Origin of the sequence: Aliivibrio fischeri (genome assembly GCF_009727955.1) — a bacterium.
Lineage (GTDB): Bacteria > Pseudomonadota > Gammaproteobacteria > Enterobacterales > Vibrionaceae > Aliivibrio > Aliivibrio fischeri_A.
Map to the genome: position 1 here is coordinate 435,724 of NZ_WOBR01000004.1, position 461,373 is coordinate 897,096.

Here is a 461,373-nt window from a genome sequence, read left to right on the forward strand (position 1 = left end):
GGGGGGGGGGGGGGCGTGGTGTCTACCGTGTTAATTAACCGACATTACAAAAAGAAAACGCTCGAAGAAATTCGCAAACGTCCCATCAGCGAGAAATTATATGAAGAGATTAGCGACTAAAGCCATTTGTTCAGTGGGAGTTATACTGGGCGTTGTCTTTGGCATTGATTTCAATTTGGTTACCAGCAAGCATGGTTTATCGCATATCGCACCGAACACACCAAATTAATAAAACCCAATATTCAACTTTCAAACTAAGATATTGCGATCTATTTTGTAAGCGACACTTCTTCTGCGGAAACCATTGTAAACAACGCTATTAAAACTGAAGTTACCCAAGCACAATACGATGCGATGGCCACTTCATGATTTACGAAGGGTGGGCAGAACGGTATGGACTGAATAAACTATGAAAAAGATAAGCACGATCAAGCCTATATTAATACTTATTAGGAAATGAAGAAGAAAGAAGCCCTAAATACCTACCATCAATGGTTAAATAATTGCTGTTACTGCTGTCTTAGTGCTGATCTAGTTGTTTAAGAGATCGTTTAAAAGATCATTAAAATCAAATCGAAAGTTCAATTCTCATTGTTAATTACAGAGGGTAGTAAAATCATGGAAAATTTAGCCAAAAATGAGCATATTTATGAAAATTTATTGAAATGCGCACATTCAGTACCACACCAAGTTGGACAAGGAAAAAAGAGGGAGAGAGAAGCATTACTTAACTTGTAGTTGCATGCGCACCTAACGGGTGTGGTTGAGTATAGGTATATTAAAAAACTAATTCCCTAAACTTAAAGAAGGCATTAATGGGTTTATACGTTTACAACCATCATGCAAGCATAAGATTTGCATTAACTCTCTAAATGGAAGAAGAGCTTCTTCAATGATACTTTCACGAATGATAAGGTTTTTATCATCATCCTTTGTTACAAAAGCCGTTAGGTTTTGTTCTAGTATTAAGAAGTCTTCGTGTAAGTCAATTCGCTGTGCTAAGTCATCAAAAATATCACGGTAAGAAATGATGCTATTTTGTGGCTTACTGTCTATTATTTCAGTTAAATAGCTGAGAGTTAAAATATGCCAAGAATTAAACATCCACAAACATGAATATTCTTTTTTATAGCGCAGAACATATGAAAGCTTAGGATAAACTTGAGATGATAATTTATTTTTTTCATCCAATTAGACCAAGTTTGATAGTCTTTTTTATATAAATTGTCTGTATTTAATAAAAACCAATTCACATTACGTTTGAGTTGTTTTTTTAATTTGCATCTGTTTATGAATTGTTTTTTTGTATGTTCAATTCTTCTTGCAAGTCTTGGGTATTTTAACCAACTCCAAGTAGCTTGCTCATTTTCATTTATGGAAGGAGTTTGAATAATTGCACTTCCACCAAGTTTCGCAATATCATCGGGGATTTGGTTTCGTTCTAGGAGGAATGCTATCCATATAATGTGTTCGTTTAAATTCCCCTTAAGCAATGAATACTCTTGGGTTGATGCTACTTCAAAGACTTCAGTTAATTGAATTTCTTTCTGAGTAAAAACAGATACATTTTCACTATACTGAGTCCCTCCTATTTTATGTTTAAAGTATTGAGTAAGGTCAGGAAGGGTGATTCGTTTGTCGAACATTAGTTTTGTCATTGATAATTTAGCACTGCGCTGCCGTTTTTGGTGAATACGAACTTTTTCTTTTGCTAAAAATACATTATGGTTCTGAATTAGCTCATCTCGGCACCATTCGTAAAGCCAAGTACTTTCGACGGCATACTCATTTAAGTCTTTTATCGCTTCATCAATATCTTTCGATAGATACGAACTCAAATCATATTCAATAGAGGCTATTTTGTTCTGTTGATAGTAAGCAGTTTTATCGTGCTCATTTTTATGCGTGACGCAAATTTCTATAGCAATAGTACCAATCTCAGTTTCAATAGTAACGTCTGCATAATAACGATCAATTTTAGTTTCTAATTGAGCTGAAAGAACTTTTAAATTTATCGCTTTGTTAGTAAGGAACTCATCTTTATATAGGAATGATACTTCTGGAAGTGTTATATATTCTGCGTTTAAAAAATGGTGTTGCGCAGCTAAATGAAGCTGAGTCATTAAGCAATTTCGATTTTCATCCTTAGAGTAGTGAGAAAAATGATTGCTACGACTGGATGAGCAATTATTTTTAGCAACAAGAGCGTCATTACATCCGAAACAGAAGCAATTGCATTTCAATCCATTAGCAACAGAATCGATATGTTCAAGCTTGTTTGTATCTTTACTTAATGCATAAGTTAGCATCGTAGATATTAATCCTAAAAGTTCGATTTAGTTAATTTATACCATAAGATAAGAGCGCTGTAGTTTTCATTGTAAAATAGTGGATCTTTATTTATTAGGTGCTTCTAGAACTTTAATGCTTACTTATGGGCGACATCCCGAGGAATGAAAATTTTCGGGCTCAATGATCAACACCGATAGTTTAATACTCTATTTTGAGTTGGCGTGATGCGTAACGCTTATTGAATGTGGGCAAAGTTTTTAGCTCTACCAACCCTAATTATTAGCCAAAAATGGCTAAATCTAAGTTATTAGTTAAAAATGGCTAAATTTGCACTTTCATGTAAACCGTTCTTGCTGATGCATATTATCTGCGATTTCTATCTACAACCAAAGCAATGGGTAGAATCAAAGAAAGAATCCACCTACCGCTCACCTGAGTTATATCTTCATTCTCTATTACACGGCATCGCATTATTAGTTCCTGTATTAATATTAGATATTGATTGGTTCAATGTTATCTGTGGTTATCACTACATTGCTCGGAACCTTAATATCACTTGGTTTAGATGTTAAAATTAAGTGATTAGAAAGATAGGGTGTAATTGATTCTGTGTAACTGCAGTTTAGTTCATTTACATTGTTTGAATTGTGAACAAAATCTCATTGAAAATATTCGCCAAAGTCATCGATTTAATTCTTTATTTGATTCATTTTATTCGGAGTATTATTCGATTGCTCCAAAACAATAACTCAATATAAGGGTAACAATAATGAAAAAAATAATATCATCTCTTAGTTTTGCTTTAGTTCTTATCTCTACACCTTCTTTTGCTGCCGATAACTACCTTTTAGAGCCAGAACTATCCTCTGTTAGCTTTACTACAATCAAAAATCAATTTGTTGTAGAGCCAGCGACGATAAACACGTTATCTGGCGAACTAAACAAGAGCGGTGAATTTAGCATCGATGTCGATCTTAAAGGGATAAGCACTGGCATTCCTATTCGAGATAATCGATTAAATGAGCTGTTCTTTGAATCGATGAAATACCCAGAGGTGGAAGTCAGCGGTAACGTTGATTTGTCAGCATTATCTAATGGCCCTAAAAAGCTAGTGATCCCTGCGAAAGTAACGTTATATGGAAAAACCAAATCGATAAATTTTCCTGTGGTGGTGTTAGAAGAGGGGAATCATATAATGGTTAGTTCTTCTTCTGCAGTCATTATAGGGGCTTCTGATTTTGGGATCCCAAGTGAAAACTTAACTAAACTTGCAGCAACAGTTGGTGGGATCAAAATTTCAGACAGAGTACCAGTGTCGTTAACATTAGTATTTAAAAAATAAACATCCATTAACATTTATAAAGGCTTGGCGAAATCCAAGCCTTTGTTGTTTTTGGGACATTGATAATAAAACTCAGACGTGGATTTTGCCTGTTTTATAAGCAAGTTATTGTAATTTAAGCCATAGAAGGTGTTTTATCTTTAAAAATTGTGTCTTAAAAATGAAAATTAGAAATAAATTGAAATATTTAAGTGTCTAATTTGTTAACCATCACCTATATTTATTCTCAATGAAACTTGGTTCGTATAAAAAATTAATACTGAAATCAAGACATAACAACATAGGAATAATTATGAATAAATATATGGCAGAGTTTATCGGTACATTTTGGCTTGTACTGGGTGGTTGTGGTAGTGCAGTACTGGCGGCAGCGTTTCCTGAACTAGGTATCGGGTTTGTTGGTGTATCACTGGCGTTTGGTCTAACGGTATTAACCATGGCGTTTGCCATTGGTCACATTTCAGGTTGTCACTTAAACCCTGCAGTATCAGTTGGTTTATGGGTAGGTGGTCGATTTGATGCTAAAGATTTAGTTCCATACATCGTATCTCAAGTTCTTGGTGGTATTGCGGCAGGTGGTATTTTATACCTAATCGCAAGCGGTCAAGCAGGTTTTGATCTAGCTGGTGGTTTTGCATCAAATGGTTTTGGTGAACACTCTCCAGGTGGTTACACAATGACAGCTGCACTTATTACAGAAGTAGTACTAACGGCAATGTTCTTAATTGTGATCATGGGTGCAACAGATAGCCGTGCTCCAGCAGGTTTTGCTCCAATTGCAATTGGTCTGTGTTTAACACTTATCCACCTTATCAGTATCCCTGTAACAAATACATCAGTTAACCCGGCTCGTAGTACAGCAGTAGCGGTTTATGTTGGTGATTGGGCAACGTCGCAACTTTGGTTGTTCTGGGTTGCTCCGATTGTAGGTGCGGTAATTGGTGCACTTATCTATAAAGTAATGGCGAAAGAATCATAATCGCTGTTTCATTATAAACACATACAAAAATGCCGATGATTAACGTCATCGGCATTTTTATTTTTACTTCTGGTTCATCTTTTCCATTTCTGCTAAATCATACTGCCTGATATCGATTTTTGCGTAATCGTTGCAGTGTTCACAGGCGTAATATTTTGCACCGTCGCAGTATTGATGTTGCAGAACCATCGCTGGCTTTCTACACCAGTCACAATAACCTTCTAAATTAAACATAAGACTTCTTTCTCTTTATTCTATTAAGATTTATACGTTAAATTATTGTTGTTACATTTTGATAACATATAAAAGTGGTGCGAAGTATACCGAACAAGAATGATATGTAAAGTCTAAGTCTCGTATTCCGTGTACGTTATCGTTTAATTGAATTATAAGCCTTATTAATTTCAGCAAGCATCACACCATCAGCACCGTGGTCAGGGTGGTGGAGTTGAGCCAGTTTTCTATATTGTTTTTTAATTTCGCTGCTTTCACTTGCAACAGTCACCCCTAATAATTGATGAGGTGTAAACTGTGAAAGTGGTTTCTTACCATCTAACTCAATAGTTAGTCTTTTAATGGTGGCTTCTTGAGCATCCGCACGGATCTTTAATTTGTCATTACTGTCTTGCAGCTGCTTCATTTTTTCATTTTGTAATGATTTAGCGAAACTGGTTTTAAGTGGGTCGTCATTTTTAGTTCGCTTCATGGTTTGTTTAAGACGTAAAACCAAGAAGACTAACACCACAATCATAATGGCGATTAACAGGTAGCTGCCAAGAGTAATTAGAGCCGTTGGTTTTTCCATTTGAGTAATGATGATGGTTTTTGGCTCTGGCTCGACAACTTTCGGCTCTTCTGGCTGTTGAGTTGATTTCAGTTGTTCTTCTTTTTGTTGCATCTTAATCTCTTGAAGTACACGTTCATAACCAAGCATAGCTTCGCCATGACCATTATGAGACGCAATTTGGTACCACAAAGACGCGTTATATAAATCAACAGAACCAGAAAGGCCGTATTCGTAAATCTCACCTAAATAGAATTGTGAAGGTGGGTGGTTTTGTGTTGCAGCTCGCGTAAACCAATAAATGGCTTGTTTAATGTCCTGAGCAACCCCGTAACCATTTTTGTAAATTTGTCCAAGGTTAAACTGTGCAGAGGTAAGGTCTTGCATCGCTGCTTGTTTATACCACTGGATAGAATAATCGATATTCTTAGGGCGATTAGTACCTGATTCGTATTCCATTGCTAATTTTAATTGAGCACGAGCATCACCAGATTCTGCTTTATCTTCAAGAGAATCAGCATGAACGGCGAAACTAAAAAGTAGAACAACAGCAAGTAAAACAGAACGGATCATAAATATAAAATTATTAACAATAAAAAGGCGGCGACAGTGTAGCGAGAGGGAGATAGAAAAGTAAAGATAAAAGGAGAGATAAGAAGAGATGTAACGATGAATTTGCAGATTTACAAAAAAGCAGCCAATCTCAGCTGCTTCTTTGTTGCTTTCTTTTTATAGTTGTTCGTTTATGTATATGGTTTTTCCATCTTTAATGGTTTCTAGAATTGGAATGTCTTTTATCTTCATTGGGTCAATTTCAAGTAAGTTATCATCTAAGATCACCAAGTCGGCACGTTTTCCAACTTCAATAGAGCCTTTGCTTTTCTCTTCAAAATTTTGATACGCCGCATTAATGGTTATCGCTTCTAATGCTTGGTATGGCGTGATTTTATGATGTTCACCTAAGGTTTGATTACTGCGTGTTACACGATTTACCGCGCTCCACATATTGGTCATCATATCTGGAAATAACACAGGGGCGTCCATGTGAATCGTAAACATCAAATCATTTGAATTTGCCCAACCCATAGGTGAGATGTTAGATGCACGCCAAGGGCCTAACACCGAGTCACGATGCCAATCTCCCCAAAAGAAGGTATGAGCAGGGAAGAAAGAAGGGATCATCTCATTTTTCTTCATGCGTTTTATCTGATCTAAACGTGTGGTTTGAGCGTGGATTACTACGGTTCGGCGATCTTCTTTGCCGTATTTCGCATCAGCAAGTTCTACCGCATTTAATAAAATATCTGCTGACGCATCACCATTACTATGACTTAGGATCTGAGCATTGACTTGATACGCTTTATCTACCCACTGATTCATTTCTTCTTGGGTTAACACTGGGTAGCCGTGGTAATCATAAGCGTGGCTGTGTGGTGGTTCAAAATAGGGAGTAGAAAGGTAAGCGGTTTTCCCTTGTGGAGAGCCATCACCTACCATTTTCACTCCTGCTAACGTTAAGCCATTAATCGAAGATTTCATCGGCAATAATGTCATTGCTTCTTCTAAATCCACCCATTTTGCGTAAGCAAGTAGGTCAATTTTTAATAAGTCTTGCTCTGCCATGGTTTTCATTGCATTAAGTGCAGGAAGCGTTGCTAAGCCTTCTTGTGTGGTAGTAATGCCATAACCTGCGTATAAATCTTGAACTTTGCCAAAACGACGAATCGCATCTTCTTGCGTCATTTCAGGAAGGTTTCCTAAAATCGGGTAAATGGCAGATTCTTCTAATACGCCAGTGAGTTCGTCATTATTATCACGACGCAATACGCCACCATCAGGATTCGTACTTTGCTTGGTGAATCCAATGAAATCTAGCCCTTTGCTGTTACAACTCGCAAGGTGTCCTGATATATGCATTGCACAGAAAGGGTACTCTTTACTGAAAGAATCAAAGAATTGTTTAGTAGGGTGCTGCTTTTCTTTTAGCTCGGCATCGTCATAACCAAAAGCAACATGAAGGCTGTTTTTATCAAGATTTGGTTGGCTAAAATAGGCTGTCATTATTTGTTCAATATCATCAAACGAGTTCACCTCTCCCATTGGTGCAGGGTAAAGGAACGGGCTTTCAATTAAAGGCAGATATTGAGCAAAATGACCGTGACTGTCGATAAACCCTGGTGCAAGAGTTTTGCCTTTTAAATCTCTGATTTGGGTATTGGTGCCTTTTTTATTAAGGATCTCTTGGTTATTACCTACAGCGACAATGATGCCATCTTTTATTGCAATCGCTTCAGCGCGATCAGATTCACCCGTCACGGTAATAACATCACCATTGGTAAAAATTAGATCGGGTGAAGCCAATACAAAAGGTGAAACAAGAAAGCCTGCTAATAAACTCAATGGGAACGTCTTCATAATGTCCTCTCTGTTCGTAATCATAGTTATTTATGAACTGAATAGGATTTTTTCATGGAATACCAAAACAAAGAAATCGATTATGATAGGGTATGCCTAACAAGTTGGGTGGGCATATAACATCAAAGGAGTGATTGAATGCATACATTAGAGCAAGTGAGCGCTTTTGTTGCCGTGTATGAACATGGCTCGTACAGCAGTGCAGCGCGAGAGCTTAAAAAATCCCGAACGACAGTGCGTGAACACGTAGTTACCTATGAAGATTTATTAGGGTATTCATTGTTTGTGATAGAAGGCAGAAAAGCGATCCCCACAGAGAAAGCCGAGCAGCTGTATCATCGTGCTAAGTTAGTTGAAAAACAAAATCGCTCTTTGTTTGTGCAAAGCCAAGCCTTGTACGATTCTAACGTTCATACCATTACGATTTACTATGATGTGATCACGCCACTCAGTTTAATTACGCACATTGAAAACCGTGTGATGGATTATAACTCAGACATCATTATTAATTGGAAGCACCGAACTCGGCAAGAAGCCATGGATAAACTCCAAGAAGGTGAATGTGATATTGCCATCATGCCGTATCGTGGACAGCTGTTTGCAGAGAAAGAAGTTACATGGAAAGCGATAAAACCCATCCAAGTTAGCTGTTATGCAAGCGTCAATTCACCTTTGGCATTAATTGATGATTTAAGACTCGAAAATCTGATGCTAGAGACACAATACGTCACCGAGAACTTTGCGACCTTAAAACTGAATTTTGCCTCGATTCAAGTTTCCCCAAAAATGCACATTGTCAGTAATAACGATCTGTTGTGTGAGTTAGTAAAACAGCATGGCTGGACAATTATGCCAAGGCATTACATGATGCCATACGTAGAGAGAGGCGAACTTATTGAGCTGAACTTAAAAGAGCTTGGTCACAACCTCTCTTTTGGTCTTAATGCTTTTTATTGTTATGGAAAACCAGATGCAGAAGTGTTTGGGCTTATTCTTGAGTGGATTGAGGAATGGAGTGAGGCGTTGGAGCGTTGTTGAGTTATTTAAATTGAATTTGAGTCAAACCTAGAGCGAAGGGTGATGTTTGTTTATTCGCAATGAGAAAGCCAACTTGCTTGATATCATTCGCCACGAGTTCAGGAGCGTGATTAAGTAATCGTCCTCTAAAAACAGCTTGAAAATTGTGTAAGTGAAATGTCTTTTTCTGCTCCTTTCCTTTAGTGGTGTCAAAATCGTGTTTGTATTGAATGCGATCACCATTCTTCCATGTGGTAAGTCTTAATTGATAGGTATGTCCATCACCCGTAAACATGAGTTCTATTGTGTTTACCTCTTTAGATAGAGATTCAATAGAACGTTTGATAGAGCTGAAACCACCATTGTTTTCTAATGATAATTCACCTTGAAATCGGCATGTATTTCCATCGTAATGAAGCTGACCACATGAAATACCACCCATTACGTTGTCATTTATGGCTAACCATTTTTGATGCTCGTTGGGCTGTGTAAAATCAATAATTTCAAGTTGTTGTCCATTCATCTTAACTTTCCTTAACACTATGATTTGCTGTGATCATTGCTAAACATTGGTTGGTGAAATCTGAGTAGTTTGATGATTTGTCGAATTCAATTTTAAGTGAACCATGAAACATCAATGTGACGGTCACATCTTTATAGCCCAGCCAACAGGTATATCCATCGTAATCATGCCATGCGGATATATCGTCTAATACATATCTATTATCCAGTAACTTTCCAGATGAACGAACGCAATCAAATACCCTAAGAAACTCTTTAATCGTCAGTCTGTTATCCATATGTAACTCCTCGTTCGTATACAAATAAAAGCACTTTTTTATTACTAAGCTAACTACGAGCTTGCACTATACCTAGATCACCATTTCGATTAACTAGTTTGAATTAGTTGATCTTTTTGTGAACCACAAAGTGCTTTCCTGCGTAATTTCTCTGTAGGTGGTCGGTAATGATTCCGTTTTTAGTATCGAGCGATCAATGACGTTATGGAGAGCAGCATGAAAAAATCACAGTTGCCAGAAAAAATATGCGTTGTTTGCCAGAGACCATTTAGTTGGCGAAAGAAATGGGAGCGAGACTGGCCAATGGTTAAATATTGCTCCAAGCGCTGTCGGTCTTCACGACATCAAAGTGAATAATAAATCCACATATGAAGATTTAAGATAGAGGATGATTATGAATGCCACCGCTGACCGCTTACGACTCATTTTAGGTGACCAATTAAATGCCAGCCATTCATGGTTTCAACACATCGATCCACAAACGATTTACGTGATTGCAGAAATGCATCAAGAAACCGCCTATGTAAAACACCATGTACAAAAAGTGTGTGCTTTTTTTGCTGCGATGGCACAATTTGCAACTGCATTAGAAAGTGCGGGGCATCGAGTGATGCACTTAACCTTGGACGATACGAAGCCATTTGAAAGAATAGAGGATTTATTAGACCACCTTATTGCTGAACACCATATTACCCATTTTGAGTATCAACTCCCTGACGAATACCGTTTACGTAGCACACTAGAGCGTTATTGCTTGTCATTATCAATATCTTCTCAAGTTTATGAAAGTGAACACTTCTTTCTTTCTGAAACACTAATTGAAAAAGAGTTTAAACCGAACCAACATCATCGTATGGAACCTTTTTACCGTAAGATGAGAAAGCGCTTTAATATACTGATGGAAGAGGGAGAACCCGTTGCTGGCAAATGGAATTTTGATAGCGCAAATCAAAACAAATTAAAGGCAAGTGAGTTTGATTGTGTACCCACGCCATTATTATTCGCTAACGATGTCACTGATATTCTTAAGCGTCTGAAACGTCATAATGTGACGATGATTGGACAAGTGAATAATCAACTGTTGTGGCCTGTAAATCGGCAGCAGGCGAGTGAGTTATTAGTGTTTTTCTGTCGTTATTGCTTACCGTTGTTTGGGAAATTTCAAGATGCAATGACATGTAAACTTGATGATATGCTCACGCAGAAACAATGGAGCTTGTTTCATAGCCGTTTATCCTTTGCTCTTAATGCAAAAATACTCAGTCCTATGCAAGTGATTGATGCTGCTATTACGGAATTTAATCAACGCCCAGATGCCATAGATATTGCTCAGATTGAAGGTTTTGTTCGTCAAATTCTAGGGTGGAGAGAATTTGTTCGTGGGATCTACTGGCGCAATATGCCTGATTATCAAAACCTAAATAAACTTGAAGCGTCACGATCATTACCAAGTTGGTTTTGGACAGGGAAAACAAAGATGAATTGTATGCATCATGCGATACAGCAGTCTCTTGATTTCGCCTACGCACACCATATTCAACGTTTGATGATCACGGGTAATTTTTGTTTATTAACAGGCATTAAACCTGATGAAGTAGATGAGTGGTATTTAGGGATTTATATCGACGCAATTGAGTGGGTTGAAATGCCAAATACTCGTGGCATGAGCCAGTTTGCAGATGGTGGTATTGTTGCCTCTAAGGCTTATGCTGCCAGTGGTAACTACGTGAATAAAATGAGTGATTATTGCTCCGATTGTCACTATAACGTGAAACAAATAACTGAACCAAAAGCATGCCCATTAAACGCACTGTATTGGCACTTTATGCATACACATATTGAGCAGTTTAATAATAATCCTCGTTCTAGAATGGTCTATGCAAATTGGCAGAAAAAATCAGAAGAACAGCAGCAAGTTATTTTAGAGAGAGCAGAAAAACTGCTGTCTGATCTTGAGAAATTATAGATGCTTGTCATTCATTTTTTTAACAATTCTGCTTATATGAACAGTTACTCTCATAGTTTTTACGGTAGGTAGAGCATCCCCAAAAAGCGCCATATTTGCCTTGTCTAAGCTTCATTTCACTTCCGCAGTTTTGGCAAAGTGGACGTTTATCGCCACAACTGACATCAATACAAACTTGATAGCTGTTTGTGGCATCGTGTGCCATTGGGCTTCCACATTTAGTACATGGCGTTTCTTTGTGCTTGCAGCGTGGATAAAGAGAGCAAGACATGAACTTCCCATATTGACCCGCTTTTGGTCTTAGCACCCCAGAACCACATTGATGGCAAGTGATCTTCTCTGCTTCTTTTTGAATAAGAGACACATCAAATTCATTGGTCTCTACAGGGTATTTGGCTTTAATAAGCTCAGTGACAAATTCACTCGCATCCATCATATCAACCAGAAGATAAACACGATGTTTTGCACGAGTTAAAGCAACATAAAATAAGCGTCGCTCTTCTGCATATTCAAATTTATCTCCTTGTGGTAACAACGCATCTACTAGTGGTGGCGTCTGTTTTTCAGAAGGGAAACCGTGTTTACCAGTGGCCAACCCCATAACAACGACATACTCCGCTTCTTTACCTTTTGATGCATGAAAAGATTGAAGCTCAATATCCAGTGATGAGTACTGGTGTTTTATTCTTCTTAAAAGGTTTAAATCGGGGAGTTGATACCAATACCGAGCAAGTAAATAGACTTTATTTTTACTCGGTGTTTTAGAAGCAATGACTTGATTAGATATTGCCGTGAGTGCTTTATCTAATGCTGATATACCAGAATCTTCAATACCTTGACGAACAATACTGACGGCAGGGCGGTCAACTTGCACAAGTGATTTAATGTCTTTTTTCAATTGAACAGGATTCTGCGTAACAAAACGAGTGGCGACATCACCAATAGAGCTGTTAAATCGAAAAGTCATGTCTAAAGTCGTTTCAGAGGTTGCACCAAAGTAGTTAGAGAACTCCGTTGTAAGGCGTACATCTGCACCACTAAAACGATATATTGCTTGCCAATCATCACCCACACAAAATAGTGATGATTTAACCGTATTATCACGCAAAGCCTTAACTAATCTTGCTCTTGGTTCTGAAATATCTTGGAATTCATCCACCAACAGAAACTTCCATGGAGAGTGAAACTGACGGTTTTGAACGTATTCTAAGGCTTTACCTATCATATCGTTAAAGTCGATAACTTGATTATCGTTTAAATACTTAGCATAACGTTGATAAAGCGGCATTAATAATTCCAACGCCTTTGTTGTTTGCATTGGGTCAACGGATTCTTTAATGATTTTATCGACACCGCTTTCATCAAGACACGCCGCTTTGTACATATCAACCAATGCACCTAATAATTTTGCTAACTCTGTTACTTGTCCCAGTTGTTCTAAATTATCAAGTAAGGCGTTATCAGAGACAGGTTCTAATTTTACGCCTCGAGCGAGTAACTCTTTTTCAAGCGTTTGTGGCAGTTTTCTTTTTTTATGCTGATGGTAAAAAACCTCAACATAACCTGTGCCATATTGCTTATGTGTCTTGCGTTTCCATTCAATACCTTGCTGATAGCGCTCTCTATTTATGTATGGTGCAGTATCCCCATTTTCATCAGTACCGTAATATTCAATGTAGATATCATAATCAGGGAGATAAAAATCAGGCTCGTATTGACGGTACTTCTCTGTAGCTACATCAAAGCGGTATTTGGCTTCATATTGATACTTAATTCCTTTTCTAAATAACCAATTGGCAACAACAAGCTCACCGTAGCTTTTTACCTTCTCGCCATTCATGGTTTGAACTTCATTATCATTTAGATATTTAAGGTAAGCGCCTTGAGATTCAAATTCCCACGGGTTTTTATCAACGAAATAATAAGAGCTAAAATAATCAAGTAATGCCTTTCTATAGTTATTATCACGCATAAGAATTTCAATCTCATCGTGCATCCATTTGGCTTTTACTTTTGGATTATCTTCAAGCTTAGATAGGCTAGGGGCTTTGCCTTCAACCTCAGAGATTATTTTTACACCAAGACTGTGAAAGGTACTCGCTTTTACATCATCAAAGCCCAGTTTTTCTTTGATTCGCTCATTCATTTCTTGAGCAGCAATTCGGCCATAAGCGAGCATTAAGATCTGTTTTGGACTCGCTTTACCACTATTAACCAAATACCCAGCTTTACCGATCATGACGCTTGTTTTGCCTGTTCCTGCGCCAGCAAGTAAGAGGTTGTTGTCATTATCAGTAACACAAGCGATTCTTTGTCTATTGGTTAAAGGGTTAGATTCAACACTATCAAAAAAGGTTTGGTATTGAGCTAATTGCTTGTTCACATAACGTTGGCGAATCTTTTCAATATCTGCTGACGACCAATGATGAATATTGGTAAATTGAGTCGCCGTTTTATGCGCAAGCTCAGATAATCCTTCAACCTTATCCCAACCTTTCCAACGCTTAATTTCATTACGTACTACAGAACGGATATTTTCTATCGAAGAGTCTCTAAGAAACGTTGATGTGCACTGAATGTAAGCATCACTGAGAAAATCTTGTAAACGTTCTGCATTTTGATTCGCCCAAAAGGGAAAGAAACGCTTGGCATATTTAAAAGGCGTGAAATACCCCAACATTCGGTAGCGATGGTTTTTTCCTTGCGAGATAAACGTTAAACAACCGCCATCGATAGAAAGTGAAAGATTGGGTGGAGAATCGAGTTGATCCCACTTGATGATGGTTTCATTTTCGGCCTGAACAACACGTATTCCATCATTATCTATTGTTACAACCGCTTCTTTTTTAAAGAGGCGAGCAATCGGGTTTGTTGAAAGAATCCATGAAGTCATTATGTACGGCCAGATAAAGTGTGAAGTGACTCGAAAATTAGCTGTAGTCTAGCGTAATAAATAATGGACTGTATTTGAGCCAAGTTAACTTTTGTGAATTTGCAATCAATTTTGAGAAATGTTGATAGATTTACTCTGCTATTTGTAGAAGAAATATGCGGTCATGCGGTAATATGGCCTAAATTAAGACCTTGGAGTGTCGGTATTTATGGTCGATTTAAATCGAAAATTAGGTGGGGAGGCGTTTGATTGTGTTAGCGCTCGAAATATAGCATTACCCAGTTTAAAGGAGGGAAACATTGGCCAGACGAAGTAGTGGTTTAAGAACAGCTATAAAGGTTGTTAAGGCAATAGATAGAGCCAACAAGCAAGCTGCTCGTGAATCTCAACGCAGACAAAAAGCTCGTGAGCGAGCGAATGCTCAGGCAATAAGAGAGCATGAAAGAGAAGTGCGAGAAGCTGAGCGTGAATTGCAGCGGCAAGCAAGACTAAGGAAGTCTGCAGCAAAGCAAGCTTTTAAAGATGCTATAGCAAGCGCCGCCGAAGAGTATCAAGAGCGATGCGAAGAGCGAGCAGTCCTAAGAAAGCAATTTATACAAGAGGTTCTAAAGTAATCCATGGATAATAATTTACTGATGTTGGCAGGCTTATCATTAGTAGCTGTCGTACTAACTTATATTTTAACAAAGCGTTCAGCTAATAAAAAAATCGAGCAGTACAAGTCGTTAGATGAAGCACTAACCAAAACAAAAGAAGAATATGACTCAGTATGTATCAGTCGAAAAACAATAATTTCGGCTAATGAAGCTGCAAAGCAAGAGTTAGTTAAAATCAATGAAGAAACAGCTGAACTCCAAGTTTTAAAAGGACAAGATGATGCATTGAAAATTAGTATGAAAGAGCAGCAATTGATCTTAGATTCAATTAAAGACAAATTAGAGGAGCTTAATTCTAGTATTGATAAAGGTGAACTTGATTTGGAAGAGTTGATGGGAGATATCGACTTATATTCAAGACTTGATGAATATACATCTCATGGGCATTTCGAAATGCCGCAGTACCTTTATGAAACATCTACTAGATTTGTAGAAGAAATTAAATATATTAGGCAACAGCAGAAAGATATGATCAAAGATAAAACAGCGATCACTTTCCCAGAGTCGACGGTTATATCTAAAGACAAGTCATTTAATAATAAGATTTTAAATGGCCAAGTTAAACTCATGCTTACTGCTTTTAATATTGAATGTGACATGCTTATTGGTAAGGTATCACCTAGTTCTTTTGGACGTACTCTTGAGCGTATTGAAAAACTAGCTAATACACTCGAGAAGTTAGCTGCTACTTTGGAATGCGGCTTTGATATAGATTACATCGAACTAAAGTTCGAAGAGTGTAAGCTTCAATATCAATATACACTAAAAAAACAAGAAGAGATTGCGGAACAGAAACTTATCAAAGAGCAGATCCGTGAAGAACAACGAGCTATTAAAGAGTTTGAAAAAGCAATTTCGGATGCTGAAAAAGAAGAAAAAATGTATCGAAATCTTCTTGATAAAGCACAGCAAGAGCTTGCTAAAGCCACTGAGCAAGATCGCTCCGAGATGGAACAACGCATAATAATTATTGAACAACAACTTGCTGAAGCAGAAGCTAAAGAAGAACGAGCTAAGAGTATGGCTGAGCAAACCCGTAAGGGACACGTTTATGTTATAAGTAATATTGGTTCGTTTGGTGAGGATGTTTATAAGATTGGTCTTACTCGACGTTTAGAGCCAATGGATAGGGTTAAAGAATTGGGTGATGCAAGTGTACCATTCCCATTTGACGTACATGCCATGATTTACACTGATGATGCACCAGCGCTTGAAACAGCGCTACACCGAGAGTTTAATTCTAAACGTGTAAATGCGGTAAATCTTCGTAAAGAGTTCTTTAATACCGATCTCGTATCTATACAAGAAGCCGTTGAGAAGATTGCAGGAATAGAAGCTGAATTTAAAATGACCGCTTTAGCCGAAGATTACTATGAAAGTTTGAGATTAAGTGAATCGACATAAAGATCATGCAGTATTATGTGAAAATGCATTGTTTGGTTAGCTCTCTACCGTCAGATTTAGCCAAAATTCAACTTACTCAAAGTTAATGATTTAGGATTTTAATCCTAAGTCGTTTTCATCTCAAATTGAGCTAGCGTCATGTTCCCAAAGAAATAACGGAAATATAAAAACGGGATATAGTTATCCCGTTGATAGTGAATGAATTAAAGAGGCATACCGTTAAGCATTGGTTGACCATTAGATAATTCAAAGGTTGCACTGAAATTACCACTTGGTTCAGCATTAAAATATCTATCTACAACGTTTTTCAGTGGTGAAATATTTGCAATGGTATTTGGATCTACAATAATATCAATCTTAGAATGAATGTTGCGGATTACTGCATCGCCTACTTTATACTTAGGCATATTACTATAGTTATCTGGCTTAAGTTGAATGTTTCCATTTATACTTGATTCGTTAATTGATAATGAAAGTTCTTTTGCATTAATACCAGCTTCAAAAAATTGTTGCATAATCTCTTGCTGTTGTTTATTTGAATTGATGCTTGTTGAGTGTAAAGCAATGTCTCCTAATTCTTCTAGAAGATCTAATTGGATGCCTTCTACTGCTGTCTTGAAATTAAAATTTAAGTTAGGTACGGAAAATTGCTTAGCTTGAAGTGAAGCTTTTTGTATATTTATGTTAGTTGAAAATTTTGATCCGGTTTCATTTTCAGCAAGATTTATTGTCCAATTGCTATCTGACAATCTTATACCTTCTTTTGAGCGAGTACTTTGAAAGTTAAAATCACCAAGATTAAAATTGATAGAGCTGTTATTAGTTTCAATGTTATCTAAAAGTGTAAGATCTATATCTTTCATATTTAGTGCAAAAGAACTATCTCCTAAACTTATTGTTGGTAAGTTGGCTTTAAGAACTTGTTCTTTGTGGTCTGCAATTAAGTTAAATGAAAGCTTACCAATGTTAACCTTTTCTCTACGTGATTGAATGGCACCTAATTGAATATCACCATTCAGATCAAGTTGCTGGGTAGTTGTTGAGAACGTATATGTAATATTCTCATTAAAGGTAGTTACTTCCTTTATAAATTCAGCTGCAAAACCTTTATCTTTGGTTAATGCAAAGTTGCCATTCACATTTAAACCAAAAAGACCAATTTCAGCATAATGAGTCATGAGGAGGGGAAGTTTTTGTTGGCGTTTACCGTCAATAATAAAGTAGAAAGAGTATTCTTCTTTTATTTCTTTCCCATTAATTTGGCTAGAAACACGCTGAACTTGCAGTAATTGTGGATCAATTTTTTCTAAGCCGTTTAATACTTGAGTTGGAATTTCTTGACCAATTTTTTCAATCATGTAGTTATTGGCAGCAAAAGCTCCACCTAATAAAGCTAATGATACACCGCTAGCAACTAACACCTTATTCATGTTAAATCCTTATTATTAATTATTGGTTTACATGAGATTTTCACTCATTCACTTAGTATATATATAAAAGAAAAATAATCACTTTATATCTTCAATTTAAGGTTTTCAAGTTATTGATATTTATGTTAAAAATGATTTTATGTGCTGGGAGGTTGCGTTATTTAATGATTGAGTTTGATAAACAAATCACTCCCCATCAACTTTTTTGCAAGCATCATAAAACATAGATAAACTGAGTTAACTATTCCTGATTTTCATAAGATAATGAGATGTTACTTGAAGGCATTGAAACACTTTTAGTTTTAAGTAAAGAGAAGACAATGAGTCGTACAGGCAGCGTACTGTACCTTAGTCAATCTGCGGTGAGTAAGCGTATTACAAAACTAGAAAAGCGGTTAGGGAAAAAATTAATAGAGCCTAATGGCCGTTATGTCACGCTCACGGCTGATGCTAAATCGCTAATTGACAATATCGCTCCAACATTTAGCGAACTTTGTGGACGCATATATGAACAACAAGCCTTAGCGAATGACTCTTTACTTAGAATTGATTGCTCTGAAACGCTTGTGGCAGGGTATTTCAGCCAAGCGCTATCAACATGTTTTCATGATGATCCAAATTTGACCGTCACAACGAATCATACGCCACGAATTGTCGAAAACGTAAAATCAGGAAAAGCGACATTAGGCCTTTGTGCTGGGTATTTACCATCTGGGCATGGGTTATTAAGCTTCCATCTTTTTGATGAACCATTTTATGTTGTTAGCAACAAACATTTGGATAAGCTACCTAATGAATTGATAACAACGGATCTGACAAACAGTGCGAATACTCATCAATCGGTTATTTTAGAAGCCTTAAAAGTGAACCCTATAATGGAGCTAGATTCATATACCGCAGCAGCCCATTTAGCATTACAAGGGACTGCTCCGGCACTGATTCCTTTTTCGGTAATAAAAGCATTAAATATAGAAGAGCGTTATTTATATCAATATAGCGAGCTCAAACCGCTTTTTAGACCCATCTATATATGCACTAGACAAAATAATTATCGATTAGAGCGAGTTCAAAAAGTCATTACCGCACTTTCTGAACACATCAATATTAAGCTATGAGACGTTATTCACATATAGCGATGCAATCGACTTCAATCTTTAATCCAAAGTGCAATTCTCTGGTTGGTACTATGGTTCGCACCGGTTTATGATCGATAAAGTATTCTTTGCAAATATCATTAACCGTGTCCCACATATCAATGTCTGAAATGTAGATAACCAGTTTTAATATTTGTTGAAGATCGCTTCCTGCTTCTTCAAGAATGGTATGTAAATTATCTAATACACGACGGGTTTGTTGGTTTATATCACCGTTTATTTTTTCTCCTGTGTTTGGGTTAATTGGTAATTGGCCTGATACGTAAATTAACCCATTGTGTACTATCGCTTGAGAGTAATGTCCTGCTGCTTTTAATGAATTTTTAGTTTGAATATATTTCATTATTAACCTCTAATATCATTAATTAAATGTTCAATTGAGTTTGTTGCTTTGAGTCCATTTCCGGTTACGACACCAACGGTAAGCTCGTCAGGTTTGATTTCTTGCGTTTTTATAAGCTGAGCGATTCCTGCAAATGCCGTCGCTGATGTTGGTTCGATAAAGAATCCTTGCGCTCCCATTTCTTTTAATGCAGATTGAATTTGTTGTTCATTAACACTAATAAAATTCCCATTCGTTTCTTTGACAAATTGAACGATCTCATTCATACGTGATGAACGCTTAATCTTAATACCCTCGGCAATGGTATTTTCTGATGTAATGTTGATTTCTTTATTATTAAAGGTTTGAACGAACGGCTGAATGCTTTCACTTTGAATACCAAAAAGGCGAGGGAGTTTACTTATTTCTCCGCCTTTTAATAATTCAGAGAAACCGATATATGCTCCGGCGAGTAAACTTCCATTCCCTGCGGGAACAACAAAATTATCAGGGGCTTTATACCCACATTGTTCCCATATTTCATAAGCGATGGATTTGACGCCTTCGATAAATAGCGGATGCCAGTTATGCCCAACATAATGACTTCCATGAGTGACGCTGCTCTCTATTGCAGCTAGAGCGACGTCTTCTCTTGTTCCTTCTACTTCAATACAGTTAGCGCCGTATAATCGCGTTTGTGTGGTCTTTCCTTTGGATGTTCCAGCAGGCACAAATATGTTGCATTGCATGTTTCCTTTAGCGGCATAACCGGCATAAGCACTTCCTCCATTACCGCTTGAGTCTTCAGCAATGCTCGTTATTCCATGGTTGTTAAGGTAGTTGATTACAAGAGAGGCTCCTCGGTCTTTAAATGATCCTGTTGGTTGTAGCGAATCGAGTTTAACCAGTATTGGAGTTCCTGATATTTCAGCTTGGCAAAAAGGTGTGATGGCTTCATTGAAAGTGATATTGATATCGTCTTTTTTTACTGGGAAAGCACTAGAATAGCGTCTAGGTGTGAATTCATTTTCTATGAGATCTTTTTTACTAAATGACGTTTGAGGTTTAACCCATAGGGCAGAGCCACATTCACATTTAATGAGTTCAGGTTTCGGTGCGTATTCTTTATTACACGCCATACAGATGTATTTCATGGATGGTCACTTCTAAGTTTGATGAATTAGAAGAAATATTCTACGGGCGATTTTTTTATTTTATAAAGGAAAGCTCGGTATTCGTTCTATTCCCAAATGGAATAGGAGGTGAGGGAGTGGTTTATTAGCATTGAACAAAAAATGGATGTAGCCAGAACCACATCCATTTTATTAATGACATAGAGTAAAGCAGCTAATTAACGTCTAGCTTTTACCCCAAATAACGCTTCTCTAAGTGCGCTTTAAAGAAACTCGCATTTAGCACATCACCTGTTGCTTGCTTCACTAAATCATCTGTTGAGAATAGTGATGCCTTGCTCCAGATATTATCTGATAACCAAGTGAAAATAGGGCTTAAATCACCGCTTAGTGTGGCTTTCTCTACATCTACGGTTTGTTTCATTGCTGCCATAAATTGTGCTGCGTACATGGCACCTAATGTGTAGCTTGGGAAGTAACCAAAGCTGCCGTCTGTCCAGTGAATGTCTTGCATACAACCGTTTTTGTAATTGCCTTTGGTGGTTAAACCTAGGTATTGCTGCATTTTTGCATCCCACAGTTCAGGGATATCTTTATAGTTGATGTTACCATTCATTAAATCACGTTCGATTTCATAACGTAAAATAACGTGGGCAGGGTATGTCGCTTCATCGGCATCAACACGGATAAAATCAGGTTTTACACGAGTGTAGATTTTTTGCAGGTTATCGGTTTCAAAGATTTTTTGATCCGCATTCACAAAGTTCTTTTGTACTAATGGTGATAGCTGAGAAATAAACTCAGCACTGCGGCCTAATTGCATCTCAAAAAACAGGCTTTGAGATTCGTGAATTCCCATTGAGCGTGCTTCACCAACAGCAAGGCCTGCAAATTCTTTTGGTAAACCTTGTTCGTAACGAGCGTGTCCTGTCTCGTGAACAGTCCCCATCAAAGATTGCACAAAATCGTTTTCATCGTAACGTGTGGTAATACGAACATCAGTTGGTACGCCGCCACAGAAAGGGTGCATGCTGACATCAAGACGACCATGGTTAAAATCAAAGTTTAAAAACTTCATTACATCCAAACTCAACTGGCGTTGTTGTTCGGTTGGGTAATGACCTTGTGGTAAATAGATGGACTCGGTTGCTTGTTTCTCTTGGATGTTTTGGATGAGCGTTGGTAGCCATGATTTTACGTCGTTAAATACCACATCCAGTTTTGCTGTGGTGGTTCCCGGCTCGTATAAATCAAGCATAGCATCATAAGGGGTTAGGCCTGTGATCTCCGCTCGGATTTGCGCTTCTTCTTGAGATAGAGCAACGACTTCTGCAAAGTTTTTACTAAAGCCGTCCCAGTCGTTTTCACTGCGTTGTGAGCGCCAAGCGTGTTCACATTTAGAGCCTGCTAACGATTGTGCTTCTACTAGCGTTTCAGGTAGAGCTGTGGTTTGTTGCCATTTTGATTTCATTTCACGCAGGCTTGCACGTTCGTTATCAGACAGAGATTCTGATTCTGCTTTATCAAACCATTCCGCCAGTTGTGGCTCTGTACCCAGTTTATGAAGATGTACAGAAAGCTCGGCCATGGCTTCTGAACGAGCATCGTTACCGCCTGATGGCATTACAGCGGCTTGATCCCAACCGCAAATTGCAGATAAGTGTTCAAAACGAGATATTTTTAAACTGTGAGCAACAAGTTTCTGATAATGACTCATGAGGCTAGTTCCTTGTAAGGTTTTTTAGTTAAGGCTCATGATATCGCGATTTTCTTAAGATGGGGAAGTGAGTTATTCAGTGATTTTTAAAATATCAAAAAATGACCCCGAGAGTTCGAGGCCAAATGAGAGAGAAGCTAATTCGAAAAGGATGAGAAAATGTATTAGCTAATTTTTACGGGCCAACCGTAAGATGTATATTCTTCTGCTAATTTGGTTGCAATATCCAAAGAGACGGTTGCCGAAATCCATCTTCCAATCCCCATGATTTGATATTCAAATTTTACATGATTCATTGCTGTTTACCCCGTGATATGAATGCGTGTACTTTAACCGTATATCGAACAAATAACTTTCCGATAAAGGTCAAAATGATCTATATATGGACTATTTTATATAAATATGATGAATCTATGAAAAGTGCGATAATTAATGGAGTTAATGCTCTAGTTATAAAATGAATAGCTTTCTTAAACGGTTTGTTATAAAACGAGATAAAAGTAAAAAAATGGATATTTTATGATAATGGATTTTTGGGCATTTTTTATTGCCATATTGCTGTTAACAATGACACCTGGTTTGGATACGGCGTTAGTGATTCGTAATACAACACGTGGTGGTTGGAAAGATGGCATAACTTGCAGTCTTGGTATTTGTTGTGGACTGTTTGTCCATGCAACCATGTCAGCGGTTGGTTTGTCTATGGTATTGGTGAGTTCGGCTGAGTTGTTTACCGTGGTGAAAACCATTGGTGCGATTTATCTTATCTGGCTTGGTGTGCAATCCATAAGAAGTACTTTTAGTCACTCACAATCCATAGACATGAGCAGCAATAAAAGCCTTGAAGCGCCGTCATTAAAAGTGTCGTTTAAAGAAGGGTTTTTATCTAATATCTTAAATCCAAAAACCGCAGTATTTTATTTGGCGTTATTACCGCAATTTATTAACCCTGAGTACAGTGCATTTGCTCAATCATCATTGATGGCGAGCATTCATTTTGTCATTGCGATGATATGGCAGGGTGGCGTTGCTTTGTTGGTGGAAAAAGCCAAGCAGTTGATGTCTAGCTCTGTGGTTAAAAATAGAATTGAAAGGGTGACAGGGACGGTACTTGTGATGCTTGGTGTGAACTTACTTGTTTCTAAATAGTTTGTTTTTAAAGTGCCTAGCTTGATATAAAAGATGAATGAAAGCGTGCCATGCCTATTATTGAATACGCATGGCACTTTTTGTTTAGCTGTCTTTTGATCTCACTGAGTCAATCACGTTACCAATCTTCTCGGTGATTGGATTTGGCTTCTTTGGTTTTTTATCTTTTTTAGCAAAGTGTACGTGCACATCTTGCTGTGCGAATGGAATCGAAATGCCTTCTTTATCAAAACGCAGTTTTACTTCACGAGTAATGTCCCAATACACATCCCAGTAGTCATCGGTTTTTACCCAAGGACGAACAATGAAATCAACTGAAGAGGCTCCTAGTGTGTGTACTCTGATGTTTGGTTCTGGTTTTTTCAATGCTGCAGGGTGTGCGTCTACAATCTCAGCTAAGATTTTCTCGGCGTGCTCTATGCTGTCTTCGTATCCTATCCCAAATACCATGTCGACACGTCGCACTCTTTCATGGGTGACGTTTTTGATCACATCCCCCCAAATCATACTGTTAGGTAGAATAATAATTTGGTTATCAAAGGTTTTGATGGTGGTGTTTACTAGGCTCATGTGGCTTACTTTGCCTGATACGCTACCTGCTTCTACTAAATCACCGACATCGAATGGACGATAGATAAGTAGCATCATGCCCGATGCAAAGTTAGATAAGGTATCTTGTAATGCGAAACCAATAATAATACCGGCAACACCGAAACCTGTTAATACAGGTGCCAGATCTAATCCGATTTTTGAAAAGGCGATTAGGATACCAATAAAGTAAATGAGCTTGCTCGACATGGATACAAAGAAATCTTGCATCAATTTACTCATGCGTAAATGAGGCTGAACAACCGCTTTTAGTACCACACGGCTTGTTAAACGGGCAATTAAGCGGGTAGCAAATAAGATCAGAATGAAGACTAAGAACTTTAATAGCTGATCAGGAGCGTGTTTAAGTAACCAGTTACTGCCTGAAGATATCCAATTACTTAAGATCGCGGCAATAACAGGGAATTTAAGAATATCTTCAGTTAAATTACCTGTTGTCGAAAATAGCTGACGCTTATAATCGGTGGTATTAATGTCCAACTGATCGGCAATACTGATCAATTTTTCTAACCCTGATGTGGAGTTAAATACTTTACGCTCAAAGAACAGGTGATCTAGGGTTAATGATGATTTTTCTGATTCTGAAGAGTGTTGAAGTTGGTCGGATAAACGTTGTTCACGGCTAGCATCAAAGCTTAATGAAGCAGAAAGAAATTTGATTTTTTGATCAATGAGTAATTTGAACGCATCGATCTGAGCTTCGTTAGATTCACCAAGATCTGCAAGCCATTGATAATTTTCAAGTTGGTCGCTAAGGGATAGGTAATAATAGTCTCGGGTTTCTTTTAATGTGTTTTGAAGCGCAAGCTTATTTTCAATATCAGCTTTATCAAGTTGAGTTTGTTTTGTTTTTAATTCTTTATCTAAATAGGCAAAAGATCGCTCGGCATAACCGATTTGATTATTCACCTCTGAGATTAAAAGGGCAGTAGTGGTTTTATCGTGATTTTGGATTAGTTTTGATAAAACAGATCGCAGTTCATTATTTTTTTCGACTTGTTGAACTCGAATAATAGCCAATTCACTGCCGCTAAATGAGTTTGACTCTGTTTTTAGTCGTGCAATTTCAGCATTAATTTTCTCTAAATGACTTAAGTCTTGTGCTTCGCTAGCAAAGGAAAGTGAACTAAAGAAGAGTAAGATCCAAATAAAATGTCGCATAGAGCCTCGATAACTGTGAATTAAGCTAGGCCTATTGTAGTGAAATTTTATCAAGAGTGGCAGGATAACTTTTTAACTGGTAGTCACAAAAATGAAAAAGCAGCCGAGAAAGCTGCTTTTATATTGGGTTTATCATTTATGTAGCTCTTTGTACTCGTTAATAAGTCCCTTACAAAAGGAGATTAAAAAACCAATGACTAAAACTAAAATCACTGAGCCAAATATAAGAGTTAATATGTCCATATATCACCTCACTTAATGTATAAGGTAATAATAGCAGAATAAATAATATATTTGTGAGAATTGGTTTACATAAATGTTTCAAATTGTCTCTGAAAATTAACAGAGACAATTCATTGGAACGCTATATTCTATTAAAAACTTGTTCGTTTTCAGTCTCTTTTTGTTTACTAAAGAATAGGTGAGTTTCTTCAATAATAATATGACGAAGGGCGATTAAACCAATCAAGTTCGGAATAGCCATTAAGCCGTTAACAATATCAGCAATAACCCAAATAGTGTCTAAATGCATGTAAGCACCAGAAGCCACTAAGCTAATAAAGATTATTTTGTATGGTAAAACACCTTTACGACCAAATAAGTAAGTCACGCAACGTTCACCGTAGTAGTTCCAGCCTAAAATAGTGGTGAAGGCGAAGAACATTAAACCGATAGAAACAAGATAAGGACCAATTTGTTCAGAGCCTAGGCCAATAGCAAATGCTTGAGTTGTCATTAATGCGCCTGCCGCATCACCTTGCCACACACCAGTAACGACTAGCGTTAACCCTGTCATGGTACAAATGATCACGGTATCAAAGAAGGTACCTGTCATTGATACAAGGCCTTGTTTTACACAAGAGTCGGTTTTAGCGGCTGCCGCTGCCATTGGTGCGCTACCAAGACCTGATTCGTTTGAGAATACACCACGAGCCACACCCGATTGGATAGCTAACATGATTGATGCACCAACAAAACCACCGGTTGCAGCAGTACCTGTAAACGCAGACGTAATGACTAATTGAAAAGCAGCAGGTAAAGCTTCGGCTTGCATAATTAAAACTGAAGCACACGATACAACGTAAACCACAGCCATTGTTGGAACGACTTTTTCTGCGACTTTAGCGATAGATTGAATACCACCAAGAGTTACAACCGCAACAAGAACCGTAAGGATACCGCCTGTTAACCATGCAGGTGCATTCATTGTTAGCTGTGCTGAGTCAACAATAGCGTTAATTTGCGGGAATGTACCAATACCAAAGCAAGCAACACCTAAAGCGAATAGGGCGAACAGTTTTGCCAACCATTTATTACCCATACCGTATTCAAGGTAATACATTGGGCCGCCAACCATTTCGCCTTTGCTGTCTGTTTTACGGTATTTAACCGCAAGTAGACATTCGGCATATTTTGTTGCCATTCCAAATACAGCTGCAAGCCACATCCAGAAAAGAGCACCAGGACCACCCAGTTTGATGGCTGTTGCTACACCTACGATGTTACCTGTACCAATGGTTGCTGATAGGGCCGTACATAACGCTGCAAAGCTTGAAACATCACCTTTACCTGTACTTTGGTTTTCTTCTCGTGAAAAAACCATTTTAAGTGCAGTTGGTAAGTGGCGAAGTTGGAAAATACGTAAACGAAACGTAAAGTAGATACCCGTACCAACCAATAAAATCAAAAGAGGTGGGCCCCAAATGAAGTTATCAATAGTAACAAGCGTGTTGTGAAAAGTGTTCATGGTTTCCCCTTAATAAAACATATAGAAAGGAGAAGAGAGAGTGGTGTACCAAAGTCAAAAGATCGACAAATAGTATAGAGCCGAGATTAATCGGATCACTTTCTCCTCTGTCCTTTTGCCTGAGAGTTTCACCTTTATCATTTTTCAGATAAGGGCTTGCTCCTTCGGCGGCCGATTTAACGGCTCTCTCCAGAGATTCCTCCAACTACAGTCCTCACCTTATTCATTTAAAAAATGAACTCGGCACCTGAAAGATTTACTTCTTCGGCGGGCGATAACCTTGACGGTTTTTGCCACTCTCCTGCAGTCTTCATCGGATCAACAAATTGTGTGCTGTATAACAGCAAGACGCTATGTTAGCTAAGTCACATTTTGTTGTCATGCATTTTATTTCAAAAATTCAAAAATATTATAAGAAACCGATTTCTTTGTTCAAAATAACGACTAAAACTCAAGTATTTAGAAAGCAAAAATGTGCTAAAGTATAAGAAAAGTGAGGTGTACTATGCTAAGAATTGCGGTCATCATTTTATTATTCGTATTTGCTGCTGTACTGTTTAAGTTCAGATCAAATGAGAAGGTTCAAAAATCGGTTATTTATACCTCTGTTGCAGGACTTGTCATTTATGTGGCATATGTCATGATTTCAGAGCTAATTCGATAAGTTGTCTTATTTTTAACAAAGAGTATAGGTAATAACACTATACTCAATAAAATCTATTTGCTTGGGGTTATCACGTGAGTGTAGAAAATCAAACAAGAACATCTGATGAGCACGATGAAGATGTCATTATTATTGAAGAGAAATCAAAAGCGAGCCATTGGGTAGCAGGGGTAACTTTGATTATCGGTGCGGTTGCTGGTGGTTTAATTGGCTCTAGTATTTCAGAAAATAAATGGACAGAAGCCTACACTCAATTAGAAACTCAAACTAAGCAATATCAATCACAGTTAACTCAAGCAAAAGAGAAGAGTGCTGAGGTTGATGTGCTGGTTGAAAAAGAAAAACAGCAAGCATTAGAAGCACAAAAACAAACGCTTGATGAAGAGAAAGCACAAGCGATTGTTGAAGAATCAAAAAAACATGCGACATTAACAAAAGAAGTGAGTGCATTGAAGTCTCAAAAAGCCTCACTAGAAATGCAAGTTGAAGAGCAAAATAAGCAAATTGATAAATTAACTAACCAAGTTGATTTACAAGTGACGATGCTGACGCGTGCAAAGCAGTTGTTCCAACGTCAACTTCAATTGAAAGAAGAAGCAAGTGCACTTGAAGTTAAACTTGAAGTAACCACATCAAATGAAAAACGTCTTGCGAAAGAGTGTGAAGTGTACCTTGAGGGTAAGAGTTGGGATGTGAAGTCTGACGTATGCCAACGTCAAGAAGCGGCGAAAAAACTCATCACTCAATATAACGATGAATTACAATTGCTACAGATGGATATCAAAGAAATTGATAGCATTAGTGAAAGCATAGGCATGTAATCGTTATTACTTCCACTGTTTTAAGAAAACCACAATTAGTTTGTGGTTTTTTTTATTTTTAGGAAATAACGATTTAATTTTTAGTATTCAACACCATTACGCTATTTTTATCTAAAATGGTAAAGAGTAGAAAGATAATGGTAGGAGAGATATGTGAGTAATCAAACGGCTAAATTTGTTCATGGATCGACCATGAGACATATTTTAGTAATGTCGGGAGCATCTTCTATTGGTTTAATGGCACTGTTTGTCGTTGACTTATTAGATATGTTTTTTATCAGTTTATTAGGACAAGTTGAGTTAGCCGCTGCCATTGGTTTTGCTGGAACGATAATTTTCTTTTCAACCTCAGTTTCTATCGGTTCTTCTATTGCTATGGGGGCTTTGGTATCTAAAGCGCTAGGGGCAAAAGAGAACGAAAAAGCACAACAATTAGCGAGTAGTACACTGGCGATCGCCTTTATTGTTAATACCGTTGTAACGATTGTCATGTTCTGCTTTATTCCTGAATTGCTGTCAATGATAGGAGCAAAAGGGTTTGTTGCTGAGCGTGCTCAAGCGTATCTTTCGATTTTATTACCAAGTACTCCAATTATCGCCATTGCTATGGCTGCGGGTGCAGGTCTTCGTGCTGTAGGTGATGCTAAACGTTCAATGTTAGCCACATTATACGGTGGTATTGTGAATGCCATTTTAGACCCAATTTTCATTTTTGGGTTTGGACTCAATGTTGAAGGGGCGGCGATTGCATCGGTAATCTCTCGAATTACGGTTTTAGTTTTCTCTTTATATCCATTAGTTAAAACGCACAATTTAGTGAAATGGCCTGAATGGTCGATCATAAAAAATCATACACCTGCGATTATTACTATTGCTGCTCCGGCTATTATTACTAACACGGCAACACCAATTGGTAATGCGATTGTGACATCGACCCTTGCGCCGTTTGGTGAAGACTTTGTCGCAGGTTTTGCGGTAATTGGACGATTAATTCCTGTTACGTTTGCGGTTATTTTTGCGTTGTCTGGGGCCGTTGGTCCAATCATAGGGCAGAACTTTGGTGCACAACGCATTGATAGGGTAAAAGACACGCTGCGTAATTCGCTGTTTTTTACTGCGATTTATTGTATTGCGGTGTCACTGATTCTGTTTTTATTGCAAGATTACATTGTTAAAGCCTTTAACTTGGTTGGTGATGCGTCGCTGATTATGATAACATTCTGTAGTTTTGTGGCTATTACCTTTATCTTTAATGGCGCAATGTTTGTGGCAAATACGTCATTTAATAATTTGGGTAAACCTTTATATTCAACGGCACTTAATTTAAGTAAAGCAACCATTGGTACTTTGCCTTTTGTGTACTTCGGTGCGCAGTGGTATGGCGGTTTGGGTGTGTTATATGGTCAAGCCGTTGGTAATGTGGTGTTCGGTATTATCAGCTTAATTGTGTTAAGAATGCACGTGATCAGTATGGTGAGAGAGCATTGTGAAACTGTATGCACAGAAGATGCATTAGCAGACATTAGTGTCACCATGACGCCGTTTTGTAATAACGATGCAGTTATCATGCAAAGTGGAGCAGAAACCGACGAAGAACTGGAAGTTCCTGTGGCTTCAAAATAAAAGAATGGTGGAGTGTAGATACTCCGCCATTTTTATTTAACACTCTCTTATTAACCGTTACTTACGTAGTTTTCTGCGTAAGAAGCCAAAGCCTAATAATGAAGCTAACGCAAAGAAGTTAAATGATGCGCCTTTCTCATAATCAAGTGTGATCACAATTGGGTCATGATCAGATGCTGAATACATATCATTGTATTTCACCATATCACCTGTGTATTTTGGACTGTATTCAAATAAGTTACTTTCAGCGGCGTTAATGTGCCAATCTTCGATTTCTGCAACACGTTTTGCCAGTGACTTATTCGCTAAAGCGTGGTCAAGATTTCCTAATTCACCTGAGTAGGTGTATGAGAAAGTATCCGTTCCATGCAGTAAAGTATTTAAATTAATGTAACCGTAACCTTGAGTGATCTGGCTGCCTGTTGTTTCATAAGGCAGTGGTTTACCATCTTTATCTGTGCCTAGGGTAGTGTAAGAAGCGGTAAAGATGTCACGGTTATATTTCTCTTGGCTGTAATCCGTAAGGGTTAATAGTGGATCTTCCATGCCGTAAGCATTCATATCGCCTAGAATTAATACATCGCCTTTTACGGTTTCTAGTTCATCACCAATGGCTTTTGCTGCTGATACTCTAAAGCGGTTACAATTACCTTGTAGATCTGATGGGTCTTTATCTTCTTCAAAGTTTTGCCATTGCTCAATACATTCAGAGCCTTTTGATTTTAAGTGGTTAACAACAACGGTTAATGGTTCTTTAGCGTCTTTAACCATGAATTTTTGAACTAGGCTATGACGTTGGTATTTGTCATAAGCTGGGTTAAATTCAATGGTCCCGTTATTGTCACGAGTAATGGTATTTTCTGCAATGTGTTGCTCTGGTGTTTTGATAACGCGAGCTTTGCCTTTTAGTTTTACTTCACTAGGGCGGTAAAGAAGGGCAACCATAATGGCATCAGAGCCTAGGTATTCCCCTTGGTATTTGTCTTTGTTTTTGATCTCTACGTATTTGTAGTGATCTTCTTCGTCTTCAAACTGGGCGTTTAATGCGGTGGTTAGATCGTTAATGGCACTGTTTTCGCCAAAACCGTTATTTTCAACTTCCATTAAACCAATAATGTCAGCATCAATAGCCACTAATGCAGATAGGATTTTAGCCTGTTGAATCGCAAAGTCATCAGCACTTGTTGCACCACGGTTTTGACCTGTTGGGTTGGCATCACCACCAGCTGCAACCGATGTGAAGTAATTTAATACGTTAAAACTAGTAATGGTGAGATCAGCATCGTCAACACTTGGTTCGTCAGTACGCTCTACATTAAATAGGGTATTACCATCTTCATCGAAAGCTTGAGTGATGATGTTTTCTTGTGAAATAGTATTGGTGGTAACAAGGCGGTATTGGCCGTAAGAGTAGGTGATAACACCTTCTAAGCCTTCGACTCGAGCACCAAGGCGTAGGTATGAATCTGCGCTACCATCTTGATCGGCATCGGTTGCAAAATCAGGAAAGTAAGGTACTTCTCCATTGGGTGCTTTATTATCAGACTCTATGGTGATTTGGCGTTTTGTATTATCTTCAGCAAGTTGAATGGCTTCTGGACTTTCTGCAGCAAAGAGCTGTGTAGGTTTGAATAGTGGTTCACCATGAGAAAGTACCATGTTGTTGCGTTTACTTGCGTAGTCAAAGCTGAAATTACGCGTAATGCGTAAATCTGAGTGCGAAGTGAGTTTAACCTGCATCCCTTCATGGCGCTCAAGGGCTTGTGCAAGCGTTTCGTTTTCATGAATGGTTAGCTCGGTAACGGCTACAGGGGCTTGGTGACCTTGAACTAAGAAGTTATTGGTATCAGGTTTTAATTGCGTTTGGCCATAATATTCTTGAACTTTGGCTTTCACACACACTAATGTACCGGGTTGAATTTCTAATGATGGTGCACTTCCTGTGCTAACAAATATGCCTTCTGAGCTGTTAGGATCAAAATCATCGTTGAGACCTTGTAAGTAAAATCCTTTTAGTAAGCTTTCGCCACGAGCGGTAACAACACCTTGAACAAAATATTCGTCATCTGAAATAAAGCCATTAGAGATAAGAGGCGATTTATCTCCGGTTCCTTGAATCTGGTTTATCTCTGTAAATACAGGTGTTGCGCCTGATTCTGTTTGACACGCAAATGCCGGAGGTGGTGTGACGCCTTCTTGATATACACCTAATCCGTCAATGTCGTCTTTTGGCTTTTCAATCCACATATTGGCGTCAAATGTTGTACTTGGTGTTAAATCAGCACGAACAAAACTCTTATCTTTCCCCCAATCAACATCGCCATCAATGCCTATGCGATCATGCTCTACACCATCTTTAAATAGCATGTAAGTCTCATCACCGTTGTGATTTACAATGCTTTCAATGCTGTCGGTAACCGCTTTGATTGAGTCGGATGCTCGGCCATTAGAGATGACATAAACACTTTTGGCATCAAGAGTAATAGACGATAAATCTAAATCGTTTTTCCAGTCATTGAGACCGTTGTATTTAGATTTAAGTACATAACCTGAAAGGGATACTGAGTTATCAGAGGTGTTACTGATCTCCAATGATTTGTTGTAACTTCCGCCTTCCACGTATTGAGAGATGATGATGTCAGCAGAAGCGTTGCCAGATAGCGCTAAGCCAATTGCCATAGCAAGCGAGGTTTTGATTTGTGTTGTTTTCATTTCACTACTTTCCATAGTTGAGTTATATGAATTATTTATAGATATTAGAATTATCTATAAATAAACATCTCATATTGATGTGTCACAGACATTACTTTTGCATTAAAGCTGAGACATTGATCTTTTTGATGAGTCGCAAATCTGGCAGAGCTCAATGAAATAACAATTATGGTAATAGTGGATATTTAAACAGTGAAAGTGATAGTTCTCGCATTTCATTGTTTCTGGAGATGGATCGAAATAGAGTGATGTTTGTTCAATTTTTTCGTTAGTTGTTCACTAGCTTATGTAATCATGAATTAAAGGAATAGTGATAATAGGTCAGGATGATGAAAATAAAGCTACTTGCAGCCTTGGTTGCGCTTGGGTTAACCCCACTCCCCACATATTCACATGATGAACCAAATACGGCATCAATAGATGTGGTTCTTGCTACTCAATACGAAAAAGGAATGGATATTGAAGGGTATTGGGCAAGTGAGAAGTTAGATGGTATTCGAGCATTATGGACAGGGGAAAAGTTAATAACACGAACAGGCCACACGATATATGCACCAGATTGGTTTACTGACCCATTACCCGATCATAAGATTGATGGAGAGTTATGGGCTGGAAGAGGTGGATTTCAGCAAGTAGCAAAAACAGTGTTAGATAGCCAACCTGATGATGAACTATGGAAAAAAATTCGTTTCATGGCATTCGATTTACCTAGCTCTGCCGGTATGTTTCCCAAACGATATTATGAGTTATCAACCATAGTTAAAAAGATCGACCATCCAAATTTAAAATTGGTTGAGCATTATCCCATTAGCAATGAAGACTCTCTATTAGAAGCATTAGATGATATCTCTGCACGTAATGGTGAAGGGGTGATGTTAAGAAAGGTCAGTGAAGTTTATAGACCTGGACGAAGTGACGATTTAATTAAAGTAAAAAAACACCAAGACAATGAAGCCATTGTGATCGGCTATACCGATGGAAAAGGTAAGTTTCGCGGTATGGTGGGTGCGATGATTTTACGTATGCCAAATGGAATAGAATTTAAAGTTGGCAGCGGTTTGAGTGTGGAAGTGAGAGAAAACCCACCTAAACTGGGTTCTACAGTGACTTATCGTTATAACGGTTATACAGATAACGGAATCCCAAGGTTTGCACGATACGTTGCAGTGAGAAATAATTATTAGAATAGAAAGAGCCTCTTATTATCTTCCATTAGAAAGGAATATGATGAGAGGCTCTATTGTTCTGCTTTATTTTTTATTCAGTGGTGGTTCTAATTTGATAACGTTTTTACGCTGTCTCGAACCATGAGTGTAGGCTCTAGTTGAAAGACTCGATTCGTTTCTGATTTTGTTGCTATTTTTTCTAGCAGTGAATCGACCGCTTGTTGGCCTAATCGGTGTTTTGGTTGATGAATGGTAGTAAGTGATGGCGTGATGTATTTAGCCATTTTAATGTCATCGTAACCAACAATTGAAATATCATTAGGAACTGAAATGCCTTTTTTGCTTGCGCAATTGATCATTCCCATTGCCATCATGTCATTACAAACAAATAATGCCGTTGGTAGTTTACCTTTAGCGTGAATTTCGTTGAAAGCGGCTTCACCACCTTCACATTCAAAATTGCCCGATGCAATCCATTTTTTATTGATTTCTAATCCTGATTCTTCCATTGCTTGCACAAAACCACTTAAACGCTGTTGCGCTTGCAGTTTGTTGAGAGGGCCAGTTAGACAACCAATTTCGGTATGACCTTGTTCAATTAAATGCTTTGTTGCTAGATAGCCACCGTGATGGGAGTTATCTTGAATTTTGTCACTTGGAAAATCAATTAATCCCCAATCCATTACAACGGTAGGAACTGGTTGATAACGAGAGAAGAGTTCAAGCACTTGGTTTTCGATTTCGGTACACATTAGTAATAAGCCATCGACACGCTTCTGAAGCAAAGTGTCTAAACTTGAATGAACACGCTCTGCATCGCCTTCGGTATTACATAAAATGAGGTTATAACCTTTTTCATAGCAGCGACGTTCTACTCCTTTTACCACTTCACCAAAAAATGGATTCGTTGAGGTTGTCACCAACATGCCAAAGGTTTTTGTATGATTGACTTTTAAACTGCGGGCGAGGGCAGAAGGCGCATAATTGAGTTCTGCTACAGCGGCCATGACACGTTCTGAAATGTCTTCACTAACAAATCGAGTTTTATTTAAAACATGACTTACTGTTGAGGTTGAGACACTTGCATGTTTGGCTACATCTTTGATTGTTGCCATAAATTCAATCCTTGTTTATATCGTTGCCTACATTAAATACAAATACAGACAACGATATTTAATTATCAATGCTCTAAGAGAAAACGCTCTACTTCTGTAATAGAAGGGATAGAGGTTTGAGCACCCATTCGAGTTACTGATATTGCTGCGGCAGCGTGAGCAAACTTAATGGCATCATCCAATTTACGGCCAGACTGTAATCCTGTTAGGAAAGCACCGTTAAAAGTATCTCCTGCGCCCGTCGTATCTGTGGCTTGTACTTTAAAACCTTCAACTTGGCGACCAGAACCATTTTGACTAATCCAAACGCCTTTACTGCCAAGGGTGATCATCACGGTATCAATGCCTTTTGCATGAAGTGCATCTGCTGCTTGTTGAGCACTTGCCATATCCGTGACTTGAATGCCGGTTAATAGCTCAGCTTCTGTTTCGTTTGGTGTAATAATATCAACAAGTTGTAATAAGTCATCACTTAATTGATGTGCAGGCGCTGGGTTTAATACCACTTTAGTGCCTGCCGCTTTGGCCACTTGTGCTGCTTTTTCTATGGTTTCAATAGGCGTTTCAAGCTGCATTAATAGGGTATCAGCGGCTTCGATTAATCTATGATGAGGTGCGATACGATCTGCGGTTAAACGCGCATTCGCTTCAGCAGAAATACAAATGCTGTTTTCGCCGGTTGCTGCCACTTGGATCATGGCAATGCCAGTTGGTGTGTTTTCTTCGATCATCACCGCTTCGGTATTAATGCCATCGAATTTAAAGGCTTCAATCATTTGATGACCAAAACTGTCATCACCGACACTTGCGATAAATGCGATATCAGCGCCTAAACGTGCTGCCGCAACCGCTTGGTTTGCGCCTTTGCCACCAGGAATAACGGAATAGCTGTGACCGTGTAACGTCTCACCTGGGCGAGGGAATGATGCAACTTGAAGAACGTGGTCTGCGTTTACGCTACCTAAAACAACTAATTTATTCATAATGTGCCTTGTTTCTTATCTGTGACCGGAATATAGTCTTAAAACTTATGGGTAAATGGGCGATCAATTTATTGATTAACTCGTTCATTTAACGATAGGTTTTATGTGTTTCTATATTTGAAAAGAGGGAGCACTGATACTGGTTGTTGTGAGCGTATCAATGCTCCGCTTTTATTATTTTATAAGCTGATTATTTTGTAATAACTTTTAGGTCAACAGGAATGAATTTCTCAACCTTTTCGCCTTTAAGAACTTTAACCGCTGTTTCTACACCAAGAGCACCAATTAGGTCTGGTTGTTGTGCGATAGTTGCGCCAAGTAGGCCACGATTAACCGCTGCGATACCATCTTCAGTACCATCAAAACCAACGATTAATACGTCTTTACCTGATGCTTGGACTGCACGTAGAGCACCTAACGCCATTTCATCATTTTGAGCAAATACCGCTTGAACATCAGGGTTTGCTGCAATCATGTTTTCCATTACGTTAAGACCTTTAGTACGGTCAAAATCAGCAGGTTGGCTACCAAGTAGAGTTAGATCACCATTATCAACTGTTTTCATGAAGCCTTCACCACGCTCACGTGCAGCAGAGGTACCAGCGATACCTTCAAGTTGGATAACGCGTGCTTTTTCGCCCACTTTTTCCATGATGAATTTACCCGCCATTTCACCACCAGCAACGTTATCTGATGCAATGTGGCTAACTACTTCACCACGGCTCGCACCACGGTCAAGAGTTAATACAGGAATACCTGAGCGGTTAGCCATACGAATCGCATTTGAAACAGCATCTGAATCGGTTGGGTTGATAAGAATTGCTTTTACGCCACGAACCGTAAGATCTTCAATGTTTGAAAGCTCTTTACTTGGATCGTTTTGAGAATCAAGAACAATCAGTTTGTAGCCTAGGTCTTTTGCTTTTGCTTCAGCGCCTTCTTTCATGGTCACAAAAAATGGGTTATTCAATGTTGAAACGACCATCGCCATCGTATCTTGAGCTGCCGCTGTTGATGCGAAAGAGGTAGAAAGTAGGGCTGCAGAGATTAGGGTTGCTAACTTTTTCATTCTATATTCCTTATAAGGTGTAGGGCGGCACAAGTCAAACATGGTACGTCTGGTTGTGCCTATTTTGTTTTACAGCAAACGAATTTATAGGGGTATTCGTATAAGTTATTGTATAAAGAGGTGTTACTTGTTTTTGTTGTCCACTAATACTGCCAGTAGAATAACCACCGCCTTGGCAATCATTTGGTAGTAAGAAGAAACATCTAATAAGTTCAGTGCGTTGTTTAAGAAGCCGATGATCAGAGCACCAATTAATGTACCCATAATGCGACCTTTACCACCTGCTAGGCTTGTACCACCAAGTACAACCGCTGCGATAGCGTCTAGCTCGTAGCCCATACCAGCTGTTGGTTGAGCAGAAGAAAGACGAGAGGTTACAATTAAACCAGCCAGTGCAGCAAGTAGACCACAGATAGCGTAAACACCGATCTTAACGCGATCCACATTGATACCAGATAAGCGAGTTGCTGATTCATTGCCACCGAGTGCATAAACATAGCGACCAAAGCGTGTGTGGTTTAGTAAGTACCATACAGATGCAAACACGATAACCATTAACCAGATTGGAACTGGGATGCCAAGCGCGTAACCTGTACCAAACCATGCAAAGCTATCAGCTACATCAGTGAAGCCTGTAGAGATAGGGCGACCTTCTGTGTAAACCATTGTCACACCACGTAATAACGTCATGGTTACTAGCGTTGCAATGAATGCTTGAACTTTACCTTTTGCGATAATAATACCGCTGATTGCACCTAGAGCTGCACCAGCAAGTAGTGCCGTTGGAACCGCAATCATTACCGGAATTTCAAGGCCAATCATGGTTGCAGCAAAGGCACCACAAAGGGCTAATACAGAACCGACACTTAAGTCGATACCTGCTGTTAGAATAACCAGTGTCATACCTACCGCAATAATCGCGTTAACTGAGGTTTGACGTAGGATGTTTAGGATGTTGTCGACAGTAAAAAAGTTGTCGTTTAAAAAGGAAACCACGACAATCAAAAGCAATAGCGCGATTAATGATTTCTGTTCAATCAGCCATTCTTTAGAAAAAATGCCGCCTTTCTTTTGTTGCGTTTCAGTTGAAGTCATTGATTTGGTGCTCATGCTGTTACCTCTACATTTTGCTCAACAGTTTTACCTACTGCACAAGCCAATAATTTTTCTTGATCGGCATCTTTTGCCATGAATTCGCCACTAATACGGCCTTCATGCATAACTAAGATTCGGTCACTCATTCCTAGAACTTCAGGCATTTCAGATGAGACTAAAATGATGCTCATGCCTTCCGCTTTAAATTGGTTAATTAATTGGTAGATCTCTTTTTTCGCACCAACATCAACGCCACGTGTTGGTTCATCTAAAATCAATACTTTTGGACGAGTCATTAATCCTTTAGCTATGGCCACCTTTTGTTGATTACCACCAGATAAATTACCAATGATTTGATCACGAGTAGGGGTCTTAATGTTGAATAAACGGATAAAGTCTTCAACCGCGGTGACTTCCGCATAATGATCTAATTGAATGCCTTTCGATAGTTGATCTAAAGAACAAATAGACATGTTCTCTTTAACTGATAATCCAAGAACCAGACCATCACCTTTACGGTCTTCTGAGATGTAGGCAATGCCGTTTGCTAACCCATCACGTGGTGAAATAGGATTAATCATTTTGTTGTTTAGCTTGATAGCACCACAAGTCATTGGTAGTGCACCGTAGATGATTTTCATCAATTCAGTACGGCCTGCGCCCATTAAACCGGAGATCCCAAGGATTTCCCCACGGTCTAATGAAAAGCTAACATTATGAACACCAGGACCTGATACATCGAACAGCTCTAGGGATTTTTCACCATGTTGAACATCAATACGAGGGTATTGTTCATCAAGACGACGGCCTACCATCATTTCAATTAATGTGTCTTCATCAATATCCGCAACAACACGTTCGCCAATGAATTTACCATCACGCAGTACTGTGATGTCATCACAGATCTCGAAGATCTCTTTTAGACGGTGTGAGATATAAACAATGCCACAACCTTCATCACGTAGTTCGTTAATTACCTTAAATAGCGATTCGGTTTCGGTATCCGTTAACGCATCTGTCGGTTCATCCATGATGATAACTTTGGATTTGAATGACAGAGCCTTGGCTATCTCAACCATTTGCTGTTCACCTAAACTCAGTTCGCCTAATAGTTGGCGAGAGTGGTGTTTTACATTCAAACGTTTGAGTAGGGCATCGGCATCTTTGTACATTTCAGACCATTTGATCCCGCCAAACGCATTGGTTTTTTCACGGCCTAAGAAGATGTTTTCTGCAATGGTTAATTCAGGAATAAGATTCAACTCTTGGTGAATAATGCTGATACCTGATTCTTGAGAGTGTTTAGGACCATTAAAGTTAACTGCTTTGCCTTCGTAACGGATTTCGCCAGCATCCATTGCGTAGATGCCCGTTAGTGACTTCATTAAGGTTGATTTACCCGCGCCATTTTCACCCATCAGGGCCATGACTTTGCCGGGATAGACATTAAGACAAGCACCATCCAGAGCTTTCACTCCGGGGAAGGCTTTCTCAATGCCGTTTAATTCTAAGATAGCTTGAGTCATAACGTATCCTACTTAAAAAACAACGCCAGATTGAAAAATTACATTGGCATAAGGGGTACATTCACCAGTTCGAACGATCGCTTTACTCTCACGAGTATGGATTTTGAATTCTTCATGAGGAATGTAAGAAACAGTGATTGATTTACCACATTGCGCTTCTTCGGCTGCAATGAGTGTCATTAGCTCATCGTGCATTTTTGGGCTAACGGTTTTGAATTCTTCGGCAACAATAACACCTTCAATTTGCATTTCAGCAAGTGTTGCTTTTACCGTGTCAATAAAGGTTGGTATTCCTTGAATTAGGGCAAGGTCAATACGTTGTGAAGCGTCAGGAATAGGAAGGCCAGCATCACAAATGGTGATTTCATCAGTATGACCAAGTGTTGCGATAACGTATGACAATTCAGAATTTAGCAGCGTATTTTTTTTCATGAGGATACCTTAAGTTAAAAATGCAATGAGCGTTTATTGTTTGTTTTGTGCTCATCGAAACGTTTGCGTAAACGTTTCGATGGTGAATTTAGAGCAAGAAGTGACACATTGCATCTAGGAATGTAACTAAGTGTGATCAAACGCAGGAATCTAATTGATGAAAAACTAAATAAGAGATCTAGCGCAAAGTTTCATGGAATGAGCTTAAATGAATGTGATTAATATTAATGGATAATAGGTATGACGGTGATTTGGGAGTCAAGGAGAAATAAACCAGATAGCTTTTATAGATAAAGCTATCTGGTTGAGAAGTATTATTTGAGTTTGAACTGACTTAATAGGGCGGTTAGTTGTTGGTTTGCAGATGATAAGGAGTAAGCCTCAGCCTCACTTTCATTGCTGTTTTGAGCAAGTTGCTCAACGATTTCTCTGATTGAGGACATATTTTTAGCAACTTCAATAGTGACAGCACTTTGTTCTTGAGTTGCTGTTGCTACTTGAGTGTTCAAGTCATTGATTAGTCTTACCATATTACCAATTTCGTCAAGATTATTAGCAACAAGTGTAGTTTGCTCGGTTGTTCGGTCGCATGATGTTTGTGTATTCGACATCGCGCTAATGGCGGTTGTCATACCTTGATTTAGTCGACTTACTGTTTGCTCAATCTCTTCTGTGCTCATTTGTGTACGTGACGCTAGAGTTCTTACCTCATCGGCAACGACAGCAAAACCTCGGCCCTGCTCGCCGGCTCGCGCAGCCTCAATAGCGGCATTAAGTGCTAGTAAATTAGTTTGGTCAGCTATATCCCCAATGACTTTTAAAATATTGGTAATTTCCTGCATGTTACTGTTGATTTGACCAAGATTAATAGCTGTTGAATTCGTATCTTGTCCCATTTGCGATACTGTATTGCTTGTCGAAACCATCGCAATACTGGATTGCTCAACTTGTTCATTGGTTTTGCTTGCATGAGAAGCAGCATCCGCCGTCAGTTTTGCCATATCGGCGGCGGTAGCGTTCATCTCTTCAATCGCAGTTACCACTTGCTCTGTTTCTGCAGAGTGCGCAATTAACGTATTTTTACTGTGATCCGTTTGATGTTTCAATTTATCAATGCTGGTGGAAATATTCTGAGTTGCTTGCTCCACGTCAAGCATCATGCCCTGTAGATTTTCAATAAATGTGTTTACACCTTCAGCAATTTCTCCCAAGTCGTCTTTGTTTTCTACAGGCAAACGTCGAGTTAGATCGCCATTACCTGAAGCAAGATCGCTGATCACCTCTTTAAGCTGTAAAATTGGTTTGTACAAGAAGTTAATTGCAAGTAGAAAAATAACGCAACTAATGATGATAGCGATGATGACAGTGAATATCATTGACTCAGCCGTTTTATCAACATTGCTGTAAGCAACATCTCGATCTAACCCAATAAATATATACCATTTAGTGTCGTCGAAAAGCTCAATTTCACGAGTGATACCAATGCGTTCTACACCATCTAGTCCTGTGTACTCTTCATAATCGATATAGTTGATTAACATACGATCTTTTAGTGGATTTGTTTCAGCAATTCTATCGCCGTATTTAACGTTTGGGGTGGTTGACACTAATGCATCAGCATTTGGATCGTATAAAACGGCTAGCAGTCCTTCACGCTGTGCAATTCGGCTTAAGCGTTCCACAAGATAATTCATAGAGATATCACCACCGATCACACCATCAGAAAATTGTTTTGCAATAGTGATAACCAGCTCTCCCGTTGTGGCATCAGGTTCTGGTGGTATGTATCGTACCGTATTTTTTTGCATGCCAGTTTGGTACCAAGTACGGGTACGAGTGTCAAACTTGTCAGCAGTGACAACGCCATTTTGCCAAACGCCAGTGTCCCCCATGGTTGAGTAGCTTGTCCCTGATTTTGTGCCAACGAAAATTTCACTAAATCCTGTTAGATTTTTTGTGTAATGCGCAAAAGCAACATGATCCACCAGTGTCTGACGATCGTATTCTTTGCTTTGTGCATCAATCATCTTGGCTTTTATCTGAAGCCAGTCAGAGATGTTATCCGCCTCATAATTTGCCATTTCTTCCAATTGATTGCGTACACTTTGTGCAGAACTGTTGTTGAATAAGTTATAACTGATCCCTGAAAGTGCAGCTAGAGCGCTCACCATAAGCAAACCAGTGGTTGCTAATAGAGCGTTTTTAAATCCTAATTTTTTGATCAATTTGCTTCATCCTTAATGTAATTTAATGATTTTTTTTATTGAGTTGAATTATTGTTATTTCATATCGTTTTATCGAAAAAAACTATTCGCTCACTATATCGGCAGAAATATATAAAAAAGCATTGAATATTTTGTGACGATTGTAAGGAAATGTAATTTGTCTGGTGATGGATGTGTTAATGTTTTTATTTGAGGTTTTTTTGTAACTAATTGCGGAGTTTCTATAAAGAATTAATGTATTTATAGATTAAATAAATAACTGTGGTGAATTTAACTGATATATCGAGTGACTCTCATTTTTTTATATTCAATGCCAAGTTATTAGAGTGACTTGGCATATTTATTGTTTGAAATAAAAACAGTAATGATGAAGAAAAAAGACCTATATAAACTTAGTGTTCGTTAATGGATATATTGTTTATACAAGGATGCAAAATGAAAACTAAAGCTTTGTTTATTGGTACAGCATTAAGTGTATTGACTGGTTGCGCGACCACGTTGCCAACGGTTTATGACGTTGATGTAAATAACCTAGAAGAGAATCAATCCGTATTAATTTTTTCAGCTGGTGCATATGAAGCTTGTAAGATTAATACCGTTCAAGTTGTTATAAAAACAGCAGAAGATCCGGCTGTTTTCGCAGATAGTATCGGTGTTTATCAGTTAAATAATGGATACATTGATAGTTTTTTTGAATCAGAATATGCCTTAGTTTATTCCACCGTTCTTGAACCGGGTACTTATGATTTCTGGTTATCGAATACGAATCCATTTTTTAGTTATGATGAGCCGATGATCACCGAATCATTTACATTAAAACCAAAAGAAATAAAGTACATCGGCGAAATTTATGGTGACCGCTGTGGTGGTAATGGAGACATTACTATTACGGTACATGATAAAAATGAACGAGATCTTAATTATATCGAAAATAATGTCGCTGATATCGATATAAATACTATTGTTATTGAACCTGTAAAAGCCACTTTACGTGATAATAAAGCAACAGAGTAGTTTGTTATTTGAATGTATTATAAGGATATAAGATGAAAAAAGGATTATTGGGTATTATTGCGGTTGGTTTATTTGTTTTTATTACGAGTAATATGAACAATAAGGAAAGAGTGCCATTAAATACGCCATTACCTGATAATCCTTCATTTAATATATCAAATGATTTTGATGGTGATTGGAGTGGAAAACGTATTGATATTAGTGGTGATAGTATTTGTCGTCAAACAAGCGTTGTCGGTGCCATTCAAGAAGGAAAGGTGTCGTTAAGACTGGTGTACAACAATACGACACTAAAAGGATGGATATCTGATCACGGGGAGCTAGCCTTGTATGCTGATAGTCAAAAGTGGGGTTATCGCTTCACTGGCTTAGCTAAAAATAATCGTATTGAAGGTGAATGGAAAGTAACAAACGCACCGTGCCGAGGTACATGGTTTATTGAAAAACAATAGAAGGAATGATTCATATCGCAGTCGTGAAAGATCAATTGTTTTTAATGGCTACCGAATTTATTACGTAATTAATTCACTTAATCGCATCGAAATAGGCTAAAATGATCGGCTATTTTTTAGCTTTGAGTTCTTTATATACATGACCACTACGACAGCACCTGCCAATTTTACAGAACTTGGCCTTATTTCGCCTCTTTTAGCTCGTTTAACTGAGTTGGAATATCAACAGCCAACACCAATTCAAGCACAAGCTATCCCAAGCGTGCTTGCTGGACGTGATTTGATTGCAGGAGCAAATACAGGTTCTGGTAAAACTGCAACGTTTGCTTTGCCTTTATTGCAACAGATTGCGGAGCTTCAATCGAGTAAAGCGCAAGTGAGCAAAGGAAACTTTGTTACTGGTTTAGTATTAGTACCTACTCGTGAGTTAGCGAAACAAGTTGCGGATAGCATTAAGTCTTACGCTGTACATTTTAATGGTGCAATCAAAACCGTTTCTGTCTTTGGTGGTGTGTCTGTAAATACTCAAATGCTTGCACTACGTGGTGGTGCAGATATTTTAGTTGCTACTCCAGGGCGTTTATTAGATTTAATTTCAAGTAACGCAGTTAAGCTAGATAAAGTAAAAACGCTAGTGCTTGATGAAGCAGATAGAATGCTGAGTTTAGGTTTTACTGAAGAGTTGGCTGAATTATTAGCATTAGTGCCAAAGCAAAAACAAACATTACTGTTTTCAGCAACGTTTCCTGAAGAAGTTCAAACATTAACTCAAGCGTTATTGAATAACCCCGTAGAAATTCAATTACAAAGCGCAGATGCAAGCACCTTAGTTCAACGTGTATTTACCGTTAATAAAGGTGAGAAAACATCGGTTCTTGCTCATTTGATTCAAGAGAACCAATGGCGACAAGCGCTTATTTTTGTGAATGCTAAAAATGCGTGTAACCATTTAGCTGATAAGCTTGCCAAACGTGGCATTGCTGCGGAAGTGTTTCATGGTGATAAAGGTCAAGGTGCTCGTACTCGTGTTCTTGAAGCATTTAAAGCGGGTGAGATTGATGTTTTGATCGCAACAGATATTGCAGCTCGTGGTTTGGATATTGAAAAACTGCCTGTTGTGATTAACTTTGATCTACCAAGAAGCCCAGCAGATTATATGCACCGTATTGGTCGAAGTGGCCGTGCAGGTGAAGTTGGTCTAGCATTATCTTTGATTGATTACGAAGATTATCATCACTTTAAAATCATTGAGAAGAAAAACAAGATCCGTCTTGAGCGAGAGCAAGTTGAAGGGTTTGAAGTCAATGAAGAGATCACTGAAGCACTTTTAGCTTCAATTAAGCCTGTCGCTAAGCCTGAGGGCACTGGCAAAAAGAACAAAAAGAAATACAAAGATAATTGGTAACTCTATACTGTTATATGAATAATCTAAAAAACACTCGACAGTTAAAATTTGTCGAGTGTTTTTGTTTTAATAAGGTTGTTTTAATTTTATAAGAGAGGATTGAGATGAAATATTGGTGGATTCTATTTTCATTATTTTTATTTGGTTGTAATGAAGAAGTCCATGAGATTCCAGATATTAATCAAGCAGTGTCATTAATATCTCAAGAAAATAAACCCAATTTTGATGTTGGTTATGTTGATTTAAATTCAGATGGATTTGATGATGCAATTGTAATGTTGAAAGGAATGAATTGGTGTGGCTCTGGTGGATGTACCGTATTAATATTTCAAAACACAGGTTCGGATTTTACATTCATATCTAAAAGTACAGTAACGGGTTTACCAATACGTATTGCTGAAACAAAAACGGGTGGATGGAACGATATAATCGTATGGTCAAAAGGAAAGGGAAGTGTATTAATGCGCTTTGATGGTGATAGTTACCCTAGTAATCCATCAGTGCAAAGTGTGGTAAGTGAAGAGCAAGAACTGAGCTCGAAAATTATCTTAGAGTGATAATAGTGTTATTTGATAATGGAGGAATACCATGTAGACCTCCATTTTGCCATTAATATCAATATAGCTAATTGAATTAGTGGAAAGAGAACTGCATACCTAATTGATATGTGATTTCACTCTCGATTCGTTCTGCATATTTAAAGCCTGCAACTAATCCAAAAACACGTCCAAATTGAAATACGTTTTTAATTCCCAAAGTATCTTTAGATTTATCTAAAAATTCATGTTGATAGGTTGCATCCAGTAGCCAGTGATTTGCTATTTGTGTTTTTACTCCGACTTTACAATAGCCGGCACCCTCTGAGTATGATTTTGAGTCACGTTCAGCATGGTAGTTTACCCAACCACAAGATGCAGGAACCGATAAGGTTGGTGTTGAGTAAAAAGCGTAACCAAGACCGGCTTTCCAAGTATCAACATCTGAACTGATTCTGGTTGCGAAATCGGCATACCCATCAAAAAAGACCTTATCTACAAGGTTTGCGTTAACATCAATATATAGGCCTCCTAGTGTTTTCTTCTCACCATTACTGTATTTATCGTTAAAATACGGTGATAGAGCTTCGGAAGAGTATTTAGCAGATTGAAAACCAATACCGATATATGAAAAATTATTGGCAATATTACTTGAAGCAAATGCTGGAACAGACAGTAGCGAAATTAATAGTAGTTTTTTCATTATAATTGTACCAAGTGAGTTATTTCTTTGGTGTATAACTTTGTCCAAGGCATGTTACTTTTGTATGTAATTTGATACAAGTGATTGAACTATTATTTAATGACAGGTTTCTGAGTAAATAGCGATATAATGTTATTTGAAATAAAAAGATTATTGAGACAAAAATGAGAAAATTCTATACAACGGAAGGAAATACATCTTCCAAAAAACAAAAAGAAGCTTATCCTGTTCTTGCGTTATGTGAACAATGTGTCACTGAATATACCGTTATCAGTGAAGGCGATAGAACGTATGATGAATGTGCCAAGTGTGGTGCAAGTGATTAACCACTTCATGAGTTTGTTATTGATTTATAGTAATAATCGTAGTTATAAGTTAAGGAAATAAAATGAGCGCAATTGGTAATTTAATTTGGTTCCTTTTTGGTGGCGTATTTATGGGGCTAGCGTGGTGCTTTTTTGGGATCTTAGCCTTTATTAGTATTATTGGTATCCCTTGGGGCCGAGCATGTTTTGTTATGGCAGGGTTCTCTTTCTTCCCATTTGGTAAAGAGGCAATTTACCGTGATGAATTAACACGTTCTGAAGATATCGGTACAGGTGGCCTTGGTTTTATCGGCAATGTTTTATGGTTTATTTTTGCTGGTTTTTGGTTAGCGCTTGGCCATGTAATGTCAGCTGTTGCTTGCTTTGTTACGATTATTGGTATTCCGTTTGCTATTCAGCACTTAAAATTGGCGGCGATTTCAATTGCGCCTATTGGTCAAACGATTGTAGATAAAGAAGTAGCTGCGGCGGCTCGTCGTGCAAATGGAGAAGCTGAAGCAAACAAGTGGCGATAATATAACAAGGTAGAGGATAATTTTTAATTAATCGTCTAGTTACTTATTACTTGCTATTGATACTTTTTTTACTAAAATCGCGCAACATTTATTCTGTAGTGATTATTTAATGAAAAAACGTATCATTAACTCAATGTTTGCTTTAACAACGTTGTTAACGGGCTGTGTTACTTTTCCGACTAAAGAGTCTGAAAAGGTCGAAGTTATTTGGGATGAAGTAAAAGTAGTTGAGAATTGCCAACGTCTGGGAATCGTTTTTGGTTCAGAAGGGCATTTTTATGATTACTGGCTACATGCTGATAAGGATATGGTTTGGGGAACGTTAAACCAAATGCGTATCAAAGCTGCGGCGTTAGGGGCGGATACATTGTACCTATACCAGTCTTTAGATTTTTCAAGCTCTGTGACCATGTTTGGTAACGCTTATTTATGTAATACCAATCGTAGTAAATAACTGATCGCTCTAGCTTGTTAAAATGCTCGATAACTACGTTAGAATTTTTGATTGTAGAATAACTACTTATCGAAAAATGCTGCCTTGTTCTCAAGCATTTTTCCTTCGCTATTTCTGATCACTTACTTACTGTGATTGGTATAATACAAAAGAAACGAAATAAAACGTTACCACATAAAGAAAGTGAAACTAGATAACTGGTTTCACTTTTTATTTGTCCGTTGGTTCTGAAATTTGATAAAGCTTGTGTTCATCACAAGTTGTTTCGCAATTACATACTTTATCAACACCAACATTATTTAATCCTCCGCAACTTCCTTGGATCTCTTTACGTCCAAAAATTACGCCTAATGCCATTAGCAGAATGACCAATATAAAAACGCCAAAAGTAATCAAAATAGTATTCATGCTATACATCCTAATACAGTGAATGCTTGTTTTAGTTGTAATGGTGCTGTTAACTTCGGCGTCATAACATTTTGTTTTTTGCTACAACAACCTTGTTTTGTATTTTTACAAGGTCGGCCTTGAGTCGCATCTGTAAGCTCAGGTAAATTTGTAAATGCAACGTTATTTAATGATGCATTACCTTTCGCATGAAATACTCGAATGTTCGATTTAAGTAAGTTACCAAGCATCTTTTGTCCAATGTTACGAACGACAAGAGCATCAATTTGTTGGCTTTTTAATAATGAGAGTAGTGATTTTTTTCCACCGCAGCCCGTATTATTCAGTGCTGGGTTTGGTGTTATTTCTGAATGCTCTTGATCCGTAAATAGAAACGATTCTGCTTTAGAAAAGTGTCCTGCGATACGACCATTTTGGTATGGAATAGCAAATTTCATTATTCAGTCTCCACTTGGAGCATTAAAGCCTGACCATTAACTAAACAACTGCTTACTTTAAATCTTGCTTGTTTCACAATGTTGCCGAAAGTCTGACGTGACACCATCATTTGATCGGCTGCGTCTTGTTGACTTAACCCTTCAAAATCAGCCAATCGTAATGCTTCTAATTCTTCAGCAAGTAATTGAACTTGAGGTAATTCTGTTGTTGGTACGCCATTAGGTTTGAAGCAACTGTATGGTGCTCTACTACAAATTCGACGACACTTTTTAGGTCTAGCCATCAATGCTCTCCATTAAATTTGATGAAAGTATAGGCTTATTACTGGCATATGCCAATAATTATTTTTGGCATATGCCATGAACTTGACAGCGAAGATTAAAAAACAATCATAGAAACGCATTTTTTTATTTTTGTGTAAATCACTTATCTGAGGGTAGCGACAAGAGGCAATTTATTCGTTAATATCGCCACAATTAAAATAAATAATTGGCTATAAAATATGAAAATATCTGTTGATGGTGGTTCGTTTAAAGTATCGATTGAAACTGAATTTGAAGGCTTAGTTTCAGAAGCGACAACTATCTTTGATGACACTCGTAATCAAGCTGGTTCAAATGACAGAGCGATTTTACGTTTTTTACAAATCATTATTGAAAACCGTGAAGATAATGATGCAATTGGTTATGCAACAATGGGTTTATTAGGCTGGTATAACGAGGTTATTTACCCAGTAGAAAATCAAGACATCGTATTAAATCTACCAAAAATTTTGCCGCATTTATTAAACCCGACAGGTGATTTAACAGCAAAAAGTGCAGCAGAAATGAACGCATTTAATCATTAATAAACGATGAACCAATCTACTATCCAACAAGTGATTGCGAATTTCACTTCGATTGAACAAGCACTTGAGCATTTTGAGATTGAGTTCGACAGTAAGTTTATTAATGAGTATCGAGTGCCATTAATGAAACGTTTTAATGGCAACTTGATTTTAGCAAAGCCTGACGATTGGTTTTCAGCTCGCCGAGCTCTTAAAAATGCGTATTGTAAAATACAAAGAGGGCGGCTAGACCCACATACACGTTCGGCGTGTCGTGGTTGCACAACTTGTCAGCGTCGCTAGATTCCAGATAGAAAAACGCCCCGAGTGAATATTCATTCGGGGCGTTTTAGTTTTAGATATTACTATTTAGCATTTAATTTATTCATTTGAGCTTGAAGCTTATCTAGCTGTTGCATTTTCGCTTTTAAGCCAAGTGATTGTGCACTGATAGCAGCAGGGTTCATTTGAGTACTCATTTGCATTGGGTAATCAGGTAGAGTATTAAAGAACTCAGCTAATACATCTTGCATTGGTACGAATAACCACATGTTATCTGCCATCCAACGTAAGTACATGCCTGATTCATGCGGTGCTTTTTCAAATGGGTCTGCACGTAGATGGATGATTTGAGGCCAGTTTGGTGACAAACGAACTGCATCAGAAATATTACCTTCCATTACCGCGAAGTTCAGTTTCCAATCTTGCCAGCGAACGGCATTCAACTCACCATTTGCTGTGAAGTAAAGCAGTGATTCACGAGGACCTTTATCTACTTTTCCTTCAAAGTATGGTTTGAAATCGTAACCATCGATATGAACCTTAAATTCTTTACCATTTGCTTTGTAACCTTTAGCAAGTTTTTCTTTTACGTTTGGAACACCGGCTGCATCAAGTAGGGTTGGAAGCCAATCTTGGTGTGCCATCATTTCATTGATTTTCGTTCCTGGTTTGATGGTTCCTGGCCAACGAACCAGTTGTGGTACACGCATACCACCTTCCCATGTTGTGCCTTTCTCACCGTAGAATGGGGTTGCACCGCCATCAGGCCATGTTACTGTTTCTGCACCGTTATCGGTTGAATAAATAACGATCGTGTTATCAGCTACACCAAGATCATCCAGTTTATCAAGTAGAACACCGACTTGATCATCGTGCTCAAGCATACCATCAGCATAAATACTTACGCCAGATTTACCTTGGTATTTTTCTTGTAGACGAGTCCAAACGTGCATACGAGTTGTGTTATGCCAGATAAAGAAAGGTTTATCCGCTTTTACCGCTTTTTCCATAAATGCTAATGAAGAATCTAAGAACTCTTCATCTGCGTGCTCCATACGCTTACGCGTCATTGGACCTGTGTCTTCTATCTTACCGTCAGCATAAGATTTAATTACACCACGTGGACCATAATTTTTACGGAACTCAGGATCTTTAGGATAGTAGTAAGTTTCTGGCTCTTCTTCGGCATTTAGGTGGTAAAGGTTACCAAAGAATTCATCAAAGCCGTGATTGGTTGGAAGGTGTTTATCTTGATCACCAAGGTGGTTTTTACCAAATTGTGCCGTCATATAACCTTGTTCTTTGAGTAGATCGGCAATGGTAGGAGCCCAATCAGGAATACCGTGATCAGAACCAGGCATACCGATGGTTAATAAACCTGTACGAAAAGGTTCTTGACCTGTAATGAAAGCAGCACGTCCAGCAGTACAAGATTGTTGGCCATAGTGATCAGTGAACAGTGCACCTTCATTCGCGATACGATCGATGTTAGGTGTTTTATAACCCATCATACCTTGGTTGTAGGCGCTAATATTCCAATAACCAACATCGTCACCAAAAATAGCCAGTATGTTCGGTTGTGATGCTGCCATTGCTGCACTAGAGGTGGCAAGCAGGCCAACTCCAACAGCAATCTTGCTTAAATGATTACCCATAAATAACTCCAAATAATAATTATAGTCGTGATTAATTCGCGATGATCATAAATAAATTTTTTTAAATCGTCGCTTTATAGACTTTATAACTAAAAGTTATCTTGTGTCCTATGTTGTTGAATTTATAGGTTTATTGTATTATTTAATGGCGTTTAAAGTTTGGGTGGATTGAGAGCTTTCTCAAAGAGTTTGAATTGGCAATTCATTAAAAATCTTAGAATAACGACTAGCGTAGCGTGACCAGCGGTACACATCACTCGCAATAGCAGCTTCAAAGACGGTTTTAATATCTGGTTGCTTTAAGGCTCGACGAAATGCAAAAAGTTTACTGATTTGTTCAAATTCTTTTGGAGTAAAGCCAATCGTTTCTTTGAAACCATTTCTAATGGTTTTTTCTGAAATATTTCGTTCTTTGGCTAATTTGTTGATGGCGTCGGTCGAGGACATTTCCATCATATAATCAATGCATTTAGGAATAAAATTGCGTCTTGGTAAACGGCTTCTTCCCATTAATGCTTGTCGACGCATTGGAATTGGATGTAAAGATAAAAGCTCAACAATATGCATCAGCAAGGTTGCACCTACATTTGAATGATTATTTGGGAACATATTGTTTGCATTACGAACAGCAGTTTTTAATTCTTCTGCGTGTTTTATATCAATACCAACAGGCACTAAGCTGCCGCAAAGTTGGTGAAACTGTTTGTTATCGGTATTGATATCGCATACTAAAATCGGACTTTTAGCTGGTATTTGTAAGCAAAATGGTTGCTGGCTTTTTTCTGAAATTAAAGCGAATTGATGCTCTTCACATAGAATGCCATTAAAAAGCATTCCGGTATTATTAACATCGAGTAATAACAATGTTTTTGGTTGTGATGTAGAAGGAAGGTGGAAACTGAATAACGTTAATGGATCAGGGCTTTCAAATAAGTAAAAATTTACATTATTTCGTTTTAGACATTTAAACGAGAAACAGGCGTTATTTAATGGAAAACTGAATTTTGTGATTAAGGCTTGCCCATGAAATATTGACCATAATTTCTCACTGAATTCATCGAATGTAAAGTTTGCATTTATCTGCATGGTTTTCACCTTGATGTATCTTATAAATAGCAAAATAGGGCTCATATGAGCCCTAAATCTTATTCATGTTATTTACTAGCGTTAGCTACTTTTTCCATGTTTTTCATTTGTTCCATTACCTTATCAACAGAGAAGCTTGGGATTTCTTGACGTGGTGGAAACTCTTTGAAGCTTTCAATCATTTTTGCTACTTTTGCTTGAGTAGGAACGAGTAAAAATACATGATCAAAAACCCATGAATCATATCCGAACCCTTGATCAGCTTTTTCATATGGGTCTACTTGCAGATCGAAGATCATAGGAATACGTAAGTTCGTAAACTCACGAGTCCATACTTTCCAACCTTGGTTTTCTTGGATCTTGAAGTGCATTTTCCAACGGCCATCACGCATAGCCAATAACTCACCATCATCAGACCAATAGAAGAACTCTTGACGAGCACTTTCTTTTGACTTTCCTGTTAAGTAATTAACTTGGTTATAACCGTCTAGGTGGTTTTTGTACGTTTTGCCATTATCCGCTTTGTAGCCTTTAAGTAGCTCTTGCTTAATGTCATTATTACCAGCGATTGCTGTTAATGTTGGTAGCCAGTCTTCACCAGCAAACATACCATTAAGTTTTGTGCCGGCTTTGATGTGTCCTGGCCATTTAATGACTGCTGGTACACGGAAACCGCCTTCCCAGCCTGTATTTTTCTCACCACGGAATGGACTGAAGGCCGCATCAGGCCATGTTGCATTCATTGGACCATTGTCAGTTGTATAAATGATAACAGTGTTATCACTGATACCGAGATCATCGACTTTATCAAGTAGGTCTCCGACAATATTGTCATGTTCAACCATGCCATCTGCATAATCACCAAGTCCGGTTTTTCCAGAGTTTTCGGCTTTGACGTGAGTTTTGATGTGCATTCGAGTTGCGTTGTACCAAGTGAAGAAAGGCTTGTCCGCTTTTACTGCTCTGGTCATAAAGTCCATTGCCGCATCCATCGTTTCTTCATCGACGGTTTCCATACGTTTACGAGTCAGAGGACCTGTATCTTCAATTTTTCCATCTGCGTATGAGTGAATAACGCCGCGAGGTCCAAAGTTTTTACGGAAGGTTGGGTCTTTAGGGTAGTCTGCGTTTTCTGGTTCTTCTTCTGCATTTAAGTGATAAAGATTACCAAAAAATTCGTCAAAGCCATGATTCGTTGGCAGCATGTCGTCACGGTCACCAAGGTGGTTTTTACCAAATTGACCAGTAACGTAACCTTGATCTTTTAAGGTTTGAGCTAGTGTAATGTCTTGTGCTTGTAAACCTTGTTTTGCTCCAGGTAATCCAACTTTAGTTAGGCCTGTACGAACGGGCATTTGACCTGTGATGAAGGCTGAACGACCAGCGGTACATGATTGTTGGCCGTAATAAGAAGTAAAGAGTGCACCATCATTTGCAATGCTATCGATATTCGGCGTTTGATAGCCGAGCATACCTTGGTTATAAGCCGAGATGTTTCCGTAACCAATATCATCACCAAAAATAACAAGGATATTCGGTTGAGCAGCAGCATGAGCTACTTGGATCCCTGATAAAGCAAGGCCTGTTGCAATGGCGGTTTTTTTAACTATTTTGTTCATCGCTATCTCCTGAAGGAATGATTTCAGTTCGATAATATTGGAAATAAAACGGCATTATGCTGCAAAAGCGGAAAAAACGATGTACTGAAATTGGTTATTAAGTTCATAACCAGTAGTTATGTACTTAAAAAGTAAAATTATTGTTGTATATTCCTTTGTTAGTTTTAGGTTTATGTACTATACCTTTAATGATGCTCTTTTTATCAATGGAAACAGGAGTTTATATGGAAGTCAAAAAAGGAACGAAGCGTAGATTAACAATACTAAGTGCAGTGTTAATGGGGGCTTCGGGGTATACATTAGCAGCAGAAAAGCCAAATATTTTGGTTATTTGGGGCGATGATATTGGTCAATCTAATATCAGTGCGTATACCTTTGGTTTAATGGGGTATAAAACACCAAATATCGATAGTATTGCTAAAGAAGGCATGATGTTTACTGATTATTATGGTGAGCAATCATGTACTGCTGGTCGATCAACTTTTATTACAGGACAAAGTGTTCTACGTACAGGTCTAAGTAAAGTTGGGTTACCTGGTGCAGATATCGGTTTACAAGCTGAAGACGCAACGATCGCTGAAGTACTTAAACCTATGGGATACATGACAGGACAATTTGGTAAAAACCATCTTGGCGATAAAGATGAATTCCTTCCTACAGCACATGGTTTTGATGAGTTTTTTGGTAACCTTTACCACCTAAACGCTGAAGAAGAGCCAGAAAATATTGATTATCCAAAAGATCCTGAATTCCGTAAAAAATTTGGCCCTCGTGGTGTAATTAAATCTTTTGCTGATGGAAAAATTGAAGATACAGGTCCTCTAACTCGTAAGCGTATGGAAACGGTAGATGATGAAACGCTTTCAGCAGCTATTGATTTTATGGGGCGAGCGGTAAAAGCGGATAAGCCATTCTTTGTATGGTGGAACGCAACTCGTATGCATTTTAGAACTCACGTAAAACCTGAGTTACAAGGTTCAACAGGTATCAGTAACTATGCTGATGGTATGGTTGAGCATGATAACCACGTTGGTGAACTCTTAAAAACAGTGGATAAATTAGGTATTAAAGATAACACCATTGTTTTCTACTCTACCGATAATGGTCCTCATATGAACTCATGGCCGGATGCGGGTACAACTCCATTCCGTAGTGAGAAAAATACAAACTGGGAAGGGGCATATCGTGTTCCTGCAATGGTTCGTTGGCCAGGAAAAATTGAACCGGGTGTAGTATCTAATGAAATTATGCACCACATGGATTGGCTACCAACTTTTGCCGCTGCTGCTGGTAACGATCATATTAAAAAGGATCTGAAAAAAGGAACCAAGCTTGGTAATAAGAGTTTTAAAAACCATTTAGATGGTTATAACTTCCTACCTTATCTAACGGGTGAAGAAGAGAAAGGCCGTCGTGAAGAAATCTTCTACTTCACTGATGATGGCGATTTAGCTGCCCTTCGTTATAACAAGTGGAAAGCCGTATTTATGGAGCAACGTGTGAACGGAACGCTTCAAATTTGGGCTGAACCGTTTGTAACATTACGTGTGCCTAAGCTATTTAACTTACGTATGGACCCATATGAAGTCGCTGATGTAACGTCGAATACATATTATGACTGGTTACTAGATCATGCTTATATGTTCGTACCAGCGCAAGCTTATGTAGGAAAATACTTAGCAACATTTGAAGAGTTCCCACCTCGTCAAAAAGCGGCAAGCTTTAGTCTTGATCAGGTAATGGAAAAACTTCAGCAGCCTCACAGTAAGTAATTTAATTTATCATTACAGTTCTTAATTAAGAGGGCTCTTCGGAGCCCCTTTTTATATAAAGAGAGTAGCAATATAAATTCAGAGGGAACACACAAAATCAATGAGTTAAATGGAAAACTTATGACAAGTGAACTATATCTAACTTATCGTTATTTGTTTATTTTTGAAATCAGAATTATGGTCAAGATGTATAAGGATATATATGACTAAGAAAAATCTTACCTACGTATTTTTGGTCATGTGGGTGAATATTATGTTGTTTTCACCAACTGTATTTTCTGCTGATTTTATTGGTAGTGAATCTTGTATTGATTGTCATAAAGAAGCCGTTGATGCTTGGGAGGGATCAGATCATGACATGGCGATGAAGCATGCGGATAAAAGTAGCGTATTTGGCGATTTTGATAATGCTACCTTTGAGTTTGAAGGCAAAACCAATCGATTTTTCAAAAAAGACAAAGAGTATTGGGTCAATATTGAAGGGCCTGATGGTCAATTTCATGATTATAAAATAAGTTATACATTTGGGTTCGAACCGCTACAACAGTACATGGTTGAGTTTGACGATGGGCGAATTCAATTAATTCCATTTGCTTGGGATTCAAGACACAAAAATCAGGGGGGGCAACGTTGGTATCATTTATACCCTGATATGAAAAAAACGGACGAGTTTTACTGGACCAATACCGGGCAGAATTGGAATTTCATGTGCGCAGATTGTCACTCAACCAATGTGCAGAAAAATTACGATTCAGAGAAAAATAGTTATGAGACTTCATGGTCAGAAATAAATGTCAGCTGTGAAGCGTGCCATGGCCCTGCGAGTGAACATATAAAATGGAGTAAAAAGCAAGAGGTTCCTATTGGACTTCATTATGGTTTTGAGCGTGATCTGAGCAAATCAGTAAAAGAGTGGGTATTTAAACAAGGTTCATCAACCCTTCAACCAAAAGCAATTAATAAAACGGATCAAATTACGGTATGCGCTCAGTGTCATAGTCGTAGAACTCAATTAAATGAGGCGCAAGCACATACAAAAGGTGATTTTGATGAACGTTCTTTACTGGATAGTTACCTTCCAAGTTTAATTACTCCAGAGCTTTATCATAATGATGGTCAGATTTATGATGAAGACTATGTTTATGGTTCATTTATGCAGTCAAAAATGGCCAAAAAAGGGGTAACGTGTACTAACTGCCATGATCCTCACACAACAAAATTAAGCATTCCAGAAGAAGCAATATGCAGTCAATGTCATATCGCATCAGAATACACACCAGAGAAACACACCTTTCATTTAGCCAATACGGAAGCCTCTCAATGTACGACGTGCCATATGCCTGAAACGGTTTATATGGGAGTTGATGCAAGGCGTGATCACAGTTGGCAAATACCAAGACCAGATCTTAGCAAGAACATTGGTACTCCGAATGTCTGTACTCAATGCCATGAAGACAAGGATGATGTTTGGGCTGACGAGCAAGTCGGGCAATGGTTTCCTGATTCTCCGTATAGAAACCAACAACATTTTGCCGTGGCATTTTATGCATCAGATATCCATTATCGAGGCGCTGGTGATGCATTGTCTTATACCGCTCAAGATGCGAAACAAGCAGGAATAATCAGAGGCTCGGCATTACAGAGATTAAGTGCTTTCCCAAGTAAAAATACCTTAGTGGCTTTAGGGCGGGCGGTGAAAAATAACGATGAACTAATAAGGTTAGGTGCCATTCAAGGTTCTGCTGGCTATGAGGCTCTTGATCGTTGGCAAATTATCTCTCCTTTATTAACCGATCCTGTGCTAGCTATTAGAACGGAAACAGCAGGAGCTTTAGCTGCTTATTGGTCTGAATTGAATCCATTACAAAGAGAGCAGCTGTCACCTGTTCTAGATGAATACATCGAGATTCAAAAATTTAATTCTGACAGAGGTTTTGGTCGAACAAACTTAGGTAATGTATACCGTGCTCAGGGAGAGCTAGCTAAAGCGGAAGAAGCCTATTTAGGCGCAATAGAGATAGAGCCGTATTTTGTGAATAGTTACGTCAATCTTGCTGATCTTTATCGCTCTCAAGGTAATGAAAATAAAGGATACGAAATATTAAGAAAGGGAATTAAAGCGCAACCTAATTCAGGAGCACTTCGTTATAGTGCGGGATTATCGCTTTTACGTTTAAATAAAAAAACAGAAGCGGCAGAGCGGTTTAAACAAGCCACTCAGATAGAAAAACAAAATGCCCAATATTGGTATGTTTACGGGTTATCGATGGAATCCTTTAATGGTAAGCAAGCGGCCGATGCATTAGGGCGTGCTTTTACCATAAGCAAAAACCCTCAGCACTTATTTGCACAATGTGACATGTTATTGAAATATCAATCAAATAAAGCACAAGCATGCATTAATGAATTACAGAAATACGCCCCTGCGAATGTGATTAATTCATTAAACCAACGTCTTAATCAGGTAAGCACCCATTAATGATGTGTATAACCAATAGTTATAGTTAATTTACTTACAATGAATATGGATAACGAATCGTATCGGGTTTAGGAGGAAACATGAACCAAACGCAACAAGCAATAAATACACTTATGTCACAGGTTGAGCGATCAGTTATTGGTCAAGCTCATGTTGTTCGTTCATTAGTTATTGGGTTACTTACTCAAGGTCATGTTTTGCTTGAAGGTTTACCCGGTACAGCAAAAACACGATCAGTAAAATCGTTGGCTGATAATTTACATACGTCATTTGGTCGTATTCAGTTTACTCCAGATCTTTTACCTTCTGATGTTACCGGTACAGAGGTTTATCAAGAGCAAAATGGTAAACCACAATTGAATTTCCAACCTGGCCCAATTTTTAACAGCATTGTATTAGCGGATGAAATAAATAGGGCTCCTGCTAAAGTTCAAGCTGCGCTGTTGGAAGCGATGGCTGAAGGAACGATCACCGTTGGTGATAGAACACATACTTTGCCTGATTTGTTCATGGTATTAGCAACACAAAACCCCGTAGAGCAAGAGGGCACATACCCATTGCCAGAAGCGCAAATGGACCGCTTTATTATGAAAGTCTCGGTTGATTATCCTGATGATGATGCTGAGCTGGATATTATTCGTTTAGTAAGAAGCGAAGAAAATCTGGATAAAAAGCCATTGGATAAGGAGCCTTCAGAAAATGACACGATTCTTAAGCCTGATACTATTCAATTAGATCCGTCGGTTGTTATGCAAGCGAGATCGGAACTGTCAAATATTGATGTTTCAGAAATCAGTGAACGTTATATTGTGGCGTTAGTGATGGCGACACGTAAGCCTGAGCGCTACGCTGAATCTAATTTATCTCGTTGGATAGAAGTGGGTTCAAGTCCGCGAGCATCTATTGCATTAGATAAATGTGCTCGTGCTTACGCTTGGTTACAAGGTAGAGATTACGTAGAGCCCGATGATATTCGAGCAATGGCACACTCAGTTCTGGGGCATCGTGTTACGTTAAGTTATGACGCGTTGGCAGATGGAGTGACACAAGAACAAGTGATAAACGAATTATTGGATCACGTTGTTATTGGGTAGGGCTTTTGATGACAGAGAAAAGCAAAGACGCACGCATACATTGTGAATACAGCAAACTGGTAAAACTACAATCTCAAGCTGGTTTTTTTAGTTTGCTTCCTAATTTAAAGTCAGGGACGGCACTGTCTGGTCGTCATTCTTCAGTATTTCGTGGACGTGGATTAAATTTTGAAGAGTTAAGGCACTATCAATTAGGTGATGATATTCGAAACCTAGATTGGAAAGTGACGATGCGAACAGGTAAACCTCATGTTCGATCTTATACCGAAGAGAAAGATCGAAATTTTATTATCTGTGTTGATCAGCGCAGTAGTATGTTTTTTTCGTCGGTCGATACCATGAAATCGGTTGTTGCAGCAGAATTAGCAGCATTAACGGCATGGCGAATTTTACAAGATAGCGATCGTGTTGGTTTTGTCATTAATGCAAGTGAGAAATTACACTGGTTAACACCAAAACGATCTCAGGGTGATTTGCTCCATCGATTACAATTGTTAGCAAGTTCAAATCAATCTTTAAACGTGACGAGCACCGATGTTGATTCTGTTAGTTTTACCCAATTTGTTACTTTGCTTGGTCGTTTAAAACTCAAAGAAGCCACGATTATTATTTTGAGTGATTGGAATGGGGCAACTCCTGATGATGTTACGCATTTAAAGCATCTTCAAAAGCATAATGATGTGCTTGGTGTTCTTATCTCAGATCCATTTGAATCAATGCTACCTTCATTAAGTAATGACTGGGTTGTTGGTAATGGGGATGTTCAAATTAACTTAAATGATGCCAAAAAGTTTGATTTAGCGAACAAGGGACTTGCTGAGCATCAATCATTGAAAAAAGAACAACTCATTCAATTAATGGCAGCAAAAGGACTTCCTACTATAGAAGTAGATACGTCAGGATCTCATATTGAGCAGTTCAAGCGTGCAATAGGAGGACGTCGATGAGCGTACATCAGCCACCTAGCAGTTATATATTAAAAAAATTAAGTGAAGTGACGGTACCTGATCACGTAAGTTGGTTTCCTCAGACCATTGGATGGCAAATTCTCGCATTTGTATTGCTTGCATTTATTGTCTACAAAAGTGTGTTATGGCTAAAACGATGGTGGGCAAATCGTTATCGTCGTGAAGCATTGGATGTGCTTTTATTATTGCGAGATTCACAAGTACCGAATCAATCTATCAGTTATGAAATATTTGAAGTGATGAAAGCGGTATTAGTGTATATCGACCCGAGCCACTCTAATCAATTTGGAGACGCTTTTTTGCAAGCGATTGATTCATATGGAAGTGATGACAGAGAGGCATTTCATTCAGAATTAGGCGAAAGATGGATGTACTCTTTAGTTAAATCAAAAATAACATTAAATGAACAAGAAATTGCAGCCTTATTTGCGCTGTGCATTGATTGGTTAGAGAGTCACAAAGATATAAAAACGGCGAACAAAGACGTTAAAAAAGGAGAGGATTATGCCGTTTGATCAACTTGAATTAGCAAATCCATATTGGTTATGGATGCTTCCTTTACCACTGATAATATATTGGTTTATACCTGCATATCGAACACGTCAATCAGCCATTAAAGTCCCATTTTTTGATGTGTTGGTTAAGGCGTTAGATGAGGAACCATCAGAAGGCGCAAGCCAATTAAGTGCAAGCTTATGGCAAAAAGCCTTTTTGGTTGTGTCGTGGTGTCTGCTTATTTTTGCTTTAACAAAGCCAACGATATTAGGTGAGCCACAAACTCGTGAAAGTTTAGGCCGTGATGTCATGGTTGTGGTGGATTTATCAGGTTCAATGGCTGAGCAAGATTTTGTGTCTAAGCAATCGTCAGATTCTGGTGAAATAAAGAAAATCTCACGCCTAGAAGCAACAAAAGAAGTATTAGCTGATTTCGTTAAAACGCGTAAAGGAGATCGTTTAGGACTTATTTTATTTGGTGATGCTGCTTTTGTGCAAACGCCATTCACGGCTGATCAATCCGTTTGGCTTGAATTGTTGAATCAAACAGATGTTGCAATGGCAGGGCAAAGTACTCACCTAGGCGATGCCATCGGTCTTGCGATTAAAGTGTTTGAGCAGAGCAGCGAAGATAAAGCCTCAACTGAAGAAAATGCAAAGCCACGAGAAAAAGTCGCGATTGTTTTAACGGATGGTAACGATACTGGCAGTTATGTTGAACCTATTGATGCCGCGAAAGTTGCAGCAGCGAAAGGCGTGCGTATACATATGATTGCAATGGGAGATCCGCGAACAGTGGGTGAGCAAGCCTTGGATATGAACATCATTAATCGTGTTGCTAAAGAGTCTGGAGGTAAAGCATTTCAGGCGATTAATCGTGATGAATTAGAACAAGCTTATGATGAAATCGGTGAGTTAGAGCCTCAACTTTATGAAAGTACGACTTATCGACCAAAGCAGTCAATTCATCAATATCCAGCGATGTTAATTGTTGCAATGTATTTGTTTGCCTTTGGTTTTGCCACTATTAGACGTTATTTTTCATCGTCTTCAAAAAAAGCAGGAGAAAAGCATGTTTGATCTTCTGATGTGGCAACAAATTATGACTGAATTTCATTTTATTCGTCCGTTATGGCTATTAGCCTTAATTCCATTAAGTATTGTTATTTATTTACGCTGGAAACAAGACACTAAAAATGAGTGGCAGCAAGAATTACCAAAACACCTTCGTTCTGTGTTAACGGTTAATGATCTTGGTTGGAAAAAACAATTACCATTAAAATTATTGGCTGTTTCTATGCTCGTAGCTATTGTGGTTTGTGCTGGTCCTACATGGGAGCGTGAGGCTTCGCCATTTGGTGAAGATAAAGCCGCATTGCTTATAATCTTAGATAACAGTGAATCCATGTTGCAAAAGGATTTAGCTCCGAATCGATTAGAACGTTCTAAGCAAAAAATTCGAGATTTAATTGCATTGCGTAAAGGTGGAAAAACAGGGCTTGTTGTATTTTCAGGAACGTCACATTTGGCTATGCCGTTAACAAAAGATAACTCAGTTTTTGCACCATTCTTAGCCGCAACTCAACCGGATATTATGCCTGTAGAAGGTAAAAATGCAGAAAGTGCATTACCACTTATTGAACCTCAATTAGGAACTGAGAGTGCGGGAACCGTATTATTAATTACGGATGGCGCTAACCCTGAAACCATATCAGCTTATGAGAAATACTTTTCTACGAGTCGTCATCAACTGCTTGTGCTTGCCGCTGGTAATGAAAACAGAGCGAGTGACAACCCGATGGATTATGCCTCATTAAAAAAATTAGCAAGTAAAAGTGGTGGAAGCGTTATAAACGTTACTGTGGATGATAGTGATGTTCGTAGTTTAAACAGTAAAGTTGAACGACATATGCAATTAAATAATGAATCAGCTATGCCGTGGAAAGACATGGGTTATTACTTATTATTTCCTGTTTCATTACTTATGTTGTCATGGTTCAGAAGAGGGTGGCTAGTGAAATGGTGTCTAGTGGTGGTATTGGTTTGCCCGACATTTTATTCAATGCCAACATACGCAGAAACCGTAAGTTTAAAAGCGAAAGCTCAAGAACCGGTTAAAGAAGTGACTTTATGGGAAAAAACATCAGGCTGGTGGATGAACTTGTGGCTAACGCCCGATCAGCAAGGACAATGGTATTTTGATCAATCAGACTATTTAAAAGCAGCAAAAAGTTATCAAGATCCATTAATGAAGGGTACTGCGTATTATTATGCCGGTGAGTACAAGTTGGCTCACAGTGCATTTATTGCGGTGAAATCAGATTTAGGAATGTTTAATGCCGCAAATGCGTTGGCTCGACAAAGAGAATATGTTGCTGCGAGAGACATCTATCGTCTGTTGTTAAAGAAAGATCTTGCACCTGATTTAAAAGAAAAAGCGCAAAATAACTTAAACGTCATGCAAGGCATTGTTGATGAGGTCAATCGGATGAGTGAAAGTCAAAAAGGCACGACCGATGGTCCAGAAGAGTCATTTGAACTGGGTGATGATAAACCTAGAACCGGCGATGGTGCTGATGAAGAAGTGGACTCTTCTTTAATGACTAAAGAAAGTTTAAATGCAAATGAGATCTTGGGGAGTCAAGAGTTGGCGGACAAATGGCTTCGTCGTGTTGAGGCAGATCCAAAATACTTCTTACGTGCTAAGTTCCAATTGCAACTTCGTGAACAAACAAGTAATACAGCAATGCAAAATGAAGAGGTGAAATAATGTCTCAGCATAATGATAAACGACGTTTAATACACCTTTTCGTATTTATGGTAGTACTGCTTATTACGGTAAGTTTCAGTGCGAGATCAAATGCAGCGAATCAGCTTGAAAGTGCTGATAATGTATCAATTAAAACGTGGTTAAGTGAGCCTTCAAAAACCGATGAAGACCAGAAAACATACGCTATTAATCAACAAATTATTTTGTACATAGAAGTAGTTACTCCAAGGTGGTTTACTGGCGGTACTCGTATTGCTGCGATTGATATTCCAAATGTTGCCGTTAAACAACGTAACCAACTTGCAACCAATTTTACAGAGCGTAAAAACGGAGTGACTTGGACGCATCAACGTTGGGAAATTACATTGTATCCTCAGAAAGCGGGTACTTATGTTATTCCTCCTACGGCGGTAAAGGTGCAAGTATCAAAAGAAGGTGTAGGTAATGTCTCAGGAACTATTTATACCCAAGCTCAAACATTTAATGTAATTAAACCATCTGGATTACTTGATGATAAACAACAATGGGTGTCTGGACAGGATTTTACTGTACAACAAAAATGGGATGTGTCTAATTCAGAGCTTGAAGCTGGAGATTCGATAACCCGTACGATTACGATTAAAGGTGCAGATACGCTCGCAATGTTGATCCCTGAGATTCTACCATCGACATCAAGTACGCATTATCAAACATATAATCAACCACCCAAATTGAGTGATACACAAACACGAGGCGATTATTTATCTCAACGAGAAGAGTCTTCAGTTTATGTATTACAAACGGGTGGAGAAGTTACGTTTCCTGCTCTTGAGTTAGTTTGGTGGGATGTTGAAACTGGGGAGTTAAAAACAATTAATATTGAGGGCGAAACCTTTGCGGTATCACATACTTTGCGTTCTTGGTTTATTGAATATTGGAAACCATTCGCAGCTTGTGTATTCATTCTTCTAATTCTAATTGCCGTAGCTATTAAAACACTGCGTTATTACCAAACTCATCCGCTTCCGGCATGGCTTGTATATTCTAGAGCAGTAAATAAAGAGGAGTGGGGAACGGTTAGAATGTTGCTTTATCGTTTATTGAGAGAAACAGATTATCTCGTTGAGCTCAAAGCGTATGAAAGTAAGCAAGAATGGCAGAGTGATACAAGACAATTTCAAAGTAAAGAGGTGACAACGTCACTATCTAAGCGGTTATGGAAAGCAATTAGTCGTCGAGATACTGCTAAATATCAGTTAGGAGAGAGAATTAAATTTAAGAAAGCTTTACCTCAGCTGAATAAGTATCGAATAAATAAAAAGAAAAAGTAAGATAATCAACACAGAACTGATGGACTGCACTTGTTTCATCTGCTCAGTTATATAAAGTGAAATCAGGATGAATCAGCCGTGTCGGTTATTATGAAAAGCACAGAACTAAACTTGATCCCCATTTTTGTCGCCATCTATGAAGAGAAAAATCTCTCAAAGGCGGCGATAAGAATGAATATTAGCCAACCAGCCGTGAGTAAAGCATTAAAGCGTCTACGAGAAATCTATGATGATGCGCTTTTTCATCGAAATACGACAGGAGTAGAACCAACCGTTTTTGCTTCAGATATTTATCCAGCGATGTCTGCAGCACTTAAGAACTTTACTTCTACGTTATCCTCATCAAGAGAATTTGATCCTAAAACATCCAATCGAATTTTTTCAATAGCGGTGGTATCAACCGTAAATTATTCTTTGATACCAAAGTTAGTCAAACAAATCCGAGCATCGGCACCTAATATCTCGCTAGAAATTCACCCTCAATTTACTGAAGATTTAGAATCAGATTTACGTTTGCAACGCTATGATTTAGTTATCGATATGGCGATACGAGGACGAACGATTTTAAAATCTGAGGTAGTTTATACCGAAAAATTAAGAGTGGTATGCAGTAAAGATCACCCAAGAATAGGAGATTCAATCAGTCTTGAGCAGTTCTTAAGTGAAGAACACGTTGCTGCATCTCGTTGGCATAGCCGTAGTAGTTTGCTAAATGCAGAAGATATAGGGGAGTTAGAAGCCCGTAATATTGTTATTCGTGCAGCCGGTGCTTTTGAGATGATGCCAATTATTGGTTCGACAGAGATGATTGGAATGTTACCTCAGTCAACATTGGATGATTTAGGTGATTACTATAATTTGAAATCTTTGGATTTACCTTTAAATCGTCAGCAACATGATTTATGTAGTATTTGGCATCCAAGCCGAAGTAACGATAGTGGTCATCGCTGGTTGCGTCAGCAAATTCAAAAAGCAGCTAAGAATGTTTTTTGATCTGGATTGTTAATGTCTACAATCTAATCATTATTAGTCGTATAGATATGTGACATATTAGAATCGTTTTATAAAAACAGCGCTGTTTAGTTCAGCGCTGTTTTTATTGGTGGGTTATTAATCTGAAATAACTTCAGGCAGTACCTTTCCAGTTGCCCCACTTGGTTGAGTGATGCCTAAAATACCAGATAGGGTTGGTGCAATATCATAAGGCGTTATTTCACGGCTTACTTTTTTATCATCAATGTTATACCCTGCGAAAATCACAGGGACATAGGTATCGTAACGCCATGGTGAGCCATGCGTAGAAGCAATGGTTAATCCTTCCATATCATTAATAAAGTTACGAGGCTGATAGACCACATAAACATCCCCTGAACGCTGAGGATGATAGTTGTTTTTTACAAGTTGCATCGTATGAGTGTTTGGAACTTGGTTTTTTTCAATATCAGAACTTGTGACTGCATAGGCAATCCCCTGAACTTTCATTAGCTCTTCGGATACCGCTTTTTGCACTGCTTCTAAAGAAGCACCTTTCTTTTTAATAACATCGTGGTTTAAATAAATATAAGGTTGTGCGTATAAACGAATTGCGTTTTCACCTAAGCCAAATTCAGTTTTAAGACGTTTAAGCAAAGTTGGAGATATTAATTTTTTCTGATCAAATGTTGCCGCTTGTGAAACTCCTAAAGCATTAACGACTGCTGGGGCTTCAGGAGCACCATGATCAGCTGAAAGTACGATCAACGTATTCTCTAATCCAACTTGTTTATCGACATTCTTAAGTAGTTTAGCAATGGTTCTATCTAAACGAATTAGGTTGTCTTCGGCTTCTAAACTGGTTGGGCCGTACATATGAATAACGTAATCGTTAGCAGAGAAACTGACAGCTAGATAATCAGTGAATTTACCTTGACCTAAATTTTCCTCTTTTAATAAAGTGCTCGCAAAATCTTCGGTTAGTTCGTCACCTGCTGGGCTTAGTGTCAACATAGTGCTGTAGTATTTGTAACTTGCTGGACCATAAGGGTGGGGGAAAGTGCGTTTAAAGCCAGCTAAATCAACTTTATAGTTAGGGTCGCTTTCTTTCAGCGTATATTGATCCGCAGGAAGGGAGAGCTCCCAGCGCTTACCAGAATATTGGTTTGGTAATTTTTTTTCGTTCCAAGCATTAACCCAAATAGGGTATTTATCATAATAATAATTACTGGTAACGAACTCTGAACCGGACTTTGAGAACCAAAATGCTTTCCCTGAATGTCCGCCTAGAGAGATTGCCCCTCGATCTTTTACTGAAACAGAGAAGATTTTTGATTCGCCATTGGTTGCAATAGCTAATTCATCGCTGAAAGTACTTGATAACATTGGGTTAGGAGAGCGTCCATCTTGTGTCGCTACTTTTTGTGTAGGATCGATCTCAGTTGATTTGTTTACCCCGGCACCAGAAGTCAACATGCTATAGTTACCATCTTCAACGTTATATACTAAACGTTCTTTGCTTCTATCGTACCAAACATTACCTACCATGCCATGTACACTAGGCGGAGCACCAGTGGCGAGAGATACATGACCAACGATGGTTTCAGTATTACCGTGTTGATAATAGGCGTTCGTGAAGTAAGTACCATCGTCCATTAAATATCGAAATCCGCCATCACCGAAATTTGCTTTATAACGATTAAGTAAATCGCCGCGTAGTGCATCAACGGTAATTTGCAATACAAGTTTTGGTTTTTGTTCAGCTGCGAATGAAAGTTGAGGTGTCATTAATACACCAGCTAACGCCACATAATGTAATGATTTATTTTTCATTATTGGGTTCCTTGCCAAAGTGTGTAGGTTTGATTGTTATTTTTTATCTCTTACTAAACGTAATCCCATGTCCGACATAATAATGGACTGACTTGCAAAATCACGTCGATAGTTTTCTGACTCATTTGCATCATAAGAAAAGCTGCTGCCGCGGACTGATTTGTGCACTAAACCACTTGCTTCGTCTCGCGCGTTGTTAGGGTTATCTTTTGGTGAAACACGATAAAAATTATCATCATAGGCGTCACTAACAAACTCACCAACATTACCAGTCATGTCATATAAGCCTAGTTCATTCGGTTGCTTCATTCCAACTGGGTGAGCACGATTATTCGCATTTTTAGAATACCAAGCAACATCATCAATATTGTCTGAACCGCTATAAATATAACCTTTGCTTAAACTGCCTCCACGAGCAGCATATTCCCATTCGGCTTCGGTTGGTAGTCGATAAGTTTCACCTGTTAGCTCATTTAATTTTTGAATGAAAAAATTAGCCTGTTGCCAGCTTAAGTTATTAACTGGAATATTAGGATCTTGGAAATAGCTAAGAGAAGAGCCCATTACTGATTCAAAAATTTCTTGAGTAACTTCGAACTTAGAAATATAGAAATCATCCACAAATACAGAATGTTCTGGTTTTTCGGCTTTTTTTGCTTCAGGGGCGTTAGAGCCCATTTGAAATTCTCCACCTTTAACGGACACCATATTTTGTTCAATTTTTTGAGTAATAGGATGTGGCGGTGTACTTGTACATCCCAATAAAGCAAAGCAAAAGAATAAAATAGGTAAAAAAGTTTTGTTTTTTGTAAAAAAAGAGACGTTAAACATGACATCCTCAACAGTTATTTTTGTACGTTTATCATACAGTAACTTAACATTCCAAATTGGAATAACGTATATAACTAATAGAGTAGTTCTTTTTGTTTATTATAAAGTTAGAACTTACTTAGCGACAAAACTATAAGGGTGGTTTTCTATTTTGCTAGGTAAGTTCTACTTAACCAAATTTATAAAATAATAGGAATCAATATGATCATTACTCAAGGTCCGCAATTTCAAGGTAAAGCATCAAAACGATTACATGTTATGGCCAAGCCTATTGGTGCTGTATGTAATATCGATTGTTCTTATTGTTATTACCTAAGTAAAGAAGATTTACTTGAGTATAAAAAGGGTTGTTCACCGCAAATGGATGACGAAACGCTTGAAACTTATATTCGTCAATACATTGAAGGGCAAAATACACCAGAAATCATTTTCTCATGGCAAGGTGGCGAGCCAACGTTATTAGGTCTTGATTACTTTAAAAAAATTGTTGAGTTTCAAAAGAAATACCAACCTGAAGGGATCTTGATTTCTAATGATTTACAGACAAATGGTACGTTATTAACCGATAAATGGTGCGAGTTTCTTGCTGAAAACAATTTTTTAGTTGGTTTGAGTATTGATGGCCCTGAAATGCTACATAATGCTTATCGTACTAACAAAGCTGGCCGTGGTACGTTTAAGCAAGTAATGAAAGCGGTTGATTTACTGCATGAGCACAACGTTAAGTTTGCTACGTTAACGTGTGTGAATAATTTAACGAGCCGAAATCCTCTTGAAGTATATCGATTCTTACGTGATGTGGTTAAATCGCCACAAATGCAGTTTATTCCTATCGTTGAGCAAAAAACGTTTAGAACGGTTGCTCCTCAAACTGAGCAAATTGCAGCTCAGTTGCGTCAAGGCGATAAGCGTTTAATTCCAGGTAATAAAGAGTCCATCATGGAACCTTGGTGTGTTTCAGATGAGGCGTGGGGTAATTTTTTAATTGCTGTATTTGATGAGTGGACTCAGCATGACCTCGGCAAGGTATTTGTTCAGTATTTTGAAGCCAGTGTTGAAACATGGATGGGTCGTAAAAATCCATTATGTACATTAGGTGAGATTTGCGGAAAAGGGTTGGCAATGGAACATAATGGAGATGTGTTTGCTTGTGACCATTATGTGTACCCTGAATATAAAATCGGAAATATTCATAACGAAGAGTTGGATACATTAGCATTTAGTCGTAAGCAACAAGAGTTTGGTTTTGCAAAATCAAAGACGTTAACAACTCAATGTCAGAAGTGTGAATATAAATTTGCGTGTCATGGTGAGTGCCCTAAAAACCGTTTCATTAAAACACGTGATGGTGAACCAGGCTTAAATTATTTATGTGCAGGTTGGAAGAAATTTTTTGCGCATGCTGATAAATCGATCGCTTACATATTGAAAATGCTAGGGAACCCTGTTCAGCATGGTAAATACAGTGATGCGAAAATGCACCAAATTCACCAAAATGCTTTTCCAACTAAGTTTTAATAATTTAAGTTTTAATAGTTTAAGCTTTAAGAATGTACGTTTAAGAGTGCCTCATGAAAAAAATAGTCTGTATTAGTTTGTTATCCTTATTGGGATTCTCTGCTACTTCATTTGCAAGTGACAGTGTTCAGGAAGCTCCGACGATGAATCAAGCGCAAAAGATGAGCCCTGAGCAAGAGTTAGCGTATAGGGCTCAAAATAAAAATGAAACGGTAGAAAATCGTGCTGATGCGTTGCGTCAACTCGCTCGTTTTCCGAACCAAAATAGTTTAGTTGCGGTAGCTAGAGGATTGAAAGATCCCAGTCCTGTTATCCGAGAGGCGGCAATAACGGGATCTGAGTTGTACAAATTATCTCACCGTTGGCGAATGATTTCGCCGTTATTGAGTGATCCTGAAATGAGTGTTCGTCTCGCTGCTGGTGTTAATCTGATGCGTGAATATCGTTCTATGAAGGTAGAGCAGCAGGTTCAAATTGAACCTGTATATAAAGAGTTAATTGATACTCTGACATCGCAAAATAGAGAGGATACTCAACTGCAATTGGCGGACATATATCGTTGGCATGGTGAGTGGGCTAAAGCCGACGTGATTTATCAAAAACTAGTTAAATCAGAACCAGAGAATGCAGAAGTATGGTTGAATTTATCAGATAATTTCCGTGGTCAAAACCAAGATGAACAAGCGCTAATCACATTAAATCAAGGTATAGAGCAATTACCAAAAGAAGCGAGTTTATTTTATTCAAAAGCATTAACTCAAGTGCGTTTAAATCAAAAAGAAGAGGCCGCTAAATCCATTCAGACAGCAGCAACATTGGCTGATAATAATAGCTATTATTGGTATTTGAATGGTGTTCTGCAAGAAAGTATTAATGTGAAATTAGCAACTGAATCTTTTGAAAAAGCGTATTTAATTTCTGGTTCTCCAGAGCAGTTATATGCTGTGTGTGATATCTATGTGCGATATGGAAATGAAAAAGCAGATGCGTGTTTAGAAGAGCTAGCAAAGGTAGCGCCTGACTATGTGATTGAACAATTAAAAGAGAAGCGTAAGTAATTATCAACTCACATAACTATTTGATTAGAATATAAAAAAGCCGAACATATTTAGTATGTTCGGCTTTTTCATTGTTTTAAGATGGAAAGTTAGTGCATGATTTGCAGTTCATCTACTTCCATATCGATACGAGTAGGGTTTCTTTGTAGCCATAGTAGACGACAAGTTAGTAAGATTGCTGATGTCGTTAAGCCACCAATAAAACCGAACCAAAAACCATATACACCCATTGGTTCTCTAACCCAGTCAGTCATACCAAGAATATAACCAGAAGGTAAACCAACTATCCAGTAAGACACAAAAGTACACTTAAAGATGGCATTCATATCTTTATAACCACGAAGGGCACCAGCAGCAACTACCTGCACGGCATCAGTACACTGATAAATAGCAGCTAATAACATTAAGCTTACCGCTAAAGTAATTACTTCTTGGTTATCTGAATATAAATAGGCAATTTGCTCACGGAATAATAAAGTTAATACCGCAGTACAACACGCCATTAATAACCCAAATGCTAAGCCACAGTAACTAGCGATTTTTGCTCCATCAAGATCTTTCTCACCTAATTTATGACCAACACGAATACTTACCGCAACGGCAATACTCATCGGGATCATAAAGATTAAAGATGAAAAATTAATCGCAACTTGGTGAGCGGCAACAACTGTCGAACCTAATGGAGAAACCAATAATGCAACTGCAGCAAATAATGTTACTTCAAAGAAAATAGACAAAGCAACAGGAAGGCCCAGTTTGAAAAGGCGATAGATCTCTTTTCTTTGTGGTTTATTCCAGTTTTCATATAGGTTTACGCGACGCAGTTTTGGAGCGATAAACGTATACAATGTCATGGTTAAGAACATCAACCAATAAACGATAGCTGTAGCAACACCACAGCCAACACCACCAAGTGCAGGAGCGCCAAGCTCACCATAAACAAACATCCAGTTTAATGGAACGTTGGCGGCGAGACCGATGAAACCGATAATCATTGCAGGTGTTGTTAATGACAATCCTTCACAAAAGCTACGCAGAGTTTGGAATAATAAAAATGCTGGCGCGGCCCATAAAACGGCGTGTAAATAACCTTGAGTTTTCTCGTATAGCTCAGGTTCTACATCCATTGCAGCAATGATAAAACCGGCATTATATAAGACCAACATGATAGGAATAGAGGTTAATAGAGCAAGGTAAACACCTTGGTGGATCTCAAATGGTACTTTTTTCGATTTTCCTGAACCGTTTAGTTGAGCTACAACAGGCACAAGAGCCATTAATAGACCAACACCAAACAATACAGAAGGTAGCCAAACACTTGCAGCGATAGCAACGGCAGCCATATCAGTTGCGCTCACGCCACCCGCCATTACTGTATCAACAAAGCCCATGCCTGTTTGTGCCACACTTGCAATTAATACAGGTGTAGAAAGTTTAACTAATCGAACGATTTCTTTTTGGTATCTGTGCACTGCGTCACCGTATCAATATATTTGTAAATAAGGAGTTTAATTTATCGATTCGTCATTACATAAGGATGCAATGAGGAAAAAGGTCTGATTGAGTGCTTTGAACAGAGGAACTGTTAAAGGTAAGCAGAAAGGCGTCATTATATAGAAAACAGTGAGCTTCACAAAATGAAATATTCCAAGTATTGTAGATTATTGTAATAAAGTTGAGTGAGTTATTTATAACTCAAATAGTTAATGCAAAGTCATTGGAGTTGAAAATGTTTACAGGTATCGTCGCAACCACCGCAAAAGTTGTTAACATTATAAAAAAAGACAAATTTCAAACTCACGTTATTGAAATTCCTGCGCCATATCATCAAGGCTTGGAAATTGGTGCTTCGGTTGCTCATAATGGTTGTTGTTTAACGGTAACTAAAATTGAAAATCAGCAAGTACATTTTGATCTTATCGAAGAAACTTTACGCTTAACGAATCTTGGTTTATTAGACGTAGGACAAGAAGTGAATATAGAGCGTGCCGCTCGTTTTGGTGATGAGATTGGTGGTCATTCAATGTCTGGTCATATTGTTGATGTCATGACGGTTCGTGAAATTATCAAGACGACAGAAAATTGCCAAATATGGTTTGATGTTCCAGCGAAGTGGACAAAATATGTTTTACATAAAGGTTATATTGGGGTTGATGGGATCAGTCTGACGATTGGAGATGTCGATGAGAAAGGATTTAATGTAAATTTAATTCCTGAAACTCTAGAGCGTACCAATTTAAGTTCTCGAACAATTGGCGATAAAATTAACTTAGAGATTGATCCGCAAACACAAGCTATTGTAGATACCGTTGAGCGAGTGTTAGCGAACCAACAATAAGATCAACTAAAACAAGCCATCTTCATCATTATTGATAGAAAGACTTACTGATTGAGTATATGGGTTAATCTCCATATTAAATTCAATGGCACGATGACAAGATGGACAGTCATCGTATACTTTTTTATTTGATTGAGATTGATCGATAACCATATCAATAGAGTGATGGCAGTTAGGGCACTGGATATTTTTATTAATGTAATTATTCACAACAAACTCCTTTTACTGTTCTGTAATTCGTAAATACCAGTTTAAATAAGGATGTAATTAATCTTTATAGAATTGGTATAACGCATTAATGAATATCCATGTAATAGTAGAAAAAAGAGTTTGTTTCTGCAGTGAATTAAGTGAAAAAGTTGATTGATGCGATGTTTTAAGCCAAAGAGTTTAACATTAAACAAAAAATGAGATGGTAAGTACCATCTCATTGTATTTATTAAATGAATGTATATTGCTAGTCATTTAAATTCAGCTTATCGATTAGCTGTTGTGCATGGAACATGTATTCACCACCAAACATATTGCAGTGATTTAATACATGATAAAGACTATATAAATGCTGGCGGGTCTCAAACCCTTCAGAAATAGGATATATGGATTCATAACCTTCAAAAAAACTGTCTTGAATCCCTCCAAACAGCTCAACCATTGCTAAATCACACTCAGCGTCTCCCCAATAAGATGCGGGATCGTAACTAATTGGTCCTTTAACACTTAGAGCAATATTTCCATGCCATAAATCACCATGCAGTAATGCGGGTTTAGGTTGGTGGTTATGAAGAATTAATTTACTATTTTTAACTAGGGTATCGATATCTCCAAGAATCATCCCTTTTTCTTTGAGTAGTTGAAGTTGCCAGCCAATGCGTTGCTCTGCAAAAAAACAATCCCAACGACGGTGCCAAGTATTCACTTGTAATACGTTACCAAGATAGTTATCGCAATCGAAACCATATTCGAGCTGGTCGCCCCATAGGTGGTGATTTGCAAGACTGACACCTAATTCATAAAAAGCATCTTTATCCATACTTTTAGTTGGGAGGTAATTTAGAACTAAAAATGAATGCTCTTTTGTTGTTCCTATATGGATTGGAGAGGGTACAAAGATATGATCTGATTTATCAAGTTGAGTGAGGCTTTCTATTTCCGTTTCAAATATAGGAAGTTCTGCTTTCTCATTAATTTTGACAAAATAACGCTGACTTCCATTACTTATCATGTAGCAGTCATTTATTTCGCCACCATTCACACTCTCACGTTCTGAGATACTGAAAGGTTGTTGAGTTACTTCAGAGATTTGTTTTGCAATAGCTTGCCACATAATATTACCTCACAATATCTGATAAACAGACACTAAGCATAGTATATTTGAGATAAATATCTGTGAGGTAAGACTAAAAAATACCTCAATGTGAAAAGCTTATAAGCAATTCGTAAAAAGGAAGTAATAAGCGTGAAGGAAATCAATTAAAGAGTCGATCTATCTGTCAAGCTTAATGGAAAGCGTTTGAGTGTCGATCTCAATTTTGATAAATTACTGGTTAGTTAATAATAAAATACAACTAAATGGACAGAATATGATTGTCAACACTGATGGATACCACGCATTAATTGAATATTTGACTGAACACCTTTCAATTTTTGCAAACCAACAAGGTGATACAGGAGAAGAAACGGTTGAAGATATCGTTAATGATCTTGTTGCTTCAAATTTGATGGTCGTTTTTCAGCAAAATCCTGAATTGGATCCTGATGTTAGATTTACACTGTTAAGAGAAGCTGATGCTGTTGTTGATGACTTAGGGGAAGTGTTAGCCGGAGCATGGATTCAAAAAGCGACGAATGAACAAGTAATGTTCTTAGATGATTATATTGGTTTAATTAAAAACTTGTTTGACAGCGCATTTAAGTAATTAACAAATATAATGAAATGATGAAGCTAAGTGAAGTAGGGGTATTTCACTTAGCTTTTTTGTTTATAACACTCTTCGAACTTGCCAGAATGCTTTTTTCCAATAAGGATTATCTAAGCTAGAGATAATCACGCCTTTGGATGTTGATGCATGCATAAATTCTCTATTTCCAATATAAACACCAACATGCCTTACTTTTACACTGGTTTTAAAAAAGATTAAATCGCCTTTTTTAGCATTAGCTAATGCGATTTGAGTGCCAGTAGTTGCTTGATATTCTGTAGTTCTTGGTAGCGATAAACGATGTAAAACATCAAATGCGTTTTGAGTAAATGCGGAACAATCGACACCATTCTTAGAAGTACCCCCGTATTTATACGGAACTCCTTGCCATTGATAAAAATAATCTTGATAAGCATCTGATGATGAGAGTTGTGGATGTTGAGTGGTGATCTCTTGCTTTGTTAATTCTGCTACTGGAGGAGTTGATGAGCACCCAAATAAGCCAACAACAGTAAATATAGCGAAAAGGTGACGAAACATAACAAGCCTATATAAAAAAATGCAGATAACTATTTTGAATGAATTTCACGGGAATTAACATCAAAATAGAGAATATTGAAAGTTAATTATAGTACTTTCTCATTTTTTATCTCGACTTTTATGTGAAATGATTTGATTGTTTGTTAATCAAAAGTTTTGTTTTGTGATGTAAAACTGGTCAAATTAACTACATTTGAAATACTTTGTGACATTTTGCTCTTTTAATGATTGTAACAATCAAGTAACCTTTCTGTGAATTTTGGATGTACTTACTTTTAACTAAATTACACAATATTGTTCATTGTTTCTAACGTTTAATATGATTTGTTTAAGGTGGGTCAAAAACAAGGAGTTACAGATGAGTTCGTCTGCATCACAACAACAAAACCAACAACAGCCTAAAAGGCCTTTATTTACCCGCTTTCTTGATTCTGTTGAATACTTAGGAAACTTACTACCACACCCAATTACTCTTTTTGCAATCTTTTGTGTGGCCATTCTCGTTTTATCCGGTATCGCAGGTTATTTTGAGCTATCAGTTATAGATCCTCGTCCAGAAGGTGCAAAAGGGCGTGCAGCTGATGGAATGATCCACGTAGTAAGCTTGTTTAATGCAGAAGGCTTACAACTAATCGTAACTAATTTAGTGAAGAACTTTGTTGGCTTTGCTCCATTAGGTACTGTACTTGTGGCGATGCTTGGTGTTGCTATTGCAGAGCATTCAGGTCTATTATCAGCGGCAATGCGTGGCATGGTAATGGGTGCGTCTAAGCGTATGGTTACTGTAACCGTTGTTTTTGCTGGTATCATTTCAAATACAGCAGCAGAGCTTGGTTATGTTGTTCTTATTCCTCTTGCTGCTATGCTTTTCCACTCATTGGGTCGTCATCCATTAGCCGGTCTTGCTGCCGCGTTTGCGGGTGTATCTGGTGGTTATTCTGCAAACCTTCTGATTGGTACGGTTGACCCACTGCTTTCAGGTATTACTGAAACAGCAGCGCAAATGATTGACCCAACTTATACTGTTGGTCCTGAAGCAAACTGGTACTTCATGTTTGTTTCTACTTTCTTTATTGCTATCACTGGTGCGTTTGTAACAGAGAAAATTGTTGAGCCGAAATTGGGTAAATACAATGATGAAGAAGCATCTGAAGATCTGTCTAATGATTCGATGGGTAAACTAACGGATGTTGAAAAGAAAGGTCTTAAACTAGCAGGTATCGCTGTTCTAGCTGTAAGTGCATTACTTGCGTGGACAATTGTTCCGGAAGATGGTGTTTTACGTTCAGCAACTGGTACAGTCGCGGGTTCACCATTCCTTAAGAGTATCGTTGCCTTTATTTTTGTATTCTTTGCTATTCCAGGCTTTGTTTACGGTAAAGTAACAGGCTCAATGAAGAATGATCGTGATGTTATCAATGCAATGGCAACATCAATGTCTTCAATGGGTATGTACATTGTTCTTGTATTCTTTGCAGCACAGTTTGTCGCTTTCTTTAAGTGGACTAACTTTGGTCAAGTAATTGCGGTTGGTGGGGCGACCTTCCTACAAGACGTTGGTCTTACTGGTCCTATGTTGTTCTTCGCATTCATTTTAATGTGTGGTTTTATCAACTTAATGATCGGTTCAGCATCTGCACAGTGGGCAGTAACCGCACCAATCTTTGTTCCAATGTTAATGTTAGTAGGTTATGCACCTGAAACAATTCAAGCGGCATACCGTATTGGTGATTCAACAACGAATATCATCACTCCAATGATGAGCTACTTCGGTCTTATTCTTGCCGTAGCAACTCGTTATATGAAGAATTTGGGTATCGGTACTCTGATTGCAACTATGCTGCCATATTCAATCTGCTTTATGTTTGGTTGGAGTATTCTGTTTTATGTGTGGGTGTTTGTATTTGGTCTACCAGTTGGTCCTGGTGCAGCTACGTTCTATACACCATAATCAATATAGAAATTTAGCTAGAAATACATAATCTATAAATAAAAAAGGCGATCTTCGGTTCGCCTTTTTTGTTTTTTATTACTGACCTAGAAGTCATACTTTAATTCCATTACACTTATTCAGTTATAAATCAGTGAATGAAATGCAAATATGAAGCTACTCCCATTATTAAAGCAACCTCAGATCAATTAACGTGATGTGTTTAGAACGTGAACATATCGCCACAATTCAGCGTTCCGTGGCATTTAAACTATAAAAAACTAGAGAATATTGTCATGACACAAAAACATTGGTCTAAATTTCAATTATTAAATGAAGTAAATACAAATCCGAATATCTCCATTAAAGGATCGCACAGCTATTACAGTGACTGCTGGGATAATGGTTTTGAATATTCTGTCGTACGCTACTTACACGGTGATGAAGTGAGTCGCGAATGGGAGCCTCGTTGGGATATAGATAAACTTTATATTGGAGATTATGTATGTATCGCAGCTGAAGTTATTATCTTAATGGGAGGTAATCATACTCATAGAGCTGACTGGTTTTGCTTATATCCTTTTATGAATATGATTGATGAAGCGTATCAGGGGAAAGGAGATACGATTATTCATGATGGTAGTTGGCTTGGTATGCGTTCAATGATCATGCCTGGCGTGACTATTGGAGAAGGGGCAATTGTTGCTGCTAACAGCGTTGTTACAAAAAATGTTGAACCATATAGTGTGGTAGGAGGGAATCCTGCAAAGCACATCAAATATCGCTTTGATAGTGAAACGATTGAGAAACTCATTCACTTAAGAATATATGACTGGCCTCAAGAGAAGTTTGATGCATTACAATCATTTTTATGTGATTCAGACTTTGAGCAGTTACAAGCTGAAATAGCTAAATACGATTCACTTAAGTAATAATGATAAGAAAAGCCTCTGCATTTATACAGAGGCTTTTGTTTATTTCTTTCTAAAAGGTTGAGTCAGCATTTTATCTAAGCGCTGCTCTCTTTCTTTTCTGAAAAATCCCAATCCAATCTTCATATCCTGATGACCATCAATGGGTTTTACTAAATAAGTATTTCCAATTCGGTCCCAAATAGATAAAAAGAAACCATAATTATTATGCATTTCTGAGATATGAACTGAATGATGAACTCGGTGAAAATCAGGAGTAACGAATAACCCTCGAATATAACGATCAAGTGTACGTGGAATAAATAAATTACTGTGATTAAACATCGCACTGACATTCAAAACAATTTCAAAAATAATGACGGCCTCAACTGGGATGCCAAGTAACCCTATCGCTGCGATTTTAATCAGCATAGAGAGAATAATTTCAATGGGATGAAAGCGTGTACCTGTTGTGACATCAATATCTTGATCTGAATGATGCATTCGATGTAATCGCCACAGTAAAGGAATGCGATGAAACGCTCGATGCTGCCAATAAATTAGCCAATCCAATAATAAAATAGATAAGAGAATCGTTAAGAACGTTGGTGTATTGAGGTAATAAAATAAACCAAATTGCTCCTGATTTGCGATAAAAGCAGCATCAACGGCTAATAACGGTAAGGTTAAACGAAGGACGATACTGTTGAAAAAAATTAAGCCTATATTGTTTAACCAGCGGAACTGTTTATTTTGAGTGAGTGCTTTGCGAGGCCATTTGTATTCAGCCAAAGCAAAAATGATGAAAGCAGTAACAAAAAATCCAAAACGTAACGTGTCACTGTATTCAATCCAATTATTTTCCATTAGGAATTTCTCTTTAGAACTTGTTATTACTCATACTGTAAGTAAAATGCGCTTTTTTTTCCATATAAATAAAATTGCTTGGTTGTTGTTCATGCGAATTCATAAAGTTCATCAGTTACATAAAGAAAGATTAGCTCGCTCTTCTAAACCTTTTAATGCGAGAGGGGCGAATGTGAATCGTTGTGAGTTTTGCCAAGTACATAAAGACCACTGTATCTGCGAACATCAGCCAGAAACCACATCAAATGCTGCATTTTTGCTTATTATGTTTGATACGGAAGTATTAAAGCCAAGTAATACGGGTAAGTTGATTGCTGATGTGATTCCTGAAACTCATGCTTACCTTTGGTCACGTACTGAGCCAAGTGAAGAGATGTTATCACTGCTAAATAATGAGGCTTATCAACCTTTTGTGGTTTTCCCAGAAGAGCAAATTGAAGATAAATCATTAGTACGCAATGAAGTGAAGGTCGAAGAGGGCAAAACACCATTATTTATCTTATTAGATGGTAGTTGGCGTGAAGCGGGAAGAATGTATCGTAAAAGCCCATATTTACATCAATTACCTGTTCTTTCTTTTAAGAGTGAACAACTTTCAAATTATATTATGCGTAAAGCATCGAAAGATCATCAACTTGCTACGGCCGAAGTTGCTAGCATGGTACTTGATTTGTTTGGTGAGCAAGATAATGCAAGACATCTAGAGCATTGGTTTGAATTGTTTCGAGAACATTACCTTTATAGTAAACGTCCAGTAAAAGGCGCAGAACGAGGTATGGGCTTAAAACGTTTGATTGAATTTCGTACAAATCTGAAAGTAAATAACGAAATCTAATACCAGTTTGAGGTTCAATTCACACTAAAAACCGACGAATATCGGATAGGTCACAGTCTGTATAGCTAAAAATTAGGTAAGATAACACCATAAAAGTTTTAGAATAGTTTAGGACAAGGATACCTTATGTACTACGGTTTTGATGTGGGTGGAACTAAGATTGAGTTCGGTGCGTTTAATGAAAAACTTGAGCGTGTTGCAACTGAGCGAATTCCAACACAAACTGAAAATTACTCGTTATTAGTTGATGATATTGCATCATTGATTGCAAAGTATGATGCAGAGTTTGGCGTTGAAGGTAAAGTCGGTTTAGGTATTCCAGGAATGGAAGATGCTGAAACAGGGGCTTTATTAACAAGTAACGTACCCGCAGCGAAAGGTCAATTCTTGCGAAAAGATTTAGAAGCAAAAATTGGTCGTTCAGTAAAAATCGATAACGATGCCAACTGTTTTGCACTATCAGAAGCGTGGGATGAAGAGTTAAAAGATTCACCATCAGTAATGGGACTAATTCTAGGAACAGGCTTCGGTGGTGGTTTAATTTTTGATGGTCAAGCTTTCTCTGGTTACAGCCATGTAGCTGGTGAACTAGGTCATTCACGTTTACCTATTGATGCATGGTTCCACCTTGGAGAAAACGCACCGTTATTAGGTTGTGGTTGTGGTAATAAAGGTTGTTTAGATAGTTATCTTTCTGGGCGAGGCTTTGAGCTACTTTATGCGCATTATTACGGTGAGCAAAAGAAAGCGATTGATATCATCAAAGCTCATGCAGAAGGTGATGTGAATGCAGTAGAACATGTTGACCGCTTCATGGAACTTTTGGCAATTTGTTTTGCTAATCTATTTACTTGTTTTGACCCGCACGTTGTCGCGCTTGGTGGTGGATTATCAAACTTTGAATTGATTTATGAAGAACTACCAAAGCGTTTACCAAAACACCTTCTATCTGTTGCGCGTGTACCTCGTATTATTAAAGCGAAGCATGGTGATTCAGGTGGCGTACGTGGTGCGGCATTCTTGAATATTAAAGACTAAGCGCTATAAAAATAAGATAGAAAATGCTGATACAAAAAGAGCCTCGTGTTGTTTGTTATTACTAACAGATAAACAGAGGCTCTTTTTTGTAACGCGCTTAGATTTAATTAAGCAACTTAACGTTAATTAGCTATTAAGCACAGCATTTTTTGTATTTCTTACCGCTACCGCAAGAACAAGGATCATTGCGGTTAGGTGTTTTCTCAAAGCGAGTCGTTTGAGGTTTATTCAATACACCTTCAAGCTCAAGAATATTTTCTTCTTTCTCTGCATTCACTTCAATGTTAGCAAACAATTTATGCTCAGCAACTTGGGCTTCAACTTCGATTTTACGCTCTTCAGTTTGAACAACTAGAGTTAATGGCGCTTCTTCAGTACCTAACTTAACGTCACGCTTAGTGTTGTAACCAGAAAGAACGTGGTTTTGACGAGTCTCGATACGACCTTTGAAGAACATTTTAGACATCTTGGAGCCTTATAATTTTAGAACACAGTATTTTAGGCACGTTTATACCATCAACACGAGATGGGATAAAGTGATTAGAAAAGAAAACAGACCTAATTGTAAAACAGGCCTGTTTATAATTTTTAGGTAAAAAGTATTAAACTCTCGAATTCAACGGAATGATCGTTACCTTTTGACCAATATCTACCGACTCAACGTCTGGTTGCACTTCAATTAAGCAGTTGGCTTCACTCATTGAGCGTAGGATACCTGAGCCTTGTTTGCCTGTGGTTACCACTTCCATTTGACCATTTTGGTTAATAGAGTAAATACCACGGCTATATTCCGTACGACCAGTGCGAGAGCGGATAAACTCTTTTGCAATTGCAGTGAAGGTTTCAGGCTGCCAATTATCTTCGCCTTGAAGTTTACGAAGTGCAGGTTCAACAAATTGTAAGAACGCTACCATTACTGCTACAGGGTTGCCCGGTAAACCAAAGAATGGAGTATCACCAATATGACCAAAGGCAAGAGGGCGTCCCGGACGCATATTGATACGCCAGAAATTAATATTACCCAGTTTGTCTAAAATCGTTTTGATGTAGTCTGCATCACCAACCGAGACACCACCAGAAGATAAAATCATATCTGCTTGTTGTGATGCTTGAGAAAGCGTTGATTCTAAAGCTGCTTCACTGTCTTCAATGATACCGAAATCAATCACTTCACAGCCTAATTTTTGCAGTAATGCGATTAAAGTAAAACGGTTTGAGTCGTAAATAGAGTTGGCTTTTTGTGCTTCACCCGGTGCTTGAACTTCATCACCAGTAGAAAAAATAGCCACTTTTGTTTTAGCGATAACAGGAACAGAAGCAATACCTAAAGACGCAAGCATACCCACTTCAGGCGCGGTAATGCGTGAGCCTTTAGCTACACAGATCTGATCGATAGCCAGATCTTCACCGGCTAGACGAACGTTTTGACCTTTACGAATGCCTGATTTACCCGTATCGAAGCGCACTTGATCGCCTTCTTGAGTCGCTTGTTCACGCATGATCACCGCATGACCATTTTCAGGTACTGGCGCACCTGTCATGATTTTTGCAGCTTCACCATGTTGAAGAGGGCGATCATAGCTGTGACCCGCCATGATTTCGGTAACAACTGTATAGCTTTCACGCTCTAAATCATCACCACAAATCACATAGCCATCCATTGCTGAATTATTGTGCTGAGGAGCATTAATAGGAGATAAAATATTTTGAGCAGCTAATGCATTAATCGACTCAACTAAAGAAACATCACTTTGTGAATTTAGAGGAGTAATAGCGTCTAAAATCTTTGCTCTGCCTTGGCTAACAGATAAAAATGCAGGAGATAACTCATCGCAATTAGCGGATAGGTCACTTTGCTGTTTATGTTGATGCTGTTTTACGTAGTCAACAATGAATTGCGTGATTGAGTCGGTATCATTGATATCCATTTGAGGCAGTTCAGATTCAGCTTTTAAATCCGAGGCAATCGCAATGATGTTCTCATCTTCTGGGAAAATCCAAGGCTTACCGACTTCATCACGATGCAGTTCAATCTTGGTGTATGGCAGTTGTTTAAACCCTTCAATAAGAATTAAGTCTAATTCAGTCTGGTCGAGTTTATTGATTAACTGCTGACACGTAGTTTCTTCATCTGGTGTTTCAGTGATTAATGCGTTACGAAAGCGTGAACTGATCAACATTTGGCTAGCGCCCGCTTTACGTAAGCGGTAGCTGTCTTTGCCTTCTTGGTCGATGTCAAAATTATGGTGAGCGTGTTTAATGACTGCGACTTTTAGTCCCATATCAGTCAGTTTAGGTAGCAGTTTTTCAAGTAATGTTGTTTTACCTGTGCCGCTATAAGCAGCAAAACCCAATAGAGGGATAGACGCAGACGTTAAGCTCATAATAAAGTTCCAAATTGTTCAAGTTCTTGAGGACTATTCAAATTGATAAAAGCGTTAGGGTAGTCAGAGAAATCAGCAAATACAGTATTACACTCTTTGTATAATAGGATGATTTTTCTGTCTCCACGCGTTAAAAAGGCATCAATTTTTGGAATAATACGTTTATGCATTAAAGTGACAACAGGTTGCATATACTCACCATCATGAGCTACTACAATATCAGTATCTTCTTTTACTGCATCGCAAAGCAAAGAAACTAAATTACTTGGAAGGTTAGGGGAATCACATGGAATAAACCCAACCCAATCAGAATTCATGTTTACAAGACCAGAATGCATACCCGCCAAAGGACCTGGGTATTCACTAAATTGGTCAGGAAAGGTGACGGCGTAACGTGAGTATTCTTCTATACTGCGGTTAGCATTGATGGCAATCTGGTCAGTTTGAGATGTTAATGTGTCTAGAGCGTGCTCGATGAGTGGTTTATCTTGAAATAAAACAAACCCCTTATCTTTCCCCCCCATACGACGAGCTTGCCCACCCGCTAAAATTACCCAACTAGTTTGCTTTGGCTGGAGCATACTTATCCTTGCTAACAATCACTTTTAATGGGGTTGATTCTATCAGCTTTGCATCTGAAATGGTCCATTGACGATGACAAATTTCAGTTAAAGCATTGGTTTGGTGGCTGGTAACGACAATACTAGAGCCACGATCAAGCAGATCTTTAGCCATAATTACCAATAGATCGATGGACTCTTGGTCAACACTGGCACTTGGTTCGTCCATTAGCAAGATAGACGGTTTTAATACCCAAGCTCGAGCCATAGCGACACGTTGTTTTTCACCACCAGATAAAACAGAAATATGTTCGTCAGCTAATGTCTCAAGCCCAACCATACGTAAGGCATTAATTACCATATTACGTTTGTTTTGCTTGCTCATTGCTGTGTATTTCACACCGTAAATGACATTGTCATAAACCGTACCATCAAAAAGGAATGGGTTCTGATGTAAATAAACGATTTGGTTGTTACCTGAACGGCCTAGTAAACGAACAGACCAGTGAGGTTGGTCAAGGTTGATCTTACCTGTTGTTGCGGTTTGCAGACCCGATAGGATTTTGAGTAGAGTGGTTTTACCTACGCCATTGGCGCCACGTAAATAAACAGATTCTTTTGGCCCAAGAGATAAATGTGGGATATGAAAAAGCACACGATCGTTAAATCGCATAGATAGATTATCGGCAGTTATTCTAATTGTCATCGTTATATGCCTACTAAGTACGTAAATACCCTTTACCACGAGTGATAGAGAGTAAAAAGTTTAAAACGAGTGCTAAAACTAATAACACCATACCAAGAGCAACACCCTGTGCAAATGCGCCTTTTTGGCTTTCCATTGCAATCGCAGTTGGAATATTTCGAGTAGAGTTGAAGATGTTACCACCAACCATCATTGAACAACCTACTTCAGTAATTATACGAGAAAATCCAGCGATTACAGCGGCTAAAATAGGGAAGCGAGTCTCCCAAATTAAGCTACCAAATGCGCGTGGAAGTGAAGCACCAAGTGTGAATGAGGTTTCCCAAACACGACGGTCACTGTGCTGAAATGCACCATGCATCATAGCGACCATTATTGGAAAACAGATAAATATCTGTCCAATAACCATGGCTTCTTGGGTAAAGAGTAGTTGCCAGTCACCTAATGGGCCAGCACGAGAAAGCATCATATACAGTAGCAGCCCAATAACAACGGTGGGTACGGATTGCAATGTATTCATAATAGAAAGTAATAGCCACCGCCCAGGGAAAGATCCATAAGCAAGCGCAAATGCCAACAAAAGAGCAGGTAATAATACAACTGCCATTGCAAATAGGGACACAGAAAAAGAAACACCTACAATGCTCCATAATGCAGTATCACCACTAAACAGTAATTGAATTGCCTCTTGAGAGGTGGCTAAAATAGTCATGTATTATTTAGCGTCCGCTGTGAACAGTTGTTTACCATTCAGTTTGAAGCTATTAATCATTGCTTGACCTTTGTCACTTACTAACCAATCACTGAATGCTTGTGCACCTTTAGTATTTAGGTTTTTGTAACGCTCAGGGTTAATTAGAATTACTTGGTAAGGGTTAAATAGGCGCTTATCACCTTCAACCATGATCTCAAGATCAAGTTTGTTTTGGTAAGCTAACCAAGTACCACGGTCTGTTAATGTGTAAGCTTGTAGCTCAGATGTCATGTTTAGTGTTGGACCCATACCTTGGCCAACGGCTTTATAACCACCAAAGTTTGGTTCAATTTTAGTTTGAGCCCAAAGATTCAATTCTTTTTTATTTGTACCAGAATCATCACCACGTGATACAAAAGTTACGTCAGCTTCAGCCATTTTCTTGAAAGCTTCTGTTACGTCTTTCATGCCGTGAATATGAGCAGGATCAGCCTCTGGACCTACTAGTACAAAGTCATTGTACATCAGTGATTTTGGCTCAACACCGTAGCCTTTTTCAACAAAGTTTGCTTCAGCTTTTGGTGCGTGAGTCATTACTAAATCAACATCGCCATTTTCGCCCATTTTCAATGCTTTACCAGTACCAGCAGCAAGAACTTGAACTTCGTAGCCTGAATCTTTTTGGAATTCTGGAAGAAGGTAATCTAATAAACCTGAGTGGTAAGTACTTGTTGTCGTTGCTAAACGTACAATGTTCGCGTCATTAGCGTATACGTCAGTCGCAGAGAAAGAACCTAAAGCCAGTGCAGCAACTGCAGAAAATGTCTTAATTTTATTGTTCATGTTATATCCATGTAATGAAGTTTAACTTGCAAAGCATAATGCTCTGAAGTGAATAGACTCGTACCCACTAAAGCAATCACTATGCCAAGTATAATGCCTTTAAACACACACTTAACGTAATGATATTTAAGTGGTTGAATAGGATTCTTACATAAAAACCTTACAAAAAATGTGATTAGGACAAAATGTCGCAATAGAAAGGATACATTTTGCAAATAACAGGTTAGAATAATTAGGACATTTTGACCCACATAACTCTTTAGATCTTATTAGGAATAAATATGGTTGTAAAATCAGATTGGAATGCGTTTTCAGTTCTTGTTGTTGATGATGAAATTGGTATGCAAACCATACTAAAAAAAGCATTAAGTAAACAATTTGGACAAGTGCATACCGCAGGTACGATTGAAGAAGCAGAAGAAATTCGACAATCTCACCATCTTGATTTGATCATTCTTGATATTAACTTACCCGGTCAAACCGGTTTAGAGTGGCAAGAAAGCATTGCATGTGATGCACGTAATTATGATGTAATTTTCATGACAGGCTATGCAGAGTTAGATACAGCAATTCAAGCACTTCGATTAGGTGCGTCTGATTTTATTTTAAAGCCGTTTAATCTTGAAAACATGCTACAAGCGGTAAAGCGGTGTATGGATCGCCGTTTGGTTGAACGAACCAACTTCGCTTTAAAACGCGAAGTAGAAAAGAAAAATCCGATTGAGATCATCGGTAATGCAGAGAAAACCTTACAGTTAAAGAAGATGGTTGCTCAACTTGCACCCTCTAATGCAGCTGTATTAATTGAAGGTGAATCAGGAACGGGTAAAGAGTTAGTTGCTCGTGGTTTGCATCAATTAAGTGAGCGTAAAGGGCCGTTTGTACCATTAAACTGTGGGGCTATTGCTCCGGACTTACTTGAAAGTGAACTGTTTGGCCATACTTCTGGTGCGTTTACTGGCGCTAAGAAAGGGCGTGAAGGTTTATTCAGAGTTGCGAATGGTGGCACACTGTTTTTAGATGAAATCGGTGAAATGCCAATTGGAATGCAATCATCGCTGCTTCGAGCGTTAGAGCAAAAAGCCATTCGTCCAGTAGGTTCTGAAAAAGAAATCCCTGTTGATGTTCGTATTGTTGCAGCTACTAACCGTAATTTATTAGAAGAAGTAGAAAAGGGAAATTTCAGAAAAGATTTATTTTATCGTTTAAATGTTCTAACGGTTTCTCTACCTGCATTACGTGAGCGTAAAGCTGATCTTGCGTGTTTAACAGAACACTTCTCGCAAATGATCGCAAATGAAATGGGGGTTAAACCTGTGCATTGGGCTCATGAAGATATCGTAGCAATGGCAAATTACGATTGGCCGGGCAATATTCGTGAACTTAAAAATATGATTGAACGTTGTATTTTATTAGGTAAACCTCCTGTGGAGCATTGGGCTGAGTTACAAGGTGATGAGCCTATTCATCAAAACAATGAAGAACGTAAGAGTGATGACGCATCAAGGAATAAGGAAGGCGAGTGTACGTGCATGCCAATCTTAGATACTTACCCAGAAAAATGGACATTAAAAGAAGTGGAAAAATCACACATTATCACCGTTGTGGATTTACATGATGGTAATAAATCTGCAGCAGCAAGGCAGTTGGGCGTTGCTCGTAAAACTTTAGAGCGCAAATTTAAAGAGTGGAGCGAAGAAAACGCATGACGCTATCTCCAACAGTTTGGAAAAAACGCATTAAAACCATGGTGCGTTACCGCTTACTTTGGTTGAACTCGGTTCCATTATTCTTAACCTTATTAGCTTTAGTGATCATTACGGCATTTTGGTCTACACATTATACTTGGCAAAATGCACTGAATGATGTTGGTAGTAAATTATCCGTTGCCAATAACAGTATTGACTTTTTACAGCGAGAGCAAAGCGCAGAATTAAGAGGTTTTGTTGAATCGTATTATTTTCAAAAAAAGTTTGAAAATAAAGCACCTGATTTTGAAAAGTGGGTTTCGCAGCAAGCAGGTAAATACAACTCTGATTTTATTGCGTTACACCCTGTCTCCTATATGAATGAGCTACCTTCTTCTTTAATTAATGACATGAAGATTGGTATGTCACGAACCTTCTTTCAAGTCATGACAGAAAAAGAGCTGACAGATATTAACCCTAAACTTAAACAGCAAGTTTGGGTGACAAACAAAGAAGATGGCAGTATAGAAAAACGAGGCTTAATCAGCCGAACACTGATCCCTATTTTTGACACAAAAGGGGAGCTGTCTTGGATTGTAGATAGTGGAATTATATTAAATAACAGCACGTTACTTGTAGATAGGATTCGTGATTTGATCTATCCATCAGGTGATTTACCGTCTAATAATATAGGAACAGTAACACTCTTTTTAGATGGCCTTCGCATCAGTACGAACGTACCGCTTCATACTGACTTTGCAAATAAAGAGTTAAACCAAGGCCGTGCTATTGGAACCAAAGTATCTCCAGAAGTGAAAGCTAAAGTTATCGAAACTGGTGAACGTTGGGTAAATCGAGCTTATGTTTATAACGATTGGTACATATCCGCATATCAACCAATTAAGGATATGAACGGAAAAGTTATTGGGATGCTTTATACCGGTTATTTAGAGTGGCCGTTATTAAAACAATATTTACAAAACCTGCTTGAGGCGGGTATTACCATTCTTATTACGTTATTGTTGTCGACTTTTTTTGTGCACAGAGGTGCAAGAGATCTATTTCAACCAATTGAAAAGATTCATTTTGTAGTGAAGTCAGTTCAATTAGGTAAAGACGTTCGAATAGGGGATTTAGGTTTAGATAATAGCCATGAGTTGGCGAGTTTGGCTCAGCAGTTTGACAACATGCTTGATCAACTTCAGTTACGAAACTTAGAGATCCAAAGGGCCTCTAAAGAGCTAGAGTCGAAAGTTGAATCAAGAACGGCTAGCTTACATGAAAAAACCGTGGAATTAGAGCAATACATAAAGTTATTAAAACAAGCTCAAGATAAACTGGTGATGAGTGAAAAACTGGCATCACTTGGTGAACTGACGGCGGGTATTGCTCATGAAATTAATAATCCTACAGCTGTTATTCTAGGTAATGCGGAATTAATTAAATATGAATTAGGCGAAGAGGCTCACGTAATAGCTGAAGAGCTAGAAACTATTATGGAGCAAATAGACCGAATTCGTAATATCACTCGTAGTTTATTGCAATACAGTCGACAAGGTGGAATTCAAGATGAGGTGACATGGCAATACATTAATCCTATTATTGAAGAAAGCGTTACCTTAGTTCGTACAGGTGCTCATAAACGAGATATTGAAGTTGAATTCGATTTTGATCAACCACCACGAGTAGAAGTGAATCGTCATCATTTATTGCAGGTATTGGTCAATTTACAAATGAATGGCATTCATGCAATGAACAGTAAAGGTAAGCTAATCATTCGTAGCCGAACTTGGTGTCATGAAGGCGTTGAATTCGGCGCTATTATTGAAGTTGAAGATTTTGGTTGTGGCATTGCTGGTGAGCAACTTAATCGAATTTTTGACCCGTTTTATACAACAAAGCGTGATGGAACGGGACTTGGTTTATCTGTTTCACAAAGTTTATTAAGTCAAACTGGCGGTGAAATTAAAGTAAGATCTCAACTTGGAAAGGGGACTGTCTTTACTATTTATTTGCCAACAAAGACAGAAGAGCAGCAATATCATAATTTAGTCGGTTGAGTAGTGAGTCAATAAGTGTTACACGACTCACAAAATACGGAACAACTTCAAATTTTGTACTTTTTCTGACCATTGTGTTCACGAAAATTGTTGAAATTAAGTCAGTGATATTAGATAGTTAACACGTCCGGTTATGACCCCGAACAGTTCCAAATTAAGCCACATTTTGAGACGTGTGGCTTTCCTTTCTCTTTTTATCTTATTGATAAATCATTAAATTCCAATCGAATTTTTCAATCTTTAAAATTAATCAACTAACACAATATTATTGCTATTATCTGTATGTAATTGTGCTTTATTTTGCTCGATAAGTTGAGCAGCATAGGACGGCGTTACAGCATGATATTGTCCTTGAACTCTAATCGTAGATGCTTCCCATGCATGGTCCTTATACATACCTGTTTGAGTGTATTGAATTATCACTTTCATTTTCTTCTCCTTTTAAACACAAATTTAACAATAAGTGAGGTGGGAGTGATGTGCTACAGCTAAAAATGAAATGTTAGATTGAATAAAAAACAGACGATGGTTTATATGCAAATAACAAGTTCGATTGCAAAGGATGAATCAAAGATGAATAAATCCCTCACCATTGGTTAAGATAGCATTCGCTATTATGGCTTCAAGTAGCTTAATTCATTTTACTTGGAGGTACACTATGAACCCATTAAGCATTGTTATTATTACTTTAAATGAAGAAAAACGTATTGGACGTTTACTTGAAGATTTAACAGAGCAAACATTCAAAAATTTTGAAGTAATTGTTGTTGATTCAAATAGTTCAGATGCGACGTGTGAGGTTGCACAATCCTTCTCTGCAAGTATTCCTGATTTAACCGTTCATAAAATGGATAAACAAGGAGTTAGTTTAGGTCGTAATACTGGAGCATCGATAGCAAAACATGAACGCCTATTATTTTTAGATGCTGACGTGCGTTTGTCTCCAGACTTTCTTATTAAAGCATTAACTCAACTTAATGAAAAAGGACTTGAAGTGGCAGGTGTGTATATGGGCTCGAAGGGGTTACCTGTTGCTCATAAACTTGGTTATATGACGTTTAATATTGGCCTATTTTTAACTCAATTTGCATTTCCTACCGCAGTTGGAGCGTGTATTTTTTCGACTAGAAGAGCGCATAAAGATCTTCTTGGCTTCGATGAAAATATTACGTTATGCGAAGATTGTGATTACGTAAAAAGAGCAAGTAAAACTTGGCGATTTCGTTTTCTTCCAATGACATTTGAGTTTGATCCACGTCGTTTAGAACAAGATGGCTTTTTGCAAATGGGGTATACCTATTTAAAAGCTAATGTTCGCCGTTTCTTATTTGGAGAAATGCGCAATAACGAAATGGAATATAAGTTCGGACATTATTCAAATCAAAAGTAATTTATACGTAAAGGTAAATTATGTTTGATACGATGACTTTGTTTTGGGGCGCATTATTTGATGCGCTCATAGGACCTAATGTATTTGTTCCTGGGGAACCTTTTTTAATTGCAGCAGGCTTTCAGCTTCATCAAGGTATTTGGAGTGGCGTTGTTGCAGTCATTTTAGGCGGTTTTTTAGGTGATCAAATTAGCTATGTTATTGGTCGCCGATTTGGGCGAAATGCTCAATCATGGTTAATGAGGTGGCTTCCAAAAACACGACGTCCTATTGCTCGTTGCCGTTTGCTATTGCAAAAGAGAGGAACAATTGTTCTTGTTTTTTTTCGCTTATTAGGACCTGTAGCGTGGATAGTTCCTTTTATCGCAGGTGTTAATCATATTGGTTGGGGGCGATTTACATTATTGACTTCTATTGGTTTGCTACTCGGTGTTACTCAATTTGTTTTATGGGGATATTTATTATCTTATGGCATTGATACGCTGCCATTGCTGAAAGAAGCTGAGCTTTTTGTTATAGAGCATATACAGTCTATTCTGATGTTGATTTTCTTGATTGTTTTTTTGTTCATAGCTAAACGTTATCGATGGCGCAAACTCGGATTAAAATTTACCTTTGCCCTTATAGCGGCAGTGGCTTATTTAAATTACAGTCACTTTTTTTGGACGGCCGATGATGTAATCGAAGATGTTAAGACGAAACCGTTGTATTTTGATGAAACACGCACCGTATTCAAAGCATTCCCTGGAGAGTCGTCCTTTTTTGATGCACAAGCGATTAACGTTGTATTTATCGGTAACAATCCTCAGACGATAATGAATCAACTTGGATGGATTGAAAACAAAACATTTTCAAGAAATGATATTAATTTAGTCGATTATTTTTTACTTATGAGGAATAAGACGCCACCCGTATCCGATTTGTTTTGGGATGGGCGAGTTCAAGATATGGCTTTTCAATTACCAGGAAATTTATTAAAACGAAGTCATATACGTTGGTGGAATGCTGGAAGAAATAGCGGGGAACAACAGGTTTGGTTAGGCGCGTTAAGTTATGATGATGGTCTTACTTTTACTCCATATCGAGGAATTGTAACTATGCTACACAGCATTGATTCAGATGTAGATAAAGAAAGAGATAAATTTAAAAGTACGATCGATTTATTTTCGAACAATCTATCTACATCGAAACAAGCTTATTCAGTACCTGTGAGTAAAGATGAAGAGCATGACTATTATTCTGATGGAGAGATATTGGTTATCAGGACTCGTACGTTATCTATTGGCAATAATGGATAACATACGAGGTTATTTATTTAGCCACAAGTGGGAAGGTGAGTGTTGCTTTTAGACCGCCCATTTTACTTCTACCTAAAAGCAATGAACCGCGATAGCTGTGCGCCATTTCGTCTACAATATTTAAACCAAGTCCTGTACCTGGGGTTGATTCATCCAGACGAACACCTCGTCGAATCACGTGCTCTAATTTATCTTCTGGGATGCCATTTCCATCATCTTCGATTGTGATTTCAATGAGATTGTCAGCAGCGTATTTTGAATGAACACGAATCATAGAACTTGCCCACTTATAGCCATTTTCGAGTAAATTACCAAGCATTTCATCAAGATCTGTTGCTTCTACGGCAATATTGTCATCACTATTAAGTTCGTTAATTAATATAATTTCACGGGCAGCATAGACTTTATCAAAAGCCATTGATATGGCATCAACGCGATCGGATGGAGAGGTTGCAACAGATAAAATATTCATTGACCCAGCCATGCGAGCACGGCCTAAATGGTAATCGATGTGCTCTTGAAGCTTATTAATAGGCAGAGATAATCGCTTTTTATCCTCTTCATCTAAATGTTCTAATTCATTTTTAAGTACGGATAGTGGAGTTTTTAAAGAATGAGATAAGTTGCCCGCGTGATTGCGGGCACGCTCAAGTAATTCTTGATAGTGAAATAAAAGCGCATTGAGATCCGAAACCAAGGGAGCAATTTCTTGAGGGTAGTGTTGACTCAAATTTTGCTGCTCGCCTTTACGAAGCTGAATTAATTCAGATTGCATTTTAGCTAATGGACGTAATGACCAACTGACTTGGATACCAATAAGGAATAAAACACCGCTAAATAGCAATCCTAAGATAACCCAAACTTGCCCTGTTAACTGATGCAATGTTTTTTCTAAAGGATCTTCATCAACACCAATTGTTATTGTTATTGGTGTTTTAATTTCTGGAAGGTAGATTTGCTTTTGAATATAGATAAGTTTTTCGTCTTTTGCTCCTTTAACAGTAGGAGCAATATCTAAAGTATTCTCTTTAAAATTGAGCTTTTTATCCCATAAAGAGCGAGAGCGCAATTCATCTTTTTTTGTACTCGCAGTCCAATATAGACCGCTATAAGGCTGATTAAAACGAGGATCTGATAGTCGTGAAAATAAAACCAATTTCCCTTGCTCATTGGTTTCCAAATTTGCGGTGATCTCATCCATAGACAAAGCTAATTGTTCTTTTACGTCTTTAACTAGATAGTCGTTAACTAATTTTGGTATGCCAATACCGGCCGCTAAAATCATTGAAGATAGCCAAAAAGCCGCGGCAAGAAGCAAGCGGCTTTTTAGACTTAATTTTTTAAATGCGTGCTGGAGGCGACGTGGTGTTCTTTTCATAGTAACCCTTTATTAGTGCTATGAATTTAGCTGATAACCAAGTCCACGAACGGTTTTGATGATATTCGGTGCTATCTTTTTACGAATTCGACCAATAAACACTTCTACGGTATTTGAATCACGGTCAAAATCTTGTTTGTAAATATGTTCAACAAGTGTCGTTCTAGAGATCACTTTATCTGGGTTATGCATGAAATAAGCAACCACTTTATATTCTAATGCAGTTAGGCTTACTGCTTGATCTTGCCATAATACTTTGGAACTTCGGGTATCTAAGCTTAAATCACCAATTTTCAAAATAGGGGAGGCATTACCAGAAGCTCGACGTAATTGAGCACGAATGCGGGCAATTAATTCCACCATTTCAAATGGTTTGGTTAAGTAATCATCTGCACCTGCATTTAAGCCTTCGACACGTTGAGATAAAGTATCTCGAGCACTTAATATGATAACGGGAGTATTGATGTTTTCATCACGGATACTTTTAAGTACGGTTAAGCCGTTTAATTTTGGTAAACCTAGGTCGAGTACAATTGCGTCCCATTCTTCAGTTGTTGCTCGATATAATGCATCAACACCATCTTGAGATAATTCAGGAACCCAATCGGCAGACTCTAACGTCTCCACAATTTGTTCACCTAAACGTAAGTCATCTTCTACAACTAAAATCTTCATTATTATTGTTATCTCTTTTATATATTGTGGATTGGTTTACTTAAGTGCAGCTCGGATATCACGGCCTTTAATTTCTGTGATAGCAAGATTAGCCGCATTATATTCAACTTTTAATACATTATTATCGTGTACGATCTTTAGCTCATAAGTCCACTCATCATCGTCTTCTTCAAGTTCTACTTTAATGATACGGCCATTAAAATCTTGAGCGACAGTGGTATACAGCTCAGAAAATGGTTTAATTAACCCGGATTTCACTGCTTCATATACCTCATCTTGATCTTCATCTATTTCTATTCGTGTGTCTGCCGTTTGAATATCTTGGACTAATTCATGCCCATTTTGATGATTATCGGCCAATACATTCTGAGAGAATATAGAGAGAAGTACGGCGAGGTATATGACTGATTTTTTAAGCATGATTTATCTCAATAGGTTAGCTATGTGATTAAGTATAAAACAGCGAATATGAATATAAAATGAATTTTGTAGGAGAGAGAATAATTACAAATAACACCGTAAGTGATTAAAAAACAGCCTACCTCGAATGGATTATTTTGATAAAAGTGTAAATTTTTTTGGTTGTTTGTATTATTTTATGGTTGATTTTATAACTGTCTGATTTTTAGGAGTAATATTCGATTTTTGTGATGATATTCATGTTTTTTTCACTGGAAAAATGGAAAGTTGAAAAATATTTCACTGGTTTTACGTTTTTTAAGCTGCTAGAGTTCCGTCCCTCACGCATCAAGTGAGATATTTATGTCTACAAATAGTAAGCAAACTAGCGACAAACTTGTTCCAACCCTCACAATAGGATTTATCCTTCTATTTCTTTTAGCTGCCTTTGTTGATCTCTCAGCATTCACTGCAACTATTCAATCTTTGTTCATGTCGGTTTCGACCATGTTCGGCTATTGGTGGCAGTGGTTAATGATCATCACTTTTGTTTTGGCTCTTATCATTGCGATGAGCAGTTATGGCAAAATTAAGATGGGCAGTGAATCAAAACCCACTATCGGTACTTTCCGTTGGGTAGCTATGATCATGTGTACTCTGCTTGCAGGCGGAGGCGTGTTTTGGTCCGCAGCTGAACCTATTTTCCATTTCATTACACCATCACCAAGCTTTTCTGATGTTAAAGGCGGCACGTTGGCAGCAGTTGCGCCTGCACTAAGCCAAAGTTTCTTGCATTGGGGATTTTTAGCATGGGCAGTGCTTGGTACATTAAGTACGATTGTTCTTATGTATGCTCACTATAACTGTGGTGTAAAACTTCGTCCTCGCGCGTTGTTATATCCTATTTTAGGCAATAAATTAGAGAATCATTGGATTGGTTCTGTTATTGATGCTTGTTCTATTATTGCTGTAGCAGCAGGAACCATTGGACCTATTGGATTTTTAGCAACACAGCTAAGTTATAGCCTGACAGTCCTGACAGGGCTTGAAAGCTCTCTGATGAGTCAAATCATCATTTTGACCGTGATTGTTAGCATTTATTCTGTTTCGGCCTTCTCAGGCATGGACAAGGGCTTACAGTGGTTAAGCCGTATGAATGTTATTGGTGCAGTTGCGTTATTAGCAGCGATCTTAGTTCTAGGTCCTACTGGTTTTATCTTTAAAGAGTTTGGTATCGCTTTTGGTACTTATATTCAGCATTTACCTGAAATGAGCTTGAGCACAGCGGATCCTTCTTGGAATTCGTGGTGGACGTGGTTCTTCTGGGGATGGTTTATTGGTTTTGCTCCAATGATGGCTATCTTCATTGCGCGCATTTCTCAAGGCCGAAGCATTCGTGAGTTGATTATTACGGTAGCAATTATTGCTCCAATTGCGACAAACTTTTGGTTTTCATCATTGGGTGGAACAGGGATTTTCCTTGAGTTACAAACTCCGGGTAGCATTTCTCAACCATTGCAAGAAGCGGGCTTACCAGCGGTGTTATTAGCTTCATTAGCTCAATTGCCTTTTAGTTTCTTATTGATACCTGCATTCCTTGTACTTACAACAACGTTTGTTGCAACAACGGGTGATTCAATGGCTTATTCTATTGCAATGGCAGTAGAGGGTACTGATACACCGTCAAGATATCAGCGTCTATTTTGGGCTGTTATGATGGGTGTGGTTGCAGGCGTTTTATTGATTGCAGGTGATGGCGGATTAAATGCACTTCAATCTTTTATCGTAATTACAGCTGTACCGGTTTCTTTCTTGGTGGGTGTTACTTTTATTACTGGACCGATTGCGGTTTTACGTATGAAGAGTGCAGAGCTTGAAAGTAAATCATCGGTAGATTGCACAAAAAGCGTTACAGTGTAGTTATTGATAACGAACCAATAAAACGTTTTGATTGAATGAGAGGCTTGTCGCAGAAACTGCGGTAAGCCTTTTTTATTATGGATAAATAACCATTTAGGAGTGAATGTATGCCAAGTAAAAAAGCCGTATTGCAGCAGTTATTCTTGCGTGAAGTAAAAGGAGCTCCAATTGTAGAACGTCATGAACTTTCGAGTTGTGATATTTCTGAAACAGAACTTGCTACGTGGTTTAGACAAAAGAGAGATTTTTCATTTGACGAAATCTTTGAATCTCATTGGATAAAAACCTGTACGGCTGGCTATATTACGGAGCTTATATTTAGTCAAAATGGGAGTTTAATTGAGTTTACTTTGTTTGAACGATTAAAAACGGTAGGGCATTGGGAACTCATTGATGGTTTGCTACACATATCAATTTTTAAGAACGAAAATCAATACGACTTCGTGGTTGTGGCAAATTCATCAGTAAATATTCATTCAGCAATAGAGTATAAGAATAATGAATTGCACTCTTATCTTAAATTAGCACAAACTAAAACAGTGAACAGATACTTTAATTAAGATCATTAATAATAAAATTTATAAACTGATTATTGATAGGTAAAAAACTGATTTATATCAAAGAGATTCTTTGTTAGGGTTGGTGTAATTGATATTCAACTTATTACTAAGATATTTATGAGCACACTTATTTCAAATAGAAATAAACAATTTAGAGCTAAGCTATTATTATGCTTAGTTCTTTTAAGTGTGTTTATCTGTTTTAGTCAATTGATTGGTGTAACTTCGAGCTGTAAAGAACACTTGATCGAAGCTCAAACAAAAGTACATCAATTAGAAGCAATAAAGGGAAGTGATTCTCAGTCGAAGCCGATAGCGCCTAAATGCGAATTGGTTGAGCACTTATTATCCTTTGAAAATAGCATGCACGATTTATTGTTAGGTGCTTGGTTATTCATAGCGATTGCTTTAGTTGTTATCCCTTTACTCCATTCACCTCCAATCTTTATTGAACCCATTGAACGACAAGTTCAAAAGGTTCGGCGTCGGCATCTTAGATTCTGCGTTTTTCTAGAATAAAAACCTAAGTAATACTAATTTCAGGGATTGCTCGTTAACTGCTACGAATTACACCACTTAATCGTTGTGTTTAGGGTAACAAGTGCGTGAATGGAATTAGTATAAATTTAATTAAATATTTTTATTTTATACTTAGGAAACGACAATGAAAAAGTTAGAAAAAGCGATTGAAATTATTAAATATCTTCCATTTTATATGCTGTTTGCACCGTTTTGGTTTTCAAACGGAGTAGTCGATAAGTTTTATGGCATTTTATTTGGAACACGACAAGGCGATAGTTGGGATGGATGGAAAGAATATATTGCAGGTACGTGGTCGAAAAAGCCATTAACAGATGCGATATTTGTACCTATGTATGATTATTTATTTCCTGTATTAATTGTGCTTCAAATTTTACCCGTTGTATTTTTAATTGCCTCGTTTTTGAAATTAGAAATCTTACCGAATAAACCGAAAACATTATTGAAAGCAGGTTTGTTATCCTCTTTGTTTGTAACGGCATCAATGGCTGTTACACAAACATTAGCAGGAGCTTCTGATGTTCAATACTTATTCCAGTTTTGGGCGGTATCATTATTGGCTTTCTGGTATGTAGAAAACCAAGCTAAGCAACTAAAATTAGTTACAGCATAAAAAATGAAGCCCTTTAACTCTATGTAGTTAAAGGGCTTTTCTTTTAGGTATGATGTTTTGAATAAAGTCAATTATGTATTTTGCTGTTCAATTAATAATAATGAAGTAGCTCGCAGATTGTTTTCATTAAAATACAAAATTGCGACGCCTATCATTCGGTATAATTTATGTAAATGAACTGTGTAATTCTTGTTTGTAAAATTGTTCTGGGTATTTATCAAGGACAGATTATTATGAAAAAGAGTTTATTAATTCTTCCATGTTTTGGGCTACTTACTGCTTGTGGTGGTAGTGATGGTGGTGGAAGTGATGAGACAGATCCTCCTTATGGATTTTGTTCTAATGGTCAGAGCTTAACATGTACGTATTCCGTTTCTGAGCTTGAATTGACCTATACTATGTATGTTGAGCATGATGGCGGTCTCTATTTTAGAGGTGATTTTTCTAGTCAAAATAAACCATCTGTTTATCCATACGAAATGACGGTATCTGATATTGATAGATTGGAGATCCTTCAGGATGGTGTGTTACATAAAAGGGATGATTCAGCATCAATAACGTTTTCTAATTTGGATACTTCAGGTTCAAATTACGAGTTTTATTGGTATCGTAATAATGAACTCGTCGGATATAGTTCGGTTGATAGACTTCCTGAACCGACAAAAAATTTCACGTACGAAGTATTAAACAATACGAGCTTAGTCACGGCACAATGGGATGCAGTTCCTGATCATGAATATTCGTTTGAAATGGCCTTTTTAAACTGTACCTATCCTGATGGTGAAAGAAATATTAGTTTTGATGCATCGGTTCCTAATTATAGTATTTCACAACCAGAATCATCATTTACTATTGATGTTGAAACGCAATTTGGAGAAAAGATAAGTGAGCTAACATCTAGTTATCAAAGCTGCTATATTGCTGGAAGAATAATTGGAGATAACCAGTCAATGATTCCTACTCAACATGTGGGGAACATTAAACTTAATTTTGAAGCGAATGATCTTGTTTTTATCAATTTATTTTAAATAAGAATGGGCCGACAAAACGGCCCATTTTTTATTTGATATGATTACACTCTTTTCCAAACTCCCCATTCACCAGATGTTTCTGGGTTATTGCCTTGGGTCCACCACTGAGCTTGATACGTAACACCATTAACGGTAACTTGGTCACCAGTGTTGTATGTTGCTGTTGCATCCCACGTTGATGATGGATCTGTTGGCTCCGTTGGCGGAGTAGGTTCAACTGGTGCCGGTGGTGTTGGTTCAACAGGAGTTGGCTCAACGGCTACAGGAGGTGTTGGTTCTGTTGGTGTACCGCTGATTACTTCCCAAACACCAGTTGTACTTGTTGCTGGGTTATCACCTTGGTTCCACCATTTAGCTTGATAAGTCACGCCGTTAACGACAACTTGATCACCTGTATTATAAACTTTGTTTGCATCCCATGTATTTGTTGGGTCTGTCGGATCCGTTGGTTCAGATGGGTCTGTTGGTAGAGTTTCTACAACTCGAGTTTCAGGCCAATTTGCATGAGAACCATAGAAGTTAGTGACACATTTTTCGTAATCACCAGGAACAAGTGCAGAGTAGGCGGTTTGGAAGCCAACTAATTCACACTCAAAAGACGCACCTTCTGGACGATCTGGGTAATATTTCCAGTTACCATCCCAGTTAGTGTAAAGTACATCTGTTGCACCATTTAGGTTCAAGCTACCGTAAGGAGTTTGTTGCCAACAAGTATTCTTCTCATCTGCTTCCACTGGGATTTCGTAATGTGAAGACAGTCCTTCCCAGTAACGAATACGGTTAACTGGTTGTCCTTTATCCTTATTCTGTTCACCACATTCGATACCACCATTAATTACGTTAATAGTCGTACCAAATCCGTAACCAATTCCTGCATCTGTTTCACGTTGTGATGGTGTCCATGTGCGATCAATAACATGAAGCATTGCTGGTTTTGGCGCTTGTGGTGTTAAGAAGAACCAAATAGCAGACGCTAAGTTTAGCCAAGAATCAGCAACTAAACCTGGATTGTTTAATAATACAGTCGCATCGCCGTCATACATAACTTCAGAGAAAGCACCGTAGTTAAAGTGGTAAGAAAGCTGTTTAGCACCGCGGCCAAAGTAACCTTGACCTGCTGCACACGGCCAACGTTTGTTTTGCCAATCATTTTGACCACAACCTGTTGTATAACCTTCTTGACCTTCTGACCATCCCATTTCACGAACGTGAACAAGCGCTTGCTGCCATTCTTCAAGTCCTAATGGGTTGTCTGATACGTTATCTACAGCAATATGGCCACCCGTTTCTTGTGAGAAATGTGCAAATGCCGTTACAATGGATTTTTTACAAATAGCGTCAGCATCACGTCCATCGGTATAGTCACCACAGAACGCAGGGAATTTACCAATAGCACGTAAGAAGCGAGTATAAGTATATTCTGGCGCCGCCATTTGAGTTAGGAAAAACCATTCAGATTGCGGAAAAACTCGTTCAACACGTTTTACGTTATCTGGGTTAGTAGGAACGCCTGCATCAATAGCTTCAACAACACTGTTAGGACGAGTTTCTAATGCTTTAGCCCAAACATCGTACATAGGGTCTAATGTTTTCGCATCTTCAGCTGCTTTAATTTCAGCTTTAGATACAACATAACCTGTTGGATTATCAGGGTCAGGTTGAGGATTCATTGTAAAACTATTAGCTGCAAAACTGCATGCTAGCAATGAAGGTAAAAGAGCGAGTTTAAACATGATTAACGTTCCTTGTGATAATTTAAAAACGAAATTAAGTTGGAATAACTATAGGAGTTTTTAGTAGATTTAGTTATCTCATCTGTTATATCTGTTTTAACAATGCGAGTTGTTTCAAATAGTATGAAATATAAACAAAAGCACATACGCAATGTGATTCATGAAGTAGAAAGGGAAATGTATTGATGGTAAGTATTCGCACAGCAGAAAAAACCGATTTGGCTCGAGTTTTTGATATTGAAACTGAAGCATTTGGTGAACATGGTTATCCATCTTTCTTTATTCGACAAGCATTTGATTGCTGGGCTGATGGTTTATTAGTCGCTAAAAAAGAGGGTGAGACGCTTGGTTATGTATTGCAAGTACCATCAAGTGTGGTTAAAGGTGATGCTTGGATATTGGCGGTAGCAGTATCAAAAGCAGCACAAGGTTGTGGTCTTGGAAAAAAACTCTTAGAAACGGCAATTACAACCGCAAAAGATTACGACAGATTATTGTTGACCGTATGTCCAAAAAATAAAAAAGCGTACGCATTATACCAATCCTATGGATTCTATTTATTGAAGGAAGAGCAGGATTATTTTGGTCTTGGTGAAGATCGCTTGGTACTTGCTTTAGATATAAATTAAATAAAGATTAGGGATTATGATGATATCAATAAGCGTACTCGGATGTGGTTGGTTAGGGTTGCCTTTAGCAAAACACCTAATTGATTCTGGTTTTATGGTAAAAGGCTCTATAAGAAGTTCAAGCAAAATAAGTGACCTAGAAAAAAATCATATTAAACCGTATTTGTTAGATATAGACACCGTTGAACAATCATGGAGTCAATTTTTGACCTCTGATGTTTTAATCATTGCAGTACCATCAAAAAATATCGAAGGATTTACCTCTTTAATTCCTATCATTGAATCTTCGTCGATAAAACATGTGCTATTTGTAAGCTCCACATCGGTTTATGAAGACGCGAATCGAGTAGTTACCGAAGAAGATGCAACCATACCTGCTTCTGCATTATCACAGATTGAGCGTTTATTTATGCAGTCGACCAAGTTTACAACAACCGTAATTCGATTTAGCGGACTTGTAGGGTATTCAAGGAATCCAGGACGCTTTTTTGCCAAAAGTGGGCGCTCTGTGAGTAACCCCGATGCACCAGTAAATATGATCCATCAGGATGACTGTATTGGACTGATTACTCAAATCATTAAGCAAGAAAAATGGAATGAGATTTTTAATGCGTGTGCTGATACTCACCCAAGTAAACGTGAATTTTATACACAAGCAACGCAACGTATTGGTGTTGAAACACCAACGTTTATTGAATCTAATGAACAAACATTTAAAATCATCAGTAATCATAAAATAAAAGAAGCGTTAGGCTATGAATTTATTCACCCTGATGTAATGAATATTACGTATGATAGTTAACAAATACCAAATAGGGAGTCATCATGAACCAATTATTAGCTGATAACCCATTAGTTACTACTGAGTGGCTAGCAGAACATATTAATGATACCAATCTTGTAATTGTTGATGCTTATATGGCGAATATAGTTGGTAAAGAACCGATTGTTTATGACGAGCTTTGTTGTTTGCCTAACTCACGAAAACTTGATGTTGAGCTGGATTTTTGCGATCACACTTCTTCTCAAATTCATGCATTACCAACAGAATCACAGTTTACAAAAGTCGCTCAAGAGCTTGGGATTAATTCAGATTCAGTCGTTGTGATATACGATAATCAAGGTATCTATTCATCCCCTCGTGCTTGGTGGACATTTAAAGTCATGGGGTTTGAGCACGTTTATGTATTGGATGGTGGCTTACCAAAATGGCAAGAAGAAAAGAGGGAAGTCGTTACTTCTTATCAACCAATACCGTCTTTAGGTAATGCAGTAGCTAAGTCGAATACGCATTTAGCTTGTGATTCAGATGAGATCCTTCAAGCTATCGATACAGATGCCATTATTTTAGATGCACGAGGTGAGATGCGATTTTTAGGAAAAGCAGCTGAGCCGCGTGAAGGCGTTCGTAGTGGTCACATTCCAAGTTCTAAAAATCTCCCATTTTCTTTGTTGTTAGACAATGTGGCGTTTAAAAATAAAGAGATTTTGAATTCTGTTTTTCAAGAAAGAATACCATCAAATAACGCAAAGGTATTTTTCAGTTGTGGTTCAGGCATAACGGCTTGTATTTTAATTCTGGCAGCAGTTTCAATTGGGTATAAAAATGTCATTTTATACGATGGTTCATGGGCTGATTGGGGAAGCAATCATAAGTTACCGATTGAATAATGAGTTTGTTCTTTGAGGAGCTAAGGTTTAGACAATGCGAAATAGCTTAAGAGACAAGGTAATTGCAGTTTGTGATAAAAAAATAGAGCAAAAAGGAGATAACGTTGGTGTCTCTTTTTATGCTTTTTTTGCTAATAAAAATGATGATCCAGAGCTATTAATGGAAGCGGCGACATGGTGGATATCAACACATAAATTAGATCACTTTGAGAAAGCACATAAAATCAAGACAATGGTTTTAGATGGCAAATAATATGAAAATAGAAATACATCAAGGCACAGTGGCTGACGTGCTTATTGTGGATCAACAAATCCCTGAATTTGATAACCGAAATACACATGAGAAACTGACACAACGTTTAAGTGATAAAAAGCACCTTATCTTAGTTGCTGTCTCTGAAGGTATTCCAGTAGCGTATAAGATGGGCTACCAACTTTCTGATTCTGAGTTCTATAGTTGGTTAGGTGGTGTCGTCCCGAGCGCAAGAAAGCAAGGCATTGCAACTCAGTTAAGAGTGACGCAAGAAGAGTGGGCTAAAAAGCAAAGTTATGAAGCGATCAGTGTTAAATCAATGAATCGTTATCCTGCCATGTTGCAACTGCTTATCTCTAGTGGATATCACATTTCAGGCTATGAAGATGAAGGCTCAAGCGATACTAGTAAGATCAAATTTTTAAAGAAATTGTAGTGGTAGCTAAGTGAAACCACCATGATGGTCTAAACTGAAAGAGTCTATTGCAAGTGTGAGTCATGGATTTATGAGATAAGGATAATGTTATGGATAAAATCATATTTCAACGCGTAACTGATTGTGAATATCCGTCCTTATTCTCTATATATAAAAAATACTTGCAGCCAACGATAGAGGAAGCGCTGGGTTGGGATGAATTGTACCAACAACAGCGTTTTAATCAGTCATACCAAAAAGAGTGGTTTGATTGGATAATGTATAACGGTGAGCGTTTAGGGATAATTTGTACTAAGCCAGATGCCATCAGAAGCATTATCCATATTCACTTATTGATTGTTTTTGAAAAATACCAAAAGAAAGGTGTTGGTACTGCGGTGATGAAGTGTTATCAAAAACACTATAGTGACGTTGTCACTAAATCATGCTTATCTGCTTTTAAAAACAATAAACCAGTCATCGATTTTTATCTCTCGTTAGGGTATCAAATTGTTCGAGAAGATGATCATTTTGTTGAGATGGAACGCTCTCTTTGTTTTAGTGGATATTTAGGTGAACCTTAACCAAAAATCACAGCTTCAGTATTACCGTTCCATTTAGGGTAGATCGTCATGGCTTTAGAGAAAATAGGGTCATCATAATGATGAATGAGCCATGATCTCAAATGCGGTAAAGGAGCACTGTTGTACCATTTCTTATCTACTCGTGATAATTGGCGAATAAAAGGTAAAAGCGCATAATCAACGATACTGGCACTTTCCCCCATGATGAACGTATGTCTAGATAATCGCTCTTCAATGTCTGATAACCATTCGACACACTGATTTCTATACTCAATTTCGTCATCGTCGTGATAACGTGAGGCAGCTCTGTATTTTTGTAAGACATGCACAAATTCAGTGTCATTGCGGCGAATTAATTCCAACATCAATGGAAGCTGAAGCAAATCATGATGGTATAGTAAGTTCCTTGGGTCGGATTGGGTTAGTGCCCAAAGCATCACATCAACACTTTCTTCAATAACCGTATCTTCAAAATGAAGTACAGGTACCGTACCTTTTGGTGAAATGGATAACATTTCTTTGGGTTTATTATTCATATCTATATCACGCAATACAACAGTTTGCTCAGCATATAAAATGGCTAAGCGTGCACGCATTGCGTATGGGCATTGTCGTAATGAGTAGAGAATAGGAATAGTCATTGTTACCTCAAGTTTTGAATGACGCTGAATACGTGTCATTGCTAATGAAAATCATAGCTATACCTCATGATCTGGATCAATAAAAACCCTTACTTCTGGTAATAAAAGTGTGAGGCGAGTAGAATACTCCCTCAAAAATTATTACAGCAAAACGAAGTGAGCAATTTCAGAATGAGCAGAAAACTTGAATTATTGGCACCCGGCGGTGATGTAGAAGCGATAAAAGCGGCCATCGTAGCAGGGGCAAATGCCGTTTATTGTGGCTTAGATGTATTTAACGCCCGTAACCGTGCATCTAATCTCTCATTTGATGAATTGACTGGTATTTTACGCCTTGCACACGCGCATGGTTGTGAAGTATTCCTTACTTTGAATATTGTTCTTCTTGAACATGAAATCAAAAGCATAGCTAAATTACTGAATCAACTAGTGAATACATCGGTTGATGGTATTATTGTGCAAGATTTGGCAATGTTTGATTTAGTAAAAAAATATTTCCCAACACTCGATGTTCACGCTTCAACGCAATTAACTACGCATAATGAAGGACAAATTAAGTTCTTAGCTAAGTTAGGGGCTTCTCGTGTTAATTTATCTCGTGAACTCAATATTGAAGAAGTGAAATCACTGACTGCTGTTGCTCATGAACACGATGTGTTAACTGAAGTGTTTGTTCATGGTTCATTATGTATCGCGTTTTCTGGTCAATGTTATTCAACATCAGTTAGTGCGGGTAACTCAGGTAACCGTGGCCGTTGTAGCCAAGCATGTCGTGATGAATACGAAGAAACAGCGGTTGGTAACAAATACCCTCTAAACTTAAAAGACAACTCAGCGTATTTTGATTTGCCTGATCTGGTCGATGCCAAAGTTGATTCTTTAAAAGTAGAAGGGCGCATTAAAGGCTCTCATTACGTTTATACAGTTATTGATAATTGGCGCAAAAACATCAATAAATTCATCGAGTCTGGTGATTTATTAGAAGATGATTCAAACCTTCACAAAGTGTTCAATCGTGATTTTACCAATTCATTTTTGACTGGTAACTTAACCAAAGACATGTTCATCGATAACCCAAGAGATCACAGTGTTACTCATGCGGTAGAGAAAAGTAATGCTATTGATGTGGTTCAAATTCATGATGTTAAAGCTGAATTGAACGCAGCAAAAGACAATCTTGGTGAAGAGTTACGTGAGAAAATTCAAGAGCTGGATATTTCAAAGCTGCCATTATCCATTGCATTTAAAGCTCAGCTTGATAGTCCATTAAAAGTGGTTGTTGCAACTTCAAAAGAGATCTTTGAGTTAGAATCAACATCGTTACTTATGTCTGCTGGTGAGAAGTCAATTACGCCAAAAGAGCTAGAGAAACGCTTTAAAGGGGTTTCTAATAGTGATTATGAATTCTCTGGTTATGATTTTTCTCAAGTTGATGAAGGATTGATCCTACCATTTAAAGAGCTTTCAGATCTGAAAGATCAAATAGCGTATCGTTTAAATGGAAATAAAGCGGTTATTAAACATGTTGAACTACCAAAATTAACTCAGAAGCCGAAAGTTGAACAACAACCTAAGTTGTCTATGCTCATCGCAGATATTGCTGACTTAAAAGTATGCGATGTCACTGATGCTGATATTTACTTTAAGTTACCAGAAAGCTTTAGACGTAATGATAAAACGTACATCAATATTTTCTTAGAAAACCCAAGATTGATCCCATGGTTCCCTGCGGTACTGATTGGCAAAGATTATAATGAAGCGGTGAAATTCCTTGAAGAAGTAAAACCTACACGTATTGTTACTAATAATACCGGTATTGCTTATAAAGCGTATGAAATGGGAATCGAGTGGGTGGCAGGTCCATTCATGAATACCACCAACTCACATGCATTAATTACACTAAAAGAAGAGTTTAATTGTGCTGGTGCTTTCATTTCTAATGAAATTAATCAAGGACAGATGAAGCACATTCGTCGTCCTGAAAACTTTAAGTTACTTTACAGCATTTATCATCCAATTTTGTTGATGACAAGTCGCCAATGTTTCTTCCAACAAACGGTTGGTTGTAATAAGCGTGCGATTGAAGCCGGTTGTATGATTAAGTGTGAAAAAGCGACAACCATTACGAACATGAAAGGGGTCTCTTTTGCTGTTGATAAGCAAAAAGGCGGCTACCCAAGTATTTATAACCATGAGCAATTCTTAAACATGGATGTCGTTAATGATTTATCTGATCTGTTTGATGAATTCTTTATTGATCTAACCAATATTGGTGGTGGTTCTAAAGAGCAAGCGGATATTGTTGAATTAGCAACACACTTTGAGGCTCTGGTTAAAGGTGAAAGCACAGTTCAAGAAGCCTTATATTCAATGGTGCCTATTAATACGCATAATCAGTATGTGAAAGGTCTCTAATCGAATTATCGCTTTGATTTAAATAGTCAGCCACGATCACATATCGTGGCTTTTTTTTGTCTATAATCAATTTATAGCAACATAATGTTAACTTAAAGTTCAGTTAACATCATTGCTAAAGGAAATAACATAAGAGGGATTAATGATGGTCAAATTAGAATTATTAAAACAAAGTGATGCGTCGGCATTACTTGAGTTTGAACTAAAAAATAAAGAGTGGTTTGAATCTTTTATTGAAGCCAGAGACGATGATTTTTTTGATGATAATGGCATAAAAGATCACGTTAATTTTTGTCTAGCTGAATATAAAAAAGGGTTACTTTACCCAACATTAATTAAAGATGAAAACGATCAAATACTCGGTAGAGCAAACTTATACAATATCGATAGAGTGAAAAACAGCGGTTCAATCGGATATCGAATTGGTGAAGAGTTTACTTCGCAAGGTTTAGCAACATTAGCCACAAAAGAGCTGTTAGAAATAGGGAAAAACAGATATGAATTATCATCGGTAAACGCAGTAGCATCGACAGATAATGCAGCATCTCAGAAAGTATTAATGAAAAATGGATTTAAACAAGTTGGATTTAAGCCTGAGTTTGCTTTTGTTGATGGTGAAATTATTGATTGCTATGAATATCGTTGTCTAATTCAGCAGTTATCACCCGTGACATAGACTAAATATAGCCGTAAGAAGGGCATTACTATATACTTTCTCGTTTCAAAGGAAATCCAATAATGGAAATGATAATCGTCTCTTCTGAAAGACAGAAACGAATGATCATGATTTTTAGCCGCATGAAAGCTAAAATGTCAGATAAAGCGCTTCTTAATAGCTTAGACTCACGCCAAGTTAATTCAACAGCGTATCCTGCATTTAAAAAAGCTCCAGATCTTCGTGTTGAGCGAATTTATTTGCCATTTGGCGATGATAAAACCGGTTCATTAGATGGCGGTGATTTCTTATATCGCTACCTTTCTAAGGGATACATTTGTCTTGGTGATTTTGAAGGACAGCCAAAGCCAGATTTAACCCCATGGGGTGTGCGCTCTGTTCGTCGTCAGCCTAAGATTGGATTTGGTTTATAATTTAAATGTCAATGTAATTGCTAAGTGAATCAATTGCATAAAAGTTAATTGTAAATCGGAATTCCGATTGAATTTACGACATTTAGATATAGTGGGAGTATTCTATAAAATTCAATGTTATGAGTTATGTAGAGGACTTCCATGAATCGCTATACGTTAAGCTTCATCTCATTACCTTTATTATTTTCTTCGGTACTATCAGCTAAAGATCTTAATATTGCCCAGTACTTCACCATACAAGATAATGAAACACCTGGTTGCGGTGTTGGTATTATTCAATCCGATAAATTAATTGAACAGCTGTACGTTGGGCAATCAAGTATTCGATATCAAGTTCCTATTGATAACAAAACCGTTTTTGATATTGGCTCTGTTAGTAAACATATGACAGCTTATATTATTATGGCGTTGGAATCTGAAGGGCTATTATCCCAAGAACAAACACTGGCTGATTTTTATAAAGATGGGCCAGAGTGGTTTAATAACGTTACGCTTTCTCATTTAATTCATCATCAAAGTGGTATTCCTGATTATTTAAACGATAGTGAATCCGCTCTTTATTTGATGAAACGTTTTAAAACTCATGATAAAGAAATTAATAACGCACTCTGGGGTGGGATGGTAGATACTCCGTATTTATTTTCTGAAATTGTCGGCTTTAGTAAACAATTAAAATCACCCACATTTACGCCGGGAACATCAATTTCATATAGCAATACAGGGTATGTATTACTTGCTGATATTATTGAGAAAGTGACCAACCATAAATTTGAAGATGAAATTGCCTCTCGAATTTTCATTCCCTTAAAAATGAACAACACTCAAGCATCAACGAAAGACAATTTTATTATTAACTGGAAAGCATCCAGTTATTATGTCGATAAATACGGTAATTATGCTCATAGTCACTCAATGTTAGCTACACAAGGTGATGGTGGAATACAAAGTACAGTTCCGGATATGGCTAAGTGGATTGGGCATTTAATTAAACCTAAGTATGCAGATGAGGCCCGTGAGAAGTTACTTACGTTGTCTAAGGGTGAATACCCAGAATTTACAGCGTATTGGGGAGCTGCAGAGTTTAAAATGGGAGGCTCTAAATACGTGAATGGGCTGATGGCAAAGAATTTATACAATGGTGAGTTCTATAGTCATTCAGGTTATTCTCTTGATGGAATGGTGACTGAGTTTTGGTTTTCACCAGAACGAGAAATTGGCTATATTCAAATGTGTAATTATAAATATTTAAAAATGCCACCATTGAAAAAAATAGTACAACAATACGGGAAAGGAAATTAAAGTGAAAAAAAGAACGGTGTCGTCGTTATTAGGAATGAGTGCGTTATCATTTTCTATGTTGAGTTTGCCATGTTCCGCAAATATCAGTGCAGTGCCTGTTGTTGGTGGCATTGTTAATTCAAGCGAGATCTTAAAACATCAAATTAATGATTCTATTACTTATACGACAACCACCGTTCGTGACGCTGCTATTTTTACTATTGCAGGCCTTACGCTAGATGCTTACATTTTATCTCTACCGCTTGATAGTAGCGTCAAAAAACGTGTTATTGCACAATTATCTAATCCTTATTACGCCATTCCCCTTGGTCATTTTCTTTATACTTTCGTTGATAAATACGGAGATATGGATAATGAAGATGCGTTTAAAACCTATTTAAAAACAAAATACAGTGAAGAAAAATTACAGCGTTTTAGCCATTCTTTGTTCACACTTAATGAGCTTCAAAAAGCAGAAGATGTATTGGAACCATCAGAAGGGCATCATCAAGGATTAAAGGTTGATCGTAAATTTATCGCCAATATGGTAGTGGTTTATGATGAATTGGTTCAAATTGGTGAGTGGAAAGATCTTAATACCTTACCGGATCGCTATACGTATCTTTCAGATAGTCCGGAAGACAAAGCCATTATCGATAAGATTCAACCGATTATATTATCTGGTTTAGAGAAATCTGTGCTTGGTATGGATAAGGGAGAGATGCGAAGTGCATTAGAGCTTATTATTGCAGATGGTAAACCCGAGAATAAAAACAAAGTAAATAATAAAGCAGAAGCCCTGACCATAACATTAATTGATTTTGTTCGTCTTAACGTGCTGAAATCTTATCGTCAATTTGTGTATCAAGAGCAACGACAAATCGCATTAAATTTGTGGTTACAAGAAACATTTAAAGACAATCCTGACACCTTGGTTGCTTATTTAGCATCACGTCAACAGCGTCGATTGGCCGTACAAATTACGGTAGATGGCTTGCAACAAGGCCTTATTGAAGGCTTAGTTACACCAACAGAAAAAACGTTTTTAAATCAGATATATCAAGACCACTTAAATCGCAATGAATATAAGCCTCATGGGGAGCCAACCTCTCAACCAGAGCATGAACAGCAATTAACCTTTTTAAAAACCATGGTAGAAAAGGGTTATCAAGATCCAAACTATTTGCCTTTTTTTAACCAGTTATACCAAGAGTATGAAAAGAGCATTGTTAATGTTGGCATTTCATCAACACCTACGATAAGTGTTCGTAATTTACCAATAATCAAAACAGGTGCAAAGGTATCGGGCAAGGGAGGAACAGGGATCCCTAATTTCCACTTTGTTGACAGACAAGATGACCGTGCCTATTACTTTTTTGGTAATGATGCGTTGCAGTTAGATCGATTAATGGATGCAAATAAAGTTCAAACTATGTTTGATCGCCTAGATTACTTAGTTACGCTCAATTGCAATGCTCAGTATGATTGGAATGCACATACAACTTACGATGGTTTAGTGAATTTAGGGGCAGGAGAAAGTCTGCGTGATTTTGGGGAAAAACGGTGTTTACGTGAATTAACTCAAAGAGCAAAAACAGAAAAAGCCATAACAGAAATGAGAGCAGAGCTAATTGAAGAAATTGGCATTTATCAAAATATTTTTGTATTAGATATTTACAGTAAGCTCACACAGAAATGGAAGATTCAGCAACAATTAGAAACGCTCTCTAAGTTAGAGCAAAAAGGTATGCCGGATTACGCTCTTATTTATAACCCATGGCCAGATCACTTTGCTCATTTTACAGGCCCTTTTAGTGATGAAATATTGATGCCAACGGGGGAGCTTAACCGCTTGGACTATTGGTTAACGCAAATTTCAGATGTGTATAAATCAGCCAATGTTTATGATCGCACATTGTGGGGAATGGCGGGCGATCATGGCTTGGCCCCAGTTTATTATTCATTAAACCCTGAGAAGCAAGTATTTGAAACGCTTCAATCTGAGCTAGATTACCCATTAATAATTAAGAAAATATCCTCTGATGAAGGAGAAGGTCCAAAAATTACGAACGCATTAAACTATGAGAGTAATAAAGAGGTCGATGTTGTCGTGGCTTCTACTGCAGGTGGTAATTTTATGATGGACTTTTTTAATTCTCAACAAGGGTGGAAAGTACAACCAACGTATGCCGAGCTCACAACATGGATACCAGTTAATGCACCTGAAGATCAATCGATTAATGTTGTGAATGAAATTGCTTCACGCTTAAAAGAGTCGTTAGATTATCTGGTTGTGAGAGAAACGCCTTGTTCGTTAGATGAATGTCAGATACGAGTGATTGGCTTTAAAGACGACATAAGAGTTGATGAATTGATCTCTAAGAAGGGCAACCGACTGTTTTATCAACCTGTTGCTGGTTCATCTCAATTGCTTGAGGTCGATGTACTTAATATCTATAAACCACAGTTAAACGAGATTGAACAAAAGCAATATGATGAACTATACCAACGTTGCATGATCTCAGCTGATGCTAATGAAGAGAGTTCATGGTGTACTGAGCAAGAATGGCGAACATTAACATCATTTACAGCTCGTCCTGATGTGGTAAACCAATTAGCCTATTTGTACGAAGAAGACAGAGCTGGAACGATTAATTTATTTCCTAAGTTTGGTGTTGGTTTTAACACCAAGGTACCAGGCCGTCATGCTGGAGAGCATTATTTAGAGAAAGATGCGTTCTTAGGGTTTTGGGGCGAGCCTATAAAGAATAAGATGGCACCACTTATCATTGAAGAGAACGGTTCTTTAGCTCCAACACTGTATCAATATTTAACTGAAGAAAGAGTGATAAAAAATGAAAATGGTTGGGGATATCCTTCTTTGCTAAATTAGTTAACATTTTTATATTGTTTTACGGCCTCAAAAGTCAGTTTGACTGACTCTATTGTCATCAGATTTACAGGCGTATCAATATAAGCAACAGAAAATTGAAGCGGACTTGGTGACCAGTCTGCTTCAATTATTTCTAATGTATTGTTTTGCAGAGAAGTATGTATGACTTCTTTAGGTAGGATAGCGATACCAATACCACTCTCAGCGAGTCTAATGCTTGCGGATAGAGAACTCGCAGAGTAGAAGCGTGTTGCTTGATTATTGTGCGTATGAAAATAACGTTCTATTTCATAGTATGGTGATGTGTTTCGGGCGTAGGTAATCAATGGCCACTGAGCAAAGTTAAGTACTTTATTTTTTTGTGTTTGTTGTAATGTCGGGCTTGCCACCCAGTGTAAATCGTAATTACAGATGGCTTGACTAACCACATTCGGTTCATCAACTACTCCTAATAAAATCGCGATATCAATATTTCGTGCTAGCAATTCTTTTCGTAAATTTATGGTGGCATCAACGATAAGTTCTACCTCTAAGTGAGGTAAATTCTGATGAATAAGCGCTAAGTAGTGCGGTAACCATGTATGTACGACCGTTTCAGAAACCCCAATCCGTAAAATTCCAGATATTGCTTCAGCACTGTTTGCTAAAACTTGTAATTGATCGGCATTGTTCAATAACTTTTCGGCTAAAGGTAATAATTCACGTCCTTTGGCTGTTAATGAAATTGAACCAGTATCACGATAAAACAATGCCGTATTAAGTGTTTCTTCGAGGTTTGCAATACGCGTAGAGATGGCAGGCTGTGTTGTACATAAATGCTTTGCGGCTTGGCGAAAACTCCCCAAATGCGCTATCCAGACAAACGTTTCCAGCTGTTTTAAATTGAGCATTTAAGCCTCTCTTTTATTAATTTGTTGAGGGGTGATAAATTTTTTTTATCAAGAATAGCAGAAAAATACGAATAGACATTATATAAATAAGCAGTAATGTAACCCTTGGTTAACGATAAAATTACAAATAACGAAAGGATTGTTATATGGATCAAGGACTGTCGCTCAATAAACTGCCTCTTAAAGAATTACGTAATCTTATTAGGAATAATCAATTTACGGGTTCAACAACAGGTTGTGCTGCAGGATATTTACAAGCAAACCTTGTTATATTACCAGCTGAGTGGGCAACTGATTTTTTGCTGTTTTGTCAAAAAAATCCGGTGGCGTGTCCTTTAATTGACGTCAGCCAACCAGGAGAAAAGTACCTTAAATCCATCGGGGACGATATTAATTTATCAACTGACGTTCCTGAATATCATGTTTTTTATGATGGTGAATTTGAAACTGCAGTCTCTGATCTTTCAACGCTATGGAGAGAAGATTTAGTTACTTTTGTTTTAGGGTGCTCTTTCTCATTCGAAGAGGCGTTAATACAATCTGGTTTATCCATCCGAAATATCGATGAAGGGAAGAATGTTTCAATGTATGACACCAGTATTCCTTGCCAATCATCAGGAAAGTTCAGTGGAAACTATGTGGTGTCAATGCGCCCATTCACTTCCATTGATGCTATTCGTGCTATTCAAATTACTACTCGTTTTCCTAAAGCGCACGGAGCGCCAGTTCACTTTGGCGATCCAAGCCTGATTGGAATTGACGATATATCAACCCCAAACTATGGCGATGTCGTTGAAATAAAGCCAAATGAAGTGCCTGTTTTTTGGGGGTGTGGCGTTACACCACAAAATGTTATTCGTCAGAGTCGACCGCCATTTTGTATTACGCACGCTCCGGGAAAAATGTTGATCACTGATCGCCTAAGTTCAGAGTTTGCCGTGCTTTAAAGCATACATTTATTGTTACTACCAAATTTAATAATTAAGGAGCAGGGAATGAGAATTAATTGTGATATGGGCGAAAGTTTCGGTTTATGGCAATTAGGTAATGACAGTGCAGTGATGCCAGCGTTAGATATGGCGAATATAGCATGTGGTATGCATGCTTCGGATCCAAGTGTCATGATGAAAACGGTTGCACTGGCAAAGGCGCATGGCGTAGCGATTGGTGCTCATCCCGGTTATAACGATATTCAAGGTTTTGGTCGACGTGATATCTCAATGGACTCAGACGATTTAGCTGCGCTGTTTATCTATCAGCTAGGTGCGTTAGAAGGGATTTGTCAAAGCCAGCAGACCTCGTTGAGCTATGTAAAACCACATGGCGCATTATATAACGCAATGATGAAAAACGACGTCATTCTTCAAACGTTATTAGAAGCCTTGAAGCGATATGATGCGACGTTACCCTTGGTCATTATGGCAGTACCTGATCATCAACGTTATGTAGATATGGCGAAAGAGTACGGCATTACACTTTGGTTTGAGGCCTTTGTAGACAGAGCATATGACGAGCAAGGGCGCTTAGTCCCAAGAAGTATTCCTGGTTCAAGCCATCACTCAGATGAAGCCATACAAAAACAAGCAAATCAATTAATAGATGAAGGTTGTGTAACGACCTTAAATGGCGACATTATAAAAATACGTGCAGATACATTGTGTATTCATGGGGATGGACCATTTGCTGTCTCTACGGCTGAGTATCTACGAAAAAAATTAAAATCAAAGGCGGAGTAATGATGAAAATATCCGCTGTAAATGAATCGACGTTGTTACTTACTTTTGCTGATAAAGTCAGCCCTGAAATCGCTGATGTGATTGCTGAATCAGTCACTCTTTTTACGCGGGAGCTCGGTTCACTTATCGTCGATATTGTTCCCTCATATACCTCTATATTAATCACATATGACACCTCTAGTATAGATTTGCGCCGTTTTATGATGCGGTTACGTCAGTGTATACCTTCTGATTTACAGAAGATGCAAGCGAATAAATCAACGATAGAAATAGAACTGCCAGTTTATTATGGAAAAGAAGTGTCACTTGATGCTGATGAAATTTGTGAGCACACAGGCTTAAGTTTTGAAGAGGTGATATCGATACATTCATCTCAAACGTACCGAGTTTATGCCATAGGGTTTGCTCCCGGATTTGCTTATTTGGGAAATACAGATTCTAGAATTCATGTCCCTAGAAAAAGCACACCACGTTTAATGGTGCCTGCTGGAAGTTTAGCTATTGCTGAACAACAAACGGCTATATACCCAAAGTCATCTCCTGGTGGCTGGCAAATAATAGGAAGAACGCCTGTTAATCTTATTGATTTTAATCGTAAAAACTTAACCTTATTTGAGATGGGAGCGAAAGTAACCTTTGTTTCAATTTCTCGTGAAACCTATATTGAAATGGGTGGGGAATTACCTTGTGAATCAGAGTCTGTGAGGGATAAAAATGACTTTACGAATTAATCGCACAGGTCCATTAGCATTACTTCAAGATAAAGGACGATTTGGTCACCAGTCTGTAGGTGTTACTCCGGGGGGGCCAATGGACGAACATGCGTTTGATTGGGCGAATAAGTTACTTGGTAATGACCCTAATGCAACACAAATTGAAATCACACTTGGCCAATTTAGCTGTACTTTTTATGCTGCAACCACAATGGCATTAACTGGTGCAGATATGCAGGCCAAATTAAATGGTGACCCAATAGTCCCTTGGCAGAGTTATGCTATTAATTCAGGTGATAAGCTTGAAATGGGGGCTGCGAGTGCTGGGCTGCGAGCTTATTTATCAGTGAGTGGTGGATTTAAAATTGATAATATTTTAGGCAGTACAGCAACAGTGGTTCGTGATGGGTTAGGCGGCCTCGAAGGAAATGGTAAACCACTCAAAGCAAACGTACTTATTCGTTACTCTGTAGATGTATCTCAGTTATCAACGGTATTTTCAGAACCAAGATTACGTAAACAAGTTCCAAATCGTTTTATTCCCACATATGGTAAACATATAAAGGTAGGGGTGATCCCGAGTTATCAATATGATGATTTTTTACCAGAAGAGCGTGAACGATTCTTTTCTACGGTTTATACCGTGTCAAATAACATTGATCGAATGGGATATCGGTTATCTGGAGAAGCCATTCAGTGTCAACGTAATAACCTGATTTCAGAAGGGATTGCTCTTGGGGCAATACAAATTCCGAATGATGGTCAACCTATTGTACTAATGCGTGATCGTCAAACGATTGGGGGCTATCCGAAAATTGGTTGTGTAATACACGCTGATATCAGCCGTTTATCTCAATGTGTTCCGGGTTCAACGGTTCAATTTTACGAAAAAGAACTGCATAGTGCAGAAGCTGAATTACATATTCAGCGCCAGTTTTTTACTTCTTATAACTCTTAATTATTCTAATAAATATCTCGATAGACGAGAAGGTACTGCAACAATAAGGATGCAGTGACGTGATAACAAAAGGAAATGATATGTCATCAGAAAAAGTCATGAGTGAATCGTCAAATGCGACCACAAAGGAAGGGCAACTACCGAAAAGTTCAGGTGTTAGTTGGTCATTGATAATGGGCGCAGCCTTTTTGATGGCAACCTCAGCGGTTGGCCCCGGTTTTTTAACTCAAACAACGGTGTTCACACAAACATTAGGGGCTAGTTTTGCCTTTGTTATTCTGGTTTCTATTATTTTAGATATTGGTGCTCAATTAAATATTTGGCGTGTAATCGTTGTTTCAAAAAAGCGTGCTCAGGATATAGCAAATGATTTACTTCCCGGTTTAGGTTATGCAATTGCAGGCACCGTAGCTCTAGGAGGGTTAGCATTTAATATTGGGAACATTGGTGGTGCTGGGATGGGGATGAACGTGTTATTCCCGAGTATATCTCCGGTAGCAGGAGCCTCAATCAGTGCCGTTATTGCTGTAACTATTTTTATGTTAAAAGATGCCGCTAAAGTGATGGACCGTTTTACTATTTTAATGGGTGCAGCATTGATAGTAATGACTCTGTATGTTCTTTTCTCAACGTCACCACCAATTGGAGAGGCACTGTATCGTTCAGTCTGGCCTGAAAAATTAAACGTCCTTGCAATCATCACGCTAGTTGGTGGTACGGTTGGTGGTTATATTACTTTTGCTGGAGCACACCGCTTAATTGATGCCGGAGTAACAGGAAAAGAAGCGTTGCCACAAGTGAATCGAGGCTCAGTTTCTGCGATTAGTGTGGCTTCAATTGTGCGTGTTATTTTGTTTTTAGCAGCGTTAGGTGTAATCAGTACAGGGGTCACTCTGGATCCTTCAAATCCGCCTGCATCCATGTTCCAACACGCTGCCGGAAACATAGGTTATAAAATTTTCGGTTTGGTTCTTTGGGCTGCGGCAATTACTTCCGTTATCGGTGCTGCATATACGTCAGTATCATTCTTAAAGACATTGCATCCGATGATTGATTTGCACTCTCGTAAATTCATTATTGGTTTTATTGTTATTTCTACTTTTATATTCTGCTTTATCGGTAAGCCTGTTGTTCTTCTAATTGTTGCTGGTGCTCTAAACGGATTTATTCTGCCTGTTACCTTAGGCATTATGTTGATAGCGGCAAAAAAAGCACAAATTGTTGGAGACTATAAGCACCCAGTATGGATGTCGGTGTTTGGGTGGTTAATTACAGCAATGATGGCAGCAATGAGTGTATATACCTTATACATGTTGCTTATTTAACCGGAGAGGCACATTTTCTTAAATATTTTGCACAAATTAATAATAAAAAATATTTAAAAACTTCTCATCTACTTATTTTTGAATATACTCGTTAAATGCCCCGAAACGTTCTATAACGTTTTGGGGTTGTTTGGTTTTACCCATTTTAAAAACTAACTGTATCTTGCTATGGGAGTAAAGATACTATTTATAAGGATGTAATATGATTGATTTTTGGCCATTAATTGGTGTCTTAATCATCACAGTCGGTCTTGCATTACGCTTGAACACTTTATTAGTTATTTTAACCGCCGGGATTGTTACCGGTTTGGTTGCTAAGATTGATTTTATTGAGATCTTATCAATCCTCGGGGCTTCTTTTACGCAAAACCGCTATATGTCTTTATTCATTCTTGTTCTACCTATGATAGGGGTTCTAGAGCGTTTTGGATTAAGAGAGAGAGCAGAAACCTTGATTGGATCAATCAAGCAAGCATCAGCAGGTCGTGTGATGCTTACGTATCTATTATTACGTAAAGTGACAAATGCACTTGGTTTGAATCTGGGTGGTCACCCATCAATGATCCGTCCGTTGGTTGCTCCAATGGCAGAAGCGGCAGCAGAAAAAGGTAGAAAACCATTAACAAATAAAGAGAAGCAACATTTACGCGCTTTAGCTGCAATGAGTGAAAACTTTGCTAACTTCTTTAGTCAACTGATCTTTATTGGTGCTGGTGGTTTGTTGCTTATTAAAGGCGTGTTGGAAGAGCACGGTTACAGTGTAGCGTTAAACGATATGTTTATGTGGGCAATTCCAACCGCATTGGCATCATGTGTTGTGTTTTATGTTCGAGCATGGATAGAAGATTCGCGTTTGGCAAAAGCTGGTAAGCAAGAGTAGGGATTCATCATGTTAGAATATATTTATCAAGCAACGGGCTTATTATTAATTGCCTTTTCGATTCAAAGCTTTATGGATAAGGAAAATCCAAAAGCAATTGGTACAGGTTTATTTTGGTTGGCATATGGTGTTTCTTTCTGTTTAGGAAGCATTTTACCTGATTGGTTTGTTGGCGTGCTGGTGTTACTTATGACACTGATTGCTTCTGCTGGATTAATGGGAATTGGTTCTTATCATTCAAGTGATAATGAATTTAGAAAAGCCAGTGCGAAGTCATTACAAAATATGCTATTTCTTCCTGCGATCATCGTTCCTGTTGGTACTATTTTATGGAGCCAAGTAACTGGTGAGAGTGCACTTATTGGCTTGGGGATCAGCTCTGTTGCGGCTTTATTAGTTGCAAACGGAATGACCAAATGTCGACCTGTGCAAAGCATACATGAAGGTCGTCGTTTAATTGATACCATTGGTTGGGCGGCTATTTTGTCGCAATTCTTAGCTGCACTTGGTTATCTGTTTGGTCAAGCGGGTGTTGGTGATACCGTTTCACAAATCGTAAAAGAAATTGTGCCTCATGGTAGTGTTTTAGCTTACGTTATTGCTTATACATTCGGCATGGCTATCTTCACCATTGTGATGGGTAATGCTTTTGCGGCGTTTGCTGTTATCACAGCAGGTATTGGTATTCCGCTACTTATGGTTGAAATGGGCGGTAATCCAGTGATCGTTGGTGTACTTGGTATGGTTTCTGGCTATTGTGGAACATTAATGACACCGATGGCGGCCAACTTTAATGTTGTACCTGCCGCACTATTAGAGTTAGAGAACAAAAACCAAGTGATTATTACTCAGTTTATTCCTGGTTTTATCATGTTACTTATTAATACTACATTTATGTATCTGTTTGCGTTTTAGGGAATTAGGCAATGAAAAAGATTTTAATTACGGGGTTTGAACCATTTGGCAATGATAAAATCAACCCAGCATTGGAAGCAGTTAAGTTAATTGCTGGACGTAAGCTTAATGGCGGCGAGATCGTTATTTGTCAGGTTCCAGTGGTTCGATACAAATCTATTGAAACAGTAAAACAAGCAATTGAAGAGCAACAACCGTATGCGGTTATTACTGTGGGTCAAGCATCAGGACGTGCAGCCATTACACCAGAGCGTATTGCAATTAATGTAGACGATTTTAGAATCCCTGATAACGAGGGTATTCAAGTTATTGATGAGCCAGTAGTCGTTGGTGGGCCTGACGCTTACTTTACGACACTTCCTATCAAAGCAATGGTTAGTGAAATTCAAGCGCAAGGCATACCTGCCACGGTTTCAAATACTGCAGGGACATTTGTGTGTAACCATCTGTTTTATGGAATACAACATTACTTAAAAGACACGAATGTTCGTCATGGTTTTGTACACATTCCATTATTACCAGAGCAATCGGTTGATGGTTCACAACCAACGATGAAACTTGAGCAAATTGCAGAAGGTTTAGCAATAGCAGCACAAGCCATCATTGATAACGATTCTGATATCCAACAAGGTGCGGGAACGATTTGTTAAGATAATTAGCCTCACTTTTTTAAAGCCTAAGAATAATGTTTATTGTTCTTAGGTTTTTTTATGCCTGAAGACATTATAAGAGATTTAACGAGATAGACAGTTAAGTTTGTGAAAATGAACACATTTTGATGTACGTCGAATGTTATATGATGCGCAGTGTAACTATTTGTTTCAATTATGAGATATATGTCAGCAAACCGAAGTTGGCTAGGTTCGTTTTACTGATTCAGCATATATCACCAATTAAAATTATTAGAAGTAGACGTATTATGCATCTAACATTAAAAACTAAACTCGTGTTGACGAGTCTTGCGCTTATTGTATTAACCATTGTATCTCTTGGTACTTTCTCGTATCAGACAATGAAAACTCAGGCATGGGATGCCATTCAAAGTGAAAGTGGAAATACAGCGAAGGCTTATAGCTTAGGTATTGGTGATTGGTTTAAAGGTCGTCAAGATGCGATTGTTGCTATGAAAGAAGCAATAGAGCGAGATCCTAACTTAGATATGGTCGCTCATTTAAAACAGACATTCACATCAGGTGGTTTTGGCTTAAGTTATTACGGTGACGAAAATGGCGTGATGCAACGCCAAGACCCATCGTTAAATAAAACAGGATATGATCCACGAACTCGCGGGTGGTACAAAGAAACATTGGCAGCAAATAAGGGTGTAACAACAAAGCCTTATGTTAGTCATACGATGCAAGCTCTTGTTGTTACCTTAACTGAACCCGTTCGTGAAAATGGGCGTATTGTCGGTGTCACTGCATCTAATCTGGCACTAGGGGCATTAATTGATGATGTTCTTGATATTCCAGTTCCAGGTAATGGTTATGCCATGCTACTGGATGTAACGAATAAAATTGTTGTCGCACACCCGAATGAGAAAATGGCATTAAAACCAATTTCAGAACTTGGTAATGGATTCGATGCTAATAATTTAAGTAATGAAATTGCATCTGATGGTTTTTTCTTTACTGAAGAGAATGGGAAAGAGAAAGCGGTCATGATCACGGCGGTTCCAAATACCAATTGGGCGATTACCTTGGTGATGGACAAGGACACATTAGAAGCGCCATTAAATTCAATGCTATTTGAATTATTATCTATAGGTGCATTAATTTTATTGTTTGTTTCTATGTTTACGGGCTGGCTTGTTACTCGTCAATTACGAGAGTTAGGAACAGTTTCAAATGCATTAGCAGATATTGCAAATGGAGAAGGAGATCTTACGGTTCGTATTAATGTTAAATCGGATGATGAAGTAGGTAAGTTAGCAGATAACTTCAACCAGTTCGTATCACGCTTGCATGCGATGGCATCAAATTTACGTGAAATAACCTTTGAGTTAAATCGCTCAGCAGCAGAAAGTGCAGATTCAGCTGTTCAACGCAGTCAAAATATCCGTCATCAGCAAGATGAAATAACCATGGTTGCTACTGCAGTAACAGAGATGGCGAGTGCAACACAAGAGATTGCAGGAAATGCTGAAAACACAGCGAAATCGGCAGAGCAAGCGGTGGGATTAACACAAGCAGGTCACGATCAAGCAAATCAAAGCCAAGCATCTATTGGAAACCTCGCTCGTGAAGTAAATAGTGCAGTAGGCATTATTGAAGATCTTAACGGACACGCATTAAAAATTAGCTCAATTTTGGCTACGATTCGTTCGATAGCTGAGCAAACAAACTTACTCGCATTAAACGCAGCAATTGAAGCGGCACGTGCTGGTGAGCAAGGACGAGGATTTGCGGTTGTGGCTGATGAAGTTCGAGTTCTATCTCAACGAACTCATACTTCAACAGAAGAGATTCAAGCAATGATAGAAACACTTCAATCTACAACACAAGAAGCGGTTTCAGTCATGTCGGACAGCCATCACTTGGCAGAAACAAGCGTAAAAGATGTCGATGAAGCGGGAGTCAGTATCGGGAATATTGCTGCGCAAATTAATGTGATTAGCGATATGGCAACTCAAATTGCCTCTGCTGCAGAAGAGCAGTCAAGTGTTACGGCTGAAATTAGTCGAAATACAGAAGGGGTGCAAGAAGTAGCAAACCAAATGGCGTATGAGGCAGAGACCGCAGCATTGCAGGCTGAGTCATTAAAATCGTTAGCTGATTCATTAGAAGAAGAAATTAAACGATATAAACTGTAACTTATTAATAAACAGTAAAAAACCGTCCAAAAGTGACGGTTTTTTTACGTCAAAAAAGTGTGATTTTGTTTCCAATGTTGTATAAGTCTGCACCTTGTGAAAAAACTTATGAAGTTTGTTTCGTATGCTATTCCAAAAAAATAAACAATGTGTAAAATACGCCTCCTTATTTAGTAACACCTAATGTGTAATCTATCCCAGTGCATTGAAAAATCCATTCAATACGCTATTTAGGACATCGATGAAAAACGTATTAATTCCTTTTATTATTTCTTTAGCGACAGTCTCTTGTACGCCTATTTTTGATGGTAATTTCCAAAGACCTAACTCGAATTCATGCAATTGTGAGAGTGACACAACCAACTCGAACAATAGTGCAACTTCAAAGCCAGATTCTTGGAAACCTAGCACATCAAAACCAAATCAAAGCATTGAAGAGCAATTAGAAAATCTTGCTAATCATGTTCATAAAACATGGGGAGATAAAGAGTTTCTAGAAGCGGGTAAGCATCGCTACGTAAAATATTTAGATGGTTATAGAACTCGTGCACATATCGATTTTGATAAAGGCAAAATTTACGTTTCGACGATATCTCAATACCAACCAAAAGAAACGTTGAAGAAAGCGATCATCGGCACTGTATTAATGCCAGCAGACCCATCACATGTGGATTTGTTTAGTGATAAATCAATTCCGTTACGTGGCCGTCCATTCTTACTTGGTCAAATTAAAGACCAAGAGAATAAAGACATTGAATGGCCATGGCGAGCAGGGCGTTATGCTGATTACTTAATCGAAAATAAGTTACAAACGAAAACCATTAAAAATGGTAAAGCGTATTATGTTGAGATCTCTATGGTTGATGACCATTTAGAGCAACGTGAATTTCAATATGCTGATTTAATTAAAAAAGCATCAAAAGAGTACGATATTTCAATCGACTTAATCTATGCGATTATTCAGACAGAGAGCAGCTTTAACCCTTATGCTGTAAGTCATGCAGGGGCTTATGGTTTAATGCAAGTGATCCCAAAAACCGCAGGAGCGGATGTCTTTAAATTAGTTAAGAATAAGCCGGGGATCCCAACAAAAGAGTACTTGTTTAATCCGGCGCATAATATCGATACAGGTACAGCGTATTTCTATATTTTGAAGAATCGTTATTTAAGAGACATCAAACACCCAACGAATAAGCATTACAGTATGATCTCGGCTTATAACGGTGGCTCTGGTGGCGTTTTCTCAACATTTGATCCAAGCAGAACTAAAGCTATTGATGAGATAAATAGCTTGCAACCAAATCAGCTTTATTGGGCGTTAACTAACAAACATCCTAAGGCTGAAGCTCGTAGATATTTAGAAAAAGTGCTTAAATTTCAAAAAGAATTTAATGAGAAAAGTTAGATAAATTTTATTGATTGATAGGTGCAATAAATTCCATTATACATTTGCAGAGTGCTTTGTTAGTGTGCGTTTTTTGCACTTATTTGTGTTTATTGATTGTTATGGTGTATGCAAATTGAAACGAATTTTCGTTTTTATCATGTGTGTTTTTTCTTCATTTGTTTCTTCAATGAATTTAACAGAGGAAGAGCAAGTATGGATACAAAACAATAAAAATTTTGTGTTTTATAACAATGATTATAATTCAAGATTATTTTTTATTGAGGATGGGACACCAAAAGGACTGTACAGCATCCTAATTCAAGATATTAACAAAAAACTCAATACAAACTTCCAACTAAAACTAAAAGACATTGATGATTTAAATGCAATGTTTGATCGTTTAGAGAGTGGGGCTTATTTAGATTTTGCTGATACAGAAAATCGAAAAGAAAACTATTTTTTTGTCCCAACGTTATATCGTGTTAGCACTAAAGTGTTTTTCAAAAATACGGATCAAATTATTGATCTTGTAAGCTTAAATAATAAGAAAATTGGCTTGGTTGAAGATTGGTTTTCTACGACGAATTTTATTGAACAATACTCTGACTCTATACAATATACGCCAGTAAAATTTGCGGATGTTAATTCACTGATAAACGCTCTTAATTCCGGAGAGGTTGATGCTTTTGTTGCTGATACACAAGAGATAACGGACAAAGCATTTCCGACATTAAACTTACCAAGGTTGAATAACTTATATACGTCATTTGCAATACCAAAATCGCAATCTGAATTGTATAGCATATTAGTAAAATACTTTATTGAGTTGAAATCTGAAGAAGTAAAAGCGTTTGTTAAAAAATCCCGTGAAGATTACTTTTTGTATCTTTTTAAAGGGAGTAATGAACTTAAAGGAGCAAGCGTCAGTGTTGGTTATGGCGTTAATGAGTTTCCTGCAAGCTACTTAGTTAATGAAGAGTATCACGGCATTGCACCAACGTTGTTCGACAGTATTAAGCGAATATTTAAAGATTCGGTCACCTTTACTGGGCCAAGTGTTGGTGAGTGTAAAGATTATGATGTTTTACTTTCGACATTTGAAAATGAGTGCATCACTGATAAATATTTTCTAACAAAGCCGTATTACAGTTTTGAATTGTCTGTATTTAATAAGTTGGAAGGTAATTTCATATCTCGTATTGCAGATATAAACTACTCGACGGTAGGGATGTTAAAAAACGCTTATTATTACGACTATATAAAAAACAACACATTAAATGTGAAAATGGTCTTTTTTGATACCTTTGAAGAGATCATTGAAGCAATAGATGACGGACGTGTTGATTATGCTTTTGGTGACCAACGTTTATTAATGAATCATACAATCAACCATGACATGTATGATTTAAAAACCGCAGGAACCTTAACCAAAACATTCTCTGTGTATATCGCAGTAAAGAAAGAGCATGAAGCGCTATTTAATGCCATTAATTTGATATCAACATCATCAGATAATGAACGTTTGATTAAAAACATCTATATCAATGAGAATGAAAAGTATCAGAAAGATGATTTCTGGCTACTAATCGCAGTTTTACTTGTCAGCTTATTTATCATTGGCGTGTTGATAACTCGAGTTTATATAGAGAAAAAAGCACAAGCTCGTCTTTTAAGAATGAACGAATCATTGATTGGTTCATTGGAGATGGCCTCGTTATACAGTGATGAAGAAACCAGTGAGCATAACAAGCGAATCAACGTATATTCTGAGCATCTTTCTAATTTATTGAAAATGCCAAGCTCGTTTGTAGAAGAAATTCGTATGATTGCTTCGCTGCATGACATTGGAAAGATTGGTATACCTCATTACATATTGAAGAAACCGGGAAAACTGGATTCTGATGAATTCGACGTAATGAAAAAACACGTAAACATTGGTTATGAGATTATCAAGAATACTGACTTGAGTTTGATAACTAAAAATATCGTGCTTTATCATCATGAAAAATGGAACGGTAAAGGGTATTTGAGTTTAGTGGGTGAAGAGATACCGATTGAAGCTCGAATTGTAAGTATTGTGGATGTGTATGACGCATTACGACAAAAGCGTATTTACAAAGAAGGTTTTACTCATGAAGTGGCGATTAAGATCATTGAAGAAGAAAAGGGAGTTTCTTTCGACCCTAAGATTGTCGATATATTCTTACAGCATCATGAAGAGTTCAGAGCTATTTTTGAGAATAATCAATAAGAGCAGGGACTAGTTTTTAGGGACTAGGGGCGAGTAATAACTACAGTCTTGAAGTTAATACCAGATTCCCAAAAATTATTGAATTTATAAATTGTATTGGATGTATCCGGAATGAAAAAGTTAATTGTAACTCTAGCCTTGATTAGTTGTTCATCACAGGCAAATGATAATTTAGTAAATAGGAAGTTTCGTTGTAATGGTGAACAAGATTTAATAAAAATTCATAATGTTGTTGAAACAATAGAGGTTAATATACAAGATCCTCTTACATTCGAATATGAAGATCAAAATGGAACAAATTATACATATACACCCTATCTTAGAACATTACATATAGAAAGTTGGAAGTCTGGTAAAGCTAATTTGGATATAACAATTAATGAATGTCGCTTACTGAGTAACTAATAAACTGAAGGACGAGTAACTGCTTTTAGCTCTCACTCGTCCCTGCTTTTCCTAGCCCCTAGTCCCTAGCTTTTAGTCCCTAAGCTCTACTTAACCTTTCACATCAAAATTGATTTTTTCATGTCCAGCAAACACTTGGAAACGCTTACCTTTTGCTCGAGCAATAATGGTAATGCCAAATTTTTGAGCTAAGTCTAATCCCATTTGAGTTACACCAGAGCGTGAAAGTAAAACAGGAATGCCCATTTGAGCGACTTTAATCACCATTTCTGACGTTAAACGGCCTGTGGTGTAAAAGAGTTTGTCATCACCTGCTTCTTGTTTTAACCACAGCTCACCAGCTAACGTATCAACCGCGTTATGACGACCTACATCTTCCACAAATGAAAGCACTTTATTGTCTTTGCACACTGCACAGCCATGCACAGCACCTGCTGCTTTGTAAGTATCATTGTGATATGTCAGCGCTTCTAATGATTCGTAAAGATCAGATTGGTTAATCGTCACTTGTGGTACTTGATAGTTTTCAAGTTGCTTCATTACGTTGCCGTACATGGTGCCTTGACCACAACCTGAAGTAACCGTCTTTTTCTTCAAGTTTTCTTTAACGTGTTCAGTGGTTTCTTTCGTATTTACAGCAGCCGTTTTGGTTTCCCAATCAATAATCACCGATTCTAAAAGAGAAGCATCAGTAACAAAATGTTGGTTCTTTAAGTACCCTAAAACCAACTCAGCAGGGCGAGCGCCAAGGGTCATTAATGTTACGACTTCTTGCCAATTCAGCATTACGGTTAAAGGTTGTTCACATGCGATCTCTTTTGTTAGCTTTTCACCATATTCATCATAAACATCAACAGAAATGGTTTGTTTTGGTACAGTGCCAGTAGTAATTATTTTAGGTGATTGGCTCAAAGTAAGCTCCAAATGAATGAGATTTGATTATTTATCTAGGTTAGGCAAATTTTATACCATAGAGTAAAAAAAGAAAGCGTGGTTGGTACAAGCTTTGCTTTAGAGTATAAATAGCAATACAAAACTTCATCAAAAGAAGGATAACTTGTGGAACAGAAAACAGAAAACAAATGGCCATTACAATTTGAAGTGATTGAAGAAATCAAACAGGTTGGCCGTTGGAGTGCACCATCATGGCGACTTGGTGATATTCATCTTTATGAGAAGGTAAATGAGACACAAGATAATGTTTCACTGTTTGAGCGTGATTTAGAAATTTTCCGCGATGAAAGAACGGATTATCGTTTCAATCTAAGCTCACAAGATCCTAAATTGTTCTTTGCTTTTGAAAACGATAATGATCAACTAACACCAGTTATGATCACCGCATCACAAAGCATGATCGGACAATATATGGATGGTGATTATTTAGTGCTTTCAACAGCAATGCCGCTACCGATGCAAGCATGGTTAGAAGCTTATATTGGTAAACATGGCGAGTTATTAGAAGTTCGTAAGAAAAAACGTAAAGGTGCGGGGCGCGCAAGTGAGCAACTTCCTAAGTAGATGGTCTTTAAGAAAACAAAAAGTTAAGCAGGGTGAAGAAGTCAGTGATGAGCCAGTATTAACTACTGAATCAGACACGATAGAAGATTCACAAGTCCTTGTTGAGCCTAGTGTTGCTGTTGAAAAAGAAAGCGAAACTGAGATAGAGCCTGAACTGCCTACCGAAGCAGATTTAGTCACTATCACAGGCACAAGTAACGTCAGTCAATTTATGGCTGAAGGCGTAGATAAAAACTTGAAAAAAGCAGCACTGCGTAAGATGTTTTTGAATCCAGAATTTGCGATGGAAGATGAGCCAAACTACTCAACACCACCAAAATTGGACAGTGAAACAGCAAGCAAATTACGTGAATGGTTAGTTGAGCCTGAAGAAGAAAAAGAGGAGATTTCAGACGAAGAAATCGCTCTTGATACTGACGCTATAAATGAAAATGATAATGAATATCAATACGTTAATAGCGACGATATTGACTCAAGTGAGACAAAAAAGACCATATAAAGAATCGGGACATTTTGAACCAAGTTGAGACAAAATGTCCCGCATAAAAATAACTCCCGCCAAATAGTCTAAATAATCATCAATTCAACCTATTAATATTTCTCATAATTAGCCATTAAGTTGGTACGGATATTGCGATATAGAACCTATAAACCAGTCATAGAACTGAATAGGCCCGAATGGGGTCAAGAATAGGTGAAGCAATGTTAACCCAATTTTTAGCACAATCAGAAACAACGAATGCCAAAGCGCGTAAGTTCGCTATTGAGCAAACCGTTGAGTTAAACAACTTGATCCCGCCAACGGTGAGCTACGAAAGCCGTGGTAACTTGGTCATTATCGGGCCTACGAGCATCATTGTTGATGTAGCAGAGCAGTTCTCTGAATTAAACAGCATCACATTGGTATCGACAGAATCAGATACTCAAGATAAAAAAACGGACAAAACTGTTTATCACGCAAAAGAGGTCACTATTAAAGGCTTCTTAGGTGCGTTCGATGTTGAGTGCGTGGTTAATGGCGAGCGTGTAAACCTTGCCAAAACAACCATCGGAAAAACCGCTTTTGATTTAGTTTTAGATATGAAACTAGATAGCGTGATGAAAGAACAAGTGCCAGTACCGGGTTACTACCCAGTAGGCCGTGGTTATCCAACACTTGCACAAGTGCTTGATGAATTACCGGGTCTTGTTGGTACGTTTGATAAACCAAAATATTTCCGCTTAAACCCAGAGTTATGTGCACACAGTTCACGTGGCGTAAAAGGGTGTGAGCGTTGTGTTGATGCTTGTCCTGCTGGCGCATTAACCAGTGAAGGTTCAGATCAAACGGGGCACCACATCCAAATTAACCCATACCTTTGCCAAGGTGTTGGTACATGTGCAACCGCGTGTCCAACAGAAGCGATCAGCTACGCATTACCAGAAGCAGAGAAAACGCAAAACTTTGCAACTCGCTTATTAGCAAACTACAAAAAAGAGGGTGGAGAGACACCTATTATCGCTTTTTGTAGTGACCGCCATGAGAACTTCAATGTAATGGCACTTAAAACCATGCCAGACCATGTTATTCCAGTGGTTCTTGATGAATTATTATCAGTGGGTATTGATACATGGTTCTCTGCGTTAGTGAATGGCGCAGCGCAAGTTCTGTTTATTGCAAGTCGCAGAATGCCAGAAACCATTCAACGTGTACTAACACAAGAAGTGGAAATTGCTCAGGCATTGTTAACTCAATTAGGTTTAGATCCTCAACGAATCCAAGTGGTTTACATGGAAGCGTTAAATGAGATGACACTGATTGATACGCCGTTATCTGTAATGGATGCACCATTAAAAGGTAACAAGCGTGAGCGTCTAATGGGGGCGTTGGATCACCTTGCTGCCGACTCAAAAGCAAACCAAATTGAAATCACAGAGATCCAATCTCTACCATCACACGCACCATACGGAACAATCACTTGCGAAACTAAAGATTGTACCTTGTGCATGGGTTGTGTCGCTGTGTGTCCAACACGTGCACTTCATAGTGATCCAGATTCACCAACACTGAAATTCATTGAGCAAGATTGTGTTCAATGTGGTCTTTGCGTAAGTGCTTGTCCAGAAAAAGTGTTAAGCATGAAAGTGCAAATGAACTGGAACCAAGAGACACGTCAAGAAACACAAATTGTGCATAAAGAAGACGCGGCATGCTGTATTAGCTGTGGTGCGCCTTTTGCTCCAGCATCAATGATTGAAATGCTACGCTCTAAGTTACAGGGTAACCCTCACTTCAACGATGAAGCATCAATTAAACGTCTATATATGTGTGAAGATTGTCGAGTTCGAGACATCTTTACCGATTTGTCTGCAAACCCTGAAAAACAGTTAAAGGTGTAATGGCATGAATGAACAACAACAAATTCGACAAGAAATCTACGGTTTATTAGCGCATTTATACCGAGTAGCACCTGATCAAAATGTGATTGATTGGTTAAGTGGTATTGAAGTCGAAGGCGATGACAGCCACGAAATGAGCAAAGCATGGTCTGTGATTTCAGATGCAGCAAAAAAATCAGAACAAGAAGCACTAGAAGATGAGTATCAAAACTTATTTATTGGTGTAGGCCGTGGTGAAGTGATGCCGTTTGGCTCATGGCACATGGCTGGTGCATTAATGGAAAAACCATTAGTCGCACTACGACAAGATCTAATGCAGCTTGGTTTCGAGCGTGCAGAAGAAGTAAAAGAGCCAGAAGATCACATTTCAGCACTATGTGAAGTAATGGCTATGCTTATAGAGTCAGGTGATGCAGAAGTACTGCAACAGCGATTCTTTAATCGACATATTCAACCTTGGTTTGTGTCACTTTGTGATCAAATTACACAGGCTGAACATGCAAATTTCTACAAATCGGTAGTGAGTTTGACTCTGGCGTTTTTCAGCGTAGAGCAAACACGATTTGCTAAGAACCCAAATGAAATTGAAATTACAGAAGTGCAATAGCACGTAAATCAATTCATTTAACTAGAATTAGAACCATAAAAACAAAAGCCCATTCCAAATACATTGGAATCATAGGAGCATTGAATGAGCGATAAAAAAACGGACCTAAACCGCCGTAATCTACTGAAAGGCCTTGCAACTGCTGCTGCCGCAGGTTCAGTAGCCGCAGCGGTATCTGGTACTGCAAATGCAAACACAGTAGCGGAAACTAAAAACGTTGAGAAAAAAGGCGATGGATATCGTGAAACTCAACACATTCGTGATTATTACGACAGCCTATAACGGAGCATAATAATGAAACTGACTAAACGTTCCGATTCGGTACAGAAGCAAGAGAACCAACTGGGCATTACACGTCGTATGTTCATGCGTACTTCAACAATTGCTGCGGGTGCAGTAGCAAGTGCAAGCATGTTTGTTCCAAGCATGATGAAAAAAGCACAAGCGAAAGAAGTGCCAGTTGATGCACCTACAGAAGTGAAACGTACTATCTGTTCACACTGTTCAGTAGGTTGTGGTATCTACGCTGAAGTACAAAATGGCGTATGGACTGGTCAAGAACCAGCATTTGACCACCCATTCAACGCAGGTGGTCACTGTGCAAAAGGTGCTGCACTTCGTGAACATGGTCACGGTGAGCGTCGTCTAAAATACCCAATGAAGCTTGAAAACGGTAAGTGGAAAAAACTATCGTGGGAACAAGCGATCGAAGAAGTGGGTAACAAAGCACTTGAGATCCGTAAAGAGTCAGGTCCTGATTCAGTTTACTGGTTAGGTTCTGCAAAACATAACAACGAACAAGCATACTTGTATCGTAAAAACGCAGCAATGTGGGGCACAAACAACATTGACCACCAAGCGCGTATTTGTCACTCAACAACTGTAGCCGGTGTAGCAAACACTTGGGGTTACGGTGCGATGACAAACTCATTCAATGACATGCATAACTGTAAGTCAATTCTGTTTATTGGTTCAAACCCAGCAGAAGCGCACCCAGTAGCAATGCAACATATTCTGATCGCAAAAGAGAAGAACAGTTGTAAGATCGTTGTTGCTGATCCACGTCGTACACGTACAGCAGCAAAAGCTGATCACTATGTTGCATTGCGTCCGGGCTCAGATGTTGCTTTCATCTGGGGTGTACTATGGCATGTATTTGCAAACAAATGGGAAGATCAAGAATTCATTAACCAACGTGTATTTGGTATGGATGAGATCCGCACAGAAGTTGCAAAATGGAACCCAGCAGAAGTTGAGCGTGTAACAGGTATCACTGAAGCTGAAGTTTACGAAACAGCAAAACTGCTTTCTGAAAACCGTCCAGGTTGTGTTGTTTGGTGTATGGGTGGTACTCAACATACAACTGGTAACAACAACACACGTGCATACTGTATCCTAGAACTTGCTCTTGGTAACATGGGTAAATCAGGTGGCGGTGCAAACATCTTCCGTGGTCACGATAACGTACAAGGTGCAACGGACTTAGGTGTACTTTCTGATACGCTTCCTGGTTACTACGGTGTAGGTGAAGGCGCATGGAAACACTGGTCTAAAGTATGGGAATTGGATTTCGAGTGGGTGAAAGGCCGCTTCGACCAAGGTAAATACAACGGCAAAACGCCAATGAATAACTTTGGTATTCCTGTATCTCGTTGGGTTGATGGTGTTTTAGAAGACAAAGCAAACATCGAACAAAACGACAATATCCGTGCAATGTTCTACTGGGGTCACGCAGTAAACTCACAAACACGTGGTACTGAAATCAGAAAAGCAATGAGCAAGCTGGATATGATGGTTATTGTAGACCCATACCCAACAGTTGCAGCGGTAATGAACGACCGTACTGATGGGGTATACCTACTACCAGCAACAACACAATTTGAAACGCACGGTTCTGTAACGGCATCAAACCGTTCATTCCAATGGCGTGAAAAAATCGTTGAGCCACTGTTTGAATCAAAACCTGACCACGAGATCATGTACCTACTAAGTAAAAAACTTGGTTATGCAGATCAACTGTTCAAAAACATCCAAATTGATGAAAACAACCAACCTGTAATTGAAGACATCACACGTGAATTCAACAAAGGTATGTGGACAATCGGTTACACAGGTCAAAGCCCTGAGCGTATTAAAGCGCACACACAAAACTGGCATACGTTCCACAAAACAACGCTAGAAGCAGAAGGCGGCCCAGTAAATGGTGAAACCTACGGTCTTCCTTGGCCTTGTTGGGGTACACCAGAAATGAAGCACCCAGGTACGCATATCCTTTATGATACGTCTAAACCTGTTGCTCAAGGTGGCGGTAACTTCCGTACACGTTTTGGTGTGGAATATGAAGGTCAAAGCCTACTAGCTGAAGACAGCTACCCAGTAGGTTGTGAAATCGAAGATGGTCACCCAGAATTCACTGACAAACTGCTTAAACAACTAGGCTGGTGGGACGATTTAACACCAGAAGAGAAAGTAGCAGCAGAAGGTAAAAACTGGAAAACTGACTTATCTGGCGGTATTCAACGTGTTGCTATTAAACACGGTTGTATGCCATTTGGTAATGCAAAAGCACGTGCAATTGTATGGACGTTCCCTGACCGTGTTCCACAACACCGTGAGCCGTTATACACACCTCGTCGTGATCTTGTTGCTGATTACCCAACATGGGATGACCGCGCTGCGAACTTCCGTATTCCAACGCTGTACAAAACAATTCAAGACCAAGACAAGTCTAAAGAATACCCAATTATTCTGACTTCTGGTCGTCTTGTTGAGTACGAAGGTGGTGGTGAAGAAACACGTTCAAACCCATGGCTAGCTGAACTTCAACAAGAAATGTTCGTTGAAGTTAACCCGAAAGACGCAAACGACATCGGCTTTAAAGACGGTGACATGGTTTGGGTTGAAGGTGCAGAGAAAGGTCGCATTCACGTTAAGGCAATGGTAACTCGTCGCGTTAAGCCTGGCTTAGCATTCGTACCATTCCACTTTGGCGGTAAATTCCAAGGTGAAGACTTACGTAATAAATACCCAGAAGGCACTGATCCATACGTTATTGGTGAAGCAGCAAACACAGCAACCACTTATGGTTATGACCCTGTAACGCAAATGCAGGAAACCAAAGTGACACTATGTAAAATCACAAAAGCGTAAGGGGTGATATAAAATGGCTAGAATGAAATTCTTATGTGACACCAAGCGTTGTATCGAATGTAACGGCTGTGTCACTGCATGTAAAAACGAAAATGACGATGCTCTAGAATGGGGCATTCAACGTCGTCGCGTAGTAACACTAAATGATGGTGAACCAGGTGAAACATCAATCTCAGTAGCATGTATGCACTGTACTGATGCACCATGTAAAGCAGTATGTCCTGCAGACTGTTTTGAACACACAGAAGACGGCATCGTACGTCACAACAAAGATCTTTGTATCGGTTGTGGTTACTGTCTGTTTGCTTGCCCATTTGGCGCACCTCAGTTCCCTAAACAGGGTGCATTTGCTGAGCGTGGTAAAATGGACAAATGTACATTCTGTGCTGGTGGCCCAGGTGTAGAACCAGGTTCTAAAGAAGAACGTGAGAAATACGGTGCAAACCGTATCGCTGAAGGTAAATTACCAATGTGTGCTTCTCTATGTTCAACAAAAGCACTATTGGCTGGTGATGCAGAGAAAGTATCTGACATCTTCCGTCAACGTGTTGTTGAACGTGGTGCGAAAGACGCAGGTTGGACTGACGGTGAAGATCTTGCGTTTGATGCGACTAAGAGCTAATCCGGTGGAGAGAGTGATGTTGAAACAATTAAAACGTCTTTCTCTTTCGTTATTGCTGCCGCTAATGGCAGCATTAACGCTTTCATTTGCTATGCCAAGCATGGCAAATGAGAGTGCAGCCGTGAAGAGCGCAGAGAAAGAAATGACCCAACTTGCTGGCGCAGATATCTGGCGTGAAGTAAGAGCAGGTCAAGAAGGCTACACAACTTCGCAATGGCCTGAACATGGCGTACTTATTAGTACGGCAGGCGAAACGTGGTTTGTACTAAAAGAGAAGTGGATGTCACCATTAGGTGCACTTGCTATTTTTGGTAGTTTAGTAATGGTAACACTGGCGTACTTTGTCGTTGGTCCATTAAAACTAAGCAAACCAAAAACAGGCCGTAAGATCAAACGTTGGTCTCGTATGGATCGCGCCTTACACTGGAGCATGGCATTTAGCTTTTTAACTCTAGCGTTCAGTGGTTTATGTTTAGTTTATGGTAAACACTTTTTAAAACCGATTTTACCAAGTGAAATCTGGGGCATGATCATTTATGCCGCGAAGCAATACCACAACTACATGGGACCGATCTTCTTTATTCTACTAATGTGTGTACTTCTGAAATGGTGGAGAAAATCTATCTTCAACAAGACAGATATTCAATGGTTCATGAAAATGGGCGGCATGGTAGGCAAACACAAAGGTTCACACCCATCAGCAGGTTTCTCTAATGGTGGTGAAAAAGCAATTTACTGGTTACTAATTGTATTCGGTATCGTTGTTGCTTTCAGTGGTTTTGTTTTAGATTTCCCAATGTTCGGCCAATTACGTCGTGACATGGAACTATCTAACCTTGTGCATATGCTATCAGCACTTATCCTGATCTGTGGTTTCATCTTCCACATCTATATCGGTCTGTTCGGTATGGAAGCGGGTCTAGATGGCATGGTAACAGGTGATGTTGATGAGACATGGGCAAAAGAGCACCATGACTTATGGTATCACGAAGTGAAAGACCTTCCTGAAAACCAACCACAAGATAAGAAAGTAGATTAAATAAGTTAATCACTTTATTGTCATAAATTCAAAAGCCGAGCAGGGTAACTTGCTCGGCTTTTTTGTGCCTGATGCTTGGTGAAAGAGAAATTGCTTCATCTATAGTTAATATTATCAATAGGTTAGTTATTAATAAAAATTAGAACTTATAAGCAAAACAAGAAAAAAACAAATGAAATCTACCCATTAAAGGGTATGATGTGCGAAAGATAAGCAACCGACTCAAAGGATGAAGCCCATTTATCTCAATGGCTTGCTTGGCTATTACACGCTAAGTCTGAAGATTTCTTTTTATGCTTTGTCCGTAAATCATTATTGGATTATTACTCGCGCTGTATCTAAGTTAATCGATATAGCACTCACCGATTTACAGCTTGAGAAAATTCAAATAGCAGCAGGCGAGCACAATCTACCAAGCCATAAAGTTTGTGAGTATTTAGGAATGACATTAGAAGGCATTATTACTAATCACGAAAACCTGAACGGCCGCATTATTAATCATGCTATTTATGGTTTATCAAAGTAGTCTTTGAATTCACCGCATAAAGCGACATGTTGTCATATAGCATGAATCATCGATCTATATGACATTTGTCGTAGAGAGGGCGTTAGACATTCGCCATGTATATTCATATTTTTAACGCACCTCAAGGTTTTAATCTTAAATGATAAGGAAAGTGAATTGTTAAAATTACCTAATAGAACCAAAACTCTTCTTGAAAAAGATACAGCGTCAAAAGCTTTTGTATATTCAAGTATTTCCAATTTAACACCTTGGATCAGCGACAATAAGCCTATATTTTTTCCAGAGTATACTGATCATGGGTTCCGTCACTTAAATGAAGTTTTATTAACGGCAGATAGTATTATTTCGGATGAAAGTTGGGCTTATCTAACACCGAAAGATGCTGCAGCAATGATTGTGTCTATTTTGTTACACGATTGTGCAATGCATATTACAGTGGATGGATTTTATGCCTTAATTCAAGATAAATTCCCTAGAGTGGTATCTCGTTATATAAATTCAGAAAATAGTTGGAGTGAAGTATGGAATAACTATTTCTCAGAGGCGAAAAGGTTTGATGCGAAAAAACTTCATTCTATTTTTGGTGATACTGTTCCAGTTAAAAATATCCCAACGAATAAAATTGATTTGTCAGCAAGAGATATATTACTTATCGGAGAATTTATTCGTAGACATCATGCAAGGATGGCACATGAGATAGCTTTTTATGGTGTACCAGGTGTTAATGGTGAAACAATTAAGCTAGGTGAAGAACCACAAAGTAACTTTCTAGATTTATGCGGTTTTATTGCGAGAAGCCATCATCTAGGATTACGTCAAGCTGTCGATATGATTGAAAAAAACACAAGGAGAGTTCATTTAGATACACATGTTCCGTTCATAATGCTCCTTCTAAGGATTTCAGATTATATTCAAATTCATGCAGAACGAGCTCCGAACCAATTACTACGTTTGAAAACTCTAATTAGTCCAACTTCTATAGGTGAATGGAAAAAGCATAATTCAATCATTGGTATACACCAAGAACATGATGATCCAGAAGCTATCTATGTAGATGCTGAACCAGAAGATGCAATTACATATGAAGAGTTGAAAAAACTGTTTGCAGGTATTCAATCAGAGCTTGACCTTTCATGGTCTGTTCTGGGAGAAGTTTATGGAAAGTCGGAACACCTTAAAAACTTTGCTATAAAAATTAGAAGAATTAGATCGTCTTTAGATTCCTTCGATGAATTCATAGTTAATAAAAAACCTAAATATATTCCTAAAGTTCTCAGTTTTAAAACCGCAGATTCTGAAATGATGGAATTGCTAATAGCTCCTCTATATGGAGACCGACCTGAAATTGGGGTAAGGGAGCTAGTCCAAAATTCGATAGATGCCTGTTCAGAGCTGAAAGATACTCAAATCAAAAATGGCCGTACGTTTACAAATGAGTCAAATTTCGACGTTTCTGTAACCCTTCATGATAAAAATGGTGATAGTAAAATAGTGATTGAAGATTATGGAATTGGAATGACACTAGATGTAGTTGAAAATTATTTTTTGAATATAGGTGCGTCTTTTAGAAACAGTGACAGGTGGAAAAAGGATCATGAAACCGATGGTCACTCAAACGTTTATAGGACAGGACGATTTGGTATAGGGTTATTGGCTGCATATCTTCTTGGTGAAGAGCTAGAGGTGGAAACAAGGCATATTAGCCAAGCAGCAGACAAAGCACTTTTATTCAAATGCAGTAAAGGTTGTAACAGTATTGTTGTATCTCATGTGGAATTTCATATAGGGACGAGAATCACAATTAAAATCAGTGATAAAGTCAGAGATAGCTTATTAAATGAGGTGGGGTCATGGGACTGGTTTTCCCTTTCTTCTCCAAAAGTAATAAGGAAAATAATTAAAGATTCAGAAGATAAACATTTAGACCAGCTTAGGGTTGTGCCGAATTCAGGCTCAAATATTGAGGATACTCCTTGGAATAGAACGGTAGCAGATGGTTATGACGATATTTTATGGTCATATGACAGAATAAAGAAAACTAGATATGGATACTCTGATACTCATTTAATTTGTAACGGTATAGTGATTACTGATAGCTTATATTTACAAGATTTTGATATTTCAAATAAAATTGGCTTTATAGATGTTAATACTCCTTCTATAAATGTGTTTGATCAAGATGGCCGTTTACCTATTAATTTGGAACGTTCTGATCTGGTGAGTCGTTTATTACCATTTCAACAAGAAATATCAAAAGATTTATCGCATTATTTAGCTAAAAACATTATTTCGTTTATAAAAGGTCTTGGTTCAACCTGTTTAAATAAAGATTTAATAAACGAACTAGCTAACATTCCCATAAAAGAACTTAAAGATCGCGCATCTGATGTTTGTAAACTACTTATAATAGGCAATAAATTAGTGCCTGTAGATTATGATCTAATTTCAAATATGAAAGTTAATACAATTTACATTGATGCAATAAATTCAGGGAAAAATAGAGGATCATATACATCCTCTGAATTTGTCAAAAACTGCAGTTCTTACCTTTTTGTTGATAAAATAAGTGATTCTAAATCAAGTCGAGCATCATTTATAAGAAGATTTTTTGAGTTTCAAGAACATTACTGGTCATATAAAACTGGAATTGCCGCATTGCCAATATGTGGAAGAAGAATATTAATTAAAAAATCAGATGTTGATGAAGTTGTTGCTCCTGGTTATGTTCCTCGAACATTTTGGAATCGATTGGATTGTGAATGGAGCAATGAACATTGGGTTTTAATGTCCATAGGTAATGTCCCTGAAATGAGCTTAGATTTAGAAAAAATCACAAACGAATTAAATAAAACTAAATCATTTGGATTTTCCTGTTGCTATTTAGAATGGGATGAAAGTGTTGTAAATAAAGAACCATCGATGTTCTCTGAGGCTTGGCTCTATGAAAACAATCAATTATCGTTTGTGGAAAATGCGTAACACATTACTAAAATTGAAAAATAACAGTTGACCTTCGCTTGGCGATAGTAGTTCAGTAAATGGAAGTTAGTGGGTAAACCAAATAATTTCGTAATGAAAAAGTACAGCAATAATCTGTTTAAGAGTGATTTGCAATGCTTGGTATTTTTGCTAGGCGTTGCGTTTAGTATTTTAAGGTGGTATGCGGCTGTATCGGTATTGCGTTGCTCACACCTTAACAGGGCGTTAAAAACCAGAGGTGGAAATTGTGGGACATAAGTTCATTTCTCAAAAGAAACAAAGTAAAGAAGAAATGTTTGATGCATTGGTAAAAAATGCAATCGACTTCCTTGATGCATCTTTAGATGATCTCGATAAGAGACCAAAAAACTCAATTGTTGATTTCTACTCATCGATTGAACTTTTTTTGAAAGCAAGATTAATGAATGAACATTGGACACTAATTCTTAGTCGTCCTGAATTGGCAAATCTTGATAGTTTTCAAGTGGGAGATTTTCATTCCGTATTCCTTGATGATGCTGTTAAAAGAATGAAAAACATCCTTCGTGCTCCTCTTCCTGCTAAAGCCGTCGATGTGTTCAAAGCTTTAGGAGAGCATCGAAATCAAATCGTTCATTTCGCTCATACTAATTATCAAGATATTGATGCAACTAAGGTGAGTGTTGTAGTTGAGCAATGGAGTGCTTGGCACTATCTACATGAATTAATTGTAACGACTTGGTCCCCTATTTTTGATGGTTACCTTGAGGAAATTAAGAGAATTCATAACCGAATGATGGGGCAGCAGGAATTTATTGCTGCAAGATTTGCCGAAATAACTACCGCCATCGAGATTAAGAAAAAATCTGGTAAACAGATTGAAGTTTGTAGCCATTGTAATATGGCTTCTGCTGAAATTACTAAACATAATAGTTGGGGCAATGAATACCAGTGCCTAGTATGTGGCGTTAAAGATATTTTTATCGTCCCAACTGCAGCTACGATTCCTTGCCATCATTGCAACAAGGATATCGAATTTTTCAACAAAAATTTTAAGAGTTGTCCTCATTGCCATAATGAAATCGAGCATGAACAAGTCCTAAAAGCTTGCCGCGAAAAATACTCTGATGGAGATGGTTGGTGTGAAGAAGGCACAGAATGGATTGCCTATTGTCACGAATGCCATGACGATGAACCATCCGTATTTTACATAGATGGTCATTGGAGCTGCATCACTTGTTTTGACCGAGGTTGGCAAGCTATTTCATGCCCTAATTGTGATGAGTTTGTTACAGGCGATATGGAGACAATCAAACATTTTGCTTGTGTAAGATGTGAAGATGACGTTAGAGCAGCGTTGGCGGAAGATGGTTTTTAACAAACTGTTAAAAAATGATTCGCAACGCATAAAATTTTACTGTGCGTTGCATTTTGTGTTTAGCGTGACCTTCGGCATCTTTTCTCTCTACTTCAAATGAGTTTTTCTCCCTCAACAGACTTTAACTTCTCTAAAAATCATAGCTACTTAGCATAAATTGCTTTCAGGTTTATAAATTTTACCAATGGTTTGGTAGAGTTATGATTCTATGTTCAGGGAGGGTTTCAAATGGGAACGGTAATAGGTTTACTCATATTAATTGCGATAGATTGGTATTTACTTCGTAAAACAGGGCTTCATATCCACAAGTTTATTTCTAAGAAATATGCCGAATATTTACAAAACAAAGAAAAAAATAAATAGGTTTGTGTTGTTCACCAATTCAAATTTGAGGTAAATATGATCCCACTAAGTTCATCTGTCGTGTCTGGCGTGGCGTTATCAAAAATTGATGGCGAAGTAAAAATGCTACTCATGAAAAGAGTCAAAGGTGGCTTTTGGTGTCATGTTGCCGGCTCAATTGAACAGGGTGAAACGGGTATTGATGCAATCGTTCGTGAGTTTAAGGAAGAGACTCAAATTAACGTTTCAAACCTATACAATGCCCAGTATCTAGAACAATTTTACGAAGCCAGTGTTAATGTTATTCAACTCATCCCCGTTTTTGTTGTGATGTGTCCACCACAGCAAGAGGTGGTGCTAAATGAAGAACATACCGAATATAAGTGGTGTAATTTAGAAGAAGCGCTGGAGTTGGCTCCATTTCCAAATCAGCATGCAGTGTTTAAGCATGTGTGGTCGTATTTTGTAGAAAAGCCCGTTAATGCGTTTTATCGGGTAGATGTAAGCAGAACTTGCCAGAAGTAATCCATTGGCTTACACTGAGCTTATGCATACTATCGTTGAATTACCCGAATACAAGAAACGAGTTGAGAAACTTCTTTCTGAAGATGAGAACAAACAAATCATCAGTTATCTTGCAGAGCATCCTAAAGCAGGTGTATTAATGCAAGGTACTGGTGGAGTTCGTAAGCTGAGATGGGCGAAAGAAGGCGGTGGAAAAAGTGGTGGTGTAAGAGTTATTTATTATTATCATAATGAAGATATACCACTTTTTATGCTTTCACTCTTTGGAAAAAATGAGAAAGCAAATCTATCCAAAGCTGAATGTAATGTTCTTAATAAATTAACCAAAATACTTGCAGATAATTACAGGAGACAATCATGAGTAGTGCATTTGAGAGTATCCAACAAGGCTTAATGGAAGCAATTGAGTTTTCTGAAGGTGAAACTAAAAGGGCGACAGTCCACAAATTTTCTCCTGTTGACGTTAAAGCCGTTCGTAATAACATAGCAATGACTCAAGCTGAATTTGCATCTACTTTTGGTATTAGCTTAGGAACGTTACGTCATTGGGAGCGTGGAGATAGAACGCCTAGAGGTCCTGCGTTGGTATTACTAAATGTGCTTGCTAAAGATCCTAAAGCTGTAATTAGGGCGCTTGCGTAATCAATACATCATAAAGCATTGCTCAAATCTTATTAGAGTGTCTGATTACCAATCCAAATCATCGCAAATGATTTTGTGGTAGTTGGGTTTGACTAAGGACTGCAACGACTAAAATAAAGTCGTCTTCCTTAGTGAAATAAGCCGTATGTTTTCCAACTGGGAAGTAAAAGCCGTTCTCATATAAATCATTGCAACTTCTACCAACACTTGGATTGTCAGCTAGCATCTGAAACCCATTAAGAAGTATGTCTTTGTAGTTGTTCCACTGCATCTGCGAAAAGTTTGTGACGGTATAATTTTTGATTTTATGTAAATGAGCCTGTGCTAATGTACTTAGTTTGTATTTACTCTTTTGCATACTTTACTTATAGCGTCTTTAAGAAGTGTTCACCGTCAACTGCATTGTTTTGAGCCAAGTCTTTTTTTGCAGATTCAAAACAATGTTTTATGTAATCCGCTTTCATACTTTCAAGTTCTTCATAATCTTTTATCGACATCACAACAACGGCATCTTTGCTGTTTTTGCTAATTTTAATTGGCTCACGTTGAGCGTTTAAAAGTAGTTCTCCGAAATTACGTTTGGCATCATTTGCTGTTAATGTGTACATGGTTAAGCTCCAACTCTTGAATTACAATAATAATTATAGGGTATCGATTAAAATGTGCAATTTAATTAAATCGTGCGATTTGTACAAAAAATAAACTAGCAAATAGCAATGTTGTTAAAATACATCTAAAAGCCGAGCAGGGTAACTTACTTATTTTTTATTTATAGATTATTAAAGAGTAAAGTAATTTAGAATAAATAGAACATAAATATAAAGTTATCTTCAATTGATAGTTATACATTTTGATTGTTCTTAACTCTCTGATAAAAAGCTCTTTTTTTCTTGTGATATTTAAATGAAACAGATTATTTTTGCTATTTGTATGCTCTTTTTAGTTAGTGGATGTGTAACTAGAAAAATTCCAATTATGCCGGAAGCTAAAGTTATTAGTCCTATATCAGAAATGGCTGCACATAAATTGAATTGTGAAATTGTTGATACTTACGTATTAGAAAAATCTCATCCTAACAACGTATTGCCAGTACTTAAAAATCAAACATTTTTACTTGGTGGTAATCGTTATAGAGTATCTTCAGTATTAAGTGAACGTCGCGGCAAGCCTACGGGAGTCGTTGCTGAAATATACAGCTGTCCTAATCCTTATGAAGTTAAACCTGCTGGGAGAGTAAATTTACTACCAGGCGCTCATGATGTTAAACCTATTACTTTCTCAGAAATTGAAAATACAGATTGTAAAGTACTGACTAGTCATGTCGTAGACAAAACAAACCCAGACAACATTTATATAGAACTTTCAAATGAAGTGTTTATGCGTGGTGGTAATAGATATCATATTACAAAAATAATTGACACAGATGGTGCTAATCCTACATCACTTGCAGCTGATATTTATCGATGCAAACATCAATCAGTTGATTTTCATTAATAAAATCTGATTTTTAGCCGAGTGTTACTCGGCTTTTTCATATTTAAATATCACAAAAGTGATTGCTCTGGTTTCTACCATTATTTTTAGAATAGTACAGCGCCTTATCAGCTTCGATGATCGCCTTTTCATTGTTTGAATCATCTTCTTTATTAATAGAGTAGGTAGTAATACCAATACTCAACGTGATAAAGGAAGAGACATCAGAACTCTCGTGAGGAATAGATAGAGAAGTAATACAGGCTTGAATTTTTTCGGCCATCTGTATTGATTCTGCTTTATTGGTATTTTTCATCACAATAATAAATTCTTCACCACCAAATCTTGTAAGAAAGTCATTTTCTTTACAGCTTTCTTTTAATGCCTTAGCGACAGCGATTAATGCTTCATCACCTTTTTTATGACCATAGGTGTCGTTGTATTTTTTAAAGTAATCAATGTCTATCATCATGACAGAGCGAACCGTTAAATCTTGCTTATTCTCTAATAGATGAAGTTCTAATGCTCTGCGGTTGGGTACTGCTGTTAAACCGTCCGTTAAACTAAGATCATGTAATTTAAGATTAAGTGCGTTGATCTCTTTGTTTTTATTCATCAAAATTCGGGCGAAAGCGGCAATAACGATCAAAATACAAAGAAGAAAACCAGAGAAGAACATAATCTTACTGGCGTTTCTTTCAAGTTGTAAAATCCTATTTTCTTTCTTTTTATTATCAAAAGAGTGAAGTAAAAACTGCGTTTGTGCTTGGTTATTATCATTCAATTGTTTGGTTTTTACTGCGTGGCTTTTTGCTAAATACAACGCCGCTTTTTGATAGTCTTTTTGTTTCAAGTAGGCATCATATAAATAGAAGTAAGTTTCATCTTCTAGATAAAACAATTTACGTTTTTGAATCGCATCTTTGGCTAAAATATGGTGATGAATAGAGTCATCATACAAACCTAAATGATTGTAAACCTTACCATAAGCGTTATATAAAGTGACGTCGAAATGATAAAAGCTATTTGAAAGTCCATTTGCATGACGCTCGCTGGCTTGTGTCAGTAGCATAAGCGCTTCTTTCGCTTTTCCTATAATCGACAGGTACTCTGCTTCTAGCAATAATTGGTTTGTTTGAAAATTCTCTTTAACAATGGAGTCTTTCTGTATTCTAAGGAGTCTCGCCGCCTCATCTAAATAATACTTTGCATTTTCCATGTCGTTGATTTGAAGATAAGCACTGTATAGTTTATATACGATGTAATAGGCTTCGTCAGGTTCTGTGTTGTTATTTTTATTTTGATATTCAAGTGCTTGCGTTAACTGGCGAATTGCTTCGTCGTAGTTTTTTAAAAACAGATAATCGATACCAATATCCGTTAAGGTGTAAACGATATCGCTATACTGTTCTTTCTCTATGTAAATATTTAATGCTTTTAATTTAAAATCAATGCCTAGAATGGTTTGGTTATTGTTCCAGTAGGAAAGGCCAAGGATGAAATAGACTTGTTCCATTTCTTGGTATTTGATCTCTTGCGCAAATTCGAGTGTTTTTTGAGCTTGTTGAATACTGAGTAAACTGCCTTGTTCAACGTGTGCAAGATCATACGTTCGACCTAGTGAGATCGAGATAAAAGCATCGCTATAGTCTTGATTTGAATTAAATAGATTTTCTGCATTTTGGTAGCTAAGTTTCGATTTTTCATATTGATCTTGCTCTATTTCAATATAACTTCTTTCATAATAAAAACGGGACAGTACATGTGAGGGAAGAGCAGGATAGATGTATTGTTTTGCGTAATTAAAATGCTTTTCAGCAAGATCAAATTGGTTGTTGGCTGATGCTATATAGCCTTTAATAAATTCGATATAAAAGATATCTGACTTGTTTGTTTTTAAAGTGGGATCTTGTGAGACTGCCGATTCTAAAAAATCAAGATGTTCGCCACGGCGTGCTGATTGAATATCAAGAATTAACTCAATGGCTTTTTTGATTGAAGATGATTCTTTTGATGTGCTTGTAGATGCATCATTTGATGAAAAGTGAATAAAAAGCGCAGCGATTAGCGTTATTGAAATCAGCGAAGCTGTTAAAAGCTTTAGTTTCATGCAGGAATATCAAAAAAGAATTAAGTATTATTTATTTTATCAATAGAAATAATTTAAATATAGCCTTTAATCTTATTATTGAGATCTAATTTGTGCTGTTATGTGATGTAGAACATAGAAAGTAAAGGCCGTGGCATTATTTTGTTTTAAAAGACTAATTTGAGGAAACCCCCGCTCTTTTTTTAGGCGGCTTTATCATTTATTTAGCTAAATCATTTCTGTTGTAATTATTAGTACTCAAACTAAATTTTCGTTCAGCGGTTATCTTTGATACAATCTCGCGCCTGTTTTAAAGGAGAGCTAAATGAAATTACTGTATTGGTTAGATGAGTGGTTAACCAACTCACGTTCACAACAACAAGCGCGACTTCCGATGACGGGCAGCGATTTACTTGACGATGTGTTTGTTAAGTATGAGTTTGTTGATTTGGACAAGCCACTACTGTTTACGTTTTCTCCTGCGGGAACTAACTTAAAAGAGCAAGACCTTCACGAAGATTATGCGCCTTGGGGCTATCATTTAGCACGCAAACAAGACGTTAATGTGATTTCATTTCAACACTTGGGCCAAAGTAACTGGTTCCGTAGTCGAAACTTAATCTTCTTTTTAGAGCAATTATCTACCTTGCTTGAACCATTTACGTATCGTTTAGGGTATGGATTAAGTCGTGGTGGATTCGCTATTGGTGCATTTGCTAATTTGTTGCAACTTGACCAAGTTTTGTTGTTTCATCCTGTTAGTACTAAAAACCAAAACATTGCGCCATGGGATGACAGATCAAGCACTGAAATTGCACAGAAGTTTGATTGGGAAGGCGATTATCACGATCTTGATTTAGGAAAAGCGAAGGGCTATATCATTTATGACCCAACAAACCGAATCGATCGTTTGCACGCTAAACGTTATCCTGAGCTAACGCATTTACGTGTGTTTGGTATGGGACATGGTACTCACGCCACTTACCTTAATAAATTTGGCTTTTACAAACAGGTGGCGGTTGATTTCATGCGTCACCAAAAGGTCGATATTGCTCAATTTCGTCAGCAGACTAAAACGTTACGCTTTAAAGAAGATTATTACAAACGCCTTAATAAAGCGAACTCAAGCTCTGAGCATCGTCTGGGGTTATTGAGTAAAGCACATAACATTGTTATTGGTGAGAAAGAAGCGCACGTACAAGAACACCAAGCACAGATAGATGTTCAGCCTTTGATTGATATCGCACTTAAGCACCAAGATGAGCATCCACAAGATGCCATTCAGCTTTTAGAAATGGCACAGTTGTTAGTGCCTGATGACCCGTTAGTTGAGCATAAGCTAAAACAATTAGCGTAAAAGCGGTTTAAATATTAACGCCTCATCTTGAATGGGGCGTTTTTGTATTTGCGATTTAATGATATTCATGAAGGCATTTCATTCTTTATATAGACCTATTACTATAGAGATTATGTTTATTAACTAAGAAGTAATCTAAATATGTCTCTTCCTCCTTGTCCTGTATGTAACTCTGAATTTGTTTATCCAGATCAAAACCATCTTATCTGCCCTGAGTGTGCTCATGAATGGAACCCTGAAGAAGCGCTTATGGAAGATAAGGTGATCGTTAAAGACGCTAACGGTACGTTGTTGGCAGAAGGCGATAAGGTAACGGTAACTAAAGATTTAAAAGTTAAAGGCAGCTCTTTAGTGATTAAAGTGGGAACAAAAGCGGTTATCAAACGTATTGTTGATGGAAAAGATCATCAATTAGACTGTAAGGTTGATGGTGTTGGCGAAATGATGGTGACGGCTCAGTTTGTAAAGAAAGCTTAAAGCCTAATTAATTAGGGATGAGGATAACCCAATGGATGGGAAAATATATAAGTGTGGGCAGTGTCGCCAGTTTACTCGTACACCAAATAATTCAAAAGATTTATGCGGTGCTTGGGATCAACCAACAATGGCAAACCGTGTTGCGTGTGATTTTTTTATGTTGAAATCTCTTAAAGAGAGTAAGACCAATGGAAGGTAACTCATTATGTTTACGTTAAAAGTTGATAACGAATTAAATCTAGCCCTTATTGAACCTTCTTTTGCGCCTAAGTATTTCGATATTGTATCAAGGCAACGAGCGTATCTATCTCAATGGTTGGCTTGGCCACCACATGCTGATTCAGAAGTCTTTTTCCATTCTTTTATAACTAAATCTTTATTAGATTATGCTGAAGGAAAAAGCATGGTTTGCGGCATGATTTATCAGGGTGAATTAGTTGGGAACATCAGTTTTAATTCGATTAATCAAAATCTGAAAACGGCAGAAATCGGTTATTGGTTAAATGAGGATTATCAAGGGAAAGGGATAATCACTCGTTGTGTATCTAAACTTATTGATATGGTGTTTAATGAGCTTGGTCTTAATAAGGTTCAAATTTCAGCTGCGGTAGATAACCAACCAAGCCGATCAGTCTGCGAACGACTCGGAATGAAATTAGAAGGGATTATCACTAGCAGTGAGAACTTAAATGGTCGCATTATTGATCATGCTATTTATGGTTTAACAAAAGATAGTTACCAATGATAGTCATCAAAACATATCAAGAAGAAAATGCATCAGCTTTGTGGGATCTGTTTTTTAATACGGTACGAAAGGTAAATCGTAAAGATTATTCTAATGAGCAAGTGACGGCTTGGGCTCCTGAATCTTTTGATACCGATATTTGGAAGAACAAAATGCAATCGTTGAATCCTTTTATTGCAGAGATAGACGGTGTGATTGTCGGTTATTCAGATTTGCAAGACGATGGATTGATAGATCATTTCTTTTGTCATTACCAACATCAAGGAAAAGGGGTTGGTAGTACTTTAATGACACATATTCTTGAGCTTGCTAAAGAGCGAAAACTGCCTCGTGTGTATTCTCATGTCAGTATTACAGCAAAACCTTTTTATGAGCGTTTTGGCTTTACGGTTGTTAAACCTCAATGTATTGATGTGAGAGGCGAGCAGTTAATCAACTATGTAATGGAAAGACAAATCTTATAATTAATTTGAGTAGTAGTTATTGTGAAAAATAAGAGCGTAATCATTCTAAAAAGACACATTATGATGTCTGTTTTTGTATTATTTTTAAATGGGTGCAGCTCATCAGATCCACTAACCATGCAGATCGATCCAGTCAATGTAAAAGCTCAAATGTACACTTACACTGATCTGAATAAAAATCAGAGTGAATTGTGGGAGATAACCCATCAGTATTTGATGAATCATTATGAACAGCATCAAACTGAGATCAGGGTGATGGATCGCGCTAATGCGTCATTCATCGGGAAAGGGATTGTTAAGTGGAAAATCTCGCCGACAGAGCCTCTATATTGTTACTCAGCGTATGATTTTCGGTTTATGGCGAGGGACAACAAAGCTCGGCTACAACTTAAGCTTTTACCCGGGGTACCAAGTCTTTCAGGTTGTCATGATTGGGAATTGCCTTCGGAATATGGCTATAAGCAAATCTTAGATAAGTTTGAAGCGATATCTACGCAATTGAATCATGAATTAATTGGAGAAGATTAATGTCGAATTTGTTTACTGATATACCAAACGAATTACCTAGTGAGATCTTTGAAGACATTTTATCTACCCCCAATATTCGTATTGAGCGGATTTTATCTCATGGGCATAGTTCCCCTGAACAAGGTTGGTATGATCAAGATGAAAATGAATGGGTATTAGTCTTATCTGGATTCGGTGTTATTGAGTTTGATGATGGACGTGTTATTACCCTAAATGAAGGAGATTACCTTAATATTAAAGCGCACGAAAAGCATAAGGTGCAAGCCACAGCACCAAATGAAACGACAGTGTGGCTTGCTGTTTTTTATCGTTAGGTTGTGCTTAATTTAGATAATTAAATCCCACACACTCAATGCCTTGTTCTTCTAGCCAATGAGTTAACTCAGGTGACGTTAAAATGTTTTTTTCAATACTGCGCATTTCATGGTAACTGCTCAGTTCAATAAGATCATTCGTGTCACTACTTGGATGACACATTAACTCAACGATACCGTTAGGATGTGTGAGTTTGTATTCTAAAAGGATGGTTTTTAGATTTTCAAACGTTGCACCACTATCAAAAAAGCGCATATCAAATGCATCTGGGGTCGGTACTGTCAGTGTATCTTGGCCAGCAACGATGTTATCAACTCTACGCACGGGTAGGTTAATGTCATTAGCAAAGCGAATAAACGCATTTTTTAATGGGGGATAAACACCTGCAAAGTGGTGGCTATCAATATGATTAATTTTAAAACCCGCACTAAGTGCCGCTTGGTATTGTGTTTTCAACTCTAAATAGACTTCTTCTTGGCAAACCTGTTTTGTCATCAGGGTTTGTCTATTGAGAAAATAACCATTCTCATCAATTAAGCTAGACACATCTTCTGGTTTGGATAAAGGTTTTCCTGCGGTTACCGTAAAATGCAAACCAATATCAGGCACTAAACCTTGCTTGTAGAGTTCAATTGCATGTTCAATACCGCGTTGATTCATCATGACTGTTGTTGATGTTACTGTGCCAGATTTAAAGCAATCAACAATGCCATTATTTACACTTTCTGATAAACCAAAATCATCAGCATTTAAGATCAGTTTCATGACGTACTCCAAAACAACAATTGAACAAATCAATATAGCATTTGTACTTTAGGCTTCGGTGTCTTTTTCATCAATCTAAATCGTTTAAAATGCTCTGATAATTTGAAGTTATGCTGTAAATTAGAGTCTTCAATTTTGTGCTGAGAAAGAAAAATGAAAAGAGCAACTGTATTTGGGTTGTTGGCGTCATTGTTGGGGTTATTGGGTGTTATCTTGTTACTAGCGGGAGGCTCTCATTTTCCGATTTACCAATGGCCGTATGAGGCACTTCAAGGGTTGGTGTTCTCTGTTGTATGGGGATTTGGCTTATCCGTTTTTATGGGATATGTCGTATCGCTATTAATTATTTTTGTTGTACTTATTGCGTGCTTTAGTATTGGAAGTAAACTTTCAGATATTCTTCTTGGGGATACTAATCACTAAGTTAAAAAAGGCTTTATCCATTGAATAAAGCCTAAATACGTTTAAAAAATTTTATGAACGATACTTTTCAATAAAAGAGAGAAGGATAGGTAATCCAGATTGCTGGTTAAGTTCCGCTTGCCAACACTCATAAATGGCGGTTTCATGATCAGCAATGAGTTGAAACGCTTCCATTTCTTCTGTCGCTTCTGTAGCCCATTCTCGGTATTTCACTTCATAAGGCTCTACCCAGTGTGCCAATGTATCCACCAATGCATTCCATTCTAAATGAATCCACTTATGTGCATCAGAAGTCCCTTTTACTAACATCGCTTGATCTTTTATATCAAACTGAATCTTATGCTTTGTAAGTGTCGGTTCTAGCAACTGTGCTGTAAGAATTTCAACGTTAATCAACGTGTTCCATAGCTCATTTTTGTTGAGCATAGAGTAGCGTTCGGAGAAGTAAGTAAAAAAAGCAATGCCGTACACTTCGCCTTGGTAAGCATTATAGATACGATCAATCATAGAAAGAGCCTTATCGCTTAAAATATGGGTAAATAGTAGGTTTTTATACGTAATTTGCAATCAGTTTTAGATAACTATTGGGTAACTTGAAATAGTTAAAGCAAGATGAACGGGATGCGTAATTTGTAAAATCCCATATATACGCTTTAATAGATCCTTTATGGACAAAAAATGGAATAAGGAGATTCTATTATGGCGTTAGAAATATGGATTTATTATGTGCTAGCGGTATTGGTACTTACCGCTTCACCTGGCCCAAGTTCATTATTATGCATGACAAAAGGGGTGACGCATGGGTGGAAGCACGGCTTTTTTACGGCGTTAGGTAGTTTAAGTGCGATTACCATTATCCTGTCACTCTCTTTTACTGGGCTTGGGGTTGTCATTGCCTCATCTGAATTGGTGTTTACGATCATTAAATGGATTGGTGCGACGTACCTTATTTATATGGGAATAAAAGCTTTTTTATCAAAACAAGAAAGTTATACATCATCGGCTGAAAATACAGAGATTAAAACAGGATTTAAAGCGCATTTTGTAAGTGGCTTTATTGTTGGTGCTAGTAACCCGAAAGCGATTTTGTTTTTCACTGCTCTGTTTCCTCAGTTTATTGACCCATCAGTGGCTCTTGTTCCTCAATACCTGATATTTGCGAGTACTTTTATTGTATTAGAGCTTTCTTGGTTGCTGTTTTATGCTTACTTAGGTTCTTCATCGTCTCGCTGGTTAATGGTTAAAGGACGTGCTAAATGGTTCAACAAATTAAGTGGAACCGTTTTTGTCGGAGCAGGAGCTTTATTGTCTACTGCTAGTCGAAATTGATGAGGATTGTGTAAGCTTTTAGTAAAGAGAGTAAATTAGTGATCTTTCTAGCAGAATGCGTGGTGGAAGATAGGTATAAGAGCCTCAGTTGTTTTATGTATTGAGGTTTCAATGACTGAAAAAGAAAAAATGCTCGCAGGGCTTCCTTATGATGCTTGGGAAGAAACGTTATTAAATGATCGTATGAATGCCAAAGCGATTTGCCACCAATTTAATTTAGCTAACCCAACTAAGCTTGATGAAAGAATGGCTATTTTAAGTGAGTTGCTGTGTATAAAGGACAAAGCACATATAGAGCCAAATTTCTTTTGTGATTATGGTTATAACATTGAAATTGGAAGTAATTTTTATTCTAACCATAATTTGACGATTGTGGATGTATGTAAGGTTACTATTGGAAACAATGTGCTGTTTGGGCCACATGTGATGATTTCTACTGGTACGCATCCAATTGATCCTATCGAGCGACAAAAAACGGAGTTCGGTGCAAGTATTTCTATTGGTAATGACGTATGGCTAGGAGGGAATGTATCTGTTCTTCCTGGTGTACGTATTGGAAATAATTGTGTGATTGGAGCAGGAAGCGTTGTTAACCGCGATATTCCCGATAATAGCGTTGCGGTAGGTAATCCTTGTAGAGTCATCAAATCCGTTTAGTGTGAGCTATTTGCGAAAGAATTTTTTCGAATTAATTATTTTCGGCTAAATCACTGAGTTTTATTTAAGTAATGGTGTCATATTCTGGCACCATTACTTATTTTTTGGATTGTATATTTAGAAAAATGAACATATTTAGGTAGTTATGGATAGTTTTTTTAGTAGTGAGATTATTCTTGCGCATTCGACTTTCTTTTTCTTTATGACATTGTTGCTGACTGGGTTTCTTCATATTCCATTATGGTGTGGTAAAAATTTAACTAAAATCCAATGGAAGAAAGTGGATTACCTTTGGCCTTTGGTTGCTGCTATTGGGTTGATGGGCACGGTTTCAGAGGTTCGCTCAAGAGTGGCTGCCGATTGGGCTGAAACTGAACACACGCGAGCAGTAACCAGCTTAGAATCCATTAATAGTTATACTGTTAATCAATTAAAAAGCTATTTGTGCTCTGGAGCGACGGGTGTAGAGGATGATCTTGTAGCAAAACAATCGTGTTCTTGGTTTCTTGATTCAGCAAAATATTTAGAATCTGTTCGATTTAATGATTTACCCAATATTGGATTTGAAAACCTACCACCAATTACGTTTAGCCAAAGCATTATTGAATCTGATGTGATTTGGTTGCGTAGCATGTTTGATAATTATAAAACTCAAAAACAGGTTTATGAGACCACACTACAAGAAACGAAGAAACACCCACTTGAAGAGATATTTTGGTATTTAAGTCCTTATTTAATTTGTATTGCGATTTCAGTTCGAGTGACCAAAGTATCGGCTGAGCTTAAGTTGGAGAAACAACAATGCAATCTATAGAACATTTTGAGCCTCAGTTTTTGAGTTTTATCCAAAAAGAAATGGTTCAAGACTTAGCGCATGATATTAACCATGTGTTGCGAGTGGTTAGTATGGCAAAGCGTTTGTGTGTAGAAGAGAAGGGAAAAGAGGCAGTGGTTATTCCTGCTGCTTATTTACATGATTGCTTTTCTTTTGCAAAAGATCATCCGAATCGCTCTCAAAGTTCGGCATTCGCGGCAGATAAAGCCTTGGCGTTTTTGAAGGAGATTGGCTATCCACCTGAGTTTTATGATGAGATACACCATGCGATTGTTGCTCATAGTTTTAGTGCTAAAGTAGAAACGAGAACGTTAGAAGCAAAGATCGTTCAAGATGCAGATAGGTTGGATGCTTTAGGAGCAATAGGTATCGCTCGTTGTCTACAAGTCAGTACGAAATTAAATTCACCACTTTACTTCATTGATGATCCATTTTGTTATCACAGAGAGCCGAATGATAAGGCTTATACCATCGATCATTTTTATGCCAAGTTGCTAACACTAGCGAATACGATGAAAACGATATCTGCGGTAGCTGAGGCCGAAAAACGCACTCAATATATGCGCGATTACTTAACTCAACTAGAGAGTGAGTTGTAATAAATACGTAAGATTAGATTTGGTTAATAATTCCTCCCCAATGATGCTCCTTAGCTAAAGACTTTAATGACTCAATCTCACGTTTTGCTTCCTGCTGTAACCAGTCGACAAGCTCGTTAATCGCTGAAGAATGCGTGTGTTGATGAATATAATATACCCATGCACTGTGCTGAAGTGTGGTGTGCTTTGGGCAGTAATAAAAGTTTCTTTCTAATTCCGGTAAGATCAATAAGAGATCGGTAACGGTTGCACCTTGACCTGACAAACACGCACTTAATGCGAGATCTAATGAGTGAAAACTGGTGTTTCTCACTTTTTGATGGGGAACATCTTTTTCATTATTTAACCAAGTAATCCAATCGAGATGATCAACCGTAGGATGCAACCTTGGTAATTGAAGAACATCATCTAACGCCGTGTCTTTTGTGGTAATGCTGGTTGCACAAACCGGTGCCATGAACTCTTCGCGTAGCAGAGAAAAATTAGATTTATTATCGTAATGATTCTTTAATCTTGTATGGAAAATCAATAAATCATAATCAGCGATATTGAGAGCTTCGTCCTCTTCTAGAGAAGGAATGATGACGATTTCATAATCTGAATATTTCTCATTCATTTCTTTAATTTTAGGTAAGAGAGCACGGGTAGCAAAGCTTAATGCCGCTTTGATAACAATACGCTTAGGCTTTGGATCTTGCCAGGAAGAGATCACTGATTCGAGGGAAGTAAAGTTATCCTGTAACGTTTTATACAGTTCTAAACCTTGGGTCGTCAGTTGAATCGAACGGTGTTTGCGTATAATTAGAGATGCATTGAGATCATCCTCAAGTTGCTTTACTTGGCGGCTGACTGCACTTTGTGTCACATTAAGCTCATTTGCCGCTGAAGTAAAACTCATCAACCTTGCAACCGATTCAAAAGCTTTAAATCCGTTATGTGAGTAAGGTAATGTTGGATAGGGTGTCATTAGATTCTCGCATGAGTTTTTGGAATGTCAGTCTGACGGATTAATTAATTGAATACTACTTTTTTAAACGATAACGTGATGTGAAATTATTTAATTTATCTTTTTTATGAAAAAAATTCTTACGCTCGCTTTCCCTCTTATTGTTTCTCAATTGATCTCTATGACGTTGGTTCTTACTGATGTTTGGATGATGTCACGATTAAGTGTTTCAGCATTAGCTGGTGGTGGTTTGGGCGCTTCGGTTTACTTTTTTATTTTTATCGTAGCAAGCAGCACAGTAGGTTGCGTCGCTAATTTGATCGCTATTGCTTATGGACAACGATTGGCGAGACCTGAATTTGGGAATCAACAAATTAGACTTGCTATAAAGGGCGCGGTTTTATTATCTGTAATATTGAGCGTTATCTTACTCTTTGCTTTTTCTTATGCTCCAAATGTACTGCGTTTAGCGGGACAACCTGAAGACATGATTTCATTGGCGATGGAATACGTTGATGCTTTAAAGTGGGCTATGTTTCCTTCATTAATACTATTGGTATTACGTGGACTAACAAGCGCATTGGGCAACGTTCGCTCTATTATGGTGATGTCTGTGATTACCGTCGTTTTAAATGTTCCTATTAGCTATGTACTTACTTTTCAGCTTGGCATGGGATTGTATGGATTAGGACTGGGTACTGCCATTGCGGCATTAATGGTGATGCTAGGTTATGGGCTTTGGGTCTTTAAACAACAAGAATACAAACCATTTGCTCCTTGGTTAAATCTAGAAGAGTACTCGATAAAGTTGATAACTCCTTTATTAGTTATGGGGCTACCCATTGCTGTTGCTGCCTTATTAGAGCACGGATTGATTTATGGTGGCACATTAATGGCTGGCACCATCAGTATTGCCTCATTAGCTTTGCATCAAATCCTATTGCAATGTTTGAGCTTTACTTGGAATTTTAACTTTGGTTTCTCGCAAGCTGCTGCAATCTTAGTTGGAAGAGATTTTGGTGCAAACAATGTGGATGGAATAAAGAAAACCTCACAGTATAGTTTTGTTTTGGTTACGGTAATGAGCGCATTTATTGCTGCTGTCTTTATCATTTGGCCAGAGAGTATTGCTGATTTATTCCAACTAGATAATGGCGAAAATAATATGTCAGCTTTGCTTACCTCTGTTATCTGGGTTGTTGCTTTATGTTTTATTGTTGATGCGTGGCAATTATTGGCGATTAATTTATTACGAGGAATGAAAATTGTCTCTTTACCTACTGTAATAACAGCTATTGGTTATTGGGTATGTGGTTTGCCTGCTGCATGGTATTTAATGCCTATATTCGGATTAAGCGGCATATGGGCAGGGATTGGCATTGGGTTAGGAGTAACAGGTATTTTGTTATTGGTGCAGTTATTAATATCGATTGCACGAGTGAAAACGCATTATGAAGAAATAGAGAACTGAAGTTACCGTATTTTTAAAATACTTCACAAATCAGGCTAAAAAATCATGATATTTTTGTACGTATATTAAGTAATTCATAAAAGGAATTTATGATGATTTATACGATACAAGAAAAAGTGATTACTTATCCAGAGCAGGTATTAAAAGAGTGGCTGAAAGGAAATAAAGATTGGTTGCCTATTGATTTAACTGAGCTTGTTGACTGCAAAAGCTACTTTAATAAATATTTTCATGAGTGTTATGCATTAACGCATTATTTAGATCTTGGATGGTATGGTACCGCGTTTTATGCATTAGGAAATACGCCAACATCTAACTCTTTATACGATGCTGGTCGTGTATTGCTTTCTCAGTATATTTGTCCAATCAAGCTTTCTTTATTAAAAGGAATAAGAACAGGATTAACCGCTGGTGAGCCTGAATTATTTTTATTTAAGCCTGATGGTTCTTTGCTATTTGTGAAAGTACAAAAGGCTGGAAAACACTTATCTGAAGCTGAACTTATTTGTTTGTCCAACATTAAGTCAGTCTTAGAGTGTGAAGTTGAAGTGGTTTACGTAATGGAAGGCAGTAAAGCGTATAAGCCAAAAACCTATGATATTAAAGTGGTGCAATTTCCTAATCCGCTAGGGGTGTAATTACTTAATCATTCTTGTTTTATAAGAGGGCTGGGAAACCAGTCTTTTTTATGTCTAAAAAACGGATTTTACAAAATTGGGACACTCTCTTTTTTAAAATTTATCTATCATAACTAATGGAAGATTTAGAAACTCTATACCACACTCATTAAATGCAGAAAAAGGATGATTGATGCGACTAATGAAAAAAGGATTTGTCGGGTTAATGCTCGGGTGTGTTTCAAACAGTGCTTTTGCGATTTCAGAGTTATGGCTTGATCGTTACGCTTATGATGCGATTCAGCAAGGGTTTAATAAAAAAAATATTTCTGTTTATCATAAGAAGCGTGGAGATTTAGATAACTACCCATTATCTGGGTATGCCGATTATCGTGCCTTTCTTTTTGATTTAAAAAATAAAACGCCAGAAGAAGTAAATCAGTTTTCAAAAGAGTTTGTTGATTATCCATTCTCCGTATCTATTCGGGCTGACTATCTTAATGCCTTAATCGCCACAAAAAACTGGCCATACTTAATTGCTTATCAAACAGAGTTACCTCGTGATCAAGATTATCAATGCTGGTATTACACCGCTTTTTATCACGAGAATGAATTAGACATAGCCTTTAATGGAGCAAAGCTACTTTGGTTAGATGGTAAGAGTGTCTCTAGCGCTTGTAATTCCCTTTTTTCATATTGGGATAAGGCTGGTGAGCGTACCGATGACATGATACTTGAACGTGCCTTGTATGCTATTGATGCAAAGAACCCTCGATTAATTACCTATTTGCGAAAATTAGCCTCTACGGTTGATAGTAAAGACACATTAACGGAAATGCTGCGATTTTATCGTCAACCTGAAAAGTTTACCGTGTTTTTTGAAACGAAAGAGGACACACAATTTAATCGTAATTATGTTCAAACAGCGTTAAAGCATTTGGCAAAACACAATATAAATTCCGCTTATGATAAGGTGAGCTTTGTACAGAGCCATTTTTCGTTTGAAGATAATGAACTTCAATCAACACTTGAGTACCTTGCTGTTAGGTTACTAGATACAAAAGATCCTGAAATAATCCAATGGAGAGATGATGTTTTAGAGCGTTCAAGTGATAATCTCGTTCTAGAGCAGCGTATCCGTTTAGCAATTAGAAAAACGGAATGGAACGAAATTATATTTTGGATTAATAAGCTCACAAGTGAAGAACAAGCATCATATCGATGGCAATATTGGTTAGCTCGTAGTGAAATGAAGTTAGGAGATACCGAGTCTGGTGAAACACGCTTAAAGCGCATTGCTGGTAATAGACACTTTTATAGTATTGCTGCATCTATTGCACTAAAAAGAGAACCTCGATTCCCTATTGCCCGTGTAGAGTGTAACAAAGAGCAAATAGAACCATATCAAGATGATATTGATCGTGTCGAGGAGTTACTAGCATTAGGTAAAACGTATCCAGCAAGAAAACATTGGCGTCATGTAGTCGCAAAAGAGAATCAAGCCAAGAGTGCGGTTTTAGCTTGTTATGCTAAAAAGAAGCATTGGCATTTGTTTACGCATGAAGCCACCATTCGTGGGGAGTTATGGGATTATATTTATCTGCGTTTCCCTGTTCGCTATTGGAAAGAATTTTCACGCTATGGTGCTAAATATAATGTGGATCCTGTAACCTTATTAGCCCTTTCAAGACAAGAAAGTGGCTTAGAGCTTACCACTAAATCACCAGTTGGTGCTCGCGGATTGATGCAAGTGCTACCAAGTACAGCCGCATTTATGGCACAGAAGTACAATTTAAATTATCGTAATTCAAGTGATTTGTTTGATTTAAATAAAAATGTTGCTGTAGGTAGCCGTTATTTAAGTCATCTGCTTGCTCGCTATAAGAACAATAGAGCTTACGCATTTTCTGCATACAATGCGGGACCAACTATGGTGACGGTATGGCGAAGAGCGGCAAGTAAAGAGATTGATATATTTGGTTATATAGAGTCAATTTCTTTTAAAGAGACTCGAGTATACGTAAAGAATATTTTTATGTTTGAAATGTATTATCGAGAAATCTTAAAACTAGAAGGTGAATTCTTAAGACCTTCCGAATTGACGAATTCGATTTAACTAACGATAGGAATAATTATAGGTATGCACCATCAAGATCAATTGACTGAACTGAGTTATAAAACGACACGCCTTGTCATTGAACATATAGATTCTGTGATAGTAAACGAGCAAGGAAGCCAAGTCGTATTGAATAAGATTGTTGCGTTACTAACACCTCAAGTTACCCAAGGGTTGCCTCCTTATTTCCATGATATAGAAACGATAAAAGAAGCGGAAATATGGCTGAAGAAAATGTCGAATGAAAGTCAGCTATTTACGGTATCGGCTAAGAATACTAAGGATATTATTGGCTTTTTATTTTTATCGGGAGCAGATAGCGAGGAAGTTCATTTAGGGTACTTATTAGGTGACGAGTATTGGCATAAAGGTTATGGCTCAGAATTACTCAGTGGTCTCTTAGATTACCTGTACCAACACCCATCTATAGAGAGACTTGTTGGTGGTGTTGATAAAGATAATATTGCCTCTGCTAAACTACTAGAAAAAGTAGGATTTGTTGTCAAAGAAGAAATGGATTCTATGGTTGTGTTTTATGAGTATATTTTTAATCATACTAAAAATTAGTATACGAAAAGCGGATAGCTTCTAACTTTTACTCTCTATTTTTCTTTATATAATGACGCCAACATTAACCTTTGGAGTTGTTATTATGAGAAGTCGTTTTGACCGAATTCGTCACGCTATTATGTTTGAATTGATTGGTCTTATTCTTATTGTCGGTGTTTTAAGTCAATTTGGTTTTGAAATGGGGCATGTTGGTATTATGGGTGTCGTATTTTCACTTGTCGCAACAGGGTGGAATTATGTCTATAACATCTTATTTGATAAGTACATGATGAGAAAAACAGGCAGCACAGTAAAATCAACATTAAACCGTGTTGTTCATAGCTTAGGGTTTGAAGGCGGGTTATTGATTTTGACTATTCCTGCCATGGCCTGGTTTTTAAATATTAGTATTCTAGAAGCGTTTATTCTTGATATCGGTCTCGTGGTTTTCTATCTGTTTTATGCGTATGTATATAATTTAGCTTATGATAAAGCTTTCCCTATTAATGAGGTAAAACAAGTCGCTCAATAGGTAGGGATTAGCTTAACTAAGGAGTGGTTATGAGTCATAAATTGTCAGATTTTTCAGTTCAAATTCCCATTAACAAAGAACTGTGTGCATTTCAGGATGAAGTAAAAGAGCAACTGTATGACTTTAATCACTCTCGACCATCAGAACATCAGTTAAGAGCCGACGTATTAAAATCTATCCTTGGGCAATACAAGGGAGTAACTATCGTTCCTCCATTTTATTGTGATATGGGAAAGAACATACATTTTGAGTGTGGTGGATTTTTGAATGCAGGAGTTAAGATCTTAGATCTTGCTCCTGTTTTTATTGGATCGTATGTTCAAGTTGGCCCAAATGTTGTGATAAGTACAGCAGGGCATCCTTTTGATTTAGCAGAACGAGTATTACCTATTGCATCAGCTAACCCAATTAAGATTGGAGATAATGTTTGGATTGGTGCTAATGCCGTTATATTAGATGGTGTGACGATAGGTGATAGAAGTGTTATTGGTGCAGGAAGTGTAGTGACAAAAGATATCCCACCAGACTGTGTGGCTGTTGGTAATCCTTGCCGAGTTATTAAGACTATTACCCATTCAGAAATGCCATCTGACGATGAACTTGATGAAATGTGGTCAGGTCTAACATAAATATTGTTATCAATAAAATACACAATTGAATAATTTGTGAACAATATCATTTATTAGTGATCACAACGGCACATTGTTTTAAAAAAATTTCCTAGAATATATCTATAACCACAAGGAGGTAATTATGGACAGTGTGACTATTGCATTACATCAGTTAAATAGAGCGATTGACCTTTATTTTAATGAGCGTGATTTTATTTGTACGATTACATTAAGTAACTCTGTGCAGACAATTTTAAGAAAAAAACTCATTTCAGAATCTCAAGCAAGAGCATGTGAAGATGTTATTTTTAATAAATCTTTTACTACTTTTCAGCAAAATTCAAAGACAGAGCCTTGCGTTTCTCTCCATTCGTTAGAGACAGAACATGAATGGGAAGAACAAGCGACAGAAGTTCTAATGAAATGCTGTGAGAACGTGATGAAGCTTAATTTGCCACGTAGCATTCAGGTTTCGGCGTTTGTAAGAGCAAAGAGCAAAATGTTTGTATGTTCTTAGTATAAGTAGAACGTTATGTATTAACGCGCTATGTGCATTTCTAGCTTGTGAAATTATTTTTTTGGTCTTGGCGTTCGGTTGTCAGTTTAAAACGGCGTTAATCCCTTTTATAACTCGCTCTAGGGGGTGAAAATGGCGATTTTAACCTATTGATATTAAAGGTTTTGTTTTTTGTTGAGTTTATTTCGCTTACTGGTAGTCTTCTTCTTAACAAGCTTAAGGAGTATGTATGGCTGTATATAATGAAACATTTAATAGTATTGATTTCTCACGCCAAGATCTGAGTAACGCATATTATGAAGGGTGTAAGTTTTACCTATGTAACTTTTCTCGTACAAATTTAAGAGATGCTCAGTTTGTTGATTGCAGTTTTATTGAACAAGGGGCAATTGAAGGATGTGATTTTGAATATGCAGACTTGCGAGATTCGTCCTTTAAGTGTTGTAAGATTGCAATGGCTAATTTTAAAGGTGCAAATGCATTTGGTATTGAATTTAGAGAGTGTGATTTAAAAGGGGCAAACTTTGTTCAGGCTAGCTTTTCAAATCAAATTAATCATCAAATGTACTTTTGTTCAGCTTACATTACAGGCTGTAACTTAGCGTATGCGAACTTTGAACGCTTATGCATTGAGAAGTGTGACTTGTTTGAAAATAAATGGAATGGCGCTAATTTACAAGGTGCGTCCTTTAAAGGTTCTGATCTAAGTCGAGGCTCTTTCTCAGAAGATGCATGGGAGCAGTTTAAGTTTCAAGAGAGTAATTTATGCTATTGTGAATTAGAGGGCTTAGATCCTCGTAGAATTGACCTAACCGGTGTGAAAATCTGTGGATGGCAACAAGAGCAATTGTTAGAACCGTTAGGATTAATTGTACTTCCTGAATGAAGACGTGCTTTAATAGTTAATCAACGCTTTTTAAATAGAATGAATTTATACAATGACTAAGATATTAACGATTGTTGCAAGAATTGAAGCGCAAGAAGGTAAAATTGAATTGGTGAAAGCAGAAATGCTTAAGTTACTTGAACCGACACGTAAAGAAGTCGGTTGTATTCAATATGATCTTCACCAAGATAATGAAAATCCACATGTATTTGTATTTCATGAGCAATGGGAAAGTGAAGAGTGTCTTCAAGCTCATTTAGATACGCCTCATATTATTAATTATGTAAAGGCGGTGGATGGTTCTATTGCTTCGTTTGTTATGAATCGAATGACTAAGCTTTAAATCTATTATTCATTTATAAAAAAAGCCACTTATGATTATTCACAAGTGGCTTTTTATTGTCTTACTTACTATTAGAAAGACAGGAAGATGCCTGCAACAGTAGCACTCATTAAGTTTGCTAATGTTGCTGCAAAGATTGCTTTCATACCTAAGCGTGCAATATCAGGGCGGCGACTTGGAACTACGCCACCTAAACCACCCATTAGCATTGCAATAGAGGTTAGGTTTGCAAAACCACATAGGGCAAAAGTAACAATCGCTTGGGAATGTTCACTTAATTGATCTTTCACTGCCATTAAATCAGCAAAGGCAACAAATTCATTAATTGCGATTTTTTTACCAATTAGACTCGCTGCAACCGTTGCTTCAGACCATGGTACACCGATTAACCATGCAACTGGTGCAAATAGGTAACCAAAGATCAGTTCTAAACTTAAATTGTCTAAACCAACAAGTAATCCTAATTGATGTAAACCACCATTTAATAATGCAATTAAGCTAATGATAGCTAATAAGCTTGCACCAACAGCAAATACAATTTGTAAGCCATTTAATGCGCCTTGTGATGCTGCATCAATAATATTTACAGGGGCATCATCAACTTCATCTTCTGAGTATTGCTCTGCTTCATTGATTTCTTCTGTTTGAGGTACAAGAAGTTTTGCCATCATTAAACCAGCAGGTGCTGACATAAAACTTGCAGCAATTAAATATCTAAGCTCGACACCTAACCCTGCGTAACCAACCATTGTTCCACCTGCTACAGAGGCAAGACCACCAACCATAACGGCAAACAATTCAGATCGTGACATTTTTGCAAGGAAAGGGCGAACAACCAGTGGTGCTTCAACAGAACCAACAAAAATATTTGCGGTTGCAGACATAGATTCAGTACGAGTTGTGCCTAAGAAGCGTTGTAATCCGCCACCAATGGTACGAATAACCCAGCCCATAACACCAAGATAATAAAGAACAGAGATCAGTGCAGAGAAGAATACAATCGTAGGTAAAACGTTTACGGCAAAAATGAAGCCCAGTTTGTATTGTGCAAGATCACCAAAAAGGAATTCAGTACCTACACGGCCGTAATCAATAATGCTTGATACCGCCATAGAAATACTATTTAAGATAGTTCGACCAATAGGAACGTATAAGATAAAACCGGCAAACAACAGTTGAATTAGGAAGGCTCCTAATACGGTTCTCCATTTTATGGCTTGACGGTTTTCTGAGAAAAGAATTGCAATCGCGAATAGGCAAACAATGCCTAAAATACTGACCAAAAAGTTCACGGTCAAACTCCAAAAGTATCTAGTGTGATGATTGCGGAGGTATTCTATTCAAAAATAAAAGTGTGACAAGGATCAAGTTGTTAAGCCAAATACATTGTCTTAACATAAAAACGGGATTTTGATGAAGGAGTAGACAAAAACCTAGTTATTGAGGCTTTTGTCACATATTTAAAAGTCAGTTTTTAGTATTTGGGATAATGGTGGTGGTTTTTTAGTGAATAGTCCCATCAGTAAAATGATTAAAATTTAGCAATTTGTGTCTCATTTATATGCTGACGAACAAACTCCATGAAAACATGTACCTTTTTAGGTAGAAATTTTCGTCTTGGATAAACGGCATAAAGTGGCATTGATTGGTTTAATTCCCAATCAGGTAAAAGTTGAACGAGCTTACCTGTTTGTAATTCATCAGACAGAAGATAAGTGGCAATATAACCAATACCGTTACCTGCAGTGGTGGCATTACGAATGGCATCAGCAGAGTCAATACGGTAGTTACCAGACACTTTTATCTGGAGGTTTTCATCCTCTTTGTGAAAGCCCCAAACATTATCTTTTCGCTCTCGACTAATATAAGTTAAGCAATTATGTTTTTTTAAATCATAAGGGTGGTAAGGGATCCCTTGTTTTGCCAAATATAGAGGGCTCGCAACTAATACAAAGTGGCAATCAATTAAATGTCGAGCAACAAATCCTTCTGGTGGGGAATCCATCACACCTATCCATAAGTCTAATTGCTCTGCAATAACATCGATCTTATGATCGAACAAAGTGATCTCTATATTTAATTGTGGATAAGCCTGATGAAGTTCAGATAAATAAGGAAGAATGTGATTAGTCGCAAATGATTGAGCAATACCAACACGCAATTTACCTTGTAGGTTATCAATATTGGTCAGTAGTTCATTTTCAGCTTCGTTAATCTCATCGGCGATATTTGCACAGTGAACAGCAAAGGTTTGTCCAGCTTCAGTTAAAGAAAATGAACGTGTTGTACGTTGAACCAATTGAACACCTAAGCGTTCTTCTAATAATTGAATTTGTTGGCTTACTTGAGTTCGCGATATATCAAGAAGCTGTGCAGCTTTAGTAAAGCTTTGTTGTTGAGTTAAGGCGTTGAACACAATCATTTGTTTGGCTTGCTTTAACATGTATATCTCTATTCATTATTAGTATGGTTAACTCCATTGTAATGGAGGGACTGTGCCGAATAAAGCAGCTTAGGTGTTTGTTTTTAGTATCCATAGAAACTGTAATGTTATTCATGATAGAGTTTGGATAAGAATCAAAATTGATTAAGGATGATTTCATGCTATTTCCGTATAAGAATATCGTAATTTTAACTGGTGCTGGAATATCGGCAGAGTCGGGGATCCAAACTTTTCGTGCTAGTGATGGGTTATGGGAAAATCATCGAATTGAAGATGTCGCAACACCAGAAGGTTTTTTAAAGGATCCTGACTTGGTTCAGGACTTTTATAATAAACGAAGAGCTCTGTTGAAAAGTGATAGTATTCAGCCAAATGCTGCTCATAAAGCATTAGCGAAACTTGAAAAAGAGTTAGATGGTACGGTGACAATTGTGACTCAGAATATTGATAACTTGCATGAGCGCGGTGGAAGCACCAATGTAATTCATATGCATGGTGAGTTAAACAAGATTCGTTGTGAAGAATCGAATCAAGTGTTTGAGTGTACTGATGATATTCATACTGGTGATTTTTGTCATTGTTGCCAAATACCAGCTCAGTTACGTCCTCATGTCGTATGGTTTGGTGAAATGCCATTAGAAATGGGCAGAATCCATGAAGCGTTAAATCAGGCTGATTTATTTATTTCAATAGGCACGTCTGGCTCTGTTTATCCTGCTGCTGGTTTTGTGCATGAAGCTCGTTTACATGGTGCGCATACCATTGAAATTAACTTAGAACCAAGTGCCGTAGACGATGAATTTGAAGAAAAACGATATGGTAAAGCGGGTATTCTAGTACCTGAATTAGTTGCAGAGCTTTTGGAAGTATAATATCAATTAAGGTTGGTATAACGTTTAGAGAAAGTTTTAATCATTAGTAAAAAAGCCAATAAATCGTTGGATTTATTGGCTTTTTATTAATTAAAACGTGACTTGATTACATGTCAACTTTTAGCTTTTGGAAATACTCATCATAAAGTGTGCTTGCTTCACCCACTTCATCTTGCCATTCACCTGAATCCATTACAGATTGAGGTGGGAAGATGTTTGGATCATTAGCAAACTCTTTAGGTAGAAGAGGGTAAGCTGATTTTACTGGCGTTGGGTAGCCAATTTCTAAAGCAATTTTAGCAGCATTTTCAGGACGTAATAAGAAATCCATCATTTGATGCGCTGCATCTATATTTTTAGCTCCAGCAGGGATTGCTAAGCTGTCCATCCAGAAGATTGCACCTTTATCAGGCCATACGATTTGAATATTTGCGCCTTCTTCACGAGCCATGTAAGCAGAACCGTTCCAAAGCATACCAACACTTGTTTCACCCGCTAAGTATGGGTTTGCAGGGAAGTCTGAGTTAAATACCAAAATGTTTGGCATTAGCTTTTTCAGCTCTTCGTAAGCGGCTTTGATTTCTTCAGGATTTGTTGTGTTTGCAGAGTAACCTAGTTTCGTTAATGCGATATGGAACACTTCACGTGAGTCATCCATCATCATTAACTGACCTTGCCATTTTTCATCCCAGAAATCATTCCAAGAATGAAGCTCATTCGGGTTCATCATATCAGCATTTACGCCGATACCAGTTGCGCCCCAAATGTAAGGAATAGAGTAGTTGTTATTTGGATCAAAAGGCTTATTTAGGTAGTTTGGATCTAAGTCTTTGAAATGAGGTAATTTAGATTTATCAATCTTTTGTAGCATACCTTCTTTGCGCATCTTTGACACAAAGTAAGTTGAAGGAACAACTAGGTCATACCCAGAACCTTGAGTTTTTAATTTAGCGTACATGCTTTCATTCGACTCATACGTCGAATAGTAAACCTTGATACCAGTTTCTTTAGTGAAGTCTTCAAGAACTTCATTGGGAATGTATTCTGACCAGTTATAAAAATAGAGCTCTTTATCTGCAGCTTGTGCATTACCAGCAATTAAGGCTGCAGCGCACAGTCCTGTAGAGACGAGAGTTGTCCACTTTTTCATTTCCTTCTCCTATATATGAGGGGAGTATCCATAATTAAGCGGGTAGTATAGCAATTTTTGTGGAAGACTTCATGTCATTGCAAATCAATAACTTGGCTTAAATCAAGGTAATATAAATTAGTTTGTAAGGAAATTTATGCGAGGGAGATCAAAAATGGCAGCGATATACGCTGCCATTAGTAAGGTTCAGTAAGGGTTAGGTTACTGTCCGGCTTTCAGTTTTAAGAAGTACTCTTCGTATTTAACTGTCATGTCACCAACTGCAGATTGCCATTCAACACGGTCTAAATCTTCTTGTGATGGGAACAGTGGTGCAACGTCTTTAAACTTGTCGTTTGATGCTTTAACTGCTGTTAGGTAACCAGTATCAGCTGAAATGCGTGCTGCGATTTCTGGACGAAGTAAAAAGTCGATCATCTTATGAGCTGCTTCTACATTGTTTGCGCCTGAAGGGATTGCAAAGTTATCAACCCAACCGATACCACCTTCTTTAGGGAAGATAAGTTTAATTGGTAAACCTTCAGCTTGAGCGGCTGCTGCAGAACCATTCCAAAGCATACCAAGACCAACTTCGCCAGCCATGTATGGTGCACCTGGGTTGTCTGAGTTAAATACTAATACGTTTGGCATTAGTTTTTGTAGCTCAGCATACGCTTCGTCAATTTCTTTCGGGTTTGTTGAGTTACCTGAGTAACCTAACTTACGTAATGCAATGTGGAATACTTCACGAGTATCATCCATAAGCATTAATTGACCTTCAAATTCTGGATTCCAAAGATCGCCCCAGCTATTGAAATCATCTGGGTTATACATTTCTGTGTTAACTGCAAGACCTGTGATCGCTACTACGTGTGGAATCGAGTATTCATTTTTAGGATCAAATGGTTTGTCTAAGTAGTTCGTATCCAATTGAGTGAAGTTTGATAGTTTTGATTTATCAATTGGTTGAAGCATTTTTTCGTCACGCATTTTTGCAACGAAATAAGTAGAAGGAACAACTAGGTCATAACCTTTATTGTGAGCCTTCATTTTAGCGTATAAAGTTTCGTTTGACTCATAAGTAGAGTAGATAACTTTAATGCCAGTTTCTTTAGTAAATTCTTCTAAAATATCACTGTTGATGTATGGTCCCCAGTTCATGAATACCAATTCATCATTTTCTTTTGCGTTTGCAACATTCATTGTTAGTGCTAAAGCGCAGGCGGTTCCAGTAAAAAACGCAGCCATTTTGTTCATTGATTGACTCTCCATTAGAGTGATAAAAAAGAAGACATGTCGAACAAAAGGCATGTCTTCCAGATTTATTGTTTGCATGAAACGACGGTTTACATGAAACAATTAATTTAAAACATTAGAACTATTACTTAATTTTTTCTCTTGCTAATAGCTGTGAAAGTACAACTAAAATCAGAGAAACAAACAACATTACTGTTGCTAAGGCATTCACTTCAGGTGAAATACCAACTTTAACCATCGAGTAAATCTTCAATGGTAAAATTTCGTAAGTTGGACCCGTTACAAATGAGCTGATGATTACATCGTCCAATGAAAGGGTAAAACTTAATAACCAACCAGCAGCTACAGCCGGTTTTGCTAGAGGAAGGATAATTTGTTTAAGAATTACCCATTCACTTGCACCTAAATCACGTGCAGCTTCTAACATCTTCACATCAAAACCTTTTAAGCGGCTATAAACTGTTACAACCACGAATGGTAAACAGAAAGTGATGTGAGCAATCAATAGTGTTAAAAAACCAAGCTCAAAACCAATTACAAGGAAAATAGCCAGTAATGAAATTGCCATTACGATATCAGGAGACATCATCACAACAAACAGTAGACCATTAACGAACTTTTTGCCTTTAAACTGATAACGGAAAAGGGCAACAGCCGTTAAACTACCAATAATAGTTGCAGCAGTACCAGAAATTACAGCGATAGTAATCGAGTGCCAAGCTGCTTGCATTAAGCTGTCATTGTTTACTAGCGCTTCGTACCATTTTGTAGTGAAGCCGCCCCATTTCATACCAAATTTACTTGCGTTGAATGAGTTCGCAATCAAAACGATGATTGGTAGGTATAAGAAAAGATATACCAAGCTCATAAAACTAAATCTAATTGTGCGTCCCATTAGTCTAGATCCGCCTTTTTGTTTAATAACTTGCCTGCACGGTAATAAGCATAAAGCATTAATGCCATTGCTAAGGTGAGGGCGATACTGGTTGCTGCACCAAATGGCCAATCACGTGCGTTCAATACTTGGCTCTTAATTACGTTACCAATTAGTAGGTTTTTCGCACCACCTAATAGGTCAGAAATATAGAACATACCAAGAGCTGGAAGTAATACTAATAAACAACCGCCAATGATACCTGGCATTGTTAGTGGCAATACAATCTTCCATAGAGTTTGAAGTTTGTTTGCACCTAGATCACGTGCCGCTTCTAAGTAAGTACCGTCAAGTTTTTCAATTGCTGAATACAGTGGCAAAATCATGAAAGGTAATAGAATATAAACCAAACCAATCATTACTGCTGTTTCTGTGTACATAATGCGTAATGGCTTATCGATGATATCCATTGCAATTAGGCTTTTATTTAAAATACCTTGAGTACCTAACACAATTTTTAAACCATAAGTACGGATTAACGAGTTAGTCCAAAAAGGAACAATAATTAAAAACAGCATAAATGGACGCCATCTTTCAGGCATTTTTGCAACGATGTAGGCAAATGGGTAACCCACAACCAAACAGATTAACGTTGCAACAATGGCCATATAAAATGAATGCCACAGCACTTTTGCATATAGTGGATCAAAAAGACGTAGATAGTTATCCATCGTAAACGTCATTTCGATTAAATTTGCTTCATCACGAGTTAAGAAGCTAGTACCGATGATCATTACATTTGGAATGAAAACGAACAGCAGTAACCAACTAACAATAATTGTGATGATGATATTTTGGAGATTAAACTTCTTGTTCATCTGCTAACACCACTTCCCAGCTTTCAACCCAAGTAATTGCTACTTTTTGACCTAAAGAGTGATCAACATCTGGATCATCTTCATTAAAGAACTCACTGATCATTACACGCATACCTGAATCTAATTCAAGTACAGAGTCTAAAGTCATACCTTTGTACGTACGTTCACGTACATAGCCTGTGATGCCTTTATTGTCAGACTCTTTGATTTCTTCTAGGCGTAAATCTTCAGGACGAAGTAATACTTTCACTTTATCGCCAGGAGCAACATCAAGGTCGCAATATACGATAGCTGAAGTATCTTCGATTTCTGCTTTAATACGTTTTTCATCAAGACGTTCTTGCACTGTAGCTGCAAATACGTTGATTTCACCGATGAAGCGAGCAACAAATAAGTTCTTTGGTTCTTCGTAAATTTCACGAGGAGTACCGTCTTGTTCAATAACACCATCACGCATTACGATAATACGGTCAGACATTGAAAGAGCTTCTTCCTGGTCGTGAGTTACGAAAATAAAAGTAATACCTAACTGACGTTGTAATTGTTTAAGTTCAATTTGCATTTGCTTACGTAGTTTGTAATCAAGCGCAGATAAAGATTCATCAAGAAGAAGAACCTTAGGCTTGTTTACAACTGCACGAGCAATTGCGATACGTTGTTGCTGACCACCAGATAACTGATGAGGCTTACGGTTTGCCATTTGAGCTAAACGAACCATTTGCAGAGCTTCTGTTACACGAGGCTCAATTTCTGATTCTGCAACTTTTTGCATACGTAAACCAAACGCAACGTTCTCAAACACCGTCATGTGCGGGAATAGGGCGTAACTTTGGAATACGGTATTCACATGCCTTTGTTCTGCGGGCATTGACGTTACATCTGTCGAATCCAATAAAATTGTTCCAGCATCAGCGGTTTCGAAACCTGCGATCATGCGTAACACTGTGGTTTTACCACAACCTGAAGGACCAAGAATTGTTAAAAATTCACCGTGATTTACATCTAAGTCAAAATTAGAAATCACTTCTTTGCCATCAAAGCTTTTAGAAATACCAGTTAATTTAATAACTGCTTCTTTTTCGGATTGTTGTGTAACGTTCAATGTCTTTTTATCTCCGCCTTGGGTAGTGATACCGCGTTTAAGTGTTGATTATAAATGGGGATTTCGGGCGCATAATAGACCCCATCTCACAATATGAAAAGTTTTTTTTATTTGATATGGCAAACTTTTTTAAAAGTCGTTGATTTTCAATCTATTTGTGTATCTATTTTGAGCTTTATTATAGACGAAAATCAGTAAGTTGGTGTCATTTGTTACAAATAACTTTGTATTTAGATAATTTCTTTTTTATGAATACTGCACACATGCTTTGAAATACGTATAATCGCCCCATGTTTTATTGTGGTACACAGAAATGAGTGAACAACCAAAAGAGAAAACGTTTATCTTAGGCGGCAGTATTGAAAAGGCAGTTTCAGGTCAATTTGAATTGAGCCCTGTGAGTGTTCTTCAAGAAGCTTGGAAAAATACGGTTAAACATTTTTTCGTCTTTTCTCCAGCAATACTATTGCTCACATTCTCATATATGGCGGTATTCTTTTTAGCGCTTCAAATTCAACTGGGTGATCCTGCTGTTTTATTTAAGGCATTTTTAGGTGAAACTGAACTAACAACGAAGATTTCATATGCTGCATTTGTCGCTGGTTTAAGTGCTCAAGTGATTGTTTCTCCACTAACGGCAGGAGCAAGCTTAATGGGCATGAGTCATGCTGCTGGTTTAAAATGTCGCACAAGCTATATTTTTAAAGGGATCGCTTCAGCTGGCATGGTGGCACTCGTTACGATTTTATCTGAAGTGTTGCAAGGTATGGTAAATATTTATTTACCAATGGTAGCCCTTTATTTGTCGATGGCTTTTGGTATGTCTATTTTACTTGTGTGCGAGAAAAAGGTTCCGCCATTACAAGCGTTATTACTTTCATTTAGAGCGACAAATAAAAAACTGGCGTCTATGCTGTTAATTCATATTGTTATTATGCTGGCGTTGGTGTTCGGTATTGCATTATATGGTGTCGGTTTGATTGTAGTTATGCCTTTCATTTTTAACGTGAAAGGAATTATTTACCGCAATATGTTTGGTATTACTTTAAAAGTAATGGTGAAAGATAAGAGTGGAGATGATGAGGATAAACCTGATCAATCTGTTCAAAATGATATTTTCAATGCGTGAGTTTAATAATGATTAAAAAAATCTTAATTTTATCTACTGTATTAATGATGGCGGCATGTACACCTAAAGAAGAAGTGCCGGATTTTAAAGCATTTAAAGATGTAAAAGAAAAAAAGGCTGCTTTTTTTAATTTTATGTATCCAGCGGTTATTGCTGAAAATGCTCGTGTTAAAGAAGAGCGTGCGTTTATTGAATCATTAGTTATTAAAAACGACAACGATACAGATTTATCATCAAAAGAGTTAGAAAAGGCTACTGAGTTATCAAAAGCCTATAAAGAAAAGTTAACGGATAAAGGTGTAACGGCTGAGTGGCTTAATAATATGCTTGTTAAGGTTGATTACATTCCTGCGCCTTTAGTTCTTAGCCAAGGGGCTAATGAATCTGCATGGGGCACATCTCGTTTTGCTCGCGAAGCTAACAATTACTTTGGCCAGTGGTGTTACACTAAAGGCTGTGGTGTTGTACCGAGTAAACGCAATGAAGGTGCTGTACATGAGGTCGCTAAGTTTGATTCATCTCAAGAAGCGGTTCATGCATACTTTATGAATGTTAATCGCAATAACGCGTATGCAGACCTTCGTAAAATTCGTATGGAATTGCATGCTTCTCCACAAAACTTAACACCAGAGCAAGAAGCGAATGTATTAGCGAATGGCTTAATTCGTTACTCAGAGCGTGGTGAGGCATATGTTGAAGAAATTCAAGCGATGATCCGCCACAACAGCCAATACTGGAGATAAAATGAAAAAATGGATTAGTGCGACGACGTTGTCACTATTGTGTTTGGCACTACCTGTGAAAGCTGAGCAGTATCGCTTTACGTATACAAAGCTTTACTATCAATTAAAAGTGAACCAGAAAGAAGGGCATGATGATGTTCGTATGGCACTTTTCTTTAACGACGCTAAAACCGGTAAAGCTTGTCAGATAACAAAAGCATGGATGGAAAAAGAAGAGCATTATGAGGAATTTGCGATTCCGAATAACCAAGAATTACCTCTTCCTATTGATAACAATTTAAAGTCAGCTAATCCATTAGTTTATATCCAAACTGAAGAAGGCAAGCAATGTGATATCTCGATGGAGGTATTGGCAAATAAGTCTTTCGTTGGTTCAGTATCAGCTAAAGAGCTTAAAGAATTAACGATTCAGATGGATGCAATGCTTTCGGATATTGGTGGAATGTTTGCCAAATATTTCATGCCTGATGTTGAAGGTATTACTTTTGTTTTTAGTGACGCGGTCACTAATGGTGTTAGCGTTTCGACAGGTGAGTTACTGCCACTTAACAATGGGAAAGTAACAATAGATCTTCGAAAGTATAATGATGATGTTAAATTTGAACTACCAACTGAAGCATTAAAAGTAACACCATGGCTAGTAAAATAGTTCGAATAAAAACAAAATAAAAAAGGCGCAAACGGTTAATGTTTGCGCCTTTTTTGTATTAGGGTGTTGCTATTACTCTACATTCACAACATCTAATTTTAATGCAGGATCAAATTCTGCAACGGCATCGTCTGCATCAACTGGTAATGTTGGCATTTCTTCTTTATCAAAACCAATATCACCACCGTTAATAACACCTGAATCACGGTTAATGCTCTTAAAGTCAAACGTATTAAAGTCAGCTAAATGACTTGGAACTACGTTTTGCATTGCAGTAAACATAGTTTCAATACGTCCAGGGAACTGTTTATCCCATGTATTAAGCATTTGCTTAACGTTTTGACGTTGCATGTTAGGTTGTGAGCCACAAAGATTACATGGAATGATAGGGTAATCACGCATGTCAGCGTATTTGATGATGTCTTTTTCACGACAGTAAGCTAAAGGACGGATTACAACGTGTTCACCATTATCTGAAACTAGTTTTGGTGGCATGCCTTTTAATTTACCACCGTAGAACATGTTTAAGAACATGGTTTCTAGAATATCATCACGATGGTGGCCAAGAGCTATTTTAGTTGCACCTAGTTCTTTTGCTGTACGGTATAGAATGCCACGACGTAAACGTGAACATAGAGAACAAGTCGTTTTACCTTCAGGAATTTTATCTTGAACGATAGAATAGGTATCTTCTTCTACAATTTTATATTCTACACCTAATTTCTCAAGATATTCAGGAAGAATATGCGCAGGGAAACCCGGTTGTTTTTGGTCTAGGTTTACAGCGATTAAGTCAAATGAGATCGGCGCACTTTTCTTTAAGCTCATTAAGATATCAAGCATAGTGAAGCTATCTTTACCACCAGATAGACATACCATGATGCGGTCACCGTCTTCAATCATGTTGTAATCGGCAATAGCATTACCAGTATTACGACGGATTTTCTTTTGAAGCTTATTGAAATTGTATTGCTGCGCTTTAGTTAATTCGCTCATTTACTTACTCTAAACTAATGGTGGAACTGATAAGGCGGGTATTATACCCAAACAAGATCAATAAGCGAGTTTAGACGGGATTATTTTGGGAGAAAAGGGCCTAATACTTGTTCAGAATTAGGCCTTAATGAAATTTAGCTGATATGGTTAGGGTCCAAAGGGCTAATATAACCATCTGGTTTTAAGGCTAAAATATCACAGTTAAGTAAATCTAAAGTGTTTTCAGCAGTGTTACCAATAAAAATTGCAGACAAACCAGTACGGCCTGTGGTACCAAGAATAACAAGCCCTGCGGTAAGTTCATCTTCAACTTCAGAAATTACTTCTTCAGTTGGCCCTTCATATACGTGAGTTTGCTCTTCTGGAATACCGTGTTTTTGTCTTAATGCTTTCATTTGTGTCAAATGATGGCCACGAATAGCATCTTTATATTGCACAGCATTAAATTCTGGTAATTCCACATGAATAGATGGTGGTGTTGATGGATAAGCATTAACTAGGTGAGGTGTTGAGTTTAACACTTCAGCGAAATAGATGGCTTCATCAACCATTTTATCATTCAGTTGTAAGTGTGCAGGGTTTTCAGACCCAACATGTACTGAGGCTAGAATGTTGCCATTTTCAGGCCATGGGCGTTCTTTAACCAATAAAACTGGAATAGGAGACTTGCGTAACAAATGCCAATCCGTTGGCGTAAAGAATACAGTCTCTAATTTTGCATGTTGACGTGTTGCCTTTATCAATATGTTATAACTGCCATCGAAGATTTCATTAATGATGGCTTCATATGGGCGGTTATGCCAAACGACTTTGATGGTTATAGTGACATGATCTGATTTAGAATAATCAGCAATAACATCATTAAGCATTTTTACTTTTTGAGAGACAACACCGTTACGCATCGCCATCCGCTCATCAGCAGATAGCATAGAAGTCATCTCATAAGAAAAATCATAAGTGGTACAAAACAGGGTGATCTCACTTGGTTTTGTACTTCGATTAGCAATATCTAATGCACGTTTCAGTGCAGGTTGTTCTTCCTGATCTATGATCCCAGCAACAAGTATTTTACGGTAGCGGTTCATACTAACCTCCTTGGTAAAAACCAAATTCATAAAACTGTTCTGTTATCTATACTGTAGCAGTTAGGGAATGAAAGTGGGGAAGTTAGATGCAAAAAAGTGAGGTACATCAAGAGATATACCTCACTTTTTAAAAGCAGTAATTGTTTACGATTTACTTAATTTCTTTCGCAGAACCAGCAAGCTCAGCTAGGGCATCATGATCATTGATTGTGATGTATTTGCCTTTTACTGTCAGCATTTCAGTTTTTTGGAAACGACCTAATAGACGGCTAATTGTTTCAACAGTTAAACCTAGGTAGTTACCAATATCACCACGTGTCATTGTTAAACGGAATTCTCTTGGAGAGAAGCCACGTTGATGAAAACGAGTCGATAGGTTGTAAAGGAATGCCGCTAAACGTTCTTCTGCGTTCTTTTTAGAAAGAAGAAGGATCATTTCTTGGTCGCCTTTAATTTCATTACTCATTAAGCGCATGATTTGCTGACGAAGTTTTGGCATTTTTCCTGATAAATCATCTAAGATTTCATAAGGAATTTCACATACCATCGATGTCTCAAGAGCTTGAGCAAAACTAGGGTGTTGAGCTTCAGTAATTGCATCAAAACCAACGAGATCACCAGCTAGGTGGAATGCAGTAATCTGCTCATCACCTTGTTCTGTGATCGTGTAGCTTTTGATTGTGCCTGAACGTATAGCGTATAAACACTTCAGTTCATCACCCGCTTTAAATAGCTCTTGACCTTTTTGAATTGGCTTTTTACGTTCAATGATCTCATCTAACTGATCTAATTCAGAATCATTCAAAGTAAATGGGATACATAACTGACTGATACTACAATCCTGACAGTGAATAGCACAACCGCCTGACTGAATTCGTTTGTTTGCTGAGTTATCTGACATCATCTCATTCAATGCTCTTATATTTGATATAGGTCAATTTTAAACTAAGTCGCACTAAAGTGGTAGCATAAAAATAAGACTATGCAAAAAATTTGCGATTAACTTAATTGATTTAGCGCAATATATATTGTTTGTAGACCGTAGCCCATTAATAGTAATCCACTAATATTTTTGGTAACAATATGATTTAACCATTTTTTTAGTGCTTCTGCGCCAAGACCGACAAGTAACATTGCTGGTAAAGTTCCTAATCCGAATGAAAACATTAATAGTGAGCCATTAATGGCATTTCCAGAAACTGCAGCCCAACTTAGGGTGGAATAAACCAATCCGCAAGGTAACCAACCCCAAAGAAAGCCGAACGGAATCGCATGAAATGGGCTTTTTAGAGGCAATAGTGGTTTGGTAAGAGGTGAGATGTAGTGCCATAATTTTTTACCTAATAGTTCGATATAAATTAAGCCTTTCCACCAGTTTGCAATATAAAGTGCAAGCAAACACATTAATAAACCAGCAAATATACGTAAATAAACTAATGCACTATAACTTTGACTTGCATTCGCTATCGATACAAAAACACCACCAATAACTGCTCCAAAAATAGAGTAAGAAAGGAGCCTTCCAATATTGTAACAAACTATAAATTGCCACTTAGGAAAGCGGCTAGTAGAAGCGTTCATGGAAATTACGGCAGAAATCCCACCGCACATACCTATGCAGTGGCCAGCTCCCATTAAGCCCACAAAAAATGCAGCAACAAAATCAATGTTCATTTTTTTTATCTTTTACTGAGGCTTTTGTTTCTTCATCAAATAGGATTTCAGAGCCTTGACGGTCTAAATCTTCAAATTGATCGCTTTTTACTGCCCAAATAAAAACAGCGACAGCTACGCAAACGAGCATAATTGCGATAGGGATTAATAAATATAAACTAGCCATGTTCTTTTAATAACCTCAATGAGTTAGTTACAACAATTATAGAGCTTCCTGACATTCCGATAACGGCAATATATGGTGCAACTAATCCCATAACTGCGAGTGGAAGAATGATTGCATTGTAACCTAAAGCCCAAGCTAAGTTCTCGCGAATAATTTTACGTGTTTTCATCGCTAATTCGCGAGCATCAATTAATCTTGTTAGTTGATCGCCAAGTAAAATCATATCCGCAGAAGCTTTAGCTACATCAGTTCCCGATCCCATAGCTATGGATAAATGAGCGCCAGCCAAAGTCGGTGCATCATTTATTCCATCCCCAACCATTAAACTAATTTCATGCTTTGGTAATGAGGTGAGATATTCCAATTTTCCTTGCGGAGAAACGCCAGAAACGACGGTATCAATATCCAATTCATTAGCGACTTTCGATACTGCAGAGCTACTGTCTCCAGTTAACATGGTTATTTTGATGCCTAACTTATGCAAAGCATCAATAAATTCTTTACTCTCTTTTCTTATAGGATCATCAAGTGAGAATGCTGCTACTGCTTGATTATCTTTAGATAACCAAACTTGATAGTTATCTTCATTAGCTATATGAGTTGTCGGTGCTGCAAACGCTTTATGACCAATTTTCCATTCACTGTTATTGTGATAACCAATTAACCCAGAACCAATAACATTTTCAACACGCTCAAAATAGGTAGTTTCAGGCTTTCTAAATGATGAAAATGCCTGTGCAATAGGGTGATTAGCAAAAGATTCGAGTTCTGCAGCAAGCGCTTTGCATTCTTCTTCTGTCGTATTAGTGAATGTATTCACCTTAACTAAGCGAATGTTACCTTCAGTTAACGTTCCTGTTTTATCAATAACTAGGCGATTTACTTTACATAAGGTTTCTAAAACATGCCCTCTACGTAACATAAGTCCAAATTGAGCTAAACGTGATGTCGAACAGGTAATGGCTGTCGGGGTCGCTAATGAAAGAGCACATGGACAGGTTGCAACAAGCACTGAAAGCATGATCCAGAAGGCGTCATCTGGTTTCGTTTCATGCCAATAAAACCAAGTAAATGCCGAGATTATCAATATTCCAGCAACAAAATAACGAGCAACAAGATCAGCAATTTCTGCTACTTTGGGCTTGGACATTTGCGCTTCATCTTGAAGTTTCACAATATTAGAGATGAGTGAATCTGCTTTTGTTTTGGTGACTTTGACCGTTAAATTGCCATCACCATTAATTGTACCCGCATAAACAGCATCGGATTCACTCTTTGCAATTGGCATTGATTCACCGGTAAACATGGATTCATCAATAGCGCTTGTTCCTGAAACAACAATACCATCAGCTGGAAGGTGCTCACCAGGTGGAACAACAACAATATCGTCTATATCTAATGTACGAGCCGGAACTCGCTTTCCTGAAGATAAGGTTGCCATTACTGGGATGAGTTTAAGGAGATTCCCCGTAATCGCTGCGGCTTTTCTTCTTGCTCGCATTTCAAGAAAGCGACCAAGTAATAAGAAGAAAGTAAACATCGCCACAGATTCAAAGAAAACTTCGCCGGTTTCAGTTACGGTTGCAACGACACTTGCAAAATAAGCAAATAACATGGCAATTGAAACAGGAACATCCATGCCTAGTGTTCGTGCTTTAAGGCTACGCCACGCATTCATGTAAAAAGGTAAGGCGGAATAAAGCATTACTGGCGTTGCAAAAACTAGACTGACATAACGCAGGTAATTACGAAATTCTGCGTCGAGATCACCAAATACTTCTAAGTAAAGAGCAACAGCAAGCATCATTACTTGCATTGTTGCTAATCCAGCAATACCTAAACGATATAAATATTGCTTCATTGAACGATGATATTCTTCTTCTTGTTTGTCTGCTTCAAAAGGTGCAGCTTTATAGCCCAACTGATGGATTAAAGTTAGTAGGGAGCTGAGCTCTGTTTCTTCTGGATTCCAACTGAGTAATGCTCTGTGTGTTGATGTATTTACTTTTATTTGATGAATGCCTTTAGCGGCTGAAAGTTGTTTTTCAATTAACCATGCACAGGCAGCACAAGAGACTCCGTCAAGTGACAATGTCACTTCACGATAATTATCATTTGTTCTCACAAACTCCTTTTGAATTTCTTCGTGATCATAATGAGTAAGTGCTTTTAATTGTTCAGGGATTAGATCAGCTTTGTCTGCTGGAGCCGTACGATATTGATAATAAGAAGACAGGCCATTTTCAACGATAGTTTGCGCTACTGATTCACAGCCTGGGCAACACATATCACGAGTTTCACCTAAAATATCAACATGAAAATTTGAGCCTGATGGTACAGGCTCATTGCAGTGGTAACATTCCTTCGACATATGGTCTACTTATTTTAATTATTTACCTAAAGGGAAAAAATCTTTGCTAGGGAAGTTAGTTCGGCCTTGAACCATCCATGAACTGTCATGTGGCAGTAATTCAATAAACCAAGGACCAGTAATAGGTTCTTCTAATGTAATGCGGTAAATGCCTTTCGCATCAGAAGTTAAGATCTGCGAGAAATCATGATTTGGTAATGTTCTATGAGTAAAGATAGCCTTAATAGCAGGGTTATGTTCTAACTTACCTTTATCTAACTTTATTTCAATTACGTTATCAAGATTACGGACTTGAGCGTGAATAGCTAAGTTTTGAGCGACTTTAATCTTAGAAAGATCAACATTAATCGCTTTTCCTTTTTTGTAATAATCTTCAGCAACAAGATCGACATCATTTTCTACAAAAAGGACAAACGTTGTAATACAGGCAACAACAACAGTGGCTGGAAGGATAATGAGAAACCAAGGCCAGAACTGCTTATACCAAGGTTGAGGCATAGTAATAATTCCTATAAAAAGATCTTATCGAAAAATAATAAGAAAAGAATAAGCCTCTGATTACACAGAGGCTTTTATTATATTATTTGTTGCTTAAACTCCAAACGTAAGCAGAGAGAAGTTGTACTTTTTCTTCTCCTAATACGTCTTTCCATGCTGGCATTACACCTTGACGACCATTAGCGACAGTTTCTGTAACTGCAGCTCGTGAATCACCAAATAGCCAGTCATTATCAGTCAGATCAGGCGCTCCTAATGCAGGGTTACCTTTACCATCTGTACCATGACAAGCAGCACAAACAACAAAGCGCTGTTTACCTGCCGCTGCTTCTTTAGAGTTTACTTTACGGCCTGATAGGCTAAGCGTATAAGAAACAACTTCTTTTACACCATCAGCACCTAAAGCGTCTCCCCAAGCTGGCATGTTACCAATACGACCTTCCATAATGGTTGTTTTGATAGCTTGCGGTTCGCCACCATATAACCATGCAGTATCAGTTAGGTTAGGGAAGCCAATCATGCCACGAGCATCAGAACCATGACACTGCGAGCAGTTTTGCAAGAATAGACGTTGTCCAACTTTTAGTGCTTCATCATCATTAGCTATATCTGTAATTGCACGGAACTCTGAGGTTCCAGGCTTATATGCAAGTTTTGAAAATGTTTCACCAAAGTTTGTATTTGCATCGTCTAGTTCTCGTGCAAATTGGTCCAGCGTTTTCTCTTTGTGAGAGCGCTCAATAGATGCACGAGATTCTTCAATTGTTCGAACGGTTTGGTCCGAACTAGTCCAACCTAATACTCCTTTAAAGTTACCTAATCCTGGATAAAGGATTAAATAAACAATCGAAAATATTAGTGTTGCCCAAAAAAGATAAGACCACCATTTTGGTAATGGGTTGTTAAGTTCACGAATACCATCGTATTCATGACCCATGTCTTCGCCTTCTTCAATACCTGTTGTATTTTTCAAACAAGCTCGAAGTAAAACAGCACAACCAATCAACGTACCAATAGTAATGACACTTATCCAGAGACTCCAAAAAGTACTCATTGTTTGTCAACTCCTGTCGTTTTGTTGCTTGAAGTAGTATTTTCTTCTTCATCAGCAAAAACCAAGTTGGCAGCTTCTTCAAAGCGTGCTTTTTGTTTTTTGCTGTATGCCCAGAAAATAATGCCTACCATGCTTAAAAACAGAATGACCGTCCAAATTGCATGAATAGTACCAGCGTCCATAGGGACCTCCTTACTTCATTGCATGTCCAAGAGACTGAAGGTAAGCAATTAATGCGTCCATTTCAGTCTTGCCTTTTACTTCTTCAGAAGCATTTTTCACGTCCTCTTCAGTGTATGGAACACCAAAGTTGTCACGGAAAAGGGCGATTTTCTTCGATGTTAGTTCACCATCAAGTACGTTTTCTTCCAACCAAGGGAAGCCAGGCATATTTGATTCAGGAACAACATCACGAGGGTTGATAAGGTGAACACGATGCCACTCATCAGAGTAACGTTGACCAACGCGAGCTAGGTCAGGGCCTGTACGTTTAGAACCCCATAAAAATGGATGTTCCCATACACTTTCACCTGCCACAGAATAGTGACCATAACGTTCTGTTTCTGCTCGGAATGGACGAATCATTTGGCTATGACAAACACTACAACCTTCACGGATATAGATATCACGACCTTCCATTTCAAGAGCGGTATAAGTACGTAGGTTTTCTACCGGTTCTGTTGTTTGTTTTTGGAAAATTAGAGGAGTAATTTCAACTAATGCACCAAAACTAATAGCAACAACGATAAGAACCGCAAGAAGACCAACATTTTTTTCTATGATTTCATGACGATTAGAACTCATAACATGGTCTCCTTAATGTGCCGGTTGTGGAATAGCTTTTAGGCTGTTCTTCGGAGCAGTAACGGTCTTATATGTATTGTATGCAAGTAAGAACATTCCTGATAAGAAGATTAAACCACCTATAAAGCGAACAAAGTAATATGGGTATGAAGCTTCTAATGATTCAACAAAGCTGTATGTTAATGTACCGTCTGCATTTACTGCACGCCACATTAAGCCCTGCATAACACCAGATATCCACATTGCTACGATATAAAGAACGGTACCAATTGTCGCTAACCAGAAGTGAACATTGATTAGTGATACAGAGTACATACGCTCTTGACCAAATAGCTTAGGAATTAGGTGGTACAAAGAACCAATTGAAACCATTGCAACCCAACCTAAAGCACCAGAATGTACGTGACCGATTGTCCAGTCAGTATAGTGAGATAGGGCGTTTACTGATTTAATTGCCATCATCGGACCTTCAAAGGTAGACATACCATAGAAAGACAAAGACACAATTAGGAAACGTAAGATAGGATCATAACGAAGTTTATGCCAAGCACCAGATAACGTCATAATACCATTGATCATACCGCCCCATGATGGCGCGAATAGAACTAATGACATCACCATACCAAGTGACTGAGTCCAGTCAGGTAGTGCGGTGTAATGCAAATGGTGAGGACCTGCCCAGATATAAAGAGAAACTAATGCCCAGAAGTGAACAATAGATAAACGGTAAGAGTAAACTGGACGCTCAGCTTGTTTTGGTACGAAGTAATACATCATACCTAAGAAACCAGCAGTTAAAAGGAAGCCTACCGCATTATGGCCGTACCACCATTGAACCATCGCATCAACCGCACCTGAGTACATTGAATACGATTTTGTCAGAGATACAGGAACCGCAAGGCTATTCACAATATGAAGAACAGCAACGGTTAAAATGAAGGCTCCAAAAAACCAGTTCGCTACGTAAATATGAGATGTTTTACGCTTAAACAAAGTTCCAAAGAAGACGATGGCATACGCAACCCAAACTAGTGTAATAGCGATATCAATCGGCCATTCTAATTCTGCGTATTCTTTACCTGATGTAATGCCTAGAGGCAGCGTAATTGCTGCTGCTAGAATAATTGCTTGCCATCCCCAGAAGGTGAACGCAACTAATGGACCACCAAACAAACGTGTTTGACAAGTTCTCTGCACAACATAATAAGATGTTGCGAACAGGGCACTTGTGCCGAATGCGAATATTACTGCATTAGTATGCAGAGGTCGCAAACGGCTATACGTTAGCCATGGTGTATCGAAATTTAGTTGCGGCCAAACTAACTGAGCGGCAATTAGTACACCTACACCCATGCCAACAATACCCCAAAGTATGGTAACTAAAGAGAACTGACGAACAACGGTATAGTTGTAGTTTTGTTCATGCTGCTGTACTTGGCTCATAATTGCATGCTTCCACTTTTATTATTAACTACACTTTACTTTCCCTAGTGCGAACAAAATGTTCGCAATGCCATCCAAAATTCTATTTCTAAATAATTAAATTTGTGACTCTTTTATTTTGAAATATCCTTTTTTAATGCAAAAATGGCATTTTCGGCATCAATGATACTTCACTTAAAAATTGAATGACAGTTGGTGGCCACATTAAATTTACGGTTAAGCAACATTTTTTCTCTTTTTTTGAACTAGATAACAAAGGTTTTTACAACTATGGCAGTGGAAAAGTTAACAGGACCCCGTTTATTTCAACTTATTTTCTTATTATTTGTCTTAATCGCCGCATTTACTTGGAGAACAATTACCTACGTTCCCGAAAGTGGTTTAACATCTAACAGTGAATTATCAACGGCATGTGATATGACAGAGCAAGCATGTTTGATTAATATTGATAATAATCAATTCATTATTGATGTTGCCTCAAGACCGATACAGCAAAATGCTGAGATGATTGTTAACATTAAAGGCGAGGATATTGCCTTAAATCTTCAAGCAAAAGGTGCCGACATGAATATGGGCATATTGAAATTCACAAAAGAATTAAAGGGCGGTGATGTAGCGTCTTATTCAACCTTTGTACCTAAATGTAAACATAATGAAATGAAATGGTTAGTTATGATTACAGCAGATGGGAAAAATGAAGAAATCATATTTACTGCAAAAAAATAATTTCTTTTCATAGGGTTAAATAGATAACGTTCAAAAATCAAGCGCTCGAACATAAATATGTAAAATATACATATAACTATGACTATTTGGAGCAATTTTGAAGATAATTAGTGGTGTTTCGCAAAAAAACAATTCATATGATGCTGTATATGACTGTATCCGAAATATGGCTACTGAACAATCTGCTCCAAATTTAATATTATGTTATTTCACTGAACGGCATAATAAAGAAACGATCATCTCGACATTAAAGAGTCAGTTTCCGTCTAGTAAAATTCATGGATGCACATCTTGCCAAGGAATCATGACTGATCAAGGATTTGCTGATGACCACTCAATAGCTGTATGGGGGATTTTCGATTCCGGTTTAGGTTGCTATGGGACGAGTATCAGTCAGTTTATTTCCCACTATGATATAGAGTCATTAACAATCCACCTACTAGAGGAAGCGATTAAAGATAGTGGCAGGGAAGGGGAATTACCTTCGTTAGTATTATTACATGCAACTTCAGGCCATGAAGAAAAAATAATTTCAGTTATTGATACTTTTTTTGGTTCTCCTGTTCCACTTATTGGTGGCACAGCTGCAGACAATCACAATCAAGGTTTATGGAGTGTCTTTACACAAGACGGTTGCGTGAAAAGCGGTATTTCAATTTCAGTTTTCTATCCTTCCTGTAAAGTATCTTATTCATTTCACTCAGGATACGCTCCTTCAAATGTATCTGGTATAGCAACAAAAACAGATAAACGAACTATTTATGAAATAGATAACCGTCCAGCTCTTGAAGTATATAAAGAGTGGACGAATATGTCTTGTTTGTTAAACAAAAGCGCAAATTTATTAGAAAACATGGCTCAATACCCATTCGGACGTATTGCTGGTTATATGTATGATATTCCATACTTTAAACTTGCACATCCAACTAAGATAACGAATGATGGAGGGATTGAGTGCTTCGCAAATATATATGAAGGCGAAGAAGTATTTGTTATGTATGGAGAAAAAGACCAAATCATATCACGACCTCAACGGGTTATTGACTCTGCAACGAATTTTAAACAAGAGAAATTTGTCCCAATTGGTGGCATTAATATTTTTTGTGCAGGTTCAATGATGCACATTAAATCCTCTATGTTAGATGTCTGTGATTCGGTGAATGCAGCAATGCACGGAGCTCCTTATATTTGCCCATTTACTTTTGGTGAACAAGGTCGTTTTACTGGTGGGGAAAATGCTCACGGTAACTTAATGGTATCAACCGTTTTATTTCATAATTAGGTATTGTCTGTGAAAAATCATTCTGAAAAAGAACAATTTCAAGAAATACTGTTGGAATTAAAACGAAGTAAAGAACGTGAAGCTCAACTTCATAAAGAAAATCAAGTTATTTTGCGTGGTTTATCTGCCATTTCAGATGCACAAACGAAAGAAGATATTTTTAATGGTTTATTAAATGTCATTAAGGAATTTGTTGAGTTTGATAACGCTATTGTTGTTTCATCAACCGATAAAGATAATTTTTCAGTTTTAGCATCAACAAATCCATATTTTGATAATTTAGAGTGGTCGTATAACGATCTCTTTTATCGTGCTTGCCATGATGAAACCATCGTATTATTCCAACCACATAAAACAAAAGCATTTTTATTTAAGAATTCAGACCTACAAAGTTTATTTTCTTCTGTTGCAATATGTGGCCTGAAGTCCCATTCGGGTTATGCTGTAATAATTTTAGCATGCTCAAGATTTGGAGCTTACTCGACATTAGAAAAAGATAAAATTGAACGCTTTATGCCATTAGTAGAGCGGGCAGTCATTGATATCGATTATAAAGAACGTCTCAATGCGATGGTTTCACTTAAAACAAAAGAGCTTTTCTTAAGTAAGGAACGTTTTCAAGATTTTGCTGAAACCGTCGGAGACTGGTTCTGGGAAACGGATCCTCAATTTAATTTTACTTACTTGTCTGATACTAAAATAAATAACACATCAATCATATCTCAAAATCTACTTAGCTTGATCAGCAATGATTTCATTAACTCTACGATAATTGAATCAGAAAAAAAGCTTGAACCATTTCATGAAGTGGAATGGAATCCTGATATTTTCAATAATAAAGTTTGGTTAAGCCTTAGTGGTAAACCATTTTTCGATGAGTTTGGTACTTTTGTTGGTTACCGAGGCACAGCAAAAGATATCTCTGCTAGAAAAAAACGAATCAGAGACATTCAAACTGCAAAAACTGAAGCTGAAAAAGCAAATAAAGCAAAGTCACAGTTTCTGGCTATGATGAGTCATGAAATTAGAACACCATTAAACTCGATACTTGGTCTTGTGGATGTGTTTCATAGTAGTTTACTTTCAGAAGAGCAATTAGATTGGCTCAATCAAATGGAAAGCTCTTCTCAATTACTGCTTACAATAATCAGTGACGTACTTGATATATCCAGAATTGAAGCTGGAACATTTGTTTTAAACGAACAACCAATTGATTTATTGAGATCTTTAAATACATCTATTAATTTTTTAAACACAAGAGCTAAGGATAAAGGGATTACTTTAACTGTTACGGCGTCACAAAATATACCTAAATATGTTTTTGCTGACGCAACTAGGTTATCTCAAATAATCTTCAATTTAGTTGGCAATGCGATTAAATTCACTAATCATGGACATGTCGCTGTTAAAATCGATAAGTTACCTAATAATTCAATATCTATATCAGTTACTGATAGCGGAATTGGCATTGCTTCAACAACATTAGAGCAATTATTTAAACCATTTGTGCAAGCAGACAGTTCAATAACTAGAAAATACGGTGGAACTGGTCTTGGTTTAGCTATTATTAAGCGCTTAGTTGAACTAATGCAAGGAACAATAGCAGTAGAAAGCCGCTTAAATGTAGGCAGTACTTTTAAAATAACTCTGCCTTTAAAAGAGATCAGCAATTTACCGAAACAATTAAATAATGAAGCTAAAGAATTGGTTAATCAGCGTAGCTTAAATATTTTGTTAGCAGAAGATAATAAAGCAAATCAAGCTGTTCTTCAGATATTGCTAGAAAAACAGGGCCACCATGTATCAATAGTCAGTAATGGTGAAGAGGCTATTTCAATATTTAAACATCAGATAAACTGTCAGTTTTTTGATGTGGTTCTTATGGATGTATCGATGCCAGTTAAAGATGGTATCAGTGCAACAACTGAATTAAGAAAGTTAGGTATCGAGCTACCCATAATAGCAATCACAGCACATGCAATGGAGACAGAAAAAGAAATGTGTTTGGAAGCTGGTATGAACGATTTCATATCAAAACCAATCAGAGCAAAAGACTTATCAGATATTTTAATCAAGTACAGTTCTTAAGTAACTTAGCTTGTAACAATCAGGCTAATAATCAATAGATAAATACGAAGTATTATTTAATGATTATTAGCTATTTTATGGTAAATACGATTATGGTTAAATTGAAGCGAAAAACAGTGAAGATAAGAGATAGTGTAGCATTACAAGCAACAATCTATATAACCCTAAACCCTATTTAACATAATATACATAATGCGCACTAAAGTGTTAGGTTAATTATCAGAGAAAATCGGCTTTAAAATGCTATTTTTGCTTATTAGTATCATATGGTTTCAAGTTTTCTTTTATGCTTCTTATACTATCTTAGTTTTCTGTTTATGATTCATTTCTTTAAATCACTCATTTAAGTGTATCGTCATTTTTGCTATTCACTCGTTCTACTAAATTATCCTGGCACTTTAAGTCAATACTTGGTGATATCTTACGTTTTAATTTGTTATTACTTTAATCCACCAGTAAACTGTATCTGTTATTTTTAAATAGTTACATTGTCACAATATCTATTACTATTCAATATGGGACTTTCCATGAATCACTGTAAATCAATGCTATTATCTCTGTCTTGTGTTCTTTCATTATCTGGATGTGCTAGCTATTCAGTTACAGAACAAGAAATGACAGATTACCTATCTAATGAAGTTCATGTTGAAAAATCTGTAGGTATTCCTGGTGTGCTTTATGCGCAAGTAAATGTTGAAGATGTGAATGTCACTATTGGCCGTGTAGATGCGAATCGAATTGCCGTTTATGCAAATACAACCGCTGATGTTGAGATCATGAATCAACTAACCCAGAATTTGGCTTTATCTCTAGAGTTCAGTGCGATTCCTGAATACGATAAAAAAACAGGTGAAATTTATTTAAAAGCACTTAGATTAGAAAAATTTGAAGATCAAAATGGCGAATTGCCGCAAGATATTGCTGCTCTATTAAAACCCGCGGTTTCAATTATTGGTTATGCACTTTCAAATGAACCAGCATATAAGCTCGATTCCAATAAACTTAAAGAATCTCTTATTAAGTCTTCTGAACCTAATTTAGTTATAAAAAACAATAAGCTAGTGATTGAGTTATTTGATTAATTAGATACACGAAAGCGAGTTATAGTGCATTAAGTGTAATAAAGAAGCTCCTATTTAAGGAGCTCATGCAAGTCAGCTTTTAATGAAGAAACAGTGCGGCTAACCTTTTCTGTTTTTGATGCTTCACTAAGTAAATATTCAATGGTATCTGATAGCGTTGAATCTAAATCTTGCGCTCTTAACGAGAGTTTTTCCCATACTCGATAATCAAGATCAATAGACTTCTTACGAGTATGCTCTTGTTCTGCATTAAAATGACGTTTACGTTTAGCCCTTATTGCTTGTTTAAGTTTATTTTCAAGCTCTGGATTCATGTGTTTTTGAATCCACTCAAGCGCTTTAACGGGTTCATGTTCAAGTTTTACAAACTCATCAACCCATTTTTTTTGTTCACTTGAATCAATATAACAAGTAATAGATTCTCCCATACGGTGCTTATTGAACAAATACATCCATTTCCAACCAGCTTCTAGGTTTTCAAGTTGTTGGTACTTCATAATAAGTCACTCGTTATAAAAGAAAATGTTGGGTGACAGTGTAACTGTAGACACTGGCAAGTTCAATTAAATAACAACAAATATGAGATTCTGATCTAATTGCTAATGTAAGCTCTGAAAAATCAGACGTTTTACATTATGTCATGTATAATCGATTTTATTTTTTAGTCATAAGTAAGCATGCAGTTAGTAGACACGCCATTTACAATTTCACCAAATTTCGCGCATATCGAAAATGATTTGAATAATGCACTCTTATCTGAAGTTCAAGACGCCTACTCTTTGCAACCTCGATTAGTTCAAGCCCTGACGAATTTCTCTCAAATCAATGGCATTAATATACTTCAGTTAACCGCATTAGATAACCGAGTTTATCGTGAATATGTTGCAACATGGCTAAAGAATAATAGTAAGAACCGTGTTGATCAAGATAGCAATGTGCCGGTTATTATTGCTGAAAGTGCATCTGAAGCAGAGTTATTTGGTATCTATCATAATAAATCTGATAGTTTAGAATCAGGTTTACTTCAACAAGCTAATGGTGGTTTTTTAATTATATCGCCAAGTATCTTGCTTGCTAATCCATATTTATGGCCTAGATTAAAAAGTCTACTGCAAGGCAGTCCTATAACGATTCCTTCAAGTGATCTTAAATCACCTAAAACAACAAGCCATCAACTGTTTGTCGATGTAAAATTAATCATCGTTGGTGATCGCGCTTTATTAGGTGAAATTGAACAACTAGAACCCGATTTACTTGCTGGCATGTCCATGTATTCTGAGTACGAATTTGATACAAAAATATCAAGTGACAGCGTAACTGCTTACGTTCAGCTCATTAATGCTATATTGAACGATAATGGACATTTACCACTAAATGATGGCTTATCGTTATTGCCATTATTAAAAGTTGGCGCACGTGAGTGTGAAGATCAAACTCGATTAAATTTATGTTTAATTTGGCTAAATTCATTTTTGGCTCAAGCTTCATTAGCTTCTGAATCAAAAACCAGTGTTTGTGCAGCCGATTTTAATCGTGCTATTGAATCTAAATACTATATTGAATCTTATTTACCATCACGTGCGTTAGACGATATTCTCGAAAACAACATTCTTATTGAAACTCAAGGTGAAAAAGTTGGCCAAATTAACGGGCTAACCGTCGTATCTGTTCCAGGGCACCCTATTTCTTATGGTGAAGCTTCACGCATTTCTTGTGTTGTACATACTGGTGATGGCGAGCTATCTGATGTTGAACGTAAAGTGGAACTTGGTGGTAATATTCATGCTAAGGGCATGTTGATCATGCAAGCTTATATCTTAAGCCAACTTGATTCTCGTGAACCTTTACCTTTTACCGCTTCAATGGTATTTGAACAATCTTATTGTGAAGTTGATGGTGACAGCGCTAGCTTAGCTGAATTATGTGCATTATTAAGTGCCCTATCAATTAAGCCAATAACTCAAAGTATCGCTATTACAGGCTCTGTCGATCAGTTTGGTTCTGCTCAGCCTATTGGCGGTGTTAACGAAAAAATTGAAGCCTTTTATCAGTTATGCCAAAAACGTGGGTTAACTGGTGAGCAAGGTGTTATTATCCCAGCAACAAATGGAATTAATCTTGTACTTTCCGATGATGTCGTTCAAGCTGTAGAAGATAACTTATTTACTATCTACCCTGTAAATAACGTTGAAGAAGCAGTTGAGATTTTATTGGGGTTACCATTACAGTCAGAAGAACATGAGTCTATTTTCTCTTTAATTGCTCAACATATTGAAGAGGTTGAACATCATCCAACTCATTGTTCCGCTTTATTATGTCGAATAAAACACTGGTTTAACCAGCGCTGATCAGACTTGATATGAGTACAAGTGTTAGCTAGAATTTCTGCAACTTATTTAGGAGTAATACTTTAATGCAAAACAAACCTAGTTCTTATGATCGCGAAGATTTACTAGCATCAAGCCGCGGCGAATTATTTGGCCCAAATGGTCCACAACTACCTGCACCAAATATGCTAATGATGGATCGCATCCCTCTTATGTCTGAAACAGAAGGTGCATTTGGTAAAGGTAAAGTGATCGCAGAGTTAGATATTACTCCAGATCTTTGGTTCTTTGATTGTCACTTCCCTGGCGACCCTGTAATGCCTGGCTGTCTTGGCCTTGATGCTATGTGGCAATTAGTTGGTTTCTTCCTTGGCTGGATTGGCGGCGAAGGTAAAGGTCGTGCTTTAGGTGTGGGTGAAGTTAAATTCACAGGCCAAGTACTTCCTACTGCGAAAAAAGTAACTTACGAAATCGATTTTAAACGTGTTATCAACCGTAAACTGGTTATGGGCCTTGCTGATGGTCGTGTACTTGTTGATGGTAAAGAAATCTACGTAGCAAAAGATCTTAAAGTTGGTCTTTTCCAAGATACATCGGCATTCTAATTAAACTATTCTTTAGAGTGATTAAAAGCTAGCTCGGGGCTAGCTTTTTTATTGCTACATATAATAAGTTATAGTGCGCTAGTGCTGTTTTGTAACTTATATTACCTACTCTAGGTGTTAGGTTACTTTAACTCGTTTTTCGTCAACTCTAGAAAAAAATTAAAGCCTCATATAGAGGCTTTAATTTTAAAATTCTTTTTATTTTATGGGTTTACTTAAACAAACCGGACTGTTTGTCGTCTCTTGCGTCCCGCCAGCCTCCTAGCCAACATGAACGAGCATCCATTGATTGATATGGGCAATGCTCTGATGAGCGACCATTTAAGCCTGCTTTATACCCTTGTGATTGTGCTCGTTCTAAACGGTCACGCTTTTGTCTCTTCATAGTTCAGTCCTCATAGATGGAAAGCATGTTGCTTCATAAATGTACTACTTTACTACTTCACCCTTTTATTTAGTTAGGGTTCATCATGAACATTTCATGATGACAATATTAAGAATCGACTAATTTTGTGTGTTTTTCAAGTATAAAAAAAGCCTGAAACCACATAATGTGACTTCAGGCTTAATCTTATTAATTAAGTTTTATTTAATTCGCTTACGCATGAAACCAAATAAACCTAGCATGGTCAAAGCACCAAAGCCTAAACCCGCACCTTTACGTTCTGTTGCTGTGCTATCATAGTTACGAGGCTGTATTACTGAAGCATCAGACCCAACAATTGGAACTAACTTAACCGCTACAACTTTTTCAGTCCCATTACCATCACCACAATATGCGTTATGTGATGTAGAGTCATAGCCTCCTGAACACTTCACCGCGGTTGCAGAGATAACACCGGCATCATTGATGTCACTGGCATCATAGATACGATATTGGTTGTTGTTACTGCTTTCAGAACCACCATTTGTTAAATCATCAAGAAGCCAAGCTTTATTTTTAAATATCGATCTTCTAGCAGTAATTGCAGCTTCTTCTGAAGAATCGGTTTTAGGTGTCATGCCATACGGATAAATAAATGCACGTTGGCGACGCTGTTTACCATCGTATTCACGGTGATTTTCAGAGTCAATACGACCAACAATTTCATTGAAATTGTTAATGCCACCCATTTCACCACCAGCACCATCAAAGAAGATACCACCATAGAAGAATGAAGCATTAATTGAACTTGCTGATGCATCAGGAACAATGAACAAACGATTCGATGCGGCACCATTTTGCGGGAAGCCACCAGAACGTTTGGCTTGGCCAACCACAACTAAGTTTTTATTAATATTGGTCGCTACTGAATTAGAGTTGATGTTATCACCACTAATATCAACTTGAGCATTATAAATTAATGCTGAGCTCCAAGTAGCTGAAGTCGGTGTCGCTGAATTACCTATAAAAATAGTCGCATTCATATGCTGATCGCTGTAGTTATTATAACCTACGCCATAAGTCTTACCACCAGCACTATCAATATAGAAATCACGCATGCTGCCTTGTGCGTAATAATCACCATCAACGTCATATCCACCAGCCCTTGGAATCGATACAAAACCTGAAGCACTCCAAATAGCTGGCGCTGATGAGTAATAATAACGCTCACCACCTATGCCACTCTTAGATGAAGTGCTACCAACCGTATACGTTCCATCACTGGCCCAGGCTCGAGATTGAGCTTTTGATGTTAAGGTAGAATTTGTTACAGCAGAAAAAGCTTCATTACGCTTACTTGAAGTACTAAAGTTACCAACTGGCTGGCCACTAGGATCCAATGAGTTAATAACAGTATTAATCGCACCAGATGGTTTTTCAGCACTACCTTCAATAAATGCTAATGAGTTAGGTGTATTACTGCTATATGTTTCATTGTACCAACTAGACCAACGATCAGAAGCCCAGTATTCACACGTTGCATAACCTAGCTGATAGAAGCAATAGTCTTCAAAGCCGTCATAATCATCTTCAATATAGCCAAATGAGTTATCCATTGCGAAAGGAACTTCTTCACGATATGAAAAACCATCAGGACGATTACGAGTTTCACCAGCTAATTTGTAACTAGCTCCATCACCACAATCGTTAACAAAACACCCTTTTGGATCAGATGTTGTACCTGGCTCAATCGCAGTTCCATATACTTCATTACCAGAAACACCTGGAGCTACTTCCACCACTTTATAAAGCGCTGCTTGCGCAGGAAGCGCAGCAGACACCAAAACAGCTAATGTGGTTAATTGTAATTTACTACTCATTTAACTTCCTATTGTAGAGCTTCAAGTTCTTCCCAACGCTCGAATGCCACTTCCAACTCTTGCTCTGCTTGAGCCAAGCGAGCCAAGACAGGTTCTGTCACCTTCGGCTCTTGTTGGAAGAAAGTTGCGTCGTTCACTTTCTCTTGAAGTTCTGTAATTTCGTTTTCTAGTTTCTCTAAAAGTTCAGGTAGCTGTTCAAGCTCACGCTGTAACTTATAAGATAATTTCTTTGGTTTCGCTTGCACTGTTGTTTCTTTAATTTCAACAGTTTCTGGCTTCTTCTTGGTTACTTTAGGTGCCATTGCATCACGAGCGGCCTGTACATTAGCACGTTGTTGCTGTGCATCGTGATAACCACCTACGAATTCTTCGATCTGGCCCTCACCTTCGAAGATCCAACTTGTCGTAACTGTGTTATCAACAAACTGACGGTCATGGCTTACTAATAATAACGTACCCTGATAATTGGCAAGTAATTCTTCTAAAAGTTCCAATGTTTCGATATCTAAATCATTGGTTGGTTCATCAAGAATCAATAAATTATTAGGACGAAGGAATAAACGAGCAAGTAATAAACGGTTTTTCTCACCACCAGACAATGCTTTAACTGGTTGACGAGCACGTTTTGGAGAGAATAAGAAATCTTGTAAATAACTTAATGCATGACGCTCACGGCCACCAACAGTGACTTCTTGTTTACCATCAGCTAAGTTATCAATAACTGTTTTTTCAGGATCTAACGCTTCACGGTATTGGTCAAAGTAAGCCACTTCTAACTTAGTGCCACAGTGCAAACGGCCTGATTCAGGTTGTAATTGGTCAAGCATCAGTTTTAATAATGTACTCTTACCACAGCCATTTGGACCAATTAAAGCGATACGGTCACCACGCATGACATTAAAGCTGAAGTTTTTAACAATTGTCTTGCCTTCAATAGCGTAATTAATGTTTTCCGCTTCAAAAACAATCTTGCCTGAGCGACTTGATTCATCAACTTGAATGTTCGCTTTACCCATTACTTCACGACGTTCTGAACGCTCGCGACGTAATTGTTTTAAAGCACGCACACGCCCCTCATTACGAGTACGACGCGCTTTAATACCTTCACGAATCCATGCTTCTTCTTGAGCAAGCACTTTATCAAATTGGGCATTCTGCTCTGCTTCTACACGCAGCATCTCTTCTTTCGCAAGTAAATAACCTTCATAATCACCAGGGAAAGAAGATAATTGACCACGATCCAAATCAACAATACGTGTCGCCATTGATTGAATAAATGCACGGTCATGCGAAATAAAGATAATCGAACCTTTAAAATCTTTTAAGAAGGTTTCAAGCCATTCAATCGTTGTCACATCTAAGTGGTTCGTCGGTTCATCAAGAAGAAGAACATCAGGATTAGACACTAAAGCACGAGCCAGTGCCGCTTTACGCTGCCAACCACCAGATAAATCCGTTAAAAGTGTATGACCATCCAGTTTTAGTGATTCAAGTACCGATTTAATACGCGTATCAAAGTGCCAAGCACCTAGGTGATCAATTTTTTCTTGAGCACGAGAAAGCTTATTAATGTTTGATTCGCTTGGGTCAGTCTCTAGTAGATCAAGCAGACGGTGATATTCTTTTAAATATTCACCTGCCTCTGCTAATCCTTCAGAAACATAGTCAAAAACCGTTCCCGCTTCATTTCGAGGTGGATCTTGTTCTAAACGTGAAACCACCACATCTTGATTAATTTGTAATTTGCCGTCATCCATAATGATGTCACCAGCAATTACCTTCATAAGCGTCGATTTACCCGCACCATTGCGACCAACCAAACAAACACGCTCATTTTCTTGTAAAGCGAAATCAGATTTATCTAATAACGGATGATCGCCAAAAGCCAGTTGTCCGTTATTAATTGTAAGTAATGCCATTATCTTCTAACCAATTCTTTAGTTGTGATGCATCAAAGGGCCAATTCAGCTCAGATAAGCCATTCGCCACTACAGGAATAGTGACACCGTAACGAGAAAAAAGCTCATCGTTAAATGCAATATCGACGGTATCTACTTGTTCCATATCTACACCCACCTCAACAAGCAAGTCAAACGCTTGCTCGCAAAGATGGCAGCCTTCCGTGCTATAGAGAGTGATCATTATCTCTTAGTCTTCCTTGTGGGTAATAATCCAACAGTTATGGATATGCTTGTTACGTGCAAAATCAAGAGGCAAAGTTTGCTTAGAAATATTCTTCGCTTTAAGCCCTGCTTTCTCTAATGCCGCATCATCCATTTTGAAGTTACGTTTATTGTTAGAGAATACAATAGTACCGTTCTCACGTAGCATACGTTTTAAGTTTTCAAGCAACATAATGTGATCACGCTGTACATCAAACGTTTGTTCCATACGCTTAGAGTTAGAGAACGTTGGTGGGTCGATAAAGATTAAATCGAATTCACCGTCCGCTTGTTGTAGCCATTGTAAACAGTCAGCTTGTAAGAATTGATGTTGTGTCCCCGTTTGACCATTGGTATTCATGTTCTTCTGCGCCCACTCTAAGTAGGTACGAGACATATCAATCGTCATGGTAGATTTAGCACCACCACAAGCAGCATGAACGGTTGCTGAACCTGTGTAAGCAAATAGGTTTAGGAAGTCTTTTCCTGCTGCCATTTCACCTAACATTTTACGAGTCAATTTATGATCTAAGAATAAACCGGTATCTAAGTAATCTTGTAGGTTAACAATCAGTTTCACACCGTACTCTTCAACATCAAAATAACGAGATTTCTCTGCCAGTTTTTGATATTGATTTTTGCCTGATTGTTTTTGACGAACTTTTAAAATAACGTTATTTGTTTCAACACCCGTTACTAGAACCGTTGCACGGATCATATCCGTTAAACGACGACGCGCTTTATCTTCTGAAATCGTTTTTGGTGCTGCGTATTCTTGAATGATGATGTAATCTTTATAAACATCAATTGCTGCATTGTAATCTGGTAAGTCAGCATCGTAGATACGGTAACAATCTAGCTTCTCTTTACGTGCCCATTTACCAATCTTGCCAATGTTCTTTTTAAGACGGTTCATGAACTCAGGAGCTACCTCAACACTTACCGCTTCTTTACGTTCAGCAGATTCAGTAATTGAGTAGTTTTTCTGAACACAAGGTAATGCACCATTGTTCAATTTAAATTGCTTATCTGCACGCATACGTAAACAAGCAAGTAGATCATCATTGCTTGAATAGATAGATGCCGTACAACCGCCAAATACTTCTTTTAATTGACGACCAAATTCGCTGTACAGTGCAATCAATGCAGGCTCTGTACTTAGACGCTCACCATAAGGAGGGTTACAAAGAATAACACCGTTTTCAAACCCTTCTGGACGCTCAACTTTGGTTGCATCACCCACATCAAATGTAATTAAATCTTCAACGCCTGCACGACGTGCGTTTTCACGAGCCGTTTGAATGACACGGTAATCACGATCAAAACCGTAGAAACGAGCATCAACTTTCTTAACGCCACGGCGACTCTTTACACGAGCCTCAGAACGAATCTCAGCCCAAAGCTCAGCATCAAAATCATTCAGTGCTTCAAAACACCACTTCTCACGCTTAACACCAGGAGCCATTTCACATGCCATTAGTGCCGCTTCAATCAGTAATGTACCTGAACCACACATTGGATCTAGTAGAGGTTTTGACTCATCCCATGTACTACGCATAACAAGTGCTGCAGCTAGTGTTTCACGAAGTGGTGCACGACCAGCCTCAGTACGGTAGCCACGTTGGTGCAAACCCGAACCCACTAAATCAAAGCCAAGAATCCCTTTCTCGCCTGATAAACGCATATGAACACGTAAGTCTGGTTCTACTTTACTGATGTTTGGACGTGCTAAGTCAGCCTTTGTAAAACGGTCAACAATCGCATCTTTTACTTTTAACGCACCGTACTGACTATTTCGAATCTCACGGTTAGTACCGTTAAAGTCCACCACTAGCGTTTTATCAGCAGAGAAATAACTAGGCCAGTTAATTGAAGAAGCACCTAGGTATAAGTCCATATCATCACGGACATCGAACTCAGAAAGAATTTGAATGAAACGTGAAGCAATACGGCTCCACAAACAACAACGATAAACGACCTCGATTGGTGCTTCGAATTTAACACCAGCGTGAACCACTTTAGGGTCAGTCACACCAAGTGCAATTAGTTCATCTGCAAGTAAGTTTTCAAGGCCTTTAGAAGTAATGGCTAAGTATTTTTTCATGGGATTCTTTTCGTTATTAAATTGCCTCGCATTATACATGAATCTATATGAAATAGGACATTTAGATAGCAGATAAATAACAACTCTTTTATCCCCTTAATTTCTTTTAAAACAAAAGCTTATTAATCAAACAAGAAAGCAAGCCCAAACCTCGTTTCCACAAAGAAACACAAAATAAAGCAACACCCACCATGAAATCTGGACTATACCAGTGGTAAATTAGTCATGTAATTTACTTACAAAACACGAAAAACAGGGAAAATAATAGTGAAAAGACCTATTTATAGACGTACTAAACTATTGTTCTGAGTGTTGTTTTTTTATACTTCTTGGCTCTAGGTCTCATTTTTAAGAGTTTAAATGTTGAACGTTTTCAGCATTAGCACCTTTAGAAATCTAAATACCACGATGTGACTCACCTATTTCAAGCAAACGATTAGATAGATAAATACAATCCAACAAGACAGCATTTAGCCGTTCTATAGATGCATATTAATACTATTGTGAGGTATGTATTTAATTAGAGAAGTGTTGGTTGATAGCGGTATCAAAGAAAGGAAACGTCGCTTTGCCTTAACCTACCATTGCATAGTACGAAGAGTTGACTACCTGCATTGGAGCCATGCGGTCATGCATTACTTTAATTGGTTCACAAAACGCCATGTATTTAGTCGGATTTAGAGCGAAAGCGTCCATGTCCACCAACATACACATACTGGCACATTCGTAGTTCTCAACAATAATGAAGTGCCCTTCCCCTAAATCATTCTTAAGAGAGATAACTTCACCTTCTTCTGGAGCATAGCCTGCATCGCTTTGAGTATCAAAAAACCAGCTTTTAGGAAGCATAGGCTTATGAAAACGTTTAGCTGCTACACAATTAAGAGCGAGCTCTACTTTACGAGGTTCAGATAAAGGGAGATAAGAAATGTGTTCAACGAACATTTGATAGGCAGATGCATCATCTACAGAGAATTTGCACTCAGAAAATGCGCCTTCAACTAATACTTTATGTGGAAGGTTTACACAAAAGACCATATCCATGCCCAAATCAAGCATTAGAGATTGTGCTTTATTATCGTAATACCAAGTCCATGTATCACTAGGTTTAAGCATTATGAATTCTCTCTTGAAAATGGGAAAAATCCCGTGCCAGCCAAATATCAATGGATGCAATTTTATAGCGAAAATTTCCGTCTGTTTTCGCGTAAAAAATTCATTGATGCAATTAACTGTTAATTTTACAAGAGGTTAGCAATAAAAAAAGGGGAAAATATTATTCTCCCCTTTCTTAAAATCATTTGTAATCAACTTACTGTTGAAATTTTAGCCTTAAATGTTGTTGACAATATCTCGAACAAGGCCAGGACCTTTATAAATAAATCCAGAATATACTTGAACAAGTTCTGCACCAGCAACCATCTTCTCTTTTGCTGCTACATAAGAGTCAATACCACCTACACCTATAATTGGTAGGTTGTCGCCAAGCAATTCTTTAAGACGGCGAACAACTTCAGTACTGCGAGTTTGAACTGGACGTCCACTTAAACCGCCCATCTCTTCAGCATGCTTCATGCCTTCAACCATTGAACGATCTAATGTTGTGTTTGTGGCAATCACACCATCAATTTTATATTTGATCAATGATTCTGCAATTTGAGTCAATTCATCGTCTTCTAGATCCGGAGCGATCTTAAGTGCAATAGGTACATACTTACCGTATTTCTCTGCTAACTCTTTTTGTTTCTCTTTTAATTGAGATAAAAGATCATCTAACGCTTCACCATACTGAAGAGTTCGAAGTCCTGGAGTATTTGGAGATGAAATGTTTATCGCAATATAACCTGCATATTGATATACCTTTTCCATGCAGATTAGGTAATCTTCCGTGCCCTTTTCAATTGGTGTATCCTTGTTTTTACCAATGTTAATGCCGATAACGCCATCGAATTTTGCTTTCTTAACGTTCTCAACAAGGTTATCTACGCCTAGGTTATTAAATCCCATACGGTTAATAATACCTTCAGCTTCAATAAGACGGAACAAGCGTGGTTTATCATTACCAGATTGAGGACGAGGTGTTACAGTGCCAACTTCTACAAATCCAAAACCCATAGCGCCAAATGCTTCAATACATTCACCGTTTTTATCAAGGCCAGCAGCAAGGCCAACAGGATTTTTGAATTTAATACCCATCACTTCTACCGGTTTAGAAGCAAGGTTTTGACGATAGAAGATATCAAGAGGAGTGCCGTTGAAGCGTTTGAAATTTTGAATTGCTAGGTCATGTGCTTTTTCAGCATCAAGTTTGAAAATGCCAGCTCTGGCGATGCGATATAACATTGTAACTCCAAAATTAAGTCCCGTATAAACGGGGAGACATTATTCACTGATTTTATTCACAATTCAAACTTAATCGTACTTTATTCATAATTAATTATTGCAAACTGACATCTCACATTTATCAAAATTATTATATATTCATTCTTTCCGATTAAAAATGTAAGTAAATGAGAAAATTCTCGGGGTAATAAAAAAGGAAAGTGAATAAAAAATCACTTTCCTTATAGAAGAGCAAACGTTTGGCTTGCCCTATTTTAAGCTATGCTTTTTTATCTTATTACAGCAGAAGAACAACTCAAATTTAATAAGGTTAATTCTCTCAATGCGACTGAAAATTTAGCAAATTCGTGCACAGAACCGACCTTAAATTCATTCAAGATACTTTCCCAACGCTCTACAGAAGCGGTGTTATTTAAGCACCATTCCTCTATTGCATTTTCGATGCTTGTATCATCTTTATATTCAGCCAAAACCAGTGTTGTTAATTGGCGTTGTTGCCAATCAAGATCTTCCCTAAACGATGCTCGAGCCAAAGCCTGCCAATGATTATCAACTCCTTGGTTGTTAATTTGCTTCAAGAACCAATGAAGCGATAATTTATCACCTAATACATAATATAAACGTGATGCGACAGACACAGGTTGCCCTGCGGCTTCTGCAACTTCTGAAATATCCATCGCTGAATATAAGCTACTTAAGCGTGCTAGCACATTACCAAGTTCACATGGAACCCCTAACTCAAAGTAATGATTCGCTTGTTCAATATGTTCCACCACCTCATCATTAACCAAATACCCATCGAGATTCACTTTAATATCATCAACCGCTGATTTGTATTTTTCGATAAGTGTTTGAATGGACATATTTTGAGAGCCATTACGCAATAACCATCGAGTAACACGACGAATGGTTCGGCGCATTGCAAAGAAGGCTTCATATTGTGCTTCCGTTGTCGCCGTATTATCCAGATCGCGAATTTGCTTAAATAAATCACCAAATTCAAAGATAGCCCGAGTTGCGGCATACGCATTAGCAATATCAGTGACAGCGTAACCTGTTTCTTCTTGCAGACGAGTGATAAAATTGCAGCCCATCTCGTTAACCATCTGGTTGGCTAAACATGTCGCAATAATCTCTGAACGTAATGGATGGTTATCCATTGCAGCTTTATAGTTACGTTGTAACTCAGTTGGGAAATACGTTGTTAATAAATCAGCATGATACGGATTATTTGCGATTTCATCACAAGCTAGCTGATCTTTTAATACCATTTTTCCGTAGGCAACAAGAACAGAAAGCTCTGGACGAGTTAATGCCTGCCCCATTTTCTCACGCTCAATTAAAGTTTCATCGTCTGGAATAAACTCTAAAGCACGATCTAACTTACCTTGTTTTTCCAAGTGGTGAATAAAGCGGATCTGCTCTTTCACCAATGATGTACCTTGTTGCTCTGTTACAGAGATCGATTCAGACTGACAATACGCATCATCAAGAACAATTTCACCGACTTCATCTTCCATTTTCTCAAGAAGTACGTTGCGTTGTTTATAAGTAAGATCACCATTAGCCACTAAGCCATTCAGCAAGATCTTAATGTTTACTTCGTTATCAGAACAATCAACTCCACCAACATTATCAACAAAATCGGTGTTAACTCGACCACCTTTTAGTGCATATTCAATACGCCCTAATTGAGTCATGCCTAAGTTACCACCCTCGCCAACCACTTTAGCATTTAGCTCTGAGCCATTGATACGTAAGGCATCATTAGCACGGTCACCAACATCAACACTGGTTTCTTTACTGGATTTAACGTAAGTACCAATCCCGCCGTTCCATAACAGATCAACCTCCATTTTTAAGATCATCTGAATAAGATCATTTGGAGCAAGAGATTGCTTACGAGTACCTAACATTTTCTGAATTTCAGGAGAAAGTTCGATCGATTTAGCTCGGCGAGAGAAAATACCACCACCTTGAGAGATCAATGATTTATCATAATCTTCCCAACTCGATCCCTGAAGCTCAAATAGACGTTTACGCTCTGGCCAAGTCAATTCAGAATTAGGATTTGGATCGATAAAGATATGCAAATGGTTAAACGCGGCTTGCAGTCGAATATGTTTTGATAAAAGCATGCCATTACCAAACACATCACCGGCCATATCACCGACACCAATGGCTGTAAAATCCGTCGTTTGACAATCAATTCCCATTTCACGGAAATGACGTTTTACCGATTCCCAAGCCCCTTTTGCCGTAATACCCATGGCTTTATGGTCATAACCATTAGAACCACCGGAAGCAAATGCATCCCCTAACCAGAAGTTATATTCTTCTGATACTGAGTTTGCTAAATCAGAAAAGGTTGCGGTACCTTTATCTGCTGCAACAACCAAATACGGATCATCATCGTCGTGGCGAACAACATTAGATGGAGGAACCACCTCACCTTCAATAATATTATCAGATACATCCAATAACGCTCGAATGAATTGTTTATAGCAGCGTTGACCTTCAGCAAAGATATCTTCACGAGTCGTAAAGTTATGCTGTTTCTTACAAACAAAACCGCCTTTTGCACCAACAGGAACAATAACCGTATTTTTAACTTGTTGTGCTTTAACTAAGCCAAGCACTTCGGTTCGGAAATCTTCTTGTCTATCGGACCAACGTAATCCACCACGAGCTACCTTTCCACCACGTAAATGCACACCTTCAATATCTGGCGCATAAACGAAAATTTCATACGCAGGTACTGGTGCTGGGATTTCAGGAATATTTGATGGTTGCATCTTTAACGATAACCAAGGCTTAGCTTGTCCATCTTCTGCTGTTTGATAGTAGTTGGTACGTAACGTCGCAACGATCATTTCTACATAACGGCGAATAATACGATCATCATCTAGACTCTCTACTTTATCCAAGCTTGAATAAATGGCATCTAGTTGTTTTTGTTCTTTTTTATCAGACCAATTCGATTTAGGATCAAAGCGGAGTTCAAACAGTTTAACCACAGAAACCGCTAAATCAGTGTGAGTTGATAATGTATCTTCAATATATTGCTGACTAAATGGGAAGCCAACTTGACGCATATAACGCGCATAAGCACGTAGAATAGTCACTTCGCGGCCAGATAAACCAGCACCTAGAACCAATCGGTTAAAGCCATCACTCTCTAATTGACCATTCCAAATCTGAGCAAACGCTTCTTGAAAACGATCACGAGCTTGACGAAGATCCACCTCAGCAGATCCATTATGAATCATCGAGAAATCTAAGATCCAATCAACCGATCCATCACTCTTTTTCACCGCATATGGTGACTCTCCAATAACTCGTAACCCTAGGTTTTCAAGCATTGGCATCACATCAGATAAGTGAATTGGCTCATCACGATGGAACAATTTTAATTTAACGTTAGCTGAACCTTTCTTCTCTTCTTGTGGACGATAGAAAAGCATACCTAATTTGTTATCATCGTTTAGCAGTTCTAATCGTTCAATATCAGCAACCGCTGAACCTGGTAATGTCGCTTCTTTATACGAGCGAGGAAAAGCACGTTGATACTGTTTAGCTATTGCCGTTCCTTTGCTCTCACCTAAATTAGCAACAATCACATCACAAAGACGATCATCCCAAGTTGAAGCGGCTTCCATTAGATTATTTTCAATGTCTTTCACATTAATATCGCCATTATTATTATCGACACGAACGATGTAATGCGTTCTTGCTAACGCACTTTCAGAGAAGAAAGTCGTAAATTCAACTTCTTGTTTTGAGCCAAAATAATTTTGTAATATGCGCTGAGTTTGCCGGCGTAACTCTGTGTTATAACGCTCTTTAGTGACATACACCATGCATGAAAAAAAGCGTCCAAATGGATCACGACGGACAAATAATCGTAATAAATCACGATCTTGCATTTTTACCACACCCACGCCAACTTCAAGCATCTCTTCTTCATTAGCTTGGAATAATTCATCTCGTGGGTACGTTTCTAGAATATTATGCAGAGCTTTATAAGAGTGTGAGCCCTTAATGTATTTGCTCGCATCCAAGATACGTTCAACTTTATTACTCAATAATGGAATGTTTGAAACGCTTTGGTTATATGCTGTTGACGTATAAAGACCTGTAAAGCGATGTTCGCCTATTACCTTACCTTCTTTATTTAAACGTTTGATACCGATGTAATCAGTATAAGCAGGACGGTGAATTCGTGATTTGGTGTTTGATTTGGTAAGAATAAGAAGATCTGATTTCTTTGCTGCAGCTCGTGCAGAAGATGGCATTTCGGAAAGCTTTGTCGTATGAATTCGTGACGCTAATGAGAACAGCCCTAACCCTTCTTCTTGGGTTGGAACCAACTCATGATCACCTTCTACTGCTTGTAAATCAAAGTTCTTATAACCCATCAAAGTGAAGTTGTGATTTTTAAGCCAAGAAAGAAATGAAATGGCTTCATCTATCTCTTCTTTTACTATTGGTAAATCCGACGTTTTTAATTCTTCAATTACCTCTGTCAATTTATCTGACATCGGTTTCCATTGATTCACGACCCGATGGATATCTTGTAGAACAATGAGCAATTCATTTTGAAGCCTTTCCATTTCAACCTTGTCATTTAAATGATCAACTTCAAAATGGAATAGAGTTTGTTGCATCTCAGCGTTACTCTCACAGACTGAAATGATCTCACCGCTTTCGTTACGGCCAAAACAATGTGGTCCATGAAGCATAAAATGGCTCGTCATATCTAAACGAGCTAAAGCCATTTTTACGGAATCAACTAAAAATGGGCTATCTGGTGTGACGATCTCAACTACGGTATGTGTTGACTGCCACCCATCTTGACTGAGTTTAGGATTAAAAACACGAACCGAAATATCCGATATCTTAACATCAGATAAGTGGTTCCAAAGACTGAGTGTTGCACCATACATATCTGACTCATTGCGTTGCAGTAAATCGTCATCATCAATGTTGGCAAATAAACGCTGAGCAAGTTGCGTTATTAGGGATTGTTGAGGCATTTCAAGCTTTTCAGCAATAAGAGCGTACACTTTCTCAAGTAGTACAGGAACAATAGGATCACGCGTCGTCATAAAGCGAATGCTCCGTTTTTTATGATTAGTATTATTTATATAGTGTAGCAGTTGAAACTGCCCACGCACCTTACATTGTAAGGATTATATGGCAGAAACGTTATGACTTTTTTGCGTGCTAGAAGCTTAATCGTTAGATTTGTGATTAAGGTAGCGGTTTATCCTACTTGCTCTAGATTTAGAAAACGATTATTTTGGTCTGTTGTCAATCTGAAGCGTCCTTTCACTCCTAGTTGAGTCAGAAACGAACGAAAACGTGACGCGGGCAATTGCAATTTTAACCCTTGCTCTGTTACGACTAACACCGTGCTTGCTGCACCAGAATAATGACTTAAAAACGCCTGATAAGTAACATTCATTCTGAAGTAATAAAATTTGTTCATTGTTCTCTATTACATATTGGATATATGACTGATTTATTTTTCTATTTTGGATCTTAAATAAAAAAATGGCCAGTAAAATACTGACCATTTTCATGAATTAAGATCGAATAATTAAGCTAATGCTTTCGTTACCTTCTCATAAAGATCTTTGGCTAGGTTATCAAGATCCGCCAAGCGTTGTAGTTGAGCCTTGATAAGCGATTGACGATCACTATCGTATTTCTTAAATTTCAATAATGGATCAACCAAACGTGAAGCAACTTGTGGGTTACTCTCATTCATTTCAATAAGAATATCCCCTAAGAATGCGTACCCTTCGCCAGTTTTACTATGGAAGTTAACCGCATTACCACCAGCAAATGAACCAATTAAGCTACGTGTTCGGTTTGGATTTTTCAAACTAAACGCTTTGTGGTTCATTGTTTCTTTGATGATTGATAACGCTTCTGAACTTGGGTTTGATCCTTGAAGAATAAACCACTTATCCATAACTAATCCGTCATGTGACCATTTCGCACTAAAATCATCCATTAATGTTTGACGAATTGAAAGCTCAGCGGCATTCGCGGCCCCCATTGCAGCCATAGTATCTGTCATGTTGTCTGCATCTTGATACTGTGCCTCAACTAACGCTTCACCAATTTCTGTTTTTGCAAGATAACTTAATGAACAGTTTCGTAAAGCTCGTTTGCCAATTGCATCATGTTCTACAGAGTAACTACCCTGTTTTAAACTATGATACGTAGCAGAAAATTCATCTTTCAATTCTGTCGCTAATGTTTGTTTGATAAATCCAAGTGCTTTATCAATCGCATCGACATCGACTGTATCAAACCAACCGGTGATTTCATTATGGTTTGGTAATACAAACATTTCCGCAATAAAAGCATGTTCTAATTCAGCATTGAGTAATACACCACGGAACGCATCAACGACAGCTTGAGGAAGAACAAGTTCTTTGTCATCTTGAATATTAGCGATGTTCTTACGAATATAGTTAGCTAATAACATTTGGCCTGCATCCCAACGAGCAAAGTCGTTTTGTGCGTGAACCATTAAGAAAATCAACTCTTCATCTGAATAAGCGTAATTTAATTTAACAGGAGCTGAAAACTCACGAAGTAAAGAAACAACTGGTTTTTCAGAAACTTGCTCAAAAATAAAAGTTTGTTCTTCTTCAGTTACATTCAATACATTGCTGATTTTTTCATTGTTACAGCGTAACTGAATAACTGAACCATCCTGTGCATATAGCTCAATATCAAAAGGAATATGAAGTGGTAATTTATCCGTTTGATCTTCTGTTGCTGGAGTATGTTGTTTTACCGTTAAAGCGTATTCATTTTTAACATCATTATAAGAAGAACTCACCGTCAGTACCGGTGTACCTGACTGACTATACCAACGACGGAATTGAGTCAGATCGATGCCCGATGCATTTTCCATTGCCAATACAAAATCTTCACAGGTTGCAGCGGTACCATCATGACGTTCAAAATAAAGTTTCATTCCTTTTTGGAAATTCGCTTCACCTAATAAGGTATGCATCATACGGATCACTTCACTGCCCTTTTCGTATACCGTTAAAGTATAGAAGTTATTCATCTCTATCACTTTTTCGGGACGAATTGGGTGAGCCATTGGACTCGCATCTTCAGCAAATTGTGGTCCACGCATAATACAAACATTACTAATTCGATTTACTGAACGAGAACCAAGATCAGATGAGAACTCTTGATCACGGAAAACCGTTAAACCTTCTTTTAAACTTAATTGGAACCAGTCACGGCAAGTCACTCGGTTACCAGTCCAGTTATGAAAATATTCGTGACCGATTACCGCTTCAATACCTAAATAGTCAGTATCTGTTGCTGTTTCTTGTTTAGCCAAAACAAATTTAGAGTTAAATACGTTTAAGCCTTTGTTTTCCATCGCACCCATGTTGAAGAAATCAACGGCAACAATCATGTAAATATCAAGGTCATACTCCAAATCGAAACGCTCTTCATCCCACTTCATTGAATTAATCAAAGAAGCCATTGCATGAGGCGTTCTATCTAGATTACCTTGATCAACATAAATCTCTAGCGCAACATCACGGCCAGATTTAGTTTTATAAGTATCTGTTAATACATCAAAATTACCCGCAACTAAAGCAAAAAGATAAGCCGGTTTTGGGAATGGGTCTTGCCAGTGAACAAAGTGTTTTCCACCGTCAAGATCACCTTGGCTGATGCGATTGCCGTTACTTAATAAATGTGGATATGCGTCTTTATCAGCAATCACTTTTGTGGTGAAACGAGCAAGAACATCAGGACGATCCAAATAATAGGTAATTCGGCGGAAACCTTCTGCTTCACATTGAGTACAGAATCCATCACCTGATTTGTACAAACCTTCTAATGCGGTATTTTCTTGAGGATTAATTTCAGTAATGATAGCTAATGTAAAATCACCGCTAACATTATGAATAGTTAGTTGAGTGTCTGTTTGAGTAAAGTCACTGTACTCAACATCATCAATTTTTAAAGACACCAACTTCATCCCTTCACCTTCACCTTCAAGAAGAAGATCCGTAGATTGTTTTAATTGTTGTACTTTTGAAGTGGCCGAAACTAATGTGTTGGTATCGTCGAGATCAAAGACTAAATCGATATCTGAAATTGTGAATTCTGGAGATTGATAATCACTGCGAAATTTAGCCTGAGGTTGTTGGCTCATAATATATCCTTATGATTTCTATCACTGAAAACAAAGCTAGTGATAATAGCTATTTAACTCCTACATTCTCGCATAAGATCCAACAAATTTGTTATTAAAAAATATTCTAGTCTCATATTTCTATACTTGGAGTAACATTAATCCCGAACTAACAGTGCATACATCCCAAATTGCTCATTTTTTAACTCAAGTGCATTTTCATTAATTTCAAATGTCGATTCCTGCTCTCCTTCATCATATAAAAGAACCAAGTCATCATCTTCAAAATAATAATAACCAATTTTTTGATTTCGTTTACCTGTACTCGAAATCACTTCTAGTGAAAAAATAAAATCTGAGCCTAAAAACAGATTCAAATTTTGAACATCACTTACCATAATATCTTCACCAGAAACGAGTTGTGAGCGCCAGGCTCCAGTGTAGGTTTCAGGGACAACTTTAAAGAATTCAACACCATTTAAATACAGTCGGTTATGACTAACTTGGTAATGGTAAACATGAGATTCATCTTCACCGCCTTTAAACAAAATTCGCTCTGGTGATAACTGAAACTCTCCAGACCACGAATCTGCAGTGTTCTTTTCTACTTTTATCATTTCAATCGTAAATTGATGATCAGAATTGAGTCGAATATGAAGAACATCAAAATCATTTTCAATATGTGGTGGTTTAAAGAAATACCAATCACCTAATAAAAATGGATTTTCAAAATACGTTAGCGATTTATTTTCTAACTCTACCGTTGCGTTAGATACAAAGGGACTAATAAAGAAAAGTAATATAGACAAAATAATCGGCTTCATATCAAGACTCCAAGTAAATAGAATGCTTACTATTTTAAGCCTAGTTGTAAATTCAATGATTTGCCGTTTTTTAGACATAAAAAAACAGAAGCCATTATGACTTCTGTTTTAAAATAATTCAGATTGAGATTATTTTTTCTGATTCATTAATGCTAAATCAATCGTAATTGAAACGGCTTCATCTAAATAAGCATCAGGCACTTCGTAATCTTTTGGAATATCATCAAGTGTTTTAAACTCTTCTTTTCCAAGTAATTTTTGTCTCTCATTTACACGAGTTAGACGACGAGCATCTGCATCATCACTCTCTTTTTCACGAACTTTTTTGTTTAATGAAATCGAAGTAATGTCTTTTTCAGCTTTATAACGAGCAATGTCTTCTTGAATAAACCCAAACTCTTCGTCGGTTTTAATTCGTTCAACATGTTTTTTCGCTAATGGTTCAATTGTTTCTGCAATTTGATTTGTTTTAGCATAATCAGCAGCTTTAATGCTATCCCATGGAAGTGCGTTATCTTCAACACTCTCACCTGTATCTTTTGGATCAATAGCTGTTGGGAAAGCAATATCAGGAACAACACCTAAATTCTGAGTACTACCACCATTAATGCGGTAGAATTTCTGAATTGTGTATTGAACATGACCAAGTGGTTTATCAAACAAGTCATAGATATGATTTAATGATCTATGCTGCTGAACCGTACCTTTACCAAATGAGTTTTCACCCAAGATAACTGCACGACCATAATCTTGCATTGCTGCTGCAAAAATTTCGGAAGCTGATGCACTATAACGATTAACGAGAACCGTCATTGGACCAGTATATGAAATTTCACCATCAGTATCTGCATTTACATTAACTCGTCCGTAACTATCACGAACCTGAACAACAGGTCCTGCAGTAATAAACAAACCAGATAATGCTGTTGCTTCAGTTAATGCCCCACCACCATTGTTACGTAAATCAACAATAATGCCTGAGATATCTTTCTCTTTTAGCTCAGCAATCTCTTTTTTCGTATCTTCAGCAAGACCAACATAGAAACTTGGTACTTCTAGTACACCAATTTTCTTACCATCTTGCTCAATAACTTCAGATTTTACTGCTCTGTCTTCTAAACGGATCTTATCTCGAACAATTGTGACAGTGTGACTTTTTGAATCCTTACCTTCAGGCAAGATCTCAAGTTTCACTTTTGTCCCTTTTGGTCCTTTGATAAGTTGAACAACGTCATCTAAACGCCATCCAATAACATCAACAATTTTTTCACCTTCTTGGCCAACACCGATAATTCGGTCGCCTTCAGAAAGCTTCTTACTTGTTAATGCTGGTCCACCAGCAACCAGAGAACGAATAACCGTGTAGTCATCCGTTGCTTGTAATACTGCCCCAATTCCTTCTAATGATAAATTCATTTCTGATTGGAATTGCTCTGCATTACGTGGAGATAAATAACTTGTATGAGGATCAACTTCACGAGCAAACGCATTAATGTAAAGTTGGAACGCATCTTCATTGTGACTTTGAGTTAAACGCTTAAGCGCATTATTATAACGCTTGCCTAACATCTCTTGGATTTCAGGCCAATCTTTACCTGCCATAGACAAGTTAAGTGCATCATATTTAACACGTTTACGCCAAAGTTCATTTAACTCAGCTTCATCTTTTGGCCAAGCCGCTTCAGAGCGATCAAGTTCAATAGATTCGTCAACTGTGTAGTCAAATTCTTTATCTAATAATGACAATGCATAAACATATCGTTCAAAACGGCGTTTTAAAGATAAGTTATAAATATCAAAAGCGGCTTTGGTATCACCAACTTTTAACTGGTCATCTAATTGAGTTGATAATGGGGCGAACGAAGCAAGGTCTGCTTGTGTAAACACGTTTCGATTATAATCAAGCATATCTAAATATCGCTCATAAATGGCAACCGAAAAGTCATCATCTAATGAGAAATGCTTATAATGAGAACGTGTAAAACGAGAAGTAACGCGCTTACTTGCAGTGGCATGCTGCGTTTCTGCGGCTAATACTGGTAAGTCAGTTTCGGAAAACTTGGCGTCTAATACCTTAGCTTCAAGTGCGTGTGCAGATGCTGCTAGCATAACGCCAGCAGCAATCAGCGAGACTCTAAATCGACAATTCATGCGTCGGGAGTGCTCCTTTATGAACGAAGATTCTCCGCTTTAACAACCATTTGTAGGCCGTTCGATAAGCGAATTCGTACATCATCCTTGTTAATTTCAACGATTGTCGCAGGCATATTACCTTTACCCATGTTCACGCTTACGTTGTTACCAACAGTAATTTCATCAGCGTTTAAAGCACGAGTTTCAACTGGCTGTTCAACTTTCTTCGCAGCAGGTTGAGGACGACGCTTAGGTGGAGTAGCAGCACGAGCTGTTTTCTTAGCTTTTGCTTCTTCTCTTGCTTTTTTAGCTTGCTCTTTACGACGAGTAGCAACTTTTGCTTTGCTCTCTTCTAGAGTCGCTTTAGCGTGTTCAATGTGCTCTTCTTCTAGTTCACCACAAGGGTTACCATCTAAATCAACACGAGATGCGCCCGGCTTAACACCGTGTAGGTAACGCCAAGAAGATGTGTATTGACGTAAACCAGCACGTAGCTGAGTTTTACTTACTTTAGGATCATCGCTTAAACGTTCAGCAAGATCTTGGAAGATACCAATTTTAAGAGGTTTAGCTTCGCCTTCTAAAATAAAGCATTTCGGGAAACGCTCAGCAATGTATGCAATTACTTCTTTGCTGTTCGCTAATTTTTCAGAGTTTTCCATGTAGTTTCCTGATAGTACGGTTCTAGCCGTATTTAGGTTTATTTCTAGTAAAGATATTCCGCTATTATAGATACTTAAGCGTGAAAAACCACTACTGAAAGAAAATTAAAGTCTCTTTTCTGCTTCTTTCATGAAATCAACCAGTCCTTTTTCGTCGATTTCGCTAAATCGATTAAATTTTGGACTATCAATATCCAACACTCCTGCAAGTTTTCCATTTTTATAAAATGGAATAACAATTTCAGAGTTACTTTCTGCATCACAAGCAATGTGACCAGCAAATTGATGAACATCGTCAATACGTTGAACAGTTTCTGTAGCAAAAGCAGTGCCGCACACTCCCTTCCCTACGCTAATTCGAATACAAGCGGGTTTACCTTGGAATGGACCTAAAACTAATTCATTTTCTTTAAATAGATAAAAACCGACCCAGTTAATATCATCCAGTTCCATATTCAATAGCGCACTGATATTTGCCAAATTTGCAATATAGTCAGTTTCGCCTTCAATCAAACCCAGAGCTTGCTGTGTTAATCGCGCGTAATGTTTTAATTCCATCTTTTTATTTATCCTGTATTTGTACCAATCACTTGCGACTCTATTTATACTGAGTACAATGCCTTTGAAAAGATAATAATAGGAATCATTATCACTATGAGCAGTACCATATCCTCTACAATTAACTGGAATTGGCTATTAAGGCAAGCAAAAAACTACAAAACACGCCTAGTTGCAGCAAATATCATCGCTATTATTGCAACCTTAATTAGCGTTCCAATTCCTCTACTTATGCCATTAATGGTAGATGAAGTTCTGCTACATAAACCTGCGTCCGGTGTTGAGATCTTAAATCACCTTTTACCAACGGCTTGGCAAAATGCGACGGGTTATATCCTTCTTGTGCTTGTTTTGGTTATTCTCATGCGAGTAATAAGCCAAATGCTCAATATAGTTCAAGGTCGCCAATTTAGTTTGGTTTCAAAAACGATCACTTATCAAATTCGACTGCAACTCTTAGATAAGTTAAGTCGTATCAGTATGAAAGAGTATGAATCACGCGGCAGTGGCGGTATTAACTCTCATATCATTACTGACATTGATACGATTGATAAGTTCCTTGGTCCTACATTAAGTCGCTTTATCGTCTCTTTTTTAACCGTTATAGGCACGGCTGGTGTTCTATTATGGATTAACTGGCAATTAGGCTTATTCATTCTTCTTGTCAATCCAATCGTCATCTACTTTTCTCGTAAGCTTGGAAACCGTGTAAAAGATCTGAAACGTAAAGAAAACCAATCGTATGAACGCTTTCAGTCACGCTTAATTGAAACCTTAGATGGAATTTATCAATTACGAGCATCAAATCGTGAACGACTTTTTTTAGAACAACTCAAAAATCAGGCCAATGACATTAGGCACAGTGCAGACCAGTTTGCTTGGCAATCTGAAGCGGCAGGCCGTCTATCTTTCTTATTATTTTTACTCGGTTTTGAGCTGTTTCGGGCTGCTGCAATGATCATGGTGCTATTTAGTGATTTAAGTATCGGTCAGATGTTTGCCATTTTCAACTACTTATGGGTAATGCTCTCTCCTATTCAAGAATTGCTCAATATTCAATTTTCTTGGTATGGTGCATCCGCTGCTTTAAAACGAGTTAATGCGCTATTGCATATTGATGAAGAGCCTAAAATTCATTCAGATATCGACCCATTTTACAAAAGTGATACCGCTGAAATATCTATTAACAATATAAATTTCAGTTATAACAATGAATGCCAAGTCCTGAATGATTTATCTTTGAACATTCGAGCAGGTGAAAAAGTCGCCTTAGTTGGCGCTAGCGGAGGGGGTAAATCAACACTTATTCAGCTATTACTGGGGTTATATCAACCATCAGACGGCACTATTACCTTTAATGGACACAATACGAAAGAGATTGGATTCGATAATATTAGAAACCAAATATCAGTAGTGCTACAACAACCTATACTATTTAATGATACTTTAAGGCATAATCTTACGTTAGGCGCTGATTATTCTGATAATTTACTTTGGGATGCTCTTAATGTAGCGCAATTACAAGATGTGGTAGCACAACTAACAGAAGGACTTGATACCCAAATAGGTCGTCAAGGTGTTAAACTTTCTGGCGGACAACGTCAACGGTTAGCTATCGCAAGAATGGTGTTAACCGACCCTAAGTTTGTAATTTTAGATGAAGCAACTTCGGCATTAGATACGGCAACTGAAGCCGCTTTACACAAAGCACTCAGTGATTTTTTAGTTGGACGTACTACACTCATAGTAGCTCACCGTTTAAGTGCGGTGAAACAAGCCGATACTATTTATGTTTTAGATGATGGTAAAGTATCTCAATCGGGTACACACCATGAATTAGTTACACAGCAAGGACTGTATCAAACACTGTATGGCACTATTCAAAGCTAATTTAATGGATCACAGAAGTGGAAGACGCTAAATTTCGTCGCTGTCACGGCTGTGATCTTGTTGTTGAAGTCGCGAAGGTAAAGAAAAAGCAAAACGCTCATTGCCCTCGTTGCAACACACAGCTTTATCGTGGAAATAGAATTTCATTAAATAGTGATCTTGCTATCGCCATTGCTGCACTATTGCTGTTTATTCCTTCTCATTTTTTCCCAATGGTTACCATCAAACTATTTGGGGTCATGATCCCTGCGACTTTACCTTCAGGCACGATCACATTAATGGCTGAAGGTTTCCCAATGCTTGGGTTACTTATTTTATTTTGCAGTTCTATTGTTCCTTTTCTTGTGTGCAGCTCAGTGGTTATCGCTCACCTAGCACTTCGAAAAAAATGGTTCAAAACCTACCGACTGAGTTTATCAATCGTTCAACACTTAAAAGATTGGATGATGCTTGACGTCTTTTTAGTCAGCTTAGCCATTGCCTGTTTCAAAATTCAAGATCATGCCGATATCTTTGTGGGTTCTGGTTTATATGGTCTAGTTCTTCTTCAATTTGTCACTTCTTTATTACTTACTCATGTCAGCGTTCGTCGTTATTGGCGTGTATGGCAAAGAAAGCATCAACAAGACACTGAAGCTCCTATTGTAGATCCTGAACATTCTATTCATTGCGGCCATTGTCATTTTACACAACAAAAAGGCAGCCACTGTATTCGTTGTAAACGCCCTATTCATTTCAGAAAACCTAAGTCGGTTCAAAAAACCTGGGCTTATTTAATTGCCGCGGCAATCTTCATTATTCCTGCAAATATCTTATCTATCTCAATTTTACTGACTAATGGTAAACGCTTAGAAGATACGATTTTTTCAGGTGTCGCAGGCTTAATCAGAACAGATATGTATGGTATTGCGGCGATTATCTTTATCGCTAGTATTATTGTACCTGTTGCTAAAATTCTTGGACTTGGCTATTTATTGCTTTGTGTGCAATTTAAACGCTCGGTTTTTCATCGTCAAAGAATGTCCATTTATACTGCGGTTAAATGGATTGGAAAATGGTCTGTAATGGATTTATTTGTTATCTCTATTATGATGACATTAATAGATCGCGGACAAATTTTAGATTTTACTCCCGGCCTCGGTGCTGTGGCTTTTGGTTTAGTGGTCGTATTCACTATGTTAGCAGCCGAAAGTTTTGATTCTCGTTTAATTTGGGATAATTATGAACCAACCAAAAAATCTTGATTCATCGATTGAGCAAGTCAACATCAAAGAAGAGCGTGGCATTTCACCCCTTTGGATCCTACCTTTACTCGCTTTATGTCTTGGTGGTTGGCTTGTTTATTCTTCCCTAATGGAAGCTGGGCAACGTATTCAAATCTATTTTGAAGACGCTCAAGGCTTAATGGCTGGCCGAACAACGATTCGTTATCAAGGTCTTGAAGTTGGTATGGTTAAAAACATCACCCTTTCAAAGGATCTTTCTAATATTTATGTTGATGCGGATATCTACCCTGAAGCCAGTGACCTATTAAAAGAAAATACTCAATTTTGGTTAGTAAAACCGCAAGCTTCTCTTACTGGTATATCTGGATTAGATGCTCTGGTTTCTGGTAACTACATTGCTATTTTACCGGGTTCTGGTGCGGCAAAAACGAAGTTTACCGCTTTAGCTAACTCTCCGGCTATTCAACCAAACACCACTGGATTAAGTGTGACGTTACGATCCAAAGATTTAGGGTCTATTTCTGTTGGCTCAAAAATTTACTATAAAAAAATTCCTATTGGTGAGGTCTACAACTTCAAACTCGACCACGAAACAGACAACGTTCGTATCAAAGCATTAATTGAAGAGCAATATGCACATTTAATCACTTCTAAAAGCCGTTTTTGGAATGCGAGTGGCATCGGTGCCAATATTGGTTTTAATGGCGTAGACGTTCAATTTGAAAGCTTATCTGCACTTATTGGCGGCGCTATTGCCGTCGATTCTCCCGATGATGGCAAAGCCATTGAGAACGGCAAAGAATTTCAACTTTACTCTAATATCAAAACCGCAGGACGTGGTATTCCGATTAAAATAACACTGCCAGATAACAACCAAATTAGCCCGAATGGCTCTGCCATCATGTATCGTGGTTTAGAGATTGGTCAAATAAACAGTTTAAAATTATCTGATGATAAAAAAGACATTATTGCCTCTGCCACTGTTGAACCTGCCTTTACAGATTATTTAAACGATGGTTCTCGTTTTGTATTAGAAGAAGCAAAGTTAGGCTTATCTGGTGTTGAAAACATTGGCAACCTTGTTCGAGGTAACTTCCTAACTCTTGTGCCGGGCAATGGTGAACGCTCTCGTGAATTTACTGCGATTCGTAAACAAGAACTGATTAAACAGGACGCAAAAGCGCTCACTTTCTCTCTGTATGCAGCTCGCTCTTTTGGTTTAACTCCTGATACTACTATCTTGTATAAAGGCATTAAGGTCGGCTCGATTACTCATGTTGCACTAGTTAATGACAGAGTTAAATTTGATGCAATGGTATTTGAAAAATACAAACACCTTATCAAATCAAACAACAAATTCTTTGTTTCAGGCAGTGTCTCTGCTGAGTTAACTGACTCTGGTTTAAACATTGATGTGCCACCAACTCAAGCATTAATCTCTGGCTCGATTAGCTTTACGAGTGAAGGTAAAGGCTATAAACAAAAAAGCTATACCTTATTTAAAAACAGCTCTCTAGCTGAGTTGGCACAATTTAAAACAGAAAAAAGTACTGAGCTCACGCTATTTAGTACAGAGTTACCACCAATCACAAAAAACAGTCCAATTCTTTATCGTAACCTTGTTGTGGGTAAAGTAACGGATTTCAACTTAGGTAATGATGGCGTTAACATTAAAATAAATATTGAAAAGCAATATGCACATTTAATTCAATCTGATACGGTTTTTTGGAACTATTCAGGAGTTAATGTAGAAGCGAGTTTAAGCGGTGTTAACATTCAAGCGGCGCCATTAATGTCAATGATCCGTGGTGGTATTGGTTTTGATAACATTCAAGGTGTTGAGAATAAACTAGGTAAAAAGTGGAAACTTTACTCTAACCTATCTGAAGCCCAAGAATTTGGTAAAATCATCGCGTTTACAGCTAAAGACAGCAATGCGATAGACAAAGGAACACAAATTAAATACAAAGGTGTTTCTGTTGGTGAAGTAAGTAAAATCACACCAAACTTCTCTAGTAATAACGTTTATGTGCAAGCTCGTATTTACCCTGAATATGTCGACCAAATCGCAGTCGTTGGAAGTCATTTCTGGGTTGTCGAACCAAGCATTAGCTTAGCTGGCGCAGAAAATCTAGACACCCTACTTGGCAGCTACATTCAAGTAACGCCTGGTTCAGGAAAAGCGAAAACTCAATTTACATTGTCGGATCAACCACAAGGTGATCAGTTCATTTCATATACGTTAGAAGCGCTTTCTCGTGGCTCAGTCAAAGTTGGGACACCTATCCTATTTAGAGAAATCGAAGTCGGTGAAGTGACTGATGTAAGGCTTGGTGATTTATCAGATCGCATTATTATCACGATTGGTATTCACTCTGAATTTGCATACCTTGTTAGAGAAAACAGTGTGTTCTGGAATGTATCAGGTGTAAATATGTCTATTGGTTTAAGCGGTGCAAAAGTTCAAGCTGGTACGGTTGATAGTATCTTGCGTGGTGGTATTGCTTTCTCTACACCGGATGATGAAACGCTAAAACCACAAGCAAAAGCCAATAAATCTTACTTACTGCATAAAACCGCAGAAGAAGATTGGGCATTATGGAATGCTGCCATTCCAAACCCAAATAAATAAGCGCTCAAAGAGTTAACTAAATAAGGCAGTTGATGTTCATTCAACTGCCTTTTTCTTATTCATCAACACACTATTTCATCTATTATCTTTAATTCCATTTAGACAATACTCACAATAGCGTTTACACTTCCTGCCATTACATCATCCAATGAGATTCACCCGTGCACGATAATATTTTTCTTCCTGACGCTTTCTTGGCACAAGTACAAGAGACCATGCCTTCCCACTTATCAATGGATGAGTTTATTGCCGCTTGTAAACGACCTTTACGTCGTAGTATTCGTGTGAATACCCTAAAAAACAGTGTTGAAGAATTTAAACAACGTGCCGCTGAAAAACAGTGGGATTTAGAACCTGTGCCATGGTGTGACACTGGTTTTTGGATTACTCGTCCTGAGAGCGACACAGTAAAACTAGGTAGCACCGCTGAACACATGGCAGGCTTATTTTATATACAAGAAGCAAGCTCTATGATGCCTGTTACTGCATTATTAAAAGATAATGATGATATCGAAATGGCTCTCGATATGGCCTCAGCTCCTGGTTCTAAAACCACACAACTGGCTGCTGGTATGAAAAACCAAGGCGCGCTCGTTGCTAACGAATTTTCATCAAGTCGTGTAAAAGTACTTTGCTCAAATATCCAACGTTGTGGTGTAAGCAATGTTGCTCTAACCCACTTTGATGGTCGCGTTTTTGGTGGTTGGTTACCAGAAACATTTGACTCAATCTTATTGGATGCCCCTTGTTCTGGCGAAGGAACCATTCGTAAAGACCCAGATGCAATGCATAACTGGAGCCCTGAATCAGTTATCGAAATTGGTGATACTCAACGTGATTTAATTGAAAGTGCGTTTCATGCCCTAAAACCAGGCGGCGTAATGGTGTACTCAACCTGTACATTAAACCACGAAGAAAACCAAAACATTTGCCATCACCTTGTTGAACAATTTGGTGACACGGTCACGTTTGAGCCGTTAGGTGACTTATTTGAGAATGCAGAAAAAGCATTAACAAAAGAAGGCTTCTTACATATCTACCCTCAGATTTTTGATAGCGAAGGTTTCTTTGTTGCTAAGATCCGAAAAAATAGCTCAACCACGCCTCCAGAAGTGAAAAAGCGCTTAGGTAAATTCCCTTTCGCACCGGCTTCAAATAAAGAAGCACAAGCTATTGAAGCAGAGTTAAAATCAACACTACAATTAGAAATTCCTGAAGATAATGAATTTTGGATCCGAGATAAAGAAGTCTGGGCTTTCCCTAAACGCATGAAGCCATTGATTGGCGAAATGCGCTACCATCGAATTGGATTTAAACTTGCTGAAACCCATAAAAAAGGATATCGCTGGCAACATGAAGCTATCATGGCACTCGCGACAGCCGATAACCCTACTTGCGCTGAACTAAATACAGAACAAGCACGTGAATGGTATATGGGTCGAGACGTACGTCCGGACTTTTCAGGAAAAGGCGAAACAATTGTTACTTATAAAGGCGCAGTTATTGGCTTAGGAAAATGGGTGGGTAACCGAATCAAAAATGGATTACCTCGTGAACTTGTTCGTGATGGAAACTTGTTTTAATTAATACGTTTTTAAATTAGTGCCAATCTAAGTAAATTGTACAAACACTTAGATTGGTACCATACATCAAGCTGTAGGAATAAGGATATGCCTTCACAATATCGTATCAATCGAATTGTAGAGATTGGAGATACACTGCACCGTTGCGGTTGTGCTCCCTATAAAGTAGAACGCTACACTACCTTTTACGCCAACAAATATGGCGTTAATTGTATGATCCAAGCAACACCAACTTCCATTAACTATCAGTTTCCAGATGACAACAACGCCGTCATCATGAAACGTCATAAACCTGCAAGTATAGATCTTGGATTACTTGCTAATACGATTATTCAATTACAACAACCATTAACTCCTATTCCACAAGCTCCTGCAGAAGGAATATCTTATCCTTCATGGGCGGTTTGTTTAGCAAATACCTGTATTCCCCCTGCTTTTCTTATGCTAGTTGGCTCAACATTCGAAGCATTATTCGTCAGTTTTCTGCTTGGCTTTTTAGTCTGGTTATCTCAAGTATTTTGTAGCAAACGCCGCACTATTGCTGTTGAGTTTTTTGGTGCCTTAATTGTTGCCTTTACCGTTGCATTTATTGCTAGCCTTGGCGTACCGATTCCTATTCTCGGACTTTGTATAGCCGCTGTTGTTCTTTTTGTTCCCGGACTTTCTATTTCAAACGCATTAGAATGCTTAGCCTTTAACGATCTCGTCTCTGGTACCAGTTTACTTGGCCAGTGCTTTCTCACTCTTATCAAACTTCTTATTGGGATCATTATTGGTTTACACATTGGCGAAGCCATTTTTGGTACGACTGAATCCATTGAGTATCAAAATGAATTTCCACTGTGGCTGCAAATATTAGGCTTACCTATTATTTCATTCTCATTAGGTGTGATGTTTAAAGCTCGCCCAATCGATACACTATATAGCCTACCAGTTGCTGTATTAGGTATGTGGGGGCCATTTTATCTTGGCTTTGATGGTGGCTGGGTTGTGGGTACATGGGTAACAACAGTATTAATCACCCTTTATGGAACATGGATTGCCCGACGTTTAAATCTAACGGGCATCATTTTTATCGTACAAGGGATCATCATTCTTGTTCCGGGCAGTCGCATCTTGGTTAGCGCCAGTCAAAGTGTGTTTGAGCAATCCATACTCCCTATTCCGAGCATTGGATTATCGGCACTCTTTATGTTTTCTGCCATTGTTGCAGGGCAAATTACCGCTTACTCGATTTACTCTCCTAAAATCGAACGAGACTTGTGATACGCAAAATACAAGACATAAAAAAGACCAGCTATTAACGAATAGCTGGCCTTTTCTTTATGTTTTTAACAGTATTAAAAAATACTATCTAAAAGCGATTAAGCACGGCTCATGAACTTGTGTTCAGTCGTGTTGATTTTCACTTTCTCACCGTTTGCGATGTACTCAGGAACTTGTACTGTTAAACCTGTAGTCATCGTTGCAGGTTTTGTACGAGCACTTGCAGAAGCACCTTTAATTGAAGGAGCAGTTTCTACGATTTCTAGATCAACAGCAGACGGTAATTCGATTGCTACTGGTGCGCCATCAACGATAAGAATTTGAAGACCTTGAGTCTCTTCAGTGATGAAAAGTAGTTCTTCTTCAATCGCTTCTTTGTTGAAGTTGTATGGAGTGTAGTCTTCAGAATCCATGAATACATACTCATTACCATCAACATAAGAGAACGTTGCGCTGCGACGACTAAAGTCAGCTAAATTGATCATGTCATCAGCTTTGAAGCTTTCGTCTGCTTTTGAGCCAGTTGCTACATCGTACATACGCATACGGAATAATGTTGCACCTGCACGGCCACTTGGAGTTAGCTTGCTGATTTCTTTAACGAAAAATACTTTACCGTTGTGTTCAATTGCTGAACCTTTTTTGATGTCACTTGCCTTTGGCATGATAAAAAATCCATAAATAATTGGTAGGTGGAAAATACCACGAACTTTTTATATCTCCAATAACTATGTGACAGAAACTCGCATTTTATAGCGCTTTATTTGTCACTCGGCCTTGCTGCCATGAACGTAACATCATAACTGCAGTATAAAGAACCACAAATGCCACTAACCAAGCAAGCATATCGACATCAAGAGATTTAACAATGAACGCCGCAATTAACACGCCAATAGGTCCGGTAATCGCCACCACCAAAGATGCTCTTGAGTTCACGGCTTTCTGCTTGATAAAACCGCCAGCAGAAAAGAAACATAAAAATGCGCATGAACACATCATAATAGGAAATGCCGCTAACGGGTTCATACCTAACAGATAAATCATTGTCATACACGGTGCATATAACCCAATCCCTACTGTCATTAATGCACCAAAAATAAAGTTACCAATTATCCCGATAACCAATTTTTCACCAGTTAATCCCAACGCTTCTCCACCTAGTGGAAATAAATCTAAACGTCCAGCAAACATCAGTAATGCAACAACCAACAAAGCCCCTGCCATAATCAAACGGATCAATTGACGGTCAAAATTTGATACTAATCGAGCCCCCACTGTTGCGCCAACACACGCAGCAATAATTAAACTCAATAACGTCGTTAAATCCACATTAACAGCGGTAAGAAAAATCAATGCTTGAAAAACTGTCGCCATGGTTGCTTGAGCATTCAAAGTGCCAGGTAATACCTTGTCATCAATTAAATTAAACTGCTTATAACCCGCCGTTTTAATGGCAAAACTTCCTACACCCAGAGTGTCACAAAAGTTTGCAAAACCACCAATTAGACCAACTGCCCATATATTAGTGTCTTTTTCTGAGTCCTTTTTCTTAAGCCATAATGACACAAGCATAAAAAGGAACGTTAGGCCTCCAATAACAAGACCGATCTGTAAGAATAATAAAACTGTCATCAATACATCACACAGCTGAAATAAAGCTGAGAATAGTAATTCAGATTAATAAGAAAAACCAGAGCAGCCCTTGTATGGTAAAGGCTCACTCCATTTTTTCAATAACAATTAATCCATCTCATTTACATTTACCGACACTCAAATAGATTAGATCAATATATACTGTAATCATCCACTTGAAATATGTCTCACTCATGTTTTTTTATCGTTATTTATAGAATGGTTTGATCTGTTTATTTACAAAATAGTGATAAGTTTGTTAGTTAAATTAATAAACAAAAAGATTTGATGATGAAAAAGAAACTTTTATGCATATCTGTGCTATTTGCCGCTTCCTTCACAGCTCACGCAGATCGTTTAGATGAGATCCAAGAAGCCGGAATTATTCGAGTCGGTACAACGGGTGACTATAAGCCCTTCTCTTCTTTCGATGGTAAGCAATTTTCTGGTTATGATATTGATGTTGCTAAATACATAGCAGAACAGTTAGATGTAAAGCTAGAGTTAGTTCAAACCTCATGGAAAAACCTCATTCCCGATCTTAATGCTGACAAATACGACATTGCTATGGGTGGCATCACACGAAAAATACAGCGTCAACTGCATGCAGAGCAAAGCCAAGGCTACATGACTTTTGGTAAATGCTTTCTTGTCGCAAAAGGAAAAGCAGAGATTTATAACACCATTGATAAAGTCAATAAATCAAGCACTCGTTTAGGTATTAACATTGGTGGTACTAACGAGATATTTGCTGATACTCATCTACAGAGTGCAACGTTTACACGTTATAAAAATAACCTTGATGTTCCTCAAGCCGTTGCGACAGGAAAAGTTGATGTAATGGTAACCGAAACACCAGAAGCGCTTTACTATCAAGCAACAGATAAGCGATTAGAAGCTGCTCGCTGTGACGACCCATTCACGAAAAGCCAATTTGGTTATTTAGTACCTAAAGGCGAGCAAGAACTGCTAAATGCGGTTAACTTCATTATGGATGAAATGAAGCTAAAAGGCGTAGATAAAGAATTAATGAAGCAAAATGCCTTGTTATAAAGTAAGCAGTTAACGATATTTTTTATCTAATCGCTTGCTATTTTATTCATTCACACCCAAAATAACACTGTACTTATATACAGTGTTATTTTATGAATGTAATTCCTCTTCACGCCAGTGCTGGTATTAGCGGCTTTGAAAGCCCTGCTGCTGAATATTCTCAGCTTTCTTTTGATCTCGATGAATTATTAATTGAGCACCCAAGTTCAACCTTTATTGGACGTGCCAGTGGTGATTCAATGCAAGGAGTTGGCATTTTCGATGGTGATTTACTCATTGTCGATCGCTATGTAACAGCACAAAGCAATGATGTGATTGTCGCTAATTTTAATGGCGAATTCGTCTGTAAAATACTGGATACACCACGCCGTTTATTGGTTTCAGCCAATGAGAAATATCAAACCGTTCCCATTAATGATTACGATACCTTCACCATTGAGGGTGTTGTTACTCGTTCTATTCGCTGTCACCGTCCAAGTTATTTACTGAGTCAATCTTAATGTTTGCTCTGGTTGACGCTAACTCTTTTTATTGCAGTGCTGAACAAGTTTTTCGTCCTGAATGGCGTAATCGCCCTATTATTGTACTATCGAATAACGATGGCATGATTGTCGCAGCAAATCGTCAAGCGAAGGAAGCTGGCATTCCTAAATTCAAACCTTACTTTCAAATAAAAAAACAATGTGAAGAAAAAGGCGTGATTGCTCTATCTTCTAATTATGAACTGTATTCTGATTTATCGTCTAAAATGATGGAAGTAATTGGACGCTTTGCACCAGAGCAACATATCTACTCCATTGATGAATCCTTTCTCTCTTTTAAACGTAGCTTTCCTGCAATACCTTGTTTACGTTCACATGCAAATCAATTACGTAAAGCAGTATGGAAAGAGTGCCGATTACCGGTTTGTGTTGGTATGGGAACCACATTAACCTTGGCCAAGGTAGCAAACCATGCAGCCAAAAAATTCAAGGGTTATCATGGTGTTTGTGTTTTGGATAATGAACAAGAACGTTTGAATGCTCTCCACCTTTTATCTGTTGAAGAAGTATGGGGGATCGGTCGAAAACTCTCTGAACGTATGCATCGAATGGGGATTCATACTGCACTTCAACTGACCAACATGCCAATCGGCTTAGTGAGAAAAAACTTCAACGTTGAGGTTGAGCGTATTGTATTAGAGTTAAATGGAACACCATGTAAATCATGGGATGTGGCCCGTGCGGATAAAAAACAAATATTCTCAACTCGTAGTATGGGAAATCGCATTACAAATCTTGATGCACTACAGCAAGCATTAGCAAAACATGCAGCTATTGCTTCACAAAAAGCCAGAAAACAAGATTCATTATGCAAGACATTACTTTGTTTTGCTTCAAACTCACCTCATGATGATAAGCCTGTAAATGGACGTGCAACTCATCACTTTGCCTACCCAACAGCTGATGTAAATCACATTACTTCTGTAGTCACACACATCGCTAAGGAACTGTTTCATCCTGATGTTCGCTATTATAAAGTAGGTGTTGGTTTATTAGATTTACTTGATGGGAGACATGAGCAATTCGATTTATTAAACCCAGCTCCAAACAATAATCAGTTAATGACTGTTTTTGATAAAATCAATCATAAATACGGTACAGATACCCTATTTCTTGGCGCTCAAGGGATAAATACCCAATGGGGAATGAAACGAGAAATGCTCACCCCACAATACACTACCAAATGGAAAGACATTCCTAAAATTCGATGTTAATACCAATTATTCTCACTATTTTCATAGATAATTGTGTGAATTAATATACTATCCAAAAATGAGTTCCAGCTCCCAGATTGGGAGAATGAATTTCGTCAAAGTAGACACCTTTATATTTCCTTCCTAGCAGTATGGTGAAGAGCATCCTCTCTTCCCTTTTTTAAGGACAAACTATGCTTGATAAAAGCAATCCTATTGAACGCCGAATGCAGATCACGACATTAGCGTGGCCGATTCTGGTGGAAATTTTACTGCGTACAGCCATTAGTACCAGTGATGTGTTCATGCTTAGTGGCTACTCTGATCTGGCAGTATCTGCTATTGGGGTTATCTCGCAAATCATTTTCTTTTTAATGATAATTTCGATGATGGTGAGTACTGGTACTGGCATTCTTATTGGTCAATACAATGGTTCTGGACGAACTCAACAATCAACCGATGTTGCGGTAGCCAGTGTTGTGCTTGGTGGAATATTAGGACTTGGCCTCAGTTTATTTGCCTTTTTTGCCGCAAATCCTATTGTCATCATGTATGGACTAGAAAGTGACGTTGCAACTTTTGCATACGATTATTTGATTATTACAGGTTCTTTCACATTAACCGTAACCCTTGGTATCGTCTTCTCTACCATATTACGCAGTAATGGATATTCTCGTACACCAATGATAGTGAATCTTCTCACTGGTGGACTTAATATATTTGGTAACTATTGCGCTTTGTATCAACCTTTTGGATTGCCTGTTTATGGTGTGCAAGGTGTAGCCGTTGCGACTGCATTTAGCCAAGTCATTAATACGATTATTTTATGGATAATGATCCATAGAAAACACATCGCATTACCAATGATGAATTTCAAGAAGATACCGCAAACGACTTATAAAAAAATAATGCACATTGGAGTAATGAACGCTGGTGAGATGCTCTCATATAACTTGTCACAAATGGTCATTGTTTACTTAGTAGTAAAAATGGGTACCGCTTCGTTAACCGCTTTTACTTACGCCCAAAATATTGCTCGCGTCTCTTTTGCTTTTGCATTAGCTGTTGGTCAAGCAAGCCAAATACAAACCAGCTATTACGTAGGGAAAAAATGGATTGAGCAGATTCTTACACGAGTTCAGATCTACTTCTTAATCTCTTTTGCTGTCTCTGTTGCCCTTACTTGTATCGTCTTTTTCTTCCGTTATGAACTGCTCGATATATTCACACAAGATCCAGAGGTCATAACTTTAACTGCGGGATTAATTGCAGGCTCTATTTTAGTGGAAGCTGGGCGGGTATTTAACCTTGTCTTTATATCCGCACTTAAAGGGGCTGGTGATATTAAATTTCCAGTTCAATTAGGGATATTAAGTATGTGGGGAGTGGCCGTTAGTCTGACTTATCTACTCGGCGTTCAATTTGGATTTGGTGTACTTGGCGCATGGCTAGCACTTGCAGCAGATGAATGGGTTCGTGGAATAATTATGGCTCGCCGTTGGCGCTCTAAAGTATGGACTAAATTTAATCTTATCTAAATAAAAATGGGCAAAAGTAAATAAATACCTTTGCCCATTTTCTTAGTAAGCTCGATTATCCTGAGTAAATGACAAATCCATCGCTTGAGGTCGGATCCATGATTTATATCCGCACTCTACTCTTAAAGAACTTACTATGTCTTTTGCATTTTCATAGGTAGTAAAGTCAGTCACTAAATAATACGTATCTTCTATTTTATATAGCGTTAACATATTACTACTGCATACTTTGAAATTTAGATCTGGCATAGATGAGAAAGCATAAGCTTGAACTCGATACATCTCATCTTTGTTGCTCTCAGCTTCTTTTTCAAACAATTCACGACTAAAAGAAGTACCACTAAAAAGTACACCTACTAACAATAAATACTTAAACACCCTATTTATCCGGCAACCGATTTAAGATTGAATAATAAGGGAATCGATCATCTCATTCTATCCAAAATATGAGAATATTTTAAAGCCTGACTCAACATCTAAAAATCAGGCTTTTTGTATAAAACTAATCCATCAAACTTTTGGATTTTATCGCTTTTTTAGATAGTTCTTTTGCAAAATCGGCGATATCTGATTCAAACGCTTCAACACTTTGTCGAATATCATCTAATTGAATCGTCTTCATCTGACGCTGTTCCATGACTACTTTACCATTTACAATCGTTGTATCCACATTACTTGGGTTGGCTTGATAAACCAGTGTTGCGTATGGATCATAACTTGGCATCATGTTCGCTGATTGAGTTTCAACAATAATGATATCCGCTTTCTTTCCGACTTCTAAAGAACCGATTTCATCTTCCATATGCAATGCTTTTGCACCACCTATGGTTGCCATCTCTATCACTTGTTCTGGGATCATAATGGTTCTGTCTGAGTGTTTTAAACGCTGCATATTTGCGGCATAACTTAAGGTACGCCATAAATCCACTTGGTTGGAACTCATTGGTCCATCAGTTCCTAAACCAACTCGCATATCTGCACGAAACATATCCCAAGCTGGCGCAATACCTGTTGCCCCTTTCGCATTCGCCATTGGGTTATAAACCACTCCGGCGTCCGCTTGTTTTAATAACGTTTGATCATGTTGAGATAAATGAATGCCATGAGCAATCACCATTCGTTCGTCCAAAACACCTATCTCTTCTAGATACTCAACAGGAGATGTCGCTTTAGTTGGATCTTTAATTCTTGCCTCTTCATTTGGAAATTCAGCCACATGAATTAAAACAGGCACATCGTAATCTTCTGAAAGCTGATTGATCTCTTGAAGCTTTTCTTTACTTACCGTGTATACAGCATGAGGCGCATAAGCTGGCGTAATTAACGGATCGTTTTGATACTCTTCAATAAATGACTGGGCATATTGAATTCCACCATACGGTTGTTTTGCATCCACCACAGGGAACTTAATAACAGTTTCACCAAGTACGGCTCTTAACCCAACCTCTTTGGTCGCTTTGGCCATTTCATCCATGTGATAATACATATCAGCATAAGTGGTGACGCCACTCTGGGCTAAATCGATAGCACCAAGTTTCGTCGCATTATAAATCAGTTCACGGCTTAACTTCTGTGCTTCTAATGGAAAAAAATAAGCAAATAATCGATTAGAAATGCCTTCTTCACCTAAACCACGAAATGCGATCATCGGAAGATGGTTGTGAGCATTAATCATTCCTGGCATCACAATACCGTCATTAGCATCAATGTTTTTTGGTGCATAATATTGCTCTAGTAGTTTTTCGTCACCAACAGCAATAATTTTGTCATTTTTAACCACTACAACGCCATCATCAATCACTTCCATATCAGCGTTGACGGTTAACACCTGTCCGTTATTGATGATCAAATCTGCATTATATTCTTGTTGTTTTGCCATTGTTCCACAACCAGATAGCAAGATAGCGCTAATACTCAATACCAAGCTTTTAAGCTTCATTCCTAAACCTTAATCATGCCCCCGTAAATGAAAAAAAGAAGCATTGGGGAAAATGCTTCTTCTTAATTAATTTAATTGATAAATATAACGATTACGAGATGATTCTGCCCACCAAAAGATAAGATTGTGGGATAGGTCTCTCTATCGACTACTCTTTTACTTGAGAGCGACGCTTTTGGATCTGTCCCATAATAAATTTAATGATAATTGGAAACAGACCAAGTAAAGCGAGGGAACCTAAAATTTGTGGAGAAATTAGCCCAGACAACGAGGTTATTTCTGAGAGTTGTGTACCCGCATTTAAATACACCATTGTCCCCGGTAACATACCTAGCTGACTAAACAGATAAAAACGACCTACTGATATTTTGGTTAACCCCATAAGTAAGTTAATTAAGAAAAACGGAAACACAGGGATTAATCGCAACGTCAGTAAATAAAACGCTCCATCTTTTTCCACACCGTCATTAATCGCTACCAACTTATCTTTAAACTTACTGTCTACCCACTCTCTTAATAAATAACGACTGCTTAAAAACGCAATGGTTGCCCCAATAGTGCTGGCAAACGACACCAGTAATAAACTCCACCAAAAACCAAACAATGCAGCGCCAAGCAAAGTAACAACTGCTGCACCAGGAATAGACAGAGCCGTAATAACAACATAAGAGATAAAGTAAACGGCACTGTATACAAACAAATTGGCTTGTATGTCATTTTGCACGTTTTGATGAAATGCTTTCACCTGCTCAAGTGTTAATAAATGCCCGAAATTAACATAGACAGCAGCAAATGACGCAAGAAGAATAAGTAATAAAATCAGTTTTTTATTCATATTAATGCCCCGCTTTCACATCCGTGTTCATCTGTTTTGATAAATCATCAAAGCCACCAACGTATTTACCATCCAACCAAATTTGAGGCACTGTCACAGGCGTTTTCTCACCAATAATGGCTTTAACCTCTGGGATCATTCGATATAGAGCCGCACTGTCTTTCACCACATCGTGATAGGTATATTCAACACCTGCCTCATCCAGCGCCGCTTTTGCTTTAATACAATAAGGACATGTTGCTTTACCAAATACTACATTGCCTTTTATATCATCACGCTTGGCAACTTGAGCAATAACAGCCTGAACCAAAACACCACGATTTAGCGCTTCACCTTGGCTTATCACTTTATCTTCAACAATGATAATCGGAGCATGCCACGCTTTAAGCTTTAAAGGTTCCCACCAGTAAGACAGCCAATCTTTCACTTCAAGCTCAATAGGAATACCATCAAGCTCAGTGTTAAATGTATCTTCCAGAATGTCTTTCGTTAAGGTGCACTCTCCACACGGAATATTGACTTTAAATGGACCCCAACTGCCTGCCCAACGATATAATGTGATTTTTACAGGTTTCATTGCGACTTCCCCTATCAGCAAACTGATTTATCAAAATTAAACTGAACCGTTTAGTTTAATTTAGTTGAATTTCAATTTAAGTCAACCTTTATGATTAATATTATCGCTACACGATATAAGTATATGCTAAGAAAATGGTTTTGAGATGTAAGTAATATCTCTTACTTAATTAGGAGTTATAAATAGTTTGAGAGTTCAATCAAATTACCGTCGGGATCTCGTAAATAGACTGAGATTATTTTACCCATCGCACCCGTTCGTTGAATTGGACCATCAATGATAGTCACGCCTTGTGATTCAATATGGCTTTGAACTTCATTAATAGGCGTATGAGTAATAAAGCACAGATCCGCACTGCCGCTTTTAACCTGTGCCGCTTTAGGTTCAAACTCATTTCCCAATTGATGAAGGTTTATCTTTTGCTCACCAAAAGTAAGGGCGACTCTGCCCTCACCAAAGGTAACGATATCCATTCCGAGTACGTTTGAATAAAACTGACTCGTCACTTCAATGCTGTTAACCGTTAAAACAAGATGATCTAAACGTGCAACTTTCATGATTCATTCCCTATGAAACAAAAACGTAAAACATTATTCAGATTTAAAGATAATACCTAAAAACATTTGGTGAGCGAGTTCAATTAGCTCTGCATCTTTTGTTAGCTGTAACGATGCCAATAGCCCGTTATAAACTAACCCTGCTTTTTTGGCCTTCAATTCTGCATCTTTAATATCGTGTCTTTTAAATAACTCGATTAATAACTCTTGTGTGCGTTGTTTGTATTGCGCACTTACCTCAGTAATTCCTTGATCTTCACTGCTGTATTCACTGTACGCCAATTGAAAATAACAGCCATTAAATGATTCAATATCAATACACCCAGCAAGACCTTCAAAACGAAGCGCAATTTTTTCTTCTAATGTCAGTTCTGTATTTTCAAACAAAGCCTGAACATGAGAAAGAGATTGTTGGCTAAACAGCTCTAATGCATTAGCAATTAAGTTCTCTTTAGATTGAAAATACTTATAAATGGTCGCTTTAGATAACCCCGTCGCAGCAGTGATTTTATCCATGCTCGTACCATGAAAACCATGTAATGCGCACAGTTCTACCGTCTTTTTAAGAGCGTTTACTCTTTTTTCTTCTTTCATACATCACTCTCCATTAATGCAGTGATTTTAGCAAAATAAACTGTTTAGTTCAAAAACTGATTGACAGTATCAAAATAAACGATAAATTAAACTAAACAGTTTAGTTTATTAATCAGGAGATAAAAATGAATACTCAAACTTGTAAAGCCATCTCAGCAGAAACGTCATTAGGTTATAAAATTGGGGTCTTTGGTGTCGTACTTACCCTACTTTGGATAGGTATTTTTAAATTTACCCCAACAGAAGCGGCAGCTATAGAGCCGTTAGTTGCAAATCACCCTTTAATGGGCTGGATATACGGATTTATATCAGCACAAATGGTATCGAATATCATTGGCTTGACTGAAATTTTAATTGCAATAGGACTTATCGCAGGCTTTTTTAACCCTAAAATTGGTTACTATTCAGGGATCCTTGCTTTACTTACATTTATTGCAACACTTAGCTTTTTAGCAACCACGCCGAATACATGGAAAGTCGTTGATGGCGTATTAACAACCAACTTCTTTTTACTTAAAGATATTGTGTTTATCTCTGTATCACTACTTGTGATTGAACATAATAAACCACACCTATGATAGATAACCTATTATGATAAAAAATAGCCTACTCAATTTTCATTGAGCAGGCTGTTCTTTTTTGATATGAGCTAAATTAGCTTGTCTTAAAACTGCAGTGAATCACCTTGCTCAGGAAAAATGAAATTTACACCTAAGTCATTTGCTTCTGCTAACTGCTTTTTAATAATTACTTTAGGATCTTCACTGTTCTTTAAGCTGTATTTGATGTGGCTTATGGCTACATTTAGATCTTTTAGAGAACCCTTGCCATTCATGTCTTCAAGCACACTTAATTCTTTAACTAACCAGTTTGGCGTTAAATGTCCAAATAAAGATTTATCTGGGGTTTCGTTGGTAAAAGAAACTTCAATAATAATCCCCTTTAACTTCCCTTGTTTTACAAAAGGAGCTAAAACAGACCATGCAGTCCTCATTGCCGAGCTTTTCTCTACTTCATCAGGTCCTGTATCACCAAAATAAGCAAATACATCCCCTTCACTGTCTTTTAGAATAAATACCGTAGATTGCCCACCAGAATGAGACAAAGGCAATGACATCACACTCATTGTAGTTTCAGCTATCAGACTCCAAACACCCGGTTGAAGATCCACATAATTGTATTTGTTCAGTTTAAAGCCTTCACCTTTGTTACCAAAATTAGGCCATGCTGACCAATTAAAGTAATTCTTCATGAGATCTTTATTTGTCGCAGCTAATCCATATATCGGTTTTTTACTGTCATCAGGAGAAGAGATAATTAGACCGGCAACATGGTCTAAATGAGCATGACTGATAAAGTAGCCCTTAATCTTATCCTTTAATAGGTAACCAACTTTGGTGTAAGGAGAACTGTCTGGCACAGTAATATCTTTAAATGCTCCTTTCTGCTCTGAAACAATTAATCCATTAACAACAGAGCCTGCATCAAGCATAACAAAATTAGAATCCGCCTCACTTTTAATTAAAAAAGCCGTTAAATTACCATCTTGGATCCCACCTTTACTCCCTAACGTAACGGTATCAAAACTCCCAGACTGAGCCGAAAAAGAAAAAACAGACAAACACGTAAATAACACTGCTAATTTATTTTTAAACATATCCAACCTTAAATAATACTGCACACCCTTGTGCTCAATCAGATAATACAATGAGATAAATGAATGATGTATTAAATATTTAAGACTATTGATAGGAAGGTAATTATAAGCGGTATGCTCCACAGAATTTGATAGTTCTAACATCTTTATCGAAAAATCCACGCTACACTCCGACTTAATGTTAATCACCATAAGTAGTAATCATGGCGACAATCAGTGACGTTGCAAAGTTAGCAAGAGTTTCTACCGCTACCGTTTCCCGCGTAATCAATAATTCCGCTTATGTTGAACCAGTGACTCTTGAGCGAGTACAAAGTGCCATTCGTGAACTCAACTATCAACGAGATGCAAGAGCCAGCGCCTTAGCTAAAAAAACAAATAATACCCTCGGATTATTAACCGGCAACCTAGCAGATCCTTTCTTTGCCCTAATAGCCAAACACGTGGAAGAAGTCGCACGTAAACATAAATGCCAATTAGTCGTGGTAAGCGGAGGTCATGATGCACAGCGAGAAAAAGAAGGGTTGGATTTTTTGATAAGCCAAGGATGTGAAGCCATGGTGGTGCACGCAAAAATGCTAGATGATGCCACCCTATTACGATACAGCGCTCAACTCCCTTCGATGGTATTGCTTAACCGTACCATTCCACAAATATCAAACCGCTCTGTCTATATTGATAATAGAGCTGGCGCCAAAGAATCTGTGGCTCATTTGATTTCACAAGGTCACCGCAAGATCGCCTGTGTCACCAGTGATCTTCCTATTGAAGATAGAACAGAACGACTTAACGGTTACCGCGATGCCATGGCAGAAGCCAACATTACCATTGAACCTAACTGGATAATAAATCAGAACTTTAGCGAACAAGGCGGAGAACTTGCCGGTGAACAATTATTGACTCAATGCCCAGAAGTCACAGCTGTGGTTACCTTTAACGATGTAATGGCCGCAGGTTTAATGGCTAATTTACATGAAAACAATATTCGTGTACCTGACGATATTTCTATTATTGGGTTTGACGATGTTTTATTGGCTCGATACCTCTACCCTCGCTTAACCACAATGCACAACCCTATTGATGAAATGTCGAGCTATGCTGCTGATTTAGCGTTAAAAATAAAAAACACTGGCTATGTTCCACCATCTAATCATCGCTTTAATGCCAGCTTGGTCGAGCGACAAACCGTTATACCTTTTTCAGATAAACAAGCCCTAAAAGTGTGATGAACATCTTAGGTAACAATCCCATGTAAGCGCTTACATGAGTGCGTTACCTATCTCTCATATTCTAATTAATAGAACTCTTATTATGACCTCATAAAAACAAAACAACCCTACATCTGTTTACGAGGAATACAAAATGACACAATCAAAGCCTCTACCATCATTTGCACTCGCAATAGCACCTATTGCAGTCATGTTTGGTCTACTTGCTATTGGATACGGCCTATTTGGTCTACAAATTGAAGCCCTACTGCTTACTTCAGCAACCTTCACCGGTTTTATCGCTTATAAAATGGGATACAACTGGGATGAAATAATGAATGCCATTGTTGAGAAATTAGCGAAAGCAATGCCAGTTATCTTAATTTTAGTCTCGGTTGGTGGTCTAATCGCAAGTTGGATGATCAGTGGCACTATCCCCTACATGGTTTATTGGGGATTAAAAGTTATTAGCCCTCAATATATTTTAATCGCTGCTTTCTTTGTTACCAGTGTGGTTTCTGTGTGTACTGGTACATCATGGGGATCTGCAGGAACAGTAGGTGTTGCGTTAATGGGTGTAGCAGCAGGTCTTGACGTATCCTTGGCGGCAGCTGCTGGCGCGGTGGTTTCTGGCGCTTACTTTGGTGATAAAATCTCCCCTCTTTCTGATTCAACAAACTTTGCACCTATTGTTTCTGGCACTACATTATATGAACACATCCAACATATGCTTTATACCACGCTACCAGGCTTTGTTATTGCTTCTGTTGTCTTCTTCTTTGCTGGTCAATACGGTGATATTACAAATGTGAGCGAACCTCAAAAAGTAGTTGATATCATTGCTGGCTTGGACAGTTTATATAACTTCAGCATTCTATTAATTGTGCCACCAATCATGATCTTATGGGGCGCATTCACGAAAAAACCAGTACTTCCTCTGATGCTTGCAGCCTCTGCCCTTGCTCTACTTATCGGTGTATTTCTACAAGGCTTCAGCTTACAACAAGCACTGCAAGCGTTTGTTAATGGTTTCAATATCGATATGTTGAACACTAACGGTCACACAACAGATGGTTTAGTTCCAGATATTGCAAAACTGCTTAATCGTGGTGGCCTGTTCTCTATGATGAGCACCATTCTTCTTGTATTTTGTGCCTTTGCTTTTGCGGGAATTTTAAGTCTAACAGGTGCATTAAATGTGGTTCTAGGCCGCTTCTTACATCTTATTCACAGCACTGGTCAGTTAATTCTATCAACTGTGATTGCTACGATTACTGTGGTATTCACAACATCTGATGGCAAACTTGCCTTATTAATCCCAGGTGAATTATTTCAAAACGCTTATCGCAAAATGGGATTAGATACAAAAAACCTTTCAAGAACCATTGAAGATGCCGGCACCATTATCGAACCACTGGTTCCGTGGACTGCAGCAGGTATTTACATGGCAAGCACACTAGGCGTAGCAACGCTTGATTACCTACCATGGGCAATTCAATGTTACACCGGCGTGATTTTCGCCATCATTTATGGTTTCACAGGCTTTGGTATTGCAAAAGCACCAGTAACTCAAGACAACGACTCACTATCTCCAGTTGACGTAAAATAAGGCTATCTCATGACAACTTCTTTTGACTGCATTCACAACCGTTGTAACACAGGCTCATTAAAATGGGATTTCATGAAAGAAAAACTCGGATTAGATGGCACAGACCGACTACCTATGTGGGTGTCTGATTACGATTTTCAAGCGCCACCACACGTATTAGAAGCACTTCATAATCGCATTGACCATGGTATTTTTGGTTATGCAGAACGTAATGATGACTACTACCAAGCGATCATCACTTGGTATCAAGAGCAGCATCATATTCACATTGAAAAAGAATGGATAACAACCGTACACGGTGTATTACCTGGGCTTTCAATGGCAATTCAGCTACTGACTGAAACCAATGACAAAGTGGTAATGCAAACACCGGGCTATGGCTCGTTTCGTAAAATCGTTGAATTTAATGACCGAGTATTGGTTGAGAACCCATTAATTGAGCAGCAAGGAAACTACACTATCGACCTTGCTCATTTAGAATCTTGTTTTCAGCAAGGCGCTAAAGTAATGATCTTCTGTAACCCTCACAACCCTGTTGGTAAAGCATGGTCAAAAGAAGAGATAACCGCTGTAGCAGAGCTATGTCATCAATACGATGTGTGGCTACTAAGTGATGAGATCTGGGGCGATTTAGCAATGGGAGATAACATTTACCATTCAGCGTTATCATTACCAGAAAATCTACAACAAAAACTGATTGTCGCTACGGCGGCGAGTAAAACATTTGGTTTGTCTTCTGTGCGTATTTCTAATTTCATGATCCCAAATCAAGAATTAAAAGCACGTTTAGTTCGCCGTTTAGATGCTCATGGTATGGATGTTTATAATAGTTTGGCAATGTGTGCAGCAACCGCCGCTTATCAAACTTCAGCGCCTTGGTTAAATGAACTGAAAACCTATCTACAAGAGAACATTACTACACTAGCAACTTTTATTGAAAGCGAACTGCCAGAGCTACGCTTTACCCCACCAGAAGCGGGTTATTTAGCATGGGTAGATTGCCGAGAGCTTGAACTAACAGATAAAGAACTAGAGCGTAAATTAGTAGAAGCTGGGATAGTTCCAAGCATGGGGATTGCGTTTGGCAATGAAGGTTCAGGATTTATTCGCTTAAATCTAGGTTGCCCTCGCGAAGTACTTATTCAAGCAATGCAACGAATTAAAGTCGCACTGAGTAGCTAAGTGAATAACCATCACGTCTAAAACAAAAAGCCGCTAAATTCAGCGGCTTTTTATCATCATGCTACTATTTGAGCTATTTCTTACTATACCCAATAAGTTAATACTCATCGTTCAGTCCCCACTCATCAATTCAGTATTTCTATATCAGCGAACTGATTATTGATATAATTGGTTCCTGGAATATACCCACCATTACTTTCTATAATGTGAATAAATTCATCCATACGAATTTTAAACTCACTTAATTGAATAAACTTGCTTATATCGAGGACAAATAAAAAATCTCCTTTCTTGTTTACATCAGCCTCTTCCATATGAAGACTTGTACCTGTAATCTGCGTCGAAAAAGCAGAACCTGACAATACTGAGCTGAATATATCGATCATACAGCCTAAAGCAAAACCTTTATAACCTCCCAATGGAGATAGAGTGCCTTTAAGTGCCTCAATTGCGCAAGTGGTTGGATTTCCATATTCATCCAATGCCCAAGATACTGGAATATCTAATTCTGCATCCTTATATTCTTTTATTTTTCCTCGTGCAACATTTGTCGAACTCATATCTATAACTACGGGATCTTTTGATGATGGCGCTCCGAATGCAAATGGGTTAGTCCCAATTGTGGCATTTAATGAATTTGGAGCAGCCATTGCGGGGGAGCTACTACTGCATATAAAACCAATCATATTATTGTTAGCTATATATCTAACGTAATGACTTAATGAAAATAAATGATTTGATGAACGTAAAGATATTGCTGCTGTTCCATATTTCTTCGCTTTTTTTATTGCTATATCAATAGCCTGTTTCGCTACTATTGGTCCTATAGAATTCTGTCCATCCAGTATCGTTATTGACCTTTCATCATGAATAATAGGAGCCTGTGCTATATAACATTCACTATTAATCACATCAAATATATTCTTTGCATGTTTTATCCCGTGGGATTTATCACCGCGTTGCTCTGAAGAAATTAAAACATCAGTAACCCAATTTGCATCATCCCAAGCCAATCCTGAAGCTATGAATTTTTTTATTAATCGTTCTTTTACTTCATTGTATGAAACTTTCATTCTTCGCTCCTACTAATTGTGTTCATGATAAATTCGGTTATATATCATGTCAGCCATTAGTTTAGGAATGTCCGAATCTAATAATGATGTGAAACCAAGACAATTACAGTTTATTTCTGATATAAGGAATTTGTCATTTTCCATACCCCTTATAAAATCAATACTCCAAATTAATGGCGCAGGTCTTGAGTCATTTAGCTTTGTTAGGATTGTCTCAATGTTATTAGTAACAAGATCAATCAAAATAGGATGTTTGGACACATCTTCATATCTATATTCTGAACCTGAGTGCAAGGTCGTAGAAAAGTTAAAATCACCTTTTGTCGGTTTTTTATGAATAACATAGCATGGGGTATTGCCAATCAAGAGAACACGATACTCACCCTCTTTGATTCCAGATAAAAATGGCATATTAACAACAACGCCTGAATCAAAGTTAACATAATTATCAATAAAATCATTTATATGTATATTCTGTGTTCGGTTGTTTTGTGCATCGGTCACTCTTATCTTTGATTCTGAGCTATCAACGAGACCTAATCTGAAAATGCCTTTTCCGCTAGAACCTCTATTTTGTTTAAAAACCCTATCAGAATTCAGACTTTCAATATCAAAATCTTCAATAAGTTCTTTTTTGTCTTTATATATTCTCACGTCATCAGGAACCAATCCTGTACCTACTAACTTACAGAGCGATGACTTAGAACCAAGCGCTAATAAAGTACTTGGGGGTTCTATTCCTACTATTCCTTCATTAATAAGGTTATCTAAGAAATCAAAATAGGTTTGTTCCCCAGTAGTTAATTTCCCCGGGTTAACTCTTGATATGTAAGCTACGCAATTTTTTCTCATAAAATCAAATATTTTATCCTTTTCACTTAGTGTGAAATGTATAGCTTTACAATTGATACCTATATCTTGAACGGCTTTAATTATCGGTGCTGTATCTTTTCTAAAGCCAGTCTCATCCTTATTTTTATCTTCACTAGCTTCCAAAATGATCACGTATTTATTCATAACTAACCTCAAATATTGCTGTATATGATTGATAAAATTACAATAAGTATGGTTGGGACAATATTTCTTAGTATTATGCTAGATAGTGTAACTCCAGAAATTTGGGAGCATAATAATGTAGTTGGAGATACAGGGGATATTGTTCTTCCTATTCCTGATATCATTTGCATCGATGTAAATGTTGAACTGAACTGATTCATCGATACGATTTTAAATTTTGACATTATTGACGTTATTGTAATAAAAGAGACCGTTCCAGAACCAAGCAAAGTACAAAATAACACGATAGCCAATAATAATACTGATGATAAAATAATCGGGTTTATAGAACCTAAAGACATATGGCTATAAATATTAATAATACTTTCTATCGGTAACGAATTGACTAGAAATTTACCGCCAACAATGACAGATACGATAAAGAAAAATGAGTTACTAATGCTAGTTAAAAAGAAAGATAATTGTTCTTTAACATTAAATTTATTGGATTTTAGATCTAAAATAAACGAGATTGAAATACATATCATCCCAATAGTCCAAAGTGGCAAGTTTAGTTTAGTGAATAGATGTTCAGGTAAAATAAGAAATAACGGAAGTAACGGTAGCAGTGCCGTAAATATACTGATTTTATGCTGATAATCTTGATTATCTGTTAATGATTTTTCATCGTTATCATTAGTCAAACGGTTATCGAGGTAACGTTGCCAGAAGTAATGGCTAATTGCACCGACAATAGCGATACCAATAAATAAAAATAATTGTCCATTAATAACATAATCATTTATTAATCTATTTTGCTCTTCAGCCATAAAAATAGTACTCGATTTTAAGTGACCAAATTCTATTACTCCAACTGAAGCGATCATTCCCGCTGCACCTTCTTTACTTATTCCCTTAGATATCAGTATAGGGAATACAGTAGACATATATATCATGGATAGAGCTGACGCGGATGTGATTACTGTGCTTAATGCTAATCCTATTAAATAAAACATAGCAAGGATTAAGTATCTATCTTTTATTTTACTTATTGGTTTATAAACGAGTAATACTAAATCTTTTGTTGCCCCATTTTTATTAACATATTCAGAGAACGCTATAATAACAACAATATTTAAACCGATAGATAAAAAAACAGAGCTTAATGCATTAGAGAAATTTAAAGCGATTTCTCGTAATTCTACGCCATTCAACAAGGAAGCAACAACCCCTAGCAATATAAAAATCAAAGGTATGTATTTTCTCTTATATATTAGAGATAAAATCATTAATGTTAATATAAATATAGACATAAGCATTACCGAGTTCCAGGCACGAGATCTAGCATTCTTTTTATTGATAGAAAGTGAGATTCTATTTCAGATGTTCTGCCATTTTTAAGTATTTGTTCAGATGTATATTCCATAGCTTTGTATGCTGCTCTTAGCATATGATTTGCATAAATAACAATATTGAAGCCAGCTTGTTTAAGTTCATCGAATTTTATTTCATTGTAGCTAGTAGGTACGCATACTAATATCTTATCTGGATACTTAGATCTATATTGTTTCGCAAAATCAAATATTTCCTTTCCATCTTGGTGTCGGCTGTGGATCATTATTCCGTCAGCACCACTTTCACTATAAGCAAAAGCTCTTTCTAATGCATCCTCCATTCCAGCATCTAGAATTAAGCTTTCAACCCTTGCAATAATCATAAATTCTTCTGTTAATTGAGATTCTTTACCTTTTTTTATTTTTGTGCAGAATGATTCTATTGTATCTTGCTTCTGTTCAACCTCATTACCTAATAATGAGTTTTTCTTAAGCCCTGTTTTATCTTCAATTATAATTGCTGACACGCCAAGTCGCTCAAGAGACCTTATGTTGAATGATAAATGTTCAATTTTCCCTCCAGTATCACCATCTATAATTAGAGGTTTGGAAGTTACCTCAAATATATCGCTTATATTTGAGATTCTGTTCTTAATGTCAAGCAACTCAATATCTGGCTTACCTTGACTTACCGAATCAGTTAATGAACTTGACCAAAAACCTTGATATTCAACATTCTCTTCAGAATCACTATCATTAGCACTGGCTTTCTCTGCTATAAGTGCTGAGATTGGATTATGAGTTTCTAATATTCTGATGCAACCATGCGATTTTATTACATTTATTAATCTTGAACGTCTAATGCTAGGAATCGATAGTTTTATGTCATTATTTTTCATTCACTATTCATCTCTACTTTCATTATTTGTTAAAGAATAGTTTCGCACTTAACACTTATTTTCAGTGATAAATAACACACTTTTATAGTATTGTAATAATTTCATTAAAACTCCTCATATCAAAGATAACCCTGAGAAATCACAAGAGAGAATGCATATTAAATATTAATATTAACACTTCCGATAATAGAATTATTTTATTACACTGATTCAATTAGAATTTATATTAGCTCTTCAGATGAAAAAGAACTTCATTGATTCTGATGGTATTCCAATTGATAAAGAAAAATTAACAGAAAATCAATCTGTTAATTTAATATGCTCAAAAATAGAAAAGATAAAAACAGACCTACTGAAAAATAATTATTTTTTTAATACCGAAACTAATACATGTATCGGCTGGAAATAATCGCTTTTATTTGAGCGATTATAATCACAGAATAAGTCCTACAATTGGTTAATTATTAAAGCATTAATCGGTTTATTACTCGATCAAGTAAAAAGCAGATCTTTACCAATCGCTCTGTGCATTTCTTAATGATAAAAAAAGCCGCTATTGATTAGCGGCTTTTCGTTACTTATTTAACACCATTATTTGATGTTGATAATTTGTCCAATAAGTAGACGTCTTGGGTTTTCAATTTTTGGGTTTAATTGAAGTAGTTCATCTACTGTTAAACCAAACTCTACTGAAATGCTGTAAAGCGTATCATCTTGTTTAATTGTGTAGAACTTATCTGCTTGCTCAACTTGTTGTTGTGCTTGCTGTTTCAATTTACCTTGCTCTGTATTTAGCTTGTTTACTTCTTGGTAAATATCTTTATCAGTTTCTTTTTGCGCTTGTAACTCGTTCTCTAATGTTGTTACTCGAGACTCTAGCGTACTTACTGTTGATTCTAAGGTGTTAATTTGTTCTGCATGCTGCTTTTGTTGTCCGATCAGCTCATCGTTTGACGCACAACCAGTAAGAACTAACGAAGACATTAGCGACGCTACCAGAATAATACTTTTTTTCTGTTTCATACTTTTCTCACAACTTCATCTGTTTGATAAATAATTTCGAGTATTGTCATAAAAATAAGATGTATGCACAAGTAATAAATGGTTTTATCATTTGATTCTGCTGAGTTTATGGCATTTATACAGATAACGGATCCACAGTAAAATTAATAAACACCACCTTATCAATGTCTACTATGTTTGTATCCTATATTTGCTACTTATAAAACCAATATAACAAAGATACCCTAGAGCAGTACCTGTAACTTCTTACAATTACCCTTCAAAATAGATCAACCTACAATGCCTCTCAATTGAAGGCTAATTCTGCATCCCTTTTGCTTCATTATTTAAATAGCTAAAACGGCATCCACCTTAATTAGGAACTCTTAAAGCATCATCGAGAAAACCAATTTACATATACAATATAGGAGTATCAAACATACTTATGAAACAGTTAATTTTCATACTCACTCCCCTAGTTTTAATCTCCGAAGCAATGGCTGAAAGCGATAAAAAAGATATATCTTTAGGCCTTTCACTGGGTGTTTTAAACGGAGCATCTAAAGAACTTGTATATGACGACACTGGAAGAAAGCTAAGTCAGCTTGATTGGAGAATCGATAATGTTCCTATCATAAAATTAGAAACGGACTGGAATATTAACCAAAGATGGACTTTAACGGGTGATTTTTGGTCTATATTAACCGATGATGGTAACGCCCATATGGAAGACCGAGATTGGTTCATTGAAAATCAACATTTTCCTACTGATATATCTATAAGTCCAAAAACAACCTTGAAAAAAGCTTATCAAGCGAGCTTACATACCACTTATTGGTTGTTCATTCAAAACAATTACGAAATAGGCGCTTTAGGAGGATTTCAATATAACCAATTCAAATGGGAGGATTTAGGTGGTACTTACTCATATAACAACGGTACTGATATGGGAACTTTTCCTGATGTTGTAGGCATTGATTATAAGCAAGAATTCGGTATGTTTTATGCTGGGCTAACAGGAAAATACAGACTAGATAACTCTGAGTTTAGTTTTTTATTAAAATTAAGCCCTTGGGTTAAAGCCAAAGATGTTGATAACCACTACCTAAGAAACCTTACTTTCTATGAAAAAAGTAATGAATACTCTGATGCCGTTTCTCTATCGATTAACTATAACCAAATATGAATCTATACACCGAATATTGCTTATACCAAATATTTTGAAGCCAATGCAGATATGACAAAGGTTAATAACAAAACAAATGATTCCAGTTTTTTCGAAAACGCAGCTGGCCTAGATAATCTATACTCAACACTCTCAATAGGGTTGAAATATAGCTTCTAATTACAAAATCACCTTTAAAAATAATGAATAAAACAACAAATCGCAGATACAAAAAAGCCCACACTAGGTGGACTTCTTCGTTTAATTTAAATTTTAAACCATACTTTTCTAATTAATATAGTGCTTTTAAAAAATGGAAACTTTAGTCATAAATACCTACACCTTAAGCCTCCGCTTTTCGAGGCGAGTTAATACATCTTTGTAAGTCACTTTGTTCTCATCAAGATATTTTAATAACTTAGCTCTATCGATAATCTCAACACCACACGTCTTAGCAATATCATCAGTTCTCTTCGCTAATGATGGTGAGTTAGTCACAAAAACTAAACGGTCGAAAGTTTTCTGCATTTCTGATTCATAAATCGGCTTAGCAGAGTGAATCTCTTGTATTCCTTTATATCCATCGTATCTTCGTTGCGTGTATTTAGCCTGCATTAAGATATTACCAGACTGAGTAAGGATGACTCCATCAGCTCCATGGTCAGCACCTGCATTCGTTAACCACGCGTTATCACTGCAATAATGCTGTGACAAGAGCGTCAAACATAAAGCTTCAAATTGCTGCCAACTTAATTTATCCAACTCCTCAGATGTTATACGCTTATTTATAAGTTCCCCAGAAATACTGCCACCTACACCAGATGGTTGCGGCACAACATCTTCTGGAGTAACAACAGCATCTTTTAATAAAGTTTTCTGCGTTAACAGCCTATGAAGGTTGACATCAAACGACTCCAGTTGAGGATGATGTAATAAAGGAATATAAATATGAACATCTTTTTTTTGCCCAATTCGATACACTCGATCGGTGGCTTGAGCTTCTTTAGCTGGATTCCAGTGTCTCTCTAGGTGGACAACATGATTTGCACCAACGACAGTTAAACCAACACCAGCAGCAACTGGTGACATCACAATCAAATTAAAGCCTTCTCTAGCTTCAAAATCAGTAATCATTGATTTACGCGTAGGAACTGACTTTCTTTTAGCAACTGCTTTAGCATCTCCATTAATCACTGAAAGTGGTCCTAAACCATAGATTTGACCAAGAGTAATACTTAAAAAGCTTTGTAATCGCTTATTTACCACGAAAATAATGCACTTTTCTTGTCTGCTCCGTACTCGGTCTAAAGTCTCAAGTAAAGAAACTAGTTTTCCTGATTCACCATATAACGCTCGTGATAATTTAGCATTTTTAGGGATATCAAGACGACCTCCATCACTTAACCTAGGATGTAACGAACTGTCTCTTAGCCTCATCAAAGTGGTAAGTGCATGACTATCTTCATTCTCGAGTTGATTACTAATGATTCCTTCGTAAACATCTCTCTGGTAGCCAACCATTGTCGACTTCAATTCTTCTAAAAACTTCCAGTTTTCGAATTCTCCGCCAGCATACATATGTTTTAGAGGTAAACCTTTAAGATTGTCCTCTTTGATGCGTCTCAACATCAATGCCCCAACAGCTATACGAAGTTCTCTTCCAAGTCTAGCTCTTGTTTCTTCAACCTCATCACCAGCAGCTTTAAGAATTGGCGAAATAAAACGAGTACGGAATTCTTGATAGCTACCCAGATACCCTGGGCAAGCTGTATCCATTAAACACCAAAAGTCGGCTAAGCTATTTTCTACAGGTGTACCTGTAGCAACTAATTTAAAATCAGCTTTTAGTCCTTTGGCTGCACGAGTTTGAAGTGCATTAGGATTCTTAATATTCTGAGCTTCATCGAAAACCACAATCCCCCAGTCAATTAAACACATAGAGAACTGATAATCACGTAAAGTTTGATATGTTGTGATAACCAAACGCTCTGGTAAATCTAAACGTTCTGGTCCAAAGTGTTTTCCAACTTTTAATGAATACTTGGGTTCTAAGCTGTCATCAGATCCACTCTGACTTCTGATCTCCACACCACCCATTCGATAATCATTTAACTCAGCAGCTGATTGCAAGATGACCACATCGTTGAATGGTGAGTGTGTAAAAGTTTTATCTACTTCATCCTTCCAGTTTTCTAATAAACTCAAAGGAGCAACAATCAGTGTAGGCTTTCTAGTTTCACTACTAATTTTCTGTCGTTGATAAATATGTTCGATTGCAGATAAAGCCATAAAGGTCTTACCTAACCCCATGTCATCTGCTAACAAGGCTCCGCTAATTTTCGAGTCTGATGAGCCTTTTTGTTCAACACCTAAAATCCAACGAACACCAATATCCTGATGTGGATAAGGTGTCCGCTTGTGGTTATCCCAATTTAACTCGCCATCCCATGAAATGTCAGAAATAAGTTGTTCGACTTTATGAGAATTTTCTGACAGTTCTTCATCATTTAAATCAATATCAACAACATGTATTTCTGAACTTTCCGATTCCGTCTTAGCATCTTCTGGGTCATCTTGGCTCGAGCTATCTACATTAGAGTTCGATATTTTATGGCCAATTTCTTTTAAAACCTTATCAACAGCAACAGGATCACTGATATCGTATGATTTACCTTCATAGTCAAAAACGGTTGCTCCAGTTTGTTGAGCATCTTCAATCTTCTTGGCCACGTTATCAAGAGTAGCTCTATCACGAATACTATCAGTCAACTTAGATATTGAATTGATTACATCAGATGCAGAGGAGACTCCAAACCAATCAATGCCTGATTCATCGGTCTCTCCAAAATAGGCGTGCTTAAATACTGTCGCGCCATGAACCCTGATAGAAAAACCTAAATCAAGATCGACTAAGCTCGCATCAATATATGCTGTAGGGTTCTCCAAGAACGCTTTAACTTGTTTTTGAGGTATTACTCTGTTGCTAATAACTTCTTTTACAGCCATGAGCTTTTCTTCAGAAAACAAGACTATTTCATCACCCACTTTCAGAGTAACCGCGTTGTCGCTTTGCAACTGTCCCAGAACCTTTTGAATCGACTCATGGCTCGCGCTTTGCCCCATGTTTGGCGTCAATATCAGCTCGCCTTGAGAATTCAGTTCTGCTTCTACTGTGATTTTATTTGGCGTCAGTATTCTTAGCTTTTCAAAGTGCTTTAGATTCAACTTACAACCACTCTTTTGAGCCTCTTGTAAAGAGTGTAGGTAAAGTAAGTTATCGTATTCAGATCGAGCAGACTTTTCATGGGCTTTATGTGCGTTAAAGACCATAAGCTGCTCGGGCGTTAACAGGTACTGCTCATTTTGACTAAACCGAATGAAAGGACCGTCCACTGTATAATTTAGCGTTGTTCGACCTTGCTTGGTTGTTACCGAAAGGTCAATGTTAAAGGTAGGTGTGCTAGCTTTTCCTTGAATATCAGCGTCAACGTTCCCTTTCCAAACCGGAGGTAAGCTAAACAAGTCTCTCAAATCAGAATCGAGTCTGACCGCTGTATCGGCAGGCATAATAAAGCCATCTGGGAATGAGCTTACATCACCCTGCTCTTCAAGCATTCTAAGTGCAACATATTGCGCTGTTATCCACTCATCAGCTTTACCAGCTTTAATTTTCTCTATGGTTTTCTTGGAAGTAGTAAAATCAAGGCTATCATCACAGACTAACTCAAATTGAGATGACTTATCTAAACCAGAAAAAAACTTACTGATTAAAGAGGTTAACTCCACTCTCGCACCCCATAACGTTGTTTAAAATCAATATAATCTTCATTGGAAAGCACGTCTTTAGGCGTCAGTTTAATCCCTAACCCTCTTAATGCTGTAAGTGCTTTTCGTTGCCATGAATAGCCTGCTGGAGAATGTGTTATTTTTGCTACAGCTCCAGACGATAATCGCGTCATCTGATTATTAATCCCACTGGTTAGTTGAGAATATGTTGGCCTATCAATGTTATAGTTAAAAACACAAACGGAAGGGTCAAGATAGCGGTACAACCACAAATAACAACTATGGCTTCCCTCCACCATGTGTGCACCATTCATTTGTACATAAATTATGGATTTATCACCATCTTTAACTGTAGAGAAATTTGGCAAATGCTTCGGATCGTAATTTTTCTTCAAGTACCTTGCTGCATCCTGACTCAAATAGAGCCGGGTATTTAAAATAACCCCCGCATCAAACATCCCCTCTAAAAAACTTCTCCTAGATGGGTACATCCTCTGTAGCTCGTAATTAAATGAAGAGTATGAATAATCTTCCAACGCTTCCAAGAACAACTTTAAATCTAGTTTTGATAACCATCCACGAACAGCTTGAATCAGGTTTAATTCTAATCCCTTCCACCACTTTATGTATCTTGGGTTTGAACTTGGCACTCGTGGATCACCACCAATTGCTAGGATCACATTCATCCAAGACTCACTAATGTGAGAACCTATCGAGCGGCCAATCAAAATTCTAAGAATTTGATGCCCTAGCAAGCTTTCAGAATCATATAGAGAATCAAAAACAATCTCTTTTTGAACTTCCGCTAAAAGAGGGTGATCTTGCCCCAATGGTATCGTATTTAACTGCTCAATATAGTAAATACCTTTAGCTGCCGTCAGATAACGACCATTTGCATAGCGTTCTAGCTTCATCTCCGCAATTAAATGATCAAAATCCACATCCCTTTGGATAGCTCTTTCTGCAAGCCATTTAGGGCCATTGATTGACAATATATTTGCATCAAACTGTTCATTATTACCTCTACGTCTTTTAGCATCCAACAGCCAGTCTGCCGTAGCTTCCAAGTCTGCCAGTCGATCATATTCTGATAAGAAATGTTGATAAAAAGACTCTATAACTAATGAGCTTGGCTTTTTTACAATTTCAGTGATCTTATTAAGCAATCGACGCGTAAAGCTGACATTTTTCTTCGCATCCGTATGTAACGAGAGAGCTAAAGCACGAACGTGTATTGAACTATCCAAAACGTCTTCAACTCTTTTTTTAGAGGCCAGCGCGTTACATACCTCTCCATATGCTGTTCTAAATTTATTATTCTCAATACCAGCACTCTTAGACAACACTTCTAACTGATTCGATAGACGTGCAAAATCCTTGATGGCTTGACCAAAAGGATTAGCTGGTAAACTAACTTTGAGCTTTTTTATATTTAAACTCACTGCCCAACAATCCTCTCAAGTTCAGCAATCGATGGCTTCTTAACTGTAAATCGAATATCTATACGCCTGTTCTGACTCTTTTCTTGCTGATTCGACTCTTGTAGATTGGCACGCCTTGTCGCTGCATAGCCGCTAACAGAGAACAGTTTTGCATGATATGCGTTTTCTAAATCACCGAGTTTAGGCGTTAAGCTCAGTTCATTTTGCCAGACATTCCAGACAGATATTGCTCGATCAGTAGATAACCCCCAGTTCCCTTTCCCTCTGTAATGGATACGATCGCTATCGGTATGCCCCTCAATAAAAACGGTATCGAGATATTGAAAGCGCGCTTTCTTCTGAATTGCAGAATGAAGAACAACACCTATGTCCTTAACTGCTTGCTCTATGATTGCATCGTTCGGAATTGATGATTTACCTGATGCAAAAGTCAGTGTGCTTTCTGGGATCCGAATTACCGTATCGTTATCAGCAATTTCAACAATTACGTTTCTCTTCGCCAATTCATCTCGAACGTCATAAATAATGTTCTTTCTTGCTAACTCAGCTTGCTTAAGCTCTTCGATACCAGCTTCAACATCATTGGTCTTTTGAGTTAATTCAATAATCAGAGCAACAGCAGCAAGTATAAATATAACGAGCAAAGCAGACATTAGATCCGAAAATGAAACCCAGTAGGGATTTTCTTCATCTACTGAGTTTTGTGTATGCGAACGAATACCTCTACGCATGTTGGCTCACTTTATCTTGAATTTCATCAACAACACTAGAGATAGCTCTAACTGCAGTATTCATACTCTCTGCATACTGTGTACTGCTATTAGCCCAAATTTTAAGATGCTCAGCCGTTTGTCCGTTAGCTTGTTCTGCATAATCTTCAAGAAGTTGAGTCATTTGCTCCGTTAACTCTTTAACATTGCGCTTCATTTCTGAAGTTAATTCGTTCAGGTTCTCCTTTTGTTCTGTAAGGAATTCATTCTGATTAGTACGAAGCGTACTAAACGACTGCTCAGCACTACTCAGCATACTGTTTATTTGATCTGCAATCGCACCAAACTTGCTTGTATCTTCCAGCAACTGATCTCTTAGCGATTGAATTCGCACAACGCCTAGCTGATTTTGTTCTGCTAAATCCTTAGTGCTATTGACCGCTTCAGTAACAGCACCAGATAATTTATTGCCAGCTTCTTTAATATTAGAACCGAACACATTCATGCTATCAGCGGCAGTTCTTAACTCGTTTGCAGATTGCTGCATACTCTCTGTAGCTCGAGCTGATGCCGAAACAGAAGAATCAATGCTGTTTTGCAATTGTTTACCTTGCTCAATAATATTATTAGATGTGATTTGTTGCGATTCAGTCGCCGCTTTCACTTGAGCTAGAAGCTCATCAGTTCCAGCTTTCATCGCCTGTGTTTGATTCACAAATATATCATTACGCTCTTTTTCCATTTTGCTAGCCACCCCATCACGTTCGGAGAACGTTTGGGTAAGTTGACCAACTTGATTTTGAACAAAATCGGTCAACACTTGGCTTTGTGCTGAAACATTTTCTACTAAATCTTTAATCGTACTTTCCATGGAGGAAGCCAATTTCTGTTCACGCTCAGAAGCAGCTGATTCTCTTTTAGTAAGCTGTTCGCCTAACTCGGAGACTTGTTTTTCTACGAACTCGGTTAGAATACGTTTTTGCTCATTACCCTGAGTAATTAGCTCAGAAACTTGTACTGAAATGGTTGAAATCAGTTCTTTCTCTCTTTCTGAAGATGCACTTTGCTGAACTTCCAATTTATTGACGAAAGCAGCCATCGAAGTACTCATTGATTCTAGCGTCTTATTTACGTTTTGAGACGCTGAATCCATCGCCACACGTTGCTGTTCACCTTGTTGACCAAAACCATCCATGAAGGATTGAAGAACGCTTTCAAGTGCTTTTTGATTGCCGTCTGACGTTTCATCAACAAGCTTATTTATAGCTGGGGCCATAATTTTTTCCAGACTACTCTCAAGACCTTGTTGAATACCCTGTGTAGCTTGAACAAGCGATTCCTGCATTTTTTCACCAATTTTTTCAGCAAGTCCTTGTAAACTTTCTCGAGATTGCTGGCTGTTATTGGCAATAGATTGCAATTGATATTCCGCACTTAATCGAGGGAACATCCTATCTATACGGTTTTGCAAACACTTAATTTTCTTTCTAATTACTTGCTCAAGTATTTTCTCAAAAAAGTTGAATGCAACACTAAGTAAGACACCCCAAACAGATGTCATAAATGCGATTTTTGCACCATTAATCACCCCAGCAACGCCGTTTTTCATTTCATTGACATCAACGTTGCCCGCAATGTTTAGATCTGAAAGCCCTAGCTGCAAACCGACAAAAGTACCTATAACACCCAGTGCCGTTAAAAATCCGGGCACCGCTGCAATCATTCGGTTTTCAGTGCTACCACCAGCTAAGCTTGAGCTATTAAAAAAGTAGTCGGCATCAAATGTGTTATGCAATCGAACCACATCGTCAGCCCCCTTTACTTCGAGTAATGTTTCATCAAATTCAAGCCATAAGTGCCCTACTGAATCTTTCTTTTTTTCTGCTCTAAAAATCAAATCGTTTCGAACACCTGACGGAGTCGACTTCTCCGCATCATCCAGAGACTTGTTAAGCCAAACTACTCGTAGTATTGCCCGAACAAATGCAACTACTGAGCAAATTAAGAAAAATAGAGCGACGCCCCATAAAATAACCACAAACAAAGCACTCAATTGCTCAGGTGTTTGAGGTGGTATTACATTTAGACCGCTCAAGTCTGGCCATAAGCTGGAAAGATTAAGGCTATTAGTCATTCAAATTATTTCCAAAATTAGTTATTTAATAAAAATATTCTTTAGTATTGGGACTTTACATCCCAACCATACGCTGCATGCTTTGCGTCCAAGACGCTTTAAAAGCAGGATCTTGCGCAAACAGCTTATAGAGTTCTAATTCGTCTTTACGGCGTTGAAGCATGATTTCTTTCAACATTTTATCAAACGCTAGCTCTCGCGTATGAGGGTCTGCATTGTTTTGATATTTAGCTTCGAAGTCTGGGTGATTTCGGATACTCTCAGCAATGTTCACAAACTTAACTCGTTGCTCTTCTGGTGTTGCGCTCCAACCTTGGAACCAACGTTCGTTAAAGATTTGGATGATCTCATCTAACGGGTCTTTTTCACTTTCAGGACCATGAGCTCCGCGCGGGTTCGGGTTTTGAGGATCTAACTCAGTTTCAGAGTCATCTAGCTCGATTGAATGATTAAGCTTAACCCTTTGTAACCCATAAGAGCTCAAATCGACTGAATCTAGTAACGAATCTAGTGCTTCTTTATCTGGGTCCTCAACAGAAAGTTTTGGAATCAAGAACTTCAAGAACCAGAAGAGTTTTTCCCACTGAACAACCTCATAAGGCATAATCGATGCCATCTGACCGTAGATTTTCACAAACTGCTTGGCTTTCACTTTGAAATCGATTTTTGATTCATTCTCAAGCTCTAACTCGTGGTTAAAACGCGCTGCTGCGATGTCAATGATTGGGCTTAGGTCCTGGGCATCTCTTCCTTCAAAGAAACGCTTATTGAACTCCTCAACTTCAAACCACTCATAAACACCAGTGTCGTCCATATCATCTTTTAGCTCATGAAGAACATTAACATCTGTCGCTTCAGAAAGCGTTGTCGATGTATAGAAAGGGTCGAATGCGGTTTTGATATCATCCACTGAGTTGAAGAAATCTAACACAAACAGATCTTCCGTTTTCTTGCCGTACTTTGGCGCTGAACGGTTCAAGCGAGATAGCGCTTGCACACACAGCACACTCGCTAGTTTTTTATCCACATACATGGCACAAAGCTTCGGTTGGTCAAAGCCTGTCAAATACTTATTGGCCACAACCAACAAACGGAAAGCATCTTGATCTACATGCTTAGGGATTGGAGAATCCGGTTCCTTTAGCTTGTAGTTCACATCAAAGTAATCTTTGGTATCACCTTCAGGGAAGCCATTAAGATCGGCTTCAGTGTATTCAATACCATCGACCTCTTTGGTTCCAGAGAAGGCAATGGCAACTTTAAATGGGTTACCTATCTTATCGAGTTGCCTTCTTAGTGATCGATAATAGCGGATAGCTGACTCAATATTTTGAGTCACTACCATGCCTTTGCCTTTACCTTTTAGTTTCTTACCGTTAATCACATGCTTAATAAAATGCTCAAGCATGATCTCAGCTTTGGTATCTATCGTTTCTTGGCTTGCCTCTACATACGCTCGCAAACGCTTCTGCGCTTTTTTACTGTCGAACTCAGGGTTATCTTGGATTGATTTTTCAATCTCGTAATAACTCTTATAAGTCGTGTAGTTGGCAATAACATCGAGAATGAACCCTTCTTCGATGGCTTGTTTCATCGAGTACAAATGGAAAGGAACGTAAGTTCCGTCCGCTTGTCGCTGACCAAACTTTTCCAAAGTCGTGTTTTTTGGTGTTGCAGTGAATGCAAAATACGACGCATTTCCACGCATCTTACGTAAACGCATCGCCTGAAGGATTTTGTCCTGAGCATCTTCCTGCTCTTCCACTTCCTTTTTACCCATGGCACGGTTCATATTGTCATGAGCGGAACCTGACTGAGAGCTGTGGGCCTCATCAATAATGACTGCAAAGCGCTTATCACTTAAATCTGCAATGCCATCAATAATGAATGGGAATTTTTGAATGGTGGTAATGATGATTTTCTTACCATTCTCAAGCGCTGACTTTAGCTCAGATGATTTAAACGCAGGCGCAACAATATTCTTAACTTCTGAGAACTCTTTGATGTTGTCTCTCAGCTGTTTGTCGAGCAAACGTCGGTCTGTAACGACAATGACCGAATCAAATAAAGGCACTTCTTTCCCTCTACTCCCTGGTAGATCATCGCTGATAGGATAAGTTTCGATGAGCTGATACGCAGCCCATGTAATTGAGTTAGATTTACCTGAACCCGCTGAGTGCTGTATCAAATACGTTTGCCCAACACCATTAACTGAGCAGTGATCAACCAAGCTACGCACGACATCCATTTGGTGATATCGAGGGAAGAACAACGTTCGTTTATCCAACTGCTTTTTGCTGCTACCATCAAGACGAACAAAGTGCTGAATAATATTAGCGATGCTTTCTTTACGGAATACCTCTTGCCACAAGTAAGCCGTCTTGTGACCATATGGGTTAGTAGGGTTTCCTTTACCCAAGTTGAAGCCTTTATTGAACGGTAGGAAGAATGTCTTTTTACCTGCCAATTTGGTCGTCATATAGACTTCATCAGTATCCACTACCATGTGAACCAAACAGCGTGCAAAGTTCAACAAAGGCTGTTTTGCATCTCTATCATCACGGTACTGTTTCTGACCATGATAAGCTGCATTTTGGCCCGTCCATTGGTTTTTTAACTCAAGAGTAATCAGCGGAATACCATTGATGAAAAGTACCATATCTATTTCTTCCAATGGATTTGCATTGGAATAACAAACTTGGCGAGTCACACTAAATAAGTTGGCTGAGAAATCTTGTTTTACCTTCTCAGAGCTACTTGCAAGTGGTGCTGGATACATTAACGTTAGGAACGCGTCATCAAGTTCTAGACCCTTTTTCAGAAGTCGCAAAACACCATGGCGCTTGATCATACGATCAAAACGCTCAAGGATTTTTCTCTGCCAGTCGTGGGGGCTGGTACGTTTGAGTTTTTCTAACTCACTCGCTTGAGTATCTTCGAGAAACTGCCAAAACAAACGGGTATCTAAAGCGTACTGTTTGTCAAAGTCACTTGGAGAGCCAATAAGATAAAGCTCATTATTGTAATTAAGAGGCGCTTCACCCAGTGCTAACTCTTCTTTACAAATACCAGCTAAACCTTTTTCTATTGCGGCCTCTAGCGCCTGTTCATTTGTTTTACTAACCATAAATCCCCGTTGTTTGTTTTGATTATTCAGAGTCTTTATTAATTTTCGTAGTGCCGTTCAAAAACAGTCATCATGTCTTCTAAATGGTCATCTATCTGCTGCTTTCCCCATAGTCCCTGACCTTTTACACCGAATATCTCTCTTAATTTCAGTGCATCAAAATGGGATTTCCTATCGAAATCAATGCGCTTTTTGTCAACGTCTTGATTACTATAAGACGAGTTTTCACCCGGACTCAGTAATACTAAATTACCAAATGAGTTTAACGTTTCATATGCTAACTCACTCTTATACTCATCATTTTGAGGATGAACATGTTCTACTGAGTTTTTGGACGTAATTCGGTACTTTTTGAACTTATTTAATTCTTCAGAAGACAACGAAGATTCTGAAGCCTTCATTTGCTTCCAAATCAAGTATTCAAGTTTCTGAAACCAGTAGTGCTCGAAACTCGTCCCTAACGACTGTTCAAAGTACGTCGATTGTGATTGCCAACTCTGGTAGTTAGGTTCCAAGCCCTCAGCCAGTGCAAAGCTGGCCTCTTTTTGAGTATCAACAGACAATGACATTTTGTTGTCGATGTTTTCAAGCAGCTCTAGCGCCTCAGAGTCTTGTTTGATACTCGAACGGATCAAGCCTGAAAGAAATGGCGTTAACCAATACTGGGCGCTGCGCTCACCGGTAAAGTTGCGAACACTTTGCAAAAGCACAATATCCGTCAGCTCTTTCTGCGTTCGGTTGATGTAGTAAGTGTCATTCGACTTGCTGCGAGATTGATAAGTTAAGCCAAGCTGCGCATCTGTCGTATCGTCACGTTCAACCCATTTCACAACCAAACGGTCAAACTGGTAGCGAACCTGCCATAGCGTTTCGATGAACAGTTTTACCGATTGCTCATCACCGTTAATAAGTGGTTCAAATATCTCCAACAAGCGATCACTATGAAGGCGCGGTGCAACATCATTATGATTATTAAGCGCTAAATAGACTCGGTAAGCATGAATCAATAACAGCGGGAACTTGATGATTGGGCGACAGTAAACTGTTTCAACGTCCAGATCGTAAGTTTCAAACTTCTCTTGCTTGGTATTATCAGGAATTGAACTTGCTTTAACCTGTGATGCTAACTCAGCAATCGACAAGCCAGATGACTCCTCGGACATTTCATCTTTTGCAGCGAAGCGTTCAGCATCAAAAGATGCCAAATGTTCTGGTTCAATATGGTACCAATCCGCATTAGGAAATACTTTGCGTACATTGCGTTCAAAATAGTTTTCCAGATGCTCACACGCCACCCACATTGCATCATACTGTGCTTTGTCAGTATGAATATGTTTGAACAGCTTCGCCTTTAAAATGTCCGCTTGCTCTAATTGAATACCAGCGGTGTTCATGGTGGCGAACAATCGGTTTAAGTCCATTTGTGTTGGAACAACATTGTTCACCCATTGAACTTGGCGGTAGAGGTAATCCCCCATTGCTTCAGCACTCACCAAACCGTCTGATTTGAGCTTCTCTACCTCTTTGGTCAATACATCTAACGCCACGCCCATCTGTTTCAAATAAGCGTTGTCGGCGATCGTTTCCTTAGACGGCACTTGATAGTTCTTAAGCCCTGCTAGGCCACCTAAAAGTTGCTGAACTTGCTCACGAATTGAGAACTGGAGACGAGGCTTATCTTCACCGTTACTCGATGTATAAACAGCAAGACCTGCAAGATCAGATTTAATCCCTGCGTATTTAAAAGCAATGGTCATGAGCATTAGCGTTGTCGTACGCTGCTGACCATCGATCAACTCATAGATTCGCTCTCCATCTTGTTCAATGCGAGACGACAGGATGGTGCCGATAAAGTAGTTTGGCTCTTTTAATCGACACGCTTCTTTAATATCTCTAAACAGCAGCAAGACATCATCATCTGACCAGACATAAGGACGCTGATAGCTAGGAATAGAAAACTGGTAGTTGTCGGTATAGATTTTCTCGAGCGTCAAAAGCTCAGTTTGCACCGATAAATGATCACCCATATTTTGCTCCTAACGCAGAGATGTGTTGGCTAAATGCAGGGCCAAATTGATTGGCATAATCTTGCTTGTCTATATCAAGGCCAAAGTATTGAGATACTTTTTCTACGAAACGTTTTTTAACGCTGTTTTTATTTTCTTCAAAGCCACTTTTGTCCACCGACAACTTAAAACCATCAAGCTGTGCGAAACACTGCTCTGGGGTATAGCTCATCGCAATCCAATCCAGCACTGGGGTTTCTTTTACGAAAGCAGGAACCGATTTCTCTTTTACTGCTTTCTGGTTCTCGACTCGGCGAGAATAAACCACACGAAATAGCTTTTTCGCTGCTATCTCTAGGCTTTGCTGCCCATGCTGGCTGATGTAAAGCAGCAAGCAAGCGTCATAAAGCTGTTTAAGATAACTGCAGCCATCAAGTTGACACACCAGCTTTTGATAGAACTCGTAAAAACCTACAAGCTCACCTTGAGTTGAGTTTTTCAGCAAATAGGTTTGGCGCAGTTTCTCAAAATATTGCAAATAATGGATGGTATTGGCGCCACTATTTAACGGCTGACGCAACTCGTAACCGACTTGAGGCTGAGCCAAGCTCTCACCGCCATTTGGCATGTAAGTGCGAGCAATTCGTCCAAAAGCAATATCGTCGCCTTTGCCTGTGTGCTCTGCCAGTTCAGTGACAATACTATTTCGCACTTGCTGAGTTTGGTTGTGCAGCGGGTAGTCTCGGAAGTTCAGATATTGCCAATAGCGACCGCGCAGCAAAATATCGACCACTGAGTTTAAATCCCCAAGCGCCTCCCAGCGGGTGGCAAAGGCGTTTACTGCAGATTTGTCTTTTTCATCCACCGCTCGAAGATGGTGAGCTTTTATAATATCTGGTCCACCTAATCGCACTCCGCCCGTGTTTTGGGTTTCAAAAAAGCGGTAGGCTTCATCTTCGCTATCTGTTACCACCAAGGTGATGTTGATTTGTGCAAAATCGATATCAGCCAATGAAGCTTCTTGGGTAAACAGCCAACCAAGATTGTGTTTGATTTGCTGCTGACTCTCTGGCGACTCGTAAACTAGCTTAAGATCGGCATGTTTATTGGCTAAATAAGAGATCAAAGCCATTGTGGTCAGGCGTTGCTGACCATCGATGACATTCAGCTTGCCACCTTGTTGATGCAAAATGACACTGCCCAAATAAAATGGGCAATGCTCCGTTTCAGGCTTACCAACTAGCTCTTGATTATGAAGCTTAAAGTCATTTAACAAACGTGTTATTTGCTCTTCATTCCAGCGATAGGGACGTTGATATTCAGGGATGGCAAGCATCCCGTGAACGTATTTTTCAACCTTACCGTCTGAAGCTAAAACCGGCACACCAGAAAACAGCTTTTCTAGTGTGCAGCTGGCAACAACAACCGCCATTTATGCAAGCTCCGTCACTTTAATTTTGCCAGTAACCGCACTGTTGATCAGAGTGTTTTTGTATTCTTTAAGCTTGGCGATTTGTTCCGTAACCAAAGCCAATGACTGATCTGTTTTTGCACTCACCCTGTCTACAAAATCAGCTATTTGAATTTGTTCTTCTCTTGGTGGAAAAGCGATATGACAATCACCAAGAGCTTGTGTATTCAAATTGTAATTCCCCGCCGATGTACGAGCACTGTAGGTTAAAGCACCTCGAACAGAGAAAGAGTTCATTGTATGGATTAGGAAGCTTGGCTCAATATTGCTTTTCGGAGTCAACTTAATTAAGTAAGACGCAAACAAACACAAATCGTCGGCATCAACGATAGCACTTTTTCCAACCAATGCAGGGTTGCCATTTGTTCTAATTATCAAAATATCATTTTTACTTAGCGAGTATTTTTTTGTCTCATCTGAACTAAGATTGGCATATTTAAGGTCTGATAAATTGATCGTAATTTCATCTATATTAGGAATTCTCAATACAGGTGTTCCCGATTCTAGAGAATTACAATCAACAGATGTCCCGTACATAAAACCATGAGAAACAAACTTTAGTTTCTTTGTATCCCAATGTTCTGGAATATCACCTATCCAGTCCACTCCCGAATCTTTCACCGGTACATCAGGATTCAAACCTTGCGTCACAGCTTGCTGAATGATGATTTGCTTGCGTTCTTTCAACAGCTCAATTTGCTTTTGTTTGATTGCGATCGCTTCGTCGATTTGCGATGTTTTCTTATCCAAAAACTCTATTATTAGGTTCTGCTCTTTGAAGTCAGGAAAACCTAATTTCATGTCAAAAAACATATCAGCATAAAAGCGTAGACGTGAAGAATGTAGCCCCGTTGAAACCTTGTTGTAATGTTCAATATATTTGGGCGTCTTTAACAAATACTCTAAAAATTTTAAATTAAACTCATTAGGTCTCTTAGTTCTAAACACACCATATGATGGGCTGACTATTCCCTCTAGATTTGAAACTCCTAACGCCCCCATCCATGCCCACATAATGTTCATAACTAAGTCTCCAGGCTTACACAATTTAGAGCCTGTATAATCCTCAGCTTGAAACATGGTCACGTTTTTTTCGGAACGGCGACTAACACCAGTAAGGTGTGATACTGACAATAACTCTTCATTCCCTTCAATAGAGCGCTCATTCACTTCGTTGAACAAAAATTTGGCTTTTTTAACGATCCAATGAGTGGGAATATCACCAATCCAACCAATTTCTGTAGCTGAGTAAGATTCATACTTAGGTATCTGTGAAATCGTAATATCGCTCATCTACCTACCCTTTAACCTTAGCCACAGAGACACCTAAAATGTCAGCAATCAAACCTTCCGCTTTTTGCTCAAGCGCAATAATGTCGCTCGCCACTTCATCCATTGAACGCAGTGGTTTATGGCGATAGAAGTGCTTGTTAAAGCTGATCTCATAGCCAATCTTGACGGATTCAAGGTTCACCCAAGCTTCATCAACATGCGGTTTTACTTCGTCAAGGAAGTATTGATAGATGCTCTGTTCTAGTGGTACAGATTCGCTGTCACGCAGATCTGAACTTGACTCATAAGTCACGAACTCATTGTGATTACCCGTTGGGTAGTAACCGAAATCGGGCAGATCTTGCATCTCGCATTCGTAGTTTTCTAGCAAGTCATCTAACTTGTCTTGCTTGAGCTTAGCGACTTTCTTGATGACTTTTTCTGCATTTTCGTCATACCAGCTTACCGCATCAACAATGGCTTTTTTCTCAGTTGCCGCGAGTTTAAGACCGAGTGATTTAAGCTCTGCATCTACTAATTGTTTGAACTGATTAAAGTCGTTGTAAACTTCATCACCAATCTTGCTATGTAATTGACTCGCTGCATTAACCAGTGTGCGCTGTTTAATCCAGTTTTTGGTATCCAGCAACTTCGTTTTTGCTGCTTTGTTTAGGCTGATATCGTTTTCTTCACACCACTTAGTGATCTCTTTTTCAATGTCTTTAACAAACCTAGCGTCATAGACTTGCTCGCCATATTCGGCGTACAAGTACTCCATCACTTCACGCAGCGATTTTTCATAACGTAGCGGTTCAATTAGGTCTGCGCGGAATTGAGCACTGCGGCGGTCTGGGCGCTCAATATTTACTTTGTGGTAGCCAAAATCTTGGTTTTTGAAAACTTTGGCCGCAATACCAACCGAATCGCCTTTCTCATCGATGGCACGTTCAACAGATTGGTTATCTAGATAAGTCGAGACAATTTCTGCAATGTGCTCTGGTGAGAACTCACAGTTCTTGTTACCCAAGTTCTTACGCAACTTACGAAACAGTAAGCTTGCATCAATTAGCTGTACCTTCCCTTGGCGGCTTTCAGGCTTGTTGTTATTTAGAAGCCAGATATAGGTGGTAATACCCGTGTTGTAGAACAGGTTGTTTGGCAACTGAACTATCGCATCCAGGATGTCATTCTCGATGATGAAACGACGAATATTACTTTCACCACTGCCGGCATCACCCGTAAACAAGCTTGAACCATTGTGAACAGAAGCAATACGAGCACCTAGTGGGCTCACTTGCGGCGATTTCATTTTAGTAACCATTTCCATAAGGAACAGTAACTGGCCGTCGCTTGAACGAGGGATCGCATCTTGTTCAGCTTCAACACCCCAGTAGTCTTTTAACTTCACTTTAAAGCGACCATCTACGACATCTTTACCGTCTTTGATGTGCTTTTGTTCACTCGCCCAGCTCTTACCGTAAGGTGGGTTCGAGAGTATAAAGTCAAAACGTTCTGACGAGAATTCATCGGTAGAAAGGGTCGAACCAACACGGATGTTTTCTGGGTTGTTACCTTTGATCATCATATCTGACTTACAGATGGCGTAAGTCTCATCGTTGATCTCTTTACCGTAAAGGTAGATATCACGGTTTGATACTGGGTACTTCTCTTCTACAAAGTTCTGTGTTTCTGTCAGCATACCGCCACTACCACATGCAGGGTCATACACTGTGATTGAAAGTGGTAAATTGTCTTTGATTGGGTCAAAGACGAGGTGCGTCATCAGCTCGATAACTTCACGCGGAGTAAAGTGCTCACCCGCCTCTTCGTTGTTCTCTTCGTTGAATTTACGGATCAACTCTTCAAAAACATAACCCATACCAAGGTTGCTAAGTGCTGGTAGTTTGTTGCCCTCAGGATCTTCTTTCACCTCAGGCGTTAAGTTGATGTAAGGCGAGACGAATTTCTCAACCACATCTAGCAGAACGTCTTTTCCCGCCATGTGGCGGATTTGAGCTTTCAGGTTAAAGCACTCAACAATCTCTTTTACGTTGTCGCTAAAACCGTTGAGGTAATCTTCGAAGTTAGCCAATAGAATCTGTTGGTTATTGGTCGCAGTGTTAAACAGCGTTTGCAGAGTCCACTTGGACGTGTTGTAGAACACATAACCTGATGCAGCACATAACGGAGCATCATCAAGCTCAGTTTCATCCATCTCTTCTTTTTGGAATTTAACTTCTTCCAATACTGCTTCTTTTGATGGTTCTAAAAGCGTATCTAGACGACGTAACACCACCATAGGCAAGATAACGTCGCGGTATTTACCACGAACATAGACATCACGAAGGCAGTCGTCGGCAATCGACCAAATAAATGAAACGAGTTTGTTATGTGCTGAGTGGTCCATAGTTTTCTTCTTTTAGCGATAGTTGCTTGAAAATCAAACAATAAAAGTAAGGATAATTGAGTGAATTCTACTGTTTTTTGACACAAGTAGCGAATAAAACATTGGTTTCATTCGCTAGCTGATTCATTTCCTTATCTGTTATCAAGATTTAAAACGTTGCGTCTCTGCATACTCACGTAAATGCTTAAATGGATAAGGCGTTACGGTTGGTAAACGGTGCCTTAAGTGATAAACGTCAAACAAGTTTTCAACCTCTTCTGGTAGCACATCAAACGAATGTTTTATTACGTATAAATGGCTAAAGTTTTCGATTTTGCTTTGTGGACTACCTTTACCACCAGCAAAATACATTCCCTGTTCTCGGTTATAGAAAAAACCTAAAGAAGCGTTAAAATATCCCTCTTTTTGCCCTCTCATTGACGTTTTTAAAAAGAACCCTTGATCACGCAGCCAATCGTAAAATTGTTTTTCATCATTACTTTTGTACGAAATCGTCGAAAAATAATCAAACGGTAAAGGGGCGGTATCATCCCATTCCGACAGTATTGCTCTGAGTTTATTGACTACTTTACTATCTGGGTTTTCTTCAATGAACTGAGTTAATAATGCGATTGGAACATCTTGTGAACGCCCTTCTTTAAGTTCACGCAACCGCTCTGCAATAGCTTCAAACTCCGGCAGCATTTGAATATCTGTATCAATGAAAATGGCATAGTCACCAGATTCAGGCCAATAGATAACAGGGGAACGTTGATAGCCTTGAAAAACTTGCCATTTATCATCACCTAAATCAAGCTCAAGATCTTCAAGCTCCTCTTGAGTCGCTTGTGTATATTGCCATTCATCACCCACTAACTTAGACGCATAAACCGGCCATGCTCCATCTCTGATATCTGAAGACTCGTCTTGAGGTCGTTTAGGCATATAATATACGCCCCCTTCTGGCCCAGTTGGATACTCAATCAGGTGCTTTCTTGTATAAACTTCTAGCTTAATAAGTAATTCTTTTAGCAATACTTCCACCACATGACGGTTTGGCTGTCCTCTGCGATCCCATAATCGTTCTGGATAGCATGACTGGAAAACGGTATCTTGGTATTTTTTGCGATAAACTTGATATGGGTCTTCTTCGGCAGACTGATAGGATTCTTTATTACCAACAATTAAGATATTCAATGCACCACGAATTGGAGCTTCAGCAACTTCTGCGTTTATGCCTAGGTGATCGATACCATGAAGCAGGGTCAATGCAGCATCTGTATCTTGGTTTTCTGTTACATCACAGATCACTAAACGATGCTCTTTTAACGCATTAAATATTTCTACATAGTGATTTTTGACAATCGTATCTGAAACAAATCTGTGTTTTTCTCCGGGAATTCGCTGTAAGTTCAAAGATACTGAATCGCCATAAGCTTGCTTAAGATCTTGCATAAACTGCTCAAGAATACCGACCTTAGATAGCTGAAAACCACTATAAGATTCTTTTGTAATATCAATCGCCTGAATTCGATTCTTCGTATTAGAGTAAAGAGGCTTCTTGATGTAGTCGCCCTTTAGGGATTTACTAACCAACATCCCCACATCATCAAGTTGATAACGAGTAGCAAACTTTGCCTTTTTTTGTATCTCTCCGTTTTCGAGTGTAAACCAAGACAGAGGAGAAAACGTTTTAGTGCTCAATGACAGTGCTTGTTTATTTCGAAGCGCTCCACATGGAAATAAATCGATTTCAACAGTAGTTAATTCGTAGCCAGGGTGCCCTTTCGGTAACTTTTTACTTTTAACGTGATAGTACAAACCTTCACTTTCAAAGCGTTTTATCTCGGGCGTAGTACTACTCAATACTTTGGGGATCGCTTTAATCAGCAAACGAGCCAGTTTCCAGGTTGGTAGCTCAGCAGCGCTACTTGGTTTAATAGCCAAAGACGTGTCTTTGAGCTCTAATTTTACATCCCTTGGTAACAGCACCCAATAACATGCTTCTTTATTGGTACCTTTGACTAAGCAATAAACACTTCCTGATTTATAGATTTCAGACGCTAATGTCACCAAACGCTTAGATCGTTCTGAGCTATCATCAATACCTTTATAACTGACACAGTAAATCGCGAAGCTTTGATCAACCCACTCGGTATCAATTGTTATTTTTTCAATTAAGGTTGATAAAGGACCAATTGACGTACTTTCTAGCTGTTGTGTAACCATTTTATCAACTCCTGTATTGATGTTAGGTTTGTTTCTGCATTGCTACCGTCAATTAATGCCGGAATTTCAATGATCTTGGCTAACGGTGGTGACGTTTCGATAAAGTATGAATTCAAATACCTAATTGGTTTTGATACATCCCCTAGCGCATTAACATAAATAAACTTCGACGGTCCAAACTCTTCTTCTACTAGCGCAATTTTCGAACTGTAGTCTTCAATGCTTTCATTACCTTCATGCTTCCAGTACTTGCTGTCTAGCCAGATCGGTTGCTCAACCCCTGCAAATTTGACTCTATTATCAAATCGCTCGTAAATAGAATTTGGAACGTCTTCAAAGATAAAATCGAATGCTGTTAGCACCGCCTCTACCGCTTGCTCACCCAACGCTCCCTTATAAATGTTGGTAAACATAACGGGAGTCATCACGTAATCTTCTTCCTTCCAAGAACAAGCAAAACCTCTTAACTCAAACCACGGCTTTACGTACTGGTTTTGAACTAATTTTGCCAAACTACAGGACTCTTCTGAAACCATATAGCCCGCAGGAACTCTATCAAAGAACTCGAAAGCATTCGGATCACCATCTAAATTACCTTGGTAACGGTAATACCCTTTGGTCATCGACTGTAAGTACAATCGATTGAATCTCTCTGGCTGAAAACCCACCGTCGGATAACGAAGTAACTGAGTTCTAATGTCTTGCCACTCTTGAATATCACTGTCGGATGCAGGTTGATTATGTAGACGGTTTACTAGTGCTTTGATTGACTGCATACCGTCTTTGTTGTTTCTTTGAGCAAGATTGAATAACCGTCGAACAACCCTGTCCTCAACTAAAGACTTATTCGCTGATTTCGCTTTATCAACCAAAGCAACATATTCATGAGAAAACAAGCTTGTGTCTCTACTCTCTTCTGCCAGAATTTCTTTCAAACCAGAATCAGCAAACAAGAGAATTTGTTTTCGTTTCAGAGACGTTCTCCCAGCTCTACCAACCGCTTGTTCAACATACTTCCTTACCGCACTTTGGTAGTCACTTGTTTGGTAATATTGCTGTAAAGAGCGTTCTCTACTAATGCCCATAAGTTGTTGGCGACACCAGCTTTCAGCGCTTTTTGGTGACAGCTCTCCATTCTCTTGCAAAGATAGAATTTGGTGGAATTGACAAAGCTGGTTAGCAGTATGTGAGTAATCGTCTGACAACAATAACTGAGTTGGTTTTTCAAGATAAATGCTATCTATATCACTACGTTGCTGCTTGCTATAAGTAACATTTGCAACGGATACTAGGCTTTCGCCTTCCAACGCTAAATTAACTTCATAATCAGGATTTTTACCAGCGCCCATTGAAGCATATGTGCTAAATACAACGACTTTTCCTGCAACCGTATTTAGGTGATTGGAAATTTCATCATACCCAATATGTCTCATCCAATCAGCATTGACACAAAAAAATGTCTTGGTTTCGACATTAAATTCTTTTGCCCATTTATCACAGCAGAACTGAATAAAGTCATTGATATCCTGACGTGTTGTGTCAAGATTACGGTTTAACAGCGACAGCATATAACGATTATCAGGAACTGATATAAACGCATTAATACTAGCTAAGAGCTTAGACAACCAGCTCCGAACAAATGCCTGCTCTGACTCGGCAATACCCAGATGGTGATTTAGGATAAAGTGGCTTGAGCGAGCCTCCGGCTTATATTCTTCTAACAAATTATCAAGAAACGCATCTCGACTATTAAGATACTTAACCTTTAAAACCACACCATTATCTTTATAGTTGCGCTTACTATGATAATAATCATTTACCCGCTGCTTTTGTTCTCTCGACAAAGACAAAAGCTTTTTACCCAAACGCTCACTCAAGTATTTAAAATCAAAGTTATGTATTACGGTATCTGCTCTTGCTGTTGCACTGATACCGAGAATGACTGCTCCTGCATCCACCATATCTGCCAAAACACCCGATGGTGAAAGGTTTAGGAATGACGCTTTACAATTTACAGTATCTCGAGTTCCCTGATTATGAGCAACTTCAACAAGTTTTAATCCAGTATGATGATAGCTCTTGCTAGAACTTAACTTGTTCGCTTTACCGCCCGCTGATTGCCGTAGCCCCCTAGTATCAAATGACTCGTAAACAGCAGATTCAAATTCTTGCAAGTTGAAGTGAGTAAGCAGAGATTGAACTGCTTCTTGAAATGTTCCTTCTAGGCTTCGATTTTCACGTCCTTCAATTTCAAGGCTACGAACGTTCTCCCAGTACTGAAACACAGCCTTACGCATTGTGCCAAGAAACCACTGGTATATAATATCGGCTTCATTGACAAAGCGGGTTAAAAGGCCATTATTTCCAATGAGAGGACCTTCTATTTTCTCATCATTGAATATGAGATTTTTCTGTCTCAATAGATCTGATTTTAATGACAGCTTATGAGTCGCACTGCTTACATGCGTGAAGCTTCTATCTGAAAACAACCGAACAGGTCGCTCGTTCAAGTTAGGCCCTTCTGTATTAAATGCGAATGCTAGATTCCACTTAGTGCCAAACTCCTCAAGTCGCTCACGGAGTGGTTCAAACAATTCTTCAATTTTATCGTAACGAGGCGAACTCTCAAGTTGATGCTCCCTAAAGTTTGCTCTCAAGGTTCTTATCGCCCAAATTAAGTCTTGCGCTTGCTGCCTACACAATTCAGAAAGAATGACCTGATTCTGCTTGTCGATTTCATCAATTATCAGTAACGCCCCACTTAAATCGCGTAAAGGGCTATAACGCGCACGAGTATTATGGAAACCTTTTAAAAATTTGCTAGTCGTTAAAAAAATAACATGAGCACTTCCATTACGGATTTTCTCTCCTGGTAACAGTGCTTCTACAGAGGTCAATAACGAGCCTTTCAGCAAGACTCTATCGACCCCTTTTTGTTTCTTTTGTAGACGAGCAATTAAATTACGATAAAAGTAACCAGCCTGCCTGTTCAAAGAAACTTTAACTTCCGGCTTGCTCGCATGATGCCTTAAACCAGATATGGCATTCCACTCTGCTTTAACATCACGATCGACGTTCAAATCAAATCCATTTAAAATTTCATTTAATATGGCATCAGAACATTGCAATAACTGCTCTGACTGGTTGGGTAAATGGACCATTTGCGACTTTAAATACTCTTGCTGCTCTGCGCTAAAACGTGGCTCTCCATTAATTGTTTGCTTCTCAATCAATTCCAATAAATCTGCTTTTGCATTTACTACGTTATCTACTGAATCAGTAATGTAATAGAGTAAGCGTTTGGATTTATTACCGCTTTGTGCATCCTTCAACTCATTTTGTACTTCATCTAACATCTGCTGGAGTAAAAAGTTTAATGCCGTGTATGTTTTGCCTATTCCTGTCTGAAATGGTAATGGGAGTAAAGCTCCCGATTTAGGTCCATTGATTTCAATGTGATTTTCGAGTGATTCTGTGATCAACTGATCAAGCGGTGAAGGATCGGGAGTAAGCTTAAAATCAAAACTCGCAAATGCTTCTGTCGATATGTTCATACAATTCTACCCCAACAGCTATTGATGTTTAATTAACCAGATTATAATATGACGTCATTAACGACAGGTAAATACTGATTACATATACACGTAGCATAACTAGGTAGGAAACGAACTATGACCAAATGGCCAATTCGATGGGATCTTCTTTTTCGATACAGAATGATTGAGATTATTGCGTTATGGGAAGGAAGGTTGACTACCAATCATCTAATCCAAAGCTTTGGTATTGGTCGCCAACAAGCATCAAAAGATATAAACAGTTATTTAGCAAATATCGCACCAGATAACCTAATCTACGACAAACATTTAAAAGGCTATAAACCCAGTGAGAGCTTTACTCCTAAGCTTACAATAGGTCATGCAGACGAGTACTTACATGTTTTATCTCGCACTGAAGACATGATGGTAACTTTTGATGAGCTTGATATGGGCTTTGAAAATACAACAATGGTCCGTCCCGTAACACGGAATATCTCACCGGACATTTTACGTCCGCTAGTTCAAGCTATTCGAGATAAAAAACGTGTCGATATAAGCTACACATCATTAAGGGATGGCGAGGAAGTTGAACGAATTATTTCTCCACATACGCTCGTTTGTACCCCTTTGCGCTGGCATGTTCGTGCTTATTGTGAACATGCCAAAGGCTATAGAGATTTTGTTCTTAGTCGTATTCGAGGTATTCCAGATATCAACGATAGAATTGTAATGGGAAAAGATGAAGATGAAACTTGGAACACTCAGCTTTATATCGAATTAATGCCAGACCCTAGATTAACTGAAGCTCAAGCAGCGATCATTGCTAACGATTACGGTATGAAAAATGGAAACCTGCACATAACGACTAACGCTGCTTTAGTACGCTATGTTTTAGACGCATATAATATTGATATCAATGTATTGAACTCGAACCCCAAAGGACAGCAGATTATCTTAGGGAATCTTGAGGAGTTGAGGCCATATTTAGTATTTTAAATTTAAAACAACAAATCGCAGGCACAAAAAAGCCCACACTAGGTGGGCTTCTTCGTTTAAATAATGGTGCGTCCGAGTGAACTCGAATCACCGACCCCTACCATGTCAAGGTAGTACTCTAACCAACTGAGCTACGGACGCACTGTGTTCTAAATCTTCTATAAAACCTATTGTGACTAAATCAATAGTTGTTGTTTGACAAAAACAAACAGAAGGAATGGTGCGTCTGAGTGAACTCGAATCACCGACCCCTACCATGTCAAGGTAGTACTCTAACCAACTGAGCTACAGACGCATTCCTTTAGAACGAGGCTGATATTATCGAGTTCAGAATCAGTCTGCAAGTAATTTTTTTTCATTATCAATCGTTTGTCTATTTCTCATTCAATCCGAATAAAATCAGAACATATTGATAGAGTCCATACTTTCCAATACAATTGCATGTACCGTTAAAAGGATTTTTATCTTATGCCTCAATCTCGTCTTCAGCGCTTATCGTTCTTACAACCAATTATCATCTTACTCTTGGTTGGGATGGCTGCTATTTCACTCACGTTTAGTGTCAAAAACTTTAAATCTGTTGAAAAAACAATCAAAACATCATCCTTTCAGGCATTCAACAACTCAATTGAAGCCAGTTACGATATTGTAGACACTGCACTTAATGAATCTATCAAACGTTATTTAAAAGGCATAGTGACAACCTCTGCTGAATTTATTTCTCAAATTCAAAACTCTCCAGTATTAAGTGCTGAGCAAAAAAAAAGAGTCATACAAGACTATATTAACGACAGCAAAATTGGAGACACTGGCTATCCTTACATTCTAAACTCAAACGGGGATTTGCTTTACCACCCTATTTTTCAGGGTCGTAATGTAGGCCAGTACCTGCATATTCAGCAACAAATTGGCAATGATGATAATTTTGTTGAGTATTTATGGACAAACCCTGGAGATGAGAAGCCAAGAAAGAAAATCACTTACTCCGTTTATTTACCTGATTCTGATCTTATCGTATCGGCAAGTGCTTATAAGGACGAACTTCTTCACTTTATTGATAAAAGCTTACTTAAAGGCAAGTTAAATAAATATCAATATGGTGAGACTGGTTATGTCTATGTCATCGACCTAGATGGTAAGTTATTGCTGCACCCTAGCTATGAAGGCGAAAATGTTCGTGATCTAATAGGCTCTCACGCTGATGGATTGTTAGAGAAGATACGCCAATCTGCTCATACGTACAATTTACAAATGAATCAACACCAAACCACCTCAAATGATCATTCTCGTATGGATATTGAGGATTACACTTACCAAATTACTTTAGATAATAAAACATACCAAAAAGATGTGTTGTTTATCTATTACCCTTATTTGGACTGGGCGATCATTTCTGGTATTTCGCGCGATGAATTAAATCAACCTACAAATACATTACTGTATAGCTTACTGACTTTAGTGATCAGCTTAACGGCTTTAATCTTGATTTTGATGTTGTTACTTAACCATCGCCACAGAAAGTTAGTTAATGTACTTAATAGAGACTATCTAACGGGCTTATACAATCGTGGAACGTTTCATAGCAAGGTATCACCACTCATAAAATCGAGTAACAGTAATAATAAATTTAAGCCCTATTCGATTATTTTATTGGATATCGATTTCTTTAAACGTATTAATGATAATTACGGACATTTAGTCGGTGATAAGGTGATCGCTATCGTGGGTAGAACAATGGCTCAATACCCTAATGTGTTAGCTGGTCGTTATGGTGGTGAGGAATTTATTCTTTTTATTCGAGATAATGACATTGAGTCAGTGATTGAATTTACCGACCAAATACGTACACAAATCTCAAACTATAATACGCTTCATGAAGACATTACTCTGAGCGCTGGGATTACGACAATTAATAAACCAAACGTACTATTAGATGATGTGATTGAACAAGCGGATAAAGCGCTATATTACTCAAAACATAATGGACGTAATAAAATCACCCATTATCAAGATATCTAATTGAAGAAAATAAATTGAAGAAAAACTGGACAGGACGAGCCCTTGAACTACGCTAAATAAGGTAATGCTTTCCATTTTATTATTAGCGCAAGGCTCGCGATGAGCCGTTTCCCAAAGCCCGTGACCAGGAATAGTTACGGGCTATTTTTTGGGGTAAAAACGTTATTTAACTAGATGAATACCGTCTTTTTCGATGGTGATCTTGCCTGCTTTATATAAACCACCAATGGTTTTCTTAAACGTGCCTTTACTGGTTCTAAACTCAGCAAAAATAGCATCTGGTGATGATTTATCACTTAGCGGTAAGAAACCGTCTTTCTTCTCTAATGTCGCAATCACTTTTTCACTTAAGTCATCCATACGTGCTTTACCTGGACGTTGAAGTGATAATGAGATTTTGCCATCTTCACGCACATCACTAATGAATGCTTTTAGTTGCTTACCAATGAACAGTTTGCCAAATACATCAGAGTGGAAAATTAATCCCCAATGCTCGCCATTCACAACGGCTTTGTAACCAAGGTCTGTTCGCTCAGCAATTAAGATATCAACTTGTTGACCTTTCTCGTAGTTTGCTGGTGTCTTATCTAACCACTTGTTGAAACGTGTTGTTCCTACGATACGACCAGAGGCTTTATCTGTGTATACGTAAACAAGGATTGATTGACCTTCATTTAAACGACCACGTTGCTCACTAAATGGAATAAGCAGATCTTTTTTCGCAATGCCCCAATCCACAAATGCACCGATACTGTTTGTACCGATCACGTTCATTAGTCCAAATTGACCCACTTGTGCTTTTGGCGTTTCAGTTGTTGCTACCACTTCATTTTCTGAATCAAAATAGATAAACACATCCAGTGCTTCGCCTACTTCTGTGCCTTCTGGAACAAAACGACTTGGAAGAAGAATTGAACCAAAATCTTCGCCATCTAAAAAGACACCAAAATCTACGGTTTTTGTTACTTCTAATTTGTTGATTTGACCAATTTTAACCATTACTTCAATTCCTAAATAAAATACTCGGTGATTATACCCGAACTCTGATATGCTTGCTGTATGAATTAGCATTTTTATAGGAATTTCCTGTGATTACAGTTGGTAAGAAGGATGGCTTATCACTAAAAATTTCTCATATTGTTGAAGAATCCAAACAACATGAACTAGAAATGTTTCTTTTTATTCCTGGTGAGCTTGGATTAAACAAGGATATGATTTCTGAATCTGAGTTTTATTACAACTCGATTCAAAGCCAACGAACCTATTTTAGTGATAAAAACCACCTACCTCTTGTGCACTCTCGCCTTGCACAACGTGGACGTTTATCGAGCGAACAATATCGTTTAAGTTTGAGTTTATACGCCTATCAATATGCACTTGCATTAGAGAAAGCGATACAACAACTAAGCGATACGACTCGTGACGACATTACGCACGAGGAAGTTGAAGATGCTATTGAACTCGCAATTGATATCCTTAGAAAGTTACGTCGTAACGTACCTTATGACGATACGCTAAAGCGTTACTACGCAAACATCGACAATTACCTTTCTTGGTACACCGAGCAGAAGTTTCTTTCTCTGATTGCGCACATGCCGCGTAATGAAGAATATAAAGAAGTGAAAGAGAAGCTTATCGATTTCTGTGAAAAAGAAGATCTACATCGTTTAGATAAGAGTTATAACTCTCGTAAAGCTCGGGAAGATATCACTCGTATGTCAAACAAAATGCGTTTACTACGTCGTTTAATCGAATTCCCTATCGTACTTAAAGAAAAGAACCTTGCTTTAGGTAAACATATTAAGCGCATGGTAAAAGGCGGTGCGACGGCTGTGGTTATGATCTTTGTATCATTAATGGTGATTCAAGCTCGTGGTTTCTTGGGGGAAATTACGGCCTCTTTCATTTTTGCGGTCTCATTTATCTATGCCATGCGTGAAGTCTTTAAGGATGACTTACGTGATGTAATGTGGCGTTGGATACGTAAAGGACAACCTAAGTGGCGTAAACGCTACCTTGACCCAACAAGTAATACTTATGTTGGAAGAAAATTAGAATGGCTTGATTACATGACGTTTGCTGAGCTTGATTCTGATATTCAAAAATTACGTAAACACCGTGTTGTGCAACGTGAAGAAGTGGTTTTAGCCTATAAAAGTCAAACTAAAATGGCCATTACCAAATTCATGAGTGGTTATGAACAAACTCGTGAAACCATGCTGATTGATTTGCGCCCTATCGCTCGTTTAATGGAGAAAGGGTCTCAAAAGATTTATCACTTAAATGATGGTCAAGTCAGTAAAGAATCTGTTGAGAAACGTCATTTAATTAATTTGGTCATTAGAGAGACAATGGATGATTACAGCACGCAGTTGCACCGCTGGAAAATCATTGTTAACCGTTCAAAGATTATTGATATAGAAAAGATATCTGACGAAAAATAATTAAACAGCTTATGATACAAAAAAACGCCTTTATTGCTTAACGAAATAAAGGCGTTTTTTATTGCTACTTAATAACATTAAGTTACGCTGTAACTACAACATCTACGACATTCAGTTGCTCTAACAACTCTTGAATACGAGGGTTTTGAGCCAGTTCATCAATGGTGGTTAACACTGGCTTATTTGCTTTATTCGCTGATTGAATTGCATGTCCAATAAGGTGTATAACCGCATCGTTTTGTGGATCAAAATGATGTTCTAATGCTTCATTTTGCTTATCAACACCTAATGTAAACTGCGTTAATGTATCAACATTAATCACCATACCATCAAAGTATTGCAGTAATTTATCTGCCATTAATGCTGCAGCTGGCACATCACACACAAAGTGTACTTTTAAACTATCTAAACCACGCGGTAAACCTTGAATCGCTAAGCGATCAATAATGGTTGCAGCATCACTTAAATTACGAACAAATGGTACGACGATTTGCACACTTGCTGATGTGTTTGCAATGACCTTTTTGATCACTTCACACTCTAGTGCAAATTGATCGGCGCTAGCGTCAGAAGCGTATCGAGTTACACCTCGAACTCCCATCATTGGATTGGCTTCTTTCTCTTCTAGTTGACCAGCAAGAAGGCCTGCAAAAGCCGCGCTATCCGCATCTGAAAATGCAATTTTGATTTCTTTTGTCGCTTCAGTAACATTCGATAGAATCACGTTTGCTAGTGTATCAATAAAATGCGTTTTTCCATCTGCCGCGCTTTCAATGATTGCAGCAAAACTTTGAGCATCAATTGACGTCATTTCAGGTGCTTTGATTACTGCTTTTGGGTGATAAAACAAATGCTCTTGAATTAATGCAGCAATAGATACATACAGTGAAGCGTCTGAGTCTGTTTCTGATTGATATGAAGGTAAACTCGCAACACGATTAAGTGTTGGTAAAATTGTGTCTGTCATGCTTGCTCCAGTAAACGCGTAAATACCATTTATGTTATTATTAATGTGAACATACCGATACATTGCCAACAACTCAAGTCCAAAAGATACAACAAGTTAACTTTTATTTACTTATTGTGGCTAACAATAAAAGTTTTGGGTTTCATCCCCTCTCATTTTCCGTTATCTTAGTCGGTGTGTATTAAAAAAGAATTAACAGGCGAACTTTTATGCCATTTCAAACAGATGAACTTCGTACTCAGCCTCTAGGCCCAATGCCAACGCCAGCTGAGCTTACGACTGCTCACCCTATTACGGACGATGTTGCTGAACATATCGAGCAATCTCGTGCGCAGGTTGAAGCAATTTTAACTGGCAAAGATAAGCGCCTTTTAGTTGTTGTGGGACCATGCTCTGTACACGATACAGAAGCAGCATTGGATTACGCACAACGCTTAGCAAACATTCAAGAACAGTATAAAGATGAGCTTTTCATCGTTATGCGTACTTATTTTGAAAAACCGCGCACGATTGTGGGCTGGAAAGGCTTAATTACAGATCCTAATTTAGATGGCAGCTATGCACTTGAAGCTGGCTTACATAAGGCTCGTAAACTACTCCTTGATATCAACAAACTGGGTTTAGCTACAGCGACTGAGTTTTTAGATATGATCACAGGTCAGTATATTGCTGATTTGATCACTTGGGGTGCTGTTGGCGCTCGTACAACTGAATCTCAAATCCACCGTGAAATGGCATCTGCATTATCATGCCCTGTCGGTTTCAAAAACGGTACAAATGGTAATATTCAAATTGCTATGGATGCGATTCGTGCAGCGAAAGCTTCTCACTTTTTCTACTCGCCAGATAAACAAGGCCGTATGACAGTTTACCGCACTGCGGGTAACCCATTTGGTCATGTGATCCTTCGTGGTGGTAATGATAAGCCTAACTTCGATATCGATTCAGTGACAGATGCCTGTCAACGTTTAGCGGATGTTGATTTGCCTCCTCACCTAATCGTTGACTTTAGTCATGCTAACTGTCAGAAAAAACACCGCCGCCAGCTCGATGTAGCCAAAGATATTTGTGCTCAAATCGAATCTGGTAGCAATAAAGTTGTTGGTATTATGGCTGAAAGCTTCATTGTTGAAGGCAACCAACCAATGACGGATTTAAATAACCTAACTTATGGTCAATCTATTACAGACCCATGTTTAAGTTGGGAAGATACCGTGGCTATGTTAGACATGTTATCGAATACTATTAAAACATCTCGTTAATTTAAGGATTAAAACTATGCCTGCTTTTGATATTGTCTCTGAAGTTGATAATGTAGAACTGAAGAATGCGGTTGATAACGCAACACGTGAACTTGCAACTCGCTTTGATTTTCGTGGCGTTGACGCTAGCTTTGAACTTAAAGGCGAAAACATCAAAATCAAAGCTGAAGATGATTTCCAACTGTCTCAACTAGTTGATATTCTTCGTGGTAACCTAGCAAAACGTGGCGTTGATGCTCGTGCTATGGATATCAAAGATGCGGTTCACTCAGGTAAGAATTTTTACCAAGACATCGATTTTAAACAAGGTGTTGATACGCTAATTGCTAAAAAATTAGTAAAAGAAATCAAAGCATCTAAAATCAAAGTTCAAGCAGCGATTCAAGGTGAACAATTGCGTATCACTGGTAAAAAGCGTGATGATCTACAAGCGGTAATGGCATTAGTTCGTGAAGGTGATTTTGGTCAACCTTTCCAATTCACTAACTTCCGTGACTAATTACTGTTAGTTTAAGTTTGATAGATAAAAAAGCGCCTCTACTTTTCAGTGAGGCGCTTTTTATACCAATGTAACTAATTAGGTGATCTATTTATTACGCAGGAAAATCACTTAAGAGTAAGGCAAAAATTCTTATAAGTAGTTATTCTACAATAATAATTTTTAACGCAACTATTGAGTGATTTAACCTGTAATAATGAACAACTAATTAATGGAATTGGTATTATTATTTACTGTTCAATTCTATTCGCTAATCAAACGTTCAAATTCGTCAATTTGCTTACTAACTCTATCCAAACTCTGCTGCCAAAAGGTCTCTTGTGTTAAGTCCATTTGTAAGTGTTTTTGTACCACTTCTTCAGCTCGCATGGTTCCTGTATCTCTTAAAAGATTAATATAATCTCCATAGAAATCAGCTCCTTTCGCTTCTCTTTGTGCATACACACCAATACTGAATAAATAACCAAATAAGTATGGGTAGTTGTAGAAACTTACTTCAGGAATACTGAAATGCAATTTACTTGCCCAGAAAAGTGAATCAGCTTCACTCATTGAGTTACCATACCACTCTTCCCAAGTGACACGCATTAACTCAGATAAATCCTCGGCACCAAGCTCTTTTGATGAACGCTGCTCATAAAATGCTTTTTCAAATTCATAACGAACAGGAATATTAATCGTCAATGCCAATGCTGATGACAACTCTTCCCATAACATTTCAATTTTATCTTCTTTGGTTTTCGCTTTTGCAAGCAGAGCATCACGTACTACGTTTTCAGCAAATATAGATGCTGTCTCAGCAAGTGTCATTGGGTAACGTGTCGTGCACAATGGCATGTCTCGCATTACCCAGTTATGAAACGCATGCCCGAGTTCGTGAGCAAGAGTAAGCACATCAGACATGCTGTTACCCCACGTCATGAAGACCAATGGCGTACGTGAGTCAGCAAACTTTGTACAATAAGCACCAAGACGTTTGGTTTCTTGTGGTGCTGCATCTATCCAACCGTTTTTCACCATTACATCAACAAAATCAGCCATCTCTTGAGAGACACCTGAAAATGCATCTTTTATGATATCAATGGCTTCATCAAAACTATAATTAGAAGCCTCTCCAACTAATGGTGGCATTGATGCAAGTTGGTCCCAAGGCGTTAGTTGCTCTGTTCCAAACATTTTAGCCATTAATCGCCCAGCTTTTTGTCCTACTTCTCGATTCTTTTTCGCCACAGACATCATGCTATCTAGTGTCGCTTGTTCGATTCGGCTGCCATGTAAACTTGGCTCAAGAAAGTGAACCGATTTTTCTTTACTGCGCTTTTGATATTCCGTTAAACGCCAACCTGCTAGCGCATTTAAGATGGCAGAGAAACTCTCTTGATTCTGTTTCATACCTTGTTGAATCGCTCGCCACGCAGGTTCTCTACGTAAGGTATCACTGCCGTATAAAATGCTTGCTGCTTGTGACAGTCCCATCACTTCTTCTGTACCATCAGCAAGTTCCAATGTGACCTTCATAGAGCCTGTTATATTATCGTATAACTTACCCCATGCATTTTTACCATCAACACTCATCGCAGACAGCAATTGCTCTTCTTTTACACTTAAGCGGTTTTCAACAAGCTTGCGCTCTTCTTCAAGCAGAAAACGATGTGCATTCAACTCTTCATTTTCTGAAATGATCTGCTCAAACTGTTCAAGAGGTGAATTTACGATACTATCTAAAAATGGGCTGAATACTTGTGATAATGCAGAGCCTAGCTTTGTCATGTGATTAACTAAGGCTTTTGCTTCGTTATTCGCAGAATCAACCGAGGCAATGCAGTTTGCATAGCTGGCCACGGTTGCAAGATTCACAGTGATAGCTTCTTTCATTAAAATAGCGTGCTGCAATTGCGATACAGCGGCATCAGAGTCTAACTGCGGGAAATCGGCAATCTGTTGCTCTAATTGAGAAATGGTCTGTTTTAATTTTGGATCTTGAAGTGATTGGAATGCGATAGAAAGATCCCAGCTTGGTGCTGTCATAATAGTGCCCTTATTTATTTTTTCTCTATCATATCAAGCTACTGTCCAAGGTAAAGCCTTCCACTTCATCGACTCAATTTATAAGACAGATAAGCATATTATTTACACTTTTGTACGAGCAAACACGCTCTATGGCCAATCTCTACATTGGCGTTAGGAAATACAACCGATTCACCACCACTATTTGCTTTGTAGTGGTCAACACCATCAAGAGCTAATGACTCGCCCTCTTCAAAATAGGTAAAGTTTGATAAATCCGCTGCAAAAGAGAACTCAAATTTATCACTTTTTTTCATAATGCTTCGAGTGACTTGATACTCCGCAATCTCTCTATTACTTAGTTCCGTAGCATTCGTATCTGAAGAAGAAATAAATCGCTTTAACTCTTGAATAAAACCACTCAGCAACGAGAAATCATTCTCTCCCATTCGGGATACCTTCCCTAGCTCAACCGTCGCCGCATGTGCTCCATGATGCTCTGCGCTGTACCAACTAAAAGTAGATGCTGGCGCATCTGAATATAAACACGCCTCTATCTGACCCTGTTTTAAAAATTGAAGTAATAGTTCAGAGCGTTGATAATGACGATTAAAAGGATGTATTGCAAAAGTATAATGTTTAGAACGCCTAATCGCACAATGCAGATCTAAATGCCATTTTTCTTTTTCAGAATATTTAGCATAGAAATCATCAACAGAAGACATTAATTGATTAGCAATAGCGACTTCTTGAATAGCATCGTCTGGTGCTTGGTGGTGTAAAAACAGTCGGTTTAAATTGGTATCAATGAATCGAATATGTTGATGCGTTGCTGCTGGGTGCCCATAGATAAACAAACATGGATGCTGCAATACTAATGAGCCATCTTGAATATCGTTGATTATGTCATTAAGGATTTCAATTGGTGAGGTTTCATTTCCATGAATACCTGAAGATAAAACGATTGCTTTACTTGATGGATTTTTAGGAACAATTTCGATGATTCCTCTAGCTAAATAATTAACTTGCGTTCCATTGTCTAATAACCAAGTTGTGCACTTTATTGGCTTAGAGAAATCCAGTGTGTCTTTAATAAATGCAATGCGATCCATCGGCACTTCCTGTTTTTAGTAAAACTTAATACTAAAAACTGTACCATCACAAAAACAAAACAATAACAAATTAAAAACAAATATGTGATAACAACCTGAATAATACCAATCACTGTCGTAAATGATCAGAAATAGTTTCGATAAGTCGTTATTCTACAATCAAAAAATTCAATGCAGTTATACTACGATTGGTATAAACCTTTCACTTCATAGAGTTAATATTACAGGCAATAAAAAAGCCATGTGATTAACTGCATCACACGGCTTCTCTCTTGTTCGCCTAAAATGGCAAGACTATTTTTCTACAGGTAGATTCTCTACACGAGCTTTCAGCTTCTGACCCGGTTTGAATGTTACAACTCGGCGTGCAGAAATTGGAATATCTTCCCCAGTTTTTGGGTTACGTCCAGGACGCTCACTCTTTTCGCGTAAGTCAAAATTACCAAATCCTGATAATTTCACTTGCTCACCACTCTCTAGAGCTTGCTTAATCTCTTCGAAAAATACTTCTACCGTTTCCTTGGCGTCGCGTTTACTTAATCCAACTTTTTCAAATAAGGTCTCAGCCAAATCAGCTTTAGTGAGTGCCATAAAAACTACCCTCAAGTTACGTTAGACAGAGTCACAGCATTGCTGTAACTGGAAACTGAACAGTTAGTACGATGCATCTGCATTGTTTAACTAATGACAGTGTATGCCAACCGACTGATTTTCGCCAACTTTTTTCTAAAATTTAATGCTGCATTTATGAGATAAAGATCAAGTTTATAAGTCTTATCTACTGAAATCTCTTATTATTTGCCATGCTAAGTTATTGAAATAATATCTAAACCTAAATATTCACAAATAACAGGATAAAACTCTGTTTTTAACTCTGTGATAAAGGCCAAACTTTTATTAATAAATTTGAAGATAGTCCATCTATATGATTATGTTGTAGTTAGTTTTAGCCGCTAAATAACCATAAACTCACACTTATCATGGTTTCAGGATTATATACTGAAAGCGCCTATTTCTTTACTGATTTAGCGTTAATAAGGTGGAGTTAATATGTTTCACATAAGATGCATGAATGTATCATCGAGATTAATTTATAAATCTTAAATTTTGAATAAAAAAATCCAGCACCAACAAATGTCGGTACTGGATCTTATATTCTTTCGTTAAAAAAGAAGTATATTAGTCACGCAGTGTTGCTGAGAACTTCTCACCAATTGCAGCAACGATAGCATCAACAGCTGAAGTGATATCAGCCTCTTCTAGCGTACGCTCAACAGATTGAAGTGTCAGTGCGATTGCAAGACTCTTCTTACCTTCTTCAACGCCTTGACCACGGTAAACATCGAACAGTTTCGCGCTAGTTAATAGCTCGCCACCTGATGCTAGACATTCAGCAACGATGTCACCAGAAGCAATTGCTTCGTCTGCAACGATCGCGATATCACGACGGTTTGCAGGGAACTTAGATACTGATGCAGCTTCTGGAATAACGCGAGTATTGATTGCGTCCCACTCGATTTCAAACATGATTGTACGACCGTTTAAGCCAAACTTACGCTCTAGCTCTGGGTGTACTGTACCAATGAAACCAACTTCTTTACCATCAACAACGATAGCTGCTGTTTGGCCTGGGTGAAGTGCTGGGTGTTTAGCCGCTTTAAACTCATACGCTAATTCATTAGCTGTTAGTTCAAGAACTGCTTCTAAATCACCTTTAAGGTCGAAGAAATCAACAGTGTTTGTTGCGATATCCCAGTGTTCTTCACCACGAGTACCAGCAATGATACCAGCAAGCATCATTTCTTGACGCATGCCGTTTTCTGCTGATTCTTCAGGAATAAAACGTAGACCAGATTCGAATAAACGAACACGTGGTTGTTGACGTTTTTGGTTATGAACAACGGTATTGATCAAACCAGTCCATAGGCTTAGACGCATCGCTGACATTTCAGCTGAGATTGGGAATGGCAGAATTAACGGCTCAATCTCAGGCACAATCAGTTTTTGTTGCTCTGGCTCTACAAAGCTGTAGGTAATTGCTTCGTGGTAACCACGGTCAACAAGAAGATCACGAACACGCTTAAGCGGTTGGTTTGCTTCTTTGTGATCGTTCATGTTTAGTGCAGCAACAGGCGCTTGGTTAGGAATGTTATTGTAACCGTAGATACGACCTACTTCTTCAATTAGGTCTTGCTCGATTGCAATATCAAAACGCCATGATGGAGAGCTTGCAGTCCAACCTGTGTCAGTACTTTCAACTGCACAACCTAGACGAGTAAGGATCTCAACCACATCTGTTGATGGGATGTGATGACCTAATAGACCATCTAACTTGCTACGACGTAATTCAACTGTGTTTGCTTTTGGTAAATCAGCTTCTGATTCAACAGCAACAACAGGAGCTACTTCACCACCACAAAGTTCAACAATAAGCTGTGTTGCACGCTCCATCGCTGTCGCTTGTAATGTAGAATCAACACCACGTTCAAAACGTAGAGATGAATCAGTGTGTAGACCGTATGCACGAGCGCGACCACGGATGTGATCAGGTGCGAAGAATGCACACTCAAGCATAATATCTGTTGTTTCAGAAGTCACACCTGATTCTTGACCACCAAAGATACCAGCGATTGCTAGTGCTTTGTTTTGATCAGCGATAACAAGTGTATTGCTGTTTAGTTTTGCTTCGTTGCCATCAAGAAGAGTTAATTTCTCATCTTGTTCAGCCATACGAACCACAATGCCGCCGTCGATCTTTGCAAGATCAAACGCGTGCATTGGTTGGCCTTGCTCAAGCATTACGTAGTTTGTGATATCAACAATCGCATCGATTGAACGAATACCACAACGACGCAGTTTCTCTTGCATCCAAATTGGCGTTTCTGCTTTAGCATTTACGTTCTTGATAACACGACCAAGGTAACGTGGACACGCTTCAGTTGCTTTAACTTCAATAGAAACCGTATCTTCAATGCTTGTCGCTACTGCTTCAATCGTTGGTTCAACTACGTCTGCACGGTTAAGAACACCAACTTCACGAGCTAAACCACGAATGCTGAAACAGTCAGCACGGTTTGCTGTTAGGTCAACATCAATAGCAACGTCGTTAAGCTCAAGAAGCTCACGAACGTCCATACCTAATGTAGAGCCTTCTGGTAATTCTAAAATACCGTCAGATTCAACATCAATACCTAGCTCAGAGAAAGAACAAAGCATACCGTGTGATGGAACACCACGTAGTTTTGCTTTCTTAATTTTGAAGTTACCTGGAAGTACAGCACCAACCGTCGCAACAGCAACTGTTAGGCCAAGACGACAGTTAGAAGCACCACAAACGATGTCTAAAAGCTCTTCTTCACCGATATCAATTTTAGTTACACGAAGTTTGTCTGCGTCTGGGTGTTGACCACACTCAACCACTTTACCTACTTTAACGCCGGTGAACTCACCAGCAACAGGTGCAACTTCATCAACTTCCAAACCAGCCATTGTGATTTGGTGAGCTAGCTCTTCGCTGTTAATAGCAGGTTTAACCCACTCGCGTAGCCAAGATTCACTGAATTTCATAAGTTTCTAGCCCCGAATTACTTGAATTGTTTAAGGAAACGAAGGTCGTTCTCGAAGAACGCACGAAGGTCATTTACGCCGTAACGAAGCATAGTTAGGCGCTCAACACCCATACCAAACGCAAAGCCTGAGTATTTTTCAGGGTCGATGCCAACAGAGCGAAGTACGTTAGGGTGAACCATGCCACAACCTAATACTTCTAACCATTTGCCATCTTTACGCTTCACATCAACTTCAGCAGAAGGCTCAGTGAATGGGAAGAATGAAGGACGGAAACGCACTTCAACTTCTTCTTCAAAGAAATTACAAAGGAAATCGTGAAGAATGCCTTTAAGTTGTGCAAAGTTTACGTTCTCATCAACTAGCATACCTTCCACTTGGTGGAACATTGGCGTGTGAGTTTGGTCGTAATCGTTACGGTATACACGGCCAGGTGCAATGAAACGGAATGGTGGTTTACCGTTTTCCATTGTACGGATCTGAACACCTGATGTATGCGTACGTAGCATTAGATCAGGGTTAAAGAAGAAGGTGTCGTGGTCAGTACGAGCTGGGTGATCTTCTGCAATGTTTAATGCGTCGAAGTTATGGAATGCATCTTCGATTTCAGGACCAGACTCAGTGCTAAAGCCTAGCTCACCAAAAAATTGCTCAATACGCTCAACAGTACGAGTAACAGGGTGTAAACCACCGTTCTCGATACGACGGCCAGGAAGGCTCACATCGATAGTTTCAGCAGCAAGTTTTGCTTCAAGCTCAGCCGTTTGCAGTGCGTCTTTACGCTCTGTTAGCATTGCTTGTACTGCTTGCTTACCTTTGTTGATTAATTGACCCGCTTCACGACGCTCAGATGGGTCAAGTTTACCTAGACCTTGAAGTTGAAGTGTTAAGTGGCCTTTTTTACCTAAATATTGAACACGGACTTCGTCCAGAGCGACTAAAGAGCCAGCTTGTTCAATTTCTGCCGTTGCATTGGCAATGATCTCGTCTAGATGTTGCATCGTTTCCTCATCCACTTATAGGTGGTATCCGTTGCGAGTAAAATACATATAACAACACATAGTAATAAATCACAGCGCTAAATCCAAATTGAATTAGATAAAATATTCAATCTAATAGAAAAAAGTGCTTTTCTTAACCAATTGCTTACCCTATCTGCACTATTTCTTTCTTTTTCACTGTCTTTCTTCCCTATTTCAAATCACTTTTTGCTACCATAGAACAAAAAACGAAAAGATCAAATGAAAATGATAGTAATTATCATTCGTAATATGTATTATCTCCGGCGAATTATGAGAGGACAACTTCAAAGGAAAAATTCATGTCTAATAAAAAAACATTTTTAGCAGCGTCTATTCTCGTTGCACTATCTCCCATTCTCCACGCTGAAACCTCATCAAATAAAGAAACAACCATGTTTGATGAAGTGGTTGTTTCTGCAACTCGTACAGAGCAAAGCATTAAAGACACATCTAGTTCAATTTCAAAAGTCACATCAGATGATATTGAAAAAACAATGGCAACCGACATTCAAGATGCACTGAAATACACTCCAGGTGTTTCAGCTAATGGTGGTGGCCGTTTTGGATTATCCGGATTTACCATTCGTGGTATGAGTGATAGCCGTATAAAAATGTTAGTTGATGGCGTTCAACAACCTACTCCTTATAACCCAGGTTCAAACGAACAACGTAAATATCCAAGCACTATTGAGATAGATACGCTAAAAGCAATTGAGGTAAATAAAGGACCTTCTTCTACTCTATATGGCTCAGATGCACTGGGCGGAACAGTGCTAATGGAAACGAAAAATCCTGAAGATATCTTAAGAACCGATGGCGATGAAAATGCATTTGAAGTAAAAACTAGCTATAACAGCATTGATACAAGCTCAAAGACAACGGGCACATGGGCAATGCGTGCGGCAGAGCTAGAAACTCTTATCATGCTGACGTATAAAAAAGGCAATGAATCACAAACTCATTCAAATGGTGCTGATATTGAAGGTCCTGATCGCGGTGCTGCCAACCCAGCCGATGCACAAATCGGTAACCTTCTTGCTAAAGCCTTTTACCAATTAAACGATTCACATCGCATCGGCGCTACTGTTGAATACTTCACCTCTCAATACGATGAAGATGAATTATCACAAAATGGGTATTCGATGATGAGTCGAGGTACCCCAATCATTACTTATTATGACAATTACAATAAAGATACAAACACTCGATTACGTGTTGGTTTAGAGCACGAATGGCAAGCGAATAATTCACTATTCGATACGCTAGAATCAAAATTAAACGTACAACAAACTGAATCATTGTCAGAAAACTACGATACTTCAACAGGTCCTTATGGTAGTGGTCGTCGTATGCGTGAACGTATTGCTACTGATGATTCTATCCAGTTTGACGCACAATTTGATAAAATTGCCGAGTTTGGAGAAGGATTCCATCAAATCACTTATGGTGTAAGCTTTAGACAAAACAAGTTCGCAACTGAAAATACCGATTATAAATACGACAAAGGCACCGTTGGTCCGGGCCATACCGATATGCCTGATGCAACAATGACTCAATACGGTATTTTTGCACAAGACCAAGCTTTCTTATTCAATGAACAATTAGTGCTAACTGCAGGTTTACGCTATGACTCATTCAAAGCAGAGCCTGAAACAAATGAAGGTTTTAAAACAGAATATCCTGATAGCCAAAATGACGCTTTCACAGCTAAGTTAGGTTCGGTTTATCATATTAATAATAATTTCAGCGTACTTGGTCAAATTAGCCAAGGATTCAAAGCCCCTACTCTGCAAGATATGTACTACTTTTACGATAGTGGCGCTGTCATCGATGCAAACCCAGACCTAAAAGCGGAAAGCAGTATTTCGTATGAAGCAGGTATTAGAGCTCAATCTAATGCCGCACAACTTGAATTAATCGCTTTCTATAATGATTATTCTGATTTCATCAATCAGCAATACTTAGGTAAAGTCGTTGGTGGCCCGAACGATGGTAAAGAGCATTATACAAAAGAGAATATCGATTCAGCAGAAATTTACGGTATTGAATTTAACTCAACGTATTTATTAGATGAAGCCTTCAATGCGCCTCAAGGCACGTACTCTAAATTAAGCATTGCTTACGCAGAAGGCCGAGATAAAAAGACGGGAGCTCCAATAGACAGTGTTGCTCCCCTTACTTCAAACCTAGGCTTAGGTTATGACTCTGTTGGTTACACTTACGGTGCTTTATTAAACATTAATATGGTGGCAGGCAAAGACAAATGGGCAAACATTAATCATGAAAATATCAATGTTGCTGGTTACACATTGGTTGATCTAACCGCTTACTATAAACCAATGAAAGATTTAACTCTTCGTGGTGGCTTATTTAATGCATTTGATAAACAATACTGGCTATACAACGACATGATTGGTACTGAAGTTGGTGAAGAAGGAATTGACCGACAGGCTCAAGCAGGTCGTAACTGGGGCATTGAGTTAGACTATAAATTCTAAAAATAAATAGCACTCAACGTTAATTGGCTAGTTCAAAGCGGCGTCATCGCCGCTTTTTTTATATTTGTTGTATTATGATTTTACTATTTCAGAGGGGTCAAATGGGCCGTAGTTATCTATTTCCTTAGGGTGGTTTATTTCAACGTATCTACTTTTACGAAATACACTTAATAGATAATTCTTTATCTCTTCTCGGTCTTAGGAAAATAAAATAACCATTCGTATGAAGCATATAAATCATATGGATGGCTTATAATTGCAAAAGTATCCTCTTTTCTAATATCAAATAAAGTATATTCATCAGAAAAAAGTATGTATGACTTGCTGATTTTAGACTCAAACCCTATCATTTTAAATGACAATAATGCACAAACTCCTGCCCCAACAAAAGCCATTGGCCCTATTATAGTTACAGCAAAAAAACTTACCGCCACACCAAACCAAGCAAAGCCTCTCATCACTTTATACGCCATTTCAGGGATTATCTGTTCTGTTGTAAAGTGAATGCCTTTTTCCGTTAAATAAAAACAAATATGCTCATCAGCAAGAAATAAATAACGAATAACAAAAGTCATTATTAAACCGATGAAAAATAAAACTGGAACCGCAGCCATATCCTGTATTAATAGCATAAGTAAACTATAACCAAAAAATGGAATCCCTATAGATAAAAACCAACGAAGTTTATTTCCAAGTCTGTCACACCTAATAGCTTCCCATTGATAAATAATAGGTAATTCATGAAGTTCACGCTCAAGTTCTAATTCATTGTCTTTATCATGCATTATTTAGCACATCCTTTACGACTTCACATCAATCCTGATCTGCTGGATGTAAGAATTCATTAAACTTTTCGTGTTCACAAATATCTTCAACACTCATCACTTCAAAAAAATATCCATTTGGATAAAATATTTTTATTGTATTAAAAATTTCTTCTACGTTATCTTTATTACAAAAAAATCCCATCGAAGAGCAGGTATCATTGGTATTTGCTGTAATATCAATATAATTTTCTTTGCTTGTTTTAAATATTACTGACTCATCGAAATACAAACTTTCAAACATCATAGGTTTTAATCTAAAGTTAACCAATTTAAATGAGAGTAACGCACTGGCCCCTGCTCCAACGAACGCCATAGGGCCAACAAAAACAACGGCAATCAAACATACAACAACACCTACTCGGCCTATCATTCGTATGCATCGATAAGCGTACTCAGGCACCACATCTGCCTGCTCGGTTAATATTCCGTTTTTAGTGAACTTGTAAATTCGCTTTATGTCTGCAGAACCAAAAAAGATAAAAAACAATGTCATGAAAATGGTAAGTAAACTAAATGCCACCACACCACCTGTATCTAGCATATCTTGACTAAAGTCATATAACATCCAACTCATAACACTAAAAAAACCAACACCAGCAAAATATCCCAAATATTGATGCTCGATGGTTTCATATTCATAAAGCACTTCTTCGTTGTATAAATCCATTCTCATGGTTTCTATTTTGTCGTTATTATTTATATCTTTATGAGTTAGCATTATTTATACTCAGGTTTTCAGAGGGTTCGAATGGAGCATAGTCATAAATATCATCAGGGTGGTTAATGATTTTATAGTGACTTTTTTTAATCACCTGAAATAATTGTTTTTTTATTTCATCTCTATCTTCACGAAAACAATACAAACGATAGCATGAATCATATATATCATGTGGATGACTTATTATTGAAAAAGTATTTTCTTTTTGAATATCAAATATAGTATATTCATCTACGAAATATACAAATGAACTGCGAGGTACTAATTTAAAACCAGTCATTTTAAATGACAACAATGCACAAGCCCCTGCCCCAACAAATGCCATTGGCCCTATTATAGTTACAGCCAAAAAACTTACCGCCACACCAAACCAAGCAAAGCCTCTCATCACTTTATACGCAATTTCAGGAATTACTTGTTCTATTGTAAAGTGAATGCCTTTTTGCGTTAAAAAATAACAATACTGATTATCCGATAAGAATAAATAACGGATAACAAATGTCATTATTAAACCAATTAAAAATAATACTGGAGCCGCATCCATATCTTGTATTAGTAATAATAAAAAACTATAACCAAAAAAAGGAAGTCCTATAGATATAACCCATCTAAGTGTATTACCAAAATCACATCTTATAATTTCCCATTGATAAATTATAGGTAACTCATGAAGTTCACGCTCAAGTTCTAATTCATTTTCTTTATCATGCATTATTTAGCACATCCTTTACGACTTCACATCAATCCTGATCCATTGGGTGCAAGAACTCTTTAAATTTATAATGCTCATAAATATCATCTTCTTTCTCAACCTCATAAAAATGACCATTTGGATAGAATTCTTTTAAAGTATTAAAAATATCATCTACATTTTCTTTATTACAAAAAAAGCCCATTCTAGAGGCTGATATTTTTCCATTAGGTATTACTGATATATAACTCACATCCGAAGCTTTAATTAATACCGTTTCATCAAAATACAACGTTTCAAACAGCATAGGTTTTAATCTAAAGTTAACCAATTTAAATGAAAGTAACGCACTGGCCCCTGCTCCAATGAACGCCATAGGGCCAACAAAAACAACGGCAATCAAACATACAACAACCCCCACTCGACCTATCATTCGTATGCATTGATAAGCGTACTCAGGCACCACATCTGCTTGCTCGGTTACTATTCCGTTTTTAGTGAACTTGTAAATCCGCTTTATGTCTGCAGAACCAAAAAAGATAAAAAACAATGTCATGAAAATGGTAAGTAAACTAAATGCCACCACACCACCTGTATCTAGCATATCTTGACTAAAGTCATATAACATCCAACTCATAACACTAAAAAAACCAATACCAGCAAAATACCCCAAATATTGATGCTCTATGGTTTCATACTCATAAAGCACTTCTTCGTTGTATAAAGCCATTCTCATGGTTTCTATTTTATCGTTATTGTCTATATCTTTATGAGTTAGCATTATTTAACCTCACAATCTCCATATCTAAATTTTCTTTTTTTGAATAATCATTAAATGAAATAACCTTATTTACATTTAGCTTTATGTCTCCACTACCACCTTGAAAGCCGAAATAAGAAATCACATGAGGCGTTCTATTGGCTAAAACATCTAAATAAATAGTGATATTAGAAATATCTTCTGAATGGTTCCGTTCAATTTTCATTTGATAACAATTATTATCATTGTTTACTTTAGTGAAGTTGACTTCAACTTCTGATTGACTCACTTCTTTATTTCCAATGAAATTATAATGTTTTATTGCTTTTTTAGATGCGCTTTTAATCACTTTAATTCCAAACCATTTATCAGATAAGTAATCAGGTAACTCAATTGTTAATGTCCATTGTTTGTCTGAATCAGAAATTGACTGATACGTTCTAACTATTCCAGTGTTTATCTGGGCTACTGGTTTATTTAATATATTTTGCAAGTTAACTAATTCAATTTCTGGTGACCACTTAGCCGTCTTTACTCCCCATATGGATTGCACTAACCACAACTCCATATCAGTTCGTTTAAACATATTAATGAATACCGTTGCAGCAATATAAATTACACCAAAAATAACCAACCCTATAACCATCCAAGGAGCAAAAATAGCACCAATGGTTCCATTCATAAAACATGATATTAATTGAGTAGAATAAATAAATGCTTGGCCTACTAATGATCCTGATTTTAGAATTTCTGCCATCCTTTCTTCTTTTGATAAAAGAGGACTATCTAAGCGCTTATAGACATAATAAATTTCAGACACACTGGCGATTAATCCAGTAACAGCTACTAATCGAGTTAGATTTACAAATTTAGTAATGAGTTTTTTATTTGTTTTTAAAGCTTGCTTTCTTCTTTCATTCAATAAATCTTTATCTTTCATCACTTCAGCCCATGCTGCGTCTCTTGATACCAAAGCGCACGCATTTACAGTCCAAGAAGCCGTATAAACAACCTCTGCGGCGACTGATTTATATTCTTCTGTCGTCTTACTCTCTTGGTTTCTTTGCAATAAATTTGAAAAAACGGTTATTGAGTTCCAAATGTTTAATGCTGCAACAACCCCATTCCAACTTGCTGATCCTTTCCACTTCCTTTCCGAAAAACTAACAAGATCTGCCTTTGTATTCTTATATGCAGTCCAACTCTCTGCTACGCCTTTGCTGATTGCTCCTTTTACGTTTAACATTGAGCCGTTTTGTGAAACCTTAAGCATTTGAGGCATGTTCTCTGAAATAAATTCAGATGCTTTTTGTACTAACACGGCAGCAAATTGTTCTTTCCGAATAATCGCAGCCATTGTTTTACTGTTAGATAATAAAAACTGATCATATTTTTTATTAAATGCTGCTAGTTCTTTAGGGTAATTAGGATTTACAGAAACAATAAAACTGCTATCTGCTAGATTTTCCATGATGAGAACTCTGAAGCGAGTCATAAAACTAAGTGCGCTGAATTGATTAGTTCGAGGTTGGATTGCGTTGAGCATCTCCATCGAAGGTCGAAATTGCAGTATCGGATTGGCTTTATTACTTGCAATAAATGCAGCAAACACTGCTTTAATATCGATATGAAGCAGCTTGTACCAATCAGAATCTTGAATTCTTACGTCACCTGTTAATGTATCGAATTCTGATAATCGAGTATGCAGTGCGATCATGTCGCTTGGGCTGCTCATATTAAGTGCATCTCCACCTTCAGAGTAAGTGGTTAACTCATCCACCACTTCTTTTGAGTAAGCAAACGGTGCTAATGCTAATAGATTATTTGGGTTACTCAGATCTAGCATTTTTTCTAAATAATGCTTAATTTCCGGAACATTAAAACCCGATTGAACAAGCTCAACGGTTATTGGTGAAAATAGTTCAGATAAATAACGTTGACCAACCTCTGTTTGGTTATCAATACCAAAATGCATAGGATCTATACCCATCTGTTCAATGGCATCTGTTACCTCTTTATGTTGATAAACTAACTTACTATTTAATGTTTCTACTTCTGATAATTTATCGTATTGTTCAAATAGGTATTCATTTAATTCATTCCATCGAATTTCATCAAAATTTCGATATTGCCTTTTCCACTGAGAAGTATGTTCCTTTTTAATTTCAAAATTAAACCGATCTTTTATGACTTGTTTTTTCGCTTCTAACGCCTTATACCATGAGGTATTTTCTACCCCTTCACCGACATGATATTCATAAGATGCTGAAGATTGTTGGACATTTTGCTCTTGGTATAAATACTCATTTATCTCTATTTCTAGCTTTAACCGTTCAATTGGATCTGATTTAATATGTTCAGGAAGTTGATCATCACTAAATGTTACCCTTGCTAAAGATCGTGTTAATTCAGCCATTTGAGCTTTGTACTCATCCTCCTCTGTTCCTTGTAGTTCAACAATACGCACGTATGTTTCTGACAACTTCAAAAACAAATCCGTTATATCTGCCAACTGATCATCCAGTGCGATATACAAAGCGCTGTTCTTTTCTAATAAATCGCATTGATAATCGGTTTCTAATACGGGTTTCTTATGAGTAGCGAGATGAAACTCATCATCAGAGGGAGCATCGTCTTTTAATGGGGAGCATGTTTTTTCAAACAAGGCTTCAGAGGGTTTGGGAGTTCCAATATCAGCAACAGCATGAACAAAATCACGCATGCCACCACCGTGTTCTATTTCTAGTGTGTTTGAATAGGTTTTTAAATCGACGGTTCGCATCCATTCATTGCGACACTGAGTATTTGAACGCATGTGCTCACATAAGCGCCATGTCCAACGTTGGTGAGAAAATGATATGGTTAATGTGTCATTCTTAGAGTAAGACAAACAGCTTTTAGCCTCTCCTGCTTGACCTCTCTCTTCTGGTGCTTTGTCGGCTTCATTTGAGCCCCAATCAATCTTAATGAATTGAGTACCTTTCACCTGATATTCATGAAAGGTTTTATCTCTATTGCTATAAACGTAAAGCCAGCCATCTCTTAATTGTCTTAATGTATATTTTGAATGAGCAACATCAAAAAAGCCGTAACCTTGATGGGTTTCAAGTAATGGATGTTTTTGCTCTTTTTCTTCATCATCCATATCATCAATCGCATAACGAACCGGAATGATGTCAATCACACCAAACTTTACAGGACAAGCCCCTGCTGGGTTTTTCGCATCTTTTTTACTGCCACACATGGCGGCATTGTTTGCTTCGCTCATTCTTGTAAATCCTTTTGCATAGAGTGACGATATTGATAGGCCAAATCCGCCGCTTGTTTAATTCTTTGTTCTGGGGTTTGCTGTGATGTTTGATAGATCAATTCTGTGATTTTGGGGTATTTATCGGTTGTGATCGCTTCTTTTCCTAAATATCCCATCACATTCATAAATAAACAGACTTCAGTCTCATTTTGAAACCCTCTGCTGTAAGCGGCATCGAACCAATACTGAATCCATTTTTGTTTATCTGCCACGCCCTCTAAACAATATGGGAAGAAATATTCCACATGATTAAGTACATAGGCATAGGCATTTTCAGTCGCTAACTCTCCTAACGCTTGCCATTGTTCGTCCGTTAAACGATAAGGTTTGACACTTTTCATCTCAGAGCAAGGCGATAAGTAATGCGCCCATCCCTTTTTATATGGAAGCCAAACTTCATCAATGTGTTGCCAATACCAATCAGTTGCTGTCGAGAATAAAACATTGGCACACCCTGAATGCGCCGATTTCAATATGATGGATGAACCGTAAGGCGACTGAACCTTAATCACACTTCTTAAATGCTCTGCAAGGCTTTCTAGATCTAACGCCGAACTGAATAAGAAACCGTCTAGCTGACCACGCTGACTTTCAAACCACTGTGCAATAACAGGCGTTGCTTTTACCAAATAAGGAGAAACCGATATCAACTCATTCCAAGGCGCATACAAATAAAGAGGCTCTTGCTCAATCACCGTATCTAATTGATACAATTGTTTTAATACATCAACACTCTGACTTGTATCTAGCATCAAATAGAAGGAGGTGAAGTCATCAATATTCAGAAAATCAAAGTACTGCGTTTCCATTATTCTTGTTCCTGCTCTTGTTCACACTCCTCACAAACTGGATCTAATGTTTTTAATGCCTCGAGCTGACGAGTGGCGTGAATTTTACTTCTTGTGTATTCAGAGGCCGTTGCGATTTCAGCCGCGCTGCCTGCCGTTTCACTCTGCTTCATGATAGGTTGAGTTGCTGTTATACCTGCATATCCGCTACCGCTTCCTGCACTGCCGCCTTTGTTTAAATCAATGGCCGAACCAAGTAAATGAATACCACCAGAATCAAGCTTCATAGTACTGCTGCCTGTGGTGATGGTCAGTTCACTGCCAGCATCAAGGACCGCTTTATTACCCACCTTAATGTGTAACTCTGTGCCTATTTGTTCAAGCCGACTGCCTTGGATCTTTTGTTGAACAGAGCCTGATACTTGCTGATGTGCGTCACCTTTAATTGAGCTTAAATTACCTGATTGCACAGTCAGGTGATTATCTTTGGTGACTTGATGAAATTGATCATGATGCACAACAGAGTGATCATCATTAAATATCTCATTAGTACGGTTGTTTTGAATTTGACTATCCATGTCTTTCGCTGCATGAATATAGATCTGCTCTGACGCATTTTTATCATCAAAACGTAATTCATTAAAATTATCTGCACCAATAGAGCTTGATGTTTTAAATGTGCTTCGTGTTTTATGCTCTGGCAATGGATACGGCGGTTTATTATCCCCGTTATACAGTGAACCGGTGATGATGGGTTTATCGGGATCACCCTGAATGAAACTAACGATCACCTCGTGTCCTATTCTTGGCAATACAAACTGACCGTATTGATTACCAGCCCAGCCTTGTGAGGTACGAAGCCAACAACTTGTTTTCTCATCCGCTTGACCATTTCTGTCCCAATGAAATTGCACTTTTACTCGCCCATATTCATCACAATAGATCTCTTCATTCTCTGGGCCTGTTACTATTGCGGTATCAATATTATGAATGCGAGGTTTCTCTATTTTTGCTAGACGGTAAGGAACTGACCAAGGAATACATTGAAAACGAGATTCAAAATGAGAGGTTCCCTCTGCCAGTTCTTCTAGCACTTGCGGTTGCCTCCCTTCATAATTCACTGAAGTAATTAACCAATTAGTATTCCACTCTTCTATCGGATGGTTTGATATAGGCTGAAAATAGCCTGGTGTTAATTGTGGACTGTCGCTCTCTCCACGTAATACGATTTGATTGGTGCGTTTTCTTTCAAGATAAAGGTTGGCTTGATTTAATGCTTGATAATCGTAACACTCTAACGCCTCTTCACTCGCAGTATCTTCTACTTGCTCTGTACTCTTTTCAGCGTTAATCATTTGCTTTGGTTGCTGAAAAGCATAATCTTTTATTGCATATTTACCAGTTTGAATGTTCTGTTCTTTAGCCAAAGAATAAATAACATCACTTTCCTGAACCATGCCATTTTCAGGCATAAATTCAAGTTCAGGGAGATTAGTGTGTGTTTCTTTACCATCGGAAATAATTAACTTGGATTGCGACTCTGTATGTTCAAAGTAGGAAATTAATCCTTCTTCAGCCATTAAACGCTGTATAAATTGCGTATCAGTTTCACCATATTGCACACAATAATCTCGGCATTCATGAACATGATGAAGTTCAATTTCATAATGATGATTTAAAATGCCTGATTTAGAATAAATTTCAGAAATGATGTCATGTACTGGTTTGTGTTGAAAAATCTGATAATTGTGACGAAGTGATAATAGAGAAAATACTGGAACTAACGACAATCGATACGTGCTAAATCTAAATGATGTACTGATCTGCTCCATGGATTGAATAACACCATGAACATAACGAGTATTGGCATCACTATTTGCATTATATCCATAGATACTTAGCCGTGCAGGCAGTTGTAACCACTGTTCTAAAATAAGATCGGGATCTTCGCAGATAAAGGTAACGTCAAATTGGTAACTTTCACCTATTTTTTCTTCACCTGTAAATTCATAGACTTGGAGCGGTATATCTACCGTGGTTACGTTCAACTCAAACTTTGATTGATTTGCATCCTGCATGGTCAACTCAGCCCTTAATTAATAGATTAATCAGTTACTTAGTAAAATTCACACTGAATGATATCAAGTTAATATTTAGTTCCTAATTTGATGAATAAATATGCGATCGACGGCACTTCCACGCTTGAAAATCAATCAAACTAAAATTCATGCCAAAATTATTGGTCACTTATTCTGTTTGCTACTTTTTCGAGTGAGATCTGATACCAATCATAATAAATACATGTTCTGCAATTTTATAATCAAAAACGCCAACGAAATTATCAAGCATTTTAACAAGTTAGAGTGCCCCGTAATTTACTACAATTAATATGGTATTCCAGATACAAAAAAAAGCCCAAAATATTGAGCTTTAGTCTTAAATTCTATTGATGCTATGTAGCTGGAATTAAGCAGTTCTTTTCTTATGACCTTCATCTAGGTGAACAAAGTCAACAAGATCATCACCACTTACTTGAAACGCCTGACCAAATCCTTTTACAAACAATCCTTGAATGGGTTTTAAACGGAACATTTTAAAGTCTTCCAACGAACTCAAGCCGTCAATAATGTCACCAAAGCGTTGTTTCATTTCATCAACCGCAAGCTGCCAATTGGCTTCTTCTCTATCAATTAAAATCGCCGTCGCATCAAACGTTAATCTTTTACGAGCGAATAATTGTTTTGATGAATCTTCATCTTCGACAAGCATTAACGATACATCAGGGTTTTGTAACAGGTTTCTTGCATGGCGTGCGATCTCTGAGATCAAGACATAGTAACCATCTTCTAATAAAACAAAAGGAGCGTAGCTTACGTTTGGCTTTCCTTCGCAATCTACTGTTGCTAATTGAAGGGTTTTACGTGAGTCACGAAACTCTTGAATTTCAGGGCCAAGACGATTTTGTAATCTTTCCTGCTTAACATTTGAGTTCATTTTTCTTTCCTTTTAAATTTGGTGCTAAGTTGTATGCTGAGCTGACTATTTTTTATTTATATTCTTGTTTTAAGACATTAAACGCTTCAACTTGTTCAGGAATAAGTTGACGCTTTTTATCTCGACCTAAATAGATCTTAAATACGGAATGCCCGTCATGATTAAAGAAGCCAAAGTAATGACTTTCAGTTCCTCTGAACGGTTTGCTAATCAGTGCGATATCCTGAATTAAATCTAATTTTAAGTGACCGTGTAACTGCCCCTCTCGCCCCATCAGATTATAATAACCATACGCTATTTTCCCTTTTGGAAACGGCGCTTTAACTTCAAAGATAGAACCAAATGAATGTACGATGGTTGTTACATCACCAAAACCTACTAGCCCTTCTAATATCTCTTGGGTTTTCTGGCCAGAAACCATAGTCACCATCTCTTTAGGTAATGATTTAACCACTTCGACTTCACTAATAGACAGTTGCTTAGCTATATCACTTGGTAATAATGATGGATCATTTTCTAATAATTCGATAACGTGTTTATTCACTGGAATACTCTTATTATATTGATTAAATTTATGCAGCATGTTCATTAAAAACAGGCTGTTTGTTCGTCATTGATAAAGCGGATATCACACTTTGTGCTAAAGTCACTGCCCAAAATTCACCCGCTAGCGTTAAACTTAAATAATCGGCATTAACCTTAACTAATCCATTGTTTTGCCACTGTTTAAATAGCGGCATTAAGTATTGATAGACATCCTCTGACGTCTGTTGCATTAATGCCTTTCTTGATAGAACGCCACGATCAAACCCTGCTTTAATCATTGAGAATAATCCTGCTGAAGAAGCGGATTGTGTCATCATTGCAATCGGCATTTGTTGAGCTTTAATTGACTGAATATACGCATCTAACGTGCGATGTTGCATAATGCCTACACCGCCAAGATTACCACCAGCACCACACCCCACAGGCAATACCTCTGCAGTGGTTTTAGCTAAACTGTTGTAGATGCTTCTTTCACGATGACTTCGCGCCCAGTGATTAACGCTCAAGCGATTAAGGTGATGTTTGTTCATGAACTCCACACCATATTTATACATATAGGCTTTTTCTTCGGTTGATGCGGGTTGTGGCAATTTACCTTTATCAATCATGCCTTTCATAGGAGTTCCGCCCATTTCGATCAGCTGATAAAGATCAACACCATGTGCGTTTGTCTCTAAAAAATCGTTGAGATCTTGCTGCCAGATCTCGGAGGTTTGATAAGGAAGGCCATAAAGTAAATCAACCACAATGGGCGCTTGCTCTGAATCACTTAACTCTTGAATACGACGTAATACATACTCTTTATTATCAAGCCTCTTGGCTGAGCGTCTTACTTTTGTATTAAAACTCTGTACGCCAAATGAAAAACGATTAAAGCCACCTTCTAATGACTTATCAAACATCTCTTCATCAAAACGGTTAATTCGCCCTTCTAGCGTAATTTCACAATCAGGGGTTAATGGAAACTGAGAGCGAATGGCTTTGCCCAATTGTTCAATTTGATCTGCAGTAAGATCCGTAGGCGTTCCACCACCAATATATACCGCATGAAATGGCGCAGCTTGAGTCCAAGCGAGCTGTGCTTTCCATTTCAACTCAACTAATAAGGCATCAAAATATTCTTGTACTAGTTGCTTGCTTGAAGCGTGTTGAAAGAAATTGCAGTAAGTGCATCGCACACGACAAAAAGGGATATGAACGTAAAGACAACGATGTTTACTGATCTGTGTGGTTTCCGATGAAACGGAAGAAAAACGCTCATTAAACAAATCCGCCGAGATTGGTGTTGCGCCTCCCCCAGCATGAGCGGATGCTTTTCTTTGAAAGGCATACAGTAATGGCTCTGGTGTACTTTCACCGACAAGTGAAATAGGTAGCTGATTTAAGTCAATTTCTGTTCTCATGATTTCAATTCTTTTTAACTCGTTACTTCAAAGAGTTTTGCTTCTTTTTACATCATAAAGTATTTTTAAATGAGAATGCAATTGATAATTGATCTCATTCTCGTTTTGTTTATAATATTGTCATCTTAAAAAGTACTGAATTAAATGGAGACATTCGTGCTGAACTTTCGTTATCTAGCTGCAGCTGGTATTTCATTAGCTATTCATACCGCGCTTATTTGGTCTGTACCTGAAAAAAAAGCCTTTGCTATGCCTACCGGTAGTACTTCATCACAAGTAAACATCCAGTTTGTCGCACCAAGTGTTCCTACCCCTCAGTCAGTACAAACGAAAAAAAATGAAGTAACAAAACCGAAAGAACAACCAAAGCAACAAAGCACTGTTGAAAAAACAGTTCAAAAACAAGTGCAAAAGAAGAAATCCACCAAACCTAAACCAAAAAAGAAAATGGTTAAAAAACCAAAAACGTCAAAGCCAATTGAAACTAAAAAAAACGTTATTAAAGAAAAAGCAGAAACTAAGCCAACAACTAAAACGGCTAAGAAAACAGATAAACCTGTAGAAAAAGAATCAGCAGCGAAACCTGTTGCTTCTAAATCAGGGGCGACAGAAAAACCACAATTAGTCCAAAAACCGAGTTTCTTAAAACGCCCTGATGCACCACGTTACCCTCGCATAGCTCAGCGTAAAGGTATTGAAGGTACTGCGCTATATGAAATTTGGCTAAATGAAAATGGAAAACAAATTAAACAAGAGTTAATCACCTCATCAGGTGCACAAGTTCTTGATGAAGCCGCTCTTAATGCCATTCGTGATTGGCAATTTTCACCTCAAGTTATCAATGGCCAAGCGATTGCACATCGTGTGCAGATCCCTGTCCGATTTTCACTTAATTAATCAGTTATACCGGATTTAACTATGCTTAATTTTTCCCACTTATATTCACAACTTGGCATTATGGCTTTACCACTAGTCGCGTGTTCATTACTCACTCTTGCCTTGCTACTTGAACGAACCATTCAGCTTTTACTTTTTTCTGGCTGCTCTCATAAAAAAATACAGTCAACATTAAGTGAATTAAAAAAAGACGATACACAAGGGATTCAATCATTTATTGAAGCATTGAAAAAACGTCGTGCTCTCTCTGCAAAAGGCAATGCCATGCTACTTGCTCATCGTGATTTTGAAAAAGGATTACGAGAGGATGTGGCTGGATTATGGCTTCAAGAAAAGCGCCACCAATTGCGTTCTGGATTACGTCTTTTAGCTCTTATTGGCATGATCAGCCCACTACTCGGCTTATTAGGCACGGTTCTTGGTTTAATCGACATGTTTAAAGATGTCGCTGCAACAACAGGTTCTATCACTCCGAATATTTTGGCTGATGGTTTAGGGCTAGCAATGCGTACAACCGCAATTGGTTTGATCATTGCCTTACCTGCGATCGCAAGCTCACAACTTCTCGGCTTATGGGCTGATCGTATATTGTCACGTTTAGAGCATTCATTAAATTACACTAATCTATGGATTGAAGGGGTATTTAGCTCAAGTGATTCAATGAGTGAAATTAGCCAACATAAAATCATTAAGGTGAGTGCATGATCAAATCGCCCTCCCAGAATACTGAAGATTCCATTCAGCCTGATCTAACTCCTTTACTCGATATTATTTTTATCGTAATGGTCTTTTTATTACTCACCGCTACCGTGAAACTTCAATCTTTAGAAGTGAGCTTACCGACAGCGGATACCGAATCGGTAAGTGACGTAGACAGTCAATCTTTTACCATCAATATATTAGAACAACCACCATATTGGGGGTTGGATGGCCATTCCTATTCCACTTGGCCTTCTTTTACTAACGCATTACTGCAAAAAGTAAAAAGTAAGCCAGATTTTCAAGTGGTTATTGCCTCAGATAAAACCGCTGAAATTCAGCATATGGTGAAATTATTGGCCTTTTTACAAGATAACAATATTAAAGCAACTCAAATTCTAATGGACGAAAATAAATCATGATTAATTCTAAACTTACCTCCTCTTTCTTTGCTATAGCATTGCTTTCATTCTCATCCATTAGTTCAGCGCAAGAGCGTATTATTAGTGCTGGAAGTGCCGTTACGGAGTTAATTTATGCACTAGGTGCAGAAGAATCTCTTGTTGCCGTTGATGTAACGAGCAAAATGCCACAGACACAGTCCTTACCTAAAATTGGTTATCACCGTCAATTATCGACAGAAGGGTTATTAGCCTTACAACCAACACAAATTATTGGTTCCGACGAAATGGGACCTCAAAGTACACTAGATTTGCTTTCTCAATCGAATGTAAAGGTGAATATCGTAAACACCACACCAACGGTTCAAGGCTTATTAGATCGTATTGACGAAATTGCCTCTATTACTCAGCATCAATCGCAAGCAGAAGCGATCAAGGATCAAGTAAATAAAAAGGTCGCATTACTAAACAGTAATATTCCAAGTAAAGCGAAACAGAAAAAAGTCATTTACCTTTTATTGCATGAAGGCAGAGCACCTTATGTGGCTGGCAGTGATACGACAATGGATGAATTGATCCATTTAGCAGGAGCAAATAACCCTGCAAGCTCATCGATATCATCGTTTAAACCTATTTCAATGGAAGCCATGATCTCAATGCAGCCTGATGTTGTTTTAGTCAGCAACCGTAGTATCAAGAAGTTAAAAGGCATTGATAACATTATCGAATCGATTCCAACCTTAGCCTCCACCCCTGCTGGTATTAATAAACAAATTATTGGGATTGATGGCTCAGCACTCGTCGGTGGCCTTGGCTTAGCAACACTTGATGAGGCCGCTCGTTTGAATACCCTTCTTTACCCTTAAGTGATTATTATGTTGTTAAAGTACATCTCTTATTCAAAATTACTGTGGTTAAGTGGCTTTTCTCTGCTCATTATCGCAGTAAGCTCCATTGCGACAGGACCAATGAACATTACGCTAAGTGATAGTTTTAATAGCCTTATTCCTTGGTCAACGGCTGAAATTCCGGCACACATTAATTTGATCATTCATCAAGTTCGCCTGCCAAGAACCATCCTTTGTATGCTTGTTGGTGCCATATTGGCTATTTCTGGTGTTGTCATGCAGGGGTTATTTCGAAATCCTCTTGCTGAACCTGGGATCATTGGTGTATCTGCGGGGGCCGCACTTGGTGCAGCAATGGCAATCGTATTATTTTCATCCGTTGCTCAGCAATTTCCTATTTTTATGAATTTTGCTGCTGTTCCTATTTTTGCTTTTCTTGGTGGCGCAATAACCACACTCATTGTCTATCGATTAGGTACCAGTAAATTTGGTACCTCAATTACCGTTATGCTGCTCGCTGGTGTTGCTATTAGCGCTTTATCTGGTGCTGGAATTGGCTATTTGAATTTCATTGCCGATGATCAAATGCTTCGAGATCTCTCGTTATGGTCTATGGGATCGCTAGCGGGTGCAAAATGGAATGACTTGCTACTTGCAGGTATTGGTCTTATCACCTTGCTTGTTTTATTTATGAAAAATGCATCAGGACTTAACGCCCTACTTCTTGGTGAAGCAGAAGCAAAACATTTAGGCATTAATGTTCAATCATTAAAGAAACGTATGATCATATTAAGTGCTGTAGGCGTTGGTATTACCGTTAGCTTATCTGGAATGATTGGGTTTATTGGATTAATCATCCCTCACCTTGGTCGTATGCTATCTGGACCAAACCATAAAACCTTATTACCACTTTCAGCATTACTTGGTGGTCTTTTATTAACTGCAGCAGATATGTTTGCCCGTGTTGCCGTTAGCCCTGCTGAATTACCTGTTGGTATCGTGACGGCCATTATTGGCGCACCTTTCTTTTTGTATTTACTCTTTACCCAGCGAGGTAAAATTTAATGAGCCTTTCTTCATTAGCTATCTCAGCCAACAACATTTCTTATCGCATTGGTTCTAAAATAATTTTAGATGACATTAACTTAGAACTTCGTTGTGGTGAAGTAACCACATTACTTGGACCAAATGGTGCCGGAAAAAGTACATTACTGAAATTGTTATGTGATGAAATCACCTCTTTTAATGACATTCGTTATTTTGGAAAAGCAAAAGACCAATGGGATAGTAATGAACTAGCAAAACGGCTTGGGGTTCTCCCTCAGAACAGTACTCTTTCCTTTGCTTTTAATGTAAATGAAGTGGTAGAGCTTGGAGGATTACCATTAGCACTATCGAATCAAGCATTACGAGAAATCACATCAGGCATGATGCAAAAAACGGGAATAGGTCATTTAGCAGAAAGATCCTACCCCTCTTTATCTGGTGGTGAAAAACAACGTGTTCATTTAGCACGAGTGCTAACCCAAGTAAGCCAATATAAACAGAAGATCGTGATGTTAGATGAACCAACGTCAGCGTTAGATCTTTCACATCAACACAATACATTAAAATTAGCAAGAGAGTTAGCGAGCGAAGGTGCTGCAGTTATTGTGGTACTCCATGACTTGAATTTGGCTGCACAATATTCTGATCGAGTGATTGTACTTCAAGATGGAAAACTCCAAGCAGACGGCGCTCCATGGGAGGCAATAACATCAGAAATGATAGAGAATGTGTATGGACATAAAACCTTAGTGCAAGCCCACCCTACATTGAATTTCCCTGTGGTTTTTGCGGCATAAAAACCAAAAAGGTTTCAATAAAAGAGCCAATATGTTTATGTTGGCTCTTTAGGATTAGATTGAATAAAAATACAGATCAACGCATCTTAAATATTTCTTTATGAAATGACGCTTCAGGAAGACCGTTAGCCATCAAACCTTGCTTTAAACTCATTCCAAATCCTTCAGGTCCGCAAAAACTAACAGAAAATGAATCACTATCGATTTTCTTTAGAATCTGCTCAGTGGTTAATCTACAGCCCTTATCTGACTCTATAAGATGTAATTCAATAAAATCCATATGACGCAAAATAGTTGTAATTTCGGCACTGAAAAAGGCTTCTTTCTTATTGTTTACGCAATAAAAGAGATGGATCTTTTCAATATTTTTTGCCGTTTTGTTTGCCGTCTTTTGTAACCAATATAATCGAGATAATAGTGGTACGATCCCAATTCCTGCCCCTACCCATACTTGGTTCATATCAGATGGGACTTGGAAGTAACCATAACCACCTTCAACTGTTGCTTTTTTTCCTACTGCAATTTGGTTAACTAATTGATGCGTATAATCCCCAAGACCTTTAATCCCAAACTCAACCAATCGTGTCTTTTCGTTATAATTTAGAATAGAAAATGGATGTGGCGCTTCACCGTCATGTAAATTGATATAAGCAAATTGCCCTTCTTTATATTGCAGTTCACTCTCAAGTTTAATTTGAAGACGAGCCACCACAGTAAATTCAGAATCATCTTTAAATTGATCAACCTGAACCACCTCACCGTCTATTTTATTTTTCTTACCAATAGAACCCGTTAGTGAAAGTATTGCACACCAAACTGAAATAACAGATATCAGTATTATTGCAATATTCATTGGGATTAATGAAAGATCCCATTTGATCAAAAACAGCGTATGAAACACACCAGCCAACATTAATGCCCCACCAATTTTGTGGATCCCTTTAAATTTTTTATAACTGACTCTTTCAACCAAACTAATGACGATAAAAAGTATAAAAAACTTAAACGATATATCACCCACTTTCTCTGCAAGAGATACCCAGTCAACCCCAGTAATTACTCTCTCTTTTCCTACATGAGATGGACGTACAAGCCAACCTAGTTGCACAGCCCAGTGTGCAGCTTTAATCACTAACCAGTGCAAAATCAAAGCAATAAAAGCTGAAATCCCTAACTTTTTATGTAGACCATAAGCCTTATCTAATCCTTTCACTAACCGCTCTGTCCATTTGAAACGAGCAGAAAGAACAATAGCTGCGCCCATATAAGCAAAACCAAGCCAACCAGTTAAGACGATTAATTGTTTACGTAAATCCATCACACTATCAAGTTCAGTAAGTGATGAAACAAAAGATGGCAGCCATAGCAAAAGCAACAGAACAGTAAATTTGCGCATTTTCAATACTCATTAAATGAATCAATTGAGTGAATAATAGGCTTTTGTTTTTAAATCAAAAGTAACTTTACGTTAGTTGTATAAGCTTTACAGAAACTGACAGATAGAAAGGGAATTAGGAGGTTGATGGTCGGTATATGAATAAATTGCAGGCATAAAAAAAGGAGAGCTAGTGCTCTCCTTTCTTAGTCTTAAAGCCTTGAAACTGTTCTAATTAAAGAGCAGCTTTCGCTTTTTCAACTAGAGCAGCGAATGCTACTTTGTCGAATACAGCGATGTCAGCTAGGATCTTACGATCGATTTCAATAGATGCTTTCTTAAGACCGTTGATGAAACGGCTGTAAGACATCTCGTTTTGACGAGCTGCAGCATTGATACGAGCGATCCAAAGTTGACGGAAAACACGCTTTTTGTTGCGACGGTCACGGTAAGCATATTGACCTGCTTTAGTTACCGCCTGGAAAGCTACACGGTAAACACGAGAACGTGCGCCGTAGTAACCTTTAGCTTGTTTCAGAACTTTCTTATGACGTGCACGAGCTTGTACACCACGTTTTACGCGAGGCATTATGTCTCTCCTAAACTAAAATTATAAATAAATACTAAAAATTATGCGTATGGAAGCATACGTGCAACTGCTGCTACTTCACATTTTGGAAGTAGAGAGTTTGGACGAAGCTGACGCTTGTTTTTAGTAGTACGTTTAGTCAGGATGTGACGTTTTGTAGCGTGCTTAAATTTGATACCGCCAGCAGTTTTCTTAAAACGCTTAGAAGCACCTTTGTTTGATTTCATCTTAGGCATGATGAATATAACTCCGCATTGTTGCGTGATTAAACATACAGTAATTAGGCGAATAAAACAGGGTAACTGCGAACAGCTACCCTGCTGTATTACTTGAATGCACTAAATTACTTCTTCTTAGGGGCCAACACCATAATCATCTGGCGACCTTCAATTCTCGTTGGGAAAGATTCGACTACTGCAAATTCTTCAGTATCCGCTTTCAAACGATTAAGAACGTCAACACCGATGTTTTGGTGAGCCATTTCGCGGCCACGGAAGCGAATTGTTACCTTCACTTTGTTGCCGTCTTCAAGGAAACCAGTCAGGTTGCGTAGTTTTACCTGATAGTCTCCAATATCAGTTCCAGGTCGGAATTTAATTTCCTTGATCTGAACCTGTTTTTGCTTTTTCTTCTGTTCTTTAGCAGCCTTCGCCTTTTCGAAGAGGAATTTGCCATAGTCCATCACACGACAAACTGGTGGCTCGGCATTTGGGCTGATTTCAACTAAGTCAACACCAGCTTCAAGTGCTGCATCCAGAGCTTCGTTTAGAGAAACGACACCTACTGATTCGCCATCAAGGCCTGTTAGGCGCACTTCTTTAACGCCACGAATTTCACCGTTTAAACGATGAGCATTTTGTTTAGCCGGCTGTTGGGCTCTTTTTCCGCCTTTAATACCTTATTCCTCCACAGTATTGAGCGTTCGGGCACTAACTTCTTGCTGCAGGAATGCAACAAAATCATCAATTTTGAATTTACCCAAATCTTTACCTTTACGAGTACGTACTGCAATTTCTCCAGCTTCCATCTCCTGGTCGCCACAAACAAGCATATACGGTACACGCTTCAAAGTATGTTCACGGATTTTAAAGCCAATCTTCTCATTTCTCAAGTCCGCTTTCACTCTAAATCCATTTTTTTGCAGTTTTTTTGCAATTTCTTGTACGTAATCAGCTTGTTTGTCCGTAATTCCCATAACAATCGCTTGTTCAGGAGCTAACCACGTTGGGAAAAAGCCTGCATAGTCTTCGATTAAGATACCAATGAAACGCTCTAGTGAACCTAAAATCGCGCGGTGAATCATCACTGGTGTGTGACGTTCGTTATCTTCACCAACGTAAGTTGCACCTAAACGCTCTGGTAATGCAAAATCAAGCTGTACTGTACCACATTGCCACGCACGGTCCAGACAATCATGCAAAGTAAATTCAATTTTCGGTCCGTAGAACGCACCCTCACCCTCTTGAATCTCGTATGGAATCTCCATTGACTCTAGAGCAAGTTTTAAATCTGACTCAGCACGGTCCCACATTTCATCAGAACCAACGCGTTGTTCTGGACGTGTAGACAGCTTAACTACGATATTATCAAAACCAAATGTCTGATATGTATCATAAACCATTTCAATACAAGATTTAACTTCTTGTTGAACTTGTGCTTCTGTACAGAATACGTGTGCATCATCTTGAGTGAAGCCACGAACACGCATAATGCCGTGTAGAGCACCAGATGGTTCATTACGGTGACATGAGCCAAACTCAGCCATACGTAATGGTAAATCACGGTATGATTTCAGACCTTGGTTAAAGATTTGAACGTGACCTGGACAGTTCATTGGTTTAATTGCGTATTCACGGTTCTCAGAACTTGTTGTGAACATTGCTTCAGCGTATTTGTCCCAGTGACCAGAACGTTCCCAAAGTACGCGGTCCATCATTAATGGGCCTTTTACTTCTTGGTAATCGTACTGAGTTAGTTTTTCACGAACAAATACTTCTAGTTCACGGAAGATAGTCCAACCGTTGTGGTGCCAGAACACCATACCTGGAGCTTCTTGCTGCATATGGAACAGATCAAGCTGCTTACCAATTTTACGGTGATCACGCTTTGCTGCTTCTTCTAGGCGGATAAGGTGTGCTTTAAGCAATTTCTTATCTTGGAATGCAGTGCCGTAGACACGTTGCAGCATTTTATTGTCACTGTTACCACGCCAGTATGCACCAGCAACGTTCAGAATCTTAAAGTTCTGACAGAAGCTCATGTTAGGAACGTGAGGACCACGACACATATCAATGTATTCTTCGTGGTGATATAAACCTGGACGATCGTCTTTAGATACGTTTTCGTCAAGGATTTCAATCTTGTAAGTTTCACCGCGTGCTTCAAAAGTATCACGCGCTTCTTGCCAGCTTACGTTCTTCTTAATTACTTGGTACTTGGTCTTAGCAAGATCCTTCATACGCTTTTCAATCTTATCAAGATCTTCTTGCGTTAAAGAGTGCTCCATATCGATATCGTAGTAGAAACCGTTATCGATTGTTGGACCAATCGCCATCTTAGCTTCAGGGAAAAGCTGCTTAACTGCGTGACCTAAAAGGTGCGCACAAGAGTGACGAATGATTTCTAAACCGTCTTCATCTTTTGCTGTGATGATTTCAAGTTGAGCGTCATTTTCAATTAAATCGCACGCATCAACACGAACACCATCAACACGACCAGCGATACAAGCTTTCGCAAGACCTGGACCGATGTCAGCAGCGACATCCATAGTTGAAACAGCGTTATCGAATTGACGTTGAGAACCGTCTGGAAGAGTAATTACAGGCATGTTTTATCCTTTACAGTGGTGTTGCACACGAAGCAACACATGCTAAAAATTAATAAACGAAAAATACGTTGTATATAGAATAGTTGTGAGAATCAATCAACCACACAAAGGTCGGGAATACTCACAAGAGCGCTATTGTACGTTTCTTAACTCATTAATGCAAAAAAAGAATCAAGATCACAAAAATGATATTTCCCAGTTATTTGATTCTCGCTTCATTTCCATACAGAATAATGCAATCACTCAACAGACCTATGATATTTATGTGTGAAATATTTGCTCATCAGCCAACTGAAAACTACCAATTCATCACTCGTTCTATTCGAATTGATGGTCATGCTACCAGTGTAAAACTAGAAGCTAGTTTTTGGGAAACACTTGAAGAAATCGCTGAGTACCAAGGTTTAAGCGTCCCACGTTTTATTTCTACAATATACAAAGAGGCATTAGAACATAACGGAGAGGTCACTAATTTTGCTTCGTTACTTCGCTGTGCTTGTTTAATTTATTCACGTAAACCCCAAGAAACACTCTTAACTCTTTAATGACACATTCATTTTAATAGATTTATCATTTGTCGTACTCACGTACTACCACCCTGCTTCAAACTCTCATTATGATGTTCTCACTCACAAGGAGAACTCATGACAAAACTGATACATAGCATGGTGAGAGTGCAAGACTTATCTGCCTCCATCAAATTCTACCGTGATGCACTAGAACTAGAGATCGTTAATCAATATCATTTTAATGATTTTTCACTGACCTACCTTGCGAATTCTGAAACAGGATTTGAAATCGAATTGACTCATAACCATGACCAACACGAACCCTATGTTCACGGTAACGGTTATGGACACATCGCGGTAAGTGTTGATTGTATTTACACGGCACATAAGCGTCTCAGTGCATGCGGTATTAACGCTTCTGATATTAAATCATTCGATCATGAAGGCGAACTATTAGCGACGTTCTTTTTCATTACCGATCCTGACGGCTATAAGATTGAGTTTATTCAACGAGCTGGTCGTTATTTATAATAAATAAATTGGAGAAAAAAATGATTCACTTGACTGCACAGTTCTGCGCTAAGATGGGAAAAGAAGACGCATTATATCAACTACTAACAGCAATATTAGCTCCTACTCGTAACGAAAAAGGCTGTATTCGCTATTGTTTATTTCAAGACCAATCAGATAACCGTAAATTTTTATTTCAAGAACAATTTGCTGATCAAAATGCTTTTGATTCACATTGTAAAGAAACACATTTTACTGACTTGATTGCTAACCTTGATGGTCTTTTAGAAGAAGAACCAAAAATAACGTTTTATAATGCTATAGAAGCATAAAACAAATAAAGCTCTCTAAATTAGAGAGCTTTATTTTCATTTAATCATTCTACTTAACGCTTATTTCATCAGAATTTATACACGTAAAATTCGCTGAACAGCATTATTTATTTCAGCACTTGAGGCATTTAGACCTAAAGAGAATGAAATGTATTGATCACCACGGTTAAAACCAAGAGAACGGTCAACTTCCGCTAAGCAATGGATAACACTACCATCCAAAATAAATGACAATTCAATTTCTTTCTTATTAATAAAGCCGCTACTTCTAAATTCAATTTCTTGGTAACAACCAGAATGAGACTTGAAGTGACCTCCATTTAAAAAGCCCTTCTCAACATCTGCTTTTACCATGTTAAAGCCGGCTTGCTCAACTTGTTGGATAATCGCTCCAGCGACAGGTAACGGTTTTACTATTAGTAAATCTCGATCTGTTGGATCTAATGCGAAATCAATATCCAATACCGTCTCAACCCATACGTCACAGTGGTTATTACGAACATTTAATGCCGTAATTGGTGTTTCGTCAGGTAACTTAATAGTAAATGGTAATTTTTTCTGCTCACCGGCTTGGATAACAAATGGATTAACCGCTTGTGTATGAAATAGAGTGAATATTTGATAACTCACACCATTATCATTTTCAATTTTAATCTCTGTGTTCAGCTTGATATGAATAGCATCAATTTTCTGCTCTATATCGCCACCTTGAATATGAACGGCACCAATAAGCTTATCCCCTTGGAAAAGCTCTGGATTTTCTAAAATGGTATCCACTTTTGCGGCACCAATGCCAAGAGAGGCTTTTAATTTTTTAAACATCCGTAATTCCTTTTAGCTATTAAGAGCTAATAATCTTAATTTTAGAGATTAAGTTCCTAATATTTGCATAGGTAATTGCAGCAAAGCATCACCGCTACTTGCAAAATACCAAATAATGCCAATTAATGAACTCACTAACCCTATATACCAAACCGATGAAATAATTTGTCCGTATCGATCCAGTGGCAATAAATGACTGTGATGACGAGCTCGCCATTCAAATACAATTTCTAAACTACCCATGATAAGTAAAAAACCAAACAGCGCTAGGCCTAAATAGTAACTTAATATGACACCACTAACAGCTGCTAGTGCACATAAAAAAATACCAAGCTTACTGTTCATTGAAAAGCTAATACTTTTTAAAACGTGCCCACCATCTAATGGGAGTATTGGTAATAAATTAAATAAATTTAAGAATGCATTAAATACAGCAAGACCAGCAAAGAACATCTCCCCTGTTATCCAATATACCACCATAAGAATAAGCGAAAGGATTAAGCCAAAAAATGGCCCCATAATCGAGATAACAACATCTTGCCATCGCGTATTTATCTTCTCATCACTCAGAGCTAAACCGCCTAAAAATGGTATAAGGTAAATACCTTTGGTTTTCATTCCAAAATATTTCATCGCTTTTATATGTCCATACTCATGAAACATTAAACAAGCGATCAAAGATAAAGCGAATTCAATAGAGAATAACCACGAGTATGCAGCAAGACTTGCAGAGGCTAAAACAACCTTAATTAATTTGGCACTTTTTAATGCCTTCATTCCTAATGAAACTAACCCTATTAAACTGAATTTACGCTCAGCTTTAATAGGAGTATGCGGAACCTGTTTTTCAATGTCTTTTTCGTTACGGCAGCCTTCTGCTACTAACTCACCATCAATCATTGCACGGTATTCAATAAGGAATGGTTGCCAAGTCACTTTGGCCTCTAACTGACAAGTGATGATTTTTTCACCTTGAGTTAACTGAAACTCATGATGATAGTGATCATTATGATCCGCCGATGCAGCGTGTTGAGCAACAAGAGTATTACTCCAAAATAATTGCTGCCAACCTGCTATTGAACCTTCTAAACGAAGTGGCTGACCTAAAAAGTCGATAGATAATAATTCCATTATTGACCTCTATTTCCTTTAAACTAAATGATAAGAGATAACGTAAAGTTGACCTTTATTTGGGTAAATTTCTTCGATAATATTTTTAAGTTCTTCTAATGTCATATTCTCTTGCTCAGCATGGTACTGATTAAGATCATCAAAATTAATTGGTTCAACATTGTCGATAGCTAATCGGCAAAAACGACGATTATCTTCATAAGTACTAACTTCAACTTCGGTTCCAATCACGTAATCTTTTTCTGATTCATCACGAATCGTGATCACTTTCTTACCCGATAAAATATCTGATTCAAAACGCTCAAAAAACGTCATTTCTGTTGGTGCTGTTTTCATTGTCTTTTCCTAATACAATTCGAGCTGCGACAATGCAGCTCGAAAATTAACAATTAATAAAATAGAGCTCATTACCCAAAGCAGTAATTTGCCCAGTGTGCTAATCCCGCTGTAACAGAGCCAAAATAATTACCACCAACAATCTCAATGTTTGGTAATTGCTGTTGTAATGCTGAACGTAGAATTGGAGAACGAGCAGAACCGCCAGTGACATAAATGATATCTGGTGTCGTACCAGCTTGAACGATCGCTTCTTTAATCAGCTTATTAATGTTCTCTTGTGGCTTCGCAATTGCTTCTGCTAAACATTGTTGAGAAATATTTAAGGTTAAACCTTCATCAAGATAACTTAAATCAACGGCTTTCTCTGCATATTCTGATAATGCTATTTTCGTTTGCTCTGCATCACGCAGCAGTTTGTAACTTAACTTTTCATCATAAAGTTTAATTAAACGTGCAACTTTTTCTGGCTCTTGAGTATCATTAAACATCTGCATTAAATGTTTACGATTACCAAAACCAAAGAAATCCAGCTGAGCAACGATGTTGTTGATGGCAATTGGGTTCCAAAACTGCGTCATTGGTAATTCTAAGCCTTTATGAGTTCGACTCTGTGAACCAAGTAAAGGCATAAACTGACGATGTGCAAGGTAAATGTCTAAATCGTTACCACCAATACGAGAACCACTGTGAGATAAGATCCCTTTCGTTCTGTCATGGTGTTCACGCCAAGACGGCCCCATTTGAATCATTGAACAGTCCGTCGTACCACCGCCGATATCAACAATCAGAACCGTTTTGTCTTCTGTTAATGTTTGTTCAAAGTCTAAACCTGCCGCAACTGGCTCAAATTGAAACTCAATATTTTTAAAACCCACACGCATTGCTGCACGTGACAAAATTGAAATTGCTTGAGCATTAGCTTCGTCGCTTGCTGCGCCTTGGAAGTTAATTGGGCGGCCAATTACTGTCGACGTAATATCTTGCTGTAGCTCTTGCTCTGCATTGTTTTTGATGTTTTTCATCATTGCAGTAACAAGATCTTCAAATAAACTCACTTGTACATCACGCAAACCAGATACACCTAAGAATGATTTAGGTGATTTTACGTAATACACTTCTTCAGGATCTTCGATGTACATATTTAATGCTGCTTGACCAAATGTCATCGACTCAGCATCAACATCGATATCTTCTTCACGATTGTATGAAATTGCAGTGTGAAGCAAACGTTCATTTATATCTGTACTTGGCTGAACGCCCCAAATACGAAATAAATATTCAGAAACCGCTTCACGAGTAGGTGCACATAACGCAGAAGGAATAAAAGTATTATCCCCTTCTAGTTTTAGTAATTTTGTTTGGTTATTTTGAATGGTCGCAACTGAACAGTTAGCGGTTCCGTAGTCAAATCCAATAAACATTGTGGTACACCTAGCATTATTAAAAGGGAGCTGATTTTACTCGCTTGTACACCATTTGCCAATTAAAATGAGAAAGATGCTGCGATTCCAACTTGTTCATCACTGATCACAGGTGCAATCATGACGTTATTTGAATCAAGGTACTTATCAGTAACCAAATATTGAATGGTTGTCGCCAATACTGCACCGGCAATTACATCACGCCAATAATGGTGTTCATTCTCCACACGTGAATATCCAACTAAACTCGCCCCTATATAAGCAGGAACCCCATATTCCCAACCATAACGGAACTGTAAGTATGAAGCACCTTGGAATGCAGACGATGAATGCCCAGATGGAAAACTTAAATTGTCCTCCCCATTTGGTCGCTCCTCTTTTACTGTATATTTTAACGCTTGTGTTGCAGCTAAAGTGTAAGTAGCGCCTTTAGCAAACATCCAAAAACCATCATAATCTTCTTTATATAAAGCTATCGAACCTGCAATAACAGGAATCCCAACCGCACCAATGTCTGCAGCGAGATCTCCAGATTGCTTTTCTTCTGCCTGAGCACTGTAACTTGATGCTATTAATGAAAAAACTAGCCCTACCGTTATTAACGATTTCATTCTTTAACCTTAATGTTCAACCTTAGATACAATAAATACATTGGTTGATGTGAGTACTTCTTTTGTGATTATATCGAGATAACCGTGAAGTAAATGTCAATTTATCTACATTTTGAAACGTTTAACTGATTGTTTTTACTTTTATTCGCACTGGATAGACCATTAGATGAGAAGAGATTGGTTATACTATCCAAGTTATTTCATTAGCTAGGTTTTTACCAAATTTATTATGCAGTTAAATCAATATTTTTCAGAAACAGATAACTCATTTGAATTCACACGCCAACAAGCAAGCGATTTTGCGAAAAAAGTGGCTGGTGATTTTAACCCAATTCATGATGTGGATTCTAAGCGTTTCTGTGTTCCTGGTGATTTATTGTTTGCAGTTTTACTATCTAAAACTGGCATCAGCAATAAAATGCACTTCGATTTTGCAGGTATGGTATCTAACGGTACAGCGTTACATATTAACCACACTGAACAAGGTGAATATTCACTTTCAGACGATAATGAAAAAGTATATCTTCATGTAAAGCGTAGTGGTGAAAAAAATCTTAACCCTGAGTTTATTGAGCATGTTGTAAAACAATATGTTCAATTTTCAGGAATGAACTTCCCTCATATCATGGTTCCATTAATGGAAGAAAAACAATTAATGATTAATTGTCAGCGCCCATTAGTAATTTATGAAAGCATGGATATCGAATTTACTCGATTAGATATTGCTGCACCTAGTGTTGAATTCACTGGTGCAACCATGGATATTGAAGGGAAACGTGGCATTGTTAAGCTAAACTTCAAATTTACAGAAAACGGTGAAGAAGTTGGTCATGGTACTAAGCGAATGATTGCGACAGGTTTAAAGGCTTACGATCAAACCGCTATCGATGACTTAGTCGAGCGATTTGTTGCTCTAAAAACCGCTTACAACAACTAAAATTTATAAATTAAATAATGACTTATAAAAGAGTGCTTCTGCACTCTTTTTTATTTTTAAAAAGGCAATCTAGATCACAATCTGCATTATTGTTTTACGAGTCATATCATATCATACTTCTTTATAGGTATCTCATTAATGAAATTTATGTATCTCATTAACACCGTAAAGTTGGCTAGAATGAAAACAATAATAAAAGATGAAAGACAAATTAAATTACAACAAGCTGCTTTAAACGTAATCCCTGATAAAACTCATTTACGTTTAATTAATGCTCATTATTCATGTGGAGAATGCTATGCTGCGTGGTTTGGTCCACCTGTATGTATTTCTTGCGGAAAAAAAACGTTTGTTATTGCATCAAATTTATATTCAGAACAAGGCATTTTTGACGTTTTTTAATAATAAAAAAAGCCCGCTTATTTCTAAGCGGGCTTTTTATTTAACATTAGAATAAATTATTCTTCTGTACTCTCAGCATCGGTATCAGATTGAGGGGCCTCAGTTGCTTCAGTTGTCACTGTTACTTCGCCCTCTTCACCTTCAATGATTTCAGCTTCTTCAACTTCATCAATGCGTTGCAGTGCAACTACATTTTCATTTTCAGAAGTACGGATCAATGTTACACCTTGAGTATTACGACCCACTTGGCTAACTTCAGATACACGAGTACGAACTAGCGTACCTGCATCTGTGATCATCATGAATTCATCGCCATCTTCAGCTTGAACTGCACCGACAACACTGCCGTTACGTTCAGAAACTTTGATAGATACAACACCTTGCGTTGCACGGCTCTTCGCAGGGTACTCAGAAAGAACAGTACGTTTACCGTAACCATTTTGAGTCACTGTTAAGATATCGCCTTCGTTAGAAGGAACGATTAACGAAACAACCTGATCTTCACCAGACAGTTTCATACCACGAACACCAGAAGCTGTACGGCCCATACCACGAACTTGTTCTTCGTTGAAACGAACCACTTTACCTGCTTTAGAGAACAGCATGATTTCACTTGAACCATCAGTGATATCTACACCAATTAGTGAATCATCTTCACGTAGATTTACTGCGATTAAGCCGTTTGCACGAACTTTTGCAAATTGATCTAGTGATGTTTTCTTAACGGTACCATCACCTGTAGCCATAAAGATAAACTTATCTTCAGAGTATTCAGATACTGGTAGAATCGCTGTGATACGCTCACCTTCTTCTAGAGGAAGAATGTTTACGATTGGCTTACCACGAGCAGTACGGCTTGCTTGAGGTAATTGGAACACTTTCAAGCTGTACGCTTTACCACGTGTAGAGAAACAAAGGATATTATCATGAGTATTCGCAACAAGTAGACGTTCGATGAAATCTTCATCTTTCATCTTAGTTGCACTCTTACCTTTACCACCACGACGTTGTGCTTCGTAATCGCTTAGAATTTGGTACTTAACATAACCTTCACGAGAAAGTGTTACGACAACATCTTCTTGTGTAATTAGGTCTTCCATGTCGATGTCATGAATCGCTGCACCAATTTCAGTGCGACGCTCATCACCGTACATGTCGCGAACCATCACTAATTCGTCACGGATCACTTCCATTAGACGTTCAGTGCTTGCAAGAATATGCATTAGCTCTGCGATTTCATCTAATAGTGCTTTGTATTCATCTAAAATCTTCTCATGCTCTAAACCTGTTAAACGGTGTAGACGAAGTTCTAGAATTGCTTGAGCTTGTTGTTCTGTTAAGAAGTATTTACCTTCACGAATACCAAACTCTGGCTCTAACCAATCAGGACGAGCAGCATCAGTACCAGCACGCTCTAGCATTGAAGCAACGTTACCTAAATCCCAACCACGTGAGATTAGACCTTCTTTTGCTTCTGCTGGTGTTGGCGCATTACGGATCAATTCGATGATTTCATCGATATTCGCTAATGCTAGTGCTAAACCTTCAAGGATATGAGCACGATCACGCGCTTTGCGTAATTCAAAAATAGTACGGCGAGTAACGACTTCACGACGGTGATCAACGAAACACTTCAACATTTCTTTCAGGTTGAATAGTTTTGGTTGCCCATTATCTAGTGCAACCATGTTGATACCGAATGTAGTTTGAAGTTGAGTCAGAGAATAAAGGTTATTAAGAACAACCTCACCTACTGCATCACGCTTACATTCAATAACAATACGCATACCATCTTTATCAGATTCGTCACGTAGTGCTGAAATGCCTTCTACTTTCTTATCTTTAACTAGCTCAGCGATCTTTTCGATCAAGCGAGCTTTGTTAACTTGATAAGGGATCTCAGTAACAATAATGGTTTCTTTACCATTTTTGTCAGCTTCGATGTTAGCTTTAGAACGCATGTAAACTTTACCACGACCTGTCTTATAAGCATCAACGATGCCTTTACGACCGCTGATCAATGCAGCAGTCGGAAAGTCAGGACCTGGAATGTAATTCATTAGCTCATCGATCGTGATTTCTTCATTTTCGATGAAAGCCAAACAACCATTTACCACTTCTGTTAAGTTATGTGGTGGGATGTTTGTTGCCATACCAACCGCGATACCTGATGAACCATTTACAAGTAGGTTCGGGATCTTTGTTGGTAATACTGCAGGGATCTGTTCTGTACCATCATAGTTAGGAACATAATCTACAGTTTCTTTATCTAGATCAGCCAACAGTTCGTGAGCGATTTTCGCCATACGAACTTCGGTATAACGCATCGCCGCCGCTGAGTCACCATCGATAGAACCAAAGTTACCTTGGCCATCAACTAGCATATAGCGTAGTGAGAACGGTTGCGCCATACGTACGATGGTGTCATAAACAGCACTATCACCATGAGGGTGATATTTACCGATTACGTCGCCAACAACACGGGCAGATTTTTTATATGGTTTATTCCAATCATTACCTAGTACATCCATTGCGAATAAAACGCGGCGGTGTACTGGTTTTAGGCCATCACGCACATCGGGAAGAGCACGACCAACGATTACTGACATCGCATAGTCTAGGTAAGAACCTCGAAGCTCATCTTCAATATTTACGGGCGTGATCTCTTTAGCAAGATCGCTCATAGAGCCAATATCCCTCAATTAGTTCTGTCGTATCAATATCAATTGCCTTAGCAAATAATACTATTTCTATGCACCAAGATAATTAATACTGATAAACGTGCAAGATTGCAAAATATAGCACAGTTAAGTGGGATTTCGCACCGTTTTAATTTGTAAAATGCCTCTTAAGCTTAAGAATCCTGCGAAATCGGGTGCAAGTCACACACCTGAGCATCATATTCTTGATAAACCTCAGAAAATGTGCTGAAAAAATCGCCGTTTTAAATACTCTCTTTCTCATTTTTTTCTGTATATAATAGAGGGATATAAAAAAGGAATATTAACTATGACTCAGCAGTTAAATGTCGACCCGGCAGAAATCAAAAAATTTGAAGATATGGCTTCACGTTGGTGGGATTTAGAAGGTGAATTTAAACCTCTACATCAAATCAACCCTCTTCGTTTGAATTACGTGCTTGAAAACGCAAATGGCCTCTTTGGTAAAAAGGTACTTGATGTGGGCTGTGGTGGCGGGATTTTAGCTGAAAGCATGGCAAAACAAGGTGCAGATGTTATTGGTTTAGACATGGGTAAAGAACCCTTAACTGTTGCACGCTTACACGCTTTAGAAACAGGTACAAAACTCGAGTACGTTCAGTCAACAGCAGAGCAACATGCTGAAGAGAACCCTGAAACCTATGATGTGGTTACCTGCATGGAAATGCTTGAACACGTACCTGACCCACTTTCAGTGATCCGTTCTTGTGCGAAAATGGTAAAACCTGGTGGGCACGTATTCTTCTCAACACTGAATCGTAATATCAAGTCTTATTTATTTGCTATTGTTGGTGCAGAGCAGCTATTAAAGTTAGTACCAAAAGGCACACACGATCATAATAAGTTCATTCGCCCTTCTGAACTATTAAAAATGTTAGATCAAACCGCATTACAAGAGCGTGGTATTACCGGATTGCATTATAACCCTCTTACCGATACCTACTCTCTTGGTAAGAATGTAGATGTTAATTATATTGTTCACACTACATTGTAACCTGCTGCTTCTTTCTTAGACTAAATGGCTTTTTATTATACAAGCGTCTCATTAAAGAGCCATTTATAACCTTAATTAATATACTGCTATACCTAAATTCTACATTTCATTTATCATGCCAAATTGAATGAGAAATCATCATTTTTTTCTAAAATGCAAAGATCCTCATAAACGACAAAAATCAAGAAAAATATTTTTTTAACTGCTTACTTATCAACCATAATAAAAAACGTCATTTCCCACACCTTGATATCACTAAAGTGATTAGGTTAGTAGATACTTACTGTTTTTTTTAATTCATAGGTTATCCACAGGGGACAATGATTTTGAAACTTGATCAGAGGCAAAATAATCACTATCTTGTAGTCAATTAATCATTAAGCCCTATATCTTGTGTTTATTTCAAAGCGCACCACTATGAGCTTGATCACAAATTAACAACGAAAATTACAAAAATTACATCTTCGTTCTTTATTTAAAGGAAAAGTAGACAAATGACTCAACAGCTTACCGTTACTAAGCGAAATGGCAGCACAGAAAAAATTAATCTAGATAAGATCCATAAAGTGATCACATGGGCTGCAGAAGGTCTAGATAATGTTTCTGTGTCGCAAGTCGAGATGAAATCTCACATCCAATTTTACGATGGCATGAAGACTTCTGATATTCATGAAACCATCATTAAAGCGGCTGCGGATCTAATTTCTGAAGACACTCCAGATTATCAATATTTAGCTGCTCGCTTGTCTGTTTTCCACCTTCGTAAGAAAGCATATGGCCAATTCGAGCCACCAACGCTGTTTAACCACGTTCTGAACCTTATCGAGCTTGGTAAATACGATAAACATATTGTTGACGACTACACTCAAGAAGAATTTGATCTAATGGATCAAATGATCGATCACAATCGTGACATGGACTTCTCTTATGCTGCAGTTAAACAACTTGAAGGTAAGTACTTTGTTCAAAACCGCGTAACGGGCGCAATTTACGAGAGTGCACAGTTCCTTTATATCCTTGTTGCGGCGTGTCTATTTGCTAAATATCCAAAAGATACTCGTCTTGATTACATCAAGCGTTTCTATGATGCTACGTCACAGTTTAAGATCTCACTGCCTACGCCTATCATGTCTGGTGTACGTACTCCTACTCGTCAATTTAGTTCATGTGTATTAATTGAGTGTGACGATAGCTTAGATTCAATTAACGCAACAGCTGGCTCTATTGTTCGTTATGTATCTCAACGTGCTGGTATCGGTATCAACGCAGGTCGTATTCGTGCTCTTGGTTCTGAGATCCGTGATGGTGAAGCATTCCACACAGGTTGTATCCCATTCTACAAATACTTCCAAACTGCAGTTAAATGTTGTTCACAAGGTGGTGTTCGTGGTGGCGCAGCAACTCTGTTCTACCCTATTTGGCACCGTGAAGTCGAATCTCTACTTGTTCTTAAAAATAACCGTGGTGTTGAAGAAAACCGTGTTCGTCATATGGATTACGGTGTACAAATCAATAAACTGATGTACACACGCTTAATCAAAGGCGGAAACATTAGCTTGTTCTCACCTTCAGATGTACCAGGTCTATACGATGCGTTCTTTGCTGATCAAGCAGAGTTTGAACGCTTATATGAAAAATACGAGCAAGACACGTCAATTAAACGTGAAACAGTAAAAGCAATTGAGCTGTTCTCACTACTAATGCAAGAACGTGCATCAACTGGTCGTATTTACATTCAAAACGTTGACCACTGTAATACACACAGTCCATTTGACCCAAGTGTTGCACCTGTACGCCAATCTAACCTATGTTTAGAAATTGCACTTCCAACTAAGCCACTGACTCACGTTAATGACGAAGAAGGTGAAATTGCATTATGTACGCTTTCTGCATTTAACTTAGGTGCCATTGAAAAACTAGAAGAACTAGAAGAGCTTGCTGAGCTTGCTGTTCGTGCTCTTGATGCTCTATTAGACTACCAAGACTACCCTCTGCCAGCAGCATACAAGTCAACAATGAACCGCCGTACATTAGGTGTGGGTGTTATTAACTACGCTTACTACCTTGCAAAAAATGGTGTGAAATACTCTGATGGTAGTGCAAATGGCTTAACGCACAAAACATTTGAAGCGATTCAATACTACCTATTAAAAGCATCTGTTGGTCTAGCAAAAGAGCAAGGCGCATGTCCTGCTTTCAATGAAACAACCTACGCTCAAGGTATTCTACCAATCGATTCTTACAAGAAAGATATCGATGCTATCTGTAATGAAGAATTGCATTTAGATTGGGAAACATTGCGTGAAGAGATCAAGACACACGGTCTACGTAACTCTACACTATCTGCACTGATGCCATCTGAGACTTCTTCTCAGATCTCAAATGCAACTAACGGCATTGAACCACCACGTGGTTTTGTATCAGTTAAAGCATCAAAAGATGGTATTTTGAAGCAAGTTGTTCCTGATTTTGCAAATCTTAAAAACAACTATGAGCTACTTTGGAACATTGGTTCAAATGATGGTTATCTACAGCTTGTGGGTATCATGCAAAAATTCGTTGACCAAGCAATTTCAGCGAATACTAATTACGACCCAAATATTCAACCAAATGGCAAAGTGCCAATGAAGCTGTTATTAAAAGACCTTCTAACGGCTTATAAGCTTGGTCTTAAAACACTTTACTACCATAACACTCGTGATGGTGCTAGCGACTCACAAGACGACCTAGGACAAGATGACGATTGTGCAGGCGGCGGTTGTAAGATCTAAGTTTTCACATTAATATTTAGCCCGCTTTCATTAGCGGGCTTATTATCTTTAGTTTCAACATCTTTAATGGTTAATCCAATATGTACCTAAGTTCGTATAGGTATCTATCGGCATAATTTTTAAATAAAGAGCCCTTTTCTATTTCTTTGGCTTTGATAACATTGAGGTTTCCATGGCGTACAGTACTTTCCGACAAGAAAAAAATGATCAATTGAAAGAACCTATGTTTTTAGGCAACTCGGTAAACGTTGCTCGTTATGACCAACAAAAATTTCAAATTTTTGAAAAACTTATCGAAAAACAACTTTCATTTTTCTGGCGTCCGGAAGAAGTTGATGTTTCTGGTGACCGTATTGATTACAACAACTTACCAGAACACGAACAACACATCTTCATCAGTAACTTAAAGTACCAAACGTTGCTTGATTCAATTCAAGGTCGTAGTCCAAATGTTGCTTTACTTCCTCTTGTTTCTATTCCTGAACTAGAGACGTGGATTGAAACTTGGTCGTTCTCTGAAACGATTCACTCGCGTTCTTATACTCATATTATTCGTAATATCGTTAATAACCCTTCTGTTATTTTTGACGATATTGTTGAAAATGAAGAGATCTTAAAACGTGCAAAAGACATTGCTCACTATTACGATAATCTAATTCAAGCAACAAATGATTATCATCGCTTCGGTGAAGGTACACACGTTTTAAACGGTCAAGAAATTACTATTTCTAAGCGTGAGCTTAAAAAGAAATTATACTTATGTTTAATGTCAGTTAATGCATTAGAAGCCATTCGATTCTACGTAAGTTTTGCTTGTTCATTTGCTTTTGCTGAACGTGAACTGATGGAAGGTAACGCAAAAATCATCAAGCTGATCGCTCGTGATGAATCATTACACCTAACAAGTACTCAACACATGTTGAACTTACTTCGTACTGGACAAGATGATCCTGAGTTTGTTGAGATTGCAGCAGAATGCGAACAAGAATGTTTTGATCTATTTAAAGCAGCAGCTGAACAAGAAAAACAATGGGCAAACTACCTATTTAAAGATGGCTCAATGATTGGTTTAAACAAAGATATTCTTTGCCAATACGTAGAATATATTACAAACCTTCGCATGAAAGCGGTTGGTCTGAATAGTGCTTACGAAGGCGCAACACAGAACCCTATCCCATGGATTAACTCATGGTTAAGTTCTGACAACGTTCAAGTTGCTCCACAAGAAACTGAAATCAGCTCTTATCTTGTTGGTCAAATTGATAACGATGTCGATGCTGATGATTTAGGTGATTTCGAGTTATAATCAAGCATATATAAACGCCAAAGCCGAGCTTTCATGCTCGGCTTTTTATTATCAGCAATAAACCTTATTGATAGATTTGCGGATAATAATTCAACCTTGCGCACAATTTTCATTTTTAACAACTCAGAAATGAGACTTCGCTTCATATAAAAGAACATCCATGCGATAATCTCTTGTAATTAGACTAAAAATTATAAAAAAGAATTATGGCTAAGAATCAATGGAATGAGTTGCTGCTCGAACAAGTACGACAATTACCTATGGCTTCTTCAAAAGAGCAGGTACAGTTACGTCTTAATCTTTTAATAGTCGAAGCATCAAAGCAAAAAAAAACTATCCCAACTGAATTTGAGCTCATTTTTCAAGCCTATCAACTTTCTCGCTCAGGAAAGCTCATTGACTCTATTAGTGTCTTTTTTGATGCGATTAATTTTAGTCAACAAAACCAACAAGAATTTTTAATCTGCTTCTGTCATTACAATATCGGCACGCTTTATGGCATGCTCGGAAATTACTTTTATGCTCAAAAATTTCTGGCAAAAGCCGAAAAAATGCAGCAGTTCTGTGATGGTTACATTACGGGCATCATAAAAAACAACATTGGTGATATTTTTCGTCAAATTGGTAATTTTAATGAGGCTTTAATCTACCTAACACAAGCTGCCGAACTACTTTCTCAACACGGCCCTAAGACCGCCACAGCCCTGTCATATTTCAATATTGCAGAAATAAAAGCTAAGCAATTCCTTTTTACCGAAGCAAATGAATTACTTGAAAACCTATATCAAGATATTAAAAATGAACCAAGATATTTAGGGTTTTACTACAAAATTCAAGCAGAGATAGCAAGCCATTCAGGTGACTTCAAGCAAGCTGATAAACTTCACCTTTTATCCATCAAGAATATGCAAATATGCGAGCATGATTATTATTATGCTGAAATGATCTTAGAATATTGCCACTTCTTAACTAGTTGCTTGCAATACAAAAAACTAGATCAGTTTATTGATCTTGGTTTAACTGTGGCAAAAAAAATAGAAAGTGACAAGCTCATCGATGGTTTCAACGATATCATTCTATTAAGAATAAAAGACATCGATGATATCAATATTCGTGAGAAACATTATCAAACCCTTACCTCTTCATTGCTTAATTCAAGAAGAGAATTACTTAAGCGAGAAAGTGACTATTTACAGCAGCTGTATCGCTTAAACGTTGCTAAATTAAACTTGAGTACAATGAAATCACTTTCAGATAATTTAGCCGTTATAAATAAAGTTGGGCATTACATTAATACCAGTAGTGATATTAAAAATGCATTGCCGCAAATACAGCAAGACCTCGCCTCTCTGTTTCAAACAGATACGCTCGCTCTGGGATTTTATAACTCTGAACAAGATCAAATTACGATTCATTACTTGGATAATAATTTACCAGCGCAAACGCCATACATCACCGATTGTAAAAGTGAAGCCACTTATATGAGTTACTGTATAAAAAGTAATTCTGCTTTTTATTTTAATCATATGAACAGCGAACAAAAAGTAGCAATGCTAGGTGATCGTTGTGATAGCAAAGTGCAATTTAAATCGGCTATGTTCTCTCCTATTACTATCAATGGTGAAGTAAAAGGGGTATTCACCATACAAGCAAGAGAAAGCTACCAGTATCAAACTTTTCATTTTGAGCTGTTTTCGCAACTCATAAGCTACATATCCATCGCCCTTGAAAATCAGTACAATCGCCAACAACTTTTGCATTTATCCCAAACAGATCATCTTACACAGATATGGAATAGAAAATCTCTTGAAGCTCATTTCAATCAATTAAAACAACAACAGAATCAAGAGTACACTGGGATAATGATCGACATCGACCACTATAAAGAATACAACGATACGTATGGTCATATTGCTGGTGATGAAGTTCTTATTCAAGTTAGTCGTTTAATCAAGCAAGGTTTTCATAGTTTAGAAACCCAAGTATATCGCTATGGTGGCGACGAATTTTTCGTTCTAATACCGAGCATAAAGCCAGAAAAGATCCGTCAAAAATTAGATAAGTTATTAATAGAAGTGAAAAAGCTATTGATACCACATAAGGCATCAACTTGTTCATGCTATTTATCAATCTCTGTCGGTATTGGTTATAACAAAGATCCTGAAAACCAACTCAGCCTGAATTCTCTGGTTAATACTGCTGATAGAGCACTATATCAAGCAAAAGAAAATGGCCGAAATTGCTATTTTGAATTAGCGCATATCAAAGAAACCATGTATTAATTTCTCATTTATCACCTTCAATATTTCATGGCTTGTGTTACTCTTTCTTAAGGGAAATAAACTGAAAGCTCTTTAAGCATGACTAAAATACACATCAACAAGATAATAACGCTACATAACACGTCACATCGTTCTTTATTAGAAGTAATGGAGCAACAAGGGCTGGTTGTTGAATCTCAATGCAGAAGTGGCGATTGTGGTACTTGTCGTTGTACTCTAGTGTCAGGCGAAGTGGAATATCAATCTTTTCCTCTTGCTTTTATCGGACCAAATGAAATTCTTCCCTGCGTTTGTAAAGCGAAAACGGACTTAGTTATTGAAGGGCTACAATTTCAAACGTTAGTTAAAAAAGCATAAAAAAGCCCAACAAGAGTTATCCTATTGGGCTTATTGTGTTCTATGTCTTATTCTGAAATGTGTCTACAGTGCACTTTGCGGTACATATATTTCAGATTCTCGATTTAGCGATTGGTACTCACCAAACATAGGCTTGCGTTCTAAGCAACGGCGCAACATATCTAACATTAGTGTTGAAATAATAGAGCGCATTTCATTATAGCTATAGTCTCGCTTCAGACTTACCAACTGTCCCCACTCACCATACGATGTAGAAAGAGCTACAGCGACTTTTCCTTCAAGCATTGGTCCTGAAGATAAGCCAATTGATGTCTGTGTTCTTTCTCTTGTTGCTGCAGCTAATGCTAACGCAGCAGCCAATGGATCTTGTCCCGCCATTTGCTGGTCAACTTGAGATGATAAAATCCAACCTTGTTTCATATGAGAACGAATTTGTTCATCCTCTTGCAACCAATTAGTTAACCACCCACCTGTCGCTTGTTCAGCAACCGTGAAGTTTAGTGAAAATTCATTTAAAAGTGCACCTACGTTAGGTAGCATCGATTCATCAACACTCACCACATTATCACCAAGTAAATGATACATTTTCTCTAAAGTAGGAAAGCGTCCATCATGATTTTTAGGGCCAAACAATTTCACTTCAATAAATGGAAGTGCTGAACGGTAACCAATTTCAAAACCATGAGGTAAACGAACTTGTTGCAACTTATCTTGAATACCAGATTCTGATAAACCAAAGGTAAATAAACGGCTACATTCAGACGCTTCAACCATTGGATGCCATTGTTTCATTCGAGGCAAGATCTGGTGCTCTACCATCACTTTGAATTCTGACGGTACACCTGGGGTAAAAATAACAATTGATTTGTTTATTTCAATAAAGAATCCACATGCAGTCCCTACCGGATTATCAATAAGTTGTGCACCTTCAGGTAGCATTGCTTGCTTGATATTACTGTGTGGCATTTCTTTACCTTGTTCAAGGTAACGAGCTTGCATGCGATCAAGCCAATATTGCGACATAACCAAATTGGTATTTAATACTTTTGCCGCAGCTTCACTAGAAATATCATCAGAGGTTGGACCTAAGCCACCATTAACAATTACGATTGATGCTTGATTAGTCTGATGGTGTATCTCTGCTACTAACGCATCAATGTTATCGCCGACAGTAGAGCGATTTGATAATTTGAAGCCATGTTGATAAAAAAGTTGCGACATCCAAGCAGCATTGGTATCAACAATATCACCATGTAAAACTTCTTCGCCTGTGCTAATCATTGCTACTTGCAACATGCACCTTTCCTCTTTGATATTTCTATAATTACTTCTAATTTATCACATATGTGACTTTAAAAAACCATCTTACTTTTAATTTTACTCTATTTTGATAAAAATGCCTTTCAGCCTTACCGTGTAAACATATAATTACAGTAATTGTATTTATAATTGTACATTTTTATTGTATTCAATTCAGAATAGTCGTACATTTCTACCATCGAAAATAAGCACCCAAATTTACTCTAATTTAAGAAAGAAGAAGTATATGAAGACAAAAGTACTTGGAAGCTCGTTAATTATAGCAGGAACAACCATAGGAGCTGGCATGTTAGCCCTACCTCTTGTTTCCGCTAGTCTAGGATTCTTTACAGCAAGTTTATTAATGATTGGTATTTGGGCAATCATGAGCTATACAAGTCTACTGATGTTAGAAGTTCATCAATATGGAGAACAGAGCGCAACGCTTCATAGTTTAGCTCGCCAATTTTTAGGAAAACACGGACAAAAAGTTGCAACCTTCTCTATGTTGTTTCTTTTTTACGCTTTGTGTGCGGCTTACATTGCAGGAGGAAGTGAACAATTTCATTCTAAATTAAATGAGCTGCTTCCTTTTGAGTTTTCAAATTTTACATCAACGATTATCTTTACCTGTATTGTTGCAACCATCATTACATTTGGTACGAAAACAGTTGATATTATTAACCGTGGTTTATTCACGTTAAAATTAGTTATGTTAGTTTCTATTCTATTCTTTTTAACGCCAAGTATTACTGGAGAATACCTATTAGCATTGCCTGTTGAGCAAGGTGTATTTATTACAGCATTACCCGTTATTTTCACTTCGTTTGGATTTCATGGCAGTATTCCAGCAATCGTGAACTACCTTGAATTAGATGTTAAAAAGATCAAAATAAGTCTATTAGTGGGTTCTTCCCTACCTTTAATTGTTTACTTATTTTGGCAAGGAATGACATTAGGCTTGTTGTCACAAAATGAATTTGGCCAAATAAACGGACTAAATCAATTCATCACTGAAATTCAAAGCACAATAGATCACCAATTTATTCAACAAGCACTCTCTTTGTTTGCCGATCTTGCGCTATTAACCTCATTCATTGGTGTCAGTTTGGGATTATTTGAATTTTTACGTGATTCATCTAAAAAATGGCAACAATCATCAATTGTGACCGCTTTATTAACTTACACGCCACCATTATTATTTGCTTTGTTCTACCCACAAGGCTTTATCATGGCTTTAGGCTATGCTGCTATTGCTCTTGTTATTCTTGCTCTATTCTTGCCGGTAGCTTTAGTTATTTCAGCGAGAAAAACTAAAAAAGGATCTGAATACCAAGTAATCGGTGGTAACGGAGCACTCTTATTGGTCGTTGCTTTTGGTGTACTTATTATTATGAGTCAACTTTTCAGTTCTCTATAACAACTTAATTATTGATCTTTTGTTGAGCCAGTTTGTCTACATTTAACCTAGATAAACTGGCTCTTCTTATTTTTATGTTTTGCATTTTTTCTCGAATAGTAGATAATTGTGAACTAGCTCAGAAATTTAACTGTATTAAGGACTTTTCGTGAAAAAACAAGCAATAGCCGGTTTGCTTTTAGGGTGTACAGCATCAACAAATGCTTTCGCACTGGATACTAATAGCGCTTATGATATGGATTATCAAGACGACTGTTCTACTAATATCTACTCTAGCTATTGTTCAAATGCGTCATTTGATTTTTCTCCAATGCGCTTAGATGGTGAGACACCTTCTAAAGTTGCTGAAAATGATTCCCTAGCACAAAGCACACAATTACCGCACTACCTTCGCGTATCAGATGAGCGTGACTGGGACTACCTAATGGAACAGTCATACACTATTCTAGGTTTAAGTGTTGCAACTGTTGGTTTAATGACTTTTCTTCCTGAAAGCATCACTAAGTGGGATTCTGAAGATTCAAGCATTAAAAACCTAGGCTCTAAGTGGAAAGATAACGTAAGCCAAGGCCCTGTATGGGATAAAGATGAGCACTTCTTAAACTATGTAATGCATCCTTACTTTGGTGGTGTTTACTATACAGCAGCTCGTCACGCAGGCTTTAACGAGTTTGAATCTTTCTTATACTCGACAACAATGTCAACATTCTTCTGGGAGTATGGTGTAGAGGCATTTGCTGAAGTACCATCTATTCAAGATTTATTCGTTACTCCATTCTTTGGTGCTGTTGTCGGTGAAGTAATGCTTCAACAAGAACTTCGTATTACCGAAAATGGTGGCGAAGTAATGGGCTCTGAAACATTAGGTAGCGTAAGTCTATTCTTCTTAAACCCTGTTGGTCATATCCATTACTGGGTAACCGATGCTTGGGGTGATGAGACAGAAGTTAATCTAGCTTACAACGCATGGTTTAGTAATGGTGATGCTGCTCAATACGCTTACGATGCGGGTATGCCTTATACCGACCAGTTTATCGGCCTTGAAGTGAAACTTAAATTCTAAATTCACATCAATCAGAATGACAAAAATAAAGGGCATCTTAGTATGCCCTTTATTTTTATAATTAGATGGTCATTAATGGAATTGGTACTATCTAAACATCATTTTCAAGGCACAAAAAAACCGAGGTAATCTCGGCTTCTTTGTGTCTATAAAATAGTTTATTAAACGATTAAGCCGCTTTATAAATCACTTTATTACCAGCAAGTTGTTCACGTACAACTAGGTTTTCTTCAACTAGCTTCTTCAAGCCACCTGTTGCCCATGCTGCCGCTTTTGCTTCTTCTTGACCAGCTGCAAGACCAATTTCTTTTGAATTGATGCCTTCAGGATTTTGACAAACAATGTCAAATACAGTCTGTTGCTTTGGCGTAAGTGCGATGTCTGTTGCTGCTGCTTTTGGTGCTTCTGCAACTACTGCTTCCACTTTTTTCTCAACTGGTTTAGCTACTTTTGCAGGTTTAGCTGCTTTTTTCACTTCAGTTTTTGGTGCAGTAACTTTAGCTTTAATGCGTTTATGCAGCTTAGACTGAACTTTACGTTTGTGAGCAATTTTCATGAAACTTAAACTCCGTTGCGCTATATCTATATTTGTGAGTTACCCTCTCAAATTGATAGCGGAAAAAAGATGTCAATTCCTAAAATGTAACCCAAATAGTTGTATTGGAATTGGCGAAGCGCGTTTTATACCAAAAAACGCGCCATATTTATAGACATGACGACACTGTATGGTGAAAAGTCCGTCACTTTTACAAAATTTCTTACCAAAGTGGCATTTTATCAGCGACAAATGGGTTAGTTTGACGCTCGTGACCAAATGTTGACTCTGGACCATGACCTGGTACAAATCTCATGTCATTACCTAATGGCCACAGTTTTGTTTTAATAGAAGAAATAAGCGTATCAAAGTCCCCTTTAGGGAAATCTGAACGACCAATAGCACCTTTAAACAGTACATCGCCAACGAATGCCATTTTTGCTTCTTGATTAAACAGTACTACGTGACCTGGAGTATGACCCGGCGTATGCAGAACGTCTAATTTTTGATTACCAAACTCAATCACATCACCTTCATTTAACCATTGGCTTGGCTCAAATGCCTCTGTGTGAGGGAAACCAAATCGCTCACTTTGGTTTGGAAGACCTTGCAACCAGAAATTATCTTCTTTATGCGGACCAACAATCGTTGCATTAGTAATAGCAGCCAGATCTTCTGTACCACCTACATGATCTAAATGACCATGAGTTAATACCATATGCACAACATCAACATTTAATGCCTCAATTGCTTGTTTCAGCAATTGAACATCACCACCAGGATCGATCACAACGCCTTTCATGGTTTCATCACACCATACGATTGAACAATTTTGCTCGTATGAAGTCACAGGAATAATTTGATATTGTAAGCTCATATTTGTCTCTTCCTAAAATAATTACACTAAGAATAGCACGGCTATTATTTTAGGGGAATTCGATTCCAATGGTTATCCCACATCACATTCGTTTGATGACTTGTGACAATACCACTTTCAGTTCTGTTAACCACTTTTCCGGCTCCTGAGCTAATATGCCATTGCGGTGAATTAAGTCCACTTTGCTCAACCACCACACCAGACGCATCCACGAGTGATGCAATCTCAGTTAACTGGTTTGTCTCAAGATCCCAGACACCATAGCAATTTCCTCGAGGAGATGTGGCAACAACATGTGTTCCTAATACAGCAATGCTTGCTATGTAATGATTAAATCTAAGCCATTCTTCAGGTTCTGCTTTCAGTGGAATTAAAGCCCCACCCCGTTGATGTATTGCCACTAAAGGAACACCATCTTCTGGCTCTCCTCGATATTGCTGACCACATAACACGCGTCCGTCATGAGTTTGAGATAAATGGCGAATACTTAACTTATGATCGGCTAATCCAACACGTTCAACCACTTTTCCAGACTCAGTAGACAAGTAGACTAACGCTGGTTGCATCGACTCTAAATTTAAGGGCGTTCTACCATCTGTATGAACGCCACCAACACCTATCGCTAATGTTGTGTCATCAACACGGATCACTTCATGAGGGCCAATACCAAAGCCTGAAAATTCATTTACTTTAATTAACTGGTGATCACGCAATTGATAAACACCAATAATGCCTTGGCTCGTCTTCTTTTCTCCTTCTGTGGTATACAAAGTCATTCCATCAGAAGAAAACACACCATGACCATAAAAATAGCGGTCAGGGCTAGACGCAGTAATGGCATAACTTTTACCGGTTTCTATATTAAACAACTGCATATAGTTACCAGGGCGTCGAGCAAATGCGACACCTAACTCACCATTAGGGGAGATAGCAACACCATGACCTCTTTCTGGTAGTGGAATCGAATAAATTGGGTAACCGTTACTGTCCGCAACAACCGCACTAAAATGCCCATTAGCGGTACGAGAGCAAGATACCAATGCCGCTTTTTCTCTCTGAAGCGACGAAGAAGAACACGCTGTTAGCCATGGTGACAATGCCAAAGCAGCCGCACTACTTTTTAATAACTTACGTTTATGATTATCAATCGCCATCAGTTGCATTGAACCCTATTACAATATTCAACTCTATCGCTACTTCTTCATGAATTAGGTACTTCAAATACTCTAATTTGTTATATAAAGAGAGTGTATCTTGATAGCCTGATTTAGTTTGCAATGCAGCAAACAACGACGAAGATGCAGGCCACGATGCTAATGTAGAATCAAAATGATCATTAATTCGATCGGCTAACTCTGCATGCCCTTGCTTACGTAAATAATTATCAAGACCGACACCATTAGCTATATAAAGTGTGCGCATTGCTTCAACATTGTATTTAAGCCACGTTAATGACTTTTCTGAACGCCATGACTCAGCAAAATATGGACGTGGTTGTCCAATTTTTGCCAGTGGACGACTCAGTTTTTTCATACTGTAATCAAGTTGATTCGCTAACAACGCAATATATTCATTTAGCCACATTGTTTGATCAAATTCAGACCATGGATTAACTTGCCATGCTTGTTCTATTTTTTGCGTATTAAGCGCCAAATTGCGTGTAATCGCATTACCCAACTGACACGCTTCAGGTTGTGGTAACGTAGATGATTGATCAAACAGCAACCATTCAACAGCTCCAAGACCTTGAGTGGTCACACTTTGCTGTTGAATTAACTTACTATTCCAACTCAGATCTTGTTGTAATAACTGAGACATTTTTCGACCTGTTGTATTTTTTTTATCCGGCCAAAATTGAATATTCCAATTTAATGTAAGTGCTGCTTCCGGGCCCCTTTCTTGCCCTTGTAATGCCATCCAAGAGTGCATTGTTTGCTGCCACTGTTCTTCAACTTCTCGTTTATCAGCTTGCTTTACACAGTAAGATTCAAACTTTTGCGCTAGTTGTAAACTTGATTCAGCTAAACGTTGAGCGGATTGTTGCTCAATAGCATAAACTTGCTCAATCATTTCATTTGATGTCGAGGTTTGGCTAGTACTTTGACAGGCAGCAAGCAAAACCGTACTGCTTAGTAATAGATACTTAGGTTTCATTGCTTATCCTTTATAATGAGTTCAGAAATTCAAGTAACGCATTGCGATCTTGCGTTGATAATTTAACTACGGCATCACGAGCTGTTTGAGCTTCACCACCATGCCAAAGAATCGCTTCTAATGCATTTCTAGCTCGACCATCATGAAGCATTTCTGTATGTCCATTCACTTCCTGTGTATAGCCAAGTCCCCACAATGGCGGCGTTCGCCATTCTTGCCCATTCGCTAAAAACTCCGGTCTATTATCTGCAAGTCCTTCCCCCATATCATGAAGTAGTAAATCAGTATAAGGGTGAATTAACTGGTTAGATAACGCAGGTCTGTTTTTAATTTTTGCTGTTTGTATATTGCTTTTATGACAGCTTTCACAGCCAATATCTTTAAATAGTTTTTGACCTTTAATAACTTCGGGATCATTTACATTTCGACGAACTGGAACCGCTAAATGCTGAGAATAAAATTCAACAAAATTTAAAATCTTATCGCTAACCTCAGGCTCACCGCCATGGGGAAGCTTCGCACATGCTGCCTGAGCCTGAGTACAATCATCTTTTGGGAACATATTACTCGTTAAGCCTAAATCCCCGTTAAACGCTGCCGCATTTTGTTGCATAAGTGTCGGTTGTCCAGCTTTCCAACCAAAACGTCCTAATTCAAGTTGCTTTGTTTTTGCATCCCACACTCGGTTTGCTTTACCTGAAACGCCTTTATTTTCATTCTTTTGTTGTTCAGCAAAACCAAGGATTGTTTTTTCAGGGATCGATTCTAATAAACCTAAACCGATCATTGGTGGGGCAATTCGTGCAGACATCATTACATTCTCATCCATGTCACCATAAGCTAATTCAGTAATGGTCAAATTTGGCTTACGCAATGTGACAACGTAACCATCAGAAAGCGTTACAGATAGATCATTATAGGTAATGTGTATTTGTCCTTCTGGTTTTAATCCAGATAACGAGAAATCTTGAAGCTGCCCACCATAAGTAGGCTCAGGGATCACCCCTTCTAAAAGAATGCGTTTTTTCTGCTCTGGAGTAAAAGCAGGAATACTTAATCGAACAAGCATAGATACAGCATTTGTATCGCCTTCTCGAGGAGCATGTCCTCTACCATCTTTAATATGACAATTCTGACAACCGTTAGTATTAAATAAAGGGCCGAGTCCATCTCTGGCATCTGTTGACGCGGGTGCTTGTACCCAAGGATTACGAAAGAAACTGTTACCGACACTAAAGTCTAGTCGTTTACTCATAGGTAAATTTGCAGCAGGTAAGGAGAAGGCATTCTGCCCCTCTTTTTTTACACTTGTCTTACCACCAGAGGCAACATCAATAGGGTTAACATCAGCTGAGAAAGAAGAAAAAGAAAATGTAGATAATAAAGTTATTGCTCCAAGCATTGCGGGTTTCATAAAGTCGCACATCCTGATCGTCATATTATTATGGGTATCGATGGGTATTGTTTATCGTTATTATTTCAATAACCACAATAGAAAAAAGAAAAGAGCTCAATCACTAAATCGGGGGAAATGTGATTGAGCTAACACCTATTTCTAGGTTGGTATCATTGTATTACTGCTTTTTCTTAGAATTAAAATTCGTGATCTGCTGTATCAGGATTTAAACTCGTAATGCCAATAACGTTTGCAGCTCGTTCAATAGAAGCGGTTTGCAAAACTAACGACATAATTGATTTGTTTACTAATGCATTACCAGCAGCGTTATCAGCGGCAATCAATTGATCAAAGTGTTGATTATCCTTCTCCGCAGCAGAAACCAATGTACCTACTTGAGTACGAGTTGCATCAAACTGCTGTTTAATCTCTTTTGCTGCTTTTGCATCTTTCTTTGCAACAAGATCATGAATACTTGGTCCAGACAATTGAGAACCGTCAGCTCGTGTATAAGTCCCCGTATAAACGTTATAGATACCTTGTTCGTTGTAGTAATGAGAGTTATGTGTATTATCAGAAAAACAATCGTGCTCGTCTTCTGTTGAGTTTGCTTCTAATGCAACCTTCATTCGCTCGCCTGCTAACTCACCTAGAGATAATGACCCCATGCCAAATAACATCTTACGTAAACCTTGCTCTGATGATTCAGATAAAAGCTCGGCACGATAATTTTTCTCACCTTCTTTCCACTGTTTTTCCATCCAAGAAAGATCTTTAATCAACAATTCAGAAGCCGCTTTTAAATATTCAGCTCGGCGCTCACAATTACCGTTAGTACACGCAGAACCAATAACATAATCAGTGTATGGACGCTCACCTGCACCAGAGTTAGTTCCATTTAGGTCTTGGCCCCAAAGTAAAAATTCAATGGCATGATAGCCCGTTGCTACATTTGCCTCAGAACCGCCTAACTCATTTAAGTCTGCTAATTGCTCAGCCTTAATTGATGTTACATCAATCGTTTCAGCACCAATCTTTATTGACTTAGATGCAACAATATTCGCTTTAGCGCCATCATTACCTAATTCATATTGATAATCGTCTGCAACATAATCAATTAGGCCTTCATCTAAAGGCCAAGCATTTAATTGCCCTTCCCAATCATCAACAATCGCATTACCAAAACGAAAAACTTCCGATTGTTGATAAGGTACACGAGCCTCTTTCCAAGCAAGCTTTACTGTCTCTAAGCCATCTTTAGAAGGATTATTCAAAAAAGTAGTAATGGCTTTGTCCAGTTTTTGAGCTGTAGATAAAGAATCGCTATAAACAGCATGAGCAATATCAGCATAGTGCTCTACCACTTCCGATTGAGTCGTTGCTTGTGAAATAGAAGGAATAACAAATAAAGATGCGGTAATTAAATTTCGAGCAAATTTGACGTGATTCATGAATCGTCCTTGTTGAGCAAATGAATATGACTTGTAATCCATTAATTGAAAACTGTAAGAATTCATTAATGATAATAATTTTTATTTGCGTAATATACTCATTCTGAATCTAAATGCAAATCCTTATCATTTATTTTACCAATTTTGTGTAACTCATAAAAAAAACCCACAAATAAGTGAGGTTTTTAACAGTTAATAATAAAGACAATATTATTTATCAAAATTTAACTTATGCCCGTGTGCGGCCTTTGAATGTAAATAATGCTCATTGCCCTGTTTTACATGGGCGTGAGTATTAACAACTTCATCAATTTCAATACCGTAGTTTTGAATATCCTCAATCTTTTTTGGGTTATTTGTAACTAGCTTTATCTTAGATATATTCAGTGCTTCAAGCATTTGTGCCGCTTCTTTGAAGTCACGTAAATCATCACCAAACCCTAAATGATTATTGGCCTCATAGGTATTCATACCTTGGCTCTGTAACTCATAAGCATCTAATTTATTATATAAACCAATACCGCGTCCCTCTTGGCGTAAGTATAAAATAATACCGCCACTTTCAGACATACGGTTAATCGTTTCTTCTAATTGTTCACCACAATCACAACGAGATGAATGAAAGACATCCCCTGTTAAACACTCAGAATGCATACGAACTAAGGGAGTGGATTGATGTTTATCGGCTTGATTAAAAATAACAGCAACGTGCTCTTTCTCAGTCTCTAGCCCTTCAAATGAAAGCATCTCTGCAGGGATATTACTTTTTTGCCCTACCATTAACTCTATACGAGCTCTTACGTTTGCCATGCTAATTTACTGCCTTTTTCAATGAGAAGATCACATCTTCTACGACTTAATCAGATAAAAAGATCATAAGCATACCCTAACGTGGAAGCAAGAATCAAAAAAAAGGCCTAACAATCGTTAGACCTTTCTAAACTAATTAATACTTTTATCTATAAAGCTTTACATTGCTGCTTTAAAGATACTTACGATTTCTTCGTGCGTCGCTTGTTTAGGGTTAGTAAAACCACATGCATCTTTTAATGCATTTTCAGCAAGCGTATCAAAATCTTCTTCTTTAGCGTTAAGCTCTGTTAGACCAGAAGGGATACCAACATCTTGTGATAATTGTTTAATCGCTTCTAATGCAGCTTGAGCGCCTTCTTCATTTGTCATGCCTTCAACGTTTACGCCCATTGCTTTTGCAACGTCTTTTAGACGCTCTGGACATACTTTAGCGTTGTAACTTTGTACGTGAGGAAGAAGAATCGCATTACATACGCCATGTGGAAGGTCATAGAAACCACCTAACTGGTGTGCCATTGCGTGAACATAACCTAGAGAAGCATTGTTAAATGCCATACCTGCCATGAATTGTGCATAAGCCATTTGCTCACGAGCTTCTAGATTTTGACCATCGTTAACCGCTGTACGTAAATGCGCTTGGATAAGTTCCATTGCTTTAATTGCTACGGCATCTGTTACTGGTGTTGCAGCAATAGATACATACGCTTCAATTGCGTGTGTTAATGCATCCATACCCGTTGCAGCAGTTAATGAAGCAGGTTTAGCAAGCATTAACTCTGGATCGTTTACAGACATTAATGGTGTCGTGTGTTTATCAACAATCGCCATCTTAATGTGACGAGCTTCATCTGTAATGATACAGAAACGCGTCATTTCAGATGCAGTTCCTGCCGTTGTATTAATTGCAATTAAAGGTAATTGTGGTTTAGCCGACTGATCAACACCTTCATAATCAGCAATCTCGCCACCATTTGCAGCAACTAAAGCAATACCTTTAGCACAATCATGAGGAGAACCACCACCTAAAGAAATAACAAAATCACACTCATTTTCTTTAAGAATTTTTAAACCTGCATTTACGTTACCGATTGTTGGGTTTGGTTGCGTACCATCAAACACTGCGACTTCTACACCGCGCTCTGCTAATAAATCTGATACTTGTTTAACCATACCAATTGCAACTAGTACGTTATCAGTAACGATAAGACCCTTTTTGTAACCTTGTGATTTAATGCTGTCCATTGCTTCTGTAAGACAACCTGCACCCATTAAGTTTACTGTAGGGATAAAAAATGCACTCATAACCAACTCCATTAGTATTTATATAAATTTTTAAGAACTGTTTATGTTTTAACATTGATGCAGGTAATAACTTTTTGATCTAAGACAAAAAATGAAACAGGTTTATTTTATTGCAATAAAACTGTGAAGTAGAGCATTTACACTAATGACGCAGATCACAAATATATCTCGTAATTTATTGATAATAAAAACAATAAATAAAAATCTACCTCATGGTGATCTAATGACCCATTCAATAGTGGAGTTACTATTACCTACAGATATAAAAAAACCGAGCACTCATTGGCTCGGTTTTATTCAATTCATTTACGTCTTTTTTAGTACTTAAGAACGCTTTGGCTGTTGGTACGTTTTACCTGCTGCTTGATACGTTTCTTTTTGCTTCATATCAAACATTGCGTAGAAGAACCAAGCGATGAATTTAATCACATCATCACCTTCGTTCATGATCCACTCTGCAAGCTCTTGCTCTTCACCGTTTTCGTCTTCATCCGTAAATACATGATAAATACGTTGCTCACCTTCTACTTCTGCAAGACGAAATTGACCCGCTAATGATTGAGCCGCTTCAACAATGTCTTGGTCTTCGCATGTTTTTAATGCTTCTAGCACTTGAGGAAGGTTTTCTTTCTTACACAGTTCTTTAACTAATGTTTCAAATTCATTCTGTTGCATTTGATATTCAACTCTGAGGTTAACGATGATGTGATTTTAGCAGCAAAAAAAATTTATTCGACCTCAATTCACTTTATTCCTTGATATTTGGTGTTCATTTTGGCTTTATGGGTATATTGCTTACTTTTTATTGAATGGATTCATATGTCAGAAAAACTAGAGACAAAATACGTCACTGCTGGTCGTAGCAAAAAATGGACAAAAGGCGTAGTTAACCCACCAGTACAACGCGCTTCTACTGTGGTGTTTAATACGGTTGCAGAAAAAAATCACGCCATGGCCAATCGAGCCAAACAAACGCTTTTTTATGGGCGTCGAGGTACAGAAACGCACTTTGCTCTACAAGATGCCATGGCTGAACTTGAAGGTGGCGCAGGCTGTGCTTTATACCCTTGTGGTACGGCTGCTATCGCCAATACCATTTTAGCCTTTGTGAAAACAGGCGATCACATTTTAATGGTGGATGGTTGTTATGAACCAACCCGTGACTATTGTGAAACTATCTTGAAACGAATGGGAATTGAAACCACCTATTATGACCCAATGATTGGTGAAGGTATTCGTGAACTTATTCGCCCAAACACAACGGTTTTGTTTACTGAATCTCCATGCTCTATCACAATGGAAGTTCAAGATTTACCGACCCTCTCTCGCATTGCACACGAAACAGATATTACCGTCATACTTGATAATACTTGGGGGGCAGGAGTAAATCTTGCACCTTTTGAGCACGGTGTAGACATCTCAGTACAAGCAGCAACCAAGTACATCGTTGGTCACTCGGATGTCATGTTAGGCACTGCGGTTGCTAACGAAAAACATTGGGATCAACTGCGTGAACAAAGTTATTTGATGGGGCAATGTATTTCACCTGATGATGCGTATCTTGCTATGCGTGGTATTCGCACTATGGGGGTTCGCCTAAAGCAGCATGAAAAGAGCAGCATCAAAGTAGCTAAATGGTTAGAAGCGCATCCATTGGTTGATCATGTTCGTCACCCTGCTCTTGCAAGCTGTCCGGGACACGAGTTTTACCAACGTGATTTCAAAGGTTGTAATGGCCTATTTTCGTTCGTGCTTAAACAATCAGATACTAAAGCAACCACCGTATTATTAGATGGTATGACGCATTTTAGTATGGGATATTCATGGGGAGGATTTGAAAGTCTTATTCTTGCCAATGAACCACGAAGCTTTAATGCATTAAGAACCATCGCTAACCCAAACTTTGAAGGAACGCTGATCCGTGTTCACATTGGATTAGAAGATGTTGACGATCTTATTCATGATCTTGATGAAGGATTACAACGCTATCAAGCCGCATTAAGTTAAGCTTCTAAATAAAAACTAGCACCATCATAATTAGCTACTTATCGTGTACTTTCATCATAAGTAGCTCTTATAATTAATATCATTAAAATCAATTAGACCACTACCATCCTTTCTCATACCCTTAAAACGAATTGTTCATGAAATACTTATTTTGTATTTCACATTAACACTCAAATTAAGGCGACCACCATGACTTCATCGTTATTTATTACACTATCTCCGTGTACTGCTTTGCTTGTTTTAGCTTGCAGAGATAAATCACAATCAAAAGAATGGCAGCAAGTATATCGTTATATGGCTTACTTATTTGGCACCATTACGACAGGTGTTGGTATTGCTTTAATTGCGGGAGTTTAATATGAATAATACAGACAGCACCGCAACTAATTTAGTTAAGGCTATTTTTATTAATGGCAAATTAAGTTCTTTGCAATATCTTGGCAAAATGATGGGACAATTTACAGTACCACTAGAAGATAATCTCATTTGGAAGGATATGTTGGAGTTTTGTCCAGAATGGTTCGATTATACAAAAGAAGAATGTGACGCAAGCTCACCTTTCTTTGTCGCTCACCATTTACAACCAATGTGCTCTCCTTATCGAGCAGCACGAATTGAAAATCCATATAAAGATTCAACGGTAATGGTTTATGGAATAATGAACTAAATACTAATGCTTTAACTTACGATAATACATAAAACTAGGCTATTTCTACTAACAAAAATAACCTAATCCCAAAACTCGATTAACGCTTTCTTTCTTGCTTTGTTAATTCAAAATCAAATTCGTCGGGGAAAAGGACTTGCCCTTCTTCATTCTGATTTGGAAATACAACCACAGCTAATTCATCGTCTTCTAAACCGTTAGTCCAGCGACTATGCCATTTATTCAAAGAGATAGACTCTGCTTTACACACATCCCATTCACCTGTTGCCCAAGCTTCGGCGAACTCTTGATTTGGCCATACAGGAACACAATCTTCTTCCTCTGTGTTCAACATTACACAACCATGCTCATCGGTTAAAATCCAAATTTGACGATTTGCCACCACTTCTTTCATGAAGTAATTAAAGCGTTCTTCTTCATTGTAATTTTGGATTTTTTCTATTGCTTGTTGATCTAATTGGCTCATTTACTGTTCCTAATATGTGGACTGCATTTGTATTATCCAGATTGATACAGATAGAATATCACAAAAAAAGCCCATACTAGATATTCTAATATGGGCTTTTGAACATTTATTCTATACGTCTATTTTAGTATTCAACGACTTTAATTCTGTGGAACATTCGATATAGAACTGGAACCACAATTAGAGTAAGAACGGTTGCAAAACCTAAACCGAACATAATCGTTACCGCCATTGGCTTAAAGAATATGTCAGGCAATAGAGGTATCATACCTAGAATTGTTGTAATCGCTGCCATACAAACGGGACGCACACGACTTAATGCCGCATCAACCACCGCATGATAAGGTTCTTTACCTGATTTGATTTCAATTTCAATCTGATCAAGCAGTACGATACCATTTTTCAACAGCATACCACTCAAGCTCAAGAAACCGAGTAAGGCCATAAAACCAAATGGTGTATTAAGTAACAATAAACCACTGGTGACACCAATAATAGCTAATGGTACCGTTAACCACACAATTACAGACTCTTTCACACTGTTAAATAAGAACACGGTGACTAAGAACATAAACAAGTAACCTAATGGCATCGTTTGGAATAATGACGCTTGAGCATCACGAGACGATTCGTATTCACCGCCCCACTCTAAACTGTAACCCGTAGGAAAATCGATCTGTTCAATTTGAGTTTGTAATCGTTTCTGTAATGTTGCTGCGGTTTCTTCACCTAAAATATCTGGGTCAGCCATTACAGTTAGCATACGTTTACGGTTTTTACGTACGATTTGAGGGTCTTCCCAAATCACATCATAACCAAGTACAACTTGCTGTAATGGGATGTATTGAGACAGAGCTGGACTCCAAATTTTCATGCCTTCAATCGTACTAATATCAACACGTTCATTTTCAGGTAATCGAGTGACAATTGGCATTAATGTTGTACCATCACGATAAACACCAATTGCTTTACCTGAGAACGCCATTTCTAATAGTTCGTTTACATCTGTCTTTGAAATACCATAACGACGAGCCTGACTCTCATTAAATTGAGGCTCAAGTACTTTTGTACGCTCACGCCAGTCATGACGTACATTCGTTGCTCCCGGATCATAATGCATAATATCGATAACTTGCGCCGCCAAACCACGTAATACTGTTGGATCAGCACCAACAATACGCGCTTCCACTTTTGCACCGCCACCCGGACCTAATTCAATTTGTTTCAATTTATATTGAATTTGTGGATATTGATCTTCGATATGCTGACGGAACTTCGCCATTAATGGCTGCAAAGCTTCATAGTTATCAACACGCGTCATTATTTCACCATAAGCTGCGTAGCTTTTCTCTGGTGCATAAGTCAGCATAAAACGTTGTAAACCTTTACCTGCTGTTGTTGTTACGTGTTCAATATGTTGTTGTTCTAATATCCATTCTTCTAACTCTTTTAATGTTGCATTAGTTGAACGAATATCGGTCCCCTCAGGCATCCATACATCCACCATGAAGATTGGCGTTGTTGATGATGGGAAGAAAGATTGTTTTACTTTGGTAAAGCCATATAAACTACCACCAAGAGCCACAACCAGTATTACCATGGTTGCTACAGAGTAGCGCATACAAAATTCTAGGAATCGCTTATAAACAACAAAGATCATCCCATTGTATGGGTCTTTCTCTTCAAGACTTTCTTCTTCGCTTTGTACTCTTTCTTTAAAGAATAAAGAAGCAAAGAAAGGCGTAAGTGAAATAGCAGTAAACCAACTTAGCATTAACGAAATTAGCAACACAGTAAAGAGCGTTCCACAATATTCACCGGTCGCATCATCAGATAAACCAATTGGCGCAAATGCGGTTACCGCTATAACCGTTGCTCCTAACAATGGCCATTTCGTTTGTGTCACAATGTCTGTGGCTGCTTGTAAACGAGTTCGTCCTTTTTGCATCCCAATAAGTATGCCTTCGACCACCACAATGGCGTTATCCACAAGCATACCGAGTGCAATAACCAGTGCACCAAGAGAAATACGTTGTAAATCGATAGCAAAATACTTCATAAAGACGAAAGTACCAGCAACGGTCAATAATAAGATAAGACCAATTAATAGACCTGAACGTACTCCCATAAAGAAAAGTAAAACGATAATTACAATCGCAACAGCCTGACCAAGACTGACTACAAAACCACTTACCGATTTATCCACTTCTTTTGGTTGACTGTAAATTTCAGAGATATCAATACCAATAGGCTGCTGCTCTTTAAGCTCAGCCATTCGTTGATCAACTAATTTACCGATTTCAACTACGTTAACACCTGCACTAAATGAAACACCGAGGTTTAAAGCAAAATTACCATTAAAGTTAACGATATTACTTGGCACTTCAACATAACCACGCTTAACTTCTGCGATGTCTTTTAGATAAATCAGTCCTTGAGCACCACCATCAGTAATGATCAAATCACCAAGTTGTGCCACATCTTCAAACTCCCCTGTTGGGTGAATTTGAATATATTCCGTTCCGATTTTTACAGCGCCAGCACTCGATACCGTATTTTGATTAGACAATAAACTGTACAAAGTTTGAGGAGAAATTCCTAAACTTGTCATACGTTTTAGTGAGGCTTCAATAAAGACTTGTTCTTGTTGAACACCGCTAACGGATACTTTACTAACGCCATCAACAAGCTCTAATTCACGACGCAAATAATCAACATAATCTAGGATTTCTTTATATGAATAGCCTTTTCCTGTTACAGCTAAAAGCACACCATAAACATCACCAAAATCATCGATAACTGATGGTTCACCAACACCTGGAGGCAATTGACGTTTCAGGTCATTGACTTTACGACGCAATTCATCCCAAATTTGTGGTAAATCATCAGGACCGTAATTGTTTTTCATGGTTACCGTGATCTGAGATAACCCTCGACTAGACAATGAGTTAACTTCATCAACATAAGTAAGTTGCTGAATCGCTTTTTCTAGTGGGTAGGTTACTTCTTCTTCCACTTGCTCAGGTGTCGCACCAGGGTAATTGGTTACGACCATTGCATCTTTAATGGTAAACGCGGGATCTTCTAAACGGCCTAAACCAAAAAATGCGGATGTACCACCAATCATAAAGATCAGTGTTAACATCCAACTGATGACTTTATTCTGTATGAAATAAGCTGCAATTCCTTTTTCTTGGCTCATTTTTTCTCCTCCGCATTAATAACATTCACTGACATGCCATCACGCAGTCGTGATACCCCTGCTATTACAATGCGATCACCGGTTGATAAACCTTCTACAACTCGTAAACCAGACGAGGTCGCTTTTGTCGTTACTACTTTTTGCTTTTTCACTGTATTGTTTTCATCAACAAGCCATACGTATTTTTCAGAGAGATCAATGGTATCGCCATCTTCATTAAAAATAGCTTCAATAGGAATTACCATCCCAGCTTGAGTTGATAAGCGAATTTCACTTTCACTGGTTGCCACTTCAACTGCCATGCCATCCAATATGAATTGATCTTCAGGCATAGGCATTGTTAATGTAACTAGATATGCTCCTGAATCAGGATCAGGCTCTGTAGTGTATTCTTTAATTTTGGCGGAATAACTCTCACCACTATCAAGACGAACGGTTGCTTTAATGCTTTCAATTATTTCTTTATTCGGTTGCTTGGCATAAAGCTTGTCAGGAACTTGAACAATAATATCTACCGCATCTCGGTTATTAATATTAACGATCTGTTGTCCTACTTGAATATTTTCAAATTGTTCGACACTTACACGAGAAATAACACCATCAATTGGCGCTTTTAACTCGGTAAAACTTAAACGCAATTTTGCTAACTCTAAATCCGCTAATGCAATTTGTCGTTGCGCTGCTAATTCATCGAATTGTGATTTGGCTAACAAGCCTTTATCAACTAACGGTTTTGAACGCTTATATTGACTGTTTGCTACGTTGTAACGAGCTCGAGCATTATCAACATCAATGTTATAGTCGGTTTTATCTAACACAGCTAAAACTTGACCTTTTTTAACGATTTCCCCTGCTTTTATATTTAGCTCTTTAATCTCACCAGAAAGTCGAAAACTTAGATGAGAACGGTCAGCAGCAGTGGCTACCGCAGGAAGATAAAGACGATCACTTACCCCATTTGAGTTAATATCTTTAATCACAACGTTCGGTATTTCTACAACCGTTTCCGTTGGAGCAGGATTACAAGCCGTAAGGAGTAACGTGCTGGAAAGTAAAGATAGTTTCATTAATCTTTGCATTATTATAATCCTCTTTCCTTAACCCACTTACGAACTTTCATTCCCTCTTCTAGCCCTGTGATGCCTGAAGATACAATTTGATCTGAATCTTCGATTCCAGAGATTACCTGACGTTTCTCATTTAATTCCACAGGTACTTTTTCAACCGTTCCATCTTCTTTCACACGCCATACATACGTAGTCTCACCATCTTGATCGATAGCTGAAAGTGGCAGTTTTTCACTTCCGCCCTTAGGAATAGTTACCTTCACTTGACCAGACATCCCCGGAAGTACTCCTAAATCTTTAGGACGAGGCATACTCATTTTTACGGTATAACTCGATGTTTTACGATCGGCTTCAGTATCTATTTCTTCAAATTCAAGAGGAAAAGTAGAGTTTGGAAACGAATCAAATGTAACTGTTGCTGATACATCGGTAAAACTGAAACGTTGAAGCAGATAATCCGGAAGTTGAAAAACAACATACAGAATGTCGTTAGTTTGGATATGCATAATCGATTGTTTCGCATTTACATATTCAAAATTTTCTGTTGGAAGAAGTGAAATCGTACCGTCATATGGTGCGACAAGCTTCGTGTAGCTTAAATTTGCAGAAGCTTGGTCAAGAGAAGCTTTAGCCGTTTTCCTATTGGCAACCGCTGTATCGTAATCTTGTTCTGATACGACCTTATCTTTTCTTAACTTTTTAATCCGTTGATATTGCACATCAATCAATCGATATTGTGCTTGTGCTTGTTTCTGGATTAAACGGTATTCATCAGGGTTGATTGTAGCAAGGAGCTCGCCTTTACTAACTGATTGGCCTGCATGCACATCTAACGTATTTAATTGCCCAGGAACTCTAAAAGCCAAAACGGCTTTATCACCGGCTTCTGCTTTTGCCGGAAACAAGCGTGATGTTTCGTGCTCACCAACAGAAACGGTTAAGATCTTTGCGGGACGAGAGTCAGGCTCTGCAATACTAGGCTCTTTACTGTCACAGCCTGCGAGTAAGACGGTGCTAAGTACTGCGGCTATTGCAGTCTTTTTGAACATATGCCGTTCCTTGTCATTATTAATTGATTACATAAAGAATTATTGCCTATATTTATTTGTTCATCCAGTCAACAAATAAAATTAGTTATAAAAAACAATGTTTTTATTCTTTTTTATGCTTTTTCCCTTTTTGATATTCATCAGAGTAATTAGAATCAATTTGATCACATAGTCCGAAATAAGGTTCTTCACTTAATCCCAATATATATGGATTTTGAGAACAATAGACTTTTGTACCAGCTTCATGACCCTTTACGTAACCATTATAGAATTCGGTTGTAATTTTTTCTTCAGGATAACGATCAACAAGTCGTGATTCTGTCTGCAATAAAAAACCATTTTTCGCTCTGGCTTCACCTATTGCGAACCAATCATCAACGTTCTTTTCTTGTTCTACATCATCAGAGGAGGCGCACCCAACAAGTACTGTAATGAATAACCCAATTGTTAACTTCTTCATTGTTCCCTCATTTATTTATCAAATAGTTACTTATATATTACACCCAAATGATTAACATAAAAGATACAATAATAAAAAAAGCACTCAAAATGAGTGCTTTTTCATTATTTAATAAGCTTTATGATGTAAATTAATTGCTCATTTCAGCAATTTTTACCTTCCATGTATCAGGACCAATTTGATGTGCATTAACACCTGTTGAATCAACAGCCACTGTTACTGGCATATCTTCAACTTCAAATTCGTAAATAGCTTCCATTCCAAGATCTTCAAAAGCAACTACACGTGCTTTTTTGATCGCTTTAGCAACAAGGTATGCCGCACCACCAACCGCCATTAAATATACGGCTTTATTTTCTTTAATTGATGCGACAGTTGCTGGACCACGTTCAGCCTTACCTATCATGCCCGTTAAACCTGTGGCTAACATCATATCGGTAAATTTATCCATACGAGTGGATGTTGTTGGCCCCGCAGGACCTACCGCTTCATCACCAACAGCATCAACAGGACCTACGTAGTAAATGAACTTACCATTAAAGTCGACACCTTCTGGTAAACCTTCACCACTTTCAATCATTCCTTGAAGACGTTTATGTGCAGCATCACGCCCTGTTAGAATTTTACCATTAAGCAAGATTGTTTCGCCCGTTTTCCACTCTTGAACGTCTTCTTTTGTTATCTCATCAAGATTAACTCGACGAGTATTTGCACCAGCTTCCCACGTAATATCAGGCCATTCCTCTAACTTTGGCGGCTGAAGATCAGCAGGACCTGTACCATCAAGAGTAAAATGTACGTGACGAGTTGCTGCACAGTTAGGAATTAAACATACAGGTTTTGATGCTGCATGTGTTGGTGCAGATTTAATTTTCACATCAACAACGGTAGTAAGTCCGCCAAGGCCTTGCGCACCGATGCCTAATTTATTAACACGGTTAAAAATATCAAGACGCAGTTCTTCTTCTGCGTTCTGAGGACCTCGTTCAATAAGGTCTTGAATATCAATGTGTTCCATTAATGCTTCTTTAGCTAATACGGCTGCTTTCTCAGCTGTACCGCCAACACCTATACCAAGCATACCAGGAGGACACCAACCCGCCCCCATTGTTGGAAGTGTTTTTTCTACCCACTCAGCAATATCATCTGATGGATTTAACATGACCATTTTAGTCTTATTTTCAGAACCTCCGCCTTTCGCGGCGATTTGAATCTCGACTTTGTTTCCCGGCACCATATTAATATGAACCACTGCAGGTGTATTATCTTTTGTATTTATTCGTTTGCCTGCAGGATCAGATAATACTGATGCCCTTAATGGATTATCGGGATTGGTATAAGCTTGACGAGTACCTTCATCAATCATTTGTTGAACCGTTAAGTCTCCTTCCCACCTAACATTCATACCAATATTAACAAAACAAGTTACAATTCCCGTATCCTGACAGATTGGACGACGTCCTTCTGCTGACATACGAGAATTAATAAGGATTTGTGCAAGTGCATCTTTTGCAGCTTGGCTTTCTTCTTGGTGATACGCTTTTTCAAGTGCTTGAACAAAATCTAGCGGATGATAATAAGATATATATTGCAGAGCATCGGCTACAGAACTGATCACATCTTCATTACGAATCAATGTTTCTTGGTGAACGTTAATCATAGGGCCCTCTTTTTATAAGCTTCCATGGCAATTAAGGATGATTTTTATTGTTTATGACGTGAGCAATCGCCATCTATTATTTTCTTTTAGAACACGCATTATGATACTCTTGCTCTCCATCCAAGGCTATCGTTGCTCATCACATTCTGGTTATAAAACTCAAAATGAACAATCAATTAGATGCAAAACTAAGTATCACTCAACTTGATTATCAATCTAACTCTGTGATTGATTTCTTTTCAGCTATCGCAAATCAACCTTGGGCGATGTTGCTTAACTCATCTGCGAAAAACCACATTGATAATCGCTATGATATTTTGGTTGCTGATCCTATCGCTACATTACAAACACATGGTGCCATCACCACAATTAATGCAATAGGAAAACAGCCTGTAACCAGTGAAGCGTGCCCTTTCCAATTACTTGCTCATTATCAAGAACGCCTAATTCCCCACCACTCACCAATAGAAAACTTACCTTTTATTGGTGGTGCATTAGGCTATTTCAGTTACGACTTAGGTCGTCGAGTTGAAAGTATTCCTAACACGGCTCAGCAGGACATTTTAAGTGCCGATATGGCTGTGGGAATTTATAACTGGGCACTGGTGGCAGATAATAAAACATCAACACTGCATTTGATACAACCCAAAGGTGGTGATCGTCTGCATTGGCTACAACAATTTATTTCTATAAAAGAAGTAGATACTGCATTTAGCTTAACATCAGATTGGGTATCAAATATGACTGAATCTGAATACGCTAATAAATTTGATGTTATTCAGCAATATCTACAATCGGGCGATTGTTATCAAATTAACTTAGCCCAACGTTTCAAAGCTCAGTACCAAGGCTCTGAATGGGAAGCGTATCAAAAACTAGCAACACAAAATGGCGCCCCATTCTCGGCTTACATAAAAACACCGGAAGCGACAATTCTTTCGGTTTCTCCTGAACGATTTTTACAAGTAAAAGAGAGAAAAATCGAAACAAAACCCATAAAAGGAACTCGACCTCGCGCTGATGACCCAAAGGTTGATGCCTTAGAAGCTAAAACATTACGCAATAGTCCGAAAGATCGCTCTGAAAATTTGATGATTGTGGATTTATTAAGGAATGATATAGGTCGTGTTGCTACACCCGGTTCAGTAAAAGTATCTAAGCTGTTTGATATAGAGTCTTTCCCTGCTGTTCACCATTTAGTCAGTACGATTACAGGTGAGCTCGATACAAAATATTCTGCTACAGACCTGCTTAAAGCGTCTTTTCCGGGAGGCTCTATCACTGGCGCCCCAAAGATCAGAGCAATGGAAATCATTGAAGAGTTAGAACCTCATCGCCGTAATCTATATTGTGGAAGTATTGGTTATATCAGTCGCTGTGGAACAATGGATACAAGCATAACCATACGCACATTAATAGCATATAAAGGGTATTTATATGCATCAGCTGGTGGTGGTATCGTTGCTGATAGCCAAGTTGAGCTAGAATATGAAGAGACATTACACAAATTAAGCAAAATCTTACCCATTTTATAACGATAAGGATCGGTTTATGAATACACATTTACTTTCTCATTTGTTACTTCATAAACCGATAAATTACAGTTCCAGTTTACTCTCCCACCCTCAGCTAAAAAATCGCCATTTTAAATCAGCAGCAGTACTTGTTCCTATCGTAAAAAGAGAAACTGGTTTCAACTTAATTTTAACTCAACGAGCGCCACATTTACGTCATCATCCAAGTCAAATTAGCTTCCCTGGAGGTAAGGTTGAACCCGGTGATTTGTCTCTTATTCATACTGCTATTCGTGAAACTAATGAAGAGATTGGCATTAATCCTGCACACATTAAACCATTAGTAAAACTTAACACAATACCAACAATATCAGGTTATAAAGTAACCCCTATCGTTGCATTAATTGATGAAAATTATACCACCGCAATCGATTACGGTGAGGTTAGTAGCACATTTGAAGCACCGATAAATCATCTTATTAACCCCAAAAACACCTATAATCATCACGTTTTTAACAAAAACCACACATATAATCTGATTTTCATTCCTTTTGATAAAAAACTCATTTGGGGTGTAACTGCCGAAATAATTCATGCAATGAATTACATTACAACTTAGAAAATTTATCATTAACGATAACTTTTTCTAATATCAGCATTACAACTACTGTGATCATTATCAATTATTTTTGGATCTTCGTTCATCTTTTTTCATTTCTGGATCTGGGTCAAAGTTTTTCTCGTCAAAATAACGACAATAGCGCCGTTCCTAAAATTCCTGTTCCAAAAAATTAAGAGTATGTTAATTATGCAAACAACAAATACTGCATCTATCGGTGCAAAAAAATCTAAGTGGACTTATAAAGATTTCACTTGGTGTCTTTCTCTATTCGGTACCGCAGTTGGTGCTGGTGTTCTTTTCCTTCCAATCAAAGCTGGTGCTGGTGGTTTTTGGCCTCTAGTTATTCTTGCTCTAATTGCAGCTCCAATGACTTGGTTTGCTCACAAGAGTTTGGCTCGTTTCGTTCTTTCAGCTAAAAACCCAGATGCAGATATTACTGATACTGTAGAAGAGCATTTCGGTAAAACAGGCGCGAACCTAATCACTTTTGCCTACTTTTTCGCGATTTATCCGATTGTACTTATCTACGGTGTTGGTATTACAAACACAGTAGACTCTTTCATGGTTAACCAAATGGGTATGGAATCTATCCCTCGTTGGTTACTATCAGGTGTTCTTATCACTCTGATGACATGTGGTGTAGTATTTGGTAAAGAACTAATGCTGAAAGCAACTTCAGCAATGGTTTACCCTCTTGTATTCATCCTAATGGCTCTTTCTGTATACCTAATCCCTGGTTGGAACACATCTATGATGTCTGTTGACCCAGATTGGGGTTCAATGCCTTCTGTTGTTTGGTTAGCGATTCCTATCATCGTTTTCTCTTTCAACCACAGCCCAGTAATCAGCCAATTCTCTAAAGAACAACGTCGTGTATACGGTGAAGATGCAGTTGCTAAAACTGACATGATCACTGGCGGTGCAGCAATGATGCTAATGAGCTTTGTTATGTTCTTCGTTTTCTCTGTAGTTCTTTCTCTATCTCCAGAGCAACTAGCGCAAGCACAAGCACAGAACATCTCTGTACTTTCTTACCTAGCAAACGTACACGAATCTCCACTTATCTCTTACTTAGGTCCAATCGTTGCTTTCGCTGCGATTACTTCAAGCTACTTCGGTCACTTCCTAGGTGCTCACGAAGGTCTTGTTGGCCTAGCTAAATCTCGCTCAAAAGCACCAGTTGCTAAGCTAGAAAAAGCATCTCTAATCTTTATCGTTGTTACTACATGGATCGTTTCTATCATCAACCCAAGTATCCTAGGTATGATTGAAACAATGGGTGCTCCAATGATTGCAGCTATCCTATTCCTTATGCCTATCTTCGCAATGCGTAAAGTTCCAGCAATGGCTAAGTACAAAACTTCAGCACCTGTGCAAATCTTTACAGCATTATGTGGTGTTGCGGCGATTACTTCTGTAATCTACGGCGCTCTTTAATAACTAATTTGTAAACCAATACAAACTTAGTTAAACGAAGTTAATAATAATGATAATAAAGCCCCCTCTTTTGGGGGCTTATTCGAGGTAATTACATGATTAGTGTTTTTGATATCTACAAAATCGGAGTTGGTCCTTCTAGCTCCCACACCGTTGGTCCAATGAAAGCAGGTAAAGAGTTTATTGACGATTTACGAAGCATGGGCAAACTGCGTGATATCACTAAAATCACTGTTGATGTTTACGGTTCATTATCACTGACAGGGAAAGGTCACCATACTGATATCGCTATCATTATGGGTCTGGCAGGTAACACGCCAGAACACGTAGATATTGACTCTATTCCGGGCTTCATCGCTCGTGTTGAAGAAACAGAGCGCTTACCTGTTGGCATGCACTGCCACACAGTAGAATTTCCAAAAGAAGGTGGAATGAACTTCCATACTTCTAACCTTTCACTTCACGAAAATGGTATGCAAATCCATGCGTGGATTGATGGTGAAGTTGCTTATTCTAAAACTTACTACTCTATCGGTGGTGGTTTTATCGTTGATGAAGAAAACTTTGGTAAAGAAGTAGAATCATCAATCCAAGTTCCTTATTCATTCAACTACGCTTCTGAGCTTGTTGATTTATGTAAAGAGCACGGCTTATCTATCAGTACTCTTGTAATGAAAAACGAACATGCAATTCTTGCAGAAGATGAAGTTCGCACTTACTTTGCTAAGATCTGGAAAACCATGCGTGACTGTATGGAAAAAGGCATGAACACAGAAGGTATCCTTCCTGGACCTCTACGTGTTCCTCGTCGTGCTGCAGCATTACGTCAACAACTACTGACTTCTGAAAAGACGTCTAAAGATCCAATGGAAGTAGTTGATTGGGTAAACATGTACGCGTTTGCAGTAAACGAAGAGAATGCTGCTGGTGGCCGAGTTGTTACCGCTCCAACAAATGGTGCATGTGGCATCATCCCTGCTGTTCTAGCGTACTACGATAAGTTTATCCAAACAGTAACTGAGAAAGATTACATCCGTTACTTTGCTGCTTCTGGCGCAATCGGTGGTCTTTACAAGCAAAATGCTTCAATCTCAGGCGCTGAGGTTGGTTGTCAGGGTGAAGTTGGTGTTGCTTGTTCTATGGCTGCTGCTGGTCTTGCTGAACTTATGGGTGGTAGCCCAGAGCAAGTATGTATGGCTGCTGAAATTGCAATGGAACATAACCTAGGTTTAACGTGTGACCCTGTTGCCGGCCAAGTACAAGTTCCTTGTATTGAACGTAACGGTATTGCCGCGGTTAAAGCTATCAACGCAACTCGTATGGCTTTACGCCGTGCTTCAGCACCTCGCGTATCTCTTGATAAAGTTATTGAGACAATGCTTGAAACTGGTAAAGACATGAATGCTAAGTACCGTGAAACCTCTCAAGGTGGCCTAGCAATTAAAGTTATTTGCTAATTAAGCATTACATACCATTACTAAGGGACGATAAATCGTCCCTTTTTTTATGTCTACTAAAAAAATACTACAAAATTCAGCTATCTAAACTACAATTATCTTAAATATTTCTATTTTTTACAAAAACTTTACGCTTTCTCACCACTTCACTATTAACAATATGCTCAATTAATGTAATATTGTCATTAATGCATCAACACACAACATAATGAATATGAATAAGAAAAAGCACACTCTATCTCCTAGAGCGCAAAAGTTAAGAGCTGAATGGAAAGGTATGAAAAGTGATTATCGCTTTATTTCCCATTCATTCAATTGCGTAAAAATACATATCCATACACCTGATGATGGTATGTATAACCGCTCCGTTGGCTGCTTAAAAGAGGGCCGCGAAAAAGCATTAAAAGAAGCAGTGAAACAACGAAACAAAGTTGGTAAAGAACTATGGGGTAGCTGTTGGAATGCAGTATTAAATACACCTAGTTTGTTTGAGCGCCTTCCTCACAGCCTCGAGCCTGATATTATCACTAAAAAACGAACCCTACTCTCTGGCGAAGTAAGAACCACTGATTACTATATTGTTCGTTGGAAAGAATTAGTTGATGGTGAATATAAGCCAAAAAGTCGCCTATTCTCTCATGGTAATGGCAACGATAAATTAAGTGCTTATACTAAAGCGAAAAAAGTAATGCTTGAAGTGAACAAAGAGTTCATTCCTATATTAAAGAAGATGGGACGCTTTAATATTATTAAAGTAGATTAATTACAAAAAAGGCGGGAATTCCCGCCATTTTTAATATCAAGACTATAAATCATTTACATATCTTTTGTATGTGAATGATAGCCGCGTAAGTAGTCATACTTAAAATCTTTATTTATGCTGTCACATACACCAGTATAAACCTCACCCTTCATACCCAATTCATAAGCATCTTGCTGACAATATTTCATCTGCCCATTAGCGTATCCCGCTGTATAGGCTTGATAGTTAGATACTTTTATTTGTTGACCATCTGAAGCATTATTTAATTGCTCCTGTGTCTCTATGTTCCAACCTTTAGAGCCTCTGTCAAAACCATACTGGTTCCAATCACTATCTTGCGTTGAAGTGATTGGTGCCGTTGTAGAACAAGCAAACAACAAACAACTAAGTAATACAGTTATAAATGCTTTCATGTAATGTCTCCTTACATCGAATGATTATTTTCACATCCCATTCGCAGTTGAAAATCGACCACTGTTGTAGTCTTCTCGGAAAGTCCAATCAATCAGATCGCATATTCCGTTATATGGACCACCAGTTACACCAAGTATATATGCATTTTGCGAACAATACTCATTCTGACCTTTTTTATAACCGGTTAAGTAAGCCTGATAATTGCTCGATTTTAAATTCTGATCGTCTAGTAACTTGTCTAATCGTGATTCTGATTGAGCTATTTGTCCCTTCATAGCCCTTTCGTAACCAAAGGTTGACCAGTCGCTATCAAGCATTGAAGTAGGTGGAGGTGTACCGGCGCATGCGGCTAGGAGTAAAGCAGAAAACGCAATAATTAGATGTTTCATAATGCTGACCTTCTACAGTTAATATTCTTTAAATACTACGTTAACTGTATCAGGTCAGATCATAATTTCTATTAAATTTGGCTAATTAATAACAACAAACCAAATAAAAGAGTTAAACCAAGAGCGAATTTATCCCCTTCAGCCGTATAGATATGAAGGTTTTGATGCACTTCTTCTGTCTCTTTCTTTCTTAATGTAACAACCATTGCTAATGGAATAAAAATAGCAAGGAAGACTAAAATTACACCAGCATAACCCAGCACAGATAAGAATTGATCCGCAGCTAAACCAGCGCCTAACAGAGGTAGGATAAACGTACATACATATGTCACGATTTTATTATGCGAAATCATATCTTTATTTTGATTGTATAACGCCATCGCAACACCAAGGAAAGAAGTCAATAATGCTAATGATGTGAAAATCGATAAAATGATTTCAATGTATTCATTTTTCGCGCTGAATGTCTGGATTAAATCAGAAATATTAGAAAAGTGCGTAATCTCGTTAGCTGTTAAATTACCAACTACCGCATACAGCCACACCAAGTAGCAAATTAATGGGATAATTGAACCGAGTATAACCATGTTACGCAACTGCTGCTTTGTCGCCTCTTTGTTGTACGCAACAAGTGAAGGAATAACAGGCATAGAAGCAAAGCTAGTAAACAGAATCGTGCTGGTATCAAATAACATACCTTTATCGTGATTTGTTACTTGCGATAAATTTTCCGCTGTCATACCTGGAATTAGAATGATTAAAGTCAGTACCAACATTGAAATCATGAAGAAAAACAACAGTCGATTTAACTTATCAATAATTTGTGTTCCACAAACAACAAAAGCACTCGCAAACAAGGTGAATGCAACCTGAGCAAATTCAATGCTCATTTCTACATTCATCATAGAAAATATACGTTTAATTAAATCTGCTGCACCTAAAATATAAGCAATTAACATGCAAAATAATAAAAGGTAAAACAGAGCATTAGTAACAAGTTGACCACCTTTACCAATGGTCTTATTTGCTACAGTATTAATCCCAAACGCCAATTCCGTTTTTGAACATGCTTCTGTTAATAGCAAAGCTGCGTACGTTGTTCCTGCACAAATAACTAACATTAATAGAGTGCTATAAAACAATCCAAACTGCGCTAATACCATAGGGATAGCTAACATCCCTGCGCCTAATGCTGTACCAGATAAAATTAACGCACTACCAAATAATTTAAAATTCATTGTATATCATTCTTTTTGAAACAAATTTATATCAACACTGTAACTAGGCTGTCGATATGATGTGCTCTTATTCATAGTATGTGACAACACCATAAATAAGAGCATATAAAATTAGATCACTTGCGAAATCAGTAGAAAACCACCAAAAGCAAAAGAGAAAGTCAGCATAGCTACCCCACCCTCAGCAATATATGTTTTCTGAGCATTCTCTGATTTTCTTAGTTTTACTACCATTGCAAGAGGTACAAAGACCGCTAAGAAAACTAAGATGATCCCTGCATAGCTTAAAACAGATAGGAACTGATCAGCGGCATAAATAGCGCCAGTCAGTGGCAGAATAAAACTAATAACGTAAGTTACTACTTTGTTCTGCTTAAACATATCTTGGTTTTGAGTGAAAAGCGCCATTGCTACACCTAAGAATGAGGTTAATAAAGCAAGACCTGTAAAACCAGATAACACAACACTGATAAATGCATGTTCTGCACTAAATACAGAAATTAATTCAGATACGTTTGTAAAATGAACTAATTGTTCAGCTGTTAGATTACCAACCACTGCGTAAAGCCATACTAGGTAACAAACTAATGGGATTAATGAACCAAGAATAACCATATTTCTCAGTTGCTTTGGTGTTGCTTCATGGTTGTAAGACACCAATGATGGAATAACAACCATAAAACCAAAACTGGTAAAAATAATTGCACTGGTTTTAACTAAATCCGTTGTGCTTGAATTCGTCACCTGTGTCATATTCTCAAACGAGATATCAGGAACCAAAAACACCAAAGTCAAAACAAGCATTAATAACATAATGCCAAACAACACACGGTTAAGTTTATCGATAACCGCAGTTCCCGAAGCGACAATAATGCCTGCCACCAGTGTAAATGCAATCTGACTTTGAATGAGTGATAGCTCAAAACCAACACCACGGAGTAATTTATTTAGCAGATCACCCGCACCTAATATGTAAGCCATTAGTAAGCAGATTAAAAGCGCATAAAGCAGACCATTAGTAATAATTTGTCCACTTTTTCCTAAACTTTTACGAGCGATGGTGTTCATACCTAAACCACCACCAACATTAATACTCGCTTCTAGAAGCAATAAAGCAGCATATGTTGTTCCTAGACAGATAAACAACATTAAAGCGGTGCCCCAAAGCAGGCCAAATTGAGCCAATACCATTGGGATTGCCAGCATACCAGCGCCTAACGCAGTACCTGAAATAATAAGTGAGCTTCCGATTAATTTTAAATTCACAATGTTTCCCTTACTTTTATTCGAGTTTGAGCTTTAGTTTTATTTTTTGTCAAATTCAACGCGCAAGAAATTACCCACAAAAAGATAACGCGGTTGAAATGAGAGCTAATTAATTACGAATAAAAACGGAGAAATCGAAAATACGAGAAGAAGTGAAACGCGAGAAACTGAGACGAGAAAAAACGCAGAGAAAGAACAACTGATGATTTGAAACCAGTGTTATGGGGTGAACCTTCTGTAGGCTCCAACAATGGGCCTGATGTTAATTGGAAAATCATGTGTACATCCTAATTAGTCACATTCCGTTTTATAATAATAGGTCGTAAATCCTTTACAGACCGAACTACCAAACTAGTAGTCCGATCCATTCTATATAATGAACTTAGCAATGCAACCCTTAAATAAACTTGTTTCCCCTATCCATTAACATCAACTAAATTATTTATCCATTTCTTACTTTTTAAACGATAGATAGAAGCAAACCACTTAAACAACGTCTCTAAAAAGAAAAGACTATAGACAACTTCAGCCGAATAACCAAAATACACGGCACCTAAAGCAGCGATAGGAATACCAAAGAACCATTGAGTTAATACGTCTTGATATAGGCAGAATTTCACATCTCCGCCAGCCCTTAAAATACCAACCACTAATGTCGTTGGAATTGAGCGTAAAACAATACCAATACAAAGAATCGACACAAAAGTATCAGCAAGTTCGCGAGTTTCAGGTGTTAACGCAGTAAATAAATCCAATATCCATGTTTTAGATAAAAATAAACAAAAAGAAACAGCGATCGTAACCATAAAGCCGATGATCATCATCAACATCGCTTGGTAGTATACTTTGTTGTATTCTTTAGCTCCGATATGGTTACCTACTAACACACCAGATGCATTAGCTATCCCCATTAAAAAACTAAGAGACACAGCTTCTATGGGTGTCACAACCGCAAATGCAGCTAAACCTTCCGTTCCTGTTTGTCCCATAATCGCGGTATACGCAAATAACCCACCTGCCCATAATAAAAAATTGGTAGTAGTTGGTAATGCTAAGCGAATAAAAGAACGAAATTTGTCTATCTGAAGGCTTTGAATAATCTCTTTTAAACCAAACTTTAAAAGATGACTCTTCATGATTAAATAAAGATAAAGCAAACCAACTTCAATGATAGAACTCACCACAGTAGCAATAGCCGCCCCCTTTATACCTAAAGCAGGAAAGCCTAAATACCCAAAAATCAAAACCCAATTCAGTAGTATATTCAGAGCAATGCCTATACCACTGAAAAAAGTACTCATTCCCGGTTGCTGTATCGAACGGAAACCAGCACCAAGACTCGCTGCAAAAGCAACCGCAAGCATGCTCCAACTGGTTATTTGAATATATTCAACACCAAGAGCTATAACACTAGGATCTTTAGATGCCAACTGCATAACCAAACTGGCAAAAAACTGTAGAAGAAAAATAATAATCACAGCTGAGAATGTCGAAGTAAGCCAAGTTAATGCCGTCGTTTCTCTCAGACCTTTATTATTCTTCGCTCCCCAATGTTGTGCTGCTAATAATGCACCAGCTGTCGTAATACCTGTGAGGATGATGGTAGTAAAGAAGATTGCTCGGCTGCCTACACCAACAGCTGCAATGTCGGCTTCTGAGAGTTGACCGAGCATGAAAACGTCAATAAGGCTTTTACTTGAAAATAAAATACTTTGCAGAGTGATGGGGAAAGCAATAACAAACAATCGATAAAAAAACTCACGATTTGCATGTTGTCGAACATTATAAAATAATGATTTGTTTACTGCATTCACTCTCTTCACCACTAAATTTCAGACATGAATTAAGTGTACAGAAAATGAGATAAATACTCATAAATGGGTATAAAAAAGGTTAACCCAGCTGCAAGAATATAAAAATTTGCCAACCTATAACTTTTGCAAATATTTTATGACTTTGTCATGACAATTAATATGAACAGAAAAAAGCCCCAAATCTATACATAAAATTTGAGGCTAGAGCAAAACATCGTTATCAATACCAATAATAATGATCAAATAATTAATGGCATTGATATCCTCTTTTATTTTAAATATTGAACGTGAGCTTCCATCTCTTCGCCAATCTCTTTACGCATATTCATTAACTTAATAGCAGAATCTCTTAATTTAATGTCTTCGTCTGTCTCTGGTATCCATTCAGGCACCGATGTAGGTTTACCGTTCCCATCAACTGCCACCATGATAACAATGCAGTGCGTCGTTAAACGGTTATTCTGCTCTTTAGGATCACTAGCTTGCACATCAATGGCAATGTGCATAGATGATTTTCCGGTATAAATGACTTTACCGGTGACTTCGACAAGATTCCCTACAAAAATAGGCTCTACAAAACGAATACCACCGGCATATGCGGTAATACAGTACTTCCCACTCCACCCAGCAGCTGATGCGTATGCCGCTAAATCGATCCATTTCATTACTGCTCCGCCATGAACTTTACCACCAAAGTTCACATCGCCCGGTTCAGCTAAAAAGCGTAACGTTACTTCACGTTTTGTTTTACCCATTAAAAATTCCTTTTACTGCTCTATTTGCAAAATTAACTGACTTTTTTATATTGTTTTTCTAGCTCACTCACGCCTAATCCGCTACGTTTGGTGACTTTTATTTGAACTGGAATACGTTCTTTCATCGCTTCAATATGGCTAATTACACCGATCATTTTTCCAGATGCATTGAGATTGTCTAACGCATCAAGCGCCATATCTAGCGTTTCACTATCTAGCGTACCAAAACCTTCATCTAAGAACAGCGAATCAATACTCGTTTTGTGACTAACAAGATCAGAAAGCGCTAACGCTAACGCCAAACTGACTAAGAAACTTTCACCACCCGATAAGGTTTTGGTGTCACGAACCACATCACCCTGCCATGTATCCAATACTTGCAGTTCTAATCCATCACTGGCTTTACGCTTAAGCTCATAACGACCATGCAAACGCGTTAGCTGCTTATTGGCTAAATAAACGAGGTTCTCTAACGTTAACCCTTGAGCAAACTTACGGAATTTATCCCCTTTTTGCGAACCAATTAATGAATGCAGGTATTGAATATCATCGTATTCAGACTGATACGCTTCTATTGCTTCAAACAAGGTCTTTTGGTTGGTTTTACGTTCATCATCCGAACGTAAGGCTTGAGCAATCTCACCTTCACGTTTCACCAAGCTTTCAGATAACGACTTCACTTGAGCCAATTCACTCTCAACGGTGTCTTTTGGCATTAATTGCCACTCTGTCGCTTTTGGCATTTGATAATGCTGTTCCTTCGTGTGTTTTGCGCTATCTAACAACGCACTTGTTCGTTCAATCGCTTGTTGTATTTCTGTTTTCAGATCAAGTAACTGTTGGCGTTCTTCTTCTGAAATCAAGGCTGCTTGGAACAGCTCTAGTGTTTCAAATGGACTATGCAATAATGCTTCTTTCCATACACCACTTCGCTCTGCTATTAGCTTGTCATTATTAACATGACTTTGTTTTAAGCTCGTCAACTTACCTTCTATAACTGCAAGTTCTTGTACTCGAATTTGCAGCTTTTGTTGCTCAACCTGATAGCGTTGCTCAGAATCACCCAGTTTCTCAACCATTTCAGAACGTGCGACTTTGACTTCTTGCATACCAAACAGCTCAACACGTTTTGCTTTTTGTTGTTCTAGATCTGAAATCAGTAATACGTTCTCCGCTTGAGTTGTTTTTAATTGGTTAGTTAACTCACTCAATTGCTCTGATAAATGACCATGCTCACTCTGCAGCTTTTGTTGTTGCTGAATAAACCTTTGTTGCTCCGAAATCTGTTGCTGAATACGCTGTAAATCTTGCTCTTTTTGCGTAAACCACGATTCTATTTCTGCCAATTTAGGGGCGTTAAATCCGGTTTGCTCAATTTCAGCAACCAATTGCTGTTTCAACTCAGCATCATGTTGTTGCAGTTGCTCTAATTTAACCGAATCATCAAGCTGTAACTGTGCCGCTACTTGATGTGATTTACGATCATACTCTAATCCAGCAGTGACCGTATCAAGGCGATGTTGAGCTTGTTGTAATTGGTTTTGCTGCGCTCGGTATTTTTCATCCGCTTGGCGTACTTTTTTGACTTGTTCATTAAGTGCCGTTAACAAAGCCTCGCATTCAGCAATCGATTGATTAATCGTATCTGTGTCACCCAAACTTAATGCTAATTGAGTAGCCTCTAACAAGATAGACCACTGCTGCTGAGTCGATTTAACAATATTTTGAAACTGCACGCACTGAGATTGGCAATGTTCTTGTTTTACTTTAAGTGAATCCAATTGCTCACGTACCGATTTGCCCTGTTCAACAATCTCTGCACGTTTTTGTTCAGCCTCTTTTTTACGCTGCATAGTGGCATTAAGATCAAGAGATTGAGATTGCTCCAACAATGGATGATGTGTTGAACCACATAGTGGGCAATCCTGATCTTTCATTAATTCAGCACGATATTTTGCTAGTTCGCCTTCTTGCTCAATTAATGTGGTTAAATCGATTACTTGTTGTTCTAGTAGCTTAAACTGCGAACCTAATTCGGCACGCTGCGCTTCCAACGTTTGAATCTCTTCAGATTGCGTTTTCTGCACAATCTCTAAGGTTTGCAGCTCTTTTATTGCTCGCAAATACTCATTGTTTGTATGAGTCAATTCAACACGATATTGATGACGATGAGTTAGTGCTGCGACTTGCTCTGCCAGTTGTGCTTCTGTGCCTTTTTCTTGTGATTGCTGTAGTGCAAGTTCCGCAGCTTTTAACGCATCCACTTCAGTATTAACAACAACTTGAGCTTGGTGTAGTTCCGTCTCTTTTTTCGTCATACCCGCAAGTAAAGCGTCTAGTGTGGTCTTAGCTGATGTCACTTTGCTATTTAACGCACTCACTTCTTTATCTTGCTGTAAAATATGACTAACTTGTTTCTTCCATTGACCTAAATAACGTTCAAGTTGCACATCGGATTGGTGCTTCTCAACATAACTCGCCAACTGAACCAATTTTGCAGTCACATCAGATAACGTCACCGTTAAGTGTTGTTGCTTTTTATGCCCCTCTTCATAACGTGTCGTCAGATGGGTAATGTTCTGCTGTTTTTCCTGCGACTGTTGAGTTAATTGACTTATTGTCGTATCAAGCGGTTGTATCGAATCATTGATTAAGGCTTCTAATGCTTTATTCTCAACCTTAACGCCATCAAACACTTGTTTTAGCTGTATAACATGAGACTCAAGCGTCAATTTATCACTTGTTTTTTGTTGATGAGATACCTCGGTTAAGCTCAATTCTTTAACCACTTCATCAAAGCGCTCTTGTGCTTCTTGCCACAGTTGATAAGGCGCACGCAGTTTTTCAGCGGGTTCACTTTGTGCTAAACGATGTAATTGCTCGCTCGCTTGTTTTTCTTTATCCAATGCTAATTGATGATGTTCAATCGCTTGTTGATATTGCTGCTGGTTTTTAACCTCTGCGTTCCACCACTCAACATGCGCCTGCCATTCAACTAACTGCGCTTGTTGCTGTTTTTGGTTAGCTTGCAGTTCGGTTTGCTCGTCAATTAACGCTTGTTTATCTTCTTCAGAAAGCAGCTCAACCCCTTCAGCTTTTGCCTTAAGTTCTGCCAATTTCTGTTTTGATGCGGTGTAATGCTCATGCACTTTTTCTGAGATCTGACCGTAGATCTCTGTACCGGTTAACTCTTCCAATAACCCAGCACGATCATTGGCATCGGCATTTAAAAACGCAGCAAATTGCCCTTGAGAAAGCATCATGGATTTTGTAAAACGAGAAAAATCTAAGCCTGTAATGGTATTAATTAGCTCATCTTTCTTTTTAACTTGAGTTGCTAATACTTTTTCAGAGTCCACCTCTGCAAGCTCTACGGTAGCGGCTTGTAAATTGCCATCCACTTTGCCACGTGAGCGACGCTGACTCCAAAATGCACGATACGCTTTGCCTTTCACTTCAAATTCCACTTCTGCAGAACATTCCGCAGTCCCACGTGTCATGATTTCATTGCTTGATGTTGAAATACCACCAAGACGAGGGGTTTTATGATAAAGCGCTAAACAAATCGCATCTAAAATCGTCGTTTTACCCGCTCCTGTTGGGCCAGTAATCGCAAACAACCCGTTTTCTACAAAAGGAGATGCTGAGAAATCAATTTTCCACTCACCTTTTAATGAGTTTAAATTTGAAAAACTTAGACTTAAAATTCTCATGCATCACCTTCTTGTGGATCCGTATCTTTATGTTCTACTTCTGACAGAATTTGTTTGAATTTCACTGTCATTCTTTCAGCTCGTTGCTGCTCTTTCTCTGTCTCAAACGTCTCTTGTTCTATACGTTTAGTAAAAACATCAAAAGGCGTTAACTCAGCTAAGGTTTCTGTTTTTTCTTGTGCTAAAGTTTGTTCACTGCGATTTCTTGCACGACGCAATTGCAACACTTCTACATTCAAATCTTGAGTTAATGTTTGAATGCGTTGTTGTAGATCGGAAAGATAATCTTGCACTTCCACTTCAATACATAACCAAGTTGTTTCTTCACACTCTTTAAATTGGGCTAATTCTTTTTCGATGGTTTCCAAATCGCCCTTTAACGCCTTCATTTGTTGAAACATAGGCACATTAATTGGCGTAATTTGAGTGACATCTTGCTTATCAAACTCAACCATCACCACTTGTTTTTGAGATTTTAATTCATCAAAACTTAATGGGATTGGCGAACCCGAATAGCGAATATGCTCAGATTTAGCGACAAGTTGAGGACGGTGTATATGGCCTAATGCGATGTAATCCGCCGGCGGGAAACCATCCGCAGCAAAACCATCAAGTGTACCGATATAAATATCTCGAACCGAATCCGATTGTTTTGCCCCTAGCGCGGTTAAATGACCGGTTGCAATAATAGGCGCTTCCACATTTAATTCTTTTCGTAGCTCTAGCGCTTTCTGATACAGCTGGTGATAATGCTGTTTAATCGCTTCACCGAGTGCTTGTTGCTTTTCTACACCCGTTGAGCCTGCCACACTAGTGACAACGTCACGCGGGCGAATAAATGGAACCGCACATAAAATAGCGCCCACGCCCCCATCATTGTCTGGAAGCGTTAATAATTGAGTGGACAAATCATCATTGGTATTGGCAATCACTCGTGCGTTCAAATGAGCCAATAATTGTTTAGATTCATTTAACGTTGAAACTGAGTCATGGTTTCCACCAAGCACAATCAACTCACAATTTACTTTGTTCATCTCCACCACAAATTGGTTATACATTTCACGGGCATAGCTTGGAGGCGCCCCTGTATCAAACACATCCCCTGCAATAATGACGGCATTAATGGCATTTTCTTGTACTTGCTCAAGTAACCAGGTAATGAATTGTTGATGTTCATTACGACGACTTTTTGTGAAGAAATTTTGACCTAAATGCCAATCAGAAGTATGTAAAATACGCATATATATCAACTTGTTCGCTAGATGAAGAATACTATGACTCAGTTATACCATTTGAAAGACAAACTATGTACTTTTATAAGCTTTTAAAATCAAACTATTCACTGGCAAGAGTGGACTAACCCCTTTACACTGAAGGTATATCCACTTCATATTCATCATAAAAATAAAGAGCCTTGTATTTTGTCATCACCAGAAAGCCTCACCTTTACCACCATCAATATGTTCAACTTTGTTGAGCCGCCTAATGCATTCTACGATTTTGAAAACATACTGACTCAAGATGAATGGTTGAAAAAACAAGGCTGGTTTAGAGATAAAATTACCGAATTAAACTCTGATGTAATTGGCTTTCAGGAAGTATTTAGTCCCAACGCACTAGAAGCACTAGTCAATGAGCTGGGGTACGCGTATTTTTGTACGGTAGATGAACCAAAATCTGAAGATGGCTATGTCTTTAACTCGCCTATTGTGGCTTTCGCTTCACGCTACCCTATTTTGAGTGCTCAACCCGTTATTGCAGAAAAAGAACAACTTGAGCGATTTGGCATTGAGTTTGAATTTAATCGTATTCCCGTTCATGCCAGTATCGAACTACCTCACTTGGGTATAACAGATTGCTATGTGGTGCATTTTAAATCTCAACGCCCAAAAGAGCCTGAAGTTAATAACGAGATAGATGAAGAGAATCTTTCCTCCCTCAATCAACTCCATGATGAACAATTAGGATCTTGGCTGTCTACCGTTCAACGAGGGTTGGAAGCGAATATTCTACATAACCATATTATTCAGCAACGCAAAAAAACAAGCCAAGCTGTCGTCGTCATGGGCGATTTTAATAAGCCCTTGTTTCACGATGAGTTCAAAGGCTTACTCTCTCATGAGTTGCGATTTGATAAGTTTAGCTCTGACTATTTAGCTCTATTTCAATTAAAAGACAGTTGGGATATTTATAGCGAATTAAAAGGCACTGATTTATTAGAAAAGCGTGCTCACACCCATTATCACGGAGCGAAAGGATCTGTTTTAGATTACATACTGCTTTCTAATGAGTTTGATAGCTCATTTTCTGGCAATATTTTGGAAATCATTGACTATACGGTGACAGATAAACACATTGTAAATCCAAGATTCGATATTGACCAATTCAGTACCGATCACGCTCTGGTTTCTATTACCGCCCGTATACGTCAGTCATAAAAAAAGGCGCTTCAAACAAGCACCTTCATAAACACATTAATTCAAACTGAAATTACTCACCACGGTAAGTACAACCTGCTGTACAGGTTTCTTTAATTTCGATTTTGCTTAACAGTGGTAAGTTTGGTTTTACTTCATTCCAAATCCACTTAGCTAATACTTCACTTGTTGGGTTTTCTAACCCTTTAATGTCGTTCAGGTAGTAATGGTCAAGACGATCATACGTTGGTTTAAACGCTGCTTTAATTTCAGCAAAATCAACAACCCAACCTGTATGTGGATCAACTTCACCTTCAACATACAAACGAACTAAAAAAGAGTGACCATGAAGACGACCACATTTATGACCTTCTAGTACATGTGGTAAATGGTGTGCTGCTTCAAACATGAAGTCTTTATATAGTTCAGTTGTCATTAGTTAAAATCTCTATTACCTATATTATGAAGCAGGGATAGTACTCTACTTCCCTACTAAACGACAAGACTCGTGGCACTTAAGTATATACTACCTAGCCATATTGATGTTTTTTTCGACGAATTTAGGACGAAAATTGATTCTTATCCTGAATTTTTATCTTTATAGCGTAACAACACTTGATGCGAGCTATAAGAAAGGTAATATGTCACTCTTGAAATAAAAATATTCGTGCATGTGGCACAACAATGGAGAATGTATTTAACATGACTTACGCGCCTGTAACAGACGTATTAAGCGGTAAACTAGCGGTTGACAGTGAAGTAACTGTTCGCGGCTGGATCCGTTCACGTCGCGATTCTAAAGCTGGTATTTCTTTCCTAGCTGTTTATGACGGTTCTTGTTTCGACCCGATTCAGGCCGTGGTTCCTAATGACTTAAATAATTACAACGACGAAGTTCTTAAACTAACAACAGGTTGTTCTGTTGAAGTGACTGGTACTATCGTTGCTTCTCCTGCTAAAGGCCAAGATTTTGAGCTTGCTGCAACTGAAGTTAAAGTTGTAGGTTGGGTTGAAGACGCTGATACTTACCCAATGGCTAAGACTCGTCACTCAATTGAATATTTACGTGAAGTTGCACACCTTCGCCCACGTACTAACGTGATCGGTGCGGTTGCACGTGTTCGTAACTGTCTATCTCAAGCAATTCACCGTTTCTACCACGAGCAAGGCTACTTCTGGATGTCTGCTCCACTGATCACTGCATCTGATGCAGAAGGTGCTGGTGAAATGTTCCGTGTTTCTACGTTAGATCACGCGAATCTTCCTATGGATGACAAAGGCAATGTTGATTACGACAAAGATTTCTTTGGTAAAGAAACATTCCTAACAGTATCAGGTCAACTTAATGCGGAAACTTACGCTTGTGCATTAAGCAAAGTTTACACATTCGGTCCTACTTTCCGTGCTGAAAACTCACACACAAGCCGCCACCTAGCTGAATTCTGGATGGTTGAGCCTGAAGTTGCTTTCGCTACTCTTGATGACGTAGCTAAGCTAGCTGAAGACATGCTTAAGTATGTATTCGAAGCCGTTCTTGCTGAGCGTCGTGATGACCTTGAGTTCTTTGCTTCTCGCATCGACAAACAAGCAATCACTCGTCTAGAGCAATTCGTAAGCTCTGATTTCGCACAAGTAGACTACACTGACGCTATCCAAATCCTTAAAGATTCTGGTCGTGACTTTGAGTTTGATGTTGAGTGGGGCATCGATATGTCTTCTGAACATGAGCGTTACCTTGCTGAAGAACACTTCAAAGCGCCAGTTATCGTTAAAAACTACCCGAAAGACATCAAAGCATTCTACATGCGTCAAAATGACGATGGTAAGACTGTTGCTGCAATGGATGTTCTTGCACCAGGCATTGGTGAAATCATCGGTGGTTCTCAACGTGAAGAGCGTTTAGACGTTCTTGATGCTCGTATGATTGAAATGGGCATCGACCCTGAGCACATGAGCTGGTACCGCGATTTACGTCGTTACGGCACAGTTCCTCATGCTGGTTTCGGTCTTGGCTTTGAGCGTCTAGTATCTTACGTAACTGGTATGGGCAACGTTCGTGACGTTATCCCGTTCCCACGTACTCCACGTTCGGCTAACTTCTAATTAATATTATCTCAATTGAGATAACCTAATTAGCAAGTAATTAATACAAAAATGGCGACCGTATTGGTCGCCATTTTTTTCAATAAGTATTCGTTACCAAAAACGTACTCTACCCGTATCGATATGAACAAAATTACTTCCTGGGTAATAACCGACTCCACCTGCTTTTAATGATAATGCGGCTTTTCTTACCTCAGTTAATGGTACACCTTCTAAACGAAAATCCATTGCTTTACCAAGCATATGTAAGCTTTTTTTCGCTACACCACCGTGAGACTTACCACGTAACATTTCATTTGTAGCTGGTGAGCGATATCCTGAAATAATTTGAACTTGTGTATCACAACCAATCACATTTTGAATCGCTGATAACTGATCAAATAGACGTTTATCCATCTCAATACTTTCGTTACGACGGAAATCTCGGCATAAATGATTTAACTTATGAAGTTCCGCACTTTGATATTGTCGTCCATTGAAATATTCTGTTTTTAATTCTTCACCTGTGTGTAAATTGCTCAAAGCTAACTTACGAGGCGTCTCTGCAAATTGTGAAGCAAAAGAGAATGAAGGAAATAAACTTAAACCAGCAGTAGCTGCGCCACCAAGAAGGATCTTACGGCGTAATGGACTAAATTCAGACATGCAGTAAAGGACTCACTTATAAATAGATCAATCAATAACTGAGCGCAAAGATACACACCAATTATCGATTGGTCAAATAATAAACAGTTAATTTTATCTGCCTTATGAACCCAATTTAGCTTACTTATTGAACAGTAAATGATTTTTTATCACTATCCAAACACCTAATTTTTATCAATTTCGACTTTTACTCCACTCATCGTATTTGTATATGTCATTTCTAAACTGCACTTGGTTATCTTCTCCAACCCAGGAAGTTTGATATATGGTATAAACGGATATCTGCTGATCCAACGCAACTTTGCTTGTCTCTGGTAACTCATGATAATCCATATAATCTTGAGTCGAAAAATGAGATTCTTTCATAAGCAATTGGGCAAACTCCGAGGCCTTTTCAACCCGAATGCACCCTGAACTGTATGCTCTATGCTGCTTACTAAATAGTGAACGAGATGGCGTATCATGCAGGTAAATGGCATTTCGATTAGGTGTATTAAATTTATATCGTCCTAGTGCATTGGTGTTACCTGATCTCTGCTTTAACTTATAAGGAAAAGTCTCTACATTCACCTGCTCCCAATCAATATCGTCAATAGAGATAACCTCTTTACTTAGCCATGTAGGAATAATCTCGAAATTTTGTGATTGTAAAAAATCTTTATTACTTAATGCCTTTGGTAAAATATCTTCTCGCATTATTTTTGTTGGTACTTTCCATTCAGGATTAAACACAATTGCATTTAACCTAGTAGTGAAAATAGGTGTTCGCCTTTCAGGTTTACCAACAATGACTTTACTCGTAAACACCAACTCTCCTTCTTGCCAATAAGCCATCTCGTAAGACGGAATATTCACCAATACGAAATGCGAGTTCTTATTCTCCCATAAGCGCAAACGCTGAATATTTAATGCCATGATACGTACACGCTCTTTCGCTGTCATATTGAGCCAATGTAAGGTTTTAGGGCCGATTATCCCATCTTGTTTTAAACCATGCCTTTTCTGAAATTCTTTAATAATTAAAACCAAGGATGAATCATAATGATCATTACTTTGCCTTAATAACATGTCTGCTTCCTGATGATTAATTTCACCAGAAACTTGTAAACGATAAATAATGGCGTTCACATCAGTGAGTTGGTTTGGTCTAATCAAGCGTTCTTTAATGAATACACTTTCACTGTCTTCATAGGGTTGATAATAATGAAATAGACGCTGATAGAGCTCCTCATATTGATCAGAGCTAGGTCGCAAAGCATGAGTAAAACTCACTAAATCACGTTCTTCAATTGCTTTTGTTATTCCTTTGATTGTTTCAGATTGTGGTTTAGGTAATGATGCTTCTATTCGCCCACCAAAAAACCATTTCTTCCCTTTTGCTGAAACACTGGATTGATAGGTTCTGAGATAAATTAATGTATCGGTTGCTAAAATATCGTACTCAACACCATCCATTCCTTGTAATTGATAGTAACGAGCAGTGACAGAGTCATTTAATTGGGCTAATGCCAAAAGTGCGAGTTGATTCTCAAGGTATTTTCTTGCTAATGGAGACTTCCACTTTAAAGTATCATCGCTATAAAGGTGCTGGGTTATTTCAGGGTAAAAAAGTTGTTCTTGATAATACTCTATGTAGGTATCAATCAAAGCGGCATGAATAGGCTTGCATAAAGAGGAAAAAAGCACAAAAAGAATAATTATCAATCGTCCCATATCAGCACCTATTACATGATTGGTATATATTGATCTTAGACTTCATTACGCAAATAGCAAAAAAGCCAGTTGAATAACAACTGGCTTTAAACAAACATTTTCTTATTAAAGATTATTGAACAACTTCACCACTATCGATAACAGTTTTACGAACAACCTTTGTAAATTCAATCAGTTCTTTACGGATTTCATCTTCATTAACCGTTAATAGTTCACGATCTTTCATCAGAATTTCACCATCCACAATTGTATGGCGAACATTCCCTGAGTTAGCAGAGTAAACTAACGCTGAATATGGGTTGTAAACTGGTAACATATTTGGTGCTTTGGTATCTACCACAATGATATCCGCTAATTTCCCAACTTCTAACGAGCCTATCTTATCTTCCATATGTAATGCTTTTGCTGCACCCATTGTCGCCATATCAATGACTTTTAACGGTGGCATTGCTGCACGATCTTTATTCACCAGTTTATGAACTTTCGCTACTTGGTTAAACTCATCAATAATGCTTAGTGTGTTACCTGACATTGGGCCGTCTGTACCTAAACCAATGCGCACGTCTTCATCGTACATTTTCAGTGCTGGTGATACCCCTTTCGCAGACTTAATGTTTGCACTCATATTGTGAGCAACACCCATATCCGCTTCTTTTACTAACTCAATATCTTTGTCATCAATTAAGATCATATGAGCGCCAATCAGGTTCTTATTAAGCGCTCCAATGCTGTGCATATACTCAACTGGAGACATCCCATTTGAACGCTCAGCAATCACTTCCTCTTCACGATGAGATTCTGCTAAATGAATCATAACAGGAACATCTAGCTCTAATGATAACTTGGCAATTTTTTGTAATGTTTCAGTAGTATTTGTATATGGAGCATGAGGAGCAAACGCTGGTGTAATACGAGGGTGATCTTTATATTCCTCGATAAAATTTAGAGCGTATTGAATACCCTCATCGGCATTTGCAGCATCAGCAACAGGGAATTTAATAACACTCTCACCTAAAATTGCACGCATACCAATCTTATCGACTGTTTTTGCAACTTCATCTTCAAAATAGTACATGTCAGCATAAGTGGTCACCCCACCTTTTACCATTTCGACATTACCTACATTAGCACCGATACGAACCATGTCTCGCGATACTAATTTCTTTTCTAGAGGGAATATATAACGGTGTAAACGGTCAGGAACATCATCACCTAATGAACGGAAAACCGTCATTGAAGCATGCGTATGAGTGTTAATTAAACCTGGAAGTACAATATCACCATCCACATCTAATGTGGTTTTCGCTGAGTATTTTTTAGCAAGTTCTTCTGTACCTACCGCTAAAATTTTATTGCCTTTAATCACGACAACACCATTTTCATAAACGTCTTTTGCAGCGTTCATTGTCAGTACTGTTGCGTCAGTGATCATTAAGTCTGCTTGTTGTGCAGAAGCAGCAGAAAAAGAAAATAATGAGCTTGCTGCAACGGCTGCAGCGACTAGCGATTTTCGTAAATACATGGGTCAACTCGTTATTAATAAAATTGACAGGAATGGTATACGTTATTGCTTTTATATCAAGATCATTGTGATTAATTGATATGGCACACATCACAGTTTCCTTTAAATCTTGAATTCACTCGCAGCAAGATGTCACATTTACGTGACATACAACACATAAATGAGAGTTAATTTTACCATTCAAAAGTCCTTTTATAACGTAAAGCTATATCAAACCACTTCTTATAAGTAATTGGTTTTCTTATTTCTTATTGTTTAGTTGCTCAATAAGCATACAAAACTACGCTTCTCTCTCGTAAAGATCAGACGTTATTTTTTTCTTTTAAATATATTAACAATATGTAAACATCCTGTTGAATTCTCAGTCAATAGAGAAACGTTATAGAAATCACATATTAGTGAACACAATATCCGGAGTAAAGGAAAATTATGAAAAAGTCACTTTCCAGTAAAATTTTTATAGGTTTATTCGCAGGCCTATTAATAGGTACTGCTATTCAATATATGTTTAATGGCATTGCTTTTTTTGATTCATTTATATTAGGAGCTGCCGAAGGCGTTGGTGGGATGTTTGTCTCTCTAATTAAACTTCTTGTTGTTCCTCTTGTTTATGTTTCGATAGTTTGTGGCATCGTTGAATTAAAAGACATTGCCTCTTTTGGTCGCCTTGGTGGTAAAACTTTTGCTCTTTACCTTATTAACACCATCATTGCGATTGCTGCTGCGTTAACAGTAGGTATGATATTTGCGCCAGGTGCTGATGCAAATTTAGCAGGAACGATTGCTGCTGGTACAGTTGAGTTAAAAGCAACAGAAACACCTGATATATTTTCTCTTATCACAAATATAGTACCGAGCAACCCTATTCAAGCGTTTGCAAATGGAGACATGCTACAAATCATCTTTATGGCTATCCTTACTGGTCTAGCTATTCAGGCTCTTGATCACCGCGGCGGCCCTGCAATTAAGACCTTTAAAGTTGCGAATGAAATCATGATGAAGCTCATTAGTTTAGTGATGAGCCTTGCTCCTTACGGCGTATTCGCACTTATGATTCAATTAGGTGCTACTTTAGATGCAAATACATTAATGTCAGTAGCAGGCTATGTAGCTCTTGTTATTACTATGCTTGTATTCTGGATTTTTGTTTTCTATCCAATAATGGTAGGTCTAACAACTGGTATTTCGCCAAAAACATTTTTACGTGCCGTTCGCGAGCAGATTCTATTCTCTCTATCAACAGCAAGTTCAAATGCAACAATTCCTGTAACAATGCGTACATTGACAGAGAAGTTAAACGTCTCTAAATCCGTTGCTGGTTTTGGTGTTCCACTTGGTGCAACAATGAACATGTCAGGCGTATCTATCTATATCGCTCTTGCTGCTATCTTTGTTGCAAATGCATTTGGGCAACCTATTAATTCAGCTGACTTATTCACTCTTGGCTTTACTATCCTATTACTTTCTATTGGTGCTGGTGGTGTTCCTGGCGGTGGCGTTGTTATGGTTGGTGTTATCTTGCACCAATTAGGACTTCCACCAGAAGGATTAGCAATTGTTGCTGCCGTTGACCGTATTAACGATATGTTCTGTACTTCATCAAATGTGGTTGGTGATACCGCGGTAAATACCATTGTTGCAAAATCAGAAGGCGAAATCGCAGAAACAGAAGTTGAAGATGGGGCGACATTCGCTCAAACAATGAGAAATTAATTATAATTTAGTCACTTAAGTAACGATAATGGGAGAGCAATCACGGCTCTCCCTTTTTATTTATGAACAAAGCAATTATAATGAATCGCCTTTTTATTTAACATTTTATATTTATGAACCCTCATTTATTTACATTTATTCTGTTACTTTCTCTTATTCCTTTCAGAACAAGTGCAGAGTCTCTATCACTTTACTCAATGAATACCGGTTCTTTCTTGTATCATTTAGTGCCATACGATCCTGATTCACACCAGTACTTTGGAAATCAGTATTTTTCTATCGAACGTAAATTTAGCGAAGAATCAGATTACAGTTTAATGGTTGGTACTTTTTTAAATAGCCAAGCTAACCGCTGTATGCTTATTGGTGTACGTAAAGATTGGTATCAAGTTAACGATAAAGTCGTGATCAAAGGGATTTATTCTTATGCCGGTGAGTTTTTCTTTGATGCATTCGATGATTGTGGCGATGGAGGTATTTATAAAACATCCAAAGAAAAATTTGGTGTTGGATTTGCCCCTTACATATATCACGCCGCTCAATATAATTTAACAGACTATTTTGGCGTTGAAGCCGGTTTCATCTTACCCGGAATTATCGTGATGAGTATGCAATGGAGCTTTTAACTCTACAAAAAAACCACTGAGTAGTCAGTGGTTTTTTTATTCATTCTCTATTAGATAGAGAGCTTATATAATTACTTAGCTTCTTCTGTTGATTCGCCACGTAAATTTTGTTGTACAGCTTGTAAGAAGTTACGTAATACTTGATCTTTACACACACGGTAATGCTTATGATCTGATTTACGGAAGAAAGCACTTAACTCATGCTTACTTAAACGGAAGTTAACTAATTTTAGAAGATCTAAAACCTCATCAGCTTTAAGGTTTAAAGCAATTTGTAGTTTCTTCAGAATAATGTTGTTTGTTAACTTTTCTTCAGGCTTTGGTTGTTCGCCTTCACGCTTACCACGTTTATCGTTAATTAAACCATTTAAGAACGTTGCTAATTGTACATCTTGACAGCTTTTGTAATCTTTATCGTCATCAGCTTTCAACCAGTTACATACTTCTTCACGAGTTACTTTCAGATCAGCTGCAGCAAACAATGCAATCATTTTTGAATCGTTGAAATCGAATGTGTAGCGAATGCGTCGTAGAATGTCGTTATTAGTCAAGGTAGATCCTAAATGTATTAATTTAAATTAGGTGCAGACTATAACTTGTAATCATCTTTGGTAAAAGATTTATGTGATCTATACATATAAAAAAACCCGAGAAAGTCTCGGGTTTTTATCTTCACATTAAAGATTACATTTGACGAAGAGCGTCAATACGTTTCTCAAGAGGTGGGTGGCTCATTAGCAATTCAGTTAACGATTTTTTACCGTTAATACCAAATGCCATCATAGAACCTTCTAGCTGAGACTCCTGCCCCATACGTAAACGCTCAAGAGCTGCAATCATTTTTTGTTTGCCAACTAACTGAGCAGCACCTGCATCCGCATGGAATTCACGGTGACGGCTAAACCACATCGTTAAGAAGCTTGCTAAGAAGCCAAACGCTAACTCAAGTACAGTAGACACAATGAAGTACGTCATGAAACTTCCGCCTTCACCTTCGCCCTCTTCATCGCTTGATGTAAAGCCACTTACCGCATTAGCAATCATACGAGATAAGAAAATAACAAAGGTATTCACAACACCTTGCATTAACGTCATCGTGATCATATCACCATTCGCAATGTGGCTAACTTCATGCGCTAATACCGCTTCAGCTTCATCACGAGTCATGCTGTGCAATAAACCTGTAGAAACAGCAACCAATGAATCATCACGCTTTGCACCAGTAGCAAATGCGTTCATGTCTGGTGAATCGTAAATAGCAACCGTTGGCATACCAATACCAACTTGCTGAGCTTGACGAGAAACCGTTTCTAATAACCAATGCTCTGTTTCATTGCGAGGCTGTTCAATTACCTCACCGCCCACAGAACGTAGTGCCATTGATTTCGACATCATTAATGAGATTAATGAACCACCAAAACCAAACAATACTGCCATTACCAATAAGCCAGATAAACTACCTTGTTGGATCCCCGTAACCGCGTAAACGATATTCAGAACAATACTGAATACAATCATTACCGCTAAGTTTGTTGCTAAAAACAGCGCTATACGCTTCATTTCTTTACTCCAATAATTAATTCAACCTGCTCATTTTTTGTATATCGTCTTATTGAGCAGACCCCTGATTATCGTTTCTAGCACGATAAATCAGGCATAACGATAAGATAATGTCATTTTCTATAAATACAAGGGTTTGACGCACTTTGATACACTTTCTTTATGCTTATTTACCTTTGCTCATGACTTTTTCCTTCGACAAATAAAAATCATTAATCGAGCGCCTTAGACTTTGGTCGTATTGTCATCATCTCCAATTGGTTTTACTTTAGTGACTAATTCAATGATAGACGAAAAAATCAAGGATACGACATGGCTGAGCAAGAAACTCATTTGATGGCAATTGATATGCTTTGTTGCCACCTAGGAATATCAAAAGAAGAAGCAAAAGAACAATTAGGTATTTCCTCTTCTAATGATTTACAGCAACAAATTATGGAAACACAAGAAGCATTAATGTCTTTAGACAAGTAAGCAATTTCTTACAGACACAAAAAAGGCAGCTCTTTTATGAGCTGCCTTTTTCATGGAAACTTAAAACTTATGCAGTTACTGTTTCTGCTTTAGCTTTTACTTCACCAACAGGTAATACCGTACGACCGTACTCACCGTTAATTACTTGAGCCATAGAGAAGTACATTGCACTTAGACCACAGAAAAGACCAACGTAACCAGCTAAGTGGCCAATTACTACGCTACCTGTGAAATCACGAGCAGCAAGTAATGCAAATAATAATGTTAGAGAACCAAACACTACTTGTTTTGCACGTGGGTAGTTAAATGTACCTAAGAACAAGAAGAATGTTAGTACACCCCACATAGATAGGTACCAACCCATGAATGTAGCTGAAGTAGCTTGACCTAGGCCCATTTCAGGCATAAGGATAAGTGCAACTAGAGATAACCAGAAGAAACCGTACGAAGTAAACGCAGTCGTACCGAATGTGTTACCTTTTTTGTATTCCATGATGCCAGCAATCACTTGCGCAGTACCACCATAGAAGATACCCATAGCTAAAATAGCTGTGTTTAATGGGAAGAAACCAGCGTTGTGCAGATTAAGTAGTACAGTTGTCATACCAAAAGCCATTAGGCCTAATGGTGCAGGGTTTGCAAGTTTGTTTGACATGCCGAAGCCTCAAAAAAAAGTGTAAAAATTAAAAAGGTGTTTAGGTTTAGGCGCGCAGTTTATTTCCGGGTGATGAAGATCACAACCATCATTTATGAAATCTTACATTGCATTTATATAAATCTCATAAATAAGTCGTTTTATACAAACCATTAACAAGATTAACTTATATAACTTGCTTACTTAGACTCATCATTAATTTATGATTACACTATAGCCTCAGTCATTATTTTAATAGGTAAACCAATGGAATTGGTGTTTTCGTTATTACAACAATTAAGTGTCTATCTGGTTCTTGCTTACCTATTAAGTAAAACCCCTCTCTTCTTACCAATTACAACGATTTCAGCTCGTTGGAGTCACCGTTTTCTTTGTTACATCATCTTTTCTGGCTTCTGTATTTTAGGAACCTATTTTGGGCTCGCTATTCAAGATGCCATTGCAAATACACGAGCTATTGGTGCAGTAATGGGTGGCGTTTTAGGAGGACCATTAGTTGGATTCTTTGTTGGTTTAACCGGAGGGCTACATCGTTATTCCATGGGCGGCTTTACCGATCTTGCCTGTGCAATATCAACCACAGCTGAAGGCTTGCTTGGTGGTTTATTTCATCTTTATTTTGTTAGAAAAAACCAAATTGAACAATTATTTAGACCTCGAACCGTATTAATGATTGCCCTCATTGCCGAATTACTTCAAATGACAATTATTTTGGCAGTAGCAAAACCTTTTGACCAAGCTTATGCACTTGTCTCATCGATTGTATTACCAATGGTAGTCGCAAACTCTATTGGCGCAGCCATGTTCATGAGTATCATTCAAGATAGAAAGGCTATTTACGAAAAATACTCTGCCGCCTTCTCAAATAAGGCGCTCAATATTGCCCAACGTTCGGTTGGAATTTTAAGCCAAGGCTTTAACCAAGAAAACAGCAAACAAATAGCGAAAATCATCTATGAAGAGACTGGTGTTGGTGCGGTTTCAATTACTGATAGAGAGAAAATTTTAGCCTTTATCGGTATCGGTGATGACCACCATTTACCCGATACGCCAATCGCTTCTGACTACACAAAAAAAGCGATTAAACGTAGTAAAGTGATGTACATTGATGGTGATGAACACCCTTACCAATGTTCTATTTGTGAAAAATGTAAACTAGGATCGGCACTTGTTATTCCGCTTATCGGGGCAAATAATGAGGTAATTGGCACCATTAAGCTGTATGAACCAAAACGGAAACTATTTTCTTATATCAATCTAACATTAGGTGAAGGTATCGCTAAATTACTCTCAAACCAGATCTTAACGGGACGTTATTTACAACAACAATCTTTACTTACTCAAGCGGAGCTTCGTGTACTTCAAGCCCAAGTAAACCCACATTTTTTATTTAATGCACTAAATACTATTAGTGCAGTGATCCGTCGTGATCCAACTCGCGCAAGAGAACTGATTCAACATTTATCGCAATTTTTCCGCATGAACTTGAAACAGAACATTGAACAAGTCACCTTAAGAGAAGAGCTGCATCACGTACAATCTTATTTAGAAATTGAGTTAGCTCGTTTCGCTGATCGTTTAACCGTACATATGGATATTGATGAAAGTCTATACGGTTTGAAATTGCCTACATTTACCTTGCAACCTCTTGTCGAGAACGCCATTAAACATGGAACATCTAACTTATTTGAAGCGGGTGAAATAACAATAAAAGCCTACCCTTCACATCATCAAATTATTTTAGAAGTCATCGACAATGCAGGGTTATATACTGAACAAAACTCAAATAATGGTTTAGGTACCACCATTGTCGACAAACGTTTAAAAAACCAGTTTGGCGATAATTTTGGTTTAACCATAAGCTGTATTAGTAATCAACAAACAAAAGCAACGATTCACCTACCAATAGAGAATAAAAACCATGCTTAAAGCCATAGTGATAGATGATGAACTCTTTGCTAGAGAAGAATTAATAGAACAATTAAACGAAATTGGGCATATTGATATTATTGCTGAATGCGGAAATGCCATTGATGGTCTAAAACAAATTAATATATTAAAGCCAGATGTCGTATTCTTAGATATCCAAATGCCGAGAATTACTGGAATGGAACTGATCAGCATGCTTGATCCTGAAACCATGCCGAACATTGTGTTTGTCACCGCTTACGATGAATTTGCAGTTAAAGCGTTTGAAGACAATGCGTTTGATTATCTATTAAAACCAATAGAACCAGCACGATTACAAAAAACCATTAAGCGTTTAATCCAAGCAGATAAAAAACAAGATTTAACTCCGCTTAGCCAACCAGATATCGATCTCATTCCCTGTTCTGGTCATAACCGTATTCTACTCCTTCCATCTAGTGAAATCGAAGTGGCAAGCATTCAAGCTTCCGGTGTTGAATTATTGTCTAAAACTGAAAAAGCCTGCACGCAACTTACTTTAAAAGTACTTGAAGAAAAGACCCCTTTAATTCGCTGTCATCGCCAATTTTTAATCAACCCACATTTTATTCGTGAAATTAAATTGCATGAAAATGGAACTAGCGAAATTGTCACTCAAAATGGCCATATCGCTCAAGTTAGCCGCCGTTACCTAAAGGAAATTAAAGAGAGACTGGGTATTCATGGCTAGTTTTATATTGGATTATTGATGGGTAAGCATTCTTTAAAATTACTTTCTAACCAATCAATAAATTCTTTTTCTTGCTGACTTTTAGCTCTATCTTCGCTTAATAGTATGTAGTTATATCCAGATAAACTAAACCCAAAAGGGGCGATTAAATTGCCTCTTTTTAAGTCATCCATTACTAATGGGTATGAGCCAATCGCACCACCTAATCCATCAACTGCGGCTTGAAAACAAAAATAAAAATGATCAAACATTTGAACGGAATTATCACCTAACTCTATTTCTGTATTGCCTTTAGCCCAATTACTCCACGCATTCACCCGTGTTTTACTGTGCAGCAATGTAACTTGAGATAAGTCTTGTTTTACTCTTTTCCAATATTCAGGAGAGAAAACGGGACCGACCCACTCCTCACCTAACATCGTTTGTTTATAATCCTGACGAATCTCAAAATCATCTCGACGTATCGCCATTGATAACCCAGTAGAGCCTAACACAACGGCGCCACCTGCTGTAGAAAGTCTGACATCTCCACCAACATTGTCATGAAAATTTGACAACCGTGGCATTAACCACCGCATTGTCAATGTCGGCTCACAAGACACTTCTATTGACGTACTTGTCATTTGATGCAGCCGATTAACTCCAGTATCTAGCGCATTAAACGCTTGCTCCGTATATTCTTTTAGCAACTCACCTTCTTTGGTTAAACAAACGTTCCGACCTTTTTTGTAAAACAAAGAAATAGATAAATAATCTTCAAGAACCTTAATCTGCTTACTGACAGCGCCATGCGTAATATTCAATTCATTCGCAGCTTTAGAGTAGCTAGAAAACGATGCTGCCATATGAAATACATGAAAAGATTTTAAATGCCTCATCCGTGAATTTTCCTCACATAATTAGTGACGTTATTTCGATTATAAATCTTAAAAAACACACTTACAATGCAGGCTTAAATTATTCATCGTAAACAGCATTGGAGTTATCATGGAGTTATTTAGCTTAATTATTCTTGGCGTCCTTATCGTTATAAGCCCAGGGGCTGACTTTATCCTTGTATTAAAAAATAGCATAAACCATGATAGAAATTCCGGTATATGGACAGCTATTGGTATCAGTCTCGCTATTGTTATTCACATTAGTTACTCATTACTTGGGGTCGGTTACCTAATCTCACAGAATGAACTAATATTTAATTTAGTTCGATATGCTGGTTCAACTTATTTAATTTATTTAGGAACCAAAAGCATTTGCTCTGCTAGTGCCCAAATAGACATTACTGAACAAGATAAAGACAAAATAAAAACATCCAATTTTTTTATTCAAGGTTTTTTATGTAATGCATTAAATCCTAAGACTATGCTTTTTTTCTTAAGTATTTTCAGCCAAGTTATGTCACTTGAATCCGATGATCACCTAGCTCTATTCTACGGTGTTTATATTATCACTTTACATTTTTTATGGTTTAGCTGTGTTGCCATTTTATTTACCTCAAGAAAACTGCAAACACACCTGTTAAAAATTAAGAAGAAACTTAACCAAGCCTGTGGTGCAGGATTACTTATTTTTGGTGTTCTACTTGGTGTAACTTCATAAACAATTAACGATAGGATTAGCTATTTAAGTCACTAGTTAATCCATATCAATCACCATTTAACACTGGATAATACCGCTCAGCCTCTCATCACAACCACTCACCTTTTTTGGGCGTGAACTCTTTACGCCCAACAGTATTATACGCAGCATCTAATTATAAAATTTACTTAGCTAACTCTTACAAGGAATAGATTATGCTTTGGTTTTTAACTTGTGTTGCAGCTCTTATCGGTGGTTACTTTCTATATGGTGCTTTTATAGAAAAAGTGTTCGGTATTAAAGTAGACCGCCAAACTCCCGCTCATACAAAAACAGACGGTGTTGATTACGTTCCAATGTCGACCCCAAAAGTATACTTAGTTCAACTTCTTAATATTGCAGGTGTCGGCCCAATTTTTGGCCCAATCATGGGTGCCCTTTACGGCCCTGCAGCTATGTTATGGATTGTGCTAGGTTGTGTTTTTGCAGGCGCAGTTCACGATTACTTCTCAGGTATGTTATCTGTTCGTAATGGTGGCGCTTCTGTACCAAGTATTACTGGTAAATACTTAGGTAATGGCGCAAAACACTTTATGAATGTATTCGCAATTGTACTGCTGCTTCTTGTTGGTGTGGTATTCGTATCAGCTCCGGCAAGCATGTTAACTAACCTAATGAATGACCAATTTAATTTAGGCATTACCATGACCGCAATGGTAGTTATCATTTTCGCCTACTACATTATTGCGACAATTGTTCCTGTAGATAAAATCATTGGTCGTTTTTACCCACTCTTTGGTGGCCTACTCATCTTCATGTCTGTTGGTCTTATTTCAGCGATTGCGATTTCTAGTGACCATTCAATATTAGGTGGTTACGAACCAAGTCAAATGTTCACCAACATGAACCCTAATGATTTGCCATTATGGCCTGCGCTATTCATTACCATTGCTTGTGGTGCTATCTCTGGCTTCCACGCGACACAATCGCCATTAATGGCTCGTTGTATGGAAAATGAAAAGAACGGTCGTTTCGTATTCTACGGTGCGATGATCGGCGAAGGTATTATCGCTCTTATCTGGTGTGCTATCGCTCTGTCATTCTTTGATGGTATGGAAGCACTTCAAGCAGCGGTTGCTAACGGTGGCCCAGGTAATGTGGTATACAGCTCTGCATTTGGTCTATTAGGTACATTCGGTGGCATCATTGCTTTCTTAGGTGTGGTAATTCTACCAATCACTTCTGGTGACACAGCATTCCGTTCAAGCCGTCTAATCCTTGCTGAATACTTCAACATGGAACAAAAAACATTACGTAACCGTCTACTAATGGCACTACCACTGTTTGTTATCGGTGGCATTCTAACTCAAGTAGATTTTGGTATTATCTGGCGCTACTTCGGTTTTGCTAACCAAACGACTGCGGTAATGATGCTTTGGACAGCAACGGCTTACCTAGTTCGTCATAACAAACTACACTGGATCACAACCGTTCCTGCAGTATTTATGACAAGTGTTTGTATTACTTTCATTCTAAACAACAGCCAACTAGGTTTTGGTTTACCAATGACGCTATCAACGATTACAGGTGTAGTATCAGCGGTAGCCATTGCAGCTCTTGTAATTATTAAATCAAGAAACAGTGGCGAAGTTGATTCTGAAGAAGAAAGCCTTCAATCTTAATAATCAATCAGGTTAAATAAAAAATCCCCATTAATCATTATTAATGGGGATTTTTGTATATTTAGTACTTACCCTTCTCACTTCTTAAGCGTTCAACACCTGCTAAATACAATGAGTAAACAGGATTGACTATTTATTGTGGGTTAAGACCTAATTTTTGTAATACTAATTTGAAGTTATCTTGACGCTCTTTAATGTTATGAACATCGCCAGTAGAACACGTCGTATCAGGACAACCACGGTTTACAATACCAGAAACATCATCTATAAATTGAGTCCCTTGCAAGCCGCTATCTACGTACTTTTTCAGCTCGTTATAGTAATTCCAATCAGCATATTGACCGCCTACATCATTATAAGCTTGTACTGATGTTACCCAGTAGAACAAACCTGCGATCCACTTGATTTCTTTACTCTCTTCAGAGCTACAGATCAAACCTGGGTTTGAACAAAAATCAAGTTCTGCATAAAGTGGATTTACTGGTGGGGCTTCTACCGTTACACCATCAATTGTTGTACCAATGGTGTCTGGGTCAACGTGTGAACGTCCTAAGTAGTGGTTAAGTGTACCGAAGTTTTGACGGCCCGTTGTTTGGATAACTCCACGTCCCCACCAACCACAGCCTTCAACACTTTCTTGGCTACTACCATCCCAAATAAACGTACCTGCTTTTTGGCCAACGTAGATTTTACATTCATCACGTTCCCATACTTGCTTCGACGTATCTACTTTTTCAGGCACTTCATTACAGTGACCGTTATTTGTCCAACGACCTGCATGGCCATTTACCAATAAACCACGCTCTTCAAGTACCGCATCTGGAGCAGCGAAAACAGGCGCAGGAGCTCCATACCATTTAGCATGAGTTAAAGCGCTTACTTCCATCTTATTATCACGAGGACATGAATACGCATAATCTAACCCTGAAACAGGGTTCACACCGTAATCCGCATACTTCTGGCCAAGTTGACCGCAACTCGCTGTCATCGGGTAATCCGTTGGTGCACCATATTTAATTTCAGACCAGTTGTTTTCATCACACGCATTGTAGCGAATGGTTTCTTGCATACTTTGTGCTAAGAAAGCGGCTATCGCTACTTTCGCGTATTTGATGTTTGTTTCATCATCAACGCCATCATTCATTAGCCAGAACTTATTGCCTGCAACACCAATGTTATGCATTGCATTCAAGCCATCTAAGAAATCATTCCACTTGTATACTGTTGATGGGATCCACTGAGATTGCGGTGTTTCATACAAAAATGCTTCATTGTCCATTGCATTTTCAGCAGCAGCTAATTGTTGGTTTAAAGCTTCAATACGAGTTAATGACCCTTTCTCTAGCTCTTCGCCTACATAGTACAATGGAATTTTCGCATTCTGATAACGCTCAATCTTAGCGGTTAATTCTTGGTTATCTTGATCAAATGTTAGTGCAAATACGTTACTGAATGCCGCTTTACGTAACTGAGACTTGCTAACTGAGTTCCCCATAAAATAATCTGCGGCTTGATTTGTTGGCATGTTAGCTAACATCACAGGAGTCTTAATGTAATCAGACACTTGTTTCACATATTCTAAAGCATTATGCCATTGGTCACTTGTTAGAGCCGCTGTTGTACTTGATTTAGTAAAGGCGACAAAGTCAGCTTTATTAATTGCATCTACTTTGTATAGATCTAATGTCGCCAGTAGATCAGCGCTAAATACTGACGCTTTATCCCACACGGATTGACGGCCAGAATGCGTATCGTATGCAAAATCACCAATACTCAATAACCAACCAAAGCTTGCATTAGGAGCAAGAGTGCTAAGGATTAAGTTGTGCGCTTGAGCCCAACCTTTTAAATCATCAGATAATGCATTGATAGCGGTAATATCAATATTGCTGTTTGTAATATTGATAGCGTTAGTCAATGCTTGTTTAACAGCGACAGCACCTAGAGACCCGCCTTTATCTTGAGTTGCAAGATCCAGCACATCAGAACTGATAATAAGTGATGCCGTACCTGCATTCTCAGCTTGTTCAATAACAGATACAAATGCACGTGTTAACTGATCAACATCAGCTAGCGAATCGCTATTGCTTGTCTGAATGGTAATAGTCGCAGGAGCTAATGTAGATGGACTCGCCACCACGAATGTATTTGGCCAGCCCGCGACTTCTAAACGAATAGGATCAAGAGGGTTTTGTAATGAAAGAACAGGTGCAGTACCAGGCTCTGAACCATCACAATTTAAATGAAGAGCCCATGAACTATCACTTCCTGGGATGCTTTGTGTCCAATAAACTGCTGAATAAGCGATATTTTCATGCACCATAATGTCACCATTTGTCGCATGATCTCCGCGAGTCCAGTCAGGATAAACATTGAAACTCTCACATAGCCCACCAGAAGTAACAGGATCAACATTGGTTGTTTGAATTACATCTGATGCATACACATAGCCACTAAGCATTGAACTCAATATTGCCAGAGTTATTTTATTTATTTTTTTCATAATTATTATTTCTTTCCATGTTTATATATTTCAACAAATCAAGTATCTGATTCTCTCGATTATTGACCATTGCACTCCGTGCAACTTTCTTCGAATCATTAGCTACGTATGTAACACGGTAAATTAGCCCTAACAATATCTCTGTGATTTATTAAATTGAATATGATTGATGCATCAAAGGAAATAGAAGTAATAAAAGTATGAGTGATTTATAAATGTGAAATGACTCTAAAGGTGAATTTCAGCCATTTTTTATTCTAAAATAACGATATATTCCGAAAGATAAATACATATACAGTTAATTTGAGAAAATATTCACTTTTTTCTTTAGATATAAAAAAAGGCTGAACGATTTCACGTTCAACCTTTCGTTTAGTGCTATTAAATCACTTATTTTTTCGCAGCAATCGCCGCATAGTCACTTAATAGTTTTGATAATACAGGTAACCAATTTAACGCATCAGTTGGTGGTTTAGCTAAGATTTTCTCAACTAATTCACAGTGTTGCTCTAAAGATACCGCTTCTTCTAAATTAAATAACATTGCATAAGTGTGCCATAAGATAAGGCGCATCATGCGTAAGCTATTTTGTTGTGCATTTTCAGATTCAGAAAAAGCGTGCGTCACTTCACCAAGCGCTACGGCCGCAAGACGTAACATCGCATCTAATTGCGCTGTTTGCATACGATCTTGATCCGTCGTTTCTTCTTGATCAAACGTAAAGATCTCTTGCATCGTCTCTTCTGGAACCATACGGCTAACGACACGATGGCTAAATTCTTCTAGCTCATGACGAGGCATAGTTACCAAACAAGAAAAAGTATAATCACGTTGCATAATTCAGCCCTACTTCTTCAATTTAGTAATACGTGCTTTATTTTGAATCACATTCTTCAAACGCATACGACGCTCAGCTGAAGACTGATCTTCATTTGGATTGTTTGTACGACCTTTACGATTTTTAAATGCCGATTTCGTGTTTACTTTATCAATGTAAGCATCACGGTTCTTAGGCTCATAACCCGGTTGTTCAACACGGCGAATACGCTGTTGAATCAATGTTTCAACTTGAACCACAGTTAGCTCTTCTTCACGACTAACAAACGAAACTGCATGACCTTTTTTACCAGCACGGCCTGTACGGCCAATACGGTGAACATAATCTTCTGCTAAGAAAGGCATGTCATAGTTAATCACGTGAGGTAAATCAGCAATATCAAGACCACGAGCTGCAACATCCGTAGCAACCATAACGCGTGCTTTGCCTTCTTTAAACTCTTCTAATGCACGACGACGAGCACTCTGTGCTTTATCACCATGACAAAGAACCGCTTTAATACCGTCCAGTTTTAATTCTTTTACGATCTCATTTGCTGTTTCTTTGTAGTTCACAAATACCAGCACTTGTTGCCAATTTTTACGACCAATCAGCTCAGAAAGAAGCTCTGTTTTACGCTCTTCATCTACTGGGTAAACAACGTGTGCAATGGTTGATGCTGTTGTGTTTTCAGGATCAACTGAGATACGTTTTGGTTTACGTAAAATATCACTCGCTAGCTTGTTCATTTGAGCAGAAGATGTCGCAGAGAACAGCATGATTTGTGGAGACGTATTTACTTCCATCATGATATTACGGATCGCATTAACAAAGCCCATATCTAACATACGGTCTGCTTCATCAAAAACCAAAAACTCAAGGTTAGCGATAGATACGTTTTCTTCTTCGATGTGTTCTTGAAGACGACCCGGAGTTGCCACCAAAATATCAACACCCGGCTCTAGAGCACGCTCTTGAGATGACATTTTTTTACCACCAAACACAGAGGTTACTGTCAATGATGTGTATTTAGTGTAATCAGCAATGTTTACTGCGATTTGCTCTGCTAGCTCACGAGTTGGAGCAAGGATCAACGCTCGTGCAGTACGACGAGTTGCTGATTTCTTAGAATCTAATAATTGTTGAATAACTGGTAATGCAAACGCAGCAGTTTTACCTGTACCCGTTTGAGCATTCGCCAGAATATCATGACCTTTACGTGCTAAAGGAATAGCCTTTTGTTGAATTGGGGTCAGTTTTTGATAACCACATTCAGTTAATGCTTTTACGATTTCAGGTGCAAAACCTTGAGATGAAAATGACATAAAGTGGATTCCTTAAGCAAACAGTCTATGTATTCATTATTAATTTAGCCGCGCATTATAGATGATTTACGGTGAGTTAGCGCACATTTTTTCATATTTAGGTACAAAAAAAGCAGAAACACCGGAGTATTTCTGCTTTTAAATCTATTTATGTTTATCTATTGGATTAATGTAGCTTCAAGTTTGGACGTAATACACGGTTAATACGACCAACAAGCATCATTAGTGCCGTCTTAAATACGCCATGAAGTGCAATTTGGTGCATACGATACAGTGAGATGTAAACAACACGAGCTATACGACCTTCAACCATCATAGAACCTTTGGTTAAGTTACCCATTAAGCTACCTACTGTTGAGAAGTTACTTAAAGAAACTAACGAACCATGGTCTTTATACACATAAGGTTTCATTTCTTGGTTTCGCATCTTGGCTACGATATTTTTAAACGCATGGCTTGCCATTTGATGTGCAGCTTGTGCACGAGGTGGAACAAAACCACCGTCAGCTTTTTCACACGAAGCCAGATCACCAATAACAAAAATATCATCATCACGTGTAGTTTGCAGTGTCGGCTTAACAACTAACTGATTAATGCGGTTAGTTTCAAGACCTGCAATGTCTTTCATAAAATCAGGTGCTTTAATACCAGCAGCCCAAACCATGATTTGCGCAGGGATCACATCGCCATCTTTCGTATGAAGACCTTCTGAATCTGCTTTTGTTACCATTGTTGCTGTACGAACATTCACACCCAGTTTAGTTAACTCGCTGTGTGCAGCAGATGAAATACGAGGAGGTAATGCAGGAAGAATACGCTCACCCGCTTCTACCAAGTTCACATTCAGTTTTGCCGAATCTAAATCACCAAAACCGTATGAACGAAGCTCTTTAACTGCGTTATGAAGCTCTGCCGATAATTCAACACCCGTTGCACCAGCACCAACAATCGCAATATCAACCGTCTTTTGAGTTGGATGTGCGTGCAGTTTCAAGAACTGGTTATTCATTTCTGTACGGAAACGGTGTGCTTGCTCTGGACTATCAAGGAAAATACAATTTTCACGAACACCCGGAGTATTGAAATCATTTGATGTAGAACCAATTGCAAGAATTAGGTAATCATAATCAATGTGACGAGTAGGAATAATTAAATCGCCATGTTCGTCTTTAATTTCTGCAAGAGTAATAAACTTCTTCTCACGATTAATATCGCACAAGCTACCCATTTGAAATTCGAAAGAGTGATTTTTTGCATGTGCACGGTAGCTGATAGCATCAACACCTTCATCCAGTGAGCCCGTTGCTACTTCGTGTAGTAATGGTTTCCATAAGTGACTTGCTTTACGATCTACTAATGTAACTTCAGCACGGCCCTTGCGACCTAATGTACGACCAAATTTTGTAGCGAGCTCTAAACCACCAGCTCCACCACCAACAATAACAATTTTAGTCATTACAATTATCCTCTAAAAAATAAAAAAGGTTTTAACCCGCACATTCGAATTAAAAAATTTGTGCTTACCTCACAATGCAATATCTAGATTGTCTGAAATGAGTAAGTCTTGAGGAAACAGCGTTCACGTTACGCAAAGTTGAGCAATATATGCTTCTTTTTGTTGTTTTTCGCATTATATATCTGTATTTCAGATGTTATCAAGCAGATATAGATGTTATGAAGAAGATTTTTTTAGAGGTGTAAATTAATTGATATAATTGAAAGGAAATGTAACATTATTTTAATTCTTTGGTTTAGATCAAAAAACCTCACGATAATGTGAGGTTTTTATTATGTTTCATTAGGTAAAGAGACGGTTGTTTAAATGAGAGTTTCCGCGTCTTTAAATGACTTCATCGCTTGAAGATGCTGTGAGATCTTCTTAAATTTGTGTGTTTCCTTTTCATCCCAAACAATTTGATAATAAGGTTCAAGCTCTGCAGCAGTGTCGCTGTTATCACGAATTTCATCATTTTTAGATAAAATACACAAACAGTTTGCTTTATTCTTCTCTCTGAACTTTTCTACACACTTAGTTGCAATGTCAGCATACTCTTCTGGGCGATCAATACGACCTTCCATATTCACTTCTGGATGCAGGTTCGGATTAAAAATCACTTGGCGAATACCACATAGGAAACCAATGCGCTCAGCCCAAAAACCACCTAAGCCCACACCACAAATAATAGGGTTTGGATCACCCGCTTGCTCTATCACTTTATACACTTCTTTAAGCAAATGCTGCATATCATGCTTTGGATGCAGTGTACTGTAGTTAATAAAACGGACATCTTCATCAATAAATTGAAGTTGAACTACTTTCTCATGATTACCTGGGCTAGTTGAGTCAAAGCCGTGAAGATAAATAATCATGTTTCCCCCTGTTCGGTATAAGAGTTTTCCATATAAGTGAATTTAATCTACCACGAAAACTGTGCTTTTAAATCTCTTAACTGAAGCAATACTGAGAACAGTGATCTACACTAGATTATTGCCAATTTATTTATAAATTGATGGAAGTAATTTTATTAATTTACACATTTCTCGTTCTGCTAACTCTTGGTAGCAAGTGTTTTTGAGTAACTGATGGCCTAATGAGAACCACAACACTCCCATAAAAGTAACCCACGGAGCCCAATGAATCACAGCTCGCCTCCACTCATCAATATTTAAACGACGTTTTTGACAATACAATGAAATAACATCATCCATATCAAATTGGTTAGCAATAATCATAGATGTGAGATCTTGGCTGGGGTCACCCATCGACGCGTATTCCCAATCGATAAGACCATAACCATCTTCTTTAACAATAATATTATATGCACCAATATCGTAATGGCATAAGCAATGAGAAAAGAAAGCTTGCTCATCTTGCTGGGAGAAATACTCAAAATACGCTTTCATCTCCGATGTTTGATTTTCTGGCGCAATTGAATTCCAATAATCAATAATTCGATCTTTTAAACTCATCGGCTTATTTTTTATTTGTTCACTTAACTTATCTAATGAAACTTGATGAACCGAACACAATAAATCAACAGCGACATCTTGAGCTTTATCTAGTGCAATAACCTCTCCGTCAAGCCACTCAACTAATAGCCCCTCTTCATTTGCTCCATATACGTTCGGAGAAAAAGATTCATCAGATAACGATTGTAGAATTTCATGTTCTTTCGCCCTATCCGCCCCCAAAATCTGTGCTTGTAGAGATATTGGACGCCAGACAAACGAGCCTTCCTTTGCTTCAACTTTCAAACACGCATTGGTTAATCCACCGCTTAGAGCAGAAACATGGGAAATAGTTAAACCAAATCCATTAAATTGTTTATCCATAAAATCTCGTTATATCAGTGAATTAGAATAAGCGTAAATCGAGTTTAACACATAGCCATAATAAGTTTGATCATGAGACAAAATCACTCACAAAAATGATTTTACAAATTGATTAACTTTATCTATTCAAACATTACAAATTGAATTATTATCCGCGCCCTACGCGTCTCTTCAGGCTTAACGCTTTGTCATTCCTTATAAGACGTTTTTTCTTTTATACCTCTCAAAATAAGCAGTTAATCAAACACTTAAAGTAGACTGGTGTTGTAATGGATAGGCTAAAATGTCCTCTAACGCTTTATATACTGATTTATCTGGCTATTACGATTTAATGTGTGCTGACATTGATTACCAATCACAGAGTAACTTTGTTCGTCGTATACACCAAATCTTTGGTAATCAAGGAAGAGATTATCTTGACTTAGCGTGTGGAACTGGCCCACATGTACATCATTTTATTAATTATGGCTACCAAGCAAGCGGTTTAGACATTAACCAACCCATGCTTGATATTGCTAAGCAGCGTAACCCTGATGCGAATTTTATTTTGCATGACATGAGTAATTTCAAAGTTGAAGAACCATTGGATTTAATCACCTGTTTTCTTTATTCCATTCATTACAATGCAAATATAGAAAAACTGAGTGAATGTATTGCAAGTGCTCATGCCGCATTAAAGCCTGAAGGTGTGCTTTGTTTTAACTCTGTAGCTAAAAACAAAATCGACAATCGTTCATTTGTAAAACACGCTGCAGAACATGACGGTAGCCAGTTTAGCTTTCAATCAGGTTGGAACTATTGTGGCGGAGGTGAACAACAGCACCTATTGCTGAAAATAGAAAAGACAACAGATGGCGTAACAGAAATTTGGGATGATAAGCACCCAATGGTTGCCGTTGATTTTGACCAATTAAAAGCCTTGCTAGAGCCATACTTTGATGTTCATATGTTTGAACATGATTACGAGAAAATCACACCACTTGAAGCCTCATCAGGCAATGCCATCGTGGTATGCGTGAAAAAATAGCACTCATAAAAAATCCGCCATTATCGGCGGATTTTTTTATTCTGATTTATTGATAATCAAAATTATAGATAGTTAGCATCAACTAAATCACTAACTTCGACTTTCTTCACTTCTGAACGTGCATCTAACCAATTTGCTACTGCTAATTGCTCTTCTTCTGTTACTGAACGGTAACGCTCTGTTGAACAAATAAAGCCTTCAAATAGCTCAAGACCACCGCCACCAAAGCACAAGTCAATGCTATTAATGTAGTCAATAAACTCATCCACGAATACATCATATTGATCGAAATCTTTAAATTCAGTAGTACAGCTCACCTCGAAACCAAGAATCGCAAACTCACCTAGGTACAGTTTTTTACGAATGCGGCGATTTTTGTTTTCTAACTTATTCAGTTTCATCGTTTTTCTCTCATTTGGTGGATGTAGTCTCTTTATACTCCTTTCGGCTCCAATACCCAAGCTTTGATTGAAAATAAATGCCATTAAATAAAGTTCTCTTCTCATCATAAGAAAGTTGAAATTTTGTCGGCATTATTTTTTCTCTTATCTAGTATTAACCTGCTTAAATAGGAACCGAGCACCATAAAAAATAAACCATTAAACAACAATGAATTAGAGTTAAATAATTATAAAAACCAAACAAATAGAGAAGTCTTATTTTCTTCTTTTTACATATAAAAAAGCATTAAGAAAACCCATTTATAAATAATTATAAAACCTTTTAAATGAGCGAAAATTTTAATTTCAAACCATAAAATAGCAGTGTAATGTGCGCAATCTATAACCATTATTAACCTTCAAAAAATGATTAAAAAAATAACTTTAATTTTCTGCTTAGTTATATTGATAACGCTTGCTTTAACACTTGTTGCATCAGGAAGTTTCTTAAAATCATATAAAGAAAACAACATGACGCATGCCAGTAAGATTGCACTTGATGTGACTCAAGCTAATTTTAATTCGGCAATAAATGGACTTTATGGCTCAATAAAATCCTTATCTGCCGCCTTAGAATTAAACCCAAATCAACCATTTGACGAAAAACTGATCTTAGGGAACATACAAAATATCGTTGAATCAAATGACGCATACAGAAACGTCATCTTAGCCAACCTTAATGGGGATGTTTTTTCCGTTTCAGCAAATGGATGGAATAAGAAGTTCAATGCGATCAAAGGTAATAGAGAATGGTTCAACTCTATTATCCTAGATAAAAAAGAAGCCAATATATCCGCACCTTATCGCTCAAACACTGGGAACTATGAAATCACAGCGAGCGCTCCACTTCTATTTAACAATCAAATCGTTGGAGTTATTGCTGTTGGGGTTAACTTAAACGCATTAATACCTAATAGCGGCATTGAATTCGCACTAACAACTCAAAGTGGTCATATTGTTGCTATTGATAACAACTCACCTGATTGGCTAAACAAAAATCTATTCGAAATTAGACCAGAATATAAAGGAGTGACAGACAAGCCAATGTTTATTGATGCTGGGGATAACGAGTATTTTAGTTTAACGAGATTACCACTTTCACATGATCTTATTGGTTACGTGTTCACAAACCAAACTAGCACCTTTGAAAATGCTCAAAATATCCGAACAGCGTTAATCAGTGTTTTAGTTATTCTTGGTTTGGTTTTGACTCTTGCTCAATTTATTGTGGTTCGTAAAGAGCTTTCACAGATCCCAAATGTAGTGAGCAATATTCAACTGATGGCGAGTGGTGATTTTACTAATCTATCCATTCCTAAAACAGGAAACGAAATTGATTTAATCACAGAATCATTAGAGAGCTTACAATCACGTATTTCTGGTGTAATGACAACAACAAACACCATTATGTATAAGCTATCTGAACATCAAGAACAAATCTCTGAGGTGACTAACAATAACGTTACGCGATCTGAATCTGAGCTACAACACATCGATCAAGTCGCTGCAGCTATTACTGAAATGGCTACCACAGCAAACGATATTGCCGCGAATGCACTATCTGCTGAAGGAGAGACGAGCACAACCTTAGTTCTTTCCTCTGATAGTTTAAAAACGTTACAAGAGTCCTCTTCTATCGTTGATCGCGTTTCATCATCGGTTAAAGAGTCATCTTGCATTATCGAAGAGTTAAAAATCCTATCAGACAACATCAGCTCAGTGGTTGACGTTATTGGTAATATTTCAGACCAAACAAACCTACTCGCTCTAAACGCTGCGATTGAAGCGGCACGAGCTGGTGAGCAAGGGCGTGGCTTTGCGGTTGTTGCAGATGAAGTGAGAGCTTTGGCGGTTAAAACACAAGATTCAACAGCCAATATTCAAACGATCATTGCGACTCTACAAACAGAAGCGACAAGAGCCGTTGATGCGATGGAAAACAACTTACAGTTAACCAACGATTTAGCGAAAATATCGGATAAAATTGAAGACGCATTCAACAATATTTCAGAGAAAGTAACTCTGCTTGTTGATATTAACTCATCAGTTGCGACCGCTTCTGAAGAGCAATCAATCGTAAACCAAAACATCGCACATAATGTGGAAGACATTAAAAACATGGTGGTCGACAACTTATCAGGTGTGACTCAAGCGATTGACTCAAATACAGAAATGGTTGCCTTAGTTGAAGAATTAAAAGCAGAAGTCAGCTTCTTCAAAGTGTCTTAATCAATATATTCAACGCAAAATAAAAGCCCTTCACTCAACGAGATGAAGGGCTTTTTTATGATTCTAAGTAATTAAGAGATTACCAACCTAGTAGGCTTTTCTCTTGTTGCTTACGGATTTCAGTTTCATCAGCCCACTCGATTAGACCTGTTTCTAAATCCATTAAACGCATTGTCATTTTGTAGTATACGTCTTTGTCGCTGCCTGCATTTTTCACGATGCTAGAAAGGTTGCCGTAAAGCATGTATTGAGCACCAACCATTTTACCAAACTGAATTGCTGTGTTTTGGTTTACTAGCTCATCATTGTTTTGGAAGTTAAGTTGTGAACGAACTGCTTCAACTCGATCCATATCTACAAAACGGAACTTACCAGAGTTAAGTAGTTTAGTGCTGATTGAATCTGTTACAGATTCAGTATCAATGTGTTCACTTGTTTTGTTTTTAATGCTTTCAACAAAAACAATTGGACGATTACCTTGAGTAATTTGAGCAACAGCACCAGAAGAAAGCATGCTCTCAGTCATCTCACCTGCGATTTTTTGTAAATCAGTTGAACCGAAATCTACAGTTGTTGTTTCAACAGCTTGAGCATCGCCATAGCTTACCTTGTTTGAACAACCGCCAAGTAATACAGCCAAGCTTAATAATGCAATAACACTTTTCTTCATTTTGTTTTTACCTCTAGTGAGTCTTTATCTTATAAAAGAAACCATACCCTTCTACATAAATAGCTGACCAAATAATGTTAATAAACAGTGTGGTCAACTATTCATAGAGATGAGTATCAATCTAATGTGCGAATTTGAACACGGAACTGAGTTGCTTCAGGCTTCATAGCCACAGATTGAATGCTCATTGTATCTAAACCACGAACAACAAACGTACGCCAAGGAGAGTCAGAACCGTTAACCTCTAAACCTTGTTCATCATACCAGTAAAAACGGTATTGAAGCTGTTGATCACCCGTAAATTTACTTGTAACTGACACAATACCACGCACCAAGCCATTATTGTCTTGTGTTGTGATCTGCTCTACCGATAAACGGTTACCCAATACGTTATCACCAAAGACAACTTTTTGAGTGCTGCTATCAACACTGATCCCTGCTGTTTGACTTGAACTACACGCAGCCAAAGCCAATGGTAACAAAAGTGCGATAAACCATTTTTTCATTATATTTCCCCTAATTGTTTATGCCACCAAGTGACGGCGTTTCCTTGTCTAGATGACCAGACGATAACGGTATGTCCTTCCTTTACTGTAAAGTCTAGTTCATTTCCTTGATATTGAATTTGATTCTTTCCGGGCTCAATACTCATACTTGTTACACTTATTTGTGCCGGTAGTGTTTGCCAGCTACGTGTATCAGGTTGTTCTGTTAATGTATTAAAGATAGTAAAGACCGCATTAACCAACTCTTCTTCTTTGCTGTTTCTTGATGTTTTTCTTAATTCATCTTTAGCAACAACACGTAAAGCTTGGCGGATCACCATTGCAGGAATGCGTTCATTAAGATCGTTCTTCGCCATTAATGTTACATCAGCAACTTGATCACTCGCTAACGACTTACCATTCACTTTTAGTGGCGGAAATACCTGACGTTTGGTGTTTTTATAGTAAGGCAATGCTAAATTATATTGAACAAAATTACCTTGGCTATCCCACATAGGTAAGCCCAATCGCCAATCAGACAATGGCGGTAAAATACCTTGTTCATCAATAATAATCACACGGCTATCAGAGCGTTTTGGTACTTGGTAAGCACCGTATTGCTTCTCTAACATTTTGATATCGTTACGCATACCCAGTTTACGAGCAACACGTTGAACCGATTCAATCACCGTTTTATTATTCGGCGCTACTGCTAACGCTCGTTTATAATCTATATAAGCATCATTTAAAGAACGATTGGTTTCATAAAGCAGACCTGAATAATAGAAAAGATAGCCATTTTGAACCGCAGCAAGTTGATTACCCACATCTGGATAATTAGCTAAAATAGCCCCTACGTTGGTTTTAACGCCCTCTTTTCTTGCTTCTTTTTCAGCTTTTTGTAAATCCTTTTCTCTGTCTCTTTTCGCTTGCTCTTGAATATAGTTCGCTTTACGAACCTCAACCAAAGCACCTTCTAAATCATTATTTTTTAAATAATTTAAAGACAAATATAAATGCAAGTAACCTAACTCATAATCCGCTGGTTTATAGTCAATTAAATTATCATTCGTGACTAAAGAACCCACTTGATTTGCTGAATCAGAAACAGAGATAGTCGCTTGATCACTTTGTACTCTTGCAGCTTGCTCTGCTACTTCAAAATCCGTTTTACTCTCCGCATATTGCTCGCTTAATAAAGCAATACGACCAAGCTCCATATTATCAAGAATTGGGCCACCCACTTCCTGCTCTTCAAGAGTATAAGCTTGTTTTGCTTCACCACTTTTCACTAATTGATAAACATCATTAGTTTGAGCTGAATAATGACTAAACAAATTGCCAACAGACATATTTGCGCAGCCAGAAAGCAGCAAAGCAAAAGTAACTATTGTGGATTTCTTCAATATTGAATTCATTATTATAAGAAACTCATCGTTGGAAAAGTAAGGCTCCACAAAAACAGGAGCCTATATATGATATCTATTAGCTTAGTAGCATTGGACCTAGAGGACGACCGCCAACTAGGTGCATATGAATATGGTAAACTTCTTGACCGCCATGAGGATTACAGTTAACGATTAAACGGTAACCATCTTCAGCAATGCCTTCATCTTGTGCAATTTTTTTAGCTACAGTAAACAAACGTCCCATCACCAATTCATCTTCTGGTTCTACGTCATTCGTAGTAGGGATCAATTTATTAGGAATGATTAATACATGGCTTGGCGCTCTTGGATTAATATCGCGAAAAGCCGTAACTAAATCATCTTGATATACCACATCCGCAGGAATTTCTTTACGAATAATCTTACTAAAAATTGTTTCTTCAGCCATGAAGCGCCTCCAATAATACCCAGAATTCTATTTTATTTTTTACTTTCACTTAGTATGCGTTACAAATAGCTCAAAAACAATCACTTGAGAAATAGTAAAAGCAATCATCTAAAACCCAAACAGAGAACTCACCCGAAATAATGTAAAAATTTTAACAGTTATTGTTAATTTTATAGACAAGGTCGCAATTTGTGTGACGAGTTAATCATATCATGAATAATCACTGTAACCATTTTAAGACTCGCAAGCAAAAAAGTCATCATTGCACAATCTTAATACCCTTTTAGATGAAAGAGAGATACAACATGAACAGTTCGGTAGTTCGTCGCATGTACGCAGGATTCTCCTTAATTGTTATCCTATTTATTACGACGGTTATCTTAATGCTCAACGGAACGAGCAATATTCACAAACAGATGCAATCTGTCTCTTCAGAATCCATGCCTTTAGTGAGCTTATCAAACGAAACAAGCGTCTCCTTACTTGCTGCTGATAAGTCATTTAAAGATTTCCTTACTACTCGCGATCCTATTCAAATGCAGCAAGCTCGTGAGCAATTTTCTGTTGCAGAAACCAAATTTAAAAATACCTTTAAACAACTTATCAATACCGCTCAACAAAAAAACACGGGCGCACAACAACGTTCAGAACTGGCTAAAATAGAAAGCGCTTATTTCAATGAAGCAAAAGTAGCAATGGATAACTACCAAGCCCTACTGACTGCTGAAGATGAAAAACAACAAGCGATCCGTAACTTTCAACGTCTTTACACTGAGTTAAGTGTACGCATGAAAGAATACATTAATGACCAAGAAAGTATCGCTGTTAAGATGATGGCGAAAAGCTACTTCGTGAAACTAGAAGACGCAGAGCTGATTACCTCGGATGCATTAGCAAGTAACGATATCGCATTGGTTAATAAAGCCGTTAATCAAAACAAAAAAGCGGTTACGCACTTAAACTACGCTTACCGTGGGCTAGCAAACCAATTGCCTGAGCTAAAAGGCACATTTGATGATTCAGTAAAACAATTCAGTGCTGAAGTAGGACAAAAAGAAGGGATTCTAAATACTCACTTTGCCTACCTAACGGCTAAAGATGCGTTGTACACCAACATCTCAAACCTTGCTCAGCAAATTGATAAAGCCATCACCCTACTAACTTCATTTAATCAATTAGCAAACCAAGATTTACAAAACTCACTGCAACAAGCAGACACCATTTACCAACAAAGTCTTTATAAAGGGATTGCACTGGGTGTGGTTGTTTCTCTGTTAGCGACCTTTATTGGTTTTAACCTAGCGACATCAGTTCGTACTCCACTGCAAAATATGCTTAAAATCTTAGAGTCATTAACCTCTGGCGATATGACTCAGCGTATTGAAACCAAGCGAAATACCGAATTTAGCCGTGTATCTCGTCATATCAATACCCTTGCTGACAACCTACAAAAAGTATTAATTCAGTTAAGTGGAGCATCAGACGAACTGACTGAAGTTGCACAAAATAACAACGCAACCGCAGAGAAAGCGAAACAACAACTGCTGAACCAACGTGAACAAACCACAAGCGTTGCAGCGGCAATGACAGAGATGGAACACTCGGTTGTAGAAGTTGCCTCAAGCTCAGAAAGTTCACTACTAAAAGTACAAGAAGTAGAAGCCGCTTCTGAGCACGGTCAACAAGTCATGAAAAACAACTTAGAGACCATTGAGCAACTTTCTTCTCGTTTAGATGAATCAGTACAAGCCGTATCAAACCTACAGAAAGTAAGTAGCGAGATTGGCTCAATTTTGGATGTGATTAATAACATTGCTGAACAAACCAACCTACTTGCACTTAATGCCGCTATCGAAGCAGCTCGTGCCGGCGAACAAGGCCGTGGCTTTGCGGTTGTTGCTGATGAAGTTCGTATTCTTGCTCAACGTACAGCAAAATCCACTTCTGAAATTGAAGTAATGATTGCTAACCTTCAATCAAGCTCAAAAACCACCACGACAGTGATTGAAAGCTGTGTTGAAGACATGCAACAAAGCGTCACTCAAACCAACGAAGCCAATAATGCGATGGTGATGATCCAAAACTTAATTGAAGAGATCAGCCACATGAGTAATCACATTTCTCAAGCGGCAAACGAGCAAAGTGCAACAACAACTGAGATTGCACGTAGCTTAGAAGACATCAGCCACATTGCTGAAAATAACCAAGAAGCGATGAACGACATTGCTAATGTAAGCCAAACATTAAATGAACTGGCTCACCAGCAAAGTGATATTGTGCATCAATTTAAAGTGTAATTATCTTAGATAAGCAATGTAACAAACAAAAAAGGTGGATAAATTATCCACCTTTTTTATTACGCTTTGCTCTAAAAACTAACGATTAACGAGAAAACAGTAAATACGATTTTGCAGGAATAAAGAAACGTAAATTCCCTTGCTGCGGTGCATGATAAGTTTGAGAAGTATGCTCTAACCAAACTATATCCGCCTTAACCGCGACATTTACTTCAATATTATGTTCAGATTTATTGATAGCGACTAAACCACGCTCGCCTCGTGCAAACACCAAGTGCTCATCACTGGCTTCAACTTGCGTTTGAGTTTCGCCATACATTTCATGATAAAACCCAATCAATTGAGTCATGCGTTTAGAGCACCACTCATCTTTCCAGCGTGGATTACCTTCCGTATTTTTAAATCCACTGATCTCATTCTCTGAGTAAATAAGCGGAATGCCACCATCACGCCCAAACAAATACGCATAAGCTAGCCATTCGTTTTCTTCAGACATTACAAGGTCTTGAAACACCTGGTTATTAGGAATGTCGTGAGTCGTCGCAAAGGTAATTGCACGTAATGGAGAAAGTGCCATGCCGTAGATATACGGGTCTATCAGACTAGTTAATGACCCTTCACCCTCTAGCGCTTGATACAAGGTATTAAACAGAGGGAAATCATAAGCACCTAATTTGGTTTCTTGTAAATATGGGCTTAAAAAGGTTTCGTACTCTTCTTTTGTTGCACCGCCATCGGTAATGATCTCACCAAAAATATGAATATCATGCGTGATCTCTTCATCCCACACTTTCTCAAGATGCTCAAGACTCATGTGTTTTGCAGCATCAATCCGAAAACCTTTCACTCCTATGGCTTTTAACGCTTTTAAATACGCACGTTGCTGTGCAATCACATGTTCATTATCGGCTAATGTCGGTAAACCGGGATCGTGTGGACCACCTGAAATACGTCCGTTTTGCACTTCCCATTTGTCATTCCAATTCTCAATGCCAAACGCTTCAACAAAATCGTTCTCCGTAAACAAAGACTCAGATAAATCACCAAATAAAGTTAATGCCTCGTACCTTTCAGGATCTTTAGCATAGTCTTCTCTGTCCCATTGATTTGGGTATTCTAAATCAGCTCGAATATCCGATTCATTGGCCATGTGATTAAACACCACATCCACATAAACCCAAATATTAAGCTCAGTTAAACGTTCAACCATGCGTTTAAAGTCAAACGTATCGCCAAGAGGGTTATCAATCAAACGGTAATCTTGAGGTTGATAACGCTGCCACCACTTAGTTCCAGATAGTAAATTTAGAGATTTCATGGCAGGAGAAACAAGCACTGAGCGATAACCCAATTGAGCAATTAATTCAGCTTGTTCAGTAATTCGTTGATAGCTCCAATCAAAAGCGTGAAGTATCACGTTACTCACGATAGGAACCGGATCGGAATGCTGCTGTGTTGCTTGACTCATTTCATTATTATCCTTTTTTATGATGTGAGCCAATTATAAAAAGGCCGTTTTTCGTTGCCCTCCTCCCCATTCTATAAAATACAGTAGGAGTCGAAAGGCGTAGAATGATAATTATCTCAATTACAGATTACTTAACACAACAGCCTACAATAAATAATCTGTTTTATAACAATAGATTATCTTCAATTGGAATAAAGCGATCTGCCGCATCAATGAGTGAATTAGCGGTTAAATCTGCCACGCCATACACTTCAACTTCTTTATTAAAACGTGACTGAATTCGCTTAATGAGTAAATCAAAATCCCCATCACCAGACAATAAAACCACAATATCCGCCTGCTCAGCCAATTCAATCGCATCAAGGGTGATCCCTACATCCCAATCGCCCTTTGCCGAACCATCACGACGCTGAATAAAGGGTTTTAACTTAACATCAAAACCAATACCACGAAGAATATTATGAAACTGTTTTTGTTTATCATCGCTACGAGCAATAGCATAAGCGTTCGCTCCCACCACGGTTCTTCCTTCGGTTACTTTTGCCCATAGTGCGTTGTAATCGAAATGACGCTGGTAGACATCACGCGTGGTGTAATAGATGTTTTGCACATCAACCAAAATTGCTACTGTTTTCATAATCATTCTCTTAGGAAATTCTCTAATGAGTCTATATGAATGACATCAATTTAGGTATACTTCGCGCAAATTTTGTAAGAGAAAGACGGTAAAAATGACTAAAGGCTATTCTTGTATTGGTTTAGTAAACCCAAAAACACCTGAAAACGTAGGCTCTGTAATGCGCGCTGCGGGTTGCTATGGCGTAAACTCTGTATTCTACACAGGGAAGCGTTATGACATTGCTAAGCAGTTTTGTACGGATACAAAAAGTCAGCATTTAAACCTACCGTTAATCGGTGTTGAAGATCTAAGAGACATCGTTCCTCTAGATTGCGTGCCTGTTGCCGTTGATTTGATTGAAGGCGCAAAACCACTGCCAGATTACAAGCACCCACCACGTGCGTTTTACATTTTTGGCCCTGAAGATGGTACGCTGAAAAAAGAGATCACCGATTTTTGTCGTGAAACAATTTACGTACCTACCAATGGGTGTATGAACCTTGCGGCTGCGGTAAACGTGATCATGTACGATCGCATGGCAAAAGGCGACAACTTCTCAAACCATAAGTAATCTAGATTAAACTGGATGAATAAAGGAACTCGACATGTTTGATTTATCACGTATTTCGGGTTTCGAAAACGCATCAATTACTCAGACTGATACGCTACAAACTTTGTGGGGCGGTTATGGGGAGTTGGTGCGTTTGCATTTATGCAATGCCCCTACTTCCTCGATTATCATCAAACAAATCACGTTACCCAAACCTAAAGTGCATCCTAAAGGTTGGAATACGGATCGCTCGCATCAACGTAAGCTTGATTCATACCAAGTGGAACTCAATTGGTATCAAGATTATGCCAACTCAGTGTCACTGTATAACCCTGTACCCTGCTGTTTATACGTAGAGCAGCATGATAATGAACTCGTGTTAGTACTTGAAGATTTGGCGATCGCTGGCTTTCCTCTTGTAAAAACCGACGTATCATTAGATGAAGCCAAAGCCTGTTTAACTTGGCTTGCGTATTTTCATATCGAGCACTTAAACACACAACCAATTGGGTTATGGGAAACGGGTACTTATTGGCATTTAGACACTCGCCCTGATGAGCTTGAAGCCTTAACAGATTTACCATTAAAAGACGCTGCGTTTAAGATTGATCGAACACTTAAAAATACTCGCTATCAAACTCTTGTACATGGTGATGCGAAGTTAGCGAACTTCTGTTTTTCTGAAGATGGAAAACACGTCGCTGCAGTTGATTTCCAGTACATAGGAAAAGGCTGTGGCATGAAGGATGTGATTTTATTTATCAGCAGTTGTATTCCCCCTGAACAATGCGCAAAGCTTGAGAGCGAATTACTCGATCACTACTTTGAGCAAATCAAACACGCATTAGGGGAAAACCAATTAGAAACAGCCCTTGAAATAGAAGCAGAATGGCAACCTCTGTATTGCATCGCATGGGCTGATTTCCACCGCTTCGTAAAAGGCTGGAGCCCTGAGCATTGGAAGATAAATGAGTATACTGAGGGGCTTAAGTTAAGGGCTTTGGGTGAGTTGGGGGAATAAAGGATATTACAGTTTTGGGGTAATAAAGGCCGTGGCGAACGGCCTTTATTTATACTTTCCATAAAAGCATAGAGTCAGGTAAATAACCTAAGCCCTCAAAGCTAGCGACAAAAGTTAAAGAGGCCCATCAAACTATGGCAAAGTAAAATACCAAACAGCAGTAGAAGAAAGAATGCCGATAAAAAAACTTGATATTATGGATATAACTCCTTTTAAGAAAGTGCGTTTATTTGATTTTTTAAGTTTTTTAATAAGTTTTTCATCGCCACGATTAAGGCAAACATATGATAAAGGCATTATATTTTGCAAAGATTTACGGCACAAAGAACCAATAAAAGAGCTCACATACAGGATAAAAACTAACAAAACAAAACCAACTAATAATAATTGTAGCAACTCATTAAAAGCTCGCTCTGAGTTAGAAAAAACCACATCGTGTTCAAGTAGCCAATACAAAACAAAAATCATGGATGCCGCAAATATATTTTTACTTAACATCGCATATTTATTAATGTATTTTTGAAAGTGTGAAACGATTGGACCTTCCGTTGCAACGTCTAATGACTCAAACCAATCATCAATTAGCCGCTTAAATGTTTGTGCGACCATATAATCAATGTAGTTAATTTTCGCCTCAGCAACTGCAACCATATTAAAAGAATTACTTGAAAATACATCTAACATCCCATCATTTTGCCACTCTTCATAGTGAGATATTAAAGAGCCAATTCTGATCGATATATTATAACTTTGAGTCGTTTGAGTTACAGGCAGACGAATTAGAAAATTATATTCTAAATGTACATACTTCACAGGGCAATTTTTAGAAGGATCAAATGCAGAAAAACGAGCAAATGAACTAAACCTTTCATTATTATCTTCTTCATAATAAATAGTAATCGTACAATTATTTGTTACAAGATTATACTGTTCAAATGCTTGATTCATTTTACAATTCAATTGAACTAAATCATTCATTTCAACCTGATATCGATTCTTGTATTGTTTTCCAATTTCTTCAGTTTTTCCCGTAATTTCATTATACAAAGATTGCATAACTTGAAAACTAACTGGAACTTTATTTCCTTTTACCGTTTCAACTAAAATATCTGGATTAAATTCTGATGTATTTATTAGCTCTGACACTGTTATAGACCTATATGTTTTTCTTATTATTAAGACAGAAATGATACAGCAAATATTTAAAAAGACCTATAGAGTCAGAGACGGTCTTAGAATAAATATGTTTCTAATAATTTCTAAAACATTACTCTTGCTGTGTAACACCTTTAGTTTTCATAAATCAATCACTACAGTATTTCACAGTTATAAACTAGTACTAACAAAATACTACTATTTCTTACTTAATAAGCTAGCTTCAACCTGACGATCTCTTCCCTTAAAGAATTCAAAGCAGCTATATATTACGCTCCCCCATCCTAAACACGCCTTTACTCTTTATACGCATCAAAAAATAATGACTTTAGATAAGCAAATCTAATGCAGTTTATTGTATTGAAATCTCACCCAGTTACATTAATGAGATTTAATTTCAACCAATCAATAACTTATGCAACCTAGCAGACACCTAATTACGTTGCTCGACTCGGTTTTCCTAATGATTAATTATTAGAGTATTTAATCTAATGCGAGCTTGATCACGGAGACTAGATTACAAAACAAACAAATATCACGTTTTAATTTTCATAATTAGTTTTTAATGCGCACATAACAACAAACAGCTAGGTGAAATAACTAATATGGATAATAAAGTAAGTATATTAAACCAACCAAAACCATTTAAGATGATATTTTTCATTGAATTATGGGAGCGATTTGGTTACTACGGCCTTCAAGGGATCCTCGCCGTCTACTTCGTAGATAAGCTTGGCTTTAGCATGCAAGACTCCTTCGTTACCTTTGGTGCATTCGCTGCCTTAGTGTATGGGCTTGTCTCTGTTGGTGGTTACGTCGGAGACTATGTTCTAGGAACGAAACGCACCATGGTGTTCGGTGCAGTTGTTCTTGCTTTGGGTTATTTTTTAATGGGCTTCTCCATTTTAAATCCTAACTTTATCTATTTAGCCCTTGGTGCTATCGCCGTTGGTAATGGTTTATTTAAAGCAAATCCATCCAGCCTATTAGCTAAGTGTTATGAAAAAGGCGATTCACGCTTAGATGGTGCATTCACCCTTTATTATATGTCCATTAATATTGGCTCTTTAGTTTCCCTTTCTATAAGCCCTGTTATTGCCAATAATTATGGTTATGAATACGCATTTATCATCTGTGGTTTGGGTCTTATCGCTAGTTTATTTAGCTACTTTTCATTGCGCAGCACAGTGCAAGGGATTGGCTCTGAACCTGATGCCCTGCCTCTCAACAAAACCAAAGCGCTTATCGTTTTAATTGGTACAGTTGCATCTACTCTAGTGTGTGCATGGCTATTACAAAACATCATGATGGCAAACTTAGCACTTGGTCTAATCGGTGTTGGTGTGGTTGGCTTCTTCTTAAAAGAAACGTTTAAAGAAACAGGTGAACAACGCAACAAAATGATTGTGGCTTTCATTCTTATGCTACAAGCGATCATTTTCTATGTGTTATATGCTCAGATGCCAACATCACTTAACTTTTTTGCCATTAATAACGTCCACTCTGAGTTGTTTGGTATTGATATTAACCCTGTTAGTCTACAAGCGTTAAATCCATTCTGGGTGATTTTCTGTAGCCCTATATTGGCTTATCTATACACTTACTATGGAAACCAAAACAAAGACTTATCTATGCCAGGTAAATTCACTGTTGGTATGTTTATGTGTGCCTTTGGTTTCTTATCTGTTGCAGCCGCAGGCAACTGGTTTGCTGACCAAGCTGGTATGGTTTCGGTTTGGTGGATGATATTGGTGTACTTATTCCAAAGTTTAGGCGAGTTAATGATCAGTGGTCTTGGCCTTGCGATGGTGGCGAGTTTGGTTCCGCAACGTTTAATGGGCTTTACAATGGGCGCATGGTTTTTAACTCAAGCCGCTTCTTTCATCATTGGTGGTTATGTAGCAACATTCAGTGCAACGCCAGAGCATTTAACCGATCCTCTGGATACACTGCCTGTTTATACTGAGCTATTCCAAAACATTGGTTTTGTTACTTTAGCAGTCGCTATTGTAATGGCTGTTACTGCACCAAAACTAAATAAGATGATGACAAGCTCACAACCAGAAAACGCTGAATTGGTTGAGCAACCATAAGCATTTTTAGCTAAGTTAACTGACAAAAAAGCAGAATGAATTTTAATCCTCATTCTGCTTTTTTATTGTGATTTCAATTTGTCGTGTTCTTAACTATTAATGTATTAAACTCAAATTACTCAAACGGATTCACCTTCATATTACTTAAGGTAAATGCGTAAACATCCGCCATTAAATCCATCGATTTCGAGATTGGCATTCCGGCACCATGACCGGCATTAACATCGATGCGGATCAATACAGGATTATCGCCTGATTGCTTAGCTTGCAACTCAGAAATAAACTTATAAGAGTGAGCAGGAACAACGCGATCATCATGATCAGCGGTTGTCACTAATGTCGCAGGATATTCTACGCCCTCTTTCACGTTATGCACTGGTGAGTAGTTTAATAGGTAGTTAAACATCTCTTCGCTTTGTTCTGAAGTACCGTAGTCATACGCCCAACCTTCACCAGAAGTAAAGGTGTGGTAACGAAGCATATCCAGAACACCAACCGCTGGCAGAGCAACTTTAAATAGCTCTGGTCGCTGAGTCATACACGCACCAACCAATAAACCACCGTTTGAACCACCACGAATTGCCAAATGTGATGAGTCGGTATATTTTTCTGCTATTAAGAACTCTACTGCTGCAATAAAGTCATCAAATACATTTTGTTTCTGTTGCTGTGTTCCTGCCTTATGCCACTCTTTTCCATATTCACCACCACCACGAATATTAGGAATCGCGTACACACCGCCAAGCTCTAACCAACTGGCCATTACGCCACTAAAACTCGGCGTTAGGCTGACATTAAAACCACCGTATCCATATAGAATCGTTGGGTTACTACCATCAAGCTCAATGCCTTTACGATAAGAGATAAGCATTGGGATTTGCGTACCGTCTTTTGATGTATAAAACACTTGTTTCGATTCAAACTTCTCAGAATCAAAAGGGGAAGCAGACGCTAAATACAGTTCTGTCTCGCCAGTTTTTACATCAAATTGATAAATCGTTGGTGGTGTAACGTAGTTAGTAAAGGTAAAGAAGAGCTCGGTTTGTTCTCTTTTACCTGAGAACCCCGTTGCTTGGCCTTCACCCGGTAGTTCAATTTCTCGTAATAGATTGCCTGAAAAATCGTACTGCTTCACTTGGCTAAGTACATCAACCATATAAGTTGCAAACAAGGTACCGCCACCAACGCTTATATCTAATGGCTGTGGTTGTTCAGGGATAATGTCAGTCCACTCACCGGTAACAACATCATAAGATACCACTTTGCCATTAGGTGCATTTAGGTTCGTGAACATCAGCAGGTGTGTGTCTTCATTCTCAATCACATAGGTATCTGAATCCGTATGATCAAGCACCGTTAATCGATATGAACCGTCTCTGTTTAATGGTTCGATAAACAGTTTATTACCCGATGTTGATATAGATGCTGAGATCACTAAATACGCATCATCTTCCGTTGTATAACCACTTACGTAACGGTGTTTTTCTTCTTCACTTCCACCAAACACCAAAACATCGTCGGCTTGTGGTTTGCCTATCTCATGAAAATAGAGTTTATGCTGTTCTGTTCTTGCAGATAATTCACTGCCTTCTGGCTTATCATAGCTTGAGTAGTAAAAGCCTTTTGAACCTAACCATGAAATGCCAGTAAATTTAGCATCGACAATTGGCGCTTCAATTTGCTCTTTGGTTTCAGCATTTAATACGATGATTTTGCGCCAATCACTGCCCGCTTCTGAAATCGAATACGCGACTAATGAAGCATCTTTTGAAAAACTAACAACACTTAAAGAAGTCGTCCCCTCTCCGCTGAACGTATTTGGGTCAAGAAAGACTTCAATATCTTTCCCTTCTTTTGAACGATACAGAACACTCTGATTTTGTAAGCCATCATTTTGATAAAAATAGGTGTATTCACCACGCTTAAATGGTTGTGACGTTTTTTGGTAATCCTGACCTTTTGCGATTAAATCTCGGATATCGTCACGAAAATCAATGTGAGAAAGGTAATCGAAAGTGACGTCATTTTGTTTATTCACCCACGCTTCTGTTTCTTCACTTCTGTCATCTTCGAGCCAACGGTATGGATCAGCAATAGCATGAGAAAAATAGTGGTCAACGGTTGAGTCTTGTTTTGTGAAAGGATAAATCATAATGCATCCCTATTTATAATTAGTTTGTGTTATCTGTTTGTAGAATACGCCCATTAAAAATAAGAATGCAACTGTTTGGTGGTTTAAGACTAGTTATTGATACCGAGAGCATTAAGGTTCAATCAAAACCAATCATTGACACTTTTTATTCGTTTAGAATGTTTATTAAACAGCGACTTTTCGTAATTTATTTTTATGATATCTAGATCACATTTTTTATAAAATAAAGAAATAAGTTTGTCGACAGATTGACAAATTCGCTCTATTTTATCGTCGATTCAGGTTAATCGTGATCTGAATGTTTTTCGAGCATTACATTACTTACAAAAATACGTCCGCACACAATATTTATACTCTATTAATTTAAGTTGAACCCGTCTGAATTCCCTCAGCACGGGGAATTATTGGTGCGCGCACTTAATTAAATCTGTTTTTATTACGGACAATAAAAATGAAAAAACACTTCGAGCTTATCGATAAACCCACCTTTTTCGGCGCAATCTTACTGCTTTGTGCGGTTGTAGTTCCTTTACTGGTATTCCCAGCTGAAGGTGCCGAGTGGATTGCCGTAGCTAAAACATTTATGACCGACAAACTGGGCTTTGCATATTTAGGGCTAGGTTTAGCGGCATTTTTCTTCATGATCTACATCGTGTTCTCTGATATCGGCCAAATCAAACTGGGTGATCCAGATGAAAAGCCTGAATTTGCACTGGCGTCTTGGGCGGCAATGCTATTTTGTGGCGGTATCGGTGCCAGTATTTTGTACTGGGGTACGATTGAATGGGCATACTACTACCAGAACCCTCCGTTTCAATTAGAAGCTGGCAGTGAGGAAGCAGTACGTTGGGCGGCGACTTATGGTCTTTTCCACTGGGGTCCAATTGCTTGGTGTATCTATATGATCCCTGCAATTCCAATTGCTTACTTCTTCTACGTACGTAAACAACCTGTACTGAAAGTATCTGCTGCTTTAATGCCTGTTATTGGCGAAGCAAACAGCTTTGGTAAACTGGGTAAAGTTATTGATGTACTGTTTATCTTCGGTCTATTGGGCGGCGCAGCAACAACCTTAGGTTTAGCAGCACCACTTATCAACGAAGGTATTAGCTACCTATTTGGTATTCCTGCAACAACAGGTAGCCAGATTTTAGTACTTATGGTTTGTACCGCTATCTTTGCTTACTCATCGTATATGGGTATGGACAAAGGCATTAAGATTTTAAGTAACATTAACTTCTGGGGTGCATTAGGTTTACTGCTGTTTGTATTAGTTTGCGGTCCAACCATCTTTATGTTGGAAACAGGCTTAGACTCAATCGGTCGTATGCTATCTAACTTCTTTGTGATGGCGACATGGGCTGAACCGTTTGGTGGTATGGGTACGTTTGCAGATACGCACTTCCCACAAGACTGGACGATTTTCTACTGGGCATGGTGGTTAGTATTTGCACCAAGTATGGGTCTGTTCGTTGCTCGTATTTCACGTGGCAGAACGATTAAACAGATGGTTTCAGGTGCAGTATTCTTCGGCTCTTTAGGCTGTGCAATGTACTTCATCATCCTTGGTAACTACGGTTTATCACTGCAATTATCTGGTGAATTAGACGTTGTTGGTATTCTTAATAGCGAAGGCGCAACCCGTGCTATCTTCTCTATTTTAGAACAACTGCCATTCAGTACTTTTGTTATTGCTGTGTTTACTTTGTTATGTGTGATTTTCACTGCGACAACGTTTGACTCTATCTCTTACATTTTAGCGTCAGTAGTACAAACAAATGTAACTGAAGATCCAATGCGTTGGAACCGTCTGTTCTGGGCTTTCACCCTATCATTCATGCCATCTGCATTGATGTTTATGGGCGGCCTAGCAACATTACAAACAGCAGCGATTGTTGGTGGTTTACCTCTATTAGTTATCGCTATCATGCTAATGATCTCTGGTGTTAAAGCAGCCATGCTTGATTTATCACACCAAGATAATTACGTTGATCCTGTTATCAACATTTCTGACTTACCAGATGTTGATCCATGGAGCAAAGAAGGCCAAGCATTGGCACGCTTTGAACAGCTACGTGATAACGCAATTGAAGCGGCTGATCTTGAGCGTGAAGCAAACGATGCTATTTGGATGCTGAAAAAGCAATTACGTAAAGAAGCATTAGCTCGTGGTGAATCAAGTGTTGATTTAGGTGATGCACCTGATGAGATCATTGAAAAATTACGTCAACTAACTGATGACTCGACAAATGCTAAAGAAGCGAAATTAGCAGCGTCTGAGCTTGCTCAAGAAGCACGTGTTGCCTTTGATGCACTGATGCGTCAGAAAGTTGAGGAAGAAGCACAACAAGCAAATGAAGAAGCAAAATTGGCGATTAAAACAAGATTGAACACACCAAGCTAATCTTACATTAACTCAAATGCTAAATATGAAAAAACCGCTGAACTTCCAGCGGTTTTTTTATGTCAATGTAACGAATTATCTGTTCTATTTATTCAAAGAACGCTGGATGATAGTTAACTTCACCCTGAGGCATTTCAATTTCTGTTAATGGCAGACTTAAAAAATACTCAGCAGGTACGCCTTCTAGTATTAATTTTTCATCCGACTTAAAGCCAAATCGTTGATAATATTCTGGTTCACCAAGTAACACAGCCCCTTCCGCACCTTGCTCGATTAATTGTTCAAGACCTAGACGAATTAAACGTGAACCAATACCTTCACTTTGATGCTCAGGTAATACCGAAACAGGCCCTAAACCGTACCATTTCGAATCCTTACCATTAATTAATACAGGTGAAAATGCTATATGCCCAATGATGGTGTCACCCTTCTCAGCCACAAGTGACAGAGTAAGTGCATTATTCTCACGTAATCGTTCAATGATTTTATGCTCTGTTGGTTTTGCACCTGGAGCATGATGCGGATGGTTTTCAAACGCTTTATAAGTTACGTTTTCAATTGCTTTATGATCGGATTCTTTTTCTATTCTAAATTTCATGTCTATCTCTAATGTTTTAAACCGTTTTTGAAGGCGCACCACTTCAAATAAATCATTTGAAATAAAACACCTTCCGTTTACTTGATAAAGCATAGACTATGAAGCTTTAGACAGGTCAATAGATGTTTTTATAAACTTCGCACTATATTGAATTAACAATGCAAGTTAAGGTATTCATCTCATTCCTAATACTATAGCAGCGATACCTGATACCGAACACATCACCAAAGACACCTTTCTTATTGTTCCTTTATCGATTTTATCCACCACTTTCATTGCGACCAGATAACCGATAACCGAAGCCGGAAGTAATGGCAATGTAAGATATAAATGATTCAAGCTCATGTATCCCGCAGGTACTTGCACTGCAAGAGAAATAAAACTACTCACAACAAAGAAAGCAGATAAGTTAGCTCGAATAAGGTTTGCTTCTTGATGTTGTAATAACAGGGCCATTGGAGGGCCTCCAATACCTGAACTGGTACCGAATAGACCAGAGAAAAAACCTGCAATCGTCATTCTTGAATTATTTGGTTCAATACGAAATGGAAGCAAACTAATCGCAACAGCAAGTAATACAACCACACCAATCCAAAGAGACAGCAGTTTTGCATCTACGTAATAAAGCAATAAACCACCAAATACAGAACCGGGAATCCGACCTAAAAATGCGTACCCTAAGCCCCGAAAAGACACATTCGCTTTATGTTTATAGGCATTAATAATGGATAAGAATAAACCGACAATCACTATTGGGGCAGGAACGTAATCAGGAGAAATTAAAAATAGCAGTGGCGCAGTAACAATAGCAAGTCCAAAACCAATCGCACTTTGGACAAATGATCCTATAAAGATAAGGAACATTGCAGATAATAAACCAAGATCCATCAAAGTCGGCTCCATAAAAAATGCCTTCTGAATAAAGGCTAAACAGAAGGCATTATGAACCAGATTTAATTACTGAAACAGTAAAATCAAATAAATGAATCTAAATCACTTATTCTACTGATTGTAGGGTTTCCCAAGTAACTTCACACTCGCCCTGCTCAGTTGAAATAAATGCTGAGTCACCTGTGATCATCACTGAAATATCCATCGTTCTTTGAAGTAATGCAGCAAACGCTTGAATTTGTTCCCAATCAAAACGCACAACATCTACTGAGTAAGCAGAAAATTTACTTTGGTTTTGTTTCCACCACACTTCTGATTTTGAGTTGAAGCTATAAACTTTGGTTTCTTTTGACTGACGCGTTGCTTTTTTCATGCGATCCGCATCTGGTTCACCCGCATCGATCCATAATGAAATCGTGTCATCATATTCACGAACCCAAATATCAGGTTCGTCAACTTCTGATAATCCTTTAGTAAAGGTTAGGCCTTCTCTTGCATTTAAACAAAATGCTAATACACGCGCCATCATGCGTTCTGTGTTTTCTGAAGGGTGCTGAGCAATCGTCAGATTCAATGAATCATAATGATCACGATTCATGTCTGTTAAAGCGACGCGAAATTTATAGATGGTTGGTTTAAGAGCCACAGGCTTTCCTAACAATATGAGAATTGCGTGCATTGTACCCTTTTCTTGTTGCTATACCAGAGGTGTCTGATTTTTCATAAAAAAAGGCCTCACAGTGGTACCTGTGAGGCCTTAGGATGCTGATAACAGCTGTACTATGGCTATTATGATGAAACAACTTTAAAGAAATCTAATTCTGTTTTTTGTGCGACAGCTAATTTCGATACTTCATTCGTAGCTTGTTGTGTCTGATTAATTGCTGATACATTTTGAGTAACTAGATCAAAAGTTCGTATTGTATTTTGAGCAATCTCTTCTGTTACATGAAGTTGTTCTTGTGATGCTGTAGCGACTAACGTACTGATATCCGATATATTATCAACTGAATCTGAAATCTGTGTAAAAGCAGTTTGAACATTTTTAGCCAAGCCCATTGATTCTTTAATGACATCGACATTCAACATGATATTGTCGTTAACTTTTTCTGCTTGTGATTGCAATTTAGTAATAATATTTTGAATATGAAGTGTTGAATCTTGTGTTTTTGCGGCTAGAGTTCGAACTTCATCGGCTACAACAGCAAAACCTCGTCCTGCATCACCCGCTCTTGCCGCTTCAATTGCCGCATTCAACGCAAGTAAATTAGTCTGTTCTGATATAGAGTCTATTACATCAGTAACTTCACTAATATTAAGTGTATCAATTTTTAACTCTGAAATAAGTTTTGCTGTAACTTGTATTGAATTATGTATACCAGTAGTTTTATCAAGCTTATCTTTAATTGCTTTACGACCATTTAGCACACTATTTTTTGTCTTTGCTACTTCATTTTCAGCATAAGTTGCGTTTTTTGTTACTTCTTTTGATGTACTTGACAACTCACTAATTGCGGTTGAAATTTCTTCAATTTGGGCAAGCTCATTTTGAGCGTTTTGAGCTGTTTCTAACATAACGACTGACACTTCTTCTGATGCAGCTGAAACGTTATTTGAGATAGAGTGACTAGTTGTAACAATTTCAGACATTTTGCGAGTTAGTAACGTAACTGAACGATAAATTCCTGTATCTTTATCAGAAGAAGTTAACTGTTGAGATAAATCACCATTAGCAATATTAGATAAAATTTCAGATATTTTAACTGGTTCACCTCCGATTGGTTTGTAAATTAAATAAACAACACCATAATAGATAATAGGCAACATAATTATTAATAGTACAAAAAGAATTAATATGGAATCAAAAAGCATGTTTTTGCTAGCATTATAAATATCATTTTCATACTCATATACCGATATGGTTAAATTGTATTTATCAATTTTAGTATTAGACGCAACAAAATAATCACCTTTATTATTATCAAATAACCTAATATACTTACCGTTAAAACCATCTAAGCCTTTAGCAAGAACATTGATATTTTCACCTATATGTTCTTCATTCTTTGCTGTAATTACATATCCATCATGTATAAAAGTATAAATCTGATTCTTATTTGACAACTTTAACATTGCTTTATTCAGAGTATCTTGTTTTATACCAAATGCGAGTGCAGCAATTATTTCTTTATTATCATTAAAGACAGGGACAGCAAATGCAAATACACTTAGATTATTTGCATCCTTATATACTTTAGTTATGACTTTATCTTCACCAGAAAATATCCTAGCGTACCATTCTCTTCTTGATTCTTTCGCATTTAAATTTGATAAAATCCCCCCAAGACCAAATACTCTACCATCTTTAAACCCTATAAATGCATTTTCTACATTATTAGCTTCAGCCAATAAGTTTAAACTTTTTTCAGTAGCTTCCTCATCAAAACTACCATCATCTTTAAAATAAATAGAAAATGAATTTAAAGATGAAAAATACCCATTTATTTTTTCCTCAAGTGAAGATGCTAATAATTTAGAACGGTCATTAATAGACTCAATCGCTATTTTTTCATTGAAATTATAAAATGCTCTATATCCATTCACTGTTAATAAAGTTGCAACCACAACTACCAATAAAGATGAATAGACTAGAATCTTATTTTTTAAAAGCACCTTTACTCTCCATATTATTTAAATGATTTCATCATTACTTTATAATTTCTAATGCTAATATTTTCATAAATTTTCATATACTTAGCATTAGAAATATCTTTTTCTTTTAATAATTCTTCAGTTTTAGCTTTTAAGAAAAGTCCATATAATGTCTTTTCTTTCAAATCTAACTTACTTAAATATTCTAGTGATTTGTACGGGTCACCAATTGATAACTCATATGCCGCTAGAGCTTCATATGTTTTATCATTATATCTTTCTACCTTTATGTTTTTCAGATCAGAAAGAAAATGGCTATTTAATTTTTCGATTTCCAATTTGAGCACAGGATCTTTATAATATATATCGTATAAATAGAATAACTTCACTATATACTCCATAGAAAATATATATTGATTACCTATATCAACATTACCAGCTAACTCCAATTTTTTAATATTAAACTTATTAAATAAGTCCCCTTTAGGATCTCCTATAGAAGATAAGAACAAATTAAATGCTTCAGATTCATTTGGTAGACCATTATAAAATAATGTTAAATCTTCATGTTCGTAATCAAGTAAAATTCTTTCCTCTAAATTCATCATCAATAATAAAAATTCGGATTTACTTATCTTCCCACTGTAGACTATTTCAAAATAATTCCCTTTTAAATTTTCATCATAAAATATAATCTTTCTTTTCTTGAAATTGATATCTAATACTCTTGAAGATATACTCTCAAAATCATTAGATGAAGAAAAATTTATATTATGATTTACGGAAAAATGCCAATTAATAAAATTTAATAGTCCTTGTTGCTCTGAAGAACTTTTATCGTATTTCACATATACGATATTATTACAATTAATTGTATCACAGCGATTATCTTCAACTTTTTCTAATGAACAATAATAAAGACCGACCATAAATATAGATACCATCAATATGGTAAGAAAAATATTATTTAAATTAACTTTTCTTTTAATTTTTCTAAACCAAGAACCATCTTCCTTAATAGTACGTGATTCATATAAATATCCCTTTTGAGGTATTGTTACTATTGGAGATTCGAGATTGTTATCTTTAAATAATTTTCTTAATTTGAATACGGCTTGGACAACAACTTGATCTGTAACAACACTCTTCCATACTTTTTCTAGAATTTCTTCTTTTGAAAAGACAACCCCTTCATTTCTAATTAAAAAACTTAATAAACTTGACTGTTTCCCCTCTATTAAATGCTTCACTTCATTTATTTTTATACAATTTTGCTCTTCTAAAAAGATCACATTATCATATATTCTTACTTTCATTTTAACAATTCTACACAAACATATTTAATAACCATATTATAGCATTTATGTAACTTTCTCATTTGTCTTTGTATTAAGATATTTAGTACCATCAGTTAAGCTAACCTTCCCTATACCTCTTTCAAAAGCCATCTCTATTACTTTATAAAACCAATATTCATCCTTATTAATTGTGAACGTACAGTGTATATTTACACCTTCCAAATTAAATACATGTGAATCAATTAAATCTGTAAAACTACCAATAGAGTGCGAAATATATGTTTTATTTATTTCCATTTAAATCCAATAATTACAAAGTCTAATTAATAGTAAATGAATAATTAAATCATTCAATTTTAGAAAAATAAGAAATCACAGCCAAATAAATTAATTCTTCTTCTGTAACATTTTTCTTTTTTGACAAAATATTAATTAATTTCAAAATGTCTCCTTTGATATGTAGTTTCATTAAACAACCTTAAATATGGATTTTTTATGATAAATATTCAGTAGTAAACAATTCTCTACAATAAAGATACTTTCTGAATCAAATAAAGTTAAAACAACAATACCAAGATTTTCTTTAAAAAAAACACCAAAAAAAATAAAACGACTAAATTTAATATCACTTATAAATCAATAAAAAATTAAACCATGCATAACAATATGTTAGAACTCAATTTTAGATTTTTTTCAGATAAATTAAAAAACTAAATCAAGAAAAAAGGCCCCACAGTGGTACCTGTGAGGCCTTAGCGTACTTATAGGGGAAAGTACTTTTTATTCGTTAATTTATTCTATGAACTCTTCTCTTAGCTTAAATCAACATTCTTTGTTCCGAAGAACCAAGTTGCAAGAAAGCCAGCTACATATGAGATGACCAAACCTGCTGCAAAGACTAGCATTCCGGCAAAGATACCTGCGTTAGATGTCATAAGAGGTAGAGCAACGATACCTGATGGACCAAATACAGTATTCAAACCTACTGGTAAGCCCATGTATGAAACTAAGCCGATAAAGAAGCCACCTGCTGCACCACCTACACAAGCAGTGATAAATGGTTTCACTCGTGGAAGTGTTACACCGTAAATAAGTGGCTCACCTATGCCTAAAAAGCCTGGGATAATAGAACCTTTTACTTGAGTACGTAGCAATGCGTCTTTATTTGCTTTTGCATACAGAGCCAATGCCGCCCCCACTTGACCTGCACCTGCCATCGCAAGGATTGGGAACAGTGAGTTAAAGCCTTGTGCATCCATTAGAGCAAAGTAAACCGGTACAAAGCCTTGGTGAATACCAAACATTACTGAGATTAAAAACAGACCCGCAAGAATTGCACTACCAATTGGGTTGCCGTTTAAGTTCATGAATAACCATGACATACCTTGGAATAACACACCACCTATCGGCATGATAACCACAAAGGTAACCGCACCCATAATAAGTAACGTCACAACCGAAGTTAAAATCATATCTAGGTTATCAGGCATGTATTGGCGAACTTTCTTCTCAACGCCAGCACCTATAATAGCGGCAATCAATACACCAATAATGTTACCTCTTGGATCAATACCATGACCAAAGAAGTCCGTCATACCAGAATAAATACCAGAGGTTGCATCAGGGTTATAACCAAGTACAAACAATGACGCTAGGATTGCACCATTTACACCTGAACCACCAAATGCTTGTTGTGCATTGTAGCCAATTAAAATACTTAAGAAGCTGAATAAGCCTTTACTAAAGACTTTCATATAAAGAATTAAATCCACCAGATTCGCATTTGGTGACTCATTACCTATGATATAAATTTGATCAAGTAAGGTTGCGAAACCAAGTAACAGACCAGCAGCAATGAACCCCGGAATTAATGGAGTAAAAATGGTAGCAAACTTGCTCAAAAAACGTTGTGCTGCGCTGGTTTGTTTTTTCTTTAACTTCTGTTTATGTTCTGATGCAACGTCTTTTAAATCTCGACTTTCGGCCGTTGTTGAAGCTGAGTTATCTTCCTCTCCTTCCATCATTTCATTCATCATCTCAGCTGCCGTTTGTGCTTTACCCGGACCTAATACGATTTGAAATTGATCATCACTCTCAACAAGTCCCATCACACCTGCAATACGTTTGATAGTGTCTCTATCTGCTAAATTATCATCATGAAGGGTAAGGCGCAGACGTGTCATACAGTTTCCACACTTAATGACATTTGATTTGCCACCAATTGCGGTCAGTATCTCTTGAATCATGGAAGTGGTTATTTTAGCCATCTTCTGTTCCTTTTTAATTTGTTCGTTGAGGTACCAACCTAGATAAAATTTGCTTCATCCAGATTGGTATAAGGCCTTGTTACCAATTACTGGTCTGAAAGTGCATTTCGAATAAAGCCATTATGTTGTGCTAATTTTGCTTTCGCACTTTGTGCATCTAACCCTGACAAGACCATTAAAATGGCTGTTTTACAATGATTATCACATTGAGATAATGCTTCTGAAGCTTCGACTTCTGAGCAACCTGTTGCTTCAATCACAATATTTTTTTGTCGTTGAACTAATTTTGCATTGGTTGCTTCTACGTCAACCATTAAGTTTCCAAATACTTTACCAGTGCGGATCATCGCCCCTGTTGTTAGCATATTCAGTACTAATTTTTGTGCTGTGCCCGCCTTCATTCGAGAAGAGCCTGTAACCACTTCAGGGCCTACAACAGGTGTCATGTTAATATCTGCAAGCTCTGTCATTGGGCTATTTGGATTACAGCTTAGTGTCGCAACCGTTGCACCTACTGATTTCGCATATTCCATCGCACCAAGTACATAAGGTGTTCGGCCACTTGCCGCAATACCAACTAAAACGTCTTTCTCATTAAGACCGAGATCTTGTAGATCCGATGCGCCTAGTTCACGGTTGTCTTCAGCATTCTCAACCGCTTTTAAAATCGCTTTGTGTCCACCAGCAATTAAGCCAACAACTAAATCAGGGTTTGAACCATACGTTGGAGGACATTCACTCGCATCCAAAATACCTAAGCGCCCCGAAGTACCTGCACCGGTATAAATCAAACGACCGCCAGATTGAAAAGCAACGGCAATAGCATCAACAACATCCGCAATTTGAGGAAGAATCGCTTCAACAGCTAATGCGACTTTTTGATCTTCTTGGTTAATAACAGTTAGCATTTCTACCGTTGATAACACATCGATATTTTCACTCGCTTTGTTACGGCTCTCTGTTACTAATGTTGTTAAATCGATTTTCATAATCTGTACTCTTTAAAAGTTAAATGCTTAATTTTGATGCTTGCTATCATAAAGAATAAAAAATTCCATAAAGTGACCAAAATCACAACAAAAGTTATTCTAAACTCTCAAAATAGATGGAATAAATACATTTTAAAATTAAGTAAAAACAGTTCAACAAACGGTACAAATCATTTATATACAATAAGTTACAAGAAGATAAAAACAAAAGAATAATATAAGAAAATTTGGAATAATTAATTCAATAAAAATGAGATGGAATGAATATTTTAGAAAAGATACAGAACCAAAGAAGCAATTTATCCTCAAATGGGATTAAAATTTTGGACTTTATTCTTGATGATCCTGCGTCAATCAGCTCCTATTCGAGCCAAGCCCTTGCCGCTAAAGTTGGCGTATCGCAATCGAGTATTGTGAAACTTACCCAACGGCTCGGGTTTAAAGGATTTACGGCATTCAAGTTAGCGATTATTGAAGATCTTGGTCGAAAACAAGCCATCCTCGAACCTGAGCGCCCTATCCATAACAAGATCAATAGTGACGACTCCTCTCTAACTATTGCTCAGAAGTTAGTACAAGAAAAAACTCACGCACTGATTGCTACAACAAACGCGATTAACTTCTCTGAATTTGAACTCATCACAACTCTGCTTAACCAAGCGCAACGTATTCAAATTGTGGGTATTGGAGGATCCGCATTAACGGCTAAAGATCTTGCTTTCAAATTACTGAAAATTGGTATGACAGCACTGACAGAGCAAGATAGCCATGTTCAAATTGCAACGGCAAATACTTTAACGAAACAAGATGTTCAAATCGTTATCTCATATTCTGGTAGCCGAAAAGAGATCCTAATGGCTGCACAAACAGCAATGGATAAAGGAGCAGCGGTGATTGCGTTAACAAGTACAAAGAAAAGCCCTCTACGTAAGTTGGCTAACTTTTGTATTGATACTATTGCAGATGAAAGACAATTTCGTAGTTCATCCATCTCATCAAGAACCGCTCAGAATGTCATCACGGATTTACTCTTCATGACGTTGTTACAAATAAAAAGTGATAAAGCTAAGCTGTTGATTGATGAAATCTCGTCTACTATGAATAGGATCTAATATAACTAACAGTCAATATAAGCTGTTATACCACTTATAACCTTTTTTCATGACATTTATTGCTAGACTTTATAAATGTATTCAAACGATACAAACATTAGGTGAATAATAATATGAATAAGAAAAATATCTGTGCCCTAGCAGTCTTATCTGGCTTATCCTTTTCAGCGATGGCTTTAGATTGTGACCCAAATCTACTACCTTCATGGCAAGACGGAGCGAGTAAAACAGCCATTGTAAACTACGTAGATCAATCTACGGATGCCTCAAAAAAGACCTTTATTCCTGAACAAGACCGTATTGCTGTCTTCGATAATGATGGAACATTATGGTCAGAAAAACCTTACTATTTTCAGCTAGCATTTGCGCTGGACCAAATAAAGAACATGGCAAAAGAGCACCCTGAATGGAAAACACAAGAACCATTTAAATCTGTTCTAAATAACGACATCAAAAGCGTGTTTGCTGGTGGTGAAAAGGCCCTACTCGACATAGTTACGGCAACTCACAGTGGCATGACCGTTGAAGAATACCAACAAACTGTCGCACAATGGTTAGAAGTAGCAAAAGACCCACATTTTAATAAAGCCTATACTGAGCTTACTTATAAACCAATGCGTGAAATGGTCACTTACCTACAAGATCATGACTTTAAAGTTTATATCGTTTCTGGCGGTGGCGTTGATTTCATGCGTACATGGGCACCAGAAGTGTATGGTATTCCTGAAGAGCAAATCATTGGCAGCGCATTAAAATACAAATACGATTACAACAACGGCAATCCAACAGTCACTAAACTAGGTGAAATCCTGACCATTGATGACAAAGCAGGTAAGGTTGAAAATATTCAACATATCATTGGTAAAAAACCAGTATTAGCCATTGGTAACTCAGATGGTGACCATGCGATGATGCAATGGGCAACTAGCCAGCCAAATTCAATGGCAATGATCGTTCATCACACTGACGAGGATCGTGAGTGGAAATACGATCGTAAATCAAGTGTTGGCCATTTAGATAAAGCAATGGATGAAGCTAACCAGCGTGATAACTGGCACTTAATCGATATGAAGAATGAGTGGTGTACCGTTTACTAACGCTTTCATATTTCAATAATAAAGTCCAAGTGTTAACGCACTTGGATTTTATCGTTCCATCGCGCTAATAATCCGCTCTACTAGAATCGTTAATGCTTTAGGTTGATATTTTCGTTGTTTATATACTAAATACGATTGCCTTGGTGGAAACGAATAATCAGGAAAAATCTCAACTAAATCCATATTAGAAGTAACAAGATGCACTGGTAACCGAGCAGCCCCTAGTCCTTTGATTGCAGCATGAAGAACTTGGTCAAGATCATTCACCTCTAATCTAGGGCGGACATGTATTTCCTTTAAAGTTTGCTTTTCATCGGTATAAGTTAGGTTTTTCTGATCATTCAATCGAATCCAATCCAACTCTTCAATATTCTTTGTTTGATTATTTTCCCAATAAGATTTCGTCACAAATACACCATGCTTTGCTAAAAACAGAGGGCGAGCTATCATTCCATCGGCTCTGCTAATATCAAAAGTCAGTACCAAATCTCGATCTGTGGCTGGCAGTGTATCTTCTGCACATAGATTGATTTCAATTTGCGTCTTTGGGTATTCCAATAAAAAATCCACGATCAAATCACGAACGTAATGATGATAGAATCGATATGGTAAAGATAAACGGATCATCCCTGTCACTTCATCAATGTGCTCATTAAGTTGATGACAGTTACTTTCTAGGTCTGAAAACTGACTCTCAAGCAATTGATAATAGTGTTTCCCTGTTTCTGTTGGTACGAGTTCTCGTCCCCTTTTCTCTAATAAGCGAACGCCTAACTTCTCTTCCATAGATGAAATCCTGCGTGAAACCGTTGAAACAGGCACTTTCAGCTCTTTCGCTGCACTTTGTTGTGACCCAAGTTGAGCCACTTTACAGAAGAGAAACAAATCATCAATACTTCCAAATATGGAATTCATACTTCTAGTTCTCATTATTTTCTATCATTAATGAAACTAATATACTCACTCTTATTAAATTTACCAATATAACTAACCGTTAATTTATTAAAGATAAGAGAGAAAAGATGAGTAGAAAACAATTTTGGGTGTCCGCCTTACTTTCGTCAGTTACCATGGCACTATTAATGTCTGGTTCTATGTCGGCAATTAGAATGGGAGGGTTCAGTGTTGAGTGGGTATCAGCATGGATGAATGGCTTTACCATTGCTTGGCCTGTAGCAATTACTGCCAATCTTACCATTCTTCCTAAAATTAGAGAGTTTGCAGCATGGTTATGTCGTGATAAAGCAAAAAGCAACCTAGACTTATACCAGTCACAGTAATTAATCAGAAGTAGCGAAAGAAAAAGGTTTGAGAGCAAGTGATTATATTAAAAACTCCACTTCACTTGCGCATACAGTAAGGTACTTGGGTTTTCACCAAATACACTATCATTCATACCATCAAAATATTGCACAACCCCAATAAGCTGCCAGTTATCGGATAACGAATAAGTTTGGTTTAATCCTATAAAATAAGAACCGTCATCATAATAACTTCCCATGATGTTCATGCGTGATAAAGAAGAGATATCAAAACCTAAGCTTGAATACCAAGTCCAGTGGGTAAAACTGAGAGTTCGTGCTGTTAATGGGAGATTAAAATAACTCATTGCACTATCTACATCTTGTGGCTCAGATATATGCATAACAGAGCCTTGTAGCACCCAATTATTCACACTGTTAAATCGATAATCCATTTCAAGGCTTGATACACTGGATGCAACAAGATCTTGGTTGTCATAACGACTCTGAGTGGGTTCAAACCAACTGAATTCGCCTCTCAACCCTGCTCCATAAATATCCCCAGCAAAACCGGCACCAAGCACATAATCAAGGTGAGATTTACCTAATAGAACTTGCATATCCCACCCTTGTTTATTAAAAAGGTATCGTGTTGCATAGCTATCAAGTTCACTGTTTGAATTAGGGTTAAACACCATATCAATTGAGCTAGCAAAACCAAGTTTTTTACTTACCATTATGGCATCCGTTCCTGGACGCTCTTCATAATCAAAATCATAAATGGAATAAGAATTGAAAATGTCATTCGGATTCCAAACCGTCGTCATTCCCCAGTTGATACGGAATCGTCCAACTCTTGCTTGCCAATCATTTTTATTCCAGTTGATATAAGCACGATCAAACTGCGAGTTTCCCACAACGCCCTTTTTATCCAGCCAGTTTTTCGATAAATCAACGTAACCAGGATCATAAGAGATGTACTCTCCATAATTTGGGTATTCAGCCGTATCACCGAACATAAGACGATTACGCATACCAAGATTCACACGTAAATGATCCGAAAAACGATATTCAAAATTAAAACGCTGATGAATTAAATTATCAAAGGTAGATGGATATGAGGAGGTGTTAGGAATGGTATTGGTTGCCATGTACTTTACATAGCCATTTAAATCCCATTTTTTCTCTGGTGCAAGACCCGGAATTTCTGCTTGTATTTCATAACTAGCAAACAACAAAAAAGGCATGAATAATCCGACTTTTCTCATCATATATTCACGCCTCCTTTCTCGTTAAATATTTCCGCTAGTTATGCGATTTCTTTAAACTTCATGAGCAATGTTTTCTGCTCTTCGGTTAAATTTGTTGGTGTTGCTACGGTAATTTCAACTAATAAATCACCCGTTACACCTTTACGGCTTTTCACACCTTTTTCTTTCATGCGGAATTTACGACCGTTTTGTGTTCCTGCTGGTACTTTCAGTTTAAAACGACTCTCTAAAGTCTGAATTTCAACTTCACCACCTAAAGCTGCAGTAACAAAATCCGTTGTCACAGGACAAATTAAATCATTTCCATCACGTTTTAATGTTGCGTGTGGTCGAGTATTAATTTGGATCAGTAGATCCCCAGCAGGACCACCATTAATACCGGATTCACCTTTACCCGCAAAACGGATCTTTTCACCGTCTTCAATACCTGCTGGTACTTTTACATTGATCTTTTTATTTACGCCATTCACTGGCAGCTCAATGATTTGCTCACAACCTTTAATTGCATCAGCAAAATCAACAGTCAGGTTAAACTGACGATCTTGTCCTTTTTGTGCTCGTGGTTGACGGTGTTGAGAGAACATATCCTCAAATCCACCACTGCCAAAACCGCCACGCGAACGGCCACCAAAGGCACTACCAAAAATATCTTCAAATCCACCAAAACCTTGGCTCTGACCGCCTCCAAAACCACCACCGAAGCCGCCGTTACCGCCATTTTGGAATGCTGCATGACCAAAGTCATCATACTGACCACGCTTATCTGGATCAGTTAATACTTCGTATGCTTCTTTAATTTCTTTAAACTTATCAGCGGCTTGTGCATCACCTTGATTTTTATCTGGGTGGTATTTCATCGCAAGACGTTTATATGCTTTTTTAATCTCTTTTTCTGTGCTGCTTTTAGAAACACCAAGGACTTCATAATAATCACGTTTAGACATGACTTAACCTCGTCAATGAATAGAATCAGACGTAAGAACAAACTCTTACGTCTTTCTTTAATAAAAACTAATCATTGGAGTTTATGTACTATCAGATTTAGGTCAAGATCTATCTCACATTATTATTGTTGTTTATCTTCTTTTAATTGGCCATCTTCAAACACGATGATTCTTTTGGCCCTTTCAAATACGCGAGAATCATGAGTAGAAAAAATAAACGTTGTATTCTCTTCTTGGTTTAGCGCTTCCATAATATCTAACAGCTCTGCGGTGCTCTTTGCATCTAAATTTGCCGTTGGTTCATCTGCCATAATAAAACGAGGTCGTGGAGCTAATGCTCTGGCCACCGCTACTCGTTGTTGTTGGCCGCCAGATAATTGAGCTGGTCGCTTGTGCTGTTGATCTTCTAGTCCAACTCGCTTTAATAATTGCTGTGCTCGTAATTTACATTCAGACTCTTCGTGACCCTGTAACAGCATAACAAACTCAACATTCTCTAAAGCGGTTAAAACAGGTAATAAGCTGTAGTCTTGAAAGATAAAGCCTATGTTGTCTCGTCGAAACTCAATCAGCTGCTTTTCATCCATTTCGGTTAATTCATGATTATCAATACTCACTTTTCCTGACGTTACGGCATCAATACCGCCAAGCATATTAAGTAAGGTGGTTTTTCCTGAACCTGATGGACCAATAACAGCAACAAACTCCCCCTGCTCAATAGTAAGATCAAGATGATCAACGGCGTGCACTGGAAACTCTGTATCTTGATTGTATGTTTTGCATAATTGCTTAATTTGAATTGTCATACACTCACCTTATTGCTTTTCTGCCATTGCTTGAACAGGATTCTTTTTAATGATCTGGTGCGCTGGATATAACCCCGCACACACGCTAACAAAGAAGACCATAATGAATACCACTGCGTATTGATGCCATGAAATACTAGGATAAAGTACCGAATCAATACCAAATGCATTAAGGCCTTGTGCCATGGACTCTAGTGGAATACCAGTATGCTTGAACACCGCTATGCATAATATAGACAGCAGTACTCCTATCCCTCCTCCTAATAACCCTAGGAATCCAGACTCCAAAATAATTAGATAACGAATCCGATCTTTCTTCATGCCAACGGCCATCAGAACACCAAACTCTCGAGTGCGCTCAAACACGGACATCAATAAAATATTAATGATCCCAAAGCCCATTGCGACAATAAAAATGACTAAGATAACTTGATTTCCAGCGTTCATCGAACTCATCATCGTTGACAAAATAGGCTGTAATTGCAGCCAATCTTGCACACTATTATCTGAATTTATGTTTGCTATTAATTGATGTCTAAACGCCTCTACTTTTGTATTGTCATTTAATAAAATCGCTATTTCATGATCTTGAAATACTTTTCCGACTTTCTGTAAATCTGCTTTACGAACGTAGGTGTTGGCATCATCAAACGTGCTCGACGATGTTTTAAATATGCCACTGACTCTAAACGCAGCTCCGGTAACTTCGCCTGTCGTATCACTAAAAGTAAGCACGACTTTAGAACCCACGCGCAGTTTTAATCGCTCTGCGGTTTTTTGTGATACTAAAATGGGATTTCGACCTGTTTCACTTAACCATTCACCATCAATGATATGCGTCGATAACGGGGTTATTTTTTTCTCCATTTGAAGATTGATACCATTTATCTTTATGCCTCTGGTACTTCGTGCTGACGCTATCATGCCATTGACTAAAGTACGACTTGACCATGCTTTCACTTCTGAGGAGTCATTTAATAGCTGCGTGATTTCCTTTTCTTCATCAATAACAAGATTGATATCCGGATTTAACGCATAATTCTTTTGATGAATTTGAATATGGCTGGTCTGCCACTGAATGGTATTTTTCACCATATTATCAATAAAGCCAGACATGAAACCCATCATTAAAATCACGCCTACGACACCGAAGATCATAGCGCCTAACATAATTGAGGTTCTCATTTTATTGCGCCACACATTACGCCACGCTAATTTAAGTAGCATGCGAACCTCCTTTTAATGCAGTAACAATATCGAGGTGATAAACACGCCATAATGGATATATTAGGCATAAAAGAAGTAAGCCTGTAACAATCAACATTTGGTTTATAAAAAGCCGCCCACTGATTAATACTGGAATAACAGGATCGTACCCCATTTCAAGCATCGCTTTAGCGGTGTCACCCGTTAATGTAATTGGATTGATATAGAGATAACCAAGTACCGGAATAGCGATAACTAAGCCTAAAAGAATACCTAATAAGCCAATAAAGAAAGATTCAATCACTAACAGTTTTAATAATCGAAACCGAACCATTCCCGTCGCTAACATCACACCAAATTCACGTTGTCTTTCAAGAGTCATCATTAATAATGTGGCGAACAAACCAAAACCCACAATGCCATATAAGATGTACATCATGATGATACCGCTCACTCTATCGATTTGAATTTGCTGCTCCATTTCAGGGCTGAGATCATTCCATGGACGTACAGACACTGCTTGCCCATATCCTTTTTGTAATTGCTCAACCGTTTGTGGTAGCAAAGAAAAATCACGTGTATGTAATACCCATGACGTTACTTGATTCTCGGTACTAAAGAGCTGCACCGCTTCTTGAATCGGAAGGTAGATTAATTGGTTATTTAGATCTGGCATCGGAAAGTGAACAATGCCTTTTATTACGTATAAGCCTGCTGCAGTCTGCCCTCGATAACCTTGCCCATAGAGAACAATGTCATCCCCTACATTTAACTGAAAATATCTTGCCAGTCCTTCTGATAACAATACCGATTTATCCGTTGCGGTAAAATAAGCTCCTTGCACCACTTTATCAGCCAAAGATGAATAGGTATTTTCAGGTTGAGGATCGACACCAACAACCAATACACCTTTGGACTTATCTTTTGCTGCCGCAAGTGAAAACGTTTCAATTCGAGGTAAGGTAAATTGGATATTAAGTTGTTGCTTAGTGGGAGCGATGAAGTCGTCACTCATTGGCAACAAATCATCAATACTTTGCGTTTCTTTGAATTCGGGATTTTGCAGTTGAATAAGCCCAGTTGATAAACGTGCGGCATTCTCGATATTTGCTGTATAGCTCCCTTCTTGAATGCTACGCATCAACAACGAAAGTAATAAGGCCAAGGCTAATGCAGAGGCCGTTAATATCGTTCTTCTTTTCTGTCGCCATAGGTTTCGCCAAGCTAATTTAATAAGCATATTCAGCACCTATAGTTAGTATCGTAATGCCTTCATTTGCATTTGAGAGAAGAATTCATCATTGATTAAGAAGTTAAATTGCGCTTTATGGGTGATCATTTCAGTTTTATTTTCAGGCTTATCAGCAGGGATCATGACCATTCTTGTTGCTATCATTCGATTGCCCATTTCTTGAATATCGTAAGTCGTCATCGTATTTACTAGCTCATCAAACTCATCATAAGACTCAACCTTACGTTGAATAAACGTTTTTTGAGATATCCAAAGACGAACTTTACTCCATACTACTGGTGCATCTGGTTTTGCGATGGCGTCAATTACCCATGTTTTATCACCATCAATGGTCTCTTCTTTTACAAACTTATGATCATAATCCACGACGATCGAAGACTGGTTAATCAAGTCATCATTGGTGAAATCTGATCCCATCCAAGATTGCCCAAGCATCGATGGGGCTATTTTAATCACTCGTTCAATGCTAGGTATCCAGCTCCACATCTCTTTATCACGCTTAAGAGAAGCATTCCCTTTATCTTTGGCCGGGCCTGTGATTAATACTAAAGAAAGGTTTTGCTCTTTCGTCCAACTCTTCATACTCATACTACGAGTCCAATCGGGACGAATTATATTCATCGTAATTTCTGAATAACTCGATTTACCACGCATTTGTTCGTCAGACTTTGTTACTACTTTATCCGCCGACATTGGTTCTGCTGCGAACACATGCCCAACCACACCAATAAAAGCAAAAAAAAGTACGATTTTTATAATTAATTTAATTTTCTTTTTCATAATACACCCCAGCCATGATGCCTCGTTTATGAAACAATTTTAAATTAATTTAAGTGGTTAATTCGTGAGCTGTTAGACGAATCAGAGCTAATAATGTCAGAGTAATGTAAATTCAAAACCAACGGTTAACTTGCTCTGCATACAATTTGAATTCATCACCAAATATTTTTACCAACGCTCTTTCTTCTGGCTCAATTTGATAACGATTCATATAGGTAACAAACAAAAGAGCACTGACCAAACCTAGCGGATTTTGAGTGTAAATAACTGAACTTATTAATATTAATAAAAAGCCAAGGTACATAGGGTTACGTGTGTATTGATAGATACCTGAATCGACAAGAGATGAGCTGTTTTCTGGCTTTAAAGGGTTAACGGTTGTTTGAGCACGTTTAAATTCTCGAACACCTGATAATGAAATCACAGCACCAAGAACGACAAACATAATGCTCAATGTTACCGTCAGTGTTGGTATATAAAAAATTTGGAAAGGAAGTAACCTATCAAAGAGAAAAACGGTTCCCATTAATAGCAACATAACAAGAGGTGGCGGTACTTTTAACTCAAGCTTGGAACACATTATTTATCCTTAAATATAACCGATTAAATCCGTATAACCGTTTATTATTACTTTTTATCAATGCTTTCTAACATAAGAATAGCACTTCTCATCACTTTCAGGATAAAACCATCATTCTTTTTTGTCCGTTAGTTGAGAAGGCCATGAGTAATGATTAATATCATTCACTAAATTTTGCCATAATAAAGTGCGCTGTAATGGGTTATTTGGTAATGCTGGCACGTTTGATGCCCCACCCGACCAAAACGACAACTTTGGCTCATTCGTTCCTAACGATACCACTAAAGCACTTAGTGGCGGTGCTCCATTTTGAGACAAAATTACATTTAACTCATTTAAAACCTTTTCCCAAGAGTGTGGAGAATACCATTCATTTGTGTGCTGTTTATAGTCACTTGATAAGTCGGCATAAGTCTTCGGCTTACCCCATAGACACAATATTTTATAGATGATGTTTACATCTGCGCTCATGCTTCTTTCCATCTCAAAAATGATAACTCAATGAAGTTAACCTGTACGAGTTCAAATGCAATAGCATTGCTCTATTTCTTCGGCGCTAGATCGCAACAAATGTGATCTGAAATCTTTGATTTATTCAAAATTAATACCTTTATTGACCATTCTATGTTTAGATGTGTATAGGTTATACATTTAGTTATTTTTTAAGTACAACGTTCAAAATTGAATGGTTAAAAGGATACAAGAATCATGTCATCTGATTTTTATGGCACTAGTGCCGCTTACGCTCGCCAAGAAAGTGGTTATCGTGAAAAAGCACTAAAATTATACCCTTGGGTTTGTGGCAATTGTGCTCGTGAATTTGTTTATTCAAATCTTCGTGAATTAACGGTTCACCATAAAGATCACGATCATACTAATAACCCAAGTGACGGCAGCAACTGGGAATTACTGTGTCTTTTCTGCCATGATCATGAACACTCTAAATACACTGAACATGATCAATACGGCACTGAAATTAGAGCTGGTGAAGATGACCATAAAGCAGCAACACACAATCCATTTGCTGATCTAAAAGCAATGATGAAAAAATAATAATTAAAAATAATGGCCTTTAACTAATAAAGGCCATATTAAATTTGGCTAGTTGTAAGAATGAAGATCGAAAACAGTCCTGTAACACAGCATGACTTTAATGGTACGCGCTTTTATCTAAAACGTGATGACCTACTCCACCCTCAGTTCTCGGGTAACAAAGCTCGAAAATTCATGGGGCTGCTAGAGAGTGAATTCCAAAACATAAAAACCATCATTGGCTATGGTTCTCCGCAAGCGAACTCCTTATATTCGATGGCCGCTCTGGCTAAATTGAAACAGTGGCATCTTCATTTTTATGTGGATCATATCCCGTCCTATTTAAAAGAAAATCCAATTGGTAATTATCGAGCGGCTTTAGAATTAGGCGCTAAGATCATTCCTCTAAATAAGTTAGAACACGCCAAAGACGACGATGGTTCTACTACTTCATCTGCTGAATACATTTGTAAGATACGACAACCAAAAGAAGATGAAATTTATATTCCTGAAGGTGGTCGTTGTCGTTTAGCTGAAAGTGGTGTCCAGAAGCTAGCAGAAGAAGTATTAGCTTGGAAAAAAGAAGCAAATATAGAGCACCTAACTGTCGCATTACCATCAGGAACAGGAACCACCGCACTATTTTTACATAAACACTTAAAACCTCACGACGTTAAGGTTATTACGTGTTCTTGTGTTGGTGGCGATGAGTATCTTGAAAAACAATTTTATCAATTAGGTGAAACCGATTTCCCTAAAGTTCTGACCCCAGAGAAAAAACACCATTTTGGTAAACTATATCGAGAAAACTACGAGATCTGGAAAGAGCTATACCAACAAACTCAAGTTGAATTCGAGCTATTGTATGACCCTCTCATGTGGCGCTGTTTAACTGACTGGCTACCTAAAAATACTGACCAGACCTTAATGTATATTCACCAAGGTGGATTACTTGGGAATGAAAGTATGCTTCCAAGATACAAACGAAAGTTTGACTAATTTTAATATTAATATATATAGCTGTATAAAAATTATCTTTAGGACTTCTGATGAAAATCAAACCATTTCTATTTGGCCTTATTGTTTTAGCAAACAATGCAATTGCGGGCTCTCTTACTCAAAATATTGAAGCTATCGAACTATCAAGCGGAGGTTACATTGGTGTTTCAGTACTGAATACAGAAACAAACAAGACATGGGCATATAAAGGCGACCAACGCTTTCCTATGATGAGTACATTTAAAACCCTTGCCTGTGCAAAAATGCTTTACGATTCAAGTGTCGGTGGCATTGATAAATACAAAACCACCTCTATAACTAAAGAACAAATCATACCTTGGTCACCCATTACAGAACCTTTAATCGGCAATATGATTACGACTCAAAAAGCGTGTGAAGCAACCATGCTAATGAGTGATAATACTGCTGCGAATATTGTTCTAAATGAAATTGGTGGGCCAAGTTCTTTAACGCAATTCTTGCGTGCTATGGGTGATACAAAAACTCGCCTTGATCGCATTGAACCAGAATTAAATGAATCTAAAAATGGCGATAAACGAGATACAACAACACCCGTTGCTATGTCGCAAACACTCAACGCTTTGTTATTTGGAAACACTTTAAACTCACAGGATGAACAAACATTAAAATCTTGGATGATGAACAACAAAGTGTCTGATCCACTACTGCGCTCTATTTTACCTAATGACTGGTCTATTGCTGATCGCTCAGGTGCTGGTGGTTTTGGTTCTCGTGGTATCACTGCCGCTATCTGGAACGACAAACACCAACCTATAATCATTAGTATTTACTTAACTCAAACAAAGCTTGATATGGCTGAACGTAATCAAGTTATTGTTGAAGTTGGTAATGCTATTTTCAAAGAATTTAAAATTAATTAAGAACAAAATTATGATCATTTTTACTACCAACTTTGGTGATATTCACATTGAGCTAAACAAAGAAAAAGCCCCTGTTAGCTCAAAGAACTTTTTAAAATATTGCCAAGATGGTTTCTACGAAGGCACCATTTTTCACCGTGTTATCAAAGGTTTTATGATTCAAGGCGGTGGTTTTACTGCTGATATGCAAGAAAAAGAAATGCGTGCACCTATCGTTAATGAAGCGAATCGTGGTTTAAAAAACTTAAACGGTACTATAGCAATGGCACGTACCGATGCCCCTCATTCTGCAACAAGCGAGTTTTTTATTAATATTGCTAATAATACGTTCCTTGACCATACGGCAACTACCAATGCAGGTTGGGGTTATGCTGTATTTGGCGAAGTGACAATGGGCATGGATGTGGTTAAGAAAATAGCCAAAATTAAAACTAAATCCATCGGTGAGTTTGACGATGTTCCAAAAGAGAGTATTGTTATCGAGAAAGTGACTATCGTAGGCGAATAACCCCCGAAATCACCCGATAAAACCCAAAACGGTGCTAATTACAGCACCGTTTTCGATCGCCCCTCTAATTGATTTTTCTGGGACAATACAAATAACCTAAAGATAATCCCATGTTATTATCTATTTGAAATATGGAACTTCATTTATGTCTTTATCTAAAACGTTAAAACATATTTTTGCTTCTCTGCTTTTTTTCATCTCTTCAATTTGCTTAGCCGATACAACACTTCCGTTATCGCCAGAAAAGATAAGCTCACCCTACCCTAATGTAAAAGTGACTTCTCTTGATTCTGCACAATCTCTTATTAAGGAATTTACGACTCATCAATATTCATTAGATCGTGTTATCAAAGAACACTCTATGCCGACTTTTTTTGTAGAGAATCTACCGCATGATTTAAACGCGCTTCCTGTTCAAGAAAAGATTTCAGGATTTATTCGTTTATTGTTACCAACAATTATTGAAGTAAATGAACACATTAGTGCTGTTAGAGAGGAAGTGATTACCCTTTCTAAACGTCCAACGAGCGAATGGACAAAAGAAGAAACATTATGGATGCATAACCTAATGGATTCTTATTTCGTAAAAACCCAAAATATTGATGATCTACTCTTACGTCTAAATGTAATTCCAGTAGGAATGGTATTAGCACAAGGTATCGATGAGAGTGGTTGGGGAACCAGTTATTTTGCAATTAATGGCAATAGCTTATATGGCGAACATCTATCGTCTAAAGGTGGTAAATATTTAAGTACTCCTGGTGGCCACGTAAAAGTAGCAGCATTCGACAATTTATTCGCAGGTACTGCACGCTACATGTATAACTTAAACACTACGTCAGCTTATAAAGACCTTTGGAAACTACGCCAACAACTAAGCGCAGAAGGAAAATTATCAGGTTATGAGCTAGTCGAGTCTTTATCTCACTACTCTACCCGTGGTGAAGCTTATGTTGAGAATCTGCAAGCATTAATTAAGCATCATAAATTAGATAGTTTTGATCAGGTTACATTTGATAGCTCAACGCCGATTCGAGTGAGATTTGAGAATTAGGGACTAGGGACTAGAAAAAATAAAGGTTGCGACTTTTTAAGCGCAACCTTTTCTTTATTTGAAATTAAGCAATTAACTTAAAGTGACAAAATCACACCAGCAATCGCCGCACTCATTAAGTTAGCTAGTACACCTGCGGTAATCGCTCTGAAACCCATTCTCGCAATAAATGGACGGCGTTCAGGAACAAGACTACCTAAACCACCAATCAAAATTGCCATGGTTGAAATATTTGCAAAGCCGCACAGTGCGAATGTAACTATCGCAACAGAATGTGGACTTAGTTGATCTTTCACTTCCATTAATTGAATAAAGGCAACAAATTCATTTACCACGATCTTATTACCGATTAATGAACCAGCAAGAATCGCTTCATTCCATGGCACACCTAAGATGAAAGCTACAGGAGCAAACAAGTAACCAAGAATTAATTCAAAACTTAGCTTGATACCAAAGATATCACCAACGTGCCCTAGTAAGCCGTTAAGTAAAGCAATCACACTGACAAACGCTAATAACGTCGTACCTACCGCAACAGCGATACGCAAGCCAGACATAGCACCATCAGCTAATGCTTCAAATACATTAGTTGCATGATCAATCTCAACAGAGGTGATTTCATCATCATTATTTGCTTCATCACCCGGTGGAACCATCATCTTAGCCATTAATAATCCTGCTGGTGCAGACATGAATGCAGCAGAGATAAGGAAGTTTAGATCCACACCTAATGATGCATAACCAACCATGGTTCCGCCAGCTACAGAAGCTAGGCCACATGTCATCACAGCAAAGAACTGAGAATCACTCATGTGCTTTAAGTAAGGTCGAACAACTAATGGAGCTTCTACCATACTAACAAAGATATTAGCCGTTGCAGCAAGGGATTCTGCACGCCCTGTACCAAGTAGACGTTGTAATCCACCACCAATGAAATTAATCACTTTAGGCATCACACCAATGTGGTAAAGCGCAGAAATGAGTGCCGAGAAGAAAATGATAATACCAAGCACGTTAATGGCAAATACAAAGCCAACTTTGCCAGTAGCTAAACCGCCGAATAAAAAGGCAATACCTTGTTGACCATAATCAATCACGCCTGATACGCCTGCTGTAACAGAGTTTAAAACCTCTTTACCAGCAGGAACATATAGAACCAGTAAGGCAAAAATAATTTGTAGTCCAAACGCCAAAGAGACAGTTCTAAGAGGGATGTTACGGCGGTCAGTCGAACACAAATAAGCAAACAGTAAAATGGCAAAAATACCAAGTAAAGATGTCATGATAGAAACCTATGCTATCGAAAATGAGTTCGCATTCTAATCCGCAAAGGTTTGCGTGCAAGTCGACTTTGCTACCACTCTGTTAATGAGACATAGGTCACATTATGTGCAGCAATTAACTGATTGATTTCTTGTAATAAAAACAATCAGAAATAAGATTGTTTCCATATGGAAAAGATATTTATTTCACGGCACATAATCGATATAACTCATTGATTAAAAAGGCAACAATTTAAAGTATGAAATTCAATCAATGAGGAATAGCAAACGTTACAACTTCACTCGCTTCATGAGTGCTTTATCCCAATATGGCGGTTGGCCTATATGTTCACGAAGAAAATCGATGACAGCGCTTATCTTTCTTGGAAGGTGTTTTCGACTTGGGTATACCGCATAAATCGGCATTTTCTGACTTGCTTTCCAATCCGGTAATAATTGAATGAGTTTGCCATCATTAAACTCATTAGTTAGCAAATAACTGGCTAAATAAGCAATGCCCCACCCTGATATGGTTGCATCTCTAACAGCCTCAGCTAAATCAACTCGATAATTACCAGATACCTTTACGCATAGAGATTCATCACCCTTACTAAAATCCCAATGACTGTAATCACGATAGCGACTCTGGTAAGTAAGACAATTATGCTCAACAAGATCCAAAGGATGATGCGGAACTTTTTTATCAATAAGGTAATCAGGAGATGCCGCTAAAACAAAATTGGAATCGGCTAAACGCTGTGCAACATAACCTTCAGGCAAGTCTTCAAAATTAGTTACCCATAAATCTAAGCCATCTTTTAGCATGTCAGCTTGATGATCGAATAAGCGAACTTCAACTTGCAAATCAGGGTATTGATTTCGCAGCTTATCAATAGCCGGAATGATATGCATAGTGCCAAAAGATTGGGATAAACCTAAACGTAGAATACCTGCGACTTCATCTCGTTCATCATCCATAATGGCACTTGCTTCTGTCATTGCATTATAAATGGTCTCGCAATACAGAAAAAACTGTTGTCCCGCATCCGTTAAAATAAGAGATCGTGTTGTTCTATGCACCAATTTTAGATTAAGCGTTTCTTCTAAAGCACCAAGCTGCTTACTGACATGTGAGGTTGATACACCCATTTGCTTTGCTGCAGCAGTAAAACTCCCAGCTTTCGCTAAGGCGTAAAATATCACCATTTGACTCGCTCGGTCATGCATCTATCTGCTCCTCAAACTCAAAGGAAAATTGGGGCGCAGATAGTAACACTAGATGGTAAGACTAAACTAGCTTTTGGCATTTTATAAAAATGAAATTAGGGTTTTTAGATAAATACTCATATTTTTCTAGAGATATCTGTTTTACTTCTTCAGCCACTTTACCTTCGGATAACTGCGTTACAACTAAACCACTGTCTGTAATCGCATTCATTATTTCCGTTAATGAACGACGATAGAATGTCACTTCAACTGGCTCACCAACGGTATTCCACATTTCAGTAATGAATTCTCTTTCAAAATAGTTTCCTGATAATGTGCACTCAAAGTCAGCAAACGGATGATGAGTAGAAAAAGCAAAGCTTCCACCATTTTTTAAAACACGAGCAACATCATTAAAAAGTACCGAGAGATCTTCTAAATAATGAATCATCAATGGCGAAATAATCAAATCAGCGCTTTCACTTGCTTCTTTTATTAACCCAATAGACGCATCTTGTGCATAAGCGGTAACTCGATCACCAAATTTTCGCTTAACAATTTCAATCATATTGGGTGAGTAATCGATACAAGTTAGCTTTGCTACCCCACGATGAATAAAATAATCAGCATAAACACCAGAACCACAGCCAAGATCAATCACATCACAACCGTTCACATCACCTAACATAGCCTGTAGTGACGGTCTTTCTAGGTATGCATTATAAATATTATCCTGAACCACATTGTCATATTGCTCTGCGAATGTTGTGTACATACTCGACATCAATTACTCCTAAATTCACTCTATATTGTCGCAATTTCAATAATACGTGACACAACCTAAACCTGATACTTTTTACTCACCAAATTCTGTTATTTTTCAGCAAAATACTCTAATAGTATTTGATGCCATTCGTTAGTTTCACGAACTTGTAATAGTGCTCGATTAATTTTCTCTTCATAAGGACTATTTTCAATTAACACTAAACCGTAATTTTGCTTCTCTAACTGATATGGTAATACCGTTAAATCTAAAAATAAGTCTTTTCCCTTTCCTTTCTTAATCATATATCGCAATACAGCATCATCAGCGACAACAGCATCTAACTTCCCTTCTTCTAGTGCTAACAATAAACTATCCATGTCTTTATACGTATCATGAGCAATGCTGTGGTTACTCAACAATAACGATGCGGTTGTTCCTTGTTTTGCCCCCGTTTTTACTTTTGATAAATCATTAATGCCTTTTACATCAAACCTTAACTGCTCTAATGTGAGTGAACTTGCTAGTACTGCCGTGATACTGGCAATAAATACGGTAGAAAACATAGCAATTAATACCGTAACCACTCTTGCCGATAATGTTTTAAATTCAAAATAATTAAATGGTCCTTTAGTAATAAACAAAACACCCAGAATAAACGCTTCAGCTATACGTCCTCGTTTTGTAGGCATTGAATACAATTTATCGTTATTTTTACGCTCTAAGAAGTAATAAAATGCCCCTACTGAGATTGCAACAAATAAGAAAATACCAATAGCCTTCCATAAGGTTTTATTAGTAATAATGCTAATAAATGAATCAAGATAACTTCGATTTTTAACCGCTATAGCAAGATGAGTTTCATAAAAGGAATGGGAAAAATCGACATGCTCTTCACGATCTGGGGTTATTGATATGCATGAAACACCTACGTCTATTTCACCCACTTCAGCCGCACTGAGTAACTCTTGAAGCCCATAATGACTTACCTTGTATTCAACTTGCATGATTTCAGCAATACGTTGCCAAAGAATCATACTCAAACCGTCATACTGCTCTTCGCTAGATTCAAAAATAAATGGAGGACAATGATAAGCCCCCACCTTTAATTGCGGCTGTGCTTGTACAAAAAAAGAACTAAAAATCAATAGAATTGAGAATAAACGTATCACTCCTTTACACCACAAGCGCTTTACCCTATCTCCCTGCATAATATGAACTCCTTAAAATATAGAGCTTACTTTTTTTATTTATATCTATATTAAAAGGTAGCAGTGGTTATAAATAATCTCGAATATTTGTTATTGATTTTACAGCGATTCACCTAGTCCATATTAAGAATAAAATTGAAATTTTCCCCATCTTAAGCCATCTAAAATAAAAACTAACACCTTCATAAAATCTATTATTAACAATGATTTCAGTTGATTTTAGTATAAATAATCACCCCAAAGTGGTAGATAAGATTAAATGCTAATCATATAAAATATTCTTGCTTTTGAGAAAGCAAAACGAAATATGAAAAAAACACGTAAAGCTAACACAATGCAATTGACAAATACTAATAACCAAAAAATATTATTTACGAAGATTAAGCATCATGAATTTCATAAAAAAACTCTCGTTTAAGCAAAAAATCCTTTTAATCATTACCCTTCCGATTATTGGGATGCTCTTCTTTTCACTTGATACCCTATACAAAACCGTTTCACTACGTTCTGAACTGCAAGACATTACTTCAATGACCGATATTTCAATTGAAGGCAGTTTAATTGTTCACGAACTTCAAAAAGAACGTGGCTCTACTGCAGGGTTTGTTAGTTCAAAAGGGGTAAACTTTAAAAGTGAAATGCTTGAGCAACGAAAAGAAACCGATTCTGTACTAAATACGTATCTACAATCATTAAAAGAAAAAGCACAATCGATACAAAAAACAAATATTGCCGTGTATAACGATATGCAGACAATATTTACGCAATTAAATCAATTAGACACTATTCGTAATAATGTTGATAATTTGACAATATCAGCATCAAATGCAGCAAAATATTATACGGATATTAACCGACTATTCTTATCTTTAAGTAATATGATTGTTAAAACATCAACTGAGCGAACACTAACACCTCACTTGAGAAACTATTCATTATTTTTAGAGATCAAAGAATCAGCAGGAAAAGAACGCGCCAGCTTAAATAACATTTTATCAAGTTCTGGTCCTGTCCCTTTAACCTTATACAAAACATTTGTAGCACTTGATTCAACTCAAAATGCCTACCTTGCTACATTCGTCGAATACGCAACCTCTGAGCAAGTTGATGCTTTAAATAAAATACTCTCTGATTCCATTTCACAAAAAGTATCGAACATCCGTGACATGGTAAATGCGCAATATGTTTCTGGTAAATTTACTGTATCAGGCAGCGAATGGTATCAAGCCTCTACGAATCGAATTAATGAATTTAAACAATACGAAGATTTACTGGTTGATGATATTGAAAAAGTAATTTCACGTCTAAATAGTGAAGTTAATACGGCTATTTATTCAAGCCTATTCATTATCTTGCTTATTTTATCTATTACTATCGTTTCATCAGTCATTATATCTAAACTATTAATTGGCCAAGCTGTACAACTATCACAAGTAATTGAAACGGTATCTAAAGATAAAGATTTAACCATAAGGGCTAAAGTATTATCTGAAGATGAATTAGGTGTGAGTACTAAATATTTAAATGAAATGCTCGCTGAGTTTCATTCGGTTTTACAAAAAATGGATATTGGTAGCACCCAACTGGCGACCAGTGCAGAAGAATCCAATGTAGTAATGGAAGTAACCGCAAATAACTCTCAACATGAGTTGGCGCAAGTAGAAGAAATTTCAACGGCAATCAGTGAGCTATCGAGTACATCTAAAGAAGTAACGACCAATGCGACCCATGCTGAAGAAGAAGCTCAATCAGCTATTAATAATGTCGATATTGGTAAACAGCATTTAGAAAATTCGATGTCTTTAACTCGTAGTATTAATGATTCTGTTCAACAAACAGCATCAATGATTGAAGAATTAAGAGCAAATACAGTTAACATTGGTGAAGTGACTAATGTGATCAGCTCTATTTCAGATCAAACTAATCTTCTTGCCCTAAATGCTGCCATTGAAGCAGCAAGAGCCGGCGAACAAGGTCGAGGCTTTGCCGTCGTTGCTGATGAGGTACGTAACCTAGCAGCTAAAACACAACAATCTACACAACATATTCAAGAAATTATTTCAAAGCTTCAATCTCAATCAGAAAAAGCAAATAATAATATGATTGAAAATGTTACGTTAATTCAACAATCAGTTGTATTAGCTGAAGATGTGAAACTGTCTTTCAATGATATAGAAAACTCAGTTCAAGCCATCTCAGATATCAATACATTAGTAGCCACGGCTTCTCAAGAACAATATTCTGTTACTGAAGATATCGCTAAAAATACAACTCGTACATTTGATTTAGTCAATGAAAATGTATCATCAATTCATCAAACACAACTAGTAAGCCAAGAGTTGGCAAAACTCGCTGAACAGCAGAAATCTGAAATCGCTTTATTTAAATTAAGTTAACCTATCATGCCCACTTGTTAACTCAAGTGGGCTATTCAGTTATTACCTTCCATTATAAGTTATGAAAATAATAACGTAACTTAACATCATCATTTCATTAAAAAAATATACCAAAAAATACGCTTATTAAGCCTTTAAATTAGGCATATAAAATTAGATACTAGATTTAAGGGTCGCTCAACACTATTTTTCGATATTACACTTACAAACGAAAAATATACCCCCACAATTTAAACAATAAATAAGAGTATATATTTTGGACAAATTTTCAAAGCTAACTATTCGCGCTCGCTTAATAATAGGATTTGGTATTACTTTATTCCTAATGCTTCTACTTACCATTTTAGGAATACAAAAAGTAAATATTATTGATCATACTTTAACTGAAATGACTGACATTAATTCAGTTAAACAACGCTATGCAATCAATTACCGTGGCAGTGTACATGACCGTGCAATTGCTATTAGAGATATTGCTATCGCAAGAACCCCACAAGAAATATCACATTTAGAAAAAGAGATTAACCGATTACAAACCTTCTATCGTGATTCAGAAGCACAAATGAAAAAAATGCGCCAAGATGGTATCGCATTTACCAGTGAAGAACTCAGCATTTTAGCTAATATCGAAAAAATTCAGAAAACGACATTACCATTAATCGACCAAGTTATTCGTGATAAAAAGTCAGGTAAACTCACTACCGATGTTGTTTTAGACTCGATTAGACCTGCGTTTATTCAATGGCTAGATGACATTAACCAGTTTATTGATTATCAAGAAACCCGAAACCAAATCCTTACACCTGAAGCAAGAAATGTTGCTGGTGGCTTCCAACAATTAATGCTAATTCTTAGCATGTTTGCTTTAGCTACCTCTTTATTTATTGGTTTGATTATTGAGCGTAGTTTTAGAGTTTCTTTAGGTGGTGAACCTTGGGAGCTATCTGAGATGATTAAGAAGATCTCTGAAGGTAATCTATCCCAACGTTTTAATAACGCTTCAAGTGCGGTTGGCATCTACAATTCATTAATTATTCTTAATGAAAAAGTCGGCGCTGCAATCAGAAATAGCAGTGATATTTCAACTCACGTTGCAACATCATCAGAGCAGCTAACTGAGGTGATGCAAAACACAGCAAATAATGCTCAACATGAATTAGCCCAAGTTGAAGAGATTTCACACGCAATCAGTGAGTTATCGACAACGTCAAAAGAAGTAACATCTAATGCAGTTCACGCTGAAGAAGAAGTGAGTAAAGCGATAGACAGTGTTTCTCAAGGTAACCAAACCTTAGATGAGTCGATTCATTTGACTCAAAAAATCAATGAATCGGTACAACTAACCGCAAGTATGATTGCTGAACTAAAAACCAATGCAATGGACATTGGGGAAGTAACTGCAGTTATCAGTACCATTTCAGACCAAACAAATTTATTAGCACTTAATGCTGCAATTGAGGCGGCTCGTGCTGGTGAATATGGTCGAGGCTTTGCCGTGGTTGCTGATGAGGTTCGTAATCTTGCATCAAAAACTCAAGAATCAACACAAAGTATTCAAGAAATTATCGCTCAACTGCAAGCTCAATCTGAAAAAGCAAACGACAACATGATAAGTAACGTGGAGCTTATTCAAGAGTCTGTGGCTTTATCAGAGAATGTAAAATCCTCTTTCAGCTACATTGAAAATTCGGTTCAATCTATATCGAAGATGAACACCTTAGTGGCATGCACCTCTCAAGAGCAGTTCACACTCACAGAACGAATCGCATTAAATACAACCAACACCTTTGATCTTGTTAATCAAAATGTAGCTGCGATTAATCAAACTCAACAAGCTGCAAAAGAACTATCACAACTGGCTGTTTCACAAAAAGAAGAGCTGGCATTCTTTAAAATTTAAAAAATTGCACTTAAATAAAAAGCCCTTAGGATCTTATCTCTAAGGGCTTTAATATCTGAAACTAAATTCTGTTTTATGTTACTTGAGGTTTTCCTCGCCATTGAGTCAATATCAATCCCGCAATAATGATAATTCCAACGAAACCGGCACCGAATGGATTTAACAAAATTAAAGGAATAGTAGAGAAAGCCAATAACCTTTCAGCTGTTGTTAGTACACGTAATAAATACCCTTCAATTGATACAGCAATCGCTATAATAATCGTCAATGTTTGCACAATCGATAAAGTTAGACTCCAAGCTCCTGCACTAGAATCGACCAGATTTGTATATGCCATCATTATTGGAATAATGAACAAACCACCAGCCAATTTAAATGCTTCTACTGATGACTTCATTGGATTAGCATTAGCAACTCCTGCTCCAGCAAATGCAGCTAGCGCGATTGGTGGCGTTACATTTGATGTCTGCGATAACCAAAAAACAATAAGATGTGCTGTTAATAGTGATAAACCAAAGTCACTTAACATCGGAACCGCCATTACGGCTAATACAATATAAGCGGCTGTTACAGGTAACCCCATTCCGAGTACTAACGCTACAATACTTATTAACCCAAGAGCTATGAGTAAGTAACCTCCCGAAAAATCCATAACAAATTGAGTAAACTGTAATCCAATTCCGGTTTGTCCAACCACACCAACAATTATCCCAGCAGCACCACATGCAGCCGAAATAGGTAATGCCATTAAAGCTCCATTTTTCATGCCTTCAATGAATTTTTGTAATCCTATTCGGCTGTGCTTTCTTAAAGCTGCGGTCACTAAAATTGCAGCACAACCAGCGACGCCAACTAATAATGGAGAATACGCCATCATCAATAATGTTGTGATTAATGCTAATGGAATTAAATGATGAGCTCCCTCTTTCATAACACTCATTACAGCTTCAGTTCGATTTGCTGCTTTAAGATTCAGCTTACATGCCATTAAATGCACATAGAGCAAGGTACAAAAGAAATACAAAATTGCAGGAGCAATAGATGCAAGCATGATCTCACTATAAGGAACACCGGTAAATTGTGCCATTACAAATGCCCCAGCCCCCATAATTGGCGGCATTATTTGCCCACCAGTTGATGCTGCGGCTTCTATTCCTGCAGCCTGTTCTGGCTTATAACCGAGTTTCTTCATCATTGGAATGGTGATCGAACCGGTTGTTACCGTGTTCGCTATTGCAGAACCAGAAATAGAACCTAATCCGGCCGACGCTAATACCGCCGCTTTTGCCGGACCACCTCGATATTTACCGGCAATAGAAAAAGCTAAATCAATAAAGAATTTCCCGGCCCCTGTTACCTCAAGAAAAGCACCGAATAAAACAAAAACAAAAACGGTGGTTGCAGCAATCCCTAATGCAGAACCAAATATGCCGTTAGCAGAAAAAATTTGAAACTGAATAAGCTCTTGTAAGGTATATGATTTAATTGCGAAACCTGCAGGTAACATATCTCCAAATGCGCTATAAGATAAAAATAACACAGCAATAAGTACCATTACCCATCCAACAGTACGACGGCAGCCTTCCATTAATAAAATAATCAATGAACAACCCGCAACCATATCGGGCAATTGCAACCCATAAAAGAGATGGTTGATATCGTTATAATCAAATATCGTCATTCGATAAGCAGCAAAAACAATCAAACCACACAAAATAAGATCGATAACTCTCCCAGCTAAATACAAAGAACTCTTTCGATTATTAATTAACGGGTAATGCAAAAAGATGAGAATGAGAACCCAACATAAGTGGATAGGCCTAAAATAAGTAGCAGAGATTGTCGAGCTTATTCCCTGCCATATTTGAAAAGCGGATAATGCAACAGCAATGCTTAAAATTAAGAATCCAAATACGGTGACCGTTCTTTCATGAGGTAAATACTCATCGACATCGCTTTGGTTTTTATCAGTTATAATGTCCATATTAATGCCTGTAGGATAAAGTCAGAAAAGAAGAAAGGTAAGCAGAACTCTTACCCTTCCATTTAATATTGAGTAAAACAGTTTAATTACTTCAAGATTGAATCCAGATATTTTTGAGCTCCCGCATGAAGAGGTACACCCTGTAAACTGTTTGCATTTTCTGGTGTTGTCATTTCAGCCATTTTTACAACTTTACGAACGTCACCTATATTTTCATATGCTGCTTTTGTCAGGTTATATGCCATGTCATCACTCATTTTTGCATTCACCACTAATACATTCCAAACGCTTAATGTCGACACTTCATCAACGTTGTTATATACGCCTCCAGGAATATTGTATGTACTGTAGGCTGGGTACTTTTTCATAAACAGTGCACTTTCTTCAGGTGTAATTGAAAGCACTTTTATTTTATGTGTTAATGCAATTTGTGTTACAGCACCAACCCCTTGTCCACCGACAATAAAACCAGCATCAATTTGTCCGTTTGCTAATGCATTCGTAGTTTCAGAGTAGTTTAAATACACCGCTTTAATGTCTTTTTTCACATCAATACCTAAAGACTCAAGTAGAGCAGCTGAAGTTACAGCAGTACCACTTGCAGGAGCGCCTAAAGACACTCGTTTACCCTTTAATTGCGATAATGATGTAATACCAGATTTTTCAAGAGTTATGGTATGAACTAAATTTGGGTATAGTGCAAAAAGCGTTTTAACTGGCATTTTTTGTGGAAATTTCCCCTCACCATTATAGGCATCAAGTACCACATTCCCCATTGCAATACCTGCTATCATATCGCCACGCACAACCTTAATGGTATTTTCAACTGACGCAGCAGTCACCTCTGCTTTGGCTGTTACATCTGGAACATGTTCAGTCCAAACCTTCGCTAATGCACCTCCAAATGGATAATAAATACCACTTTGACCACCGGTGCCAATAGTATAATTTTCAGCATTAACAACTGATGGAATGATAAAGAGTAGAGCAAGTATAAAATTACGTTTAAACACAATCATCTCCTTGATTATTAAACTTTATTTAGATATATACCTAACTATCGTTTTTATAATAGATTCATTTATTAGCAAGTTCACATTACTCATGGTTAAATTAAAGTCCAACAAATAACGCCGCAAATGTGGAGTCAATGTAATCTTAATGTTAATCTTTTCACATTTGAGAAATCAAACAAAAAAAGGCGAGCCATTAAGGCTCGCCTTTGTTCTAATTAAAGTGTATTTATATTTTTGATTGAGCGTTATAAAACCATGCTTGCAAAAATAAATCCGAACACGATACTGAAGATCATACTTAATAGACCAGGAAGCATAAAGCTGTGATTAAAAATGTATTTACCGATCTTAGTTGTGCCTGTACGGTCAAAATCGATAGATGCGATAATCGGACCATAGTTAGGAATAAAGAAGTAACCATTTACAGCAACAAATGTTGCGATAATCACTTCTGGCGGTAAGCCTAATGCAATACCTACAGGTACTAATACTGCCGTTGTTGCGCCTTGACTGTTTACCATTACAGATAAACCAAACAATGCAAAAGCAAATGTCCATGGAGCAACTTCAACCAAGCCAGATACCGCTTCTTTTACCATGATGTCATGGCCTGCGATAAACGTATCACCTAACCATGCAATACCAAATATAGCTACGATAGCACGCATACCTGCATGGAAAACTGAACCTTGTGTTATTTCATTTCCATCAGGCTTACATAGTAAAATAATTAAAGCTGCCATTGCTAACATTACGATTTCAATAGTATGAGCCATGCCCATTGGAGATCCATTGAAGTTAGGACGTAATGCAGGGAATGCACCCATAATAACCACGGCGAATGCACCAAATAGGAATAGTCCTACCGCTTTTTTCGCTTCTGGTTTAATTTCAATTTCTTCTACTTGTACTTCTTGTTCCATTTCCTTACGGAACGTTGGATCTTGCATACGACGTTGATATTCAGGATCGTCTTTTAGCTCTTTACCAATCTTGTTAACAATAACGCAAGCTAGTGCTAAACCACAGAATGTGCCCGGAATCGTTACCATTAATACATCAGCTAAAGTAATTCCTTGTGGCTCTAAAAAGGCAACAACAGCGACAACCGCAGCAGCAATTGGACTCGCTACAATTGCAAATTGAGAAGCAATTACTGCCATTCCAAGTGGACGTTCTGGGCGAATACCACTACGACGGCTTACTTCTGCAATAACAGGTAAAACTGAATAAGCTACGTGTCCAGTACCTGCTAAGAAAGTAAACATGTACGTCACTAAAGGGGCAATAAAAGTAATATGACGAGGATTTTTACGAAGAATATTTGAAGCAATTTTGATTAAATATTCAAGACCACCAGCTGCTTGCATTGCAGCAGCAGCAGCTACTACTGCCATGATCATCAACATTACATCAATAGGCGGACTTGTCGGTTGTAAACCAAAAACAAAACTTAGTATGGCTAAACCAATACCGCCCATAACACCTAAACCGATACCACCAATTCGAGCACCGATTAAAATACATACTAGTACGATTAAAAACTCAATTAAAAACATATCAATCTCCCTGATGATAGCTTTTATATAATAAATTTTTAAATTGCTACGTTATTCGTCTGCAATTTAAACTCCAAAATCGAGCGAATAATAATCGGGTTATTGATTTGATAAATAGTGTTAGATCACACATCACTCAAATTAATTCAAGTTAATACAAAAACAGATAAACCACTGTAATTAAAGCAGTTTTATTTCACATAGAGAATACAAATCAAACACTAATTTGGTTATTTTATTTAACAAATAACCAAATTTAGTGAATTGTTACTTTATAAAGAGAAACAAAGATAGTTTGTATTTTCATGTTTTTTTCGATTATAAAAATACAATTGTTCGTCATTAATAATATAGTTAAGATCTGTTTCAAAACCTTTTAATGAGTCCAAATCTTGAACAAAAACTGGAGATTTAGCGGGTTTATAATGCCAGTCTATATTTGTATACTTTAGTGATATTTTATTCTTTTTAACCTTATAGCTCGCATCAATAATAACTTCATACTTATGACGCTCTCCATTTTTGAAAACTAACTCACCAGTTTGAAAAATAGTTAAATTAGATGATGAAGCAAAATAGAGTACATCTTTCTCTGTTATTTCTTGGTATTTTTTATACGGTTCTGAAATGAAATTTTTAGATAATTCATTACATGCCCAACGAGAACCAGCGAGCTCAGTATCATTAAAGCTAAATTTATAAAATGCCAATCCCACTAGTATAAACAGTAAAACCAAATTAACTAATCGCATACTAGTTTCGCCCTTTTTAATGCTTCACCAATGATGTTTGGCAAATTATCATATGAAAATTGACTTAACGAATAGTTTCCATTTCTATTATTATTTTTTGCTTCTATGTATCCTTTTAAGGAGTACGTATCATCCTCATATACTGAGTCATACATCCTAATGTAAACATTTGCATTACATTCAGCCAAATTCAAAGATTCAATACCAGATTTGATCTTCTCTATATCTGTTTTTTCTTTTGTCTTATTTAGCAAATAAAAATCCGTGTTATTGACACTAAAGTGCTCATAATTATTGCTCACTAAAAAGTGCGGTATTGATATGTACCTTTGGTACACGACACCAACAATAATCATCGCAACTAGGAAAAAACAACAACTTACTGATTTAACAGAAGGTTTGGTCAATAATTGTTTAAGTATTGCATCAGCTGTTTTTCTATTAAACGCTTCTTTTTTATTTATCTTATTGGCAACAGATGATGGTTCTGATTGTTTTTTTAAAGGTGCAATTTCATTCGTATTTTCAACGATTGTGATTGGCTGCTCTATAGCAAGTAAGTAACCGATTTTACTTACTGTTTTAATCGTTACGTTCTCTGCTTTTAATTGCACTAAATTACGTCTTAAATTCGAAATAACATTCGTTAATGCCTGATCGGTAACAACCATACCTTCCCAGCAAACATTAAATAGTTGATCACGAGATACACTTTTTCCTTGCTGATCAAGCAATAATCTAAACACTTCATAAGGTAATGGTCTTAACATTACTTTGTGACCAAACTGGTTTGTTAACGTTCTGCTTTCAGGTTCTAACACTAAATTAGCAATAATTATTTTATGCATTTAAGCCTTATAGTGAAAAATATAAGTAGAAGAAAATTGATTCATATAAATGACACAAAAAATACATCTTCAAATAAGAGGCATTGGTTTCATTTATAAAACTCTGGAGTCTACCTAAAAAAACTGACAAATCAATAATTCTTAGAGCCATATCACTATTTAGTAAAATAAATGCTTATTAAACATCAAGTTGAGACAAAAAAACCTTCAACAACTTTAGTTAAAACAAATAAAAAAACAAACAAAAAACAAATGTGAGTTTTCCATTTAGACTCTATAAGCAGCTTTCTTATAATGCCCCCTACTTTTCCTTCCCAATTTATAAATGAGAACCCCATGAAAAAAATTGCACTTTTATTGGTATTATTTTCAGCATTTTCTAATGCTAACGATAACATTTCAGGCTTTTACTTAGGTGCTGGCTTGGGTGCAACCACTTTTGATGATGGTGGCGCATTTGATTACACAGGCGCTTCTATCAATGCTGATGATTCAACCCTTAAATTCATGGGTGGCTACCAATTCAATCGTATTGTTGCTGTTGAACTTCAATACACAAAATATGGTGACATCAATGTAAACCATCCTACTGCTAAAGCGGTTGGTTTTAAGGGTATTGATATTGAATCAACGTCTATCTCACTAGCTGCAAACCTAGGTTATACATTTGATAGCGGCTGGCGCCCATTTGGTATCGTTGGTTTAGGTTCATTAGAATCATCAACGAATGTACTAGGTCACTCTCTAAGTGAAAATAATACGTCTTTCCATTACGGTGTAGGTGTGGAATATGCACCAAAAGCACTAAGTGGATTGGCTTTCCGTGTAGCTTATGAAGGTGATATGTTTATTGAAGAGAACGTATATCAAGATTACGGTTACTACAGCTACTCTGATGACTACGCAATGAATATTGGTACTTTTTACGCAGGTGCAACTTACAAGTTCTAAGTTAAGGCTTATTACGAATACAAATCAAAACGGGTAGCCAAAAGCTACCCGTTTTTTATTAAATAAAAAGATTGTTGTTTATTTTAGATTTACCGCTTTTTCTGATAATTCTACCGCATCACCGTTCATCACTTTCTTCGTTAATAACTTACTAATAGCAATAGCTGCGAATACAGGTAAGAACCAACTTGCGTGCGCTTCAAACAACGGTACATACTCATTTAACAATGTTGCCAATGATTCTGGTAATAAACTAAGAATATGTAACGCATCTAAACTACCAAATACAAGCGTTATACATACAATTGCTACATAAGCCGCTAAATTTTGTTTCGTTGTCGGCACAAACAATGCGGTTAAAACAAGTGCAATGGCTATCGGACAAAGGATCAGAATGGCTGGTAAACTGATCGCTAAAATTTGCTCTAAACCAAAGTTAGCAATAACGCCAGTAAGTACCGTTACGATGATCGCAGTAACGGCAAATGGTGAACGAAATGTTTGTTGATAATATTCAGCACATGCATTGGTTAAACCGACAGTAGTAGTTAAACAAGCCATAATAATAATGCCAGCCAATAAATACTGACCTAATGGGCCAAAGATCTCTGCAACATAACGAGTTAGTAGCTCACCACCATTCGTTGCTCCTTCTGAAATAGAAGCAGAAGTAGCGCCAACGTATGCCATAGCTAAATAGCATGCAGACATCAAAAGAGCGTAAACAAACGTTACTTTAAGCGTTGCATGGAAAATCTCTTTTGGTGACTCACAACCTTTATCTTGAATTGCTTTGATAATGATCCAACCAAAACCAACTGCTGCAATGGCATCCATTGTCATGTAGCCTTGAATTAAACCACTCGTCACGGCTTTATATTGATAATCAGCACTCGGTGTATTGAAGGTGCCTAAAGGCGTGACGATAGCTGCAACAGCTAAAGCGGCCAGCATTAGTACAAGTAAAGGTGTCATCACCTTACCAATATAATCGACTAACTTTCCACGTTGAAATGCAAGTAATAGTGTTACACCAACAAATAATACCGAGAAAATGAGTAAGTGATCGCCTTCAACAAATGGCTTAATTCCCATTTCGTAAGCAACCGTTACTGCTCTTGGCATACCAAATGCGGGACCAATAGCGGTAAACAAAAGAACCCAAAAGGCAATGGAAAGTGGCTTTGGTAATGCCTGTGTTAGCTGAGCACTACTACTTAATCGACCTAATACAATTAATGTCAAAGATGGTAAACCAACAGCAGTAAGCAAAAAGCCTAACATTGCTGGTAAGTATTGTGTTCCTGCCTCTAAACCAAGAAAAGGAGGAAAGATGATATTCCCTGCGCCAAGAAACATGGCAAAAGTCATTAGACCAATCGCAAGCAAGTTGTGTTTTTTCAATGTACAAGTCCTCTTTTGCTATTGGGCTATACCCTAGTAGCTTTTATTATGGACCGTCAGATTGGCTGGGAAAATATAAGAAGGAGTTTGACTATTCTCCGTCAGCCCGGCTGACGGAAGTGCCGCCAGCCTAGTTAATAATCACTAGAATGACTGCAATAATTGTTGATGTTACACGCGATACAGATCCGAGCATCATTTTGCACAAAGCAGCAGATTGTTGGACTGTTAGAGAAAGCATGGAAAATTTCCTAGTTATTTATCGTGGTAACCAAATCAATATATAAGTAATAACTCTCATTGTAAACACTGTTATAGTTAAAAATATTATTATCTCAACAATGATTAGTTGTCTTATCTATATATTAAATCTAAAAAGCCAAGGATTTAATGCCTCACATCAAATCCTTGGCTTAACTATAGTAACCATAAGTTACTCAGGTTTAAGCACTAAAACTTCGGTAATGTCTTTATCACTATGACGCTCTGGAACTTGCTCCCATGGTTCTCCCCATGTTCTATTCACAACACGTCCACGCTGGACAGCAGTTCTCGCTAATATCATTTTCGCCCAACGTCTCACATGAACATAACTACCTACATCCAAAAACGTTTCAGCATTATATAAATAACCAAGAATCAAATTGCCATACCACGGCCAGATAGCCATATCTGCAATAGTATATTCATCTCCCGCAATATATTGATTCTTAGCTAACTGCTTATCTAATACATCTAGCTGACGTTTTACTTCCATCGTAAAACGGTTAATTGGGTATTCAAATTTCTCTGGTGCATAAGCATAAAAATGCCCAAAACCACCACCAAGATATGGTGCAGAACCATGTAACCAAAATAACCAGTTCATCACTTTTACGCGCTTTTCAGGTGCTTCTGGTATAAACGCATTAAATTTTTCTGCTAAATATAACAAGATAGAGCCAGATTCAAAGACCTCTATTGGCACTTCTCCAGAAGAATCAACAAGAGCTGGAATTTTAGAGTTAGGGTTTACATTAACAAAACCAGATGAGAATTGATCGCCTTCACTAATTTTAATTAAATGCGCATCATATTCCGCTTTCTTTATTCCTAGCTCTAGCAACTCTTCAAGCATGATTGTCACTTTTTGTCCGTTTGGTGTCCCCATCGAATAAAGTTGTAAATCATGTTTGCCGACTGGTAGCTGCTTTTTATGTGTAGCACCTGAAACCGGACGATTAATTTTCGCCCATTCACCACCGCTTTCACTATCAAAGGACCACACTTTAGGTGGGATATATTGTTGTTCCATACTGACTCCTAAAAAACGATATAACTATTTTTATAAAAATAATATTAGTGTTTAGCACTTCCGCTTTTGGCAAAATTTTGCGGATAAAGAGAACGATTAGCCTCTTCATCAAACTCTGATTTAAACTCAACGTTGTTTGCTATATTCCGTGCTTTTTCAACAGCAGGACGACTATTGATACCATCAAACCAACGTTGAATATTTGGGTAAGGAGCTAATCCCTCTTCACCTAAAACAACTGTCGCTTTATCAATCCAACCCCATGCCGAAATATCCGCAATACTAAACTCATCACCGACAATATATTCACGACCTTCAAGGTGTTTATCCAAAACGTCATAGTGACGCTGTGCTTCAGATAAATAGCGGTTGATTGCATAAGGTAATTTTTCAGGTGCAAAATGACGGAAATGTACCGACTGACCGGAAAATGGACCTAGACCCGAAGCGATAAATAATAGCCATGAAAGCATCTCGGCGCGGTCTTCTGCTTTGCCACCAAGCTTTCCTCTCGTTTCTGATAAATAAAGTAAAATCGCACTTGAATCAAAAACACGAACTCCATCATCTACGATTGCAGGTGCTTTCCCATTTGGATTAATCGCTCGGTATTCCTTTGTATGCTGCTCACCTTTTAATGTATCTACGGGCATTAACTCAAACGGCAATTCAGTTTCAGCTAAATATAATGCAATTTTCATTGGGTTAGGTGTTTGATGAAAATAAAACTTAAGCATATTGATATCCTTCTAATGACAAAATAAACCAGCATTACAACCGACTGGTATTCGTTGGGCTAAAAACAATATAACTAGACTTGAACGATCGTTCAAGATAATATTTGAACAAATGTTCAAGAAAGTTATTAAAGGCATATTCTTATGGCTAAAAATTCGAAGTTTGATCGCGTACAAGTTGTTGATAAAGCAGTTGATCTTTATTGGGAGAAAGGATTCCATGGGACATCAATGCGTAATCTTCAAGAAGTGATAGATATGCGTCCAGGAAGTATTTATGCCACCTTTGGCAGCAAAGAAGGATTATTTAAAGAATCGTTACAGCGTTACACTCAATCTGGTATTTTGCATTTAGAACAATGCTGTCATGAACAAAAATCTCCTTTACTGGGGCTTAAGTCATTTATTCATAACATTGTTGTCGAGAAACGCTCTAGTGCGCCAAGTGGCATGTGCATGTTAGTAAAAACGGTCACTGAATTAACGAATGAAAATGAAGAATTATTAACTGAAGCAAAACGCTCTTTGAAGATAATGGAATCTGAGTTTGAAAAGGTATTAAAACAAGCGCAAGAAATTGGAGAAATAGAGAAAGAGAAAGATACAAAACAGCTTGCTCAATTTGTTCAGGTCCAAATAGCAGGATTAAGAACGTATGCACGCACTGTAGATAGCGATCTTCCATTACAGAACATGCTGGATAATATGTTTAGTCACTACCCATTCTAAATATCATTTACTTGTGTGGAACAATACTTATCCGAACATATAAATGCTCGGATAGTAAAATATCAGCACAAATGGACAACAATGAACTAAAGATTATAGTGAGTGTTCCCTTTGCATTTTTCTTTCGTTATACAGCGCATATGCCATATAAGCTACAATAAATACGTTAATAAAAAAGACACCAATACCTAATACGTTTGTATGAAAAATCATTTCATAAACTTCAAAAGGCAAATAAATTGCACCGCTCACCAAAGCAAACCATTCAGTCCATACAAGACCTTGCCATAGACCATAAGCTTCAACTAACCGAATGGCAGAATAAACTAATGCGCCAATAGCTAATAACCCCATTCGTGCATCAGTTAATCCGCTAGCAGCATGAATAAAAATACTAGGAAGGTGCCCTGCCGGATTCAAATGCAAACGACTAACGATATTTTCAGCAAGTTGACGCATATTATGACCAGCAAGAACATGCAAACCAAACCCAACCAAAAGAGATGCTATACCTTTACAAGCCTCTAATACCGCAACGGCTCGCAACCCTTTTTTTACTACTTTCATGTTTTTCTCTTTTATAACGATGAACACTGCTTATAGACAACAGTGCTTAACAAGAGTCGAAGTATCTGCCTTTATCTTCAGCTTTAAAAGTTATTTTAATATAAAAAAAGCCCTGCTTGAGCTTTATCAAACAGAGCTTTATATTTTCAATAAAACTAGCATGTTACAAAAAGGTAATGTGAATAGACAGATTTTACAAGCTTTCAGCAATATTGACGGTATGAGAAATTACGCTAGTCCCTTTCCCGATATCTCCGTGCCCAGGAATAACCAATTTAGTTTCAGGGTATTTTATTAACACATTTTTGGCTGATTGAGCCCATTGAGCGAGGTCTGCATCACCTGTCCAGCCAATGGTATTCACCTCATTAGCTCGCATTAGGCATCCACCTAATAACACTTTTTCTTTAGGAAACCATATAACAGAGTTATCTTTTGAATGTCCTGGTCCCGGATAAAAAACCTCAATTTTATTATCCAATAAAACAGATTCCTGAGCGTCTAACTCATGATTTGCCGCTTTTTTATTATCATTAACAAGCAGTGTATTAGTTAATTTTGTAGCATAAGTATCAAATCCATGTTCTTGCAAATATTCTAAACCACCAGTTTGGTCTTCATGAAAATGTGTAAATACTGTTTTTTTAAGCGTTAAATCTCTGTTCTCAATCCATGTCATCAATTGAGGCATATTTTCAGCATTCCATGGAGTATCAATAAGATACGCATCTTTACCATCTATATAAATCAATGAGTTTGCATCAATAACAATTGGGTTATCCGGACTTTTTAAATTTTTAAATTCTCGAAATGATTTCACCAAAAAAATATTGGTTGTAACTTCTTCAAATTGAAGAGGCTTAATCACTGGTGCAGACAAGGTATTAAAACTAACAAAAGCAGCGACTATACCTGTAATAAACTTAAACATGAGTGACTTTCCCTTTTCCTCATTAGTATGAAATTAAACAATACACGTATTATCTATACCAAGTGTTAATGCAATGTAAGAACAATCATTTTCTCCACTATGTGTTAATAATTAAATTCAAAAAGCAATTTTGTACAATATCACTCTATCTCATTGAATTAATCTAATAAAAATTACAAATGGATTAGTAAAGAATGATGGATCAAAATTATTTTTGGCTTAGAGATAATAACGATATCAGCACGGTTGCTACGCTTGGCCCCAAAAGCTCAAGCAGTGAAGCCGCCGCAAACTATTTTTCGACTCTTATCAATCGCCCATTAAAAATACTGCTTTTCGATACGTTTGAAGAGGCATCAGACTATGTGGAGTTATCCGATAGCGCAGCCTTATTAGTTGCAAATGCATATCAAAAAACTGACTTTTTCTATATGAACCCAAAGACATTACTTTCTGGTTCCTTCTTTTTTTCTCCCCCTGCTTATCATCTTTGCTGTAAAGACATAAATGCACTACAGCAAAAAGTGAACAATAACGAAATCATCAATATAGATACACATCATGCTCCACTTTCTCGTTTAGATGACTTGATAAAAACAGCCAATCAAAGCGTTATCGATTTATCAAACGCTCGCTTTAACATCCGTCTTTCAACGTCAACTAGTCAAGCTGCCATTCATGTTGCTGAAGGACATTCTGATTGCTGTCTTGTTAACTCGGATTCAATCGCACTATACCAATTAAAGAAAATTTCAGCGCCCCTAACAATAAATATGACATGGGCACTTTTTATAAAAAACCAACAACGTCAAAAGGAAGAGGCTAAATGGATAACCACAAATGCGTACTCGTAATAGATAAAGCTCTGCCACAAGGGTTAATTGCGAATACTGCGGCCGTTCTAACATTATCGCTAGGTAAATTGCATCCCGAACTGATTGGTGCTGATAACGTCAATAAAAATGGGGAGATCCATACCGGAATCACATCGATTCCGATCCCTATATTGGCGAGCTCTTCTCATAAAATAAAAGAAATAAGAGCATCTTTAAAAGAAGAAGCCACATTAGTTGATTTTTCTAATGTGGCTCAAACAACCAAAAACTACCAAGACTATTCAGACAAACTTGCAGCAACGAGACCTGAAGATATTGAATACCTTGGTATCGCAATTTATGGCACCAAAAAAATCATCAATAAACACACTGGAAACTTGGGGTTAATAAGATGAGTATAATGAATAATATGGTACTAATTTCAGGTCAACCTTACCAAAGAGGGTCGATTTTAAGTTCTGATGAGCAACCAATAAAAACCATCTCACTCTCTCCATTCTTTATGGATATACACCCAGTATTAAATAAAGATTACCGTGTTTTTATTGAGCAAGGTGGTTATTCAGACCCTAGATATTGGTCAACAACTGGATTCAAATTCATCCAAGAGCACAATATTACTGAACCTTTATATTGGAATGATCCCAATTGGAATGGGGATAAAAAACCAGTCACAGGGATCAGTTGGCATGAAGCTCAAGCTTTTGCTTGTTTTGTTGGTAAAGAACTTCCAACTGAATCGCAGTGGGAATACGCGGCAAAAGGAAATGATAACCGTATGTATCCTTGGGGAAATACAGAGCCAGATTTAAATATCGCGAATTTCGCTCCCGATTGTGAACCAGTTGAATTTAATCGAAGCTCAACAGACTGGGATGCTCATCCACAAAATCGATCTCCTTTTGGTTGTATAGATATGGGGGGAAACCTTGCAGAGTGGTGTTTAGATAATTATTTACCAAATTATGCATGGGATGATAACCATGTTGATCCACTTTGTATTTTAGACATCTCTTTTGATCATGTGGTGAGAGGCGGTTCAGGCTTACACGATGAAAATTATATGCGCAGCACCAGCAGAGATAATTATCCCCCAACGGTAAGAGATAATATTGTTGGTTTTCGTTGTGTAAAAAACATTACAGAGTAGGTTGTGAGGTTGTATGGAACAGTTTGAAAAGACCCCTTTTATTGAGAAAAAACCGTCCTCTCTAAGATATTATCAAGAAGGGCCACAAGAAACGCATGAAAATGCACCCAAGGTATTAAAAGTCTTTTTATCTAATGAAAGTAAACCGTTAGAAATCACATTAGATGAACTTAAAAATATAGCGCCAATCACTGAGAATCGCCGTGTTGTGTGCGTATGTAATTGGAGTATTCGTCGTACGTGGACTGGTGTACTACTGGCTGATGTAATGGAATATCTCGACATCGATCCGAACAAATACACTGGCCATTTTTTAAAGCAATTAAGCTTTGGTACAGATAAAGGACAATACGATTCGACACTGTCTTATTCACAAGCCATAACAAATCGAGCGATGTTGGTTTGGGATGTAGATGGAGAGCCATTAAGCCTTGAAGAAGGATACCCTCTTAGGCTAATCGACTTTTCACTTTACCGCTACAAAGGGGTTAAATGCCTTTCTGAATTACACTTCACCACCGAATTTAACTCGGGCTTTTGGGAAACAAAAGCAGGATATTGTAAAGAAGGGAAAATCAAAGCAAAACGCTACAAAATTGTTGATTTACAAGAGCACCGTTTCATTGATGGAACCGGTGAGGTCACTGAATTTTAAGGACAAATGATGACTTTATTTCTTGCTATGGCGATGTTCGCCTTGGTTACTTC

The 461,373-nt window shown here is 37.8% G+C and carries 414 protein-coding genes, 2 tRNA genes, 6 pseudogenes and 1 riboswitch (1 of these 423 only partly in view); of the genes and pseudogenes, 199 read left to right on the forward strand and 223 right to left on the reverse strand.

Annotation, left to right across the window (positions count from 1 at the left end; genetic code table 11):
- Positions 1–786: 786 nt before the first annotated feature.
- Together GNP81_RS05360 and GNP81_RS05365 are read right to left on the reverse strand one after the other, a co-directional pair.
- On the reverse strand, positions 787–1,104 hold the full coding sequence (locus tag GNP81_RS05360) for a hypothetical protein (RefSeq protein WP_155674517.1): 318 nt from the start codon (positions 1,102–1,104) through the stop codon (positions 787–789).
- On the reverse strand, positions 1,080–2,309 hold the full coding sequence (locus GNP81_RS05365; protein WP_155674516.1) for a competence protein CoiA family protein: 1,230 nt from the start codon (positions 2,307–2,309) through the stop codon (positions 1,080–1,082). Before GNP81_RS05365 ends, GNP81_RS05360 begins: the two co-directional genes overlap by 25 nt.
- A 300-nt stretch (positions 2,310–2,609) precedes the next feature.
- Between GNP81_RS05365 and GNP81_RS05370 the strand changes: the two genes are divergently transcribed.
- From GNP81_RS05370 to aqpZ, 3 genes are all read left to right on the forward strand, one after another.
- Positions 2,610–2,864 carry a DUF3307 domain-containing protein gene (locus GNP81_RS05370; RefSeq protein ID WP_236798281.1) on the forward strand — a complete coding sequence of 85 codons (255 nt, stop codon included), beginning with the start codon at positions 2,610–2,612 and terminating at the stop codon, positions 2,862–2,864.
- A 197-nt stretch (positions 2,865–3,061) separates the two neighbouring features.
- Positions 3,062–3,634 carry a YceI family protein gene (locus GNP81_RS05375; RefSeq protein WP_155674515.1) on the forward strand — a complete coding sequence of 191 codons (573 nt, stop codon included), beginning with the start codon at positions 3,062–3,064 and terminating at the stop codon, positions 3,632–3,634.
- Between the two features lie 292 nt (positions 3,635–3,926).
- Positions 3,927–4,613: an aquaporin Z gene (gene aqpZ / locus GNP81_RS05380; protein WP_011262065.1), complete on the forward strand. Its 687-nt coding sequence runs from the start codon at positions 3,927–3,929 to the stop codon at positions 4,611–4,613.
- Positions 4,614–4,676: 63 nt separating this feature from the next.
- Here the strand turns inward: aqpZ and GNP81_RS05385 are convergent, their stop codons facing one another.
- The 3 genes from GNP81_RS05385 to GNP81_RS05395 all read right to left on the reverse strand — a co-directional run bounded on the left by GNP81_RS05385 (position 4,677) and on the right by GNP81_RS05395 (position 7,812).
- On the reverse strand, positions 4,677–4,847 hold the full coding sequence (locus GNP81_RS05385; protein WP_011262064.1) for a hypothetical protein: 171 nt from the start codon (positions 4,845–4,847) through the stop codon (positions 4,677–4,679).
- A 136-nt stretch (positions 4,848–4,983) separates the two neighbouring features.
- A complete protein-coding gene (locus GNP81_RS05390; protein WP_155674514.1) occupies positions 4,984–5,970 on the reverse strand; it encodes a J domain-containing protein in 987 nt (328 codons plus the stop codon).
- A gap of 156 nt (positions 5,971–6,126) precedes the next feature.
- A complete protein-coding gene (locus tag GNP81_RS05395) occupies positions 6,127–7,812 on the reverse strand; it encodes an amidohydrolase (protein WP_155674513.1) in 1,686 nt (561 codons plus the stop codon).
- A gap of 138 nt (positions 7,813–7,950) precedes the next feature.
- On the opposite strand from GNP81_RS05395, the gene GNP81_RS05400 reads away from it, so the two are divergent.
- Positions 7,951–8,850, forward strand: a complete 900-nt coding sequence (locus tag GNP81_RS05400; RefSeq protein ID WP_155674512.1) for a LysR family transcriptional regulator — start codon at positions 7,951–7,953, stop codon at positions 8,848–8,850.
- A gap of 1 nt (position 8,851) precedes the next feature.
- On the opposite strand, the gene GNP81_RS05405 is transcribed toward GNP81_RS05400, so the two are convergent.
- Entirely contained in the window at positions 8,852–9,352 is a 501-nt protein-coding gene (locus GNP81_RS05405) for a CIA30 family protein (RefSeq protein WP_155674511.1), read from the reverse strand.
- A gap of 1 nt (position 9,353) precedes the next feature.
- Positions 9,354–9,629 (reverse strand): DUF3081 domain-containing protein, encoded by a 276-nt coding sequence (locus tag GNP81_RS05410; protein ID WP_005419595.1) that lies wholly within the window; start codon positions 9,627–9,629, stop codon positions 9,354–9,356.
- 204 nt (positions 9,630–9,833) lie between these two features.
- Here GNP81_RS05410 and GNP81_RS05415 point away from each other — a divergent pair, with 204 nt between their 5' ends.
- Positions 9,834–9,986, forward strand: a complete 153-nt coding sequence (locus GNP81_RS05415; protein WP_155674510.1) for a DUF2256 domain-containing protein — start codon at positions 9,834–9,836, stop codon at positions 9,984–9,986.
- Positions 9,987–10,023: 37 nt separating this feature from the next.
- Positions 10,024–11,595 carry a cryptochrome/photolyase family protein gene (locus GNP81_RS05420; RefSeq protein WP_155674509.1) on the forward strand — a complete coding sequence of 524 codons (1,572 nt, stop codon included), beginning with the start codon at positions 10,024–10,026 and terminating at the stop codon, positions 11,593–11,595.
- A 19-nt stretch (positions 11,596–11,614) separates the two neighbouring features.
- Here GNP81_RS05420 and GNP81_RS05425 read toward each other — a convergent pair whose 3' ends face one another.
- Positions 11,615–14,488: a UvrD-helicase domain-containing protein gene (locus GNP81_RS05425; RefSeq protein WP_155674508.1), complete on the reverse strand. Its 2,874-nt coding sequence runs from the start codon at positions 14,486–14,488 to the stop codon at positions 11,615–11,617.
- Positions 14,489–14,787: 299 nt separating this feature from the next.
- Here GNP81_RS05425 and GNP81_RS05430 point away from each other — a divergent pair, with 299 nt between their 5' ends.
- Positions 14,788–15,102, forward strand: coding sequence for a hypothetical protein (locus GNP81_RS05430; protein ID WP_155649614.1), 315 nt, complete (start codon positions 14,788–14,790; stop codon positions 15,100–15,102).
- A 3-nt stretch (positions 15,103–15,105) separates the two neighbouring features.
- A complete protein-coding gene (locus tag GNP81_RS05435; protein ID WP_155674507.1) occupies positions 15,106–16,548 on the forward strand; it encodes an SNIPE associated domain-containing protein in 1,443 nt (480 codons plus the stop codon).
- Positions 16,549–16,751: 203 nt separating this feature from the next.
- On the opposite strand, the gene GNP81_RS05440 is transcribed toward GNP81_RS05435, so the two are convergent.
- Complete coding sequence (locus tag GNP81_RS05440; protein ID WP_155674506.1) at positions 16,752–17,978, reverse strand: hypothetical protein; 1,227 nt, start codon at positions 17,976–17,978, stop codon at positions 16,752–16,754.
- Positions 17,979–18,247: 269 nt separating this feature from the next.
- Between GNP81_RS05440 and GNP81_RS05445 the strand changes: the two genes are divergently transcribed.
- The gene (locus tag GNP81_RS05445) at positions 18,248–19,093 is read left to right on the forward strand and encodes a LysR family transcriptional regulator (RefSeq protein ID WP_017019265.1); all 846 of its coding nucleotides are present in this window, start codon (positions 18,248–18,250) and stop codon (positions 19,091–19,093) included.
- A gap of 4 nt (positions 19,094–19,097) precedes the next feature.
- Here GNP81_RS05445 and GNP81_RS05450 read toward each other — a convergent pair whose 3' ends face one another.
- The 4 genes from GNP81_RS05450 to GNP81_RS19450 form a co-directional block, all read right to left on the reverse strand.
- The gene (locus GNP81_RS05450; RefSeq protein ID WP_155674505.1) at positions 19,098–19,475 is read right to left on the reverse strand and encodes a RidA family protein; all 378 of its coding nucleotides are present in this window, start codon (positions 19,473–19,475) and stop codon (positions 19,098–19,100) included.
- Between the two features lie 2 nt (positions 19,476–19,477).
- Positions 19,478–20,608 carry a threonine synthase gene (locus tag GNP81_RS05455; RefSeq protein WP_155674504.1) on the reverse strand — a complete coding sequence of 377 codons (1,131 nt, stop codon included), beginning with the start codon at positions 20,606–20,608 and terminating at the stop codon, positions 19,478–19,480.
- 211 nt (positions 20,609–20,819) lie between these two features.
- Positions 20,820–22,304 carry a carboxypeptidase M32 gene (locus tag GNP81_RS05460; RefSeq protein ID WP_155674503.1) on the reverse strand — a complete coding sequence of 495 codons (1,485 nt, stop codon included), beginning with the start codon at positions 22,302–22,304 and terminating at the stop codon, positions 20,820–20,822.
- Positions 22,305–22,468: 164 nt separating this feature from the next.
- Positions 22,469–22,600, reverse strand: a complete 132-nt coding sequence (locus GNP81_RS19450) for a hypothetical protein (RefSeq protein ID WP_005419525.1) — start codon at positions 22,598–22,600, stop codon at positions 22,469–22,471.
- 223 nt (positions 22,601–22,823) lie between these two features.
- Between GNP81_RS19450 and GNP81_RS05470 the strand changes: the two genes are divergently transcribed.
- Positions 22,824–23,453, forward strand: a complete 630-nt coding sequence (locus GNP81_RS05470) for a LysE family translocator (RefSeq protein WP_155674502.1) — start codon at positions 22,824–22,826, stop codon at positions 23,451–23,453.
- A gap of 84 nt (positions 23,454–23,537) precedes the next feature.
- Here the strand turns inward: GNP81_RS05470 and GNP81_RS05475 are convergent, their stop codons facing one another.
- Both GNP81_RS05475 and GNP81_RS05485 read right to left on the reverse strand, forming a co-directional pair.
- Positions 23,538–25,223 (reverse strand): mechanosensitive ion channel family protein, encoded by a 1,686-nt coding sequence (locus GNP81_RS05475; RefSeq protein ID WP_155674501.1) that lies wholly within the window; start codon positions 25,221–25,223, stop codon positions 23,538–23,540.
- Between the two features lie 364 nt (positions 25,224–25,587).
- Complete coding sequence (locus GNP81_RS05485; protein WP_065595943.1) at positions 25,588–26,970, reverse strand: alanine/glycine:cation symporter family protein; 1,383 nt, start codon at positions 26,968–26,970, stop codon at positions 25,588–25,590.
- A 97-nt stretch (positions 26,971–27,067) separates the two neighbouring features.
- Positions 27,068–27,173: riboswitch (glycine riboswitch) on the reverse strand.
- A 302-nt stretch (positions 27,174–27,475) separates the two neighbouring features.
- On the opposite strand from GNP81_RS05485, the gene GNP81_RS05490 reads away from it, so the two are divergent.
- The 3 genes from GNP81_RS05490 (at position 27,476) to GNP81_RS05500 (ending at position 30,078) form a co-directional block, all read left to right on the forward strand.
- Positions 27,476–27,634, forward strand: coding sequence for a hypothetical protein (locus GNP81_RS05490; RefSeq protein ID WP_005419519.1), 159 nt, complete (start codon positions 27,476–27,478; stop codon positions 27,632–27,634).
- Between the two features lie 74 nt (positions 27,635–27,708).
- On the forward strand, positions 27,709–28,455 hold the full coding sequence (locus GNP81_RS05495) for a hypothetical protein (protein WP_236798279.1): 747 nt from the start codon (positions 27,709–27,711) through the stop codon (positions 28,453–28,455).
- A 153-nt stretch (positions 28,456–28,608) separates the two neighbouring features.
- On the forward strand, positions 28,609–30,078 hold the full coding sequence (locus GNP81_RS05500) for an MATE family efflux transporter (protein WP_336495414.1): 1,470 nt from the start codon (positions 28,609–28,611) through the stop codon (positions 30,076–30,078).
- Between the two features lie 57 nt (positions 30,079–30,135).
- Here GNP81_RS05500 and GNP81_RS05505 read toward each other — a convergent pair whose 3' ends face one another.
- On the reverse strand, positions 30,136–32,790 hold the full coding sequence (locus tag GNP81_RS05505) for an ExeM/NucH family extracellular endonuclease (protein WP_196587423.1): 2,655 nt from the start codon (positions 32,788–32,790) through the stop codon (positions 30,136–30,138).
- A 326-nt stretch (positions 32,791–33,116) separates the two neighbouring features.
- Here GNP81_RS05505 and GNP81_RS05510 point away from each other — a divergent pair, with 326 nt between their 5' ends.
- On the forward strand, positions 33,117–33,974 hold the full coding sequence (locus tag GNP81_RS05510; protein ID WP_155672243.1) for a DNA ligase: 858 nt from the start codon (positions 33,117–33,119) through the stop codon (positions 33,972–33,974).
- An 89-nt stretch (positions 33,975–34,063) separates the two neighbouring features.
- Here the strand turns inward: GNP81_RS05510 and GNP81_RS05515 are convergent, their stop codons facing one another.
- The 7 genes from GNP81_RS05515 to GNP81_RS05545 form a co-directional block, all read right to left on the reverse strand.
- Positions 34,064–35,071 (reverse strand): substrate-binding domain-containing protein, encoded by a 1,008-nt coding sequence (locus GNP81_RS05515; RefSeq protein ID WP_012533351.1) that lies wholly within the window; start codon positions 35,069–35,071, stop codon positions 34,064–34,066.
- A 65-nt stretch (positions 35,072–35,136) separates the two neighbouring features.
- On the reverse strand, positions 35,137–36,054 hold the full coding sequence (rbsK, locus tag GNP81_RS05520) for a ribokinase (protein ID WP_155674499.1): 918 nt from the start codon (positions 36,052–36,054) through the stop codon (positions 35,137–35,139).
- A gap of 190 nt (positions 36,055–36,244) precedes the next feature.
- A complete protein-coding gene (gene rbsB, locus GNP81_RS05525; RefSeq protein ID WP_012533978.1) occupies positions 36,245–37,123 on the reverse strand; it encodes a ribose ABC transporter substrate-binding protein RbsB in 879 nt (292 codons plus the stop codon).
- A 123-nt stretch (positions 37,124–37,246) separates the two neighbouring features.
- Entirely contained in the window at positions 37,247–38,233 is a 987-nt protein-coding gene (rbsC, locus tag GNP81_RS05530; RefSeq protein WP_005419501.1) for a ribose ABC transporter permease, read from the reverse strand.
- Positions 38,230–39,744, reverse strand: coding sequence for a ribose ABC transporter ATP-binding protein RbsA (gene rbsA / locus GNP81_RS05535; RefSeq protein ID WP_005419500.1), 1,515 nt, complete (start codon positions 39,742–39,744; stop codon positions 38,230–38,232). Before rbsA ends, rbsC begins: the two co-directional genes overlap by 4 nt.
- A 12-nt stretch (positions 39,745–39,756) precedes the next feature.
- A complete protein-coding gene (gene rbsD, locus GNP81_RS05540; RefSeq protein WP_155674498.1) occupies positions 39,757–40,176 on the reverse strand; it encodes a D-ribose pyranase in 420 nt (139 codons plus the stop codon).
- Between the two features lie 314 nt (positions 40,177–40,490).
- A complete protein-coding gene (locus GNP81_RS05545) occupies positions 40,491–42,401 on the reverse strand; it encodes a methyl-accepting chemotaxis protein (RefSeq protein WP_155674497.1) in 1,911 nt (636 codons plus the stop codon).
- 435 nt (positions 42,402–42,836) lie between these two features.
- Here GNP81_RS05545 and GNP81_RS05550 point away from each other — a divergent pair, with 435 nt between their 5' ends.
- The 4 genes from GNP81_RS05550 to GNP81_RS05565 all read left to right on the forward strand — a co-directional run bounded on the left by GNP81_RS05550 (position 42,837) and on the right by GNP81_RS05565 (position 45,829).
- The gene (locus tag GNP81_RS05550; RefSeq protein ID WP_155674496.1) at positions 42,837–43,415 is read left to right on the forward strand and encodes a hypothetical protein; all 579 of its coding nucleotides are present in this window, start codon (positions 42,837–42,839) and stop codon (positions 43,413–43,415) included.
- 32 nt (positions 43,416–43,447) lie between these two features.
- A complete protein-coding gene (locus GNP81_RS05555; RefSeq protein ID WP_155666385.1) occupies positions 43,448–43,867 on the forward strand; it encodes a hypothetical protein in 420 nt (139 codons plus the stop codon).
- Positions 43,868–44,006: 139 nt separating this feature from the next.
- Positions 44,007–45,272, forward strand: coding sequence for a DEAD/DEAH box helicase (locus GNP81_RS05560; protein ID WP_155674495.1), 1,266 nt, complete (start codon positions 44,007–44,009; stop codon positions 45,270–45,272).
- Between the two features lie 104 nt (positions 45,273–45,376).
- Entirely contained in the window at positions 45,377–45,829 is a 453-nt protein-coding gene (locus GNP81_RS05565; RefSeq protein ID WP_155674494.1) for a hypothetical protein, read from the forward strand.
- A 76-nt stretch (positions 45,830–45,905) separates the two neighbouring features.
- Here the strand turns inward: GNP81_RS05565 and GNP81_RS05570 are convergent, their stop codons facing one another.
- Positions 45,906–46,511 carry an outer membrane beta-barrel protein gene (locus GNP81_RS05570; protein WP_155674493.1) on the reverse strand — a complete coding sequence of 202 codons (606 nt, stop codon included), beginning with the start codon at positions 46,509–46,511 and terminating at the stop codon, positions 45,906–45,908.
- 164 nt (positions 46,512–46,675) lie between these two features.
- On the opposite strand from GNP81_RS05570, the gene GNP81_RS05575 reads away from it, so the two are divergent.
- The 3 genes from GNP81_RS05575 to GNP81_RS05585 all read left to right on the forward strand — a co-directional run bounded on the left by GNP81_RS05575 (position 46,676) and on the right by GNP81_RS05585 (position 47,806).
- On the forward strand, positions 46,676–46,837 hold the full coding sequence (locus GNP81_RS05575) for a hypothetical protein (protein WP_155672252.1): 162 nt from the start codon (positions 46,676–46,678) through the stop codon (positions 46,835–46,837).
- A gap of 62 nt (positions 46,838–46,899) precedes the next feature.
- Positions 46,900–47,352, forward strand: a complete 453-nt coding sequence (locus tag GNP81_RS05580) for a YccF domain-containing protein (protein ID WP_155672253.1) — start codon at positions 46,900–46,902, stop codon at positions 47,350–47,352.
- Between the two features lie 109 nt (positions 47,353–47,461).
- A complete protein-coding gene (locus tag GNP81_RS05585) occupies positions 47,462–47,806 on the forward strand; it encodes a DUF4156 domain-containing protein (RefSeq protein ID WP_155674492.1) in 345 nt (114 codons plus the stop codon).
- Positions 47,807–48,016: 210 nt separating this feature from the next.
- Here GNP81_RS05585 and nqrM read toward each other — a convergent pair whose 3' ends face one another.
- From nqrM to GNP81_RS05600, 3 genes are read right to left on the reverse strand one after another with little or no spacing between them, the layout of a single operon-like run.
- Positions 48,017–48,214: a (Na+)-NQR maturation NqrM gene (nqrM, locus tag GNP81_RS05590; RefSeq protein ID WP_155674491.1), complete on the reverse strand. Its 198-nt coding sequence runs from the start codon at positions 48,212–48,214 to the stop codon at positions 48,017–48,019.
- The gene (locus GNP81_RS05595; protein ID WP_155674490.1) at positions 48,211–48,651 is read right to left on the reverse strand and encodes a NifB/NifX family molybdenum-iron cluster-binding protein; all 441 of its coding nucleotides are present in this window, start codon (positions 48,649–48,651) and stop codon (positions 48,211–48,213) included. Before GNP81_RS05595 ends, nqrM begins: the two co-directional genes overlap by 4 nt.
- Positions 48,651–48,935: a DUF134 domain-containing protein gene (locus tag GNP81_RS05600; RefSeq protein WP_011262024.1), complete on the reverse strand. Its 285-nt coding sequence runs from the start codon at positions 48,933–48,935 to the stop codon at positions 48,651–48,653. The genes GNP81_RS05595 and GNP81_RS05600 overlap by 1 nt, the downstream gene beginning before the upstream one ends.
- 219 nt (positions 48,936–49,154) lie before the next feature.
- Here GNP81_RS05600 and GNP81_RS05605 point away from each other — a divergent pair, with 219 nt between their 5' ends.
- Positions 49,155–49,499: a hypothetical protein gene (locus tag GNP81_RS05605; protein ID WP_005419470.1), complete on the forward strand. Its 345-nt coding sequence runs from the start codon at positions 49,155–49,157 to the stop codon at positions 49,497–49,499.
- A gap of 6 nt (positions 49,500–49,505) precedes the next feature.
- Positions 49,506–49,781 carry a nitrogenase-stabilizing/protective NifW family protein gene (nifW, locus tag GNP81_RS05610; RefSeq protein ID WP_011262023.1) on the forward strand — a complete coding sequence of 92 codons (276 nt, stop codon included), beginning with the start codon at positions 49,506–49,508 and terminating at the stop codon, positions 49,779–49,781.
- Positions 49,782–49,843: 62 nt separating this feature from the next.
- Here the strand turns inward: nifW and GNP81_RS05615 are convergent, their stop codons facing one another.
- The 3 genes from GNP81_RS05615 to GNP81_RS05625 all read right to left on the reverse strand — a co-directional run bounded on the left by GNP81_RS05615 (position 49,844) and on the right by GNP81_RS05625 (position 54,120).
- Entirely contained in the window at positions 49,844–51,415 is a 1,572-nt protein-coding gene (locus GNP81_RS05615) for an arylsulfatase (RefSeq protein WP_155672256.1), read from the reverse strand.
- A 180-nt stretch (positions 51,416–51,595) separates the two neighbouring features.
- Entirely contained in the window at positions 51,596–52,501 is a 906-nt protein-coding gene (locus GNP81_RS05620; RefSeq protein WP_155672257.1) for an AraC family transcriptional regulator, read from the reverse strand.
- 68 nt (positions 52,502–52,569) lie between these two features.
- Positions 52,570–54,120 carry an arylsulfatase gene (locus GNP81_RS05625; protein ID WP_155672258.1) on the reverse strand — a complete coding sequence of 517 codons (1,551 nt, stop codon included), beginning with the start codon at positions 54,118–54,120 and terminating at the stop codon, positions 52,570–52,572.
- A 224-nt stretch (positions 54,121–54,344) separates the two neighbouring features.
- Here GNP81_RS05625 and GNP81_RS05630 point away from each other — a divergent pair, with 224 nt between their 5' ends.
- The 10 genes and pseudogenes from GNP81_RS05630 (at position 54,345) to GNP81_RS05670 (ending at position 66,001) form a co-directional block, all read left to right on the forward strand.
- Positions 54,345–55,892: an arylsulfatase gene (locus GNP81_RS05630; RefSeq protein WP_155672259.1), complete on the forward strand. Its 1,548-nt coding sequence runs from the start codon at positions 54,345–54,347 to the stop codon at positions 55,890–55,892.
- 202 nt (positions 55,893–56,094) lie between these two features.
- Positions 56,095–58,371: a multiheme c-type cytochrome gene (locus tag GNP81_RS05635; protein WP_155674489.1), complete on the forward strand. Its 2,277-nt coding sequence runs from the start codon at positions 56,095–56,097 to the stop codon at positions 58,369–58,371.
- Positions 58,372–58,451: 80 nt separating this feature from the next.
- Positions 58,452–59,030 (forward strand): annotated as a pseudogene (locus GNP81_RS19535) (AAA family ATPase); the annotation flags it as partial.
- A gap of 87 nt (positions 59,031–59,117) precedes the next feature.
- Positions 59,118–59,465: pseudogene (locus tag GNP81_RS19540) on the forward strand (AAA family ATPase); the annotation flags it as partial.
- A gap of 8 nt (positions 59,466–59,473) precedes the next feature.
- A complete protein-coding gene (locus GNP81_RS05645; protein ID WP_155674488.1) occupies positions 59,474–60,412 on the forward strand; it encodes a DUF58 domain-containing protein in 939 nt (312 codons plus the stop codon).
- Complete coding sequence (locus GNP81_RS05650) at positions 60,409–60,948, forward strand: DUF4381 domain-containing protein (protein ID WP_155674487.1); 540 nt, start codon at positions 60,409–60,411, stop codon at positions 60,946–60,948. The genes GNP81_RS05645 and GNP81_RS05650 overlap by 4 nt, the downstream gene beginning before the upstream one ends.
- Positions 60,938–62,008 carry a vWA domain-containing protein gene (locus GNP81_RS05655; protein ID WP_155674486.1) on the forward strand — a complete coding sequence of 357 codons (1,071 nt, stop codon included), beginning with the start codon at positions 60,938–60,940 and terminating at the stop codon, positions 62,006–62,008. The genes GNP81_RS05650 and GNP81_RS05655 overlap by 11 nt, the downstream gene beginning before the upstream one ends.
- Positions 62,001–63,698: a vWA domain-containing protein gene (locus tag GNP81_RS05660; protein WP_155674485.1), complete on the forward strand. Its 1,698-nt coding sequence runs from the start codon at positions 62,001–62,003 to the stop codon at positions 63,696–63,698. The genes GNP81_RS05655 and GNP81_RS05660 overlap by 8 nt, the downstream gene beginning before the upstream one ends.
- On the forward strand, positions 63,698–65,008 hold the full coding sequence (locus GNP81_RS05665) for a BatD family protein (RefSeq protein ID WP_155674484.1): 1,311 nt from the start codon (positions 63,698–63,700) through the stop codon (positions 65,006–65,008). Before GNP81_RS05660 ends, GNP81_RS05665 begins: the two co-directional genes overlap by 1 nt.
- A gap of 90 nt (positions 65,009–65,098) precedes the next feature.
- Complete coding sequence (locus tag GNP81_RS05670; RefSeq protein WP_155672267.1) at positions 65,099–66,001, forward strand: LysR family transcriptional regulator; 903 nt, start codon at positions 65,099–65,101, stop codon at positions 65,999–66,001.
- A 117-nt stretch (positions 66,002–66,118) separates the two neighbouring features.
- Here the strand turns inward: GNP81_RS05670 and GNP81_RS05675 are convergent, their stop codons facing one another.
- Positions 66,119–67,768 carry an alkaline phosphatase family protein gene (locus GNP81_RS05675; RefSeq protein WP_155674648.1) on the reverse strand — a complete coding sequence of 550 codons (1,650 nt, stop codon included), beginning with the start codon at positions 67,766–67,768 and terminating at the stop codon, positions 66,119–66,121.
- Between the two features lie 81 nt (positions 67,769–67,849).
- The gene (locus GNP81_RS05680; RefSeq protein ID WP_236781395.1) at positions 67,850–68,521 is read right to left on the reverse strand and encodes a formylglycine-generating enzyme family protein; all 672 of its coding nucleotides are present in this window, start codon (positions 68,519–68,521) and stop codon (positions 67,850–67,852) included.
- Between the two features lie 324 nt (positions 68,522–68,845).
- On the opposite strand from GNP81_RS05680, the gene GNP81_RS05685 reads away from it, so the two are divergent.
- Positions 68,846–70,162: an anaerobic sulfatase maturase gene (locus GNP81_RS05685; RefSeq protein WP_155672269.1), complete on the forward strand. Its 1,317-nt coding sequence runs from the start codon at positions 68,846–68,848 to the stop codon at positions 70,160–70,162.
- Between the two features lie 53 nt (positions 70,163–70,215).
- Entirely contained in the window at positions 70,216–71,220 is a 1,005-nt protein-coding gene (locus GNP81_RS05690; RefSeq protein ID WP_155672270.1) for a tetratricopeptide repeat protein, read from the forward strand.
- A gap of 89 nt (positions 71,221–71,309) precedes the next feature.
- On the opposite strand, the gene GNP81_RS05695 is transcribed toward GNP81_RS05690, so the two are convergent.
- Positions 71,310–72,692, reverse strand: coding sequence for an MATE family efflux transporter (locus tag GNP81_RS05695; protein ID WP_336495415.1), 1,383 nt, complete (start codon positions 72,690–72,692; stop codon positions 71,310–71,312).
- Between the two features lie 257 nt (positions 72,693–72,949).
- On the opposite strand from GNP81_RS05695, the gene GNP81_RS05700 reads away from it, so the two are divergent.
- Positions 72,950–73,558, forward strand: coding sequence for a riboflavin synthase subunit alpha (locus GNP81_RS05700; protein WP_155672271.1), 609 nt, complete (start codon positions 72,950–72,952; stop codon positions 73,556–73,558).
- A gap of 6 nt (positions 73,559–73,564) precedes the next feature.
- Here the strand turns inward: GNP81_RS05700 and GNP81_RS05705 are convergent, their stop codons facing one another.
- Positions 73,565–73,768, reverse strand: a complete 204-nt coding sequence (locus tag GNP81_RS05705; RefSeq protein WP_005419435.1) for a CPXCG motif-containing cysteine-rich protein — start codon at positions 73,766–73,768, stop codon at positions 73,565–73,567.
- 247 nt (positions 73,769–74,015) lie between these two features.
- Positions 74,016–74,882: a fructosamine kinase family protein gene (locus GNP81_RS05710; RefSeq protein ID WP_155674483.1), complete on the reverse strand. Its 867-nt coding sequence runs from the start codon at positions 74,880–74,882 to the stop codon at positions 74,016–74,018.
- Positions 74,883–75,138: 256 nt separating this feature from the next.
- On the opposite strand from GNP81_RS05710, the gene GNP81_RS05715 reads away from it, so the two are divergent.
- Positions 75,139–75,474, forward strand: coding sequence for a DUF3802 family protein (locus tag GNP81_RS05715; RefSeq protein WP_012533562.1), 336 nt, complete (start codon positions 75,139–75,141; stop codon positions 75,472–75,474).
- Between the two features lie 63 nt (positions 75,475–75,537).
- On the opposite strand, the gene GNP81_RS05720 is transcribed toward GNP81_RS05715, so the two are convergent.
- Entirely contained in the window at positions 75,538–76,017 is a 480-nt protein-coding gene (locus GNP81_RS05720; protein ID WP_155672273.1) for a C40 family peptidase, read from the reverse strand.
- A gap of 358 nt (positions 76,018–76,375) precedes the next feature.
- Between GNP81_RS05720 and GNP81_RS05725 the strand changes: the two genes are divergently transcribed.
- The gene (locus GNP81_RS05725) at positions 76,376–77,968 is read left to right on the forward strand and encodes an AbgT family transporter (RefSeq protein ID WP_155672274.1); all 1,593 of its coding nucleotides are present in this window, start codon (positions 76,376–76,378) and stop codon (positions 77,966–77,968) included.
- Positions 77,969–78,243: 275 nt separating this feature from the next.
- Positions 78,244–78,879, forward strand: a complete 636-nt coding sequence (locus GNP81_RS05730; RefSeq protein WP_155672275.1) for a CatB-related O-acetyltransferase — start codon at positions 78,244–78,246, stop codon at positions 78,877–78,879.
- A gap of 42 nt (positions 78,880–78,921) precedes the next feature.
- On the opposite strand, the gene GNP81_RS05735 is transcribed toward GNP81_RS05730, so the two are convergent.
- Positions 78,922–79,725, reverse strand: a complete 804-nt coding sequence (locus GNP81_RS05735) for a sterol desaturase family protein (RefSeq protein WP_017018568.1) — start codon at positions 79,723–79,725, stop codon at positions 78,922–78,924.
- Positions 79,726–79,816: 91 nt separating this feature from the next.
- Between GNP81_RS05735 and GNP81_RS05740 the strand changes: the two genes are divergently transcribed.
- Together GNP81_RS05740 and nagK are read left to right on the forward strand one after the other, a co-directional pair.
- Positions 79,817–80,560 (forward strand): tRNA-uridine aminocarboxypropyltransferase, encoded by a 744-nt coding sequence (locus GNP81_RS05740; RefSeq protein ID WP_005419423.1) that lies wholly within the window; start codon positions 79,817–79,819, stop codon positions 80,558–80,560.
- A gap of 126 nt (positions 80,561–80,686) precedes the next feature.
- Complete coding sequence (nagK, locus tag GNP81_RS05745; protein WP_012533600.1) at positions 80,687–81,598, forward strand: N-acetylglucosamine kinase; 912 nt, start codon at positions 80,687–80,689, stop codon at positions 81,596–81,598.
- Between the two features lie 133 nt (positions 81,599–81,731).
- Here the strand turns inward: nagK and GNP81_RS05750 are convergent, their stop codons facing one another.
- From GNP81_RS05750 to GNP81_RS05775, 6 genes are all read right to left on the reverse strand, one after another.
- The gene (locus GNP81_RS05750; protein ID WP_017019242.1) at positions 81,732–82,064 is read right to left on the reverse strand and encodes a PBPRA1643 family SWIM/SEC-C metal-binding motif protein; all 333 of its coding nucleotides are present in this window, start codon (positions 82,062–82,064) and stop codon (positions 81,732–81,734) included.
- A 136-nt stretch (positions 82,065–82,200) separates the two neighbouring features.
- The gene (locus GNP81_RS05755; RefSeq protein ID WP_155674482.1) at positions 82,201–83,982 is read right to left on the reverse strand and encodes a bifunctional molybdopterin-guanine dinucleotide biosynthesis adaptor protein MobB/molybdopterin molybdotransferase MoeA; all 1,782 of its coding nucleotides are present in this window, start codon (positions 83,980–83,982) and stop codon (positions 82,201–82,203) included.
- The gene (gene mobA, locus GNP81_RS05760; protein ID WP_155674481.1) at positions 83,979–84,563 is read right to left on the reverse strand and encodes a molybdenum cofactor guanylyltransferase MobA; all 585 of its coding nucleotides are present in this window, start codon (positions 84,561–84,563) and stop codon (positions 83,979–83,981) included. The genes GNP81_RS05755 and mobA overlap by 4 nt, the downstream gene beginning before the upstream one ends.
- Positions 84,541–85,248, reverse strand: a complete 708-nt coding sequence (locus GNP81_RS05765) for an energy-coupling factor ABC transporter ATP-binding protein (protein ID WP_005419418.1) — start codon at positions 85,246–85,248, stop codon at positions 84,541–84,543. The genes mobA and GNP81_RS05765 overlap by 23 nt, the downstream gene beginning before the upstream one ends.
- 13 nt (positions 85,249–85,261) lie before the next feature.
- On the reverse strand, positions 85,262–85,960 hold the full coding sequence (locus tag GNP81_RS05770; protein WP_005419416.1) for an ABC transporter permease: 699 nt from the start codon (positions 85,958–85,960) through the stop codon (positions 85,262–85,264).
- Between the two features lie 3 nt (positions 85,961–85,963).
- Positions 85,964–86,785, reverse strand: coding sequence for an ABC transporter substrate-binding protein (locus GNP81_RS05775; RefSeq protein WP_155672279.1), 822 nt, complete (start codon positions 86,783–86,785; stop codon positions 85,964–85,966).
- Positions 86,786–87,066: 281 nt separating this feature from the next.
- Here GNP81_RS05775 and GNP81_RS05780 point away from each other — a divergent pair, with 281 nt between their 5' ends.
- Together GNP81_RS05780 and GNP81_RS05785 are read left to right on the forward strand one after the other, a co-directional pair.
- Positions 87,067–88,494 (forward strand): sigma-54-dependent transcriptional regulator, encoded by a 1,428-nt coding sequence (locus tag GNP81_RS05780; protein ID WP_155672280.1) that lies wholly within the window; start codon positions 87,067–87,069, stop codon positions 88,492–88,494.
- Entirely contained in the window at positions 88,491–90,533 is a 2,043-nt protein-coding gene (locus GNP81_RS05785) for a sensor histidine kinase (protein ID WP_155674480.1), read from the forward strand. Before GNP81_RS05780 ends, GNP81_RS05785 begins: the two co-directional genes overlap by 4 nt.
- 246 nt (positions 90,534–90,779) lie before the next feature.
- Here GNP81_RS05785 and GNP81_RS05790 read toward each other — a convergent pair whose 3' ends face one another.
- Positions 90,780–90,962 carry a hypothetical protein gene (locus tag GNP81_RS05790; protein WP_146862565.1) on the reverse strand — a complete coding sequence of 61 codons (183 nt, stop codon included), beginning with the start codon at positions 90,960–90,962 and terminating at the stop codon, positions 90,780–90,782.
- A gap of 229 nt (positions 90,963–91,191) precedes the next feature.
- Between GNP81_RS05790 and GNP81_RS05795 the strand changes: the two genes are divergently transcribed.
- A complete protein-coding gene (locus tag GNP81_RS05795) occupies positions 91,192–91,923 on the forward strand; it encodes a glycosyltransferase family 2 protein (protein ID WP_155674479.1) in 732 nt (243 codons plus the stop codon).
- A 20-nt stretch (positions 91,924–91,943) separates the two neighbouring features.
- Positions 91,944–93,221 (forward strand): LssY C-terminal domain-containing protein, encoded by a 1,278-nt coding sequence (locus GNP81_RS05800; RefSeq protein WP_155674478.1) that lies wholly within the window; start codon positions 91,944–91,946, stop codon positions 93,219–93,221.
- Between the two features lie 13 nt (positions 93,222–93,234).
- Here the strand turns inward: GNP81_RS05800 and GNP81_RS05805 are convergent, their stop codons facing one another.
- The 3 genes from GNP81_RS05805 to GNP81_RS05815 are packed head-to-tail and all read right to left on the reverse strand — an operon-like array spanning position 93,235 to position 95,694.
- The gene (locus GNP81_RS05805; protein WP_155674477.1) at positions 93,235–94,599 is read right to left on the reverse strand and encodes an ATP-binding protein; all 1,365 of its coding nucleotides are present in this window, start codon (positions 94,597–94,599) and stop codon (positions 93,235–93,237) included.
- An 18-nt stretch (positions 94,600–94,617) separates the two neighbouring features.
- Complete coding sequence (locus tag GNP81_RS05810) at positions 94,618–95,274, reverse strand: response regulator transcription factor (RefSeq protein ID WP_012534090.1); 657 nt, start codon at positions 95,272–95,274, stop codon at positions 94,618–94,620.
- Positions 95,275–95,310: 36 nt separating this feature from the next.
- Positions 95,311–95,694, reverse strand: coding sequence for a PepSY domain-containing protein (locus GNP81_RS05815; RefSeq protein WP_155674476.1), 384 nt, complete (start codon positions 95,692–95,694; stop codon positions 95,311–95,313).
- 342 nt (positions 95,695–96,036) lie between these two features.
- Between GNP81_RS05815 and GNP81_RS05820 the strand changes: the two genes are divergently transcribed.
- The 5 genes from GNP81_RS05820 (at position 96,037) to GNP81_RS05840 (ending at position 100,334) form a co-directional block, all read left to right on the forward strand.
- Positions 96,037–97,593 carry a BCCT family transporter gene (locus GNP81_RS05820; protein ID WP_155672285.1) on the forward strand — a complete coding sequence of 519 codons (1,557 nt, stop codon included), beginning with the start codon at positions 96,037–96,039 and terminating at the stop codon, positions 97,591–97,593.
- A gap of 107 nt (positions 97,594–97,700) precedes the next feature.
- Complete coding sequence (locus GNP81_RS05825; RefSeq protein WP_155672286.1) at positions 97,701–98,153, forward strand: hypothetical protein; 453 nt, start codon at positions 97,701–97,703, stop codon at positions 98,151–98,153.
- 117 nt (positions 98,154–98,270) lie between these two features.
- Positions 98,271–98,672, forward strand: a complete 402-nt coding sequence (locus GNP81_RS05830) for a copper resistance protein (RefSeq protein ID WP_155674475.1) — start codon at positions 98,271–98,273, stop codon at positions 98,670–98,672.
- A 145-nt stretch (positions 98,673–98,817) separates the two neighbouring features.
- On the forward strand, positions 98,818–99,306 hold the full coding sequence (locus tag GNP81_RS05835; RefSeq protein ID WP_155672287.1) for a hypothetical protein: 489 nt from the start codon (positions 98,818–98,820) through the stop codon (positions 99,304–99,306).
- Between the two features lie 233 nt (positions 99,307–99,539).
- Complete coding sequence (locus GNP81_RS05840; protein ID WP_236781384.1) at positions 99,540–100,334, forward strand: hypothetical protein; 795 nt, start codon at positions 99,540–99,542, stop codon at positions 100,332–100,334.
- A 44-nt stretch (positions 100,335–100,378) separates the two neighbouring features.
- Here GNP81_RS05840 and GNP81_RS05845 read toward each other — a convergent pair whose 3' ends face one another.
- Complete coding sequence (locus tag GNP81_RS05845; RefSeq protein ID WP_155674473.1) at positions 100,379–102,070, reverse strand: chitinase; 1,692 nt, start codon at positions 102,068–102,070, stop codon at positions 100,379–100,381.
- A 185-nt stretch (positions 102,071–102,255) separates the two neighbouring features.
- Between GNP81_RS05845 and GNP81_RS05850 the strand changes: the two genes are divergently transcribed.
- The 6 genes from GNP81_RS05850 (at position 102,256) to GNP81_RS05880 (ending at position 105,622) form a co-directional block, all read left to right on the forward strand.
- Entirely contained in the window at positions 102,256–102,699 is a 444-nt protein-coding gene (locus GNP81_RS05850; protein WP_155672290.1) for a GNAT family N-acetyltransferase, read from the forward strand.
- 16 nt (positions 102,700–102,715) lie between these two features.
- Complete coding sequence (locus GNP81_RS05855; RefSeq protein ID WP_236781383.1) at positions 102,716–103,501, forward strand: SDR family oxidoreductase; 786 nt, start codon at positions 102,716–102,718, stop codon at positions 103,499–103,501.
- A gap of 23 nt (positions 103,502–103,524) precedes the next feature.
- Complete coding sequence (locus GNP81_RS05860; protein ID WP_155672291.1) at positions 103,525–104,370, forward strand: sulfurtransferase; 846 nt, start codon at positions 103,525–103,527, stop codon at positions 104,368–104,370.
- A 34-nt stretch (positions 104,371–104,404) separates the two neighbouring features.
- Positions 104,405–104,623 (forward strand): DUF6500 family protein, encoded by a 219-nt coding sequence (locus GNP81_RS19300; protein WP_196587422.1) that lies wholly within the window; start codon positions 104,405–104,407, stop codon positions 104,621–104,623.
- 1 nt (position 104,624) lies between these two features.
- Positions 104,625–105,059 (forward strand): GNAT family N-acetyltransferase, encoded by a 435-nt coding sequence (locus tag GNP81_RS05875; protein WP_026029318.1) that lies wholly within the window; start codon positions 104,625–104,627, stop codon positions 105,057–105,059.
- An 89-nt stretch (positions 105,060–105,148) separates the two neighbouring features.
- On the forward strand, positions 105,149–105,622 hold the full coding sequence (locus GNP81_RS05880; protein WP_155672294.1) for a GNAT family N-acetyltransferase: 474 nt from the start codon (positions 105,149–105,151) through the stop codon (positions 105,620–105,622).
- Here GNP81_RS05880 and GNP81_RS05885 read toward each other — a convergent pair.
- Positions 105,619–106,263 carry a glutathione S-transferase gene (locus GNP81_RS05885; RefSeq protein WP_155672398.1) on the reverse strand — a complete coding sequence of 215 codons (645 nt, stop codon included), beginning with the start codon at positions 106,261–106,263 and terminating at the stop codon, positions 105,619–105,621. The two genes, GNP81_RS05880 and GNP81_RS05885, sit on opposite strands and share 4 nt — an antisense overlap.
- A 171-nt stretch (positions 106,264–106,434) precedes the next feature.
- Between GNP81_RS05885 and GNP81_RS05890 the strand changes: the two genes are divergently transcribed.
- From GNP81_RS05890 to GNP81_RS05910, 5 genes are all read left to right on the forward strand, one after another.
- Entirely contained in the window at positions 106,435–108,678 is a 2,244-nt protein-coding gene (locus GNP81_RS05890) for a peptidase U32 family protein (RefSeq protein WP_155674472.1), read from the forward strand.
- 142 nt (positions 108,679–108,820) lie between these two features.
- Positions 108,821–109,354 (forward strand): GNAT family N-acetyltransferase, encoded by a 534-nt coding sequence (locus tag GNP81_RS05895; RefSeq protein ID WP_236781382.1) that lies wholly within the window; start codon positions 108,821–108,823, stop codon positions 109,352–109,354.
- Positions 109,355–109,416: 62 nt separating this feature from the next.
- Positions 109,417–109,767 (forward strand): hypothetical protein, encoded by a 351-nt coding sequence (locus GNP81_RS05900; protein WP_005419372.1) that lies wholly within the window; start codon positions 109,417–109,419, stop codon positions 109,765–109,767.
- Positions 109,768–109,908: 141 nt separating this feature from the next.
- A complete protein-coding gene (locus GNP81_RS05905; protein ID WP_155672296.1) occupies positions 109,909–111,066 on the forward strand; it encodes a serine hydrolase domain-containing protein in 1,158 nt (385 codons plus the stop codon).
- 34 nt (positions 111,067–111,100) lie between these two features.
- Positions 111,101–113,938 carry an alkaline phosphatase family protein gene (locus GNP81_RS05910; RefSeq protein ID WP_155674643.1) on the forward strand — a complete coding sequence of 946 codons (2,838 nt, stop codon included), beginning with the start codon at positions 111,101–111,103 and terminating at the stop codon, positions 113,936–113,938.
- Here the strand turns inward: GNP81_RS05910 and GNP81_RS05915 are convergent.
- Positions 113,935–114,828, reverse strand: a complete 894-nt coding sequence (locus GNP81_RS05915) for a LysR family transcriptional regulator (protein WP_155674471.1) — start codon at positions 114,826–114,828, stop codon at positions 113,935–113,937. The genes GNP81_RS05910 and GNP81_RS05915 overlap by 4 nt on opposite strands.
- Positions 114,829–114,974: 146 nt before the next feature.
- Between GNP81_RS05915 and GNP81_RS05920 the strand changes: the two genes are divergently transcribed.
- The 12 genes from GNP81_RS05920 (at position 114,975) to GNP81_RS05975 (ending at position 128,210) form a co-directional block, all read left to right on the forward strand.
- Positions 114,975–115,775 carry a putative hydro-lyase gene (locus GNP81_RS05920; protein WP_155674470.1) on the forward strand — a complete coding sequence of 267 codons (801 nt, stop codon included), beginning with the start codon at positions 114,975–114,977 and terminating at the stop codon, positions 115,773–115,775.
- A 48-nt stretch (positions 115,776–115,823) separates the two neighbouring features.
- Complete coding sequence (locus GNP81_RS05925; RefSeq protein WP_155674469.1) at positions 115,824–116,564, forward strand: 5-oxoprolinase subunit PxpA; 741 nt, start codon at positions 115,824–115,826, stop codon at positions 116,562–116,564.
- Positions 116,564–117,295, forward strand: coding sequence for a 5-oxoprolinase subunit PxpB (gene pxpB, locus GNP81_RS05930; protein WP_236783293.1), 732 nt, complete (start codon positions 116,564–116,566; stop codon positions 117,293–117,295). The genes GNP81_RS05925 and pxpB overlap by 1 nt, the downstream gene beginning before the upstream one ends.
- Complete coding sequence (locus GNP81_RS05935) at positions 117,279–118,235, forward strand: 5-oxoprolinase subunit C family protein (RefSeq protein ID WP_155674468.1); 957 nt, start codon at positions 117,279–117,281, stop codon at positions 118,233–118,235. The genes pxpB and GNP81_RS05935 overlap by 17 nt, the downstream gene beginning before the upstream one ends.
- A gap of 80 nt (positions 118,236–118,315) precedes the next feature.
- Positions 118,316–119,560 (forward strand): NRAMP family divalent metal transporter, encoded by a 1,245-nt coding sequence (locus GNP81_RS05940; protein ID WP_155672301.1) that lies wholly within the window; start codon positions 118,316–118,318, stop codon positions 119,558–119,560.
- A gap of 202 nt (positions 119,561–119,762) precedes the next feature.
- Entirely contained in the window at positions 119,763–120,440 is a 678-nt protein-coding gene (locus tag GNP81_RS05945; protein WP_005419355.1) for a DUF969 domain-containing protein, read from the forward strand.
- Positions 120,441–120,449: 9 nt separating this feature from the next.
- Complete coding sequence (locus GNP81_RS05950; RefSeq protein ID WP_012533331.1) at positions 120,450–121,355, forward strand: DUF979 domain-containing protein; 906 nt, start codon at positions 120,450–120,452, stop codon at positions 121,353–121,355.
- Positions 121,356–121,366: 11 nt separating this feature from the next.
- Entirely contained in the window at positions 121,367–122,005 is a 639-nt protein-coding gene (pcp, locus tag GNP81_RS05955; RefSeq protein ID WP_155674467.1) for a pyroglutamyl-peptidase I, read from the forward strand.
- Between the two features lie 269 nt (positions 122,006–122,274).
- Positions 122,275–124,167 (forward strand): methyl-accepting chemotaxis protein, encoded by a 1,893-nt coding sequence (locus GNP81_RS05960; protein WP_196587421.1) that lies wholly within the window; start codon positions 122,275–122,277, stop codon positions 124,165–124,167.
- Positions 124,168–124,408: 241 nt separating this feature from the next.
- Complete coding sequence (mltC, locus tag GNP81_RS05965) at positions 124,409–125,572, forward strand: membrane-bound lytic murein transglycosylase MltC (protein WP_155672304.1); 1,164 nt, start codon at positions 124,409–124,411, stop codon at positions 125,570–125,572.
- Between the two features lie 139 nt (positions 125,573–125,711).
- Positions 125,712–127,805, forward strand: a complete 2,094-nt coding sequence (locus tag GNP81_RS05970) for an HD domain-containing phosphohydrolase (RefSeq protein WP_155674640.1) — start codon at positions 125,712–125,714, stop codon at positions 127,803–127,805.
- Positions 127,806–127,916: 111 nt separating this feature from the next.
- Complete coding sequence (locus GNP81_RS05975; protein ID WP_065603250.1) at positions 127,917–128,210, forward strand: hypothetical protein; 294 nt, start codon at positions 127,917–127,919, stop codon at positions 128,208–128,210.
- A 90-nt stretch (positions 128,211–128,300) separates the two neighbouring features.
- On the opposite strand, the gene GNP81_RS05980 is transcribed toward GNP81_RS05975, so the two are convergent.
- Positions 128,301–129,122, reverse strand: a complete 822-nt coding sequence (locus GNP81_RS05980; RefSeq protein WP_017019603.1) for a formate dehydrogenase accessory sulfurtransferase FdhD — start codon at positions 129,120–129,122, stop codon at positions 128,301–128,303.
- Positions 129,123–129,269: 147 nt separating this feature from the next.
- Between GNP81_RS05980 and GNP81_RS05985 the strand changes: the two genes are divergently transcribed.
- The 15 genes and pseudogenes from GNP81_RS05985 (at position 129,270) to nadS (ending at position 143,896) form a co-directional block, all read left to right on the forward strand.
- Positions 129,270–129,728, forward strand: a complete 459-nt coding sequence (locus GNP81_RS05985; protein ID WP_005419342.1) for a DUF3305 domain-containing protein — start codon at positions 129,270–129,272, stop codon at positions 129,726–129,728.
- Positions 129,709–130,227, forward strand: a complete 519-nt coding sequence (locus GNP81_RS05990) for a DUF3306 domain-containing protein (RefSeq protein WP_336495416.1) — start codon at positions 129,709–129,711, stop codon at positions 130,225–130,227. The genes GNP81_RS05985 and GNP81_RS05990 overlap by 20 nt, the downstream gene beginning before the upstream one ends.
- Positions 130,228–130,430: 203 nt before the next feature.
- Entirely contained in the window at positions 130,431–132,107 is a 1,677-nt protein-coding gene (locus GNP81_RS05995; RefSeq protein WP_196587420.1) for a 4Fe-4S dicluster domain-containing protein, read from the forward strand.
- A 4-nt stretch (positions 132,108–132,111) separates the two neighbouring features.
- Positions 132,112–132,714, forward strand: a complete 603-nt coding sequence (locus GNP81_RS06000) for a TorD/DmsD family molecular chaperone (RefSeq protein WP_155674465.1) — start codon at positions 132,112–132,114, stop codon at positions 132,712–132,714.
- 84 nt (positions 132,715–132,798) lie between these two features.
- The gene (locus GNP81_RS06005; protein WP_005419337.1) at positions 132,799–132,996 is read left to right on the forward strand and encodes a twin-arginine translocation signal domain-containing protein; all 198 of its coding nucleotides are present in this window, start codon (positions 132,799–132,801) and stop codon (positions 132,994–132,996) included.
- A 12-nt stretch (positions 132,997–133,008) separates the two neighbouring features.
- On the forward strand, positions 133,009–135,864 hold the full coding sequence (locus GNP81_RS06010) for a formate dehydrogenase subunit alpha (RefSeq protein WP_005419336.1): 2,856 nt from the start codon (positions 133,009–133,011) through the stop codon (positions 135,862–135,864).
- A gap of 13 nt (positions 135,865–135,877) precedes the next feature.
- Entirely contained in the window at positions 135,878–136,486 is a 609-nt protein-coding gene (fdh3B, locus tag GNP81_RS06015; RefSeq protein WP_005419330.1) for a formate dehydrogenase FDH3 subunit beta, read from the forward strand.
- 16 nt (positions 136,487–136,502) lie between these two features.
- Positions 136,503–137,525 (forward strand): formate dehydrogenase subunit gamma, encoded by a 1,023-nt coding sequence (locus GNP81_RS06020; RefSeq protein ID WP_155674464.1) that lies wholly within the window; start codon positions 136,503–136,505, stop codon positions 137,523–137,525.
- A 319-nt stretch (positions 137,526–137,844) separates the two neighbouring features.
- A pseudogene (locus GNP81_RS06025) lies at positions 137,845–138,051 on the forward strand (GNAT family N-acetyltransferase); the annotation flags it as partial.
- A gap of 156 nt (positions 138,052–138,207) precedes the next feature.
- Positions 138,208–141,030 (forward strand): HD domain-containing protein, encoded by a 2,823-nt coding sequence (locus GNP81_RS06030; RefSeq protein WP_155674463.1) that lies wholly within the window; start codon positions 138,208–138,210, stop codon positions 141,028–141,030.
- Between the two features lie 247 nt (positions 141,031–141,277).
- On the forward strand, positions 141,278–142,387 hold the full coding sequence (locus GNP81_RS06035) for a C1 domain-containing protein (RefSeq protein ID WP_196587419.1): 1,110 nt from the start codon (positions 141,278–141,280) through the stop codon (positions 142,385–142,387).
- Between the two features lie 228 nt (positions 142,388–142,615).
- Positions 142,616–142,750, forward strand: a complete 135-nt coding sequence (locus GNP81_RS19455) for a hypothetical protein (protein ID WP_063648376.1) — start codon at positions 142,616–142,618, stop codon at positions 142,748–142,750.
- Positions 142,751–142,786: 36 nt separating this feature from the next.
- Complete coding sequence (locus tag GNP81_RS06045) at positions 142,787–143,254, forward strand: NUDIX hydrolase (RefSeq protein WP_155674462.1); 468 nt, start codon at positions 142,787–142,789, stop codon at positions 143,252–143,254.
- Positions 143,255–143,276: 22 nt separating this feature from the next.
- Entirely contained in the window at positions 143,277–143,615 is a 339-nt protein-coding gene (locus GNP81_RS06050) for a type II toxin-antitoxin system RelE/ParE family toxin (RefSeq protein WP_041941411.1), read from the forward strand.
- Positions 143,612–143,896: a NadS family protein gene (gene nadS / locus GNP81_RS06055; protein ID WP_012533461.1), complete on the forward strand. Its 285-nt coding sequence runs from the start codon at positions 143,612–143,614 to the stop codon at positions 143,894–143,896. Before GNP81_RS06050 ends, nadS begins: the two co-directional genes overlap by 4 nt.
- Before the next feature lie 58 nt (positions 143,897–143,954).
- Here nadS and GNP81_RS06060 read toward each other — a convergent pair whose 3' ends face one another.
- Complete coding sequence (locus GNP81_RS06060; RefSeq protein ID WP_155674461.1) at positions 143,955–144,254, reverse strand: type II toxin-antitoxin system RelE/ParE family toxin; 300 nt, start codon at positions 144,252–144,254, stop codon at positions 143,955–143,957.
- A gap of 7 nt (positions 144,255–144,261) precedes the next feature.
- Positions 144,262–144,504, reverse strand: coding sequence for a type II toxin-antitoxin system Phd/YefM family antitoxin (locus GNP81_RS06065; RefSeq protein WP_065595112.1), 243 nt, complete (start codon positions 144,502–144,504; stop codon positions 144,262–144,264).
- 295 nt (positions 144,505–144,799) lie between these two features.
- Between GNP81_RS06065 and GNP81_RS06070 the strand changes: the two genes are divergently transcribed.
- The gene (locus GNP81_RS06070; RefSeq protein WP_155674460.1) at positions 144,800–145,390 is read left to right on the forward strand and encodes a membrane lipoprotein lipid attachment site-containing protein; all 591 of its coding nucleotides are present in this window, start codon (positions 144,800–144,802) and stop codon (positions 145,388–145,390) included.
- A 43-nt stretch (positions 145,391–145,433) separates the two neighbouring features.
- On the opposite strand, the gene GNP81_RS06075 is transcribed toward GNP81_RS06070, so the two are convergent.
- A complete protein-coding gene (locus GNP81_RS06075) occupies positions 145,434–147,479 on the reverse strand; it encodes a tetratricopeptide repeat-containing diguanylate cyclase (RefSeq protein WP_155674459.1) in 2,046 nt (681 codons plus the stop codon).
- A gap of 304 nt (positions 147,480–147,783) precedes the next feature.
- On the opposite strand from GNP81_RS06075, the gene GNP81_RS06080 reads away from it, so the two are divergent.
- From GNP81_RS06080 to GNP81_RS06105, 7 genes are all read left to right on the forward strand, one after another.
- Positions 147,784–148,815, forward strand: coding sequence for a cytosolic protein (locus GNP81_RS06080; RefSeq protein WP_155672315.1), 1,032 nt, complete (start codon positions 147,784–147,786; stop codon positions 148,813–148,815).
- A gap of 141 nt (positions 148,816–148,956) precedes the next feature.
- Positions 148,957–149,292, forward strand: a complete 336-nt coding sequence (locus GNP81_RS06085) for a zinc ribbon domain-containing protein YjdM (protein ID WP_155674458.1) — start codon at positions 148,957–148,959, stop codon at positions 149,290–149,292.
- A gap of 31 nt (positions 149,293–149,323) precedes the next feature.
- Positions 149,324–149,491: a hypothetical protein gene (locus GNP81_RS19305; RefSeq protein ID WP_012532924.1), complete on the forward strand. Its 168-nt coding sequence runs from the start codon at positions 149,324–149,326 to the stop codon at positions 149,489–149,491.
- 6 nt (positions 149,492–149,497) lie between these two features.
- A complete protein-coding gene (locus GNP81_RS06090; RefSeq protein WP_155674457.1) occupies positions 149,498–150,037 on the forward strand; it encodes a GNAT family N-acetyltransferase in 540 nt (179 codons plus the stop codon).
- Positions 150,034–150,501 (forward strand): GNAT family N-acetyltransferase, encoded by a 468-nt coding sequence (locus GNP81_RS06095; protein ID WP_155674456.1) that lies wholly within the window; start codon positions 150,034–150,036, stop codon positions 150,499–150,501. Before GNP81_RS06090 ends, GNP81_RS06095 begins: the two co-directional genes overlap by 4 nt.
- Before the next feature lie 60 nt (positions 150,502–150,561).
- On the forward strand, positions 150,562–151,029 hold the full coding sequence (locus GNP81_RS06100; RefSeq protein WP_155674455.1) for a hypothetical protein: 468 nt from the start codon (positions 150,562–150,564) through the stop codon (positions 151,027–151,029).
- Complete coding sequence (locus GNP81_RS06105) at positions 151,029–151,343, forward strand: cupin domain-containing protein (RefSeq protein WP_155672319.1); 315 nt, start codon at positions 151,029–151,031, stop codon at positions 151,341–151,343. The genes GNP81_RS06100 and GNP81_RS06105 overlap by 1 nt, the downstream gene beginning before the upstream one ends.
- A gap of 7 nt (positions 151,344–151,350) precedes the next feature.
- Here GNP81_RS06105 and GNP81_RS06110 read toward each other — a convergent pair whose 3' ends face one another.
- Entirely contained in the window at positions 151,351–152,109 is a 759-nt protein-coding gene (locus tag GNP81_RS06110; protein WP_155674454.1) for a carbohydrate deacetylase, read from the reverse strand.
- A 153-nt stretch (positions 152,110–152,262) separates the two neighbouring features.
- On the opposite strand from GNP81_RS06110, the gene GNP81_RS06115 reads away from it, so the two are divergent.
- A complete protein-coding gene (locus tag GNP81_RS06115; RefSeq protein WP_155672321.1) occupies positions 152,263–152,532 on the forward strand; it encodes a hypothetical protein in 270 nt (89 codons plus the stop codon).
- Positions 152,533–152,583: 51 nt separating this feature from the next.
- Here the strand turns inward: GNP81_RS06115 and GNP81_RS06120 are convergent, their stop codons facing one another.
- On the reverse strand, positions 152,584–153,039 hold the full coding sequence (locus GNP81_RS06120) for a hypothetical protein (RefSeq protein WP_155674453.1): 456 nt from the start codon (positions 153,037–153,039) through the stop codon (positions 152,584–152,586).
- Between the two features lie 192 nt (positions 153,040–153,231).
- Here GNP81_RS06120 and GNP81_RS06125 point away from each other — a divergent pair, with 192 nt between their 5' ends.
- The 4 genes from GNP81_RS06125 to GNP81_RS06140 all read left to right on the forward strand — a co-directional run bounded on the left by GNP81_RS06125 (position 153,232) and on the right by GNP81_RS06140 (position 155,952).
- Positions 153,232–153,861, forward strand: a complete 630-nt coding sequence (locus GNP81_RS06125) for a LysE family translocator (RefSeq protein ID WP_155674452.1) — start codon at positions 153,232–153,234, stop codon at positions 153,859–153,861.
- A 111-nt stretch (positions 153,862–153,972) separates the two neighbouring features.
- Positions 153,973–154,518 carry a sugar O-acetyltransferase gene (locus GNP81_RS06130; RefSeq protein ID WP_155672324.1) on the forward strand — a complete coding sequence of 182 codons (546 nt, stop codon included), beginning with the start codon at positions 153,973–153,975 and terminating at the stop codon, positions 154,516–154,518.
- Between the two features lie 145 nt (positions 154,519–154,663).
- Positions 154,664–155,332: a hypothetical protein gene (locus GNP81_RS06135; protein WP_196587418.1), complete on the forward strand. Its 669-nt coding sequence runs from the start codon at positions 154,664–154,666 to the stop codon at positions 155,330–155,332.
- Positions 155,320–155,952 carry an HD domain-containing protein gene (locus tag GNP81_RS06140; RefSeq protein WP_155674451.1) on the forward strand — a complete coding sequence of 211 codons (633 nt, stop codon included), beginning with the start codon at positions 155,320–155,322 and terminating at the stop codon, positions 155,950–155,952. The genes GNP81_RS06135 and GNP81_RS06140 overlap by 13 nt, the downstream gene beginning before the upstream one ends.
- A gap of 13 nt (positions 155,953–155,965) precedes the next feature.
- On the opposite strand, the gene GNP81_RS06145 is transcribed toward GNP81_RS06140, so the two are convergent.
- Positions 155,966–156,919 carry a LysR family transcriptional regulator gene (locus GNP81_RS06145; RefSeq protein WP_155674450.1) on the reverse strand — a complete coding sequence of 318 codons (954 nt, stop codon included), beginning with the start codon at positions 156,917–156,919 and terminating at the stop codon, positions 155,966–155,968.
- A gap of 106 nt (positions 156,920–157,025) precedes the next feature.
- Between GNP81_RS06145 and GNP81_RS06150 the strand changes: the two genes are divergently transcribed.
- The 9 genes from GNP81_RS06150 to GNP81_RS06190 all read left to right on the forward strand — a co-directional run bounded on the left by GNP81_RS06150 (position 157,026) and on the right by GNP81_RS06190 (position 164,540).
- Positions 157,026–158,369, forward strand: a complete 1,344-nt coding sequence (locus GNP81_RS06150) for an MATE family efflux transporter (protein WP_155674449.1) — start codon at positions 157,026–157,028, stop codon at positions 158,367–158,369.
- Positions 158,370–158,461: 92 nt separating this feature from the next.
- Complete coding sequence (locus tag GNP81_RS06155) at positions 158,462–159,007, forward strand: VRR-NUC domain-containing protein (protein ID WP_155672328.1); 546 nt, start codon at positions 158,462–158,464, stop codon at positions 159,005–159,007.
- A gap of 172 nt (positions 159,008–159,179) precedes the next feature.
- Entirely contained in the window at positions 159,180–161,102 is a 1,923-nt protein-coding gene (locus GNP81_RS06160; RefSeq protein WP_155674448.1) for a transglycosylase SLT domain-containing protein, read from the forward strand.
- A 24-nt stretch (positions 161,103–161,126) separates the two neighbouring features.
- A complete protein-coding gene (locus GNP81_RS06165; RefSeq protein ID WP_155672330.1) occupies positions 161,127–161,669 on the forward strand; it encodes a GNAT family N-acetyltransferase in 543 nt (180 codons plus the stop codon).
- Between the two features lie 85 nt (positions 161,670–161,754).
- On the forward strand, positions 161,755–162,183 hold the full coding sequence (locus GNP81_RS06170; protein WP_155655969.1) for a PACE efflux transporter: 429 nt from the start codon (positions 161,755–161,757) through the stop codon (positions 162,181–162,183).
- Positions 162,184–162,212: 29 nt separating this feature from the next.
- Positions 162,213–162,812, forward strand: a complete 600-nt coding sequence (locus GNP81_RS06175) for a sugar O-acetyltransferase (RefSeq protein ID WP_155674447.1) — start codon at positions 162,213–162,215, stop codon at positions 162,810–162,812.
- 124 nt (positions 162,813–162,936) lie between these two features.
- Positions 162,937–163,311: a hypothetical protein gene (locus tag GNP81_RS06180; RefSeq protein ID WP_155674446.1), complete on the forward strand. Its 375-nt coding sequence runs from the start codon at positions 162,937–162,939 to the stop codon at positions 163,309–163,311.
- 229 nt (positions 163,312–163,540) lie between these two features.
- Complete coding sequence (locus tag GNP81_RS06185; RefSeq protein WP_155674445.1) at positions 163,541–164,197, forward strand: Qnr family pentapeptide repeat protein; 657 nt, start codon at positions 163,541–163,543, stop codon at positions 164,195–164,197.
- A 52-nt stretch (positions 164,198–164,249) separates the two neighbouring features.
- Positions 164,250–164,540, forward strand: coding sequence for a putative quinol monooxygenase (locus GNP81_RS06190; protein WP_155672334.1), 291 nt, complete (start codon positions 164,250–164,252; stop codon positions 164,538–164,540).
- Between the two features lie 71 nt (positions 164,541–164,611).
- Here GNP81_RS06190 and GNP81_RS06195 read toward each other — a convergent pair whose 3' ends face one another.
- Together GNP81_RS06195 and GNP81_RS06200 are read right to left on the reverse strand one after the other, a co-directional pair.
- Complete coding sequence (locus GNP81_RS06195) at positions 164,612–165,832, reverse strand: NupC/NupG family nucleoside CNT transporter (protein WP_336495417.1); 1,221 nt, start codon at positions 165,830–165,832, stop codon at positions 164,612–164,614.
- Between the two features lie 239 nt (positions 165,833–166,071).
- Complete coding sequence (locus GNP81_RS06200) at positions 166,072–166,983, reverse strand: LysR family transcriptional regulator (RefSeq protein ID WP_155672336.1); 912 nt, start codon at positions 166,981–166,983, stop codon at positions 166,072–166,074.
- 158 nt (positions 166,984–167,141) lie between these two features.
- Here GNP81_RS06200 and cobB point away from each other — a divergent pair, with 158 nt between their 5' ends.
- On the forward strand, positions 167,142–167,855 hold the full coding sequence (gene cobB / locus GNP81_RS06205; RefSeq protein ID WP_155674444.1) for a Sir2 family NAD+-dependent deacetylase: 714 nt from the start codon (positions 167,142–167,144) through the stop codon (positions 167,853–167,855).
- A 106-nt stretch (positions 167,856–167,961) separates the two neighbouring features.
- On the opposite strand, the gene GNP81_RS06210 is transcribed toward cobB, so the two are convergent.
- The 5 genes from GNP81_RS06210 to potA all read right to left on the reverse strand — a co-directional run bounded on the left by GNP81_RS06210 (position 167,962) and on the right by potA (position 173,095).
- Positions 167,962–169,005: an extracellular solute-binding protein gene (locus GNP81_RS06210; protein ID WP_155672338.1), complete on the reverse strand. Its 1,044-nt coding sequence runs from the start codon at positions 169,003–169,005 to the stop codon at positions 167,962–167,964.
- 201 nt (positions 169,006–169,206) lie between these two features.
- Positions 169,207–170,241: an extracellular solute-binding protein gene (locus tag GNP81_RS06215; RefSeq protein WP_005419251.1), complete on the reverse strand. Its 1,035-nt coding sequence runs from the start codon at positions 170,239–170,241 to the stop codon at positions 169,207–169,209.
- A 124-nt stretch (positions 170,242–170,365) separates the two neighbouring features.
- Positions 170,366–171,136, reverse strand: coding sequence for a spermidine/putrescine ABC transporter permease PotC (potC, locus tag GNP81_RS06220; protein WP_005419249.1), 771 nt, complete (start codon positions 171,134–171,136; stop codon positions 170,366–170,368).
- Complete coding sequence (gene potB, locus GNP81_RS06225; RefSeq protein WP_011261915.1) at positions 171,136–171,993, reverse strand: spermidine/putrescine ABC transporter permease PotB; 858 nt, start codon at positions 171,991–171,993, stop codon at positions 171,136–171,138. The genes potC and potB overlap by 1 nt, the downstream gene beginning before the upstream one ends.
- On the reverse strand, positions 171,977–173,095 hold the full coding sequence (gene potA, locus GNP81_RS06230; RefSeq protein WP_012533573.1) for a spermidine/putrescine ABC transporter ATP-binding protein PotA: 1,119 nt from the start codon (positions 173,093–173,095) through the stop codon (positions 171,977–171,979). The genes potB and potA overlap by 17 nt, the downstream gene beginning before the upstream one ends.
- Positions 173,096–173,408: 313 nt before the next feature.
- Here potA and GNP81_RS06235 point away from each other — a divergent pair, with 313 nt between their 5' ends.
- From GNP81_RS06235 to GNP81_RS06245, 3 genes are read left to right on the forward strand one after another with little or no spacing between them, the layout of a single operon-like run.
- Positions 173,409–174,224, forward strand: coding sequence for a DUF2189 domain-containing protein (locus GNP81_RS06235; protein ID WP_005419243.1), 816 nt, complete (start codon positions 173,409–173,411; stop codon positions 174,222–174,224).
- Between the two features lie 8 nt (positions 174,225–174,232).
- A complete protein-coding gene (locus GNP81_RS06240) occupies positions 174,233–174,967 on the forward strand; it encodes a glucosaminidase domain-containing protein (RefSeq protein WP_155672339.1) in 735 nt (244 codons plus the stop codon).
- A 1-nt stretch (position 174,968) separates the two neighbouring features.
- A complete protein-coding gene (locus GNP81_RS06245; protein WP_155674443.1) occupies positions 174,969–175,616 on the forward strand; it encodes a DUF2987 domain-containing protein in 648 nt (215 codons plus the stop codon).
- 72 nt (positions 175,617–175,688) lie between these two features.
- Here GNP81_RS06245 and ttcA read toward each other — a convergent pair whose 3' ends face one another.
- The 11 genes from ttcA to ccoN form a co-directional block, all read right to left on the reverse strand.
- A complete protein-coding gene (gene ttcA / locus GNP81_RS06250) occupies positions 175,689–176,612 on the reverse strand; it encodes a tRNA 2-thiocytidine(32) synthetase TtcA (protein ID WP_155674442.1) in 924 nt (307 codons plus the stop codon).
- A gap of 134 nt (positions 176,613–176,746) precedes the next feature.
- Positions 176,747–177,697 (reverse strand): universal stress protein UspE, encoded by a 951-nt coding sequence (gene uspE, locus GNP81_RS06255; protein ID WP_005419236.1) that lies wholly within the window; start codon positions 177,695–177,697, stop codon positions 176,747–176,749.
- Positions 177,698–177,848: 151 nt separating this feature from the next.
- Positions 177,849–178,601, reverse strand: a complete 753-nt coding sequence (locus GNP81_RS06260) for an FNR family transcription factor (RefSeq protein ID WP_005419235.1) — start codon at positions 178,599–178,601, stop codon at positions 177,849–177,851.
- 95 nt (positions 178,602–178,696) lie between these two features.
- Positions 178,697–179,371, reverse strand: coding sequence for a sulfite exporter TauE/SafE family protein (locus GNP81_RS06265; protein WP_155674441.1), 675 nt, complete (start codon positions 179,369–179,371; stop codon positions 178,697–178,699).
- Positions 179,361–179,537: a cbb3-type cytochrome oxidase assembly protein CcoS gene (gene ccoS / locus GNP81_RS06270; protein ID WP_146862387.1), complete on the reverse strand. Its 177-nt coding sequence runs from the start codon at positions 179,535–179,537 to the stop codon at positions 179,361–179,363. The genes GNP81_RS06265 and ccoS overlap by 11 nt, the downstream gene beginning before the upstream one ends.
- Positions 179,530–181,908 carry a heavy metal translocating P-type ATPase gene (locus tag GNP81_RS06275; protein WP_155674440.1) on the reverse strand — a complete coding sequence of 793 codons (2,379 nt, stop codon included), beginning with the start codon at positions 181,906–181,908 and terminating at the stop codon, positions 179,530–179,532. Before GNP81_RS06275 ends, ccoS begins: the two co-directional genes overlap by 8 nt.
- Before the next feature lie 18 nt (positions 181,909–181,926).
- Positions 181,927–182,406, reverse strand: coding sequence for a FixH family protein (locus GNP81_RS06280; protein WP_017019643.1), 480 nt, complete (start codon positions 182,404–182,406; stop codon positions 181,927–181,929).
- 82 nt (positions 182,407–182,488) lie between these two features.
- Positions 182,489–183,460, reverse strand: a complete 972-nt coding sequence (gene ccoP / locus GNP81_RS06285) for a cytochrome-c oxidase, cbb3-type subunit III (RefSeq protein ID WP_005419229.1) — start codon at positions 183,458–183,460, stop codon at positions 182,489–182,491.
- Positions 183,457–183,642, reverse strand: coding sequence for a cbb3-type cytochrome oxidase subunit 3 (locus tag GNP81_RS06290; RefSeq protein ID WP_005419228.1), 186 nt, complete (start codon positions 183,640–183,642; stop codon positions 183,457–183,459). Before GNP81_RS06290 ends, ccoP begins: the two co-directional genes overlap by 4 nt.
- Before the next feature lie 10 nt (positions 183,643–183,652).
- Positions 183,653–184,264, reverse strand: a complete 612-nt coding sequence (ccoO, locus tag GNP81_RS06295; protein ID WP_146862373.1) for a cytochrome-c oxidase, cbb3-type subunit II — start codon at positions 184,262–184,264, stop codon at positions 183,653–183,655.
- Between the two features lie 12 nt (positions 184,265–184,276).
- Positions 184,277–185,707 carry a cytochrome-c oxidase, cbb3-type subunit I gene (gene ccoN / locus GNP81_RS06300; RefSeq protein WP_146862370.1) on the reverse strand — a complete coding sequence of 477 codons (1,431 nt, stop codon included), beginning with the start codon at positions 185,705–185,707 and terminating at the stop codon, positions 184,277–184,279.
- Between the two features lie 270 nt (positions 185,708–185,977).
- On the opposite strand from ccoN, the gene GNP81_RS06305 reads away from it, so the two are divergent.
- The 4 genes from GNP81_RS06305 (at position 185,978) to GNP81_RS06320 (ending at position 190,885) form a co-directional block, all read left to right on the forward strand.
- A complete protein-coding gene (locus tag GNP81_RS06305; RefSeq protein ID WP_155674439.1) occupies positions 185,978–186,433 on the forward strand; it encodes a hypothetical protein in 456 nt (151 codons plus the stop codon).
- Positions 186,434–186,530: 97 nt separating this feature from the next.
- On the forward strand, positions 186,531–187,715 hold the full coding sequence (locus tag GNP81_RS06310; protein WP_146862364.1) for an FIST signal transduction protein: 1,185 nt from the start codon (positions 186,531–186,533) through the stop codon (positions 187,713–187,715).
- 9 nt (positions 187,716–187,724) lie between these two features.
- Entirely contained in the window at positions 187,725–189,803 is a 2,079-nt protein-coding gene (locus GNP81_RS06315) for an ATP-binding protein (protein WP_336495418.1), read from the forward strand.
- A gap of 527 nt (positions 189,804–190,330) precedes the next feature.
- Positions 190,331–190,885, forward strand: a complete 555-nt coding sequence (locus GNP81_RS06320) for a YceB family lipoprotein (protein WP_005419219.1) — start codon at positions 190,331–190,333, stop codon at positions 190,883–190,885.
- A gap of 50 nt (positions 190,886–190,935) precedes the next feature.
- Here the strand turns inward: GNP81_RS06320 and matP are convergent, their stop codons facing one another.
- Positions 190,936–191,382, reverse strand: a complete 447-nt coding sequence (gene matP / locus GNP81_RS06325; RefSeq protein WP_155674437.1) for a macrodomain Ter protein MatP — start codon at positions 191,380–191,382, stop codon at positions 190,936–190,938.
- A 180-nt stretch (positions 191,383–191,562) separates the two neighbouring features.
- Between matP and GNP81_RS06330 the strand changes: the two genes are divergently transcribed.
- Both GNP81_RS06330 and fabA read left to right on the forward strand, forming a co-directional pair.
- Positions 191,563–193,233, forward strand: coding sequence for an AAA family ATPase (locus tag GNP81_RS06330; RefSeq protein WP_155674436.1), 1,671 nt, complete (start codon positions 191,563–191,565; stop codon positions 193,231–193,233).
- 65 nt (positions 193,234–193,298) lie between these two features.
- A complete protein-coding gene (gene fabA, locus GNP81_RS06335) occupies positions 193,299–193,817 on the forward strand; it encodes a bifunctional 3-hydroxydecanoyl-ACP dehydratase/trans-2-decenoyl-ACP isomerase (protein ID WP_005419215.1) in 519 nt (172 codons plus the stop codon).
- A 211-nt stretch (positions 193,818–194,028) separates the two neighbouring features.
- Here fabA and rmf read toward each other — a convergent pair whose 3' ends face one another.
- The 14 genes from rmf to GNP81_RS06405 form a co-directional block, all read right to left on the reverse strand.
- Entirely contained in the window at positions 194,029–194,202 is a 174-nt protein-coding gene (gene rmf / locus GNP81_RS06340; RefSeq protein ID WP_005419214.1) for a ribosome modulation factor, read from the reverse strand.
- A gap of 200 nt (positions 194,203–194,402) precedes the next feature.
- Complete coding sequence (locus GNP81_RS06345; RefSeq protein ID WP_155674435.1) at positions 194,403–196,061, reverse strand: DUF3466 family protein; 1,659 nt, start codon at positions 196,059–196,061, stop codon at positions 194,403–194,405.
- 8 nt (positions 196,062–196,069) lie between these two features.
- Positions 196,070–197,980: an ABC transporter ATP-binding protein gene (locus GNP81_RS06350; RefSeq protein WP_155672361.1), complete on the reverse strand. Its 1,911-nt coding sequence runs from the start codon at positions 197,978–197,980 to the stop codon at positions 196,070–196,072.
- A complete protein-coding gene (locus GNP81_RS06355) occupies positions 197,961–198,203 on the reverse strand; it encodes a glutaredoxin family protein (RefSeq protein WP_005419207.1) in 243 nt (80 codons plus the stop codon). Before GNP81_RS06355 ends, GNP81_RS06350 begins: the two co-directional genes overlap by 20 nt.
- Positions 198,204–198,209: 6 nt before the next feature.
- Positions 198,210–200,327, reverse strand: coding sequence for a bifunctional 23S rRNA (guanine(2069)-N(7))-methyltransferase RlmK/23S rRNA (guanine(2445)-N(2))-methyltransferase RlmL (gene rlmKL, locus GNP81_RS06360; protein WP_005419206.1), 2,118 nt, complete (start codon positions 200,325–200,327; stop codon positions 198,210–198,212).
- A 573-nt stretch (positions 200,328–200,900) separates the two neighbouring features.
- The gene (locus GNP81_RS06365) at positions 200,901–201,443 is read right to left on the reverse strand and encodes a cell division protein ZapC (RefSeq protein ID WP_005419205.1); all 543 of its coding nucleotides are present in this window, start codon (positions 201,441–201,443) and stop codon (positions 200,901–200,903) included.
- Between the two features lie 216 nt (positions 201,444–201,659).
- Positions 201,660–202,670, reverse strand: coding sequence for a quinone-dependent dihydroorotate dehydrogenase (pyrD, locus tag GNP81_RS06370; protein ID WP_155674433.1), 1,011 nt, complete (start codon positions 202,668–202,670; stop codon positions 201,660–201,662).
- A 269-nt stretch (positions 202,671–202,939) separates the two neighbouring features.
- A complete protein-coding gene (locus GNP81_RS06375; protein WP_155674432.1) occupies positions 202,940–207,778 on the reverse strand; it encodes an NAD-glutamate dehydrogenase in 4,839 nt (1,612 codons plus the stop codon).
- 158 nt (positions 207,779–207,936) lie between these two features.
- Complete coding sequence (locus tag GNP81_RS06380) at positions 207,937–208,161, reverse strand: DUF2835 domain-containing protein (RefSeq protein WP_005419199.1); 225 nt, start codon at positions 208,159–208,161, stop codon at positions 207,937–207,939.
- A 111-nt stretch (positions 208,162–208,272) separates the two neighbouring features.
- Entirely contained in the window at positions 208,273–210,882 is a 2,610-nt protein-coding gene (gene pepN, locus GNP81_RS06385; RefSeq protein ID WP_155674431.1) for an aminopeptidase N, read from the reverse strand.
- A 137-nt stretch (positions 210,883–211,019) separates the two neighbouring features.
- Positions 211,020–211,685: a hypothetical protein gene (locus GNP81_RS06390; RefSeq protein ID WP_196587417.1), complete on the reverse strand. Its 666-nt coding sequence runs from the start codon at positions 211,683–211,685 to the stop codon at positions 211,020–211,022.
- A 129-nt stretch (positions 211,686–211,814) separates the two neighbouring features.
- Complete coding sequence (gene prc / locus GNP81_RS06395; protein WP_155657201.1) at positions 211,815–213,836, reverse strand: carboxy terminal-processing peptidase; 2,022 nt, start codon at positions 213,834–213,836, stop codon at positions 211,815–211,817.
- A 17-nt stretch (positions 213,837–213,853) separates the two neighbouring features.
- Entirely contained in the window at positions 213,854–214,480 is a 627-nt protein-coding gene (gene proQ / locus GNP81_RS06400; protein WP_005419190.1) for an RNA chaperone ProQ, read from the reverse strand.
- A gap of 105 nt (positions 214,481–214,585) precedes the next feature.
- Positions 214,586–215,038, reverse strand: a complete 453-nt coding sequence (locus GNP81_RS06405) for a GAF domain-containing protein (RefSeq protein ID WP_065595148.1) — start codon at positions 215,036–215,038, stop codon at positions 214,586–214,588.
- Positions 215,039–215,134: 96 nt separating this feature from the next.
- Here GNP81_RS06405 and GNP81_RS06410 point away from each other — a divergent pair, with 96 nt between their 5' ends.
- From GNP81_RS06410 to GNP81_RS06430, 5 genes are all read left to right on the forward strand, one after another.
- A complete protein-coding gene (locus GNP81_RS06410; RefSeq protein ID WP_155674429.1) occupies positions 215,135–216,928 on the forward strand; it encodes an ABC transporter ATP-binding protein in 1,794 nt (597 codons plus the stop codon).
- Between the two features lie 17 nt (positions 216,929–216,945).
- On the forward strand, positions 216,946–218,172 hold the full coding sequence (locus GNP81_RS06415; protein ID WP_336495419.1) for a paraquat-inducible protein A: 1,227 nt from the start codon (positions 216,946–216,948) through the stop codon (positions 218,170–218,172).
- A complete protein-coding gene (locus tag GNP81_RS06420) occupies positions 218,150–220,786 on the forward strand; it encodes an MlaD family protein (protein ID WP_155674428.1) in 2,637 nt (878 codons plus the stop codon). The genes GNP81_RS06415 and GNP81_RS06420 overlap by 23 nt, the downstream gene beginning before the upstream one ends.
- A gap of 161 nt (positions 220,787–220,947) precedes the next feature.
- Positions 220,948–222,369, forward strand: a complete 1,422-nt coding sequence (gene rsmF / locus GNP81_RS06425; RefSeq protein WP_336495420.1) for a 16S rRNA (cytosine(1407)-C(5))-methyltransferase RsmF — start codon at positions 220,948–220,950, stop codon at positions 222,367–222,369.
- Positions 222,370–222,456: 87 nt separating this feature from the next.
- On the forward strand, positions 222,457–223,635 hold the full coding sequence (locus GNP81_RS06430; RefSeq protein WP_005419182.1) for a threonine/serine exporter family protein: 1,179 nt from the start codon (positions 222,457–222,459) through the stop codon (positions 223,633–223,635).
- Between the two features lie 98 nt (positions 223,636–223,733).
- Here GNP81_RS06430 and efpL read toward each other — a convergent pair whose 3' ends face one another.
- Together efpL and GNP81_RS06440 are read right to left on the reverse strand one after the other, a co-directional pair.
- The gene (efpL, locus tag GNP81_RS06435; protein WP_005419180.1) at positions 223,734–224,300 is read right to left on the reverse strand and encodes an elongation factor P-like protein EfpL; all 567 of its coding nucleotides are present in this window, start codon (positions 224,298–224,300) and stop codon (positions 223,734–223,736) included.
- An 85-nt stretch (positions 224,301–224,385) separates the two neighbouring features.
- The gene (locus GNP81_RS06440) at positions 224,386–225,267 is read right to left on the reverse strand and encodes a sulfite exporter TauE/SafE family protein (RefSeq protein ID WP_065596785.1); all 882 of its coding nucleotides are present in this window, start codon (positions 225,265–225,267) and stop codon (positions 224,386–224,388) included.
- 288 nt (positions 225,268–225,555) lie between these two features.
- On the opposite strand from GNP81_RS06440, the gene GNP81_RS06445 reads away from it, so the two are divergent.
- The 4 genes from GNP81_RS06445 (at position 225,556) to GNP81_RS06460 (ending at position 229,593) form a co-directional block, all read left to right on the forward strand.
- Positions 225,556–226,320, forward strand: coding sequence for a transporter substrate-binding domain-containing protein (locus tag GNP81_RS06445; protein ID WP_155672368.1), 765 nt, complete (start codon positions 225,556–225,558; stop codon positions 226,318–226,320).
- A 92-nt stretch (positions 226,321–226,412) separates the two neighbouring features.
- The gene (locus tag GNP81_RS06450) at positions 226,413–226,820 is read left to right on the forward strand and encodes a LexA family protein (RefSeq protein WP_155674427.1); all 408 of its coding nucleotides are present in this window, start codon (positions 226,413–226,415) and stop codon (positions 226,818–226,820) included.
- Positions 226,820–228,076 carry a Y-family DNA polymerase gene (locus tag GNP81_RS06455; RefSeq protein WP_155674426.1) on the forward strand — a complete coding sequence of 419 codons (1,257 nt, stop codon included), beginning with the start codon at positions 226,820–226,822 and terminating at the stop codon, positions 228,074–228,076. The genes GNP81_RS06450 and GNP81_RS06455 overlap by 1 nt, the downstream gene beginning before the upstream one ends.
- Positions 228,077–228,249: 173 nt before the next feature.
- Positions 228,250–229,593: an MATE family efflux transporter gene (locus tag GNP81_RS06460; RefSeq protein ID WP_155657196.1), complete on the forward strand. Its 1,344-nt coding sequence runs from the start codon at positions 228,250–228,252 to the stop codon at positions 229,591–229,593.
- Between the two features lie 42 nt (positions 229,594–229,635).
- On the opposite strand, the gene GNP81_RS06465 is transcribed toward GNP81_RS06460, so the two are convergent.
- The 6 genes from GNP81_RS06465 to GNP81_RS06490 form a co-directional block, all read right to left on the reverse strand.
- Complete coding sequence (locus tag GNP81_RS06465) at positions 229,636–229,971, reverse strand: SPOR domain-containing protein (RefSeq protein WP_336495309.1); 336 nt, start codon at positions 229,969–229,971, stop codon at positions 229,636–229,638.
- A gap of 124 nt (positions 229,972–230,095) precedes the next feature.
- Complete coding sequence (locus GNP81_RS06470) at positions 230,096–231,532, reverse strand: amidohydrolase (protein WP_155674425.1); 1,437 nt, start codon at positions 231,530–231,532, stop codon at positions 230,096–230,098.
- A gap of 148 nt (positions 231,533–231,680) precedes the next feature.
- Positions 231,681–232,367: a TVP38/TMEM64 family protein gene (locus GNP81_RS06475; protein WP_017019665.1), complete on the reverse strand. Its 687-nt coding sequence runs from the start codon at positions 232,365–232,367 to the stop codon at positions 231,681–231,683.
- A 1-nt stretch (position 232,368) separates the two neighbouring features.
- Positions 232,369–232,944: a glutaredoxin family protein gene (locus tag GNP81_RS06480; protein WP_054775382.1), complete on the reverse strand. Its 576-nt coding sequence runs from the start codon at positions 232,942–232,944 to the stop codon at positions 232,369–232,371.
- 176 nt (positions 232,945–233,120) lie between these two features.
- Positions 233,121–233,501, reverse strand: a complete 381-nt coding sequence (locus GNP81_RS06485) for a VOC family protein (protein WP_054775381.1) — start codon at positions 233,499–233,501, stop codon at positions 233,121–233,123.
- A gap of 33 nt (positions 233,502–233,534) precedes the next feature.
- On the reverse strand, positions 233,535–234,095 hold the full coding sequence (locus GNP81_RS06490) for a TetR family transcriptional regulator (protein ID WP_155674424.1): 561 nt from the start codon (positions 234,093–234,095) through the stop codon (positions 233,535–233,537).
- Positions 234,096–234,220: 125 nt separating this feature from the next.
- Here GNP81_RS06490 and GNP81_RS06495 point away from each other — a divergent pair, with 125 nt between their 5' ends.
- Positions 234,221–234,673 carry a DUF417 family protein gene (locus GNP81_RS06495; protein ID WP_155674423.1) on the forward strand — a complete coding sequence of 151 codons (453 nt, stop codon included), beginning with the start codon at positions 234,221–234,223 and terminating at the stop codon, positions 234,671–234,673.
- A gap of 86 nt (positions 234,674–234,759) precedes the next feature.
- On the opposite strand, the gene GNP81_RS06500 is transcribed toward GNP81_RS06495, so the two are convergent.
- Positions 234,760–235,752, reverse strand: a complete 993-nt coding sequence (locus tag GNP81_RS06500) for an MBL fold metallo-hydrolase (protein ID WP_155674422.1) — start codon at positions 235,750–235,752, stop codon at positions 234,760–234,762.
- 203 nt (positions 235,753–235,955) lie between these two features.
- Here GNP81_RS06500 and GNP81_RS06505 point away from each other — a divergent pair, with 203 nt between their 5' ends.
- The 3 genes from GNP81_RS06505 (at position 235,956) to GNP81_RS06515 (ending at position 239,751) form a co-directional block, all read left to right on the forward strand.
- Positions 235,956–236,978 (forward strand): LacI family DNA-binding transcriptional regulator, encoded by a 1,023-nt coding sequence (locus GNP81_RS06505; RefSeq protein ID WP_155674421.1) that lies wholly within the window; start codon positions 235,956–235,958, stop codon positions 236,976–236,978.
- A 136-nt stretch (positions 236,979–237,114) separates the two neighbouring features.
- Positions 237,115–238,569 (forward strand): Na+/H+ antiporter NhaC, encoded by a 1,455-nt coding sequence (gene nhaC / locus GNP81_RS06510; RefSeq protein ID WP_005419158.1) that lies wholly within the window; start codon positions 237,115–237,117, stop codon positions 238,567–238,569.
- Positions 238,570–238,578: 9 nt separating this feature from the next.
- Positions 238,579–239,751, forward strand: coding sequence for a MalY/PatB family protein (locus GNP81_RS06515; RefSeq protein ID WP_155674420.1), 1,173 nt, complete (start codon positions 238,579–238,581; stop codon positions 239,749–239,751).
- A gap of 125 nt (positions 239,752–239,876) precedes the next feature.
- Here GNP81_RS06515 and GNP81_RS06520 read toward each other — a convergent pair whose 3' ends face one another.
- From GNP81_RS06520 to GNP81_RS06545, 5 genes are all read right to left on the reverse strand, one after another.
- On the reverse strand, positions 239,877–240,824 hold the full coding sequence (locus GNP81_RS06520; protein ID WP_155674419.1) for an Ldh family oxidoreductase: 948 nt from the start codon (positions 240,822–240,824) through the stop codon (positions 239,877–239,879).
- A 12-nt stretch (positions 240,825–240,836) separates the two neighbouring features.
- A complete protein-coding gene (locus GNP81_RS06525) occupies positions 240,837–241,841 on the reverse strand; it encodes a Cj0069 family protein (protein WP_155674418.1) in 1,005 nt (334 codons plus the stop codon).
- 8 nt (positions 241,842–241,849) lie between these two features.
- Positions 241,850–243,133: a C4-dicarboxylate transporter DcuC gene (gene dcuC / locus GNP81_RS06530; protein ID WP_236798275.1), complete on the reverse strand. Its 1,284-nt coding sequence runs from the start codon at positions 243,131–243,133 to the stop codon at positions 241,850–241,852.
- 5 nt (positions 243,134–243,138) lie between these two features.
- Positions 243,139–244,053: a phosphoenolpyruvate mutase gene (gene aepX / locus GNP81_RS06535; protein ID WP_005419153.1), complete on the reverse strand. Its 915-nt coding sequence runs from the start codon at positions 244,051–244,053 to the stop codon at positions 243,139–243,141.
- Between the two features lie 591 nt (positions 244,054–244,644).
- A complete protein-coding gene (locus GNP81_RS06545; RefSeq protein ID WP_005419142.1) occupies positions 244,645–245,076 on the reverse strand; it encodes a LysM peptidoglycan-binding domain-containing protein in 432 nt (143 codons plus the stop codon).
- Positions 245,077–245,551: 475 nt separating this feature from the next.
- On the opposite strand from GNP81_RS06545, the pseudogene GNP81_RS06550 reads away from it, so the two are divergent.
- Positions 245,552–246,400: pseudogene (locus GNP81_RS06550) on the forward strand (omptin family outer membrane protease).
- A 156-nt stretch (positions 246,401–246,556) separates the two neighbouring features.
- On the opposite strand, the gene GNP81_RS06555 reads toward GNP81_RS06550, so the two are convergent.
- The 12 genes and pseudogenes from GNP81_RS06555 to GNP81_RS06605 form a co-directional block, all read right to left on the reverse strand.
- The gene (locus tag GNP81_RS06555; protein ID WP_336495421.1) at positions 246,557–250,006 is read right to left on the reverse strand and encodes an SNF2-related protein; all 3,450 of its coding nucleotides are present in this window, start codon (positions 250,004–250,006) and stop codon (positions 246,557–246,559) included.
- Positions 249,997–251,448, reverse strand: coding sequence for an EH signature domain-containing protein (locus GNP81_RS06560; RefSeq protein WP_336495422.1), 1,452 nt, complete (start codon positions 251,446–251,448; stop codon positions 249,997–249,999). The genes GNP81_RS06555 and GNP81_RS06560 overlap by 10 nt, the downstream gene beginning before the upstream one ends.
- Entirely contained in the window at positions 251,445–252,179 is a 735-nt protein-coding gene (locus GNP81_RS06565) for an OmpA/MotB family protein (protein WP_155674416.1), read from the reverse strand. Before GNP81_RS06565 ends, GNP81_RS06560 begins: the two co-directional genes overlap by 4 nt.
- The gene (gene zorA / locus GNP81_RS06570) at positions 252,172–254,292 is read right to left on the reverse strand and encodes an anti-phage ZorAB system protein ZorA (protein WP_155674415.1); all 2,121 of its coding nucleotides are present in this window, start codon (positions 254,290–254,292) and stop codon (positions 252,172–252,174) included. The genes GNP81_RS06565 and zorA overlap by 8 nt, the downstream gene beginning before the upstream one ends.
- 55 nt (positions 254,293–254,347) lie before the next feature.
- Entirely contained in the window at positions 254,348–257,419 is a 3,072-nt protein-coding gene (locus GNP81_RS06575) for a type I restriction endonuclease subunit R (protein WP_155674414.1), read from the reverse strand.
- Between the two features lie 38 nt (positions 257,420–257,457).
- On the reverse strand, positions 257,458–259,446 hold the full coding sequence (locus tag GNP81_RS06580) for a DUF262 domain-containing protein (protein ID WP_155674413.1): 1,989 nt from the start codon (positions 259,444–259,446) through the stop codon (positions 257,458–257,460).
- Positions 259,439–260,857, reverse strand: a complete 1,419-nt coding sequence (locus GNP81_RS06585; RefSeq protein WP_155674412.1) for a DUF262 domain-containing protein — start codon at positions 260,855–260,857, stop codon at positions 259,439–259,441. The genes GNP81_RS06580 and GNP81_RS06585 overlap by 8 nt, the downstream gene beginning before the upstream one ends.
- The gene (locus GNP81_RS19495) at positions 260,858–261,433 is read right to left on the reverse strand and encodes a restriction endonuclease subunit S (protein ID WP_336495431.1); all 576 of its coding nucleotides are present in this window, start codon (positions 261,431–261,433) and stop codon (positions 260,858–260,860) included. It lies immediately after the preceding gene.
- A gap of 108 nt (positions 261,434–261,541) precedes the next feature.
- Positions 261,542–262,132 (reverse strand): annotated as a pseudogene (locus tag GNP81_RS19500) (restriction endonuclease subunit S domain-containing protein); the annotation flags it as partial.
- Between the two features lie 61 nt (positions 262,133–262,193).
- The gene (locus GNP81_RS06595; RefSeq protein ID WP_155674410.1) at positions 262,194–264,575 is read right to left on the reverse strand and encodes a type I restriction-modification system subunit M; all 2,382 of its coding nucleotides are present in this window, start codon (positions 264,573–264,575) and stop codon (positions 262,194–262,196) included.
- A 141-nt stretch (positions 264,576–264,716) separates the two neighbouring features.
- Complete coding sequence (locus tag GNP81_RS06600) at positions 264,717–266,783, reverse strand: hypothetical protein (protein ID WP_155674409.1); 2,067 nt, start codon at positions 266,781–266,783, stop codon at positions 264,717–264,719.
- A complete protein-coding gene (locus GNP81_RS06605; protein WP_155674408.1) occupies positions 266,765–270,337 on the reverse strand; it encodes a hypothetical protein in 3,573 nt (1,190 codons plus the stop codon). The genes GNP81_RS06600 and GNP81_RS06605 overlap by 19 nt, the downstream gene beginning before the upstream one ends.
- A gap of 117 nt (positions 270,338–270,454) precedes the next feature.
- Between GNP81_RS06605 and GNP81_RS06610 the strand changes: the two genes are divergently transcribed.
- Entirely contained in the window at positions 270,455–271,315 is an 861-nt protein-coding gene (locus tag GNP81_RS06610) for a helix-turn-helix transcriptional regulator (RefSeq protein WP_155674407.1), read from the forward strand.
- Between the two features lie 64 nt (positions 271,316–271,379).
- On the opposite strand, the gene GNP81_RS06615 is transcribed toward GNP81_RS06610, so the two are convergent.
- Both GNP81_RS06615 and GNP81_RS06620 read right to left on the reverse strand, forming a co-directional pair.
- A tRNA-Val gene (locus tag GNP81_RS06615) sits at positions 271,380–271,456 on the reverse strand.
- A 77-nt stretch (positions 271,457–271,533) separates the two neighbouring features.
- Positions 271,534–271,610, reverse strand: a tRNA-Val gene (locus GNP81_RS06620).
- Between the two features lie 173 nt (positions 271,611–271,783).
- On the opposite strand from GNP81_RS06620, the gene GNP81_RS06625 reads away from it, so the two are divergent.
- Positions 271,784–273,334 carry a diguanylate cyclase gene (locus GNP81_RS06625; RefSeq protein ID WP_155674406.1) on the forward strand — a complete coding sequence of 517 codons (1,551 nt, stop codon included), beginning with the start codon at positions 271,784–271,786 and terminating at the stop codon, positions 273,332–273,334.
- 162 nt (positions 273,335–273,496) lie between these two features.
- On the opposite strand, the gene GNP81_RS06630 is transcribed toward GNP81_RS06625, so the two are convergent.
- Positions 273,497–274,333, reverse strand: a complete 837-nt coding sequence (locus tag GNP81_RS06630) for a CvfB family protein (RefSeq protein WP_005419139.1) — start codon at positions 274,331–274,333, stop codon at positions 273,497–273,499.
- A gap of 89 nt (positions 274,334–274,422) precedes the next feature.
- On the opposite strand from GNP81_RS06630, the gene GNP81_RS06635 reads away from it, so the two are divergent.
- Positions 274,423–275,778, forward strand: coding sequence for a hypothetical protein (locus tag GNP81_RS06635; protein ID WP_011261856.1), 1,356 nt, complete (start codon positions 274,423–274,425; stop codon positions 275,776–275,778).
- A gap of 82 nt (positions 275,779–275,860) precedes the next feature.
- Here the strand turns inward: GNP81_RS06635 and GNP81_RS06640 are convergent, their stop codons facing one another.
- Positions 275,861–276,745, reverse strand: a complete 885-nt coding sequence (locus tag GNP81_RS06640) for a putative PEP-binding protein (RefSeq protein ID WP_005419135.1) — start codon at positions 276,743–276,745, stop codon at positions 275,861–275,863.
- A 209-nt stretch (positions 276,746–276,954) separates the two neighbouring features.
- Here GNP81_RS06640 and GNP81_RS06645 point away from each other — a divergent pair, with 209 nt between their 5' ends.
- Together GNP81_RS06645 and GNP81_RS06650 are read left to right on the forward strand one after the other, a co-directional pair.
- Positions 276,955–278,007 carry a 3-deoxy-7-phosphoheptulonate synthase gene (locus GNP81_RS06645; protein WP_011261854.1) on the forward strand — a complete coding sequence of 351 codons (1,053 nt, stop codon included), beginning with the start codon at positions 276,955–276,957 and terminating at the stop codon, positions 278,005–278,007.
- Between the two features lie 16 nt (positions 278,008–278,023).
- Positions 278,024–278,506, forward strand: coding sequence for a YajQ family cyclic di-GMP-binding protein (locus GNP81_RS06650; protein ID WP_005419131.1), 483 nt, complete (start codon positions 278,024–278,026; stop codon positions 278,504–278,506).
- Between the two features lie 243 nt (positions 278,507–278,749).
- Here GNP81_RS06650 and GNP81_RS06655 read toward each other — a convergent pair whose 3' ends face one another.
- The 5 genes from GNP81_RS06655 to pheS all read right to left on the reverse strand — a co-directional run bounded on the left by GNP81_RS06655 (position 278,750) and on the right by pheS (position 286,193).
- Positions 278,750–280,534 carry a M3 family oligoendopeptidase gene (locus GNP81_RS06655; protein WP_155674405.1) on the reverse strand — a complete coding sequence of 595 codons (1,785 nt, stop codon included), beginning with the start codon at positions 280,532–280,534 and terminating at the stop codon, positions 278,750–278,752.
- A gap of 98 nt (positions 280,535–280,632) precedes the next feature.
- On the reverse strand, positions 280,633–281,625 hold the full coding sequence (locus tag GNP81_RS06660) for a succinylglutamate desuccinylase (RefSeq protein WP_155674404.1): 993 nt from the start codon (positions 281,623–281,625) through the stop codon (positions 280,633–280,635).
- A 294-nt stretch (positions 281,626–281,919) separates the two neighbouring features.
- Positions 281,920–282,216, reverse strand: coding sequence for an integration host factor subunit alpha (ihfA, locus tag GNP81_RS06665; protein ID WP_005419121.1), 297 nt, complete (start codon positions 282,214–282,216; stop codon positions 281,920–281,922).
- 588 nt (positions 282,217–282,804) lie between these two features.
- On the reverse strand, positions 282,805–285,192 hold the full coding sequence (gene pheT / locus GNP81_RS06670) for a phenylalanine--tRNA ligase subunit beta (RefSeq protein ID WP_155674403.1): 2,388 nt from the start codon (positions 285,190–285,192) through the stop codon (positions 282,805–282,807).
- A 17-nt stretch (positions 285,193–285,209) separates the two neighbouring features.
- On the reverse strand, positions 285,210–286,193 hold the full coding sequence (gene pheS / locus GNP81_RS06675; protein WP_005419116.1) for a phenylalanine--tRNA ligase subunit alpha: 984 nt from the start codon (positions 286,191–286,193) through the stop codon (positions 285,210–285,212).
- A 320-nt stretch (positions 286,194–286,513) separates the two neighbouring features.
- Between pheS and GNP81_RS06680 the strand changes: the two genes are divergently transcribed.
- A complete protein-coding gene (locus tag GNP81_RS06680; protein WP_155674402.1) occupies positions 286,514–288,712 on the forward strand; it encodes a TonB-dependent hemoglobin/transferrin/lactoferrin family receptor in 2,199 nt (732 codons plus the stop codon).
- Between the two features lie 72 nt (positions 288,713–288,784).
- Here the strand turns inward: GNP81_RS06680 and GNP81_RS06685 are convergent.
- The 10 genes and pseudogenes from GNP81_RS06685 to hutW form a co-directional block, all read right to left on the reverse strand.
- Positions 288,785–289,497: pseudogene (locus GNP81_RS06685) on the reverse strand (hypothetical protein).
- Positions 289,498–289,525: 28 nt separating this feature from the next.
- Positions 289,526–290,257, reverse strand: a complete 732-nt coding sequence (locus GNP81_RS06690; RefSeq protein ID WP_155675063.1) for a hypothetical protein — start codon at positions 290,255–290,257, stop codon at positions 289,526–289,528.
- Positions 290,244–290,969 carry a hypothetical protein gene (locus tag GNP81_RS06695; RefSeq protein ID WP_155673557.1) on the reverse strand — a complete coding sequence of 242 codons (726 nt, stop codon included), beginning with the start codon at positions 290,967–290,969 and terminating at the stop codon, positions 290,244–290,246. The genes GNP81_RS06690 and GNP81_RS06695 overlap by 14 nt, the downstream gene beginning before the upstream one ends.
- Positions 290,970–290,997: 28 nt before the next feature.
- The gene (locus GNP81_RS06700; RefSeq protein ID WP_155673556.1) at positions 290,998–291,729 is read right to left on the reverse strand and encodes a hypothetical protein; all 732 of its coding nucleotides are present in this window, start codon (positions 291,727–291,729) and stop codon (positions 290,998–291,000) included.
- Complete coding sequence (locus GNP81_RS06705; protein ID WP_155673555.1) at positions 291,716–294,976, reverse strand: T6SS effector BTH_I2691 family protein; 3,261 nt, start codon at positions 294,974–294,976, stop codon at positions 291,716–291,718. Before GNP81_RS06705 ends, GNP81_RS06700 begins: the two co-directional genes overlap by 14 nt.
- A complete protein-coding gene (locus tag GNP81_RS06710; protein ID WP_155673554.1) occupies positions 294,973–295,827 on the reverse strand; it encodes a DUF4123 domain-containing protein in 855 nt (284 codons plus the stop codon). Before GNP81_RS06710 ends, GNP81_RS06705 begins: the two co-directional genes overlap by 4 nt.
- Positions 295,827–297,884 (reverse strand): type VI secretion system tip protein TssI/VgrG, encoded by a 2,058-nt coding sequence (gene tssI, locus GNP81_RS06715; protein ID WP_155673553.1) that lies wholly within the window; start codon positions 297,882–297,884, stop codon positions 295,827–295,829. The genes GNP81_RS06710 and tssI overlap by 1 nt, the downstream gene beginning before the upstream one ends.
- A gap of 388 nt (positions 297,885–298,272) precedes the next feature.
- Positions 298,273–298,800: a heme utilization protein HutZ gene (gene hutZ, locus GNP81_RS06720; RefSeq protein ID WP_011261844.1), complete on the reverse strand. Its 528-nt coding sequence runs from the start codon at positions 298,798–298,800 to the stop codon at positions 298,273–298,275.
- Between the two features lie 52 nt (positions 298,801–298,852).
- Positions 298,853–299,383, reverse strand: a complete 531-nt coding sequence (gene hutX, locus GNP81_RS06725; RefSeq protein WP_196583003.1) for a heme utilization cystosolic carrier protein HutX — start codon at positions 299,381–299,383, stop codon at positions 298,853–298,855.
- Positions 299,373–300,749, reverse strand: a complete 1,377-nt coding sequence (gene hutW, locus GNP81_RS06730; RefSeq protein WP_155656485.1) for a heme anaerobic degradation radical SAM methyltransferase ChuW/HutW — start codon at positions 300,747–300,749, stop codon at positions 299,373–299,375. Before hutW ends, hutX begins: the two co-directional genes overlap by 11 nt.
- Before the next feature lie 156 nt (positions 300,750–300,905).
- Between hutW and GNP81_RS06735 the strand changes: the two genes are divergently transcribed.
- From GNP81_RS06735 to GNP81_RS06760, 6 genes are read left to right on the forward strand one after another with little or no spacing between them, the layout of a single operon-like run.
- A complete protein-coding gene (locus tag GNP81_RS06735; RefSeq protein WP_072054480.1) occupies positions 300,906–301,646 on the forward strand; it encodes an energy transducer TonB in 741 nt (246 codons plus the stop codon).
- 21 nt (positions 301,647–301,667) lie between these two features.
- Entirely contained in the window at positions 301,668–302,351 is a 684-nt protein-coding gene (locus GNP81_RS06740) for a MotA/TolQ/ExbB proton channel family protein (RefSeq protein WP_155673552.1), read from the forward strand.
- Positions 302,348–302,767: an ExbD/TolR family protein gene (locus GNP81_RS06745; RefSeq protein WP_155673551.1), complete on the forward strand. Its 420-nt coding sequence runs from the start codon at positions 302,348–302,350 to the stop codon at positions 302,765–302,767. Before GNP81_RS06740 ends, GNP81_RS06745 begins: the two co-directional genes overlap by 4 nt.
- Positions 302,764–303,612 carry a heme/hemin ABC transporter substrate-binding protein gene (locus tag GNP81_RS06750; protein WP_155673550.1) on the forward strand — a complete coding sequence of 283 codons (849 nt, stop codon included), beginning with the start codon at positions 302,764–302,766 and terminating at the stop codon, positions 303,610–303,612. The genes GNP81_RS06745 and GNP81_RS06750 overlap by 4 nt, the downstream gene beginning before the upstream one ends.
- Positions 303,613–303,621: 9 nt before the next feature.
- Positions 303,622–304,659 carry a FecCD family ABC transporter permease gene (locus tag GNP81_RS06755; RefSeq protein ID WP_063647443.1) on the forward strand — a complete coding sequence of 346 codons (1,038 nt, stop codon included), beginning with the start codon at positions 303,622–303,624 and terminating at the stop codon, positions 304,657–304,659.
- On the forward strand, positions 304,659–305,438 hold the full coding sequence (locus tag GNP81_RS06760) for a heme ABC transporter ATP-binding protein (RefSeq protein ID WP_155673549.1): 780 nt from the start codon (positions 304,659–304,661) through the stop codon (positions 305,436–305,438). The genes GNP81_RS06755 and GNP81_RS06760 overlap by 1 nt, the downstream gene beginning before the upstream one ends.
- A 76-nt stretch (positions 305,439–305,514) precedes the next feature.
- Here the strand turns inward: GNP81_RS06760 and GNP81_RS06765 are convergent, their stop codons facing one another.
- The 5 genes from GNP81_RS06765 to thrS form a co-directional block, all read right to left on the reverse strand.
- A complete protein-coding gene (locus tag GNP81_RS06765; RefSeq protein ID WP_155673548.1) occupies positions 305,515–306,834 on the reverse strand; it encodes a ferredoxin reductase family protein in 1,320 nt (439 codons plus the stop codon).
- A 214-nt stretch (positions 306,835–307,048) separates the two neighbouring features.
- Positions 307,049–307,402, reverse strand: a complete 354-nt coding sequence (gene rplT / locus GNP81_RS06770) for a 50S ribosomal protein L20 (protein ID WP_005419081.1) — start codon at positions 307,400–307,402, stop codon at positions 307,049–307,051.
- A gap of 41 nt (positions 307,403–307,443) precedes the next feature.
- On the reverse strand, positions 307,444–307,638 hold the full coding sequence (gene rpmI / locus GNP81_RS06775; RefSeq protein WP_005419080.1) for a 50S ribosomal protein L35: 195 nt from the start codon (positions 307,636–307,638) through the stop codon (positions 307,444–307,446).
- Positions 307,639–307,745: 107 nt separating this feature from the next.
- Entirely contained in the window at positions 307,746–308,297 is a 552-nt protein-coding gene (gene infC / locus GNP81_RS06780; RefSeq protein WP_065594655.1) for a translation initiation factor IF-3, read from the reverse strand.
- 3 nt (positions 308,298–308,300) lie between these two features.
- Positions 308,301–310,229, reverse strand: coding sequence for a threonine--tRNA ligase (gene thrS / locus GNP81_RS06785; RefSeq protein WP_011261833.1), 1,929 nt, complete (start codon positions 310,227–310,229; stop codon positions 308,301–308,303).
- Positions 310,230–310,492: 263 nt separating this feature from the next.
- Here thrS and GNP81_RS06790 point away from each other — a divergent pair, with 263 nt between their 5' ends.
- The 3 genes from GNP81_RS06790 to GNP81_RS06800 all read left to right on the forward strand — a co-directional run bounded on the left by GNP81_RS06790 (position 310,493) and on the right by GNP81_RS06800 (position 311,580).
- Positions 310,493–310,774, forward strand: a complete 282-nt coding sequence (locus tag GNP81_RS06790) for a ribbon-helix-helix domain-containing protein (RefSeq protein ID WP_012533207.1) — start codon at positions 310,493–310,495, stop codon at positions 310,772–310,774.
- 99 nt (positions 310,775–310,873) lie between these two features.
- Complete coding sequence (locus tag GNP81_RS06795; RefSeq protein WP_155672835.1) at positions 310,874–311,269, forward strand: VOC family protein; 396 nt, start codon at positions 310,874–310,876, stop codon at positions 311,267–311,269.
- Positions 311,270–311,289: 20 nt separating this feature from the next.
- A complete protein-coding gene (locus tag GNP81_RS06800) occupies positions 311,290–311,580 on the forward strand; it encodes a putative quinol monooxygenase (protein WP_065624007.1) in 291 nt (96 codons plus the stop codon).
- A gap of 75 nt (positions 311,581–311,655) precedes the next feature.
- Here GNP81_RS06800 and GNP81_RS06805 read toward each other — a convergent pair whose 3' ends face one another.
- From GNP81_RS06805 to GNP81_RS06825, 5 genes are all read right to left on the reverse strand, one after another.
- A complete protein-coding gene (locus GNP81_RS06805; RefSeq protein WP_146861307.1) occupies positions 311,656–312,402 on the reverse strand; it encodes a sporulation protein in 747 nt (248 codons plus the stop codon).
- Between the two features lie 48 nt (positions 312,403–312,450).
- Positions 312,451–313,533 (reverse strand): site-2 protease family protein, encoded by a 1,083-nt coding sequence (locus tag GNP81_RS06810; RefSeq protein WP_155673547.1) that lies wholly within the window; start codon positions 313,531–313,533, stop codon positions 312,451–312,453.
- Positions 313,534–313,551: 18 nt separating this feature from the next.
- A complete protein-coding gene (gene yqfB, locus GNP81_RS06815; RefSeq protein WP_005419066.1) occupies positions 313,552–313,869 on the reverse strand; it encodes a N(4)-acetylcytidine aminohydrolase in 318 nt (105 codons plus the stop codon).
- 71 nt (positions 313,870–313,940) lie between these two features.
- Positions 313,941–315,293, reverse strand: a complete 1,353-nt coding sequence (gene yegD / locus GNP81_RS06820; RefSeq protein ID WP_146861313.1) for a molecular chaperone — start codon at positions 315,291–315,293, stop codon at positions 313,941–313,943.
- Positions 315,294–315,355: 62 nt separating this feature from the next.
- A complete protein-coding gene (locus GNP81_RS06825; RefSeq protein ID WP_155673546.1) occupies positions 315,356–315,904 on the reverse strand; it encodes a phosphatase PAP2 family protein in 549 nt (182 codons plus the stop codon).
- A 229-nt stretch (positions 315,905–316,133) separates the two neighbouring features.
- Between GNP81_RS06825 and GNP81_RS06830 the strand changes: the two genes are divergently transcribed.
- Both GNP81_RS06830 and GNP81_RS06835 read left to right on the forward strand, forming a co-directional pair.
- Positions 316,134–316,841, forward strand: a complete 708-nt coding sequence (locus GNP81_RS06830; protein ID WP_155673545.1) for a DUF3581 domain-containing protein — start codon at positions 316,134–316,136, stop codon at positions 316,839–316,841.
- A 180-nt stretch (positions 316,842–317,021) separates the two neighbouring features.
- A complete protein-coding gene (locus GNP81_RS06835; protein WP_005419057.1) occupies positions 317,022–317,243 on the forward strand; it encodes a hypothetical protein in 222 nt (73 codons plus the stop codon).
- Positions 317,244–317,299: 56 nt separating this feature from the next.
- Here the strand turns inward: GNP81_RS06835 and gyrA are convergent, their stop codons facing one another.
- Positions 317,300–319,927, reverse strand: a complete 2,628-nt coding sequence (gene gyrA / locus GNP81_RS06840) for a DNA topoisomerase (ATP-hydrolyzing) subunit A (protein ID WP_155673544.1) — start codon at positions 319,925–319,927, stop codon at positions 317,300–317,302.
- A 325-nt stretch (positions 319,928–320,252) separates the two neighbouring features.
- Between gyrA and ubiG the strand changes: the two genes are divergently transcribed.
- The 5 genes from ubiG (at position 320,253) to yfaE (ending at position 327,673) form a co-directional block, all read left to right on the forward strand.
- A complete protein-coding gene (ubiG, locus tag GNP81_RS06845; RefSeq protein WP_011261822.1) occupies positions 320,253–320,957 on the forward strand; it encodes a bifunctional 2-polyprenyl-6-hydroxyphenol methylase/3-demethylubiquinol 3-O-methyltransferase UbiG in 705 nt (234 codons plus the stop codon).
- A gap of 494 nt (positions 320,958–321,451) precedes the next feature.
- Positions 321,452–323,728 carry a class 1a ribonucleoside-diphosphate reductase subunit alpha gene (nrdA, locus tag GNP81_RS06850; RefSeq protein ID WP_005419054.1) on the forward strand — a complete coding sequence of 759 codons (2,277 nt, stop codon included), beginning with the start codon at positions 321,452–321,454 and terminating at the stop codon, positions 323,726–323,728.
- A 172-nt stretch (positions 323,729–323,900) separates the two neighbouring features.
- Entirely contained in the window at positions 323,901–325,034 is a 1,134-nt protein-coding gene (gene nrdB / locus GNP81_RS06855; RefSeq protein WP_005419053.1) for a class Ia ribonucleoside-diphosphate reductase subunit beta, read from the forward strand.
- Positions 325,035–325,240: 206 nt separating this feature from the next.
- Positions 325,241–327,316, forward strand: a complete 2,076-nt coding sequence (locus GNP81_RS06865) for a sensor domain-containing diguanylate cyclase (RefSeq protein WP_155666259.1) — start codon at positions 325,241–325,243, stop codon at positions 327,314–327,316.
- Positions 327,317–327,394: 78 nt separating this feature from the next.
- Positions 327,395–327,673, forward strand: coding sequence for a class I ribonucleotide reductase maintenance protein YfaE (gene yfaE, locus GNP81_RS06870; protein ID WP_011261818.1), 279 nt, complete (start codon positions 327,395–327,397; stop codon positions 327,671–327,673).
- A gap of 63 nt (positions 327,674–327,736) precedes the next feature.
- On the opposite strand, the gene GNP81_RS06875 is transcribed toward yfaE, so the two are convergent.
- Positions 327,737–328,969 (reverse strand): CinA family nicotinamide mononucleotide deamidase-related protein, encoded by a 1,233-nt coding sequence (locus GNP81_RS06875; protein ID WP_005419048.1) that lies wholly within the window; start codon positions 328,967–328,969, stop codon positions 327,737–327,739.
- 250 nt (positions 328,970–329,219) lie between these two features.
- Between GNP81_RS06875 and GNP81_RS06880 the strand changes: the two genes are divergently transcribed.
- On the forward strand, positions 329,220–330,392 hold the full coding sequence (locus GNP81_RS06880; protein WP_011261816.1) for an aromatic amino acid transport family protein: 1,173 nt from the start codon (positions 329,220–329,222) through the stop codon (positions 330,390–330,392).
- Between the two features lie 148 nt (positions 330,393–330,540).
- Positions 330,541–331,455 (forward strand): DUF3943 domain-containing protein, encoded by a 915-nt coding sequence (locus GNP81_RS06885; protein WP_063654655.1) that lies wholly within the window; start codon positions 330,541–330,543, stop codon positions 331,453–331,455.
- Between the two features lie 169 nt (positions 331,456–331,624).
- Here the strand turns inward: GNP81_RS06885 and GNP81_RS06890 are convergent, their stop codons facing one another.
- From GNP81_RS06890 to GNP81_RS06930, 9 genes are all read right to left on the reverse strand, one after another.
- Positions 331,625–332,011 carry a hypothetical protein gene (locus GNP81_RS06890; protein ID WP_005419044.1) on the reverse strand — a complete coding sequence of 129 codons (387 nt, stop codon included), beginning with the start codon at positions 332,009–332,011 and terminating at the stop codon, positions 331,625–331,627.
- A 202-nt stretch (positions 332,012–332,213) separates the two neighbouring features.
- On the reverse strand, positions 332,214–332,867 hold the full coding sequence (locus tag GNP81_RS06895; protein WP_005419041.1) for an MBL fold metallo-hydrolase: 654 nt from the start codon (positions 332,865–332,867) through the stop codon (positions 332,214–332,216).
- A gap of 44 nt (positions 332,868–332,911) precedes the next feature.
- Entirely contained in the window at positions 332,912–334,021 is a 1,110-nt protein-coding gene (locus tag GNP81_RS06900; protein WP_063647432.1) for a DUF1513 domain-containing protein, read from the reverse strand.
- Positions 334,011–335,021 (reverse strand): imelysin family protein, encoded by a 1,011-nt coding sequence (locus GNP81_RS06905; protein WP_155657164.1) that lies wholly within the window; start codon positions 335,019–335,021, stop codon positions 334,011–334,013. Before GNP81_RS06905 ends, GNP81_RS06900 begins: the two co-directional genes overlap by 11 nt.
- Positions 335,022–335,031: 10 nt before the next feature.
- Positions 335,032–336,435, reverse strand: coding sequence for a di-heme oxidoreductase family protein (locus tag GNP81_RS06910; RefSeq protein ID WP_063651204.1), 1,404 nt, complete (start codon positions 336,433–336,435; stop codon positions 335,032–335,034).
- Between the two features lie 179 nt (positions 336,436–336,614).
- Complete coding sequence (locus GNP81_RS06915) at positions 336,615–337,868, reverse strand: imelysin family protein (RefSeq protein WP_155657163.1); 1,254 nt, start codon at positions 337,866–337,868, stop codon at positions 336,615–336,617.
- 210 nt (positions 337,869–338,078) lie between these two features.
- Positions 338,079–338,678, reverse strand: a complete 600-nt coding sequence (locus GNP81_RS06920) for a GTP cyclohydrolase II (protein WP_063658620.1) — start codon at positions 338,676–338,678, stop codon at positions 338,079–338,081.
- 159 nt (positions 338,679–338,837) lie between these two features.
- The gene (gene yiaY, locus GNP81_RS06925) at positions 338,838–339,983 is read right to left on the reverse strand and encodes an L-threonine dehydrogenase (RefSeq protein WP_065641368.1); all 1,146 of its coding nucleotides are present in this window, start codon (positions 339,981–339,983) and stop codon (positions 338,838–338,840) included.
- A gap of 324 nt (positions 339,984–340,307) precedes the next feature.
- Complete coding sequence (locus GNP81_RS06930; RefSeq protein WP_005419033.1) at positions 340,308–340,658, reverse strand: hypothetical protein; 351 nt, start codon at positions 340,656–340,658, stop codon at positions 340,308–340,310.
- Positions 340,659–340,802: 144 nt separating this feature from the next.
- Between GNP81_RS06930 and GNP81_RS06935 the strand changes: the two genes are divergently transcribed.
- The 3 genes from GNP81_RS06935 (at position 340,803) to GNP81_RS06940 (ending at position 342,657) form a co-directional block, all read left to right on the forward strand.
- On the forward strand, positions 340,803–341,990 hold the full coding sequence (locus GNP81_RS06935; RefSeq protein ID WP_155673543.1) for a cystathionine beta-lyase: 1,188 nt from the start codon (positions 340,803–340,805) through the stop codon (positions 341,988–341,990).
- Positions 341,991–342,179: 189 nt separating this feature from the next.
- On the forward strand, positions 342,180–342,347 hold the full coding sequence (locus GNP81_RS19310; RefSeq protein ID WP_196587338.1) for a hypothetical protein: 168 nt from the start codon (positions 342,180–342,182) through the stop codon (positions 342,345–342,347).
- A 1-nt stretch (position 342,348) separates the two neighbouring features.
- Positions 342,349–342,657: a hypothetical protein gene (locus GNP81_RS06940; protein ID WP_155673010.1), complete on the forward strand. Its 309-nt coding sequence runs from the start codon at positions 342,349–342,351 to the stop codon at positions 342,655–342,657.
- A 79-nt stretch (positions 342,658–342,736) separates the two neighbouring features.
- Here GNP81_RS06940 and GNP81_RS06945 read toward each other — a convergent pair whose 3' ends face one another.
- The 6 genes from GNP81_RS06945 to GNP81_RS06970 form a co-directional block, all read right to left on the reverse strand.
- Positions 342,737–343,123 carry a DUF2750 domain-containing protein gene (locus GNP81_RS06945; protein WP_005419024.1) on the reverse strand — a complete coding sequence of 129 codons (387 nt, stop codon included), beginning with the start codon at positions 343,121–343,123 and terminating at the stop codon, positions 342,737–342,739.
- 124 nt (positions 343,124–343,247) lie between these two features.
- A complete protein-coding gene (locus GNP81_RS06950) occupies positions 343,248–346,325 on the reverse strand; it encodes an efflux RND transporter permease subunit (RefSeq protein ID WP_155673542.1) in 3,078 nt (1,025 codons plus the stop codon).
- Positions 346,322–347,404, reverse strand: a complete 1,083-nt coding sequence (locus GNP81_RS06955) for an efflux RND transporter periplasmic adaptor subunit (protein WP_155673541.1) — start codon at positions 347,402–347,404, stop codon at positions 346,322–346,324. The genes GNP81_RS06950 and GNP81_RS06955 overlap by 4 nt, the downstream gene beginning before the upstream one ends.
- Before the next feature lie 2 nt (positions 347,405–347,406).
- On the reverse strand, positions 347,407–348,441 hold the full coding sequence (locus GNP81_RS06960) for an efflux RND transporter periplasmic adaptor subunit (protein ID WP_155673008.1): 1,035 nt from the start codon (positions 348,439–348,441) through the stop codon (positions 347,407–347,409).
- 103 nt (positions 348,442–348,544) lie between these two features.
- Positions 348,545–348,901 carry a DUF2799 domain-containing protein gene (locus GNP81_RS06965; protein ID WP_012533241.1) on the reverse strand — a complete coding sequence of 119 codons (357 nt, stop codon included), beginning with the start codon at positions 348,899–348,901 and terminating at the stop codon, positions 348,545–348,547.
- 130 nt (positions 348,902–349,031) lie between these two features.
- Positions 349,032–350,561 carry a fumarate hydratase gene (locus tag GNP81_RS06970; RefSeq protein WP_155673540.1) on the reverse strand — a complete coding sequence of 510 codons (1,530 nt, stop codon included), beginning with the start codon at positions 350,559–350,561 and terminating at the stop codon, positions 349,032–349,034.
- 164 nt (positions 350,562–350,725) lie between these two features.
- Here GNP81_RS06970 and pabB point away from each other — a divergent pair, with 164 nt between their 5' ends.
- The 5 genes from pabB to GNP81_RS06995 all read left to right on the forward strand — a co-directional run bounded on the left by pabB (position 350,726) and on the right by GNP81_RS06995 (position 356,354).
- Positions 350,726–352,096, forward strand: coding sequence for an aminodeoxychorismate synthase component I (pabB, locus tag GNP81_RS06975; protein ID WP_155673539.1), 1,371 nt, complete (start codon positions 350,726–350,728; stop codon positions 352,094–352,096).
- A gap of 16 nt (positions 352,097–352,112) precedes the next feature.
- Complete coding sequence (locus GNP81_RS06980; protein ID WP_155673005.1) at positions 352,113–352,694, forward strand: CoA pyrophosphatase; 582 nt, start codon at positions 352,113–352,115, stop codon at positions 352,692–352,694.
- Positions 352,695–352,883: 189 nt separating this feature from the next.
- Positions 352,884–354,134, forward strand: coding sequence for an aromatic amino acid transport family protein (locus GNP81_RS06985; protein WP_196587337.1), 1,251 nt, complete (start codon positions 352,884–352,886; stop codon positions 354,132–354,134).
- 95 nt (positions 354,135–354,229) lie between these two features.
- Entirely contained in the window at positions 354,230–355,591 is a 1,362-nt protein-coding gene (locus GNP81_RS06990; RefSeq protein WP_155673538.1) for an L-serine ammonia-lyase, read from the forward strand.
- A 277-nt stretch (positions 355,592–355,868) separates the two neighbouring features.
- Positions 355,869–356,354: a hypothetical protein gene (locus tag GNP81_RS06995; RefSeq protein WP_233909918.1), complete on the forward strand. Its 486-nt coding sequence runs from the start codon at positions 355,869–355,871 to the stop codon at positions 356,352–356,354.
- A gap of 53 nt (positions 356,355–356,407) precedes the next feature.
- Here GNP81_RS06995 and GNP81_RS07000 read toward each other — a convergent pair whose 3' ends face one another.
- From GNP81_RS07000 to sbcD, 8 genes are all read right to left on the reverse strand, one after another.
- On the reverse strand, positions 356,408–356,767 hold the full coding sequence (locus GNP81_RS07000) for a DUF2799 domain-containing protein (RefSeq protein ID WP_155673002.1): 360 nt from the start codon (positions 356,765–356,767) through the stop codon (positions 356,408–356,410).
- Positions 356,768–356,797: 30 nt separating this feature from the next.
- Positions 356,798–357,157 (reverse strand): DUF2799 domain-containing protein, encoded by a 360-nt coding sequence (locus GNP81_RS07005; protein ID WP_155673001.1) that lies wholly within the window; start codon positions 357,155–357,157, stop codon positions 356,798–356,800.
- Positions 357,158–357,228: 71 nt separating this feature from the next.
- Entirely contained in the window at positions 357,229–358,395 is a 1,167-nt protein-coding gene (locus tag GNP81_RS07010; protein ID WP_155673000.1) for an amino acid permease, read from the reverse strand.
- 111 nt (positions 358,396–358,506) lie between these two features.
- The gene (locus tag GNP81_RS07015) at positions 358,507–359,661 is read right to left on the reverse strand and encodes an amino acid permease (protein ID WP_336495423.1); all 1,155 of its coding nucleotides are present in this window, start codon (positions 359,659–359,661) and stop codon (positions 358,507–358,509) included.
- Between the two features lie 416 nt (positions 359,662–360,077).
- The gene (locus tag GNP81_RS07020) at positions 360,078–361,475 is read right to left on the reverse strand and encodes an MATE family efflux transporter (protein ID WP_336495424.1); all 1,398 of its coding nucleotides are present in this window, start codon (positions 361,473–361,475) and stop codon (positions 360,078–360,080) included.
- Between the two features lie 269 nt (positions 361,476–361,744).
- Positions 361,745–362,230, reverse strand: a complete 486-nt coding sequence (locus GNP81_RS07025) for an acyl-CoA thioesterase (protein WP_155672999.1) — start codon at positions 362,228–362,230, stop codon at positions 361,745–361,747.
- Between the two features lie 32 nt (positions 362,231–362,262).
- The gene (locus tag GNP81_RS07030; protein ID WP_155673537.1) at positions 362,263–365,943 is read right to left on the reverse strand and encodes an SbcC/MukB-like Walker B domain-containing protein; all 3,681 of its coding nucleotides are present in this window, start codon (positions 365,941–365,943) and stop codon (positions 362,263–362,265) included.
- Positions 365,940–367,184 (reverse strand): exonuclease subunit SbcD, encoded by a 1,245-nt coding sequence (sbcD, locus tag GNP81_RS07035; protein WP_155673536.1) that lies wholly within the window; start codon positions 367,182–367,184, stop codon positions 365,940–365,942. Before sbcD ends, GNP81_RS07030 begins: the two co-directional genes overlap by 4 nt.
- A gap of 180 nt (positions 367,185–367,364) precedes the next feature.
- Between sbcD and GNP81_RS07040 the strand changes: the two genes are divergently transcribed.
- Positions 367,365–368,381, forward strand: coding sequence for an endonuclease/exonuclease/phosphatase family protein (locus tag GNP81_RS07040; RefSeq protein WP_196582700.1), 1,017 nt, complete (start codon positions 367,365–367,367; stop codon positions 368,379–368,381).
- Positions 368,382–368,433: 52 nt separating this feature from the next.
- Here GNP81_RS07040 and queD read toward each other — a convergent pair whose 3' ends face one another.
- A complete protein-coding gene (gene queD, locus GNP81_RS07045) occupies positions 368,434–368,796 on the reverse strand; it encodes a 6-carboxytetrahydropterin synthase QueD (RefSeq protein ID WP_155673535.1) in 363 nt (120 codons plus the stop codon).
- Between the two features lie 266 nt (positions 368,797–369,062).
- Here queD and asnS point away from each other — a divergent pair, with 266 nt between their 5' ends.
- A complete protein-coding gene (asnS, locus tag GNP81_RS07050; protein WP_054775909.1) occupies positions 369,063–370,463 on the forward strand; it encodes an asparagine--tRNA ligase in 1,401 nt (466 codons plus the stop codon).
- A gap of 93 nt (positions 370,464–370,556) precedes the next feature.
- Here the strand turns inward: asnS and mepK are convergent, their stop codons facing one another.
- The 3 genes from mepK to GNP81_RS07065 form a co-directional block, all read right to left on the reverse strand.
- Complete coding sequence (gene mepK / locus GNP81_RS07055) at positions 370,557–371,108, reverse strand: peptidoglycan L,D-endopeptidase MepK (RefSeq protein ID WP_146861404.1); 552 nt, start codon at positions 371,106–371,108, stop codon at positions 370,557–370,559.
- Positions 371,109–371,282: 174 nt separating this feature from the next.
- Entirely contained in the window at positions 371,283–372,821 is a 1,539-nt protein-coding gene (locus GNP81_RS07060; protein ID WP_155673534.1) for a L,D-transpeptidase family protein, read from the reverse strand.
- Positions 372,822–372,933: 112 nt separating this feature from the next.
- On the reverse strand, positions 372,934–374,343 hold the full coding sequence (locus tag GNP81_RS07065) for an amidohydrolase (RefSeq protein ID WP_155673533.1): 1,410 nt from the start codon (positions 374,341–374,343) through the stop codon (positions 372,934–372,936).
- A gap of 429 nt (positions 374,344–374,772) precedes the next feature.
- On the opposite strand from GNP81_RS07065, the gene GNP81_RS07070 reads away from it, so the two are divergent.
- Together GNP81_RS07070 and GNP81_RS07075 are read left to right on the forward strand one after the other, a co-directional pair.
- On the forward strand, positions 374,773–376,056 hold the full coding sequence (locus GNP81_RS07070; protein ID WP_155673532.1) for a dicarboxylate/amino acid:cation symporter: 1,284 nt from the start codon (positions 374,773–374,775) through the stop codon (positions 376,054–376,056).
- 113 nt (positions 376,057–376,169) lie between these two features.
- Positions 376,170–376,682, forward strand: coding sequence for a hypothetical protein (locus GNP81_RS07075; protein ID WP_005418978.1), 513 nt, complete (start codon positions 376,170–376,172; stop codon positions 376,680–376,682).
- Between the two features lie 71 nt (positions 376,683–376,753).
- Here GNP81_RS07075 and GNP81_RS07080 read toward each other — a convergent pair whose 3' ends face one another.
- Together GNP81_RS07080 and htpX are read right to left on the reverse strand one after the other, a co-directional pair.
- Complete coding sequence (locus GNP81_RS07080; protein WP_155673531.1) at positions 376,754–377,233, reverse strand: YehS family protein; 480 nt, start codon at positions 377,231–377,233, stop codon at positions 376,754–376,756.
- 133 nt (positions 377,234–377,366) lie between these two features.
- Positions 377,367–378,242, reverse strand: a complete 876-nt coding sequence (gene htpX / locus GNP81_RS07085) for a protease HtpX (protein ID WP_005418976.1) — start codon at positions 378,240–378,242, stop codon at positions 377,367–377,369.
- Positions 378,243–378,554: 312 nt separating this feature from the next.
- On the opposite strand from htpX, the gene GNP81_RS07090 reads away from it, so the two are divergent.
- Positions 378,555–378,716 carry a hypothetical protein gene (locus tag GNP81_RS07090; RefSeq protein ID WP_005418974.1) on the forward strand — a complete coding sequence of 54 codons (162 nt, stop codon included), beginning with the start codon at positions 378,555–378,557 and terminating at the stop codon, positions 378,714–378,716.
- Positions 378,717–378,783: 67 nt separating this feature from the next.
- Here GNP81_RS07090 and GNP81_RS07095 read toward each other — a convergent pair whose 3' ends face one another.
- Positions 378,784–379,371: an acetate uptake transporter gene (locus GNP81_RS07095; RefSeq protein ID WP_005418969.1), complete on the reverse strand. Its 588-nt coding sequence runs from the start codon at positions 379,369–379,371 to the stop codon at positions 378,784–378,786.
- Between the two features lie 246 nt (positions 379,372–379,617).
- Here GNP81_RS07095 and GNP81_RS07100 point away from each other — a divergent pair, with 246 nt between their 5' ends.
- Entirely contained in the window at positions 379,618–381,300 is a 1,683-nt protein-coding gene (locus GNP81_RS07100) for a sensor histidine kinase (protein ID WP_012534240.1), read from the forward strand.
- Positions 381,293–382,009, forward strand: coding sequence for a two-component system response regulator BtsR (gene btsR, locus GNP81_RS07105; RefSeq protein ID WP_005418960.1), 717 nt, complete (start codon positions 381,293–381,295; stop codon positions 382,007–382,009). The genes GNP81_RS07100 and btsR overlap by 8 nt, the downstream gene beginning before the upstream one ends.
- A gap of 2 nt (positions 382,010–382,011) precedes the next feature.
- Here the strand turns inward: btsR and GNP81_RS07110 are convergent, their stop codons facing one another.
- Positions 382,012–382,887 carry a LysR family transcriptional regulator gene (locus tag GNP81_RS07110; RefSeq protein ID WP_005418957.1) on the reverse strand — a complete coding sequence of 292 codons (876 nt, stop codon included), beginning with the start codon at positions 382,885–382,887 and terminating at the stop codon, positions 382,012–382,014.
- Positions 382,888–382,996: 109 nt separating this feature from the next.
- Here GNP81_RS07110 and GNP81_RS07115 point away from each other — a divergent pair, with 109 nt between their 5' ends.
- Both GNP81_RS07115 and GNP81_RS07120 read left to right on the forward strand, forming a co-directional pair.
- The gene (locus tag GNP81_RS07115) at positions 382,997–383,605 is read left to right on the forward strand and encodes a LysE family translocator (RefSeq protein ID WP_155673530.1); all 609 of its coding nucleotides are present in this window, start codon (positions 382,997–382,999) and stop codon (positions 383,603–383,605) included.
- A 194-nt stretch (positions 383,606–383,799) separates the two neighbouring features.
- Entirely contained in the window at positions 383,800–385,266 is a 1,467-nt protein-coding gene (locus GNP81_RS07120) for a carbon starvation CstA family protein (RefSeq protein ID WP_005418947.1), read from the forward strand.
- Between the two features lie 133 nt (positions 385,267–385,399).
- Here GNP81_RS07120 and GNP81_RS07125 read toward each other — a convergent pair whose 3' ends face one another.
- The 6 genes from GNP81_RS07125 to thiK all read right to left on the reverse strand — a co-directional run bounded on the left by GNP81_RS07125 (position 385,400) and on the right by thiK (position 393,244).
- On the reverse strand, positions 385,400–387,769 hold the full coding sequence (locus tag GNP81_RS07125; protein ID WP_155673529.1) for a cellulose-binding domain-containing protein: 2,370 nt from the start codon (positions 387,767–387,769) through the stop codon (positions 385,400–385,402).
- A 390-nt stretch (positions 387,770–388,159) separates the two neighbouring features.
- Complete coding sequence (locus GNP81_RS07130; RefSeq protein ID WP_041941328.1) at positions 388,160–388,606, reverse strand: hypothetical protein; 447 nt, start codon at positions 388,604–388,606, stop codon at positions 388,160–388,162.
- A 9-nt stretch (positions 388,607–388,615) separates the two neighbouring features.
- On the reverse strand, positions 388,616–389,911 hold the full coding sequence (locus GNP81_RS07135) for a DEAD/DEAH box helicase (RefSeq protein ID WP_146861434.1): 1,296 nt from the start codon (positions 389,909–389,911) through the stop codon (positions 388,616–388,618).
- A gap of 166 nt (positions 389,912–390,077) precedes the next feature.
- Complete coding sequence (locus GNP81_RS07140) at positions 390,078–391,367, reverse strand: NAD(P)/FAD-dependent oxidoreductase (protein WP_011261771.1); 1,290 nt, start codon at positions 391,365–391,367, stop codon at positions 390,078–390,080.
- Positions 391,368–391,729: 362 nt separating this feature from the next.
- Positions 391,730–392,281 carry an alpha/beta hydrolase YcfP gene (gene ycfP, locus GNP81_RS07145; protein ID WP_146861437.1) on the reverse strand — a complete coding sequence of 184 codons (552 nt, stop codon included), beginning with the start codon at positions 392,279–392,281 and terminating at the stop codon, positions 391,730–391,732.
- A 126-nt stretch (positions 392,282–392,407) separates the two neighbouring features.
- On the reverse strand, positions 392,408–393,244 hold the full coding sequence (thiK, locus tag GNP81_RS07150; protein WP_155673528.1) for a thiamine kinase: 837 nt from the start codon (positions 393,242–393,244) through the stop codon (positions 392,408–392,410).
- 283 nt (positions 393,245–393,527) lie between these two features.
- Here thiK and GNP81_RS07155 point away from each other — a divergent pair, with 283 nt between their 5' ends.
- Positions 393,528–394,271 (forward strand): class I SAM-dependent DNA methyltransferase, encoded by a 744-nt coding sequence (locus GNP81_RS07155; RefSeq protein WP_012533103.1) that lies wholly within the window; start codon positions 393,528–393,530, stop codon positions 394,269–394,271.
- 62 nt (positions 394,272–394,333) lie between these two features.
- Here GNP81_RS07155 and GNP81_RS07160 read toward each other — a convergent pair whose 3' ends face one another.
- Positions 394,334–394,672 carry a YggL 50S ribosome-binding family protein gene (locus GNP81_RS07160; protein ID WP_012534078.1) on the reverse strand — a complete coding sequence of 113 codons (339 nt, stop codon included), beginning with the start codon at positions 394,670–394,672 and terminating at the stop codon, positions 394,334–394,336.
- A 405-nt stretch (positions 394,673–395,077) separates the two neighbouring features.
- Between GNP81_RS07160 and tcpI the strand changes: the two genes are divergently transcribed.
- Positions 395,078–396,940 carry a toxin-coregulated pilus methyl-accepting chemotaxis protein TcpI gene (tcpI, locus tag GNP81_RS07165; protein ID WP_155673527.1) on the forward strand — a complete coding sequence of 621 codons (1,863 nt, stop codon included), beginning with the start codon at positions 395,078–395,080 and terminating at the stop codon, positions 396,938–396,940.
- A gap of 79 nt (positions 396,941–397,019) precedes the next feature.
- On the opposite strand, the gene lpoB is transcribed toward tcpI, so the two are convergent.
- From lpoB to hinT, 4 genes are all read right to left on the reverse strand, one after another.
- Positions 397,020–397,610 (reverse strand): penicillin-binding protein activator LpoB, encoded by a 591-nt coding sequence (gene lpoB, locus GNP81_RS07170; protein WP_005418930.1) that lies wholly within the window; start codon positions 397,608–397,610, stop codon positions 397,020–397,022.
- Between the two features lie 116 nt (positions 397,611–397,726).
- Complete coding sequence (locus tag GNP81_RS07175) at positions 397,727–398,116, reverse strand: YcfL family putative periplasmic lipoprotein (protein WP_005418928.1); 390 nt, start codon at positions 398,114–398,116, stop codon at positions 397,727–397,729.
- Positions 398,116–399,513 (reverse strand): COG3014 family protein, encoded by a 1,398-nt coding sequence (locus GNP81_RS07180; protein ID WP_063647397.1) that lies wholly within the window; start codon positions 399,511–399,513, stop codon positions 398,116–398,118. Before GNP81_RS07180 ends, GNP81_RS07175 begins: the two co-directional genes overlap by 1 nt.
- A 67-nt stretch (positions 399,514–399,580) precedes the next feature.
- Positions 399,581–399,931 carry a purine nucleoside phosphoramidase gene (gene hinT, locus GNP81_RS07185; RefSeq protein WP_155673526.1) on the reverse strand — a complete coding sequence of 117 codons (351 nt, stop codon included), beginning with the start codon at positions 399,929–399,931 and terminating at the stop codon, positions 399,581–399,583.
- Between the two features lie 305 nt (positions 399,932–400,236).
- Here hinT and GNP81_RS07190 point away from each other — a divergent pair, with 305 nt between their 5' ends.
- Positions 400,237–402,228, forward strand: a complete 1,992-nt coding sequence (locus GNP81_RS07190) for a methyl-accepting chemotaxis protein (RefSeq protein ID WP_063645586.1) — start codon at positions 400,237–400,239, stop codon at positions 402,226–402,228.
- A gap of 85 nt (positions 402,229–402,313) precedes the next feature.
- Here the strand turns inward: GNP81_RS07190 and GNP81_RS07195 are convergent, their stop codons facing one another.
- Positions 402,314–403,696 carry an alpha-amylase family protein gene (locus GNP81_RS07195; protein ID WP_155673525.1) on the reverse strand — a complete coding sequence of 461 codons (1,383 nt, stop codon included), beginning with the start codon at positions 403,694–403,696 and terminating at the stop codon, positions 402,314–402,316.
- Positions 403,697–403,859: 163 nt separating this feature from the next.
- Entirely contained in the window at positions 403,860–404,333 is a 474-nt protein-coding gene (locus GNP81_RS07200) for a LabA-like NYN domain-containing protein (protein ID WP_005418921.1), read from the reverse strand.
- 94 nt (positions 404,334–404,427) lie between these two features.
- On the opposite strand from GNP81_RS07200, the gene GNP81_RS07205 reads away from it, so the two are divergent.
- Entirely contained in the window at positions 404,428–404,886 is a 459-nt protein-coding gene (locus GNP81_RS07205) for an RNA methyltransferase (RefSeq protein WP_005418920.1), read from the forward strand.
- A gap of 34 nt (positions 404,887–404,920) precedes the next feature.
- Positions 404,921–405,886, forward strand: a complete 966-nt coding sequence (locus GNP81_RS07210; RefSeq protein ID WP_155673524.1) for a phosphotransferase — start codon at positions 404,921–404,923, stop codon at positions 405,884–405,886.
- A 132-nt stretch (positions 405,887–406,018) separates the two neighbouring features.
- On the opposite strand, the gene GNP81_RS07215 is transcribed toward GNP81_RS07210, so the two are convergent.
- The gene (locus GNP81_RS07215) at positions 406,019–407,032 is read right to left on the reverse strand and encodes a hypothetical protein (RefSeq protein ID WP_155673523.1); all 1,014 of its coding nucleotides are present in this window, start codon (positions 407,030–407,032) and stop codon (positions 406,019–406,021) included.
- Positions 407,033–407,646: 614 nt separating this feature from the next.
- On the opposite strand from GNP81_RS07215, the gene GNP81_RS07220 reads away from it, so the two are divergent.
- The gene (locus GNP81_RS07220; protein WP_155673522.1) at positions 407,647–409,134 is read left to right on the forward strand and encodes an oligopeptide:H+ symporter; all 1,488 of its coding nucleotides are present in this window, start codon (positions 407,647–407,649) and stop codon (positions 409,132–409,134) included.
- A gap of 115 nt (positions 409,135–409,249) precedes the next feature.
- On the opposite strand, the gene GNP81_RS07225 is transcribed toward GNP81_RS07220, so the two are convergent.
- On the reverse strand, positions 409,250–411,286 hold the full coding sequence (locus GNP81_RS07225) for a prolyl oligopeptidase family serine peptidase (RefSeq protein ID WP_155673521.1): 2,037 nt from the start codon (positions 411,284–411,286) through the stop codon (positions 409,250–409,252).
- Positions 411,287–411,737: 451 nt separating this feature from the next.
- Here GNP81_RS07225 and GNP81_RS07230 point away from each other — a divergent pair, with 451 nt between their 5' ends.
- Positions 411,738–413,690, forward strand: coding sequence for a BCCT family transporter (locus GNP81_RS07230; RefSeq protein ID WP_155673520.1), 1,953 nt, complete (start codon positions 411,738–411,740; stop codon positions 413,688–413,690).
- An 88-nt stretch (positions 413,691–413,778) separates the two neighbouring features.
- On the opposite strand, the gene GNP81_RS07235 is transcribed toward GNP81_RS07230, so the two are convergent.
- The 7 genes from GNP81_RS07235 to murQ form a co-directional block, all read right to left on the reverse strand.
- Complete coding sequence (locus GNP81_RS07235) at positions 413,779–414,288, reverse strand: GNAT family N-acetyltransferase (RefSeq protein ID WP_236798231.1); 510 nt, start codon at positions 414,286–414,288, stop codon at positions 413,779–413,781.
- A 174-nt stretch (positions 414,289–414,462) separates the two neighbouring features.
- Complete coding sequence (locus GNP81_RS07240; protein ID WP_005418886.1) at positions 414,463–415,176, reverse strand: sulfite exporter TauE/SafE family protein; 714 nt, start codon at positions 415,174–415,176, stop codon at positions 414,463–414,465.
- A gap of 109 nt (positions 415,177–415,285) precedes the next feature.
- Positions 415,286–415,825 (reverse strand): YaeQ family protein, encoded by a 540-nt coding sequence (locus GNP81_RS07245; protein ID WP_005418884.1) that lies wholly within the window; start codon positions 415,823–415,825, stop codon positions 415,286–415,288.
- A 143-nt stretch (positions 415,826–415,968) separates the two neighbouring features.
- Complete coding sequence (locus GNP81_RS07250) at positions 415,969–417,852, reverse strand: methyl-accepting chemotaxis protein (protein ID WP_336495425.1); 1,884 nt, start codon at positions 417,850–417,852, stop codon at positions 415,969–415,971.
- A 14-nt stretch (positions 417,853–417,866) separates the two neighbouring features.
- Positions 417,867–419,147, reverse strand: a complete 1,281-nt coding sequence (locus GNP81_RS07255) for a winged helix-turn-helix domain-containing protein (RefSeq protein WP_155673518.1) — start codon at positions 419,145–419,147, stop codon at positions 417,867–417,869.
- 794 nt (positions 419,148–419,941) lie between these two features.
- Positions 419,942–421,396, reverse strand: a complete 1,455-nt coding sequence (gene murP, locus GNP81_RS07265) for a PTS N-acetylmuramic acid transporter subunit IIBC (RefSeq protein ID WP_011261745.1) — start codon at positions 421,394–421,396, stop codon at positions 419,942–419,944.
- Positions 421,397–421,482: 86 nt separating this feature from the next.
- Positions 421,483–422,385, reverse strand: a complete 903-nt coding sequence (gene murQ, locus GNP81_RS07270; protein ID WP_011261744.1) for an N-acetylmuramic acid 6-phosphate etherase — start codon at positions 422,383–422,385, stop codon at positions 421,483–421,485.
- A 260-nt stretch (positions 422,386–422,645) separates the two neighbouring features.
- On the opposite strand from murQ, the gene GNP81_RS07275 reads away from it, so the two are divergent.
- Positions 422,646–423,497, forward strand: coding sequence for an SIS domain-containing protein (locus tag GNP81_RS07275; RefSeq protein WP_146861493.1), 852 nt, complete (start codon positions 422,646–422,648; stop codon positions 423,495–423,497).
- A 113-nt stretch (positions 423,498–423,610) separates the two neighbouring features.
- On the forward strand, positions 423,611–424,594 hold the full coding sequence (locus tag GNP81_RS07280) for an HAD family hydrolase (RefSeq protein WP_155673517.1): 984 nt from the start codon (positions 423,611–423,613) through the stop codon (positions 424,592–424,594).
- Between the two features lie 48 nt (positions 424,595–424,642).
- Here GNP81_RS07280 and GNP81_RS07285 read toward each other — a convergent pair whose 3' ends face one another.
- Positions 424,643–425,509, reverse strand: coding sequence for a LysR family transcriptional regulator (locus tag GNP81_RS07285; protein ID WP_155673516.1), 867 nt, complete (start codon positions 425,507–425,509; stop codon positions 424,643–424,645).
- A gap of 107 nt (positions 425,510–425,616) precedes the next feature.
- Here GNP81_RS07285 and GNP81_RS07290 point away from each other — a divergent pair, with 107 nt between their 5' ends.
- Positions 425,617–425,874, forward strand: a complete 258-nt coding sequence (locus GNP81_RS07290) for a DUF2798 domain-containing protein (RefSeq protein WP_011261740.1) — start codon at positions 425,617–425,619, stop codon at positions 425,872–425,874.
- A 47-nt stretch (positions 425,875–425,921) separates the two neighbouring features.
- On the opposite strand, the gene GNP81_RS07295 is transcribed toward GNP81_RS07290, so the two are convergent.
- The 8 genes from GNP81_RS07295 to GNP81_RS07330 all read right to left on the reverse strand — a co-directional run bounded on the left by GNP81_RS07295 (position 425,922) and on the right by GNP81_RS07330 (position 433,145).
- Positions 425,922–427,106, reverse strand: coding sequence for a hypothetical protein (locus tag GNP81_RS07295; RefSeq protein ID WP_155673515.1), 1,185 nt, complete (start codon positions 427,104–427,106; stop codon positions 425,922–425,924).
- Positions 427,107–427,144: 38 nt separating this feature from the next.
- A complete protein-coding gene (locus GNP81_RS07300) occupies positions 427,145–428,050 on the reverse strand; it encodes a DnaJ C-terminal domain-containing protein (RefSeq protein ID WP_155649846.1) in 906 nt (301 codons plus the stop codon).
- 122 nt (positions 428,051–428,172) lie between these two features.
- The gene (locus GNP81_RS07305; protein WP_155673514.1) at positions 428,173–428,856 is read right to left on the reverse strand and encodes an ABC transporter ATP-binding protein; all 684 of its coding nucleotides are present in this window, start codon (positions 428,854–428,856) and stop codon (positions 428,173–428,175) included.
- A 9-nt stretch (positions 428,857–428,865) separates the two neighbouring features.
- Positions 428,866–430,083, reverse strand: a complete 1,218-nt coding sequence (locus tag GNP81_RS07310; RefSeq protein WP_155673513.1) for an ABC transporter permease — start codon at positions 430,081–430,083, stop codon at positions 428,866–428,868.
- Positions 430,073–431,302, reverse strand: a complete 1,230-nt coding sequence (locus GNP81_RS07315; protein ID WP_155673512.1) for an ABC transporter permease — start codon at positions 431,300–431,302, stop codon at positions 430,073–430,075. Before GNP81_RS07315 ends, GNP81_RS07310 begins: the two co-directional genes overlap by 11 nt.
- A gap of 15 nt (positions 431,303–431,317) precedes the next feature.
- A complete protein-coding gene (locus GNP81_RS07320) occupies positions 431,318–432,094 on the reverse strand; it encodes an outer membrane lipoprotein-sorting protein (protein ID WP_155673511.1) in 777 nt (258 codons plus the stop codon).
- A gap of 112 nt (positions 432,095–432,206) precedes the next feature.
- Entirely contained in the window at positions 432,207–432,674 is a 468-nt protein-coding gene (locus GNP81_RS07325) for a methyltransferase family protein (RefSeq protein ID WP_063645609.1), read from the reverse strand.
- Between the two features lie 111 nt (positions 432,675–432,785).
- Complete coding sequence (locus GNP81_RS07330) at positions 432,786–433,145, reverse strand: hypothetical protein (protein ID WP_047863449.1); 360 nt, start codon at positions 433,143–433,145, stop codon at positions 432,786–432,788.
- A gap of 237 nt (positions 433,146–433,382) precedes the next feature.
- Between GNP81_RS07330 and GNP81_RS07335 the strand changes: the two genes are divergently transcribed.
- The 5 genes from GNP81_RS07335 to GNP81_RS07355 all read left to right on the forward strand — a co-directional run bounded on the left by GNP81_RS07335 (position 433,383) and on the right by GNP81_RS07355 (position 437,169).
- Positions 433,383–433,727, forward strand: a complete 345-nt coding sequence (locus GNP81_RS07335; RefSeq protein ID WP_005418869.1) for an HNH nuclease YajD — start codon at positions 433,383–433,385, stop codon at positions 433,725–433,727.
- 60 nt (positions 433,728–433,787) lie between these two features.
- Positions 433,788–434,705 (forward strand): 1-aminocyclopropane-1-carboxylate deaminase/D-cysteine desulfhydrase, encoded by a 918-nt coding sequence (locus GNP81_RS07340; protein WP_155673510.1) that lies wholly within the window; start codon positions 433,788–433,790, stop codon positions 434,703–434,705.
- 50 nt (positions 434,706–434,755) lie between these two features.
- Positions 434,756–435,607 (forward strand): class A beta-lactamase, encoded by an 852-nt coding sequence (gene bla, locus GNP81_RS07345; protein ID WP_155673509.1) that lies wholly within the window; start codon positions 434,756–434,758, stop codon positions 435,605–435,607.
- 10 nt (positions 435,608–435,617) lie between these two features.
- Entirely contained in the window at positions 435,618–436,115 is a 498-nt protein-coding gene (locus GNP81_RS07350; protein WP_005418862.1) for a peptidylprolyl isomerase, read from the forward strand.
- A 145-nt stretch (positions 436,116–436,260) separates the two neighbouring features.
- Positions 436,261–437,169 carry a glucosaminidase domain-containing protein gene (locus tag GNP81_RS07355; RefSeq protein ID WP_155673508.1) on the forward strand — a complete coding sequence of 303 codons (909 nt, stop codon included), beginning with the start codon at positions 436,261–436,263 and terminating at the stop codon, positions 437,167–437,169.
- Between the two features lie 77 nt (positions 437,170–437,246).
- Here GNP81_RS07355 and GNP81_RS07360 read toward each other — a convergent pair whose 3' ends face one another.
- The 4 genes from GNP81_RS07360 to GNP81_RS07375 form a co-directional block, all read right to left on the reverse strand.
- Positions 437,247–438,452 (reverse strand): NupC/NupG family nucleoside CNT transporter, encoded by a 1,206-nt coding sequence (locus GNP81_RS07360; RefSeq protein WP_011261727.1) that lies wholly within the window; start codon positions 438,450–438,452, stop codon positions 437,247–437,249.
- A gap of 270 nt (positions 438,453–438,722) precedes the next feature.
- Entirely contained in the window at positions 438,723–439,658 is a 936-nt protein-coding gene (locus tag GNP81_RS07365) for a LysR family transcriptional regulator (protein WP_063647373.1), read from the reverse strand.
- 61 nt (positions 439,659–439,719) lie between these two features.
- Positions 439,720–440,421 (reverse strand): class I SAM-dependent DNA methyltransferase, encoded by a 702-nt coding sequence (locus GNP81_RS07370; RefSeq protein ID WP_063658576.1) that lies wholly within the window; start codon positions 440,419–440,421, stop codon positions 439,720–439,722.
- 89 nt (positions 440,422–440,510) lie between these two features.
- Positions 440,511–441,611 carry a transporter substrate-binding domain-containing protein gene (locus GNP81_RS07375; RefSeq protein ID WP_155673507.1) on the reverse strand — a complete coding sequence of 367 codons (1,101 nt, stop codon included), beginning with the start codon at positions 441,609–441,611 and terminating at the stop codon, positions 440,511–440,513.
- A gap of 389 nt (positions 441,612–442,000) precedes the next feature.
- Between GNP81_RS07375 and GNP81_RS07380 the strand changes: the two genes are divergently transcribed.
- Together GNP81_RS07380 and GNP81_RS07385 are read left to right on the forward strand one after the other, a co-directional pair.
- The gene (locus tag GNP81_RS07380) at positions 442,001–444,007 is read left to right on the forward strand and encodes a methyl-accepting chemotaxis protein (protein ID WP_155673506.1); all 2,007 of its coding nucleotides are present in this window, start codon (positions 442,001–442,003) and stop codon (positions 444,005–444,007) included.
- Positions 444,008–444,260: 253 nt separating this feature from the next.
- Positions 444,261–445,907, forward strand: coding sequence for a methyl-accepting chemotaxis protein (locus tag GNP81_RS07385; RefSeq protein ID WP_081327722.1), 1,647 nt, complete (start codon positions 444,261–444,263; stop codon positions 445,905–445,907).
- Between the two features lie 73 nt (positions 445,908–445,980).
- Here the strand turns inward: GNP81_RS07385 and GNP81_RS07390 are convergent, their stop codons facing one another.
- From GNP81_RS07390 to GNP81_RS07410, 5 genes are all read right to left on the reverse strand, one after another.
- Entirely contained in the window at positions 445,981–447,891 is a 1,911-nt protein-coding gene (locus GNP81_RS07390; RefSeq protein ID WP_011261721.1) for a TRAP transporter permease, read from the reverse strand.
- An 86-nt stretch (positions 447,892–447,977) separates the two neighbouring features.
- Positions 447,978–448,910 carry a TAXI family TRAP transporter solute-binding subunit gene (locus GNP81_RS07395; protein WP_011261720.1) on the reverse strand — a complete coding sequence of 311 codons (933 nt, stop codon included), beginning with the start codon at positions 448,908–448,910 and terminating at the stop codon, positions 447,978–447,980.
- A gap of 242 nt (positions 448,911–449,152) precedes the next feature.
- On the reverse strand, positions 449,153–450,466 hold the full coding sequence (locus GNP81_RS07400) for an anaerobic C4-dicarboxylate transporter family protein (protein WP_011261719.1): 1,314 nt from the start codon (positions 450,464–450,466) through the stop codon (positions 449,153–449,155).
- 272 nt (positions 450,467–450,738) lie between these two features.
- A complete protein-coding gene (locus tag GNP81_RS07405) occupies positions 450,739–451,218 on the reverse strand; it encodes a hypothetical protein (protein ID WP_005418845.1) in 480 nt (159 codons plus the stop codon).
- Complete coding sequence (locus tag GNP81_RS07410) at positions 451,209–452,066, reverse strand: winged helix-turn-helix domain-containing protein (protein WP_063662386.1); 858 nt, start codon at positions 452,064–452,066, stop codon at positions 451,209–451,211. The genes GNP81_RS07405 and GNP81_RS07410 overlap by 10 nt, the downstream gene beginning before the upstream one ends.
- A 336-nt stretch (positions 452,067–452,402) precedes the next feature.
- Here GNP81_RS07410 and GNP81_RS07420 point away from each other — a divergent pair, with 336 nt between their 5' ends.
- Positions 452,403–453,017, forward strand: a complete 615-nt coding sequence (locus tag GNP81_RS07420; protein WP_155657128.1) for a porin family protein — start codon at positions 452,403–452,405, stop codon at positions 453,015–453,017.
- A gap of 78 nt (positions 453,018–453,095) precedes the next feature.
- Here the strand turns inward: GNP81_RS07420 and brnQ are convergent, their stop codons facing one another.
- The 3 genes from brnQ to GNP81_RS07435 all read right to left on the reverse strand — a co-directional run bounded on the left by brnQ (position 453,096) and on the right by GNP81_RS07435 (position 456,452).
- Positions 453,096–454,421, reverse strand: coding sequence for a branched-chain amino acid transport system II carrier protein (gene brnQ, locus GNP81_RS07425; protein WP_155673504.1), 1,326 nt, complete (start codon positions 454,419–454,421; stop codon positions 453,096–453,098).
- Between the two features lie 433 nt (positions 454,422–454,854).
- Positions 454,855–455,715, reverse strand: coding sequence for a glutathione-dependent disulfide-bond oxidoreductase (yghU, locus tag GNP81_RS07430; protein WP_155658774.1), 861 nt, complete (start codon positions 455,713–455,715; stop codon positions 454,855–454,857).
- Positions 455,716–455,759: 44 nt separating this feature from the next.
- Entirely contained in the window at positions 455,760–456,452 is a 693-nt protein-coding gene (locus GNP81_RS07435) for a glutathione S-transferase family protein (protein ID WP_005418838.1), read from the reverse strand.
- Between the two features lie 144 nt (positions 456,453–456,596).
- Between GNP81_RS07435 and GNP81_RS07440 the strand changes: the two genes are divergently transcribed.
- Entirely contained in the window at positions 456,597–457,181 is a 585-nt protein-coding gene (locus GNP81_RS07440) for a TetR/AcrR family transcriptional regulator (RefSeq protein ID WP_155657125.1), read from the forward strand.
- 93 nt (positions 457,182–457,274) lie between these two features.
- On the opposite strand, the gene GNP81_RS07445 is transcribed toward GNP81_RS07440, so the two are convergent.
- Positions 457,275–457,748, reverse strand: coding sequence for a DUF2127 domain-containing protein (locus GNP81_RS07445; RefSeq protein WP_155657124.1), 474 nt, complete (start codon positions 457,746–457,748; stop codon positions 457,275–457,277).
- A gap of 193 nt (positions 457,749–457,941) precedes the next feature.
- Positions 457,942–458,679, reverse strand: coding sequence for an ALI family subclass B1 metallo-beta-lactamase (blaALI, locus tag GNP81_RS07450; RefSeq protein WP_155658775.1), 738 nt, complete (start codon positions 458,677–458,679; stop codon positions 457,942–457,944).
- Between the two features lie 194 nt (positions 458,680–458,873).
- Between blaALI and GNP81_RS07455 the strand changes: the two genes are divergently transcribed.
- The 5 genes in view from GNP81_RS07455 to GNP81_RS07475 are tightly spaced (at most 13 nt apart) and all read left to right on the forward strand, a layout consistent with a single transcriptional unit that may run on beyond the window.
- Positions 458,874–459,533, forward strand: a complete 660-nt coding sequence (locus GNP81_RS07455; protein WP_155657123.1) for a hypothetical protein — start codon at positions 458,874–458,876, stop codon at positions 459,531–459,533.
- Positions 459,506–459,910 (forward strand): DUF2000 domain-containing protein, encoded by a 405-nt coding sequence (locus tag GNP81_RS07460; RefSeq protein WP_011261709.1) that lies wholly within the window; start codon positions 459,506–459,508, stop codon positions 459,908–459,910. The genes GNP81_RS07455 and GNP81_RS07460 overlap by 28 nt, the downstream gene beginning before the upstream one ends.
- Positions 459,911–459,915: 5 nt before the next feature.
- Complete coding sequence (locus GNP81_RS07465; protein WP_063643761.1) at positions 459,916–460,665, forward strand: formylglycine-generating enzyme family protein; 750 nt, start codon at positions 459,916–459,918, stop codon at positions 460,663–460,665.
- 13 nt (positions 460,666–460,678) lie between these two features.
- Positions 460,679–461,320: a molybdopterin-dependent oxidoreductase gene (locus tag GNP81_RS07470; RefSeq protein ID WP_012533375.1), complete on the forward strand. Its 642-nt coding sequence runs from the start codon at positions 460,679–460,681 to the stop codon at positions 461,318–461,320.
- Between the two features lie 9 nt (positions 461,321–461,329).
- On the forward strand, positions 461,330–461,373 hold the 5' portion of the coding sequence (locus tag GNP81_RS07475; RefSeq protein ID WP_011261706.1) for a LysE family translocator. It continues 559 nt past the right edge of the window; the window shows 44 of its 603 coding nt (coding positions 1–44); it begins with the start codon at positions 461,330–461,332; its stop codon lies beyond the right edge, outside the window.

Bases quoted from the DNA above. Each gene is read 5' to 3' on its own strand.
- GNP81_RS05360 (WP_155674517.1), bottom strand. From the start codon at position 1,104: ATGTTTAATTCTTGGCATATTTTAACTCTCAGCTATTTAACTGAAATA.
- GNP81_RS05365 (WP_155674516.1), bottom strand. From the start codon at position 2,309: ATGCTAACTTATGCATTAAGTAAAGATACAAACAAGCTTGAACATATC.
- GNP81_RS05370 (WP_236798281.1), top strand. From the start codon at position 2,610: ATGGCTAAATTTGCACTTTCATGTAAACCGTTCTTGCTGATGCATATT.
- GNP81_RS05375 (WP_155674515.1), top strand. From the start codon at position 3,062: ATGAAAAAAATAATATCATCTCTTAGTTTTGCTTTAGTTCTTATCTCT.
- aqpZ (WP_011262065.1), top strand. From the start codon at position 3,927: ATGAATAAATATATGGCAGAGTTTATCGGTACATTTTGGCTTGTACTG.
- GNP81_RS05385 (WP_011262064.1), bottom strand. From the start codon at position 4,847: ATGTTTAATTTAGAAGGTTATTGTGACTGGTGTAGAAAGCCAGCGATG.
- GNP81_RS05390 (WP_155674514.1), bottom strand. From the start codon at position 5,970: ATGATCCGTTCTGTTTTACTTGCTGTTGTTCTACTTTTTAGTTTCGCC.
- GNP81_RS05395 (WP_155674513.1), bottom strand. From the start codon at position 7,812: ATGAAGACGTTCCCATTGAGTTTATTAGCAGGCTTTCTTGTTTCACCT.
- GNP81_RS05400 (WP_155674512.1), top strand. From the start codon at position 7,951: ATGCATACATTAGAGCAAGTGAGCGCTTTTGTTGCCGTGTATGAACAT.
- GNP81_RS05405 (WP_155674511.1), bottom strand. From the start codon at position 9,352: ATGAATGGACAACAACTTGAAATTATTGATTTTACACAGCCCAACGAG.
- GNP81_RS05410 (WP_005419595.1), bottom strand. From the start codon at position 9,629: ATGGATAACAGACTGACGATTAAAGAGTTTCTTAGGGTATTTGATTGC.
- GNP81_RS05415 (WP_155674510.1), top strand. From the start codon at position 9,834: ATGGAGAGCAGCATGAAAAAATCACAGTTGCCAGAAAAAATATGCGTT.
- GNP81_RS05420 (WP_155674509.1), top strand. From the start codon at position 10,024: ATGAATGCCACCGCTGACCGCTTACGACTCATTTTAGGTGACCAATTA.
- GNP81_RS05425 (WP_155674508.1), bottom strand. From the start codon at position 14,488: ATGACTTCATGGATTCTTTCAACAAACCCGATTGCTCGCCTCTTTAAA.
- GNP81_RS05435 (WP_155674507.1), top strand. From the start codon at position 15,106: ATGGATAATAATTTACTGATGTTGGCAGGCTTATCATTAGTAGCTGTC.
- GNP81_RS05440 (WP_155674506.1), bottom strand. From the start codon at position 17,978: ATGAATAAGGTGTTAGTTGCTAGCGGTGTATCATTAGCTTTATTAGGT.
- GNP81_RS05445 (WP_017019265.1), top strand. From the start codon at position 18,248: ATGTTACTTGAAGGCATTGAAACACTTTTAGTTTTAAGTAAAGAGAAG.
- GNP81_RS05450 (WP_155674505.1), bottom strand. From the start codon at position 19,475: ATGAAATATATTCAAACTAAAAATTCATTAAAAGCAGCAGGACATTAC.
- GNP81_RS05455 (WP_155674504.1), bottom strand. From the start codon at position 20,608: ATGAAATACATCTGTATGGCGTGTAATAAAGAATACGCACCGAAACCT.
- GNP81_RS05460 (WP_155674503.1), bottom strand. From the start codon at position 22,304: ATGAGTCATTATCAGAAACTTGTTGCTCACAGTTTAAAAATATCTCGT.
- GNP81_RS19450 (WP_005419525.1), bottom strand. From the start codon at position 22,600: ATGAATCATGTAAAATTTGAATATCAAATCATGGGGATTGGAAGATGG.
- GNP81_RS05470 (WP_155674502.1), top strand. From the start codon at position 22,824: ATGATAATGGATTTTTGGGCATTTTTTATTGCCATATTGCTGTTAACA.
- GNP81_RS05475 (WP_155674501.1), bottom strand. From the start codon at position 25,223: ATGCGACATTTTATTTGGATCTTACTCTTCTTTAGTTCACTTTCCTTT.
- GNP81_RS05485 (WP_065595943.1), bottom strand. From the start codon at position 26,970: ATGAACACTTTTCACAACACGCTTGTTACTATTGATAACTTCATTTGG.
- GNP81_RS05490 (WP_005419519.1), top strand. From the start codon at position 27,476: ATGCTAAGAATTGCGGTCATCATTTTATTATTCGTATTTGCTGCTGTA.
- GNP81_RS05505 (WP_196587423.1), bottom strand. From the start codon at position 32,790: ATGAAAACAACACAAATCAAAACCTCGCTTGCTATGGCAATTGGCTTA.
- GNP81_RS05510 (WP_155672243.1), top strand. From the start codon at position 33,117: ATGATGAAAATAAAGCTACTTGCAGCCTTGGTTGCGCTTGGGTTAACC.
- GNP81_RS05515 (WP_012533351.1), bottom strand. From the start codon at position 35,071: ATGGCAACAATCAAAGATGTAGCCAAACATGCAAGTGTCTCAACCTCA.
- rbsK (WP_155674499.1), bottom strand. From the start codon at position 36,054: ATGAATAAATTAGTTGTTTTAGGTAGCGTAAACGCAGACCACGTTCTT.
- rbsB (WP_012533978.1), bottom strand. From the start codon at position 37,123: ATGAAAAAGTTAGCAACCCTAATCTCTGCAGCCCTACTTTCTACCTCT.
- rbsC (WP_005419501.1), bottom strand. From the start codon at position 38,233: ATGAGCACCAAATCAATGACTTCAACTGAAACGCAACAAAAGAAAGGC.
- rbsA (WP_005419500.1), bottom strand. From the start codon at position 39,744: ATGACTCAAGCTATCTTAGAATTAAACGGCATTGAGAAAGCCTTCCCC.
- rbsD (WP_155674498.1), bottom strand. From the start codon at position 40,176: ATGAAAAAAAATACGCTGCTAAATTCTGAATTGTCATACGTTATCGCA.
- GNP81_RS05550 (WP_155674496.1), top strand. From the start codon at position 42,837: ATGAAAACTAAAGCTTTGTTTATTGGTACAGCATTAAGTGTATTGACT.
- GNP81_RS05555 (WP_155666385.1), top strand. From the start codon at position 43,448: ATGAAAAAAGGATTATTGGGTATTATTGCGGTTGGTTTATTTGTTTTT.
- GNP81_RS05560 (WP_155674495.1), top strand. From the start codon at position 44,007: ATGACCACTACGACAGCACCTGCCAATTTTACAGAACTTGGCCTTATT.
- GNP81_RS05565 (WP_155674494.1), top strand. From the start codon at position 45,377: ATGAAATATTGGTGGATTCTATTTTCATTATTTTTATTTGGTTGTAAT.
- GNP81_RS05570 (WP_155674493.1), bottom strand. From the start codon at position 46,511: ATGAAAAAACTACTATTAATTTCGCTACTGTCTGTTCCAGCATTTGCT.
- GNP81_RS05575 (WP_155672252.1), top strand. From the start codon at position 46,676: ATGAGAAAATTCTATACAACGGAAGGAAATACATCTTCCAAAAAACAA.
- GNP81_RS05580 (WP_155672253.1), top strand. From the start codon at position 46,900: ATGAGCGCAATTGGTAATTTAATTTGGTTCCTTTTTGGTGGCGTATTT.
- GNP81_RS05585 (WP_155674492.1), top strand. From the start codon at position 47,462: ATGAAAAAACGTATCATTAACTCAATGTTTGCTTTAACAACGTTGTTA.
- nqrM (WP_155674491.1), bottom strand. From the start codon at position 48,214: ATGAATACTATTTTGATTACTTTTGGCGTTTTTATATTGGTCATTCTG.
- GNP81_RS05595 (WP_155674490.1), bottom strand. From the start codon at position 48,651: ATGAAATTTGCTATTCCATACCAAAATGGTCGTATCGCAGGACACTTT.
- GNP81_RS05600 (WP_011262024.1), bottom strand. From the start codon at position 48,935: ATGGCTAGACCTAAAAAGTGTCGTCGAATTTGTAGTAGAGCACCATAC.
- GNP81_RS05605 (WP_005419470.1), top strand. From the start codon at position 49,155: ATGAAAATATCTGTTGATGGTGGTTCGTTTAAAGTATCGATTGAAACT.
- nifW (WP_011262023.1), top strand. From the start codon at position 49,506: ATGAACCAATCTACTATCCAACAAGTGATTGCGAATTTCACTTCGATT.
- GNP81_RS05615 (WP_155672256.1), bottom strand. From the start codon at position 51,415: ATGGGTAATCATTTAAGCAAGATTGCTGTTGGAGTTGGCCTGCTTGCC.
- GNP81_RS05620 (WP_155672257.1), bottom strand. From the start codon at position 52,501: ATGCAGATAAATGCAAACTTTACATTCGATGAATTCAGTGAGAAATTA.
- GNP81_RS05625 (WP_155672258.1), bottom strand. From the start codon at position 54,120: ATGAACAAAATAGTTAAAAAAACCGCCATTGCAACAGGCCTTGCTTTA.
- GNP81_RS05630 (WP_155672259.1), top strand. From the start codon at position 54,345: ATGGAAGTCAAAAAAGGAACGAAGCGTAGATTAACAATACTAAGTGCA.
- GNP81_RS05635 (WP_155674489.1), top strand. From the start codon at position 56,095: ATGACTAAGAAAAATCTTACCTACGTATTTTTGGTCATGTGGGTGAAT.
- GNP81_RS05645 (WP_155674488.1), top strand. From the start codon at position 59,474: ATGACAGAGAAAAGCAAAGACGCACGCATACATTGTGAATACAGCAAA.
- GNP81_RS05650 (WP_155674487.1), top strand. From the start codon at position 60,409: ATGAGCGTACATCAGCCACCTAGCAGTTATATATTAAAAAAATTAAGT.
- GNP81_RS05655 (WP_155674486.1), top strand. From the start codon at position 60,938: ATGCCGTTTGATCAACTTGAATTAGCAAATCCATATTGGTTATGGATG.
- GNP81_RS05660 (WP_155674485.1), top strand. From the start codon at position 62,001: ATGTTTGATCTTCTGATGTGGCAACAAATTATGACTGAATTTCATTTT.
- GNP81_RS05665 (WP_155674484.1), top strand. From the start codon at position 63,698: ATGTCTCAGCATAATGATAAACGACGTTTAATACACCTTTTCGTATTT.
- GNP81_RS05670 (WP_155672267.1), top strand. From the start codon at position 65,099: ATGAAAAGCACAGAACTAAACTTGATCCCCATTTTTGTCGCCATCTAT.
- GNP81_RS05675 (WP_155674648.1), bottom strand. From the start codon at position 67,768: ATGACACCTCAACTTTCATTCGCAGCTGAACAAAAACCAAAACTTGTA.
- GNP81_RS05680 (WP_236781395.1), bottom strand. From the start codon at position 68,521: ATGGTGTCCGTTAAAGGTGGAGAATTTCAAATGGGCTCTAACGCCCCT.
- GNP81_RS05685 (WP_155672269.1), top strand. From the start codon at position 68,846: ATGATCATTACTCAAGGTCCGCAATTTCAAGGTAAAGCATCAAAACGA.
- GNP81_RS05690 (WP_155672270.1), top strand. From the start codon at position 70,216: ATGAAAAAAATAGTCTGTATTAGTTTGTTATCCTTATTGGGATTCTCT.
- GNP81_RS05700 (WP_155672271.1), top strand. From the start codon at position 72,950: ATGTTTACAGGTATCGTCGCAACCACCGCAAAAGTTGTTAACATTATA.
- GNP81_RS05710 (WP_155674483.1), bottom strand. From the start codon at position 74,882: ATGTGGCAAGCTATTGCAAAACAAATCTCTGAAGTAACTCAACAACCT.
- GNP81_RS05715 (WP_012533562.1), top strand. From the start codon at position 75,139: ATGATTGTCAACACTGATGGATACCACGCATTAATTGAATATTTGACT.
- GNP81_RS05720 (WP_155672273.1), bottom strand. From the start codon at position 76,017: ATGTTTCGTCACCTTTTCGCTATATTTACTGTTGTTGGCTTATTTGGG.
- GNP81_RS05725 (WP_155672274.1), top strand. From the start codon at position 76,376: ATGAGTTCGTCTGCATCACAACAACAAAACCAACAACAGCCTAAAAGG.
- GNP81_RS05730 (WP_155672275.1), top strand. From the start codon at position 78,244: ATGACACAAAAACATTGGTCTAAATTTCAATTATTAAATGAAGTAAAT.
- GNP81_RS05735 (WP_017018568.1), bottom strand. From the start codon at position 79,725: ATGGAAAATAATTGGATTGAATACAGTGACACGTTACGTTTTGGATTT.
- GNP81_RS05740 (WP_005419423.1), top strand. From the start codon at position 79,817: ATGCGAATTCATAAAGTTCATCAGTTACATAAAGAAAGATTAGCTCGC.
- nagK (WP_012533600.1), top strand. From the start codon at position 80,687: ATGTACTACGGTTTTGATGTGGGTGGAACTAAGATTGAGTTCGGTGCG.
- GNP81_RS05750 (WP_017019242.1), bottom strand. From the start codon at position 82,064: ATGTCTAAAATGTTCTTCAAAGGTCGTATCGAGACTCGTCAAAACCAC.
- GNP81_RS05755 (WP_155674482.1), bottom strand. From the start codon at position 83,982: ATGAGCTTAACGTCTGCGTCTATCCCTCTATTGGGTTTTGCTGCTTAT.
- mobA (WP_155674481.1), bottom strand. From the start codon at position 84,563: ATGCTCCAGCCAAAGCAAACTAGTTGGGTAATTTTAGCGGGTGGGCAA.
- GNP81_RS05765 (WP_005419418.1), bottom strand. From the start codon at position 85,248: ATGACAATTAGAATAACTGCCGATAATCTATCTATGCGATTTAACGAT.
- GNP81_RS05770 (WP_005419416.1), bottom strand. From the start codon at position 85,960: ATGACTATTTTAGCCACCTCTCAAGAGGCAATTCAATTACTGTTTAGT.
- GNP81_RS05775 (WP_155672279.1), bottom strand. From the start codon at position 86,785: ATGAACAATAAAATTAAGACATTTTCTGCAGTTGCTGCACTGGCTTTA.
- GNP81_RS05780 (WP_155672280.1), top strand. From the start codon at position 87,067: ATGGTTGTAAAATCAGATTGGAATGCGTTTTCAGTTCTTGTTGTTGAT.
- GNP81_RS05785 (WP_155674480.1), top strand. From the start codon at position 88,491: ATGACGCTATCTCCAACAGTTTGGAAAAAACGCATTAAAACCATGGTG.
- GNP81_RS05790 (WP_146862565.1), bottom strand. From the start codon at position 90,962: ATGAAAGTGATAATTCAATACACTCAAACAGGTATGTATAAGGACCAT.
- GNP81_RS05795 (WP_155674479.1), top strand. From the start codon at position 91,192: ATGAACCCATTAAGCATTGTTATTATTACTTTAAATGAAGAAAAACGT.
- GNP81_RS05800 (WP_155674478.1), top strand. From the start codon at position 91,944: ATGTTTGATACGATGACTTTGTTTTGGGGCGCATTATTTGATGCGCTC.
- GNP81_RS05805 (WP_155674477.1), bottom strand. From the start codon at position 94,599: ATGAAAAGAACACCACGTCGCCTCCAGCACGCATTTAAAAAATTAAGT.
- GNP81_RS05810 (WP_012534090.1), bottom strand. From the start codon at position 95,274: ATGAAGATTTTAGTTGTAGAAGATGACTTACGTTTAGGTGAACAAATT.
- GNP81_RS05815 (WP_155674476.1), bottom strand. From the start codon at position 95,694: ATGCTTAAAAAATCAGTCATATACCTCGCCGTACTTCTCTCTATATTC.
- GNP81_RS05820 (WP_155672285.1), top strand. From the start codon at position 96,037: ATGTCTACAAATAGTAAGCAAACTAGCGACAAACTTGTTCCAACCCTC.
- GNP81_RS05825 (WP_155672286.1), top strand. From the start codon at position 97,701: ATGCCAAGTAAAAAAGCCGTATTGCAGCAGTTATTCTTGCGTGAAGTA.
- GNP81_RS05830 (WP_155674475.1), top strand. From the start codon at position 98,271: ATGAGCACACTTATTTCAAATAGAAATAAACAATTTAGAGCTAAGCTA.
- GNP81_RS05835 (WP_155672287.1), top strand. From the start codon at position 98,818: ATGAAAAAGTTAGAAAAAGCGATTGAAATTATTAAATATCTTCCATTT.
- GNP81_RS05840 (WP_236781384.1), top strand. From the start codon at position 99,540: ATGAAAAAGAGTTTATTAATTCTTCCATGTTTTGGGCTACTTACTGCT.
- GNP81_RS05845 (WP_155674473.1), bottom strand. From the start codon at position 102,070: ATGTTTAAACTCGCTCTTTTACCTTCATTGCTAGCATGCAGTTTTGCA.
- GNP81_RS05850 (WP_155672290.1), top strand. From the start codon at position 102,256: ATGGTAAGTATTCGCACAGCAGAAAAAACCGATTTGGCTCGAGTTTTT.
- GNP81_RS05855 (WP_236781383.1), top strand. From the start codon at position 102,716: ATGATGATATCAATAAGCGTACTCGGATGTGGTTGGTTAGGGTTGCCT.
- GNP81_RS05860 (WP_155672291.1), top strand. From the start codon at position 103,525: ATGAACCAATTATTAGCTGATAACCCATTAGTTACTACTGAGTGGCTA.
- GNP81_RS19300 (WP_196587422.1), top strand. From the start codon at position 104,405: ATGCGAAATAGCTTAAGAGACAAGGTAATTGCAGTTTGTGATAAAAAA.
- GNP81_RS05875 (WP_026029318.1), top strand. From the start codon at position 104,625: ATGAAAATAGAAATACATCAAGGCACAGTGGCTGACGTGCTTATTGTG.
- GNP81_RS05880 (WP_155672294.1), top strand. From the start codon at position 105,149: ATGGATAAAATCATATTTCAACGCGTAACTGATTGTGAATATCCGTCC.
- GNP81_RS05885 (WP_155672398.1), bottom strand. From the start codon at position 106,263: ATGACTATTCCTATTCTCTACTCATTACGACAATGCCCATACGCAATG.
- GNP81_RS05890 (WP_155674472.1), top strand. From the start codon at position 106,435: ATGAGCAGAAAACTTGAATTATTGGCACCCGGCGGTGATGTAGAAGCG.
- GNP81_RS05895 (WP_236781382.1), top strand. From the start codon at position 108,821: ATGATGGTCAAATTAGAATTATTAAAACAAAGTGATGCGTCGGCATTA.
- GNP81_RS05900 (WP_005419372.1), top strand. From the start codon at position 109,417: ATGGAAATGATAATCGTCTCTTCTGAAAGACAGAAACGAATGATCATG.
- GNP81_RS05905 (WP_155672296.1), top strand. From the start codon at position 109,909: ATGAATCGCTATACGTTAAGCTTCATCTCATTACCTTTATTATTTTCT.
- GNP81_RS05910 (WP_155674643.1), top strand. From the start codon at position 111,101: ATGAGTGCGTTATCATTTTCTATGTTGAGTTTGCCATGTTCCGCAAAT.
- GNP81_RS05915 (WP_155674471.1), bottom strand. From the start codon at position 114,828: ATGCTCAATTTAAAACAGCTGGAAACGTTTGTCTGGATAGCGCATTTG.
- GNP81_RS05920 (WP_155674470.1), top strand. From the start codon at position 114,975: ATGGATCAAGGACTGTCGCTCAATAAACTGCCTCTTAAAGAATTACGT.
- GNP81_RS05925 (WP_155674469.1), top strand. From the start codon at position 115,824: ATGAGAATTAATTGTGATATGGGCGAAAGTTTCGGTTTATGGCAATTA.
- pxpB (WP_236783293.1), top strand. From the start codon at position 116,564: ATGATGAAAATATCCGCTGTAAATGAATCGACGTTGTTACTTACTTTT.
- GNP81_RS05935 (WP_155674468.1), top strand. From the start codon at position 117,279: ATGACTTTACGAATTAATCGCACAGGTCCATTAGCATTACTTCAAGAT.
- GNP81_RS05940 (WP_155672301.1), top strand. From the start codon at position 118,316: ATGTCATCAGAAAAAGTCATGAGTGAATCGTCAAATGCGACCACAAAG.
- GNP81_RS05945 (WP_005419355.1), top strand. From the start codon at position 119,763: ATGATTGATTTTTGGCCATTAATTGGTGTCTTAATCATCACAGTCGGT.
- GNP81_RS05950 (WP_012533331.1), top strand. From the start codon at position 120,450: ATGTTAGAATATATTTATCAAGCAACGGGCTTATTATTAATTGCCTTT.
- pcp (WP_155674467.1), top strand. From the start codon at position 121,367: ATGAAAAAGATTTTAATTACGGGGTTTGAACCATTTGGCAATGATAAA.
- GNP81_RS05960 (WP_196587421.1), top strand. From the start codon at position 122,275: ATGCATCTAACATTAAAAACTAAACTCGTGTTGACGAGTCTTGCGCTT.
- mltC (WP_155672304.1), top strand. From the start codon at position 124,409: ATGAAAAACGTATTAATTCCTTTTATTATTTCTTTAGCGACAGTCTCT.
- GNP81_RS05970 (WP_155674640.1), top strand. From the start codon at position 125,712: ATGTGTGTTTTTTCTTCATTTGTTTCTTCAATGAATTTAACAGAGGAA.
- GNP81_RS05975 (WP_065603250.1), top strand. From the start codon at position 127,917: ATGAAAAAGTTAATTGTAACTCTAGCCTTGATTAGTTGTTCATCACAG.
- GNP81_RS05995 (WP_196587420.1), top strand. From the start codon at position 130,431: ATGTTAACCCAATTTTTAGCACAATCAGAAACAACGAATGCCAAAGCG.
- GNP81_RS06000 (WP_155674465.1), top strand. From the start codon at position 132,112: ATGAATGAACAACAACAAATTCGACAAGAAATCTACGGTTTATTAGCG.
- GNP81_RS06005 (WP_005419337.1), top strand. From the start codon at position 132,799: ATGAGCGATAAAAAAACGGACCTAAACCGCCGTAATCTACTGAAAGGC.
- GNP81_RS06010 (WP_005419336.1), top strand. From the start codon at position 133,009: ATGAAACTGACTAAACGTTCCGATTCGGTACAGAAGCAAGAGAACCAA.
- fdh3B (WP_005419330.1), top strand. From the start codon at position 135,878: ATGGCTAGAATGAAATTCTTATGTGACACCAAGCGTTGTATCGAATGT.
- GNP81_RS06020 (WP_155674464.1), top strand. From the start codon at position 136,503: ATGTTGAAACAATTAAAACGTCTTTCTCTTTCGTTATTGCTGCCGCTA.
- GNP81_RS19455 (WP_063648376.1), top strand. From the start codon at position 142,616: ATGGGAACGGTAATAGGTTTACTCATATTAATTGCGATAGATTGGTAT.
- GNP81_RS06045 (WP_155674462.1), top strand. From the start codon at position 142,787: ATGATCCCACTAAGTTCATCTGTCGTGTCTGGCGTGGCGTTATCAAAA.
- GNP81_RS06050 (WP_041941411.1), top strand. From the start codon at position 143,277: ATGCATACTATCGTTGAATTACCCGAATACAAGAAACGAGTTGAGAAA.
- nadS (WP_012533461.1), top strand. From the start codon at position 143,612: ATGAGTAGTGCATTTGAGAGTATCCAACAAGGCTTAATGGAAGCAATT.
- GNP81_RS06060 (WP_155674461.1), bottom strand. From the start codon at position 144,254: ATGCAAAAGAGTAAATACAAACTAAGTACATTAGCACAGGCTCATTTA.
- GNP81_RS06065 (WP_065595112.1), bottom strand. From the start codon at position 144,504: ATGTACACATTAACAGCAAATGATGCCAAACGTAATTTCGGAGAACTA.
- GNP81_RS06070 (WP_155674460.1), top strand. From the start codon at position 144,800: ATGAAACAGATTATTTTTGCTATTTGTATGCTCTTTTTAGTTAGTGGA.
- GNP81_RS06075 (WP_155674459.1), bottom strand. From the start codon at position 147,479: ATGAAACTAAAGCTTTTAACAGCTTCGCTGATTTCAATAACGCTAATC.
- GNP81_RS06080 (WP_155672315.1), top strand. From the start codon at position 147,784: ATGAAATTACTGTATTGGTTAGATGAGTGGTTAACCAACTCACGTTCA.
- GNP81_RS06085 (WP_155674458.1), top strand. From the start codon at position 148,957: ATGTCTCTTCCTCCTTGTCCTGTATGTAACTCTGAATTTGTTTATCCA.
- GNP81_RS19305 (WP_012532924.1), top strand. From the start codon at position 149,324: ATGGATGGGAAAATATATAAGTGTGGGCAGTGTCGCCAGTTTACTCGT.
- GNP81_RS06090 (WP_155674457.1), top strand. From the start codon at position 149,498: ATGTTTACGTTAAAAGTTGATAACGAATTAAATCTAGCCCTTATTGAA.
- GNP81_RS06095 (WP_155674456.1), top strand. From the start codon at position 150,034: ATGATAGTCATCAAAACATATCAAGAAGAAAATGCATCAGCTTTGTGG.
- GNP81_RS06100 (WP_155674455.1), top strand. From the start codon at position 150,562: ATGATGTCTGTTTTTGTATTATTTTTAAATGGGTGCAGCTCATCAGAT.
- GNP81_RS06105 (WP_155672319.1), top strand. From the start codon at position 151,029: ATGTCGAATTTGTTTACTGATATACCAAACGAATTACCTAGTGAGATC.
- GNP81_RS06110 (WP_155674454.1), bottom strand. From the start codon at position 152,109: ATGAAACTGATCTTAAATGCTGATGATTTTGGTTTATCAGAAAGTGTA.
- GNP81_RS06115 (WP_155672321.1), top strand. From the start codon at position 152,263: ATGAAAAGAGCAACTGTATTTGGGTTGTTGGCGTCATTGTTGGGGTTA.
- GNP81_RS06120 (WP_155674453.1), bottom strand. From the start codon at position 153,039: ATGATTGATCGTATCTATAATGCTTACCAAGGCGAAGTGTACGGCATT.
- GNP81_RS06125 (WP_155674452.1), top strand. From the start codon at position 153,232: ATGGCGTTAGAAATATGGATTTATTATGTGCTAGCGGTATTGGTACTT.
- GNP81_RS06130 (WP_155672324.1), top strand. From the start codon at position 153,973: ATGACTGAAAAAGAAAAAATGCTCGCAGGGCTTCCTTATGATGCTTGG.
- GNP81_RS06135 (WP_196587418.1), top strand. From the start codon at position 154,664: ATGGATAGTTTTTTTAGTAGTGAGATTATTCTTGCGCATTCGACTTTC.
- GNP81_RS06140 (WP_155674451.1), top strand. From the start codon at position 155,320: ATGCAATCTATAGAACATTTTGAGCCTCAGTTTTTGAGTTTTATCCAA.
- GNP81_RS06145 (WP_155674450.1), bottom strand. From the start codon at position 156,919: ATGACACCCTATCCAACATTACCTTACTCACATAACGGATTTAAAGCT.
- GNP81_RS06150 (WP_155674449.1), top strand. From the start codon at position 157,026: ATGAAAAAAATTCTTACGCTCGCTTTCCCTCTTATTGTTTCTCAATTG.
- GNP81_RS06155 (WP_155672328.1), top strand. From the start codon at position 158,462: ATGATTTATACGATACAAGAAAAAGTGATTACTTATCCAGAGCAGGTA.
- GNP81_RS06160 (WP_155674448.1), top strand. From the start codon at position 159,180: ATGCGACTAATGAAAAAAGGATTTGTCGGGTTAATGCTCGGGTGTGTT.
- GNP81_RS06165 (WP_155672330.1), top strand. From the start codon at position 161,127: ATGCACCATCAAGATCAATTGACTGAACTGAGTTATAAAACGACACGC.
- GNP81_RS06170 (WP_155655969.1), top strand. From the start codon at position 161,755: ATGAGAAGTCGTTTTGACCGAATTCGTCACGCTATTATGTTTGAATTG.
- GNP81_RS06175 (WP_155674447.1), top strand. From the start codon at position 162,213: ATGAGTCATAAATTGTCAGATTTTTCAGTTCAAATTCCCATTAACAAA.
- GNP81_RS06180 (WP_155674446.1), top strand. From the start codon at position 162,937: ATGGACAGTGTGACTATTGCATTACATCAGTTAAATAGAGCGATTGAC.
- GNP81_RS06185 (WP_155674445.1), top strand. From the start codon at position 163,541: ATGGCTGTATATAATGAAACATTTAATAGTATTGATTTCTCACGCCAA.
- GNP81_RS06190 (WP_155672334.1), top strand. From the start codon at position 164,250: ATGACTAAGATATTAACGATTGTTGCAAGAATTGAAGCGCAAGAAGGT.
- GNP81_RS06200 (WP_155672336.1), bottom strand. From the start codon at position 166,983: ATGTTAAAGCAAGCCAAACAAATGATTGTGTTCAACGCCTTAACTCAA.
- cobB (WP_155674444.1), top strand. From the start codon at position 167,142: ATGCTATTTCCGTATAAGAATATCGTAATTTTAACTGGTGCTGGAATA.
- GNP81_RS06210 (WP_155672338.1), bottom strand. From the start codon at position 169,005: ATGAAAAAGTGGACAACTCTCGTCTCTACAGGACTGTGCGCTGCAGCC.
- GNP81_RS06215 (WP_005419251.1), bottom strand. From the start codon at position 170,241: ATGAACAAAATGGCTGCGTTTTTTACTGGAACCGCCTGCGCTTTAGCA.
- potC (WP_005419249.1), bottom strand. From the start codon at position 171,136: ATGGGACGCACAATTAGATTTAGTTTTATGAGCTTGGTATATCTTTTC.
- potB (WP_011261915.1), bottom strand. From the start codon at position 171,993: ATGAACAAGAAGTTTAATCTCCAAAATATCATCATCACAATTATTGTT.
- GNP81_RS06235 (WP_005419243.1), top strand. From the start codon at position 173,409: ATGAGTGAACAACCAAAAGAGAAAACGTTTATCTTAGGCGGCAGTATT.
- GNP81_RS06240 (WP_155672339.1), top strand. From the start codon at position 174,233: ATGATTAAAAAAATCTTAATTTTATCTACTGTATTAATGATGGCGGCA.
- GNP81_RS06245 (WP_155674443.1), top strand. From the start codon at position 174,969: ATGAAAAAATGGATTAGTGCGACGACGTTGTCACTATTGTGTTTGGCA.
- ttcA (WP_155674442.1), bottom strand. From the start codon at position 176,612: ATGAGCGAATTAACTAAAGCGCAGCAATACAATTTCAATAAGCTTCAA.
- uspE (WP_005419236.1), bottom strand. From the start codon at position 177,697: ATGAACCGCTACCGTAAAATACTTGTTGCTGGGATCATAGATCAGGAA.
- GNP81_RS06260 (WP_005419235.1), bottom strand. From the start codon at position 178,601: ATGATGTCAGATAACTCAGCAAACAAACGAATTCAGTCAGGCGGTTGT.
- GNP81_RS06265 (WP_155674441.1), bottom strand. From the start codon at position 179,371: ATGAACATTGATTTTGTTGCTGCATTTTTTGTGGGCTTAATGGGAGCT.
- ccoS (WP_146862387.1), bottom strand. From the start codon at position 179,537: ATGGCTAGTTTATATTTATTAATCCCTATCGCAATTATGCTCGTTTGC.
- GNP81_RS06275 (WP_155674440.1), bottom strand. From the start codon at position 181,908: ATGTCGAAGGAATGTTACCACTGCAATGAGCCTGTACCATCAGGCTCA.
- GNP81_RS06280 (WP_017019643.1), bottom strand. From the start codon at position 182,406: ATGCCTCAACCTTGGTATAAGCAGTTCTGGCCTTGGTTTCTCATTATC.
- ccoP (WP_005419229.1), bottom strand. From the start codon at position 183,460: ATGAGTACTTTTTGGAGTCTCTGGATAAGTGTCATTACTATTGGTACG.
- GNP81_RS06290 (WP_005419228.1), bottom strand. From the start codon at position 183,642: ATGGACGCTGGTACTATTCATGCAATTTGGACGGTCATTCTGTTTTTA.
- ccoO (WP_146862373.1), bottom strand. From the start codon at position 184,264: ATGAGTTCTAATCGTCATGAAATCATAGAAAAAAATGTTGGTCTTCTT.
- ccoN (WP_146862370.1), bottom strand. From the start codon at position 185,707: ATGAGCCAAGTACAGCAGCATGAACAAAACTACAACTATACCGTTGTT.
- GNP81_RS06305 (WP_155674439.1), top strand. From the start codon at position 185,978: ATGGCAGTGGAAAAGTTAACAGGACCCCGTTTATTTCAACTTATTTTC.
- GNP81_RS06320 (WP_005419219.1), top strand. From the start codon at position 190,331: ATGAATCACTGTAAATCAATGCTATTATCTCTGTCTTGTGTTCTTTCA.
- matP (WP_155674437.1), bottom strand. From the start codon at position 191,382: ATGAAGTACCAACAACTTGAAAACCTAGAAGCTGGTTGGAAATGGATG.
- GNP81_RS06330 (WP_155674436.1), top strand. From the start codon at position 191,563: ATGCAGTTAGTAGACACGCCATTTACAATTTCACCAAATTTCGCGCAT.
- fabA (WP_005419215.1), top strand. From the start codon at position 193,299: ATGCAAAACAAACCTAGTTCTTATGATCGCGAAGATTTACTAGCATCA.
- rmf (WP_005419214.1), bottom strand. From the start codon at position 194,202: ATGAAGAGACAAAAGCGTGACCGTTTAGAACGAGCACAATCACAAGGG.
- GNP81_RS06345 (WP_155674435.1), bottom strand. From the start codon at position 196,061: ATGAGTAGTAAATTACAATTAACCACATTAGCTGTTTTGGTGTCTGCT.
- GNP81_RS06350 (WP_155672361.1), bottom strand. From the start codon at position 197,980: ATGGCATTACTTACAATTAATAACGGACAACTGGCTTTTGGCGATCAT.
- GNP81_RS06355 (WP_005419207.1), bottom strand. From the start codon at position 198,203: ATGATCACTCTCTATAGCACGGAAGGCTGCCATCTTTGCGAGCAAGCG.
- rlmKL (WP_005419206.1), bottom strand. From the start codon at position 200,327: ATGAAAAAATACTTAGCCATTACTTCTAAAGGCCTTGAAAACTTACTT.
- GNP81_RS06365 (WP_005419205.1), bottom strand. From the start codon at position 201,443: ATGCTTAAACCTAGTGATACATGGACTTGGTATTACGATAATAAAGCA.
- pyrD (WP_155674433.1), bottom strand. From the start codon at position 202,670: ATGTTATATCGCATCGCCAGAGCTGGCATTTTCAAACTTGATGCTGAA.
- GNP81_RS06375 (WP_155674432.1), bottom strand. From the start codon at position 207,778: ATGACGACGCGTGATCCTATTGTTCCTGTACTACTTGAGAAAGTGTAC.
- GNP81_RS06380 (WP_005419199.1), bottom strand. From the start codon at position 208,161: ATGAACAAATTTTATTACTTCAGAATGAATGTTACTTATCAGGCGTTT.
- pepN (WP_155674431.1), bottom strand. From the start codon at position 210,882: ATGAGCCAACAACCTCAGGCTAAATTTCGCAGTGATTATCAATCTCCA.
- GNP81_RS06390 (WP_196587417.1), bottom strand. From the start codon at position 211,685: ATGAAGCCGATTATTTTGTCTATATTACTTTTCTTTATTAGTCCCTTT.
- prc (WP_155657201.1), bottom strand. From the start codon at position 213,836: ATGAATTGTCGATTTAGAGTCTCGCTGATTGCTGCTGGCGTTATGCTA.
- proQ (WP_005419190.1), bottom strand. From the start codon at position 214,480: ATGGAAAACTCTGAAAAATTAGCGAACAGCAAAGAAGTAATTGCATAC.
- GNP81_RS06405 (WP_065595148.1), bottom strand. From the start codon at position 215,038: ATGGAATTAAAACATTACGCGCGATTAACACAGCAAGCTCTGGGTTTG.
- GNP81_RS06410 (WP_155674429.1), top strand. From the start codon at position 215,135: ATGAGCAGTACCATATCCTCTACAATTAACTGGAATTGGCTATTAAGG.
- GNP81_RS06420 (WP_155674428.1), top strand. From the start codon at position 218,150: ATGAACCAACCAAAAAATCTTGATTCATCGATTGAGCAAGTCAACATC.
- GNP81_RS06430 (WP_005419182.1), top strand. From the start codon at position 222,457: ATGCCTTCACAATATCGTATCAATCGAATTGTAGAGATTGGAGATACA.
- efpL (WP_005419180.1), bottom strand. From the start codon at position 224,300: ATGCCAAAGGCAAGTGACATCAAAAAAGGTTCAGCAATTGAACACAAC.
- GNP81_RS06440 (WP_065596785.1), bottom strand. From the start codon at position 225,267: ATGACAGTTTTATTATTCTTACAGATCGGTCTTGTTATTGGAGGCCTA.
- GNP81_RS06445 (WP_155672368.1), top strand. From the start codon at position 225,556: ATGATGAAAAAGAAACTTTTATGCATATCTGTGCTATTTGCCGCTTCC.
- GNP81_RS06450 (WP_155674427.1), top strand. From the start codon at position 226,413: ATGAATGTAATTCCTCTTCACGCCAGTGCTGGTATTAGCGGCTTTGAA.
- GNP81_RS06455 (WP_155674426.1), top strand. From the start codon at position 226,820: ATGTTTGCTCTGGTTGACGCTAACTCTTTTTATTGCAGTGCTGAACAA.
- GNP81_RS06460 (WP_155657196.1), top strand. From the start codon at position 228,250: ATGCTTGATAAAAGCAATCCTATTGAACGCCGAATGCAGATCACGACA.
- GNP81_RS06470 (WP_155674425.1), bottom strand. From the start codon at position 231,532: ATGAAGCTTAAAAGCTTGGTATTGAGTATTAGCGCTATCTTGCTATCT.
- GNP81_RS06475 (WP_017019665.1), bottom strand. From the start codon at position 232,367: ATGAATAAAAAACTGATTTTATTACTTATTCTTCTTGCGTCATTTGCT.
- GNP81_RS06480 (WP_054775382.1), bottom strand. From the start codon at position 232,944: ATGAAACCTGTAAAAATCACATTATATCGTTGGGCAGGCAGTTGGGGT.
- GNP81_RS06485 (WP_054775381.1), bottom strand. From the start codon at position 233,501: ATGAAAGTTGCACGTTTAGATCATCTTGTTTTAACGGTTAACAGCATT.
- GNP81_RS06490 (WP_155674424.1), bottom strand. From the start codon at position 234,095: ATGAAAGAAGAAAAAAGAGTAAACGCTCTTAAAAAGACGGTAGAACTG.
- GNP81_RS06495 (WP_155674423.1), top strand. From the start codon at position 234,221: ATGAATACTCAAACTTGTAAAGCCATCTCAGCAGAAACGTCATTAGGT.
- GNP81_RS06500 (WP_155674422.1), bottom strand. From the start codon at position 235,752: ATGTTTAAAAATAAATTAGCAGTGTTATTTACGTGTTTGTCTGTTTTT.
- GNP81_RS06505 (WP_155674421.1), top strand. From the start codon at position 235,956: ATGGCGACAATCAGTGACGTTGCAAAGTTAGCAAGAGTTTCTACCGCT.
- nhaC (WP_005419158.1), top strand. From the start codon at position 237,115: ATGACACAATCAAAGCCTCTACCATCATTTGCACTCGCAATAGCACCT.
- GNP81_RS06515 (WP_155674420.1), top strand. From the start codon at position 238,579: ATGACAACTTCTTTTGACTGCATTCACAACCGTTGTAACACAGGCTCA.
- GNP81_RS06520 (WP_155674419.1), bottom strand. From the start codon at position 240,824: ATGAAAGTTTCATACAATGAAGTAAAAGAACGATTAATAAAAAAATTC.
- GNP81_RS06525 (WP_155674418.1), bottom strand. From the start codon at position 241,841: ATGAATAAATACGTGATCATTTTGGAAGCTAGTGAAGATAAAAATAAG.
- dcuC (WP_236798275.1), bottom strand. From the start codon at position 243,133: ATGTCTATATTTATATTAACATTAATGATTTTATCTCTAATATATAAG.
- aepX (WP_005419153.1), bottom strand. From the start codon at position 244,053: ATGAAAAATAATGACATAAAACTATCGATTCCTAGCATTAGACGTTCA.
- GNP81_RS06545 (WP_005419142.1), bottom strand. From the start codon at position 245,076: ATGAAACAGAAAAAAAGTATTATTCTGGTAGCGTCGCTAATGTCTTCG.
- GNP81_RS06565 (WP_155674416.1), bottom strand. From the start codon at position 252,179: ATGCGTAGAGGTATTCGTTCGCATACACAAAACTCAGTAGATGAAGAA.
- zorA (WP_155674415.1), bottom strand. From the start codon at position 254,292: ATGACTAATAGCCTTAATCTTTCCAGCTTATGGCCAGACTTGAGCGGT.
- GNP81_RS06575 (WP_155674414.1), bottom strand. From the start codon at position 257,419: ATGGTTAGTAAAACAAATGAACAGGCGCTAGAGGCCGCAATAGAAAAA.
- GNP81_RS06580 (WP_155674413.1), bottom strand. From the start codon at position 259,446: ATGGGTGATCATTTATCGGTGCAAACTGAGCTTTTGACGCTCGAGAAA.
- GNP81_RS06585 (WP_155674412.1), bottom strand. From the start codon at position 260,857: ATGGCGGTTGTTGTTGCCAGCTGCACACTAGAAAAGCTGTTTTCTGGT.
- GNP81_RS19495 (WP_336495431.1), bottom strand. From the start codon at position 261,433: ATGTACGGGACATCTGTTGATTGTAATTCTCTAGAATCGGGAACACCT.
- GNP81_RS06595 (WP_155674410.1), bottom strand. From the start codon at position 264,575: ATGGACCACTCAGCACATAACAAACTCGTTTCATTTATTTGGTCGATT.
- GNP81_RS06600 (WP_155674409.1), bottom strand. From the start codon at position 266,783: ATGGTTACACAACAGCTAGAAAGTACGTCAATTGGTCCTTTATCAACC.
- GNP81_RS06605 (WP_155674408.1), bottom strand. From the start codon at position 270,337: ATGAACATATCGACAGAAGCATTTGCGAGTTTTGATTTTAAGCTTACT.
- GNP81_RS06610 (WP_155674407.1), top strand. From the start codon at position 270,455: ATGACCAAATGGCCAATTCGATGGGATCTTCTTTTTCGATACAGAATG.
- GNP81_RS06625 (WP_155674406.1), top strand. From the start codon at position 271,784: ATGCCTCAATCTCGTCTTCAGCGCTTATCGTTCTTACAACCAATTATC.
- GNP81_RS06630 (WP_005419139.1), bottom strand. From the start codon at position 274,333: ATGGTTAAAATTGGTCAAATCAACAAATTAGAAGTAACAAAAACCGTA.
- GNP81_RS06640 (WP_005419135.1), bottom strand. From the start codon at position 276,745: ATGACAGACACAATTTTACCAACACTTAATCGTGTTGCGAGTTTACCT.
- GNP81_RS06645 (WP_011261854.1), top strand. From the start codon at position 276,955: ATGCCATTTCAAACAGATGAACTTCGTACTCAGCCTCTAGGCCCAATG.
- GNP81_RS06650 (WP_005419131.1), top strand. From the start codon at position 278,024: ATGCCTGCTTTTGATATTGTCTCTGAAGTTGATAATGTAGAACTGAAG.
- GNP81_RS06655 (WP_155674405.1), bottom strand. From the start codon at position 280,534: ATGACAGCACCAAGCTGGGATCTTTCTATCGCATTCCAATCACTTCAA.
- GNP81_RS06660 (WP_155674404.1), bottom strand. From the start codon at position 281,625: ATGGATCGCATTGCATTTATTAAAGACACACTGGATTTCTCTAAGCCA.
- ihfA (WP_005419121.1), bottom strand. From the start codon at position 282,216: ATGGCACTCACTAAAGCTGATTTGGCTGAGACCTTATTTGAAAAAGTT.
- pheT (WP_155674403.1), bottom strand. From the start codon at position 285,192: ATGAAATTCAGTGAATCTTGGCTACGCGAGTGGGTTAAACCTGCTATT.
- pheS (WP_005419116.1), bottom strand. From the start codon at position 286,193: ATGCAACATCTAGACGAGATCATTGCCAATGCAACGGCAGAAATTGAA.
- GNP81_RS06680 (WP_155674402.1), top strand. From the start codon at position 286,514: ATGTCTAATAAAAAAACATTTTTAGCAGCGTCTATTCTCGTTGCACTA.
- GNP81_RS06690 (WP_155675063.1), bottom strand. From the start codon at position 290,257: ATGCTAACTCATAAAGATATAAATAATAACGACAAAATAGAAACCATG.
- GNP81_RS06695 (WP_155673557.1), bottom strand. From the start codon at position 290,969: ATGCATGATAAAGAAAATGAATTAGAACTTGAGCGTGAACTTCATGAG.
- GNP81_RS06700 (WP_155673556.1), bottom strand. From the start codon at position 291,729: ATGCTAACTCATAAAGATATAGACAATAACGATAAAATAGAAACCATG.
- GNP81_RS06705 (WP_155673555.1), bottom strand. From the start codon at position 294,976: ATGAGCGAAGCAAACAATGCCGCCATGTGTGGCAGTAAAAAAGATGCG.
- GNP81_RS06710 (WP_155673554.1), bottom strand. From the start codon at position 295,827: ATGGAAACGCAGTACTTTGATTTTCTGAATATTGATGACTTCACCTCC.
- tssI (WP_155673553.1), bottom strand. From the start codon at position 297,884: ATGCAGGATGCAAATCAATCAAAGTTTGAGTTGAACGTAACCACGGTA.
- hutZ (WP_011261844.1), bottom strand. From the start codon at position 298,800: ATGAACTCAAATGTTAAGCAGGAAAGATTACAAAATCGTCTTGGCCCT.
- hutX (WP_196583003.1), bottom strand. From the start codon at position 299,383: ATGCTGCATAAATTTAATCAATATAATAAGAGTATTCCAGTGAATAAA.
- hutW (WP_155656485.1), bottom strand. From the start codon at position 300,749: ATGAGAACAGAAATTGACTTAAATCAGCTACCTATTTCACTTGTCGGT.
- GNP81_RS06740 (WP_155673552.1), top strand. From the start codon at position 301,668: ATGCTTAATTTTTCCCACTTATATTCACAACTTGGCATTATGGCTTTA.
- GNP81_RS06745 (WP_155673551.1), top strand. From the start codon at position 302,348: ATGATCAAATCGCCCTCCCAGAATACTGAAGATTCCATTCAGCCTGAT.
- GNP81_RS06750 (WP_155673550.1), top strand. From the start codon at position 302,764: ATGATTAATTCTAAACTTACCTCCTCTTTCTTTGCTATAGCATTGCTT.
- GNP81_RS06755 (WP_063647443.1), top strand. From the start codon at position 303,622: ATGTTGTTAAAGTACATCTCTTATTCAAAATTACTGTGGTTAAGTGGC.
- GNP81_RS06760 (WP_155673549.1), top strand. From the start codon at position 304,659: ATGAGCCTTTCTTCATTAGCTATCTCAGCCAACAACATTTCTTATCGC.
- GNP81_RS06765 (WP_155673548.1), bottom strand. From the start codon at position 306,834: ATGCGCAAATTTACTGTTCTGTTGCTTTTGCTATGGCTGCCATCTTTT.
- rplT (WP_005419081.1), bottom strand. From the start codon at position 307,402: ATGCCTCGCGTAAAACGTGGTGTACAAGCTCGTGCACGTCATAAGAAA.
- rpmI (WP_005419080.1), bottom strand. From the start codon at position 307,638: ATGCCTAAGATGAAATCAAACAAAGGTGCTTCTAAGCGTTTTAAGAAA.
- thrS (WP_011261833.1), bottom strand. From the start codon at position 310,229: ATGCCTGTAATTACTCTTCCAGACGGTTCTCAACGTCAATTCGATAAC.
- GNP81_RS06790 (WP_012533207.1), top strand. From the start codon at position 310,493: ATGTGTGAAATATTTGCTCATCAGCCAACTGAAAACTACCAATTCATC.
- GNP81_RS06795 (WP_155672835.1), top strand. From the start codon at position 310,874: ATGACAAAACTGATACATAGCATGGTGAGAGTGCAAGACTTATCTGCC.
- GNP81_RS06800 (WP_065624007.1), top strand. From the start codon at position 311,290: ATGATTCACTTGACTGCACAGTTCTGCGCTAAGATGGGAAAAGAAGAC.
- GNP81_RS06805 (WP_146861307.1), bottom strand. From the start codon at position 312,402: ATGTTTAAAAAATTAAAAGCCTCTCTTGGCATTGGTGCCGCAAAAGTG.
- GNP81_RS06810 (WP_155673547.1), bottom strand. From the start codon at position 313,533: ATGGAATTATTATCTATCGACTTTTTAGGTCAGCCACTTCGTTTAGAA.
- yqfB (WP_005419066.1), bottom strand. From the start codon at position 313,869: ATGAAAACAGCACCAACAGAAATGACGTTTTTTGAGCGTTTTGAATCA.
- yegD (WP_146861313.1), bottom strand. From the start codon at position 315,293: ATGTTTATTGGATTTGACTACGGAACCGCTAACTGTTCAGTTGCGACC.
- GNP81_RS06825 (WP_155673546.1), bottom strand. From the start codon at position 315,904: ATGAAATCGTTAATAACGGTAGGGCTAGTTTTTTCATTAATAGCATCA.
- GNP81_RS06830 (WP_155673545.1), top strand. From the start codon at position 316,134: ATGCAGTTAAATCAATATTTTTCAGAAACAGATAACTCATTTGAATTC.
- GNP81_RS06835 (WP_005419057.1), top strand. From the start codon at position 317,022: ATGAAAACAATAATAAAAGATGAAAGACAAATTAAATTACAACAAGCT.
- gyrA (WP_155673544.1), bottom strand. From the start codon at position 319,927: ATGAGCGATCTTGCTAAAGAGATCACGCCCGTAAATATTGAAGATGAG.
- ubiG (WP_011261822.1), top strand. From the start codon at position 320,253: ATGACTCAGCAGTTAAATGTCGACCCGGCAGAAATCAAAAAATTTGAA.
- nrdA (WP_005419054.1), top strand. From the start codon at position 321,452: ATGACTCAACAGCTTACCGTTACTAAGCGAAATGGCAGCACAGAAAAA.
- nrdB (WP_005419053.1), top strand. From the start codon at position 323,901: ATGGCGTACAGTACTTTCCGACAAGAAAAAAATGATCAATTGAAAGAA.
- GNP81_RS06865 (WP_155666259.1), top strand. From the start codon at position 325,241: ATGGCTAAGAATCAATGGAATGAGTTGCTGCTCGAACAAGTACGACAA.
- yfaE (WP_011261818.1), top strand. From the start codon at position 327,395: ATGACTAAAATACACATCAACAAGATAATAACGCTACATAACACGTCA.
- GNP81_RS06875 (WP_005419048.1), bottom strand. From the start codon at position 328,969: ATGTTGCAAGTAGCAATGATTAGCACAGGCGAAGAAGTTTTACATGGT.
- GNP81_RS06880 (WP_011261816.1), top strand. From the start codon at position 329,220: ATGAAGACAAAAGTACTTGGAAGCTCGTTAATTATAGCAGGAACAACC.
- GNP81_RS06890 (WP_005419044.1), bottom strand. From the start codon at position 332,011: ATGAAAATTGCTCACAAACGTAAAGTTCAGTCTAAGCTGCATAAACGC.
- GNP81_RS06895 (WP_005419041.1), bottom strand. From the start codon at position 332,867: ATGAGCTTACAATATCAAATTATTCCTGTGACTTCATACGAGCAAAAT.
- GNP81_RS06900 (WP_063647432.1), bottom strand. From the start codon at position 334,021: ATGGCGATTGATAATCATAAACGTAAGTTATTAAAAAGTAGTGCGGCT.
- GNP81_RS06905 (WP_155657164.1), bottom strand. From the start codon at position 335,021: ATGAAACCTAAGTATCTATTACTAAGCAGTACGGTTTTGCTTGCTGCC.
- GNP81_RS06910 (WP_063651204.1), bottom strand. From the start codon at position 336,435: ATGAAACCCGCAATGCTTGGAGCAATAACTTTATTATCTACATTTTCT.
- GNP81_RS06915 (WP_155657163.1), bottom strand. From the start codon at position 337,868: ATGAATCACGTCAAATTTGCTCGAAATTTAATTACCGCATCTTTATTT.
- GNP81_RS06920 (WP_063658620.1), bottom strand. From the start codon at position 338,678: ATGGCAAACGTAAGAGCTCGTATAGAGTTAATGGTAGGGCAAAAAAGT.
- yiaY (WP_065641368.1), bottom strand. From the start codon at position 339,983: ATGAGTGCATTTTTTATCCCTACAGTAAACTTAATGGGTGCAGGTTGT.
- GNP81_RS06930 (WP_005419033.1), bottom strand. From the start codon at position 340,658: ATGCAACAGAATGAATTTGAAACATTAGTTAAAGAACTGTGTAAGAAA.
- GNP81_RS06935 (WP_155673543.1), top strand. From the start codon at position 340,803: ATGTCAGAAAAACTAGAGACAAAATACGTCACTGCTGGTCGTAGCAAA.
- GNP81_RS19310 (WP_196587338.1), top strand. From the start codon at position 342,180: ATGACTTCATCGTTATTTATTACACTATCTCCGTGTACTGCTTTGCTT.
- GNP81_RS06940 (WP_155673010.1), top strand. From the start codon at position 342,349: ATGAATAATACAGACAGCACCGCAACTAATTTAGTTAAGGCTATTTTT.
- GNP81_RS06945 (WP_005419024.1), bottom strand. From the start codon at position 343,123: ATGAGCCAATTAGATCAACAAGCAATAGAAAAAATCCAAAATTACAAT.
- GNP81_RS06950 (WP_155673542.1), bottom strand. From the start codon at position 346,325: ATGAGCCAAGAAAAAGGAATTGCAGCTTATTTCATACAGAATAAAGTC.
- GNP81_RS06955 (WP_155673541.1), bottom strand. From the start codon at position 347,404: ATGCAAAGATTAATGAAACTATCTTTACTTTCCAGCACGTTACTCCTT.
- GNP81_RS06960 (WP_155673008.1), bottom strand. From the start codon at position 348,441: ATGTTCAAAAAGACTGCAATAGCCGCAGTACTTAGCACCGTCTTACTC.
- GNP81_RS06965 (WP_012533241.1), bottom strand. From the start codon at position 348,901: ATGAAGAAGTTAACAATTGGGTTATTCATTACAGTACTTGTTGGGTGC.
- GNP81_RS06970 (WP_155673540.1), bottom strand. From the start codon at position 350,561: ATGATTAACGTTCACCAAGAAACATTGATTCGTAATGAAGATGTGATC.
- pabB (WP_155673539.1), top strand. From the start codon at position 350,726: ATGAACAATCAATTAGATGCAAAACTAAGTATCACTCAACTTGATTAT.
- GNP81_RS06980 (WP_155673005.1), top strand. From the start codon at position 352,113: ATGAATACACATTTACTTTCTCATTTGTTACTTCATAAACCGATAAAT.
- GNP81_RS06985 (WP_196587337.1), top strand. From the start codon at position 352,884: ATGCAAACAACAAATACTGCATCTATCGGTGCAAAAAAATCTAAGTGG.
- GNP81_RS06990 (WP_155673538.1), top strand. From the start codon at position 354,230: ATGATTAGTGTTTTTGATATCTACAAAATCGGAGTTGGTCCTTCTAGC.
- GNP81_RS06995 (WP_233909918.1), top strand. From the start codon at position 355,869: ATGAAAAGTGATTATCGCTTTATTTCCCATTCATTCAATTGCGTAAAA.
- GNP81_RS07000 (WP_155673002.1), bottom strand. From the start codon at position 356,767: ATGAAAGCATTTATAACTGTATTACTTAGTTGTTTGTTGTTTGCTTGT.
- GNP81_RS07005 (WP_155673001.1), bottom strand. From the start codon at position 357,157: ATGAAACATCTAATTATTGCGTTTTCTGCTTTACTCCTAGCCGCATGC.
- GNP81_RS07010 (WP_155673000.1), bottom strand. From the start codon at position 358,395: ATGAATTTTAAATTATTTGGTAGTGCGTTAATTTTATCTGGTACAGCA.
- GNP81_RS07025 (WP_155672999.1), bottom strand. From the start codon at position 362,230: ATGGGTAAAACAAAACGTGAAGTAACGTTACGCTTTTTAGCTGAACCG.
- GNP81_RS07030 (WP_155673537.1), bottom strand. From the start codon at position 365,943: ATGAGAATTTTAAGTCTAAGTTTTTCAAATTTAAACTCATTAAAAGGT.
- sbcD (WP_155673536.1), bottom strand. From the start codon at position 367,184: ATGCGTATTTTACATACTTCTGATTGGCATTTAGGTCAAAATTTCTTC.
- queD (WP_155673535.1), bottom strand. From the start codon at position 368,796: ATGACAACTGAACTATATAAAGACTTCATGTTTGAAGCAGCACACCAT.
- asnS (WP_054775909.1), top strand. From the start codon at position 369,063: ATGACTTACGCGCCTGTAACAGACGTATTAAGCGGTAAACTAGCGGTT.
- mepK (WP_146861404.1), bottom strand. From the start codon at position 371,108: ATGTCTGAATTTAGTCCATTACGCCGTAAGATCCTTCTTGGTGGCGCA.
- GNP81_RS07060 (WP_155673534.1), bottom strand. From the start codon at position 372,821: ATGGGACGATTGATAATTATTCTTTTTGTGCTTTTTTCCTCTTTATGC.
- GNP81_RS07065 (WP_155673533.1), bottom strand. From the start codon at position 374,343: ATGTATTTACGAAAATCGCTAGTCGCTGCAGCCGTTGCAGCAAGCTCA.
- GNP81_RS07070 (WP_155673532.1), top strand. From the start codon at position 374,773: ATGAAAAAGTCACTTTCCAGTAAAATTTTTATAGGTTTATTCGCAGGC.
- GNP81_RS07075 (WP_005418978.1), top strand. From the start codon at position 376,170: ATGAACCCTCATTTATTTACATTTATTCTGTTACTTTCTCTTATTCCT.
- htpX (WP_005418976.1), bottom strand. From the start codon at position 378,242: ATGAAGCGTATAGCGCTGTTTTTAGCAACAAACTTAGCGGTAATGATT.
- GNP81_RS07090 (WP_005418974.1), top strand. From the start codon at position 378,555: ATGGCTGAGCAAGAAACTCATTTGATGGCAATTGATATGCTTTGTTGC.
- GNP81_RS07095 (WP_005418969.1), bottom strand. From the start codon at position 379,371: ATGTCAAACAAACTTGCAAACCCTGCACCATTAGGCCTAATGGCTTTT.
- GNP81_RS07100 (WP_012534240.1), top strand. From the start codon at position 379,618: ATGGAATTGGTGTTTTCGTTATTACAACAATTAAGTGTCTATCTGGTT.
- btsR (WP_005418960.1), top strand. From the start codon at position 381,293: ATGCTTAAAGCCATAGTGATAGATGATGAACTCTTTGCTAGAGAAGAA.
- GNP81_RS07110 (WP_005418957.1), bottom strand. From the start codon at position 382,887: ATGAGGCATTTAAAATCTTTTCATGTATTTCATATGGCAGCATCGTTT.
- GNP81_RS07115 (WP_155673530.1), top strand. From the start codon at position 382,997: ATGGAGTTATTTAGCTTAATTATTCTTGGCGTCCTTATCGTTATAAGC.
- GNP81_RS07120 (WP_005418947.1), top strand. From the start codon at position 383,800: ATGCTTTGGTTTTTAACTTGTGTTGCAGCTCTTATCGGTGGTTACTTT.
- GNP81_RS07125 (WP_155673529.1), bottom strand. From the start codon at position 387,769: ATGAAAAAAATAAATAAAATAACTCTGGCAATATTGAGTTCAATGCTT.
- GNP81_RS07130 (WP_041941328.1), bottom strand. From the start codon at position 388,606: ATGCAACGTGATTATACTTTTTCTTGTTTGGTAACTATGCCTCGTCAT.
- GNP81_RS07135 (WP_146861434.1), bottom strand. From the start codon at position 389,911: ATGTCATTTTCATCTCAAGGTTTTGCACCTGAAATCGTAAAAGCATTA.
- GNP81_RS07140 (WP_011261771.1), bottom strand. From the start codon at position 391,367: ATGACTAAAATTGTTATTGTTGGTGGTGGAGCTGGTGGTTTAGAGCTC.
- ycfP (WP_146861437.1), bottom strand. From the start codon at position 392,281: ATGATTATTTATCTTCACGGCTTTGACTCAACTAGCCCAGGTAATCAT.
- thiK (WP_155673528.1), bottom strand. From the start codon at position 393,244: ATGGATAAACAATTTAATGGATTTGGTTTAACTATTTCCCATGTTTCT.
- GNP81_RS07155 (WP_012533103.1), top strand. From the start codon at position 393,528: ATGTCCTCTAACGCTTTATATACTGATTTATCTGGCTATTACGATTTA.
- GNP81_RS07160 (WP_012534078.1), bottom strand. From the start codon at position 394,672: ATGAAACTGAATAAGTTAGAAAACAAAAATCGCCGCATTCGTAAAAAA.
- tcpI (WP_155673527.1), top strand. From the start codon at position 395,078: ATGATTAAAAAAATAACTTTAATTTTCTGCTTAGTTATATTGATAACG.
- lpoB (WP_005418930.1), bottom strand. From the start codon at position 397,610: ATGAAGAAAAGTGTTATTGCATTATTAAGCTTGGCTGTATTACTTGGC.
- GNP81_RS07175 (WP_005418928.1), bottom strand. From the start codon at position 398,116: ATGAAAAAATGGTTTATCGCACTTTTGTTACCATTGGCTTTGGCTGCG.
- GNP81_RS07180 (WP_063647397.1), bottom strand. From the start codon at position 399,513: ATGAATTCAATATTGAAGAAATCCACAATAGTTACTTTTGCTTTGCTG.
- hinT (WP_155673526.1), bottom strand. From the start codon at position 399,931: ATGGCTGAAGAAACAATTTTTAGTAAGATTATTCGTAAAGAAATTCCT.
- GNP81_RS07190 (WP_063645586.1), top strand. From the start codon at position 400,237: ATGAACAGTTCGGTAGTTCGTCGCATGTACGCAGGATTCTCCTTAATT.
- GNP81_RS07195 (WP_155673525.1), bottom strand. From the start codon at position 403,696: ATGAGTCAAGCAACACAGCAGCATTCCGATCCGGTTCCTATCGTGAGT.
- GNP81_RS07200 (WP_005418921.1), bottom strand. From the start codon at position 404,333: ATGAAAACAGTAGCAATTTTGGTTGATGTGCAAAACATCTATTACACC.
- GNP81_RS07205 (WP_005418920.1), top strand. From the start codon at position 404,428: ATGACTAAAGGCTATTCTTGTATTGGTTTAGTAAACCCAAAAACACCT.
- GNP81_RS07210 (WP_155673524.1), top strand. From the start codon at position 404,921: ATGTTTGATTTATCACGTATTTCGGGTTTCGAAAACGCATCAATTACT.
- GNP81_RS07220 (WP_155673522.1), top strand. From the start codon at position 407,647: ATGGATAATAAAGTAAGTATATTAAACCAACCAAAACCATTTAAGATG.
- GNP81_RS07225 (WP_155673521.1), bottom strand. From the start codon at position 411,286: ATGATTTATCCTTTCACAAAACAAGACTCAACCGTTGACCACTATTTT.
- GNP81_RS07230 (WP_155673520.1), top strand. From the start codon at position 411,738: ATGAAAAAACACTTCGAGCTTATCGATAAACCCACCTTTTTCGGCGCA.
- GNP81_RS07235 (WP_236798231.1), bottom strand. From the start codon at position 414,288: ATGAAATTTAGAATAGAAAAAGAATCCGATCATAAAGCAATTGAAAAC.
- GNP81_RS07240 (WP_005418886.1), bottom strand. From the start codon at position 415,176: ATGGATCTTGGTTTATTATCTGCAATGTTCCTTATCTTTATAGGATCA.
- GNP81_RS07255 (WP_155673518.1), bottom strand. From the start codon at position 419,147: ATGAAAGTAAGAATATATGATAATGTGATCTTTTTAGAAGAGCAAAAT.
- murP (WP_011261745.1), bottom strand. From the start codon at position 421,396: ATGGCTAAAATAACCACTTCCATGATTCAAGAGATACTGACCGCAATT.
- murQ (WP_011261744.1), bottom strand. From the start codon at position 422,385: ATGAAAATCGATTTAACAACATTAGTAACAGAGAGCCGTAACAAAGCG.
- GNP81_RS07275 (WP_146861493.1), top strand. From the start codon at position 422,646: ATGAATATTTTAGAAAAGATACAGAACCAAAGAAGCAATTTATCCTCA.
- GNP81_RS07280 (WP_155673517.1), top strand. From the start codon at position 423,611: ATGAATAAGAAAAATATCTGTGCCCTAGCAGTCTTATCTGGCTTATCC.
- GNP81_RS07285 (WP_155673516.1), bottom strand. From the start codon at position 425,509: ATGAATTCCATATTTGGAAGTATTGATGATTTGTTTCTCTTCTGTAAA.
- GNP81_RS07290 (WP_011261740.1), top strand. From the start codon at position 425,617: ATGAGTAGAAAACAATTTTGGGTGTCCGCCTTACTTTCGTCAGTTACC.
- GNP81_RS07295 (WP_155673515.1), bottom strand. From the start codon at position 427,106: ATGATGAGAAAAGTCGGATTATTCATGCCTTTTTTGTTGTTTGCTAGT.
- GNP81_RS07300 (WP_155649846.1), bottom strand. From the start codon at position 428,050: ATGTCTAAACGTGATTATTATGAAGTCCTTGGTGTTTCTAAAAGCAGC.
- GNP81_RS07305 (WP_155673514.1), bottom strand. From the start codon at position 428,856: ATGACAATTCAAATTAAGCAATTATGCAAAACATACAATCAAGATACA.
- GNP81_RS07310 (WP_155673513.1), bottom strand. From the start codon at position 430,083: ATGCTACTTAAATTAGCGTGGCGTAATGTGTGGCGCAATAAAATGAGA.
- GNP81_RS07315 (WP_155673512.1), bottom strand. From the start codon at position 431,302: ATGCTTATTAAATTAGCTTGGCGAAACCTATGGCGACAGAAAAGAAGA.
- GNP81_RS07320 (WP_155673511.1), bottom strand. From the start codon at position 432,094: ATGAAAAAGAAAATTAAATTAATTATAAAAATCGTACTTTTTTTTGCT.
- GNP81_RS07325 (WP_063645609.1), bottom strand. From the start codon at position 432,674: ATGTGTTCCAAGCTTGAGTTAAAAGTACCGCCACCTCTTGTTATGTTG.
- GNP81_RS07330 (WP_047863449.1), bottom strand. From the start codon at position 433,145: ATGAGCGCAGATGTAAACATCATCTATAAAATATTGTGTCTATGGGGT.
- GNP81_RS07335 (WP_005418869.1), top strand. From the start codon at position 433,383: ATGTCATCTGATTTTTATGGCACTAGTGCCGCTTACGCTCGCCAAGAA.
- GNP81_RS07340 (WP_155673510.1), top strand. From the start codon at position 433,788: ATGAAGATCGAAAACAGTCCTGTAACACAGCATGACTTTAATGGTACG.
- bla (WP_155673509.1), top strand. From the start codon at position 434,756: ATGAAAATCAAACCATTTCTATTTGGCCTTATTGTTTTAGCAAACAAT.
- GNP81_RS07350 (WP_005418862.1), top strand. From the start codon at position 435,618: ATGATCATTTTTACTACCAACTTTGGTGATATTCACATTGAGCTAAAC.
- GNP81_RS07355 (WP_155673508.1), top strand. From the start codon at position 436,261: ATGTCTTTATCTAAAACGTTAAAACATATTTTTGCTTCTCTGCTTTTT.
- GNP81_RS07360 (WP_011261727.1), bottom strand. From the start codon at position 438,452: ATGACATCTTTACTTGGTATTTTTGCCATTTTACTGTTTGCTTATTTG.
- GNP81_RS07365 (WP_063647373.1), bottom strand. From the start codon at position 439,658: ATGCATGACCGAGCGAGTCAAATGGTGATATTTTACGCCTTAGCGAAA.
- GNP81_RS07370 (WP_063658576.1), bottom strand. From the start codon at position 440,421: ATGTCGAGTATGTACACAACATTCGCAGAGCAATATGACAATGTGGTT.
- GNP81_RS07375 (WP_155673507.1), bottom strand. From the start codon at position 441,611: ATGCAGGGAGATAGGGTAAAGCGCTTGTGGTGTAAAGGAGTGATACGT.
- GNP81_RS07380 (WP_155673506.1), top strand. From the start codon at position 442,001: ATGAATTTCATAAAAAAACTCTCGTTTAAGCAAAAAATCCTTTTAATC.
- GNP81_RS07390 (WP_011261721.1), bottom strand. From the start codon at position 447,891: ATGGACATTATAACTGATAAAAACCAAAGCGATGTCGATGAGTATTTA.
- GNP81_RS07395 (WP_011261720.1), bottom strand. From the start codon at position 448,910: ATGATTGTGTTTAAACGTAATTTTATACTTGCTCTACTCTTTATCATT.
- GNP81_RS07400 (WP_011261719.1), bottom strand. From the start codon at position 450,466: ATGTTTTTAATTGAGTTTTTAATCGTACTAGTATGTATTTTAATCGGT.
- GNP81_RS07405 (WP_005418845.1), bottom strand. From the start codon at position 451,218: ATGCGATTAGTTAATTTGGTTTTACTGTTTATACTAGTGGGATTGGCA.
- GNP81_RS07410 (WP_063662386.1), bottom strand. From the start codon at position 452,066: ATGCATAAAATAATTATTGCTAATTTAGTGTTAGAACCTGAAAGCAGA.
- GNP81_RS07420 (WP_155657128.1), top strand. From the start codon at position 452,403: ATGAAAAAAATTGCACTTTTATTGGTATTATTTTCAGCATTTTCTAAT.
- yghU (WP_155658774.1), bottom strand. From the start codon at position 455,715: ATGGAACAACAATATATCCCACCTAAAGTGTGGTCCTTTGATAGTGAA.
- GNP81_RS07435 (WP_005418838.1), bottom strand. From the start codon at position 456,452: ATGCTTAAGTTTTATTTTCATCAAACACCTAACCCAATGAAAATTGCA.
- GNP81_RS07440 (WP_155657125.1), top strand. From the start codon at position 456,597: ATGGCTAAAAATTCGAAGTTTGATCGCGTACAAGTTGTTGATAAAGCA.
- GNP81_RS07445 (WP_155657124.1), bottom strand. From the start codon at position 457,748: ATGAAAGTAGTAAAAAAAGGGTTGCGAGCCGTTGCGGTATTAGAGGCT.
- blaALI (WP_155658775.1), bottom strand. From the start codon at position 458,679: ATGTTTAAGTTTATTACAGGTATAGTCGCTGCTTTTGTTAGTTTTAAT.
- GNP81_RS07455 (WP_155657123.1), top strand. From the start codon at position 458,874: ATGATGGATCAAAATTATTTTTGGCTTAGAGATAATAACGATATCAGC.
- GNP81_RS07460 (WP_011261709.1), top strand. From the start codon at position 459,506: ATGGATAACCACAAATGCGTACTCGTAATAGATAAAGCTCTGCCACAA.
- GNP81_RS07465 (WP_063643761.1), top strand. From the start codon at position 459,916: ATGAATAATATGGTACTAATTTCAGGTCAACCTTACCAAAGAGGGTCG.
- GNP81_RS07470 (WP_012533375.1), top strand. From the start codon at position 460,679: ATGGAACAGTTTGAAAAGACCCCTTTTATTGAGAAAAAACCGTCCTCT.